Raw genomic sequence first — 422629 nt, 5'->3', positions numbered from 1 at the left:
CTCCCAAGGAGAAGCAGACCAATTAACTACTAGTGGTTATTTTGAAAGATTCAATGCCGAGTTAACCGCACCGAGATTTGCTGGATTTGGAACTTTTAATGATATTGAATTTTCAGAAAGTGATATAGACATTAAAAATAGCTTCAATGCTTTTGTAGAGATAGGGATAAAGGAGAATGTAGGTTCTGGCTGGATGTATTTTGGAGTGTTTGCAGAATATGGTCTTAACAACTTAATGGAGAACAATAATACCAGCATGATTGAATACAATCAAAACACACCATTAGACTTCATAAATAATAGCAGTTTAAATGCTTCTAATCAAATCTCAGGAAATGCATTATTTGATAAGGTAATGCTTAATATGGCAGGACTACGTATCAGATACGAGTTTGGGCTGTAACAAACATCTGTATTTACTCAATAAATCAAAAGCACCTTTAAATTTAATTTAAAGGTGCTTTTTTATGGGATAATTACGACGTCTTAATAGAAAGGTTATAAGCCAATTCACTCTGGTATTGCAGCAATCAGTTTCTTTGTATAATCACTTTGCGGATTTGAATACAAAGCATCGGCCTCATTTTTTTCTTCTATTTTTCCTTTGTTCATTACAATGACTTGGTCACAAAAGTATTTTACTACTGCTAGATCATGTGAAATGAATAGATAAGAGAAACCAAAGTCTGCTTTAAACTCATTTAATAGATTCAATACTTGTGCTTGTACAGAAATATCAAGTGCACTCACACTTTCATCACAAACAATCAATTTAGGTTCGAGAGCAACAGTTCTTGCAATTCCTATACGTTGACGTTGTCCACCACTAAATTCGTGCGGATATCTATTGTAATGCTCTGCTGTTAACCCTACTCTTTTAAGTAGATGAAGAACTCTTTCTTTTCTATCAGCGTTGTTTTTACCTATACCATGCCATTTCATTGGTTCGATAATAGCTTCTCCTACGGTAAGTCTTGGATTCAATGAAGCAAAAGGATCTTGAAAAATAATTTGAATCTCTTTTCTTAATTCACGCATGGCTTTACCTTTCAATCTAGTAATGTCTTGATCTTTATAAATAATCTTGCCTTTTGTGCTATCAATTAGGCGTAAAATAAGATTTCCTAAAGTGCTTTTACCACAACCACTTTCCCCTACCAGACCTAGACTTTCTCCTGCAAACAATTGAAAGCTTACACCATCTACCGCTCTAAAATATTCCTGTTTCCGAAACATTTTTTTCTTTAAAGGAAAATCTTTAATTAGATCAATAACTTGTAGCAATGGTTCTTTGCTATAAATCTCGTTATGTGATTTTGCTCGTTGCTTCGGATAAATCAGTTCACTGGAAACCGTATTTGTTACAAAATCATTTATGGTAGGTAAATTCTTGAGCCTATTTGTTGTGCTAGGTCTGGATGCAATGAGTGCTTTGGTATACTGTTCTTTTGGATGATCAAAAATCTCTTTAGAAAATCCCTGTTCCACAATTCTACCTTGATACATAACTATAATTCGATCAGCTATAGAATGGACCAAAGAAAGATCATGAGATATAAAAAGAATACTCATTCCATATTCTTTTTGTAGTTCTTTCAATAAAAGTATAATTTCTTTTTGTACTGTTACGTCCAGTGCGGTGGTTGGTTCGTCTGCAATAAGTAAGACTGGTTTGCATGCTATAGCCATTGCTATCATGACGCGTTGCATCTGGCCACCACTTATTTCATGTGGATATTTTGAAAAAGTCGTTTTAGGAGTAGGTAATTTTACCTTTTCAAAAAGATCAAGAACTTCTCTTTTAGCTTTAGAAGCACTTATTTTCTGATGTTGTACCATCACTTCTATCACTTGGTTTCCACAAGTGATGGTTGGATTAAGAGAGCTCATAGGTTCTTGAAAGATCATGCTTATCTCGCTTCCGCGAAAGCGAGACCATTCTCCATCTTCTAACTCTAGTAAATTTTTACCTTGTAAAGAAAGTTCTACAGCATGAATCTGGGCAGATTGATCTGGTAAAAGGCCCATGAGAGCTTTACTTGTGACAGACTTACCACTACCAGACTCACCAACTACTGCAACAATTTCATTTTTAAAAATATCTAAAGAGATATCGTGTAACACTTGAACGTTTTGCTTTCCATTTGAAAAACTGACGTTCAGTGCTTTTATCGAGGCTACTGTGTTATTTTGAGATGACTTGCTCATCGGTAAGAATAGGTTCTTTACGCAATTTGAGAACAATTTGGGCTACTGCGACAACGTCTTTTTCACAATAAGTAGCAATACGCCGTATGTCTTTTTCTTCATAGAAAACGTCTCTTACTTGAGATCCGTCGATATCATCTTTGGGCGAAGGAATATCTAAAATACGTGTCAATAATTTGAGACTGGTGTAGTGTTTATAATCGCCAAACTTCCACAATTCCAAAGTGTCTAAATGTGGAACTTCCCATGGTTTTTTACCAAATAAATTAAGTTTTGAAGGGATTTCTAAACCTAGAATAATCATTCTCCTAGCGATGTAAGGAAAGTCAAATTCTTTACCATTATGAGCACAAAGCAAATGATTTTTTCCTGAGAAGTGTTCATTAAGTAAAGAGCTAAACTCTCCTAATAGCTCTTTTTCATCACCTAAAAAACTGCGCGTCCTAAATTGCTGTCCATTCTCTCTATTAACAAAGTACCCAACCGAGATACATACTATTTTGCCAAATTCTGCCCAGATACCAGCTCGGTCATAGAACTGTGAAGGAGTAAATTCTTCCTTACGCTGGTATTTAGTTTTGTCAGCATATAACTGCTGATCTATATCGTCAAGCTGCTCAAAACTTTCCTGTTGTGGCACCGTTTCAATATCTAGAAACAATATATTTTCTATGGAAAGTTTTGAGATCATTATATCATGTCTAATTCGTTAGAACTGTCGTTTTCAGAGTTACCTGTTTTTAAAGGATCGCCTCCTTGATTTTTTTGATATTCATCGCAATCTGTCTCGATGGAAAGGTTTTCTGGTTTTTTAAATGGTTCTTTTGATACTTCTAGAGTCTCATCTGCATAGACACGTTTCATAAAACTACCCCAAATAGGTAAAGCCATAGTAGCACCTTGGCCGTATTTTGTAGATTTAAAATGTACAGACCGATCTTCACCACCTACCCAAACACCGGTTACTAGATTAGGTACCATTCCCATGAACCATCCGTCAGAATTGTTTTGAGTAGTTCCTGTTTTTCCGGCGATATCATTTTTGAAATCATAAGGATAATCAGTGATTACTTCTTTATAAAAATCAGTTCCAGCTGCCCATGTGCTATTGCCTCTTAATTTTGCACCACTTCCTATTCTGGTAACACCTTCCATAAGACTTACGGTTACATAGGCAGTTTCAGGATTCATTACATCCCTACTTTCAGGCACGTATTGAAAAAGAATGGTACCATTTTTATCCTCTATGCTGGTTACAAGAACTGGTGTGTTATAAATTCCACCATTTGCAAAAACTCCATAAGCACCTACCATTTCATAAAGACTAACATCTGCAGTTCCTAACGCTAGAGATGGAACTGCATCTATATTTTCTATATTGATGCCTAATTGTGCTGCTCGATCAATGACCGGTTGTGGTCCTACTTGATCCATTAACCTTGCTGAAATTGTATTCTTGGACTTTGCTAGGGCTTCTTGAAGTGTCATCAAGTTGCCATAATCACCGTTAGAATCTTTTGGGGTCCAGTCTTTAGTATTGCCATGTTTTCCTGCTGGTATAGTGTATTCACCGTCTGGATATTCTTTACAAGGACTGTAATGTAATAAATCGATAGCGGTAGAATATAGAAATGGCTTGAAAGTAGATCCTGCCTGTCTTCTTCCTGTCTCTACATGATCAAATTTAAAGTGTTTGTGATTGATACCACCTACCCATGCTTTTACATGACCGGTTTGCGGTTCTAAAGACATTAAACCTGTGTGAAGAAACCTTTTGTAGTAACGTATGGAATCCATAGGCGTCATTACAGTATCACGTTCTCTAAATTCTGCTTTCCAATCAAAAACAGTCATGTCTGTTTTTACGTTGAAACTTTTAACGATATCAGCTTCTTTGATTCCTTTAGCTTTCATTTGTCTCCACCTTTCAGATCTTTTCATAGCAGATCTTAAAGTACTTTCAATTTGCTCATCTGTAATATCAGTAAAAGGAGCTGTTTTATTACGTTTTTGTTGGTGGTCAAATTCGGCTTGAAGGCGTTCCATGTGCGCATAAACTGCTTCTTCAGCCATTTTTTGCATACGATGGTCAATGGTAACATTTATTTTCAAACCGTCGTTATATAAATTAAATGGTTCTCCTGTTTCTGGATTGATATGATCTTTTGCCCATGATTTTAATTCACTACGTAAATGTTCTCTGAAATAGGTCCCCATTCCTTCACTATGACTGGCAGAGTTGTAGTCCAGTTTTATAGGTATTTGCTTAAGACTGTCCTTAACTTCTTCAGTCATTTTATTATTGCGTACCATTTGTACAAAAACTTGATTACGTCTTTGAAGGGATTTCTCTTTGGATATCTCTCTATAAGGATTGAACTGTCTAGGATTTTTAAGCATAGCTACAAGAACGGCACTTTCTGAAACATTTAATTGTTTAGGTTCCTTACCAAAATAAATATTTGCAGCAGATCGTATTCCTATGGCTTGTTTTAGGAAATCAAACTCGTTTAAGTATTGGGTGATGATTTCTTCTTTTGTGTATTGTTTTTCAAGTCTAGAGGTGATGATCCACTCTCTAATTTTTTGAATTCCACGTACTAGTTTGTTTTTACTAGCTTCTTCTGTAAAATAAAGTTTTGCTAGTTGTTGTGTAATAGTACTGGCACCACCTTTAGATCCTAGATAAACAGCTGCTCTAGTAGTTCCATAGCCATCAATACCACTGTGATCCCAGAAACGTTCATCTTCTGTGGATACTAATGCGTCTACAAGATGTGTAGGTAAATCGTCAAATTTTACAGGTTTTCTATTCTCGTTATAGAAACTTCCTAAAGTTTTACCATCTGCAGTTACGATTTCTGTTGCTAGCTCTGTTTGTGGGTTTTCTAATGCGGTGTGATCAGGTAAATCACCGAATACTTCCCATGCGGCGAGTAAAAATAATAGTATTAAAAGTCCTATACTAAGAGCATATAATTTCCAGAATAATGAAATATTCTTTTTCTTTTCCTCGTTTTCTTTTCCTATTTGTGCTTTAGTTGCTGCCATTTTGCACTTGTTTTTCTATACTATATCCAACATTGAGAATGCCTTTTAATTGAGCATCGCCATTTACCTCTCCGGTTTTTCTCATAGCGTGTTTAAGTGCTAGTTGGTAAGTTCCGCTTTCGCGAAAGCGGATACCTTCTTTTAACCAAAGTTTATTTTCTAACACATCGCTAGAACCAGTTCCTAAAAATTTACCATCTGATGCTGTCATGCGGTACTGTAATGTGTCTGTAACGACTTTTCCTTGCGGAAATTTTATCTGTGATATCAACCAAAGGTTATTGTATTCATAATCGTGAGTATTGCGTAAGTTGATAAACAGATCATAAGCGATTGTGCTGTCTTGTGGTTCTATTTGAAAACTAACCATGTCTTTAATATCCCAGCCAGATGGTGGCACATCATAATAATCTGCACTAACTAGTTGATCATCGCAGGAGATCAGACTCATAATTGCTAGTAAACATAATAACTTCTTCACTAATCTTCCTTTTTAGGCGGCTTATTGCTATCGTTATTACGATTGCGATTTTTGTTACGATTGGGTCTAGGATTATTAGACTTTGCGTTTTTATCAGGGTTAGCTTTAGGATTAGGTGTTGTACTCTTTTTAACCGGTGCGCTTTCTGATTTATGTTTATTTGTATCTTTATTTCTTTTGTTAGGTCTCGGTTTGCGTTTAGGGCGTGTTTCTTTTGATGCCGGAGCTGTTCTTGTAGCTGTTTCTACAGAAGATGCAGTTTTGTTATTTCTGTTGCGATTGCTAGGCTTGCGCTTTTTACTGCGTTTACTGCGCGATTTAGGCTGGTCAAAACGCGTTAAACTATCTTGTCCTACTACGTTTTCAAAACTCACTTCTTCTTCAACTATCCACTCGTTTGCATATTCTTCAATGCTAGCAACGGTTTCCTTTGCTTTGTTTTTTGCTATAATTTCATGAACCTGATCAGTTGTTAATGTATGCCAGTTCATCCACTCACCATCATAGCAAAACCACATCAAACCTTTAAAAATATCTACTTTTTGACAGATAGCTGTTCCTTTAGTAAAGTAGAGTTTTTGATTTTGCTTAGGAAAATTACTCAGCGCATCCATGTAGGAATCGAGCTCATAATTTAAGCAACACTTTAGTTTACCGCATTGTCCAGCAAGTTTTTGCGGATTCAAAGATAAGTTTTGATAGCGGGCAGCTCCTGTAGTCACAGATCTAAAATCTGTCAACCAGGTACTACAACATAATTCACGTCCACAAGAACCTATACCACCTAAACGAGCTGCTTCCTGACGCAGTCCTATTTGACGCATTTCTATTCTTGTTTTGAACTCGCTAGCATATTCTCTAATCAACTCTCTGAAATCCACGCGTTCATCTGCAGTGTAATAAAAAGTGGCTTTTGATCCATCTCCTTGAAATTCTATATCAGAGATTTTCATTTTGAGTTGTAAGCGTATGGCAATCTCTCGTGCACGCACTTTCATCGGTTCTTCTCTTTCACGAGCTGCAACCCATTTCTGAACATCCTTTTCTGACGCAATTCTATAAACTACAGGCACGTCTTCATTTATTTTAACACGTTTGCGTTTCATCTGCACACGCACTAATTCGCCTGTGATAGTGACAATCCCTATGTCATGACCAGTCTCTGTTTGTGTCGCGACTACGTCACCTATCTTTAGTTGAAGGTTTTCTTTGTTATAGAAGAAATCTTTGCGACTGTTTTTAAAACGTACTTCTACGTAAGGAAATATTTTTTGACCATCTGGCAACTCCATGTTTGCTAACCAGTCAAAAACCGTTAATTTATTACATCCACTGGTACCACAGGTACCGTGATTTTTACATCCACCAGGTGCTCCACCACCAGTTCCACAACTATTACAGCTCATTCTTGTATTCTCTATATATTGAAATTGAAACGAATAAGTCGTTCAATTGAAGTCATTACTTGAATTGTAAATATAACAATTAAAAGTGTGGGATATTGTGAATTGATGCCTGTGATTTCTTACTAGAATGCAGTCGTAAAATACAAATTACAGGCATGAATTATTAGGTATAAAAAAATCCCAACCATTGCTGATTGGGATTTTGCTCCTCTTCTTGGGCTCGAACCAAGGACCCTCTGATTAACAGTCAGATGCTCTAACCAACTGAGCTAAAGAGGACTGTGATATACACAAACTAAAGCTAGTTGCTTAAGCGATGGCAAATTTACTATGTTTTTTATTTGTAGCAAACTTTTAAATGAAAAAAATCATCTTTTTTAAATAAATTATCCAAATATGGCTTTAAATAGATCATTACCATTAGCATACAACATTAACGATAGTAAAATAACAATCCCTATAATTTGTGCACGCTCTAAAAATTTGTCTCCTGGTTTGCGACCAGTAATAATTTCATAAAGCAAAAACATAACATGTCCACCATCTAATGCTGGAATAGGTAAGATGTTCATTATTGCTAGTATGAACGATATGAATGCCGTCGTTGCCCAGAAACCAGCCCAGTCAAATGTGTCAGGATAAAGTTTTGCAATCGTTCCAAAACCACCTAACTGACTAGCTCCTTTTTTAGTAAATACGTATTTGAACTGTACAATATAATCGTGCATGGTCCAGTAACCTTGAGAAATACCAGCCGTGATGCTTTCTGAAAAAGTATATTGTTTTCTTTCTACCTTGGCATAATTTTTATCTGTTGAATACTTATAAATGCCCAGCGTTTTCCGCTCTCCATTAAAATCTACAGTCTTTATAAATTCTGTACCATTGGAATCTTGATAAACTAATTCAAAAGGAATACTGTCTGTAACTTTATGATTGATTGCATAAGTGTAGTCCGTATTAAATTCTACAGGGTAATTTGCAACACTTATAATTTTATAATCCTTTTTTAGGCCTATTTCAGCAGCTATAGTGCCAGCCTGTACAGAATCTATTTTGAAAGGAAACCTTGCTTCTAAAGATGTAGAAACACCAGCTTCAAACAATCTATTACCTATATCTTCTGGTATCGTTATTTCAACAGGCTGGCCATTTCTTAGAACGGTTACTGTTTTAATATCTCTAAAAATTAATTTATGATTAAAAGATGGTGCATAAGCGATGGTGTCTTTGTCAAGAAGAAGGATTTGATCTCCTTGTTCAAATCCTATTTTTTCTAATGTTTCTGGAAAACCAAATCCATATTTGTAATCTGTTCCATTTGCTTCATTAGTTCCATCATAAGCGATAAGACCTATGTAAATGATAAAGCCTACTACCACATTTACTACAACGCCACCTAGCATAATGATTAATCTTTGCCACGCTGGTTTTGATCTAAATTCCCATTCTTTAGGTTCTTGGGCCATTTGCTCTTTATCCATACTCTCATCGATCATTCCCGAGATCTTTACATAACCACCTAACGGTAACCAGCCTATCCCATAAAGAGTTTCCCCTATTTGTTTTTTAAATAAAGAATACTTTATATCAAAAAACAGATAGAATTTTTCTACACGTGTTTTGAAAATTCTAGCGGGAATAAAATGACCTAGCTCGTGCAATACAATTAGCAGAGAAAGGCTCATTAAAAAGTTAATCGCTATAATTAAATATGGATGCATTGATTCGTTTTTTTGAGAGTCGCAAAAATAGGTCATTCACGACAGTTTGCATAATAGGTATAAAGAATTAGAAAGCAACTAGTTTTAAGTTTACAGACCAGTATTTGTTAGGTTGTGGAAAATATAAGGATCACATGTTTCAGCTACAGTATCAGGTAAATCTGTATTTTTATTTTAGTATTTATTGTTGATCATTTCTTTATTCTCTTATCATAAAATTTTAGATCAAACAAATTATAGTTTTCTAATTAAACAATAACTACTAGAAATTGAGATGGAATAGGAATAAAATCTCGCTTTCGCGAAAGCGAGAACAAAAACCATTAAAATAATCACGATAAAACTATTCATGGAAGCCATATTATTAGTAAGGAAAATCATAAAACGTTCACCAATAGAAGAATTAGGTCGTAATTTTGTAAAAAAGTATCACAAATGCTAGAATTCTTAGATAAAAATAAATGGCGCGCGCTTTTCATGGTTATTCTTTGTGGTGGTATTATGGCTTCTTTTCAGTATGCCTTGACACCAGAAAAGTCACTAAAAATATTACAACCAGACGAGTTTGATCCGACGCTGGTAGACGATTCTATGCTTTTTGTAAAAAAATACCATAAAGTTGCTCCTTTTGAGCTTGTAAATCAAAATGGGGACACAATAACGCAAGCAGACTACACTGGTAAAATATATGTGGCCGATTTCTTTTTTACGACTTGTCCTACCATATGCCCAGTAATGACTAAAAATATGATGCTGGTACAAGAAGAGTTTAAAAATGATCCAGAAGTGATGATTCTTTCTCACAGTGTAACTCCAGAAATTGACTCAGTAGAAATATTGAAAAAATATGCGGTTAAGAAAGGAGTTTTAGATCAAAAATGGAATCTTGTAACAGGCGATCGTAAACAGATTTATGATCTTGCTCGTAAATCTTACCTTGCCGCAAAAGAGAACAAATATGGCGGTGATTATGCGCTTATTCATACAGAGAATTTCTTGCTAGTAGACAAAGAAGGTAGATTGCGCAGCCGCTCTTATGACGGTACAAGTGTAGAAGATGTCAAGGAACTAATTAAGGACATTTACATTTTAAAGGATATTTATGGAGAAGAAAGTGAGTGATCCTTTCTAAGTGTCATTTTATCGTATTTTCCATTCTTTTCCATTTCTTTCTATTCATTAGTTTAGGGTATAATTACATTTGTCTTCATATTATAATCTTTACAAAATGAAAAAATTATTACTTTCTTCAGTATTACTTATTGCGGTAACTGCAGCTTTTGCACAAACGCAAACAGAAGAAGAATTAAAAGCTCTTAGAAAAGAGAAAAAAGATTCTATTGCTCAAATTCAGTCTAGAGTGAACGCGATTCAATCAAAAATTGATGCGCTACCAGGATGGAAAAAAGGAGCCTTTGGTACGGTCGGTGTTAATTTATCAGAATTTAGCAACTGGTATTCTCAAGGAAGTGCAGATGTATCTTCAGGTAATATAGGTCTTACAGCAAATGCTTTTGCAAACTTAAAACAGCCTAAATATTTTTGGAGAAACTCTTTAAACATCAACTTAGGATGGGTGAAATTTGATGATAAGAACGACCCAACCGACGACGATAGTTTCCAGGAAGCGACAGATGTTTTTAATATTTCTTCTCTTTACGGCTATAGGTTAAACGAGAAGTTGGCTATCTCTGCTTTAGGAGAATATCGTACTACTTTATTAAACAATTTCAATGATCCTGGATACCTGGATTTTGGAGTCGGTGGTACTTGGACACCTGATGATTATCTAGTTGTAGTGGTGCATCCATTAAACTACAATTTTGTATTTGCTGATGACGATACAGTTTTCAATTCATCTCTAGGAGCAAAAGTTGTTGCAGACTATACACGCAGTATAGGAAAGGTGAGTTTCAAGTCTAATCTATCGATGTTTTATAGCTATGATAGTAGCGACCTTTCTAACTATACATGGATCAACTCTTTTGGTTATACTTTATGGAAAAATATAGGTATTGGTTTTGAATTTGGTATTAGAGGAAACAAGCAAGAAGCTCTTAATTTTGCAAATAATAACCTAGCACCAATGGCAGATCCTTTTACCTTTGAGAATGTTGATAATCAATTACAATCGTATTATTTGATAGGATTGAACTACAAATTTTAAGACATATATTTTACAACTTCAATATAGAACCCAAATGTGTCAAAACAGGTATTTTGGTTATCATTTCTTAATGTTTTGAAGCTTTATATTGAAAAGTCACATTCTTTAAATACCTACTTCTTTTTTAGAAATACGTTCTTGTTCTTCAGGTGTAGTAACCTCGTTATTTTCAAGTCTGAAGTTTCCAAAGTTGTAAGTGAAGCCTATACTTATAGTTCTGGTTTCTGGTAAGGCTAGATAATTATTATCTTGATTTAAATAACGAGTAGTTAATTGTTGATTTTGAGTGCTGAAAATATCAGTCAAAGCAAGCGTTAATTGGGCTCTTCTTTTCCAAAGGCTTTTATTAAAACTTACGTTAGTTATAAAAGAACCACCCCATTCACAAGTTCCCAATAATAGGCTGGAAATATAGGTGACATCTACATCCATTGATAGCGCTCTATTGTTAGATATATTTAATCGATTAAAAGAGTTTACAAAGAAACCAGTAGTAGAGGTTACCACATCTATATTGCCAGATGGTGCTGCATTAGTCTCATTTTCCATGTAGAATAAACTAGTTGTGAGTGCGGTGTACCAACTTTGATTGATATATTGATAGGTAGAAGCGTCTATACTGTATTGCAATTCATAGTTTAAATTGATGCTTTGAGTATTGAGCGTGTTATTAGAATTATCTTGAAAAGGTACATCGCTCAATACATCTTTAGTGTACAAAAAGTAAGCATCTACAAACCACTTGTTTTTATGATTCCACCTTACAGTAAATTTATTGTTAAACGCTAGTTGCAAATTAGGGTTACCTGTATTGAAGGTGAAATCATTTAAAAATGTGCTAAAAGGATGTAAATCTACATAACTAGGTCTATCGATACTCCTTTTGTAATTTAAAGTATAGGCATTATTTTCATTTGCTTGATTAGTCACTGCCAGATTAGGAAATAATTCTAGATATTCTTGTGTATTTACTTTTCCTAAAGATTCAGAAACTCCATCTACATCGATTTGTTCTACACGTACACCTGCAGCAAGTGACCATTTTTTCAACTGCGATCCAGTTGTGCATCACCTGCAAAAATAGTCTCATCGTATAAGAAAAGGTCTGATCGTCCTGGATCAAGTGTAGTGCTAGAAGTGGTATCAAAAAAGTCCTGCGCACTAGTGGAGGAAACATTAGAGAATTTAAAACCACTACTCAAAGAATAATTGCCTATTGAGCCGTTATAATCTAATTTTGCCGTATAAATATCTATTTCTTGATCTGCATTTGTACGAAAACGGTTGATTCCCGTGATTCCTTGATTAGAATCAAAGAATGTAGAGGTTAAATTTTGAATTTGATCACTATCTGTAAAAATATAGTTTCCTTCTAGAGAAAGTGAGGCACCATTTTCGTTAAGAATATGTAGCCATTGTGCATTTGCAAAACCATTAGTTCGATTTTTTTGAAATACAGAATTGGCGTCAAACCCAGAAAAGTTAGTTGTTGCCTCAGGAAGTATTAGAGTTTCATTTTCATAGGTCACGTCGTTATTTTCATTCCTATTAAAATTACCAGAAAAACTTAAAGAGTTTTTCTTATCTACTGTTATGTCTATAATGGTATTGAAATTATGAGCAACGCTACGGTCTATTTTATCTAAGGTAGAAAACCACCTTTCAGATCGAGTTCCATCAGGATTGAAGAAGCCTATTTCAGAGTCATCTTTTTTAAAGTCCTTTCTTGGGTTGTAATTATAATTAGCATAAACATTTAACCAGTTGTTCTTATAGAAGTGTGAAGTCCCTACCTGATATTTAGTAAAGGTACCTTGCGTCCATTGTCCATTTAAATTCCCTTTATAGTCCAGGGAAATTCCTTTGGATGTTGTTGATACTGATTACCGCAACACCTTCTGCATCATAACTTGCAGGTGGATTTGTAATAACTTCTACACTCTTAATGTTATCGGCACTGTAACCTTGCAGTAACTGGTTCAATTCATCACTAGCTAGATAAACACGCTTGTTATTGATATAAATCACCGCTGGAGAATTTTGTACCATATAGGTTCCTTCCGTCTAAAAAATACCTGGTGTTTTTTTAATAGATTTTGCGTGTTTCCTGTACTTAAAACCGTGTTTTCTACATTAAAAACTAATCGACCAGCTTTTTTATCTCTAGTTGGTCTATTTGCCGTTACTAAAACAGCATCCAGCTCTTCCGTGTTTTCTGAGAGAATAATAGTACCCAGATCTGTAGTTAGATTTAAGGTTAGCTTTCGCGAAAGCGGAACATATCCAACAGAAGAAACCTGTAACGTATAATCTCCATTTGAACAGTTTGCTATTTTAAATTTTCCATTCTCATCAGAATAAGAAGCTTTATAAAAAACACCGTCGGGCATTTTAAACAAGACGATGTTGCTGTAAGGCAAAAGCTCCTTTTGATTATTAAAGATGGTTCCTGTAAGATCATTTTGTGCAGTCGTACTAAGAACTAGGCGAAAAATAAAAAATGGTAGATGTTTCAATTTGGAATGGTTAGACTAGTTAAAATACCTAACCTTGAGAAAAGTTGCAGCCATGTTTTAGATTATATTTGCACACTATTGTAAAGGACTATGAAGAATATACGTAATTTTTGTATCATCGCACATATCGATCACGGTAAGAGTACTCTGGCAGACAGGCTGTTAGACGCTACTCATACAGTTACAAAGCGCGAGTCTCAAGCGCAGTTATTAGATAGTATGGATCTAGAGCGTGAAAGAGGAATTACAATTAAATCACATGCAATACAGATGGATTATACTGCTCCAGATGGAGAGCAATATATTCTTAACCTGATTGATACTCCTGGACATGTAGATTTTTCTTACGAGGTTTCTAGATCTATCGCGGCTTGTGAAGGCGCTTTATTGATAGTAGATGCGGCACAAAGTATACAGGCTCAAACCATTTCTAATTTATATCTAGCTCTGGAAAATGATCTAGAAATTATTCCTGTATTAAACAAGGTAGATTTACCTAGTGCAAATCCAGAAGAAGTAACAGATGATATCGTAGATCTTTTAGGTTGTGATCCTAGTGATGTAATTCCTGCAAGTGCAAAAACAGGTCTAGGTATTCAGGATATTCTTGATGCGATAATAGAGCGTGTTCCACCACCTAAAGGAAATCCAGATGAGCCGCTACAAGCGCTAGTTTTTGATTCACAATACAATCAGTTCCGTGGTGTAGAGACTATTTTTAGAGTAATCAATGGTTCTATTAAAAAAGGACAGCAAATCAAATTTGTGGCAACAGGCGAAAGCTATTATGCGGACGAAGTAGGAACTTTGAAACTAAATCAAGTTCCTAAAAAGGAAATAAAAGCTGGTGATGTAGGATATCTTATCACTGGTATCAAAGAAGCCAAGGAAGTAAAAGTAGGTGACACAATAACGGATCATGCAAATCCAACGACCAATCCAATCGGTGGTTTTGAGGATGTTAAACCTATGGTGTTTGCAGGGATTTATCCAGTAGATACAGAAGATTATGAGGACCTGCGTTCAAGTATGGAAAAACTACAATTGAACGATGCTTCTCTAGTATTTCAAGCAGAAAGTAGTGCGGCGCTAGGTTTTGGTTTCCGTTGTGGATTCTTAGGGATGTTACACCTTGAGATTATTCAAGAGCGACTAGAACGTGAATTTAATATGACTGTGATTACTACAGTTCCTAACGTTTCTTATCATGCATACACGCACAAGAATCCAGACGAGATTCTTATTGTAAATAATCCAACCGATCTTCCAGAACCTTCTTCTTTAAACAGAGTAGAAGAACCTTTTATTAAAGCGACTATCATTACAAAATCTGATTTTGTAGGTAATGTGATGTCACTTTGTATAGAAAAAAGAGGTGTGGTAACAAATCAAACTTATCTTACTACAGAGCGTGTAGAAATGACCTTTGATATGCCTTTGGCAGAAATTGTTTTTGATTTTTATGATAGGTTAAAGACTGTTTCAAAAGGATATGCGTCTTTTGATTACATGCCTATAGGTATGCGTGAGTCAAAATTAGTACGTGTAGATATTTTATTGAATGCTCAAACAGTAGACGCATTAAGCGCTTTAATTCACTTTGATAATGCTTACACTATAGGTAAAAAGATGGTAGAAAAACTACGTGAATTAATACCTAGACAACAGTTTGATATTCCAGTACAAGCAGCAATAGGGGCAAAAATTATTGCTCGTGAAACGATCAAAGCTTTACGTAAAGATGTAACGGCAAAATGTTATGGTGGTGATATCTCACGTAAACGTAAATTGCTAGAAAAGCAAAAGAAAGGTAAGAAGCGCATGCGACAGGTAGGAAATGTAGAAATACCACAACAGGCGTTTATGGCAGTTCTTAAATTGAATGATTAATTAGATATTAGTTTCGCTTTCGCGAAAGTATATAAAACAAAAGCCTCATCAATCGATGAGGCTTTTGTTATTTAGGAAATTTTCATTTCGTTTGTTATAAATGATCATGTCATTCTACTGTTAGTCACAAAAGAGTGTTTCTTATAAGACTTCCTCTTCTACAGTAACTTCACCAGTTTCTTGCTCTATAATCTCTTTACCTAGGTAAGCTAGAATACTTCCTTTTTCAATTTCCATTTTAAGAGACATAGAAGGGACAATATCTATTTTATTATCCTTTTTTATAAATAAAGGAATGATGTCGTCATCTGTTTTGGTGATTTCTATAAGCCCTTCAAAATGATCTTGCGATTTGATTTCGATTTCGTGAATTTTACCGTGGTAACGAGCGACTTCCATCATGTTTACATAATCGTCTGTAGCAGAGAATAAACCTGATAATGGGTTTTTATTTGGATTATGAATTTCGTTAGAGTGTACCAATCTGAAAGCGCCATTTTCTCCAAAACGATCTCCAAAACTTTCAATAGCATACTCATTTATTTGTGAGTTTCCAGTTAAAGCCATTAAATAACCTATGTTATTAAATTCGATATTATCAGAAAATGCGTCAGAGTAAATGTCTGCAGTAAAAGCTTCCAGTCCTTGCTCTTTTGCGGTACGCACATTATTAGTGTTAGAGTCTATCAACACGACGCTGCGACCATTTTTATTAAGATAGTCAGCAATGAGTCTAGAGAACTTAGACGCTCCTATGATCATAATACCGTTTGATTTTTTAAGGAAAACACCCACTATTTTTGCAAACATTCTAGCAGTAGTTGCATTAAGCAAAACAGTTCCTAAAACAATCATGAAAACTAATGGTGTGATATATTCTGCACCTTCAATTCCTTGTGATACTAATTTAGAACCAAATAATGAGGCGATACCAGCAGCAACAATACCACGTGGTCCCACCCAAGAGATAAATAACTTTTCATTAAGCTTTAAACCACTATTTGTAGAACTAGCAAAAACACCTAATGGCCTTATAATAAAAGCGATTATAGCAAACAATGCAGCTGTTTCCCATCGGTAAATCAAATACAGATCTTCCATATTAATGTTTGCTGCTAGAAGTATAAATAGAATAGATATTAATAATACACTAAGAGATTCTTTGAAATAAAGTAATTCTTTAAGGTTGGGTAGATTTATGTTTCCTAATACCATACCCATTACTACCACTGCTAAAAGACCGGATTCATGAGCAAAGGCATCACTTAATACAAAAACGCCTAAAACTGCTGCTAGAGTAAAAACGTTCAATAAATAGTGTGGTATTAATTTTTTCTTGATAGAAAAGGCAAGAGCATGAGCAAAAGAAAATCCAAATGTAAAACCGAATAAAACAATTTTCCCAAATTCTTCTAACGCCACAATAGTAAATTCTCCACCAGCACCAGCACTGATAAATTCAAAAACCAAAACGGCAAATAAAGCACCTATAGGATCGATAAGAATCCCTTCCCATTTTAATATAGAACTGACATCTTTTTTAAGAGGAATATTTCTTAAAATAGGCGTGATTACAGTAGGTCCAGTTACAATGATTAAAGCAGAAAATAATAACGCTATCTTCCAGCTTAATCCAAAGATATAGTGTGCTGCAACGCCACCACCTATAAATGTAATCAACACAGCTACAGATATTAACTTCCCTATTACAGGACCAGTATTGAGTATTTCTTCTCTCTTTAAAGTAAGTCCTCCTTCAAAAAGAATGATACTAATCGCTAGTGATACAAAGTAAAATAAGCTGTCTCCTGGGAAAAGGCCTATCGTCCCATTCCATATAGGCTCGATAATTTTAGAAGCATCTTCTGTGTATAACGTAGAAAAAGGTCCAACTAGTAGTCCTATGATGATTAATGGTAAAATAGCTGGTATCTTAAATCGCCACGCCATCCACTGGGCTAGTATTCCTAATATGATAATTCCTGCTAGTTCTAGCATAAGTTTTAATTTTTAGGAAAATTACGACCTTTTTTACAGGTTCTATAATGGTTCCATTTTCATTAAAGCGAAATAAGCATTAAATAGCCTTATATCTAATATTTTTAACAAACATTAAGATTTAAGTCAGCATTATTTTAAAATACAGTAATTAAAACCACTATTTCTATCACTTTCCTAATTTTTAGTAAGTGAAAAGTAACGAGAAGAAGTATGCTAGTAGATTATTCAAAAGTTTTAAAAAACCTTTTTAATTCCTAAAGGCTTTGTCTTTAATAAAGGCAATTTCGTATTTTGCATGACCTATGAAAATACACGCTATAGAATCGGGAAATTTTAAGTTAGACGGTGGCGCTATGTTCGGTGTAGTACCTAAAAGTTTATGGACACGAACTAATCCAGCAGACGCAAACAATATGATTGATATGGCAGCGCGCTGTTTGCTTGTTGAAAATGGAGATCGCTTGACTTTGATTGATACTGGAATGGGTAATAAGCAATCAGAAAAGTTTTTTGGGTACTATTATATGGATCATCGTTTTGATCTAGATAGTTCTTTAAAGAAAAAAGGCTTCTCTAGAGATGATATTACCGACGTTTTTTTGACTCATTTACACTTTGACCATTGTGGTGGCGTCATTAATAAAAGTAGTAAAGGAGATTTTTTTGAGCCCGCTTTCGCGAAAGCGAGAGTACACACCAACTCTAGTCACTGGAAATGGGCTACAGAGCCTAATGATCGTGAGAAAGCTAGTTTTCTTTCAGAGAACATAAGGCCTATTGAAGAAAATGGACAGTTGAACTTTATTTCTCAAAACAGCATTTATGAGAAACAAAATGAAATGGACTTTGATGTTTTATTTGTAGATGGGCATACAGAAAAAATGATGATTCCTCATTTACATTTAGATGGTAAGACTTTTGTCTTTATGGCAGACTTGCTTCCTACAGTTGGACATATTCCCTTACCATATGTTATGGGTTATGACACACGACCTCTACTTACTCTAGGAGAAAAGGAGGCTTTCTTGAATGAAGCAGCGACAAAAGGTTATTACCTTATTTTAGAGCACGATCCTAATAATGAGATTATAACCGTAAAACATACAGATAAAGGAGTTCGATTAGATCAAGCTTATTCTTTCAATGATTTATTTAAATACTAATTCAAACAATAATTAATAACAAATGAAATATTCAATTTTTAAATCGACTTTGTTAACCGTTGCAGCAGCAGGTTTATTAGCTAGTTGTGGTAGTGGTGGAGCAATAGTATCGCCACCTATAGAAAATATAGACAGTACGCCTTTAAAAACCCAGGCACTTACTGAAGAACAAGCAAAAAACTGGAAAGATTATGATCTAGTTACTGACACCATTCCAGGAATGAGTGTGAATAAGGCTTATGAAGAAATATTGAAAGGCAAAAAGGGAAAAACGGTTATCGTTGCCGTTATTGATTCTGGTATTGATGTAGAGCATGAAGATTTAGATGGTGTTCTTTGGACCAATAATGATGAGATCCCTAATAATGGTAAGGATGATGATAACAACGGTTACATAGATGACGTTCATGGGTGGAATTTTTTAGGAGACATTGTAGATGAGAATCTAGAATATGAAAGAATTGTTAGAGATAAAGCAATGCTTCCTGCAGATATAGTTGCAAAGGCTCAAAAAGAGTACGATGGAAAGGTTGCAGAAGCGCAACAAACTAAACAACAGTATGAACAAATACTTCAACAAGTAAAAGGAGCAGATGCTATTCTTGTTAAAGCAACTGGAAAAGAAGAATATACTGATGAAGATGTAAAAGCTATCGCTGCAGATAATGAAGAAGCACAGCAAGCGGCTAGTTATTATAATAGATTAAGAAGTAATGGTCTAGAAGGTTTAGGCGATGCTATAGATCAATTAACTACTTTGATTAATGGTTCAGTAAGCTTATTAAATGGTGATAAGTTAAAAACCAATTACCGTAAAGACCTTCTTAATGATGATCAGTACACGTGGGATACTGGTGTCTATGGTAATAATGAATATTCTGGTCCAGATCCAGAAAAAGCAGATGCATTTCATGGAACACACGTTGCTGGAATCATTGCTGCTGAGCGTGACAACGGTCTAGGTGTCAATGGTGTTGCAAATAATGTAGAGATTATGGTTTTAAGAGCCGTAAGTATGGGAGATGAATATGATAAGGACATTGCAAAGGCCATACGTTATGCAGCAGATAATGGTGCAAAAATAATTAACGGAAGTTTTGGTAAATATCATTCTACAAATCCAGAATGGGTTTGGGAAGCAATCAAATATGCGGCAAGTAAAGATGTTCTTTTTGTTAATGCCGCAGGTAACGAAGGTATTGATACTGATTTCACTCAGGTATATCCTCAGGATCAAGTTCTTGCAGGGGCAGAGATTTCTGATAACTTTTTAACGGTAGGAGCATTAAATTACGAATATGGTTCTGGTTTGCTAGCAGGTTTCTCTAATTATGGTAAAAGCACTGTGGATGTTTTTGCGCCTGGTGTAGCTATTTATTCTACGGCGCCTAATAATGAATACCGTAACGCTGGTGGTACTTCAATGGCTTCTCCTGCAACTGCTGGTGTCGCAGCGGTAATAAGATCTCAATATCCTAAATTAACAGCTGGTCAAGTGAAGCAGGTGATTATGGATAGTGGTTTAACGACCAGTGCTAGAGTGATCTTAGGTGGTAATCCTGAAGATATGAAGGCTTTTGGAGAAACTACAACTTCTGGTAAGATGGTAAACTTATACAACGCATTAATTCTAGCATCTAAAATGTAGTAGGTAATAATGTCTTTCTAAAGAGCGATTAGTCTTATTCTATAATACTAATCGCTCTTTTTTTAAATAAGTTTATTGTTCTGAAAAATATATCTAAAATTTTTACGTTTGTGTTAGTTAGAAAATTATGTCTGCTTTATTTGAAGAACAATGCTAAATGTAAATATGTAATAACTCTCATCTTCACTAGATAGTCGTTTAATTCTAGATAAATACGATAAAATACATCGAACGAAGATTTAATATAAGGTTGTTAATTGTTTTTTTTCCTAGTTCATTTTAATTTTTACTTTCGCAGCCGTACAATAGCAAAATGATAATAAATAAAGTCCATTTTATCCTCTTAGCGTTGATTCAGCAGGTGCCGCCACCTCCTAATTCTACCGCTAGAAGAGGTCCTACTCCTCCTGGAAATATTGTTCCATTGGATACTGATATCTGGATATTATTAATCATAGCTATCGCTATAATAATTTATCTAGCATTACCAAAAATAAAGAAGGTGTCTTAAAGGTTCATTAACCTTTTTACATATTTGCCTATTACATCAAATTCAAGATTTACTTTGTCTCCTTTATTTAAAGTTTTAAATCCCGTGTGTTCATAAGTGTAAGGGATAATAGCTACTGAGAATGAGTGTTCTTTTGAGTCCACAACAGTTAGACTTACACCGTTGATACAAATACTTCCTTTTTCTATAGTTACATTGTTAAGTTTTGAATCGTACTCAAAACTAAAAATCCAAGAGCCATCATTATTGATTACTTGTGTGCAGATTGCGGTTTGATCTACATGTCCTTGAACAATATGGCCGTCTAGGCGTGCGTTCATTTTCATGGCACGTTCAATATTTACTATATCACCTTCTTTAAGGTTTCCTATATTGGTTTTATTCAAGGTTTCCTCTATAGCTGTAACGGTATATTCATTTCCGGATATTGAAACAACGGTAAGGCATACTCCGTTATGAGCAACACTTTGGTCAATTTTTAATTCTGGAGTCAATTCACAATTCAAGCTTAAATGTAAATTAGTGTTCTCTTTTTTTAATTGAACAACTTTTGCGGCACTCTCTATGATTCCTGTAAACATAACTGATTAAAAAACTTTACTTTTATACCTTCAAAAATAAGGCTTAAAGACCGCACTACATGAATAAGGAAGAGAATATCAAAGTAGGAATAACTATAGGTGACCCTAATGGAATAGGAGGTGAGATTATTTTAAAAGCATTTGAGGATCCTAGAATGCTGGAAATGTTCACTCCTGTAGTTTTTGCTAGCACAAAATTACTTTCTTTTTACGCCAAAAAATTCGACATAAAAGCAAAAATTCATGGGATAACTTCATTGAAAGATGCAGTTCCAGGTAAGTTTAATGTCATGAGGTTGTTTAAAGAACCTTTTATTGTTAATTGGGGAGAAGTCAGTACAGAAGCAGGTGAGCTAGCAATACAAAGCCTTCAAGCAGCTACAGCAGCTCTAAAGGAAAATCATATAGATGTACTTGTTACAGCGCCTATTAATAAAGAGTCTATTCATTCAGATAGCTTCAAATTCCCTGGTCACACAGACTATTTAAATCAGGAACTAGAGGGCGAGAGTTTAATGTTTATGGTGTCAGGAGATTTAAGAGTAGGGCTTCTTACTGATCATGTGGCGGTAAAAGACGTTCCTTCTAAAATTAACGCCAAGGTTATCAAGACTAAGATAGGTACAATTAAAGAGTCACTTAAAAAAGATTTTGGAATAACTAAACCTAGAATAGCTGTTTTAGGAATCAATCCACATGTAGGAGATAATGGTGTTATAGGAACAGATGATCAAGATACATTAATTCCGGCTTTAGAAGAATTAAGAGAAGATGGTAATATTATTTTTGGTCCCTATGCGGCAGATTCTTTCTTTGGGAATAAAAAATATAAAGAATTTGATGCCGTTTTAGCAAGTTATCACGATCAAGGACTCGTTCCTTTTAAGACTATTGCTTTTGGGCAAGGAGTAAACTATACCGCTGGATTAAGTCATGTAAGAACCAGTCCTGATCACGGTACAGGCTTTGATATCGCTGGGAAAGGAGAAGCAAATCCAGAATCATTTGTTGCTGCAATTCACACGGCAATTGATATTTTTCGTAAACGAAAAGAGTACGACATACTGAATGAGAACCCTTTGAAAAAACTTTCTCGTAAACGAAGATGATATTAACACTAGATTTTTAATAACTTTTATTATCTTTGCCCGCTCTTTGAAAGAGTAGGATTATGGAACTCAAAGCTTTTATTTTGTCCTTTGCTGGATTAAAGCAAGGGAAACACCAGTTTAAGTACGAGATCGATAATGCGTTTTTTGAAAATTTTGGATTTGATGAGTTCAATAGTTCATCCATTACAATCGATGCACAGTTAGATAAAAGAAACACCATAATGGATCTTTTTTTAACAGCAACAGGCTCGGTAAATGTAAATTGTGATGTGACTAATGAGCCATTTGATTTAGACATAGACACTTCTATGGATCTAGTCATCAAATTTGGAGAAGCTTTTAATGATGATAATGAAGAATTATTGATCCTTTCACACGGTGATTATGAATTCAATATCAGTCAGTATGTATATGAAATGCTAGTGCTTTCTATACCGCATAAATTAGTACATCCAGGGGTAGAAGACGGTTCTTTAGAATCTGACGTTTTAGATAAATTAAATGAACTAAGCGTTTCAAGTCCAGAAGATAATAAGAGTGAAGAAATAGATCCCAGATGGGAAGCATTAAAAAAATTAAAAACGGATAATAATTAATAGCCATGGCGCATCCTAAGAGAAAAATCTCGAAAACGAGAAGAGACAAAAGAAGAACTCACTACAAAGCGACAGTTCCTCAAATTGCTACAGATTCAACAACTGGTGAGGCTCACCTATACCACAGAGCGCACTGGCACGAAGGCAAGTTATATTACAGGGGTAATGTACTTATCGACAAAACTGAAGTGGCTGAAGCTTAATTTCAATTTATATTTTTCGTAAAAAACATATGTTTTTTATATGGAATCAAAAAAAATGACACGTTTTTATTAAAAACGTGTCATTTTTTGTGGTTTCTAGAGCTTTTTTAGTAGCTTTCCCAGCTCTAATTAAATCATTAGAATCACCAGTATGAGTCATATCAAAGCGGCGATAACAGCAGTAGGCGCCTTTACCCCAGAGTATAAGCTTACAAATGCCATTTTAGAAACCATGGTCGATACCAACGACGAGTGGATCACTTCTCGTACAGGGATAAAAGAACGTCGCATCCTAAAAGATAAGGATAAAGGAGCGTCTTACCTTGCTATTCAAGCGGCACTAGATCTTATAAGCAGTGCAAAATTAGACCCTACTACCATAGACTTAGTATTAGTAGCTACGGTTACACCAGATATGCCTGTCGCTTCAACAGCCGCTCATGTGGCTACCGAAATAGGTGCGGTTAATGCATTTTCTTATGATTTAATGGCGGCCTGTTCTGGTTTTCTTTACGGGATGAGTACAGCCAGTAGTTATATTGAATCTGGTAGATATAAAAAGATCCTATTAATAGGAGCAGATAAAATGTCTTCTATCATAAATTATGAAGATCGTACCACCTGTATTATTTTTGGTGACGGTGCTGGTGCAGTACTGTTTGAACCTAATGAAGAAAATTACGGTTTTCAAGATGAAATCTTACGCAGCGATAGTATCGGTCGTAATTTTCTTAAAATAGAAGCAGGCGGCTCTTTGTTACCACCATCGCATGAAACCATTGATAACAATCAGCACTATGTGTTTCAAGATGGTAAAAATGTGTTCAAACATGCTGTTTCTAAAATGGCAGACGTTGCAGAGCAAATAGTCAAACGTAATGATTTGACTAATGAAGATATAGACTGGTTAGTTGCACATCAAGCAAACAAGCGCATTATTGACGCTACAGCTAGGAGAGTGAATCTTCCAGAAGAAAAGGTGATGATGAATATTGAGAAATATGGAAACACAACCAGTGCAACACTACCATTACTTTTAAAAGAATATGAAACCCAGTTAAAAAAAGGAGATCAACTTGTATTTGCTGCATTCGGCGGTGGATTTACTTGGGGTTCTATACTATTAACTTGGGCCTACGATAGTTAAACTTAATAACCAATTTATTTATGGACATTAAAGAAATACAAAATTTAATCAAGTTTGTTGCAAAATCAGGAGCAAGCGAGGTAAAATTAGAAATGGATGATATTAAAATCACCATTAGAACTGGTAGCGATGCAGATGTAACGTACGTTTCTCAAGCAGCTCCTATGCAAATGGCTCCAGCACAACAGGCGGCACCTGCACCAGCGGCACCAGCAGTAAATGAAGCACCAGCCGCTCCAGCACCAGCCGCTTCAAATGATAAATATGTTACTGTAAAGTCTCCTATTATTGGAACCTTTTATAGAAAGGCATCTCCAGAAAAGCCAGCTTTTGTAGAAGTAGGCGATAGTATCAAAGAAGGCGATACACTTTGTATTATTGAAGCAATGAAGTTGTTTAATGAAATCGAAAGTGAAGTTTCTGGTACCATTGTAAAAGTGCTTATTGACGATTCATCACCAGTTGAATTTGACCAGCCATTATTTTTAGTAGATCCTTCTTAATCGTAGAAGGATTTTTTATGTATTCGTGTTGTGTATGGTTTCCGCTTTCGCGAAAGCGTATCAAGCACCAACACCTTAACTAAAAAGAAACATCATGTTTAAAAAAATATTGATTGCAAATCGCGGCGAGATAGCTTTAAGAGTTATTCGTACTTGTAAAGAGATGGGAATCAAAACAGTAGCGGTTTACTCTACTGCTGATGCAGAAAGTCTCCACGTAAAATTTGCAGATGAAGCGGTATGCATTGGACCACCACCTAGTAATTTATCTTACTTAAAAATGTCCAATATTATAAGCGCTGCCGAAATTACAAATGCAGATGCGATTCATCCAGGATATGGATTCCTTTCAGAAAATGCAGATTTTTCTCGTATTTGTGAAGAACATCAAATCAAATTCATAGGTGCTAGTGCAGAGATGATCTCAAAAATGGGAGATAAAGCAACTGCCAAAGCTACTATGAAAGCTGCTGGAGTGCCATGTGTACCAGGTTCAGAAGGAATTCTTGAGGACTTTGAAGATTGTAAAAAAACCGCTGTGGCTACTGGTTACCCAGTAATGCTTAAAGCCACTGCCGGTGGTGGAGGAAAAGGAATGAGAGCAGTATGGAAAGAAGAAGATCTTTTAGGAGCATGGGAAAGTGCACGTAATGAGTCTAAAGCTGCCTTTGGAAATGACGACATGTACATGGAGAAACTCATTGAAGAACCACGCCATATAGAAATTCAAATAGTTGGTGATTCCTATGGTAAAGCCTGTCATTTAAGTGAACGCGATTGTTCTGTACAACGACGTCACCAGAAACTTACTGAAGAGGTGCCTTCTCCTTTTATGACAAAGAAATTACGTAAAGAAATGGGTGAAGCGGCTGTTAAAGCGGCAGAATATATTGCTTATGAAGGTGCAGGAACAGTAGAGTTTTTAGTAGATAAACACCGGAATTTCTACTTTATGGAAATGAATACTCGTATTCAAGTAGAGCATCCTATTACAGAGCAGGTGATTGACTTTGATTTAATTAGAGAGCAAATTCTTGTTGCCGCAGGTGTAAAAATCTCTGGTAAGAATTATGAACCGGCTTTACATTCCATAGAATGTAGAATCAATGCTGAAGATCCTTATCATGATTTCCGTCCTTCTCCAGGGAAGATCACGACACTTCATGCACCAGGTGGCCATGGAGTACGTTTAGACACTCATGTTTATGCAGGATACTCTATCCCGCCTAATTATGATTCAATGATTGCAAAGCTAATTACAACGGCAAGAACACGTCAGGAGGCTATTGATAAAATGAAAAGAGCTTTGGATGAATTTGTTATAGAAGGTATCAAAACAACCATACCTTTCCATAGACAATTGATGGAAGAGCCTGCTTATGTAGAAGGTAATTATACGACTGCTTTTATGGATACTTTTAAAATGAAACCTTTGAAAACGGAAGCTTAAAAGTTGATGTTTTTATGATATATAAAAACCTATCTGGTTCTACTAGATAGGTTTTTTTTGTGGAATTAAAATGAAGTGTAAATTTGAGAAACTGAAAGTTATTTCTCCCGATTAGAAATACGCTCTGCCATAAGTAGTGCATTATAAGCATTCAAAACACGACCAGATTTAGAAAGCTCATTAAAAGGCGTCAATTTATCTGGATTTTCTTCTGTAGGTGTTGCTACTGGGATCGTATATTCTATCCCAGAATCCATTAAAATATGTTTTACTTGAGATGCGGTTAAGTCTGGATAATAGGAACTTATTAATGCTGCTACTCCAGAGGTGATGGCAGATGATAATGAAGTTCCTGAATCTATGGTATAATTGTCATTAGGAAGCGCAACCTTTATATCCTCACCAGGAGCGAAGATATCTACATTACTTTTTCCATAATTAGAATAATATGAAAAAAGGTACTTATTAAAATAGGGTGAACTGGAACCTACTACTAAAAAGTTATTAGAAATTTCCTTTTCCTCATTTAAATTATCATTAGGCTCGAAAAGCTGATCTTTGTCAATATTTTTATATGAATTTCCTGAAGAGGTTATAATTAAAACTTGATTATCACTAGCGTATTTAATGGCGTCTAGCACCCATTTTTTGTGTAAAGACATTTCTTTACTAAAGCTCATGTTTATAATACTTGCACCATTATCAACAGCATACCTGATTGCCAACGCTATATCTTTATCATGTTCAGATCCTAATGGTGATATGGCTAAAGGCATTATTGTAATGTTACTATATTTATTTTGATATTTTGATACCTCCAAAATAAGCGAGGAAATCTTTGTACTATGTACATTGAGTTCTTTGTCTTTATTAATTAATGGATTACCATAAGCATTAAAGTTAAGGTCATTTGGTTTTAGATCAAAACTCAGCCTTTCTTTATAATCTAAATTGTAAGTAGTACTTAAACTTGAATCGATATTATTTTTAAAATTTTTTATCCACTGTTCATCAATGTTATATTTAAGACAATCGCTAATAAAGTATATATGTTTTGCTAATTCTTTGTCGATATCTTTAGTAGCTAGATATAAACTATCAAGTATTTTGATATTATAATCCTCATCAGGATATAATTTTTTTAATTCTTTTTTGGCGATTGGATAACCCTCGGATAGAAAACGACCGTATTCAACATCAGATTGTTTTGATTTAATATTTTCTTTGAAATTAGCTTGAGCTTTTGTGTATCGTAAAAAATCCTGTTGGTCTTTTTCTGGAATTTGTGTTTTTGTTTTCCCTTTAAACTTTTGATCAAATTGTTGTATTATTCTTGCTGATTCTATACTTGCAAAAATTATGTTGTTACCTTTTGAGTCACCTAGAAAGTTCCATCCATTAATATCATCTGTGTAACCATTTTTATCATCGTCTATTCCATTATTGGGAATTTCGTCATTATTAAACCAAATATGATGTTTTAGATTTTCATGATTGGTATCTATTTGACCATCAAGTACAGCTACAATTATAGATTTAGGCTTTTTGTAAGTTAATAATTCATCATAAGCTCGCAATAAACTTATACCAGGTATGCTATCATTAACAATATCTTTTTTAAACCAATTTTTCAGTTCTTGATCTGTAATTTTCCAAGTGTTTAATTTAGTTTGATCAGCTTTAATAGGGTCACTGGTTAATCTCTTTTTACAAGAGATTAACGTTATAGTTAAGAATATAATACAAGCTTTTGATTTCATTTAAAACTGATTTAAAAAAGATGTGTTTTAATAATAGATTAATCAGGACAATTACGTGAAAGTCCTTGACCAGTTTGTGTTCTTGTTTTTAGCACAGTGTCTCCCTGGCCGTCAACACTATTGCCACCCACAATCTTGTTTTTACCTTTTAGCTGGGAGACCTGAAACTTTTGAAAATTTAATTTTGAATTTTTCATAATAAATATTTAAGATTAATTTGAGGTCAAACTTATTTTATTATGAAGGTATACACAAATTGTATTACTCTACATTTATGAATCAAGACTCATTTTGTTCAGTTTTTTAATGAAAAGAGACGGCCTCATACCAGTCTTTTTATGGAAACTTTTTGAAAAAGATTCCGCACTATTAAAACCGCTTTCTTCAGCTATAGCTTTAATGGTGTACTTCCTAAACTTTGTATCTTCCTTAAGTTTGTCAATGGCAAAGCTAACTCTTAAATTACTTAGATAACTTGAGAAACTAATTCCCATATGCTGATTCAAAACACCAGATAAATACTTCGTATTTGTATTAAACAGGTCAGCCATAGTAGTAAGTTTTAAATTTTTGTCTAAAAATTTCTTTTCTTTTTGAAAATCTATAAGCTCATTTTTTATAAGTTCGATTATCTCCTCAGGTATTTCACTTCTATTATTTCCGTTTATTGTTTTTACTTCGTTTTCAAAGTCGTTTTCATTGTGGACAGGTTGGACTATTTGTGCAGATTCATTTAAAAGCTTTTTGAAGTTTTCCTCAATTCTTCTTTTTTTACGCAATGAAACAATTAAATAAAACAAAACACCTAATAAAAAGACTGTCGATGATGCAATCATTATGGTTTTCATTCTACTGATGCTCTCAATTTCGTTTATGATTTGATCTTTTTGATTAATAAGTTTTGGGGTATCATAGCTTTCTGATAAATTTTTGCTTACGGTTTTGTAGTTTGAATTTAGGTTTTGATCTACATCGAGTAATTTTCTAATATATTTCAGTTCTTCTTTTAAATTTCCTGTTGAATCGTAATGCTTTATAAGGTGTTCATACCCTTTTCTATAGTCTGGATGTATATCTTTAGTAATTTGATACAGACTATCTATGGCTTTAAATTTTTCTATCGCTTTGCTATTATTATTTGTTTTTAAAAACGACTCTCCTTGATGATAGTAGCCACAAATTATATTTCCGTAGTCGTTTAATTTTTTAATCAATGGTAAGGAGTTTTCAATCTTAGAAACAGATTGCAAATACTTACCTTGTTTAAAATCGATTAATCCCTTTTGAAAATTAAAGTAGTTTTCAAACACACTATCATTTAATATATTACTTTCACGTTTTCCTTGATTAACATAAAAGAGTGCAGAATCTATTTTACCTATTCTTAAATAACCATCTGATACTGCAAAAATTATAGGTAAGTTATTATTCTGATTATTGAATTTTTCTGCATTGTTAGTATAAAACCTATAAACTTCTAGATAAAGATGTAAGGCATCTTCATCTTCTCCGTATCTAGATTTTAATAAACCTATTCTATGTTTAATTTCATAAAAAAGTTCTTGATTTGAATGATTTATCTCAGAGTTCAAAGCTAAAAGATAACTATTAAGCGCTAAATCAAACTTCTTTTCTTTATAGTATTGGTCGCCATTATTAAAATACGCTATAATGGGGTGATATTTGTTTTCCTGTTTTAAATCTTTTGTAAGTAATATGATACTATCATTATACTTTTTATGATTTACATTATTAGCAATTAGTGATTTAAAATAATAACCATCCGCAATATTAATCGTATCCTTTAGTTTTTTAGCTCTAGTAAGATATTCATTGGCATAAACACTTGCCTTAATGCTATTTGGATAATTTTCATAAAATTTATCAATCAGCTCTTTGTTAGAAAAACTGTTCAAACTATCCACTTTCTCCTGTCCAAAAACAAATAAGGAACTAAACAAAAACAAAACGCTTATTACGTCTCTCTTACAACTTCCCATATCGTGCTAATTTAGATTTGTTTTTTTTAGTAAGAAAATCGTAGATCATCATCTCGTGTAATCGTTGTTGGGATTTAAAAGTCCTGTTAATAGTCATGTGTATAAAGCTAGCTAATAAAGAGTCTATAGAAACACTCAAGACTTGCGTCTCTTTTAACTTTAATAATTGGGATACTTGTGATTTCAACGGTAAATCATGTAGTGTTTTTAATGTATTTGTTTCAAACAGTAATGATTCTAAATTTTTGTATTTAAGATTGAGTTGTTTATTGGTGCCTTTTTTGACCTGAAATTCTTCTTTAAACTGCAATTGCATTCGTTCTAAAAAAGCGATTTGCTCCACATCTGTAAACCTAAATAAACAGATCAATTCTTCAACCCAGTGAAAAGTTTGTATAAATCGTTCTTCCTCATTTGTAGCTTGTCCTAATTATATATAAGACTTGCTCACTGTCATAGAAAAAAACAGATTCTGCCTGCGATATGCTAGTTGCACCATACCTTTTTAGTTCACGCTGATAAGTAGCCAGCTGGATATCCCATACTTGCTGTGTTTCTATAAAAGAATTGATGTGATCGCTCATCAATACTATGATTTTTGAAATGCCGTCTGGACTCGTCACATGAAACCGTACTCTTAAATGCGCATCAGGATCTGAATATCTTATAAAAAACCATTTATCGATAACTTGTTCTTGAAGCAGTTGCCTACAAATAGGTTGTATCACCTTTAACAAAACATCGTCAGCAGTTTTTACCCCACAATATATTTTATAATACATCCATTCACTTCCTATAGTAAAGGTTTTTTGAATGTTGTTAGTTATTTGATTAGATACAGGCATTAATTGGAGAATGTGATTTTGGTTGATTGTTCCATTTTTTGTGCTTATTCCGCTTTCTGTTTTTGTCTCGCTTTCGCGAAAGCGAGATCATAACAGAAGTTTATACCGCTGTATAGCGGTACGAAAGCGAGATAGAAACAGAAGTATATGCCCTTGTAAAGCAATGAGAAAGCGAAATGATTATGGTTGATATACAAAATCGATAGCATGATTATTAATTGATTTTTTTACCGAAGGAAACCACAAATTGATTGCAATAAGTGTTCCCTTCAAGATCGTTTACGATCCCATGTTCCTTAAAAAGAAATTCTTCTAGAATAAAACGTTTTTTGCTTTTAATAGTATGTAACAACATCATCACAGAAGTTTTATTCTTAAGATGAATCAATAATTTATTATCACCTTCTACCAATTCTACCTGATCTGGTAATTGTAAAGATGATTGCCATTTACTAAGGTTTTTCATTATATCAGGTTCTTTATGAAGCTTTTTAAATGTTGTAGTTTCAATATGCCATCTTGCTTTTGAAAAAATGATATTTTCATAAGTAACTCTAGGTAAAAAACTCTGTTGTTTATGAATGTTGTTCCATTCAAAACCGATCCAGGAACGCTTATTTTCATTTTGTAACTCGCAAAGAAATTGATAAACTGGTAAGGAACTACTACCATAGTTATGCGCATTTCCTAATCGAGGGATGATCTGTTTGTTAAGCCTTTTAGATCGTAGAATAATGCTATTATTCTGTACACAAACTAGCAAATCTTCTATTGGAATTTGAAATTCTTCTGGCAAGCTAGACTTTCCTAAATACGGAATTTCATAAGTTCTAAGGTGTGGTCTTTGTAATATATTACCAGTTCTAGCTTCTGGTAAATGAACAATCTCTGCTAGAATGGCGCCTTTATGCAACTCATTTTCTATACCTACAATATGATTAACATGATTTAATAGATCCTGTGCACCATAACTGAACCTGCCTAATAAATTAACCGCACTACTGCCACCAGCACCTTTTACATAAAGAAGCTCTTCATTATAAACCTCTACAATAGAAGATAAGGTATTTGGTAGGTCGTTATAATCCAGTGCTATATCTTTAAAATCTTCCTCGTTTAGATGTAGCACATAACTATTATTTCTTGTGGCAGTTATAAGTTTCTCATGGAGTATGCGATCTATGTCTGTCCATATTACATGCTCGTAGCGTTTAGATTCTGTAGGACCTAATTGAAGATCATCTAGAATGGAGTTGCTATCTTCTTTTTTTGAGCCATAACCTATTCCAGTTTCCGCATCTAGGACAAGATGCAAGGGTACTTCTGACTCTTCAAAGCGCTTATTAAAATTCGTTTTAAAATCTACTAAATTTCTCCCAGCATTTGCTACGGTCATTTTATTAAATACTAAGAATGCCTTGTGAAGTTGCTTTTTTATTTCTTCACTCAAACTATTGAGATGTGACTTAGAAAAGCAGTCGGTCTGGAATAAATATTTAGTATCCAGATCTGGAACAAGTTCTTTTGCCAGTTCTATAGGTTTTTCATAAATCGCTATAGAGTTACCTATTTTATGATCTAAGCTGTTCAATGCTTTTTGCAATTTTAAAAGCTTATTAAAAATGACCTGAGATTCTGGTATCTTTTTTATTCTATCGATAAGGCTGGTAAAATACTCTGGACCAGTAACCGTAATTTCTAATTCCGAGACTAATAGTTGATGATCAATAAGCTGTTCCACATACTCTGTCGCATCTTGTAAGTTGACATCTTCGTCTACTAACAACGCAGCAAGCTCTTTTATTTTCTTACCAGATACTGCTCGTTGAAGTACTAATTCTAAAGCCTCTGTGGACATAATGCCTTCAAGTGAATAGCTTCTTCTTTTATTTTCAATACGGTACTCTACATACCTATAATGATCATTTATTTTATATAAACTTGAGTTGGGATAAAACAGTAATTCTGATTTAATGAGTGGCTCTTCTAGTAAAACCTGATAGAGTTGTGCTAAAAAAGTAGTGTCTAATCTTGTACAACGCTTGTAATTACTTTGATCTTCTAAGCTAACTCTCGTATTTTCTCCAAAGCTCCCGGAAGAACAAGATGCAAAAAGTCCAAAAGGCGTACATCGCGAGGTGATTCTTGTAGCATATTTTAAAATAGAAAACTGCAAGCGTTCTATTTTCTTTGGGTCTTTTAGCAACCCTTTTTCCCACTTAAGAAGTTGTTTGTACAATTCTGGTGAAGCGAGATAGATGCCTTCTCTAAGAATAGGGTGTTCTATTAATCTTTTAAAATCTGTGTCAGTTATAGATTCCTTATGAAAAAATACGTTCCCAAAATTCAGGGATAATAAAGGAGTTCTTAACCCATAAACGTCTAGAATTTTATAAATATGAGAGTGTTTTTGACGCAAATAGAGAATCTTTGAGAGCGCAAAGATAAGCAATGTTAAATAAATCTTAAAACGATTTAAGCATCTTTAAATGAATAATATAGCCTCTTTTAGGCAGTCTTAGATTCATGAAAACAGACTCGTTATTCATGAATCTAGACCATTACCATTTGGTTATGACTTGAATTACTCCCTACATTTACCATGTCGTTAATGATTGCTTTTTAATTTATTTTAATAACGATTTTTTAAACATATCATATTAACCGATTAAAGTTATAACAGTGACACAGAATTAAAATTAACGCAAAAAGAGAAAGCCTCTACAAGGTAAAGGCTCTCACAGGTTTCGCTAAAAACCAAAACAACCGTAGTTGTTATATCGATGTAAATATAAATAAAATACTTGATATACACATACTAGGCTGTTTTGAAGAGTGTGCAGCTTATACACTTTAAAAAGCCGTGGTCACCGAAAAACGTATAGAGTAGGTGTTTTATTTAAAATATATTAAAATGAAGAATTTAGGAATTAAATCAATTGCAACTTTTTTTGCTCTTTTAATGATTTTTACATCAACAGCGCAGACTTTTTCAATTAGTAAGAGCACTTTTGAAACGCAAGCATCAGAAAGAACATTTGATTTTAGTACTTATGAAAGATTCAAAGGAGATATTATTGACATTAAAAAACTAGATATTCCAACGAAGGTTTCAAGACTAGAACAGAATAAGTCCATATTGGAACAAGTGAATAATATCTATGAAACAGAAGTGAATTTTGATGAAGAATTGATGACCTTAAATACGTCAGAGAAAATTTTTAGTTGGTTGGTAGAGAATACAAATTTTAATGAAAAAGATGTTTTATTAATAACAAATTACAGTAATAATCTTGTTTCAAATGGATTTGAAAAAGCCAGCAAAACGTTGAGCGAACAATTATCAAAACATTCTATAGAAAGTGTTAAATTTGAAAAATACCAATCAATTGTTAATACTGTAAAGCTTATTGAATATCAATATCCAGGAACATTCACAACTGAAACTGTTCAAAAGGGTGGATGGGGATGCGCGTTTGCAATTGCTAAGTTAGCTCTAGCCACTGCATCTTTGGCTGTGGCTTGTAACCCACCAGCCTTAGGGGCAACAGTTGGTGTAGGCTGCTATTTAGCGGGAACAGGTTTTGTTGCAGCATCTGTATCTGTTGGCTTGGCTTGTAAAGATTAATAGTTTCAAACCGTAATAATTTAATATTATGAATAATTTCTTAAGAAAGAACCCATTCATTTACTTAGTACTATTCGCTATACTATCCTTTGTGGTGGGAATAGAAGTAAGTCAATTAATCAAAGGCGAATGGACAGAAGACTATGTGAAACTTATAACAATGGTTATTAACCTTTTTTTGGCTTTTTTCTTTTTATATGTTTATATAAAAATTAAAAACAACAAAGAAATTAAATAGCATAATAATTAAAGTTTATTTGAATATTTTGGAGACTCTCTTAGTTAAAAAGAGTCTTCTTTAACAATTTTAACTTTATGAAAAAGCAGTAGTTTGTTACTATGTTTTAACCGATAAGAATATAATAATTACTATTATTTCAATTTCTTCGGTTTTAATAGGTAGCGTATTAAGTGCTGTTATTTTAATAAGAAAAATCGTAATGATTAAATATAACTAAAGGTTGTTTTTTAATTAACAACCTTTAGTTTTTTAAGCAACAATACCAATGGAAATGAAAAACCTAATAACCATAGCATTGCTATGCCTACTTACTAGTGCCTATTCTCAAGAAGAAATAAGCGGTAATAATATAGATACTCAGTTAGGAATTGGGAAGTGGAGTGATTGTTTAGAAGAGGTTGTATTTGCACTATTGGTAAAAATGAAAGAAGTGAAACAGATTTTAAATTAACGCAAAAGAGAAAGCCTCTACTAGGTAAAGGCTCTCACAGGTTTCGCTAAAAACCAAAACAACCTAAGTTGTTATATTGATGTAAATATAAATAAAATACTTGATATACATATACTAGGCTGTTTTGAAGAGTGTGCAGCTTATACACTTTAAAAAGCCGTGGTCGCCGAAAAACGTATAGAGTAGGTGTTTTTAATTAAAATTTATTAAAATGAAGAATTTAAAGAAAATAATTTCTGGAATGACTCTAGTATTAACTATGTTTATAGGGTTTAACGCAAGTGCTCAAGAGCTTAGTGAATTAAGTAAGGATGCAACTTTTATTTCTTATATTAAAGATCAATTAGAGTTCAATAAAAACAGCAACATTGAATTAGTTAATGAACTTGCAAGCCAAGAGGAGTTAGGAGAAGGTCAATTAGAATTGTTTTACGAAGCTTTTAAGACAAATGATAAAGATTACGCCAGTTTTGTCAAAAAACAACAAGGTAGACTTAATGTCCTTAACCAAGCTTATGAACTTGAATCTTTATCAGCCGAGGATTTGAGCCCTTATTTTGAGGATACTTTAACACAATTAGGTGTAGGGCAAGAGCAAAATCAAACAATGGGAGATAATTGTGGGAGAAGATATAGAAATACTATAGCTATTAACCTAGGTACAGCTGTGGCTGCTCATTTAGGCTGTGGATTTGCTGATATGACTGTAGTTGCAGGGTTGATATGTCATGGAGCTGTATACCTTGTTCATTCTGCTGCGGATGACAATGCGTACCTCGACTATCTAGAATGTATCAAATAGTAGTACGGTATTACTAAATAATTAAATCAATTAAAACATTATTAAATGAAAAAGATCTCAAATTTATTACCGTTAATATTAGTAGGAATATATTTTACATTAATCCGGACTAACGATAGTATTTCTTTTGTTATAAAAATATTAATACTGATTTTAATTGTAATTATTTCTCTTTTTATAGGATATCAAAAATACAAAAAGGATGACCTTTCTAGAACAACCGTTATAGGTGTGATAGTTTCGATTCTAATTGCTATATCAATCTTTTTTTACTACACATCTAAAATAAGTTAGATGTAGAAAAGTAATAATAATATTATAACTCACCATATTCAAAATTATAATGAACTTGGTGAGTTTTTAAAAATCAAAAACCATGAAAAATCTAATAACCATAGCATTGCTATGCCTACTCACTAGTGCCTATTCTCAAGAAGAAATAAGCGGTAATAATATAGATACAAACTTAACTTTCGGTAAATACACGGACTGCTTTAGACCAGGCGGCATATGTACTTTTAATAAAAACACTAAAGAAAAAACAGCAAATAGTCAGTCGGTATTCAATAAAGATCAAACTCTAACTATTTATATCCATAGAGACCAAATTACTCCTGTAGAAGAATTTAAAATTTTGGGAGAAGAATTACATGAGGAAACCAACCTAGAAGAACTTACCTTTCTTATGGAAGAAGAACTAGAGATTCCAGAAGAGGCGAGACTAGCTCTTAAATTACCAGAATACCTTACCACCATAGCTGTAGGAGAATATCCTATAAAGGTGACAGAAAAAGAATTTATCATTACCCTTAAACTAGAATAATATGACTTCATTAATAAGATTTGTTGTTTTGGCTGCCCTGTTCTTAGTAACGAATGTAATGACCGCAAACCCAACAGACCCTAATAAAGAATTTAATTTACTTATTGAAGATTTAAGCCAAGAGCTTCAAGAAGTACAAGCGTTTTATGAAACTCAAAACAATAGTTTGTACCAGCGTTTAAACGAACTTTCAAAAGCGCTGCAAGCTAATAGCAGTACAGAAGAAAAAGTAGCATTGCTCATTGAAAAAGACAATATACAAAGATTACTCAAAGTAAATGAGCTTTCTGAGGCTACAGATATCAGTAAAATAAGGTATCTAAAAGGTTTACAGATTATTAAAATCCTTTATGAAAAGACTTTGACATTAGATCACCACTTCACATCGGTAGCAACTTTTAATGAAATTAATAATTTAAGTAATCCTAATCGATATCCAGAGTTTGTTAAAATGAAGGATGATATGACAAGTAAACAAGATAAAAGAGATGGCTTTAATCTAACTAATATATTAGGAAACAATATTTATACTTCGGTAGTGCATACCGTGGTGTCCTTGTTTAGTAATTCTAATGCGACCAAAACTGAAAAAGAAGCTAGTTTAAAAGATGTAGAATGTATCCTGGACTTTACTTTAAGAATGCACAATGACTTAAATACGATCTTTTTTGAAACTTCATTTCTACAAAAAAGTAATGATAACGTGATCAAAGAATTAGAGCAACTATTTGTAGATTATACCAAACCCATTAAATATAAAACTCCCTTAAAAGAATGTAGAAATAGTGATGATTGGGATGCTGTAAGGGAAAATTTAGACAGTTATCTTGACGAGTTAGAAAAGGCAATGAAAAATGACTCAGAGCGTTATAGAGCGCATAAAATGCAAATTAATCTGGAATTTCCCATTGATAGATTGCTGCAGTTTATTACTATATATAATGGTCATATAGATCAAGGAGGTAAATTTTATGAGAAGTTTGGAATCATGCTCAATAGTTATGAAAATGAAGAACAATGTTCCACAAAAATCCCAGCTGAATATAAAAAGCTAAAAGAAAGTATAGCAATAAGCATTGAAAAATTCAATACAGCATACAAGCCCGTGGAGATTAATGGTAGTAAAATGAAACAGATTTTGTACGGCATCAATGAGTTTGAATGATTTAGAGTAAGTATTGTAGATTCGCTTTCGCGAAAGCGAATCCACAACTAAACAAACAATCTTGTTGAGTTTTGTTCCCTAACTAGCTATTTTGTATTTTTCAAAACCGCAATAAAATTAAAAATTGGCAAACTTCCCACACTACAAACAAGCCGACTTAAAAGATTGTGGTCCTACCTGCTTGAAAATAATTGCTAGACATTACAAGCAAACCATAAATATTCAGAAGTTGCGTGCACTTTCTGAAACTATAAGAACAGGAAGTAATTTACAAGGAGTTAGTAATGCCGCTGAGGCGATAGGATTCCGTAGTTTAGGAGTAAAAATAGATGCTCAAAAACTAGAAGAAGCGCCACTGCCTTGCATCTTGCACTGGAATAAAAATCACTACGTGGTTCTTTATAGAGTGAAGAAAGAAACTTATTACATCTCTGATCCGGCACATGGACTATTAAAGTATAAGCAAAGAGAATTTCTAGATCATTGGATAGGTAAAGATGCCACTCCATCTACAGAAGAAGGCATTGCTTTGCTGTTAGAACCTACACCAGCTTTATATGAGCAAGAAGAATTAGAAGAAGATAAAAAGGAATTTGGTTTTTCTATTCTTTCAAGATACGTCTTCAAATATAAAAAGTATTTATGGCAATTGGTTTTAGGATTGATCGCGGCAAGTATTTTGCAATTGATCTTCCCCTTTCTTACTCAAAGCATTGTTGATATAGGGATCAAAAATCAAGATGTTCAATTTATTTATTTGGTGCTTTTTGCGCAGTTGGCTCTTTTTATAGGTCGTACCGTGATTCAAGTCATACGCAGTTGGATTTTATTGCATTTAAGTACACGTATTAATATCTCGTTAGTCTCAGATTTCTTCATTAAATTAATGAATTTACCTATTGCCTTTTTTGATTCTCGTGTAACAGGAGATATTTTACAGCGTATCAATGACCACAGGCGTATCGAGCGCATACTTACCACTTCATCACTAGATGTAATGTTTTCTATGGTGAATCTAGTCGTATTCTCTATTGTACTTTTATATTACAACGTGAGTATTTTTGGAGTTTTTGCGTTGGGTAGTTTTCTTTATTTTTTATGGATTGTTGTTTTTCTGAAAAAACGAAAAGACCTAGATTACAAACGTTTTGCACAAGTAAGTCAGGAACAAAGTAAAGTGATTGAGATCATCAATGGAATGCAAGATATCAAACTACACAATGCCGAGAAACGCAAACGCTGGAATTGGGAATTTACACAAGCTCGATTGTATAAGGTAGCTGTAGAAGGTCTAGCACTCGAACAATACCAATCGGTAGGTTCTGGGTTTATCAATGAGTTGAAGAATATAATCATTACCGTTCTATCAGCAACTTTGGTAATTTCTGGAGATATTACTCTGGGAATGATGCTGGCGATAAGTTATATAGTCGGCCAACTCAATGCACCAATAGGTCAGCTGATAGGCTTTATCAAAGAATGGCAAGATGCCAAAATCTCTCTAGAACGATTAGGAGAAATCCACAATAAAGAAGATGAAGAACTGGATCCTACCCAAAAAATAAGCGATTACTCAACCGATGATGCTATTCATTTAGAAAATGTTTCTTACCGCTATGTAGGAAGCGAGCAATTGGTTTTAGAAAATTTAAATCTCCACATTCCTGCAAACAAGGTAACTGCCGTTGTTGGTGTAAGTGGTAGTGGTAAAACTACCTTAATGAAAATGCTATTAAAATTTTATGATCCCATAGAAGGAACGATTAAAGTAGGGCAGCATAATTTAAAAAACATCTCTCAAAGTGCCTGGAGAGAAAGTTGTGGTGTGGTCATGCAAGAAGGCTATATTTTTAATGACAGTATTGCTCACAACATCGCCGTAGGAGATGATTATATAGACAAGAAAAAACTGGCACATGCCATTGATGTCGCAAATATCAAAGAGTACATAGAATCTTTACCACTTTCCTACAACACACAAATAGGAATGGAAGGAATAGGACTCAGCACAGGTCAAAAGCAACGTTTATTAATTGCAAGAGCCGTATATAAAAATCCAGATTTCCTATTCTTTGATGAAGCCACCAGCGCACTAGATGCCAATAACGAAAAAGTGATCATGGATAAGCTAGACACCTTTTTTAAAAATAAAACCGTTATGGTTATCGCTCACCGATTAAGCACGGTAAAAAACGCAGATCAAATCGTAGTACTTGACCAAGGGAAAATAGTGGAACAAGGAAATCATGAAAGCTTAATTGCTCAAAAAGGTAATTATTATCATCTTGTCAAAAACCAGTTGGAGTTGGGGAGTTAAAATGAACACTGAATATCGATTAAAGAATATGGAATATAGAAGTAAGACAAAGAACGAGTTTATTACCACTGTGCGATAACTTTGCTGATTTATGACAAAAGACTATTGATAGTTTAAAAGCTAGAAACCTCACCCTTTAAGGTTGGGGAAAAGGTTTCGGAGATAGAATATAGCGAAACCGTCCTGCGACGGTTTGACAAATTAAAAGAGATTTCCACCTACGCGTAAAATATTATGCCGAAAGATAAGTTAGAAGAAATAGAACTACGTAGTGAAGAAGTGCAAGAGATCCTCACAAAAGTACCGCACCGTATCATTAGGTATGGCAATACGGTCTTTTTACTGATTATTATTTTGTTGTTATTCTTATCTTGGTTTGTAAAATATCCAGATATTATCGTGTCACAAGGCATCATTACCACCGCAGTGCCACCACAAAAAGAATATAGCAAGATCACGGCAACCTTACAGTATGTATTGATTGAGAATGATCACGAGGTTCAATCGGGCGATGTGATTGCTGTTTTAGAAAACGCAGCCAGCTATAAGGATGTATTGCTATTAGAAAAAGCGCTAGACACAATTACGTATAATAATAAAGATTTTAAGTTTCCAGTGGATAGTTTGCCCATCCTTTTTTTAGGAGATTTGGAAATTCCTTTTGCCGTTTTTGAAAATGCTTATATTCAATACCGTCTTAATAAAGAGTTGCAACCTTTTGATAATGATGCTCTAGCAAATGAATCTACAAGAATACAATTGCAGGCTCAGTTGAGAAATATGCTTTCGCGAAAGCGGATACAAAAAACAGAGTTAGAGTTTAAAAAGAAAGAACTAGAACGCAATAAAACACTATTTGAAAAAGGTGTTATTGCTGCGCAAGAATACGAATTAAAGCAGCTGGAATACGCTCAAAACGAGCGATCTTTTCAAAGTATGGATGCGTCTATCTCGCAGTTGCGCAATCAATTGAGCAATACGTCTAGCTCACTAGAAGGCATTAAAATTAATAAATCAAGAGAAAACCTACAGCTTTATAAAACACTAATACAATCCTTCACTCAGCTCAAAAAAGCGGTAAATGATTATGAGCAATTGTATATTTTAAGAGCTACTATAAACGGTCGTTTAAGTTATACTCAATACTGGAAAGAAGAGCAGCAAGTCCAGCAAGGTGATTTGCTTTTTACCGTTTTTCCTGAAATATATGAATCCTATATAGCAACTCTTAAAACGCCAGTCCTGAATTCTGGCAAACTACAGCTAGGACAGAAAACCTTTTTAAAACTGCAAAACTTCCCAGAAACGGAGTTTGGTGTACTGGAAGGAAAAGTAGCTACCATTTCTCAGGTGCCAGATGCCGATGGGTTTTATTATGTACAAGTTTCTTTATCAGACACCTTAATTACTTCCTATAAAAAAGAAATACAACTGCAACAAGAAACCAGCGTCATTGCAGAAACTGTTACAGAAGACTTGAGACTTATAGAACGTTTTTTCTATCAGTTCAAAGAAGTTTTTTCTAGATCCTAAATCTCAAAAAATTTAGAGTTACTTCTACTTCCATATTTTCATCTTCAAAATACGATTACCAGATCTATTTAAAATATTTTTGAAAACCATCTGTTTAAGGTAAATATGAAATTGAAGTTGTCTTTTATTTTAGTGTTATGTTGTCTTATGGCAAATGCACAAGAATACAGCAACTTGAAAATGAAACGTGTTGCGGTTAATGATTCTATTCAAATAGATTCTGTTAGTATCAACCCTTCTTATTTTAAACTAGTGGATAAGCAGGGAAAAACTATTGATTCTTCTTTTTATAAAGTCAATTTTTCTACTTCACAACTGTCGCTATTGAATAGAAGTAAAGTTACTACAGATTCCATAGACATTATTTACCTTCCATTACCAGATTTTTTAACGAGGACCTATAGGTCTTACGATCCTTCTATTATACTTAATAATGAAAGTAAGCAGGAACAATTAATTGCTTTACAAAGACCTACTGCGGTAAATACCTTTATTCCGTTTGATGGTTTGCAAACCTCAGGAAGTATTACTAGAGGCGTACGTGTAGGTAACAATCAAAATAGTGTTGTTGATTCTGAATTGGATTTAAGAATTACAGGTAAATTAAACGATAAAGTTTCTTTGAGAGCATCTATTCAAGATGCCAATGTACCGCAAACACAAAATGGGTACTCACAGCGATTGGATGAATTTGATCAAATATTTATTGAGCTTTTTAGTGATAACTGGAACATTAGAGCTGGTGATGTAGACCTGATACAGGAGAATTATCAGTTCAATAACTTTACCAAACGTGTTCAAGGAATTTCTGGAAATATACGATTTAATGGAGATGATTCTTCTGGTTATGCCGGTGCTGCTGGAGCTCTTGTAAGAGGTACTTTTAACATCAGCAGATTTACGGGACAAGAAGGGAATCAAGGACCTTATAAATTGACTGGACAGAATGGTGAATTGTTTATTCTCGTGGTTTCTGGTAGTGAGCGTGTTTTTGTAAACGGTGTTCCTCTACAAAGAGGAGAAAATCAAGATTATGTTATTGATTATAATGCAGGAGAAGTGCGATTTACACCTACTTTTCCTATAACTAGTGAAATGCGTATTTCCATAGAATACCAGTATAGTGAGCGCAATTTTACAAGGTTTATAGGGTATGGTAAAGGTGGTTTTGAATCTAATAAATTAAAGGTAGATACTTACGTTTACACAGAAACAGATGCTAAAAATCAACCTCTTCAACAAAATTTAAGTGAAGATCAAGTAGCTATTTTATTAGATGCTGGTGATGATCCAGAACTGGCTATTGCGCCTAGTGCCATCGCTAGCGATTTTTCAGAAAACCAAATTCTCTATAGACGTGAAGTAATAAGCGGTGAAGAACGATTTATCTTTTCTCAAGATAGAAACGTGCAGCTTTTCAATGTTCGGTTTAGTTTTTTAGGGGATAATCAAGGTAATTACCGACTCATTAACGATCAGGCTATTGCAAATATTTATGAGTACATCGCTCCTATAAATGGAGTGCCACAAGGTGAATACGAGCCAGTGATACAGCTTTTTACTCCAGAAATCTTAACTATTGCTGGACTTAAAGCAAGTTATGAACCTACCGCAGGAACCACCATCTTCACAGAATTTGCTGCCAGCAATAAAGATTTAAATAAGTTTTCTGACCTTGATGATAATGACAATGAAGGTGTCGCTGCAAAGCTTGCTGTAAAACAGGAATTACTTAAAAAAGACAGTTTACAGGCTTTGAATATTACCCTCAATACCGATTATATTCAAGAGAATTTCAGAAATGTGGAACGAGTTTACAATATCGAGTTCAATAGAGATTGGAATTTAGAAACGACACAAGGCAGCCAGTTATTTACAACCTTAGGACTTAATTATCAGCTGGATTCTACCTTAACTGCTTCCTACCGTTTGGAGCATCTGGAATTTGATAATTTTTATAATGGAAATAGACATGAGGTTGCTGGTATTTATCAAGATAGTTTGTGGAAGGCTCGCTTTCGCGGAAGCGTACTTAACACCAACTCTACAGAGCAGGAAAGTGAATTTAACCGTGTAAATGCAGACGTGCTACGGCGCATACGTAAGTATTATGTAGGATCTAGGTTAGATAGTGAGGACAACCGGCAAAGGCTTATGGCAACAGACGAGCTTACTGGAATTTCTCAAAAATTTACCAGCTATGAAGTGTATGCAGGACGTGGCGATACGACTACCACTTTTGTTGAAATAGGTTATAGAAATCGCGTAAATGACAGTTTAAGAGAAGGAAATCTGGTTCGAGTAAATAGTTCTAACAATTATTATATCAACTCACAACCTATTAAAAATAAAGTAAGTAGTCTTAGGGTTTTTGCTAATTATAGAAAATTGAAAAGCGATTTAGAAGGCTTTGAAGATGAGGTTTCTTTTAATTCTAGAGTTCAATACAAACGGAGAATGTATGGAGGAAAAATTTTGTGGAACACCACTTTTGAGACTAATAGTGCGCGTATCCCTAGACAAGATTTTACTTATGTAGCCGTCAATCCCGGACAGGGAACTTTTACTTGGATAGATTATAATAATGATGGCGTACAAGATTTAAACGAGTTTGAAGTGGCTCAATTTCAGGATCAAGCTAGTTTTGTTAGAGTGCTTTTACCTAATCAAGTTTTCTTACCTACACATCAAAATAAATTTTCACAAACACTCGCGTTAAACCCTATTTCATGGACTAATGAAAAAGGATATAAAAAGTTTCTTTCACGATTTTACAACCAGACCAGTTATTTAATAGATCGCATGGTCGCTCGAGAAGGAGAAAACTTTAATCTCAATCCATTTGCTAGTAGTGATGATCAATTAGGATTGAACCTTAGTTTTAGAAACAGTTTGTTCTTTAATCGTGGGAAACAAAATTACACTACTAACTATACGTATTTAAGTACCGCAAATGAAAACCTACAAAGTATAGGAAGCATTTCTAATGAGATAGAAAGCCATCAATTGAGATTTCTACATAAGATCAAAGACACATGGTTGATTACTGTGAATGCACAAACAGGTGTCAATACCAGTAAAAGCGAAAACTTTAGCAACAGGAATTTTGAGATAGAAGATGTGCTTTTTAGACCTCAATTGTCTTATTTATTTGATAATAGTAATAGGTTAGAGGTATTTTACCAATATCAGAATAAAGATAACCAACTTAATGAAACAGCCACTTTAAGTCAGCAAAATATAGGAATAGCCTGGGCGCTCAATAAGTCTCAAAATTATGCGATAAATGGTGAGATCAAATATGTTCAAAATGATTTTGAAGGACAGGCCTTTTCTCCCGTAGGTTTTCAGATGTTAGAAGGTTTACAGCCAGGAACTAATGTAACCTGGAATCTGCTGTTTCAGAAAAACATTACAAAATTCTTAGATCTTAACTTAAGTTACAGTGGCCGTAGCAGTGAAACTGCCAGAACGGTGCATACCGGTAATGTACAATTGAAGGCTTATTTTTAATTTAGATCTTTCTATAAGGCTAGAAACGCATCAATAGTAGTTTCTAGATCTTTGTCACTAGGTCTTCTGGCGTTGTCGTCTACTAGACGTCCATTTTTATCAAATAGCATGTATCGAGGAATAGAGCTTACGTTGTTGTCTTGAAATAACTTTGCTTTAGGATAATTGCGAGCAAGAAAACTGTTCTCGATCAGGTTGAAACTCTTTGCAGACTGTTCCCATTTGCGTATGTCTTGATCTATAGACACAAATAAGAAAACAACCTCTTTATCCTTATATTTTTCCTGAAGTTTTTCTGAGTAAGGCATCATAACTTTACAAGGGCCGCACCAGCTTGCCCATACATCTAGATAAACAATCTTTCCTTTATGATCGGCAAGAATTTGATCCAGACTGTAATAATTGTCTTCAAAATCTGTAAGATGAACTATTTCGTTGCTAGAAATGTCAGCTTCTGCAAATTTAATAACTGGTTTTTTATCAGGAGTTTCCGCTGCTTTTTGTCCACAACTCGTGATTAAAACAGCTGTTAAAAGTATAATTATCGTTCTCATTAATTTTTTATTTTTTTGACATTACGCACTTGATGCAGAATCTGGTTGAATCTTTATAAAATTATATTTATTCTTAGTACCAAGATAATAAACAAATCAAAAATCTATAATCACTACTCGTTCTCTGCGATAATCGTTCAGATTTATTTGTTTTAACCTGTGAGGTTGCCTTAAAAACTTTTTAGTTCAATTTTTAAACCTATACTATAAAGCGAAACCTCACAGGTTAATCCAAAGTTTGATTTATTTCAAATTCAAATTCGATTTCAAGTTCAAGTTCAAGTTCAAGTTCAAGTTCAAGTTCAAGTTCAAGTTCAAGTTCACTTTTCAAGCAAACAAATATCTAACTAAATCTTCAATTTTTGAAAAGGCTTGTACATCTGTTCCTAGATTTTTAAAATTTTGTTTTCCAGGAGCGATGAACACTTTGTCAAAACCTAATTTTGCTACTTCATTCACACGTTGTTCCATGCGGCTTACAGGTCGTATCTCGCCTCCTAAACCTACCTCTGCACTGAAACAGTGTTGTGAAGATAATTCTATATCAAAATTTGAAGAAAGGATTGCTGCGACTACTGCTAGATCAATCGCAGGATCATCTACAGTGATCCCACCAGTAATATTTAAAAAAACGTCTTTCTGACCTAATTTAAATCCAGCTCTTTTTTCAAGAACTGCCAGAATCATGTTCAATCGTTTTAAATTATAACCGGTCGCACTGCGTTGTGGCGTTCCATAAACAGCTGTGCTTACTAGCGCTTGTACTTCTATCATTAATGGTCGCATACCTTCCATGGTCGCTGCAATGGCAGTACCACTTTGTGTTGCGCCACGTTGTGAAATTAGAATCTCACTAGGATTCATTACCTCGCGCAGTCCATGACCTAACATTTCATAAATTCCTATTTCATGCGTACTACCGAAACGGTTTTTTAAGGCTCTCAAAATACGATATGTATGATTACGATCTCCTTCAAATTGGAGTACCGTATCAACCATGTGTTCTAAAATCTTAGGACCAGCGATGTTACCATCTTTAGTAATATGACCTATAAGAAGTACTGGAGTGTTTGTCTCTTTAGCAAACTTGATCAACTCACTGGTACATTCTCTAATTTGGGAAACACTACCAGGTGAGCTTTCAATATGATCGGTTTGTAGCGTTTGTATAGAATCAATGATTAACACATCTGGCTCTACTTCTGTAATTTGCCTGAAGATATTTTGAGTTTTGGTCTCTGTAAGAATGTAACAATTTACGGCATCATTTTTAATACGATCTGCTCGCATCTTTATTTGTTGTGCGCTTTCTTCACCAGAAACGTATAGTGTTTTATAAGGTAAATTGAGACATACTTGAAGTAGTAAAGTGGACTTACCAATTCCAGGCTCGCCACCTAGTAATGTTATCGATCCAGGTACTAATCCACCACCTAGAACTCTATTAAACTCTGCATTTGTGGTGTCCATTCTAGGACTTTCTGCAGCGTCTATTTTAGATATTAATTGTGGTTGTGGGGCACGCTTTCGCGAAAGCGGAACATCTGCAACAGCACTTTCCCACGATTTTTTAGTTTCCTTTTGAACGACCTCTTCTACAAGTGTGTTCCATTCTTTACAGGTAGTACATTGCCCTTGCCACTTAGAATGCTGGCTGCCGCAGCTTTGACAAAACCAAGTCGTTTTTACTTTGGCCATTTACTCTTTTTCTTTTATTTGAAGCATTTCTACTTTATCTAAAACATCATCTTTATCGATTCCTACTGCTGGTTGTAATGCATAAGCGGTATTATATGATTTAATAGCTCTAGAATACCTGCCTATCCCTTCATAGCCCAAACCTTCTATGTAACTGCCGTAAAGAATATCTGGATACTCTTTATGCGCTAGTACGCCTATATCTATTAATTGATCCCAATCTTTTTTAGATTCTACATATTCTGCTATAGTAACTAGATCTATTAGGCGCAGTTTCATATCTATTCCATAAACCTCTTTAATCATGCGGTATTTTTCAAGAATACGATCGATAACACGCACCATTCCTTTTTTATTTTCTTTGCCTTCAAATTTTTCTTCTTCGGCAATATCTTGATTCATAAGCTTTTCTTCGTCTATGAGTTGGTATTCTTTAAAGATGAAATCTAAAGCTCTAGGAATCGCACGCGCAGCCAGTGTGTAAGGGTTAGTCCCTTCTATTTTATCATATTTGATATTTATATTTTTCTTTGTTGAAAATAAGGAGTCTGTTTCTTTAGTAATGATTTGATCCACGATATTATTACGGTCTTGTGTCGCCACATAAAAGTAATTATACTCTTCTAGTTGATTTATTTTGTTGATTAAGTTTTCTTGTATAAGAGCAGAGTATTCTGGAGCTATTTGAATAAGTGCGTCTACTGATATTTTTTTACGCATGAGGTAATAGCTTGCAATATTTGCTGTAATATCTTTACCTAATATGACGGTAAATGGTGCGACACGATATTCGTCCATCATGGTTTGTTTAATTTCCATTACAAAATCCATGAACTTCAGGGCTTGAGGTTCAGGAAAACCAGATTCGGTATCGATTCGTGTTTCGTCATACCGACTTTCCCGTTGATTAATTCCTATAACAAACGACTCAGGCATTTGATCCCAATACGATAAATAGTCTACTGTTCCTGCTACCGGTTCAAAAAGGAAATCGCCATCCAGCACAATAATAAGCGGATATGTTTTTTCTGGGTTTTTTGAATAATTGCGTGGCTTCAATATTTTCACATTGCGCTCTTCTCCTAAAACATCACTAGGGAATGCTCTGTATAAAGCTTGGGAAATCGCTAGTTGACCTAAAAGTAAGGTCAGTAGGATCAGTAATAAATTTTTCATCAAACAAAATTTAGGAAGCGGAATTTACAATTAATTCCTTGAAACGCTTCCTTTCAATGATAATAAAAGAAGAGAAAAAGAGCCGTAAATCAGTACAAGTAACGTTTGTGAAAGCCATAAAATCCACCCAAAAGCGGTTCCCAAATCACTAGAAAAACCAAAGATTTGTAATACTTCTGAAATTAGTAATGGATAAGCTCCTAAACCTCCATTTGTAAAAGCAACTGCAAAGCTACCTGCTACAAAGGAACATAGAACAGCGCTGAAAGACATGCTTGCTGTCCCAGGAATGGCATAAATACTCACATAGAACATCATCAGGTACATGCCCCAAATAAACAAAGTGTGTAACAAGTATAACCATTTTTTTTTCATGGTCCAGATGGTCATAAAGCCTTCTTTCATTCCTAAAACAAACCCTTTTATTTTAGAAAATAATTTGATACGTTTTGATATGAACGTGACCAAAATAACAAGTGCTATAAAAATAAGTAAGAAGATAAATAATTTTGTAGGTTCCGCTTTCGCGAAAGCGGATTCTAATCTAACTTTAAAAAAACCAATGATATCATCTCCAGCAGTGAAAATTGCGGTAGCTGTTATGACTAACAGAATGATGACGTCAAGAACACGCTCTGCGATGATAGTACCTATAGCTTTATCCATAGGAATTTGATCTGATCTATTCACGATTGCAGCTCTAGAAATCTCTCCGCTGCGAGGTATAATCAGATTCATTGCATAACCAGCACCTATTGCCATAATGTTAGTAATGAATTTAGGAGGTTTTCCTATGGTTTGTAGCATGTAGTTCCACCTCCATGCTCTGGATAAGTGACTTAAAAAGGCAAAAATGACAGAGAGTATGATCCACTTATAGTCTGCACCTATTAGGTAGGTATAAATTTTATCCAGTTCTTGTTCAGTAAACTGGTTGTAAGAAAAGTAAATAAGGAAAAAGCCCAAGAGCAGAGGTAGGGCAATTTTTAATATTTTAAATACAGTTTTTTTCACTGATTAAGACAGTGTGTTGTCTGCTTCGTTAGGAAAAAGTAGGGCGGGCTTAAATTTCTTAGCTTCTTCCATTGTCATTTGCGCATAACAGATAAGAATAAGAACATCACCTTTAGCAACCATTCTTGCAGCGGCGCCATTAAGTGTAATTTCTCCACTACCACGTGGTCCAGGAATGGCATAAGTCTCTAAACGATTACCGTTATTGTTATTAACGATTTGAACCTTTTCACCTTCTACAATGTTTGCACCGTCCATAAGATCTTCATCAATAGTGATGCTACCTATGTAGTTAAGGTCTGCACCGGTTACTTTAACACGGTGAATTTTTGATTTTACAACTGTAATTAACATGGTGCAAAGATACGGTTTAGAATAATTATTTTGTTACTAGGATTTAAAGAGAGACTTATTGAGGTAAAGGAATATTATCAATAAGTCTCACTCCTTCTAAATGTACCACAATAAAACCCATGTAATTATGGTTTTTATATTTGCGGGAAACTGGTTGTAAGGTCTCTGCGCTTGCGATAGTAAAATACTCTAAATGGAAGTCTGTTTCTTTTGAGAATATACTTTTCACTAATTCTTGAGTTTTAGTGATGCTGTTGTTTTTAAAATACTTCTGTGCTTTTAAAAGTGTTTTATAAATATGTGATGCCTTCTCTCTACCAGCTTTTGATAATCGCTCGTTTCTCGAACTCATTGCTAGACCATTAGCTTCTCTTTTTATAGGGCATCCTATAATTTCTAGATCTAGATGTAATTTTTGGACTAGCTTTTTTACAATCTGTAATTGCTGGAAGTCTTTCTCTCCAAAAAAGGCTTTATCTGGCTGTACGACTTTAAATAAAAATTCAAGAATTGTTCCTACTCCATCAAAATGACCTGGTCTATTTGCCCCTTCCATTACATTTTCTAAACCATCGTAATGGTATGTTTTTGAAATGGGGTTTTTTCCATAAACGTCTTTCACGCTGGGTGCGTAAATTGTAAGTTTTGAAGAGTGTATGTGTTTTTTAATAAGTTGAATGTCTTGGTCTAATGTTTTAGGATACTTATTAAGATCCTTTTTGTTATCGAACTGTGTGGGATTAACAAATATAGAAACTACTAAATGCTCGCATTGAGAAATAGCCTCTTTCATCAAAGAAATATGACCTTGATGAAGTGCTCCCATTGTGGGAACAAAACCTATTGTTTTTGAGCCTTTTAAATGGCTTTTTATAAAATCAGTAAGTAATAGATGTGATTCAAAAATCATAACAGTCTTTAACGTTGTACCGTCTACAAACATAAGGTTTACGAAGCAAAGTGCAAGAAAATGCTTATTTTTGCAACTGGCTTAAAGTTAGGCAACAATAAATTTATCTATGAAGGAAAAAAGAGTTTTATACGTATCATCTGAAGTTATACCATATTTACCGGAAACAGAGGCATCTTCTATGTCTTATTTTGCTCCTAAGATGGTCAACGATCGAGGTGGTCAGATACGTATTTTTATGCCGAGATTTGGTAATATAAATGAAAGAAGACATCAATTGCATGAAGTTATACGTCTTAGTGGTATGAATCTAATAATCAACGATTTAGATATGCCACTTATTATAAAAGTAGCTTCTATTCCAAAAGAGAGAATGCAGGTGTATTTCATTGATAATGAGGATTACTTTAAGAGAAAAGCAACATTAACTGACGAGGATGGAAATCTGTTCTCAGATAATGACGAGCGTGCAATATTTTTTGCAAAAGGAGTTATTGAAACGGTGAAAAAATTAAATTGGGCTCCAGATATTATTCATGTTCATGGTTGGTTAGCTAGTTTATTGCCTTTGTATCTTAAAAATTATTATGGAAACGATCCTTTATTTGAAGAAAGTAAAATAGTTACTTCAATATATAATCAATCCTTTGAAGGAGCGTTAGATGGTGAAATGATTGAGAAACTTCAATATGATGCGTTAGATGACGATGCTCTAGCAGAATTTCATGATCCTACTTACGTAAACCTTATGAAAAGTGCGATTAAATATAGTGATGCAATTATTAAAGGAAGTGAAGAGTTGGATTCTGAAATTGATGAATATATTGATGCACAGAAGGATAAGCCTGTCTTGAAGTATTATGCTCCAGAAGAGTTTGCTGATGCATATGAAGAGTTTTATCTCGATCAAGTTCTAAATGAGCAAGAAGAAACAGAAGAAACAGAAGAAGCTTAAGAAAAATGAAAAAATTGTTATGTAATGTTGCGGTTGTTATCGCAGCAATTTTAGGAGTGGTGTCCTGTGAAAATGATCTAAGCCCTATCGGTGCAGATCTGTTGGGTGAGGATCCAGCTGGTGTTATAAAGGAAGCGGTGTTCGATGTTAAAACTTACAGTGTTCCTGTAAATCCTGTTCAAACTAGTAACTTTAGCTCTTTCCCATTTGGGACATATGATGATCCAATTTATGGCGAAAGCACTTACGAATTTGTATCTCAAATCAACTTAAATTCTCCTAATCCTGACATTGGGAATAATACGGAATTAATTGACGTTAGACTTGAAATTCCATATTATTCCACGATCACAGGTGTTGATGAGGATGGTACAAATTACCTACTAGACTCTATCTACGGTAATGAACCTTTGAAGCTAGAGATGTATAGAAGTAACTACTTTCTGAGTAGTTTTGATGTTGGTGATTTGTCTGACAGAGCGATCTATTATTCTAACTTTAAAACTACAATTGAAAACAACCTTGGTGAGTTGCTTTATACGTTAGACGGTTTTACACCTAGCTCAGAAGAGATAAGGATATCAGCAGTGGTGGATGGAGTCCCGACAGAAGAGATTTTAGAAAGACAAACACCTAGATTAAGAGAGACGTTAACTCCTGATAATGTTAGTTTGGAGAGGTGGAAAGAGATCTTGTTTAACCTGGATACTTCTAATGGTGATATAGTAAGTCCACGATCAGAACTTGCTAATAACAGTTTATTTCAAAACTATTTTAGAGGATTGTATTTTAAGGTAGCCAGTGTTACAGGAAATGGTAATCTAATCCATTTTAATTTAAATCAAGCTAGTATTATTGTTACCATTCAATCAGATTCCGATATAATTGACGTGGATGATATAGATGAAGATGGTGATACTACTGATTTTATTGCAAATCCTGAATCACAAATAGTTATTGGTTTTAATGGGAATAAAGTAGGTCTGATTGACAATCAAATTGATCCAACAGTGTTAACTGAAATTCAAAACTCTAATGACCCAGTTAATGGTGCAGAAAACATTTACCTCAAAGGTGGTCCTGGTGCTTTAGCAGTAGTAGAGCTTTTTGGTCAGGCAACTAATGCTATCGATGGTGAGGCTCCAGCGCTCTCTCAGGTCATTGCAAATGATTGGTTGATAAATGATGCTTACATAGAATTTTATGTGGATCAATCAAAATTTCCTAGTGGATTTCCTGGGTCTAAAGAACCTGAGCGTATTTTGATATATGATTATGAAACAAATAGACTTCTCTCTGATTTTGTTTTGTCATCTAGCACAGATGCTTTGAATAATAACTTGAATCATTTAGGTAGGTTAGAAAGAATTGATCCTGATGATGGTCTATCTAGTGGTGTGAAATATAAAATTAGATTAACACAACATCTTAATAATATTATAGCCGGTAACAATCCCAATAATAGATTAGCGATTGTAGTTAGCCAAAACGTTTCGTTATTTGGAAATAGTAGTGTTTTAAATACGGTAAGTCCTAATGCTGATATGGAGTTTATTCCTATAGGTGCAGCTATTTCTCATGAGGGAACCATTCTACACGGAAACCTCGCTCAAGGTTCTGCAGGAGAGTTTATTGAAAAAAGACCTAGATTAACTATTCGTTATTCTGAAACCAACTAAAATATTGAATTATGTGTGGAATTGTAGGTTACATAGGACATCGTAAAGCGTATCCTATTGTTTTGAACGGTCTTAAGAGACTAGAATATAGAGGTTATGATAGTGCAGGCATTGCTATTTATGATGGGAAAGAACTTAAGTTTTCCAAGACTAAAGGAAAAGTTGCAGATCTGGAATCAAAACTAGAGGCTGATATAAAGACTGACGGTACAATAGCTATAGGTCACACTAGATGGGCAACTCATGGAGTCCCTAATGATGTAAATTCTCATCCTCATTTTTCAAATAGTGGCGATTTAGTTATTATTCATAATGGGATTATTGAAAATTATGAGCCGTTAAAACAAGAGCTTAAAAATCGTGGGTATTCTTTTCAGTCAGATACAGATACAGAGGTTCTAGTAAACCTTATAGAAGATGTTAAAAAGAATGAAAATGTTAAGTTAGGTAAAGCTGTACAAATAGCTTTAAATCAAACTATTGGAGCATATGCGATTGCGGTTTTTGATCGTAAAAAACCTAATGAAATTGTAGTAGCACGTTTGGGTTCTCCTTTAGCAATTGGTGTTGGTGATAATGAGTTTTTTATCGCTAGTGATGCAAGTCCTTTTCTTGAATTTACAAAAAATGCTATTTATCTAGAAGATGGGGAAATGGCGGTTGTTCGTACCCATAAGGATGTGAAGGTTAGAAAGATTCATGATGACTCTCTAGTTATACCTTATATCCAAAAGCTTCAAATGAATTTAGAGCAGATTGAGAAAGGTGGATATGAACATTTTATGCTCAAAGAGATTTATGAGCAGCCTGACGCTATAAGAGATACTTTTAGGGGTCGTATGTTAGTTGATCAAGGTTTGATAAAAATGGCAGGTATTGATGATCATATTGACAAATTTGTAAATGCTAAACGTATTTTAATTGTGGCCTGTGGTACTTCATGGCATGCAGGGCTGGTAGCAGAGTATGTGTTTGAGGAACTAGCTCGTGTACCTGTAGAAGTAGAATACGCATCAGAATTTAGATACCGCAATCCTATAATAGATAAAGATGACGTATTAATCGCAATTTCTCAAAGTGGAGAAACGGCAGATACTATGGCAGCTATTAAGCTAGCTAAAGAAAATGGAGCTTTTGTTTTTGGTGTTTGTAATGTTGTGGGAAGTTCTATTTCTCGTGAGGCGCATGCAGGAGCTTATACTCACGCTGGCCCAGAAATAGGTGTTGCTTCTACAAAAGCTTTTACTACACAAATAACAGTGCTTACCCTGATAGCTTTACAACTCGCTAAGAAGAAAGGTAAGATTTCTACAAGTGAATTTCACACTTACTTAAATGAGTTAGAATCTATACCAGGTAAAGTTGCAGAGGCTTTAACTGCTAATGATCATATTGAAAAGGTTGCCGAAATCTACAAAAATGCAAAAAACTGTCTTTATTTAGGTCGCGGTTTTAATTTTCCAGTAGCATTAGAAGGAGCTTTGAAACTTAAAGAAATTAGTTACATTCATGCAGAAGGTTATCCAGCTGCAGAGATGAAGCACGGTCCTATCGCACTTATTGATGAAGAAATGCCGGTGGTTGTTATCGCAACCAAAAAAGGACACTACGAGAAGGTCGTAAGTAATATTCAAGAAATCAAATCACGCAGCGGTAAAATTATAGGTATAGTTACAAAAGGCGATGTAGATGTTAGAAAGCTTGCAGATCATGTAATTGAAGTGCCAGAAACTATTGAGTTTTTAACACCTCTTCTTACTACTATTCCTTTGCAATTACTTTCTTATCATATAGCGGTTAAGTTGGGTAAAAATGTAGATCAGCCGCGTAATCTTGCAAAAAGTGTTACGGTGGAGTAATTTTTATTGTATTAAATCTTCAAAAAAGCCGTTTTCTTAAGAAGCGGCTTTTTTGTTTTTTGCTTTCGCGAAAGCGGAACTAAAAGAAGCAGCGTTCAAATTATTTACAATTTTTAACACTTCTAATTTTAGGTATAAAAAAAATTGAAAAACAGCATGTTTTTATAAAGCTGAAAGCAGTATCTTTGCGCGACGAAAAATAGCCGTAAAAGGCTGTATCTTTTTAAGTTTTAAAACATTATATAAATGTCTCAGAATACAGGTAGCGTTTCACAGATCATCGGCCCAGTGGTAGATGTAACATTCGACAGTGCAACAGGTGCACTTCCTAAAATTTATGATTCACTAGAAATCACAAGAGAAGACGGTTCAATACTAGTACTTGAAGTACAATCTCACATCGGTGAGAGTACGGTAAGAACTATTTCTATGGACTCTACAGATGGTCTTAGTCGTGGTGCTGCGGTTCAGGCTACAGGTAATCCTATTAAAATGCCTATAGGTGACGATGTTTATGGTCGTCTATTTAATGTAATCGGTGATGCAATTGATGGTTTAGGAAATCTTCCTAAAACAGGAAAAGATGGTCTTTCTATTCATAGAGATGCACCAGCATTTGAAGATCTTTCTACTTCTACTGAGGTACTTTATACAGGTATTAAAGTTATTGACCTTATTGAGCCTTATGCAAAAGGTGGTAAGATTGGACTTTTCGGTGGTGCAGGAGTAGGTAAAACGGTTTTGATTCAAGAATTAATTAACAACATCGCAAAAGGACACGGTGGACTTTCAGTATTTGCTGGAGTTGGTGAGCGTACACGTGAAGGAAATGACCTTTTACGCGAGATGTTAGAATCAGGTATTATAAAATACGGTGATGACTTTATGCATTCTATGGAAGAAGGTGGTTGGGATCTTCAGAAGGTAGATAAAGCCGGAATGAGAGAATCTAAGGCAACTTTCGTATTTGGACAAATGAATGAGCCACCAGGAGCTCGTGCTCGTGTAGCACTTTCTGGTCTTACAATTGCAGAATATTTCCGTGATGGAGCAGGAGATGGACAAGGAAAAGATGTACTTTTCTTCGTTGATAACATTTTCCGTTTTACGCAAGCAGGTTCTGAGGTGTCAGCCTTATTAGGTCGTATGCCATCTGCGGTAGGGTATCAACCTACACTTGCTACAGAAATGGGTGCGATGCAAGAAAGAATTACTTCTACTAAAAAAGGATCTATTACATCTGTACAAGCGGTTTACGTACCTGCAGATGATTTAACTGATCCAGCACCAGCAACAACCTTTGCTCACCTTGATGCAACTACAGTACTTTCACGTAAAATTGCAGAACTAGGTATCTATCCAGCGGTAGATCCTCTAGATTCTACATCTCGTATTCTTGCTGCAGACATTTTAGGTAATGATCACTATGATTGTGCAACTCGTGTTAAGGAGTTATTGCAGCGTTATAAAGAATTACAAGATATTATTGCTATTTTAGGTATGGAAGAATTATCTGAAGAAGATAAACTAGCAGTAAATCGTGCACGTCGTGTACAACGTTTCTTATCTCAACCTTTCCACGTAGCAGAGCAGTTTACTGGTCTTAAAGGTGTTTTGGTGGATATTAAAGATACTATCAAAGGGTTTAACATGATTATGGATGGAGAGTTAGATCACCTTCCAGAAAGTGCTTTTAACCTTAAAGGTACAATCGAAGAAGCAATTGAGGCAGGAGAAAAAATGCTTGCTGAAGCATAATAAGTAAACAGTAACGGTCTCGATAACAATTCTTATCGAGACTGTAAACTGAAACTTTAAACTCAACAAAGATGATTTTAGAAATAGTTACTCCAGAGATGACCCTTTTCAAAGGTGAGGTAGAATCAGTTTCTGTCCCTGGTATAGATGGACAGTTTCAAATGCTGGATAATCACGCACCTGTGGTTTCTTTACTTGCTAATGGATCTGTTAAGATCTTTGGTAATGTACAGCTGGAAGAATCAGTTGCTTCTCTTTTTAAGCAAGAAGATGGAACTACTAACTTTGCTATTACTGGTGGAGTTTTAGAAATGAAAGATAATAAAGCAATTGTTTTAGCTGACTAAACAATCTTTATCATAAAAAAAAATATGAAGCCTTGGTCTTTTAGATCAAGGCTTTTTTGTTATTTAACGGTGATATTTTTTGAATTTTAAATAAGGCTGTGGTCATTAAATAAAAATAAAAAGAATGCATATACCTAGTTTGTTCAGTAGGAGGTTGTAAAAAATAAAATAGATTTTTTTCATAAAAAAACCTGCAAAGAAAGCTTTGCAGGTTTAATATTATGTTTCAAGTTTTCTCAATAAGAATTGAGAATTTACTCAACATTAAATTACTTTAACAACTTGATAGAAGTTTCATTTCCATTTTTTATGGCAAGATCTAAAGCTGTTTTACCATCTACTACTATTGATTTATCTGCTCCAGCTTTTAAGAGAGATTCAACTACAGTAAAGTTACCAAATTTTGCAGCCCACATCAATGGTGTGTTATTATTACAAGCCTGGTTTACATTAACTTTTGCCTCGTTGATCAAGTAAACGATCACATCACCACTATTCATTTGAACAGCTAGTTGTAAAATCGTTGACTTTCTTTTTCCAACTTGAAAACACTCGTCTTTGTTTGCATCGTTAACTAAAACTTTAAGATCTCTAGGACTATCATTTTTAAGAGCAATAGTCATTTCTCTAGTTAAATCTTGGGCGCCTGCTGTTCCTGTTAGGATAAGAGCTAGGATAAAAAGAACTTTTTTCATCATTATAAGTTTTTAGAACTGCTAATATAACACTATCGTTTAAAACCTTTTAGAATTTTTGCTATGGATTTCTGATCATACTTTTCGGCATAGTATAGAACCGTTTTCCCTTTTTTAGATGTCTTGTCTGTATTTACTCCTGCTTCTAGTAGTTTAATAACCATTTCTTCTTTTCCATATTTGACAGCATACATCAGTGGTGTTTTATCTTCGCATATGTTATCTAGATCTACTTTGTGACTAGTAATTAATTCTTCAAATATCTTTTTAGAATCTAATTTTATAGCAATCGCGAGCAAAGTATAGTCAGTACCATTAATCTCTATACAATCATTTTTATTTGAGTCTGTAATATTTTGATTCAATAATACGACGTCATCATTTTTCATAGCTGTGGCCAGTTCTTGTTGTCCATAGCTCAAAAGCGTTAGTAGTAAAGTGGTAACTGTGAATAGGTTTTTCATCATTTTTGTTTTTAATTTTATTATTTTAATTCTGCTTTCGCGAAAGCGGAACAGCATCCAACTTCAACAAATAGTTTATAACTCTTTTCTATATTCCAGTATATCGCCTGGCTGACATTCCAAAGCCTCACAAATAGCCTCAAGAGTAGAAAATCGCACCGCCTTAGCTTTCCCTGTTTTAAGAATAGAAAGGTTTGCAGTCGTAATTCCTACCATGTCTGCTAGCTCATTGCTTTTCATACCTTTTTGAGCCAGTACTATGTCTAGATGGATGTAAATAGGCATGCTTATATAGTTTAGTCGTTTTCATTTTGGATTCCCTTAGCTTTCTCTATCATAGTAGATAAGGTGAAGAAAAATAATGCCGCACTAGCATTGATCAGATAGCTTGCATTAATAGTAGTGGTTCTAGTAAAACTAAAAAAGAACTCTGCAAACCAGTTGAGAATAATATAAATTAGGGTTCCTATAATGATTAATTGTCCTATTCTTTTAAATGCCTTACTTACTACGTCATTGAATAATTGTCTTCTATAAAAATCTTCTGTAGCAATTCTAAGCGTGTTTATTCCTATTAGACATAATATAAAACATATGGTGTTGATAATAAGTTTTGAGATAAATATAGGATTCCATTCTTTTAAAGTCTCTCCATCTATCACAATTTTATCAATGGCAGAATAACCTCCAACAGTAGCCATAATTAGCATTAATAGATAAGCACCTATTCCTAAGATCATCATTACGCGCAACAATATGTTCAGTCTTTTTATATTTTTCATAATTAGATCGTTAAATCATTTTCTTCTTGAATCTTTAAAGCTTGTTTCATAATTTTAGATATAATAATTAGAAAAACACCAAAAGTTAAGATCACTAAAATAGAATCAAATGAGAAACCTAAAATCAATGTTGAATTTGCTTGTGGTTTTGATCCGACATCGATCAAATCTTTAGTAAGGTAATGATAAATATAACTAGGTAATCTGGTTATAAGTGCTCCTATCAAACAATAAAGGCCAGCTTTATAAAAATGATTTTCGATTTTAGCATTGATAAATAATCTTGGTGAAATAGTGTAAGCTACTTTTCTCAAGTGATAAACCATTCCTAGTAAAAAATAGTATCCTAAAATACTTAGGGCAATAATTATATAAAAGCTCCAATGCAAATTATAAACTTCATAACCAAAGGTTGTAAAAACATCAACATATCCATTACCTAAAATAAAAAATGCAATAGGAGTTAGTATAGCACTGATACATATCAAATAATAGGTAATCGTAATCAGGACTCTAAGAATATTAAGTAGTTTCATCGCTAATTTAATTATCGTTTATCAATACCAAATCTATAATAAAATTATTGATAAACAATAATAAATTATCGAATAAGAATAATTAAATCGTTCAATCTGTAAAGTTTAGCCTTTAAAAAAAGCTAGACAATTAATAAAATACTGCTATAGCGACCTTACGGGCTTGAAATTAAATTTTCAATGAAACGCAGCCGTAAAACTCTTTTGGTTGCTCAACTGGCAAAGCCGAAATCGTCCCCAACCTGTATTCCCTTTGAAAAAAAGGGAAATGTATTTAACTTGATTAATAGTAAAAAATTCATCCGTTGAAAAAACCTAAAAATTAAAGTAAGAAAACAGTAGGGCAACTTCACAGGTTTGAATTTATCGAGCAATTTTAATTAAGAAATCAAAAATTACCGAGAACGATTCCGCGCGGTTCCGTTATGCAGCGGAATGACCCAACAATCAAAGCTCAATACAAATTCAATTGATAACTACTAACTGACAACTGACAACTGACAACTGACCACTGATAACTGAAATCGCCTTATTTTTGCAGTATGTTACCAGATAAATTACAAGCTAAAATAGGTATGCGTCATTTCTCAGGAAGTCTGCGCAAACTGACTGTAAGTAAAGGTCTGGTAGATTTTTCTTCTAATGATTATTTAGGACTTTCAAAATTACCATTACCAGAAAATGTCGGTACAAATGGTGCGACAGGCAGCAGGCTTATTTCTGGTCACAGTGATTTGCACGATCAAGTTGAAAATCAAATTGCGCAATTTCATAATGCGCCAGCAGCATTGCTTTTCAATTCTGGTTACGATGCAAACATTGGACTGATTCCTGCGCTTACTGATCGGGCAGATTTGATTTTGTTTGATCAATTGGTTCATGCCAGCATTCGTGACGGCATCCAGTTATCGCAAGCAAAATCATTGAAATACCGCCATAATGATCTCAATCACTTAGAGATTTTACTGGCAAAATTCAGTCAGGAAGAAGAACGCGAGGTGTACGTTATTACAGAATCTGTCTTTTCTATGGATGGCGATATTCCAGATCTTATAAGTATTATAAAACTGGTCAAGAAATACCCTAATGCACATTTAATTTTGGACGAGGCACATGCGCTAGGTGTCCTTGGTAAAAATGGTGTAGGACTTGCACAGCAATTAAATGTAGAAAACGACATTTTTGCTCGTGTAATGACGTTTGGTAAAGGCCTTGGCTGTCATGGTGCAGCGGTCTTAGGAAGTGAAGAACTCAAGGATTATTTGATCAATTATGCTCGCAGTTTTATCTACACAACTGCATTGCCGCAGCATGCATTGCATAGTATTTTAAACGGTTACAAGACTTTGAGCTATAGTGATGATGCCGTCTTGCAATTAGCCAGTAATGTATCACTTTTTAATAAATTAGTGTTGCAAAATGGATTGAGATTACGCTTTCGCGAAAGCGAGACAGCCATACAAGTATGCATCATTCCTAAAAACGACCAAGTCAAAAAGGCAGCACAAATCCTACAAGAAAATGGGTACGACGTGAGAGCGATTCTTTCTCCTACTGTTGCTCAAGGCGAGGAACGATTGCGCATTTGTATTCATAGCTTTAATACAGAAATTGAAATGGGATCAATGTTACAATTGCTAGCCAAAACCATTAAAACTCTATGAGTAAATTTAGAACTGTTGCGGTATTTGCCTATCCTGCAGAAGCGGTTGTGGTTAAGGGGAAATTAGAAAGTGAAAACGTACAAGTATATTTAAAAGATGAGTTTTCAGTCGCGGCAGATCCGTTTGCGACTAATGCCATTGGTGGCGTGAAAATGCAAGTTTATAAAGAAGATTTTATAAAAGCGATGGGAATTATTGAGCAATCAAACCCAGAGTTAGTAAAGTATAGAGTAGAATATGCAAAATGCCCTAATTGTGGCAAACGTGAGGCAAGAGAAATACGTGATATTGAAACGGCACGTAATTTTAAGGAAAAGATGAAAGCAGTTCTTCTTAATATACTTCCATTTTCCACCTCACATAATTTTGAATGTAAAAACTGTCAAACAAAATTTGATGTAAATGAGTAATATTTTTATAACAGGAATAGGAACTGATGTAGGAAAAACTGTTGTTGCAGCCATCGTCACAGAAGCCCTTCAAGCAGACTACTGGAAACCGATTCAAAGCGGTCTGGAAGAAACCGATAAAGGGACAGTTTCTAGTCTGATCGACAATTCTAAAACCGTGATTCATCCAGAAGTGTATCGACTTAAAACGCCTATGAGTCCACATAAAGCGGCAGAGATTGATGGGATCACTATTGATTTAAATCAAATTAAACGTCCTGAGACTTCAAATACTCTAGTCATAGAAGGTGCTGGTGGTTTGCTAGTTCCTATCAATGATCAGGAAACTATTGTTGATTTAATTACTACAGAGGATAAAGTAATTATAGTAAGTGCTGGTTATTTAGGAAGTATTAATCATACACTTCTAAGTGCTGAGCTTTTAAAAGCTAAAGGTTTAAATTGTGTAGGAATTATTTACAATCATGTAGAACTGGACGGTACTATTGAAGTGATTGAAAAAATGACTGGTTTAAAAACCATAGGACATATTTCTAAAGAACAAAACATTGATAAAGCTGTGATTTCAAAATATGCTTTGCAACTGGAAAAATCCTTAAAAGCTTTATGACTAGAAAAGAGCTACTAGAAAATGATGCCAGTTTTATTTGGCATCCATTAACGCAACATAAAACGGCGGCAGCACCTCTAGCTATAGCGCATGCAAATGGAAATTATTTGTATGATTTTGACGGTAAGAAGTATTTTGATGGTATTTCTAGTTGGTATACTTGTAGCTATGGACATACAAATCCTGTGCTAACAGATGCAATTAAAAATCAAGTAGATCAATTACATCATGTAGTGTTTGCTGGAATGACTCATGGGCCAGCAGCTACATTAAGTAAGAAACTGATCGGTATTTTACCTCATAATCAACAAAAGTTGTTCTTCTCAGAAAATGGCTCTACTAGTGTAGAGATCGGTATGAAGATGGCTTTTCAATATCATTTCAATAAAGGAGAAAAAAGAAATATAGTAGTTGCACTAGAAAATGGTTTTCATGGCGACACTTTTGGCGCAATGAGTGCCAGTGGTTTATCTGTTTATAATGGTCCTTTTGAAGACTTTTTTATTGATGTTGTGCGTATTCCAGCACCGACTCGAGAAAATTTACATGAAGTTTTAGCGTTAGTTGATTCCTTAAGTCAACAACATAAAATTTCCAGCTTCATCTATGAACCACTAGTTCAAGGAGCTGCGGCAATGCAACTTAATGATGCCGAATCTCTTTGTCAAGTAATTAATAAATTCCAGCAACACGGCGTTGTGGCTATCGCAGATGAAGTGATGACTGGTTTTGGAAAAACAGGAACTTATTTTGCCAGTGATCAAATAGGCGCAAAACCAGATATTATTTGTCTTTCAAAAGCATTAACTGGTGGAATTATGCCTATGGCGATTACTTCTTGTACACAAAAAATATACGATGCTTTTTATGATGATCAGCTTGCCAAAGGTCTTTTTCATGGTCATACCTATTCTGGTAATCCCTTAGGTTGTGCAGTGGCAAGCGCGGCGATAGACTTGTTAGTTTCTGAAGAGATTCAAGGAAATATCAAACGAATTACTAGAACACATGTTGATTTTGCCGCACAAATTAATGACCATAAAAAAGCGGCAGCCATTAGAACGCGTGGTGTTATTCTAGCCATTGATCTAGCTATAGAGATGGAGCGTTATGGTAGTAAACGCAATGAAATGTTTCAGTGGTTTTGGCAGCGTGGTTTGTTTTTAAGGCCGTTAGGTAAAACAGTGTACATCGTTCCTCCATTTACAAGTACTTCAGAAGAAATGTCTTTTGTTTATGGATTGTTAGAAGAGTTTTTATATCAAGTAACGTGATGAAATCTTAATAATAACTTTCTCAAATTCAAATGTGTAGCTTTGTTATTGTTACTTGACTACATAGCATGCATTTTTAAATTCCATTAATTTAGTTTGATAAAGCTTTTACACGATAAAATTCATACTGTTACTAGACCTATAAGCCACATCTTTTTATCATTTTTGCATCAGTAACAAAGCACGTGAAAAACCCTATTTACATTAACGATGCTGCAATAATCGCCGCAGTAGATTCTTTTGAGAAGCAACAAGCACAAACTCTTTTTGAGAAAAGAGATAATGTTTGGGTTAGCCCTATATCAAAGGAAAATGAATTGCGTTTAGAATCTTTTCTAGAGCAAAATCAAAATTACAAAAGCTTAGATCGCAGTGTACAATTGGCAATTCTTGCGAGTAATTCTTTAAAAAATGTTCCATCAAAAACGGCAATTAATATAGGTTCTAGTCGTGGAGCAACTGGATTATGGGAAGCGTATTATTCTCGCTTTCGCGAAAGCGGAACCGTTCCAACTACAACATCACCTCTAACAACTCTAGGGAATATTTCCAGTTGGGTTGCTCAACACTTAGGGACAACAGAGACAGCATTTTCTCACAGTATTACCTGTGCAACAGCTTCTCATTCTATTCTGAACGCAATTGCGTGGATAGAAAGTGGTATGGCATCTAGTTTTATAGCAGGTGGAAGTGAAGCACCATTGACGGACTTTACAATTAGTCAAATGCAAGCTTTACGGATTTATTCAAGAGATACCGATCAGTACCCATGTAAATCACTCGATTTTCAAAAGAAAAGCAACACCATGATTTTAGGAGAAGCTGCAGCAGTTTTCTTGTTATCCAATCATCAAGAAAACCATATCGCAAAAATTACAGGTTATGGTAGTGCCATAGAAAAATTAAGCAGTGCAACCTCTGTTTCTAAAGATGGAAAGTGCTTACAACAATCTATGAAGCAGGCTATTGAGAATATGGATCCAGAATCAATAGATGCGATTATAACGCATGCGCCAGGCACCATCAAAGGAGATCTTGCAGAAATGAAGGCGATAAAGGCCGTTTTTGGAAAAAAGCATCCACATATATGTAATAATAAATGGCAATTGGGTCATGCTTTAGGAGCAAGTAGTGCGCTCAATTTGTCAATGGCAATTGAGATGATAAAGAGTAAGTCGATTTTCAAAATTCCTTATTTAGAAGAAGCAGTTGTGAATCCGCGTGAGGATGTAAGAGTTCCAAAACGTATTTTGATTAATGCAACAGGTTTTGGTGGTAATGCGGTGAGTTTACTAATCGAGAAATAATTTCAGCATCTTTCCACAATATACCTTGTATTTAATACTACAAGAATCCCTATTTTTACTTTTTACAATTGATAAATGATTATGAGACATAACTGGACTAAAGAAGAAGTATTAGAAGTTTATAACCGACCGATTATGAATTTGTTATACGATGCGGCAACTATTCATAGAGAATTTCATAACCCTAATCAGGTTCAAGTTTCTACTTTACTTTCTATTAAAACAGGTGGTTGTCCAGAAGATTGTGGATACTGTCCACAAGCGGCGCGTTATCATACAGATGTAGAAGGAAATGACCTCATGTCAGTGCAACAAGTTAAGGCGCAGGCTTTAAGAGCAAAATCTAGTGGTAGTTCTCGTGTTTGTATGGGAGCAGCATGGAGAAATGTAAAAGACGGACCAGAATTTGATCAAGTTCTTGAAATGGTACGTACGATCAATAAATTAGATATGGAAGTGTGTTGTACTCTAGGTATGATCACAGAAAATCAAGCACAGCGACTAGCAGAGGCTGGACTATATGCTTACAATCATAATTTAGACAGCTCTGAAGAGTATTATAAAGAAGTAATTTCTACTCGTGGTTATCAAGATCGCTTAGATACTATTGACAACGTCCGTAAAACTAATGTTACTGTATGTAGCGGTGGTATTATTGGAATGGGAGAGAATATTGAAGACCGTGCAGGTATGTTGGTGGCTTTGGCTAGTTTAAGCCCTCAACCAGAAAGCACACCTATTAATGCTCTTGTTGCTGTGGAAGGAACTCCTTTAGAAGAACAACAACCAGTTTCTATTTGGGAAATGATACGTATGGTAGCGACCACTCGTATAGTAATGCCACAAACTCAAGTAAGATTGAGTGCAGGAAGAACAGATATGTCCAGAGAAGGACAAGCGATGTGTTTCTTTGCAGGTGCAAATTCTATTTTTGCAGGTGATAAGTTGCTTACAACACCTAATCCAGATGTAAACGAGGACATGAAAATGTTTGAGTTATTAGGTTTAGAACCTATGAAGCCATTTGTAAAAAAGGCACAACCAGAAACAGTAGAGGCGCAGTATTCAGAATATAAAGCGCTAGGTGAAAAGCCTAAATGGTCGCGTCCAGGTCATAAAATTGAGCGTAATGAAGAGGCAAAAAAAGCTGGAAAAGCTGTTAAAGCATAGTTACTAGATTATAAAATTCATGAAATTATTTTTAATATTCCTCTTATTTATAATAGGAGGAACTGTTAATGCACAAAATTCAAGTATTGAGATTACTTCTAGTCTTTTTGTAAAAGATAGCATGATTAATACATCTGTTCTGTTTGCAGAAAGTGATGGTCATCAAGGTCATATTGTATTAAGACAAACAGAGAAAATCCTTACCTCAAGCAATTATCCTAAGGAATATTATGTACAACATTATAATAAAGAACTTCAGTTAATTAATGAAATTACCCTTGTTAATGAAGGCAAAAAACAATTTAAAGGCTTAATTGTTAAAGACGGCAAAATAAGCTTAATTCAATTTGAATACGATAAAACAAGTAGCTCAATTATTATAAATATTTTAAAATCAAAGATTGAAAGTCTAAGCTTTATTAAACAAGAGCTTACTGTTTTAGATCAGGAAGATTTTACGTATTACTTTGATGATACAAGTTATTTAAAAGACAACCTTCGGTTTTATCATCCTATAGGAAAATTAAAGTTCTCAAATAATAGAGAGTTTTTCACCATACAATTTGAGCTAGTTGAGAAAAAACAGCAAGACTATCATTTAATTGTCTACAACAATAGTTTAGAAAAGCAATTTGAAACGCATTATCGCAATACAGATAAATATTCAGTTGTTCAGCAAATTGAGGTTCAAGATATTGATGGATCGATTTTATTATTACAAAAGAATTTTAAAAATGAATCATTAAAATTTGAAATAAATGAGCAACCCAATTTTAATTACTCTTTAAAAAGATTAAAAGATGAACAAGAGCAACAAATCGTTATAGATGAAGACAATGTTTTTATAAATGCATTGTTCATTGCCTCTCGTAAGGGTAAAATATCATTAATAGGTTTTTATGGAAATATAAATTCTGACCTTATCAGTGGTGCCTGTCGCTACAACATAAACGAAGGAGGTTTTCAAATTCAGAATGGTTATTTCGAAAAGTTTCCAGATCAGCTAGCTATAGATAAATATGAAAAAGGTATTGAAGAAAAAGTAAAAAAGTTTGGGAAATTAAATATTCGGAATTTATTTTTAGATGATTTTGGAAATATAACACTATCTGCTGAAGAGCACTTTGTAGGAAGTAAACCATTAAGTTTTATCAATCCTGAATATCAACCTTCTTATAGGGCTAAAACTTTCTCTGAAAGAGATAAACATTTTTTTAAAGATATTTTAAGTTTAAGAATGAGTTTTGATGGACAAATTATATGGTCCCGCGTAATCAAAAAAAACCAAATTGGGCTAAAAAAATCGTCTTTCACTACTGTATTTAATGATGAAAAGGTTCATTATTTTTTTAATGGGAATGAAAATAAAATAAAAAATGATCGCATAGAATTTACTGTGTTAAGTCCCAATCGTTCAAGTTTATACATGGTTACTATTTCAAATAAAGGAAAGGTTTATACTAAGTTATTAGGCGAAGAAAAGTCTAGAATTTGGTATGATGTAAGCAACGCAATAATTTCTCATGATGGGAGATCAGTAATTTTTCAAGGTGTCGATAGAAGAGAAAAGCAAATAGTACAAATATCCATGTGATGTATATTTTATAGAAACTACTGTTAACACTTGCCAAAGTCTGTTTTTATTTACTTAGTTTACTTAAGTTTGTAAGCTGTTTATGCCACTTAATCTTCAAGAAATACCTCGTTTAAAAACTATAAGTAAAGATGATTTTGTCAAAAATTATCTAAAGCCACAACGTCCTGTTGTTATAGAAAAACTTACTGAGGACTGGCCAGCTTTTGAAAAGTGGAATTTAGAATATATAAAAAAGGTCGCTGGAGATAAAACGGTGCCTCTTTATGATGATCGCCCGGTTAAGCATGATGAAGGATTTAATGAGGCTCATGCCGAAATGAAAATGGCAGATTATGTTGATTTGCTCATAGAAAAACCCACTAACTTCAGAATCTTTTTATACAATATCATGCAGGAAGTACCGAGTCTACAAACAGACTTTAAGTTTCCTAAATTAGGGATGAAATTGATTAAGGGTTTACCTATGATGTTCTTTGGAGGGACAGATGCTAAAGTGTTTATGCATTATGATATTGATTTTACAAATATTCTACACTTCCATTTTCACGGTAAAAAGCGCTGTGTGATTTTTCCACCAGATCAGTCACCATATTTGTATCGAGTGCCGCATTCTTTGATTGCTAGAGAAGATATTGATTTCTCTAATCCAGATCTAGAGAAGTGGCCAGCATTGAAACAAGCCCAAGGTTTTGTTTGTGAACTCAATCATGGTGAAATGCTTTATATGCCAGAAGGTTACTGGCATTATATGCATTATTTAACTCCTGGATTTTCCATTAGTTTGCGATCTTATCCACGTAAGATAAAGAATTTAGGTAAAGCACTGTATAATTTACTTTTTATGCGTTATTACGATAATTTCATGCGCAAACGTAAAGGTCAGGACTGGATCAATTACAAAAATGAGCAAGCTGTTTTAAAAACGCATAAGGATCTTAATATCAAGGAATAAGTTCTACTGTTTTTGCATAAACTAGATGGCTTTCCCATCCGCGGTAGAGCAGGTAATCAGCTAGCTTTTTTCTTTTTTTATATTTATCTGTTTCAGAGGTAAGTTGTTGTAATCGCTTTCGCGAAAGCGTATCAAAAGCAATCATATAATTACTTTCTGATATTTCTTTTAAACCTAGCTTTATGGTACGCTCATTCAGTCCTTTTATTTTGAGCTCTCGAACTATGCGCTGTCTACCCCATTTTTTAATTCTGAATTTTCCTCTTGCAAATGATTCTGCATAACGTGTTTCATTCAAAAATTTATGATGAATCAAATGTGGGATGATTTCATCAATAGCTAGCTGAATCATTCCCATGCTTTTCAATTTCTCTTCTACGTCTTTGTGGCAGCGTTCTTGATAGGCACAATAGCGCTCAATAGCTCTTGTAGCTTCCTCTACGGTATATGTATCTTGCGACATTTGATAAAGTCTAGCTGTTTGAAAATTTGAATGTTACTTAAGTATGGTTGGAAAAAATTAGTAGAGCCATGTTTTACCAGTCACGCCACTCTTCTGTGATATCTTCATTTCTTCCATTGTTACCTTTCAAATATCCAGCAAGTATGATAATGTCTGCAAGTTGTTCTCGTTGATCGGTCTCAATAAGTTCATGATCACACTTTTCATTAAGCTCGTTAAGGGAAAGGACTATATCTTTAACTTTTTTACTATCGTCTTCATTAAAGTCTGATTTGGACATTTTATCAAGAAAGTTATGCATTAAAGTCATGCATTTAGTGACATCAGTTCCTGTATATGCTGTCTCGCCAGGTTCCATGTATTCCATCATGCCTTTTTCTAAATTTTTTAATGACCTTTTTATTTCAGCGTTTTCTTTTAAATTCATTCAGGACTTTTTAATTTGTTCTTTTGGTTGAGATATGTTTTAATAACACAAACCTAGCTAAAAGTTTAAACTTCAAATACTTTTTTGAAATAAATAGGTATTATGACGAACTATTTGAAGAAAAAATCCACTTATTTCTATGTATAGAGAAGACGTCAAAAATGTCGTTATTGGATAAGTCAGTTATTTTTTAATTTCACCTAAAATATTATCACCTATAACGTTGTCCGATAACCATTCCATTTGATGGACAGTATCTAATTATCTAATAGTTTATTATTTATGAAGTTTTGTGTTCTAAGAAATCAGCTTCACCACATCCTTAGCAAAATAACTAGCAATTAAATCGGCTCCTGCTCTTTTTATAGAGGTTACTTGCTCCATCATGACGGCATCGTGGTTCAACCAGCCTTTTTCTGCAGCCGCTTTAAGCATCGCATATTCTCCACTTACTTGATAAACACTTACTGGGACATCTACTTCATTTTTAATATCTCTTACTATATCGAGGTAACATAATCCAGGTTTAACCATAACAATATCAGCTCCTTCTTCAATATCCATTAAAGTTTCTTTGATCGCTTCACTGCGATTTGCAGGATCCATTTGATAGGTTTTTTTATCTCCAAAACCTGGTGCACTGTCCAGCGCATCTCTAAAAGGTCCATAAAAAGCACTTGCATATTTTGCAGAGTAACTCATGATTCCAGTATCTACAAAACCTTCTTCTTCTAGGGCTTCTCTTATATAAAGAATACGACCGTCCATCATGTCGCTAGGCGCGACCATATTTGCACCTGCTTGTGCGTGTGAAATACTCATTTGAGCAAGCACTTCACAAGTAGCGTCGTTAATGATCTTTTGATTTTCTACAATTCCATCATGTCCATAACTAGAATACGGATCTAACGCCACATCAGTCATTACATACATATCTGGCGCAACATCTTTTACTGTTTTAATAGCACGTTGCATCAGTCCATCTTGATTCAGGGCTTCAGTTCCTTTGTTGTCTTTTAAATCATCAGGTACTTTTACAAAAAGTAATACACTTTTCAATCCCATATCCCAAAGCAGTTGCACTTCTTGCCTTAATAAGTCTAGACTATAACGGTAATAATCTGGCATGGATGCAATTTCTTCTTTGACACCAGTTCCTTCTACAACAAATAAAGGAACAATAAAATCACTTGGTGATATCAATGTTTGTTGTACTAACGATCTTATGGATTCACTAGTTCTTAATCTTCTATTTCTTCTTAATGGAAACATATTATAGTTCTAATTTAGTGATGAGGTTAGAGTAAGCTGCCTCATATTTGGGAATTTTCAAAGTTACTTTCTTTGCAGTATTTAAAATAATTATGGAAGGAATTTCCGAATTACTAGCATCGTGAAGTTTGAATTGACTTTGAATAAAGTCGTTAATTAATAAAGCCTCATCAAAAGTGATGGTATTTCTTTTAGTTTCTTTTGCAGTTTTATAAACAATGATATCTTCTATAAAGCTCATAGATTCAGTTCTAGAGTCGTCAAGAACAAACTCAATGGTAAAATCTTTACTGTCAAAAATATCGTTCATATTATTGACAGTTGGATCGACTTCTTGAGCGCAGGAGACAAGTATGATAAGGCTGAGTAGAAGGATTATTTTTTTCATAGCAAATCCCAGAAAATTTGGCTGGGTAAATTTTGTGTTTATAATTATAAAGCCTGTCCCAAATTTATAAGGGATCTGCTGGAATCATTCTCGTTCTCTTTTTTAATAAATATCGCAAACCCTTTTGATTGCTCTCTCGGCTAAGCCGAGATAGTCGCCAATCTGTTTTCCCTTTGAAAAATGGAAATGCTCTTAGTTTAATTTTAAAAATTCAACTTCAAAAAGAACATTACATTTATTAAAATACTCTGTCTGTCGTCAACTAGTCTGTCGTCAAAAACTTCGCCGTAAAAATCACCCTTTCTTCAACACCACACTACTCGCTTGTGCAGTGCACATTACGGTAAGATCTGCGATATTTACATGTGGTGGTCTTGTGACGGCAAAAAGGATCACATCTGCCACATCTTGAGGTTGCAATGCCATATATCCTTCGTACACTTTATTTGCTCTTTCTGTATCGCCTTTAAAACGCACCTCGCTAAAGTTGGTTTGTACCAATCCTGGATTTACAGCACCAACTCTTACATTATATGGGTTTAAATCTAGTCGCATTCCTGTAGTAATGGCGTCTACAGCATGTTTAGAACCGCAATATACATTTCCATTAGGGTACACTTCTTTTCCAGCCGTAGATCCTATATTGATAATTTGACCATTTTTACGTTCACGCATTTGTGGTATAATCGCATGGCTCACATAAAGCAACCCTTTCACATTAATATCCATCATGGCGTCCCAATCTTCTAGACTTCCTTTGTCAATAGGATCCAGTCCGTGCGCGTTTCCTGCATTATTAATTAAAATATTAATTTCATTAAAAGGAAATTCTTTCAGACTATGAATTTGTTCTTCTACCAGTTTTTGATCACGTACATCAAAGCATAGTGTTTCTACAGGAACCAGTTCAGAAAGTTCTTGTTTTAATTCGGCTAGTTTTTCTTTATTACGACCACAAAGTACGAGCGCAAAATTATTTTGAGCAAGAGTTTGAGCTGTGGCAAGTCCTATACCGCTTGTCGCTCCTGTAATTAATGCTGTTTTCATTTCAAGTCTTTGTACAAAAGTAGGTAAAAGCCATCTTGCAAGATGTTAGCAGTTATAGAAGATATTGTTGCAGTGATAATTATTTGTAATTGTTGCGCTTTCGCGAAAGCGGAACTAGGATATTACTCTTAAAAAAGTAATGGATCTTTATTTATTATTCCAAAAGTTAATTTTGATACGTTAACAATCGATAACATAAAAATATACTTCTGTGAAGGTTATAAGCCTATGCTGTACTAAATTTGGTAGTTACTGAAGCGAGGTCAATTTTAACGTCTTATAAACAGTTTAAACATTGTTAATTGGACATTTTTGTAAATAAATTAAGATTTAACGAAATATACTTATGGATCAACAAAGTACCCAGGTAGATATTGCGAGTATCAATGAAAAAGTGCTACAAGAAAGTCAATTTGTAGAACTGCTCGTTAATGAAATGAATAAGGTTATTGTAGGTCAACAATATATGGTAGAACGCTTGCTTATAGGTCTTCTAGGTCGTGGGCATATTCTACTAGAAGGAGTTCCTGGTCTCGCAAAGACACTAGCGATTACTACGCTTTCTAAAGCGGTAAGCGGTTCTTTTTCTAGAATTCAGTTTACACCAGATTTACTTCCTGCAGATGTTGTGGGAACGCTTATCTATAATATGAAAGATGGTGAATTCAACATTAAGAAAGGACCTATTTTTGCCAACTTTGTACTTGCAGATGAGATCAACCGTGCACCAGCCAAGGTGCAAAGTGCACTGTTAGAAGCGATGCAAGAAAAGCAAGTAACCATAGGCGATAGTACTTTTAAATTGCAAAAGCCTTTCTTAGTAATGGCAACACAAAATCCAGTAGATCAAGAAGGAACTTATCCATTACCAGAAGCACAAATGGACCGTTTTATGTTAAAAACGGTGATCGATTATCCTACGATTGCAGACGAGCAATTTATCATGCGTGCTAATCTTAAAAAAGATTTTCCAGAACCTAATGCAATCATTTCTGTAGAACAAATTTTACGTGCACAAGACGCTGTAGAAATTGTTTATATGGATGAGAAGATTGAAAAGTATATACTAGATATCATTTTTGCAACACGTTATCCAGAGAAATACAATCTGGCCGAATTGAAACCATTGATTTCTTTTGGAGCATCGCCTCGTGGATCGATAAATCTTGCCAAAGCAGCAAAATGTTATGCGTTTATCAAACGTCGTGGTTATGTAGTGCCGGAAGATGTGCGTGCAGTAGTACTAGATGTATTACGTCACAGAATAGGAATTACCTATGAAGCAGAAGCAGAAAATTATACAACCGTAGATATCGTAAATAAAATCGTGAATACGATTGAAGTGCCGTAATTAAGTTATGAGTTATGAGTTATGAGTTCAGAGTTTTGGGTTCAAAATCTGATTTAATAATGATCATTGATATTTCAAATTTAGATAGATGCTTAAAAATTTATTTCTTATCGTACTGATAATGAATTGCTTTTTGTCCTATGGACAGAAAAGCAACTTCAGTCTAGAAGCAAATTTTCCATACACATTTGGTGATAATTTTGTAGACGAAGGTTATAATGGCGCGATTGATTTAGGATTGAAATATAGATTTGCTTCATATGATGCATTAGATCTAGGTGCGTCATTAAACGTAGGTGCTTTTTATAGAGACGATAGTAGATTTGACGGTGGTCCAGATGTAAACGGTAGTGCATTTTTATTTCAGCCAAGAGTTTATGCATCTTTTAAGATAGAAGGTTATGAACGATGGCATCCTATGGTAGGATTAGGGTATTCCTTATTTGCTTTTAATATAAATGATGAGAATTTTGCTGGAGCAAATTTTCAAGAAAATACATCTGACGATGGGATCAATCTTAATCTAGCCGTCGCTTATGATATTGCCCAAAGATGGTTTCTACAATTGCAATATGATTATGTAAGATTAAGCGCTAGAGATGTTAGAAAAACGCCGTATAATCAAAATGTAAATATTTTAAAATTAGGAATAGGTTATAGATTTTAGCTAGATAAAAATAGAATAATTATCAAATTGACTCATTAACAAATCAACACATTAAAATTGAACACACAAGAACTCCTTAAAAAAGTACGTAAGATCGAGATCAAAACTCGTCGTTTAAGCGATGCTGTTTTTGGTGGTGAGTATCACAGTGCTTTTAAAGGTCGTGGAATGACTTTTAGTGAGGTGCGTCAGTACCAGTTCGGTGATGATGTGCGTAATATAGACTGGAATGTAACGGCTAGGTATTCTGAACCTTATATCAAGGTTTTTGAAGAGGAACGAGAGTTGACTTTAATGCTTGTGGCAGATATAAGTGGTTCAACACTTTTTGGAACACAAGAACAAATTAAGAAAGAAATCATTACAGAATTGTGTGCAACACTTGCTTTTAGTGCCATGCAAAACAATGATAAAGTAGGATTGTTATTGTTTTCTGACCAGATAGAATTATATATTCCGCCTAAGAAAGGGAAATTTCATATTCTTAGAATTATAAGGGAATTACTAGAGTTTAAAGCGGTAGGAAAAGGGACAGATGTTGCTGGTGCTTTAAAGTTTCTAGCTGGTGTTCTCAAGAAAAAAGCCATCGTTTTTGTGATGTCAGATTTTATGAGCACTGATTATAAAAAGACTCTACAGATTGCAGGTCGCAAACATGACGTTACTGGCATAAGAGTTTACGACCAGCGCGAGACTGAAATGCCTAAAATAGGACTCGTTCAATTTATAGATCAAGAAACGGGAAAAACACAATTGATCAATACCAGTTCAAAATCTGTACGTACTAAATATGCTGCCTACCATAAAGAGTGTGCGGCTTATTTTAAAGAGTCGTTTACCAGGTCAGATGCTGGTGCGATAGATCTAGAAACAAGAGAAAATTACACTAAAAAACTATTAGGATACTTCAAAGCAAGATGATCAAAAAACTCATTTACATATCGTTTTTATTGTGCGTAGTTTTTGCCGCAGCCCAAGAGCAATCTAAGGATGAGGTGAATACCAAGGTAGATCGCGATTTGATCAAAATAGGAGAAGAGGTAAAGCTAGGAATAGGTGTCGAGGCAGAATTAGGTGATCTCGTTATTTTTCCAGAACAAACCACTATGGGCGCGATGGAAGTAATCAACAGCTATCCAGTAGATAGTTTGCGCATCGCAGATAAAATCAGACTTTTTAAACAATACGGTATTACGCAATTTGATTCTGGCGATTATTGGGTGCCACGTTTAGAAGTTATTAAAAATAGCCGCAGATTGTTTTCAGACTCTGTTTTAGTTAGTGTTAGAGAAGTGGTTGTGGATACTACTAAACAAGGCATGTTTCCTATCAAAGATTCTGTAGAAATAGAAGATCGATCTACAGGTTCTTACAGCTGGATGTGGTGGTTATTACTTTTAATTCCTGTGGTGATTGCTGTTGTTTTGCTTTCGCGAAAGCGGGAAGAAAAAACTTATGAAGAAACATTACAGCCTTATGAGTGGACACAATACCGATTAAAATTGTTAGATGAAAGTGGCCATCTGGAAAACCGTGATTGGAAGCAATATTACACAGAGTTGACCTATATCATAAGAAGTTACATTGATTCTAAAGTATATGGTCAGACATTAGAAAGTACGACAGGACGATTGATCAAAGAATTGAAAATTGCCATGACTGAAAAAGGCATGCATATTACTGATAAAACACAATCGAGATTAGAAGAAATCCTTCAAAAAGCCGATTTAATAAAATTTGCGACCGCTGGTGGAGATGCCATCAGCGCCAAAGAAGATAGGAATCGAACTAGAGAAATCATTGATAATATCCATCAAGTATTGCCACCACCTACAGAGGAAGAGTTAATGCAAGATGCAAAATACCGTAGACAGCAAGAACTTAAAAAACGCACTCAAAAAATAGCTTTAGGAATAGGTGCTACAGTTATTGCTTTAATAATTGCCGGCGGCGTATGGAGTTATGTTTCTGGATTTGATAATGTGAAAGATCAGGTTTTTGGTAACGAATTGAGAGAGCAAACAGAGCAAACCTGGTTAACTAGTGACTATGGTATGCCACCAGTGCAACTTAATTCACCAGATATTTTAGTACGTCAAGACAGTACGGTGTTAAGCGATGATTTTTCAGTCCTAGCAGTAACGGTAGATCAGTTCTCTACTGGAGAAATTTCTGATGATTTTTACATAGGTGTCACGTCCTTTACTTTGAAGGAAACACCTTCTCAAGAAGAAAATCAATTGTCTGCAAAAATGGTTCATGATAATATGATCAAGGTACTAGACGGAATAGGTGCGACAGACATTTTAATGTTAGACGATGAGATAGAAATAGATGGTTTAAAAGGCGTTTCTTTGGAAGGAACTTTTACATTAGATGGTGGTGATTATGAGTATGAAATTATAAAAGTCTTGAATCGTGTAGGAATCAATCAGGTGATGATTACCAATAAGAAAGATGATGAAGATAACGCTGACCGTGAGTTTGGTAGAATATTAAGAGAGCGCGTGAGAAGTTCTATTGTATTTCCATCTTTTGATGATGGTAAAAAGAAAAAAGGACAATGATGGATTGGTTTTCAAATATCAAGTTTGCCTCGCCAGAAATGTTTTGGTTATTACTGGCTTTGCCATTAGCAATCGCTTTTTATGTCTGGACATATAATAGACAAAATGCTCAAGTAAGTGTTTCATCCACCAAAGGTTTTCAAACCAACGGTTCTTTATTAGGTAAGCTCAGGCCATTTTTATTTGTATTGCGATTACTGGCCTTATCACTTATCATTGTTGCTTTAGCAAGACCTCAAACTACTGATGTCACTACAAAAACTAAAACAACTAACGGTATTGATATCGTTCTAGCGGTAGACGTAAGTGCCAGTATGCTAGCTAGAGACCTCAAGCCAGATCGATTAGAGGCCACAAAAGAAGTTGCCGCAGACTTTATTAATGGAAGACCTAATGACCGTATAGGAGTAGTGGTTTATGCAGGAGAAAGTTATACTAAAACACCTATCACGACAGATAAAACTATTTCTTTAAAAGCAATAAAGGATATCAAGTTTGATGGCGTTTTAGAAAATGGGACAGCGATAGGAATGGGACTTGCAACGGCTGTAAATAGATTAAAGGAAAGTGAAGCACTAAGTAAAGTGATTATTTTAATGACCGATGGTGTGAATAACAGCGGTTTTTTAGATCCTAAAATAGCTAGTGAACTTGCAACAGAATTTGAAATCAAAGTTTATACTATAGGAATAGGAACTAATGGAAATGCACCATCGCCTTACAGAGCTTTACCTAATGGAACTTTTGAAATGAGAATGGCACCAGTAGAAATTGATGAAGAGTTGATGAAACAAATTGCAGCAGATACTGGTGGGAGATACTTTAGAGCGACTAACAATCAAAAGCTAAAAGAAATCTATGCCGAAATTGATAAACTAGAAAAAACAGAAATAGAACAATTTGAATTCTATAACATAGAAGAAAAATATCGAGATCTAGTTTTGCTTGCTTTGATATTCATAGGTATAGAAATGTTATTGAGATATACGGTTTTCAAAACGGCGGCTTAATAACTTTTGGGTTAAGACTTATTACTTTAGAGTTTACTCTATAAGGGTGTTATTAATTCAAATGGATACAGTAATTTTTAAACTTAAACTTAAACTTAAACTTAAATTTAATACGTGTACCTACTAGAAGAAAAAATATATTTCTGGCTTTTATGCCTTATTCCAGTATTGGTAGTTCTCTTTATAGGACTTTCTTACTGGAGGTATCGCGCGCAAAAAAAGTATGCCACAAAACAAATGTTAGATCATTTGATACCAGATCAATCTTGGTTCAAACCTATTTTGAAACTCGTAACTGTATGTGTGGGAATTGTGTTTTTGGTATTGGCTTTGGTAAATTTAAAGGCAGGTGAAAAGTTAGAAACGGTAAATCGAGAAGGAGTAGATATTGTATTTGCTGTAGATGTTTCAAAATCTATGCTTGCTGAGGATATTGCGCCCAGTCGTCTAGAAAAGTCACAAAGATTAGTGACAGAAATTATTAATAATCTAGCAAGTGATCGCATAGGATTGATCGCTTATGCTGGTAGCGCCGTACCACAATTACCTATTACTACAGATTATGGTAGTGCGAGAATGTTTTTACAATCCTTAAATACAGAGCTGATTTCTAGTCAAGGAACTGCGATTAATGAAGCCATTCAACTGGCAGAAAGTTATTATAGTGAGGACACAGAAGCTGCAAAAATTCTTGTGATTATTAGTGATGGAGAAGATCATGAAGGAGAAAGTGCTGCCGTTGCAGAAGCCGCTGCAGAAAAAGGAATACGCATCATTACCATAGGTGTGGGAACAGAAGTTGGGGCAACAATTCCACTAAAAGTAAATGGTAGAGTTAGGGAATTCAAAAAAGATCGAGATGGAAAAACGGTCATGACAAAATTAAATCCAGAAACACTTAAAGAAATCGCCGAAGCTGGAAACGGTGCCTATATTGATGGTACGGTTACTGCAAAGGTTATAGAAGAATTAAAAGAACAACTAGCAGGAGTTGATAAAGTGGCATTTGATTCACAACAATATGCAGATTTTGAATCGCAATTTCAGTGGTTTCTTGGTTTCGGATTGTTCTTTTTATTTTTAGATATATTTTATTTAGAAAAGAAAACTGGTTGGTTAAAGAAGTTAAATCTATTTAATGAATAGCATGATGATGAAAAAGATAATAGTAGTTCTAATGGTTTTGGGAAGTTCCGCTTTCGCGAAAGCGCAAGAGATACAACCTATAATAAATACCGAGTATGAAAATTCGGTTGCAAAAGCACAAGAATATGCAAATGATGGAAATTTTAATCTAGCAGAAGCAGCTTACAAAAAAGCAAAAGCAGTGAACCCTAATGCAACAGACGCTGCATACAATTTAGGGAATTTATATTACGAAAACACTAAAAAATACAATGCTTCTACTAACTATTTAGATGCAGCAGAAGTAGCAACTACAAAAGAAGAAAAGCATCGTATTTTTCACAATCAGGGAAACCTTTTATTAGAAAATAAAGAATACAAAAAAGCAGTAGAAGCATATAAAAATGCGTTGAGAAATGATCCTACAGATGAAGAAACGCGTTATAATCTAGCACTTGCAAAAAAAGAAGAAGAAAAGCAAGGTGGCGGCGGTGGCGGTGGTGATGACGAGAATGATAAAAAAGACGACAGCCAGAGCGAGGATCAGGACAATAAAGAAGGCGACAAAGACCAGAAGTCTGATGGAGAAAACGACGGTAAAGAAAACGAGAAAGAAGGCGATGATAAGAAAGGTGATGGAGAAGGTGATAAAGATGAAGATGGAAAACCTAAAGACGGAAAAGATGGTGACGGCGAGCCTAAAAAACAAGATGATCAAAAAGCACCACAACGTGTTGAAGGAAAAATGACACCACAGCAAATAAGTCAAATCCTTGAAGCGATGAATAACGAGGAGCAAAAAATCAGAGATAAAGTAAACGCAAAAAAGGCACAAGGCCCAGCAAAAAAATCTGAAAAAGATTGGTAATGAAACAGCTACTTTACATATTCTTTTTTTTATCCAGTACTTTAAGTATTGCACAAGTAGAATTTACAGCAAACGCAAGTCGTACCAGAATTGCTGTAAATGAACGCCTGCGCATTGAGTTTAAAATGAATGTGGACGGAGATAATTTTACACCACCCAACTTTGTAGGTTTCCAAGTAGTAGCTGGTCCTAGTCAGGCAGTTTCACAAAGCTGGATTAATGGTAAAAGTACAATGTCAAAATCCTATACTTATGTTTTGAAGCCTAATAAAACAGGTAAAGTGACCATACAGCAAGGTGTTATGACCTACCAGGGAAATGAGTATAAAACCATTCCGCAGGTGATTAACGTAACAGGTGCGGTAGAAACGCCTAAAGATCCAGATGATCAATCAATCAGTGTAGAAGATAGTATCCATTTAGTAGCCGAGGTTTCTAATGCCAATCCATATTTAAATGAAGCCATAAGAGTGGTTTATAAAATTTACGTTTCTAATCAAACAGGTGTAAGTGGATGGAATGAATTAGAAAGTCCTAAATACAGAGATTTTTGGTCGCAAAATATAGATAACCGCAACAGACAGGCTCAAAATGGTACTTATCAAGGAGAACCGTATCGTTATTTGGTTTTAAGAGAGGCAATTTTGTATCCGCAAAAGACTGGCAAATTAGAGATAGAGCCTTTAACACTGGATGTTCAAGTACAAATACCTACAAACAGGAGAGATTTTTTTGGTAGACCTTACATGACTACTACTAACAGAACAGTAAGTGCTGGAAAAAGAGAGATTAATGTTAAGAATTTACCAGCAGCTGGAAGACCAGCTAGTTTTATAGGTGCTGTAGGTGATTTTGATTTTAAGGTAGAAACAGATCGCGCTCAATTAGATGCAGGAGAAAGCTTAACCGCCAGCATAAGTGTTTCTGGTTCTGGAAACCTTAAGTTGATGGAGCTTCCTAAATTAAAAACTCCACAAAGCCTTGAGGTATATGATCCAGAACGCATAGACAAAGTAAGTACTAACATTTACGGTATGCGCGGTAGTATTACAGATAACTATATCGTTGTGCCACAATATGGCGGTAAGTATGTGATACCACCAGTAGAATTCTCTTATTTTGATCCTAAAAAAGAAAAGTATATTACTAAAAATAGTGGCGAGATGTTATTACTGGTAGAAGGTGATGCTCCTACTACTAGCGCTGGTGCGATTTCTGGATCAACTGCAAGTGGTAGTTCTAAAAATGTGATTCAAAGTAATGCGCAATTTGCCTTTATTAAGACTGATACCATATTAAAAGATCAAGCAAAGACTTACTTTTTTAATAGCACTACATACTGGTCTATTTTAGGAGGCTCATTGTTGCTGTTACCATTGATTTTAATAGTTAGAAATCAGCAAGAAAAGCGTGGTGCAGATGTGGTAGGAAATCGCATAAGAACTGCAAACAAATTGAGTAAAAAATACTTGAGTACGGCAAAGAAAAACCTGGGTAATCACGAGTTGTTTTATATTTCTTTAGAAAAGTCCTTACACAATTACTTGAAGTCAAAATTGAATATTCAAACGGCAGATATGTCTAAGGATAAAGTAAATGAACTACTAGCGCAAAAAGGTAGTTCATTAGAAACTAGAACCGAGTTTACAGAATTGCTTGCTAGTTGTGAATTTGCGAGATATACTCCATCTTCTGAAGCCACAATGAAAGAAGATTATGAAAAAGCAGGACGCGTGTTGAATGATATTGATAAACAGATAAAGAAGTAAGATGAAAAAGGTAATTATCATATTAGCTATACTTTTCGTTTGTTTTGGAAACGCACAAGAGTCTTTTGAAGATGCCGCTTTCGCGAAAGCGAATGAAGCCTACACGTCAGAAAACTATGATCTGGCTATTGCAGGATATGAGCAAATTCTTAAAACTGGAAAGCACAGCGCTGAGGTCTATTTTAATTTAGGAAATGCATATTATAAAATTAATGCTGTTGGTCCCGCGATTTATAATTATGAAAAAGCCTTGCAGTTGGATCCAGAAAATATAGACGTAGAGAATAACTTGAAGTTTGCTAATCAAATGAAAATTGATGCAATAGAAGACACGCAAGTAGAAGGATTGGTTTCATCAAACTTAGATGCTTTTGTAGCCTCGCTTAGTGTCGATGAATGGGCATATTTCAGTATAGTTTTGGTTCTATTTACCATTTTGATGGCCGTTTTTTATTTTTATGCGCAAACCGCTGGTAAAAAGAGATTGTTTTTTATACTTACTTTTTTAGGACTTATTATTTCTATATTATCAATCACGGCCGCGTTTTACGCAAAAAACAGTCTTAATAAAGAACAATTCGCCATCGTTTATACTGAAGAATTTACTACAAGAGAAGAGCCTAAAGAAAAGGCTGTCGCTAGTTTTATCCTTCATGAAGGCACCAAAGTAGAAGTCCTAGAAGAGTTCAATGAATGGGCATTAGTTTTGATAGCAAACGGTAGCAAAGCCTGGATGCCACTGGAAAAGATCAAAAAGTTATAATTTCCAATTTCATTAACTGACTTTCTTTAGTTCCATCGTTATTTTAGATGTTTCATGCCTGATGAAGCTTCATTGGGCTTTTGAAATTTAAACAACCAACTCATGTTCAAACATTTAAAAGGAGATTTATTCGGTGGCCTTACTGCTGGTGTTGTTGCATTGCCACTGGCATTAGCCTTTGGGGTACAATCAGGAATGGGTGCTATCGCTGGTCTTTATGGTGCTATATTTATTGGATTTTTTGCATCTCTTTTTGGCGGAACAAACACTCAGATTTCTGGGCCTACTGCTCCTATGACTGCGGTAAGTATGGTGGTTATTGCAGGAATAGTTCAGGTTTATGAAGGAAATCTAGCAGACGCTCTTCCAGCAATTTTAGCTGTATTTATTATGGCAGGATTGATGCAAATCTCTTTAGGGATCCTTAAGCTAGGTAAATACATCAAGTATATTCCTTATCCAGTGGTTTCAGGTTTTATGACTGGAATAGGTGTTATCATATTACTTACCCAAATTTTACCAGCTATAGGTTATTATCCAGCAGAAGACGAGCAGTTTGTTCAACAATTTGAACCACAGGCTAGAGAAGTTATATTGCAAAATTTACTTAATGAAAGCACTGGGGAAAACACTTTAAATTTTGAAGATTATCAAGCTGCGGCAACTCAAGGAGCTCAAATATCTAAAGAAGAGCTGGAGAAAGAATCTAGAACTATTGCCAAAAAGAAAAGTAGTGGTGTTCTAGGAGCCATTAAAACCTTTCCGTCAGCGATTCAAAAAGTGGATTTTACAGAATTAGGAATAGCACTTATAACTATATTTATCATCTTCGGTTTTAAAAGAATTACGTCTACTATTCCATCAACCTTAGTGGCGCTATTAGGTGTCTCTATTGCTGTTTATTTTATGGGCCTTGAAGTAAGAACCATAGGAGAAATTCCTACTCAATTACCTATGCCCAATTTTAAGATCATTACAGGTTTTAGCATTAGTGCAATTGCTCCATACATTTTTACTGCACTGACATTAGCATTTCTTGGTGCAATAGATTCACTTTTGACCAGTGTGGTGGCTGATAATATGACCAAGACTAAGCACGATCCTAACAAAGAACTGGTAGGTCAAGGAATAGGAAATAGTATTGCGGCTATTTTTGGCGGGATTCCTGGTGCAGGTGCTACCATACGTACTGTGGTGAATATAAATTCTGGAGGAAAAACAAAACTTTCAGGTATGATCGCTGCGGTTTTGTTATTGATTATTGTTGTTGCTTTAGGTGGTTTTGCAGAAAATATTCCTAGCGCAGTTCTCGCCGGTATTTTAATTACTGTAGGAATAGGTGTTATGGATTACAAAGGACTTAAAGTGCTAGGTTCCATTCCTAAAAGTGACATCATCGTTATGTTTACTGTGCTGTTGCTCACTGTTTTTTGGGATCTCGTTTATGCCGTAGGTATTGGGCTAGTATTAGCTAGTTTGATTTTTATGAAAAAGATGGGTGATGTAAATAATAACAAATCAGGAATTAAAAAGCTTACTGGCCTTAAAAATATTGATCATGCAGATTACTCTCGTATTCCAGTAAAATTGCGAGAAGAAATTTTTATAAAGGAATTAAATGGTCCTATATTTTTTGGGTATACTAGTGATTTTCAATCCATGTCACGAGAGATTCCAGAATATGCGACACATGCTATTATACGTATGAAAAAGGTGCCTTTTGTAGATCAATCAGGACTATTTGCTTTTGAAGATGTCTTACAAAACCTGGTTCAAAAAGGGATCACTCCATTGATTGTTGGTATTCAGGAACAGCCTTTATATCGTTTAGAAACAATAGATATCATTCCAGATTTAGTAGGAGCAGATCATGTTTTTGAAGATTACAACGCTTGTTTAAATTGGATTATTGAAAATGTAGAGGATACAGTGGCTCCTATCGTTGAGTAAATTTGCTTCATTCTTGTTATATGTTTTGTTCTCGCTTTAGCGAAAGCGGAATCACAATAGCTTACATAGCTTTAAACAGTAGTTTATTTATCAAATAATGATTGTGCAAATGGCATTTTAACTAAATAATATAGATATAGAAATTACTTATTTCTTTATTCATGCACAGTATCCTTGTAGTATTCTTAATAAATAAGCCTTAAAAAAATGTATCTTTGATTTTCAAATAAACCTTATGGATCAGACCAAAAAAGTTGCTGTTATAGGCGGTGGTAGCTGGGCGACAGCCATAGTGAAAATGCTTTGTGAAAACCTAGATACAGTCTACTGGTATATGCGTAGCGATTATGCTATTGAGCACATTAAACGTAATGATCATAATCCTAATTATTTAAGTTCGGTAGAATTTAAAACTTCTCAACTGCACCTTTCTAGCGATATTAATGAAATCATAAATCTTGTAGATTATTGCATTTTTGCTATCCCTAGTGCATTTGTTTACACAGAGTTAAAAGAGCTAACGGTCTCATTAAAAGATAAAGTCATTTTTAGTGCTATCAAAGGCATAGTTCCAGAAACTGGTAAGATAGTAGGAGAGCATTTTCACGACGAATATGAATTAGATTTTCAAAACATAGGTGTACTTACTGGACCTTGTCATGCAGAAGAAGTAGCACTAGAAAGACTTTCTTATCTTACTATCGCCTGTGCAGATGAAGAGAAAGCTAAATTTATTGCAGAGCGTGTAAGCAGTGATTATATCAACTGCAAAATTAGTGACGATATCATTGGTACCGAGTACGCAGCAATGCTAAAGAATATCTATGCCATCGCAGCAGGAATTGCTCATGGTTTAGGTTATGGCGATAATTTTCAAAGCGTATTGATGAGTAATGCGATAAGAGAGATGAAGCGTTTTATCAAAAAAGTTCATAAGATGAAGCGTAATATCAATGATAGCGCTTACTTAGGAGATTTATTAGTAACTGGTTATTCAGGATTCTCTCGCAATAGAATGTTCGGTAATATGCTGGGTAAAGGATATACCGTAAGAAGTGCACAAATGGAAATGAGTATGGTAGCAGAAGGTTATTATGCTACTAAAAGTGCTTTTAAAATAAATGAAGAAAAAGGAGCTAAAACTCCTATACTAGATGCTGTTTATAGCATCTTATACGATAATAAAAATCCTAAAAAGGTATTTAATAAACTAGCTGAAAAGCTGGATTAAAATTTAAAACAGATATGTCAAATATTGCAAGCAGCTTCGGGATGGATGAGGCTTTAAAACAACTAGGTATCAAAGATGTAAATCACGGTACTTCAACAGGTAATAATCATTTTGGTAGTGGAGAAGAAATTGCTTCTTACTCACCAGTAGATGGTCAACTAATAGGTAAAGTAACAACCACTACTCAAGCAGACTATGATCAGGTGATGGAAAAAGCTCAAGCAGCTTTTATAGAGTGGAGAACTATGCCTGCTCCACAGAGAGGAGAAATCGTAAGACAATTTGGTAACAAATTAAGAGACCTTAAAGAACCTCTCGGGAAACTCGTTTCTTATGAAATGGGTAAGTCCTACCAAGAAGGTTTAGGAGAAGTTCAAGAAATGATCGACATCTGTGATTTTGCAGTAGGTTTATCTAGACAGCTTAACGGTCAGGTAATTCCATCGGAACGTCCAGGACATGTTATGAGAGAACAATGGCATCCTATAGGAGTTGTTGGGATTATATCTGCATTTAATTTCCCTGTGGCTGTTTGGGCGTGGAACACAGCTTTGGCTTGGATTTGTGGAGATGTATGTGTATGGAAAGGATCTGAAAAAGCACCTTTATGCACTGTTGCATGTCAAAACATTATAGCAGCAATTTTAAAAGAAAATAATTTACCAGAAGGTATTTCAAGTATCATTAATGGAGACTACAAAGTAGGTGAAATGATGACTACAGACTCTAGAATTCCATTAGTATCTGCTACAGGATCTACTAGAATGGGAAGAATAGTAGGTGCAACAGTTGCACAACGTTTCGGAAAATCATTACTAGAATTAGGAGGAAATAACGCTATAATTATTACACCTACCGCAGACTTAAAAGTAGTTGTTCCTGGTGCTGTTTTTGGTGCTGTAGGAACTTGTGGACAGCGTTGTACATCAACTAGAAGATTAATTATACACGAATCTGTTTATGATAAGGTACGTGATGCCATTGTAGGTGCTTATGGTCAGTTAACTATAGGGAATCCACTAGATGAAAAAAATCATATAGGTCCATTAATAGATAAAGATTCAGTAAACACCTATCTAGCAGCCATTGAAAAAGCAAAAGCTGAAGGTGGAAATGTACTTGTTGATGGCGGAGTTCTTGAAGGTGAAGGATATGAAAGCGGTTGTTATGTAAAACCAGCTATTATTGAGGCAGAGAATCATTTTGAAATCGTACAGCACGAAACTTTTGCACCTATTTTATATGTAATGAAATACTCTGGTGATGTAGAAAATGCTATCGAAAAACAAAATGGCGTAGCACAAGGATTGTCAAGTGCTATTATGACTAATGAGATGAAGGAAGCAGAGAAATTTTTATCATTTGCGGGATCAGATTGTGGGATTGCAAATGTTAATATAGGAACAAGTGGTGCTGAGATAGGTGGCGCTTTTGGTGGTGAAAAGGAAACCGGTGGTGGACGCGAGTCTGGATCTGATGCGTGGAAAGTATATATGAGAAGACAAACGAACACCGTAAACTACTCTGACGAATTACCACTTGCACAAGGAATTAAGTTTGATTTAGATTAATATTTTATAGCTAGATTAAGGGATGAATTTCCAGAAAATTTGGCTATTAAATGCTCAATAACAGAGAATAGACTTTTTCCAAATTTATCTGGAATCTTTTAGTATTATCTCAATCTATAAGACTTCATAATTACACAAAACCGCTTTAAAAATAAGGCGGTTTTTTATTGTCAGATGAAATTTGGGTATAAATACTCATTGATTTGCATCCATAAGAATTCTATTATTGAAGTATTCAAATAAAACTTTATATCTTTAAACAATGAGAAAACCCAGAAACCAAGAAACCCAGAAATTTAATTGGTCAAAGTCTTATCTAATACTACTTTTTGCAGGTATTTTTATTTTTAACAGTTGTGAAAAAGATGCTGTTACAGATAAACAGCAAATCGAAATTGCACAACCAACTTTTAAAGTAAAAACGTTGAGTAAAAATGATATTTCTACACGATCTCATGTACAACAGGCATTAAATAAGGTTAAGAAGCAATTAAACCCTGATTTAAACACCAAGATTGTATATGATAGTATCAATAATATCTGGATTAATGATAATAATGTTAATTATGTAACTAGTGGAAATTATGAGAGCTATACATTTGGAGTTTACGATCCAAATGCGCCTGATGAATTAAAAAATCTAATATTACATAAGCAAAGTGATAGTACTTTTACACCCATTTTGACAAAGTATATTAAGAGTAGCATCGATAATTCAATAATAGACGTAGAGTATAGTTTGCTTAATAGTATGTCATTTCAATTTAGCCAAAAGAACACCCATATTGGTGAGCGACTACAACCTTGTCATATGCAAAGTGATTGCAAATGTTGGATGATTGTAGGTTTCGACGATGATGGCAATGCTTTAATATCGATAAAGGATGACTGTGCAGAAGGAGATAACAGCTCTTCCTCCGGTGGTGGTTACGACGACGGCGATAGCTCAGGAGATGATGATAGCTCAGACGATTCTAACACAGGAACTGGTGCTGGTTCAAATCCACCTGGTGATGGTACTCCTAACGGCGATGGAGAAGGAAGTGGTGGTTCTTCCGGTACTTCTACAAATGATGGTAACAACTTACCTATTGTAACAAAACCAGTTAAACTTACTCGTGAAGAAATACTAACAAATCAATTAAATGATTTGATTGAAGGAACAAATGAAAGTTTCTCACTTGGCAATGAGAGTAATTTATCACTAAATTTTAATACATTTGAAGATTTTGAAATTTTCAGGAATGATTTCTTAGCTAATTTCCCAACTAATTTAGATAGCCATACTAATGACCTACAACCTAATGGAAAAATAAGAGTTACTTCTATTAGTAATTTAGGACCATCAATGCGTATTTCTGTTGGCTGTGACGTGACCTTAGATGATCCGAATACTTCGAGAATCGATGAATCCAGTGTTGAAAACGTTAATTCTTATCTCAGTGGAGCGGATATATTTTATGAGTATGTCCATAACAATTCGCTAGATACCTATGACTCTACAACCTATACTGATTTTAATGTACTCTATGTTAGAGGAGATTTAAAAGTTCATTTAACGATTGGATCGTTCTTAAGGATATGGACGTTAGATACTAGGACTACAGTCATGATACGTAAATCTGATGCTTCTGTTATTTCTGCGTACACGGAAATTCAATTTTAAATAAAAATATATGTTTAAAATAGACGATTACTCCTTTATTCTTATACTGATACAATTAGGCATTATATTAATAAACATCCTTGTAATTATTTTAATTTTCAGATGGATTAGGAAAAGATTAAAGAAATCAAAAACTTCTTGATTATTCAAACAAGAAGTCAAATAAGGTTAATGTCGAATGATTAGTATAAATTATCATCTTGGTTTATGGCCAATATTCGTTGTGTTATTTTGGTCTATTGTTACTTTAATATTTTTTATTTGGCTCTATCGGAAGTTTTATAAAAAGAAATAATAATAATATCGCCAAAATAAAATTAGTAAGTTTCGTGTAAAACATTCACCACAATCATTCATAGGTGCGGACTTAAGTCCGCACCTATGAATGATTTAATCCTCTAAAATCTTTTCCAATACCACTAAATAATCGGCTTGATTATTTACAAAGTCCAGATCAGTCACATCGATTACTTTTACTTGCAGTTCTTGTTGTGATCTAATGAAATCGGCATAGCCTTGTTGTATTTGAGAAAGGTAGCTGGCCTCTATATTCTTCTCATAATCGCGACCACGTTTTTTAATGTTTTCTAATAATCGGTCTTCGGTCTGGTACAGGTAAACATATAAATCTGGTTTCACTAATTCCTTATACATCATGTTAAAAAGACGTTTGTAAAGCGAGTATTCATCTTTGTCTAGCGTTATTTTGCTAAAAATCAATGATTTGATCACATAATAATCGGCAACGGTAAATTCTTTAAAGAGATCTTGTTGTGCTACTTCGTCACTTAATTGTTGGTAACGATCTGCCAGGAAAGACATTTCTAGCGGAAAAGAATAACGTTCTTTATCTTCATAAAAAAGCGGCAAAAAAGGGTTATCTGCAAAACGCTCCAGCACTTGTTTGGCATTAAAATCTTCGGCTAGTTTATGCGTGAGACTCGTTTTACCACTTCCTATATTTCCCTCGACGGCTATAAAGTTGAGGTTTTGGATGGGATACCGCTTTCGCGAAAGCGGAATTTCAAAATCCATCATTCTCTCTAACGACTCTAAGTTGCTAGAAAGTTCTACCATACTTTTACCAAGAACTGGATGAACAATTTTATAAGCAATATCTACGAGCGGCTGCATCACAAAATTGCGTTCATGCATTCTAGGATGCGGAACTTGTAAGTGACTTGTGTCAATTATTTCATCATTAAATAAAACGATATCTAAATCAATCACTCGATCTTCATACGTATCGCCAGTGCGAGGTTTACGACCCATTTCTCGCTCAATTTCTTGAAGAATAGCGATCGTTTCTTGTGCATTTTTACGACTATTTACCAGAATACAAGTGTTTAAGAAATCACCACCTGTAAATCCAGCAGCCGGAACTTCATAAACTCCAGCAGTTTTAATCACAAGACCTAGTCGTCGCTCAATATGACTAGATGCGTCCAGTAAATGCTGCTTTCTATCGCCCAGATTACTACCTAAGGCGATGTATATCTTATGGTTATGAATTAGTGAGATGCTCTTAATTTTTGCAGCAAATTAAGGAATAATGACCAACTCTTAAACTACTTTTACTACTTATTATGAAGACACTTACAGGTTCTAAATTACGTCTAGCAAATCGCATTTATCTTGTACTTGCGGCATTATTTATATGCTCGCTGGTAGTTTCTAACCTTATTTTCCAAAAGTTTTTTTACTGGAATCCGTTTGGATGGTTCAATTTTGAAATTTCAGTAGGTTTACTGCCTTATCCCATTACCTTTCTAGTAACCGATTTAGTAAGTGAAATTTACGGTCGTCGTAAAGCAAATGATCTGGTACTAGCAGGAATCTTTGCATCGGTATTTAGTCTTGGTATCATTGCCGTGGCAGATGTTGCTCCAGCCATAGACGCCAGTCCTATTCAGGATGCGTTGTTTACTAAGGTTTTTGGCGCAACAACCATCGCTGTTATTGCCAGTATGAGTGCTTACTTGTTTGCTCAATTTATAGACATACAGATTTATCATTTTTGGAAAAGACTGACTAATGGTAAAATGCTTTGGTTGCGTAACAACTTCAGTACTATATTTTCACAGTTCGTTGATACTTTATGTGTTTTATTATTGTTATGTTTCAACAACATTATACCGTGGGAAAATTTTAAATCGCTATTAATAGCAGGGTTTTTGTTTAAGATGCTCGTGGCTTTGATTGATACACCATTATTATATGGAGGCGTTTATCTCTTCAGGCGCTTGTTTGGATTAGAAGTAGGAGAAGAAATTGAAATAGATTAGAAAAAATACAATGAAAAAAATATTCAAGATATTAGGAATTACTGTGCTGGCTGTTATCATTTTGATCGTGGCGGCACCTTTTTTCTTTAAAGATCAGATTGCACAGATCATTAAAGATAAACTCAACGCCTCGATGGATGCACAAATTGACTTTGCTGAGGTGGATTTAAGCCTTTTTAGAGCCTTTCCAGATGCACGATTGAGTATCGATGGCGTTTCCATAATTAATAAAGAACCTTTTGCTGGTGACACTTTGTTTTATGGGAAAGAGGTGAAACTGGACTTACCGATAGGCGATCTTTTTAATAGTGCAAGCGAGCCTATTCACGTTAATGAACTGATAGTTAATAGCGCAGTTGCAAGACTTACAGTAAATGAAAATGGTAATTCTAGTTGGGATATTGCAAAGGAGTCCGCTTCCGCGAAAGCGAGTCCAGAACAAACACCTGAAACAAGTACTGGTTTCTCGTTTGATTTAAAACACTACGAGATCAATAATTTTGAACTTACGTATGAAGATAAAAGTTCTGAAATGAAGTTTGTTATGTCTGAAATGAATCACTCTGGAAATGGGGACTTTTCATTAGGAGAAAGTACGTTAGAAACCTATACGGAAGCGCTGGTTTTTTATACTATGGATGATATCAACTATTTATCTGGGCAACAAATAAAACTGGATGCAGCAATCCTGATGGATCTGGATAATCAGAAATATACATTTCAAGAAAACAAGGCTTTTATCAATGCACTAGAATTGAAATTGGACGGTTTTGTTCAACTAGAAGAAACCTATACGATGGTAGATCTTACTTTTGACACACCATCATCAGATTTCAAAAATTTCTTTGCCGTTATTCCAGAAACGTATCGTAAGAATCTAGATGGCATCACAACTACTGGTGATTTTACTGTAAACGGTATGATTAAAGGAGAAGTAGATGATACACGCATTCCTAAAATGGATATCAAAATAAGTTCTAATAACGCCTCTTTTAAATATCCTGATCTACCTAAAACTGTAACTAACATCAATATTGATGCACAACTTAAAAACGAAACAGGGAATGTAGACGATACTTATTTTAATGTAGCCCAAACTTCTTTTAATATAGGTAGCGATAGAATAAGTGGTAATGCAATGGTTAGAAACCTAACTTCAAATATGAATATTGATTTGAATGCTAATGGGAATTTGAACTTTCAAAATCTAGCACAAGCTTTTCCATTACCAGAAGGCATGAAACTGGATGGAAAACTAGCATTAGATATTGCCACTAAATTTGATATGGAAAGTATTGAAAAGGAAAAATATGAGCGTATCAATGCAAAAGGAACAGCTAGTTTAACAGAGTTTGCATATGAAGGTGACGCTCTTACAAAGCCCTTAGTTATTAATAGTGCCAAAATAGATATGACTACTTCTAGAATTAAACTAGAAGATTTTGACGCAAAAACAGGTTACACAGATTTAAAAGCTAGCGGTACGATCAATAATTTAATTGGATTTTTACTTCAAGATCAAGACTTAAAAGGAACTTTTAATGTCAGATCAAACACACTGGACGCGGCAGATTTCATGACTGCTACAGAGGTAACACCAGCACAACCAGCAAATGGAATTACACAAAAATCTACTGCTGCAACTACAGAAGAGGCGATCAAAATACCAGCTTTTCTTGATGCCAACTTAGATTTTCAGGCCAATAACGTCTTGTACGATGGCTTACAGTTGAAAAATGTAAGTGGTGTGGCACTCGTACGAGATGAAACTTTAACTCTCAATAATCTTACAACAAATATTTTTAATGGTAATATAGGAGTCAACGGTTCTGTTTCCACAAAAGGTACAACGCCAGTATTCAATATGGCGTTAGATATGAAAAACTTAGATATTGCCCAGTCTTTTGAGGGATTTGATATGTTCAAATCATTTGTTCCTATTTTAAAATCATTACAAGGTAAGATCAATACATATTTGACTTTTTCTGGGTCGTTGGACAATGATTTATCTCCTATTTTGAGTACTATAAATGGTGATGCGCTTGCTCAATTACTCACACAGGATGTCAATGCGCAAAACAATCCATTATTAGGAAAATTAGCTCAAAAAGTCAGTTTTATAAATCTGGATAAGTTTGATGTGTCTAACATTACAGCAAAGCTTAACTTTAAGGATGGAGCGGTTCAAGTTGCGCCATTTGATTTTAATATTAAAGGGATTAAAGCAACTGCCAGTGGTAGACATAGTCTGACCAATGAGATGGATTATACATTAGCTCTTGATCTACCTGCAAAATACTTAGGAAAAGAAGGTGCAAATTTATTGTCTAAGTTAACAGCAGAAGATATCGATAAAATCAATGTTCCTGTTCCAGTAAAATTTTCTGGCTCATTTTTAAGCCCTAGAATTGACTTAAACTTAGATCTAGCTGTTAAAAATCTTACGACCCAGATTGTTGAAATTCAAAAAGCCAGGTTAAAAGACAAAGGAAAAGAAGCTGTAGGAAACACTGTTAATGATATTATTAGTGGTAATAATCCTTTAGGAGGTATCAAGGATATCATTTCAGGAAATGGAAAACCTAAAGATTCTACTTCTACTCCTACTACAACACCAGTTAAAACCGAAGACAAAGTAAAAGAAGCTGCTGGTAATTTAATTAAAGATCTTTTCGGCAGAAAGAAGAAAACTACGACTGATACTACCAAAACGAAGTAATACAAAATTTTATAAGGCTCTTTATCGCTCAATTGAGGAGCCTTTTTAGTTTAAATCTTCTCACTCAGATATTTCCAATACCTTTTTGGGACATGTTGTAAATGTAACTTCATGTTTTTACGCGATTTGATATTAGTGCTTTTAAAGTATTGATTCCACAAATCTTTGTAGTTGTTCTCGCTGGAGTTGATGCTGAGCGCAGTCGAAGTGCGAAAGCTTTCTAAGGCAAAGATTTCCTTACTATTTTCAGTAACCGAAGTATTCAAAATACCTCGTTGCCCTTTTGGCTGGTCAAAATTAATAGTTACTTCTTGAACCGTATTAAGATCATAACTAATCCCAAAATCGCGTTTGAGATCATAAATCACCCATTTCTGGTCGGCATAGCGACTTTTAAAATGACTAGCAATAAGTGGAAGCACATTGAAATCTGGTTCTACATTGGCATAATAGATTTCTTCATTGATCATGTGAAAACGTACAAAAGCCTCCATACGATGCTTTTCGCGACCTACCATTTTTGCTGCTTGCGTAATCTTTAGAACAGTAGTATTTCCATAATCACCACTGGGTGTTTTTTGATTTTCGAAGGTGATTTTTAAGTATTCGTAGATGGTATTTTCTATTCCTATAATCTCGCTTAAAAAAGATCTGTAGATCTGTCCAGAATCGTTCTTACTACATAATGAGGTGAACCGTTTCCATACACGTTCTGCTTTTTCAGTATCTGTGATAATATCCATCGTCCCACCAAAAAGATCTTTCTGCTCCTGTGAGGCCTTTGCTATGATAGGCAGCTTTATTTTATGATCGTAAATAGTGAAAATAGCAGTCATTAATCCATTAAAACTACCATCGTATAACAGAGTAAGTGTCATGAAAAAAGGCTTAATTGATTACTAAAGTTTTTATGGTATTTGCTGGTAGAATTGATCATGATTAATTCCTTGATCTTTGAACTAGTTAAGTCACGAGATTCAAACTCTCTAGAATCGCATGTAATAAAATATTTAGATCGATTCATAGAAATACCTATGGCTTTTAAGTGTTCCCAGTTCAGTTTTCTATAACGTCTAGCACTCAAAATCTTACCTACAGATTTCATTCCTATTCCAGGAACACGAGCCAGCATGCGCTTATCGGCACGATTAATATCTATGGGAAATTGGTCTAGATTACGCAACGCCCATGAAAGTTTTGGGTCTATATCCATATCTAAATTTTGATGCGTGTCATTAAGAATTTCTCTTACATCAAAACTATAGAAACGCAGCAGCCAGTCGGTTTGATAGAGTCTGTTTTCTCGCATCATGGGCACTTCTGTTCCTATCGCTGGTAAGCGTGAATCTTCTGCCACTGGAATATAGCCAGAATAATACACGCGCTTCATAGCAAACCTGTTGTAGAAAAAGTTAGCACTATACATAATATCGCGATCACTTTCTCCGGTAGCGCCCACGATCATTTGTGTACTCTGACCAGCTGGCGCATAAATAGGTGTGCTTTTAATCAGTTTTTTTTCAGACTTATAAATCTGTATAGACTTTTGAACCGCTTTCATAGGCTGGATAAAGTCTTTATGGTCCTTATCTGGTGCGAGTAATTTCAATCCAGCTTTTGTGGGAATCTCGATGTTCACCGATAAACGATCTGCATACAATCCAGCTTCTTGCATCAATTCATCGCTTGCTCCAGGAATAGATTTCAAATGAATGTATCCGTTAAAGTTTTCTTCTTCTCTTAGTTTTTTTGCTACTCGTATTAAGCGTTCCATAGTGGCGTCTGGACTTTTAAAAATCCCAGAACTTAAGAACAGTCCTTCTATATAATTACGCCTATAAAAATTAATAGTCAGGTCCACTACCTCTTGAACTGTAAATGCCGCACGTTTGATATCGTTAGATTTTCTAGTCACGCAATACGCACAGTCAAAAATACAGACGTTAGTCAGCAAGATTTTAAGCAGTGACACACAACGACCATCTTCCGTATAAGAATGACATATTCCCATACCGCTAGAGTCGCCTAGACCTTTATTCTTATTCGCTCTTTTACTACCGCTACTACTACAACTCACATCGTATTTTGCAGCATCCGCCAGTATTTCTAATTTCTCTTTTATTCTTTCGTAGTTCATACTCATTGCCCGCGCAGGCAGGTATCTCTTTATTAAATTCTCTAGGATAGTTTTATCTCATAGCTTACCAATCAGGCTTACTAGATTTTCTTCCTCCACCAGGTTGATGAATCGCTCCATTTTCTAGTGATAATTCTGGGTGGCGTCTACCGTTTCCATTTCCCATACGCCGATCTCGTAAACTAGCCTGTTTATCGAGTCGCTGCATCGTCTGCGGATTTTCCTCTGCATAGCGAGGATCTTGAATATAATCTGCTTTTTTCATGTTGTGAACCTCTATAGAATAGAAATCAAATTCTTCTACTACTTTACCGTAAATCATGTAAATACCGCTTCCGCGAAAAGTGATCTTTGCAGCCACCGGCGGAAACATAACCGTATCAAAGAACTCACCTCGATGGTCCAAGAATGTACCGAACTGCATGCGTTTTCCTTTGGCAGTATTAGTTGTTTTGATGTTGACCACGTAGCCATAAATCAAAACCATTTTTTTATTATAATCCATCATTTCTTTACGACCTAGCTGGTTCTTAGGTGGCTCTGTCAATAAATCAAAATGAGAACATAAAGGAAATCCTAACAATTCAAATTGCTCAAAAGCCAGTTCTTCTTTTGTAGTAGAAAGTTTTGGGATTTCAACATGTCTGTGATCTGGCACAAAAAGTTTGCTTTGTAGTACTTTTTTAGGTGTTTTGTCCAGCTTATAATGCGCTTGCCACAGCAACTCATACCGATCGGTATTTGTAAATCTAAAGGCGTTAATACGTATCAAAATAGAAAGCTGCTCGATACTAATAAGTACACGATTAATGAAATCCTCTAATGATAAAAACCACCCATTTCTATCACGCTCTTCTACAATCCTGAGAATGGTACGCCGCTCTAATTCTTTTAAATAACTCAGCGCGATATAAATAGTTTTACCCTTTATAATAGTAGCTAGATCACTGTTGTTGACACATGGTGCTTCTATAATACCACCGCACATTCTCGCCTCATGAACATATAATTCTGGTTTATAAAAACCACCGCCATTGTTAAGTGTTGCGGTCATGTATTCTAGCGGGAAATATCGTTTTAAATACAAACTCTGGTAACTTTCTACGGCGTAGGATGCAGAGTGACCTTTCGCGAAAGCGTAACCAGCAAAACTCTTGATCTGGTTCCATATTTCTCTAGATTCTTCTGGATCATAACCTTCTTTTAAACAATTATTAAAGTAATTATCCTCTACTTTTTGAAACTCTTCTCGAGAACGGTATTTACCACTCATCCCGCGACGCAGTACATCTGCCTCGCCTAGATCTAATTTTGCATAATTGTGTGCGACCTTGATCACATCTTCCTGATATACCATGATACCATAGGTTTCTGGCATGATGCTTTGCATAATAGGATGCGCTTCTTTACGTTTTTCTGGATAGCGTGTGCGTAGAATAAACTCGCGCATCATCCCACTTTGTGCAACACCAGGACGTATTACTGAGCTGGCCGCGACCAGACCTATATAGTCGTCAGTGGCGAGTTTACTGAGCAGCATTCTCATAGCTGGTGACTCGATATAAAAACAACCGATACACTTTGCTTGCGAGATCATTTTATTGATGCTCTCATCTTTCATGAACTTTTTCACATCGTTGTGAACGTCCATTATTTGGGCATCGGGCTGGTTGTATTTCACGATTTCAATCGCGTCACGTATTTTTCCTAAACCACGCTGCGCAAGAATGTCAAATTTGTGAATTCCAGCATCCTCGGCAATATGCATGTCAAATTGTACCGTACGGTAACCTTTAGGTGGTAAACTGGTCGCGCTGTAACAATGAATAGGTTTATCGGTTATTAAAATTCCACCAGCGTGAATGCTGGTATAATTAGGCATTCCATGAATTAGGTTGCTGTATTTAAGAACCAAATCATGCATTTGATCTTTTTCATGGGCTCGCAATTGACCACTAGTAAGTTTATCGATTTCTTCTTTAGGAAGTCCAAAAACTTTTCCTAATTCACGCATAACTGCACGCACTTGAAACGTATTGTAAGTAGCGAGTAAAGCCACATTATCAAATCGCTCAAATATAAATCTGGTGATATCTTCTCGATCGTCCCATGAGAAATCAATATCAAAATCTGGCGGACTCGTTCTATAGTCATTGATAAATCGCTCAAAATATAGATCCAGATCAATAGGGTCTACCTCGGTAATACGCAGTAGATAGGCAAGAATACTATTTGCTCCACTACCACGACCTACATAAAAATAACCTTGCTCACGAGCGTAAGCACAAATTTGCCAGTTGATCAAGAAGTAAGCAACAAAGCCTTTTTTATGGACGATTCCTAACTCCTTTTCTATACGTGCATAGACCTCTTTTTTATCTTCAACTTCTGCATAGCGGTGCTCAACTCCTTCATAAGCTAGTCTTTTAAGCTCTTCAAAATCGGCAGCCTCATCTGTAGTAAACACACGCTGATTTTCATTAAGTTGTGCATTTTCAAAATTAAAATTAATCGAACATTGCTCCAGTAATTTATTAGTATTCTCAATAATATGAGGATAGGCTTCAAAAGCTTTTTCTAACTGATTCACCGGGATCATTTGATGTTCCATTTTGCCTTGTTGCTCTTCTGGCAACTGGCTTAATAAAATATTGAGATCAATACAACGCAACAAACGATGAGCATTAAAATCACGTTTATTTCTAAAAGTGGTAGTTTGAAGAACGACTAGTTTATCCTCCATTTTTACATACTCCATAAAAGGAAGCTTGCGTAAACTCGTTAGGGAGATTCCAATGTATTCGCTTTCGCGAAAGCGAGATACTTCCAACTCTTTAACTTGTTCTAGTGGATAGATCACAAATGCGTTCTCAAATGCAGGCGCACGATCTGGCAATGGTATTTTTTGTTCTAAGTGATGCGATAAAAACTCATTCAGCTCTTGAAAACCCTTGTTGTTCTTTGCGATACCTACGTATAGTTGCTGGTGTTCATTTCTAAAATCAATACCTATCACGCCATGAAGCTCGTGTTTTGTACAAAGTCTTATAAAGTTGAGACAAGCGCTGGTATTATTAATATCGGTAAGCACGATGGTTTTCAACCCATTTTGTTGTGCCAGCAGGAGCAGCTCCTTCTCATCATAAGTGCCGTAGCGTAAAGAATAATATGTATGATTGTTTAAATACAAATGTGTTTGTGAGTTTGTGAGTTTGTGAGTTTGTGAGTTTTCCAATTCATAGGTACGGACTTAAGTCCGTACCTATGAATTGTCATTTTAAATGCTATTTGTTATTTTAAATTTTGCCTCATGCCTAAAATCACTGTTTGCGATGTGCTAGCACCACAGGAGGCAAACCGTTAAAAGGATTGTGCATTCTACCTATGGTTCTTGCTTCCATTCCAGCTGCTCTAACGACGGTTCTATCTCCATATTTTTCTCTTATTTTATCTAGTGCTTTATACAAATTGATGGCTTGCTCGCTATCGTCAAAAAGATTGATCTGGTAATTACCACTAACAATATGTGAAAACCTGATTCCTATCAATCGTATCAATAATCTGCGCTGAAAAAGTTTGTCAAATAATTCCAGTATACGCGGAATCAAAATATGATCTGCGCTGCAATAGGGAATGCGAATTTGCTTGCTGTAGGTATTGAAATCTGAGTAGCGTATTTTAACATTAATACAAGCAGTAAGTTTATCGCCACGTCTCAATTGATACGCAAGATTTTCAGTCATTGCAATGAGAATAGACTTTAACTTTTTTATATCTATGGTGTCTTTATCAAAAGTTCGCTCAGTAGATATAGACTTGCGTTCATTAAAAGCCACGACAGGACGATTATCCACACCTTGCGCACGCTGCCATATCAAAGAGCCGTTTTTACCTAAAACGTTTATCATCATTTCTTGCGGCATTTCTTGAACGGTATGAATTTTTTTAATTCCTAGATGCCTTAAAGTTTGATAGGTCTTATCGCCTACTTGCGGAATCTTCTTTATGGAAAGTGGTGCTAAAAAACTTTTTTCAGTACCATAATCTATGAGTAATTGATTATTAGGTTTTGCCTCGCCAGTAGCAATTTTAGAAACTACTTTATTAATAGAAAGTCCAAAAGAAATAGGAAGTCCCGTTTCTTTGATGATTTTGTTGCGCATCTCTGTAGCAAACTTGTAGCAACCATAGAAGCGATCCATTCCTGTAAGGTCTGCATAGAACTCATCGATGCTGGATTTTTCAAATAGTGGTGTTTGTTCCTTAATAATTTCAGTTACTTCATCAGAATGTTTTGAATAGGTACCTGCGTTTCCACGTATAACCACAGCTTCTGGACATAACTGTCGGGCAAGTTTCATAGACATACCGCTATGAACTCCATAACCACGCGTTTCATAACTACAGGCTGCGACAACACCACGATCACTAGTTCCACCTACGAGAAGTGGTCTCGCTTTAAGTCGTGAGTCGATCTTCCTTTCTACAGAAACGTAAAAAGTATCAAGGTCTAGATGCATGATGTGTTTATCGTTCATAGTTATTATTCCTGCGCAGGCGGGAATCTGTTTTATGTTACAGCAATGCTGTTTTTAGTGGTCATTACGCTGCAAAGCGGAATCGGTCTGTTATTTATCGAGATCATGTAGGTCCTCAATCAATTATAATCCGTGGCTAAAACCTGTGAGTTTGCCCACAAGCTTTTTACTATGATTTCAACTATTTTTTAATAGGCATAACCTCATAAGTTAAAACCGCCTTTTTCAAACCCATCATCGATAAGCTCAGATTGATAATCTGCGTATTAATCATCGGCATTATGTTAAAACAAGCGGTCAAAAAACCTCACAGAAAATATTCTGTGAGGTTAGTTATTAATACGATTGTTACTCTATGAATTCTACTTGTTAATCTGCCATATTTTTGATGACTAGATCGTTTACTGTAGGTTCCATAAAGCTTATAAAGCCTTCTTTTTCAATTTCATTTTTAAATTGAATTCCGTTTTGCTGTAATACTTCATGAAGTGTGTGATATACTTTATGAATCAGATCTTCGGTTTCGGCTACTTTATCTGACCATAATTTTACTTTATGAACCACTTTCATAGTAGCTTTTTTTCCAGCCTTACGAGTGATGACTAATTGTTCTACTCGCTGTGCTAGTTCTGATTTTATAAGTTCTATATTCATATTTTGATACATTTTAAAACAAAACAAATTGATCTCCTTCAACCAAACGCTCTTCTCTAATCACATATTCGTCTTCTTCGGCAAACTTGAGTCGTTCATAAAGGCAACGATCATAATCTTTAAAGAGTTTATCGCCAGTAGGTTTTAAAAGTTCCAACCCGTTTGCCTCTGGCTTTTTGATTTTTTGTGAGATAGGATAAGCATTGAATCCTTTAGAATCAAAAGGCTGCATCATTCTAGTAAGTTCTTGCACAGAAATATCTGGATTCAGCCATTTTTCTTCGTCTGTCCTACTTAAAACTACAGGTGCTCTGTGGTGTTCAATTCTTTCTGTCAATCGATTTGCAGCACTAGTAATAATAGCTACTGTGTGGTGTAACTCTCCTGTTAATGGATGTTGCCAGGTATCGTGAATTCCAGCAAGAGCAAAAGGACCACGATCACGATTAGGGTAAACTAGATAAGGCTTGTTAAGTTTTTCCTGCTTAGGTCCTTCTATAAACGCATCTACAAGAACAAGACAACGTTGCGATTTAATCGCATGACGAAACATAGGTTTATTAAAAATACCCATCGCTCCTTTATATGTAGTACTATTTTCTGGATTCAAGTTTCCTTCACTGCGTGCATTAATCATATACGTTTGTTTGTGTGCCCAGTGAGGTGTATAGCCCAAAGTAAACATTTGTATATGATTAGGCTGTGCGCTCGTGATGACTGGTATTTTATTACCAGCACTGATATTCACGTTTTCTTGAAGTACAGCACCTTTTGCAAAAGCGGCATTAAAACGCTTTTCTAATTCTACTGCTGGTGTAATTATCGTTGCTCTTCCACACATAATTATTAGTTTTATGGAATATTTCCAAGAACTATTCCGTTTCACATGTCAAATATATGGAAATATTCCATTATTATGGAAATATTCCAGTGTTAAAATTGGAATTATTCCTAAAACACTTATATTTGTTCTATGGCACAAGAGATTTCAACAGAGGCAAAGAGGTTCAAACAGGTACGAGAGGACCTAGGAAAAACCCAAAGTGAGTTTGCAGACTTGCTCGATGCAGGTAGTACAACCGCTGATATAGAGCGTGGTAAAAAGAAAATAACTGGCAAGATTGTGACAGAATTACTGCGACAGTTTAATGTGAATCCGCTTTGGTTGTATGGGAATAGTTACAATAAGTATTTAGAAACAAGTACCAGCACAGCTCCTAAAATTATAACTATGGATGCTAGTGATCGTGAAAATATGATCATGGTTCCCATAAAAGCCAGTGCTGGATATGCCAGCAATGTGCAGGATACCGACTGGTATAATGATTTACCAGCCTTTAATATACCACTGCCACAATATAAAGAAGGAAGTTACAGAGCTTTTCAAGTAAAAGGTGATAGTATGTTACCGGTCTTGCAACCTCAAGAATGGGTTATGGGAAAAGCTGTAGAAAGTGTGCGCATGGCAAATGATAATCGCATTCATGTTGTAGTTACTGCAGAGAGTGTTCTCGTTAAAAAACTACGCAAATCAGAATCTCCAGAAGCGGTAAATTTGATATCTCTTAACCGAGATTATCCTGTGATTGAGCAACCAGTTGCCGAAATCAAGGAACTATGGGAAGTGAATTCTAAGTTAAGCTTTGATCTTGATGTTCATGAAGGAGAAGAAGCAATGATTTCTCTTAAGCAAGGATTAGATAGTTTACGTCAAGAAATCCAAAGCATAAAAAAAGGAACTTCTTAAGACGTTCCTTTTGTTTTTTTGTAGCAATGATGAAGATCAATCTGGATCGTTTTCTGTAGGATTAGTATTGTAAGTAGATTCACTGCTATTATCGTTAGGTACATCATCACGTAATTCTTGTACTTCAACCTCTTTCCCTTCTTCCCTACAGCCTACCAATATTGGTAAAGTTAGAAACATAATGGTTACTATTAGCGCTATTTTTTTCATAGTTTTATTGCTTTGGTTACTTAAATATACAGGCTTAACAGCTATGTGCGTCCCAGTTTTTTCTTAATCTTTATTAAAATATGTTAAAGATGTTTCCGCTTTCGCGAAAGCGGAATAACTTTAGACAAACCATATTTTAATGAGCTTTTATAAACTGTACGATTTTTTACGCGACCTTCAAAAGAACAATTCTAAAGACTGGATGGATGAGAATCGAAAGCGTTATCATGAAGTGCGTGATTGGTACATCGACTGGTTGAATCAGCTAGATATTGAATTAGGAAAAGTAGATCCAGAATACGTTTCTATAGAAGGAAAAAAAGCCATCAATCGCATTAATAATAATTTGATGTTTCATCCAGAGAAACCAATTTATAAAGATCATTTTGGTGCGGGAATGGATTTGAATGAAAATGGTAAACAAGGCGATTTCTATATTCATTTAGGAACAGAAGAATCTTTCATCGCAGGCGGATTCTACAAACCTAAAAAGGAACTGCTTGACTCTATACGTGACGCGATCGATTATAATGGTGAGGAATATAAAGAGATTCTGAATAAAAAATCTTTCAAAGAAACCTTTGACGTGATCGATGACGGTGATTCTTTAAAAACGGCTCCCAAAGGTTATTCTCAAGATCATAAACATATAGAACTATTGCGCATGAAAACTTTTGCCGTGCAACATGATCTGACTCAAAAAGAAGTAACACAAGATGATTTTATGCAACGTTGTGTAGATGTTTATAAGGAAATGATTCCTTTTAGAGCGTATTTAAATAAATCGGTTACGGTATAGTTAATCTCTATAATACACCTTAAACTCGGCGCCCATACCATAATTGTTATTTCCTGATCGTACTAATTTACTGTTAGGGTTGTAGCTTAAATCAAATAATTGCCAAGTTTTATTATTAAAGAAAATACGTCTTACCCAAGTATTTTTACCTTCTATTTCATTGGTAAAAGGCAATAGTGGTCGGTAAGTGGTAGAAACTTTCTCGACGCCAGATCTTGTTTTTATTTCTCTATATTTTTTGGCTTTGATCAATTTGCCATTAGGCCTAGTATAACCGAGAACTTGTATGGAGGCAAAGATTCCATTTTTTGGAATGTTGATTTTAAGTTCTTCTATATCTAGTTCATAGGTTTCCTCACTAGTTTGATCAACGATAAAGGTTTTTGAAGGATAGAGCGATCTGCGTTCTGGACTGCCATCGTCATTTACGTCATAAAAAGAAACTCTAAATAGGGTAGAAAACTTGCGTAGTTTTCCTTTTCTGCTTTTTTGACTGTCTTCTAGAACGATTGGTAATTTAAGTTGTGTGATTTGTGTAGGCTCGCCATCATAACGGTCAAATTTTATGGCTATCTCACTTTCTACCGTTGGTAACCAGCAATCAAAATAATTATCGTGTCCTATTTCCTTTTGCTTTCTGTTTTTAAATTTCCCTGTAAGTTCAGTGGTTAATATAACGGTATCTAATTCGTCTGCTTCTTGAGATAAAAATACTTCTGGCTTCAAATCAGCAACAGCAACGCCTAGATCTGCATAACCGATGCTGGAAAAAAATAAAGAATCTACATCTTGATACAATTTCTTTGAAAAGCGAAAACTTCCTTCATCGTCTGCAAAAGTTCCTTTACCGTTACCAAAACTTATAGTCGCAAAGGCAATTGCTTCTTTAGTTTCTGTATCTTTTATGGTAATGTCTTGACTTTTTCCTAATTGAACATTAAAAAGTAGTAGACTAATCCAGAATAAGTTCTTCATTAATTGATTTTAAATATGATACAATCTCGCGTGTTGCGCCGGTATTACTATTGATCCAGTGACCACAAATCATTCCAGTTTTATCTCTAAAGTGACCATCTTCAAATAATTTGTTTGTGATGGATTCAAATTCAGCAGGATTTTTCACTGAAAATAATCCACCAAGATCTTCTAGCTTACTGGCTTCAGGAAATTTTGAGTAATTCTTGCCTATAATAACAGGAACGCCGTAAGTTGCTGCTTCTAAAATATTGTGCAAGCCCTTTGTTCCCATGGCGCCTCCTACATAAGCAAGATCTGCATAGCTGTAGGCTTTGGTTAATAAACCTATTGTGTCAATCACAATTGTTGATGGTTTTTCAAGGTCATGAATAACGCAACCTTGTAGACTGGACCATTTCATAGGGAAATATCCTAATGATTTTTCTAGTTCATTAATATTGCTTAAACCTACTTCATGAGGTGCAATAATTACTTTATACTCACTAGACTTTTCATTTTCTTGCAACCAATTTTTCATGATCACAATATCCTCTGGCCAGGAACTTCCTATAACTAGACATTTTTTACCGCTTACAAACTCTTCTAAAAAACTAACGGTATTATCTCTTTCTATGAGTTGGCTCGCACGATCAAATCTGGTATCGCCACTAACGCTTGCATTAGTAAAGCCTAACTTTTTAAGGTTAGTTAGTGAGGATTCATTTTGAAGAAAAAAGTGGTCAAAAGATTCTAAAGATTTGATCATCCATTTTCCGTACCAACTATTAAAGGACATTTTATCTCTAAACATGCCACTTATAAGAATGGTTTTACAGTCTATTTCTTTTAGTTTATTCAAGTAATTGGGCCAGAACTCATACTTTACCATTATCGCGAGCGATGGTTCTACAGTTGCCATAAATTTATTAACATTACTTACCGCATCTAGCGGTAGATAGCAAACTACATCTGCAAGTTTTGTATTCTTCTTGTTCTCATAACCGCTAGGTGAGAAAAAAGTGAGTACCACTTGATATTCATCTCGATTAATTTTTTCTAGAACAGGCACTACTTGCTCAAACTCGCCCAGACTAGCGGCGTGTACCCATATTTTAGGTAAAGAAGACTTTACTTTTTGGTCCAGAATATCCCAGGTTCGTTCCCGACCTTGCGCACCTAACTTAAGTTTTTTATTAAATGCACCAGCTAGTGGTAGGCACGCTTTCGCGAAAGCGGAAAAAATATCATACAACGTCTTCAATTACCAGTCTTTTTTCAAATGTAATATAAAATTATACGATTCGACATTTATGGCAATAATGCTTATTTTTACAAGTAAGAGCGTCATCAAACGTACGTTCATAATATAATTTGCAAATGCGTAAAATACAGATGGTTGACCTGCAAGGTCAGTACGAGGGAATAAAGGATCAAGTTAACAAAGGACTTCAAGAGGTTATTGAATCTGCTGCTTTTATAAACGGGCCAGAAGTTCATGCTTTTCAAAAAGAACTGGAAGATTATTTAGGTGTGAAGCATGTGATACCATGTGCAAATGGAACTGATGCACTTCAAATCGCAATGATGGGACTAGGTTTACAGCCTGGAGATGAAGTCATCACTGCCGACTTTACGTTTGCTGCAACCGTAGAAGTGATTGCACTTTTAAACCTGACACCAGTTTTGGTAGATGTGAATCCGTATAATTTTAATATCGATACAGAAGCGATTAAAAAGGCGATTACTCCTAAAACTAAGGCAATTGTACCAGTTCATTTATTTGGTCAGACCGCAAATATGGACGAGATCATGGCCATTGCTAAAGAGCATGATCTTTATGTGATAGAAGACAATGCCCAAGGAATAGGTTCTAATTACATGCATAGCGATGGTTCTAAGTCTAAAACTGGAACAATAGGAAACGTAGGAACCACCTCCTTTTTCCCTTCTAAAAACTTAGGAGCTTATGGAGACGGCGGCGCTATTTTTACTAACGATGATGAGCTGGCACACATTATACGTGGTGTGGTAAATCATGGTATGTATGAGCGTTATCATCACGATGTAGTAGGTGTCAATTCTAGACTGGATGCAATGCAAGCGGTAGTGTTGAGAGCAAAACTACCACACCTAACTGATTACAACAATGCACGTAGAGATGCTGCAAGAAAGTATACGGCTGCTTTTGCAAATGAAGAAAAAATTATCACACCTATCGTTTGTGATAACTGTGATTGCCATGTTTTTCATCAATATACATTAGTTATAAAAGATGCAGATCGTGACGGACTTGTAAAACACTTGCAAGCAAATAACATTCCGTGCGGTGTGTATTATCCGATTCCGCTACACAAACAAAAAGCTTATGCAGATGAACGTTATAATGAGAATGATTTTACAGTAACAAATCAACTAGTAAAGGAATGTATTTCTTTACCGATGCATACCGAACTAGACGACGAACAAATTAAGTTTATTACCGATCATGTTAAGGAGTTTGTAAATCGATAGATTTTATATTACATAATTAATGAAACTACCACTATGAAAGCAAATTTGAATCATCTTTTATTAGTGGTTTTTTTATGTTCCGCTTTCGTGAAAGCGCAATTGAAAACAAACACTTGCTATTTTATAAATGCCGAAAATGGTTTGAATCTTAGAGAAGGACCAAGCCTTAGCCATAAAATTGCTGGCAAATATCGCTATGGAACACAAGTGAAAGTTATTGAAAATGTGCCGTCGGTTGGAAAGACCTATGTAATCGATGATGGTAAAAAAGTATATGGAAGTTGGGTGCGTGTAGAACCTACATTTAATAATGATTACTACAATAAAACCAAATTATATCTTTTTGATGCCTATTTGAGCAAGCACCTGACTAAAATCCCACCGCAAAGTCTTCATAATTTTGTAGAATTATATGATAGTGCAGCTCTTGACGAATATTCACCTGCTACTGGTGTGTCTTCCAGACGTGGAATGTGGGAAACAGGAAACCAATGTGATGTGCGTTATGAATACAATCCAGCAGCAAAGGAAGTGCTTAAAGATATTATCCAATTTGAAGTCGTAAATAAAGAAGATTACATCAATCAAAAGATGATAGGTAATTATGAGATTGATGCTAGCTGGCAGCCTAAAAAATTTAAATTAGAAAACGAGTACAGACCGGTAGACTGGAAACAATATTATTTACCTATTAATAAAGGTAAAGATTCTGTCTTAATCAAGGATAACCAAGGAGAATGGGCTTCCGAAACAGAATATTACGGTCAGATTGAAGAGTTGGATAGTTATCTCATTTCTGGTTTTGCTGAGGACGCAGAAGTTGTTCTGGTAAATCGGACTACAGGAAAACAAAGCATACTATCCAGTGGCTTTCCATCAATTTCTCCTAAAGGGGAATACTTAGTAGCCGAGTATTATAATGGTTTTGATAATACTACCTATTTTACTTTAAGAGAGTTTAATGAACAAGCTATCTCTAGAAGTTATTTTATGAGTTTTACCAGCTGGATTACTGCTGGTGATTTCTTTTGGATTAAAGAGAATGAATTCATTATAGGCGTTTTACCTATGGATCGTGTTTTGAGAAACTCTAACTCTAGCAGTATGTCTAAAATTATCTACTTAAAAGGGAAGATTCAGTTTTAACAAGTACTTGATGTAACATTCTTAATTAATTGGTGTTGGAATATCTTAACTTGTGAATTCAAATTATAGATATGAAACTGCGATTTACACTCCTCTTTTTATTCCTTGCCATCATAGCAAGTGCACAAGACACTACTACTTTTATTCACGCTGGTCACCTTCTAGATACTGAGAAAGGAAAATGGATGGAAGAGATGACTATCAAAATAAGTAATGGAGAAGTCAAAAGTGTTGAGACTGGTTATAAAATTATTCCTCAGGATGTGAAATACTTTGATCTCAAGGACAAATGGGTCATGCCAGGTTTTACAGATATGCATGTTCATATGGAGACGGAATATAATCCGCATGCTTATGTACAGAAATATGTGGATGATCCAGCAGATGTTGCTTACGATTCTGTGAAGTATGCTGAAATCACCTTGATGTCAGGTTTTACAACTGTTAGAGATCTAGGTGGTAGTGGGATTAATATTTCGCTGCGAGACGCCATTAACAAAGGAAAAGTGCCTGGTCCAAGAATTTTCACGGCAGGAAAGTCCATCGCGACAACTGGCGGTCATGCTGATCCTACTAACGGTTCTAATCAAAAATTAATGGGCGATCCAGGACCACGAGAAGGTGTTGCCAACAGTCCAGATGAAGCTAGAGAAGCAGTAAGACATCGTTATAAAAACGGAGCAGATTGTATAAAAATCACCGCAACTGGTGGCGTTTTAAGTGTAGCAAAAAATGGGAGCAACCCACAATTTACGGTTGCAGAGATTAAAGCGATTACAGAAACGGCAAATGATTATGGTTTTCACGTTGCAGCACACGCTCATGGAGATGAAGGAATGTATCGTGCGGTAGAAGGTGGTGTTAAGACCATTGAACATGGAACGTATATGAGTGAACGTACTATGGAATTAATGATAGAGAAAGATTGTTATCTCGTTCCTACGATCACGGCAGGAAAAGAAGTAGCTCAAAAAGCCGAGGTAGAAGGTTTTTATCCTGCGATAGTAGTTCCTAAAGCGAGAACCGTTGGTCCACAAATTCAAGGAACCTTTGCAAGAGCTTATAAAAAAGGAGTGCCAATTGTCTTTGGAACAGACGCAGGTGTTTTTGCTCATGGACAAAACGCAAAAGAATTTGGTTTTATGAATGAAGCCGGAATGCCAGTTATGGAAACCTTGCAAAGTGCCACGATTACACCAGCAAAAATCCTAAAACTAGAAGATAAAATAGGCCAAGTAAAAAAAGGCTTCTATGCAGATATTATAGCCGTTTCTATAAATCCAGAAAAGAATGTTGCGGTTTTAGAAACGGTGGATTTTGTAATGAAGGATGGTGTGGTTTACAAGAAGTAAAACTTTAAGTTTTAATATTCAAAAAAAGGCTATTCTTTAGAATAGCCTTTTTACTTAATTTAATATTTATTGTGTTTTTACAACGCACTATGATTCTTAAATCCCTTTTCCTCTAAATACTTGACATATTCATGAGTATTTACGGTAGCTTTCAAGTCATGTAAAAGATTGTAGAGCCCAAAGAACGTACGGTTGATGTATAAAAAGTGCTTACTACCGCGATTACCATTCATTTTACGCAATTCTTTATCATTGCTATATTTTTCACTTAAAGAAGAAATTTCATCCCAAAAACCAGAATCTGCAAAATCAAAAGTTTTTTCTTGAAAAGGTTTGGTGAATAAACTGAGCATTTCATGAAAAAGCGCACTGAAATAAGTGATTTCTTTCTCACTATCATCTTTGCGTAAAATTTCCAACTGAAATAGTTTCGCTTTAAAAATTTCTGGATTGTTAATACTTGCAGGAACAGCTAGTTCAAAATAAGGTTGATAAAATTCATCCACGATTTCTTTAATACAACCAAAATCGATGGCTATTAATTCTCCTTCTTTAGAAATTAAAAAATTACCAGGATGTGGATCTGCATGAACGGCTTTTAGTCCGTGCATCTGGAACATATAAAAATCCCAAAGTGTTTGTCCTAATTTATTTCCTATTGCTGATGAAAAATCTGTTTTTGCAAATTCGCTCAAATGCTGTCCAGTCATCCAGTCCATCGTAATGATGCGTTTGCTGGAAATTTCTGGATAGTATTTAGGAAACTTTAAGTTAGGAATGTGTGAACAAGCTTCTGTAATTTCTATACTTTGCTTTACTTCTAGTGTGTAATCAGTTTCCTCAGTTAATTTATCTTCAACTTCAGAAAAGTACCTTTTAGAATCATCACCTTTAAGATTGAACATTTTAATGGCGATAGGCTTTACCATTGCAAGATCGCTTCCTATAGATTCTGCCACACCAGGATATTGAATTTTTACCGCTAGTTGTTTACCGTCTTTTGAAGCCTTATGAACTTGACCTATACTTGCAGCGTTTACTGAATCTTTAGAAAATGTGTCATAAATTTCTTCAGGAAAAGCGCCTTGATATTTTTTAAATGTTTTGCGCACTAATGGTGCAGAAAGTGGTGGCACGCTGAATTGTGCCAGACTAAACTTCTCTACATACGCACCTGGTAACAGACTTTTATCCATAGATAGCATTTGTGCTACTTTAAGCGCACTTCCTTTTAGACTTTTTAATCCGTCGTAAATATCCGTCGCATTGTCTTCATCTAATGAAGATCGGTCCATCGATGGATTCACAGCTTTTTTGGAATAATATTTAAGGTAATTAGCACCTATTTTTGCGCCAGTTTTTACTAACTCTGTAGTACGACCTATTTTACTAGTAGGTATTTTGTCTAATGTTTTCATATGATTTATCTGCGTGAAATCCACTTCGACAAGCTCAGTGTGACACCTTTAAATGACTTAAAATTAGATTTTCTAAAGTGTATTTATGATGGTCTCGCTTTTGCGAAAGCGGAACATTTACATATTAATATTCTAATCATTACAAAAACAACAGATCGGTATTCTTGTTTTTGATTTTACTTATGATTTTATTTTTACTACGCCATGCGTTCCTTCCACAAGAACTTGCCGAAATCAAATACGGCATCTAATGGAGTATTGTCAAAAACATCAAAAATGGTGTTAACAGATTTTTCAATAGCCATGTCGGTCTTTTCAAAGCCAGCGCTATCATCTTCCATCCAAAATTTCATCAAGAATAACATTTGTACCCAAGCTCCTTCACTATAAATAGTTTCAGAACGCTCTAATAAAATATTAGTTTTGTCTTCATTACGTTGCATGATTAGTTCTTTGGCAAAATTCTTAACATGTTTGCGCAACCCTTTTAACTGCTCCATCTTACTCATCATATGCTGATTTTCTTTGAGTGTATAAAGAACATAACTTCGGTTAAGTGTTAATAGTTCAAAAAACGTATAGAAGAAAGTTAACATTTTTTCTCTATTTGTAAAATGAGCGTATTCTTCATTTTTGTGGGCAACATCCATAGTCATGGTAAAGAAGGTGTTCCAAACATCATTGCGTAAACTATCAAAACTACCATAGAATTGATAGAATTCCTGTTCTGACATGTTATTCTCCTTAGCAAATTTATAAACAGACTTAGGAGTTTTCTCATGTTCTAAAACATAGTCCATATATGCCGTAAGGATGTCGTGCTTAGTAATTTCTTTCTTAGCTGTTTCCTTTTTAGTCGTCTTTTTTGCGGGTGCTTTTTTAGTAGTTGCCATAGTCTTCAATATATAGGGTAAAGATACGATCTGTTTAACTTATCGTGATACATCTTTAAACAAAAATTTGTTAAGGTTTAGTCGTTGTATAAGAGCAAAACTTAGAGTTGACACCATAAAAAAATCCCTTTCTAAAATTTTAGAAAGGGATTTTTAAGATTATAATGAATCGTGAACTACGGTCTGTTTGTTGCCACTGGTTCTTTATTCACCCAAGTGTTAACTGCTACAATAGCATTTTCACTATAATCTACTTCAGTAAGCTGGTCATTATTCCAGAAAAACCATTTACCTGCTTTTCTATCATTTTTATACTCTGCCTTAGCAGTTTTTTGACCATCAGCACTATAGCTGATCCACTCACCATGTCTTTTGTTATTCAAGAATGTTCCTGTCTGTGCAACTGTTCCATTATCATGAAAATAAGTAGCTTTTACTACACCATCTTCCATCTTTTCAAAGGTAGGTTTCACTTCTTGTGCCATAGCAACAACGCCCAGCATCATTACGGCAATAATCATTAATTTCTTCATCATCTAATACTTTAATGTTACTCAAAGTTAACTTTTAAAATACATTTAAACAACATATACATAACATTAAATTTACATTAAATACATAATTAATTGTAAATGAGAATATTGAATCAAAAATATTTTCACTATTTTAGAGTAGTTCTTCTATATAATTACTAAATCTTTGCCATTTTCTTATGTGTTTATGATGTAAATCGGTTTATTTTTGCACTTTCTTAGAAGTATTAATTATGTATAGATCACACGATTGTGGTAGCCTGCGTGCTAGCGATATAAATAAAGAAGTAACACTTTCTGGATGGGTTCAAAAAAGCCGCGATAAAGGTTTTATCGTTTGGGTGGATTTGAGAGACCGTTATGGAATTACTCAGTTGCTTTTTGATGAAGAGCGAACTGAAAAAGCACTTATTGAAAAAGCGCAAAAATTAGGTCGTGAATTTGTGATTCAAGTAAAAGGAACTGTAATTGAACGTGAGTCTAAGAATGAAAATATTCCTACAGGAGAGATCGAGATCCTTGTAAAGGAATTAGAAATATTGAGCGAGTCTAAAACGCCTCCATTTACCATAGAAGATAAAACAGATGGTGGAGAAGAGTTGCGTATGAAATACCGCTACCTAGATATACGCCGTAATCCAGTGCGTGAGAACTTGATCTTTAGATCTAAAGTAGCAATGGAAGTGCGTAATTTTCTTGCAAACAAAGACTTTATCGAGGTAGAAACGCCTGTTTTAATCAAATCTACACCAGAAGGTGCTCGTGACTTTGTCGTTCCATCACGTATGAATGAAGGTCAGTTTTATGCTTTGCCACAATCACCTCAAACTTTTAAGCAATTATTGATGGTAGGTGGAATGGATAAGTATTTTCAGATTGTAAAATGCTTTAGAGATGAAGATTTACGTGCCGATCGTCAACCAGAATTTACACAAATAGACTGTGAGATGTCTTTTGTAGAGCAAGAAGATGTTTTGAATATCTTTGAAGACATGACGCGTCACTTATTGAAAAAAGTGAAGAATGTAGATATAGCAGATTTTCCTCGTATGACTTATCAAGAGGCGATGGAAAAATATGGAAATGATAAACCAGACATTCGTTTTGGGATGGAATTTGCTGATATCTCTGCTTTCGCGAAAGCGGGAGAATTCAAAATCTTTAACGAGGCAGAACTAGTCGTTGCGCTAGCGGTTCCAGGTGGTGAAAGCATGACTCGTAAAGAAATCGATAAATTAATCGATTGGGTACGACGTCCACAAGTAGGTGCTACCGGAATGGTTTATGCAAAATGCAACCTAGACGGAACTTATAAATCGAGTGTAGATAAATTTTATTCTCAGGAAGATCTTGCTAAATGGGCAGAAGCTACTGGAGCAGAACCAGGAGATTTAATATGCGTGATGTCAGGACCAGCAAATAAAACTCGTGCGCAATTAAGTGCTTTAAGAATGGAAATGGCAGAGCGATTAGGATTGCGCAATGCAAATGAATTTGCACCTTTATGGGTGGTAGACTTTCCATTATTAGAATGGGATGAAGATACAGAGCGTTACCATGCGATGCACCATCCGTTTACTTCTCCTAAACCTGAAGATATTGAAAAACTAAAAACAGATCCAGGAAATGTGCGTGCAAATGCTTACGATCTTGTGATGAACGGTAATGAGATAGGTGGTGGATCTGTACGTATTTTTGATAAGGAGCTACAAGCTTTAATGTTTGACCATTTAGGGTTTACTCCAGAAGAGGCTCGTGCTCAATTTGGTTTCTTGATGGATGCTTTTGAATATGGTGCGCCACCACATGCAGGACTAGCATTTGGTTTTGATAGATTAGTTTCTATTTTAGGTGGTCAGGAAACGATTAGAGATTTTATTGCTTTTCCTAAAAATAATAGCGGCCGTGACGTGATGATCGATGCGCCTTCTGCTATTGATAACGAGCAATTAAAGGAATTAAATTTAAAGGTTACTGTTTAGAAAAGAACTTGAACTCGAACTTGAATTTGAACTCGAATATTGGTTTCCGAGTATCTTAGGGCTAATAAGTTAATAAGATAATAAACGAGCATTGAGACTTTAAAACGCTACTTTAAGTTTTAAATATCGAATATCGATTAAGTTATATGGAATATTGACATGAAGGTATTAGACTGAGCAATAGTCGCAACCTTTTTATATAGTACGACTTTCAAATATTCACATATCTGTCTTAGGCATGTAATAGTTAATATTTTATTTTAATATATGAATTTTTTAAAATTATTAGGAATCCTACTTTTATGTGCTATTGCAGCAATAGGAGTAGGGTTTTATTTTTTAGATCAAGGTAATGATGATGTTGGACATAAGGTCATAGGTCTATCCACTTTATTTATTTTTCTTATTGTCATGCCTTTATTTATATGGACACGTTATAAAAATAAAGATCTTTCTAAATTTAATTTCAATCAAAAAAATGAAGAAGATGAGGATGAAGACTGGGATATAAATGATAAAAGTCGGTGAAATTAATTGTTTTGAAACTTTATTATAAATAGCATCAATAGCGCTATTTTACTTTTTAAATCCTTTTTAAGTAATAACTTCATCTTATTGCCGACTTTTGTAACAGTACAAAACAACTATGAAAAAAGGCGTATTAATGGTAAATCTGGGGTCACCAGATAGTCCTAACCCAAAAGATGTAAAGAAATACCTCGATGAGTTCTTAATGGACGAGCGAGTGATAGACTTACCTTATATATTAAGAGCAATTCTTGTTAAAGGAATAGTTTTAAACACCAGACCTAAGAAAAGTGCAGAAGCTTATGGTAAAATATGGTGGGATGAAGGCAGCCCTTTGATAGTTCTTTCAGAACGATTACAAGAGAAGATCGATGCCTTTACAAGCGTACCTATTGCCCTAGCGATGCGTTATGGATCGATGTCCATTGAAGAAGGAATGCAAGAACTTCATGACAAAGGTGTTGATGAGGTATTGTTGATTCCTTTGTATCCACAATTTGCGATGGCTACTACTGAGACTATTCAAGTACTCGCTGAAGAGATACGTCAGGAAAAATATCCTCACATGTCTTTTACACACATGCCGCCGTTTTATAATCATCCTGATTACATACGCGTACTTTCTGAATCGATTAAAGAATCATTAGAAGATAAAGATTATGAACATTTATTGTTCTCCTATCATGGTGTTCCTAAAAGGCACATCAGAAAAAGTGATATTACAAAATCTCATTGTAAAATGGACGGTAAGTGCTGCTCTACACCATCGCCAGCACATGAGTTTTGTTACAGCCATCAATGTAAAGAAGTGACTCGATTAGTAGGTGAATATCTAGGCATGGAAGAAGGTACTTATTCAACCACTTTTCAATCACGTTTAGGGTTTGATCCTTGGTTAACACCATATACAGATCGTACGATTGAAAAAATGGGTCTAGGCGGTACTAAGAAAATGGCGATCGCCACTCCAGCTTTTGTAAGTGACTGTCTTGAAACATTAGAAGAAATCGCAATGGAAGGAGAAGAGATTTTCCATGAAGTAGGTGGAGAAGAGTTTCATGTGATTCCATGCTTAAACGATCGTGAAGATTGGGTAAAAGTTTTATCACGATGGATAGATGAATGGGCAATGAGTGAAGTTGCCGCTGTTTAATCATTCGATTCCGCTTTCGCAAAAGCGAGATTATAAATAGATAAAAGGTCTTCATTAATGGAAGGCCTTTTTTATTAAGAAGAAATTTACCTTATTAAATTCTACCTTTACGAATTATGAAAACTGCTCCACTTCCTAAAAATAAATCTATTGCTCTAGGTATTGAGCCTATTTCTAAATTACTGATCAAGCAAGCAGTTCCAGCTTCTATAGGAATTCTTGTCATGTCTCTAAACATATTAATTGATACTATTTTTGTAGGTAACTGGATAGGTTCTATTGCTATTGCAGCTATAAATGTAGTTTTACCGGTATCCTTTTTTATTGCTGCGTTAGGAATGGCAATAGGAATAGGAGGATCTAGTATTATCTCTAGAGCGCTGGGCGCAGATAATCATGAAAAAGCCAAAACCACTTTTGGAAACATGTTATCCCTTACCATTCTTATCACAACGGTAATGGTAGGTTTAGGTCTTATTTTTATAAATGATCTTGTTCCTGCCTTTGGTGGAAAAGGAGAAATATTTGTTCCTGCCAAAATTTATTACCGCATCGTCCTCTATGGAATACCCATGCTGGCACTTTGTATGATGGGAAATAATGTGATAAGAGCAGAAGGGGCTCCTAAACATGCAATGATTGCCATGCTTATTCCATCAATAGGTAATTTGTTACTAGACTATATCTTGATCAATAGGCTGGACATGGGAATGGAAGGCGCTGCGTGGGCGACAACAATAAGTTACGGACTTTGCTTGGCTTATGTCGCTTGGTTTTTTCTATCTGGAAAAAGTGAATTGCTTTGTAGCTGGAGGCATTTTATTTTTAAATGGATTATTTTAAGTGAAATAGGAGCGCTAGGCTTTGTTACTCTTGCAAGACAGGCGACTACAAGTTTGTTGTACTTGATATTGAATAATGTACTCTTTGAATTAGGTGGTGAGAGCAGTGTTTCTGTTTTTGGAATTATAGGAAGAATGATGATGTTTGCCCTTTTCCCTGTTTTGGGAATCACTCAAGGATTTTTACCTATTGCTGGCTACAATTATGGTGCAGAAAAATGGAGTCGTGTACGTGAGGTGATTTTTACCTCTATAAAATATGCTTGTGGCCTAGGGATAGTCATATTTCTAGCACTTTTCTTTTTTACTAGAGATATTGCAAGTGTTTTTACTAAAGATATACAGGTAATAGAAGACACTTCTTTTGCGCTCAAACTGGTTTTTATAGCCGTTCCTATTATTGCCATACAGCTTATAGGATCTGCTTACTATCAAGCGATCGGTAAAGCGATTCCCGCATTATTACTTACCTTGTTACGTACAGGATTTATATTATTGCCTTTGGTTTTGATTTTACCTAGATTTTATGGCGAGTTAGGCGTGTGGATCAGTTTCCCTATTGCAGACGTCGTCTCTACTATTATTACCGCTTACTATTTATGGATGGCTATGAAGAAATTGAAGCCAGCAACTGTATAATTAGAATTTCTTAGTTCCGCTTTCGCGAAAGCGAGGCTTTTAAATATTCCTTAGTTTATTCAAGTATTATGCATGCATAATATATATCTTTGTAAAAATAAACGAGCTAAATGTACACAAAAGAATTTGACGTAAGATGGAGTGATCTCGATGCTAATAGGCATATGGCAAATAGTGCGTATCAAAATTTTATGAGTCATACTCGTATGGCTTTTTTAATTGAAAATGACTTCGGACAGCGAGAAATGGCTCAATATGAAACTGGACCGGTAATTTTCAATGAAAACATATACTATTTTAAAGAAATTCATCAAGGTAGACCAATTACAGTTAGCTGTGAAGTGACAGGTATGAGTGAAGATGGAAGTATGTTTAGCTTTAGACATAACTTTTATGATTATAAAGGTCGCAACGTTGCACGTGGTTTAATGACAGGTGCCTGGATGAACTTAAGAGAGCGTAAAATAACAGCTTTACATACTGATTTATTTGATAAAATTAAGAGCTTTCCCAGGTCTATAGATTTTAAGGTTCTACAAAAATCAGATATGAGGTCTCATGGAGAGTTTCCTGAAGATATCTAATTTGAACTAAACGATTATTAAAAATTTTATTAGTTACGCTTTATTAATGATCTTACAAACGAATTAGTTCTATAATTTCCCTTTCTCATTTTAACATTAAGCTTGATCTAAATCTTTATTTAAATGAATTCAATAAAACAGTCTCTTTTTCAAGATGAAATATTAAAAGAACTTCACTATTCTTTTGGAAGTTTTTATCTATTTCATGGTTTTATAGTTTCAGAAATAAATGAAGGCATTGATTTCTCATGGAAGCATGGGGAAATATTTATAAAAGACGCACTTAGTTTTTATAACAGTGATGGTAAGGATATAGTTTATATATCGCATCGTATTCATAAATATAATGTGAAACCGGTAGATTGGTTAAAATTTACTTCGTACGCTTTGAAACTTAGGGGCTATGCAATAGTTGTAGACAATGCACTAGAAACTAGAAATGCAAAGTTTGAATCTTTATTTGTTCCTTCTAAATTTAGAGTTTTTGATAACTGTTTAGAAGCTGTCCAATGGGCAGCGACTATAAATGAAGATGTAATTTCAAAGGCTATTTAAAACCTTCTTTAGGGCTTACATTTTTTAATCCCGCTTAAGAAAAGAACCTTTGAAGACTAAAGTCGCATCAAGTCACCTTTTTCTTTTTAAGACCTGTTAAAAATACTCCAGTAAAAATAAGTACTCCAGCAACTGACTTTTGCCATGTAATCATATCTTTTCCTAACCCTACAGCAATCAATGTTGCTAATAACGGTTGTAAATAGACAAAAACAGCTACTACACTGGGTTTTAAGGTTCTTATTGCAATAATATTAAGCATGTAGGTTCCAAATGTTGCAAACAGTACGATGTAACCTATATTGAGTAAGGTAGAAGCACTTGCAGTAGAGATTTCAAATTCTAAGCCTTGCACGATACCAAATGGAGTAATGAATATAACTCCGAAAAAGTAAAGCCATTTCATCAAAGTAAAGACATGATATTTTGCCGTAAGTTTCTTTGCTAACAATATGTAGAATGCGTAAGAAATAGCATTTACAAATATGAGTAGATTTCCTAACGTTGGATTTGTCGCCTCTGCACCAGCGTTGGTAGATAGAAATATTAATAATGCAGCACCAGAGAATCCTATTAAAATCCCAACAATACGAGTTGCAAATAACTTTTCTTTCAAAAATATAGCGCTTAAAACAAGAACTATAATAGGCGTACTTACCATTAATACAGAAGCACTAATAGGAGACGTGAGAGAAAGTCCCCACATAAACGTGACCATATTAAAACCTACACCACAAAAGGCAGCAAGTGCAATCGATGGTAACTCTTTAAAAGGCACTTTTTCTTTAGGGCCAGCAAAAATAGATATCACCCAAAAAATAGCACAGGTGATCACTACTCTATACCAAGTTAATCCAAAAGGGCCGATATATTTTGGAGTGACTTCTTTTGCAGCGGTAAAATTATAGGCATAGAAGAGCGCTACAAAAAAGCCGCAAATAATTGCAATTGTCCGTTTGCTCATTTAAGAAAGTGCTACTTTGGCGTCTGCGATTACTTTTTTAGAATTACCTATAAAAGCCTCTTTTTTGTAAATAAGAATGGGTCTTTTAATAAAAGTATAATGATCTAGAAGCAGGTTTCTATAATCTGCCTCAGAAAGGTTTTTTTCATGAAGACCACGACCACGGTATAACTGAGCGCGTCTATTAAAAAGCGCCTCATAAGATCCTGCCTGTTGTTTTAAAAACTCAATTTGCTCTTCAGTCACAGGTTGCTCTTTTGTGTTTTGCAAAAGAATATCTTTAGGAAGTGCTAATTCGCCTTTTATTCGCTGACAAGTATTACAACTATCTAGATAAATGAATGTGTTTTCCATCTGACAAAATTACGATAGCTTTTGTTTAATGAGGTCTTTTAAATAATAATTATATATGAGATTAATTCTTGTTTTAATTGTACCAAGAAAAATACATGAATAAAAAATGGGTTGACTAATTTCTTAGTCAACCCATTTGCTTTTATATAAATCTATTAATTTTTGTTTTCGTTAATAAGATATGGAGTTCTACCGTCTGTAATTATTACTTTACTATTGGTAGATTTGGCTAACTCTATAAAAGCTTCAATACTACGTATTTTTAAAATTTCTGGTGTTAAACCTTGTGCTAAGATCATTTGAGCATCTCTTGTACCAGTGGCTTCAATAATTTTACGATCAGCTTCAAGACGTTCTCTTTGAAGAATAAATTCCATCCTCATAGCATCTTGTTCTGCTTGCAATTTTTGTTCTATGGATAGAGATAAACCGGTAGGTAATTGAATACTCTTCATAAGTACGGCCTCAATAATAATACCTTGTGGCGTTAAAGTCTCTTCCATTTTTTCTTTAATTGCTTTTTCTATATCGGCTCTTTTACCTGAGTGCATGTCTTTAGCAAAAAATTGAGAACATACATCAGAGCTTGCTGAACGAAATACTGCTGACATGACATCTTTGTAGTTAGGTCCTATATTTCTTAAAACCGTAGGTACCTTGTCAACTTCTAGTCTGTAAAGTATAGAGATTTCAGAATCAACACTTAAACCTTCTTTACTAGGTATACGTAAAGCTAGTTTCAAATTATTTGTCTGTATAGATTCTTTAATTACTCTTGTCGTAAATGGGTTAAAAACGATAGTACCTTGGGTGGTAACTTTATCGTCCAGCTTTCCCAATCTTTGTTTAATTCCAGCTTCTCCTGGTCTAATGACTGCACAGCTCGTTACTAATAAAGATGCTGCAAAAAGTGCTATTATTTTTCTCATAGTATTACTATTAATTATACATAGTAAATATCGCTATTATAACCATATATCATTCAAATTGATACGTTATTTATTTCTTAAACAATGGGTTAAATATATGTTAACTGATTTTTACTCATTGAGTCTATTTTTTTTAAGGATATTGATTCTTTGTATATCTATTTTTAATTGGGTATCCTAATTTATCATCATACCTTTAGATTATGAAAGATCAGAACTTGAAATTCAATACCAAAGCGATTCATGGCGGTCAGCAAAACATTGATCCAGCATTTAATTCTGTAATGCCTCCTATATATCAAACAACTACATTTAAACAAAGTACTCCTCATGGTCATAAAGGCTATGAATATGCACGTAGTGGTAACCCTACTCGAGATGCGTTGGAAAAGTCTATGGCTAGTCTAGAAAATGGAAGCTTTGGAATCGCTTTTGGTTCTGGGCTCGCTGCGATCGATGCGGTACTTAAACTATTAAAATCTGGTGATGAGGTTATTTCTACCAGTGACCTTTATGGTGGTTCTTATCGACTGTTTACTAATATATTTCAAAACTTTGGCATTAAATTTCATTTTGTCGAGATGGATAATGTGAAAGAAATTGAGAATAAAATTAATGCAAAAACAAGGCTTATTTGGGTAGAGACACCTACTAATCCTATGATGTCTATCATAGATATTAAAGCTGTTTCTAGAATCGCTCAAAAAAACAATTTACTTCTTGCCGTAGACAATACTTTTGCAACTCCATATTTACAACAACCACTTAATTTAGGAGCAGATATTGTTATGCATAGCGCTACAAAATATTTAGGTGGACATAGTGATGTGGTTATGGGATCTTTAGTAGTTAAAGATGAAACACTAGCTAACAAGTTATATTTTATCCAAAACGCAAGTGGTGCGGTTCCTGGACCACAAGATTGTTTTTTAGTATTAAGAGGTATAAAAACGTTACATGTGCGCATGCAGCGGCATTGTGAGAATGGAAAAGCAGTCGCCATGGCGTTACAGCAAAACTCAAAAGTTGCAAATGTTTATTGGCCTGGTTTTGATGATCATCCTAATCATTTAATTGCCAAAAAGCAGATGAGTGATTTTGGTGGCATGGTTTCTTTTACAACTTCTGAGGGAACTTTAGAAAGTGCCGTAAGAGTAGTGGAGCGACTTAAAATTTTCACACTGGCAGAATCTTTAGGTGGTGTAGAGTCTTTAGCCGGTCATCCTGCAAGTATGACACACGCTAGTATTCCTAAAGAAGATCGTGAAAAAACAGGAGTGGTTGACTCACTTATTAGACTTAGTGTAGGAATTGAAGATATAGAAGATTTACTTGAAGATCTAGAACAGGCTTTCCTTTAAAATTTAACTAAAACAGACTGTTTATTTAACTAAAAAACAAATTGAAGAATTAGAAACTACTATACATTTACCTTATAATTTTAAAGTCATATACCATGGCAAATAAATCAGCAAAAGGCCCGAAAAACTTCGGTAAACCTTCTTCAAAGCCTGCAGCAGCAATGCCTAAAGCTAAGAACTCTGCTTCTAAAAAGAAGTAATTGTTCTACACACACGATCCGATCGTGTGAAACTAAAACTAATAAAAAAGAGCCGTTTCCTTAAAAAAGAAACGGCTTCTTAAGAAGGTTATTTTTTAGAGTACTCCAATTCTTTTTGATCTACAGTATAATCAAATACTTTCACACCTTTGGTGTCATATATCGTAAGTTTTAATGATCTATTACCCTTATTTCCTGTTACATCTATAATTCCAAAATTATGTTTGTAATAAGTTTTATCTTTAACCTGTAAAGTATTTCCTTCTTCTCTAGCTTGATGAATTCCCGCTGTTAGTGGAGAACAGGTAATGTCAATTAATGGATAAGCGTCCTTACGCTCTAATCTTGATATTTCTGTATGATGTCTATCACCACTTATAAATAACACACGCTCAATACGTTCTTCATGTAATCGATTTAATAGGCGTTTTCTTTCTCCTGGATAAGTGGCATAATTCTCATAAACAGCTGCATCACTAATAATTTGTCCACCAGCTACAACAACTTTAAAGGACGCATTACTTGCAGTTAATGCATCAATAAGCCAGTCTAATTGCTCTTTTCCAAAATAATCTTTATCATCATCCATGCTTTTATTAGGTGCACGATGGTAACGATCGTCTAGAAAAAAGAACTCTACGTCATTAAAAGGGAAATGCTGTGTAACGCCACCATTGCCAGCTGCATTAGTATTTAGATTACCCCAATAATCATTAAAGGCTTTTTCTGTTATTTTTTTATGCACATAACTTCGGTCAGAATCATTAGGTCCGTAATCATGATCATCCCAGGTGGCATAATGATGCACACTACCTAATAATGGTTGTAACTGTGGTAAAGCACGTGTGTTTCTATGGCGATATCTTATACCTGTTTCTGTTAAAAAATCTGGCGTCCTCAAGTATATATTATCTCCTGACCATAGCATTAGATCAGGATCTTTAGATAAAATACTATTGAAAACTTCATAATGACCACCATACGGCGATGGTCTATCATCTTTTTGATCATTAATAAAGGTGCAAGAACCTATAGCAATTTTAAAATCTGGTGGGTTTTCTCTGTACTGCCATAAAGTCTGTGTTTGAAATTCTAACTTATAATCTCTAGGGACATACATATTGTTAATATATAGCTTGTAAGTATAGGTTGCACCATAAATAACTTCTCGAGGATAAAGTTTTGCTATTAGATCGTTACTGGCATCGGTTATGACTGTTTCTGTAAATCGCATATCTTCATTGCCAGTAAAGTACCCAATTTTTACTTCGGCTGGGGCTTTAGTTTGTACCCATATAAGCACTTCTCTAAAATCAGAATAACCTAGCATAGGGCCAGATTGCAACAAAGACTCTTGCGAAACTGAAAAATTTGAAATAAATAAAAAGAGTAAGAGTAATTTTTTCATAGTATATTTTGAGTGTTAAAGATCTTAAAATTATATGGATTCCATATCAACTTAGGGTTAATTCTAATTTAAGAATATATAAGGTATTCGCTTTCGCGAAAGCGAGACAATAGTTATCTGATATTTTATAATTTATGATCTGCGTTTCATAAATGGTTGGAGAATTATGCATATTTGTTAAAATAATTAAACAAAGAAGTGGCAGTTAAGAAACTAATTATAGGTCGCACTGACCGAGCAGATTTTCCTAAATTGGAAATTAAAGGGATTGATATAAAAATCGATACAGGAGCCTACACCAGTAGTATTCACTGTAAAGATATTGAAGAAACTGACGGCGTGTTATATGCTACTTTGTTAGATGAAGAGCATGAACAGTATCACGGTAAGCGTTTAAATTTTGAGGAATATGAAGTTACGAGTGTACGCAGTAGTAATGGTACCGTTGATTTACGTTATAAAGTTCAAGCAAATATCAGACTTTTCAAAAAACTTTATAAAATCTCTTTAACCTTAAGTAATAGAGAGGAAATGAAATATCCTGTTTTAATAGGACGCAAATTTCTATCTTCTAAATTTATAGTCGATACAGAACTTCAAGATATCTCTTATTTACAATCGCAAAATGAAGATTAATATTTTATCTAGAAGTGCAAGTCTTTATAGTACAAAAAGATTAATTGAAGAGGCAAGGAAGGCTGGTCATATCGTCAAGGCAATGAATGTTTTGCACTGCGACATAAAATTAGAAAAGCAAAAGCCTACTGTTTATTATCATGGAGAACGTATCGTAACACCAGACGCAATTATCCCTCGTATAGGTGCGAGCATTACTTTTTATGGGACAGCAATAGTAAGACAGTTCGAAATGATGAATTGCTTAACAACAGTTAGTTCTACTGCTTTAGTACGCAGTAGGGATAAACTACAAAGTCTACAATTACTTTCAAGAAGCGGTGTAGATATGCCTATGACAGTTTTTACCAACTTTGGAGAGCATACAGATGATATTTGTAAACAAGTAGGTGGTCCGCCTGTAGTGATCAAAGTCCTAGAAGGAACTCAAGGTATAGGTGTAAACCTTGCAGAAACTATCGAGGCCGCAGATGCCATTATTGATGCTAATAATGAATTGAGAACTCGCGTTATTATTCAAGAGTTTATCAAAGAAGCTGGTGGAGCAGATTTAAGAGCCTTTGTTGTGGGAGATAAAGTTGTAGGAGCCATGAAAAGGCAAGCCCAAAAAGGTGAATTTAGATCTAACCTTCATCGAGGTGGAACGTCTAAAAGTATTACTTTATCAAAACAAGAAGAACAGACGGCACTAAAGGCAGCAAAATCTTTAGGTTTAGGAGTTTGCGGTGTAGATTTACTTCAAAGTAGTCGTGGACCGTTAGTTCTCGAGGTAAATAGTTCTCCAGGTTTAGAAGGGATTGAAGCTGCGACTGGAAAAAATATAGCGCGAGAAATTATTACATATATTGAAAAAGAACTGCATGCTTAAACAACTTAAAATATTTAATACGGTAATTGAGCCAGGCAAGAGTTACAAGCTTAATTTTAATATGGCAAAACTTTATACATCAACAAGTATAGAGGTGCCTGTCTTAGTAGAGCGCAGTAAAAAGGCTGGTCCAGTTGTTTTAGTTACTGGTGGCATTCATGGTGATGAAATTAATGGTATTGAGGTAGTACGACAGCTTATTGTCAAAAAATTAAATAAACCAGTCATTGGGACGATAATAGCGATTCCAGTTCTAAATATTTTTGGATTTTTAAGTGGGACAAGAGAATTTCCTGATGGAAGAGATTTAAACCGAGTGTTTCCAGGTACAAAATCTGGTCCGTTGGCAAGTAGATTTGCTTATCAAATAACACAAGAGCTACTGCCACAAGTAGATGTAGTATTGGATTTTCATACTGGTGGTGCACAAAGGTTTAATGCTCCTCATTTAAGAGTCGCACAGACAGAAACTAGTTCATGGAACCTCGCTCAAATTTTTAACGCACCATTCTTAATGAACGGTAGTAATATTAAAAAAACCTTTAGAGGTACCTGTGCAGACTTAGGTAAAACGTATTTACTATTTGAAGGTGGAATGTCTAATAAAAGTGATAAACATATAGTTGCAACTGCTGTAAATGGTACGGTTAGGGTTTTGAATCATTTAAAAATGTTACATACCACGGTAGAAGTTAAAAAGCCAGAAAAAGAGTCTATCGTTATAACAGATTCAAAATGGGTGAGAGCTAACTATTCTGGTTTATTGCACCCTAAAGTTCCTTGTGGTAAGAAAGTGGAAAAAGATGAGTTTCTTGCTACCATTACAGATCCTTATGGAGAATTAAGGTATAAAGTAAAGTCTCCACATGCTGGCTATATTATTAATGTGAATTATAGCCCATTAGTTTATCAAGGTGATGCTATTTTTCATATTTCTAGACACGATGAATAAAAAAGAGCTAAGGAAAACATACTTAAACTTAAGAAAAGCACTTTCTGATAACCAGATAGAGCAGTACAGTCTTCAGATCTCAAACTGGGCGCTTCAACTTGATATTTGGCAACACTCTAATTATCATATTTTTTTGCCTATTACTAGGCAAAAGGAAATCAACACAGAATATTTACTTCACGTATTACAGGGAAAAGATAAAAATATAATTGTTTCTAAATCTAATTTTGAGAATTTCAGGATGAAACATTATTTATTGACAGATCAAACAAAACTTATTGTCAATTCTTATGGTATTCCAGAACCTGATGAAAAAGGAATATCAATTAGTGAAGAAAGTATTGACGTTGTGTTTGTTCCTTTGTTAGTGGCAGATAAAAACGGCAACCGTTTAGGTTATGGAAAAGGTTTTTACGATAGATTTTTGAAAAAATGTAGGCCAGATACTCTTAAAATAGGATTGTCTTTTTTTGAACCGTTAGAGTCAACCATAGATGCTGATATTCATGATATAGCATTAGATTATATCATTTATGATCAAGGTTTTTTGATTATCCATTAAAAGTGGTTAGGATTTTAATTAGCCTTAGCGATAATTTAAAGAGTTCATTTTTTTTTCCAAATACCTGTATGATGTAGGATAATGAACATTAGTCATAGATCTTTTTATAGGTAATCGATCATCAAAATCTTGCATCCTTCATTCTGCACAACACGCTTGATGAAAAACAAGGAAAAGTACCAATCATACAACCGCTTCTTATTTTATCATCTTGCCTATCAATCAATAGAGAATCTATGTTGAAGGCATGATCAATGAAAATCAGTTGCTAAAATTTTGTGATTTAAATAATCATCTATGATTCTTTTTCCGTTTCTGGAAACGCCTTTTTGCTAAAGAGTATTAAAAGCATCACTCCTATAGTGATAGCACTATCTGCCACATTAAAAATGGCGTTGAAGAATTTAAAGGACTCTCCACCTACAAACGGCATCCAGTCTGGCCAGGTACCTTCAAATAATGGAAAATACAACATATCTACTACATGACCACCACCTATGCCAGCATAGCCTTGTTCTGGAAATGCAGTCGCGATGGCACCATGATAGCTGCCAGAGAAGATCACGCCATAGAAAATAGAGTCTATTATGTTACCTAACGCTCCTGCAAAGATTAATGAAATGCATACAATCAAAATTTTGTGACCGTTCTTTTTTATACTACTAACCAACCAATAGCCAATTCCAAAAATTGCAAATACTCTAAAAACAACTAAAATAAGTTTGCCATAATCACCAGGTATTTCCATTCCCCAGGCTGCCCCAGCATTTTCATAAAAGAGCAATTTAAACTTTCCCCAGTCCACGATAGCCTCACTATTACTGCTTGTTAAGGTATAGTTTAATTTTATGTAAATTTTGCTTACTTGGTCTATTATAAGGACCAGAAGGATAATTATTATAGCTTTAGATAACTTCATGAATTGCTTTTCAATAATGTAAAAATACTACTTCTTAGTCTTTTTAAGATGGCTTATGTTACCAGAAACTGTTTCAATTAAGGCAAAATATTTGATTAAATTAGGTTTTTTAAATGTAGAGACTTTTCCTGATCTTGAAAAAACTGTGGTGCTATAATCGGTTAGCTCTAAAAAAACATCTGCATAGGCAGATACGTAGGTTACATCACCTTTGAGTTTATTTATTTTACAACTACCAGATAATTGATTGATATATATCTTTTTAAAATCGCCACTAATCGATATATCAGCACTTTGAGTGTTGATGATTAAACTTTTGTTTTTAGGTAAAAATAAAGTTGCTTTACCATCTATAACTTTGTGAGCGCTCAATTTGTCTTCAGGAAACGAAAAGGACGGACTGATCGGATCTGTAATCAATAAGGAATCATTTCTAATACTGCTGGACAGTATTACTGCATTTTTGTATTCGCCGCTTTGATCAGTTGTAATTTTTACATTATTGTTGTCTGTAGTTTTTATTTCTAACTCTAGATATTGATTTAAGTCTATATCTACAACATTGAAAGAGCTTTGTAAAAATTGAGTTTCATTTTTTACAGATGATGATTGTTGAGCATCCGCTTTCGCGAAAGCGAGAACGAAAAAAATAAATGAGACATAAAAAAACCTTTGTAAACTGGAACAAGCAAGATGTTTATTCATTTTACAAAGGTTTAAGTTAGAGTTCTCTTAATTAGAGAAAAACAGTTTTTACTGCATGTTTTTTGCTTCAATACTTAAAGTTGCATGAGGCACTAACTCTAACCTTTTTTTATTGATTAGTTTTCCTGTAACACGACACACACCATAAGATTTGTTTTCAATTCTTATCAATGCATTTTTAAGGTCGCGTATGAACTTTTCTTGACGTATAGCTAGTTGCGCACTTGTTTCTTTACTCATTACGGCACTACCTTCATCAAAGGCTTTAAACTGCGGTGCAGTGTCGTCTGTACCATTATCAGAATTATTCGTATAAACCGTTTTGATCAATTCATACTGATCTTGAGCTTCCTTAATTTTTGTGTTAAGTATTTCTCTAAAGTATGCTAGATCAGCATCTCCGTATCTTAGTTTTTCATCTGTATTTGCACTCATTTTCTTATATTTTAGTAACCATAATAGCGGTTGCAATATCGTCAAATTCAATTATCGTACCGTTATCAACAAGTTGTGTTATCGTTAAGCGATCAGCAAGCGTTTCATCCTTGATATATTGCTCATTTGCTTTAAGAGCATCGTCCATATCTTTATGAGATGCGATCTCAATATGAATACGGTCGGTTACCTCGAGCCCAGAATCTTTTCTTATGTTTTGAATGCGATTTACTAGCTCTCTTGAAATCCCTTCCTGTTTAAGTTCTGGCGATATGGTTACATCGAGTGCAACGGTAATACCTGATTGGTTTGCTACTAACCATCCTTCTATGTCTGAAGATGTAACCTCTACATCTTCAAGGGTCAAGATAATACGATTACCATTTATTTCAACTTCTTTTTGACCAGTTTTTTCTAACAAAGTGATGTCTTCTTGTTGAAAACTTTTGATCTTTCCAGCTATTTGTCCCATCGCTTTACCAAAGCGTGGTCCTAAAGCTTTAAAATTAGGTTTAATTTCTTTTACAAGAATGCCACTAGCGTCATCTATCAGCTCGATTTCTTTTACGTTAACTTCACTTTTTACAAGATCAGCAATTGCTTCTATTTGAGCCTTATCACCAGCGTCTAAAACTGGGATCATAATGCGCTGCAATGGCTGGCGCACTTTAATACTTTCCTTTTTACGTAAGGATAAAGTAAGACTAGATATTACTTGAGCTTTATGCATTTTCTCTTCCAGCGCTGCATCGATTAACGACTCATCTACCTTAGGGAAAGTAGATAAGTGAACACTTTCACTTGCATTGCTTTCACAAACACTGGTTAAATCTCTATACAGTTGATCCATAAAGAATGGAGCGATAGGAGCGCCTAACTGTGCAACAGTTTTTAAACAGGTGTATAAAGTCTGGTACGCGGCAATTTTATCTTGCTCATAACTTCCTTTCCAGAAACGCCTTCTACACAATCGCACGTACCAGTTACTCAGGTTTTCAGTTACAAACGTGGTAATTGCGCGAGCGGCCTTTGTAGGCTCATAATCTTCATAAAATACTGTAGTTTCTTTTATCAGTGTGTTCAATTCTGATAAAATCCAGCGGTCTATTTCTGGCCTTTCTTCTAATGAAATATCTGCTTCTTGATAAGTAAATCCATCTACATTTGCATACAAACTGAAGAATGAATAAGTGTTGTAAAGTGTTCCAAAAAACTTGCGTTGCACCTCAGTTATTCCGTCTGTATCAAATTTGAGGTTGTCCCAAGGGTTTGCGTTGCTTACCATGTACCAGCGCGTTGCATCTGCTCCATAATTGCTTAGCGTTTCAAAAGGATCTACTCCATTACCTAGACGTTTAGACATCTTCTGTCCGTTTTTATCGAGCACAAGACCGTTAGAAACTACATTTTTGTACGCCACGTCGTCGCTTATCATAGTAGCAATAGCATGAAGTGTATAGAACCATCCACGAGTTTGATCCACACCTTCGGCAATGAAATCTGCCTTGCGCAGGCCGCTTTCTACCGCTTCTTTATTTTCAAAAGGGTAGTGCCATTGGGAATAAGGCATAGAACCAGAATCAAACCAAACGTCTATCAAATCTGCCTCACGAGTTAGTTTTTCTCCCGTTTTACCTACTAGATAAATTTGATCCACCACATTTTTATGAAGGTCTACTAGATCATAGTTTTCTTCACTCATATCACCAGACTTAAATCCAGCAAACGGATTAGAAGTCATGAATCCAGCGGCGATGGATTTCTCAATTTCGTTAGTAAGTTCTTCTATAGAACCTATGATTATTTCTTCAGTTCCAGTCTCGTTTCTCCATATAGGAAGTGGGATACCCCAGAAACGGGAACGCGATAAATTCCAGTCGTTTGCATTTGCCAGCCAGTTACCAAATCTTCCTTCTCCGGTAGATTTAGGTTTCCAGTTGATGGACTGGTTGAGTTCATGCATTCTATCTTTGAACTCAGTAACTTTTATGAACCAACTATCTAGCGGATAGTATAATACAGGTTTATCAGTTCTCCAGCAATGCGGATAACTGTGTACATATTTTTCTACCTTAAAGGCACGATTCTTTTCTTTAAGATCTATCGCAATGTCTACATCTACAGAGCGTTCTGGAGCCTCACCATCAGCAAAATATTCGTTTTTCACATATTTCCCACCTACTTCAGGAAGTTCATCTCTAAATTTTCCTTGTAGCGTCACTAGTGGCACTGGATTCTGATTTTCATCTAACACCAGCATTGGTGGAATAGGTGGAACAGCTTGTTTAGCAACGAGCGCATCATCTGCTCCGAAAGTAGGAGATGTGTGCACTATCCCTGTTCCATCTTCAGTCGTTACAAAATCTCCTGCGATAACTCTATATGCATCTTGTGCATTCTCAAACGGTTGTGCATAAGGTAATAGCTGCTCGTATCTTAAATTTACCAGATCAGTTCCTTTACAAGAACCTAATAACTGATAAGGGATCTTTTTATCTCCTAGTTGGTATTTTAGTTTCGCTTTCGTGAAAGCGTCACCTTCTAACAGCTCATACTTCTTACCAAACTGGTAGCTCACTAATTTCTCAGCAAGGATTACCTGCATAGGTTCACCAGTGTATTGATTAAAAGTTTCTACAAGAACATAATCAATTTTAGGACCGACAGTAAGAGCTGTGTTGGACGGTAATGTCCATGGAGTAGTCGTCCAAGCAAGGAAAAATACCTCACCACTAGTTTCAAATGGTAATTTTGATGGATCTTCTACTTTAAATTGTGCTGTTACTGTCGTATCTGTAACATCTTGATAGGTTCCAGGCTGGTTCAACTCGTGCGAGCTTAATCCAGTTCCTGCTGCAGGAGAGTAAGGTTGTATGGTGTAGCCTTTATAAAGCAAATCTTTAGAGTAGATTTCTTTTAACAACCACCATACAGACTCCATGTATTTTGATTTGTAAGTAATGTATGGATCTTCCATATCTACCCAATAACCCATATCATCTGTAAGTTTGCTCCAGATATCGGTATATTTTAATACCGCATCTTTACAAGCTTGATTGTAATCTTCTACAGATATTTTTGTACCTATATCTTCCTTAGTAATTCCTAGTGCTTTTTCCACACCTAGTTCTACAGGAAGACCGTGCGTGTCCCATCCTGCTTTACGATTCACTTGATAACCTTGTTGAGTCTTAAAACGACAGAATAAATCCTTAATCGTACGTCCCATAACGTGGTGAATACCAGGTAAGCCATTTGCAGATGGTGGTCCTTCAAAGAAAATAAAAGGTTCATTTCCTTCACGAGTCGTCATGGACTTGTTGAAAATATCGTTTTCCTTCCAGAAGTTTTTGATGCGTTCATCTATTTCTGGTAAGTTCAATCCTTTGTATTCGTTGAATTTATTACTCATTGCACTAGTGTTTTATGGGGTGCAAAAGTAGGGAAAATTATGTTTCTATTACATGGGAAATCAGCTGTCTTGCTAAAGATAAACTATGGTCTGCTGATACAAAAAAATCACTCTACTTCAATCTCCAGCACAAAACCTTCATGGCTTCTTAGATTCATTACTTTACCATCTTCAAAGATCAGGTATTGTCCTTTTATTCCTTTCAGCTTTCCTGAATGCTCGGTTGTTTTTGCAAGATTGACGCTTGTTACCTTTTCTGGATATTGAAGAACTGGAAAATTGATTTCCCATTCCTTTTCATTATCGAGGATGTATTCTTGTGCTTCTTTAGGTATGTATGGTAGTAAGCTTTCGCGAAAGCGTAACAAATCAACATCTTCAATGCTATTAGTAAGCATTTTACGCCAGTTGGTTTTATCTGCTACGTGATCTTTTAGGGCAACCTCTGCAATACCAGCAAGATAACGATTAGGTGTTTCTAAAATTGCGATCGCTTCATGTGCGCCTTGATCGATCCATCTAGTCGGAACTTGCGTTTTGCGAGTCACACCTACTTTTATATTACTACTGTTTGCTAGATAAACGATATGGGGTTTAAGTTGTACTTTCTTCTCGTATTCTAGATCACGATCTTCTTCATCTAGATGGGCACGGCTCAATTCTGGTTTCATGATCCAGTCTCCAGCCTGCGGTGATGCAGTAAAACAATCATAACAAAATCCCTGACGCCATATTTTCTTATCTAGACTACAATTTAAACATTCATTACCTACATGCTTTAAAGAAACGTTCTTATCGAGTAGCTGATTGATATGCAAAAAATTATCTGGAAATACCAGATAGTATTGAACCGTTTCTTGAAGTTCAGTTTGCATTTTTCTAATCGTGCCAGTAATGATCATTTTAGGAACTTTAAATATTATCGAAGTATCTTTGAGATGGTAAAAATACCAATTAGGATTTTTAAAATATGGGAAATGCTTTAATCAATTCTGTAGTCTCTTGGTTTCTTAAGAAGCGCATCCATGATATGGAGCTTTTTATGAAGCATCCACAAGAATTACAGAATAATATTTTACAAGATCTAGTTTATTATGCAAGACATACTGAGGTAGGTAAAAGATATGGTTTTGATTCTATAAAATCCTATCGCGATTTTGCAGATCGAGTTCCTGTTTCTGAATATGCAGAAATTCAATCTTCTATACAGAGGTCTAGAAATGGTGAAGGAAATATATTCTGGCCTAGTGATATCAAATGGTATGCAATGAGTAGTGGTACCACTAATGCGCGCAGTAAATTTATACCAGTAAGCCAGCAATCTCTAGAAGATTGCCATTATGCAGCGGCAAAAGATTTGCTATGTATGTTTTTGAATAATAATCCAGATTCTAAAATTTTCAAAGGAAAAGGATTGCGATTAGGTGGCAGTAATGTGCTTGATAAAAAATCTGGGACAGTTGCCGGAGATTTGAGTAGTATTTTAATAGATAACATGCCTTTCTGGGCAGATTACAGTTCTACACCAGGAAATGAAGTCGCTCTTATGGCAAATTGGGAAACCAAAATGCCAGCTATCGTAAAAGAAACAATTCAAGAAAATGTCACTAGTCTCGCTGGTGTTCCTTCATGGATGATGATTTTATTGAATAATGTATTAGAAACCACAGCAAAGGGAAATGTTCTAGAGGTATGGCCACACATGGAAGTTTTTTTTCATGGTGGTGTTAGTTTTGATCCTTATGTAGAACAATATCAAAAGCTGCTTCCTAACGATAGAATAAAGTATTACGAGACCTATAATGCTAGTGAAGGTTTCTTTGCAATTCAAGATACCAACGATAGTAAAGAATTGCTATTAATGCTGGATTATGGGATTTTCTATGAGTTTATAGGTATGAAGACATACGGTACGCCCGATGAAAAAATCATACCATTAGATGAAGTAGAACTAGGTGAGAATTATGCCATTATCATTACTACTAATGCTGGATTATGGCGATATAAAATAGGCGATACAGTAAGGTTTACTTCTAAAAACCCTTATCGTATTAAGGTAACTGGTCGCACAAAACATCATATAAATGTATTCGGTGAAGAGTTGATCATTGAAAACGCTGAGGCTGCGCTTAAGAAAACCATTTCAGAAATCGCTTGTTCTATTAAAGATTATACGGTTGCACCTGTTTTTATGGACGGTAAAGAAAAAGGAGCACATGAATGGATGATAGAATTTGATACGCAACCGGATGATGTATCCGCTTTTGCAAAAGCGCTAGACCAAAATCTTCAAAGAGAGAATAGTGATTATGAAGCAAAAAGAGCCAACAATATTACCCTTACAGAGTTAAGAATTCACAATGCAAAACCAGATCTGTTTTATAATTGGTTGAAGCAAAAAAACAAACTAGGTGGTCAGCATAAGATTCCAAGGTTGAGTAATTCTAGAGATTATATGGAAGAGTTGTTGCAAATTAATAAAGTAATGGCTTCAAAAAGCTAGCAATCGATAATTTGTTTAGAATAAAAAACGAGTCGTAAAGCGACTCGTTAAACCTTATTTGAAAAGGTATTTAATACGTATTTTTGCAAAAATTTTTTACATGAGCAAATTAGTAGTGGTAGGAACAGTAGCATTTGATGCGATTGAAACTCCTTTTGGTAAAACCGATAAAATTTTAGGAGGTGCGGCGACCTTTATAGGGTTGAGTGCCTCTCATTTCAATACAGAAGTAGGACTAGTAAGTGTAGTAGGTGGAGATTTTCCTCAGGAATATTTAGACATGCTTACTAATCGTGGTATGAATATAGAAGGTATCGAGGTTGTGAAAGATGGTAAAACATTTTACTGGTCTGGAAAGTACCATAACGATATGAATACTCGTGATACACTCGCTACAGAGCTTAATGTCCTTGCAGATTTTAATCCTGTTGTACCAGAATCATTTAAAGATGCTGAGGTAGTGATGTTAGGAAACTTACATCCAGCAGTACAATTAGGAGTGATTGAACAAACACCTAAAGCAAAGCTTATTGTATTAGATACCATGAACTTCTGGATGGATAGTGCATTAGATATGTTACATCAGGTTATTGCTAAAGTAGATGTTATAACAATTAATGATGAAGAAGCTAGACAGTTGTCTGGTGAATATTCTCTAGTTGCAGCGGCACGTAAGATTCATGAAATGGGTCCTAAATATGTGGTAATTAAAAAAGGAGAACATGGTGCATTACTGTTTCATAATGGCGATATCTTTTTTGCGCCGGCATTACCATTAGAAGAAGTGTTTGACCCAACAGGTGCAGGAGATACATTTGCTGGTGGATTTGCAGGTTTCCTTGCAGCAAGTGGTGATTACTCTTTTGATAACATGAAACGTGCTATTATCTATGGATCTAATTTTGCTTCATTTGCAGTAGAGAAATTCGGAACAGAGCGTATGCAAACAATTACTAATGAAGAGATCACAACGCGTTTAGAGCAATTTAAAGCGTTAACAAAATTTGAAATAAACAATTAATAAAAACTATCAAAAAGCCTCAAAAATTACTTGGGGCTTTTTTATTTTTATCATCTTATAATTTCCATCATGAGCGATCAGTTAAAACACGAGTGCGGTATTGCACTTATCCGTCTTCTTAAACCATTAGAATTTTATAAGGAGAAATACGGAACAGCGTTTTATGGCATCAATAAAATGTATTTGATGATGGAAAAACAGCACAACCGCGGTCAGGATGGTGCTGGATTTGCAAGTATCAAACTAGACGTGAAACCAGGACAACGTTACATCTCTAGAGTACGTAGTAATGCTGCACAACCTATTCAAGATATTTTTGCTCAAATTAATGAGCGCATCAATACCGAGTTGACTGAAAAACCAGAAATCAAGGAAGACGTAGCTGCTCAAAAAGAAAACATACCTTATATAGGAGAATTATTAATGGGTCATGTACGTTATGGCACTTTTGGAAAGAATAGTATAGAGTCTGTTCATCCATTTTTGAGACAGAACAACTGGATGCATCGCAACCTGATCATGGCAGGTAATTTTAACATGACTAATGTGTTCAAGCTTTTTAACAAGCTAGTAGAATTAGGGCAGCATCCTAAAGATATGGCTGACACGGTAACCGTCATGGAAAAAGTAGGCCATTTTCAAGATCGTCAAGTTAGTAAATTATATAAAAAATTTAAATCTAAAGGACTATCTAAAATTGAGGCCAGTCCAAAGATTGCAGAAGAAATAGATGTTGCAAAAATCTTACGCAAAAGTGCTAGAGATTGGGATGGTGGTTATGCGATGGGTGGATTAATGGGGCATGGGGACGCCTTTTTGTTGCGCGATCCAGCAGGAATACGTCCAGCTTACTATTATCAAGATGATGAAGTAGTGGTAGTAGCTAGTGAACGACCAGTAATACAAACGGCATTTAACGCTCCATTTGATCAAGTTAAAGAGCTAAATCCAGGTAAAGCCATTATCATCAAGAAAAACGGTACGGTTACTTTAGAGCAAATATCTAAACCTTTAGAACGTAAGGCGTGTTCGTTTGAACGAATTTATTTTTCTCGTGGTAGTGATGCAGAGATCTACCAAGAACGCAAGATGTTAGGAAAATTATTGTTTCCTAAGATCTTAAAAAGTATTGATAACGATATTGACAATACGGTATTCTCTTATATTCCTAACACCGCCGAAACTTCTTTCTACGGTATGGTAGAAGAAGGTCATAATGTACTTAACCAGCAAAAGAAAGATTTTATACTCGCTGGGAATGGTAAACTGACGGCAGAACAGGTGGAAAATACGCTTTCGCGAAAGCTAAGAACCGAAAAAATTGCTATAAAAGATGCAAAGCTACGTACGTTCATAACAGAAGACTCTTCTCGTGACGATCTAGTAGCCCATGTTTACGATGTAACTTATGGCGTTGTAAAGCCAGAAGATAATCTTGTTATTATAGATGATTCTATTGTAAGAGGAACAACATTAAAAAAGTCCATTCTTAAAATGATGGATCGTTTGAATCCTAAGAAAATCGTTGTTGTTTCCAGTGCACCACAAATACGTTACCCAGATTGTTATGGAATTGACATGGCTCGATTAGAAGGGTTAGTTGCTTTTAGAGCAGCTCTTGCTTTACATAAAGATCGTAATACTTATGAAACCGTAGAGCTTATTTACAAAAAATGTAAGCTACAAACCGAGATGGAAGATGCTCAAGTCGTTAATCACGTGAAAGAATTGTACGATCCTTTTACAGATCAAGAAATATCTGATAAGATAGGAGAACTGCTTTCTGATGAAGATATTAATGCCGAGGTAAAAGTAATTTATCAAACTGTTGACGATCTTCACAAAGCCTGTCCTAAAAATTTAGGGGACTGGTATTTTACTGGTAATTACCCTACTGATGGTGGTAATCGAGTAGTGAACCGCGCTTACATCAATTTCTTTGAAGGAAATGATCAAAGAGCCTATTGATTGCTTAAGGTGTATGAATTATAATTTTGTAAATCTAAGCAGTCATAAATAAACATATTCAAATTACATTTACAAAAAAATTACTAATAATGAAAACAAAATTATTTTTATTGGTCTTATGCATGGTTACGGCTGTAAACGCTCAACGAGTAAAATCTGAAACTGCAACTTATGAAACTGTTCGACTACCTTTAGAACCGCTTCAAGGAGCAGTAGCAGGTTATAATTTTAAAGTTTCTACTCCATATCCGGAAGATAATAGTGCGTTAGAACGATATGCTCAAGAAAAGTTTGCTAACGAGCAAGCAGGTTACGACGATTTAGTAGCAGAATCTAAACTTCTTTATGAAGAAGCATTAGTACAATACGAGCAAGATGTAGAAATAGCAAGAGAAAATTTTAAACTAGAAAGTGCAGAATTCAAAAAGCTCAGTTTTGTAGAAAGAATGGCGTTAGCTGACAAAAAGCCGACTTTAAAATTGCCACGCAAACCTATTTATCGCAAACCAGCTGAACCTCGTTATGTAAAACCTAACCTTTCAAATTCAATCGTTTTTAATGGCGATGTGCTAGCAGATTCTTATTTAAGATTAGACGGTTATGATCAAACCGATCAAAATGGACTAGAAGGACAAATTACGTTTTACGATTTTGAAAAATTGGACATTATTACCGAGGTGAAACAAGAAAGCTACTATAATAAAAGCGCAAAGAAAACAGTGAACCGTAATGTTACCTATTATGTAACTCAATATAAGAGACCTACAGAATTAATTCTTACATATGGAGGCGAGACTTTACATTCAGGTATGTTTGAAAATACTGGAGAATTTACTTATTACAGCGATAAAGTGCGTCCTAATATGTTTAACATAGAGAAGCAAAGTATCAGTAATACCTTACAAGACATTAATGTTTATATCAATAATTTATATGGTATCACTTCTATAACGAATAATGTAGAGGTACATTATGTGAAAAATAAAAACGGTGAATATGATGATCTAGAAAATGCAAAAGACATGGCGCTAGCGGGATACGCAAATTTTGACATCGACAGTGATAACGATGATTTGCGTGATGCGGTAGATTTATGGGAAACAGCTATGGAAGAATCTAATGTAGAAGATCGTAGAGCTAGAATTGATAAAGGAGTTACTGAAGCGATCCTTTTTAATCTTGTAGAAGCAAATATCGCTCTAAAAGATATGGTAAATGCTCAAAATTACCTTACTATGTTAAAGAAGATGAGTTTAAATTACCGTGAAAAACAACTAGTTGAAAAGTATGAAAATCAATTGAACGAGATCAATACAAGATTACAAGCAAATGGTATGTAAATGATTATTTTGTAATTTTTGAATCATAAAAAGCCTCAAAGTCTAATTGTAGAATTTGAGGCTTTTTCTTTTAGAGCTATTTTGAATATTACTTCCCTTCAGCATATCTTCTTGAAACTTCTTCCCAATTAATTACATTAAAGAAAGCTTCCACATAATCAGGGCGTCTGTTTTGGTAATTTAAGTAATATGCGTGTTCCCAAACGTCAAGACCTAAAATAGGAGTTCCACCACAGCCTATTTCTGGCATCAATGGGTTATCTTGATTTGCAGTACCGCATACATCTAGTTTTCCACCTTCATGAACACATAACCATGCCCATCCAGAACCAAATTGTCCTTTTGCAGCATCGCTAAATTTATCTTTAAAAGAATCAAAAGAACCAAAAGATGAGGTAATAGCATCTGCTAATTCACCACTTGGGTGCCCGCCACCATCAGGAGACATCACATCCCAAAAAAGTTTGTGATTATAGAAACCACCACCGTTATTTCTAACCGCTTTGTTGTGCATGTCTAGATTCATAAGAATATTCTCGATAGTTTTACCTTCAAGATCAGTTCCAGAAACAGCATCATTTAATTTATTAGTATACCCTTGATGATGCTTGTTATAATGAATATCCATCGTTTTTGCGTCGATGTGAGGTTCTAAAGCAGCATTATCATAGTTTCTCTTAGGTAATTCAAAAGCCATTATATATAGTTTTTAATTAGTTATTTTAAAACATAAAATTAGGTACAAAAAGAGGATTGTTAAAATTATCCACGTTATATTATCCTTAAAGTGTTAAAAATCATTATAAATGCCTAGTAAAGTTAAAAAGCTACTAATGTATCCATCTTAACCATATCAATTTTTAAATACAGGAAGCTTATATTTGAATATGGCTCAATCACCGACTACTTTTTACAGTGCTAGCGCAGGATCTGGAAAAACATACACGCTTGCACGAGATTATTTAACACTGCTTTTTAAGAATGAATATTCTAATGGATATCGTAAAATTCTAGCGGTAACCTTTACAAATAAAGCAGTAGGAGAAATGAAGGAGCGTATTTTAGAATACCTTCACAAATTTACCTTTGAAGAATTAGATGCATCTGTTATAGCAATTGCAGCACATATTAAACAAGAGGCAGGTTTAAATGATGAACAGTTTAAAAAGAAAGCGCAGGCTATTTTTAACCAGTTATTACACGATTATTCTGCATTTGATATTGTAACGATAGACTCTTTTAACCACCGTATTTTAAGAACCTTTGCAAAGGATATCGATCTTCCAGATAATTTTGAGGTAGAACTGGACAGCAAACGATTAATTTCAAAAGCCATTCACAACCTTATTGCTCGTGCTGGAAAAGACAATAAATTAACACAATTATTAGTAGATTTCTCTTTGCTCAAAATTGAAGAAGGGAAAAGCTGGGACATTGAGTACGACCTTCAAGATATCGCAAAGCTTATCCTTAACGAAAATCATTATCCTTTTCTGAAACAATTAAAGGAAAAAGAGGTAGAAGATTTTTTACGCTTTCGCGAAAGCTTATATAAAAACATCAATGTTGAGCAAAAAGAGCTTACTGAGAAGGCACAAAACCTTGTCGCATCATTGCAAAGTAATGGTATTAACGTTACTGATTTTAAAGGTGGTTCAAGAAGTATATTCAATACTGTGATAAAAGTGTCAAATGAAGATTTTTCAGTAGGGTTAGAAACAGCTTCTGTTAGAGATTTAATAGCAGGAGATCTTTATCCTAAAGGGAAATCTCAAGAAATAAAAGATCGAATAGATCAAATTGCCAGCGTCATTCAAGAATTTGGAATTCAGTATAAAGAGCAAATGGGCACAGTACTTTTCTATAAAAATATAGCCAGCAGCCTTACACCATTATCTCTACTTAACGAGTTGCTTCATGAGATTGATCAAATTAAAATTACTGAGCAAATAGTTCCTATCTATGAATTCAACGCTTTACTTGCCGAACAAATAAAAGACCAGCCAGCACCATTTATTTATGAACGATTAGGTGAGCGATACCGTCATTATTTTATTGACGAGTTTCAAGACACCAGTCGTATGCAATGGGAAAATTTATCACCACTCATAGAAAATGAACTTCTACAGCAACGTGAAAATCAACAAAGAGGTTCGTTAATGCTCGTGGGCGATGCAAAGCAATCTATTTATAGATTCCGTGGTGGCGATGCAGATCAGTTTCTAAGACTTCTTGCTGTTCCAGATCTATTTATGCTGCCTAAAAAAGAGGAGACACTAGAATTTAACTGGCGCAGTTATGATAATATTATCCATTTTAATAATGATTTTTTTAGTGTTTACGGAGATCATTTAAATAGTGATGTTTATAAAACGCTTTACAAAAAGTATTTAGAACAAAAAACAAGATCAAAAGATGGTGGTTACATACAAATAGATCTTATAGCAAAAGATTTTGAAGCACCTTATGAAAATGAGGATTACTCAACTGTATATCCTTATCATGTATATCAGCAGGTTTTAAAAGCACAGGAAAGTGGTTTTGCATTGGGTGAAATTTGTGTTTTGGTTAGAGCTAATAAAGAAGGTCATGAGATTGCAAAATATTTGGTAGAACAACAAATGAGAGTAGTTTCTGGCGACAGTTTGTTGGTCTATGCATCACATAAGGTTCAGTTATTGATCTCTTTGATGAAAATGATACAGGCGCCAGATCAACAGCAGCTTAGATTTGAGTTTTTAATAGCTTACACAAAAGTCTTTAAGATAACAGACATTCATTCTTTTGTTGCATTACATTTAAAAGTAAGCTTGCTAGAATTAGGGAAAAACTTATTGAATTGGTTAGAAGAAGATTTAAGTTCCGCTTTCGCGAAAGCGGCATTGTTTCCAGCTACTGAACGTGTTGCAGATTCTTTAGGTTTGTTTCAAGAGCAAGACACAAGACTTCAGTCTTTCATGGAATTTCTATTTGAATATTCTACTGGTTATGAAGTGTCTCTTTCTGGATTTATTGAACATTGGGAATTAAAAATGGATAAATTAAGCGTCCCAGCAGCGGCAGATGCAGATGCAGTTCAAATAATGACTATTCATAAATCAAAAGGACTGGAATTTCCGGTTGTTATTGTTCCACATTGTGATAAAAAATTAGACGATGCAAGAAATCCAACTGGATGGGTTCCTGTAGATGAACAAGATTATGAAGGTTTTGATCAGGTCTTCATCGGTTTGAAAAAAGAAAATGAATTCTATCCTGGTGTCGCTCCAGAGGTATATGAGCGGCATCTAGGTAAAGCGCAAATGGACCAGATTAATACTTTATATGTTGCTTTTACAAGAGCGAGAGAGCAATTGTACGTAAGTGCCATAGAATCAGAAGGGAAAACACCTAATTATGCGTCGCTGTTAAAAGATTTTATAACTAATAAAGCACTGCATCCACAGCAAGAAGATGGCTATCAATCTGCACAGATAGGTGAAAGCCATAGAAGGTCTGAAAAGTCTGAAACAGAAGAAAACGAAATGTTAGAGGAATATAAGCTTCATCTAGACTTTGATCGATTAACTATTTCTACTAGAAAAGGAATGCTTTGGGCAAGTGGTGTTAGTGAGGCCATTCAAAAAGGAAATGTATTACATGAGTATCTTTCTTTGATTCAGTTTACAACAGATTTTGAAAAAGTTAAAAAGAAAATTAATCGAGATTTCTCTTTGTCTAAAAAAGAACAGGATGAAATGATAACGACTATTTCAAAACTTATTCATCATCCTGATTTGATACCTTATTATAAAAAAGGAATTCAAGTGCTTAATGAACAGCCTATTTTGTTACCATCAGGAAGACGGCTTATTCCTGATCGTGTGGTGATTAGTGACGAAAGTGCTACTGTAATCGATTATAAAACTGGTGCTGTTCTAGATAAACATAAAAGTCAACTAAACGAATACGCAAATTTATTAGATTCTATGGGTAGGTCCGTTTCTGAGAAATTACTGATATACACGGACACCTTAGAAATCGTTAAATGGAAAGGATAACCGCAATATGCTTGTTATCTTTGTAAAATAAAAATACTACTATGTACGGATCAATTAAAGAACACCTACAAAAAGAACTAGCTGAAATTAAAGAAGCTGGACTATATAAGAAGGAACGCATTATTACATCTCCGCAAGATGCTGTGATTACACTAGATGATGGATCTGAAGTAATTAATTTTTGTGCTAATAATTATTTGGGTCTTTCTTCTCATCCAGAAGTTATTAAAGCAGCAAAGGATACGCTTGATTCTCATGGTTTTGGAATGAGTTCTGTGCGTTTTATTTGTGGTACTCAAGATATTCATAAAGAACTAGAGCAAAAGCTGGCAGAATTTTATGGTTGTGAGGATACTATCTTATACGCTGCTTGTTTTGATGCTAATGGTGGTGTGTTTGAACCTCTATTAGGTAAAGAAGATGCAATTATTTCTGATTCTTTAAATCACGCATCTATTATTGACGGAGTGCGATTGTGTAAAGCTGGTCGTTACCGTTATGCAACTGCAGACATGGACGATCTAGAGAAGCAATTACAGCAAGCAAGTGCTGATGGTGCACGATATAAATTGATTGTTACAGATGGTGTGTTTTCTATGGATGGTTTGCTAGCGCCACTTGATAAAATCTGTGATCTAGCAGATAAGTATGATGCACTAGTCATGGTAGATGAATGTCATGCAGCTGGATTCTTAGGAGATACAGGTCGTGGAACATTAGAAGCAAAAGGTGTTTTAGGAAGAGTAGATATCGTAACAGGTACTTTAGGAAAAGCTTTAGGTGGTGCTATGGGTGGATACACTTGTGCAAATAAGGAGGTTATTGAGATCTTAAGACAACGCTCAAGACCTTATTTGTTTAGTAATTCATTAGCTCCTTCTATAGTAGGTGCATCTATAAAAGCATTAGAATTAATTGATGAAAGCACAGAGTTGATTGATAAAGTGCAAACCAACACTGCTTTTTTCAAAAAAGGTATGCAAGATTTAGGTTTTGATATTGTTGATGGAGAAAGTGCAATCGTACCAGTGATGTTATACGATGCAAAATTATCTCAGCAAATGGCAGATATGCTTCTTGAAGAAGGCATTTATGTAATAGGCTTCTTTTATCCAGTAGTTCCTAAGGAAAAAGCTAGAATAAGGGTTCAATTGAGTGCTGCACATTCACAAAAACACTTAGAAAAAGCTATCGCTTCTTTCGAGAAAATCGGAAAAAAATTAGGTGTTATCTAAAATTAACAAAAAATAAACAGTAAAAGATGCTTTTTTAGACAAATTTATTGCTCAGATACTTGTAGTATACGAGGAACAGTTTAATTTTGCTAAGTGTTAAATAAAAAACCCAACATGAAAAATATTTTTAAATTATTAGTTGCTGGTGCAATATTACTTTCTGCCAGTACAAGTTTTGCCCAGGATTCAGATAATCGCTGGAGTTTTGCAGTCGGAATTAACGCTATCGATCCTTATCCAGTAGGAGAAGAGGATAGTGGCTTAGGTGGCTATTTTGATGAATTCTTCAATATAGATCATTACAATATATTACCAGCGCCGTCTAGGTTTGAAGTAGGCTACTATGTTGGTGATGGTATTGTCGCTACTGGTGCATTTTCTGTAAATACAATTGATACTGCTGGTGATAATAAAATCGATGATTTGACTTATTACTCCTTAGATGCAGGTTTAAGATATAATCTTGCAGAGTTGTGGAACGGAGAAACAATAAGTCCTTTTCTAGGAGTTGGCGGTTCTTACCAACTATTAGAAGATGAAGGTTTTGGTACATTCAATGGTACTTTTGGTCTAGACATTAAAATAGTTGATAATATTTATGCAAATATTCAAACTACTTATAAGCATGCATTTGAAGATGCTTTTCCAAAGCACTTTCAGCATACTGCAGGTCTTAAGTTTACTTGGGGTGCGGTTGATACTGATGGAGATGGCGTTGTTGATTCTAAGGATGTTTGTCCAACGGTCCCTGGTTTAGAAGAATTTATGGGTTGTCCTGATACAGATAAAGATGGTATCGAGGATTCTAAGGATGGTTGTCCAAATGTTTATGGACCAGCTGAAACTAATGGCTGTCCAGACAGTGATGGAGATACTGTTCTAGATAAAGATGACAAATGTCCAGAAACTGCTGGTCTTGTTGCTTTAATGGGTTGTCCTGATGCTGACGGTGATGGCGTTGCTGATGGTGATGATAATTGTCCTAATGAAGTAGGTCCTGCTTCTAGACAAGGTTGTCCAATTAAGGATAGAGATAATGATGGCGTAGAGGATGATATGGACAAATGTCCAGACGTTGCAGGTATTGCAGAGTTAAATGGTTGTCCAAGACCAGTCGCTCCACCTACAGAAGTACAAGCTCAGTTAAATGAATATGCTAAAACTATTTTATTTAACACAGGAAATGCTTCTATACAAAAGCAATCAGAGCAAACTCTTGCAGATATTACTGTGATTTTGAATAAATATCCACAAGCTAAATTCTCTATTGATGGTCATACAGATAGTGTTGGTTCTGAATCTTCTAACCAAAGACTTTCTGAAGCTCGTGCTCTTTCAGTAAAAGATTATTTAGTTAAAAATGGTATTGACGAATTCCGTTTAAGCTCTAAAGGTTATGGAGAGTCAAATCCAGTAGCTTCTAATAAAACAAGAGCTGGTAAAGCTCAAAACAGACGTGTAGAGATTAACTTAGTGAAGTAAGTAATCTTATTACGTTTAAAGTAATAAAAAGTTAGGCCACTCTGAAAAGAGTGGCTTTTTTTATTTTGATAATGTCATGTCCTAAAACAGCGATACACTAAAATCTTAGTGTAATGGAAACACCTACAAACATTAGTTATATAAAACGTACCCCAAAGGACTACTCGCTTTCTTTTAAGCTTCAAGTAGTAGAAGAAATCGAATCAGGACAACTCGATAGGTTGCATGCTGATTTTAAATATGGTGTTCAGGCTAGGTCAACTATTACAGCAATGCTTCGTAAATATAGTGCCTTTGTTTGGGAAAACTTATCCATTGTAAGCATGTTTAACACATCTGAACAGAAAAGTATAGAGCTAGAGGCAAAAGTTAAGTTGCTTGAAAAGCAGAAAGCAAGAGCAGCATATCTAACAGAACGAGCAGATAAGAAAGTGATTGTTTTTGATATGCTGTTTGATCTGGCAGAAAAGGAATATGACATCGAGATCAGAAAAAATTACAAGCCCGAGTTATCGAAAACTTCAAAGAAGAACATAAAGAAACAATAGTTTCTTCCTGTAACTACTTGTGCTTAATAGACAGGCCTATTATCGAGATTTAAAAAAAAGAGCTGGTAATTAATATACCGCAAAAAAGTTATTGCCTTAGTTAATGATATACGTTGTGTAATGGGTAGAATGGGAACTAGAAAACTATATGACAAACTGCAAAAACAACTCTCTGAATTAAACGTAGGAAGAGATAAACTTTTTAGAATACTTAGAGCAAATCATATGCTTATAAAACCTAAACAAAGCTATCATATAACAACTGATTCTCATCCTAGGTTTAGGAAGTATAAGAACATAGTCAGCTTTACGGATATAAACAGACCGGAACAGTTATGGGTAAGTGTTATTACCTATATCGGAAACAGAAAGAACTCATCTTATATAGCATTGATAACAGACGCCTATTCAAAAAAAGATAGTCGGTTAAAATGTATCTCAAAGTCTAGCAGTAGAAGGCTCACTTCAAGCATAAGAAATGGCACTTATCAATGGAAAGTATAAAGATCAGCCATTTATTTATCACTCTGACAACGGACTTCAGTATTGCTCTAATGAGTATCAGGCTTTGCTAGATAGAATTAACATTAGACTAAGTATGACAAAAGAAAATGACCCTTATCAAAATGCTATTGCAGAGAGAATCAATCGTGTCTTGAAATAAGAATTCTTTATTATTATGAACAGCCAAAACATAAAGCTAAAGAAAACACTCGTTCAGAAACCTATTGAAATATATACCTCATTCATTCCACACCTCTCTAATCATATGCCTACACCTAATCAAATGCACAAACAGAATCAACTAACAAGAAAAACGTATAAATCAAAAAATCTCAATGAAGTTAGCTTCATTGAGATTTAAATAATAGATTTAATCCTTTAATAATCTGTATCGGTTATTTAGGACTAGACAAATGTTTAAAAGGGAAATTACATTTTAGGAAGTAGCACTGTATCAATTACATGAATAACTCCATTTGATTGATTTACATCTGCAATTGTTACAGTAGACATTCCACCGTTGACATCTGTAATCATTACTTTACCATTTTTTAGGGATAATGTAATGTCAGATCCAGCTACTGTTTTTACAGTTGCTTTTCCGTCGTTCTTTTTAATTAATGCAATAACATCTCCGGCATTAAATTTTCCAGCGATTACGTGGTACGTTAAAACACCTTGTAAAGCTTCTTTATTTTCTGGTTTTAATAAAGTACCTACTGTTCCTGAAGGTAATTTTTCAAATGCTGCATTTGTTGGTGCAAATACTGTAAAAGGACCTTCTCCAGATAAAACATCTACTAATCCTGCTGCTTTTACTGCTGCAACTAGTGTAGTATGATCTTTTGAATTTACAGCATTTTCAATGATATTTTTTGAAGGATACATTTCTGCTCCACCTACCATTACTGTTTTTTCTTTCTTCATTTTGCTATCTTGAGCAAATGTAGATTGTCCAACAAAAAGTGCAACTGCTACTAACGCGATACTTAAAATTCTTGATTTTTTCATAATAAGGTGTTTTTTAGTTTATGATTCATACACATATACTAGTTAAGTGTAGTTTTGGTTTCAGAACTAACCTGTTTTAACCTCGTATTAACTAGAATTCCCTTTTTTTGGGAAAGTTTGTGATAAACGCTGTAAATAGCCGTTTTGTGTGTTAATAATCAGTAAATATTAGCTTTAAGCGCTTATTAGTCAATTAATTAAAGAATTAAAATAAGGGTTTATGTACTAGATTATAAGATGATAACTACTAAATTGTACAGTTATTTGAGCAGAAACCCCTCTTTTTCTAAAACCGGTAAGTTGGTAAAATTCTTTTCGTGAATAGTGTTAGGAGCGGCCATAAAAGTGGCGTCATATAATGTAGATCCTATAAAATAAGTTACCGTAAATTCATTTAGGAAAGGAAAAACTTCTTCCATGATTAGTTCTACCTTAATTGCTGTGTTTCCTAGAACAACAGGAAATGCATGTCTAAATGTACTTGTTTTACGACCATCACGATGCTTACCGCGTGTCATTACCATTACAGAGTCTAGCGTTTCATTGCTGTTGTTAATTAAATAAATGATCCAATCGTGGGATGTAAAATCTTCATTCCACTCTTTAACCACCGCAATGTGAACGTCTTTTACTTCTGGGAAAACAAGGTCTTTTTTCATACTTAAAACTTATTTTGAATTTTTAAGATCAAAGCTTCCACACTTTCAATTGCTTTCATTTCTTCAGCACTCAAAAATATATCCATACCAGAGTTGGTTCCAAAACCGTCATTGTAATCCTGTACTTCATCAGATGTACTCAAAATAATAGGGTAACTGTATTTAGGCAGCCATTTGGACCAGTATTGCTTTTCAAACTCATCTTTATGAAGGAATTCTAACTGTAGAGCAGGATGAGTTTGTTTCATGCTTTCGCGAAAGCGAGACCACAATTCCTTTTCTTTAAAAACTCCAAATGTAAGATCACACAAATGACAGTCATAAGTTGCTGGACTTATCATTTTATGTGCGCTATCCATGAGCGAGTTGATCGTTCCAGAGTTTGCGTTGTAAACAAAAATGAGTTTAGAGATCAAAACTACAATGCGTTAGAAAATTGCTTCAAAAAACGAACATCGTTCTCAAAAAACATACGTATATCACCTATTTGATATAACAACATGGCAATACGTTCCACACCCATTCCAAAGGCAAAACCACTGTACTCCTCTGGATCGATGCCACAATTAGTGAGTACGGCAGGATCTACCATACCACAGCCACCTATTTCTAACCAACCGGTTCCTTTTGTGATTCTATAATCAGTTTCTGTTTCTAGACCCCAGTAAATATCAATTTCTGCACTAGGTTCTGTGAACGGAAAATAAGAAGGTCGTAAACGTATTTTTGATTTACCGAACATTTCTTGCGTAAAATGCAATAACGTTTGTTTCATGTCTGCAAAACTTACGTCTTTATCAATGTACAATCCTTCTACTTGATGAAAAATACAATGTGCACGTGCACTTATCGCTTCATTACGGAAAACACGACCTGGAGAAATGGTCCTGATAGGTGGTTTGTTATCTTCCATGTAACGTACTTGTACACTAGAAGTATGTGTTCTTAGTAAAACATCTGGATCGGTCTGTATAAAAAAGGTATCCTGCATATCTCTTGCTGGATGGTGTGCTGGTAGATTAAGAGCTGTAAAATTGTGCCAGTCATCTTCTATTTCTGGACCTTCACTTACGTTAAACCCAATTCTAGAAAAAACATCGATAATTTGATTTTTCACAATGGATATAGGATGTCTAGCACCTATCTCCATTGGGTAACCTGTACGAGTTAAATCACCGTAAATTCCAGCGTCTTCCTCTTTAGATTCTATATTTTCTCTTAACGAGTTGACCTTATCAGTAGCCTTTTGCTTTAATTCATTAATGGCTTGACCAAAAGCTTTCTTTTGCTCATTAGGTACTTCTTTAAATTTTGCAAATAAATCTTTGAGCAGTCCTTTACTTCCTAAATACTCAATTCTAAAAGCTTCTATAGCATCTTTAGAATCTGCTTTGAAGTCTTGTACTTTCTCAATATGTTCTTTTACTTTGTCCAGCATGGTCTCACATTATAAGCTGGCAAATTTAAACATTTTAGAGGCTATCTAGTCATATGTCGCTCTGAATTCTCGTTGTCCAAATAAATATATCTCATCAAGAAAAATACAGCGATACCACCGAAAGTATGCCACAGCCAGTGTGTTCCCATATAGAGAAAAGCGATATCATACTTTTTATCTAATGTTCTAAATAAAATAGCCGTTGTTATTGCTAATAAGGTATATATGATATCCTTAAAATGTTTCCATTTATGATGGTAGCAATAAAGGAAAATAGGTAATAAAAAGGCAATCGCCGTTCCTACATAACCCATAGAGTTTCTATAGCCTTTAGGAATAGGTAATAGATACGGAATGATATTAAAGGCTATAATCGCAATGGCAAGCGCTAACTTTTCCCAGCTGGTAACTGGCGATCTAAAAATAAAATACAAAGAGCAAGCGAGACATAAAACAATTATAGGTACCCAATCTAGTAGAAGCCAAAATTCATCACTGCGTGTTGCATGATATATGGTGCCACCTACAAATCCTGCAAAAAATTGCGGCATACAACACATCAAAAACCAATGCTTTTTCTCAGATTTATAGATTAAAATACTGAAATATATAGTAGATGCTAAAAATATAAGATTACTTGCTGTATTGAACGGTTCTACAGGAAAACGCCCCATTATAGTTTCTTTATAAATTGGGCCGCTATCGTTTACTTGTTGCAGCAAGATACTGATCATAAAAAGGGCTATTTGTAATGCGACAAATTAAAGGTATTTGCTGGTTAGTTTCGGTTAAATGATTGTAAAAATTTTGCTTTCGCGAAAGCGGAATCGTTATAAATTAATGAGTTAGCTACAGCAGTTTGATTTTCTTAATAACTAGTTGCTGCAAGTGCTTGATCGTTTTGTATAAATTTATATGTTTGTGTTATGCAAATCGCTACTTACATATCAGACTTATTATACCGACACGAATGTGTTGTGGTGCCAAATTTTGGTGCGTTTATTTCACGCCGTGTTTCTGCGCAACATTTTGCTAGTAGCCATACGATATATCCACCTAAGAAAGGCTTGAGCTTCAATGCTCAAATCCAACAAAATGACGGTCTTCTAGCTAGTTATATAGTAAGTGTAGCAAATATTTCTTATCAAGAAGCGGTTCAAGAAATACGCGATTATGTGCGTTTCTTAGATCAAGAAATGGATGATAATGGTTCTGTAACTATTCATAAAGTAGGTCGTTTTTCAAGAAGTGAAGAGAATGCATTGCAGTTTATACCTATGTATCTGGTAAATTATCTTCCAGAGGCTTTCGGACTTTCTTCTCATGAAACATTTGCAGTTGATCGTGTCCCTGTATTTGAGACAGTGAATGAGATTCAAGAAGAAGCTGTAAAAGAAGTTCCTGTTGTAACTTTAGAGACTCCTAAATCTAACTCTGGTCCTTGGGTGCGCTATGCTGCTGTAGGAGTGGTTTTATTAGGATTAAGTTATGTAGGATTTAACGCTTACAAGGATAGAACGCAACAAGATGCGATTGCTGTAGAGCAAATGGCAGATAAAGTTGTGAGCACTAAAATAGAAAGCGCTAGCTTCTTAATTAGTGAGCCTTTACCTAGTATACATTTAGATGTAGCACCCTTAGAAAAGAACTATCATATTGTAGCAGGTGCTTTTAGAGATCCAGCAAATGCAGATAAACGTGTTGCGCAGTTGCAAAATAAGGGCTATAACGCAAAACGAATAGGTGTTAACTCTTACGGTCTTCATAATGTTGCTTTTTCTAGCTTTATAGAACGCAATGATGCCATCAATGAGCTTAATAAATTAAGAGCCTTAGGGTTTGAAAAGGCGTGGTTGTTTACAGGTAGCTTACCTAAGTAAAAGTATTTCCTTTAATTTTATGAGATGAATTGCTTGTTTTGAGCAAAGCAATCCTTGTTCCTTAAATTAAGAATTTGGAAAAATAAGTTGCTAATTTGAAACGATTTTAAAATAGAATAGAGCTTCAACAGGATAACTGATCTCTTAGCAACAAATTAGTAATCACAGAAATTGAATTGTGTATTTTTGTTTCTTACAAATCAACTACCATGGGATTACTTATCGTTTATGCGGTCGTATCAATTTTCTTTTCGTTTTTATGTTCCATATTAGAAGCAGTACTTTTAAGTGTCACATCTACCTTTATCAAAGTGCAAGAACAAGAAGGTAAATCTTACGTTCCATCACTTAAAGCGTTAAAAGAGGATGTGGATAAGCCATTAATAGCCATCCTTACCTTAAATACACTAGCGCATACTGTAGGAGCTATTCTTGTAGGTGTACAAGCAGAGAATATGGTTAGAGGTAGTGGTTATAACAGTAGTTATTTAGGAATCCCATTTGTTGGTATTGTCTCTGGGATCATGACGGTTCTAATTCTTGTTGTTTCTGAAATAATTCCTAAAACTATAGGTGCTACCTACTGGAAAAGTCTTGCGGGCTTCACTACTACATCCCTTAACATCATGATTTTTCCATTGAAATGGACTGGGGTTTTATGGATACTTCAATTGACTACAAAGGCAATAGGTAAAAGTGCACATATGAATACGATGACTAGAGAGGATTTTGTCGCTATCACCGAAACGGCAGAACAAGAAGGTGTTTTTGAACCTACAGAAGGCCAATACATAAAAAGCTTGATGAACTTTAATACTATTGAAGTAAAAGATATCATGACACCACGATCAGTGATGTTTATGGCACCGCAAAACATGAAAATTAAAGACTTTTTTGAACAAAATCAGGATTTAAGATTTTCTCGTATTCCGGTTTTTGGAAAAAACAGGGACGATATTAAAGGTTATGTTTTAAAAGATCACATTCTGGCAGATATTATATATGATAAGCCGGCAGAAACTCTAGAAGACTTACGTAGAGAACTAACCATCGTTCCTATGAATCTACCTATCCCAAAGCTTTTTGAAGCGATGATTGCCTCAAAAGAGCACATGGCACTGGTAGTAGATGATTATGGAAGCGCACAAGGTGTTGCCACCATGGAAGACGTTATAGAAACTATGTTGGGTCTTGAAATCATGGATGAGAGCGATAATGTAGAAGACATGCAGCAGCTAGCCCGTAAAAATTGGGAAAAGCGCAGTCAGCAACGATCTAAGTAACTTATTTATGATTCTTTACTACCTTACTATAGCGGTTCAAATATTTTGCTTTTATCATATTTACAAGAATAGAAATGAGTATTACTGGTATGCGATCATATTCTTTTTACCAGCAATAGGATCATTGATCTATCTGTTTATGAAAGTTTTTAATAGTCAGGACGCTCAAATGATAGGAGAAGAGATCACTACGACTATCCAACCAGCAAAGAGAATCAAAGATCTGATTGAAAAAGTAAAATTCTCTGATACTTTTGCTAATAGACTGGCACTAGCTGATGCTTATTTTGATAAACAAGAATATCAAAATGCGGTAGAAAATTACCAAATTATACTGGATGGCGCTCATAAAAATGATGTTTATGTGCAAGAACAATTAGTTATTGCTAACTATCACTTAGGTCATTTTGATAAAGTTATAGAGCTGGCAAAATCACTTAGAGCAAATTCAGAATTCAGAGCTTCTAAAATTATTTTCTTTCTGGGATTATCTTATAAAGCTTTAGGGAAATTAAATAATGCTGAAAAACATTTGAGAGCTCTTGATGTTAGATATTCTAATTATCAAGAACGACTCGTACTTGCTCAATTTCTTGTTGATAGAGGAAAACAAGAAGAGGCAAAAGAGCTAGTTGAAGAGCTTCTTACAGAATTTAATTACATGAGTAATCCCAATAAGAAAACATATAAAACCACGATTGCTGAGGTTAAAAAGTTAAGTGACTCTATTCGATTAAACAACTAGTGTTTTCAAATATGTGTGGTTGATTCCGCTTTCGCGAAAGCGGATTTTATTAAACTATTTAAACAAAATAGCAAAGATTATCTAAATATAAAGTTGTCTCTTCAAATCTTCTTCATCTTCAACAGGGATGAATTTAGAATCTTTGAGCACAAAACTAGAATTTGCCAATTGAAGCACATTTTGGTAATAATGATCACTTATCAAAATACCTTTATTGGGTTGAATAGCAGTGATGATTTTTTTTACTCGCTCTATTTGTAAAGGCGCGAGCATAGAAAATGGCTCATCTAGTAAAATAAATGACCTATTGGTATAAATGATGAGCAAAAATTCTAAAAACCGTCGTTCTCCTATAGAAAGAGCTTTTACTTTTACATGGTGTACTTTATGGATAAGCGGCTCGTATAAAATTTTATCCTGATCTTCTGGATTGGGATACCACATTTGCACTGCATCTACCACACTTCCAGATCCTACCATAAAAGGATCTTGAGGTAAATAGGCAACTAACTCGTGTTTTAGATGGTTTCTTAATTGAATAGGCTTTCCATCAAAATGAGCAATGCAATCTGCTTTATATTTTCCAAAAATCACATTCATTAAAGAAGATTTCCCGCAACCATTTCTACCCAAAAGACCTATGATTTCTCCTGTGTTTAAGTTCAACTCTAGGTTGTTGAGTAATGTCGTTTTCTTAAATCCACCTACTTGATAAGAATTAATATGTACATGGATACTAGACATAATTCATTAAGATATAAAGGAACCCAGCAGCTAAAACGGCAATACACATGTGTAATACATAAGAAAACCCATACCGCTGTAAATTAGAAATACCTAGATTTTGAAAAACGTATTCTTCTTGCTTGTGAAGCATTCTTTGTGCAAAAGAGCCAACTAAAAAACCGCCTGTGAGAAATACAAAAATGGTCGAGTAAGGATCTGCCTTTGCAAGACTTAAAAACGAAAAACAGCAGTTATAGAATAAAATACGTGAGGTAAACCAAAAATTTAATTTGTAATACCACATATATTCTGTTCTCTTTACTTTTTAAAGTCTTCTAATATCTCTTGATAGGTCTTAGTATTTTCAGGATGAGATTCTAGATATTCAAATACTTGTGCAATAATATTTTTTGAAGCTCCTAATTCCTGAAAAATTTTAATGTCTCTGTTCCAATTTTTCAGACTTCCTACTCGTGTTGCAAGTGTTTCAGATAACTGAGTGATCTTTTTCATTTCTTGAAATCCATGGGTGGCTTTCATTTTTTCAATCTCTGTAAATAGATCTTCAAAAGTGAGTTGTTCCAACTGGTTTTCTTTTGTCATTTTGCGCAACATAGCAGACATGGATTCCATGCGGCCAAAAAACTTCACGTCAAAATCATCCAGTCCACATTTTTTTAACCTTGCTATTTCCTTTTGAAGAGAAGCCTCATCTTGAAAGCTTCCATCGATAAGAAAGTCTAGTTTTTTACTTAGTAAGGTTTTGCAGTTATCGGATAAAGGCAATTCAACTGTAACGGTTTGATCTTGCGCATTACTGATTAAAGTTATAAAAATGACAATTAATAAAACGGATAATCTTGTTTTCATAATAAGAATAACGGTGCTTTTGCAAAGTTCGCATATTTATAGGCAAAGAAAGTGCCAAAACTCAGAATAAAAAAAGCTAGAAAAAATAGTTCTTCTAGCTTTATGTTTTCTCAAAGGTTTTAAATGCAATGATTTTTTAAACTGATGCTTAAGAAGGAATCGATACTTTTTCCATCGCTTGAGAAATATCCCATATCAAATCCTCATAATTTTCTACACCTATAGACAGTCGTATCAATGCATCTGTAACATTGATGCTTTCTAAATGATGTTCATCAACACCAGCGTGTGTCATGCTTTTAGGGTGTTCTGCAAGACTTTCAGTTCCTCCTAGACTTACAGCAAGTTTGATTAATTTTAAAGAGTTTAAGAATTTAAAAGCTTCTTTCTCGCCACCTTTAATTTGAAAACTAACCATAGCTCCTGGACCAGAACATTGTTGTTTATAAATCTCGTAATTGCGAGTTCCTTCCTCAATTAAGCCCAGGTAATTAATTTGTGCCACTTTATCATGATCCTTTAAGAAATTTGCTACTTGAATTGCATTTGCTTGCATGGCTTCCATTCTTATCTTTAAGGTTTCCAGACTGCGCAGCAGCATCCAGGCAGTATGTGGTGATGCCATATTTCCTAAAAAAGTACGTAATGTTTTTACACGTAACATAACTTCTGCATTTCCTAATACAGCACCAGCGATTAAGTCACTGTGTCCGCCTATGTATTTTGTCGCGCTGTACATCACAAGATCAGCACCATGTTGTAAAGGATGCTGCCATAAAGGTCCCATATAGGTATTATCTACTCCAACGGTTACTTTTTCTTCTGTTTCAAAACGATCTACTACTCGTCGCACCATTTCTATATCGATAAGTGCGTTAGTGGGATTTGCAGGTGTTTCCAGATGTACATGTGTCAATCTACTAGAATGACCAGTTTTTTTAATCACATTATATACTTGTTCTTCATTCATTTCTGAAGTAAAACCTACCGTGTGAACACCTATTTTAGGCAAGAAATGATTGATAAAATGATCGGTCCCACCATAAGTAGGAGAACTATATAATAGTAAATCACCAGGTTTCAAAAATTCAAGAAGAACCGTAGAGATAGCACTCATACCACTTTCAAAAACAGCACAATCGTCTGCATTATCCCAAAGTTTCAATCTGTTTTCCAGAATATCTAAATTTGGATTGTTAATACGGCTGTAAATTAATCCCATTTCTTCTTGTGGAAAAGGCTCTCTTTTACCATAAGCAAGTTCAAAAAATGCCTTTCCTTCTTCGGCGGTTTTGAATACAAATGTTGATGTTAAAAAAACAGGGCATTTTATAGCTCCTTCAGATAATTCTGGTTGATAACCATAAGACATCATTAGGCTTTCTGGTTTCATGGATTTTTTATTCATAGATAAGGCTGTTTAAGGTCGGTAATTTAATTTATTTTTAATAAATCAATCGATTGCGTTGGTGATAATTGATTTTCCACAACTTTTTATGTTTAGTAAGCTTAATTTGTAAGATTTTGCTTTCGCAAAAGCCATAATCTATTAATTAACTTTTTATTAACTTACAGTCCTAACCTAAATATATCAAAATATGGCTTATTCTACTCAACCTAAAATGTGGTTTTGGATTGTGACAATCCTTTTTCTGTTATGGAATCTTATGGGCGTAGGCGCATGGAGTGCAGAAGCAATGGCAAGTAGCGATGCATTTATGGATGGTTATACTCAAGAACAAATAGATTTCTATAAAAGTTACCCTAGTTGGTATACTTGGGCATATGGAGTAGCGGTTTCTGCTGGACTATTTGCTTGTATCTCGCTACTTTTCAAGAAAAAGCAAGCGGTGTTGCTAGCTCTTCTTTCATTCATTGCGGTTATTATATGCCGTGTTTATGAAATCACAGTTGATGCCTGGAGTATGATGATGACAGCAGACAAAGTGCTGATGATCATGGTTGCTATTTTCTCTGTTTTACTTTGGTTATTTGCACGCAGTGTTCGTCAAAAAGGATGGCTTAACTAATTACTAGTTTACTTAATGCAAACAATTAAAGTCGTGCAAATTTGTACGGCTTTTTTTAGTTAAAAACAGACCTCGCAACCCTAAACGTATTGGCATGCGCTTCGATTATTGTCTTAATTTCTGGAGAATAACCGCCGCCCATGCTGCATTGCACTGGGACGATGGAATTTCTTGTTGTTCTCGCTTTCGCGAAAGCGGATAAAGAAAAGCGATCTCTCTCTTTACAACCATCGAGCGTCATACTTAGTTTGCCTAATTTATCGCTTTCCAAAACGTCTACGCCACATAAATAAAATATAAAGTCTGGTTGTTCTTGAGTAATGAGATCTGGTAATGTATTTTTAAGTTCGTTGAGGTAATATTGATCTTCAGAACCATCCGGTACAGCTATGTCTAGATCTGAGTGTTCTTTTTTAAACGGATAATTACCAGCGCCATGCATAGAAAAGGTGAACACACTATCATCGTTTTGAAAAATTTCTGCAGTTCCATTGCCTTGATGTACGTCTAGATCTACAATCAATATTTTTTCTGCAAGACCGCGATGTTGCAAGTATCTGGCAGCAATCGCTTGATCATTGAGTAAACAAAATGCCTCGCCATGGTCTGTATAAGCGTGATGCGTGCCGCCAGCAATATTCATAGCTACTCTATGATCATAGGCTTTTAAACAACCTTCTATAGTGCCTTGTGCAATTCTCAACTCTCGTTCTACTAGTTGCTCACTTAAGGGAAACCCTAATTTTCTCGCAGCTCTTTTATTCAGTGTTAATTCTTTTAAATCTTGTAGATACTGATCGGTATGAACTCTTAACACGTCTACTTCATCGCATAATTTGCTAGGTTTAAAGAAATCTGTTTCTATTGCTGTTCCTTCATGAAGAAGCTGTTGCGGCAGCAATTCGTATTTAAGCATAGGGAAACGATGTCCTTCTGGTAACGGATGCTGATAAATAGGATGAAAAGCAATAGGGAACAAATAGACGTTTTTAATTTAATTGATCCAAAAGTAAGTCTAACAAAACAGAATAGAATTACATGAACTTAAAATTTACTTTAAAATATAAGCGAACGTTTTATGATGTCATTTATCTTTGCAAAAAAAAGGATATCAAAACTGCTTTTGCCCTTTTCATGTTAACGACTTTTGCTTTGCGTCCCGCATATCAGGCTAGTTATTACCTCTATTTTCAATTGAATATGGATGCGATTGTGGCAAAATATTGTGTCAATAAAGAACGACCACAATTAAAATGTAATGGTAAATGTCATTTAGGTAAAACCATTTCATTCACTGCCGATAAAGACACTACCAATTCAAATTCAAAATCAGTACAATTAAGCAACGCTTTTTATCCGCTTTATTTTCAGTCTCCAGATCAGTTTAGTTGGAAACAAGGTGTTTTCTTAAAAAGCACTGATAATTTTGCGTATCACAATTCCTATAGTTTTACTAGTTACTGGAATTATAAGCCACCACCACGGTATTTTTCATAATATAGGCTTGACTTATTTCTTAGACATTGAATGAACTAGGAAACTTATTTTACCATTGCTTTGGTTTCTCAATGAAATCTTAGCATAACTTATTTATTATGAAAAAAATTCAGATTATAGCATTATTACTGGCAGGTATGTCAGCTTTCGCGCAAAGCGATAACAACAATTCAACAGATCATATTTACACTGGAAATCGTCCTGATGGACACGCACCTATTAATGTGATGGGTGATCACACTCATGCAAAAGGCGAGTTTATGGTTTCTTACCGATTTGCAACCACCACCATGGAAGATTTGAGACGTGGCAGCGACGATGTTTCTTTTGAAAGTGTTTTACGTCCTAATGGCGGCCAGTATATGGTTACTCCTACAGAAATGAGTATGAATATGCACATGCTAGGTGCGATGTATGCTCCTACAGATAGGTTAACTCTTATGGCGATGACTATGTACATGGATATGAGTATGGAGCACCTTACCGCGATGGGTGGTAATTTCACTACTACTTCTAGTGGTTTAGGCGATACTTCATTATCTGCCTTGTATAAGTTGTTCAAGAAATCTTCTTATAGTATTCATGGTCAACTAGGTATTTCTCTTCCTACTGGCGGCATAGATAATGAAGATGTAACGCCTGCGAGTATGGGCAACGAGGTGATCTTGCCTTATCCTATGCAAATAGGAAGTGGAACGTATAGTGGTATTCTTGCATTTACTTATTTAGGTCAAAGCAAGTGTTTCTCTTGGGGTTCTCAAGTAAGAGGTGAAAAAAGATTTGGCGAGAATGACAACGGTTATACTTTAGGTGATCGTTTAAACTGGAACAACTGGGCAGCTTACAAAGCTACAGACTGGTTGAGCATTTCTACACGTATTGAAGCTGTTGCTGTAGAAGATACTGATGGAGTGAATCCAGATTTGAATCCGTTAATGGTGATTACTGCTGACACGGCAAATTCTGGTGGAACTTTTCTAAATGGAGGTTTAGGCGTGAACCTTTATGCTCCTACTGGTTCTTTGAAAGGTTTTAGATTAGGGTTAGAATACAGTTTACCGCTGGCGCAGCAGTTTAACGGTGTACAACTTAAAAATCAAGACGTATTCACAGCTGGTGTTCAATATGCTTTTTAATTTATTATAGATGATTATAAAACCTATTCAAAGTCTTATTTATATTTACAAACTAGATAAATTGAATGGGTTTTATTTGAACCTATATAATTGTAAAACAGCAAACTAAAATCAAAATTATGAAAAACGCTATTTATATAATTGCAATAGCAATGCTTACATTGACTTCTTGTAAAAACGAGGCTACTGCAGAGGAGAATGCACTTGCCACCCAAATAGAAGCCTATGATGCTTTAATGACAGAGGCCATGGAAGTACACGATGAAATCATGCCTAAAATGGGCGAACTGATGGAATTGAAAGGTGAAATTACTGAAAAAGCTGAGGCTGGTGAATTATCAGATCAGACAGCAATTTCTAGTACTGCAGAAGAATTAAAAGCATCTCACGACGGTATGATGACGTGGATGAAGGATTATTCTGAAAAGTTTCCTTATGGCGACCCTTCTCCTGAAACTAAAGAGGCGATCGATAAAAAAATGCCAGTTTTAGAACAAGAAGTTGAGGAAATAAAAAACCTTAGAGATAAAACTATGCAAGCTATTGATAATGCAAAAGCTTTATTGAATAAGTAAAAGGTAGATTATAGAATTTTAAAACCTAGTTGTGTCCTGCGCAACTAGGTTTTTTAGTTAAATAGATTTTTAAATTCAAGCCATCTAAATTCAAAGTCTTTTCTCTTGAGCCAGCAGTGTATAGAGCGTAGCGATTAATGGGCTAGTCCTTCATAATTTTTTTTGCTTTCGAATCTTGAATTTTATCTCTTGAATTCATTTAACTCTAAACTCGCAACTTCATTTCCTAACCTATTATTAAACATTACTATTCTTTCATCTAAAAAAGTATCTTTGTTTACATTCAAAAACTTTTATGTTAGAATTACAAAATCACGAATACGAAAAAGCCATTCTTGTAGGTGTTGTGACCCAACAGCAAAATGAGGATAAGCTTAATGAATATATGGACGAGCTAGAGTTTCTGGCTTATACCGCTGGCGCGAGCATTAGCAAACGCTTCCATCAAAAAATGCAGAAACCCAATCCTAAAACATTTATAGGAAAAGGTAAAATGGAAGAGGTTGCGGCTTATGTTAGAACTCATAATATAGGAACCGTCATTTTTGATGACGAGCTTTCTCCTGCACAGCAAAAAAACATAGAGAAAATTCTTGAAGCAAAAATCATTGATAGAACGTATCTAATACTTGATATTTTTGCTCAGCGAGCGCAAACTAGTTATGCACGCACACAAGTAGAACTGGCGCAGTATGAATACTTGTTACCTCGATTAGTAGGATTATGGACGCACCTTGAAAGACAAAAAGGTGGTATAGGAATGCGCGGTCCTGGAGAGACAGAGATTGAAACCGATAGACGTATTGTACGTGATCGTATTACCTTATTGAGAAAGAAACTACTGACTATCGATAAGCAAATGTCAACACAGCGTGGTAATCGTGGCGCACTAGTTCGAGTTTCTCTAGTGGGATATACTAACGTAGGTAAAAGCACATTAATGAATGTGGTTTCTAAAAGCGAAGTGTTTGCAGAAAATAAACTATTTGCAACTTTAGACACAACGGTAAGAAAAGTAGTATTGCGTAACATGCCGTTTTTGTTAACAGATACGGTAGGGTTTATCAGAAAATTACCTACACAATTAGTTGAATCTTTCAAATCTACTCTGGACGAAGTACGGGAATCAGATTTACTACTTCATATAGTTGATATTTCTCATGAATCTTTTGAGGATCATATTGCTTCTGTAAATAGGATTTTAGGAGAAATAGATGCAAACGATAAGCCTATAATCATGGTTTTCAATAAAATTGATGCTTATAAGCCTCAAGATTATGACGAAACCGACTTGATGGAAGAACGTACATCTGCTCATTATTCTTTAGAAGAATGGAAAGAAACCTGGATGGCAAAAATGGGTGAAGATGTAATTTTTATATCGGCCACTGAGAAAGAAAATATGGAAGACTTCCGTAAGAAAGTATATGACCGAGTAAGAGAGATTCATGTGAAGCGTTTCCCTTATAACTCATTTCTATATCCGGATTATTCTGATGAGGAAGAATAGTTCGTATTCTTAGTAGATAAATGATAAGTGAAGAAAGGTATTTATTTTGATATAAATATCTTTCTTCTACTTAAGAGTTTTTACAGTCTATTCCCATTTCAATTGCATCCTCTTGATGCGATCTGCAAGTTTTTCACTGGATAATTTTTCGCGTAAGCGGTCTGTAATAATTGGGAATGAAAATGGTGTAGGCTTCTTGCAATCTTTCCAAATGATAGTTTGTTTTTCTATACGCTCAAAAGCTTCACGCAAGCGGTATTCTTCTATTTCTTGTTCATAGGTTTCTGTGTAAGCCTGTCTGAATAATAAATTATCTGGTTCATTATCTCTAAAAACTTCAAAAAGTAATTGGCTACTGCTTTGTAAGTGTTTTACTTTGACAGCTTTGTTGGGATAGCCAGTAAAGACTAATCCTGCTATGACCGATATATCTCTAAATTTTCTTTTGGCGAGTTCTGTAGCGTTGACACTTGCTTCAAGATCTTCCAAAATCATGTCTGATGTGATGAGGTTGTTATCCAGTACATTTTGCATATCAAATTCTTGATCGCTTAAGATTTCAAATCCGTAATCATTGTATGCGAGAGAAAAACTAATAGGTTGTAATAAACTAATGCGGTATGCAAGTAAGCCTGCCATTGCCATGTGGACCAGTCTACCTTCAAAAGGGTAAAATACCGAATGGTATCCTTCTCTAGTCTTAAAAGTTTCAATTAAAAATAGGTCATTTTGTGGTACGATGCTTTCTCTTTGCTGGCGTGCAATAATATCTTTTAAAGCTTTTACTTCTGGAGTGCGTTTTTTACCAGTTTGAAAATTTTGCATTTCTTCTCGAAGTAACTCGCCTAGTTGTGAGGTGAGTGGCATACGACTTCCCATCCAGTTCACTACTTTACCTTTTTTTCTAGATGAGTTGCGTACCTGAGCGACCATTCCTTTTAAACGCACAAACTCAAGAGTTCTTCCAGCAAATACAAAAACATCACCACGAGAAAGCTGGCTTATAAAATACTCTTCTATAGAACCTATGTAACCACCAGTTACATATTTTACAGTGATGTCAGTACCAGTTACAATAGTTCCCATTTGTAAACGGTGACGCATGGCAATACCACGATCGTCTATGAAATATCGACCATCTTCATCGATGGAGACTTTTTTATACTCGTCATAAGAACCTAACGATGCACTTCCAGAAACTATAAAATGCAAACACCATTCAAATTCTTCATAAGTTAATTCTTGAAAACAAAAAGTTGTTTTTACTTCAGGAAAAATCTCTTGAGGATAAAAGCCACCAGAAACTGCTAGCGTACACAAATATTGAATCAGCACATCATAACAAAGTAAATAAGGTAGTCGATCTTCTACCGCTTGTGTTTTCACAGCTATTTGTAAGGCGCTTGCTTCTATCAATTCTAGTGCATGAGTTGGTAAAAAGTATATCACAGAAGTCTCTCCAGGTCGGTGCCCAGATCTTCCTGCACGTTGTAAAAACCGTGCAACACCTTTAGGACTTCCTACTTGTATGATCGTTTCTACAGGTGCAAAATCAACTCCTAAATCTAGTGAAGAAGTACATACACAAGCTTTAAGCGACTCGTTTCTAATCGCGTTTTCTACCCAGATGCGAGTTTCTTTATTGATAGAACCATGATGCATTGCCGCTTCTCCAGCAAATTCTGGATGTTTGTGCATGATCGCTTGAAACCACAGCTCGCATTGCGCTCTGGTATTGGTAAAAATCAAGGTAGATTTACTGTTATTTATGATCTGGACCACATCTTCCAGTAAATGCAAACCTAGATGACCACGCCATGGAAATTTCTCCATAGTCTCTGGAATGATGGAGCGTACTTCTATTTCTTTTTTCAGATTTGCTTTAATGAGTACGCTTTCGCGAAAGCGAGAACTATCAACACCTAGCAACACCTGTCTAGCTTGCTCGAGATTACCTATGGTTGCGCTGATTCCCCAAACACGTAGCTTTGCATTGATACCTGCAAGCCGTGAAAGTCCTAGTTCCATCTGAACGCCGCGTTTTGTTCCTAGAAGTTCATGCCACTCGTCAATAATCACAGCATTACAATCTTGAAATAATTTCACGTGATCTTTTGTAGCAAGAAGTAAATGCAAGCTCTCTGGAGTGGTGATCAATAAGTCTGGCATGGACTTTTTTTGTGCCGCTCGTTCTTTTGTGGTAGTATCGCCAGAACGAATTCCTACTGTAAAAGGCAGGCCTATTCCATCTACAAATTTTTGAGAGGTTTGAGCTATTTCTTGAGATAAGGATCGCAATGGCGTGATCCATATGGCTTTGAGACCTTTTTTATTTTTGGTCTTATAATCTGGGTTTGATTTGATGTAATTCAGCACGATCGCAACCCAAAGCGCATAAGTTTTACCACTTCCAGTTGGTGCGTTGAGAAGACCATTTTTACCAGAAATAAAAGCATCCCATGTTTGTTTCTGAAATGGAAAAGCTGTCCAGCCTTGATTTTCAAAGTAGGATTCGGCAATATGGAACAGTTCTTTTTTTGTCATGAAACTCTCCGCGCAGGCGGAAGTCTTTTTGTTGCTATTCTCTATCTAAATTCGCTCGCAGGCGGAAATCTTTTAGTTGATTTCTCGATCTGTATTCGTTCTTTGTTATCTTTTAAATTCTCCTACCGCGCAGGCGGAAATATTTAAGTTAATTTCTCAGTTTTTTCAATTGTTTATAGTGTATTTACTTCTCTACTGCGCCTACGAAATTATTTCCATTGATGTGTTATAATTCTTGTTTTGCCTTGTGCTACTTTACCATCAATTTAAATTTCAAAAATGAAATATAAGCCTACAATAGAATTAAAATCAAGATTAAGGAATAAAATTACGGTCTTGTGTTAGCAAACTTTTAAATTTGAAATTATAAAAGTCTCCATGTCAGAAAAGCTTGCCATCATCCAAGATAAATTAGAAGATCGACACCATGTTTTTATGGTCTTCAAAAGCCAAGTCAACAAAGATCTAGAAAGATCTGGTTTTGAAGCTATTGACGATAGTGAACCCAAGGAGTTTTTAGAATCTCTTGCTTACTTATTGAATGAAGCCATAGAAGAAAGTGATCCTAAATTACAGCAATTGTATTATCTGGCAGATGTGCAAGAGAAAAACCTAGAGCATGGAATTATACTCGGTTTCATTATGAGAGAATGGAGTAAGATTCAGTTTAGATTGCGGCAGTGAAAAAGCTTTTTATAATTCCGCTTTCGCGAAAGTGAAACAGAAATATCATTAAAACAAAACCCTAACAAAAGGCTGTATTCCATTTGCATATACACTACGTCTATCATTGAACAGTACATCGTAACGTGCACCAATAACAAAATTACCTTGCTGGTATCCAGCGCCTAAGAAGAGTGCTGGGACCCAATACTCATCATTGAGAGTGGTTTCTCTAAAGTTTCTGTTGACATTTAGATACTCAAAATCGGCACTTATTTGAAGGAAATCTATAGGTTGACTTATTGCTATTACACTACCACCAGCAATAGTGGATGTAAAATCATCAAAACGATTCAGGTCTCTTTCGGAATAGCTATAATTTAAACCAAGTCCTACACCTACAAATTGATTGACTTGATATATGGCTTGTGGAGCAATCAAAACGGATGTAAAATTATTTCCAAAGTTGGCTCCTAAATTCCCACCATACCGCACTCGATCCCAAAAATTACCATCTGAGGTATTTTGCTGACTGAAAGAATAGCAAGAAAACATGCTAAAAATTGACAATATGATAATGGTTTTAATAGTATAGCTTTTCATGATATAGCGATTTACAATTGTTCTGTTATAAATATACAAAAGTTGTTGTGATGCCAACTCATTTCTTTATTTTTGCTATTACAATTGTTAATAAGGATAAATTTCCTTCCATATATGGACAAGTTTTCATTTCTCAATGCAGCACATACTGCATATTTCGCACAACTTTACGATGAATATTTAATCAATCCTGACCAGGTAGAACCGTCATGGCGAGCTTTTTGCCAAGGTTTTGATTTTGGTATGGAAAGCGCTCATGAGGGCGATTTAGTTGTGGAGCATTCTGGCAGTACGGTAGTCGTTCCAGAAAATTTACAAAAAGAATTTCAGGTTGTTAAGTTAATCGATGCATATCGTACTAGAGGTCATTTATTCACAAAGACCAATCCAGTTAGAGACCGACGTAATTACGAGCCTAAGTTAGATTTAAAGAATTTTGGTCTTAGTGAATCAGATTTAGATACTTCTTTTGATTCGGGAGAATTAATAGGTTTAGGTAAAACTAGTCTTAGAAATATCGTTGATCATCTTACTAAAATATATTGCGATAGTATAGGTGTTGAATACATGTATATACGTAATCCTGATGAGGTAAAATGGATTCAGAATTGGTTGCATAAAAATGACAACCATCCATCATTTGATAAAGAACAAAAATTACAAATTCTTAAGAAACTAAATGAAGCGGTCTCTTTTGAATCATTTCTTCATACTAAATATGTAGGTCAGAAACGTTTTTCTCTAGAAGGAAATGAATCGTTGATTCCAGCATTAGATGCATTAATTGAAAACGCTGCAGATAAAGGTGTAGATCAATTCGTTCTTGGAATGGCGCACCGTGGTCGTTTAAATGTACTAACTAACATTTTTGGAAAGCCTGTAAAGGATATTTTTTCAGAATTTGATGGTAAGGATTATGAGCAGGATATTTTTGATGGTGACGTAAAATATCATTTAGGATATACCAGCAAAAGAAGAACTGATAACGGTAACGATATCAATTTAAATATAGTGCCTAATCCATCTCACCTAGAAACAGTAGGTGCGGTTGTGGAAGGGATAGCGCGTGCAAAACAAGATATGCACACTCCAGAAAACTTTTCTAAAACATTACCTATTGTTTTACATGGTGATGCTGCTATCGCAGGTCAAGGTATTGTTTATGAAGTTGTGCAAATGGCACAATTAGATGCTTATAAAACGGCTGGTACTATTCACCTTGTAGTGAATAATCAAGTAGGTTTTACAACAAATTATTTAGATGCGAGATCTAGTACGTATTGTACCGATATTGCAAAAGTGACATTGTCTCCAGTTCTTCATGTAAATGCAGATGATGCAGAGGCTGTTGTACATGCTATGAATTTTGCATTGGACTATAGAATGGAATTTGGTCGTGATGTATTTATCGATCTTTTAGGATATAGAAAATACGGTCATAATGAAGGTGACGAGCCTCGTTTTACACAGCCGCAGTTGTATAAGTCAATTGGAAAGCACAAAAATTCGCGAGATATTTATGCAGACTTATTATTAAAGGAAGGAATTATAGACGGTTCTAAAGTAAAAGAATTAGAATCACAATATAAAGAAAGACTAGAAGAAGAATTAGCCACTTCTAGACAGATGGAAAACACTATCATTACTCCTTTTATGCAGGATGAATGGGATGGTTTTGAGCAGGCTACAGAAGAAGAGATGATGAAGAAAGTAGCTACTGGTGTAGACCGAGCTACTTTAGAAAAAATTTCTAAAACTATTTCTCAACTTCCTGAAGGAGAATCTTTCATAAGAAAAATTAAGAAAATTGTTGAGGTACGTCAAAAAATGTTTGATGAAGATAAACTAGACTGGGCAATGGGAGAACACCTTGCTTATGGTAGTTTGATGATGGAAGGTTTTAACGTGAGAATGAGCGGTCAGGATGTAGAAAGAGGTACTTTTTCTCACAGACATGCCGTTGTGAAATCAGAAAATCATGAAAATGAATTCATTTTACACAATCATATCGATGGTGTAAAAGGAAACATGGACATATATAACTCGCACCTTTCAGAATATGCCGTAGTTGGTTTTGAATATGGTTATGCATTAGCACGACCTAATACATTAACAATTTGGGAGGCACAATTCGGAGATTTCTCAAATGGTGCACAGATCATGATGGATCAATACATAAGTGCTGGAGAAGATAAGTGGAAAAATCAAAATGGTCTGGTAAAATTATTACCACACGGTTATGAAGGTCAAGGAGCAGAGCATTCTAGCGCACGTATAGAAAGATATCTACAACTATGCGCAAAGGATAATATGTTTATGGCAAATTGTACAACGCCAGCAAATATGTTCCATTTACTACGCCGTCAGATGTTAGTAAATTACCGTAAACCATTGATTGTTTTTACTCCTAAATCTTTGTTGCGTTACCCTAAAGCGGTAAGCACAGTGTCAGAATTAGAGAACGGTCATTTTCAAGAATTGATAGATGTGGATGGTGACGCTTTCGCGAAAGCGGAAACACTAGTATTCACTTCTGGTAAGTTCTATTATGATTTATTAGAATACAGAGAAGAAAACGATAGGAATGATGTGGCTATAGTGAGGATAGAACAATTGTTCCCATTACCTACAGACCAAATCCACGAAACGATCAAAAAATACGGATCAAAAGATATCGTATGGGCTCAAGAAGAACCTAGAAATATGGGAGCATATTCCCACTTGATGTTACATATTCCAGAGACTAGAAACTGGAGAGTATGTTCAAGAAATATGTACGCAGCTCCTGCTTCTGGAAGTTCTACACGATCTAAAAGAAGACAGGCAAGAATAATAGAAGATGTTTTTAATACCAACAAATAAATTATGGCTCTAGAAATGAAAGTGCCTTCACCAGGCGAGTCGATTACAGAAGTAGAAATAGCAGAATGGCTAGTTGCCACTGGCGATTGGGTAGAGAAAGACCAAGCCATTGCAGAGGTAGACAGTGATAAAGCAACACTAGAATTACCTGCAGAAGCCAGCGGTATCATTACCCTTATGGCTGAAGAAGGCGATGCTGTTGAGGTAGGTGCTGTAGTATGTCTTATTGATACAGAGGCAGAAAATCCAAATGGAGGTTCTAAAGATGTGGATAATGCCCCATCTAGCATGGGCGGCGGCGATGAAGGTGGAAATACCGGAGACGTGGCAAAAGAAATGCAAAAAGATAATCCAGAGAATAAATCTACTGGAGGTAAAGCACCACAACCAGAAAAAGCTAAAGAAACCTACGCTAGTGGAACTCCTAGTCCTGCAGCAAAGAAGGTTCTAGATGAAAAAGGAATAGATGCAAAATCTGTTTCTGGATCTGGTCGTGATGGACGCATAACAAAAGAAGATGCAGTAAACGCAAAACCATCTATGGGAACACCAGGAACTGGTTCTCGTGGTGAATCACGTACTAAACTTTCTATGTTGCGTAGAAAAGTAGCCGAGCGTCTGGTAAGTGTAAAGAATGAAACAGCCATGTTGACGACCTTTAATGAGGTAGATATGAAGCCTATTTTTGACCTACGTAAAGATCACAAAGAAACTTTTAAAGCTAAGCATGGTGTTTCTTTAGGGTTCATGTCTTTCTTTACAAAGGCTGTAACTAGAGCATTAGAACTATATCCAGCGGTAAATTCTATGATTGATGGTAAGGAAATGATTTCTTTTGATTATAAAGATATATCTATAGCGGTTTCTGGGCCTAAAGGATTAATGGTGCCCGTAATTAGAAATGCAGAGAACCTTTCTTTTAGAGGTGTAGAGCAAGAAGTAAAAAGACTGGCTTTAAGAGCTAGAGATGGAGATATCACAGTAGATGAAATGACTGGTGGTACTTTTACGATTACTAACGGTGGAGTTTTCGGTAGTATGATGAGTACTCCTATTATTAATCCACCGCAAAGTGCGATTCTAGGAATGCACAACATTATCGAGCGTCCTGTTGTAGTAGATGGTAATATCGTTGCAAGACCTATGATGTACTTAGCTGTTTCTTATGATCATAGAATCATCGATGGTAAAGAATCTGTAGGTTTCTTAGTAGCTATTAAAGAAGCATTAGAAGATCCTATTAATTTATTGATGGATGGAAATGTGAAGAAGGCTTTAGAGCTATAATCAGAATTATGAACGGCTTTTGCCGTTTTTGATGAATACTTACGAGTAAAAACTTTAAAAATACCAAGCTAGAGATGGCTTGGTATTTTTTTGTTTTCAAGGGACTTATACCAATTAAACATCAAAATGAGGACTAAAATTCGTTTCTTTTTCCATTTACTTACGTTATAAAATAGAACCGTAACTAAGGCTATGCTTAGATTTTATAACTTATTAAAAGAAAAAATAATTCAAATTTTTAAGTCTAATTTTGAAATCTAATTGGTATTAAAAGCATTGATTTTAGATTTTATGGAAATTGTGAAGTCGAGCGCAGTCGAGACTGTTTTATAGTTTTCCTAGATTTAATCGTTTTCAACGGTAATCGAACCCAGCTCTAATGATTTATTTCTTAAACCTCTGATATAATAACAATTACAGGTATTGTAAGCTGGACTTCCATTTATTTTAAGATGAATTTTGTAAGATTTTAAAAGTTAAATATGTGTTAAAAAATTAGTTATCTATCTATCTATCCTCTTACCTACTTTTAAAGTCCCCTGACGTATTGAATAATTAACCAGCCTATGCCTAAATAGGTACAATCCATCCTAGTATGCTCAGGAAATCCTATTTATATTATCTACTTGTCATAGCTGTGAGTATAGCAATAATCTCAATTTCTTCTTGTGAGAAAGATGAGGTATTTCAAGAAGAACCGGCAGCAGTTGCACATCATAAAATGAAAGCATCTGTATCTAGTCTTGCTAAAATTAAAACCACCGATTCTAAGCTTTACAATTATTTGTCAGAAAGAGCATTGACCAGTTTAAAATCTGGAAATACCGGTAGTGGTGCGATTTTAGATACCTCTTATATTCAAGTTCTTGAAGGGACTGATTATAAAAACTATATCTTTAGAGTAGCGACAGACAGCACCAATGCTGTAGATGTTTTAAAAAATTATATGCTAGTCGTTTTAAAAGACAGTATTCAACAACAATTTATGGTTACTTACCCCTATGTAAATCAAGTAGTGGATACAACAAATGTATTGATAGAGCCTGTTTTTGGAACTGATATTTTAAATCAATTTACTTTAAAATGTGGAGGCAGTAGTTTTCAATCGGTATGGATACCTGGAAGTACAGTAAGTTATCCTTGTGCGTCAGGAAGGCATGTGTTTAGCCAAGGTACTGCTTGTGACTATTGGGAAAAACCAGGTGAGGCACGTGTAGTTTATACCGCAGGCTACTTTATGACTCAATACGTAGAACAACAACCATGTGAAACCATAGGAACTGGAGATACAGGAAACGGTGGTGGTGGAGCAAATGTAAACAATCCTAATCCTCCACCACCAGATGATCCTGATGATGAAGATGAAAACGAGCAAGATATGGAAATAGGAATTACTCCTAATGAAGAAGTAATTAAAGAAGAAGATCCAGAATGTGATTATTTAAAAGACTTACTTGCGGACACTGATTTTAAAAGACGATTAACTCGAATGATAAGTTCTGCAACTGACGATAATATTGAATTGATTCATGAATACACGCAAAGTTTAAATGATAGTACACTAATATTTAACGCAGATCATGGAGATGATGTGAATCCTACTGCACCAGTAAGAAAACTTCCTAGTACCATTTTACGTCCTATTATAGTACATTCACACTATAAAGGAACACCAGATAGAGGAACGATAGGTATGTTTTCTTATGGGGATATTCTTACTTTTACGCTGGATGTTTTTAAAGTCAATTTAAGAGGTAAAGACACAAAAAGTATGACCAGTATCTTAGTGTCATCTAGTGATGATGGAATAAACATATATGCCATTAAAAAAGATCCTAATTCTACTATAGCAAATGATTATAACCTGCATCAAACGGTAAGGCTACAAATGACACAAGAGCAGAAAGATAAAGAGGAAGATGCTTATCAGAAATCAATTAAATTTGCAAAAAGTAAAGAAGTCTTAGAATTAGCTGCTTTAAAACAATTGAAAAAAATGGGTTTGCAGTTGTATAAGTCAACTGACTCACATAATAATTGGGAACAATTGACTCTTGATTCTAATCCCACTAACTCCGCAAAACCCCAAAAAGGAACTTCTATACCTTGTAATTAAAAATAATATTCATATGAAAAATGTACTTTTAATACTGATGATTTGTTTGGGATTATATTCTTGTAAAGCACAAGTTTACCCTATGGAGAGAGACGACTATGTTTCTTTTGATTCAGGCATATCTTTTAAAGATATGAATAATAATCTTGATAAATTTCAGGGAACTTGGGAATATCAAGATAGTACTAGCAAACTTACTGTGATCTTACAAAAGATAGAAGACTATGAAGTAGGTAATGCGCTATCAGATGTTATTGTTGGGAATTACATTTATGAAGAAAATGGAGTAGAGATTATTAATACCTTAACTAATCCGGCAGTTTCTCAAGGATCAAGGGATATGTACCACATTGAAATGTATGGTTTTAGAAATTCTTCTAAGATTGTTGGTGATTTTGAAGATCCTGTGCGTAGTAAATGGACAGGTTATACTTTATACTTAACTTATAATGCACCAACTCGTGCAAATTCTCAACCACAATTAACATGGAATGTCCAGATCCATGAATTTTATAATCCAAATGGAGATGTAGATGCTGAGCAAGCATTGCGTGTTCCATATTTGCTGACCTTGACAAAGATTTAAGTAGATATAGATAAATATGAATCAAAAAACCACCCATAGAAAGAGCAGTTTTCAATCGGTGGTTTTTTTAGTACCTTGTAGTTAGAAAATAGAGTTATGAAAAATCTATTACTATTATTATGTTGCGCTAGTTTATTCTCCTGCGTAGCTCAAACATATCCCATGGAAGGAAATGATTATCCTTTATATAGAAAACAAGGAATGTCCTTTAAAGATATGAATAACAATCTTAATAAATTTGAAGGTACTTGGGAATATCAAGATAGTACTAGCAAACTTACTGTTATCTTGCAAAAGATGGAAGACTATGAAGTAGGTAGTGCGCTATCAGATGTAATTGTTGGGAATTACATTTATGAAGAGAATGGTGTGGAGATCATAAACACCTTAACAAATCCAGCGGTTTCTCAAGGATCAGACGACATATATCATATTGAGATGTTTGGTTTTAGTAATTCTACTAGAATCCTTGGTAATTTTGAAGATCCTGTGCACAGTAAATGGACAGATTACACGTTATACTTGACTTATAATGCACCAACTCGTGCAAATTCTCAACCACAATTGGAATGGTCTACCATTATTAGAGAATTTTATAATCCAGATGGTGACGTAGATGCTACTCAAGCTTTGCGTTTTCCTAGATTAGTGACTTTGACTAAAATTTAAAATTTAAATTAATAGCAAAAAACCACCTATAGAAAGCTACTTTTTCTTTGGGTGGTTTTTTAAACGAGAACGATTATAAATTCTATGATTGATGGTAAAGAAATGATTTCTTATGAATTTGCAGATATTTCTATAGCCGTATCAGGTCCTAAAGGTTTAATGGTGCCAGTAATAAGAAATGCAGAGAACCTTTCTTTTAGAGGTGTAGAGCAAGAAGTAAAAAGGCTCGCTTTAAGAGCAAGAGATGGAGATATCACAGTAGATGAAATGACTGGCGGTACTTTTACAATTACTAATGGTGGTGTTTTTGGAAGTATGATGAGTACGCCTATTATTAATCCACCACAAAGTGCGATTTTAGGAATGCACAATATTATCGAGCGTCCTGTTGTAGTAGATGGTAACATCGTTGCACGTCCTATGATGTATCTAGCCGTTTCTTATGACCATAGAATTATTGATGGTAGAGAATCTGTAGGTTTCTTAGTGGCAATAAAAGAAGCGCTAGAAAACCCAATTGAGATTTTGATGGATAATGATGTAAAGAAGGCTTTAGAACTTTAATTAACTGATGTTAATTTGCCTTTGCAAATTTTTTAATAAAAAATTTGAATATTATAAAAACACCAAGCTAGAAATAGCTTGGTGTTTTTTGTTTACAAAGGATTTAAAAGCATTGTTTTTAGATTTTATATAAATTGTCAAGTCAAGCGCAGTCGAGACTGTTTTATAGATTTCTTTTCTTTAATAGTTTTGGCGGTGTTTCTAAAGAGTCATCAATTTGTTCATTAATTATAAAGTTGTACATAATATTTGAAGTAATTAATAGTTAAATAAATGTTAAAAAGTTATCTATCTATTTATCTATCTAGTTACATTTGAATTCCCCTGAATTTTTTTTTAAATAACTCACCAGCCTAATTGTTTAGGTATCAAAACATTATTTATGTTCAGGAAGTCCTATTTTTATTATGCTTTTGTCATCGTTATTGCGATGGCTATCATTTCTATTTCTTCTTGTGAAAAAGATGAGGTTTTTGAAAATTCTCGAATTGAGCTTATTTTTCCAGAAATACAAGGAAGATTTGTAAAAGGCAAAGATTTATTACATACTCCTATTATAGGAGATAAAATAAATTCCTTATCTTCAAACGTGTTTAACAAATCTAACAATTCCTCAGACATACAAATTGATACGAGTCGCATACAATTAATAGAAAGTATGGATTATAAATCTTATACATTTCAAATAGTACAAGATAGTATAGAGCGAAAAATTTTGCTAAGAAATTATATGCTTACCGTTGTTAATGATACGACAACTTTTCAGCATTTAATTAATTACGAGGTCTTGACTAATGGAGATTATAATATGACTAATATACAGGTATCTTTAGTTACAGGAGATTCTTTAATCCCTAGTTTTTTAAAATGTGGCATGACTACAACTTTAGCCCCTACAATCGAATGTTACAGTTGGAGTTGTGGAGGTAGTACAGGTAATGGAGAGCATGAAGACGGAGATTCTGATTGTGAAGCTCAAGGGGCAGATAGGGCAGGATCAAGATGCGTTAAAAGTTGGATTTTTGTAAGAGGATCTTCACCTTGCGATGGCGGCGGTGGCGCTCCATCTGGTGGTGGTGGTTTTGCTGTCCCAATAATTCCAGTGGAAGACTTAGCACCTGTGGGCACTAATATTCAAAACTTTTTTGATACTGAATTATCTGATGATTTGAGAGATTATATAAATAATATTGAACAAAATTATGTAAGATTACCTATCAAAGATTACTTTAAAGTTAATGGTCTCATTGATGAAACAAAAGAAGTGGTAAAAGATTTTTTAGAGATTCAAATGGACAATAGATTAGTTAAATTAGAAAGATATGTGGAGCTAATTGAATTGTTAGAGACTGATCCTTTTGCACTAATTGAAGATTGCTTAGCACAAAGTGGTTTAGATACTCAAGAATATATTGATCTTTACAATCATACGATCCCCAGTAGTTGTGTTAACAGATTAATGAACTTAGGTGGAATAAGTAGTGGTTATATTAATCAACCGATATGGCAGGGAAATGTACCTTTAGCCAATATAGATTATTATGGAATCGAAATTACAACAATGCCGGATTTAGATGGGGATGGAAACTTAGACACAGCTCAGGAAGTTTTTAATGCTTATAAGGATAATTTTCTAGACTTTGCCAGTGGTTCTCAAGATGATTTTCAATTTGCATCTAATATACCATTAGATTTTGATAATATAGCAGACATTAGTTGGGAGTTTTCTCCATTAATAGATCCAGATGATTTAACAACGTTCAATTCAATTGATCCAATTACAGCTATTTTTATAATCAATGGTAATGCCACGGGAGTAGCTGGTTTAAGTGCTGACAGTGGTGCGGTTATATTATCTGATTACCAATCTGGAGATCAATGGACTGTTTCTACAATAGAAACACCTCAAACAGGTAGTCAACCTTTTTCAGGAAATAGGCAATGGGGTATTACGACCAATGCCCAAGGCAATATAGAATTATTTACAAGAGCTGTTGATGTGGCGAGAATGTCATCATTAATAGAACTGGATTTTAGAAATGAAATCTCTGATAAGCAAACAGATTATTATAATATTGCTAATGCAACTTGGGAAAATTTACAGACAGAAATTATATCTTGGGTAAATGAAAATGGCGGTCAAGCCTCTCTTTCCTTAGATACAACAGTAATAAAGGTAGATAAAACTAAAATTAAAGAATTATTGGAAGGAAATGAAACAATAGATCAAATTAATTGTAATTAAATGAAATTTTATTTGATAAAATTAATAGCTCCTGTTCTTTTAATATTATTTGGTTTTTCTACATGGAATAACATTGCAATATTTGAAAACTTAGGCTATTCTTATTTGCCTCTTTCGTTTGGTTTGGTAATAGGTCTTATCAATTTTAAAATTGATAGGTTTAGAAGTAAATTGCTGCAATTATTTGGTGTTCTCACTATATCATTTATTTTATTTTATCTTAATCTATTGTTATCACTTTACTTACCTAAACTGATTAATTTGAATGAGGCGAACACGATAATTTTATTTAAAATTGTAGTTTTTATAATTTCTCCTTTAATTGTGCTCTTCAGTTATTATTGGTTTTATAGGATTAAATTAACATTAGGGAATATAATGTTGTCTGTTTTGGCAGCCGGCACTACCTATTTATATGCCCAATTCCAATTTCTTTCTTATTCGACCAATACTGATCAACTCTTCAATCCATATTTAGTTTGGCAGGTAGTAGTTGTATTAATTTTACAGTTTATGATATATAAAAAAGAGCTTTTTAGTCTTTTCGAGGACGCAAGAAGTAAAAATTAAGATGTTTTATCTCAGAACATTATCTTTATTCCTTTCTTTAGATTCAATTGCAATTAAAGTTGATAAGAATAAATTAGATAATGATTTTGTAGCTTTTCTCGCGACTAATAATGGAACAGAGTTTGTTCTTAGTATAAAGGACGCATCAAAGTTGATTGAATTCTTTAGTCCAGTCATAAAGCCTATACCAAATTCAACCGATGTTGCAGCTTATAGAAAATTTCAAAATGCAACTTCTAAACGTGGTAAGATTTATAAAAAATATTATGGCGATTTAAATCCATTAATAGAAGAAATTCATAGTTCACCATTTGAGATTGAAAATGAATTAAAGAACTTTTTAAAACTGATTCAAGAAGCAGATCTTGGAGTTGAACTATTCAGACCTAAGATAGGTGATCCTAATAATTATGAAAAGTTAGATCTTGATTCCAATAATAATATAAAAATTACCTCATGTTAAATAATAAATATATAATCATTCTACTTACTCTTTCATCAATTTTCTGTTCAGCCCAATCATCTTACGATGGAGAATGGCATGCGACTGTTGCAGATAGTACATATATTATTACTATAGCAACAGATGGTGACGATTTCTATGCTAATTTTAAAAAAGAAATAATCAGTACAAATGCTCTAGTTTATACCAGTGAAGTTGGCCCTGGTTTTTATGCTTTACAAGGTGGTGGCGTTGCTACTTCACTCGACAAAGTTTATGGTTCATTTGCAGATTTAAAGTTTACAGGTAATACCGTACAAACTTTAAAATTTACTTTTGAGTTAGTTCGTGATTGTAGAGGTTGTGTTCTAAAAGCTATATTACATCTAGAAGAAATGCAAGGAGTAAGGTCTCCTGATTATGAACCTATAAGGTTTCCCAATGATCTTACTTTTATAAAACAGTAACGATTATAAGTTATAACTAAAACCACCCATGGATAACGTAGTTTTCCATGGGAGGTTTTTTAACCGAGAATGCATCTATATGCTATGCTCTGTAATCCAAGATCTGTTAAGCCACACTTCCCTGACTTACCTGCGCTTCTCGATCAATCTTTTTAATCAATCCTTGTAGCGCTTTTCCCGGACCAACTTCTATAAATTCAGTAGCGCCATCTTTGATCATGTTTTGAACTGATTGTGTCCATTTTACAGGAGCTGTTAATTGATAAATCAAGTTGGTTTTAATATCTACAATTCCTTCTACAGCAAATGTAGAAACGTTTTGATAGATAGGACACGTAGGTATCTTGAATTCAGTTTCTTCAATTGCTTTTGCCAGTTCTTCACGAGCAGGTTCCATTAAAGGCGAGTGAAAAGCGCCACCTACAGGAAGTATCAAAGCTCTCCTTGCTCCTTTTTCTTTAAGAATCTCACACGCTGCTTCTACAGCAGGAATAGCTCCAGAAATAACTAGTTGTCCAGGACAATTATAATTGGCTGCAACGACTACACCTTCTATTTCTTCACATACTTTTTCTACGTCTTCATCTGCCATTCCTATGATAGCTGCCATGGTGCTTTCTTGTGCTTCACAAGCGGCTTGCATCGCAAGTGCACGTTTAGAAACAATACGCAATCCATCTTCAAAACTTAAAGCTCTAGCTGCGGTAAGTGCACTTAACTCTCCTAAAGAATGACCTGCCACCATATCTGGTTGAAAGGCACTACCCATCATTTTTGCGAGAATAACAGAATGTATAAAAATAGCCGGTTGCGTTACTTTAGTTTCTTTAAGTTGGTCAGCAGTTCCTTCAAACATTATTTTTGAAATTTCAAAACCCAGAATTTCGTCTGCTTGATGGAATAAATCTTTTGCTGCTGGATAAGTATCGTATAAGTCTTTACCCATTCCTGTGAATTGAGCTCCTTGACCTGGAAAAACGTATGCCTTCATAATAGTGTTGGTTAATTAACTTGGTAAAAATAATGTATTCGCTCTTAATTAGTAAATGAAGTTTTGTGAAGTCTCAGTCTCAGTTACCAGTCACAGTATCAATTTTCAACTTTGTTGTTCACTTCGTTCAAAAATATAACTAACAAGCACAGAGTTATTCTTTGTAGACTCCAAATTTATTTGGGTTATTAATCATGTAATTAATAAGTTTTCCTATTTCCTTTGCTTTTGTATGCAAAGGTTCTTGTTCTTTTACTGTTATATAATCGCACGCCATTGCATACTTTAACCAAACCACAGTTTCTGAATTCTCACCATCGGCATCCGTAAGTTTACTGATAAAATGTTTGGGATATCTACGTTTTCTATAAGCCTAGGTAATATTTGCATTGACACTTCTAGAAGATCTTCTGATTTGATCTGTTAAAGAATACTTTTCTTCCTTAGGAAAAGCTTTACTCAATTCAAAAATATTCATTCCATTCTCAAATGCCTTTTTACAAGCTAACAAATCTTCAAAGTCCATCATTATTGTTTTTAGTACTGCTACTTCTAAAGTCACCTATTACCTAACTGTTCATATGGTTTTTACTGCAAACCGCGACAGTTACTGTAAACTAAACACGAACCCAAGTCTCATAATCAAAACTATACTTATGCTTGTCATCTGCTGGATGATGGAGTGAGGTTTTAATTTTCCATTTCCTTTCGTCTATTTCAGGGAAATAGGTATCTACTTCAAAGTTACCGTGAACTCTAGTAAGTTCAATTTCATCTGCAATAGCCAACCCTAGTTTATAAATCTCGCCGCCACCGATGATGAAGGGATTCTCATCGTCAGTAGAAGTGGCAAGAGCAGTCTCCATATCATGAACGACTATGCCACCATCAGTTTTGTAGTTTTTATCTCTAGTAAGAATGATATGTGTACGATTAGGTAATGGCTTAGGAAAACTTTCAAACGTTTTGCGTCCCATGATAATATAATGACCAGTAGTTAGAGATTTGAAACGTTTAAAATCGTCTGGAAGATGCCATACCAGATCACCATCTTTACCTAATTCGTTATTTATTCCTGCCGCGGCAATCATGGTTATTTTACGAGATGCTGTGTTGGACTCTACCTTTAGTGTTGCCTTAGGAGCAACATATTCTTTTTCAACTTTCTTTTCTAATTGAGCAATGCGCTCTTTTTGTTTTTGAACCAATTTATTGTATTGCCTTTTTTCCCATTCTGGACCTAAAAGTCTGTTAGTAATAAAAACTTTAAATGCATGATAACATAGTAAAAGCAACCACACAAAAATGACCCAAACCCACCACTCAATATCTAGAATACGCAAAGGTTCCACCTGCATCAACACTTGACTTATTATAATTAAACCAACTGCACCTACTAAAAAGACAATAAAATGGGTAAACAATCCACGCTTCTCTTTGATGCGTTTTTGTGCGTTTTCTATCAGTTCTTTTTGCTCTAGATCTATTCCAGGCACATCTTTTTTCTTTCTACCGAACATTCTCGTTATTTTTATAGTCAAATTTACACTTTTATCCATTTAGTCATTCTTAGCAATTCCATAAAATGAAAGATCAACACCCATTACTTAAAAAGTTTACTTATCTTAATACGGCAAATCATGGATTGATCTCTCAAGAGCTTATAGATTATCGCAGGTCTCTTAATGAAAAGATGCGCGATGAAGCTTCTATCTTCACAAATAAGCGCAATATTTTTATTGATGAAGTGCGGCATACCATAGCAAACTTCATCGATGCAGATCCTGATTTTACAGCAGTTATTCCTAATTTTTCTACTGGATTCAATACATTGATTAACGATATAGATCCTAGTGCAACTTTTTTGCTTCTTAAAGACGATTATCCATCGGTAAACTGGCCTGTAGAAACGCGAGGTTTTAAAACACATTACGTTGCCATAGATGAAGATATGGAAGCACAAATATTAAAGCTTTGTGAAAAGGAACGTCCAGATTTCTTCTGTTTTTCTTTGGTGCAATACATTTCTGGTATCAAGATGGACTTGGAATTTATCAAGAAGTTAAAACAGCAGTTTCCAGAGATGATATTGATTGCAGATGGCACTCAGTACGTAGGTTGTGAAGAATTCCGCTTTCGCGAAAGCGGACTAGATATCATCCTCGCATCTTGTTACAAATGGCTTCATGCTGGTGATGGTAACGGTTTTATTTGTGTAAAAGAACACGTACAGGAACGTATTTTCCCTAAGTCGATAGGTTATCGCAGTGCTCGCAATGTGATGAATTCTAATGTGACTTTTATCAGTCGATTTGAGCCAGGTCATCAGGATATGATTGCTTTTGGTACGTTGCAACAAGCGATACTCAAAATTCACGAAATGGGATGGAAGAAGGTTTCTGATCCTGTAAAAAAGCTGGCTCAAAAGGCAAAAGTTGAATTTGAAAAGAGAAATCTTTTGTCTTCTGTAGTGGTTTCTAGAAAGGAACACTCTTCCATTTTTAATATTAAAGGAGATCAACAGTTATACGATCTACTGCTTCAAAACGACATTATTACCTCATTGCGCGGTGATGGTATAAGAATTAGTTTCTCCTATTTTAATACAGAACAGGACTTGAATAAGCTACTGGAAGTGTTAGATTTGTAAGGCTATGTCATTTCCTATGAAAAATATTCTTCTAGTATTTGTTTTTTTATGTGGTCTAATGGGGCTTTCTCAAAATCCTAACGATTGCGGTAATGCTATCCTTCTTTGTGGTGACACAGATCTAGGAATTAATCCATCTGGCATAGGGATAAATGAATTTGCACAACCAGGCAATTTAACGCCTACTTGTTTTAATTTTCAGACCGATCAAGTATGGTTTAAAGTAGAAATAGAAACTACTGGATCGTTCTCTTTTGCTTTAACTCCTGACACGCCTCAAGCTGACTATGATTTTGCCGTGTTTGGTCCAGTGACTGATTGCAATAATCTAGGTGCTGCCATAAGATGTTCCAGTACAAATCCTGCAGCTGCTGGTGTAAGTGGAGATACTGGTTTAAATGATACAGAAACAGATACTATAGAAGGACCAGGTCAGTTAGGAAATGGTTTTTTACAAGAGCTAACCGTTAATGCTGGCGAGGTATATTACATTATAGTAGGTCTTGCGATAGGGCAAGGTGGCTTTTCTCTTTCTACTAGTGGTAGTGCAGACTTGCCTCCAGCTCCTACAGCAAATCTTGTTGATGATCTAGATGTGTGTGATGATTCTGGCGCTCAAGATGGCTTTAGAGAGTTTGACTTTTCTCCATTAGATGCCGATGTATTATTAGGTCAGACAAATGTTACAGTAACTTATCACGAGTCACTTAATGATGCTAACATAGGTATAAACGCTCTTACTTTTCCTTATACTAATATCTCAAATCCGCAAGAGATATTTGTTAGAGTGATAAGAAATGATTCTGAATGCACGGACTTTACAGAGTTTACTATAGAAGTAGATGATACTAATGTTACAACAGCTGCAGATGCGATAATTATATGTAGCGATAATGGAACAGAGACTTTTGACTTTAATAGTGTGATAGACACTATTGTCCCTAATGTGACTAATTTAAACATAACCTACCACTTAACAGAAACCGATGCAGAAAATGATATGAATCCGCAAGGATCAACTTTTACAGCAACGCTAATTGAGGAGACGTACTATATTAAAGTCATTGATCCTACAGGACTTTCTTGTGAATATATCATCAGTGCGCCTTTGTTTGTGGCAAATCCGCCAGCAATCGCAATATCTCCTAATTTATTTTTATGTGATGATGATTTTGATGGTTTTTTGAATGTTACTTTAAGTGATCAAAACGCAGTTATTTTAAATGGTCTTGATCCTGCTTTACATGAAGTGCGTTTTTATGCCAATGATATAGACCGCGACATCAATCAAAATGCATTGGGAAATAGTACTACAACTACTCAAAATCTGCAACCCGTATTTGTGCGCGTTATAGAAACAAGAACATCCTGTTTTAGCGATACAGAATTTAATATAACGATAAGGCCTAGACCTGTTCTTGCGTCACAAGATGATATTATAGTATGTGTCGATGCTGTTTTACCTACTACAATAAGTGTAGAAACTGGATTTGATTTCTATGACTGGAGTACTGGTGAAAGTGGTGCTAACTTGAATGCAATTGATATTAATCAACCAGGTAGTTATACGGTAACCGTCACAAATAGTTTTGGTTGTGAAAGTTCACTTACTATAACTGCATTACCATCTGATATTGCGGTTATTGATGATGTTGTAACTCAAGATTTTAGAAATGGTAATAATACTGCACAATTTATTGTTTCTGGACCAGGTGATTATGAGTTTTCTGTAGGTGACAGTGCATTTCAGGATAGCAATTTCTTTAATGGATTGTACAAAGGTTTTCACACGGTGAGGATAAGAGATAAAAATGGTTGTGGCACACTTATTCAAGAATTTGTAGTGTTAGATTATCAAAGGTTTTTTACACCTAATGGAGATGGGTTCCATGATACTTGGACACTCGATGGACTTAATGAATTTCCAGAAGCAGTGATTTATATATTTGATCGTTATGGTAAATTGTTACATCAAATGGCGCCTCAAGGTGCCGGTTGGGATGGAACCTTTGCAAATTCTCCTTTGCCTTCTAGTAGCTACTGGTTTAACCTTCAAATCCCTGATAAACCTCTGGTAAAAGGTTACTTTGCATTAAAAAGATAAAGGTACCATTTTGCTTTCGCGAAAGCGAGATCATCACAAACTACATCGTTAGAGTAAAAGTTGTATTGACGAAGCCTTATACGGTATGGTGTTAACAAGAATATAAGTTTTGTGTATAGTATTTGTTGAGGTCAGTTTTTCTTGATTTACTTAGTGCTGTTGTAGTTTAGCAAAAAAAAAACAATGATTTCATTGAGATACTTTATTCTATTCCTTTGTGCAGTTCAGTTTTCTTATGCGCAACAATTTCCATTAGATTTTGAGAATAACCCATCTCCTTTTATAGGTTTTTCTGGGTCTTCTTTTTCTTTAAGAACGGATCCTACTGGAGCACCTGGGAATGCTGGACAGTTTTTTAATGACGGAGGCGCGTTAGATCAAGGTTTTTTCATTGATGTCAACACTGCAGTTGATTTGAGTTCAGATCAAATAGTAACATTACGATTTTATGCATTTGACCCTAATGCACATAACATACTACTGAAATTTGAAAATGGCTCTCAAGCCGATGTGGAAGTACTACAACAAATTCCAGCAGGAGCAAATGCATGGAAAGACGTTTCTTTTGATTTCAGCAATGCTAAGATTAGTGGGACAAATACTAGCATTTCAGCGACAGGTCAATACGATAGAGTAGTGGTTTTTATTGATTTTGGGACTAATACATCTGGAACTTATGTAATAGATGATATTAATAATGGTGCGGTAGCAACTCCATTTGATCCTATCGATGTGGTTTACACAGATTTAGTCTGGTCAGACGAATTTGATACTCCAGGAACAAACAACCCAATAGATCCAACAAAATGGTTTCATCAAACGCAACTGCCAGCTGGCGGTAGCTGGTTTAATGGAGAGGTGCAACATTATACTGATAGACTAGATAATTCTTATGTAGAAAACGGTTTTTTAAACATTGTTGCAAAGAGAGAAACTTATAGAGATCAAGGACAAACAAAGCAATTTACAAGTGCAAGATTGAATTCTAAGTTTGCATTTACTTATGGTAGAGTAGATGTAAGAGCAAAATTACCATTCGGTGAAGGAACTTGGCCGGCTATATGGACGTTAGGTAAAAATATTAATGAAGATGGAGGATTTTGGGATGCTACTCATGGAACAACGAATTGGCCTCTTTGTGGTGAAATTGATATCATGGAACATGGTTTGGGAGATTTAAACCATGTAAGTGCCGCACTTCATACTAATTGCGCAGGATGTTTTGGAAATACAAGAAATGTAAGAGAGTTCACACTACAAGATGTAGCAAATAATTTTCACATTTATTCTATGAATTGGTCGCCGCAGCAAATTACATTTCTTATAGATGATATGCCTTTTTATACTTATAACCCTACAGTAAAAAATATAGATACCTATCCATTCTTTGAAGATCAATACATGCTCTTAAATATCGCAATGGGAGGAATCTCAGGTGCTATAGATCCTAATTTTACGCAAAGTAGTATGGTTATTGATTATGTACGTGTTTATCAAAATACCTTGAGCACAGATCAATCAGACTTAGATGATAGGATTAAAGTTTTTCCTAATCCAGCCAAAAATCAAATTCAAGTAAACTCTGCTTTACCAATTGATCAACTAGAACTTTTTAATGTTCTAGGTCAATCCATTTTCAATAAAACTGAAAACTGTGATTCATTAGATGTTTCTAATTTTGGTAATGGAATTTATATCCTGAAGGTTTATTCAGGTTCTTCCATTCAAACAGAGAGAATTGTAATTGCTCATTAACAAGTGCACCTAATGTTAGTTATGGCTAATAGAATTTGTTTCATTAATATAGAGAAGTTAACTTCATTATCTTAGGCGATAGTTTAACTACAATGCTATCAGCCATTTTATTAGACTATTAAGTCAGCAAAATATGATAATAATGTCAAGAAAGAAATGCTTACCTATCTTCTCGAAAACCCAAAAACCATTATAGACATGGGCTGTAGAGTTGGAGCTTTTCTTGAGCTTTTTAAAAACAAAATTAACGTAGAGACATAGGGAATAAAGTATATGGATCAATAAGCTTAGATTGTACTATTAAACTTGATAAAGTTTTCTCTGGTCCATGTGAAGATTACCTCAATCAACTGCCAATTAATTATTTTGACGTAATTTACTGTAATGACGTTTTAGAACATTTTGTGGATCCTGAAATGGTTTTTACTAAGTTAAAAAAGAAACTTACCAAAAAAAAGGATCATAATCAGTTCCATTCCTAACATACGATACCACAATACTTTTATGCGTCTGTTATTTAAAAAGACTAGATTTATAATGATCATGGTGTGATGTGGTATCTACTTACACAGATTTACAAAAAATATAAAATCTCCGATGAATTAGAAAAAACTTATTTTTTTCCATGGAAATAAAATTTTACATCAAAACCTATTTATAAACCAATCAAGCATATTTAATGGAAAAACATTATCTCCAATTGAAAAAGTTGCACACCCTAAAACCAGTAAGATTTGACATGCCAACTATTTGTGTTGGCATTGTCTAAATCAGATCGAGATGTTGTTATAATTTATAAAAGGTCAATGTAAACCAGCAGATTTACATATGTGCGGAAACTTAATGAGCTTCCAACCAATTCATCCCAACACCTACTTCCACATCTAAAGGAACAGACATCTTATAGGCATTTTGCATCTCGTCTTGAATCAGTTTTTTCATGTCTTCTAACTCGTCGTTATGAATGTCAAAAACCAATTCATCATGAACTTGCAGTAACATTTTAGACTTACAATCCATCTCTTCAAACTTCTTATGGATATTGATCATGGCTATTTTAATAATATCTGCTGCACTACCTTGTATCGGTGCGTTCACAGCGTTACGCTCGGCAGCGCCTCGCACTACCGCATTAGAACTATTAATATCTTTTAAATAACGACGTCTTCCTAAAACCGTTTCAACATAGCCGTTTTCTCGAGCAAAATTGACCTGATCGTCCATGTAAGCGCGCAGTTTAGGGTATGTTTTATAATAGGTGTCAATTAATTCCTTTGCCTCGTTGCGATCTAGATCTGTCTGGTTGCTTAATCCAAAGGCGCTTACCCCATAAATAATCCCAAAATTCACCGTTTTTGCATTGCTACGTTGTTCTCTAGTTACATCTTCAAGGGCTACATTAAATACTTTTGCAGCTGTGGAAGCATGAATATCTTCACCGCTTTGGAAAGCAGCCATCATGTTTTCTTCTTCACTTAATGCTGCGATAATACGCAATTCAATTTGAGAATAATCGGCAGCGACGAGTGTGTAATTTTCATCTCTCGGCACAAATGCTTTACGCACTTGACGACCACGTTCTGTTCTAATAGGAATGTTTTGCAAGTTAGGATCTGTAGAACTTAAACGACCAGTTGCAGCAACGGTTTGCATATAATTAGTATGTATGCGTTGTGTATTTTTATCTACCTGATTGGGTAAAGCATCAACGTATGTTGATTTTAATTTGGCAAGACCACGGTATTCCAGTACATCTGCAATAATTTGATGGTCTTTGGCGAGATAACTCAGCACATCTTCGGCGGTAGAATATTGCCCAGTTTTCGTCTTTTTAGGCTTCTCAACCAACTGCATTTTACCAAATAATATTTCTCCTAATTGCTTCGGCGAGCCAATATTAAATTCTTCTCCTGCAGTTTCATAAATATCTTTTTCTAGACGTTCTATGTCTTCGTTCAGCTTTCGCGAAAGCGAACTTAAAAAATCACCATCTAGATTGACACCTTCTATTTCCATAGCCGCCAGCACATCGAGCAACGGCATTTCTATATCCTTAAAAAGCTTGTCGGTTCCAGCGGCTGCAAGTTCTGGAACAAACTTTTCTTTGAGCTGAAATGTAATATCGGCATCTTCAACCGCATATTCTTTTTGCTTTTCCAGATCTACATCTCGCATAGAAAGCTGGTTCTTTCCTTTTTTACCTATAAGTTCCACTATAGACTGTGGCGTATAATTCAAATAAGTTTCGGCTAGCACGTCCATATTATGACGCATATCTGGATTGATAAGATAATGAGCGAGCATGGTGTCAAACATGGGACCTTTTACGTCAATCCCATATTTGTCTAGCACTTTGATATCGTATTTTAAGTTTTGACCTACTTTTTCGATAGATTCACTTTCAAAGAATGGTTTTAGTTGATCGACAACAGCTTGCGCAGCATCGCGATCTTCAGGAATAGGTAGATAAAATCCTTTTCCTTTTTCCCATGAAAATGCGATTCCTACAAGCTCTGCAGTAAGTGCATCCAGTCCAGTAGTTTCTGTATCAAAACATACACTAGATTGTTGCATTAAAGATTTTAAAAACAATTTAGTTCCCATTCCTTCTTGAACTAATTGATATAAATGATCGCTGGTAGAAAGATTTTGCCTTCCTGTAGTAGCAGCTTCAGCGGCTGTTCCTGATCCTGGAGCGTCAAAGAGGGAAAACTGCCCAGCGCCTGCAGAATTGTTCTCCGCTGCGCTCGAACTGACATTTGATTTACTCTCTGGCAACTCTTTACTAAAAATCTTTGCCATGGTTTCTTTAGCACGACGGAATTCGAGCTCGTCAAAAATCTCATGAACAGCCTCTACGTTAGGATCGTCTAGTTCATAATTTTTAGCATTAAAAGTTACAGGACAGTCCAGCCTAATGGTAGCCAGTTTTTTAGAAAGCAATCCTAATTCTGCATTAGCGATGACCTTTTCTTTCATTTTACCTTTTAGCTTATCCGTATTTGCTAGAAGACCTTCCATAGAACCATACTGGGCAATAAATTTCTTTGCCGTTTTATCTCCTACACCAGGTAATCCAGGGATATTATCACTGGCATCACCCATCATTCCTAGGTAATCGATCACTTGTTCTGGTCGTTCTACTTCAAATTTTTTCTGCACCTCAGGAATTCCCCATATTTCAATACCATTACCCATTCGGGCAGGTTTGTACATAAAGATATTTTCAGATACTAATTGAGCATAATCCTTATCTGGTGTAACCATATAAGTAGTAAAACCTTCTTTTTCGGCTTGTTTTGCTAGTGTTCCTATTAAGTCATCAGCCTCGATTCCTGCTTCTTCTACGATAGGAATATGCATGGCTTTTAGGATTTTTTGAATATAGGGAACCGCTATTTTAATGGCTTCAGGAGTCTCATCACGATTTGCCTTATAATCGGCGTACATTTCTACACGTTCTTTACTTCCTTCTTTATCAAAAGCAACGGCTAGGTACTCTGGTTTTTCACGTCTTATCACGTCAAAAAGACTATTTGTAAAACCCATAATCGCACTAGTATCCATACCAGCACTATTAATTCTAGGGTTTTTAATAAGCGCATAATAACCTCTAAAAATCAAGGCATAAGCATCTAGGAGAAATAATCTTTTATTGTCAGTACCGTCGTTAGTCATTGTAAAAATTTAAGGATGCTAAAGATAAAAAACGAACCTAGGAAAAATGGAATTCAAAACAGCAATTATGACTTTTTATACACAAGATTACTGTTCTAAAAAGAGTGTTTTATAAAGAATAGGTAGATAAGTGTTCCGCTTTCGCGAAAGCGGAATTATTAAAATCATTATCGTTTTAATAGATAGTAATCTATCCTAAATGATGAGGTTGTTAATCATTTTCACGATCCTCAAAGTCTTTCCTTAAATCCAATTTTCTAAAGGTAGGAGAGACCAAAGCGGTAGTTATTACCGTAATTAATGTCATCGTACCACCGAATACTACTGCAGTCACTGTTCCCATTAATTTTGCTGTGACACCACTTTCAAAAGCACCTAACTCATTTGAAGAACCTACAAACATAGAGTTGACAGACGCCACACGACCACGCATGTGATCTGGCGTTTTCAATTGTAATATGGTCTGTCTGATGACCATTGAAACACCGTCAGTTACACCACTAAAAAATAGGGCTGCTACAGAAATCCAAAACGAAGTAGAAAGACCAAATACAATAATGCAAACTCCGAATCCGAAAATAGCGGTGAGCAATTTCATACCAGCATTTTTACTGATAGGGAGATAAGCCGTCGCGATCATGGTTAAAATCGCGCCTACTGATGGCGCAGCACGTAAGATTCCAAAACCTTCACTTCCTACCTGTAAAATATCTTGTGCAAAAATAGGAAGTAAAATAACCGCACCACCGAATAGTACGGAAATCATATCTAAAGTCAACGCTCCTAGAATTGCTTTGGTCTTAAATACAAATCCCAATCCTTCTTTTAAACTTTGGATGATAGGCTCGTTAATTTTTGTGTTTAAAATTGGTTTTTTAGAAATAAAGAAAACCGTAACAAAAGCTAGAGAAACTAAGCTGAAAACAATGCATAAAGACCAGTGAACACCAAACCAACTGATCGCAAAACCAGAAAAAGCCAGTCCTACTACAGATGCTATTTGCCATGCAGAGCTGCTCCAGGTTGCGGCATTAGGATACGCTTTTTTAGGAACGAGTAAAGCGATTAATGAAAATAAAATAGGACCGAAAAAGGATCTCAAGAATCCGCCAAAAAACACCAAGGCATAAATGCAGTATAAAACCGTATCGGTAGACCAACCGGCGATAATTTCTGGCCAAGTCAGTAAAAACAATCCTAAACTTATTAGTGAAAACGCACCTATGCAAAGTGCTAACAAATTACGTTTCTCTTTTTGATCTACAATATGACCAGCAAATAGCGCCATTGAAAATGCTGGCACAAACTCCATCAAACCTATAATAGCAAGTGACCACGGATCTTTAGTGATAGAATATACTTGCCATTCAATTACAATAAACTGCATGGACCAACCGAATACTAGCAAGAAGCGCATTATTAAAAAAATGTTGAATTCTTTAAAACGCAGTGCTGCGTAAGGATCGTTTTTATTCATGTTTTGAATAGATTCTTGTTTTTATTTGGCAAGTTATTTCATCAGATGCGCAAGATACCTGTTTGCCTTAATATCGAATTTAGTTTAACAATCTACCAACATTTTGATACTCATTTATGCAATAGATTCGCACGATGCGTTTTATAATATTTTTTGCCGTAGTAATTTTACTTGAAATTTATTCTTTCCAACTTATTAGAACCTTATCTCGTGGTCACTGGTGGAAATGGGTTTATCTAGGAGTTACCATTTTAGTTATTGGAAATGTATTTCTACAGTTTTATTTGTATCCTAATCGTGGTGTTGTTTCTGGGGCAAGAGATTTTGCAGTGACTTTGTTGCTTGCCTTTTTAGCAGCGCAATTTGTCTTTGTGCTTTTTATGTTAGGAGAAGATATTTTTAGGTTTTTTGAAGCTATTTATAACTCGCTTTTGCGGAAGCAAACCCCAGATCAATCTTTCTTACCTAGTAGAAGAGCATTTATCTCAAAGGTAGGATTGGGACTCGCAGCACTTCCATTTGGAGCGCTGTTATATGGAGCATGGAAGGGGAAATACAATTATCAAGTACGCGAGTATGAATTAACTTTTGATGATTTACCTGAAGCTTTTGATGGGTATAAAATCACTCAATTAAGCGATATCCATGTAGGAAGTTTTGATGATAAAGAAGAAGTTAAATATGCTATAGATCTCGCAAATGAACAACAGAGCGATTTGATTCTATTTACTGGAGATTTAGTAAATAACGTTGCAACAGAGCTGTATGGTTGGGAAAATGTTTTTGGGTCTCTCACGGCAAAAGATGGTGTGTATTCTGTTCTAGGGAATCATGATTACGGCGATTATGCGCAATGGGACTCTCCACAGGCAAAAAAAGCCAATATGCAAGAGCTTTACCGTATTCAAAAAGATATGGGCTGGCGGTTATTACTAGACGAGAATGAGAAAATCACTCGTGGAACAGATTCTATAAATATAGTAGGTGTTCAAAATTGGGGTGGCGGCAGGTTTCCTAAATATGGTAACCTAGAGAAGGCAGCTACAGGATTAACTAATGAAGATTTTAAGGTCTTATTGAGTCATGATCCTACGCACTGGGATCTACAAGTTAAAGATGATGAGAAAAAATATCATTTGACGTTAAGTGGTCACACGCATGGTATGCAATTTGGTATTGAGATTCCTGGTTTTATAAAATTAAGTCCCGCGTGGTTTGCCTATAAAAAATGGGCAGGTATTTATAAAGAAGCAAATCAATTTTTAAATGTGAATCGTGGTTTTGGATTTCTAGGTTATTCTGGTCGTGCTGGAATATGGCCAGAGATTACAGTGATTACTTTGAAAAAAAGGCTTCATAAAACTAGTTAGGTAAATTATTTAAATCCTTGTTTATCATCCATTAGTACAACTTTTGTGGTTTTTACGTACATTTGGATATACTTTAATTTGTGATTATGTCAAAGTTCGGTGAGCTGATTAGTGCAAATGTCCCTGTATTGTTCAATTTCTTTACAGATTGGAACGAGGATACGGTTGCTATGAACGTGGTATTGCGTAATGTCGCTGCTGCTTTAGGTGATAAGGCCAAAGTCATTAAAATTGATATAGAGAAAAATCCAGAACTTTCTGAAGCCTTGCGTATTAAAGGTGTTCCTACTTTTATCATTTATAAAAATGGTGAAATGAAATGGAGGCAAAGCGGTGTACAGGATGACAATACGTTAATTCATCATTTACAGCAATTTTATTAAAATCTGATTAAGAAATCGATTTACTTTTCCATCCTTTGCTTTCAATGAAGCTTAGGTATTCTGGTAATATTTGTTTCAATTTTTCAAAACTCTTTTCACTATCGTGGAAAACGATTACGCTGCCGTTTTTAGTGTTTTTCTTTAGATTTTTAAGACAAGACGCAGCGGCTCTATTCATGTCAAAATCGCCTGAAAGCACATCCCATAAAATGATTTTATAACCTTTTGCAATTAGGTTTTTAGTGATATCCCGTTTAATGCGGCCATACGGTGGTCTAAACAAATTAGAATCTATATGTTTTGCACATTCTGTTACATCTTCTAAATAGGTTTCACTAGAAGTTTTCCAAGCATTTAAATGGTGTTGGGTATGGTTTCCTATAATATGGCCGTTTTCTAAAAGCTTATCATAGGTTTTTGGAAACTGTTTCACTTTTTCTCCTATGCAAAAAAACGTGGCTTTATATTGAAACTTATCTAGTTGTTCCATCACAAAATCAGTTACTTCTGGTGTTGGTCCATCGTCAAAGGTTAAGTATATAGTTCGTTCTTCACGATTTCCATGCCAGTAATAACTAGAAAAACGCCTTGAAAACCAATCTGATATATGATCTGGATATGTTCTAATCTTGACTTAGGGTATCTACAGGCAGTTCTTCCCTTGCTGTGGTTACATTATCTACCGAGTTATCTAATAAATCTCTCAATTCCATCTCTTGAGCAGAATCTGGATACATTTCTAGATCAATATCGCTATCCTTTTTAATGTAATAGGCTTCATTCAAATATCTAACAAATGGTTTGAAATATTCATTATATACATCTACATGTTTGTCTATCATTTCTTGATCTTCATAGTACACTGGTACTTCGGCCATTGAATTATAGCGCACTAGCGCTTGCTGGATGCGATTATAGTTCAACTCTTGCTCTTGTAAGGTTAAAGCATTATAATGATCTAACTCGTCTTGATATTTCAAGATCACCTTGTTCAATATATCGCGAGCTTTTTCTTTTTTATCCAGCTCATAGTATCCAGATACGAAAGGCTCTAACATAGAGTAATTACCATAAAATTCTAATGGCATATTTTCCATGCCTATGTCTAATAATTCTTCAGCTTTTTTAAATTGGCCATCTTTTGTCAAAGCTTCTGATGCTCGAGTAATGTTACTTCTATAACCTACACTATTACGTCTGGTTTCTACATCGTGATAAATATCTGAAGAACCACCGTTACCCCAATCCCAGTTTTTGATTACCTTATAAGCATAATCAGGATCTATTCTTCCCATATCAAAAGGATCGCGTGGATCTTCTGGTGTTGTTTTAATAGGTGTTAATCTAAAAGCACAACCGTCTAATTGCAGATAGTCCTTCATCCAGATATAATCCTCATCACCAAATGCGCCACCGGAAAAATAAATAGGTCGCTCCCAGTTGTTTGCATTAATGATATCTAGCATGAACATTCTGTTTTTATAGATCGCATTGCTTTTTATGTTAATGACAATCTCATCCACAATTTTATCAGCATCTTTTTGAGCTACGACACCATTTTTAAGAACTGCTTCTTTGTTAACAGGAATAGAGATGAATTTTGAAGGAAAGGTATGTTCAAAATGACTGTTTCTCATTTCCACTTGCGTTACTAGCTTATCACTAGCAATCCAATCCATCCATTGATTAAGAGGCATCGTATCTGGTACAACGAGGTTAGATTTTTGATTTAGTTCACTCATGCGCTGCTGCAGTAATTCTTTGTCTGCGTAGTAAAGAGCGTCGCGAGTTCCATATTTGTATTTATTGTGTTGAAGATTAGAAGGAACGGGCTCGCTTTCCCATGCTTTTTTCTTCATATCATCCATGTACCAGTCTGTACTCAATAATGAGGTGCAGACAACACGCACGTCAGTACGATAACCTTCTACTTCTTGTGCATACCATAAAGGAAATGTATCGTTGTCGCCTATTGTAAATATCAAAGCGTTAGGCAAGCAACTGTCCAGGTATTTTTTTGCGCTAGCTAGAGCTGTATATTTATCAGATCTATCATGATCGTCCCAGTTTTGATAACCCATAAGTAAAGGTGCAGCAGCAAAACATACAGATAAAGAAACTATCTGGGCTAGTTTTGACTTTATGAGATCGCATAACATTTCATAAACTGCATAAACACCCATTCCTATCCACATGGCAAATACAGAGAACGATCCTACATATGCATAATCACGTTCCCTAACTTGAAACATGGATTGATTGAGATATACAATGATTGCAAGTCCTGTAAAGATAAATAAGGCTAGTGTCACGTAAAAAGATTTCAAATCTTTACGAGCATGAAAAACAGCACCTAAAATTCCAAGTATTAGTGGTAAAAAGAAATAAGTATTGCGGCTTTTATTGTTTAACATGTCGTCGCTTAATTCATCTTGAGTGCCTAAACGCAATTCATCAAGAAATTTAATTCCGCTGATCCAGTTACCGTCATAATTATCCCATTCGCCTTGTATATCATTTTGTCTACCAGCAAAATTCCACATGAAATAACGCATATACATATAGCTAATTTGATAATTAGTCATGTATTTTAAATTGCTTGCAAAACTAGGTTTATCTATATCCACGGCTTCACGCAAAGAAACCAGCACTTCTATATATTCTTCTGTTTCAATAGTCCCGCGTTGTAGCCTGCGATCATAATCGTCTAGTACTGACAGCAATTCTTGGTTATTACGGAATTCTGGTTTTATTGTGTAATCCAGACCACCCATAAAATCTATATAATTAGAAGATCTAGAAGGATCTGTCATACGTGGGAAAAACCCTTTATGTTTATCACTAGTATTGGGAATCGCGTCTTTATAATTATTAACGATAACATATTTACCTAATTTATAATCTTTTTCATACTTAGGTTTCTCATCTTTAAAGGCTTCATTGTCCTCTGTATCAGGATCATCTTCATTATATCCAGCGTACATATCAGTAAATGACATGCCGTAAAATAATCCTGGAGAAGGATATTGCTCTCGGTTATAATAAGCAAGAAGTGCTCTTGCATCTTCAGGTCTGTTTTCATTTATTGGCGTTCCAGCATTAGCTCTTATAGGTAACATGGTCCAGGAAGAGAATCCTACAAGTACAAACATGATACATAAAGTGATCGTGTTTAATAGTGGTAGGTTACGCTTTCGCGAAAGCGAGATCAAAAAAGCAAATAATGTAACAATAAGTAATAAAGCGATTATGGTACCAGAGTTGAACGGAAGGCCGATGTCATTGACAAAAAAGAGCTCTAGATATCCAAATATGGCTAGTGTATAAGGTCCTAAAAATAGAAATACAAACAAAAGCACTGCTATCACAGCAATATTTGCAACTATAAAATTGAATACGGTTATGTTTTTATAGTGATGAAAATACCAAAGCAAGCCTATCGCAGGAATGGTTAAAAGAGCTAAAAAGTGAACACCAAATGAAAGACCTGTTATAAAGGAGATAAGAATCAGCCACCTATTTCCTCTAGGTTCTGACATATCTCTTTCCCATAGCAGTCCTAAATAAAATATAGAGGCCATTAGGAGTGATGCTGGAGCATATACTTCAGCCTCTGCAGCGTTAAACCAGAAACTGTCTGTTACTGCATAGGCTAAAGATCCGATGGCAGCTGCTCCCAAAACCATTAAATCGTTAGCTTGATCTTTGAGAATATGTCTCTTCAATAACAAGGTAATAGACCAGAACATAAATAAAATTGTAAAGGCACTAGAAAACACCGATAGTAGATTAACGGTATAAGCAATATCTGTTGCATCTAGAGCAAATACTGAAAATGCAGCTCCCATCATTTGATACAGTGGTGCTCCTGGAGGATGACCTACCTCTAATTTTGATGAAGTGGCAATATATTCACCAGCGTCCCAATAGCTTACTGTAGGTTCTACCGTGCTCCAAAATATAAAAAGTGCAATGGCAAAAACAGCCCAGCCTGTAATTTTATTTAGTTTTGTGTAGTTCAATTTCATAGTGGTTATTAACTCTTGCGAAAATAAGATTTTATGATCGTATACACCATACAAACGTTTAATAGAAAATTACAGTATGATTTAACCAAGATTTTACGATAAAAATGAATTGATGTGATTGGTGAATGAGTAGTAGTGGCTTGTTATAAAAGAGCTTTAAAGAAAGATTTTATTTTTTTACGATTTTTATTTGCTCAATTTGAGAATTGTTATAAATTTGCAACCGATTTTGTCCCATGGTGTAATGGTAACACTCCGGTTTTTGGTACCGTCATTCAAGGTTCGAGTCCTTGTGGGACAACAAGTAAAACCCGATTCTTCATTGAATCGGGATTTTTTTTTGGTTCTTTTTTTTGCTTTCGCGAGAGCGGAATAATTTTAATCTTATTTGATCCTAAAAGTAATTACAGGCAAACTAGAGTGGTTTACAACATCTTCACTAACGCTTCCGTTAAAAAAATGCGATAAACCGCGTCTACCATGATTTGCCATCCCTATCAAGTCTCCTTTTACGTCTTTGGTATAATTAAAAACTCCTTCTTCTACTGATGTGTCATTATATATAGTGCATTCTCCAGGAACTACATTGACGTTTTTTAGGTATTCACTCATCATCGCTTCTGCTTTTCTGGTTGTTAAGAAGTTAGATGGCGTGTTTACATATAACAGATGTAGGTTGCAATTTGTGTTTTTAGCAAATTTATCTGCTTCTTGCAATGCACTTGTTGATTCAGGATCTAAATCGGTAGCAAAAATAAATTCATTTACATCAAGTCTATTTTTACGATCCTTAACTACTAGCACTGGTACTTCAGAATTGCGCACTACTTTTTCTGCATTAGAGCCTATGAATAAATTACGCATACCTTCTGCGCCATGGCTTCCCATTACTATCAGATCTGCATTATGTCTTTTAACGGTGTCCATGATACCACTAAAAGCGGCTCCAGTTTCTACATCTCCATGAATGGTTACACCTTGTAAAAAATCTGCTTTAAGGAGGTTGTCAAATTTTTCTTTAGCCAGTTTCATAAAAAAAACTGCCTCAGGAAGATTTGAACTGGCGTTATTTGCTAAGTGTAATGGTAGGTCTAATTGATGTAATAGAAAAAGTTCACCATTGTTTTCACGAGCTATATCTGCTGCAACTCTCAACGCATTTTCAGCCTGAATTGAAAAGTCTGTTGGGACAATAATTTTTTTCATAGTGGTTGAATTTTGATCACTTAAAGATACAAAAAAAACTAAGTTTATCGTTCTGTTTTTTAAGCCTTTGGAAATGCTTAAAAAAATAGTATATTTGCAAAGTATTTGAACAAATGTGAGGGGACAAAAAGTCCCCTCTTTTTATAAATATGTTGAAAGAAAAAGTAGAAGAATTACTAAACGCGGCGTTTGAAGAACGTCCAGATTTATTTTTGATTGATTTCAAAATGGGTGCTGGTAATGAGATAAAGGTTGTTATTGATGGTGATGAAGGAGTGAAGTTGTCAGACTGTATGTTCTTTTCTAGAGCGGTTGAACATAATCTAGATAGAGAGGAGTATGATTTTTCTATAGAAGTATTAAGTGCAGGTGCATCGTCTCCTTTGAGTTCTTCTAGGCAGTTTATCAAGAATATAGGCCGAGATATTCAAATTGTAGATCGTGATAAAAGAACGGAAACGGGACTTTTAACGATAGCAAATGATGAAGTTGTAACTATTACCTGGAAAGCACGGGAGCCCAAGCCGGTAGGTAAGGGTAAGGTTACTGTTCAAAAAGAATGGACCTTGAAATATGAAGATATTAAGCAAGCGAAAGTTGTTATAAAATTTAATTAAAAAGTAGTATGGAAAATCTCGCATTGATCGAGTCTTTTTCTGAGTTTAAAGATGATAAAATGATAGATCGTGTCACATTGATGGCGATCTTAGAAGATGTTTTTAGAGCCGCCTTGAAAAGAAAGTATGGTGAAGATGACAACTTTGATATTATCATTAATCCAGACAAAGGAGATTTAGAGATCTGGCGTAATCGTGTTGTTGTCGCAGATGATGAGGTGGAAGACGATAATTCAGAAATATCTCTTACTGAAGCTCAAAAAATTGAGCCAGATTATGAAGTAGGTGAAGATGTTGCAGAAGAAGTGAAGTTAATACAATTGGGACGTCGTGCAATTCTTGCGTTAAGACAAAATCTAATTTCAAAAATTCATGAACACGATAACACTAATATCTTTAAGCATTTTAAGGAGTTAGAAGGCGAACTTTATAATGCAGAAGTGCATCACATAAGACATAGAGCTATTATCTTACTTGATGATGACGGTAATGAGATTATCATGCCTAAAGATAGACAGATACCTTCTGACTTTTTTAGGAAAGGTGAAAATGTACGTGGTGTAATAGAAAGTGTTGAGTTGAGAGGCAATAAGCCTAACATTATATTGTCAAGAACTTCGCCAAAGTTTCTAGAAAAACTGTTTGAACAGGAGATTCCAGAAGTTTTTGATGGTGTTATTTCTGTCAAAGCTGTTGTTAGAGAGCCAGGAGAAAAAGCTAAAGTAGCTGTTGATAGCTATGATGATCGTATAGACCCAGTTGGGGCTTGTGTAGGAGTGAAGGGTTCACGTATTCATGGAATTGTTCGTGAATTAGGTAATGAGAATATCGATGTAATCAATTATACATCAAATATGCAATTGTATATTGCAAGGGCGTTAAGTCCAGCTAAAATCATATCCATCACCTTAAATGAAGAGACTAAGAAAGCTGAAGTGCGTCTAAATCCTGAAGAGGTTTCTAAAGCAATAGGTAGAAGAGGTCACAATATTAGATTAGCTGGTAAATTAACTGGCTATGATATTGATGTGATAAGAGAAGGTGGAGAAGAAGACGTAGAGTTAACTGAATTTAAAGATGTGATCGACGGATGGGTCATTGAAGAATTAAGTAAGATAGGACTGGATACTGCCAAAAGTGTTCTAGAGCAAGACGTTGCTGACTTAATAAAACGTACAGACCTTGAGGATGAAACAGTACTAGATGTTGTTAGAATTCTTAGGGCAGAATTTGAAGATTAAAATTAAAGTCAATCCTGAACCATTTTATGGCTGAAGTAAAAAATATGAGACTCAACAAAGTTCTAAGAGAATTTAACATCTCTTTAGATCGTGCTGTGGAGTATCTCAATTCCAAAGGAATTGAAATCGAGGCTCGTCCTACCACGAAAATAGACGGAAGCGTTTATCAAGCACTAGCGGATGAGTTTCAAACTGACAAAAGCAAAAAAGTTGCCTCAAAGGAAGTAGGTGCTGAACGTCGCAAAGAACAAGAAGAATTGCGATTGCAGCGAGAAAAAGAACTAGAGGAAAAACAGAAAAGACAACAAGAGGTTATTAAGGCAAAAGCCTCTCTTGATGGTCTGAAGCAAGTTGGTAAAGTAGATCTTGATGCCGGTAAAAAAGCTGAACAGTCCACTGAGCAAACTCAAAATCCTATTGAACCTGCAAATGAAACGCCTGAGCCAATAGATAAACCGACTAAAGATGTAGAGGCTAAAGAACCTGCAGCTGAAGAGTCCAAAGCTATTGAGCAGGTTTCTAATAGGCCTAAAGTAGTAGGTACTACTGTTAAGGGTAAAATTGATCTAGGGTCTAAAAAGAGTAAGCCAAAGACTAAGTCGAAGGCTAAGCCAAAAGCTGCCAACACCAAGGAGGTTGCAAAAGATACTCCGAAAGTAGAAAAGCCAGTGGATGAGGAAAAGAATAAAGTTGTTGTAGATCAAGATACAACCAATGATGCATCAATAGATGCTCCAGTGACCGAAATTTCTGAGACAACTACTATCTCAGAAGGTCAAGAATCCGAGGTGATTAAAACCGAGTATAAAAAACTAGGTGGTTTAAAAGTTACTGGAAAGAAAATAGACCTTTCTCAATTTGCTAAGCCAAAGAAAAAGGCTGCCGATACAAACAGAGGCAAGCGCAAGCGTATTTCTAAGCCAGGTGCGCCTGGTTCTAGTGGAGGTGCTGCAAAACGCGGTGGAAATAACAATAGACGTGGTGGAACAGGTTCTGGTTCTGCCGGTCGTAAAAACATTGTTAAAGAAGAGCCTACTGATGAAGAAATTCAAAAACAAGTTAGAGAAACCTTAGAAAAACTTCAAGGAAAGTCTTCTAACAAAGGGGCTAAAAACCGTCGTCAAAAGCGTGATAGACACCGTGATAAAGTTGATGCAGCAGAACAAGCACAAGCAGAAGATAAGTCATTACAGGTAACAGAATTTGTAACGGTTAGCGATTTATCGATTATGATGGATGTTCCTGTAAACAAAGTTATTGGTGCTTGTATGTCATTAGGAATGATGGTTACTATGAATCAAAGACTTGATGCAGAGACAATGTCTATCGTTGCTGAGGAATTTGGTTTTGAAGTGGAATTTGTAAATGCTGATATTGAAGAAAGTATTGCAGAAGATGTAGATAAGGAAGAAGATTTAGTTACTCGTGCGCCTATTGTTACCGTTATGGGTCACGTAGATCACGGTAAAACATCTCTTCTTGATTATATTAGAAAAGAAAATGTTATTGCAGGTGAAAGTGGTGGGATTACTCAGCATATCGGCGCATATGGAGTAGAGTTAGATAATGGTCAGAAAATCGCATTTCTAGATACTCCAGGTCACGAAGCGTTTACCGCAATGCGTGCCCGTGGTGCTCAAGTAACAGATATTGCAATTATTGTTGCTGCGGCAGATGATGATATCATGCCACAGACTAAAGAAGCTATATCCCATGCACAGGCTGCAGGAGTTCCAATAGTATTTGCTATAAACAAAATTGACAAGCCAGACGCTAATCCAGAAAGGATTAAAGAAGGTCTTGCTCAAATGAATTTATTAGTAGAGGATTGGGGTGGAAAAATACAGTCTCACGATATTTCAGCTAAAGTAGGTACAGGAGTCAAGGAATTACTTGAGAAAGTCCTTCTTGAAGCTGAGTTGTTGGATTTAAAGGCAAATCCTAATAAGCCGGCAACTGGAACTGTTGTTGAAGCATTTTTGGATAAAGGTCGTGGTTATGTCTCTACCATACTTGTTCAAGCAGGTACTCTTAAAGTCGGTGATTATGTCCTTGCTGGTCCTAGACATGGTAAGATTAAGGCGATGCAAGATGAACGTGGAAATGACGTACTAGCTGCTGGTCCGGCTACTCCAGTTTCTATCTTAGGATTGGATGGTGCTCCTCAAGCAGGTGATAAATTCAATGTGTTTGATGATGAGCGTGAAGCTAAGTCAATTGCAGCAAGACGCACACAATTACAACGTGAACAATCTGTAAGAACTCAGAAAACACTATCCTTAGATGAGATCGGCCGTCGTATAGCATTAGGAGACTTCCAGGAGTTGAACCTGATTCTTAAAGGTGATGTTGATGGTTCTGTTGAGGCCTTAACAGATTCATTCCAAAAGTTGTCTACTGAAGAAATTCAAGTTAATATTATACACAAAGGTGTTGGAGCGATTACAGAAAGTGACGTATTGTTAGCAACAGCTTCAGATGCCATAATAATAGGATTTAATGTAAGGCCTCAAGGTAATGCAAGAATTGTAGCTGATAGAGAAGAGGTTGATATTCGTACTTATTCAATTATTTATGATGCGATCAATGACCTGAAAGATGCAATGGAAGGAATGCTTTCTCCAGAACTTAAGGAGGAGATCACTGGTAACGCAGAAGTAAGACAAACCTTTAAGATTTCTAAAATCGGTACAATTGCAGGTTGTATGGTTACTGATGGTAAAATCTACAGAAACGGTGGAGTGAGATTGATTAGAGATGGAATTGTCGTTTACACCGGAGAATTAGTTGCTCTTAAACGTTTCAAAGATGACGTGAAAGAGGTGGCTAAAGGTTACGAGTGTGGTATGCAGATTAAAAACTATAACGACTTACAAGAAGGTGATATTTTAGAATCCTTTAGAGAAGTCGAGGTCAAAAAGACTCTTAAGTAATCTTAAATTAGTTATACAACAAAAGCGCCTTCATTTTAATGAAGGCGCTTTTTTATTGTGGTATGATATTTATACGTTTATCGTATTATTTTATATGATGCTTTTTTACTAGTTCTAAGAATATAGAAAATCCAAGAGTTTTCATCTCAATATAGCAGCTCTTATTTTATTTTTTATCAAGTAACTTCTGGTGTTAATACTATGTTGGATCAGCAATTGAAGGTTTTAAATATTCTTATATGAATGCATGTCTTCTTGTTTTGCGAACTATCATGATTGATATTATAGTGATTTACATGAATAACAATTTATTATCTTAGAAATAAATTAATGTCACAATAATAATTGTTATTTAATTTCATTGAGTATGTTAGGAGTTCATTGTTGCGATTGGCAAGCTTATATTGAAGATGACATTAAGTTGTCATACCTTGGTTTAAAGTGAATTCTGATTATTGAATATTTTGAAATTTTATTTGTTCTGGTTTGTTTTCAATAATGTGTTATAATTTCATTTATTTACTTGTTTAGTGACTGTAAATGAAAAAACTCAATGGTTTTATCCCATTGAGCTTAAATTTTTGATTATGACATTCTAAAAAGGTATAATGTCAATATTTAAAAGTGATGATATTTATGGTTTTAATATAAACGCATCTTTGTAATCTTCCTTTATTTTAAGCAATGCTCGGTCTGCTTCTAATCTACTCCTATAGGTTCCTACCCATATTTTATGATATGGTGATTCCCATTTTAATTCTGATTTCCAAGGTAGATCTAAAGCGTCATACTTTTGTTTTATGTCTATTGCTTTGTCCCTTTCACCATAAAATAATTGAATAGTAAATCGATCTTTAAAATCACCAGATCGATCCATGGCTATTTTTGTTGAAACAAGCTCATCTAATTTTGGCTTGTTTACAGGTTTATAACTCTGTGCAAATCCTTGAAATGCAGTTGAAAACAAGCTTAGAAAGAGTAAGATTGATTTGATGTTTTTTGTATATTCCATAGGCGTTATGTTGTTATTTCGCTTTCGCGAAAGCGAATTTATTTAGAATTATTATAAATTATTTTCTTCATTTTATCCGATGCAAAAATAAACGATTTATGACCTATTTTTGCAGAAGCATTTACGATACGGTAAAATACCGTAATTATTGTGCCAAAGTTATTGTAATATTCATTAAGCAAGATGATAAATAGGAAATTACATTTTTCTGCATGGCAGTTTTTGTTAGCTTTCGTTTTTGTACTACTTAATTCTTTAAGTGTACAGGGGCAAGAAGCTGCCACCATAGATGGTGAGCCCGCAGTACCTGTAGAGGCGAGTAGTAGCGGAGACGCGGCGTTAGGAGAGGCGCTTTTTAAAGCCAACTGTGCTTCATGTCATAAACTGTACAAAAAAGCGGTAGGACCTGCTCTTTTTCAGGTGAGTCAAAAGTATGAACGCGAGTGGTTGTATAAGTGGATTAAAAACTCTGCTAAATTGATTGCTTCGGGAGATGCTCAAGCGGTTGCTATTTATAACGAGTACGGTCAGCAGAATATGAATTCTTTTGAGCAGCTCAGTAACCTAGACATTGATAATATATTAGCCTATACAGATACAGAAAAGCCTGTTCCAACAGCTGCCATTGCAGGTTCAGAAAATGTTGCAGTTTCTGGTACGGTCGATATGTCTATGACTAACAATATTATACTAGGTGCTCTTGCCATTGTATTGTTACTTTTAGTGGTTCTTTTGATTGTTGTTAACAAGACTCTAAAGCGTTTTGCAGAAGCTAATGGAATTCAAACTGAATTTGATGAAGAGGAAGGTGAGCAGCGAACTCCTATTTGGAAGGCATTTGTTCAAAATCAATTTTTGGTCTTAGTGTCTGCGATATTTCTTTTGTTAGCTAGTGCTTATTTTGCTTATGGTGCTTTAATGAGTGTTGGTGTTGATCAAGGTTACGCTCCTGTTCAGCCTATCCATTATTCTCATAGGATTCATGCTGGTGCAAGTCAGATAGATTGTAACTATTGTCACTCTAGTGCCCGAGAGTCAAAGCATTCTGGGATTCCTTCATTAAACGTTTGTATGAACTGTCATAAATCTATTGGTGAAGTGGCAGAGTCAACATATCAAGAAGGTATGGATGAATATGGGATAGATTATAATAAAGAAATCCAGAAATTATACGCTGCAACTGGATGGGATAGTGAAGAGCAGAAATTTGTTGGAGAGGAGAAGCCGGTTCGATGGGTTCGTATACATAACTTACCAGATCTAGCTTATTTTAATCATGCTCAACACGTTACTGCCGGTAACATAGCTTGTCAAACTTGTCATGGTCCTGTTGAAGAAATGGAGATCATGTACCAATATTCACCATTAACAATGGGATGGTGTATCAACTGTCACCGAGAGACTAATGTAGATCTTCAAGGTAACGGTTATTATGAAAAAATTCACAAAGAACTTTCTGAAGCTCGCGGTGGTCGCCAATTGACTATTGCAGATTTAGGTGGACTTGAATGTGGTAAATGCCACTACTAATCATATAGTTTTAGATATTTATGGCTACTACTAAAAAATACTGGAAAAGTACAGCGCAACTTGATGAAAGCAATGAGATGGTAAAAAATCTCGAGCAAAATGAGTTTGCTAGTCCTATTCCTTCTGATGAGTTTTTAGGAAACGATCAGGCGATGGAAGGCTCAAATACCTCTCGACGTGATTTCTTAAAATACGTAGGATTCAGTACAGCTGCAGCCTCACTTGCTGCCTGTGAAGGTCCTGTTCTTTACTCGGTTCCTTATGTGAATCAACCAGAGCAAATTATTCCAGGAATGGCTAATTATTATGCAACAACGATTGCTAATGGTTATGATTTTGCTAGTGTTTTGGTCAAAACACGTGAAGGGCGTCCTATCAAAATAGAGAGTAATAGAGATGCTGCTTTTCGTGGTCATGCAAATGCGCGTGTTCATGCATCTGTTTTATCTTTATATGATAATAATCGTTTAAAGACTCCAATGGTAAATGGAGCAGAATCTACTTGGGAAGAGCTTGATAATCAAGTCTCTGCTAAGTTAAATCAATTAAATGGTAAGGAGTTAGTCGTTCTTGCACGTACGTATGCAAGTCCATCGATGACGTCAATAATTTCTCAGCTTAAAGATAAATATTCAAATGTACGTGTTGTTACTTATGACACTGTTAGTGAGGATGCTTCTCTCGACGCTTTTGAAGCTAAATATGGAGTTCGCGCTTTAGCAGATTATGACTTTACTAAAGCTGCTACGATTGTTTCAATAGGTGCTGATTTTGTAGGTGACTGGCAAGGTGGTGGATTTGATAAAGGTTATGCGCATTCTCGTGTTCCTAATAACGGTAAAATGTCTCATCATATTCAGTATGAGGCAAATATGACTCTTTCTGGCGCTAACGCTGATAAGCGTTATCCAGTAACACCAACGGAACAGAAACATATTCTTGCTGCACTTTACAGTAAGATAGTTGGCGGTAGTTCTTCTGTTGCGCTTTCAGATAAGATTTCTAAATCAGTAGAACAAACGGCTATAAGTCTTAAAAGAGCTGGTAGTAAAGGTGTTCTGCTTTGTGGTATTCCTGATAGGGATGCTCAACAGTTAACTATTGCTATAAATAACGCATTAAGTTCTTCAATTGTTGACACTAATGCTCCTATTATGACACGTCAAGGTGATCGTAAGGCGGTAGAGTCGTTGATTAAGGATATGAATGCTGGAAACGTTGGTGCAATTTTTATTGCGGGTGTTGATCCGGTTTATAGTTATAGTGAGAGTGATGCTTTCGCGAAAGCGTTATCAAAAGTTGCTTTAAAAGTATCGTTTGCTTCATCTATGAATGCAACAGCTGCAAAGTGTGATTATGTAGCAACTGTTCCTCATTTCTTAGAGTCTTGGGGTGATACGGAAATTAAGAAAGGGCATGTATTTTTAACACAGCCAACAATAAAACCTATTTTTGATACACGTCAAGTTGAGGAAACTTTATTGAAGTGGTCTGGTAGTAACACTTCTTATAAAGATGTGTTGAAAGAGATCGTTATTTCTGCTGGTTCTAATTGGAACAAATCTTTACAAGATGGTTTTTACAAATCTTCAGGTGTTGTTTTTAGCGATGATAGTTCTAATGTTGAGCAGTCAAAGGTTATTTCTAATGCATCTGCTTTATCGTCTTTGGCTAATGCTAAGAAAGAGTCTGGTTTTGAACTTACGCTATACACTAAGACTGGTTTAGGTGATGGTTCAATGGCAAACAATCCTTGGTTACAAGAGTTGCCTGATCCTATTACTAGAACCACATGGGATAATTATGTTACTATTTCTCAAGCTGATGCTGAAACGCTAGGTGTTGTTAATGAAAATGTAGCTAATGGTGCTCTAGACGGAAGTTATGTTACTGTTAGTTTAAGTGGTGTTGAAAGAAAATTGCCAGCGCTTATTCAGCCAGGTCAGGCAGTCGGAACAATTGGTATTGCTTTAGGTTATGGTCAGACTGCTGCAATTCAAGAAGAAATGCAAACTGGAGTAAATGCTTATCCTTTTTATAAAGATGGTATTTCTGTTCAGACGGTTACCGTTAAGGATGCAGGAGATACTCACGAGTTTGCTTGTACACAATTACAAAATACAATGATGGGTCGCGATATAATTCGTGAAACCGATCTCGCAACATATATTTCAGGTCATAAGGATGAGTTTAATCCTATGCCAGAAGTTTCATTGAATCATATTGAAACTCCTGTGACATCCCCGGATGTTGATCTTTGGGCTAGTTTTGATAGGTCTACTGGACATCATTTTAATATGTCTATTGACTTAAACGCTTGTACTGGTTGTGGTGCTTGTGTTGTAGCTTGTCATGCAGAGAATAATGTTCCTGTTGTAGGAAAGTCTGAGGTAAGAAAATCTAGAGATATGCATTGGTTGCGTATTGATAGATATTATTCATCGACAGACAGTTTTGAAGACGATGAGGCTAAAAAAGATGGTTTTGACGGATTAGGTTTGTTTAGTGATAATGGTTCTTTAGCTGGTTTTGGTGAATTAGAGATTCCAGCAGATAATCCACAGGTAGCTTTCCAGCCAGTAATGTGTCAGCACTGTAATCATGCTCCTTGTGAGACGGTTTGTCCAGTTGCGGCATCTTCGCATGGTCGTCAAGGGCAGAATCATATGGCTTATAATAGATGCGTTGGTACACGTTACTGTGCTAATAACTGTCCTTATAAAGTCCGTAGATTTAACTGGTTCTTGTACAATGGTAATGATGAATTTGATTATCACATGAACAACGATTTAGGTCGTATGGTGATAAATCCTGATGTTACTGTGAGAAGTCGTGGAGTGATGGAGAAATGTTCTCTTTGTATACAAATGACTCAAATGACTATTCTTGAAGCTAAGAAGGATGGCCGTATGATTAAGGATGGTGAATTTGCTACCGCATGTTCTAATGCTTGTTCAAATGGAGCTATTACATTTGGCGATATCAATGACAAGGAATCAGAGATTTTTAAAGTGAAGAAACAAGACCGTATGTATCACCTTTTAGAGGAAGTAGGAACTGAGCCTAATGTGATGTATCAGGTTAAAGTGAGAAATATATAATTAACTAGGAAAACTAATCAAGACATTATGGCTCATTATGAAGCGTCCATAAGAAGACCTCTGGTTACAGGAGATAAGACATATTCTGATGTAACAAGAGACATTGCGGCACCAGTAGAAGGTGAGGCAAACAAGCAATGGTGGATTGTTTTTACAATCGCACTTGTTGCCTTTCTTTATGGATTAGGATGTATTACGTATACGATCTCTACCGGTATTGGTGTTTGGGGATTGAACAAGACTATTGGATGGGCTTGGGATATTACTAATTTTGTATGGTGGGTAGGTATTGGTCACGCAGGAACACTTATTTCTGCTGTACTATTATTGTTCCGTCAAAAATGGAGAATGGCAATTAACCGATCTGCAGAGGCGATGACTATATTTTCGGTTATCCAAGCAGGTTTGTTTCCTATTATTCACATGGGTCGTCCATGGTTAGCTTACTGGGTTTTACCTATTCCTAATCAATTTGGTTCCTTATGGGTAAACTTTAATTCACCTTTACTTTGGGATGTATTTGCAATTTCAACTTATTTATCGGTTTCACTTGTTTTCTGGTGGACTGGTTTATTGCCTGACTTTGCAATGATAAGAGATAGGGCGATAACTCCTTTTAATAAAAAGATATACGGTATACTATCTTTTGGATGGTCAGGTCGTGCTAAAGATTGGCAACGTTTTGAGGAAGTCTCCTTAGTTCTTGCTGGTTTAGCAACACCTTTGGTACTTTCTGTACATACGATCGTATCTTTTGATTTTGCGACATCTGTTATACCAGGATGGCACACCACTATATTTCCACCATATTTTGTTGCTGGAGCTGTATTTTCTGGTTTTGCTATGGTAAATACCTTACTTATTGTTATGAGGAAGGTAGTTCATCTTGAGAATTATATTACTATTCAACATATAGAGTTGATGAATATTGTAATTATGATTACCGGTTCTATTGTTGGTGTGGCATACATAACGGAGTTGTTTGTTGCATGGTACTCTGGTGTAGAATATGAACAGTATGCTTTCTTAAATAGAGCAACTGGTCCTTATTGGTGGGCGTATTGGTCGATGATGACATGTAATGTTTTTTCACCTCAATTCATGTGGTTTAAAAAGTTAAGAACAAGTATAATGTTTTCATTTGTAATATCTATTGTTGTAAATATAGGGATGTGGTTTGAAAGGTTCGTTATTATCGTAACCTCACTACATAGGGACTACCTTCCTTCTTCATGGACAATGTTTTCACCTACGTTCGTAGATATTGGTATTTTCATTGGTACAATTGGTTTCTTCTTTGTATTATTCTTATTGTATTCTAGAACATTCCCTGTTATTGCTCAGGCCGAGGTGAAATCTATATTAAAGTCCAGCGGTAGCAAGTATAAGAAATTAAGAGAAGATAAAATGACGTCTAACACTGGAGCTTCAACTGGAGATCCTATCGCTCATCCAGGTGAATAGAACTGTAAATATTATGTCAACAAAAATAATACATGCCTTATATACTGATGACGATGTTTTGTTAAGTGCAGTAAAGCAAGTTAGGGATAAGCGCTATCATATTGAAGAGGTGTTCACACCGTTTCCTGTTCATGGTCTAGAAAAAGCAATGGGTATTGCAGACACACGTCTTGCGATCAATGCGTTTCTTTATGGAATAGTGGGTTTATGTGTTGCGACTGCCATGATGAATTTTATAATGATAGAAGATTGGCCTCAAGATATTGGAGGGAAGCCTAGTTTTTCTTATTTAGAGAATATGCCGGCCTTTGTTCCGATAATGTTTGAGTTAACGGTGTTTTTTGCAGCGCACCTTATGGTTATTACTTTCTATATGAGAAGTAGATTATGGCCATTTAAAAAGTCAGAAAACCCAGATGTTAGAACTACTGATGATCATTTTCTTATGGAAATTGATACTCATGGTGCAGACATTGAAGAAGCGACTAAGTTTCTTTATGATACTGGTGCAGTAGAGATAAAATTAATTGACAAAGAAGCGCACTAATGAATAGATTGTTAAAAATGTTCTTATTTGCTTTTGTAGCATTATTAATTGTTTCCTGTGGTGGAAATGATTCTACTGTTACAACTGGTACAAATAGAAGTGTTCAATATTTTCCGAATATGTATGAGTCTGTAGGTTACGAGACTTATCAGGAGGCTGACATATTCCCAGGTAATGTCGAAGCACAGAAACCTGTAGATGGTTCGGTTTCGAGAGGATGGTTGCCTTATGACTATGAGGATAATAATGATGGTTATGCTTCCGCGAAAGCTAATCTGAAAAACCCATTACCATACACAGAAGCAAATCTCGAAACTGGTGCAGCTTTATATAACATATACTGTGCTATATGTCACGGTACAAAGGGTGATGGTCAAGGTCATTTAGTGAAAACAGAAAAGATTCTTGGTGTACCTAGTTATGATGCTCGTGAGATTACTCAGGGCTCTATTTATCATGTTATGTATTACGGTATAAATTACATGGGTTCTTATGCTTCTCAGACATCAATAAAAGAAAGATGGCAAATTGCTCATCACGTTGATGCGTTAACAAGAGATTTGAAAAAACAGCCTAGGATGGAGTTTGTCACAGAGGAAAAAGTGGTAGATCATTTGCCTGATAGTGACAATCATAGTGAAGGTCACGATAGTGATCAAATTGCTTTAGAAAACGAATCAACAACGGAAGGCCATTAAGCCTTAGAAGATATTATATATGTATAAGGTAACAAGCAAATTAAAGATTGTCGCATTCGCTCTTATGATATTCGGCGCTTTATTTACAGGTATTGGATTTTTTGCGGTTCCTGGATCTGAGGCTGAAGTTAAAGAGATGTTAGCGTTGGAAGCATCCACTCATGGAGGTGGACATGGTGAAAATTATAATGATGCTCACACTGTTGAAAATGATCACATCGAAACTGACCATTCATCTGACCATGGTGTAAACCACGATGATGAGCATGCAGAGCATGTATATCATCAATTACAAAATAGACCTTGGTCTGCTGTCTATGTAGCTGCATTTTTCTTTTTCATGATTGGACTTGGAGCTCTTGTGTTTCTTGCTTTGCAAAAAGTGGCTCAGGCAGGTTGGTCCCCAGTACTATTTAGAGTTATGGAAGGAGTAGGAAGTTATATTTTACCAGGCGGTATCATTGTATTCATTCTTCTTTTATTATCTGGTCTTCATGTAAACCATTTATTCGTTTGGATGGAAGAAGGAATTGATGTAGTTGGTCATGAAAATTATGACGAGTTAGTTGCTGGTAAAACAGGTTATTTAAATGTTCCTTTTTGGTTGTTTAGAGCTGGAGCATTTATAGTTGGTTGGAATATCTACCGTTGGAATATTAGAAAGTTTGGTTTAAAGCAGGACGAAGCTAAAGACGGCGATATCGCCTGGTATAAGAAAGGATTCAAACATAGTGCTATGTTCTTGGTTTTCTTTATCGTTACTGAGTCTATTATGTCATGGGACTGGATTATGAGTGTTGATCCACATTGGTTTTCTACTTTATTTGGATGGTATGTTTTTGCTAGTATGTTTGTATCAGGTATTACGACTATTGCATTAGTAACTATTTTCTTAAAGTCTAAGGGTTATTTGGAATTTGTAAACGATTCTCATATTCATGATTTGGCTAAATTTATGTTTGGTATTAGTATATTTTGGACTTATTTGTGGTTTTCACAGTTCATGTTGATTTGGTATTCCAATATTCCTGAAGAAGTAACTTATTTCGTTACTCGTATTCAAGATTATAATTTACTTTTCTTCGGTATGGTTGCGATTAACTTTCTATTTCCATTATTAATATTGATGAACTCAGATTTCAAACGTGTTAATTGGTTTGTGGTAACAGCAGGTCTTTTTATAATTGTAGGACATTATTTGGATATTTTTGTTATGATAATGCCGGCTACGGTAGGTGAATCTTGGTTTATAGGTTTTCCTGAAATAGGAGCGTTCATGTTCTTTGCCGGACTGTTCATATTTTATATTTTCAACACGATTTCCAAAGCTTCTTTATTGCCTAAAGGTGATCCGTATCTAGGAGAGAGTAAACATTTTCATTATTAAAATTAATAGAATACAACTGTAATGACAGCATTTCTAATCATATTTATAGCAGCTTTATTTGTCATATCAATTTGGCAAATATCAAAAATTGTCTCTCTGGCTAAAACGCCTGAGAACGATGTAGATGCAGTGGAAGTAGCAAACGACGGTGACAATAAACGTCAGGGTCAATACATGCTCATCTTTGGTATTGGACTTTACGTATTGATGATTTATTGCTTTATAGCATACAATGATTATTTTTTACCAGATGCTGCTTCAGCACATGGTGGTGAATACGATGACCTTTTGTTACTGACAACAGTTGTGATAATGATTGTTCAGGTTTTAACACAAGGTTTATTACATTGGTTTTCTTATAAATATCATGGAAGGAAAGGTCAGCGCGCTTTATTCTACGCGGACAATGACCGATTAGAGTTCATATGGACAGCTGTTCCTGTAGTAGTCTTAGCAGGTCTAATTTTATGGGGATTGTTTTCATGGAATGATATTATGGATGCTAATTTAGATGATGATCCTTTGGTGGTTGAGGTATACGCTTATCAATTTGGTTGGAAGGTGAGGTACAGTGGTAATGATAACACATTAGGTGATGCAAACGTAAGGTTTATTGAAGGAGCTAATATTTTAGGTATAGACCCAACAGATAAAGATGGAATGGATGATGTTGTTGGTACTGAATTGCATTTACCAGTTAATAGACCTGTTCTCTTCAAATTTAGGAGCCAGGATGTACTACACTCAGCTTACATGCCTCATTTTAGAGCCCAAATGAATGTTGTTCCTGGTATGGTGACTCAGTTTAAATTTACACCTACCGTACTTTCAGAGGATTACAAATCTACTGAATTTATGACTGAAAAAGTTCGTAAGATTAATGAAATTAGACGACAAAAAAGTGAAGAGTTAGTAGTAGCAGGTGATGTTGCATTGGATCCGTATGAATTTGAATACTATCTTCTTTGTAATAAAATATGTGGTGCTTCTCACTATAACATGCAAATGAAAATTGTTGTTGAAAGTGAAGAGGACTACAATAAGTGGTTAGAAACACAAACAACTTTTGAAAAAACTTTAGCTAACGCTGAAAATTAGAATTATGGGACAAGCTATCGCTGTTACTGCAGATCATGGACATGATGATGGACACCACCATCACAAAGAAACATTTGTAACGAAATATATTTTCTCTCAGGATCATAAGATGATTGCTAAGCAATATCTGATTACTGGACTTATTATGGGTGCTATAGGTATTGCAATGTCGGTACTTATGAGAATGCAACTTGCTAATCCTGGAGAGCCAAATATGGTTTTTGAGGCATTATTGGGTAAATGGGCTCCTGATGGCATCATGGATCCTAATATGTATCTAGCATTGGTAACGATTCATGGTACAATAATGGTATTTTTTGTACTTACTGCTGGTTTGAGTGGTACGTTTTCAAACTTTCTAATTCCTTTGCAAATTGGGGCGAGGGATATGGCGTCTGGTTTTCTTAATATGGTGTCTTACTGGTTGTTTGCGGTTTCTGCTGCCATTATGATCGGATCTCTTTTTGTTGAATTAGGGCCTGCTGCGGCGGGATGGACTATTTATCCTCCACTAAGTGCGTTGCCAGAGGCTATGGGTGGATCTGGTTTAGGGATGACTCTTTGGTTAGTATCAATGGCGATATTCATCGCTTCGTCACTTTTAGGTTCTCTAAACTACATTGTAACTGTTATAAATCTTAGAACGAAAGGTATGTCCATGACACGCCTTCCATTGACAATTTGGGCATTTTTTGTTACTGCCATCATTGGTGTTGTATCGTTCCCTGTATTATTATCAGCTGCTCTTCTTTTAATTATGGATAGAAGTTTTGGAACATCTTTTTTCTTATCTGATATTTATATCAAAGGCGAAGTTTTAGCACATCAAGGTGGTTCTCCTGTATTGTTTGAGCATTTGTTCTGGTTCCTTGGTCACCCAGAAGTATATATTGTTTTACTGCCAGCGCTAGGTATTACCTCTGAAGTGATAGCAACTAATTCCCGTAAACCTATCTTTGGTTATCGAGCAATGATTGCATCAATTCTCGCAATTGCTTTCTTATCTACAATCGTATGGGGTCACCATATGTTCGTTTCAGGTATGAATCCTTTTTTAGGATCGGTATTTACTTTTACTACGTTATTAATTGCAATACCTTCAGCTGTAAAAGCATTTAATTACATAACTACACTATGGAAAGGTAATCTCCAAATGAATCCTGGTATGTTGTTCTCTATCGGTTTGGTTTCAACTTTTATTACAGGCGGACTTACTGGAATCATTCTTGGTGATAGTACTTTAGATATTAATGTTCATGATACGTATTTTGTTGTAGCTCACTTCCATTTAGTAATGGGTATATCTGCTCTTTATGGTCTTTTTGCTGGTGTCTATCATTGGTTCCCAAAGATGTTTAATCGCATGATGAATAAGAACTTGGGTTATGTTCATTTCTGGTTAACGGCAATTGGTGCCTATGGTGTATTCTTCCCTATGCATTTTGTAGGTATGGCTGGATTACCAAGACGTTACTATACAAATACTAATTTTCCTTATTTTGATGATTTAGCAGATACTAATAAGCTGATCACTTATTTTGCTATTGCAACTGCTTTTGCTCAACTATTCTTTGTTTACAATTTTGTAAAGTCTATTTTCTATGGAAAAAAAGCTCCTGCAAATCCTTGGAAGTCTAATACGTTAGAATGGACTACAGGTGATAAGCATATCCATGGTAATTGGGAAGGACCTATACCAACCGTTTATAGATGGCCTTACGATTATAGTAAGCTAAATGAAGAAGGTGAATATGTAATTTCTGGTCAAGATTACGCACCACAACACATTCTAATGCAGGAAGGTGAAGAGGAAATGAATCACTAGTCTGATGATAAAATAAAAAAAGCCACTCGATAAGTGGCTTTTTTTATTTATAGGTAATAGTTTTAAAATTCTCCTCTAGCTGGATAATCTTTATCCTCAAACAAGTTACTGCTTTTATTATATCTTGAATTTTTGGTCTTGCAAAAGGCATTGTTTGAATGGATGAAAAGTACAACGTTCCATCTGCTTTAATTAAGAAGATTCCGGGCTCTGAGAATAACTTTGGTTCCTTGTCAGTGATTCTTTTGGATAAGTATAAACCCCAGTCTTCAGCTTTTTTTTTTGATAGATCAAATCCAATTGGTAGCTCGTTAATGTCCCGTTTTTCACCAGTTATTTTAGCACGTTTTTCAGTATCCATACTTATTGCGATTACATGAATCCCTATCTTGGTAAATTCTTCTAGATTACTTGCAACTTCTTCTAGCTGTTTTTTGCATACCGGATAGTTCAATCCTCGATAGAATATGATCAGTGTAGATTTATCGGTTTGTTGCTTTTCTAATGACCAATTTGTGTCATTTATCAAGTTTACTTTTAACGATGGTGTTTTTTCTTGTGGTTTCATTTTTTGATTTCAATTTACGATTCTATTTAATTTGTCTTTTTAAGTTTATTATAAATCGAGTTCAGCTTATCTTATCTCGCTTTCGCGAAAGCGCATTCGTAAACATCTATTTCATATTATAGTTAAGTTTATAATAGAATGTATTATTTGCTTTTTAAAGTTCTCATTAATTAAATTAAATTATCAATTAGTATATTAGGAGAGTTATCTTTGATATATGAATGAAAATCTCGATCCACAAGGCAATCACTTTACTAATGAAGAGCATGATGTAGATAGAGCTTTGCGACCTCTTTCATTTGATGACTTTGCAGGTCAAGACCAAGTCTTAGAAAATCTCAAGATTTTTGTTGCTGCAGCAAATGGTCGAGAAGAAGCTTTAGACCATACGTTATTTCATGGTCCTCCAGGATTAGGAAAAACGACCTTAGCACATATTCTCGCTAATGAATTGAACGTGGGAATTAAGGTAACTTCTGGACCTGTACTGGATAAACCTGGCGATCTTGCGGGCCTTTTAACTAACCTCGATGAACGTGACGTTCTCTTTATAGATGAAATACATAGGTTAAGTCCAATTGTAGAAGAGTATCTATACAGCGCTATGGAAGATTATAAGATTGATATAATGATTGAAACAGGTCCTAATGCGAGGACTGTTCAAATAAATCTTGCTCCATTTACGCTAATAGGTGCGACTACTAGGTCGGGATTACTTACTGCACCTATGAGAGCTCGTTTTGGTATAGCAGCAAGATTACAATATTATACGACTGAATTACTTTCGACTATCGTTATACGCAGTGCTGAAATCCTTAATATGCCGATAGATCTGGATGCGGCAATTGAAATTGCCGGTCGTAGTAGAGGAACACCACGTATTGCAAACGCTCTATTGAGAAGAGTGCGTGATTTTGCTCAAATAAAAGGGAACGGAACTATTGATATGAAGATTGCCAAATATGCTCTTGCGGCATTAAATGTCGACGCGCATGGTCTTGATGAGATGGATAACAAAATATTAACGACTATTATCGATAAATTCAAAGGTGGTCCTGTAGGAATAACCACGCTTTCTACAGCAGTTTCAGAAAGTGCCGAAACTATTGAAGAAGTATATGAGCCATTTCTTATTCAACAAGGTTTTATCATAAGAACACCTCGCGGTCGAGAAGTTACAGAACATGCCTACAAACACCTAGGCAGACGAAAAGTCAATAATATGGGTGGATTATTTGACGCATAATGAAAGATATACAACAAGTTCCAGCGCTTACATTTCTTGCAAAATCTAGACAGATTTATAAGGATCCGTTACCATTTCATAGGGAGAACTTCCAGAAGTATGGTCATACTTTTAAGATAAGTCCTAAGCCTGGTTTGTTAATACACTTCACCTGTGATGAAAAACTGACTCAACATATTCTTCAAAAAAATCAAAAAAACTTTAACAAATCAAGTTTACAAACTGATGATTTAGGTAAATACATTGGTCATGGATTACTAACTGAAAACGGCGAAAAATGGCGTGCAAATCGCAAGCTAATACAACCTGCGTTTTATAAAAAGTCTATTAGTTCTTTGATGAAAACCATGGATCAAGTCATCGATGAAGAACTAGGTAAAATCAAATTGGATCATGTAACTGACGTTTATAGCGTTTTCAATGATCTTGCTTTTAAAGTGGTAGCAAGAAGTTTATTTGATCTAGCAGATATTGATGATCTAGAAGGTAAAATCTCAAGATTACAATTCATTACAGAGAAGGCTCAAAAAACATTGATTAAAGAGTTGAGAATCCCATGGATGAAATGGTACTTTGATAGAGAATGGCTTTCTGGTGAAAAAAGCATTCCGCATTCACTTAATTTGATTGAAGAAGGACGCGATATCCTTAGAAATATTATCAATAACCGTAGGTCCAGTGATAGAGAGCCAGGTGATTTGCTTGATATGCTTTTGCATAGCACTTATGAAGATGGATCTCATATGGAAGATGATCAATTGATCGATGAGATTTTGGTTCTATTCATTGCAGGTCACGAGACTACAGCAAATGCGCTTAGTTTTGCAGCTCAACTACTAGCACATCACCCAGAAACGATTGTAAAAGCTAGTAAAGAACTTACTCATTTAAAAAATGAAGATTTAATGAAAGGCTTGATGGGTATGTCTTACATTAAACAATGTGTTGATGAAACATTGAGGTTGTATCCGCCAGCATATGTAACAGATCGTGTGGCGCTCGAGGCAGACTCTTGTGAAGATATTGAAATTGAGAAGGGAAGCATTTGGCTGGTTTCTTTCTATGAGATGCATCGTAGAAAGGATCTTTGGGATGAACCAGAGGCTTTTAATCCAGATCGTTTTGAATCTTCTAGGGCTAAAGAATATAGAGATTTTTATTTTCCATTCGGTGCTGGACCGCGTATGTGTGTAGGTAACAACTTTGCTGTATTTGAAATGGTTTTGGTAATTGCCAGAATGTTGGAACGATTTGATATTACACCAGTCCATGATCAGATTGATTACCACCCTTTAATTACTTTAAAACCTCGAGGTGCAGATCTTATCTTCAAGAAAAGGTCTGATTCTTAAATTCTTTTTTATTATTTGATATGCGCTTTCGCGAAAGCGAAACAAATAATTAGTTGTTATACTCTGGTTGATTCCCTTTCTATCAATTTGGTTTTTAAAACTATTTGTTGATAATAGATAGGTTCATTTTTTTTCATTGATTGAATCTCTTTATACAATTGGTTGAAAGCTGCTTTTCCCATTTTTAAACCAGGCTGATCGATAGTTGTAAGTGATGGAGATATGATCGAAGACATGAACCAGTTACTGAATCCTACAATTGCAATATCTTCTGGGATTTTAACACCAGCTTTATTAAATTCAGATATTGCGCCTATAGCGACTAGATCAGTATTTATAAAAATACCATCTACATCTTTATGCTCTTTCATAAGGAGTAGCGCATTTTTCTTTCCTTCTTCAAAACTTTTTTCATCGCATTCACAGATGTAAACTAAAGATGGATCATAAGAAATTCCATGATCTGTCAAAGCTTTGCGATATCCTAAAAACCTATCTATTGAATTTTGAGGAAGTAAAGAACCTCTAAAATGTGCAATACGTTTACAGCCTATATCAATAAGGTGTTTTGTAGCGTCATAAGCGGCCTTTCTATCGTCAATAATTACTTTTGAACAATTCACAATCTTGGCAATTTTATCAAACATAACCAATGGTTTGTCATTATTTATGACGTCTACTAAGTGTTTGAAATCCACGGTGTCGTTTGCCAGGGACATAATAATGCCATCAACTCTTTGATTCATTAAAAGCTCTATTTGTTTTTTTTCTAGCTCATAAGACTCATTAGACTGTAAAATAATAACTAAGTAACCCTTTTTTTCAGCTTGTGCTATGATTCCTTTTATAACATTTGAAAAGAAGTGATGTACTATTACAGGAATAATGAGGCCAATAGTTTTGGATTCTCTGGTCCTTAGGTTAACTGCAAACGCATTAGGCTTATAGTTAAGTGTAGATGCTAGTTCCTTTACTAGTGCTTTTGTTTTAGGACTAACATCTGGATAATCTTTAAGCGCCTTTGAAACTGTTGTAACAGAAATGTTGAGTTTATTAGCAATTTCTCTTAATGTAACTGGTTTCATAGCAGAATTATCAATAATTGATATGCTAAAATAAAGAAAAAGCAGTTACCGAAAACGTTTTCGATCATTTCGAAAACGTTTTCGGTAAAATTAAATGATGGATAACTGGAAGTAATTATAAATTTAGATCATTATTAACTCAACTATATATGTATAACTAAATTTTACCCAAATGAATATTACTAAAACTACATGGAGTTTTATACTCGCAATGTTATGTGCAGTCACTGCTGTGGTTGCACAGTCCACGATCACTGGAAATGTCAAAGATGCACAAGGGGAAACTGTACTAGGTGTTAACGTGGTATTAAAAGGTACAGAAAAAGGTACGGTGACTGATTTTGATGGAAATTATACGATAGCAAATGTACCAGACGGAGCATATACGTTGGTAGCCTCTGGTTTAGGGTATGATAACTTCACAAAAAAGATTACAGTTAATTCGGCAAAATTAGTCATTGATTTTGTGATGAAAGAAAATGCAGAATCTCTTGACGCTATTATAGTAACAGGAGTTACTAATCCTAAGGCAAAAATTGAATCCAGTGTTTCAGTAACTACATTAAGAACAGAAACTATTGCTCAAAGTGCTCCTAGAACTACTGCAGAAATTTTTAGAACGATCCCTGGTATACGTTCGGAATCTTCAGGTGGTGAAGGTAACTCTAACATATCTGTTCGCGGTGTGCCTATTTCTTCAGGTGGATCTAAATATGTTCAAATTCAAGAAGATGGTTTACCAGTATTACTTTACGGTGATATTTCTTTTGCAACAGCTGATATTTTTACGAGGTTTGATTCAAACGTTGCTCGTATAGAAGCTATACGAGGTGGATCTGCTTCAACACAAACCTCTAACGCGCCTGGAGGAATAATTAATATTATTAGTAAAACAGGTAAGTCAGAAGGTGGAGTGATAGGAACTACTTTTGGTGCAAATTATGACTCCTTTAGAACTGATTTTGCATATGGAACTGAAATTGCAGATGATTTATATATTCATGCAGGTGGTTTTTACAGAGTTGGAGAAGGAATTAGAGATGCTGGTTTTACTGCAAATAATGGAGGTCAATTTAAATTAAGCTTAATGAAAGAATTTGAAAAAGGATCTGTAAGAGTTTATGGTAAGTATTTAAATGATAGGGCAATAGCTTATTTACCAGCTCCTATTCAGGTTTCTGGTACTAATTCAAATCCTACATGGGAAGATGCTCCTAATTTTGATGCTACAACAGGATCTTTACATACTCCTAATTTAACGCAAACCTTGAGACTAGGTCCTGATGGAGAACCTTCTCGTGGTGATGTGACTGATGGAATGAATCCAGTATCAACGTCTTTAGGTATTGCTGCTAATTTTGATCTCGGTAATGGATATAAGGTTTCTAATAATGGTAGATTCTCATCTAACAATGGTGCTTTTGTTTCTCCTTTTCCATCACAAGTGGGGACTGGTTCTGTTATTGCAGACTCATTTGGAACAGGTTCTTCATTACAGTTCACGGATGGTTCACCAGTAGCAGCAAATAGTCTTGTAGCTCGTATTCATATGTTTGATGTAGAGTTAGAAAATTTCAATAATTTTATGAATGACATCAAATTATCTAAATCCTACAATAACCTAGATATTACTCTTGGATATTTTAAATCGATTCAAAATATATCTATGAATTGGAGCTGGAATTCTTATCTACAAGAAGTTAGAGGAGAGAACGCAAGATTAATCAATGCTTTTGATTCAACAGGATCTCCTTTAAGTGAGAATGGATTATATGCATATGGTACACCTTTCTGGGGTAACCTTGCAAGAAACTATGATACTCAGTATAATGTTTCTGCTCCATATTTAAATATCGCCTTAGAAGCATCTGAAAAATTGAATTTTGATGCAAGTGTGCGATTTGATAACGGTAAAGTAGATGGTACTTTTTCTGGCGGTGTAGAGTCTGCCATAGATATCAATAATGATGGTGTAATCTCTGCACCAGAACAAGCAGTATTTAGTGTAGATAACGCTTCACCTACAAACGTAAATTATGACTACGATTATTTTTCTTATTCATTAGGTATTAATTACAAACTACAGGATAGACAAGCAGTGTTTGCTAGATACAGTAGAGGAGCAGCTGCAAAAGCAGATCGTATCTTATTCTCTGGATTAGACTACCAAAACTCTGACCGTATTAATGCTTTAGATTTCTTAAATCAGGCAGAGATAGGTTACAAACAAGGATTTGATAACGGAGCAATTTATGTAACAGGTTTCTACTCAAAAACTACTGAGCAAGCAGGTTTTGAAGCTACAAACCCAGATTTAATAATAGATAATGATTATCAATCCTTTGGTGTAGAACTAGAAGGTTCTTACAGAATGGATGACTTCACAGTAAGAGGTGCGGTAACATATACTAACGCATCATTAGAGTCAGGTGATAATGAAGGTAATGCTCCTAGAAGACAACCAGACTTTATCTATAACTTAATTCCTTCCTATAACTTTGGTGTGGAAAAGCAAAATTCTATAGGATTAAGTTTTATCGGGCAGACTAAAGCCTTTGCTCAAGATACTAACGAATTAATTATGCCTGGATTTGTAATCGTAAACGGATTTGTAAACGTTGGGATAACAAAAAACTTAAATGCAAACCTTTCTGCAAATAATATCTTCGATACTTTAGGTATTACTGAATCTGAAGAAGGATCTATAGTAGAAGGACAAACTAACTTTTTAAGAGCTAGAGCTCTTCCAGGAAGATCTATTTCTTTAGGATTAACTTATCAGTTTTAAGAAAAAGTAAAAGTTGTTACCACGATTCTTTAATTTGAATTTGAAATAATTATTTGAATAAGCTCAAGGCGAAAAATTTAAAGTTTTACAGTATCTATAATTAATTAAAACAATCAGATAATTAGTTTTTTTCAACGGTAAAATAGAGTTGGCATTGGAGAATAATGCCAACTTTGTTTTACAAATACAGATTGTTTTATTTGTTTATTTATTAAACTGACATAGTCAAAAGAAAAGAGATGGAAACAAAGAAAATATTAGGTAAGGTTAAACTTAACTTTTGGCAGATATTGAACATGAATGTCGGTTTCTTCGGTATTCAATATAGTTTTGGATTGCAACAAAGTGCAGTAACTCCTATTTATGATTTTTTAGGAGCTGCGCCAGATCAAATACCTATTTTACACCTTGCGGGACCTGTAACTGGACTGTTAGTACAACCTATAATAGGTGCTATGAGTGACAAAACGTGGTCGCCTAAATTTGGTAGACGTAAGCCTTATTTTTTAATAGGTGCATTGCTATGTAGTGTCAGTCTATTATTGTTTCCTTTTAGCAGTTCATTATGGATGGCTGCAGGTTTATTATGGATTTTAGATGCTGGAAACAATACAGCTATGGAACCCTACAGAGCGCTTATCGCTGATAAATTGATTCCTGAACAGCAGCCTACAGGTTTTCAAATGCAAAGTTTCTTTACTGGTTTGGGACAGGTATTGGCAAATCTCTCAATTGTAATTTTTCCCATTTTTATAATTGGTAAAACAGGTTCATTACCTACATGGGTCTACGCTTCCTTTTTTCTAGGTGCTGCTTTTTCGATAGGGTCTGTTTTATGGAGTAATAGTAAAACCAAAGAGATTCCTCCTACAGATGAAGAGCTCGCTTTAATGCGTGCAGAAAAGCGTACTGTTCTAGGTCCATTATTTGAAATAGTAGCCGCTATCAAGGATATGCCTAGAGTAATGTGGCAACTTGCTTTAGTATACTTTTTTCAATGGTATGCATTATTTTGTTACTGGCAAAACGCATCAAAAAGTGTTGCACTTTCAGTTTGGAATGCAACACCAGCAAATGAAGAAGCCTATAATGAAGCTGTAAGTTGGACAGGATTGGTAAACGGCTGGTATAATGTAGTCACCTTTTTAGTAGCTTTTGCATTAGTCGGTTTTGCAAAAAAGTATAGCCCTAAATTAGTTCATGCGGTTTGTTTATTACTCGCTGCTGCTGGATTTCTAGCATTTCCCCACATAGCAGATAAATACTTACTGCTGTTTGCAATTACAGGTTTTGGTATAGGTTGGGCAAGTATGATGGGTATTCCTTATTTAATGGTAATTTCAAATATTCCAAAAGAACGATATGGAGTTTATATGGGTATTATCAATATGATGATTGTTATACCTATGATATTTCAAACACTATCTTTCGGTTATGTATTAAAGAATTTTTTAGGTAACGATCCTCGTAACGCTGTAACCTTTGCGGGAGTCCTTTTAATTTTTGCAACAGTAGCTACTCTATTTATCAAAATAAAACACAAAGAAGTTTATGCATAACTACGCTTATCATAAAGCCATTGATCTATTGAAAAAAGCTTCTTCCGAAGATGGCTTTTTAGCTAGTGCCTTAGATATCTCAAATTATAAAAGAGTATGGTCTAGAGACGGTGTTATATGTGGTATCGCTGCACTTGCATCTGGTGATCAAAAACTTATTGAAACTTTTGAGAAAACTATTGAAACACTTGCAGCACATCAACATCAAATGGGAACTATTCCTTCAAACGTGTCGTTCAAAGGAAAAAATGTAGAAATAAGTTATGGTGGCTTAGCAGGTAGAGTAGATGCGGTCACCTGGTTTATAATAGGTGTATGTCAAATAGCTTTCTATAAGAATGATAAAACGTATTTACACAAGTATAAAACAAACATTGAGAAATGCTTGCAATTATTAAACGCATGGGAGTTTAATAACAAACACCTAGTATACGTTCCACTTTCAGGAAATTGGGCAGATGAATATATCACAGATGGGTATGTTTTGTATGATCAGTTATTGAGATTATGGGCACTTCAATCTTACAATTACTTTGAAAAATGTGAACTGATAACCCAAAAAATTACAAATATTAGAAATCAAGTAGAAATCAATTTTCTTCCAGATTCTAATGGGGAAAAATTTCATGAAAAAGCTTATAAGAATATGAAAGCAAAGGACTATGCGCCAGCTTCATTCTCGCCATCAGGCTATAAAAGCCAGTTCGATGCATTTGCAAATAGCCTCTTATTGATTTTAGATTTAGGTACAGATCAATTTAAAAATGATATTATTTCATACAGTTCTTGTTTGATTCAAGAAACAAAATTAAAAGTGTTGCCGGCATTTTGGCCTCCAGTAATGGAACAAGATGAAGAATGGAGCTTACTTAAAGACAACTGCAAATACGAGTTTAGAAACTTTCCATATGAGTTTCATAATGGTGGTAGCTGGCCTATGGTAAATGGATTTTATGGACTCGCCTTATTTCACAATGGTGAAAAAGAAAGTGTATCAAAATTACTTAATGAAGTGAACAACCTAAATGCTGCCGAAGATTTTTCATTTTATGAAAATTTCAACACACTTACCGGAAAGGCAATAGGTGTCGCAAAATGTGCTTGGAGCGCAGCGGCAGCAGTTATGTTACATCAGACTTTAAATAATAACTTTAAATTATTAATAGACTAGTGAAGACTATTGACATATTGTGTATTGGAGAGGTGTTGATTGACTTTATAGGTCATGAAAAAAACGCTACTATTTTAGATACTAAAAATTATCATCGATTTTTAGGTGGATCACCTACTAATGTGGCTGTAAATGCTGCTCGACTAGGTTTAAGATCTGCACTTGTCGCGTCTTGTGGTAAAGACGGATTAGGAGATTATATTATAAATAAATTAGAAGAAGATAAGGTAGTAACTTCTTTTATATATAGAGATTCTAACTTACCCACATCTATAATTTTAGTTTCTAAGTCTGAGGATACTCCAGATTTTACTGCTTATCGTGAGGCTGATAGTTGTATACCTGAAAACTTGATTGATGTAGATCTTTTGAATGCATCAAAGATTTATCACACAACTAGTTTTGCATTAAGTAAAAACCCTGCAAGAAATACAATTTTGAAGGGAGCTGAAATAGCAAGTGAATTGGGCCTACAATTAAGTATTGATCTTAATTATTCAGAAAAAATATGGCCCGATCGTGAAGAGGCAGCTAGAATCATAGGCCAGTATTTAAAATATAATCCATTAGTAAAAGTGAGTAATGATGACTGCCATCGATACTTTGGTGCTCATTTGTCAGAAAAGGAAGTTTTTGAATACTTTCACAATTTAGGTGCAAATACTATTTGCCTGACAAAAGGAAAGAACGGTGTAAGTATTTCTGACAAGAATGTTGGAGTTATTCATAAAGAGGCTATAAAAATTAAAGAAGTTCATGATGCCACTGGCGCTGGTGATGCATTTTGGACAGGATTTTTATATGCTCAAATAAACGAGAAAACTTTAGAACAATCTGTAACCATTGCGCAAAAACTGGCAACCATTAAATTACAAAACGTAGGAAGATTACCAGATATGATAGGTCTTAAAAAGATTATAAACGATTTAGATTAGTTAGTTTTAGTTGTTTTGAAAAGCTGTAATATGTAATTACAGCTTTTTTTTATATATAATTCTTTCGTTCTCGCTTTCGCGAAAGCGGAATTATAAAATCAATTTAAATCGTCCGTATTTATTAACAGGATCACAAATGCAGACTCAAACAATAACATTACATTTGTTTTACTAAATTTCTATTGGAATTATGAGTAAAGAAAGTAAAAGAAGAGAGGCATTAGTTTATCATGCAAAACCTACTCCTGGAAAGATAAAAGTAGTCCCTACAAAAAAATATAGCAGTCAGCGAGATCTAGCACTGGCTTATAGCCCTGGTGTTGCAGAGCCTTGTCTAGAAATCGCAAAGGATAAATCAAATGTTTATAAATACACCACAAAAGGTAATCTAGTAGCTGTTATTTCAAATGGAACAGCTGTTTTAGGTTTAGGTGATATAGGTCCAGAAGCTTCTAAGCCAGTAATGGAAGGAAAAGGGCTTTTATTCAAGATTTTTGCAGATTTAGATTGTTTTGATATTGAAGTAGATACTAAGGATGTAGAAGAGTTTATAAAAACGGTCAAGAATATTGCTCCTACCTTTGGTGGGATAAATCTGGAGGATATCAAAGCCCCAGAAGCTTTTGAAATAGAAAGAAGGCTTAAAGAAGAACTGGATATTCCAGTAATGCATGACGATCAACATGGTACCGCTATTATTTCTAGTGCAGCACTTTTAAATGCACTTGAACTAGCTGGAAAGAATATTGAAGACGTAAAAATCCTTATTTCTGGTGCAGGTAGCGCAGCGATTTCTTGTACCAGTCTTTATGTGAAGTTAGGAGCCAGAAAGGAAAACATCATGATGTTTGACATCGACGGATTAATTACAAAAGACAGAACTGATCTAGGAGAAATGCAAATGCAGTTTGCAACTGATAGACCTACAACTAGTATGCGAGAAGCGTTTATAAATGCTGACGTATTCTTAGGGCTATCTGCTGGAAATATTGTAGATGGTGATATGTTAAGGTCTATGAATGACTCGCCTATCGTGTTTGCGATGGCAAATCCTACACCAGAGATCGATTATGATACTGCAATGGCTTCTCGCGAGGACATTATCATGGCAACTGGAAGAAGTGATCATCCTAATCAAGTAAATAATGTTTTAGGTTTTCCATTCATCTTTAGAGGTGCTATGGATGTGAGAGCGACTAAAATAAATGAAGAAATGAAACTGGCAGCAACTTATGCGATAGCACAACTTGCAAAAGAGCCAGTTCCTGAGCAAGTAAATATTGCTTATGGTGAGTTGAAAATTGCTTTTGGTAAAGATTACATTATACCTAAACCATTTGATCCTAGATTGATTTCTACTATCCCACCAGCAGTTGCAAGAGCGGCTATGGAAAGCGGTGTTGCTCAAGAGCCTATCACTGACTGGGGAAAGTATGAAGAGCACTTAATGAGTCGTATGGGATCTGATAATAAACTAGTGCGTTTGTTATTAAATCGTGCTAGAATCAATCCTAAAAGAATTGTATTTGCCGAGGCAGATAACATAGACGTTTTGAAAGCTGCACAAATAGTAATGGAAGAAGGTATAGCAATTCCTATTCTTTTGGGTCGCCGTGATATTATTACCGAGTTGATGGAGGATCTAGGCTTTGACCAACCTTGTATGATCATTGATCCAAAATCAGACGAAGAGAAAGCTCGCAAAGATCGATATGCTCATGAGTTCTGGAAACTGAGACAAAGAAAAGGAACTACAGAATTTGATGCTGGAAAAACATTAAGACAGCGTAATTATTTTGCTGCGATGATGGTAAAATTAGGCGATGCAGATGCATTGATTACTGGTGTGGCACAATCTTACCCTATATCTGTGCGACCTATGATGGAAATTATAGGCAAGTCACCAGGAGTGGATAAGATAGCAACGACTAACTTAATGATTACTGCTAGAGGTCCGTTATTCGTTTCTGATACGTCCATTAACATCGATCCGGATTCATTAGAATTAGCAAAAATCGCTCAAATGACAGGTCGTACTGCATCTATGTTTGGCGTTTCTCCTGTTATTGCAATGACATCCTATGCAAACTTTGGTTCTTCATCGCATCCTCATGCGACCAAAGTGACAGAAGCGGTAAAGTATTTACATCAATACTACCCAGATCTAGTGGTAGATGGGGAAGTACAAACAGATTTTGCTTTGAATTCTGAATTGTTACAGAGTAAGTTCCCTTTTTCTAAGCTAGCTGGTAAAAAAGTAAACACATTAATTTTTCCTAATCTAGAGAGTGCTAACAGTACGTATAAAATGCTTAAAGAACTGAATGGTATCGATTCTATAGGTCCTATTATGATGGGAATGCAAAAACCAGTGCATATTCTTCAATTAGGTGCAAGTGTGGATGAAATTGTTAATATGGCAGCAGTCGCTGTTATTGATGCACAGCAAAAGGAAAAACATGCCAATAAAAAGGCAAAATGATGTACCGTTAGAGTATTCAAGGATAGGTTAGAATTTCATACATTTGAGTTTTAAATAAATGTTAAAATAATGATCGCACAGCTTCAAGGAAAACTGGTAGAAAAGAATATGACTGATGTAGTCATAGATTGCGCAGGTGTAGGCTACTTTGTGGAAATTTCTCTTCATACCCATTCATTAATTCCTGAAGGTGAGTTGATCAAATTATATACGTATCAATTAGTTAGAGAAGATGCCCATCGTCTATTTGGTTTTGCTGAGAAAACAGAGCGTGAGGTTTTTAAACTTTTGTTGTCTGTTTCTGGGATAGGAGCAAACACGGCAAGAACCATGTTGTCTAGTCTTGACCCTAATCAAATTGCTCAGGCGGTAGCTTCTGGGGACGTGAGAACAATCCAGAGCGTCAAAGGAATAGGAGCAAAAGGTGCGCAGCGTGTCATTCTAGATTTAAAAGACAAAATTTTACAAGTATTAGATAATCCACAATTAACAGTGGTTGCAAGCAATACTGGCAGGGAAGAAGCGTTATCTGCTTTAGAAACCTTGGGATATATGCGCAAACAAGCTCAAAAAGTAGTTGATAAAATTATTTCTAATCAACCAGATGCTACCACAGAACAGCTTATTAAACAAGCACTTAAACAATTATAGGATTTGAGATATAGTAATAATGGCCTAAGGGCTTTAGTCTTTCTTTTTACTTTTTTAGTTTTCGCTTTCGCGAAAGCGCAAGAGCCAACAGAAACCCCTCAAGATTCCACCAGAACGACAGTTACCTTGGGTAATTTAAGTTTGCCAAATCCACCTAGTATAACTACTTTATACAAGTATGACGCAAATTTAGATCGTTATATTTATTCTAGTACATTCAATGGATACAATATTGATTTTCCATTTATTCTAACTCGAGAACAATACTTAGATCGTGTTGTTAAAGAACAAATGCGTGAGTATTTCAAAGAGAAAGCGGCTGCAATAGCTGGTAAAACTAAAGAGGATAAGGAGAAACAAAAGGATTTGTTGCCTAATTTTTATGTGAATGATGCGTTATTTGTATCTATTTTTGGTGGATCAGAGATAGATATCGACCCTCAAGGATCTGTAGAAGTAGATTTAGGATTGCTTTTCAATAGATCTGATAACCCTAGTTTTTCTCCCAGAAACAGACAAAATTTAACTTTCGACTTTAATCAACGCATCAACTTAAGTTTGGTAGGTAAAGTAGGAACACGTTTGCAGGTGAATGCAAATTATGACACCCAAAGTACGTTCAACTTTCAAAATCAAATTAAATTAGACTATACACCTACTGAAGACGATATACTACAAAGTATAGAGGTAGGTAATGTTGCGATGCCGCTTAACTCGCAATTAATAAGAGGTGCACAAAGCTTATTTGGTATCAAGACAGAGTTGCAATTCGGTAAAACTAGAATAACAGCAGTGTTTTCAGAACAACAATCTGAATCTAGAACCGTACAAGCAGCTGGAGGCGCTACGATTAATGATTTTGACTTTTTCTCACTTGATTATGATGAGAATAGGCATTATTTCTTATCTCATTACTTTAGGGATAATTATGATACTTCTTTACAAAATTACCCTTTCATCAATAATAATATTCAAATTACGCGTGCTGAAGTTTGGATTACAAATAGAGGTAACAGAACACAAGATGTACGTAATCTAGTCGCTATACAGGATATAGGTGAGGCAGAAGGTCTAACAGGTGTTTCTAATATTGGACTTGATCCACAGCCAAGTGGGTTTTTAAATGTTCCTGCTGGTAGTTTTCCAGATAATGCAAACAATGATTTTAATCCAGAGGGAATTAATGGTGGCGCTCAGTCTATTTTAAATAGTCAAATACGAGATATTGCAACTGTTCAACAAGGCTTTGGCAGTGCTCAAGTTAATGAAGGATTTGACTATGTAACTCTAGAAAACGCTCGAAAACTTACACCACAAGAATATACTTTAAATCCTAAATTAGGATACATTTCTTTGAGACAACGCTTGAATAATGACGAGGTTCTTGCTGTTGCTTTTCAATATACAGTAGGTGGTCAAGTATTTCAAGTAGGGGAATTTGCAAATGATGGTGTTAACGCAACAGAAGTTATAGAAAACCCAAACCCAAACCAACCACCAATTAATAACCAAAGTCTAGTGGTAAAGTTGTTAAAAAGTAATCTCACAAATGTTAGTGAGCCTATTTGGGATTTAATGATGAAAAACATCTACAATTTGGGTGGATTTCAATTAACACAAGAGGATTTTAGGTTAAATATTTTTTATCAATATCCGCCTGAGTTAAATTATATTACAGCTGCAGAAGGTACCATAGGCAATCCAGCAATCCCTCTGCCAGATGATGTAGATCAAACCACATTAATACGAGTATTTAATCTAGATAGATTGAACCAACAAGGTGATCCACAACCGCAAGGAGATGGCTTCTTTGACTTTGTGCCAGGCATTACTATAGATGCAGAAAATGGACGAATAATTTTTACAACAGTAGAACCGTTTGGGAGTCATTTATTTGATAAGCTAGACAATACGCCTGGAACTGGAAACGAAGATTATACACAGCCTTCAACGTACAATGCAAATCAAGCACAATATGTGTTTAGAGATATGTACCGCACTACAAAAGCTCAAGCCTTGCAAAGTGCAGATAAAAATAAATACCTCATAAAAGGTGAATATAAATCTACTGGTCAGGAAGGTATTCCTATAGGTGGTTTTAATGTTCCAAGAGGCTCTGTAACAGTAACGGCTGGAGGAAGAACGCTTCAAGAAGGCATTGATTATACTGTTGACTATCAAATAGGTCGAGTGATAATTTTAGATCAGGCGTTATTAAATTCTAATACTCCTATTCAAGTTTCTACAGAAAGTAATTCTACCTTTAATCAACAAACAAAAAGATTTACTGGTATAAACGTAGAACATAAATTTAGTGAAGATTTCATTTTAGGAGGTACATTTTTAAACCTTAAAGAACGTCCTATTACTCAAAAATCCACTTATGGATTTGAGCCTATTAACAATACTATTTTAGGAATCAATTTTCTCTACAATACCGAGGTACCATTTTTAACAAGATTAGCAAACAAACTTCCTAATGTAGATACAGATGTTGCTTCTAATTTATCGTTGAGAGGAGAATTTGCCTACTTATTTCCAGGATCTCCAGCAGGAGATAATTTTGGTGGAGAGGCAGCAGCTTATGTAGATGATTTTGAAGGCTCCCAAACCTCTATTGATATTTTAACTCCTTTTTCTTGGTCTTTAGCTAGTGTGCCAGTGGATTTTATTCCAGGTTATACGGAAACAAATCAAAATCCTCCTCTAACACTTGAAGATAATTATGATCGTGCAAAATTAGCATGGTATTCCATAGATCCCATATTTTATGGAAACCAGCAGCCAGATGGAATAACTGCTGCAGATGTATCTGATTATAGAACAAGGCGTGTTTTTGTAGATGAAATATTTCCTAATGTAGATTTACAACAAGGTCAACAACAAGTCATCAATACACTTGATATGGCCTATTATCCTAATGAGCGAGGACAGTACAATTATAATCCAATCGCTGCAGGAACTGATATTCTTCCTAATCCACAGGACAATTGGGGTGGGATTATGCGTCAGTTTTCAAGTACAGATTTTGAACAAACTAATGTAGAGTATGTGCAGTTCTGGATTATGGATCCTTTTCAATATGATCCAACTAACAACGGTGGTACTATTTCTATAAACCTAGGGAGTATCTCAGAAGATATTCTAAGAGATAATAGAAAGCAATTTGAAAACGGTTTGCCTGATGATGGCTTACCAGACCCTTCAATTACAAGAAGTACCTTATATGGTAAAGTACCTGCTAGTCAGTCTCTAGTTTATGCATTTGATACGCAAGGTGCAGAACGAGATAATCAGGATATAGGTCTAGATGGATTAAGTGATGCCGAAGAGCGAACACAATTTCCCGGATTTAATCCTTTAGATCCTTCAGGAGATAATTATGAGTTTTTTGCTGCGGCTACTGGTGATATCCCTACTAGGTATAAAAATTATAATGGTACTCAAGGGAATTCTTCCACCACTGTTACACAAGATAATCGTGGATCAACAACGCTTCCAGATGTAGAAGATATCAACCGTGATAACACGATGAATACTATTAATAGCTATTATGAGTATGATATTCCTATTTTTCCAGGTATGGATGTGGCTACTAGTGAGTATATTTTTGACACCAAGGAAGTTCAATCTACTTTACCAGATGGATCTACTATTGACACGAGATGGGTTCAATTTAGAGTACCCTTAAATGATCCTAATCGTGAAGAAATAGGTGGTATTGCAGATTTTAGAGCCATACGTTTTATGAGAATGTATTTGACTGATTTTGAAGTGGATACTTTTCTTCGTTTTGGATCGCTAGATTTAGTTCGTGGAGATTATAGAAGGTTTACTGCGACACTTGATGAAGATGATCCTATCGTTTCTGATGATCCTACAACTTTTGAAGTAGAAGGAGTAAACATTGAAAATAATGAATCGAGAACACCTATTCCTTATAGATTGCCTCCAGGTGTAGAAAGAGAAGAATTGAGAACACAAAATCAAAATATAAGACAGAATGAACAATCTCTTGCATTAAGAGTATGTGATCTAGAACCTGGCGATGCTCGAGGAGTTTTCAAGAACATTAGAATAGACATGAGACAATATGAATCTCTTAAAATGTTTGTTCATGCAGAATCTTTAGTGAATGAAATTTCCATAGACGATGATGACTTAGAAGCTTTCATAAGAATAGGTGTTGATTTTACTCAAAATTTCTATGAAATCCGTGTTCCTTTAAAACCTACGGCCTTTGGTACCGATGTAAGAGAAGAAATCTGGCCACAAGCTAATGAGTTTGATATTAACTTATCATTGTTACAAGATCTAAAAGCCCAAGTGTTATCTGATAACAATTTACCTATAAATGAGCTTAACTTTCCTACATTGACTAATCAACCTAGTGGTGATCAACAACAATACGGTATAAAAGGTAATCCTAATTTTGGTGATATCCGAGCCATGATGATAGGTGTGCGCAATGCTACCGATGGAAATATATGTGGAGAAGTATGGTTCAATGAAATGCGTCTTGCAGGACTAAAGAATCAAGGTGGTTATGCAGCTGTGATGAATATGGATGCTAATATCGCAGATTTTGCAAGTGTAAGCGCAACTGGCAGAAGAAGTACGATCGGTTTTGGTGCTATTGAACAAGGACCGCAAGAAAGAAGTCGTGAGAATGTAACACAATATGATATTACAACTAATGTAAGCCTTGGTAAATTATTACCTCCTAAATGGGGCGTTTCATTACCGTTTTCTTATAGTTATGGAGAAGAAACCATTACACCCCAATTTGATCCTCAATTTGAAGATATAGAATTAGAAACGAGATTGGATAATGCAGCTGATGATGCAGAGCGAGACGATATACTTCAACAATCAGAAGATTTTACAAGAAGGCAAAGTGTCAATTTAATAGGCGTGCGCAAAGAACGTACAGGTGATGCAAAACCTATGCCTTATGATATTGAGAATTTTACATTTTCTGGGTCGTACAACCAGACAGATCAACGCAATTTTGAAGTCGAGGCTTTTCAGGAGCAATCTGTAAATGTAGGTGGTACATATAATTATGCATTTCCAAAAAAGGAAATAGAACCGTTTAAAAATTCTACCTGGTTAGATAATCGATATTTAAAGTTTATTAAAGACATTAACTTTAATCCGTTGCCTAATAATTTTTCAGCAGGATTAAATGTATTACGTCAGTACAATACTCAGAAATTCCGTGATTTACAATTGGACACTAATCCTGTAGACCTAGATGGTGATGGTGAACCAGATGCTCAAAATATTACATTAGATCCACTTACTAATCGTAATTTTACCATGAATCATCAATATGCGATCAATTGGGATTTAACAAAGTCCTTACAGGTTAATTTATCAGCAAACAACGATAGATTGATACGTAGTTTTGTGAATGATGACGATTCGATTAATGAAGATTACACTATTTGGACTGACTTTTTTGATGAAGGTATCCCTAACCGTCATTCACAACAATTACAGCTTACTTATAAATTGCCGTTTGATAAGTTTCCTTTTCTCGCTTTCGCGAAAGCGAACTATACATACACATCTAATTTTAATTGGACTCGTAACCAACAGCAATTTGCGCAGTTGGATAATATTCCTAATCTAGGTAATACGATTCAAAATGCAAATACGCATCGCATTAACGGAACACTAGATTTAGATAAGCTTTACAAATATGTTGGTTTAGAGAAAAAGAAATTCGGAGTAACAGCAAACAACGCAGCTAGGTCTAGAGCAAATGCAAGAACTAGAAGTAGACGACCAGCTTCTAAAGAGGAAACCGCAGATGCTGATAAATCAAAAACACCTAAAAAGAACTTTGCAAATAAGGCATACAATACTTTAATAGGTATCGTAACATCTGTGAAAAGAGCGCAAATTAATTATCAAGAGACTAATGGTATATTATTACCAGGTTATACACCAGACATAGGTTTTGTAGGTACATTGAAGCCTACAACTGGTTTTGTGTTTGGTAGTCAGGCAGAGATTCGTACTCTTGCTGCACAACGTGGATGGTTAACACTTTTCCAAGATTTTAATCAACAATATACCGAGGTAGAGACTAGGCAACTGGATTTTAATTTTAAAGTAGATCTTTTAAAAGACCTTTCTATTGATATTTTAGGAAACCGCGCTTATCAAGAAACTTATTCAGAAAATTTCAGAGTGGATCAGGACGATTTAACCTATCAATCGCTCACACCTAATACTTTTGGGAATTTCAATATTTCTACATTAATGATAGGTACTGCTTTTCAAAAAAGTACTATAGAAGGTTCACCTACCTTTGACACGTTTAGAAGTAATAGACTTGCTGTTGCAAACCGTCTTGCGACTGAGTTTTATGGAGGTAATACATTTACAAGAGATGCAGATGGTTTTCCAGAAGGATTCTCAAGAAATAGTCAGCGTGTTTTATTGCCGGCTTTTTTAGCAGCCTATGAGGGTAGAGATGTAGAAAAGCAGGATTCTAATGCTTTTAGGGATATACCACTACCTAACTGGACAGTAAAATATACTGGGTTAATGAATTTGAAATGGTTTAAAAAACGTTTCCGTAGATTTTCAATCAATCATGGATACCGTTCTAGTTATACCATCAATCAGTTCCAGACGAACTTAGATTTTGCAGAAGGTAATGGTGCGCTTACTTATCAAGAGCAATTAGGAACAAATGCACTGAATCAGAACGGAGATTTTAAATCAAGAAACTTGTACTTTAATATCAATCTCGCAGAGCAATTTAGTCCTTTAATTAAATTGGATTTTGAGACTAAAAATGCTTTTTCTATTGCTGCAGAGATTAGAAAAGATAGAGTGGTATCGCTTAGTTTTGATAATAACTTATTAACCGAAATCAATGGTGAAGAATTAATTTTAGGTGTAGGTTATCGCTTTAAAGACTTGAGATTTAAAACAAATTTTGGCGGTAGAAGTCGTGTTATTAAGAGTGATTTAAATCTAAGATTAGATGGCTCGGTAAGAGATAATGTCACCATTATTCGATACTTAGATTTAGATAATAGTCAAGCTACGGCGGGACAAACTATTTATGGTCTTAAATTCACAGCAGATTATAATTTAAGTCAGGCATTTACAGCTATATTCTATTATGATCATACCTTTTCAGAATTTGCTATATCAACGGCTTTTCCTCAAACTACCATACGTAGTGGATTTACATTGAGGTATACATTTGGTAATTAATCAAAATATTATCAGTAATTAAGAGCTAAGTTTTTAATAATTGAAAATACTTATCTTAAATTTACGGCGATAAAAACGAATACAATGAATATCCCATCAGAATTAAAGTATACCAAAGATCACGAGTGGATCAAAATAGAAGGTGATGTAGCCATCATAGGAATTACAGATTTTGCCCAGAGCGAATTAGGTGATATCGTATATGTAGAGGTAGAGACAGTTGATGAAACCTTAGATCAAGAAGAGGTTTTTGGTACAGTAGAAGCCGTAAAAACGGTTTCAGATCTATTTTTACCGCTTACTGGAGAAATTACAGATTTCAATGAAAAATTAGAAGACGAACCAGAATTAGTTAATACAGATCCTTATGGAGATGGATGGATGATTAAAATGAAATTCTCTGACGCTTCTCAAATAGAAAGTTTATTAAGTGCTGATGCTTATAAAGAGCTCGTAGGGTAATGAATAAATTACTGTACTGGTTTGCGCCGTTGTACACCGCTGTTATTGCAGCCGGATCATTAATGGATAACGCAGTGCCTTCAGTAAGTATCGATAACATTGATAAAGTGTACCATGCTATTGCATATTTAATTATGACTATTTCTTGGTATGTCTTTTTTTATGCTCGCTTTTTAAGCAAACAAAGTTTTTCTTCCTTTAATTTAAAAACCATTCTTTCTAACTGGTCTCGCACCATAGCAATAGGAGCAAGTGTGTTTTCATTAATTGTAGGGATTCTTATAGAAATAGGTCAGGAGTACGTCTCAATGAACAGGACCATGGATGCTATGGATGTTTTAGCAAATTTTGCTGGCATAATTCTTGCAGTTATAATTTTAATGATATTGGATAAATTATTACAACAACATAAAATGAAATAAATCTTTTGTTAGCACAAAGATTTGATTATTTTTAACCTCTTAAATACCGCTACAATGGAAGTGAAAAAATCAGAAAAAGCAGATTTACGTAAGAATATTACGCTGTACGCCCTATCGGGACTAGCGTTCATGTTATTACTATCATGGCAAGGGATTGAGTATGAGTCCAAAACCGTTGAGACAGAAGAGGTCTTTGTAGAGCCGGAAGAATTCTTTGTAGAAGAAGAAATTCCAATTACTCAAATGCTTGATACGCCGCCACCTCCACCGCCACCGCCACCAGCACCAGAAATTATTGAAGTTGTTAAAGATGAAGTGGAAATAGAAGAGGTAATTATCGAAGATACTGAAACTGATGAACAAGAAGAAATCGTAGAGATTGATGAGGTTTCTGAAGAAGTAGGTCGTGAAGAAGTAATTGCAGACGTACCATTTGCAATTATTGAAAACGTGCCGATCTATCCAGGTTGTGAAGACAAGAAAAACAATGCAGATCGTAAGAAATGTATGAGTGAGAAAATCACAAAATTTGTGAATAGAGAATTCAACACAGGTTTAGCAAATGATTTAGGTTTAGAAGGAAGACAAAAAATATCAGTTCAATTTAAAATTGATGCTAAAGGTAATGTTGTTGGAATACAATCTAAAGCAAAGCATCCTAGATTACAGAGTGAAGCCGCTCGAGTAATTAATAAATTACCAGTAATGACACCTGGTATGCAAAGAGGTAAGCCAGTAGGTGTAATTTATGCATTACCTATTATTTTCCAAGTACAGGATTAAAACAACTCCATTACCTTTATATAAAAGTCCCAACCTGAATAGGTTGGGACTTTTTTTTGGTACACTTCTTGATTTCTCATTGAAATAACATAAAACCATTTATTATGAATCATTCCAATGAGAGTAAAGGTGCTGCAACACCAGAAAACACTCGTCGTGCAGATAAGAAGTCTGTTAACACCACTGTAAACCCTATTATCAATTTTCAAATAGGCCTCATAGCTGCGATAGTAGCAGCATTTTTAATTATTGAATTTTCCACACCTATTCAAAAGATTATCAATGAACCTGTCCGAAAAGTTTCTTTATTGCCAGACTCTGGTAAAACTGGGCCATTTGAGATAATTCCTAATGAAAAGCCAAAGCAGATCATCAAGAAACAAGAGCCGCCTAAGAAAACAGTAATAAAAACAGATCCTAATAAAGCACCCATTATTACTGATGCGGAAGTGCCAGAAATTAATGATAAAGACGTAGTAGAGCCAGTAACTATGAATACTACTCCACTTAAAACGGTCTCGACTGATAAAGGAGAATTTAAAGAATCTATTCCAAATGCACAGCCTACTTTTATGGGTGCGCTTACTGAGGCGCCTTTGTTTCCAGGATGCAATTCTAGTATGAGTAAAGAAGAACGAGTGGATTGTTTAAATAAAAAAATGGCTCGCTTTATCCAGCGCAATTTTGATACAAGTATAGGTCACACTCTGGAAGAAAAAGATGTTGTTAAAATTGCGGTGCAATTTACTATAGGAACAGATGGCTTGCCTAAAGATATAAGGGTGAAAGCACCTAATAAAGATTTAGAAAAAGAAGCGTATAAGGTGATATCAGAATTACCAGAAATGATTCCTGGTAAAATTAATAATAGTGCGGTAAACGTTACGTATGCCTTACCTATAAGATTTCAAGTAAATAATTGAATTAGTATCTTTAGAACTTTTATAAAGCCATGATTATTCATGGCTTTTCTCTTTTTGGGACACTTATTAAAACAGGTATATTTGTGACTTATTGAAAAGCTATGAAACTTTTATATTCGGTCCTCATTATTATGTTTTCAAATCTGATAGTTGCACAATCAAATATGGAGAGCTTTCCAATTTTTGTGGAGTGTAAGGATATAGTAAATGAACAATTAGAAGATTGTTTTTATAAAACGCTTTATTCAAAACTTAAAACTACATATCAACATCCTATAATAAATGATAGTGTTTCAAATCAATCCGTCACCATTAGATTTGAAATAGACCGTAAAGGTGATTTTGTTCTCATAAGAGCAGATGCTTTAAGAGCATCGGTCCGGTCAGAAATGACAAAAGCTTTTGAAAATTTACCTAATATTCAAGCGCCTACCTTTAATGGAACACCAACGTTCATGCAGTTTGTTCTTAATGTTCCAGTTCCTATGAAGGATAGAGGTTCATTTCAAATTTATAGCAATTCCAAAGATGTCGTTGAGGACAAGAAAATAAATGACAATGCTGTTGACAGTATCGCCTTCGCGAAAGCGAATGAAGAATTTAACACGATAGTCAGTGATCAATATGATAAACACCAGCTTAGATCTGACGCGATAATCCCACTTTCCTACCAAAGATACCATCGTTATGAGGCGGCGATGAACCGTATAGGGAATAATGCTCATACAGCAGTAAAACCCTACACTTTTAATTATGTAGATCAGTATTTTGATCTAGAGGCTGAGAGAGCATCTCTTTTAAAAGAAAGAAGAACTTGGTTAGGTCGTAAATGGCATAATGAACACTTTTTTGAGGTCGCAGGAAAAGATTATTGGTTTGTTGTAGATCCAGGAGTTGACACACAGATAGGTAGAGACTTAAATGATGAGGTAACTACTTATAACAATACAAGATTAGTAAACATAAGCGGTGGAATAGGCAGTCAGATCACCTTTGGCGGCAGTATTCAAGAATCTCAAGGTAGATTTCCAGGCTATTTTCAAAGAGAAATTATTTCACGAGCTCCTGATGGTGGAAACCCTGGAATTGTTCCAGGAAGAGGAATAGCAGAAGATGGAGGCGAGAACGTATTTGATTACCCAGTAGCAACAGGTTATATTAATTATAAACCCAGTAAATACTTTGATTTACAATTGGGTCATGGACAACATTTTATAGGTGATGGATATCGCTCTTTAGTTTTAAGCGACAACTCACAACCTTTCCCATACTTTAAATTGAATGCAAAATTTTGGAAATTAGATTATACGGTACTTTACACGTCATTAAGAGATGTGCGATCAGAAGTTACGGCAGATGATTCTTTTCGTACTAAATATATGGTACATCACTACTTAAGTTACAATGTAAACAAAAGATTGAATTTAGGTTTTTTTGAAAGTGTACTATGGCAAAATGATAATCAAAGAGGCTTTGATTTTAATTATTTAAATCCAGTAATTTTTTATCAATCTATAGAGTTGCAGACTGGATCTCGAGGTGGAAATGCCTTATTAGGTTTTACAGCAAAATATAAATTTAGCGATTTTATAACCGGATATGGACAACTTACATTAGATGAGTTTTCTGGTGGTTCTGTTGTAAGCGGTAATGGAAGTTACCAAAACAAAAGTGCTTATCAATTAGGTGTTAAATGGCAAAATGCGTTTAAAGTGCCCAACTTAATGATGCATGTAGAATATAATAGAGTTAGACCTTACACGTATTCTCATAATACGGTTGTTTTAAATTACGGTAATAGTAATCAAGCACTAGCGCATCCTTGGGGCGCTAATTTTTATGAAGCTATAATAATAGGTCGCTATACTAAAGATCGTTGGTATGGTATCGCTAAAGCAATTTATGGAGAAAGAGGTTATGATGTTTTATCGAACGGAGATAACGCCTTTTATGGAGGTAATATTTATGGTACAGAAGATAATCGTATTGCAGATAATGGTAATGAGACCACACAAGGAAATACTTCTAATTTTTTCTTCGGGCAGTTAGAAGCTGGATATGTCATAAATCCTGCGAGTAGATTAAAAGTTTTTGGTCAAGTAATTTACAGAAGTCAGAATCCACAATTTAACAATGCAGTAGTTAGAGGTGAAAGCACCATGTGGCTAAATGTTGGTCTACGCACCGATATTATGAACTGGTCTTTTGATAGGTAATTAAGAAAGCGATCTAGCCTCAAATATTTTTATAAATAATAGACTTGCCATATTACGCGCACGCTGTATAGCTAGATCTGCTATTTTACCTTCAAATAATTCGTTTACAGTCTCCATCCATAGATTGATCCATATGCCAAAGTGTTCCATTTCAAGCGAGTTGTTTTCTTGATCATCAACTTTTTGATGAGCTGTCACTGGATTTCCTTGATAACTTTTTTCCATAAACAAACTGGTTTCCCAAAAGTTAGTGATGTGTTGTAAATGCACCGGCCAGTCTCTAATAGCTTTATTGAAAATAGGTCCTAAGGTCCTTTCTGCTCTTACTTTATTGTAAAATTGAGTAACTAAAATAGTTAGGTCCTCTTTATCTCTTATGTCGCATTTATGTTTTTCCACTAGCTGTTTATCATAGTTTTATGCAATTTACTTTTTTAGATTTTGAACAGGCTATCGATTTTATAAAATGAAGGTTTATTTATTTCGAAAAACCTAACTTTAACTTCTTAATAGTTAAATTGTAAAAATATGATGGGCGGCGGCTTAATGGGGTATTATATCATCGGTGGATTAGTAATGCTGGTGAGTATGTATGTAAGCAATAAACTTAAATCAAAATTTAAGCATTATTCTAATCTTAGTTTAAGAAATGGAATGAGTGGTGCAGAGATTGCCCAAAAAATGTTAGATGATAATGGTATTACAGACGTGAAAGTAATCTCTATGAAAGGACAGCTTACAGATCATTATAATCCTAAGGATAAAACGGTAAATTTAAGTGAGGTGGTTTACTCGCAACGCAATGCTGCGGCTGCTGCAGTTGCAGCACATGAAGTAGGTCATGCCGTGCAACATGCCACGGCTTATTCGTGGATAGGAATGCGCTCCAGTCTAGTTCCTATAGTAAGCATCGCTTCAAAATATTCACAATGGGTGATTATGGGAGGAATTGCTCTTGCGACCAGTACTGCACTGGGTAGTACAGTATTGCTAGTAGGTATTATCATGTATGGTATGGGAACATTATTTTCGTTTGTAACCTTACCGGTAGAATATGATGCGAGTAATAGAGCACTAGCTTGGTTAGAAAATGAAAGAATGTTGACTCAAGAAGAGCACGCAGGTGCAAAAGATGCTTTGAAATGGGCAGCACGCACTTATTTAGTTGCTGCTATAGGGTCGCTTGCTACTTTATTATATTTTATTTCTATCTTTTTAAGAAGAAGATAAAAGTTTCTTGATAAAATATAAAAGCCAGTTGCTCCATAAACAACTGGCTTTTTAGAGTTACTTCAGAAATTTCAATTATAAACTCAATTTATTATAACCTAGGTAATCAGTCTCGCTTTCGCGAAAGCGGATACCATAACCTTCTAATTCATTTAGAATAGGCTCGTAAACAGCTGCTGTAATTGGAATTTGAACACCTGGTTCTGTGATCTCGCTATTAAGTATTTTTAAAGCGGCTATTCCCACCGGTAGCCCTACGGTTTTTGCCATGGCAGTTTGTAAGTTACCATCGCCTAGACAAACCATGGTGCTGTCTATTTGTTTTTTTTCGCCATTTAATTCATAGCCGAATTTGTGGTACATAACAATCATATCTTTTTCACCAGGTTGTAAAGTCCAGGAGTTTTCAAGAATTGCCTGAAGCATTTGTGCAGGTGTAGCATCTTTAATACCTATTTTCTTTTTGTTGTTAAATATATCCAGTTCTTCTAGTTTCAGCCACATAATATCGTCTTGGTCGATTTTGAGTTCATGTCGCATTTTTAACTCTACACTATCTGTAGGTGAGTAAGGTAAAAAACTATTCACAAAATCACGATAGGTCATATTTTCAGATCCTTCTATTACATAAGTGTCGTCAGTCATGCCTAATTGTACAAACATATTCCACGCTTTGCTAAACCCTATGCGTCGCATCGTACCTCTATATAAGGTGAGCACATCTTCCAGTCCGTAAACCTCTCTATATTTAAGGCTGTTGCGGTTTGCAAGAGCTTCAAAGCGACCGTAACCTTCTACCTCAAGAAACTCAGTTCTTCTAAAAAGGCGGTTGTAGGGTATGTATTTATATTTTCCTTCTTGTATAAATTTAGCTGCGCCTCCTTGACCAGCGGTTACTACATTGCGTGGATTCCATGTGAATTTATAATTCCATAGGTTATTATCGTCTTCTGGGGCGACTAGTCCACCAGTAAAGGATTCAAAAAGTAATAGTTTACCTCCTTGATTCGTTATATGATCTATGACTTTCATTGCACTCATATGATCTACTCCAGGATCTACACCTATTTCATTCATGAATACTAGTCCTTTTTCTTTTACCTCGCTGTCTAGGGCTTCCATTTCTGGACTAACATAACTAGCAGTTACCATACTTTTATGGAGAGCAACACAATCTTTTGCCACTTGTATGTGGAATCGTGCAGGTAACATAGATATGACTATATCTGCTCTCGAGATTTGTTTTTTACGCTGTTCTGGTTCAAAAATATCCAGCTCTATCGCAGTAGCATTTTTATGATTTTGACTTAAGGATTGAGCACTTTGTAAGTTTTTGTCCGCAATGGTAAGTTGAAGCTGGTGTTCATTAGATTTATTTAAAAGGTAATCCACTAAAACTCCTGTAGATTTTCCAGCACCTATTATTAAGATGTGACGCATAGCTGTTGTAATTTTACGGCAAGTTAAGAGTCTTAATTTAAAATAGAAATACAATGGAAAAAAAGTTGTTAATCGCTGGTTGTAGTTTTGCAGTTATCGCAGTAATTTTTGGTGCCTTAGGAGCTCATGCCTTAGAAAAAGTATTAGAGCCACAACAATTAAAGAGTTTTGAAACAGGTGTACGTTATCAGTTATTTCATGCAATTGCGTTAGTAGCCTTTTCACAGGTAAGTATTTTGAACGATTCTTCAAAAAACATTTTGTTGTATCTTTTTGTAATAGGGATAATTTTATTTTCTTTTAGCATTTATGGCCTTTCTCTCTCTAAATGGCTTAACGTTAATCTAAAGTTTTTAGGACCGATCACGCCATTAGGTGGTTTAAGCCTCATTGTTGGTTGGTTTTTTGTATTGTGGAAATTCGTTTCACATAATTCTGTGAATAATTAGTGAGACCCATTTAAGAGTTCTATTTTTGTACAAAATCTAACTAAACGGATTATTATGGGTTCAAATACCTCTAGTACGCAAACGATTGCGTTAAATGAATGGGGAATCACAAATTCCAAAATCAATTACCAACTCTCGCCTGAAATTTTACAACAAAAATCTGTTGAAAATTATGGCAGTAAAGAAACTGATAATGGCACGCTAGCCGTTCATACTGGTGAATTTACAGGTCGTTCTCCTATGGATCGATTTATAGTAAAAGATGAGGTTACAGAAGACAAGGTCTGGTGGGGAAATATTAACTTACCTTTTGAATCAGATAAATTTGATGCATTACTTGATAAAGTGACTTCTTATCTAGACGGTAAAGAACTTTTTGTACGTGACGCTTTTGCTTGTGCGCATACAGATTACCGTCTTAAATTGAGAGTCATCAATGAATATCCATGGTCTAATATGTTCGCTCATAATATGTTCATTAGACCTACTGAACAAGAGTTGGTAGGTTTTGATGTAGAATGGACTGTTATTAATGCACCAGGTTTTATGGCAGTACCAGATCAGGATGGAACAAGGCAGCATAATTTTGCTATTTTAAACTTTTCTAGAAAAATTGCTCTTATAGGTGGAACTGGTTATACTGGAGAGATCAAAAAGGGAATATTCAGTGCTTTAAACTTTATACTTCCAGTATATAAGAATACACTTCCTATGCACTGTAGTGCAAATGAGGGTAAAGACGGTAATACAGCTATTTTCTTTGGTTTAAGTGGTACTGGTAAGACGACTCTTTCTACAGATCCAGATCGCGCACTTATAGGTGATGATGAGCATGGATGGACTGCAAATAACGAAGTTTTTAATTTTGAAGGCGGTTGTTATGCAAAGGTGATCAACTTAGATCCAGAAGGCGAGCCAGAGATCTTTAATGCTATTAAACCAGGAGCAATTTTAGAAAACGTAGTCTTTAATGAAGATAAAAGTGTTGATTTTGCAGACACATCCATAACACAAAATACACGTGTCAGTTATCCTATTCATCATATAGAAAATATTAAAGTGCCATCAAAAGGTAAAAACCCAAAGAACATTTTCTTTCTTACTGCAGATGCTTTTGGCGTACTTCCTCCTATTTCAAAATTAACTCCTGGTCAGGCAGCTTATCATTTTATAAGCGGTTATACGGCAAAGGTTGCTGGTACTGAAGCTGGTGTTACAGAGCCTGTTCCTAGTTTTTCAGCCTGTTTTGGTGCTCCTTTCATGCCTTTACATCCTACTACTTATGCAGAAATGCTAAGCAGAAAGATGAAAGAAAACGGTGTTAAAGTATGGTTAGTAAACACAGGATGGACTGGTGGACCTTATGGTGTAGGTAGTCGTATGAAGTTAAAATATACACGTGCCATGATAACCGCTGCTTTAGATGGTTCTTTGGAAAAAGCAAATGAGGATGGTGGTTACCACATACACTCTATGTTCGGTGTTGCACAACCTAGAACCTGTCCTAATGTTCCTACAGAAGTTTTAAGTCCACGTAAATCTTGGAATAATGATAAAGGTTATTATGAAACTGCTGAGAAATTGAGGCAGTTTTTCATCAATAACTTCAAAAAGTTTGAAGAGCAAGCGTCAGAAGAGATTCTTGCTGGTGGACCACCTAGAAAATTATAGTCTATAAATAATAGCTTTACAAAGAAAAACGTCCTGAACAATTCATTCAGGACGTTTTTGTTTTGTAGTTATCTCGCTTTCGCGAAAGCGGAAAATATATACTAAGCTTTGTCTTTAATATAACTTTCTATAGCCATAGTCATTGATGGTGACTCTGGTGTTGGTGCTTGTATATCTATTCTAAGACCTTTATCTTGAGCGGCTTTCATAGTTGTGTTACCAAAAACAGCAATACGAGTTTGCTCTTGAGTAAACTCAGGAAAATTCTTAAATAAAGACTCTATACCACTAGGGCTAAAGAAAACTAAAATATCATATTTCACATCTGCCAGATCAGAAAGATCGCTGATAACTGTACGGAAAAATACCGCACTCTTCCATTTCACGCCTAGTTTGTCAAGCTCAGCCTCTGAAGATCCTCCTACTTTATCTGAACTAGGAACTAGAAAGGTTTCAGTTTTATGCTTTTTGATTAAAGGACATAATTCAGAAAAAGTTCTTTTACCTACATAAATTTTACGCTTGCGATAGACTACATATTTCTGTAAGTAATAGGCTACAGCCTCGCTCTGACAAAAGTATTTTAATGTATCTGGAATCTTAAATCGCATTTCATCAGCAACTCTAAAGAAATGATCAACAGCATTACGGCTGGTTAAGATGATTGCAGTAAATTTAGATAAATCTATTTTTTGTTCGCGTACTTCTTTTGCAGGTGCTCCCTCCACATGTATGAAGGAACGAAAGTCGATTTTAACTTTTGTTCTATCCACCAAATTCTGATATGGCGAGTTTTCCATTTTAGGTTCAGGTTGGGAAACTAAAATTGTTTTCACTTTCATAAACGTATTTTTCTATTAAAACAGGCTCTCACAGCATAATATACTTATATAAAAGTAGATAGGGTGCGATTTCAAGCGTGCAAAGGTACAAAATAAAATAGAAATTTGAAGAAATTAGCATATTCCTGTACCGGTAGATTAAGATCAGATTATATGCAAATAAAACCAGACAAATGGTAATAAATGAAGTTAGAAAAACATTTTCATGCATTTCAAACGCATAAATCACTATTAAGTTGATAATTAGTAAACCAAAAGCAAACATTGCCCTGTAAATGTTGCGGTGATGGTCTATTGTAAATAACATTTCTTCAAAGTTACATAGGGTAGCAATTAGTTTTCCAATAAAATGTTTTGCGAGTACAAAAACAGAAGTGGCGGTCAAGACCATAATATAACCATTAAGTTCAATAAGTTTATTGAAAGATATTTGATAAAAAAGGTAGAGAAATAAAGAGATGTTAATGCTGTATACTACCACGCTGCTCACAATAAGGACAGAAGATCCGTCTTCTCCATTTCTAGAAAGTTTGATAAATCGGTCTTTGAAATAAGAGCTCAAAAGATCTGTAATGTTAAAAGCAGAAAACCATCTTGCAATAACAATAATTACCACACACGATAAAAGGGTGATCGTGATCCAATCATTAAGTTCTATATGTCGTAGTTCATCTTTCATGAGAAAGCAAAAATAATATGATTTAACAAACGTTTACATAGCTGGCAGATTAATTGTCTATTTTTGCCGCTGATTATGAAAAATACGTTAATTATCATCCCTACATATAATGAACTAGAGAACATCCAGTTGATGATAAAAGCTGTATTGACTCAAAATGAAGACTTACACCTTCTTATAATTGATGATAACTCGCCAGATGGCACCGCTGAAATTGTTAAAAATAACATGCTGTTATTTCCTAACAGATTATTTTTAGAGGAACGCTCTGGTAAACAAGGTTTAGGAACTGCCTATATCCATGGCTTTAAGTGGGCTTTAAATAGACATTATGAGTATGTTTTTGAGATGGATGCAGATTTTTCTCATAATCCTAATGATTTGAGCCTGTTGTATGATGTATGCGTGAATAAAAAAGCAGACCTAGTAATAGGAAGTAGGTATGTTAAAGGGGTTAATGTAGTTAACTGGCCTATGTCTAGGATCTTACTATCCTATTTTGCCTCAAAATATGTTAGGTTAATAACTAGGATGGATATTCACGATACCACCGCTGGATTTGTTTGTTATAGAACATCGCTTTTACAGAAAATTAATTTAGATAAGATTAACTTTGTAGGCTATGCGTTTCAAATTGAAATGAAATTTAAGGCATATCTACTTAAGGCAAAAATAATAGAAGTGCCAGTCATTTTTACAGATAGGTCAAGAGGTCAGTCTAAAATGAGTAGTGGCATTATACATGAAGCTGTTGCAGGAGTCTTAATTATGAAAATAAAAAGTTGGATAGGGAAACTAGAAATATGAAAAAGGTTTTAATTAAAAACGCAAAAATTGTTACCGATGGCGTTACTAAAGAAGGTGATGTCTATATTGAAGGAGACACTATAGTGGAGATTTCAGATAGTATTAGTGCCAAAAATGCTGATACTATCATCATAGATATAGAAGGTAAGTATCTTTTACCAGGTGTTATTGATGATCAAGTACACTTTAGAGAGCCAGGACTTACTCACAAAGCTACGATTGCCACAGAAAGTGCAGCTGCTGTTGCTGGAGGAATTACTACCTTTATGGAAATGCCTAATACAAATCCACAGACAACTACTATTGAAGAATGGGAAAAGAAAATGGCAATTGCAGCAAGCGATAGCCATGCAAACTATTCTTTTATGTTTGGAGGTAGTAATGATAATTTAGACGAAATATTAAAGGTGGACACTACACGTGTACCAGCTTTAAAAATATTTTTAGGATCTTCTACAGGTGATATGTTAGTAGATAATAAAGAGGTGCTTAGAAAAATATTTTCTAAAGTGGATTTACGCATTGCCCTTCATTGTGAAGATGAAGAAACGATAAAGGCAAATTTAAAAGAAGCTATTGAACAATACGGTGATGATATTCCTATGGATCAACATCCCATTATAAGAAGTGAAGAAGCTTGTTATATTAGTAGCAGTGGTGCCGTAGAGCTAGCTAAGGAAACTGGTGCTAGAATTCATGTCTTTCATTTATCTACTGGTAAAGAGACAGCTTTATTTTCAAATGACAAAGCTATAGTTGATAAGCAAATAACGTCAGAAGTTTGTATCCATCACTTATGGTTTTGTGATGAAGATTATGCAACAAAAGGGAAATTTATTAAATGGAATCCAGCAGTAAAAACAGCATCTGACAGAGAACAGCTTTGGAAAGCGTTATTAGATGATCGTATCGATGTTATCGCTACAGATCATGCACCGCATACTTTAGAAGAGAAGACTAATCCGTATACCTCATGTCCTAGTGGTGGTCCTTTAGTACAACACGCGCTTCCAGCTATGCTACAGTTTGTGCATGATGATAAAATATCTATTGAAAAAGTAGTGGAAAAAATGTGTCACAATCCAGCGTTATTGTTTGATATAGAAAAAAGAGGTTATATAAGAAAAGGGTATAAGGCAGACCTAGTTGTTGTTGACACTAATAATCCATGGACGGTTACCAAAGAAAATATCTTGGCAAAATGTGGTTGGTCTCCATTTGAAGGAGTGACCTTTAAGAGTCGTATCATGCAAACCTTTGTAAATGGTGAGTTAGCTTATAAAAATTTTAAGGTGACAGATAATAAGAACGCTCAAGAACTTTCTTTTACACGATGAAAAAGATAACAGCTTTATTTTTGATTTTTTATGTTTTTTCTTGCGCAGATGTAGATAAATCTTCTGAGCCAGAGAATCTATTTTCTAAAGATAAAATGGCTGCGGTTTTAACAGATTTATATGTTGTAGAAGGTGCTATTTCATCCAATAAAGCGGCATATCTTAAAACAGGAATAAAGCCCAGTTCTTATATTTATGATAAACATAAAATAGATAGTATCTCTTTTAAAGACAATCTAGATTTTTATACAGATAGGATCGAGGACTATTTAATCATTATAGATAAAGTACAAGCTAATTTAAAAGCTCTCCAAGACTCCTTAACTAATAGGCAAGAAATAATAAACAAAGAAAAGCAAAAAGTTTTTCCCAAAAATCAATCTACAAATTCAATCAAGATTACTAAAAAAGCTAAGACTAAAAAAAAGGTGTGATGATTATTCTTTTTGATAGAAAGCAGTTACTCTTTTAATGGTTTGATTAATAGGAGTGAAATTAAGATTAATTGCTTTTTGAATGTTGAAGTTTGAGTAACTTGTTTTAGAGGTTAAAGACTCCACAGTTGCTAAACTTAATTGACGCTTCAATCCTAATAAATTCAAAACTTTAAGCCAGTAAGAAATAGTTTTAAGAAAGCCGCTTTTAAGAAGGATAGAAGGTTTTTTCTTTTTGATGTTTTGCGCTATTTGATCTAGGACCTGTTTGTAGCTTTTGTTTTCTGCAACTAAAATAAAACGGTCATTCTTGATGTCGCTTTCCATTAAAATATGCATCGCTTTTGTGACGTCTCTAACGTCAATAAAACCGCTAGATCCAGAAGTATAAAATCTATTGCCTTTATCAGTTTTGCTTATTAACTTTCCAGAACCACTGCTCCAGTTTCCTTCACCTATAATAACACCAGGATTGACTATAATGACTTCCATATTCTCTTGAGTCGCACGCCAGGCTTCCATCTCACCACCAAATTTTGTAATCGCATAGTTGGTGTTTAGGCCATCAAGATTAAAAAAGTCTTCTTCGTTCACTGCTCTGTCTCCGACAGCTTCACCTAAAGCAGCTATACTACTCACATGGCAGAATTTTTTAACGCCAAATACAAGCGCTACATTGATCACGTTTTCAGTGCCTCTCATGTTGATGTTTTTCATCTCTTCAAAAGGAAGGTCTTCAATCGCCGCAGCACAATGGTAAACTGATGTAACATTTTGCATAGCTTTTTCAAGGCTAGGAATTTCTAAAACATCTGCTTGAATCCAATTAAAATTATCTATTAGGGAACTTGCACCAGTTTCATAAGATTCAAATATCTCTCTAGTTTTATCCAGAGTTTTAAGATCTCGATATATAGCAATAATACTTTTTCCGCTTTCGCGAAAGCGGTATAACAAATGTCCACCTACTAATCCTGTTGCACCTGTGATTAAAATCATAGTGTAAAAATAAACAATACAAGGCTTAAAAGATCTTTAAAAACAGCCAAACCCTATATATTTGCAGCCATAAGATAACTATAATGGCTTACAACTTTGTACAAGAATTGAAATGGCGTGGGATGATACATGATATCATGCCCGATACTGAAGAACTACTTCAAAAAGAACTGGTTTCTGGTTATATAGGTTTTGACCCTACGGCAGATTCTCTTCATATAGGAAGTATGGTGCAAATTATCCTTTTGATGCATTTACAACGCGCTGGTCATCGACCTATTGCTCTTGTAGGTGGTGCAACTGGTATGATAGGCGACCCTAGTGGTAAAAGTGCCGAGCGTAATTTACTTACTCAAGATATTTTGGATAAAAATATTGCAGGTGTGAAAAGTGTGATTTCTAGATTTATAGATTTTGATGGTGGTGAAGAAGCAACTCGTGCGTTGTTGGTCAATAACTATGACTGGATGAAGAATTTTACGCTTATTGATTTTGCTCGTGATATCGGTAAGCATATTACGGTTAATTATATGATGGCTAAAGATTCTGTAAAAAAGCGTTTTTCTGGAGAAGGTGATGGAATGAGTTTTACAGAATTTACCTACCAGTTATTTCAAGGTTATGATTACTTACATCTGTATCAAAATGAAGGTGTGAAACTACAAATAGGTGGTAGCGATCAATGGGGAAATATTACCACAGGTACTGAACTGGTGCGTCGTGTAGCGAGAGGTAAAGCTTATGCATTAACTACACCACTGGTTACAAAAGCAGACGGAACAAAATTTGGTAAGACTGAAGGTGGAAACATCTGGCTAGACGCAGATAAAACGAGTGTTTATAAATTTTATCAATTTTGGATCACGGCAACAGATGATGATGCCGTTAACTGGATCAAAATTTTTACATTTTTAGATCAAAAAACCTGTGAGGATTTAATAGAAGAGCATCAAAAGGATCCTGGTTATAGAGTTTTACAAAAACGCCTTGCTGAAGAAGTAACAACGATGGTTCATGGTAAAGAGGCTTTTGAGACAGCTGTCGAAGCTTCTAATATTCTTTTTTCGAAAAAAGTGACTCCAGAGCAATGGGGTAAAATGGATCAAGCTACCTTATTAGAAATTTTTGATGGAGTGCCACAAGTAGAGATAGAAAGAAGTGCTATAACAAATGGTGTTGAGGTAGTAGAGTTTATGAATGAAACTACAGGTTTTTTACCTTCAAATGGTGAAGTGCGTAGAGCATTAAAAGAAAACAGTCTAAGCATAAATAAGAACAAAATAGACGATTCAAAAGTGGTCTCTGAAGAAGATGTGATTGCTGGTAATATGATTTTGTTGCAGCGTGGTAAGAAAAATTACTTTTTGGTTATTTTGAAATAAATACACTGCGACTTTTTGTTTAAAAGATCATCTGATTCTAGATGGTCTTTTTTATTTTATAGTCTTTTCTAATGGTTTTAATTAACTGCCATCAAATTACAACCTCGTATGTCAGAGTGATCAAACCTTCCTAAAACTTGAAAGCTGCCATCTTTAAAACTTTTCCCAAGGTCTTGTGTTGCAATGAATGGACATGAATTATAGTTAGCTAGATCTATAATGTTCAGTCCGCCAGTTTTACCGTATGAGATTTTTGAGAGTGGATCGTTTGTATCTCTCGTGCGCACCTGCATCCATGACGGTGTTGTAAATTGAATCCCATCGGTAGCATAAGCTTGTGAAAGTAGCTCTGTCATTCCATACTCACTTTGAATACTGGCTTTAGAGAAAGCATTTCTTAATATTTGATGTAGCTCTGGTTTTACAATCTCTTTACGCATTCCTTTCATGCCGCCAGTTTCTATTATAATAGTGTTTTCAAGAGGCATTGCGTGGTTTTCAGCAAGCTGTAATAGGGCAAAGGTGACACCTATTAGAATTACTTTTTGATTGGTGTTTTCAAAGTTTTTTAAAACGTGAGCTAGCTCTTTAAGGTTATTGAGGTAAAAGCCACTTTCTGGTCTTTTAGAATCGTTTATCCAGCGTTGTGCCATATAAACTAATGAAGAACCTGTACGATCTAGATAATGCGGCAATAATGCTAGTATCACATAGTCTTCAATATTACCATATGTAGCTTTGAAGCTGCAGTCTAGGCTTAAATCGTAAACCTCTAAATCTGTAATATGATGTTTTGAAACTACACTTCCTGTGGTGCCACTACTGGTAAATGTAATTTGTGAAGGATTAGAATTACTTACAATATGGTGTGACTTGAAAAATTGAATAGGCAAGCATGGTATTTCTTCTACCGTTGTCGCTCGTGTTTTATTGAGAAGTTCACAGTATTGTTTGTAAACTGCATTTTCTTCCAATTGATAGCGATAAATATCTAAGGTCATTTTTTCAAATGCCTGAGGCGAATCAATATCAAATACAGGAAATTTCAAATCAATTATTTATAACAAAAGTAAATAAAAAAGCGCCGCAGTCAGACTGCAGCGCTTAGTAAATTATAAAGTTAGTTATTGATTATTTGATCACTAACTTACGTGTTTGAGTAGCTTCTCCTTGAGAAATTCTTACGATATACATTCCAGAATCTAGGTTACCTACATTTAACGTATTAGTAAGAGCATTTACAGCTAGAACTTTTTGACCCAAAGTAGAATAGATCACAACGTTTACAGCTTCTCCATTTGAAGAAACAATATTTATAAAGTTTCCAGTTGCTGGATTAGGATAAATTTTAAAAGTATTTGTTTCAAAAGTTTCATTAGATAATGTTGAAACGTCTGAACGATCTCTTGCCTGAACTGAATAACCATTTACTCTTTCAGTTATAAAACCTACTAGATCAGTCGCTGCAGTTGGAAGTGGAAGACCTATGTAGTCTGTATTAAATAAAGATCTGTGTACAAAAGTATCAGCTCCTACAGATATAGGTTCTTCACTACCGTTAGAAAAAGCAATAGTACCATCTGCGTTATCAAACATAAGTCCATTTATTTGAACCAATTCTGATTCATAATCTTCTGCATTTGTGTTCAACATAGCAAGAGTTACTACTTGTGGTGCAGGCATATTATTAGTTGATGTAGGAGCACCTGTATCAGCTGTAGGAGTGAATTGTAACAGTCCATTAAATTCGCTTATAGTTCCAGTTATTCCGGTCAACCCATCACCTTTAACAATTGAAGTTGTGATGATACCAGCGTTGTCGTCTATTAAAATACCAGCACTAGCGTCTTGAACCCATTTTTGATTTCTAAAGCTTTCAGTATGAGTAACAAATACTTCACCAGCAACAGTAATTACATCTGTAGAAGGAAGATTAATTGCTCTCAATTCAGCTAGGTCCTGTACTTGTAATGCACCAGCAACTTCAAAGTTTACCGTTTGTAAAACAGCTGGAGTCAATGGCGTTCCTGTATTATCTACTAATTCTAAGGTAATAGAGTGTTGACCTGAAGTAATTCCTGTAAATAAAATATCAGTTGTATCAAATTTATCAGTAGCCGAAGCACTATCCAATGAATATTGTACGTAACCATCACCACCAGTTTGTGCAACTGTGAAGTTATTTACTAGAAAAGAAACATTAAAATCACCTGAAGCTAGTACTTCATTGTCTGCTGGACTAGTAATAGATATAGAAGGAGCTGGCGCGCCTTCAAAAACGTTAATGTTGTCAAAGAACAATTGCTCTGCACCAGCATTTACATTACCTATAACTCTTATTTGTAAAGTACTTGAACCATTAAGACCGCTTACCGTAACTACTTCTGGAGTACTTCCATCCCAATCCATACCGTTTTTCTCACCTAGAAATGTGTGAGTCGTATCGCCTAAACCATTCCAGTCTTGTATTAAAACAAATGCACCACCATCGATGGAATATAATACATCAAGGTAATCTGAATCTTCAAAGCCACCATTGTTATTAGAAGCATCAACAGAGAAATTGAATGCTCCAGTAGCGATAGAGATGTCAATTAATTCTGAATCCCAAATGATATCACCATCAGTATCTCTAAAAGCAAACTGACCACCATCTGTTTTTGCCCAGTCAGAGCTTGCAGATAAATCAGCCGCGCTAGCGTCGATCGTCCAGTCTACTAAAGCAGGATAATCTCCTACGTTAACTAATACGCTACCAGAAGACCCTTCTACACCACTTCCATCTGCTACATTTGTAGCATCAAAATCCTCAGAATACATCACCTGCGCATTGGTATTAATAGCAGCAGTGAATAATAATAAAATTGATAAGTAAATTTGTTTCATTATGTATGTTTTTTTGCAAATGTACAGCAATTATTAAGTTTTATCAATTGACTTTCAGTTATTTAATATTAAGATAACATGAGAAAGAAATGTCTTGATTCATAAGCTTTTAGAGAATTTATCTGATTTTATCGATTCCGCTTTCGCGAAAGCGAGACTAACACAAATTATTTTCTTAACTTTCATTTTTTTAAAACATTGAGTTAACCTAAAGCTAACATGGATTTAAAATCATTACATAGCTATCTTATTAATTTAGCACATTAAGTATATGCAAGAAGAAATGAAAGACGCCAAGGCTAAAATCTTACTCGTTGATGACGAGCCAGATATTTTAGAGATAGTTAGTTACAATCTTAAAAACGAAGGTTATCAAGTTTACACCGCCGAAAATGGCGATGAAGCTGTAAGAAAAGCTAAAAAGAAAAAACCAGACCTGATCATTCTAGATGTAATGATGCCTGTCATGGACGGTATTGAAGCCTGTGAAAAAATGCGCAAAATGTCCGAACTGGATGAGACAATTATTACTTTTTTTACTGCAAGAGGTGAAGATTATTCCATGATTGCAGGTTTTGACGCTGGGGCAGATGATTATATTACTAAACCTGTTAAACCTAGAGTCCTTGTTTCTAAAGTAAAATCCCTTCTTAGACGTAAGGAAAATACAGAAGCAGTTTCTTCAAATATTTTAAAAATAGGCGACCTTATTATAGATAGAGATCAGTATAAAATTATTTTTAAAAAAGAAGAGATGATTTTGCCTCGCAAAGAATTTGAATTACTCTCTTTGTTAACAACAAAACCAGGTAAAGTCTTTAAAAGAGAAGAAATACTGGACGTAGTGTGGGGAAATGAAGTTATTGTAGGTGGTCGTACAATAGATGTGCATATTAGAAAGTTGAGAGAAAAATTAGGTGATGATTGCTTCAAAACTGTGAAAGGAGTAGGCTATAAATATGTCAAATAATATAAAGCCACAGAGAAATAGTTACCGTTTTGCTTTCAGATCTTCGATTTATATTGCCATAATATTGGTCTCTATTCTCTGTTTGTTAACTTATTTTAAATTTATATCTATATCTGTTTACATTCTAGTAGCGCTTTTATTTATAAGTTTTATTATATGTTTTTCCATCATTCAATATCGAGTGAAAAGATTCATATACAGGCGTATCGCTCGTATTTATGAAGATGTATCACTTTTAGAATCAAGTAGTTTTGATGATCGTGAAATTGCTACCGATATGCGCACGCTCAAAGAGCAAGTAGAGCGATTTGCACGCAACAAGAAAATAGAGATAGAAACTTTACAAATAAGAGAAAATTATAGAAAAGAATTTCTAGGTAATATATCTCATGAGCTTAAAACTCCTTTATTTACCGTTCAAGGTTATATAGATACTTTGATAGATGGTGCTCATAAAGATAAGGCGATCCGTAAAAAATATTTAGAACGCGCTCAGAAAGGAGTAGAGCGTCTTACCTATATCGTGAAAGATATGGATATGATTACTAGGCTTGAAGTGGGCGATATGAGCCTCGATAAGGAGAACTTTGATATTTTTCAACTGGTTAAACAAGTTTTTGATCAATTTGAAATGAAAGCTTCAAAGAAAAACATCTCTTTACTATTTGACATGAAATACGATCAACCTATCATGGTTCATGCAGATCAGGAAAGGATTTTACAAGTAGTAGCTAACCTAGTTATGAACTCTATCAAATACGGTAAACAAAACGGGACTACAGAGGTCGCTATTGAGGATCTAATAAATAATAAGGTAATAGTACGTATTACCGATAACGGAGAAGGAATCAAAAAAGAATTCATTCCTAGATTGTTTGAACGATTCTTTAGAGTAGATAGAACAGGATCTCGTAAAGAAGGTGGTTCTGGATTAGGTCTTGCTATCGTAAAGCATATTACCGAGGCTCATGGTGAACGTGTCTATGTTGATAGTGAATTGGGAATAGGTTCAGAATTTTCATTCACGCTTGAAAAAGTTTCCTCAAGAATAGAAGATATAGAGGTTGTTGAAGATTGATCATAGCAAAACCCTTCATATTGATGTACATTTTCTAGCATTTCTATTGTAAAATCTTCTTGAGAACAAAAGGGAGCTTTACCTTTTTGGTCCAATAAGGTAGCTAAATATTCTTGTTCAAATTGTCCAGGAGTAGGAATGAAAAATGCCTTTTTATTCATTTTTTGTAAATCCATAATGGTGGTGTAACCGCTTCTACACAGGATTAGTTCACTGCGGTCAAAGGCTTTTTGCAATCCTTCTGTTGAAAGGTAATTGTAATAAGTAATATCTCCTTTCTTAGTAACCTTTTGCTCTTGTTCCACTTTTCCTGCAATGAACAAAACTTCACCTTTGAATCTCTTTACTTCTTCTAATAGCTTTTTTTCTAAAATACCTCGTTGAGGTTCTGGTCCAGAAAGTAGTACCATCAAGTCATACTTTTTCTGGTAATTACCCATGTTATTAAATCTAGAAAGAGGTCCTAGGTATGTTTTTTGAATATTAGAATCTTCATTAAAGGATAGTTTTCCAGAAAGATTATGGATTCCTGTTGTGTCAGGAATCCAGCAGTAATCGTATTTTTTTATATAATGTAAATGTAGTTGCGTGCTTAGCCACGTGGTACTACCAGATAATACTTGAAGTTGATGTGTGATAATAACAGAAGGTACAAGGTTGCTATACAACCCTAATCTATTGTCAGATATGATACCATTAATTTTATACTTAAAAATAATATCAGTAAGTATTTTGTGTTCATTCCTAATAGCTGTCCAGATTTTAGGAGAATCCTTAAGCATCTTAAGTTTTAAATTTTGTCCTTCTTTAGCATATTCTATATCGTATGAAGGAAGTTGAATAAATTTTAATGTAGGATATTCTTTTTTTAATAATTCCAACGCTTGTCCATCACTTGCAAGTATAGGCTGGTCACCATTATCGATAATAGCATTGATAATGGGTATGCATCGAGTAGCATGACCTAAACCCCAATTTAAAGGGGCAACCAAAATGTTTTTGGACTTTTGCATGCAGTAAATATACAATCACTTTGTAATCAAGTATATTTGTGTACTTTTAATTAACCTTTAAATAATTGTATTGGGAAGTAAAAATAAACTCAAACGATTTAACGAAAACGAAACATTCAAAAACGTTATCCAGCCTTCTAGAGAAGAGGTCGTTTCTGGCTTTAAACATCAGGGAAAATGGAAAAAATTCTTCGGTAACGATAATCCTATAACATTAGAACTAGGATGTGGTAAAGGAGAATATACCGTTGCTTTGGCACGTAAATATCCTAATCGTAATTTTATAGGAATCGATATAAAAGGTGCGCGTTTCTGGCGTGGCGCAAAGACCGCCATAGAAGAAGGACTCGACAATGTAGCCTTTCTACGTACACAAATTGAGTTGGTAGATTCCGCTTTCGCGAAAGCGGAAATACAAGAAATATGGATTACATTTCCCGATCCACAGATTAAGTATAAACGCACAAAGCACCGTATGACCAACCCAGATTTTCTGGCTCGATACAAACATATTTTGCAGCCAGAAGGTATTGTGAATCTTAAGACTGATTCTGAATTTATGCATGGTTATACACTGGGATTGTTACAAGGTAGAGGAGAAGAGATTTTGTATTCACACCACGATGTCTATTCTAATACAGAGTCACCAGAAGAAGTTACAGGTACACAAACCTTTTATGAAAAACAGTATTTAGAAACAGGTAAAGCTATCACTTATATTAAATTTAGATTGAAGTAATGGCTGTTTTATTACATTTATTATTCGGTTTAACAATAGGGTTTGTAGGTGTGATACCTCCAGGATTACTTAACCTTACTGCTGCCAAAATAAGTGTAAAACAAAATAAAAAAGCAGCTCTTATTTTTGCTTTAGGAGCATCAATTGTTGTAATCGCTCAAGTCTATGTAGGCGTTTTCTTTTCAAAGTTACTAAATGATAATCCCGGCACTTTATTACTTTTAGAGCAGTTTGCAGCCATAGCATTTGTGGGGTTATCTGTTTTCTTTTTCATTAGGGCAGCTATAGATTCTGGAGCTCCAGAAGTGAAAAAAATAGACAAGTCTGGCATAAAACTATTTGGTCAAGGCATTATTCTATCAGTTTTAAATATTTTTCCTATTCCTTTTTATATTGGGTTCAGTTCTTTTTTAGCCGGAAGAGGCTTATTTGAATTTACTTACCCCATGGCACATGTTTTTATTTTAGGGGCTTCTTTAGGAACCTTTTTGATGCTATATGCGTACATAAAATACGTAAAAAAATTCGGATTTGATAGTAATACCTTTGCTAGAAAAGTGAACTACATTTTGGGGAGTCTAACTTTAGCAATTGCTATTTTTACTTTGATAAGAATTTACGGATGAGTAGCAATGACTTTTTTTTAAGAGTTTATGAAGTAGTGAAGCAAATCCCCTACGGTAAGATAACTAGTTATGGAGCGATTGCCAAAGTTTTAGGGACACCGAAAAGCAGTAGAACAGTAGGTTATGCCATGAATGCATCACATAATGATCCAGAAGTGCCAGCACACAGAGTTGTTAACCGCAATGGAGTATTAACCGGTAAACATCACTTTTCTGGAACAAACTTAATGCAGCAGTTATTAGAAAATGAAGGTCTTATTATTGAGCAAGATCAGATCAAAAACTTTAAAGAAAATTACTGGGACCCTATAAAAGAAATAGGCTTACAAGAATAAAAAAAACACCTACTATCAAAGTGATAATACGTGTTTTTATATAAGTCTTTTATGTGTTATAAATAGAAGATATAACCTACGTTAAACCACCAAATCCAGTCATTTGCTCTATTATTGGTATTGTTAGGACTCAATCCATCTACATAGTTACTATCTGTGTAATAATGCCATCTAGAGGATATAAGAATATCGCTTAAAGGACCTACTTTGTACCTAAAACCTATATCTCCAGAAATTGCAATCGCACTACCTTGTGAAGTGTCTATTCTATCAATGAACGTCGGAAAAGTTGTTACTGGATTACCTAAAGGACCTAAAGAACTACTGGCTTCTGGTCTATAGTTTACATAATGAGCTCCTAAACCTATATAGGGAGCAATTTTAGGTTTTCCTTCTTGAAAATCCCTTATACTCAATGGGTGCCATTCTAATTGTGCTCCTGCTTCAAAAACTCTCGCCTTACCTTCCATTGATCTTAATTGCAAGCCGCCTAAGGATAACTTATCTGCCTCATCACCCAGATGATTTAAAGTAGTGACGTGATAACTGATTTGACTTCTTAATTTAAAATGGTAATTCCAGTAAGTGTCTGCAGAGTAGCAATTACAATCTGCGCGGAAGGCAAAATTAATATAGTGCACAAGGCCTATGCCAAAACCTACATTTCCAGAGTTGGTGTCCCAATTATAACGTTCACCGTAATCACTTTGAAAAGCCACTGGACCTGTAATAAAGCCTAGCTCATGTGAGAAACCTGATTGTGCATTACTAACATGAATTGCCGTAAATAAAAACAATAAAGCGGTAATGTATTTATGTGAATTCGTTATTAAAATAAATACTTTGATTACATTATACATTTAGTTGCTGTTTTATTTCTGATTGATATACCGGATCGGATGGCACCATTCGTTCAATGGTTTTATGAAAAAAAATTGTCTGATGTAAAGAGTGATTAACTCTAAAGCAGAACTTATCAAAATACGCTTGAATATGCCATTTGCTCATATGTGTAGGTATTGCTCTCCACAAGGATTTAACTTGTATTATCGTTATATGACTGTTTGAAGCTTGCTCCATTATTACTCTACACCTGTTCAATATTGAACTCTTGTTTCTAGGGTTTCCAGCCTTTTCATTTATCAGTTACAATCTTAACTGAATTGGTGATCTGTTCTTCAAATATTGGGGTTAATGATTTTAAAGAGTAATCATCGATAGACTTGATGTAAATCCTTCTTATTTTGTTCTTATCAGTTAATTCAACTCCTATGACAGCTTCCTTCTTTTTTGAAGCGTATCTTCTTCCTTGTTTATCTTCTTCTTTTTCTCCTACCGTAAATTCATCTACGTGGGTTAGGGTTTCTAATGGATACTTCTGACTATTCTTCATAGCTTTACAAACTTTTTGCGTAAAATACCACGCTGTTTTTGGATGTAAGCTAAAACGCTTACCCATTTGAATACTTGACGTACTCTTACTACTTGTGCTTATCTCAAAGGCAATACAAAATGCTTTTTACAAACCAATTTTAACTTTATGAAACAATGTATTGACGGTTGCACTTTCTACATAATATCAAGCTTAACAATGATAATTATAGCCAGCTTTTCACAGCCTTTTGTATGGCCGCATTTACAACAGCTAAACCCATCTTGCCATTTAATTTTAGCTAAGTAGGCTTTACAAACATCATCATCATTAGGTAGTTCTTTTACAAAGTTTAGAATATCTTAACCCTTAGATTGTTCCACAATCCAGTTTTTACAACATTTAAGATACTAAAATCAAATGACTAACTGCTTGCTTTGATATAGCGGCAAATATAACAAAATGTAACTGTCGGGTAAATTTATTTTAGGCTATAATGGCTTAGGTAATAGGTAATCTACTCAGTTTTACATTTTGTTTTCATTAACCTAATACGTTAAGACTTAAATTAATGGTAAAAAAAAGCTAGCATCATGGTATAATATTATATTTGCACCCTTAACGAAAACGTTTTCTTAAAGTATAGAACCAAATTAAAAATAATGGAAAAAAAGATCCGCGATTTTATCGATTTGATAAAAAAGAAGAATCCTAACGAGCCAGAATTCATTCAGGCAGTTGAAGAAGTTGCAGAGGCTGTTATACCTTTTATTGAAGAAAATAAGCAATATCAATCTGACAAGCTGTTAGAAAGAATGGCAGAGCCAGAGCGTGTAACCATGTTCCGTGTGCCATGGACCGATGATAATAATGAAGTTCAGGTGAACCGCGGTTACCGTATTCAAATGAACAGTGCTATAGGACCTTATAAAGGAGGATTAAGATTTCACCCATCTGTAAACTTGAGTATTCTTAAGTTTCTTGCTTTTGAGCAAGTTTTTAAGAACAGTCTTACAACACTTCCTATGGGTGGTGGAAAAGGTGGATCTGACTTTGACCCTAAAGGAAAGTCAGACCGTGAAGTAATGCGTTTTTGTCAATCTTTTATGGTAGAATTGCAGCGAGTTATTGGTGCAGATACAGATGTGCCAGCAGGTGACATAGGTGTAGGTGGTCGTGAAATAGGCTACCTTTTCGGATACTATAAAAAATTAAGAAACGAATTTACTGGTATTCTTACAGGTAAAGGACGTTCATATGGAGGTTCTTTAATCCGTCCAGAAGCCACTGGCTATGGTAATGTTTACTTTGCAGAAAACATGTTAAAGACTCGTGGAGAATCCATAAAAGGAAAAACCACAGTAATTTCTGGATCTGGAAATGTAGCTCAATATGCAGCAGAAAAGATTTTACAATTAGGTGGTAAGGTCGTGACTATGTCAGATTCTGGTGGATATATTTATGATGCAGATGGAATTGATGCAGATAAGCTCGCTTTTATCATGGATCTTAAAAACAATAAACGTGGTCGTATTTCAGAATATGTAGATCAGTATTCAGGTGCTACTTATCATGAAGGAGAGCGTCCATGGTCTGTAAAATGTGATATAGCATTGCCATGTGCTACTCAAAACGAGTTAAATGGTGATGAAGCAAAAACTCTTGTTTCAAATGGTTGTATGTGTGTAGGAGAAGGAGCAAATATGCCTTGTACACCAGAAGCGATTGAACACTTTTTAGATAAAAAGATCTTGTTCTCTCCAGGAAAAGCTTCTAACGCTGGTGGTGTTGCTACTTCTGGATTAGAAATGTCTCAAAACTCTATGCGTTATAGCTGGACTGCAGAAGAAGTGGATAGTAAACTTCATAGCATCATGAATGATATTCACGAAGCTTGCGTGGAATATGGAAAGGATGAAGAAGGATTTGTGGACTATGTAAAAGGAGCAAATATTGCTGGTTTTGTAAAAGTTGCAGACGCTATGCTTGCACAAGGAATTGTGTAATATTATTGAATTTTAAAATGATTCCGCTTTCGCGAAAGCGGAACACTAATAAAACTAAACCTTTGTAATTTTTACAGAGGTTTTTTAATGCCTTAAAATAAGTTTATTTTTGTGTTGATTCATCATATAATCAGGATGGACACGTTCTATATATATGAAAAAGCTATTACTGTTATTTTTATTGGTTTGTAATTATTCAATTGGGCAAGACTTTAGTGACTCTTGGGAAGGTTTTTTCTCATTTACTAATATTGTGGATATTGATGATTCTAGCACAGCAGTTTATGCTGCCAGTGAAAACGCTGTTTTTATTTACGACCTCTCTTCTCGATCATTCACAACTTTAACTACTATTAATGGATTAAACGGCGATGAGATAAGTCAGATTCATTATAGTGAAGACAAAGCATTGCTAGTTATAGGTTATCAAAATGGTTTACTGCAAATAGTAGATCAAAATGGTGATGTTACAGATGTTGTCGCGATCCGGGACAAACAGGTAATTCCACCAAATAATAAGAAAATAAATGAATTCTTAGAAAGCGGCGATCTTATTTATATCGCCACGGATTTTGGCATTGCGATTTACAACCTAGAACGATTAGAATTTGATGACACCTACTTTATAGGTGATAATGGTGAACAATTGCCTATAGCATCTTTAGAGATCTTTGATGGGTTTTTATATGCAGCAACCTTAGATGCAGCAAGTGCTATAAGAAGAGCTCCTATTGCAGATCCATTTTTAATTGATTTTGCAAACTGGACGTTAGTTAATCCAGATGTTTGGGATGAAGTAATCTCTTTTAATTCTAGTCTCTTAGCAGTAACTGTAGGAGGTTCTCTCAATCAATTTAATGGAGCTTCATTTGCAAATAATATTACTCAATTTTCATCGAGAGTGCTAGATGCTTATGCTACTAACGAATTTTTAATCTTTACTTTAAATAATGAAATCATTATTTATGATAGTTCATTGAGTCAGTTTTTGAATTTGAGTCTTATTGATGGAGAGTCCTATCTATTTACACAAGCCATAGTAGTAGGCGATGATCTTTTTGTAGGAACAGAGTCAAATGGAATGATAAGAGTTAATTTGATGAATCAAACAGATTTTGAATTTATTGTTGCCGATGGTCCTTCAAGAAACTCAGCTTTTTCTATTCAAACATTACCAAATGAATTATGGGTGACCTATGGTTCTCATGATTTATTTTATACACCAGACGATGCGACTGTAGGTATTAGTCATTTTGTGGATGATGAATGGATCAATTACACTAATGACGATATTAATGGTTTAATAAGCGTTCCTACGCTAACTATAAATCCAGAAAACGGCTCAGACTTGGTAGTTCATTCTATGAATAATGGATTATTAGATTTTATAGATGGTGTTGCTGGTACAAGATATGGTATCAATAATAGTTCACTTACCAGTATTTTACCGCCATCTACTTTTTTTGTTAGAATCCCTGATGGAGAGTATGATTCTCAAGGTAATCTATGGGTAATACAGCAACAAGTAGATCGAGCTCTAAGTAGAAGAAATACTTCCGGAAACTGGACATCATTTGACGTTGGTTCTGTTTTTGAAGATGTTTCTGGTGGGTCTAGTACCACCAAAATACAAATTACCAATGATGATAAGATCATTTTTGGGTCTACAGATGGTGGACTTATAGGTTATGATCCAGAAACAGATCGATTTACAAGAATGATTGATGAGATTTCACAAGGAAATTTGATTAATAACTATGTGAGTGCCATAAAAATAGATCAACAAAACCGATTGTGGATAGGATCTAATATAGGATTGAGAATTCTTTTTAATACCAATAGCTTATTTTCTGACGAGATACAAGATGCACGTTCTGTAATTATTGAAGACACTAATGGAATACCTAGAGAGTTGTTACAAGACGAGGCTGTACTAGATATTGAAGTAGACGGTAACAATAACAAATGGGTGGCTACAGCTAGTTCTGGCGCATTTTTATTCTCACCTACAGGAAGAGAAACTTTATTTCAATTTACGACCGATAACTCGCCATTACCTACTAACTCGATTAATGATATCGCAATTGATGAAGAGACAGGAAAAGTATATTTTGCAACAAATAAAGGTATTGTGGCTTTTCAGGGAGAGCGCTCTAGCAGACCAGAAGAAGATTTAGAAAGTGTTAGGGTTTTTCCTAATCCGGTACGGCCAGGTTTTGATGGTAATGTTACTATCGATGGGTTAACAGATAGAGCACGAGTGAAAATTACTGATATTGAAGGTAACCTTGTTTATGAAGCGGTTTCTCAAGGAGGAACTATCCCTTGGGATACTAGAAGTTTTTCAGGAAATAAAGTAGCCTCTGGGGTCTATTTATTATTTATTTCTACTGACGATAATATCGAGACGACGGTTTCTAAATTGATGATTGTTAGATAAATGTTAGTTAAAACATCAGCAATAGTTTTATCTGCTTTAAAGTATAGTGAGTCGGATATCATCGCGAGATTATATACCAAAGAGCTGGGAACACAATCTTTCATACTCAAAGGTATTCGTAAGTCTAGAAAAGGTAAACTGCGTATTTCTTTATTTCAGCCGCTTACACAATTAGAGATTGAAACCCAACACAAAGGAAAAGGAAGTCTAGAGTATATCAAAGAAGCTAGAGTCATATTTCCATACGACCACGTCCATAATGATATTGTGAAGAGTAGTATTACCATGTTTTTTTCTGAGGTACTCACTCAATTATTGACAGAACAACAACCTGATAGCGATCTTTTTGAGTACCTATCCTCTGTTTTTCAATATTTAGATCAATCAGATCAGGTGGCTAATTTTTCTATCAAAATGTTGCTGGACATGACTGGTTTTTTAGGCTTTCAACCAGACCAGTCTACCTTGCAATTTACTTATTTTAATATGTTGAATGGCAATTTTGATGAAAATGGATTACAACCGCATCACTTAACTGACGTAGAAAGTGCTCAATTAAAATTATTCATAGGCACGAATTTTGATGGTATTCATGAAATAAAGATGCATCGAGAAGATCGTAATAGCCTATTAAATTTGGTGATTGAGTATTTTCAGATACATTTGCAAACCTTTAAAAAACCCAATTCGTTATCTATCTTAAGGCAACTTTTCGATTAGTAAATTTACTATCTGTTTTCTTCATTTTTTTTACCTTTTCTGTAACTGCACAAACAGTTACCATAATGGATCAGGTAACAAATGAGAAGTTAGCGTCTGTTGCGGTTTATAACAAGGATAAAAGTGTTAGCGCTATTTCTGATTTTGATGGCAATGTTTCTTTGGAAAAATTTTCTGAATCTGACCGGATTTATTTTCAAGCTATGGCTTTTAAGACCTATGTCTCTAGTAAAAGCTCAATAAAAGCTGCAAATTTTTTAATTTACATGACACCTAGGTCAGAAAAAATTAATCCAATTGTTATATCTGCTTCAAAGTTTGAACAGCGTAAACAAGACATTCCTCAAAAGATCATCTCTCAAAATATAGGTGATGTATTAGCAAATAATCCTCAAACCAGCGCAGACTTATTGCAGCAATCTGGTCAGGTGTACATCCAGAAGTCACAACAAGGTGGTGGTAGCCCTTTGATTAGAGGATTTTCAACAAATCGTTTGTTGATAACTGTAGATGGTGTTCGTATGAATAATGCCATTTTTAGAGGTGGTAATCTTCAAAATGTTATTTCAATAGATCCTTTAAGTATTGATCATACAGAGGTTATTTTAGGTCCTGGAAGTGTTGTTTATGGTAGCGACGCCATAGGTGGTGTTATGAATTTTTACACTAAAAAACCGCAGTTTTCTCAGGATTCTATTTTGTTTAAAGGAAATGCTTTAATGCGTTATGCAACAGCAAATAATGAAAACACTGCTCATTTAGATTTCAATTATGGGACTAAAAATTTTGCGGCAGCAACCAGTATAAGTATCAATTCATTTGGAGACTTGAAAATGGGTTCTCACGGACCAGATGATTATTTAAGGTATCAATTTGTTGATAGACGTAATGGACAGGATGTTATTGTGGATAATGAAAATCCAGAAAAACAAGTTTCCACAGGTTATGATCAAATCAACTTGCTGCAAAAGTTTAGATATAAACCCAATCAGCGATGGGAATTTGATTTTGGAGTAATTTATACAGCAACAGGAGATTTTGACCGTTATGATATATTAACTAGAGTAGATAGTAATGGAGAGCCACGCAATGCATCTTGGTATTATGGACCACAAACTTGGTTCATGGCAAATGCAAAAGCAATCCATAGAGGTAAAGGAAAGTGGTACGATAAAATGATTGTTTCTCAAGCCTTTCAACAATTTGAAGAAAGTCGTAATGATCGTGGTTTTCAAGAATCACAGCTCTTTCAAAATCAAGAAGAAGTAAACGTGTTTACTACATCTATCGATTTTGAAAGGCGCAATAGAGAAAACAATGTGTTGTTTTATGGGGCAGAGTTTCTTCATAATAGGGTAAACTCTACTGGTAGTGTATTTGATATTGATACAGAGCAAAGAGAAGCAGCACCTAGCAGGTATCCTGATGGTTCCTCATGGAGATCACTTGCCGCCTATGCAAATTATCAGTGGAGACTAGACCCTAAATTGGTATTACAATCAGGTTTGAGGTACAATCATATCTGGTTAGATGCGCAATTTGACAATCAATTTTTTGATTTTCCTTTTACCGAGGCAAATTTAAGTACCGGCGCATTGACAGGTGCGATAGGGGCTACCTATTTACCAGACGACACCTGGGAATTGAGAACTAATTTTAGTACCGCATTTAGAGCGCCTAATATTGATGATAAAGGCAAAATATTTGATCCTAATCCGGGAACGGTGATTGTTCCTAACCCAAATCTAGAATCAGAGTATTCTTATAATTCTGAGGTTGGTGTTAAAAAACGTATTAATGATAAGTTGATTTTAGACGTGGCAGCATACTACACTTATTTAAAAGACGCGTTAGTTCCTAGAGATTTTCAGTTGAATGGTCAGGACATGATCGTTTATCAAGGAGAATTGAGTCAGGTACAAGCTATTCAAAATGCAGAAACCGCAACAGTTTACGGTGTAGAGATAGGTGTTCAGTACGAATTTAATGATCAATTAAAAATCTATGGTCATTATAATTGGTTAGATGGTGAACAAAAAGAAATGGATGGATCTACTGTGGCTGTTCGTCATGTATCACCTAACTTTGGTGATGTTCACGCTATTTATAAAAATGATAAGCTCGATTTAGATGCATTTTTATTATTCAACGGTCAGTTTGATTTTAATGATTTAGCACCTAGCCAGCAAGAGCGTCCTTATTTGTACGCATTAGATAGTAATGGAAACCCATATTTTCCTAGCTGGTATACGGTGAATCTTAGGTCTAATTATAAAATCAACGAGGGATTAACCGCGACTGCTATATTAGAAAATATTACAGACCAACGTTATCGCACCTATTCTTCAGGAATTGCTGCTGCTGGTCGTAATTTAATACTAGCATTGAGGTATGCTTTTTAAAAGAGTCTTTGTTGAAATCTCGCTTTCGCGAAAGCGGAATTACATTATCAAATAATCATTAAAGAAAACCTTTCTATACTTTAAAACATCCTGCAAGTTGGCATTAGAAGTAAACCTCAAAGATCAAACCTTTCAATTGCATCCTAGTGGTGCCTGTTATTGGGTAGAGCAAGACGTCATCCTTCTAGCAGATGTTCATTTAGGCAAAAGTGCGCATTTTAGAAAACATGGAATGGCTGTTCCATCCCAGGCAGATGATAAAGAATTTGATAAACTTAACCAGGTTATTGAAGAATTTCAACCATCAAGACTTTGGTTTTTAGGCGATTTATTTCATTCCTACAAGAACGCAGAATGGCATTTTTTTGAGCAATGGTTGCAATCGCAAGTTATAGAAATAGCTCTTGTTATGGGTAATCATGATGTTATTTCACGAGATTCATTTGAACGGTTAGGGATGAAAACCTATGAAGCGCTACAAATGGGAGATATATTCCTAACGCACCATCCAGAAGAAGTGAATGGAAAATATAATATTGCAGGCCATATACATCCATCTGTAAAATTGCAAGGAAGAGGGAAACAACGATTAAAACTTGCTTGCTTTTTTTGCAGCGAATATGGAATGATTTTACCAGCTTTTGGCGATTTTACAGGAACTTACTCACTATCGCCTAAAAAAGGAAATAGGATTTTTGCCATTGTTGATCGTGAGGTTGTTGAATTAAGTTAACTATTGTGAATATTACTAGCCTGCAGTTAATGAATAAGAAAATTTAGCTGTAAACGCTCTTTTTTGTCAAAGACCTATTTATCTTTAGCAAATGGCTAGAAAATTCACCTCTATTTTAAATTTATTAAGTGTCATTATTCTTATCGCATGGAATGGTTATGCAAATACAGGAAACTATAATGGTAAAAGTGTAGGAGACTTAAGTGCAGAGTATGATAACTTATTTACACCAGCACCTTATGCCTTTTCTATTTGGGGAATAATATTTACCATGTTACTGGTGTTCGGTATTTATGGTATTTACGTGTCATTTTCAAAAAAACATCAAGAAAGAAAAAAGAATTATAAGACAGATTTTGTTCATACGACAAACCCTTGGTTTCTTGCTGCAAATATCTTTTGTGGTTTATGGGTTGCTTTGTGGTTGGACGAGAATATCGCGGCTTCTGTTGTGATGATGTTTGGAATTTTGTTTTGCCTTTTAATGTGTGTGCGTCAGTTGGATATGGAGATTTGGGATGCGCCTTTTCCTATTATTGCTTTTGTATGGTGGCCACTTTGTCTGTATTCTGGATGGATAAGTGTTGCAACCATTGCAAATGTGTCTGCCTGGTTAAATGGGACTTATGAAATAGCTTTAGATACTCAAATAATAATTACTATAGTAATGATTTCAGTAGCGTTTATTATTAATTCACTTATGATCTGGTTGCGCAATATGAGAGAATTTGCCCTAGTAGGAGTTTGGGCACTTGTTGCTATATATGTAAGATTTCAATCAGACGTCGAGATAATTAACGCGTCAGATAGTTCTTTGATTTCATATTCTTCCCTCGGATTTGCAATAGTTTTATTTATACAAGCAGGTGTTCATGGTGCTATGAATACAAAAACCAATCCTGGTAAAAAGTTTCTAGAATGGCGTGCAGAAAAGCAATAGCCTATATAAATTTTTTATTTACATACTTCTTAAGTCATTTCCCCAACTGGGATAATTGAAGATAGTTTTTCTTAAATCCTTGAATGTCATTTGTGCTTTCATCGCAATAGCAAACATATTGATTTGTTCACTTGCTTCAGGACCTGCGATATGTGCGCCTAGAATCTTTCCTGTGGTGTCATCTATAATTACCTTATAACCATAAAAGCTTGCGTTAATTCTTTTATTGTTGAACCAGTCGCTAGAATCTTTTTGTATCACATGGTATTTTAGATCTTTTTTAAAAGCCTGTTTTTCGGTTAGACCTATGCTTGCACATTGTGGTATGGTAAATACTGTACTAGGAATAGCTGGTATATCTAATTCTGTTTTTTGACCTACAAGATTTTTAGCTACAATACTGGCTTCTATACCGCTTAGTGGCGTGAGAGGTAGGTTTTTACTGGATACATCACCACAAGCATAAATATGAGATTGTGTTGTACTTTGTAAACATTCATTTACCACAACACCACCTTTGTCTGTTACCACATTTGCTTTTTCTAGATCAAGTGCTTTTATAGATGGTACTCTTCCAGCGGTATTAAAGACACAATCTGTGGTGATTTGATGCATTCCATTTTTCATAGCATAATTAACAATGAATCGGTTGTCTATTTTTTCTACACTAGATGCTTGAGCATTTTTAATTATTTTAATTTCTAACTTTTCTGAAGCTTGCTCTATAAAACTTGCAGTATATTCTTCAAATGGACCGAGTACCTGATTTCCTTTTTCAATCATGGTTACTTTTGAACCAGCTCTTGCGAGCATTTGTCCAAATTCCATCCCTATATATCCTGCACCTACAAAAACTACTTTTTCAGGCACTTTGTTAAGTGTAAAAAAGTCTCCTGAAGTAAGCATGAATTCATCACCAGGAATTCCTAAAGGTAAAGGTTGCATTCCTGTGGCAATTATAAAATGCTTTGCTTGTATTTTTTCATTGTCCAGAACTACTGTGTTAGAATCAATAAATTTTGCTTCTCCATGAAGACATGTTATTCCTTTTTCTTGTAAAAGGTTTTTGGTTCGATCAGGAACATTTTCCGTATATCTTTTAGCATAGTTGATAGCGGCTTTCCAATCTAGTTGAGTCTCTCCTGCAATTCCATCACCTTTCATGTTTTGCGCAAATTCAAAAGCCTCAATAGAAGCTAAAATTAATTTTTTAGGATCGCAACCTCTCTGTGAGCAAGTACCACCATATTCTCTATTATCGATTATTGCCACACTCATTCCAGCTTCTTTGCATGAGGTAGCCACTAATTTTCCTGCGGTTCCCGTACCGAAAACAAAAACATCATATTTCTCCATGAGTTAAAGGTAACAGCAACACTATCCTACTTTTATTAAAGAATTCTCAATATTCTTGGTATGCTTGCTTCAGGACGTATCTTTGTGAAGATATTATGAGTTTTACTACTATTTTGAATAAATTTTCACAAGCTGCACAAACGCAAAGCTTGCGAGAAATGGTTGCCCAATCTCAAGGATCTGCAACCGTACAAGGACTTAATGGAAGTTCTATTTCCATCGTTTTAACTGCTGTTTTTAAGGAAGCAGATAAGCCATTTATGCTAGTTTGTAATGATAAGGAAGAGGCAGCTTTTTACCTGAACGATCTGGAAAAAATGATAGGTGAGGAAAAGGTGCTTTTCTATCCTGGCAGTTACAGACGTCCTTATCAAATAGAAGAGACAGATAATGCAAATGTCTTGCTGCGCGCTGAGGTTTTGAACCGTATTAACTCACGTAAGAAACCTGCGGTAATTGTTACCTATCCAGACGCGCTTTTTGAAAAAGTAGTAACACGCAAAGAGTTAGAAAAAAACACGCTTAAAATAGCTGTAGGTGATCAAATATCGATCGAGTTTGCAAATGAAGTATTGTTTGAATATAAATTTAAGCGTGTTGATTTTGTTACCGAGCCGGGAGAATTTTCATTGCGAGGTGGAATTTTGGACGTGTTTTCTTTTTCAAATGATGAACCTTATCGCATTGAATTTTTTGGTAACGAGATCGATTCCATTCGTGTTTTTGATGTGGAGACACAATTGTCTAAAGAACAGACGAAGAAAATATCCATAATACCAAATGTGGAAAATAAGCAGTCTGATGAGGTTAGAGAAAGCTTTTTAAAATACCTATCCAGCAAGACTGTCATCTTCTCGATGAATGTGGATTTATTATATGGTCGTGTGGACTCGCTTTTTGCGAAAGCGGAACAAGCATACAACCAGTTGCAAGGAGAGATACGCCAGTTAACGCCTCATGAAATATTTAGTGATAGTACGTTGATCAGGTCACAGCTCAAAGAATACAACCACATAGAATTTACCACTGCCAGTGGTATGATCGTCTACAAAACGGCGCCGCAGCCATCCTTTAATAAACAATTTGATTTACTGATAGACAATTTAAAGGAAAACGAAGAAAACGGTTATAAAAATTTGCTCTTTTGCAGTAGTGACCAGCAAGCTAAACGTTTTCACGACATCTTTGATGATATGAAAGCAAATGTGCAATACGATACTGTCGTAATGCCTTTATATCGCGGTTTTATAAGTCATGATTTAAAAGTCGTTTGCTATACAGATCACCAAATATTTGATCGATATCACAAATTCAATTTAAAGAATGGATATGCTAAAAAACAGGCAATCACTTTAAAAGAACTTAATACTCTAGTGATAGGTGATTATGTGACGCACATTGATCATGGAATCGGGAAATTTGGCGGGCTGCAAAAAATTGATGTCAATGGTAAAAAGCAAGAAGCGATTAAGTTGATATATGGAGAACGTGATATTCTTTATGTTTCTATTCATTCTTTACACAAAATAACACGTTACAGCAGTAAGGATGGGAAAGCACCTAAAGTTTACAAATTAGGTAGTCCAGCGTGGAAAAAGCTTAAAGCAAAAACGAAAACTAGAGTTAAGCAAATCGCCTTTGACCTAATAAAATTATATGCAAAACGTCGTGCTCAAAAAGGTTTTCAGTACGCACCTGATGGATATTTACAAAATGAATTAGAGGCTAGTTTTATCTATGAGGACACGCCAGATCAAAGTACGGCTACTGAAGATGTTAAGAAAGATATGGAAAGTGATCGCCCCATGGATCGATTGGTTTGTGGTGACGTAGGTTTTGGAAAGACAGAAGTTGCGATACGTGCTGCTTTTAAAGCTGCTGTTAATGGTAAGCAGGTCGCCGTTCTGGTTCCTACCACTATTCTTGCTTTTCAACATGCAAAAACATTTAAAGAACGACTTGCAGATCTTCCTGTGAAAGTAGATTACCTCAATAGGTTTAGAACTGCAAAAGAGCGAAAAGGTGTTCTAGAAGGATTAGAAAATGGGTCTATTGATATTGTTATTGGAACGCATCAACTGGTTAGTAAATCGATTGTGTTTAAGGATCTAGGATTACTAATTATTGATGAAGAACAAAAATTTGGTGTTGCCGTAAAGGACAAACTTAAAACCCTTAAGGAAAATATAGATACATTAACTCTTACAGCAACGCCTATTCCTAGAACTTTACAGTTTTCGTTGATGGCAGCACGAGATTTAAGTGTGATAAAAACGCCGCCACCTAATAGACATCCGGTTGAGACTAAAGTAGTGCGATTTAGTGAAGAAACGATACGTGATGCTGTCAGTTATGAAATATCACGTGGTGGACAGGTGTTTTTTGTACACAACCGTATTGAGAATATTAAGGAAGTAGCAGGAATGATACAGCGTTCTGTTCCAGATGCTAAAATAGGAATAGGTCACGGACAAATGGATGGGAAAAAGCTAGAAGAGTTAATGCTTGCATTTATTAATGGAGAATTTGATGTGCTGGTTTCTACAACCATTATTGAAAGTGGTCTAGATGTCCCAAATGCTAACACCATTTTTATCAATAATGCTAACAACTTTGGACTTTCAGACTTGCACCAGATGCGTGGTAGAGTAGGACGTAGTAACAAAAAAGCCTTTTGTTATTTTATAACGCCGCCTTATGATGTCATGACAGAAGATGCTAGAAAAAGAATCCAAGCCTTAGAAATGTTCTCAGATCTAGGTAGCGGCTTTAACATTGCAATGAAGGATCTTGAAATACGTGGTTCTGGAGATATACTAGGTGGTGAGCAAAGTGGTTTTATCAATGAAATAGGCTTTGACACCTATCAAAAAATCTTAAGTGAAGCCATTACAGAATTAAAAGAAAATGAGTTTGCAGACCTTTATGAGACCAACGATAAAGAGAAAAAGCACGTTACTGAAGTCACAATAGATTCTGATTTTGAATTATTATTTCCAGACGATTATATCAACTCGATTACAGAGCGTTTATCGCTGTATGCTAAGTTAAATGACGTAGAAGACGAGAAAGGTTTAGAAGTTTATAAGAAAGAATTGATAGATCGTTTTGGCGAGTTACCAGAAGAAGCAGAAAACTTACTGACTAGTGTGAGAATTAAATGGATTGCAACTGATTTAGGACTGGAAAAAATAGTCATGAAACAAGGCAAGTTTATCGGTTATTTTGTATCAGATCAGCAAAGTGGTTTTTATCAAAGTGAATCTTTTGGTAAAGTACTCAAAGCAGTACAAACTAACCCTAAGATATTAAGGATGAAAGAAAAGCAAACTAGAGCAGGTTTGCGATTATTACTGACCGTAGAGAATGTTAGAACAGTAGATCGCGTTTATGATATTTTGAGTGCGATTATGCCTAGAACTGTAGCGGTTTAAAACAATTCTATTGAAGCAACTTACACACGAGGACATACAAAACCAGCAAAAGGAATTTCCTATTACCATTGTTTGCGATGCGATTAGAACTCCAGAAAATATAGGAATGTGTTTTCGTATTTCAGAAAGTTTTGGTGTGAAAAAAATCTACTTTCATGAAGACTCACCAACGGTTGAAAACAGAATTGTTAAGAAGACAGCTAGAAATACGGTTCATGAAGTAGCGCATGAACCTTATCATGATTTCACACAACTAATTAATCAATTAAAGCAAGAAGGCAATACTATTATTGGAATTGAAATCACTGATAAAAGCGTGCGTTTACAAGAGTTTAACTTCAGTAAATTTGAGAAAATTGTTTTATTATTAGGTAGTGAACGTCATGGAATTGCAGACATTAGCTTGTTAGATCATACCGTTTCTATTCCTATGTATGGCGTTAATTCTAGTATGAATGTTGTTCACAGTCTTGCTATATCTTTGTACGAGGTGACCAATCAATTGCAGTAATTCTATAGTAGCTTAAAACACAAACGCCTCGATCATAAATTTGATCGAGGCGTTTGTGTTGATCTCGCTTTCGCGAAAGCGGAATTAAAAAATAATTCCTACAACCATTGTTTCCATGGAACTCTAGAAAGTACCACTAGGAAAGCAAGTGTGTAAAAAATAGCTAGCATTTTGAATTTACCATTACTAACAATTTTCTTTTTATGTTTTGAATAACCTACCGTTAAAAGTGCAACTGCAATGACCATAGTTACAGGATGTTCTAAAGCTAGCAAACGTATTCCTCTAGATTCTGGAGTCATTAAACCACCAAAATCTTCTAATAGCATTGCAAAATACGGTCCCACAAACCACAGTGCTAATCCTAATAATAGTTGAATATGTGTTACAATCAAACCTACTAAAGCAAAGCTAAAGTCTTTGTTTCCAAATTCTTTTTTACCAAAAAAACCAATTAAAGCGTTTACTGTCGCAACAAAAAGAACTAACAGAAGAAGATAAGCCCATCCAGAGTGAGCAGATTTTAAAATACTGTACATAACTTAATTATAATTTGATTCAAAAATACTTCAAAAACAAAGAACCCCACTCGTTTTGAGTAGGGTTCTTGAAAATATTTAGAAAGTATTTCTTAGTTAAAGATATATCTAAGACCTACTTGCATTTGCCATCTTGAAGAACGAGTTCCAGCGTCATCGATAATTTCAAGAGTTTCAGCAAAGTTAGGATTGAAAGAGAATTCTGGATTTACTCCATTTCTTTCTACTTCTACAATACCTACATTACCAGGTACAAACTTCTGCTCACCCCAATCTTTATTTAGGAAATTAAAGAAGTTGAAGATATCAAGAGAAACTTGAAATGTGTGTTCTTTATCATTAATGTTCAAATTGAAATCTTGTAATACTTTTAAGTCTACGATATGATTCCATGGACCACGGTCTCCATTACGTTCAGCATACTGACCACGACGCTCGCTTAGATAGTCATTACTATCGATATAAGCATCAAGTGCAGCCCATTGCTCAGCAGCAGTAACACCGTTATTATCTACTAAGTTGATTTCACTTTGATCTCTTGGGATATAGAAAAGAGCATTGTCAGAAGAATCATCGTTCAATAAATCTCTACCTCTATAAATGTAATTGATCGTACCACCTTGCTGTCCATTGTAGAACATACCAAATGTAGTTCTTAAATTTTCATTCCAATTGATCTCATAAGATGCGTTTGCAGAAACTCTGTGACCAAAAGCAAATTCTGAATTACCTATTCCAGCAGTGTTTTTACCATTTACAGTAGCAACACCTCTCCATTGAGAACTATTTTGAGAAGAAGTTCCTTCAAAAATAGATTTACCTTGACCGTAAGAATAAGATACCTGACCTCCAAAACCATTTTCAAATGGCTTAGTGATACTAAACGTACCATTGTAAGACCATCCTTCGTTGGTGTTAGTTCCTAAGATAATTCTTGTATAAGTATCATCAACTTCATCACCACGATCGTAGAATGGACGACCATCTGCATTGTTTAATGACTCTGTAGAATTTCTAAGGTTTAAGTTTTGATAGAAAACGTTGTTGATAGTAGAGTTGTACAAGAAGTCTGCACTAACTATTAATCCCCAAATATTAGTTTTTTGATCAATTCCTAAGTTGTACTTCATTACCTGTGGTAGTTTGAAGTCAGGAGAAAATATATCTATCTGACCTCCATTAGCACCACTTCCTGGAGCAGGAGCACCGTTCAATGGTTGGTTGTTAGGGTCTGCAACAAATGTCTGGCTATCAAAAGCAGCTGTACCACCTACACTAATACCATTGTTGTTGTATATTCCACCTGGCCATACTAAAGGTATTCTTGAAGTAAAGATCCCTAATCCACCACGTATTTGTGTTTTGTTATCACCATTCACGTCCCAGTTGAAACCTGCACGAGGAGAAACATGAATTTGACTTTTTATTTTCTTACCTACGCGAGCACCTTCTAAATCATAACCTTCTGCTTCTAATAAAGCAACTGTTCTGTTGTTAAAGTCATCATTTGCTGCTCCATCTTCAAAGAAAGGAACGTCAAAACGTACACCGTAAGTCAAATTAAAATTATCAGTAATATTCCATTGATCCTGCGCGTAAAGACCTAATTGAGAATATTGAAACTCTGCAGCTGCATTTTGAATAGCATCTCCAGAAGTTCCTGCTGGATCAACTAAAGAGTAAGAGTGAAAATAAGAATCTGCAAGAGCATCATTAGTTGGGTCGTTATCAAAGTACGTATTAAAGTCTGCTAATGAGTTGAAAGAATACTGTCCAAAGTTTTGTCTTACAAATACGTTTCTAATGTTGTAGTTTTCAAAGTTACCACCAAAAGTCATGTTGTGTGCGCCTTTAGAAACTTCAAAGTTATTAGTTACAGTAAAGATCTTTTGTTCAAGAATGTTTGCAGTAGAAAACGCCTCAGATCCAAAAGTGATCGAACCATTACCATCGTCAATACTTACCCTTGGGAAAGGATTTCCTAGTGGGCTTCTGTCATCTAAAACATCTGTATAACTTATTATTAGGTTGTTAGAAAGGTTGCTACCGTTAGTAGTATTCCACTCTAAAGTAGAGAAGTTTGTAGTAGATGGGAAAAAGATACCTGCGTTTGCAAAGTTAATGTTACCATTATTACTTTGGCTAGGAGAAAGAGATTCACCGTTTACATAGTTATGTTTTGCTGTAATGGTGTTTTTATCATCTATGTTATAATCTAACTTAATAGTGAATTTTTCACTATTTAATTCAGTAATTGTATTCTCATATCCACCTGGATTGTAACCGAACTGGCTGATTAAGTTGTCTCTAAGTGTGTTGATGTCGGCAATACTACTATCACCACTATATAAAGAAGCATCAAATGGTCTTGGTTCCTCTTCTCTTTGAAATTCTGCGTTTACAAAAAAGAAAAGTTTGTCTTTAATTATTGGTCCACCTACACGAACACCATAAAGGTTTGCTGTGAAGTCATCTAGTTTTTCGCGATTATCTTCGCTGATACCCACTGGAGTTTTACCAGCAAGATCTTGGTTACGAGTATAGAAATAAGCACTTCCTTTTACTTCATTAGTACCAGAACGAGTAATAGCATTAATGGCACCACCTGTAAAACCTGATTGACGTACATCAAACGGTGCTACATTTACCTGAAAAGATTCAATAGCATCGATAGAAATTGGGTTTACACCGATTTGTCCACCATTTGTACCAGAACCTGCAAGACCAAAAACGTCATTGTTTACTGCACCATCAATGAAGATAGAATTGTAACGATTATTTTGACCACCTATAGAGATGGCACCACCTTCTGATACTTGCGCCTGTGGTGTTTTTCTTAAGAAATCACCTATTCCTCTTGTTACAGAAGGCATAGTGTTGATTTCACGTTGAGAAATGTTAGTATTTGTTCCTGTAGTTCCAGAATCAAAAATTCCATCTCGCACTGCATTGATGACAACAGCATCAAGAGCATTAGACTCATCATTCATAGTGATGCTGATTCTTTCAGACTCACCTAACTGAAGGAAAATATTGTTTAATACTTCCTCTCTTTTACCTACATAGGTAATAGTGATTGTATAAGGACCACCTATACGCATATTTGAAATACGGTAATAACCTTCTATGTCAGTAGAAGTAGCGTATTTTGTACCTGTAGGACCGTGTAATGCTTGTACGGTTGCTCCTAAAAGAGGTTCTTGGGCATTGTCCATCATTTCCATGATACGACCGTTAATGCTCGAAGTAGTAACCTGAGCACTTACTGCCATGGAACTTATAAAAATTCCAATCGTAAATAAAAATTTTAATGATCTGTTCATTTCAGAATTTGTTTAGTTTGATTTTGCAAAAATACACCCTAATCAACCATTCTAATATTAAGCTAACATTAAGAAGTGAAACACTTGTTAACATTAATTAACTGAAAACCATTAAGTTATTTATTAAGCGAGTAAAATTTTTGTAAAAGTTGTGTTGTGCTTGCATCATGAGCGTCAGATATGGAGTTCTGGATATCATTTAAGATAGCATCTGCTAGGACTTTGCCTAATTCAACACCCCATTGATCATAACTGTATATATTCCAGATAATTCCTTCTGTAAATATTTTATGCTCATACATGGCAATTAGTTTTCCCAAACTTTGCGGTGTCAGTTCATCGATTAAAAGCGTAGTGGTAGGTTTATTTCCTTCAAATACTTTAAATGGAACAAGTTTTTCAATTTCACTTTCAGATTTACCTGCCTTTAATAAATCTTCTTTTGCTTCTTCAATAGATTTACCATTCATCAATGCTTCTGTTTGTGCAAAGAAGTTGGCCATAAGTTTATTGTGATGGTCTGGTTGGTTGTATTTCGCTTTCGCGAAAGCGATAAAATGAGTAGGAATTAATTTAGTGCCCTGATGTATCAATTGAAAAAAAGCATGCTGAGAATTTGTGCCAGGTTCTCCCCAAACTACATTTCCAGTCTCGTAGTTTACACGGTTTCCATCACGGTCTACACTCTTACCATTACTTTCCATAATCGCTTGTTGCAAATAAGCCGGTAACCTATGCAAGTATTGTGTGTATGGAATTACCGCTTCACTCTGGGCGTTATGAAAGTTATTATACCAGATGGTCAATAAAGCTAATTGTACTGGAATGTTCTTTTCAAAAGAAGAATTTTTGAAATGCATATCCATTTCATAAGCGCCATCCAGTAAGCCTTGAAAGTTTTTAGTGCCTATTCCTAATGCTACAGACATTCCTACGGTGCTCCAAAGAGAAAAACGTCCTCCTACCCAATCAAACATGGGAAAAATATTTTCTTGATCAATTCCAAAATCTACAGCTTTTTGGACATTACTACTTACCGCAACAAAATGCTTTGAAACGGCAGCTGCATTTACTTTTTTAGTAAACCAGTTTCTTATTGTTGTTGAATTGGTAAGCGTTTCTTGTGTGCCAAAAGACTTGGAAACGATCACAAAAAGCGTGGTTTCTGGGTTGATCTTTTTAATAACTTCTTCTACATGGTCGCCTTCTACATTAGATACAAAATGAAGTGTCATTTCGTTTTTATAAGCTTGCATCGCTTCATAGATCATAACAGGTCCTAAATCACTGCCACCTATTCCTATATTGACTATGGTATCAAACTTTTGCCCGTTTGCTGCTTTTTTTTCACCACTATTCACAGCATCTACAAAAGCAAACATTTTCTCTTTACTTTCTATCGCTGCGACTACATTTCCTCCTACTAAAGTAGTTGTATCCCTTGTTCTTAAAGCCGTGTGTAAAACAGCTCGATCTTCTGTGGCATTTATTTTTTTACCGTTGAAATATGAGTTGATCGCTTCTTCTAGTTTACACTCGTTTGCTAGGCTTACCAGTTTTTCTTGTGTTTCTTTGGTTATTAGGTTTTTAGAGAGGTCTACATAAAAGTCACCATCTTGAATGGTAAGAGATTGCGCTCTATTAGGATCTTTTGCAAAGGCTTCTTTTAAATTGAAGTTTTTATTGCTTCTATAATGATCTTTAAGCGATTGCCATGCAGCAGTAGTAGTAGGGTTAATGTTTTTCATGAGAAACTATTCTAAAAAAAAAGTGTTATCTAAGGATTAGAGTCTATATAATAGGGTCTTCGTTTTTAAAAGGGACCTGATCAATTTCATCTTTTAAAGGAGCAATGAATTGAAGGTAATCATCCATTTTATCTTTAGGTAAAGGATCTGCGCTAGGCAGGTTTTGTTTATATGGATCCACTTGTACACCATTTACCCAAAATCTATAGCAAACATGTGGACCAGTAGCAAGACCGGTACTTCCTACGGTTCCTATAACTTGTCCTTGCTTTACTCTTTGACCTACTTTTACTTTGCGTTTAGTCATGTGAAGATATTGAGTGGAGTACGTACTGTTATGCTTAATTTTTACATAATTCCCATTTCCACCAGTGTATCCAGATTTTGTAACAACACCATTTGCTGTGGCAACAATTGGTGTTCCATATGCAGCGGCATAATCTGTTCCTTTATGTGCTTTCCATCGTTTTTGCACAGGATGAAACCTTCTCTTTGTAAAACGTGAAGATATTCTAGAATAATTTACTGGTGCTTTTAAGAAAAAACTTCTTAACGTTTTACCTTTTTCATCATAATAATCGTCAATTCCTATGACTGAATCTGTAACATAGTCAAAAGCGTAAAAAGGCGTTTTATCAGTTTCAAAAACGGCTGCTTCTATAGATTCAATTCCTGCATAAATAGAGTCATTGATATATCGTTCTTGATAGATCATTTTAAATCGATCTCCTTTTTGAAGTTTAAAGAAATCTATGGACCATCTATAGATATCAGATAATTCATAAATGGCGCTTAAACCTAATCCTTCGTCTTCCATTGCCTCAGAGAGTGTGCTGTTAATAATGCCACTTGCGGTCTTTCTTTTAAAAGAAATGGGATGTCTGTCCTTATACGCTGCAATAGTATCATTAAAATTTACTACTACATAATCCAGCTTAGTTGGTTCATAAACAAATGCTTCTGGTGTATTTAGGCTGTCTTTTCTTTTTAAGATTTTATAAGGCTTGCCCGCTTGAATTTTTCTTAGATCATAAACTTCATTGAGTTTATTTGCAGTTTGATAAGCACTTTGCCCTTCTACAATGTGGTCAATGATCAAATCGTTAAAAGTGGCGCCACTTTTAACGGTATCTGCGACTATTTTATAATCGTTTAAATCAAAACCGTACTTCATTACAGGCTCAATAGCCACAGGTGTGATTTCAACGATTTCTTCTTTTTGAGTATCGTCATTATCCTTGCAGGATATGAAGGTAACTGCTAGTGCTATACCAGCGATGAAATATTTTTTCATCATTTATTTTGTGTTTAATACGTGATTAACCCATTGTTTCCCCCATTCTTCATGTTCAATATCAGTCCATAAAGTTGGGAAAAAGGATATCTTTTGAAAACTAGGTGGTAAAAATTCTTTCCAATTGGTGCTGCCGGTAGCTTTAACTACATCTCCTTCTTTTCTTAAATATCTATGTGCCGCACCAGTGTGCATTAATTTCCAATTAATATTAGTGTTTTGATCTAATGTGCGCAAAGCATCTTTAAGCGCATCTGTCTGCTCTTCCTTAGATAGGGATAAGTAGCATTTATTCAAATTAGTGTTTTCTACTTCTTTTGCAATTCTTAAAAATCTTGGAGTATAACGTTTTTCAAATTGTTTTAGTGTAAGTGTCTTTTCTCCAGTATCCATGTCTATACCGCCTTTTTTCCAGTATATATTTTCATAAAGATCTGTTTGTGTGATGTTTTTATCGCTTTCGCGAAAGCGAGAACGTACAGAAGGATGTGTTAAGTTTAATACATCTGTGCTGTAGAATTCTATCATTCTAAATTGTGCACTTTGAAAACCGCTGGCAGGAAGTAGGGACATTCTGAATTTTAAGAACTGATCTCTATCCATGCCTTTAATCATCACCTCAAAAGAGCTGATTAAGACATTGAAATACCTGTTAATACGTAAAGCTTTTTCTTGAAAAAATGCTCCTGTGAGGTGTTCACTTTCTATGATTTGTTTTTGCTCATGAATAATGAGCTTAAAATAAAGTTCTGTGATTTGATGATATCCTATAAAAATCATCTCGTCTGGAAACTCTGTAGAAGGCACCTGGAGACTGAGTAAGGTATCTAATCTTATATAATCCCAGTAAGTTGTATAAGTATCGTATAGCAATCCATCCAGATAGGATAACATGTCCTGACCAGAGTTTTTAAACTTATCTTCTAAAAGCTTAATACGCTGCGCAATTTCAGGGCTAATATCTTCTGACATTGAGTTGTTTTAAAACGAAATGTAAAAGTAATCAACCTAACTGATTCTATCAATTTTGAGAGGTATAGTATTAACTTTAATTAACCTTCATCGATAAAAAGTGATCCGTAGATAAGTATGCGAGATTCTTTACTATTCGTTTGCAATAATTTGAAAAGAATGTTTTAGACCTTTAAAAGCATCTAAATCTGCTGTTAGTGAACCTACTGCAAGTTTTGCTTTAATTTTAAGAGGTATCTTATTCTCGTCTTTTGAAATCCAAACCGTAAGACTTTCTTCTTCTTCAAAAACACGTCCTGATTGCACATATGGTCTAAACTTAAGTGCAGCTACTTTCCCAAACTTAGTTTTCACTATTTCTTCACCTAGATACTTGAGTTTGAAATCAAAATTTTCTTTGTCAAAAAACATAGGTAAAGTAAACTCGTCACCTAAATTTAAAGTTTCAATATCTACCATGTTTCTTAAATGATAGAAGGCACTCATCATGTCTTGTGTAGATGGTGCTATTTTAACGGTTGTTTTTTCTTTGTGTTTTTTATCATGAACTAATGCCGTTCCAGCTTCATGATCAAAATCTATCTGAATATTCTTTGTATGACCACCTTCATCAATATCGCGTATGAAACGGTATGGTTTTACTGTTTCACGATCTATATAAGTTTCATACTTATCATCTACTTTGAAAAATAAATGGAGTAGACCTGTAGATTTTCCTTTTCCTTTGATATGATATACTGGTTTGCCTTTAAGCCTTGCTTTGGTTACCTTCATTTCTGCATAACTGGCATTAAAAATACCGTAATGGATTCTAAACTTAAACCACTCACCTTCTTCAAATGCTAGTTGGTCTAAAGAATTAGTTGATTCCATACCAGGCGTAAATGCAGTAGTAGTTGCAAAAACGGTTAATAGTAAAATAATAATCTTTTTCATATCTATAAAAATTGATAATAGCATCGTGCTACTACCTTCTATTTACAAAGTCTATTCCAAAAATTTCAACTCCTAAAATAATAGGTTTTTTACAAAGTGCCACGCAGTGCTTGTTCTCTTTCAATAGCTTCAAATAGGGCTTTAAAGTTACCTACACCAAAGGATTGTGCTCCTTTACGCTGTATAACCTCTATAAACATAGTTGGTCTGTCTACAACCGTTTTAGTAAAAAGCTGTAATAGATAGCCTTCTTCATCGCGATCGATTAGGATACCATGCTTTTTAAGAACTTCAACATCTTCATCTATTTCTCCTACTCGTTCTATTAAATCATCATAATATTCCTCAGGTACGTACAAAAATTCCACACCTCTTTCTCTCATTGCGCTAACTGTAGCGACTATATCATCTGTAGCAACAGCAATATGTTGTACTCCAGGACCATTATAAAAGTCTAAATACTCTTCAATTTGTGATTTTTTCTTTCCTTTTGCAGGTTCATTGATAGGAAACTTTACTCTACCATTTCCATTACTCATCACTTTACTCATAAGAGCAGTATATTCTGTTGCAATGTCATCGTCTGCAAACGAAATAATTTGAGCAAAACCCATTACTTCTCCATAGAATTTACACCAGGTGTTCATTTCATCCCAACCTACGTTTCCAACCATATGATCAATAAATTTTAGACCTACTGGCACTGGATTATAATGCGATTCCCATTTTTTAAATCCTGGAAGAAATAAACCATTATAATTTTTACGCTCGATAAACATATGTACTGTTTCACCATACGTATAGATTCCTGACTTAATGATTTCACCATCTTCATCTGACTCTACAGTAGGTTCTAGATAAGGTTTTGCACCTCTTTTTGTGGTTTCTTCAAAAGCTTTTCTTGCATCTTCTACCCATAGAGCGACTACTTTTACTCCATCACCGTGAACATTGATATGTTCGTTTAATTCGCCACCTTTTTGTAAAGGTGTAGTTAATACAAGTCTGATTTTACCTTGTTTCAATACATAAGAAACGCGATCTGTTAATCCAGTTTCTAATCCAGCATAAGCTTCTGATTGAAAGCCAAAAGCAGTTTTATAAAAATGAGCGCTTTGTTTTGCATTACCCACGTACAGTTCTACATAATCAGTTCCTAATAAAGGAAGGAAATCTTCGGCTTCCTGGAAAAGTTTTTTAAGTGAATACTCTGTATTTTGTAAGTCTTTGAGGTTTTTAATTTCTGCTGGCATAATGATTTTTTTAAAGAATAAATAAATGTTTTGTTTTTGTGGTATAGATGGTGATCTACATTACCACATGGCTCGCAATTGCGGCATTATATATATTCTTCTAGGTATCATAATTCTATTCTACTTCAGTTTCTTCTTTTGTAATCTCTTCAATTTGTAAAGTCGAGTCTGTTTCTAATGAATCTAATTCTTCTTCTTCTTCATAGTATTTCCATCCGTCCTCTGAACCAGATTCTTCATCATAATCAAATATAGACTCGTTATTTCTATTATTGAAGTCTTCAAAATCTTTGTATTCTCCATTCATCAATCCCCAAAATAGGCTTCCAAAAAACAGTAACAAGATCATTAAAAATAAACAGACGATTCCTGAAATAACAACGCCTATTATATTTAATATTTTACCAATACTGACACTACGTTCCGTACTTTGACTGTATCTAGAAGGATCAGATTTATATAAACGCATGCTTTTATTTGCCACTACCAGACCTATAATACTTATGATCAATGTAAAAATAGCAATAACACCATAACACCAGCATCCTATAAGAAATACAACTAAAGAAATAATTCCTAAAGTTATTGCGATAGGATCACCAGGTAATTTATCACCTTGATGTGGAAACTGATAGTTGCCTTGATTCTGGTTTTGAAATTGCTGTTGTTGCTGTCCAAAATTATTAGACTGCTGCGGTTGATTAGAGTAATTAGGATTATTTTGTTCCAATTGTGATTTATTTTATTGCAATATTAATTTATTCTAACCAGCTTTTATGATAGCTATTATCAGCAATTTCAAGTCCTTCTTTGGTAACCATTAAAGGCTTAAATGTGTCGACCATTACAGCGAGTTCTTCCGTTCCTTTTTTACCGATACTTTTTTCTACAGTTCCTGGATGTGGACCGTGTGGTATTCCTGCAGGATGTAAACTTATATGTCCAGCCTCGATATCATTACGGCTCATAAAATCACCATCTACATAATACAATACTTCATCACTATCTATATTACTATGGTTGTATGGCGCTGGTATACTGTCTGGATGATAATCATATAACCTAGGAACAAAACTGCATACCACAAAAGCGTCTGTTTCAAAAGTTTGATGCACCGGTGGTGGCTGGTGAATGCGGCCTGTAATAGGTTCAAAATCATGAATAGAAAATGCGTACGGGAAATTATAACCGTCGTAACCTACTACATCAAAAGGATGAGAAGCATAAACCATTTCAAAAATATCATCTTGCTTTTTAACCTTGATTAAAAATTCTCCTTTTTCATCATGTGTTTCTAATGTTTCTGGTCGTCGCAAATCACGCTCGCAAAAAGGGGAGTGTTCTAAAAGTTGACCAAACCAGTTTCTGTACCTTTTAGGAGTATAAATAGGTCGCCTACTTTCTACTATAAAAAGTCTATTGTCAGTTGTGTCAAAATCAATTTTATAAATTATACCTCTAGGGATAAGTAGGTAGTCACCGTATTTAAAATCTAAATTTCCCAAATGAGTGCGTAAAGTTCCTGTCCCTTTATGTACAAAAAGCAACTCGTCTGCATCACTGTTTTTATAAAAATAATCATTAGTAGATTCTTGTGGCGCCGCAAGAATTATGGCGACGTCACTATTGATCAAAACCGTTTTACGACTTTTTAAATAGTCTGCTTCTGGCTGGATTTGAAAACCTCTCAGTCGATAAGATTTGATATGATTTTTGAGAGCTATTTCTGGTTTTACGCTGTATTGATTCTTTATCTCTTTTACCATAGTAGGTCTGCGAACATGGTAGGAATTTGTGGACATCCCGTCAAAACCTATCGTTCCAAATAGTTGTTCTGAATAAAGAGAACCATCTGGTTTTCTAAATTGTGTATGTCTTTTGGGTGGTATTTTACCCAATTTATGGTAGAAAGGCATAGCTAAAAGTTAAATCTCTCAAATTTCGTAAATTCTGTAGACCATTCCATGTCTAAACGTGTTTATTTACACTTTAAATAGTTAAAATGTTTAACTTAAAGAATTTGATGTTGTTTTTATTGCTTTCGCGAAAGCGAGATCACTAAAATTTAAAACCTAAACTTACAAACAATAGTCCATCATCGTTTTGTGGGGAAAAACTATATTTTACTTCTACCGGTCCTAAGAACGTTTCTAGTCCATAGCCTATAGCATAACCATCATAACCTTCATTGCTGAACCAATCCCGTCTTTCAAAAAGTCCATTTTGAGCATCTGCAAAATTTGCACTGAGTACGATATGGTTTTTTTTGAAAATCTCGTAATCTATTTCAAATAGAGTTTTTATCATGGTATCACCACTGATACTTATAAAATCATATCCATAGAAGGATACTAAATTATTGATACGTCGCGATCCATAACCTCCTAGATAAAAATCTAAGGCAGCGTTGTTTGTGTCACCTATGGTAATACCTACATGTGCATTACCTCTTAATGTGATATTACCAAATCTTTGTGCATGACTAACCTCTATTTGTGCAATGGAAAATTCTTTAAATCTTTCACCAAATTCTGAATTAAAAAGATATAAATGAAAATTGCCATCTACTTTCCATCCAGAAGATGGAAATTGTGCATTATCATAGGAATCGACTAAAATTTTACCATATATGCTACCGATAGTGCCGTCTGAGAAATCTGTAACGTTATCTTCAGGTTCTTCTGTCACCAGTGTTTCTGTAAAAACATGGAGAGACTTTATCTCTGCACCAGTAGTAAAATTAAGAGATTTATTGAGTCTAGTTTGTAAAAATATTTGATGTGTCCAGTCGTTGTATTTTAACTCTAAGCTATTAACGCCTAGTGGTCCTGTATTTCCTACCTCTTCTACAAAACGACCGCTTACATCTTGTTCGAATTTTATGAATTCACTGTGAAAGCCAATAGACCAGTATCTTCCTTTATCAATATAGTAATCAAAATTATAACGTAAATTATCTCCTACGATAGCATCTGCAGATATGATATCATTGTCAAAGAAGATGTTTTTTCTAGTAATATTGATTAGCGCTGCACTGCGCAATAATTCGTCAAAATGTAATCCTAATCTTAAGTAGTTGCTTACTTCATTTTCTATGAGGTCTACTTTAAGGGTAGTTGTGTTTTGATCATCAATCACTTCATAATTAATCTTAGCAAAATTATCGGTTGCTTGAAGATTGCTTATGCCATTTGTTAAGTCCTTGTAGGCTACCATTCCAGGAGTATCGATTTTGAATCGTCCTACTACATAAGCTCGTGTATAATTTTTATTACCGCTTACCTCTATTTCATCGATGTAGATACTATCATTGGAAATGTTTTTTAAAGGAGGTTTTTGATAAGCATCTTTGGTTAAAAATTGTAATTCTGGTATTTTAGATCTAGCTGCTTTTTCTCCTTTTTGAATGATTTTTCTTCCTTGGTCAAATGATAGAACCGTAAATCCATCAATTTCTGGTGCAATATAAATATCAGTTTTAGGCTCCTTAATTTTCATGTCATTAATGGTGTGAAAATTATTGATTTGAGATAATATATCAAGGGCTCCATTAAGTTCACTTAATAATTTAAGATCATCTTGAACATCTACTCCTATAATGATGTCCATGCCTCGTTCCCTTAATTTATCAATAGGGTAATTATCGGTAACGCCACCATCTATGAGTAGCCTGCCGTCTATATCTACAGGAGCAAATACTGATGGTAAGGCGCCGCTGGCATTAACAGCTTTGGGTAAGTATCCTGTTTCTAACACCACTTCTTCACCAGTAGTAATGTCTGTTGCTATACACAAAAAAGGAATAGGTAATTTGCTAAAATCGTGGACATCCTTTACGTGAGAAAGTGACTTAGAAAGAAAGTCATAGATGTTTTGTCCTTTACTTAAGGAAGAAGGTAATTGAATTTTGAAATCCTTAAATGGTAAAGTGACTGCATACCTTTCTGTAATCCTACGTTCATAATAAGTTTTTGAACTGCGAGGAATGTCGTCAGAGATAATTTTATCAAAATCTACAGTTTCAAAAACAGAGTCAATTTGTTGCCCAGTATAACCAGAGGCATAAATGGATCCAACTATCGCGCCCATACTGGTTCCAGCTATATAATCTACTTTAATGCCTAAAGAGTCTATGATTTTTAAGGTTCCTATATGTGCAAGTCCTTTTGCACCACCGCCAGAAAGAACTAAACCTATCTTAGGACGTGAGTTAGGTTCATTTTCTTGCGCTATTAAGAATTCCGCTTGCGCGAAAACGAGAATAAGTAACCATAAAATTTTACTCTTTTTCATCGCTATAAAAATCTAGAATCTTTTGAGCTCTAGAAACTCCTACAATTTCAGTTAGTTCTTTTTTTGTTGCAGTTTTAACGCGTTTTACACTTCTAAAGTGTTTTAATAAATCAATTACCGTTTTTTCTCCTATTCCAGGAATCTCATCTAGTTCTGTTTCTATGGCTTGCTTACTACGTTTATTCCTGTGATGAGTGATACCAAATCGGTGCGCCTCGTTACGCATTTGTTGGATTACTTTTAAAGATTCACTGCGCTTATCTAGATATAAAGGTACAGGATCGTTAGGATAAAACAACTCTTCTAATCGTTTTGCTATTCCTATTATAGGTACTTTACCTCTTAGGCCTAATCTTTCTAATGCAGTTACACCACTGGATAGCTGTCCTTTTCCTCCATCTACAATGACTAGTTGTGGCAACGGTTGGTCCTCTTCTAGTAATCTTCTGTAGCGTCGATAAACGACTTCTTCCATACTTGCAAAATCATCGGGACCTTCTACAGTCTTGATATTGAAATTACGATAATCTTTCTTGCTTGGTTTTCCGTTTTTGAAAACAACACAGGCTGCGACAGGATTTGTTCCCTGAATATTTGAGTTGTCAAAACACTCCATGTGTCGTGGCTCTTCATCTAGTCTCAAGTCGGCTTTCATTTGTGCCATTAAGCGATTAGTATGCCTATCAGGATCGACAATTTTAATGGTCTTAAATTGTTCTTGCCTAAAGAATTTTGCATTGCGCTCTGACAGGTCAACTACACGTTTTTTATCACCCAGCTTTGGGATCGTAACTTTTAAATTTTCTCCTACTTCAACCTCAAATTGTGTATAAATTTCTCTAGATTGAGAATCAAAACGGTTTCTTATTTCTATAATCGCTAGTTCTAGAAGTTCTTTATCAGTTTCATCTAGTTGCTTTTTCAGCTCCATAGTATGAGAACGAGTGATGGCTCCATGATTGATTTGTAAATAATTTACATAACCAGCGGCTTCATCACTTACAATCGTAAAAATATCTACATTAGAAATATTAGGGTTTACGACGGTAGATTTGGCTTGATACCTAGTTAAAATCTCTAGCTTTTCTTTGAGTTGTTGCGCCTCTTCAAATTCCATATTTGCAGCATGTTCCTGCATCAATTCTGTGAAATAATTTACCGCTTCTTTAAAATCTCCTTTTACAATACTTCTAATCGCTTCAATGCTTCTATTGTATTGTACTTCATGTTGCAAACCTGCACAAGGTCCTTTACAGTTACCGATATGATATTCTAAACACAGTTTAAATTTACCTTCATTGATTTTATCCTGTTGCAAATCATAATTACAAGTTCTTATGGGATATAGTGTCTTTACTAATTCTAATAAAGTTCTTACGGTTCTTACACTGGTATATGGTCCATAATATTCACTACCATCTTTAATCATTTTGCGTGTCAAGAAAACCCTAGGAAAACGTTCTTTTTTAATGACCAACCAAGGGTAGGTTTTATCATCACGCAGCATAATATTGTAACGTGGATTGTGACTCTTGATCAGGCTGTTTTCCAGCAACAGCGCATCAGTCTCTGTATCTACCACAATATGTTCAATACGATGTATGTTTTTTACCATCGTTTTGATGCGGAAGCTATCGTGGTTTTTATTAAAATAAGAAGAAACTCGTTTCTTGAGTTTTTTTGCTTTTCCCACATACAGAAGTCGGTCTTTTTTGTCATAATACAAATAGACTCCTGGAGAAAGTGGTAATGTTTTAATTTGAACCTCTAAAGGTGGTAATTCCATAGCACAGTAAAGATAGGAATTATGATCATCTCGATTTACTATTTTTAAAATAAGTTTATGGTTATCTCACTTTCGCGAAAGCGAGATAACACTCAATTCTATATCGTAAAATGCGATTATAGAACAATGAAATCACTCTTGTATTGAATTTAAAGGGATACCGTAGATAAATTGCTACTGATATCTTAAATTGCAGCCTGTTGAAACTATGAACTGATTGATGAAATTTTATCCCCTAAAATTTAAACCTGTTTTTCACTACCGCATTTGGGGTGGCAATAAATTAAAAACCGTTTTCCATAAGGACTATAAGGAAAATTCCATAGGTGAATCTTGGGAAATAAGTGCTGTTCCAGGAAGTGAAACTATAGTTGAAGAAGGGATTTACCAAGGAAGGACAATCAATAATTTAATAAGCGAGTTTAAAGGTGATTTTCTAGGAGAAGAGGTTTATAAAAATTATGGCGACGAATTTCCTTTATTAATCAAGTTTATAGATGCGCAACAACCACTATCTATACAAGTACATCCTAATAACGCATTAGCAAAAGAACGACACAACTGTTTAGGCAAAAATGAAATGTGGTACATCATGCCATCTGATAAAGATGCAAAAATTACCGTTGGTTTTAATAAGCAACTCACTCCAGATTCTTATCAAGAACATTTAAAAAACAATACACTTACTGATGTTTTAAATGAATTTTCTGTAAAAGCAGGTGATGCATTTTATATTCCTACTGGTAGAGTACATGCCATAGGAGCAGGCGTGGTTCTTGCAGAAATCCAGCAATCTTCTGACGTGACCTATCGCATCTATGATTATGATCGTAAAGATCTTAAAACAGGAATGAAAAGAGAGTTACATACGGATTTAGCTCTAGACGCTATTGACTTTGAACTACATGACAATGATCAAACTGACTACACTAGGAAGAAAAATCATCTTAATAAGTTGATTGATTCTCCTTATTTCAAAACAAATTTTCTAAAAGTAAAAGGATCCCAGAAAAGGAATCTCGATGAAATAAACTCCTTTGTAATATACATGTGTGTAAAAGGAAGTGCTTCTTTTGTGTATGAAGGAGAGTCTTACTCAATAATACAAGGAGAATGTATATTGTTACCTGCTGGTATAGATAAATTTAATATCGAGGCTACAGCAGCTCAACTTATTGAAATTTATTTATAGATCTCTCTTCTTTTCTTAATTGAAAAGTTGCTTATTTTTCAAATGGTACGCGTCTTAAATCCTTTACTAAATTTATGTTTAGATTTTGATTTGAGATTTTTATAGATTCTATATTTGTTGAATATCATGAGATTTTCGAATTCAGATTCGAGTTTCAATCTAAAAAATGTTTTTCTTATGTCCAGTTTTAAAGAGCTTACTAATAGCGATACACCAGTTTTAATTGACTTTTTTGCCACATGGTGTGGTCCATGTCAGACGATGATGCCTGTTTTAGAAAAATTAAAGGATGATCTAGGTGATAAAGTTCGTATTCTTAAAATAGATGTAGATAAAAATCAAGCGCTGGCTTCAAAATTTCAAATACGCGGTGTTCCTGCTTTCATGATATTTAAAAATGGAAAGCAAGTATGGAAAGGCGCAGGAGTACAACCTTTGCACGAGTTAAAAGCACAGTTAAAGAAGGCTTAATAGGGAATACTTACAGAATTACTGGTCTTGCTATTATATTAAAATGAAATATGTTCTTAATTAAAGAATTAGCTTTATCATCCAGTCTTTTCTTATCATCAAAAACGATAATTATGAAAAATACTTTCCGTACAGCCATTGGGATCCTTATTTTATTAGGATCGTTTCTTGTCAAAGCTCAAAATTTTGAAGGTTCCTGGACTGGTGCGATTCAAGGAATGCCACTTGTTTTTGAGATTTCTAATAATGAAGGGTCGTACACTGCAAAAATGCAAAGCCCTAAACAGTCCAAAGCTTTTCTTCCAATGGATTCAACAATCGTAAAGGGAAATACCATTAAGTTAGTTCTTAACGCTTATAAAATTAAATATCAAGGAGAACTATCAGAAGAAAAAGTAAATGGAACTTTCACTCAAGGAACTTATTCTGAGGCGATGATTTTAGAAAAGAAAGCCTATGTAGAGGTAAAACCTAACAGACCTCAAGAACCTAAAGCACCATTTCCATATAAAAGTGAAGAGGTCTTTTTTACCAATCAATGGATCAACCCTGGTGGAGACGTTACTAGTATACAACTGGCAGGAACACTTACTCTTCCTACTGATGTAAAGAATCCACCAGTGGCAATACTTATTTCTGGTTCTGGTCCTCAGGACCGTAATGAAGAACTTTTTAATCATAAGCCATTTCTAGTCATTGCAGATTACCTCACAAAAAAAGGAATAGCCGTCCTTAGATACGACGATCGCGGCGTTGCACAGTCTCAAGGGACGCAAGTAGGTGCAAATAGCTTTGATTTTGCGTCAGATGTAGAAGCAGCAATTACTTATTTAAAAACGCGCAATGATATCAACAGAAATGAAATAGGATTGATAGGTCATAGTGAAGGTGGTTTAATTGCACCTATCGTTATTGCAAACAACAAAAATGACGTGGCATTTTTTGTTTCACTTGCAGGAACTGGTTTAAAAGGTGATAGAGTAGTGTTGCCACAAATGCGCAAAGGAGCCATGTTAAGAGGTGAACTAGAAGCTGATATTAATGCAGATATGGAAATCATGAAAGCACTATTTGATAAAATTATTGAAGCAGATGGAGTAAATATACCTCAAGAGGCGCTAGCACAACAATTGGAAATACGTCTCCGTGAAAAATGTAAAAATGCGACACCTGTTATACAAGCAAAATATCAAGAACCGACCATAAAAGCTTTAGCAAAAGAATTTTCAAACAATTGGTTTCGTACATTTCTAACCTATGATCCAGCTGTAAATTTGAGTAAAGTAACTTGCCCAGTTCTTGCGATCAATGGTTCTTTAGATTATCAAGTGATTGCAGCTAGCAATTTAGATGGTATGAAATCCGCTTTTGCGAAAGCGGAAAACAAAGATGTCACTATAAAAGAATTACCAGGGTTAAATCACTTATTTCAAAATGCGGTTACTGGTAGTGCAGTAGAATATGGTCAAATTGAAGAAACTTTTGATCCGGCAACACTAGAATTGATCGCATCTTGGATCAATGAAAGGTTTAATTAATATGATGTAGCTGTTATTTCTTCTGAAAAGCACAGACTTAAAAAGAAAACTAACATGTTTAAAAAAGCTTTAACGATATCCTTGAGCATTTTTATATATTTTACTGCTATGTCACAAACTACAGAAAAACCCAAAGCATTCAATGTATTAAGAACAAGCCTAGAATCCTGTTGTAACGATCCTATGACTGGTTACTGGCGTGATGGATATTGCCGCACAGCAAATGAGGATCAAGGAACACATGTGGTTTGTGCGGTGATGACACAGGAGTTTCTAGATTTTACAAAATCAAAAGGTAATGACCTTACAAGAGCCATCCCAGCATACCAGTTTCCAGGTTTGAAGCCTGGTGATAAATGGTGTTTGTGTATTTTAAGATGGCTTGAGGCAGAGAAAGCTGGAGTAGCACCACAAATAAATCTTAAATCTACAGATGATAAAGTCTTAGACTATACATCGCTAGAGCTATTAAAGAAATATGCGGTAGATGAGTAGAGGATTTGTAAGAGAAGGCGATCAGGAAGAACCGGTAGTAATTCCACAACGCGCTTTTTTACCAGATACAGTTACAAATTATGTGACACCGCAAGGAATGCAAGAATTACAAGACGAGTTACATGTTCTAGAAGCAGACTTTACAGATATAGCTGTTGAAGATGAAACAGAAAAAAGAAGAACGTAGACCTTGATTCAAGGAAAAATAAACTTGTTAAAGGAAAGAATCACATCTGCCCGACCTATAAAAATATCGGAACAGCCACAAGATGAAATACGCTTTGGTGCGACGGTCACTTTAAAAAATATGAATCTAAAATTGAAGCAAATACTGACCATTACAGGTGTCGATGAGGCAAATGTTTCTAAAGGGAAAATTTCTTTTACCACGCCTATTGCACAAGCTTTGATGGGTGCAAAAGTAGGAGAGACAGTAAATTTTAAACTTGGCGCAGAAGAGCGTCCGTTATTTATTTTATCCATCGATTATTTGCAAGCTGTTTAAAAAAATAGGGCGATTGTTTTGATATACGCTTTCGCGAAAGCGAAATAACAATAATCTATCCCTTTTATTTAGAATCATTTTTAACTAACAGCTTTGCGTATTATCTTTGTAATACTCTAAAATTCAAAATGAAAATAGAAAAGAAAGACGTCTTAAAAGCATTAGAAACCATATCGGTTCCTGGTGAAGGACAAAACATGATAGAAAGTGGTGCAATTAAAAACGTTCTCGTTTTTGGCGATGAAGTTGTTGTAGATGTAACCATAAACAATCATAGTTTACAAGCAAAGAAGAAAACAGAGGTTTCCATTTTACAAGCGATTCATAAAGAGGTTTATGAAAAGGCGCAAATAAAAGTAAATCTTAAGGTAGAAGTTTCAGAAACGGCAGATAAAAAGCCTGAAATTAAAGGGAAAGCAATTCCTGGAATTGACAATATTATTGCGGTAGCATCTGGAAAAGGTGGTGTAGGGAAATCTACAGTTACGGCAAATCTAGCCGTTACTCTTGCAAAAATGGGCTTTAAAGTGGGCTTATTAGACGCAGACATTTATGGTCCTAGTGCAACGATTATGTTTGACATCATTAATGAAAAGCCATTATCTGTTAATGTAGATGGTAAGTCAAAGATGAAACCAGTAGAAAGTTATGGAGTAAAGATACTCTCCATAGGTTTCTTTACACAACCAGATCAAGCGGTCGTATGGCGTGGACCTATGGCAGCTAAAGCACTGAACCAAATGATCTTTGATGCTGCATGGGGAAATCTTGATTTCTTAGTGGTAGATTTACCACCAGGAACAGGAGATATTCACTTAAGTATTATGCAATCCTTACCATTAACAGGTGCTGTAGTAGTTTCTACACCACAAACTGTAGCGCTAGCAGATGCTCGCAAAGGTGTAGCCATGTTTCAACAGGAAAGTATTAATGTTCCTGTGTTAGGTATTGTAGAAAATATGGCTTATTTCTCACCGCCAGAATTACCAGAAAATAAATATCATATTTTTGGTAAGGATGGAGCAAGAAACCTGGCTGAAGACTTGAATATTCCGTTTTTAGGAGAATTACCTTTAGTACAAAGCATAAGAGAAGCAGGCGATGTAGGGCGTCCGGCAGCAATGCAGGAAGGAACAGATATTGAAGAGGCTTTTATAAAAATTACTAAAAAAGTAGTATCTGAAACAGTACGCAGGAATGATGCATTACCACCTACTAAAGCTATTGAGATTACTACCATGGCAGGTTGTAGCGCCGTAAATAAGAAATAATGAAGACAGGAGCAGATTTAATAGCAGCCGTTGAAGCCGGATTAGAAGAAATAAGACCTTTTTTACAACGTGATAAAGGTGATATAGAACTAGTCTCTATTGATGAAGACAAGTTTGTTAAAGTACGTTTATTAGGAACTTGTGTAGGTTGTCACGTGAATCAAATGACACTTAAATCTGGTGTAGAACTTACCGTAAAAAAGCACGCTCCTCAAATAGAATCTGTAATAGACGTTTCTGGCGAAAAGCTCGAAGAGGATTATAGAGATAGCCTAGAAGCTTAATTAATTCTAAATTTAAAACAACAAAGGCCTACTTAAAGTAGGCCTTTGTTGTTTTAAAGTGATGTTGCAAACTCTGTTCGGTGAGTATTTATTTCTTCTAGAATACCGTTAAATAATGAAATTCGAGATTGTAAAGCTTCTTTAGAGACTGCAGCTGCCTCATTCCACTTTTCTTGATTATCCTCACAAAGCATAGCTACCATTTTGTGAGCCATCGGTCCATGTTCATCACCATCTAATTCTATATGCCTATCAAAATAATAGGTGATAGGCTCTAAATCTGTATCTAAACTTGTTTTTGATAAACCATTTAGAATTTCAGTAAACATTTCAGGAATCAGGTCTTCTCTTCCATAGGTGAATGCTGCAGCTATTTCATGATCCTTGCCTCTTTGAATGATAGAAAAGGTAGAGTGAAGAAATTGTTTTACATGTTTAGGCAGCTCTGAAAGATTTATAGCGTCAAGAATGTTTGTAGCATTTGCTATTTTATGGATCGATTCTTTTGGCTGGTCAATAGAAATCCCAGCGGCAATCATTGCGTTAAGATACATTTCATAATGGCTCATTCTATTGCCATTTTGATCTATATCTGTTTCTTCTGCAAGAACGATTTCATTAATTAAATATCTTAAATCTGGATTGCCTTTAGGTGTCCATGGGGTTTGGGTACAAGTCAAAGAGTTTTGTAAAGATTTAAGTAGCGACATGAAATCCCACACAGCATAGATATGAGACGACATGAATAGTTTTAAATCCTCATCCGTTTTGATAGCGGTGTAAAGTTTATGATTTAATAGCTGCTCTCTAACGTCCTTGATCTCTTTTAATATAAGGTTCTCTTTCATTTAAGGCTTTTTACATCGATTTATTATATCTTTTTAAGTGAAATATCAGTATTCCATCAAAGATCTTAAAATTACAATTTACTATACTAGTCGGTATTAAGGGTAAACTTTTCAAATAATGAAGAGTTAAAGTTATCTAAAAATATTATAATCGATGTATTACTAATGATTTTAATAGGTTGGATTCAGATCCACTTCCCGTAATCGCGGTTACATTGTAAGTTCCTGCTAGAGTTGCATTAGTTAGTGAAAGCCCATTGTCATCATCTGATTCACAAGAAAACATGAAAAGTGATAGAATTACTAAGCTTAAAATTTTGAAGTTTTTTATAATGTTTTTTTAGTTGAGGTAGACAAACAAAAAAATCCTTTTAAATAATTAAAAGGATTTGAATAATAGTACTATATAACTTAAACTATTTAAAAGCATTCTCGCCTGTTATATCTAGTCCAGTGATTAATAAATGAATGTCATGAGTACCTTCATAAGTGATCACACTTTCAAGGTTCATCATATGACGCATGATGCTGTATTCGCCTGTAATTCCCATTCCGCCTAAAATTTGTCTTGCTTCACGAGCTATTTTAATAGCCATCTCTACATTGTTACGTTTTGCCATAGAGATTTGAGCGCTTGTAGCACGATCTTCATTTTTAAGCTGACCTAAACGTAGCGCTAGTAACTGTGCTTTTGTGATTTCAGTAATCATTTCTGCCAGTTTTTTTTGTTGCAGTTGAAAAGCTGCAATAGGTTTGCCAAATTGGATACGTTGCTTAGAATAACGCAATGCCGTATCATAACAATCCATAGCAGCACCAATAGCGCCCCATGCAATACCAAAACGAGCAGAATCCAAACAACCTAACGGTGCTCCTAATCCAGATTTGTTAGGTAAAATATTAGATTTAGGAACTTTCACATCTTGAAAAATCAATTCTCCAGTAGCACTAGCCCTTAAAGACCATTTGTTGTGTGTTTCTGGTGTAGAAAAACCTTCCATGCCACGTTCTACAATAATACCGTGGATACGTCCTTCTTCATTCTTTGCCCATACTACTGCAACATCACAAAATGGACTGTTAGAGATCCATAATTTTGCACCATTAAGAATCACGTTTTCACCATCGCCAGCATCTTTATAATTAGTAGTCATTCCGCCAGGATTAGAACCGTGATCTGGTTCTGTAAGGCCAAAGGATCCCATAAATTCACCGTTAGCTAATTTAGGAAGGAATTTTTGCTTTTGTTCTTCACTACCATATTTCCAGATAGGATACATCACAAGAGATGACTGAACAGATGCTGTAGAACGTACACCACTATCACCACGCTCTATTTCTTGCATGATCAATCCATAAGATATTTGATCTAATCCAGAACCACCATATTCTTCAGGAATATATGGGCCAAATGCGCCGATGGAAGCAAGTCCAGGAATAATACTTTTAGGAAACTTTGCTTCTTGAGCAGCTTCTTCAATAATAGGCGACACATCACGTTTTACCCAGGAACGGGCAGCGTCACGTATCATTTTATGTTCGTCTGTTAAAAGGTCGTCTATATTGTAATAATCCGGTGCTTCAAATAAATCTGGTTTCATTTTGTAATTTTTAAATGAGAAACTACATCGTTAGAGTAATTTCAAGGCTGTTTTAGAATGGTCGTAAAAATAGCAATCTACAAACGGTTAATCGATACTATTTATCAGATTTTTTTATAATTCATTAACTACATGTTAATGTAGAAATCTTTCGTTAGTTCCACATAATCATCAGTATAGTCATGACGTGACTTTTCAATGGTAAGATTTTGCACTTCATTTACACTATTATTGTTGGTTGCGCTTTCGCGAAAGCGGAATTCCATTAAACACCTTTTTACCTTACTATTTTCTGTTCCTTTTACATAGGTAGTGCGAACTAGTTGCAATTGAAAATGAGTTGTAATTTCTAAAAAACGTTTTTCTCTTTCTTTGGGAATAATACAAGCAAACGTGCCATTAGTTTCTAATAGTTGATAAACACCATAAACCAATTCTTCAAAAGAAAGTGCGTCATCAAAACGGGCTTGCTGTCGTTTATCCTCTATTTGAGAGTCGTTTTTTACATTACTAGCATCATAAAACGGCGGATTGCTCACTATCAGGTCATAGCGCTCCTCTACTTCTTCATAAAATTCTTGAAACCCTGCATGAAAGCAAAATAAACGATCGCCATACGGACTATTTTCAAAGTTTTCGGTGGCTTGTTCATATGCATCTACGTCTATTTCTAACGCTTCTGCGGTTGCGCCAGTGAACCTCTGTGCGAGCATTAAAGAAATAACTCCAGTTCCAGTACCTATATCTAGAATCGTTTTAGGTTTTTGATAAGGTTGCGTCCAGGAACCTAATAAAACTCCATCAGTGCCTATTTTTTGTGCACAACGATCTTGAGCTATAGAGAATTCTTTGAATTGAAATAAGCTCATTTTAAGATAAATCTTTAGTGTGTTATTCAGATAAGTAAAGATCTATTAATCCATCTGGTGTAGTGACGGTAATAGTTTTGTTGCTGCGATCTACTTTATCAATAAAATGATCGTTAAGTGGTATAAGAATTTGATTACCGTTATTGTCTACTTCAAAAAGCGCTTGAGTAGTCATGTCATTTATTCCAGTAATAATCCCTACCTCACCATGATTGCTATCGATCATTTTAAAATCGATGACCTCGTGAAAATAGAATTTATTACCTTCTAATTGTGGTAAAAAAGATAGTGGTAGATAAAGATCTCTCTTCATCATAGCGTCTGCTGCAGGTTCATCATCAATATCTTCTATTTTAAGTCTAAGAAGTAATGATTTGTGCAGTTGACTTTTTTCAATAAAAAATGGAACCAAGTTTTTACCGATCTCGATAAAAACTGATTCCATTTCTGTGAAAAGCTCTGGCTCGTCAGTGTCTAGTTTAACTAGCAACTCACCTTTAAAGCTAAATTTATTAACTACGGTACCTACGTAAAAACAATCTTCCTTACGCATTACCTAAGTTTTATTCTTCTTCTCCTGTTGCGTCGTCACCTTCTGCAGCTGGTTCCTCAACTACTTCTGGAGTGTTTGCAGCAATACGCGCTTCATTCACAGCTTTTTCTGCTTCTAAAGCTTTTGCAGCAGCTGCATCAGCATCTGCTTGAAGGCCTGACGCTTTACCAGAGATCTTAGCTTCTTTTTCAGTTAACCAAGCGTTGAACTTCTCGTCTGCCTGCTCTTCTGTAAATGCACCTTTCTTTACACCACCTTTAAGGTGTTTCTTCATCATCACACCTTTATAACTTAACAAGTTACGAGCAGTGTCAGTAGGTTGTGCACCATTTTCTAACCATGTAATCGTTCCATCTACATCAAGATTTACTGTTGCAGGATTAGTGTTTGGGTTGTAAGTACCTAATTTTTCAAGATATTTACCATCTCTTTTTGAACGTGCATCTGCTGCAACGATCCAATAAAATGGCTTTCCTTTTTTACCGTGTCTTTGTAATCTAATTTTTACTGGCATAACTATTAAAGTTTATGGGTGCCCGACCCTGATTATTAATTTGAGTTTGCAAAAATATCATTTATTTAATTATATACAGCATATCTTTATATTTTATTTACATTTGCTCAAACACATTTTTTTATTCTATGAAACTGATTAGTAAATACTTGTTAATAGCCTTAGCGATTATCTCTTTTGCATCTTGTGAAGAGAATCTAGATGATAACAATGTTCCAGCTTTACAAGCGGTTCGAAATGGAGAGTTTTTTAAATCAGACCGTATGAGTGCAACGGTAAATGCAGATGGAACTCTTACTTTGATAGGACAAACACGATTAGAAACTTTAGAACTTAATCTAGAAAGTGATGGAGTAGGTATTTATAGATTAGGTGCTGGCTCACAAAGCGAGGCGATTTATACATTTAATGGTGAAGATTCTTTTTCTTCCAACGTAGGAAATGGAACTGGAGAAGTACGTCTTACTTCTGTAAACGCAAATAGTGGAGTTACTGGTACTTTTAGTTTTGAAAGTTATTTGACAAATAATACAGACTCTTTATATATGAGACAAGGAGTGATATTTCAAGTCCCTTTTGGTGCTGCATTAGGCGATGGCGCTGACGGCGGTGGAACTGATACCTTTCAAGCCACTATTGACGGGAGTAATTTAAATCCAACATTATCTGTAGGAAATGCAGGTAGTGGTGTCTTAATTATCACGGCTAGTAACGGTAATGCATCTATTACTCTTACTATGCCAGACACGGTGACACCTGGTACTTATGCATTGAGTGGAGTTGGTTCTACATACTCTGCTTCATATATCATCGGTAATGATAATGCGCAAGCAGTAAGTGGTAATTTAATAATTACCGCTGCAGACCCTGCCGCAAATACGATAACGGGAACTTTTGATTTTATGACTGGTCCTCCTAATAATTTTAATGTAACTAATGGAAGTTTTAATATTTCTTATTAATTCCATTTTATAGAATTTATAAAAAAAGCCTTGGTGATTTTACCAAGGCTTTTTTTATGGTTTAAGAAATATTTTCTTGCCTTTATAATCAATAATAGCTTTTGTTGAAATAAGAAAATCTGCTCCTAAAAGACCTTGAATAGATCGCATACCTTCTGTTTTAAGAGCATTGTTGACAAAAGTCATGTCCATGCTCAAAAGTGTTACATCTTCATCTGACCAGTCACTCAATTCCAATGTGTTGTTATGAGAAATACGTGGTCTCAAAGAGCCACTTGCGGTACCTATCTGTCGGTCCATAAATTCGGTCTTTAATTGAAACTCTTTGTACATCTCTTGATTAACACAAGAAGCACTGGCTCCGGTATCGATAATAAATCTTCCTTCATAACCATTGATAGAAGCTTTGGTAACTATGTGACCACTTTTTGAGGCTATCCTCATGTTGTGAGCAATGTATCCTTGAGAAAGAAGTAATTTTTTAAGAGATGCCATTCAATAGTTTTAAAGGGTAAATATAATTCCGCTTTCGCGAAAGCAGACTAATCATCATAATTTCTTTTAAGGTAAAACCCTTTTGTAATAACTTATTGCTTCTAGAGTCGTTGTGACTAGGTACAAGTCTTATTTTTGCAAAATGATTTTTACCGATACACATACACATTTATACAGTGAAGCTTTTGAAGAAGATCAAGACAGTATGATTCAAAGAGCTCTTGATGCAGGAATACAACGTTTCTTCATACCGGCGATTGATTCTACTTATACAAATTCTATGCTAGAATTGAAGAAAAACTATCCAGATTATGTGTATTTAATGTGTGGTTTGCATCCTACACATGTGAAAGAAAACTATAAGGAAGAGCTTGTACATGTCCAAGATATGCTTGAAAAAGAGTCCTTTGTTGCAGTAGGAGAGATAGGAATGGATCTATATTGGGATAAAAGTTTTAAACTACAGCAGCAAGAGGCTTTTCATACTCAAATCAAATGGTCTATTGAAAAGAAATTACCTATCGCAATACATTGTCGTGAGGCTTTTGATGAGGTTTTTGAAGTGCTTGAAGATTATAAGGGAAGTTCTTTAAATGGTATTTTTCATTGTTTCACAGGTAATTTAGAACAAGCAAAAAGAGCCATTGATCTTAAAATGAAATTAGGTATAGGTGGTGTAGTTACTTTTAAGAATGGTAAAATTGATCAGTTTCTAGATCAAATACCACTTTCTGAAATTGTTCTAGAAACAGATGCGCCATATTTAGCACCTGTTCCTTATCGAGGTAAGCGCAATGAAAGCGCTTATCTTATTCAAGTTGCAGAAAAATTAGCCACCATTTATGAAAAGGATTTGAGCGAGATTGCCCAGATAACAACTTTAAATTCGCGTGAAGTCTTCGGTATATAAAAAGGAGATCATTACATTTGTTTTTTACACTTTTAGACTTTGAATAGATACGACGATATACGATTTTTTAATGATGCCGAAGTGCAGATAGCGCTTAAAAGCGCGGTAAGGCATCCTATGATAAAGTCTCTCTTTAAATATACTTTTAAAGATATGGACTATGAAGAGGTAAAAGAAATAGTACTTTCTTGTAAATCAATTAATGATTTTCAAAGAGATGTAATCAGTAAAACGGTAGAAAGAGTTCTTGATGAATCAAGTGCAGGATTAACAACCTCAGGTTTTGTTGATTTAGACCCTAACGTGAGTTACTTGTATATCTCTAATCACAGAGACATCGTTTTAGACACCTCTTTAATTAATGTAATACTTTTTAGAAAAAACTTAATAAGGACAGCAAGTGCCATAGGAGACAATTTAGTGCGACGTCCATTTGTTAATGCGTTAAGCAGGTTGACTCGTAATTTTATAGTAAAACGAGGTGCCAGTCCACGTGAGATTTTAATGAGTAGCAAGAAGCTCAGTGAGTACATCAATTTCTTAATACATAAAGAGAATAGAAGTGTTTGGGTAGCACAGCGTCAAGGTCGTACTAAAGATGGTAATGACGTTACAGAACAAGGTGTACTTAAAATGATCGCACTTGCAGCTGGTAAGAACGGTCTTGAAGAGTATTTGAATAATTTGCGCATCGTGCCAGTTTCCATTTCATACGAATACGACCCAACAGATATTTTAAAAGTTCCAGAACTACTTGCTAAACAAGCTGATGAAGAATATATCAAATCTGAAAACGAAGATTTTAATAGTATTTTAAAAGGAGCTTTAGGTCAGAAAAAACACATTCATATTCATGCTGCTCAACCTTTCAAAGTAGATCAATTACAGGAGCAAAGCACCAATCAAGTGCTGCAACGTGTTGTGCAACATCTAGATAGAGAAATTCAAAGTAATTATAAGCTTTGGCCTACTAATTATGTTGCCCATGACATGCTTACTAATAGTTCAAAATACGAGTCGCACTATACAACACATGACAGATTGCAGTTTGAACGCAGACTGCGTTTGCGTGTAAATGTAGATGATCTTAAATCTGTAGAAAGTTTCTTAAACATGTATGCACGACCAGTATTAAACAAAGAAAAACTGGTAGTTACTGATGAAGCCTAAAATTTTATTGATATATACAGGTGGAACCATCGGTATGATGAAAGATCCAGAGACCAAAGCCTTGAGAGCTTTTGATTTTTCAAAATTACTCGTTCATATTCCAGAGATCAAACAATTAGATTGTGAAATTGATACCTTCTCTTTTGAAGAACCTATCGACTCTTCAGATATGAATCTAGAAGAATGGCGCAATCTAGGTGATGTTATCAATGAAAACTATGATAGTTATCAAGGATTTGTGGTCCTTCATGGTAGTGATACCATGTCTTATACAGGTAGTACACTTAGCTTTATGTTTGAGAATCTTACAAAGCCTATTATTCTTACCGGTTCTCAATTGCCTATAGGTGATTTACGTACAGACGCAAAAGAAAATTTGATTACTAGCTTGCAACTAGCCATACAGCAAGATGATAAGGGCCCAATCATAAAAGAGGTGTGTATTTATTTTGAGTACCAATTATATCGCGCTAATAGAACCGCAAAGATGAATGCTGAACATTTTGAGGCTTTCAGTTCACCTAATTATCCGCCGTTAGCAATAAGTGGTGTCCATTTAAATATAGATCATAAATTACTGTGGAAAGGTAGGGTAGATGATCCATCTGTAGTTTATGCAGAGCAAAGTCGAAGCACGAAAGCAGAACAACTACAAACATCAAAACCAGTTAATGAGATCATGAACTATAGACCAGATCTGGTGGATAAGGTGGTCGTTTTAAAATTATTTCCAGGAATTACAGAAGAAGTAGTTCAAGCAATTTGTTCTATTGAAGGATTGAAAGGAATTGTATTAGAAACCTACGGAAGTGGTAATGCACCTACCCAAAAATGGTTTGTGAGTATCCTAAAGAAAGCGTTAGAAAACAATATCAGAATTGTGAACGTTACACAATGTATAGGTGGTGCTGTTTCTATGGGTAAATATGAAACCAGTATACAGCTTAAAAAAATTGGTTTGGTCTCCGGAAAAGATATTACAACAGAAGCTGCGCTAGCAAAAATGATGTATCTATTACAGCATACGGATTCTGTCGATAGTTTTAGGTCTTATTTTGAATCTTCCTTGAGAGGAGAAATAACCGCTTAAAGTCGATGTAAAAATAATTGCCAGTAGTAGGATATTGCCTTATTATTGCAAACTGAAATAAATATTTAGAGAGGTGGCCGAGTGGTCGAAGGCGCACGCCTGGAAAGCGTGTAAACGGCAACGTTTCGAGGGTTCGAATCCCTTCCTCTCTGCTTTAAACCTCATAACAATCATGTTATGAGGTTTTTATGTTTTAAAGGGCATAATTAGGGGCGTACTATCTGACCAACTCCTTTCTTATTTAACTCGAACAAAACCTTTAATTTATGTATTCGTAATTTTAACTATTCAATTATTTAAGCTTATTCTTATAAAACTTCATAATTATTTTTAAAAGTTTTTTTTGAATTTAGTTATTTCTATCTCTTCCCATCGCATGACTTTCTTGAATTTTACAATAAAAATTATAAAGATTGTTAAAATATAGTTTTTTACTTTTATTAATTTTATTTAGACAAATTAAATCATTTGCAGCTTAAAATGATAAATTTGGATAGTTGACATAAACTAATCGTTCTTTTAAATACAAGGTTTAATGCTATTTTAGTCATAATCCTTACGGGATGCTCCTAAATAATAGACATGGTTCTGTAGATTCTGATGCGTATCGCTACGGTTTCCAAGGGCAAGAGCGTGATGATGAGATCAAAGGAGAAGGGAATTCTTATAATTACAAGTATCGTATGCATGATCCTAGGTTGGGTAGGTTTTTTGCGGTGGATCCTCTTTCACATGAGTTTGCATGGAATAGCCCTTATACTTTCGCAGAAAATAAATTAGGCCTTGGAAAGGAACTTGAGGGGCTTGAATTGGATTGGAGTGCACGATATCAAGGATATTTCGAATTAACAAACAAAATGGGACTTAGTCATGAAGAAGCACAGGATCAAATGTCCAAAGGCTTTATAGTTGGTACAGCCTTAGCAGGAACAATAGTAATAGATGCAACTATTACAAAAGGAGCTATATCTAAGGAGTTGTTTAAACAATTTCTAATTGGTAGTGGCGCAGCAGCAGTTGATGACATTATAAAACGTAAAACATTTGACAGTGAAACTATTACAAATAGTTTAGGATCTTCATTAATAGCTGTAGATTTAGGAGATGCATTTATTGATGTAACCCTCGATAGATTTAAATTAGGTAAGCTTAAAACAGTTTTAGAGACTGTAACTCCAAGTTTAATTGATATTACCTATGAAAATAACATTCAAGTTGTAGGAGTCAATAAAGACGCTGGTAGTGTATTGAAAGATGCTTTAGGTAATTTTATTGCCGATCAATCAAAAGGTGTATTACCTAAAGGAGGTAAATGGACTGATAGTGAGGTTTTTCAGGGATTAGTTGACGTAATGCTTGCTGAAGTGACTAAATTAATCTCTTCAATGAATGCTGAATTAACTAATCAAAAAAATAATACTACTCAAAAATTATTACAAAAAAAACAAGATAATACCTTGTATAATAATCCCAGAAACTATAGACTAAAGAATTTAATCAAAAGCCCAGATGATTCAAAAGAAAAACAGTCAAATCAAGCACCTACTCAAGGAAGTAATCTTGAATTTAAACAAGGTTAAGCTGAAATCTTTTAACTTTTTGTTTCATTTTTTTAGATTATTCTTTATTTTGTTAGGTTTTAATATTTTACTATCTTTTTTTTATTCAGATTTGTTTATTGAAAACTGCCTAGTTTGCGCTATTTACTTATTTATCATTTTTGGCATATTAACTTTAATTTTATGGGTTTTAAGAAGAATTTTATTTTAGTCTTATTAATCGTTATAACATCATGTAATTCGATTAGTTCGAATCAATGTAATCTTTTTAATTCAGGAGTATTTATTATACCTCCGCAGAACGGAATTTATGAAAATTATAGAATTCAGAAACTGAACAATAAACAAATTGAATTGAGTAGCGATGGACGTAAAATTTTAACAAAATTGAGAATAGATGAAAATTGTTGTCAAACTTTATTTCCAGACAGCTTGTTTATTAAAAATAGCTATACAGAATTTCCAGAAAATTATCCTGATTCTTCACAAATCTGTCTTAGTAAGGTTGTAAAAGATACTTTTTTTTTCAACTCTACTTACTTTATAAAAAATGAACAGCTTATGGTCCATGGATATATGATAAGATTATGAGACCTCCCGTACAAACACCCCTGCAACCTACAGGGTATTTTAAAATATGGTGTCCCGTAAATGGGATGTGACTCAAATAGAGGTAGTTATTAAATAGCTATTTCAATAGTATTTGAATTTATAGAAGGGGAGTCTTAATTAGACTTTCCTTCTATATCTTCTTAGGAAGTTATTGAATTAATTACATAGTGAACAGACATTTTTTCTGTCTTCTTGTATTCTCATTGCTTTTTGTTGATCAAGACCAGGAAAGTTTTGAGTAAACTCAATAGGCTTTTTTTGATCAATACTGATAAATAATTCCTCAATAGCTTGTATTTTTAAGCTTTCGCGTAAGCGGTAAAATCGTTCTTTTAAATATGTCCTTACGGGATGCTCCTAAATAATAGACATGGTTCTGTAGATAGCGATGCGTATCGTTATGGTTTCCAAGGGCAAGAGCGTGATGATGAAGTGAAAGGCGAAGGGAATAGTTATAATTATACTTTTAGAATGCATGATCCTAGATTGGGACGTTTCTTTGCGGTAGACCCTCTAACATCAAAATTCCCATATTATACACCTTATCAATTCAGTGGAAACAAAGTTATACATGCTATTGAATTAGAAGGGCTTGAAGAATGGGAAATAAACGGACCCAACGGAGAAAAAGACTACGCATATGGACCTTATTTAAATAGTGGTTCTGCTGAAAGTGGTGGTAGACCTTTGGTTGGTTCAGATGGTTTTTTACTTGACAATAGGGTGGTTAAGAAAAGAGAAAAAAAATTAGAGAAAGGTTCAATGAAAGCGGTAAATGGTATAGTTTTACATAGAACCGATAGTAATGACGCAGTGCAATCATTGAATAGTTTTAAAAGAGGTATAGGTACTCATTTTTTAGTTGCTAAGGATGGAACTATATATCAAGCAGCGAGTATTGATAAAATAACTTTTCATGTTGGTAAGATAAAGTCTGAATGTTATGAGTCTGGTACATGTGATGATGCTGAGACAAAAAAAATAAAAGGTTACGGATGGAGTCCGAAAAAAGTTTACGAAAATGAAAAGAAAAAAGATTTTCCTGACAGGTATCCATATAACATTGATGCTTTAGGTATAGAAGTCGTAGGTAAAAATCTAGATCAGAAAAAAGGTATTTGGGAGCCGTTAACTGCAAAGCAAGTCGAATCTGTAGCTTATTTAGTAAATCTATTGAAAACAAGTCAAAACCTGACTTATTCTCAAATTTACACTCACGAACAACTATCTTATAAAACTAAAAATGAAGGTCAGTTAGTTAAAGATGCTATTGATGAATATATTCAAGATCCAATAATTTCTAATTCTGAAAATCTAAAAAAATAATGAAAAATCTATTTATTGTGATAGCTATATTAACATCTATAGCTTGCACCCAAGATAGTGATATAAAAATCATTGAAGTAAATAAAAGTGTTGACGAAGAAATCACGAATAGAGCTCTTAAAGAAGCCTGTGAATCGTGGTTGATATCAAAAGAGAATATTGAACTGTTTTTTAACTCGTTAATTAGTATAACATCAGAAGAGGTACATTATAAATATTATAATCTACCATGCAGTTATGACGGTAATTTAATAAAAGATTCTCAGGAATTTTCGTTTTATCTCAATGCTGGTGGTTGGGTGGTGTTAAAAGGAGCTGATGGTAATCAAAGTTATTATATTAGTACAAATGAAGAATTGAACGAAGTTTTTCTCATGGAAGAAGAGTGAAAAAAGTACAGAAAAGGAAAGCTAGTGATGGTTTTCCTTTTTTTATTGCGCTAGTTTTTGGGTTAAATCAGCTTTAAGAACAAAAGCAGATAATAGATCCTTGATAGTTTCCTTTTGTCTATCAGAGAGCTATGCTACCTACGAGGGAATTTTGAAATAGGTTGTCCCATAAATGGTATGTGACTCAAATAGAGCTAGTTATCAAATAGCATTTGAATTTATATAAGGGAAGTCATAATTAGACTTTCCTTATATATCTTCTTGGGAAGTTATTGAATTAACGACATAGTGAACAGGCATTTTTTCTGTTTTCTACTACTCTACTAGCTTTTTGTAGTTTAAGTTCAATAGTATATTAAGAAATCTCTACAGGTTTTCTTTCCTCTAAAATTATTGATATTTCCTCTTTAGCTTGTATTTTTAAGCTTTCGCGCAAGCGATAAAATCGTTCTTTTAAATATGTCCTTATGGGATGCTCCTAAATAATAGACATGGTAGCGTGGATAGTGACGCGTATCGTTATGGATTTAACGGTATGGAAAGGGATGACGAAGTTAAAGGGGAAGGGAATAGTTATACAACTTTCTTTAGACAGTACGATCCAAGACTAGCGAGATGGAAAAGTATAGATCCAAAATCAGTTGCTTGGGATAGTCCTTATGCTTTTTCAAGGAATAGCCCTTTAATTTTTAATGATCCTGAAGGAGACTGCCCAGATGGAAATTGTAAGGATGGACAGATTGTAAAAGCAGAAGGGCTCGCAAAAAATGCGCTGCAAAAATTCGGATATAACATTTCCTTAGTACATCCTGATGGAGACATGGAAGTAATAAATTCGGTCAAACAATATTTATTAAGCAAAACAGCTGAAATATATGATGTTAAACCAAGTGAGGTGCAAGGGAATCTTGAATCAGCTGCATTTTTTAATACCGCTGTGGAGTTAGCTGAAGAACGTGCTTTTTATTCCTACGTTAACAAGGATTATTTAAAAAAGCTTGACCAAAAATTTGACAACGAAGCATCATCAGGCGGTAAAGTAGATATACTTGTAGAACGATATATCTCTAAGGTAAAGACAGAAAAGAATATGTTAATCAATGGTTTGGTTGCGGAACTGATCATGATGGGGAATGGCTTAACAAGTATAAAAGGTGGTAATGTAGGGACAAGAAGTGGTAGGGCTCGAGCTTATAGGAAAAGTGTTCAGAATAAAATAAATATTGCTAAAAGGGCAAAATGGAAAGGTCCAGTCGATTACTCTGATCTGGCAGATCACCGAACCGTTGGTCCTGGGAAAGATTTTACGAAATCTATGAAAAATAAAATTTTAGCAAAAAATAGAGAAGCTAATGGTGGTGTTTTGAGAAGTGATCTTGATGGATCTTTGTTAGATGAACCTGTTCAATCAAGAAGAGGTGTTCCCGCCAATATGTCTCAAGCTGAAATAGATCACATTTTTGCTAAGTCTCGTGGAGGATCGAATAGTTCTTCCAATGCACAAGTTTTATCCAAAGCGCAGAATATTGAAAAGAGTAATAAATTATGAATACGGTATTAACATCCAATGAAATTATTAATGGCGAAAAAGTTTTAAGAATCTACTGTGATAATGACGAAGATTATCATATTGAAGGAGAAATAGATATTACAGAGCTCAATGTAAAAGTCATAAGCTTAGATCAAGCTAAGATTTTTCTACCTGATTTAATTGACGTAATTAATAGTGTTGAAAGAAATCATGAAGCTATATTTGAGAAAAAATTAAATAATTGGATAATTAGAAAATATGAATATAGTAGATAATTTATTAGGAAAGAGTACTGTTAAACGAAGAAATGCTTCGGATAAAATATTTAGTGAAAAACTTAAAAAAAGTGACTATTTAGATGTGCTTAAAATGGCTTTAAAGAAAGAGTTAGATTCATCAAATGATTGGAAAACAATAACTTCTTTGTTCAACGCCTTATCAATTTTTAATGACGTCGAGACAGCATTAAATATAATGGAAACCTACATTATTCCAAGTAGAGACTTTGACATCACACTTACAGCTGCGGCTAAAGCTTATATCAGAATGAAAAGAGATAATGTTAATGATGTAGTACCATTGTTAGATATTTTGAGATTAAAAAAGTACTCATCTTCAGAAGGAGCACTAGAAGTTTTAGGCTATGATCAGGTCAAGCCGTGTAAAGATGATCAAAGAATTATTTTAGAAAAGTGTTTTAATTTTGGTCATAATCGTCCAAGAGGTTACACTGATCCAAGATATGGACTTGCTGCGGCTTCTTATAGTTGGGATTATGAATTAAAAGAATCTTTTTTGAAAAATTGCATGGAGTCCAATGATCAACCTTTAATTTATGTTGCTAAAAAATCACTCATGAATGAAAAGGCAAACTTGAGATAAAGCCTTCCACGTCGCGCTCGTCTGTGACGAGAGTGAATAATTATAGCGTTTGCAACGCGCGAGTAATAATTTTATAGGATGATATAGTAACAAATAAGCCACCTGTTATGGGTGGTTTTTTGTGTTTTAAAGGGCAGCGACGTTTTTATTAAAGAAGTCTTTGAACTTCTTTTTAGTGAGAAAGGAATCAATCATTTTAAAAATCATGGAGCGTTCCTCTTCATCCAGTTCTTGAATCAATTTAAGCTGTTCTAAGGTAGTTTTATCCTCAATTTCTACTTCTGTAGGCAAGTCTCCATCAAGATGCACTAACTGATCTATAGTTGTATTAAAAAAGCGAGCAACTTTATCCAAAGCACTCACAGAAATCTCACGTTGTCCGTTTTCGATCTTACTGTAATTAGAGCGATGCATGCCTATTAAATCAGCTATTTCTTGCTGTTTGATATTACGTTGCTCTCTTAGTGTTCTTATGTTGATACCTACATTCATAATTTAAATAATCATTACAAAAGTAGTCAAAATGAATACTATTTTAACAACATGTGATTAATTGACTTAATTATGTTGTCTTAAAAGAACATTAAAAGTATATTTGCTGTGTATAATATTGGCACACTATAGATATGGCAACACTCGACACTTCCAACCCCAACAATTACGAATTCAAACAAAACAACTAGAATTACACATTTTAGGCGGTTTACAGTTAAATAAGTTAGAAAGCCTGCGAGTAACACTAAGCATAGAAAAACTAAAGCAAGGCAAAAACGTTCTCAACGTTTTACGTCAGTCCATCGACCTATACAACGACAACCAAGTAGAAAAACTCGTTAGAAAATGTGCCGAGCGACTAGAAATAGGAACAAGTGTAACTAGAAGCACGCTGCAAGAACTCACAAGAGAACTAGAAAACTACCGCTTTGCACTTACAGAGAAACAAACAGAAAATCAAAAACCATTTAGTAAAACCCTAAGCGTAACCGAGCAAAAAGAAGCCATCAAGTTTTTAAAACAAAAGAATCTGTTAGAAGGCACCAACGATTTAATCGGTAAAAGTGGGGTAATCGGAGAAATCAATAACAGACTTTTAATGTACTTGATTTTCACGAGTAGAAAAACTAATAATCCGCTGCATTGTATTAGTTTAGGAAGTTCAGGAGTTGGGAAAACACATTTACAATCCAAAGTTGCAGAACTGATACCGCAGGAAGATAAAGTAGAAATCACGGTACTATCAGCAAATGCCTTTTACTACTTCAACCGCACCGAACTCCAACACAAACTTATTTTGATAGAAGATCTGGACGGTGCAGAATCGGTGTTGTATCCGTTAAGAGAATTACAATCCAAAAAGCGCATTACAAAAACAGTAGTTCATAAAGACCGAAAAGGAACTACTAAAACCATCCATTTAACCGTAGAAGGACCAGTAAGCGTTGCCGGTTGCACGACACAAGAAAGTATTTATGAAGATAATAGCAATCGTTCTTTCCTACTCTACATAGACGAAAGCGAAACCCAAGACAAAAGAATCATGCAATACCAGCGGTTTTTAAGCGCAGGAAAACTCAACGAACAAGAACAGCTCGAAGCCAAAGAAATCCTTCAAAATATCCAAAGAGTACTCAAACCCATCAAGGTCATCAATCCCTTTGCCGAGCATCTGGAACTACCGCAAAGTGTGTTCAAACCAAGAAGAACCAATAGCCATTATTTACAGTTCATTGAAGCGATTACTTTTTATAAGCAACACCAACGCGAAAAGCAGTATGATGAGCACTGCAACCTACGAGGGTATTTTGAAATAGAGTGTTCCTTATAAGGGATCGTGTTCAAATAGAGTTAGTTATAGATTTAACTAATTGTACTTATAGAAATCTATAAAAGGGAAGTTTTAAAATACTTTCCTTTTATCTTTTCTTAAGGAGTTATTGATTTAATGACATAAGCCACATGCGTTTTTTCTATTTTCTACTACTCTTAGAGCTTTTTGTAGATTGAGTTCAGTAGTATATTGAGAAAGCTCTATAGGTTTTCCTTGATAAGTTTCAATAGGGGTATTACCACCTAGGTTCATTTGAGGTCTAGAGGTGTTGTATGCGGCGACTACTTCATGAAGGGAAGTAACGAGTTTCTCTCGAGAATCGATTCCTTTATGAAATAGAAATTGATGTTTAATAACTTTGTTCAAAGCCTCAATGGTAGAGTTAGAAAAAATAACATCCTTTTGAGCAATGACATGATCTATTGGAATATCGCTCATTTCAATAAAACCAGAGACCGTATGGTTTACATTTTCAGTTCCACCGTCGGTTAGAAATTGTAATTGATCAGGTAGATATTCTTCACAAGCATTTTGAATCATAGATTTTATAGCTAGGGCAGAGCTGGTATTTTCAATTCTGTAACCTAATATCATCTTAGAATAATGATCCATTAAAAAGTGAATGTAATGTTTCCTATTATCAGGCGTTTTAAAGATAGTTACATCAGTACACTAAACTTGGTTGGGTTTTGATGTAATTAATGGCTTATAGTTATCTGATTTTCTCTTTTGTGGTCGATTTTCAAAACCAAGTAGTCTGCAATATTTATAGAAAGTAGAAATGCTACATTTTAATTCTTTATTACGTAGTGCTTTTAAATACACAGAAGACTTAGACCAGAACTTATAATCAACATGGGTCATGTATTTTTTAAAAGTATTTACTTCAGTAGATAAAAGTTGATTAGAAAACCTACTTACACACCAGTTAAAATAGGATGGTTCGCATTGATGAATGACAATAGATTTATAATTCTCAAAAGTACTTCTAGAGATGTTAAAAACCTTTAGGGCTTAATTGATAGAAACACTTTCCCCAACTTGTTCAATTGTATTAACGATAAGCTCTTTTTGAGTTTTGATAACCGACTTGACACCTTTTACTTCAGAAATGATTTGATGAAAAGTATCAGCTAGTTTGAAATAGCTTTCATTGATCTTTTTAATCCTAGATGATTGGTTGATACGCTTGATTAACTCAATCTCTTCTTGTAAAATTTTATTAATCTCACAGAGTTGATATTTGTCTTCAGATTCTTGTTTCCATCGAGCTATATTAGATCGAGGAATACTAGCTATTTGCTCATGAGATAATAGATCTCTTAAGAGTCCATTTCTTGTAATATGTTTGACTGCGGTATCCCATGATTTTCTATTTTGATGCATGGGGTGAAAATAGGAGAACAAATCAGAATATAAAACATCTGTTAATAGGTAACTGGGAAACAATCAAATTGATTTACTGTCCATCTAAACAAATCACAAAACATTTCCTAACTACCTAAATATCAAAGATGTCCTTATATGGAACACTCTATTTCAAAATGCCCTCGTAGGTTGCACTGGAGAGGATAAGAGGTGAGGGAAAAACCACCCATAACAGGTGGCTTATTTGTCACTATATCATCATTAAACTCTTACTCAAGCGTTTCAAACGCTATTGCTTATTCACTCTCGTCACAGACGAGCGCGACGTGGAGAGATTTATTTAACATAAACACTATCAATTTTAATTGCGTATTTTTCTATCCTTCGAATTTTTCCCTTTTGATTATATAAATATACTTGATCGAGTAATATCAAAACTTTTTTATTCCAACCTTTTCTTTTAAAAGAATAATCATAAAAAATAGAATCATTTTGCGGTATAAAAATTGAACTATCGTCTTCATTATAGTCAGCAATTTTATCTGGTATATCTTCAAAAGGTTCAAATGTATAAAGAAATAAGAAAACATTATTAGTTACTTTTGAATTGGAAATGCCTTCAGCATTCGCAATACTATCCTTAAAGCTTTTGAATTTTAAAACATTATGATACTTTTTATTTTGAAATACGGAATCTCTGACTTGATTAATAATTTCAAAATTATCATAAAATTGATTTACGGTATTAGCTTCTTTAATGCTATCATCTGTTTTACAACGAATCATTAGTAAACAAATAATACCTAAAATGATTAAATCATATCTACTATTCATATATTTTATTTTTTAGTCTTTTTTAGCTCTCTCAATCGCTTTATCCATTCTTTCCTGATGCAACTTTTCAACAGCCTTATTATTTTGAGGAGTATCTTGAAAACTTGTATCCTTTATAACAACTGTCCAATTTCCCTGAAGGTTTTTCCTTGCAGTTGCATCTTTTTGTGCAATCCGACGCTCAACATCTTTTACTTCTTCCACTTTATTATGATCATTAGCTTCATCAGCAGCTTTCGCCGCTCCAATCGATTTATTAGCAGCATAAAGACCATTTAAAATTCTCGACATGGTAGCAGCTGAACCTGCTTGTCCGCTCGCTACTTCATATAATTCTGTAATATCTATCACTTGATCTGGCTGTCCTGTCGTTCTATTTCCTCCTAGCCTAGGATCGTGAGTACGTACAGTAAAAGTAATTCCTCCCTGATCAGAATTTGAAGAACTAGTATCATTCGCATTTCCAGGTTCAAATAAACTATTTACCCATTTGATCGGAGGTTCATACCAAGCTTCATCATCTTCATTTATATCGGTAGGTATATCTCTAACAGTTACACTTCCACCAAACAAATAAATGATTTCACCTTCATTGTTATAACTACGTACGTCAAAACCTTTAGTTTCAAGTTCATGAGAATTAGTAACTATTGAAGATGGTTGACCTACAGTTTGACCATTGACTTTAAATGACTTTTGAGCATGTTTAATTTGACCTTCGTTTTGCCACATGTAGGCATTCCTAGCCGCTCCAATAGCGCTCACGATATCTCCGCAAGAAAGGTATTCTTGAATTTTATCTCTTACGTAAGGACTAGTGATCATAATTTCCTCTTCCAAACCTTCTAGTTCCCTTGCATGTATAACCTTATTTCCACTAAATTGGTATGGAGTATAATATGGGTATTTATGATCTATTGGATCCACCGCAAAAAACCTACCCAACCTAGGATCATGCATTCTAAAGGTATAATTATAACTATTCCCTTCACCTTTAACTTCATCATCACGCTCTTGACCTTGGAAGCCATAGCGATACGCGTCGCTATCGACAGATCCATGTCTATTATTTAGGAGCATCCCATAAGGACTATCACTAAAATTGTATTAAGCCTTGTATTTAAAAGAACGATGTGTTTTTAACAACATGTTCAAAATTACCATATTCAGTATAATTACGGTAATTATTAAAACGTTTTTAATTAGAATATTATCTGAAATAAAACAGAACTTATTTTACTTGATGTTATCTTTTATTCAGAAATAACTAAAACAAATGATTAAAATCTAAAGGTCTTTTTTTTTGATAATTTATGAATTATATTCGATTAAATGTTTAGTGCTTAAAATGAGTTAATTACTTCAATATCTTCTTTCAAAAAGTTCGAACTCTGTCGCTCCGTGTCTACACTAAGGGATTCTTCATTTTTTTTATGGAGAATCCCATTTTTATTTTCATCTGGATCTGTTGATATAACTGAAATTGCTTTAAATATTGAATTGATTCTTGTAGTTCGAAATGAATCATTTTTCAGGTCATACTCTCGTAGGTTGCAGTGGAGCTTGATCATACAGCAATTTTACATTAGATTTGAAGATCGTATTGATTTAGATATTAATCGCAATCAAGCAACACGAGTCGATGACGCTAGATCGCATTCCAAAACAAGTCTAAAACAAGTTTCGACTCATTTTGAAACGAAAAAATAAATGTCAGACAGAGTTTAATTTACACTACCATTTTTTGTAAATGATATTTTTTCTGCCAAAGTTTGTAGAAAATGTTTCTACCACTTTATTGATGTTATTTTAAGATAGTCATTAAATGGAGTTGTAGTACTAGATTCTTATTTTATTTAACAGTCTTGCTTTTCAACCTCTTATCCTTTATTGATTTTTGATTGACCGATATTATTTTAAAAACCTTCAATAGTTAATTGTAGTTTTATTTGATAGTACTTTTCTGCCATTCCCAAGAGCTATACAAAGCTTCAGCTAATGTGTATTCTGATTTCCATCCAAGTGTTTTCTTGATCTTTGTTGTATCTGCGTATGCAGCGGTGACATCCCCAGGTCGTCTTTCTACTATTTTGTAGTTCAATTTATTTTTATTGACTTCCTCGAAAGTTTTTATAACATCTAAAACACTAGAACCTTTTCCAGTACCAACATTGTATACTTCGTAATTTTCTGTAGCTTCATTACTTATTAGTCTTTGTAATGCAGCAACATGTGCTCTTGCAAGGTCGACAACATGTATGTAGTCCCTGATTGCAGTTCCGTCTTTTGTAGGGTAATTGTTGCCATAAACAGATAGTTCTTTTCTTAAACCAATTGCTGTTTGTGTTACATATGGAACAAGGTTTTGAGGTATGCCAATTGGTAATTCTCCTATTAGCGAGCTACTATGTGCGCCAATTGGGTTAAAATACCTAAGAGCTATTGCCTTGAGGTTGGGTTTTACCTTGCAAGTATCGCAAATAATTTCTTCACCTATTTGTTTAGTGTTTCCATATGGAGATTCAGCCGGTTTAATTGGAGCGGTTTCTGTTATAGGAAGTTCATCAGCTTGACCATATACAGTGCACGAAGAGCTGAAGATCAAACTCATTTTTTGATCTTGTATATTTTGCATCAAGTAAACTAAAGCGTTAACGTTGTTCTCATAATATGATAATGGATCTTGAACACTTTCTCCCACTGCTTTAGATGCAGCAAAATGTATGATTCCATCAATATTTCTATTTTTTTTGAAAAATGACGATAAGGATTCTTTTTCTCTAACATCTATTTTTTCAAATCCTGGCCTAACTCCTGTAATTGATTTTATATTTTCTAAGACGTCAATTGAACTATTTGATAAGTTATCGATGATAATAACCTTATAACCTAGTTCTTGTAATTCTACAACGACGTGTGATCCTATATAACCTAATCCTCCTGTAACTAATATTTTCATAGTTTAAAAATAAACCTTAAAATTGGTTACAAAAGAAAAGAGCTGCAAATTTTTGCAGCTCTTTTGATAATTAATTTAATTTGTATTTAATCTTTCAATAATCCTCGGGAGATCACTATTTTTTGAATCTCGCTAGTACCTTCATAAATTTGAGTGATTTTAGCGTCTCTCATTAATCGTTCAACGTGATACTCTTTCACAAATCCATTACCTCCAAAAACTTGAACAGCTTCAACGGTGGTATCCATTGCTACTTTTGAAGCATATAATTTAGCCATTGCGCCACTCATATCATAGTTTCTACCTTGGTCTTTATCCCAAGCACTTTGCATTACTAAGTGACGAGCCGCTGTAATATTAGTATGCATGTCGGCAAGTTTAAAGGCAATTGCTTGATGGTTGCAAATCTCTGTGCCAAAAGCTTTTCTTACTTTAGAATAATCTCTTGCCAATTCATAGGCTCCTGAAGCAATACCTAACGCTTGCGCAGCAATACCTATTCGTCCGCCAGAAAGTGTTTTCATTGCAAATTTGAAACCAAATCCATCTTCACCTATTCTATTCTCTTTAGGGACCTTTACATCATTAAAATGTAAAGAATGTGTATCACTACCGCGTATACCCAACTTATCCTCTTTAACGCCTATTTCAAAACCATCCCATCCTTTCTCAACTATAAAAGCATTGATTCCTTTGTGTTTCTTTTCCTTATCTGTTTGTGCTATTACTAGATAATAGTCAGCGCTATTTCCATTTGTTATCCAATTTTTTGTGCCGTTTAGAACGTAATGGTCACCTTTATCAATAGCAGTAGTTTTTTGAGAAGTCGCGTCACTTCCTGCTTCAGGCTCTGATAAACAAAAAGCACCGATAGACTCACCAGTGGTTAGTTTAGTTAAGTACTTTTCTTTTTGTGCTTCATTACCATATGTGTCTAATCCCCAACATACAAGAGAGTTATTTACAGAAACAATAACTGAAGAACTTGCATCAATTTTGGATAATTCTTCCATCACTAAAACATAAGAAATAGTATCCATGCCGCCACCGCCATATTTCGGACTTGCCATCATACCTAGAAAACCTAGTTCTCCCATCTTCTTAACTTGCTCCGTTGGAAACTTTTGAAGATTGTCTCTTTCTATCACGCCAGGTAAAAGTTCCGTTTTTGCAAAATCTCTCGCTGCATCTCTTATCATTAGATGCTCTTCTGTTAAGCCAAAATCCATTAATTCTAGTATTTTTTTAGTTATTTTATCGTTTTGCAAATTTAATGCTATTCTAGTTCATTTTCAATACCTTTAACTTATGAATCATCAGTACTATAACGTTTTAGGAATCATGTCTGGTACATCATTAGATGGCATTGACATCGCTCATGTTACCTTAGTTCGGAAAGAGCAATGGAGCTTTCAAATTCATGTGGCACAAACCATTCATTATCCTAATTTCATAAAAGAAAAGTTGTCTAACGCAATTGGTTTTAATGATAAAGAAATTATTGAATTTAATAATCAATATACCAGTTACTTGGCAGAGACGATCAATACCTTTATTAATACATATCGTATTGATGATCTACTCGCTGTTTGTTCACATGGTCATACGATTTTTCACCAACCTCAAGATAAGTTAACTTTGCAAATAGGTAATTTGCCAAAATTAGCAAAGCTGATAAAACAACGCGTTGTTTGCGATTTTAGAATTCAAGATGTTCAATTCAATGGTCAAGGAGCGCCTTTAGTTCCTATAGGAGATCGGTTGTTATTTGGTGATTATGACTATTGCTTAAATTTAGGCGGCTTTGCAAATATTAGCTATGAGCATAGTTTTCAGAGAATTGCCTATGATATATGTCCAGTTAATGTCGTTCTCAACCATTATGCCTTGAAATTAGGTAAAGAGTATGATGAAGGTGGCGCTTTCGCGAAAGCGGGAACAATACATACCACGCAACTTAAACAACTCAATAACCTTGATTTTTACTCCAACAAGCCTCCTAGATCTTTAGGAATGGAATGGGTAAACGAAAACATTTTCCACATTTTAGAAGAAATTCATAACCCTAAAGATGCCCTAGCAACATTTACAGAACATGTTGCCATTCAAATTGCTGAACAACTGGATAGTCATAAAACTTTACTAGTCACAGGCGGTGGAGCTTTTAATACGTATTTAATAGATGCTATACGTAATCATTCTGATGTTGAAATCATTGTGCCTGAACAACTATTAGTAGAAAATAAAGAAGCATTAATTTTTGCTTTTTTAGGGGTTTTAAGGTTGCGCAATGAGAATAATTGTCTTGCTAGTGTAACTGGGGCAAGTAAGGATCATTCTAGTGGCTTTATATATGTACCTTAAGAAATTCTAAAAAAATAGATTTCCTATTCCAGCTATATTATATTTGTGCAAACTAACCTAGTATTATGAAGGAACTTCTTAAACGTTATGAAAATGCCCAGCCAGAAATAGTTTTTCACTGGAATGATCCAGAGACAGATGCCGAAGGCTGGACGGTAATTAATAGTTTACGTGGTGGTGCAGCTGGTGGTGGTACTAGAATGAGAAAAGGCCTTGATAAAAATGAAGTGCTTTCTCTAGCAAAAACAATGGAAATCAAATTCACTGTTTCTGGTCCAGCAATAGGTGGAGCAAAATCGGGAATTAATTTTGATCCTCAAGATCCTCGCAAAAAAGGAGTTCTAGAAAGATGGTATAAAGCGGTCTCTCCTTTGTTAAAAAGCTATTATGGTACTGGAGGAGATTTGAATGTAGATGAAATACACGAAGTGATCCCTATGACTGAAGATTGCGGTGTGTGGCATCCACAAGAAGGTGTGTTTAATGGGCACTTTTCTCCTACAGAAGCTGATAAAATCAATCGTATAGGTCAATTGCGACAAGGTGTAATTAAGGTAATTGAAAACCCAATATTTTCTCCAGACGTCTCTAGAAAATACACAGTAGCCGATATGATTACTGGTTATGGCGTGGCAGAGGCCATAAAACATTTTTACGACATCTATGGTGGTGATGTAAAAGGAAAGCGCGCTGTGGTGCAAGGTTTTGGTAACGTAGGAAGTGCTGCTGCATTTTACCTTTCGCAAATGGGTGCAAAAGTAGTAGGTATTATTGATCGCGTTGGAGGATTGATCAATGAAGATGGTTTTTCTCATGAAGAAATAACAGAATTATTTCTAAATAAAGACGGTAATACGTTACGCGCTAAAGAATTAATACCTTTTGAGGAAGTAAATGATCGCATTTGGAAAATCCAGACAGAGATTTTTGCTCCTTGTGCAGCATCTCGATTAATTTCTAAAGACCAAATAAGCTCTATGATTTCTTCTGGATTAGAAGTGATCTCTTGTGGTGCAAACGTACCTTTTGCTGATAAAGAGATATTCTTTGGATCTATTATGGAGCATACAGACGAGCAAGTAAGTCTTATCCCAGACTTCATATCTAATTGTGGTATGGCACGTGTTTTTGCTTACTTTATGGAACGTCGTGTTCAAATGACTGATGAGGCCATTTTTAACGATACAAGCATGACCATACGCAATGCAATTCAAAATACATTTAATAACAACAGTTCAAAAAAACAAATCAGTTCTACTGCATTTGAAATAGCACTTAAACAACTAGTATAATGAAATACTTCTTAGGTAACAGCCCTAAATGGTTCAAGTTAACCATGATCGCTTTTCTAATCTTTAATGTTATCGGTTTCTTTACTCTACCAGGTATCGTAATGGGTTGGATTTTTATAGGTGAATTTATCTTCTGTCTAGCCATGGCATTAAAATGTTATCCACTACAATCTGGTGGGTTATTAGCTATTCAAGCTCTTGCATTAGGATTAACACATCCTATGTATGCAAGAGATCATGATACGCATGAATTTATATATGATGAGGCTGGGAATCATGTTTTAGGAGGTGTTTATGCAGAGGTTGCTCAGAACTTAGAAGTGATACTTCTATTAGTTTTTATGGTCGCAGGAATTTATTTCATGAAACCTTTATTGATGTATATTTTTGTTAAACTATTTACAAAGATTAAATCAAAATTAGCTTTATCACTCGTATTCTTGCTTATTTGTGCTGTTTTATCAGCCTTTCTAGACGCGTTAACAGTGACTGCTGTTTTAATAAGCGTGGGAATTGGGTTTTATAATGTTTACCATAAAATACATTCTAGCGATCTAGATCTAGACCAAGATAATACATTGGATAGAAAACAACTTAGTGGTGAAACTTTAGAACAATTTCGTTCTTTTTTACGCAGCCTTGTGATGCACGGTGTAGTTGGTACCGCATTAGGTGGAGTTTGTACTATAGTTGGTGAACCTCAAAATTTACTCATAGGCTCAAAATTGGGTTGGGATTTCATCGAATTCTTCAAGGTTATGACAGTGGTAACCATGCCTGTTTTAGTGGCAGGTGTTTTAACTACAATTTTCTTAGAAACCACTAAGACATTTGGTTTTGGTCAAAAGATGCCTCCAGTCGTACGAACCATCATAGAAGGCTGGATGGAGAAAAGGGATGAAGAACGCACAGAGAAAGAGAAATATGCATTAGTAGTTCAAGGGATATCTGCCATACTACTTATTGCAGGTCTTGCTTTGCACGTTGCACCAGTAGGATTTATCGGATTGGGATTAATAGTTATCCAAACAGCTTTTATGGGAATCACAGATGAACACAGTCTGGGAAAGGCCTTTGAAGAGGCGCTTCCTTTTACAGGATTGTTAGTTGTATTTTTTGTAATTGTAGCCATGATTCATGATCAGCATTTATTTGCGCCTATTATTGCATGGGCGTTAGAGCAAGATCCGGCTAGTCAGCCATCGATTTTCTATCTAGCAAATGGTTTCTTAAGTATGATATCTGATAACGTATTTGTGGCAACCGTATATATTAACGAAGTAAGCAATGCTTATGAGGCTGGCACTATTACAAGAGAACAGTATGAACATCTGGCTGTTGCAATTAATACAGGTACTAATTTACCTAGTGTTGCAACACCTAACGGTCAGGCGGCTTTCTTGTTTTTATTGACTTCAGCATTAGCCCCTTTAATTAATCTTTCTTATGGTAAGATGGTAAAGATGGCCTTGCCTTATACAATTGTGTTGACTTTAGTAGGTTTAGGCTGTGTTTATTATTTCTTGTAAGAAACTCGTATTATTGTAAGAGATTGTAGTGATCTCGCTTTCGCGAAAGCGGAAAAACTAAAACCAATTTCACAGTTCAAGACAATGAAACGTTAATGAACTGCGTTAACAACCATATTAATAATATCCTAAATGAGTCTACTTTTTCAAGAAACCGCAGAGATTACTACAGAGGCAGTGCCTCTTGTAAATGAAGAATCTGAATCTTTACTAGGTCTAATAACAGCAGGTGGTCCATCTGGAACGGTTATAATAGGAGTATTGATCCTTTTATTGTTTTTTGCGCTTTACATTTACTTTGAACGTTTGATGAAAATCAGAGCAAGTTCAAAGATTGATAGCAACTTTATGCTTCAAATTAAAGATCACATTTCTAATGGTCGTTTAGACAGTGCAAAAATGCTTTGTGCAAAAGAAGATTCTCCTGTAGCCCGTCTTACAGAAAAAGGTATAAGTCGTATAGGATCTCCACTAGAAGACATCAATAGCGCTATTGAAAACGCTGGTAAATTAGAGGTTTATAAATTAGAGAAAAACGTTAGTATGCTAGCAACTATAGCTGGTGCTGCGCCTATGATTGGATTTTTAGGAACAGTAATAGGAATGGTAATTGCGTTTAAAACATTAGCAGATGCTGGTGGTAGTGCAGACATGGGTAATCTAGCCGGTGGTATTTATACCGCAATGATAACAACAGTTGCTGGACTTATTGTAGGTATCGTTGCTTATATAGGTTACAACCATCTAGTGGTGAAAACAGATAAAGTGGTGCACCAGATGGAAGAAAATGCATCAGACTTTTTGGATCTTTTAAATGAACCTGCGTAATTATGAATTTAAGAGGTAGAAATAAAGTAAGCCCAGAATTCTCTATGTCGTCTATGACAGACATTGTTTTTTTACTATTGGTATTCTTTTTGCTCACATCTCCGTCCATAACGCCAGAGGCGCTCGACTTAATGTTGCCTAGTGCTGGTGGAAAAACACAAAAGCAAGGGAAAGTAACCGTGAGTATTTCAAAAGACGGTGTTTTTTATGTAGATGCAACACAAGCAACAGAAGAAGATCTAGAAAGTAGAATCTTGTCAGTGTTAGAAGGAAAAGATAAGCCGACTATTATGCTGCGATCTGACGAAAATGCCGCCGTAGGACATACCGTTAAAGTAATGGATATTGCAAATAGAAATAAGGTTCAGGTTGTATTAGCTGTTAAAAATAATTAGTCATGAGTTACTTGAAGACAAAAGAACAAAAAATATCTGCAGGAATCAGTATCCTACTTATTATCATACTTGTTCTTGTGTTTAGATTTGTCTCCATAATTAACGTGATTGAACCACCAGAAGAAGCAGGGATTGCCATTAATTTTGGAAACACGGCTGTAGGCTCTGGTCCAATTGAACCTGCAAAACCTACCAAAGTAGCTCCTGAAACTGCTCCAGAGCCGGTAAATAAGCCAGACACTCCAGAAGTTGAAAATATAGTGACTCAAGATCAGACAGAAGCGCCTAGTGTTGTTTCAGATCCAGAAGTAAAACCTAAATCAAAACCAGATCCTAAACCAGTTACAAAACCAGTGGAGCCTAAGCCGGATCCTAAGCCAGATTCTTCTGTTTTAGATGCGTTGAACAGTGTAACTGGAGCAAAGGCTGTGGATGGTGAAACTAGTACTGGTCAAGGTCCAGGAGATGGACCAGGTAATAAAGGTGATATTAATGGCGATCCTTATGCAAATACCTATTTTGGCGCACCAGGAACTGGTCAAGGTGGGAAAGGATATGGTTTAAATGGTCGTGGTAAAGTAGCGGGAAGAGGAGTAGCGCCAGATTGTTTTGAAACAGGAAAAGTCATTGTTGAAATTCAAGTAAATAGAAGTGGTAAAGTAGTTAAGGCGACGCCAGGTAAACGAGGTACAACTAATCGTGCGGCATGCTTACTAACAGCTGCTCAACAAAGCGCACTGACTTATAAATTTAGTGCAGCACCCAAAGCAAAAGATATTCAAATAGGATTTGTTGAAGTGATTTTTAAAGTAGGAGAGTAATTGCTTAATTATACAGAAACCCTAGACTGGTTGTTTTCACAACTACCCATGTATCAAAGAGCTGGAAAAGTCGCCTACAAAGCAGATTTACAAAATACTATTGATTTAGATAATCATTTAGGAAATCCTCATAGGTTTTACAAAACTATTCATATCGCTGGAACTAATGGAAAAGGTTCTACCAGTCATATGATTGCAAGTGTATTACAAGAGGCTGGATATAAGGTAGGTTTATACACGTCACCACATCTTAAAGATTTTAGAGAACGCATCAGGATCAATGGAACAATGTGTTCTGAAAAATTTGTAATTCAGTTTGTGGAGGATCATAAAGATTTCTTTGAAAATCATCGACTTTCATTTTTTGAGATGACCGTAGGTATGGCTTTTCAGTACTTTAAAGAAAAACAAGTGGATATAGCGGTTATTGAAACTGGTCTAGGTGGTCGATTAGATTCTACTAATATCATCACTCCAGTAATTGCTGCAATTACAAATATTGATAAGGATCACACAGCCATTTTAGGAAATACTTATTCTCAAATTGCTTTTGAGAAAGCAGGTATTATAAAAGAAAATGTTCCAGTCGTTATTGGAGAGCAAAGGAGTTTTTTAAAGTCTCGCTTTCGCGAAAGCGCGCAGAATAAAAATTCCTTAATCCATTTCATAGATCAGCGTTCTGAAAGCTTACCAACAGATCTAAAAGGCGATTATCAAAAAGCTAATTCTCGTCTTGCTGTAAAAGTGATCACACTGCTTAATGAATCCAAGCAAGTTGAAATTACTGATAAAATGATAAAAGACGGGCTTTTACAGGTAGCAAAAACTACTGGCCTTCAAGGAAGGTATCAAATTTTGGATAACGAGCCTAAGACCATAGCAGATACGGCTCATAACGTTGCTGGTATAAAAAAGGTGATAAAACAAGTCCAAAATGAGGTGTATGAAAAGCTGCACATCGTTTTAGGAATGGTAAGTGACAAAGACGCGATGAGTGTTATTAGGTTATTACCTCAAAAAGCACATTACTACATTTCTAGACCAGATATTCCTAGAGGAATGGAGGTTGAAGTACTTGCAGATTTTTTAGATCAAGGTTACTTAAATTATAGTGCTTATGATTCAGTAGATCAAGCTTTAAAGAATGCACAAATGTTAGCAGGAGTGCAGGATTTAATTTTAATCACAGGAAGTACATTTGTTGTTGCTGAAATTATTTAAAATTTATTTTAATTTCTCTTTGCAGAAGTAAAAACAGTTGTATATTTGCAACCGCTTTGGAATACATTCGTTAATTAAAGTTCTCAAAGCCATTCGATAACATATCGGGCGCTTAGCTCAGTTGGTTCAGAGCACTTGGTTTACACCCAAGGGGTCAGGGGTTCGAATCCCTTAGCGCCCACAATTATTAAAAAAGCCACACCTTTGGGATGTGGCTTTTTTAGTATAGTTATTATTTGATTAAAAATATAACCGAAAAACTAAATTTGAAGTAATACCTAGTGAATACCTAGTGAATTGCGTAGGTTCATTATTAGAATTCAATCTATAAAAGTGGCTCACTTCATTCTGTCTGTTCAAAATGTTCCACATTGATATTCCTATTTCTGATTTAAATCTATCATTAATACGGTACTTGTACATTGCTGAGGCATCGATTCTTAAATAGGCTTGAAGCCGTTGATTATTTGCCTGATCAAAATTTATATTCCCATCTACCACTTCATTACCTAATAGCGGTATGGATGTAGGAGTACCAGTTCTATAATTCAATCCAGCCGATAAGTCCCAAAAACCTTCGCTATAGGTACTTCCTAATGTAAAGGAATGAGTAATGTCAAAATTACTAGGAAATTGATCTTCTTCTAGACCTTGAAAACGATAGATATTATTCAAATAAGAATAACTCAACCAGCTGCTTATATTCTTAAATTGTTTTCTAAGTAGCAATTCAACTCCATAAACATCATAACTACCTTGAGTTCTCTCAAACTCATATTTTGTGGTGAAACTTTGACTTTGTGTAGTAATTCCGTCTACTTTTTTATAAAATCCTTTTGCGTCTATGAGCCAGCCTTTCTTTTTAAACATAACAGCTATAGATGCTTGCTTGCTCTGCAGTATAGGAACACTATCATTATCAGTAAGTTGCCATCTTCTCTTTTCAATTCCTAAAAAATCGTTTTGAAAGTTGACTATCTGCGAGGAGTTCTGGTGCTTGAATTCTCCCATTGCTTCTAGCTCTATATTTTCATTTAGAGATTTACGGATGCTTAATCGAGGCTCTAAGAGTACTTTTTGAAATTTTGTAATGTAATTAACTCGCATTCCTGCGCGAATCGAAAAGTTCTGGTTTGTATTACTATACCAGGCTTGACCATAAGTGGCGTGTTCCCTAAGTACTTCTTCGTCTCGTCTCACAAATCTGGGTAAATCAATATCATTTAGATTAATAACTTCTAATTCAGTAAAATCATATCCCATCTTGAATTTCCAGAGGTTACTTTGCAGTATATTTTCTAGCTTGAAATTGGTTTCTGACACCCTGTTTTCTTGTAGAAAACGTTGATTAGATAAAACATTGGCATTTATAGCTTGTAATTTGTAATTGCTCTCTGTAATGGTAAACGCGGAGGTAAAATCTTCGTTCCATTCTCTTTTGTAATTCAAGGCCGCTGCAATACTGTTTTGAGAGGCACTGCTTTGTCTGGTCTGCGAAACTCCGTTAAAAAAAGCACTTTCATTAAAGGTCAAGTCGTTGTTAATCGTAATGAAATTAAGCCTTATCACATCTTTATCAGATAACTCATACAGCCATCTTAAAGAGGCATCATTAAAATTAAAACCTTGATCAGAGTTAGTCACCTCAGCGCTGTTATTTTGAGCCTCTGTATATTGAGTTACTCTATCAAAGTAAGCCGTGTAAGTAGGTGTGCTCCACAAATCATTGAGTGATTTTCTAGAAGCTATTTGAAGGGAAGATTTCTCACTAGTAGGAATATTTGAAAATACCTCAGCATTTAAAAAATTAACTCCTACGACTCCACTGAATGTGTTATCTACTTCTTGATCTGTTTGCATATGGATGGTTCCTGAAACTCCATCAGTTAAAGAAACATCAGTTCCATTATTAATCACAGTAGATTGCTGTGTCATATGCGGATTAAAACTAGAAATCAAACCAAAAAAATGCCCTGTTTGATACATTTTAATTCCGTCCCAAAGTATCAAGTTTTGATCATTAGATCCACCTCTTATATTGATGTTAGAGACTGTCTCGTCCACACTGGTGATACTAGGCAATGCTTGCACCGTTTGTAAAACATCTGACTCAATCAATCCAGGAAGAAGGCTGAATTTATTATAATCTATAGAAGTAGTCCAGTCTGCTCTCTTATCGATTCCTCGCACGAGATAACCTTGTACTATTAACGGACTCATAACTTCCAGTTGCTCCGTCATATAAATGGTCTCACACTCTTTTGTAGAAAATGAATTTACAGCTCTTTTAATGGTCTGCAATCCCATAAAACTGAAGCTTATAAAATCACTCCTATTAGGCCTTTTGAGCTCAAAATAACCATTTTGATCACTTGTAGTATAACTGGCTCTTCCCTGAATGGTAACACCTAAGAGTGGTTGCTCTGAGGTACGATCGTAAAGATAGCCGCATAAAATACTAGGCTGAGAAATAGTGATGACTGTTTCACTTATTTTATTAAAAACCAGATCTGTTTGAATAGAGAGGTTGTCAAGTTTTACAGTTAAACTCCATTCCTTAGGTAACAGTTTTACCTTAATATTTTTTAACAGCGTGCTCTCATAATTGAAAGTGACCGCATGTTCTTTTGTAATCTCCTTGAGAACAATTTCCAAAGGCACCTTACTGCCGCTTTTTTGCCCAAATAATGAAAAGCAGTTCAGGAGTGCCAAAATAAAGATGATATAAGAATTAGTCTTTACCATTTATGACGACAACCTTTTGATCATCATTAATTTTATAGGTTAAATTAAAAGGTTGTGTAAGTGATTTTAAAGCATTTTCCAGATTGTCATGTTCAAAGACTCCTGTAAAACGCTGCTTGCCGTTATATTCAAACTGGACATCTATATCGTATTGTTTTCCTAACTCCATAAACACATCTTGTAAAGGAGCGTTTTCAAAAATACTTTTTTGATGTAACCATACTGGTGCCGCAATAACGACGTCTGTTTTTATAGCTTTACCAGCTATAATTGTTAATTGAGTTCCTGCTGGCAACTGCTCTTCTTTATTATTATAGGAAACACTTACCAGTCCTTCATAGCAAGTAACTTCAAAGCTTTCGTCTCTTGATAATACGTTAAATTCTGTCCCTAACACACTTACTTTACCAAAGGCTGTATTCACTTCAAAGCGTTTTCCTTTTTCTACATCAAAGAAGGCTTCTCCTTGAAGTTGTAAGATTCTTTGATCGTCCCACTGTGATAAATTATACTCCAGTTGCGAGGCCTCATTGAGGTTAACTATAGAATTATCTGGAAGCGTTATGGTTTCCTGTTGTCTTGAATAAGTCGCAAAAGTATTTATTTCATCTCGGTCTATAAAAGTATAAATAGAAAAAGCTACCAAAAAAACAGCTGCCATACTTGAAACTACTTTTAGCCAGTTTACAGAAGGTGATTTGCGCTCTACTATTTTTTGATTCAAGCTTTCAAAAGAACCTACTTTCACTTGAACATCTCCTTTAAATCTTTTAGCCTCTTTAAGGATTTCTTCATAAAATCCAGCTTCTTCGAGCCCACGGAACTGTTCTGCTTCAGTTTCAGTTAACTCATCGTCCAACCATTTTTTTATTAAGTATTCTTTATCCATGATATACGGTTCTAATAATAAAACAACTCAAGTTGGAATTCTCCCATAATTATTTTTATTTCAGTTCTTCCAGTTGACTTTTGAGTTTGTTAAAAGCAGCATAAATCCTATGTTCTGCTACCTTTTTAGTAATTCCTAAAAAATCTGCTATTTGTAGATGGGTTTTACCATCCACTTTATTTAATAAAAAAGCAACTCGTTCTTCTTCTTTCAATGAGGATAAAGCAGTTTCAAAACGTTCTAAAAACTCTTTTTTACGCATTACAAATTCTGGAGACTCATTAGTATAATCCTTAGGACGTACCTCTTGATATTTCAATACTACTTTTTGATGTTTAACTTCATTAAGCATCATATTATTTGAAGTCGTATATAAATAGGATTTGGCTGCCTCAGGAGCTACTTTAGAGCAGTTTTCCCATAATTTTATAAATGCTTCCTGGACTTTATCTGATGGATTTAATAAAGATCCATATTTATATAAAAGTATATTGCTTAAACTTTGAGCATACTTTTCATAAAGCTTGGAAAAGAGTATTTTGTCACAAATATTTTTATGTAATGAAGTAGGCAAGTAGGACTGTTTTGAAATTTGAATGGCCGAAAGGTATATAAAAAAATCAAAATTGTTTGGGACTTTTTATTTTTGAGTTGTTTTATAATAAAGGCAGTCTTTTCATAGCTAGTTAGAGCATGCACTATTGAACAGATAACCTAAATCAAAATCAAAAATTAAATTACTAAAACAATGAAAACAATGAAGCCTCTATTAATTATTTTACTCGGTCTATTATTCGTTATGACCTCTTGTAGAACAGAAGATGATCTAACCATAGATCCACCAGTGGAAGAAACCCTAGCAGCAAACTCTATAATTGCAAACTTGATGAGTAAAACCTCTTTAAACGATGGTTCCTTTGATAATATTATAGATAACGCTAGTTGTCTAAGTATTCAACTACCAGTAACTGTAACCGTAAACGGTACAACACTTACTATAACTGATACTAGCGGTTATCAAAACATCGAAGACATACTTGATCTTTTTGATGATGATGTAGATACTGTTGTCATTACTTATCCTATAACAGTAATTCTTACAGACTTCTCAACCCTAGTTGTTAATGATGACTCTGAGCTGGCGGCACTTGCTGTTAACTGCAATGGTGACAATCAATTTGATGATGATATTGAATGCATAGATTTTCAATATCCCATTACTGCATCTGTTTTTAATGCCAATAATGACTTGATCAACACCATTACCATTAACAATGATAATGAAATGTATAATTTTATCGAAGACCTCGATGACTATGCAGCAGTTACGATTAACTTCCCTATTACAATAATACTTGCTGACGGCACTACACAAACCATCAGTAATATTCAAGAGCTAGAAAATGCGATTGAAACAGCCGAAGATACTTGTGATGAAGATGATGATAACGACTATAATGACGATGATTGCGATAATTGTACAACAAGCGACCTAGATGCCATATTTGCAGACTGCATGGACTGGACAGTAGATGGATTAGAACTTAATGACATGGATTTGGAAGATAACTATAGCGATTATATATTTACTTTTAATAGTGATGGAACTATTACTGTAATAGAAAACGCAAATACCTTCACAGGAACATGGAATGCTTCAGGAACAGGAAATAACATTATGGTTACCATTTCAATTACAGGCTTGCCTGACTTCAATAACACTTGGAACTTACATGAAATTGAAAGAGAAGCAGGAGAAGCCGAGTTCGAACTAAGATTTGGAGAAGATGAATTAGAATTTGAAAGCGATTGCTAGAATCCTAACAAAAGGTTCTAAAGTCCATAACTTAAAAATTATTACTACCTAAAATATTACAATTATGAAAAATCAATTTTATATCGGTTTACTGCTTCTTTTAAGCTTTTCACTTATGTCTTCGACTTGTTCTAGTGATGATGATGCAATGAGTGACAATAGTCAGCAAATTGCTCAAATTGAGGTACAGGCTACTTCTGGAACCTGGCGCATCACCAATTTTGTAGACTCAGGAGTAGATGAAACTGCAGATTTTAACGGCTATGACTTCACCTTTAATACAGATGGGAATTTAATAGCTACCAATGGAGCTAATACACTAAATGGCACTTGGTCAGTCACTGATGATAGTATCGGTAGCAGCGATGACAGCAATGACGATGATGATATAGATTTCAACATTTTCTTCCCTGTACCTGATTCCAATGATTTTGAAGATTTAAACGATGACTGGGATGTGGTATCCAATAGCGCTACTCAAATCATTCTTATAGATATAAGTGGTGGTAATGGAGGAACAGACAATCTCACTTTTGAAAGGAATTGAATTAGTCTATCTGAGCAATAATATTTTCCCTAAGACGGTGGATTAATTGTAAGCCAATCACTATAAAATGATTGGCTTTTTTATAGATGCCTATTACTTCTTAACTTCAGGGCAATATCATAAATAGTAATTATTGAAAGATGCTTGTTGTTTCTGAAGTCATCCTTGAATATCCGCTTTCGCGAAAGCAAAATAATTGATAACATAGTAAGACAACTAATACTCTAATAAGGGTTTAACATATTGAGCGTTTAGTTATAATAAATTCCAAATTCTATTATTAATTGATTTACAAATAATTAATCCAATATCCTCATTCAAAAAGTTCGAAATCTGTCGCTCCGACTCCACAAAGGTCTTCAGAAATGAAGACCTTTTTTTGTTTACATAATATATCACTGCTATAACGATATCTTCTAAAAAATTGATGTGTTTTCATAAAGATTCAATTTTGATTTTTATAGAGCAGGAAGATACATTGATATGATTCAAGAATTGTTTATTTTCTGCAGCCTTATCCTTATAGTGACAGAGGTTTCAGAAATAGAAATGAGCTTACTACGGTAATATCACTTTTTCACTCACAGGAATACCATCACTGTCAAAATATTTATAAAGTCCTAGATACTCTTTAGATTTTAAAAATAAGTAACTAGAATGATCAATATCATGTTGGTCTAAAACTGGTTTATCTACTAAGTAGTCAAATAACGTTGGAAATACAGCTACGGTGCTTTTAATATTTGATTGATATGATTTGAATTCTTTAGGAGCTTTTATGCTTAGTAAAGAGCTAAAAACACTTTGTTTTAATTCATTACTTTTTATAACATTCGAGTATGCCTGTCCGGTATGAGTAAATCCAGCAAAACCACCATGATCTGAAGCTAAAATAATTATCGCTTCTGGATCTTTTGATGATATTAATCTTGTCATATCAATCAGTTTAGGAATAATATTTTTAACTTCTTCCGTATATTTTATTCTTTCGCTTTCTATTGCTTCCTCACCATCTTTACTATATGAAATATGACCAGGATGTAGTATTTCTATAAAATAAAACTGGGGTTGATCACTACCTATACTTATAGAAAGCTGTTTTTCAAAATCACCTTGGTAATCTTTATCAAGGTAATAGTTGGGTAATAACGGAGATAGATCAGTGGACTTTACGTTATTTGTGTCATAAATAACCTCTGGATAATTGAGCATTAAATAGGAATGCTGTAAAATTAGATTCGTCTGGTAACCATTCTTTTTTAAAGTCCTTAATACTGGATTATCACCTAAAATGATATCGCGAGCATCCATAAGTTCGGTAGTAGATGAAGCTGTTGGTAAATAGTGATGTTGTCCGGTAAATAATACACTATTAGAAGCTAAGGTGCTAGAATAATTACTTCTAAAGTCATGATTAAATTGAAATCCTTCATGTTCTAATGAATCATAAAAATCTGAATTGTCTAATTGGTATATAGAATTCGTTGCAGCCGGCTTGCCAACAAAACCGTCTGGTTGAATCAAATATATATTTGGTTTCTTTTTAAAAGTGTAAGATTCAAATGGAGCATTTTCTATCCAGTCATTGCCAGGTACTACCGTAGTGAGTATAAAAAACAGTAATTGTCCTATGGCAATAACCAGCATCAAACTTAACAGTAATACGATCTTTTTGTAATGTTTTGCAATGAAAATAGAAGCGATAATGGTCAATACTCCAAATAAGACCAAAGCTTTCCATCGCCACCCTAAATAGATGGATAAGGAAAAGATAATAGAAAAATTAATGAGCAAATAGGACCAGTACAACTGTATTCTTTTAGCTGGATATTTTTTTTTGAAAAATAAATCCAATCCTAAAAATAGAACAGATGGAATGATAATAAAACAAGCGATAAAACTCAATAGCTGTTGCCACGAATTGACTATTGTATAATTTTTCAAGTATAAATAAACAATCGCATAAGCGCCTGGTAGTATAGTAACGGTCCACCATAAGTGTCTGTCACTAGAAAGGTATTTAACGATCTTATCCTTCATGTCTCTTAAACAGAAATAATGTGCGTTCAGTTCCTTCTATTTTCTCTGATTTGATCAACTTAAAGTGCTGTTGGTATGCTTTCGCGAAAGCGGAAATAGAATAATCATCAAACAAGTGACGCGCATCTCTTTTACTATCCAGTATAAATTTTACCCAACTGTCGTCGCGGTCAGGAAACTCTATAATGAGGTATTGAGATAATTTTGAAAAGTAACTGGCGCTCATTTCAAAAGGAACATTACCGGTCAATGTGATATGGTGAATAAGTGCAAGAGCCATACTCAAATCTGGTTGAAAACTAATTACTCTAGAAGTAAAAGAATCTCTCTCTGAGTTTTGAAAACCTATGGATGGAGATGGTTGCATTAAGTCACAAACAATTGGTATCAGTCGCTGTTCTTTAGATTTTAATTGATTTAAGTAGCATTGATCTATCGCTGGTTGATCGATATCACTAATTATTATCTGGCTAGCTTGATTTAGTAATTCTTTAGCAAAAGTGCCATCATTGCCTCCTAAATCGATAATTTTAGTAGCCTCAACCTCGGCGCACCATAGCTTAATAAGTTTCTTTTTGTTTTGAAAAGAAGCCTCTTGATAATTGATCTGATTGTAATAACTAGACCACTCGGTATTTTCCTTAGAAGCCATAGCATCAATATGCTGTTCTAAGGCTTGAAGCATTTTGATTTGAGAGATTTTAGAAAGGCTTATTTTTTTCTCATCATTATTTTCTGTTGGTTTCTTTCCATCAGATTTTGATAATAAATGAATATGACTGTAAATAATAGGATGGAACCTTGAAGTAAATGGTAGTTGACGCTTTACTTCACTCAAATCGATTCCATTAATAGAATGTTGAAGCGTTTTTAAAAAGGAACCACCATATTTTTGAGCCAGTAATAAAGGTCCAAAAAAGTGTTCATTAAATTGCTTCAATGCTCTCCAAGGATTATTTTCTTTATACTTTTCAATACTTAAAGTGTCTATAAAAACAGCTTTTCCTTTGTGAAAGGTGACATTAAATGCACTAGCATCTTTTAATGAAAAATTATTTTCTAACAGAAAGATCTGAATACGTAGCGTGAGCTGCGCAGCATGTTTGTATTGATTGAAACTCCATTCATAAGGATAAGTAACAAAATCTAACTGCTCTGGAAGAATGATTATTTTTTCTTCATCACTTCTTAATTCTTCATGCGGTATCAACCATTTTTTATCAAAGAGTTTTTGATACACACCAGAAGATGTAGCGGCTTTATATTCTTTAAAATAAACTGGATTGATTTGTCTATAAAAAATACCGTTTTCTTGATAAACAAAACCAGACGGATCTCTGTATGAAGATGGATGCCTGCGCATTATTTAGTATCAGAATTTTGATCATAGCTATTGTCAAAGCTACTTTCTTTTTTAGCTTTACGTAAACCCAACCAGCCTTTTACGGTCGCTACTACTGTTTTGTAGAATAAAACAAAACCGGCCAATGCTGCTATTGCTGCCTGCGCAATCATAGCGCCCAAACCAGGATCAAAGTATAATAAATAATTCATAGAGGCAATTTAATTAATTATTATACTATAATAGAATAAAAGGAATTAAACTTTATTACGCTACTTATGAGGTGATTATATGAAAATCAATCATTTGACGCTTTCGCGAAAACGTCATAAACAGCTAGTAGTGAGATTTTTATTAAGATAGAGGTAATGATTAACAAATTTAAAAAGCTGAAAAGCTTCATTAAACCTATGCTATCAGAGCGACGCTATTGAAGTAAATTCACTGCAACTTTATTGATTTAATAGAATTGATATGTTGTAAAAGAAGGCTACAATTGTGCGGCAATTAACTCATTGATCCATTCTAAGAAACGCTCGTCTTTTTCATTAAAGGCGTTAGGCGTATTACTATCTATATCAATCTGCCCAATATTCTTACCATTCTTAAACATAGGAATTACTATTTCACTCTTAACATGAATACTGCAAGCGATGTAATTATCTTGTGCGTGTACATCATCAACTACAAAATTTGCGTTAGAAACGGCAACCTGTCCGCAAATACCTTTTCCAAAAGGAATTACGGTGTGATCTGTAGGTTCTCCAGCCTGACTCCATAAATGTAAGGTTGGTTCTGTTTCATGGGCCATATAAAAACCTACCCAATCGTATGTATCCACATTAGCCTGAAGTAAATCACAAACGGCTTGCATTTTTTCTTTAGTAAGCAAATCAGGTTGATTTGTTATGGTAAGAATTTGAGGTTTTAGTTTTTCTATTTTCATGAATTAAATAATAAGATTGCAAAGCTACTCCATGGTTTTGTTTTAAAAGCTAACTTTGTTTTAAAATAATTACCATTGAAAGTACTACAACCATATTATCCTGTTTTTAGATTTGTGGGCATTTTTGCATTGTTCTATATTGTATTTTCGATTGCTTATTACTTTTTTTTAGATTTTGAATGGAGTAGTCAGTTATATCCGGATCCTGTAACAGCTCAAATTAGTTATCAAACTCAAGAATTGTTGCAGATGATAGGGTATAATGCAAGTACCTTAAACTCTCCAGTACATCCTTCGGTAATCATGTTTATTGATGAACAAAATATATATCGAGTGATAGAAGGTTGTAACGCAGTTAGTGTAATGATTTTATTTACTGCTTTTGTAGTAGCATTTGCGCGAGGCTTGAAAAAAACAATTGGATTTTTAATTCTAGGAATCGCATTTATATATGTGGTGAACTTGTCAAGGTTAGTGATTTTAGGAATTATCTATAAAGAATATGCGGATTATGCTCATTTTTCCCACGAAATTATATTTCCTAGTATTATCTATGGCGCAGTGGTTTTATTGTGGCTTTATTGGATTAGAAATGTAAAACCGAAAGAAGTTGCGTAAAGTTACATCTACCTTTTTAGTAATAATATCATTAGTCGGTTTGATTAGTGTTCGTGTTTTTGCAGAGAAAATTTTTTACGATCCATTTAATTTATATTTCAAGTCCAGTTTTCAGTTGCATCCACTTCCAGAATTTGAAAGTATCCCATACATTCTTTCTCTAGTTTTAAGATATGGGCTTAATTTATTTTTTACTTTAATTATTATTTGGACCCTTTATAAAAATAAAGAATTCATTAAAGGAACGTTATGGGTATATCTTCTCGCATTTATAGTATTAATTAGCTCATTTTTTATCTTATATATATTTGATTATGAATGGGTAAAAATGAGTTTGTTTTATGTAAGAAGGTTTTTAATCCATCCTATATTATTATTTATTTTAGTTCCTGGCTTTTATTTTATTTCAAAGACAAAGGGTAAGAATACATAATTATAAATAGATTTTTGCAGCCAATAATTCAAATTTAGACTTTAAGTTGATTGCATCAAAAAAGCCGATTCTTTTAAGAATCGGCTTTTGTTTTAGAAATAAATCTAATTATTTAGGATCAAGAATCATATCAATTCTTTCTACTAGATCTTTTAGATGAATTTTTGATAAACGATCACTTGTACGATTTGAAGCACGAGCAGCATCTCTTTTAAGTGTTTCCAGCTCTGCACGTACAATAGGTCTGATGTCACTTTGTTCTACATCAATGTTTGTCCCACCAAAACGACTATTGCTAGCTTCATTAGTCATGATAAATTCTAAACGTTCTACATAAGCACGTTGTAAATTACGACGGTAACGATCTATTTTTTGACCTCTTGATAGTTCTGAGAAAAGACCTTTTCTTAATTCAGTCATCATATCTAATAGACCATAAGCGTTGTTGCCATTAACCTCTTCATTTTCCATTAAACGAGCCATACGACCAAAGTCAAGAATATTATTTAATGTACGTACTTGTACACCACGGATACGCTCAATTCCTCCAGCAGATTCTATTTTATTAAAGATATCCTGATCAATTAACCATTCTGGAGTTTCAAACAATTGCGTGTGCAAGAAAGCCATAGCGCGACGTTGCTTATCTTTAGATGCATGCTCATATACAGCACCTTCTTGACCATAAGCTTTGTAGGTTTCTTTTACACCACCTATGTTACCGGTAACATGTCCCATGTAGCGATTGAACTGTCCTACTAACTGTCCATACATGTTCTCAAGTTCGTCAAAGTTTTCACCTTCTTCTCCAGTCCACTTTCCTAAGTTAGGAACAATACGTTTTAAGTTTTTAATTCCGTATTCACTAGCAAGCATAGAGTCATCACCTAGGTCTTCAGTTTGAGAAGTATGATCTATGACACCAAATTGCTGACGTCCAAATCTATAAACAGGATCACCTGCTTTTTCTAAAATCCAAGCATCAAGAATTTCTTTTTCTTCTTTTGCTGTTTTATCTAATATAGGCTTGTAACCCCACATAATAGAATACTTATCGTATGGTCCAATGTCTGGCATAAGTGCTACATCACCATCTTCTGGCTGTGCGATATAGTTGAAACGTGCATAGTCCATGATCGAAGGAGCAGTACCAAATTCTTTGGTAAATGCTGGATCTCTTAATTTTTCTACAGGGTAAGCAACAGAGCTACCCATGTTGTGAGGCAAACCTAAAGTATGTCCTACCTCATGAGAACTTACAAAACGAATTAAACGGCCCATAACTTCTTCATCAAAATTATTCATACGTGCATCTGGATTAATAGCTGCAGTTTGAATAAAGAACCAATTGTGTAATAAGGTCATTACGTTATGATACCAGTTGATATCGCTTTCTAGAATCTCTCCTGATCTAGGATCACTTACGTGTGGTCCATTTGCATTAGGAATAGGAGAAGCTAGATATCTCACGGTAGAATAACGTACATCTTCTGGACTCCAATCTGGATCTTCTTCTTTAGTAGGAGCATCTTTTGCGATGATTGCTTCCTTAAAACCAGCTGCTTCAAAAGCTACTTGCCAGTCTTCAATACCTTGTTTAATATATTTTCTCCATTGCATAGGTGTTGCAGGATCAATGTAATAAACAATCTGCTTTTTAGGAACTACTAATTCGCCAGCTTTAAATTTTGCTACATCTTCATCTTTTACTTCCAGCCTCCAACGATCTAAATAAACAACAGTTTTAGTCTTTTGATCTTCAAGTCCATAGTCTTGCTGGCCTCTTGCAAACCAGCCTACACGTTGGTCAAAGTAACGTCTCTTCATAGGCTCTTTAGGTAAAAGAATCATAGAGTTGCTCATTTCTAAGGAAATAGATTGTACACTATTGTTAGAAGGTGGTGAGCTAGAAAAATAAGTTTTTACGTGTCTTGATTCGATATTTTGTGGGTAAGAACGCAATGTATCGATGTAAGATCTGCTCGCGTCTAGTCTACTAACTCGGTATCTAGTGCGTGCTCTTTCTGGAAAACCTATGGCTTTAACGTCTTTTTCAAAAAAGTCAGTTACATCTATAACCGTGTTGTTGGTCACACTATCTTTTTTAATTGCCTTAATAGGAAAAGAGTAAAGGATAGGTTCAAAATTTGAATTTTCTACCGCCATACTCACAGGAAGAGAATCTGCGGCAACGACCTGATGAGAAACTACTCTTAAGAGAATATTTTTATTTTTCTTTTGCCATCTTAAGGTTTGTGTGTTTTGTTTTCCACCACCGAAACCTAGTCCGGATGCTGTTTTTGCAATTCGTGTTACCATTAACATCTCTCTGTCAAAAAGACTATCTGGTATTTCATAAAACCACTTGTCTTCTACCTGGTGAACAGTAAATAAACCTTCATCACTTTTTGCTTCTTTAGTAATAACTTTTGCATAAGGCTGGATATCACCTTTTTTAGGCTTCTTAGCAGAAGCGCTTTTTTTTACAGGGGCTTTCTTTTTTCCTTGGAAAATCGAACAGCTAGTTGTAACAGATGCAGCGAGCAGCAGCATCATCAACATTTTGATTGTACGCATTGATTTTGTTTTTTTATTGATTGCCTAAATATATTATCATAAAGTTGAATATTTCTTAACAAGGCGTTAACGGAGTCCAGAATTTTATAAATATGGATAAATCAGGATTCGATTGTTAATTTAAATTTAGCTTTAGAGAAAGCTAGCTCATAAACCATCCTTTCATTTGACATAGAAATAGACCTTTTCAGTAGTTCTTTATTTATTGTTCCGCTTTCGCGAAAGCGATATTTTTAATTGAAAGCATAAAAAATAAAACTTCTAAAGAATATAAAAATAGATATGCTAAGGGCTAATTTGCGCTATATTTTCAAAAACTTTCTTATCTCCTTTCCATATCTGGAACTTACTGCGATAAAATATAATCCATCAGATAGATGTTTAATAGAAATTATATTCAAAGTTTTTATTGAATTGGTAGAGAGAACTTTTTTACCTTGAACATTATATATGCTAACAACAGCTTCTTGAGCGTTGGATCTCTTTATTTTTAATATATCACTCACAGGGTTAGGATATATATCTATATGGTTCATATCAAAATTTTGGTTGTTCAAAGTGTCCACCGTAAAGCATTCACTACGCTCTGTGCATCCATTAATAGTAACATCTACAGCATATGACCCTAGAGAAGTTGGATTAAAATTGCGCCTGTTTTCATTTACGATTGCGTTTTGATTATTACAGTCTATCCACTGATAAACTGCTCCTTGTTGGTCTACTTGCAATGCATTCCCTGATTGGGTGATATTCGTATTGTTACTTGAAACGCCGGCTTTAGTTGCTATATAAGCCATACATATTTTAACCATATCGTGGTAATAAGAAATATCCATTAAACTTACTCGATCGCCTGCAGTATGATATGCAGTATTCTGGTCATTGTTAGACCATGCTTCTCCTAATAGAACAGCTGTATAATTTTGATCCCAAAATGGTTTATGATCACTGTTAGGTGTTCCTGGGTTTACAATATTTACACTTAAATTAATACTAGAATTATAAGTGTTTAATAATCCAACGATATCATCTTTCATAGCAATCGAATTAGCTATGTTTCTTACGTCTATGTCAAACTCGTTATCACCATCTCCATCAAAACCCATCATGTCTAAGTTAAGAACGGCTTTGATATTATCTCCTCTTGCTGCGGCTGCAGTAGCATAATTTCTTGCGCCTATTAATCCTAATTCTTCTTCATCCCAAAGTGCATAGACTATAGTATTGTCTACACATTGTTGTGAAAGGATTCTAGCTATTTCCAGGATAGCAACAGTTCCACTTGCATTATCATCTGCGCAGTAGTTTGCGACAGCATCATAATGGCCACATATGATATAAATGTCATTAGGATTTATAGTTCCTGTTTGCGTCCCAATTATATTACGACCGGTGGAACTGTAGATATTGTCTTGTACATTAAGATTAGGTAGGCTTTGTAGTTCTTGTAAAAGATAATCTGCTGCTAGATTATTGTCAGTATTGCTAACCCTATTTAAAAGAGTAACTACATTTCCATTTACTGTAGTGCTCGTTTCTCCAGAAAAAACATTTAAACCATTTAAAAGTGATGATTGATCTACTTGATCTATCAGATTTTGGACATTTTGTCCTGAGCCTATGATACTAAAGGTAAAACAAAAGATTAATAAAATACGTTTAATCATAATGATGAATTAAGAAGAAACAAAAGTAAGGTTTATGTGATCACGTTGCTTTTGTTTATTTCTCATAACAACGTAGATCAATAAAAAAGCCACCTCAAAAGAGAGATGGCTTTAAAACTTTTACTGTTTAGCTTAATGATTTTACATCATTCCGCCCATGCCGCCTGGCATTCCACCTGGCATTGCGCCACCAGCATTGTCTTCTTTAATTTCTATAAGAGCACATTCTGTAGTAAGAATCATTCCAGAAACAGATGCTGCATTTTCTAAAGCAACACGAGTTACTTTCTTAGGGTCTATAATTCCTTCTTTAAGCATGTCAACATACTTATCGTTTTTAGCATCATAACCGTGGTTTCCTTTAGATTCTAATACTTTAGAAACAACTACACTGCCTTCTCCACCAGCATTTTCTACTATAGTTCTCAAAGGAGATTCAATAGCGCGCGCTACGATAGAAATACCAGTTTCTTGGTCTGCATTAGAAGCTTTTACTTTGCCAAGAACTGACTTTGCTCGCACAAGAGCAACGCCACCACCAGCAACGATTCCTTCTTCTACAGCTGCACGAGTAGCATGAAGAGCATCATCTACACGATCTTTCTTTTCTTTCATCTCTACTTCACTAGCAGCACCTACATAAAGAACAGCAACACCACCAGCAAGCTTTGCAAGGCGTTCTTGTAATTTTTCTTTATCATAGTCAGATGTAGTGTTCTCGATTTGAGATTTGATCTGTCCTACTCGAGATGTGATATCAGCGTTTTTACCAGCTCCGTTTACTAGAGTTGTGTTGTCTTTATTGATATCTACTTTTTCACAAGTACCTAACATTTCTAGAGTAGCGTTCTCAAGAGTAAATCCTCTTTCTTCAGAAATCACAGTACCACCAGTAAGAATTGCGATATCTTCTAACATTGCTTTTCTTCTATCTCCAAAACCTGGTGCTTTAACTGCAGCGATTTTTAAAGAACCTCTTAATTTATTTACCACTAAAGTAGCAAGAGCTTCTCCATCTACATCTTCTGCAATGATAAGAAGTGGTTTACCTGTTTGAGCAACTGGCTCAAGTACTGGCATTAATTCTTTCATAGTAGAGATCTTCTTGTCAAATAACAAGATGTAAGGATTCTCTAACTCTGTAGTCATCTTTTCAGAATTTGTTACAAAGTAAGGAGATAAGTAACCGCGGTCAAATTGCATTCCTTCTACAACATCCACATAAGTTTCAGTTCCTTTTGCTTCTTCAACGGTGATGACACCTTCTTTTCCAACTTTTCCAAAAGCTTTTGCGATTAAATCACCGACAACTTCGTCATTATTTGCAGAGATAGAAGCCACTTGCTTAATCATCTCGCTAGAATCACCTACTTTTTTTGCTTGCTTTTCAAGGTCTTTAACAATAGCTTCAACAGCTTTGTCGATACCACGTTTTAAATCCATTGGGTTAGCGCCGGCTGCAACGTTCTTTAGACCTTCTTTTACGATAGCTTGAGCAAGTACTGTTGCGGTAGTTGTTCCATCACCAGCAAGATCATTAGTTCTAGATGCAACTTCCTTTACCATTTGTGCACCCATATTTTCAAGCTCATTTTCAAGCTCGATTTCTTTGGCCACACTTACACCATCTTTAGTTACTACAGGAGCACCAAATGATTTTCCTATAATCACATTACGACCTTTTGGTCCTAAAGTTACTTTCACTGCGTTAGCAAGAGCATCAACACCACGTTTGATTCCGTCTCTAGCTTCTATATCAAATTTTATTTCTTTTGCCATTTTGTTTTTATTTGTTCCGCTTTCGCGAAAGCGGAATAGTTAAAATTTCTATGCTACTTATTTGTTGTAATTATACGATTGCAAGAATATCGTCTTCTCTCATGATTAGGTAATCACTACCTTCTAATTTTAATTCGGTACCACTGTATTTCCCGTATAAAACGGTATCTCCTATTTTAACAGTCATATCGTGCTTTTTTGTTCCTTTTCCTACGGCAACAACTTTACCTTGTTGTGGTTTTTCTTTTGCCGTGTCTGGGATGTAAAGACCTGAGGCTGTTTTTTGTTCTGCAGCCATAGGTTCTATAACGACTCTGTCTGATAATGGTTGAATATTTAATGCCATTTTAAAAAATGTTTATATGATTAGTAATGATCATTCTATTTTCCATAAATGTGCCAATTGATATTCACTGACAAAACTGCTGTAAACAAAAATATCCAGCCTTAAGAGCTGGATATTTTGTCAGTATATTTTATGAAATTGCTTACTCGCTGTCAGTTTCATCTGTTGTAGTTGCAGCTGGATCTGGAAGATTTGTTGTTGCTTCTATTGCATTAGGATCTGTTACCTTGATAGTTCCTTGTGCTTTATCTTGTATAAGTGATGTACTTGCAAGAAGGATAAGAACTAAAAGTGCCGTAGAAAGAACCCACGTACTTTTATCTAAAAAGTCACCTGTTTTCTTTACACCACCTAATTGTTGAGTACCGCCACCACCAAAGCTAGAAGATAATCCACCACCTTTAGGATTTTGAACCATGATTACCACGATTAGTAAAAATGATACTAATACGATGAGTGCTAAAAAGATATAAAATGTTGTCATTATGTATGATTACTTTGTAAATTCTTGATTTCCTGAATTTGGTCTGCAAATAAACCACTTTTTTCTGGATGCTGCAATACTAAAACCTCATAAGCTTTCAATGCTTTAGAATAGTTTTTTTGCGCTATGTAAACCTTTGCTAGTGTTTCGGTCATGAATTGGCTAGGGTCTTCATAGTCATTTGCAATATTCATAGCACTTCCTGTAGATTTACGAGGTCTTATTTTAGGTTTTTCGGCAAGAAATTGATCGATGCGTGCCATCTTTCTAGCGCGATCATCTACTTCTTGAGTAGTATCGAGTATATGATTGTTTTTTTCCTCATTGGGCTTTATGTTGGATTCATAAGATGCTTTTGATTCAGTAGTATTATTTGAAGTTACATCAGACCTTTTTTCTGTTTCTCTCTCAATAGGCTGCAAAGTGGTCAGTTGTAACCATTTTGAAAAGCTATAGGTTTCATTTTGATCAAATTCTAGTGGTTGATCAACTATGGATACTTCTTTTTTCTTTTCAAATAGATCTATATCTGTAACTTTAGTAAAGTCTTTACTTGAGTTTAAATCTTCCTCTTTAACTGGACCTATTGAAGGAGAGCCTAAATCTGCTTCTGAAAAATCATTTTCTTGCTGTTGTAATAATTTAATTTGCTCACTTACTTCATTTTGTAAAAACGATTCTGAAGTTATAAAATCAAATAATACAGATCGATCTGTGGTATGTGTTGCTGTTTTTTGTAATTCTTTGTTATAAAGTGGACTGCTTTGTAATTTTAAACCTTTTAAATATAAGCTTCTGGCAGCTTGAAAAAATGGAAACTCTTGAACAACATCTTCTAATATTTCAAGATGATCTACATGAATAGATTCTGGATGGGCCAGTAATTGGTTGATTAAAGCTGTATTTACCATTTTGCTAAAGTATCATTAAAGATATCTTGTGTGATTTGCTCATAAATAACTTCTAACGCAATGTCAAGTGCAGCACCTTGTAATTGAGTATTAGCACTATAATCATAGAAAAAGCTGTATTTTTTTTCAAAACTCTCTTCTTCTACTTTATTATTAGTAAATCTTACATTTATGTCTATAGTAAGTCTACTTTGTGATGCCGTGCTGTTTGCAGTAGCAGTCATAGGCGCAATGAAATATCTAGTGATTTCACCTTGGTATAGATAATCTCCATTTTTTGTAACTAGACTCAATCGAGATTGATCCTGAATCAGATCTTGTAAGGCTATTGTGAAGTCTCTTTCAATTCCAGGTTCTACTAAAGTTGCTTCATAGCCAAAATAATCTACTTGAAAAGTTTTTACGTCGGCAGGTAGAGTAACACCACTCAAACTATAAAAGCCACAAGAGGACAAACTTAAAGTTAGTAATCCAATAATTATAAAGCGTAAGTTCTTAAAGGTCATATTGTTTTATTTTACGGTAAAGTGTACGCTCTGAGATGCCTAAGTCATCTGCAGCAGCTTTTCTCTTCCCTTTATGTCTTTCTAACGACTTTTTAATCAATTCTATTTCCTTATCTGCAAGAGAAAGTGATTCTTCTTCTTCAATTTCTTGTGCAAAATCATAGCGATCACCAGCAGGTTGAACTGGTTCTACGTAATGATTTTCGTTATTACTTATATGAGAGGTAGAAGTGACCTGATCTTCTTGAGTATAATCGTATGCGTTGTCAATCACATCTTCATAATCCTGTTCTCTACTTTCATGATTGCCATAAATGCGCTTGATCAATCCAGGATTTTCTTCTCTTACATCTTTTGCGTTACCATTCTCCATGAGTTCGTTAGTCAACTTTTTAAGGTCGCTGAGGTCATTTTTCATGTCAAACAGTACTTTGTATAAAATCTCACGCTCGTTAGCAAACTCGCTATCACTCTTTTTCTTATCGCCTATTACGGCTGGTAAATTCTTTCCTGCATCTGGTAAATAAGTACGCATGGTATGTGCGGTAATTAAACGTTCCTTTTCAAGAACACTAATTTGCTCTGCAATATTGCGCAGTTGTCTTATGTTACCGCTCCATCTATAATTGGTAAGTATAGAAACGGCATTATCATCGAGACGCAAGGTTGGCATCTTGTACTTCATCGCAAAATCACTTGCAAATTTTCTAAACAACAAGTGGATATCTCCTTTACGATCTCGCAATGGAGGCAAGTCTATCTCTACGGTACTTAATCTGTAATAAAGATCTTCTCTAAACTTTCCTTTCTCTATTGCTTCAAACATTTTTACATTAGTTGCAGCAACAATTCTAACATCAGTTTTTTGTGTTGTAGAAGATCCTACTTTAAGAAATTCTCCATTTTCTAAAACACGTAGTAATCGTACTTGAGTCGGTAGCGGCAATTCTCCTACTTCATCTAGAAATATAGTACCACCATCTGCAACTTCAAAATATCCAGATCTTGTAGAGGTAGCACCAGTAAAAGCACCTTTTTCATGACCAAATAATTCTGAATCTATGGTTCCTTCAGGAATTGCACCGCAGTTCACTGCAATATATTTAGCGTGTTTTCTAAACGATTGTGAGTGTATTATTTTAGGAATACTTTCTTTTCCAACACCACTTTCTCCAGTTACTAGAACCGAGATATCAGTAGGAGCAACCTGTATAGCTTTTTCAATGGCTCTATTAAAGCCAGGATCATTACCTATTAATTCAAAACGTTGTTTAACTGATTGTACACTTTCCATATTAAACGGTATCGTAGGTTAAAGGGCCTTTCATATCGCTATAGCCTATTGCTTTTCCTTTTAAAGTTGCGCTAGTACAATCAGTGATTTCTACCATTACATAATCACCTACCTTATAATCTTCTTTGTCAAATATGGCTACGTAATTTTGAGTATTACGTCCAGCCCATTGCAAATCTGATTTTTTAGATTCTTTTTCAATAAGACATTCTACGGTTTTACCAACAAAGTATTGCGCTCTTTCATGACCGGTTCTTCTTTGAACAGCAATGATTTCATTTAGCCTTCTACTTTTAACCTCTTCTGGAACATCGTCTTCTAATTTGCGTGCCGCCATGGTTCCTGGTCGTTCAGAATAAGCAAACATAAATCCATAGTCATATTTTACATATTCCATAAGACTTAAGGTATCTTGATGATCTTCTTCAGTCTCTGTTGGGAATCCTGTAATCATATCTTGAGAAACAGCACACTCAGGTATAATAGCGTGAACACGATCTATCAATCTCATGTACTCTTCGCGAGTATGTAAGCGATTCATTTCTTTTAAAATGCGATCACTTCCAGATTGAACTGGTAAGTGAATGTAATTACATATGTTTCTATGTGCAGCAATCGCATGAAGCACATCATCACTAATATCTTGCGGATTACTAGTAGAAAAACGTACTCTTAAGTCAGGATGCGAGTTAGCTACCTTATGTAATAATTGAGCAAAATCTACTGCTGTGGCTTTTGCCATTTTACTCGCTTTTTTGAAGTCTTTTTTAAGACCACCGCCGTACCATAAATAAGAATCTACATTTTGCCCTAATAATGTAACTTCCTTAAATCCTTTCTTCCATAAATCTGCAACTTCATCTAGTATAGATTGAGGATCACGACTGCGTTCACGACCACGAGTAAATGGGACTACACAAAAGGTGCACATATTATCACAACCACGTGTTATGGATACAAAGGCAGTAACGCCATTTGTGTTTAATCGCACAGGAGCGATATCTCCATAAGTTTCATCTTTAGAAAGCAACACGTTTACCGCATCACGGCCTTCATCTATTTCTGCAACAAGGTTAGGTAAATCTTTATAAGCATCTGGTCCCACGACCATATCTACAATTTTCTCCTCTTCTAGAAACTTAGACTTTAAACGCTCGGCCATACAGCCTAGAACACCCACTTTCATATTAGGGTTCTTTCTATTCTTAACACGATTGTATTTTTCTAAACGTTTACGCACAGTTTGTTCTGCTTTATCGCGTATAGAACAAGTATTTACTAGGACCAGATCAGCCTCTTCCATATTGTTAGTCGTGTTGAAACCTTCTTTTGCAAGAATGGACGCAACAATTTCACTATCAGAAAAATTCATCTGACAGCCGTAGCTTTCTATATACAACTTGCGCGTATTTTTTGCATTATGCTCTAAAACAACCGCAGCACCTTGTTTTTCTTCTTCAATAATCTTTTCCATCAATCGTCATCTTATTATAACGATGCAAAGATATGTTTTTTGAATGTTTTGTGACACAATGTCAGCACGATCTTAAATTCTATTTTAAGTAACCTTATTATAGGTATAAGTTAGATAAGCTTCTACATCTTAATAATAAAGCAAATTATGGTTAAGTTCTCGCTTTCGCGAAAGCGGAATACCGACAAAAATTATCTTAAAAACGAATAATTTCTTTCTGTTACAATAATTAATCAAGTTGTTTAAAAAAGATAACCTCCAAGACCTGAACGTTTTAAAACAAATAATTAATTTTTAACTGGTTGTTTTACAGAGATTTAAAAGGTTAAAAAAAATATCGCATACCTTTGCAATCCAAAAATATAAGCTTAATGGCAAAGAATCTTGTAATTGTAGAGTCGCCTGCAAAGGCAAAGACAATAGAAAAATTTCTAGGTAAAGATTTTAAAGTAGAGTCCAGTTTTGGACACATAGCAGATCTTCCTTCTAAGGAATTAGGTGTAGATGTTGACAAAGATTTTGCTCCTAAATATGTAGTAAGTAGTGATAAAAAAGATCTTGTAAAGAAGCTTAAAAAACTAGCTGCCGCTGCTGAAATTGTTTGGTTAGCAAGTGATGAGGATCGTGAAGGAGAGGCGATTGCCTGGCACCTAGAACAACAGCTAGATCTTAAAAGAGATAGCACAAAAAGGATTGTTTTTAACGCTATTACAAAACGTGCGGTGCAACATGCTATTGATAATCCACGTACGATTAATTATCATCTGGTAAACGCACAACAAGCAAGACGTATTCTGGATCGTATAGTAGGATATGAGATATCTCCTATATTATGGAGAAAAGTGAAAGGTGGCGCCAGTGCAGGTCGTGTGCAATCTGTTGCAGTGCGATTAATTGTAGAACGTGAAGATGAAATTCTTAATTTTAAATCCGAAAACTTCTTTAGGGTAGATGCAGATTTTAATACGGCAGATGGCTCTTTGTTGAAAGCAAAGTTGCCTAGTAATTTAAAGTCGCTCAAAGCAGCGCAAGATTTTTTAGGTCTTAATAAAGGAGCAAAATTTGAAGTTACTGATCTGGTTAAAAAGCCAGCAAAGAAATCTCCTGCTGCACCATTTACTACATCTACATTGCAACAAGAAGCCTCTCGTAAGTTGTTTTTTAATGTAAGTCGCACCATGCAACTTGCTCAACGATTGTATGAAGCAGGTCTGATTACTTATATGAGAACAGATTCTGTTAATTTAAGTAAGGAAGCAAAGCAAGGAGCGCAAGAAGAAATTTATAAAGCTTACGGTAAAGATTTTCATAAAGAACGCAATTATAAAGGAAAGTCTAAAGGTGCTCAAGAAGCACATGAGGCCATACGTCCTACAAATTTTGCGCTTCATAGTTCTGGAGCAGATCGCGATCAGATCCGTCTCTATGAATTGATCTGGAAGCGTGCCATTGCTAGCCAAATGAGCGATGCAAAATTAGAACGTACTAATGTCACTATAGGAGCAGATAAGCATGACAAGAAATTTACTGCTAGTGGAGAGATTGTAAAATTTGAAGGGTTCCTTAAAGTGTATCTAGAAAGTACTGATGATGAAGATCTAGAACAACAAGGTTTACTGCCAGATCTTAAATTAGGTCAGGATTTAATAAATAAGCGCATAACTGCTACCGAGCGTTTTTCAAGACCTCCTTACAGGTTCACAGAAGCCTCTTTGGTAAAACAATTAGAGGAATTAGGTATAGGACGTCCATCTACTTATGCGCCTACAATTACTACTATTCAAAACAGAAAGTATATTGAAAAAGGACAGTCAGAAGGTTTAGAACGTAACTATGTCCAGCTTACTCTGACAAAGGATAAAATAGTCGAGAAAGAGCTTACTGAAAAAACAGGCTCTGATAAGAATAAGATGATACCAACCGATGTTGGACGTGTAGTAAATAGTTTTTTAGTTGAGCATTTTGGAAATATTTTAGACTATAATTTTACCGCAAAAGTGGAAGAGTCTTTTGATAATATTGCTGAAGGAAAAGAAGAGTGGACCGATATGATGGACCATTTCTATAAGAATTTTCACCCTACAGTGGAAGATGTAGCAGAAAATGCAGAGCGTGAAGTAGGAGAACGTATCTTAGGAACGCATCCAGAAAGTGGTAAACCTATTAGTGTGCGTTTAGGAAGATTCGGCGCGATGGCTCAAATAGGAAGCGTAGAAGATGAAGAAAAACCAGAATTTGCAAGTTTATTACCTTCCCAAAACCTAAACACCATCACCTTGGAAGAGGTCATGGAATTATTTAAATTACCTAGAACGTTAGGTGAATATAACGGTCATCCAGTTGAAGTTAATCAAGGTCGTTTTGGGCCTTATGTGAAGTTTAATGAAAAAACTTTTGTAAGTCTCGAAAAAGATGATGATCCTATGACACTTACATTTGAACGTGCTTCAGAGTTGATTCAAATGAAAGAAAAAGCAGATGCTCCTGTGTATGTTTATGATGAGCAGCCAGTTACTAAAGGTGTTGGTCGTTTTGGTCCTTATATCAAATGGGCTGGAATGTTTATCTCTGTGAATAAAAAGTATGATTTTGATAACTTGTCTAACGATGATATTGAAACTTTGATAAAGGACAAGATTCAAAAGGAAAAAGATAAGTTAATCGTAGATTGGGAAGAAGAAGGTATACGCATTGAGAAAGCCAGATGGGGACGACACAATATTATAAAAGGTAAAATTAAAGTAGAAATTGCCAAAGAAATTGATCCTTTGAAGGTAACCTTAGAAAAGGCTCAAGAGCTAATTGCAAAGAAAACACCTAAGAAGAAGGCTGCCGCAAAGAAAAAGCCAGCAGCAAAGAAGAAAGCACCAGCCAAAAAGAAAACGACCAAGAAATAAGCTGAATTAAAACAATGGCTTTAGAATTTTTAAAACCTATAGAAGACGCGGCTGTAATGCATGCAAAAATGCAGCCTAAACAAACTATTGGTGAAACCATACGACTGCATACCGCAGAGGAAGGTTTACCTGATCTTAACGGAGTTCAAATCATAATTATAGGTATTTTAGAAAACCGTAGAGATGCAAATGCGCTCTTTCAAGTAGAAACTCTAGATCAAGTCCGTGAAAAGTTTTACGAGCTTTATCCTGGAAATTGGAGTACTATAATCGCAGATTTAGGTGATGTTCATGCAGGTGAAACAGTAGAAGATACTTACTATGTTGTTAGACAGCTTACGGAACACTTTTTAAGAGAAGAAGTTGTTCCTGTATTTTTAGGAGGAAGTCAGGATTTAATGTACCCTATTTATAGAGCTTTTGATGAGTACCAACACATGATAAATGTGGTGAACGTTGATTGTAGATTTGATTTGGGAGACATTGAACTGCCTATTACCTCACGCAGTTATATTGGTAAAATGATTACCATGGAACCGTATAATTTATTCAATTATAGTAACCTAGGTTTTCAAACTTATTTCAACTCTCAGGATGAAATAGATTTATTGGATAGGATGTATTTTGATGCTATTCGATTAGGTCATTTAGAGCAAGATATAACGCTTTCAGAGCCTGTTTTGCGCGATGCAGACATGGTAGGTTTTGATATGAGTGTCGTGCGTGCTAGTGATCTCGCTTTCGCGAAAGCGAATCCCAACGGGCTGGACGGAAAACAAATTTGCAGTCTATCAAGGTATGCTGGAATAAGTGATCGACTAAAAGTTTTTGGAATATTTGAAATAAATAAGGAACGAAACACTGGGGCACAGCTTGCGGCCGAAATAATGTGGTATTTTATAGAAGGCTACAACTATCGCAGTCTAGAATATCCTATGGATGTTTCAAAAGATTGTCTTTTGTATAAAGTGCCTATAGATGATCAAATATTGATCTTCTACAAATCCACCATGACTGGGCGATGGTGGATCGAATTACCTTTTATTTCAAATGTTAATAATAAATTAAAACAACACACGTTATTACCATGCGATCGTCGTGATTATGAATTAGCTTGTGATCAAGTATTTCCTGATCGCTGGTTGAAAGCAAGGCGTAAAAACGAGATATAGTGTGTTAAAGAGTTTCTTAAACTAATTAATTGAGAAAAAAAAAGTTGTGGAATCAAAATCTTTTAGATAGGTTTACGCTCTTAATTCATAAAGTAAACATAAAATACCCTTATGAAAAAATTATTTGTCCTTTTAGCAGTAGTTGCCTTTCTTGCAAGTTGTGGTAAAGGAGATCGTGGAATGGTAGTAGGTACCAAGGGAAAAAAATGGCACCCTGAAAAACCTTATGGAATGACGTTAGTTCCAGGTGGAGCGTTTATCATGGGGAAAAGTGATGATGATATCGCTGCTACTCGTAATGCTCCAGCAAAAACTGTTACAGTTCCATCTTATTATATGGATGAAACTGAAATTACAAATGCAGAGTACCGTCAGTTTGTTCACTGGACTAGAGATTCATTGTTTAGAACTAATCTAGCAATAATGGCTGATGATAATGGTGCTGTTCCAGGTGATGGTGGTATAGGTGAGTACGCATTCCTTGATGCTGAAGGTGCTAATGGTAATGATCCTTTAACACCATGGGAACAATACGTTCAAGATAATTATGTAGGATTAGGACCTACAGGTTACGAAGGCCGTAAATTGAACCATGATGTAGATTTGATTTGGGATACAGAAGAGATTCCGGATGAGTTTTATGCTGAGGTATATGACAATATGTATATTCCTTTTGATGAGGCATATAATGGTGAGCGTACTATTGATACAGATAAAATTATTTTCACTTACACGAGTTTAGATTTGAATGCTGCAGCGAGAAATCGTGATGAGTCTAAATCAAGAAAAGATTTTATCTCTCAAGTACCGGTAAAGATCTATCCAGATACAACAGTATGGATTCGTGACTTTAACTATAGTTATAATGAGCCTATGCACAATGATTATTTTTATCATGAAGCATATAGCGATTATCCTGTGGTAGGTGTAAACTGGAATCAAGCAAAAGCTTTTTGTCAGTGGAGAACTTTATATCACAATGCATACCGTAAGCAAAGAAATGTAGAGCGTGTTAATGAATACCGTCTTCCTACAGAGGCAGAGTGGGAGTATGCTGCACGTGGTGGCTTAGAAGGAGCAACATATCCTTGGGGTGGTCCATATGCAAAAAACGACAGAGGTTGTTTCCTTGCTAATTTTAAACCTTTAAGAGGTGATTATGCAGCAGATCAGGCTTTGTACACCGTAGAAGCAAGATCTTACGAGCCAAATGAGTATAATTTATACAACATGGCAGGTAACGTTTCAGAATGGGTGAACTCTTCTTATGAAGCTGGTGCCTATGAAATGATGTCTTCTATGAGTCCTGTTGTTAACGATGACAGCAATAAACGTAAAGGCGTGAGAGGTGGATCGTGGAAAGATGTTTCCTATTTCCTTCAGGTTGGAACGCGTGATTATGAATATCAAGATAGTGCAAGAAGCTACATAGGGTTCCGTACAGTTCAATCTTACATGGGGACAGATGTAACGCTTAACGCAGCAACCAACTAAATCATCCAATATTTAAACATATAACTTAACTAAAAAAAACTAATAAAATGGCACAGTCTAAAGCAACAAAGAAATTATTTAACATGGCTTACGGTATCGGAGCCTCCGTAGTAATTATTGGAGCATTATTTAAGATCCTTCACTGGGATTTCGGATACGGTTTCTCTGGTAATAATCTTCTTATGATAGGTTTAATAACAGAAGCAGTGATCTTTTTTATATCTGCATTTGAGCCTGTTGAGGATGAGTTAGATTGGTCACTAGTATATCCAGAATTAGCTGGAGGACAAATGGCAAATCCAAAAGATAAAAAAGAAGCGCCACAAGATGCTCAAGGTCTTCTGTCTAAGAAATTAGATGAAATGCTTAAAGAAGCAAAACTAGATGGTGAATTGATGTCTAGCTTAGGTAACAGTATCCGTTCTTTTGAAGGTGCTGCAAAAGGTATGGCTCCAACGGCTGAAGCAATGTCTTCTACAAAGAAATACTCTGAAGAAATGGCACTTGCTGCTGCTCAAATGGAATCATTAAATAGTCTTTATAAAGTGCAAGTAGAGAGTTCTTCTCGTCAAGCTCAAGCTAACGAAGCGATTGCAGATAATGCAACTAAACTTCAAGAGCAAATGGCAGGACTTACTAATAATTTATCTTCTCTTAACGGCGTGTATGGTAACATGTTAGGAGCTATGAAAGGATAATTAGTTGAATTAAAGTTTAAAATTAACAAAACTAATTAGAATATTATGGCAGGAGGAAAACAGTCCCCAAGACAGAAGATGATTAACCTGATGTATCTGGTTTTCATCGCAATGCTTGCATTGAACATGAGTAAAGAGGTGCTTAATGCATTTGGTTTGCTTAATGTAAGTATTGAAGAAAGTAATGTAGCTGCAACTGCAAAAAATCAGGCAGCAATGACAGGTTTAGCTCAGTTAGCTTCTGATCAACCTGAAAAATATGCTCCGCTTAAAGTGAAAGCAGAACAAGTAGATAAAATATCAAAAGATTATTTTGATTATTTAGATGCTTTGAAAAATGAAATGCAAGCAACTGTAGAAGATCCTCAAGATTATGCAGTTATGGACAAGGGAGATTTTCTAGACGTGAAGTTTCTCAAGGGTGGTGTGATAACGCCGGAAGGTCAAGTATTTCTTGATAAGATGAAGAAGTATCGTGATGATATGAAAGCAGTTGTTGAAAATCCATCATTAGAATCTTCACTTGACGATACATTTACTCCTAATGATGTTGAAAATAGAGATGGTGTTAAGATGTCATATCTTGATTACAATTATAAAGGATATCCGCTAATTGCATCTATCGCTAAAATAACTTTGCTTCAAAGTGAAGTTAAAAATATGGAGGCAGAAGTTTTAGGAACGTTGCTTTCAGGTCAATTGAAAAGTGAAGTTAGTATGGATAACTATACTACACTTATGGAATCACCTAAATCCGCATATTACAACGGTGAGACATTTGATGGTGAAATAGTATTAGGTCGTAAAGATGCTACCCTTAAGCCAAGTCGTGTTGATTTAAAATTGGATGGTAAAAAACTTTCTGATTCTCAATATTCAATTGAAGCTGGTAGAATCGTATTAAAAGTAGGTGCAGGTTCACCAGGTGATCACAAGATTACTGGGGCATTATACTTTGAGGAAGACGGTAATGAGAAAGAGGTAATTGTAGAGCAATCTTTCGCAACTATCCCAAAGCCAAATTCTGCAACTATAGCAGCAGACAAAATGAACGTTGTCTATCGTGGTGTAAATAATCCAATGACAGTTTCTTTTGCGGGTATTCCTGATAACAAAGTAGCTGTTTCTGGTGCTGGTTTAACAAAGACTGCTAGTGGTTATATGATGAAGCCAGGCGCTGGTAAATCTGTTACTATTACAGCTAGAGGTACTTTGCCTGATGGTACACCAGTTTCTGATTCTAAGGAGTTCCGTATTAAGAACCTACCTAGACCAACTGGAATGGTTAGTGGTTCTTATGAGAATGTGAAGAAAACTAGAGCAAATCTTGGTATCTCTACTGTATCTGCAGAATTTTTGGATTTTGACTTTGAGTTAACTCCAAGAGTAACTGGTTTCTTATTTCAAGTACCTGGTCAGCCCTCTACAAAAGTAAATGGTACTAGATTGAATGCTGCTGCTAAAGGTTTATTGTCCAAGGCTAGAAGAGGAGATTTAGTACAAATTGCAGATATTAAAGCAACGGTTCCTGGTGTTACATTGAAAAGTGTTTCAAGCGTAACAATTGAAATTACAGATTAATAAAATTAAATTCAAATGATGAATAAGATAATAGTTTTTCTTGCAGCGGTAGTTCTTTCCGGGACTGCTTTTGCACAAAACAATATCCTTAATGCTAAGAGTCCTTCTGAGTTCGGAACTAAAACTGAATCTCAAATGGAAAATGATAATGACAAACCTTTGCCTTATGGTTTTGTGGGAGATCGTGATATCTTATGGCAACGTACGATATGGGAAACTATTGATCTAGATGAAAGGGTTAACTTTCCATTGTACTACCCTACAGACACTATCAGTGTAGGTAGCGAGCGTAGGTCTTTATTTCAAGTTCTTTCTGCAGCTGCTAGAGCAGGTGAAATTAAATTATATGGCGACTCTTATTTTAACTCTGAGGTAGAGCCTGAAAACGTAGAAACTTTTCTTCAGGCAGAGGTTTTGTCTGACAGAGGTACAGATATTCTTAATGAAAATAACGTACAATTAGAGGAGAATGAGCGTTATTCAAACATTGATGTTAAATATAATATACCAGGATTTGATGAATACGTTACAGTAACTAAAATCAGTTCTGCTGATGTAATGGAATATCGCATTAGAGGTCTGTGGTATTTTGATACACGTCAAAGCGAATTAAGATATAGACTTTTGGGAATTTGTCCTGTGACTCCTGATGTGAACGTTAAAGCAGGTATCATCAATTCAACTGGTGGAGCAGTTCCTGGGGTGGAGTTGTTTTGGGTTTATTATCCAGACGCTCGCAACATTCTTCACAATGCAAAAGCCTTTAATACTCTTAACTCTGCAAGACCTATTTCTTTTGATCATATTTTGAATTCGAGAAGATTCAATGCTCTTATTTATAAAATGGATAACGTACAAGGGGATAGAGAAATTGATAGATATATTCCAGATAATGCTATGATGCAGCTTTTAGAGTCTGAAAGGCTTAAGGAGATCGTTCGTAATTTTGAATTAGATATGTGGAATTACTAATATTCTTAATCTTTATTAAATATGAATGCCTCGCACTTTGCGAGGCATTTTTTTGTTCAAACCATTCGTATTTTTGTAATCAATTGTTTTTTCTCCTATCTTAAATTATGAATATAAAAGTTGATATTATCATTGTTGGTTCTGGAATAGCTGGCTGTTCTTTAGCCTGGCAGTGGTTGCTAAATGATAAATCTATTCTTCTGATAACCGATACTAAACAAGGATCTTCTTCTGTTGCTGCTGGGGTTTATAATCCTACTATATTAAAACGTTTTACGAGCGTTTGGAAAGCAGGTGAGCAATTGGATACATTAAATAATTTTTATATTGGTATTGAAGAAAAGCTATCGTTTAAGTTTCTTCACCCTATTCCTATTTTACGAAGATTTCACGACGAAAAAGAGATAAAGACTTGGGTAAAAAAATCTAATAGGGAAGATTTAAGTGAATTCATGATTTCTGAAGTTTCTGATTATAGTAATGAATACATAGATGCACCTTTTGGTTATGGTCAGGTTTCTGGAACTGGCTGGTTGGACACTTTGGGATATATGCATAATACTTTGCATTACTTGAAAAAGAATGGTTCTTTAGTTTCTGAAGATTTTGATTTTGATCAACTCAAACATTTTGACGATTACGTAACTTATAAAGATTTTCAAGCAAGAAAAGTCATTTTTGCTGAAGGTTATAAGTTGCTTCAAAATCCATATTTTAAAACGCTTCCTATGCAAGGCAACAAAGGTGAGGTTTTGACTATTAAAGTTCCTGGTTTAAAATTAGATTACATCATCAAATCATCGGTTTTTTTAATGCCATATATTGATGATTTATTTTGGGTAGGTGCTACATATAGTAGGGATGATCTTTCTGATTTGCCTACAGATCAATCTAGAGAATTTCTTACTTCAAGATTAGAGCGTTTTTTAAAGCTTCCTTATGAAGTGGTAGATCATAAACACGGTATCAGACCTACATCTGTGGATCGACGTCCTTTCGTAGGTTCACATTCAGAATTTAAAAATTATATGGTGTTTAATGGTATGGGAAGTAGAGCTGTTTTAATAACTCCTTGGGCAGCAAAACAATTATATGATTCTATCTATAATAAAGCAATATTAGATGCAGAAATGGATATCGAGAGATTTGAAAAATGATTCAGTATCTCAGATCATATTGTTACAATACTATGTTTTTACTAATCATTGCAGCTGGTTTATAGTCACATCATTCTAAGGAATATTCTTACTTAATTAGATGACTTGGAACGTCGCCTTATTATAAAGACTTAACTTTTTCTAGCTTTTTCTTTATCATAATCCATAAAGATATTGATCCAGATATTGCGTGATAAACGTATAACAATGGGTAAACTGAATATAGAGATGAATGTAATTATTAGAAAAATATTCCATCGGGACATATCAAAAACAAAATAGGTCAGTGCAAAAGTAATCATAGCTATCGCAACACCTACACCATAACTTACGTACATAGACCCATAAAAAAAGCTAGGTTCAATCTTGTATTTTGTATCACAATGACTGCAACGTTCTTTCATTTCCTGTGTCTTTTTAGGATTATATAGATTGCTGCTAGTGTACATAGATTCATTTTGACATACTGGACAAGTTCCGGTAAAAATGCTGTATAATTTAGTTCCTTTTAGCATGATAAAACTTTAGTGTTAGCGAGGAGTTGCGCATCTTTGCAAAGATACAAAACGACTATGCTTAACGTTCACGATTTACATGTAAGTTTCGGTGGAGAACCACTATTTGAAGAAATAACTTTTAGGCTTAATGGCGGCAATCGCGTCGGTCTTATAGGTAAAAATGGTGCTGGAAAATCTACGCTTTTGAAAGTGATTTCTGGCGATATTCCTTACGACCAAGGTAATATTGCTGTGGAAAAAGAGATTAGTATTGGTTTTTTAAGACAGGATATTGATTTTGTAAAAGGACGTACGGTTTTAGAAGAGGCGTATACCGCTTTCGCGAAAGCGAGACAAATAGAAACACAAATCGAAGAAATAAATTCACAGTTGGTTACTAGAACTGATTATGAATCTGACTCATATTCAAAACTCATTGAAGATATAGGAGATTTGAATCATGAATATGAAATAATAGGAGGTTATCAATACAAAGGAGAAACAGAGAAAATTTTAAAAGGTCTCGCATTCAAACCAGAGCAATTTGATAAATTAACAGACGAACTTTCTGGAGGATGGCGCATGAGAATTGAGCTGGCCAAATTACTTCTTGAGAAACATGACATTTTATTGCTGGATGAGCCTACTAACCACTTAGATATTGATTCTATATTGTGGTTAGAATCCTTCTTACAAACCTATCCAGGTGCAGTGGTAACAGTAAGTCACGATAAGATGTTTCTAGATAATGTGACTAATCGTACTATAGAAATAAGTCTAGGTCGTATTTATGATTATCCTAAACCTTATACAAAATTCCTTGCCCTAAGAGCAGAAATGCGTGAACAACAAGAGGCAACTTTTAAGAATCAGCAAAAGGAAATAGAACGTACAGAAAAATTAATCCAAAAGTTCAAGGCCAAAGCTAGTAAAGCAACCATGGCGCAATCTCTAGTTAAAAAACTAGACCGTATGGATGTGGTAGAAATTGAGCAAACCGACAATGCTGCGATGAATATCAATTTTGCACAATCCATACAACCTGGAAAAATAGTGCTAGAAATAGATCAAGTAAGTAAATCTTACGGAGATAAAAAGGTGCTCAAGAATATTGATCTAACTCTAGAAAGAGGCAAGCGCGTTGCTTTTGTAGGTCAAAACGGAATGGGTAAATCTACCCTTGCAAAAATAATTGTAGGTGATGTAAAAGCTCAAGGAGATGTGAACTTAGGACATAACGTTCAATTGGGTTATTTTGCTCAAAATCAAGCAGAATATCTGGATGGTGAAAAAACGGTTTTAGATATCATGTTAGACGCCGCGACAGATAGCAATCGTGTCAAAGTAAGAGATATGTTAGGATCTTTCCTTTTCAGAGGTGACGAGGTAGAGAAAAAAGTAAAGGTTTTGAGTGGTGGAGAACGCAACAGGCTAGCCCTTTGTAAGCTGTTATTACAGCCGTTTAATGTCCTGATTATGGATGAACCTACTAACCACCTAGATATACAGTCTAAAAACGTATTGAAGGCAGCGTTAGTAAAATTTGAAGGTACCTTGATTGTAGTTTCTCACGATAGAGAATTTCTACAAGGTCTTACAGAATTGGTGTATGAATTCCGTGATCATAAATTAAATCTCTATCTCGGTGATATTGATTATTATCTAGGTCAGAGAAAAGCTGAAGATATGAGAGCTATTGAAAAGGTAGAGGTTGTTAAAGAAGTTCCGCTTTCGCGAAAGCAAGACGGACAAAAGAAACAACTTTCTTATGAAGATCAGAAAAAGCAAAAATCTTTAAATAATAGGCTCTCAAAAGCAGAGTCACAAATCAATGAGTTAGAAAAATCCATTGCAAAACTAGATGCAGAGCTTGCTGCAAATTATGATGAGCTAGCTCAAAAGGATGGTTTTTTTGATAGCTATCAAGCCAAAAAGAAAGAGCTAGAAGAATGGATGGAAAAGTGGGAAGATGTATCTGAGCAATTAGATGCGATGTAGGTTTCTTTATGTAAATTTTAACAGCATCACTTGAGACCTTCTTTAGCTTTGCTAGTCTTAATGGTATTAAAACCTAAACATGCGCAAAGTTATCCTTTCTGTTTTGGCTATCGTGATTATAATAGGTTCTGTAATAGGAGCCAAGACGATCATCGATAACAAAAAAGCACCAAAGTCTCAGGTGAAAAAAGACATAAAAATCGTTTCTACCGATACGATTCAAAACACAACCATACCTATTGTCATATCTGCAAATGGAAACCTACAAGCAAAGAAACGAGTAGAGTTATTTTCTGAGGTGACAGGCCTTTTTCAATCTACAGGAAAGCTTTTTAGAACAGGTCAGTCATACAAGGCAGGAGAAACAATTATCTCTATAGATAATACAGAGTTCTATGCGCAAGTTCAGAGTTCAAGAAGTAATTTGAATAATCAAATTACAGCCATCATGCCTGACTTAAGGCTGGATTATCCAGATTCCTACCAGCAATGGCAGGATTATTTGAACAATTGGAATATGGATAGAAGTACACCAAAACTTCCAGAACCTAAAAATGAAAAAGAGAAATATTTCATTACAGGACGTAATATCTATACTACTTACTTTAATATTAAAAATTTAGAAAATAGATTAAGTAAGTTTAGAATAACAGCTCCATTTTCAGGCACATTAACGGAAACAATGGTAAGTGAAGGAACTTTAGTACGTAACGGGCAGCAGTTAGGAGAGTTTATTCAAGGTGGTACTTATGAAGTAGAAGTCTCTATAAGTGCAGAGTTTGTAGATTTACTTGAAGTAGGTAAAGAAGTAGAAATGAGTAGTATTTCTGGTAACAAGAATTACACTGGAAAAGTAACTCGTATTAACGGTAAAATAGATCAGGCATCACAAACTATAATCACTGTTATTGAAGTAAGTCATCCAGACTTAAAAGAAGGTATGTATTTAACAGCAAATCTTCAAGCCCAAAAAATTGAAGATGCCATAGAGATCAACCGTAGTTTATTACAGGATGGTGACCAATTATTCACGGTAAACAACAATGCTTTAGCATTAGTAGACGTAAAACCTATTCATTTCTCAGATAAGACTGTAGTTTTGAAAGGTCTAAAAGATGGGACAGTTATAGTAGCAAAAGCAGTTCCTGGTGCTTATGAAGGAATGCTTGTTAAGACAGAAGAACAAGCTGCGAGCGATAAAGAAAGTGCAGTGAGTTCAAATTCTATATCAGAATAAGCATGAGAAAAGTAATCGCTTATTTTATAAAGAATCACGTGGCAGTAAATGTCGTTATTGCTGCTTTTATCATTTTTGGAATTTTAGGAGTACTTTCTTTAAAGTCCTCTTTTTTTCCATTAGTAGATTCAAAAATCATTTCCATAACTGTGGTTTATCCTGGCGCTTCTCCTCAAGAAATTGAAGAAGGTGTCGTGCTCAAAATAGAAGATAACCTCAAAGGAATTGAAGGGATAGATAGAGTAACCTCGGCATCAAGAGAGAACGCTGGAACAATAACCGTTGAAATTATTAAAGGTTATAACATCGACTTCATGTTGTTAGAGGTTAAAAACGCGGTAGATCGTGTGTCTTCTTTTCCAGTAGGTATGGAACCGCTAGTCGTTGCTAAACAAGAAAACTCAAGGCCTACCATCGTATTTGCATTGAGTGGAAAAAATGTACCACTTAAAACCTTGAAGCAACTTGCTAGAGATGTAGAAAATGATTTGCGAGGCATAGAAGGTATTTCTCAAATATCTATTGCTGGTTATCCAGATGAAGAAATAGAAATTGCAGTTAATGAAAATACGCTTTTAGGTTACAATATTACTTTTCAAGAAGTGGCAGATGCGGTTGCTGCATCAAACATTCTTACTACTGGAGGAAATATAAAGACAGATATAGAAGAGTATTTAATACGAGCTAATAACAGAAATTATTACGGCGACCAGATTAATTATATACCAGTTAGAACCCAGTTAGATGGAACGACTATCTTTCTTAAAGACGTTGCTGAAGTTAGAGATCGATTTTCTGAAACACCTAACGCTTCTTATTTCAATAAAGAACGAGCCGTTAATATTACGGTTACCAGTACTAATTCAGAAGACTTGATTGACAGTGCAGATAAAGTAAAAGACTATATCGAGGACTATAATCTAAGATCGAGCAACGTGCAATTAAATGTAGTAAGAGATCTTTCTATCACCTTAAATCAAAGAACAGCCTTACTTACAGAGAATGCTATAGTTGGTATGTTACTGGTATTATTGTTTCTCTCTATATTTTTAAATACCAGATTGGCTTTTTGGGTAGCTTTTGGACTACCTATCGCATTTTTAGGGATGTTTGTTTTTGCAGGACAATTTGATGTAACTATCAATGTTCTTTCTCTTTTTGGAATGATTATCGTCATAGGTATTCTGGTAGATGATGGTATTGTGATTGCCGAAAATATTTATCAGCATTATGAAGATGGGAAAGATCCCATACAGGCTGCAATCGATGGTACGATGGAAGTTATTCCACCTATATTGAGTGCTATTATCACTACTATACTTGCCTTTTCTACGTTTTTATTTTTAGATGGTAGGATAGGAGAATTTTTTAGTGAAGTTTCTGTAATTGTGATTTTGACTTTATTAGTATCTCTTGTAGAGGCACTAATTATACTACCAGCCCATTTAGCACATTCTAAAGCTTTAAAACCTAGGTCTGAAAAACCTAAAAAAGGTTTATCTAGACTATTTCAGAAAATGCGTATTGTAAATGATTATGGTGATAAAGCCATGAACTGGATGCGTGACAAATTGTATGCGCCAGCATTGAGATTCACCTTAAAATATAAGTTTTTTGCATTCTCATTATTTTTATCTGCTTTTGCTTTGACTATAGGTTCTGTTCAAGGTGGTGTTGTCGGTGTAACTTTATTTCCTAGTATTTCTAGTGATCAAGTCTCTGTAAACCTCTCTATGCCTAACGGTACTGCAGAGCGTATCACCGATTCTATCATCTCATCCATTGAAGAAAAGGCTGAGATTGTAAATAGAGAATTAACTAAAGAATATTTAACTGACGAGGTTTATGGAGATAGCGTTCTTTTATTTGAAAATGTAATAAAAGCACAGACTTCTTCATCTTCAGCAAATTTATCGATCAACTTATTGCCAGGAGAAAGCAGACCGGAAGAGTTAAAATCTCCTATAGTTGCTAACCGTCTTAGAGAATTAGTAGGTGATGTTCCAGGAGCAGAAAGTCTTACGTTTGGTTCTGGTGGTAACTTTGGTGGTAGTCCAGTTTCTGTTTCTTTATTGAGTAATGACATAAATGAATTAAAAGCAGCAACGGCAGATTTTAAAGAAATCTTAGAAAGCAATCCTTTGTTAAAAGATATCGAGGATAATGACCCAGAAGGAATTAAAGAGATTAATTTAAAGCTTAATGATAATGCATTTGCATTAGGTCTAGATTCTAGAACAATAATGGCTCAGGTTAGAGCGGCATTTTTTGGACGTGAAGCACAACGCTTCCAAAGAGGTCAAGATGAGATTAGAGTTTGGGTACGTTACGATAGAGATAATCGCAGTAGTATTAAGGATCTTGATGAGTTAAGAATTTCTACCCCATCTGGTGTTAGAGTGCCATTGCGTGATGTGGCTACCTATTCTATCGCAAGAGGTGATGTGGTGATCAATCATTTAGAAGGTCGTAGAGAGATTTTGATCAGTGCAGATATGAAAGATCCTAATCAAAGCGCTACAGACATATTAGAAGATATTCGTACTAATATAATTCCAGATCTTCAGAATAAATACCCTACTATTTCTCCTAATTATCTGAGTGGACAAGCTCGCGAGGCAGATAAGATTAGTAGCAGTGCCGCTTATATTTTTCCGATTATACTATTACTTATTTATTTTGTGATTGCATTTACCTTCCGTAGTGGGACGCAACCTATCATGCTTATTTTGTTAATACCATTTAGTTTTACTGCAGTAGCTTGGGGACACTGGATACATGGTTTTCCAGTAAACATTCTTTCCATGTTAGGTATTATTGCCTTAATTGGGATTATGGTAAATGATGGGCTGGTGCTCATAGGTAAGTTTAATTCTTTAATTAAAGATGGATATAAATTTGACGAGGCCTTATTTGAAGCAGGTAAAAGTAGGTTTAGGGCTATCTTTTTAACTTCACTTACAACGGTTGCTGGTCTTGCACCACTATTACTAGAAAAGAGTAGACAGGCGCAATTTCTTAAACCTATGGCTATCTCAATTTCCTATGGTATAGGAATGGCAACACTATTAACATTACTCTTACTTCCTTTGTTTCTCAGTTTTGGAAATAATATGAAAGTTTATATTCACTGGTTAAAAACAGGAGAGAAAATTGATAAGACAGAAGTGACTAGTATTGCCAAAGAACAACAAGCATTAGAAGATTATGAAAATGAATAAGCTAGTTTATGGTGTATTTATGGTGTTGTGTTTCGCTTTCGCGAAAGCGTACTCGCAAGAAGTACTAGAACCCAAATTAAGCAGACAGCAGGCGATAGAGTTGATGCTAGATAATAATTATGGCATTAAAATAGCTAAGAATACAGAGGCTATAGCAGAGAATAATTCTGGTATCTTGAATTCTGGTTATTTGCCTTCTTTGCAAGGAACAGCTGGTGTTTCAAAAGATGAAAATGATTCCAATACTGATTTCAATGGTGCGCTAGATCAATCAGGTAATCCTAGAGAAGATATTGAAATTAATGATGCGCAAACGACACAGTACAATGCTGCTATATCTTTAAATTATACGTTGTTTGACGGTTTAGGTCGTTATTATAACTACAAAAGACTCAAAGAGCAATACCAGTTAAGTCAGTTAGAAGCACGGTCAACTATAGAAAATACTACTGTACAGTTGATGAGTGTATATCTAGAGATTGCTAGATTGACTGAGAATCTAAGTGTCTTTGAAGAGAACCTAGCGATTTCTAAAAAACGAGAAGAGCGTGCTAGATATCAATTTGAATATGGGCAAGTAAATAAATTAGAAATATTAAATGCCCAAGTAGATATAAATACAGACAGTATCAATATTTTGAATGCTCAACAAACATTGCGCAACACTAAGCGTGATTTAAATCTTTTAATGAATCGGGAATTAAATGCAGTATTTGTTGTGGATACTACTGTAGTGTTGCAAAACACCCTTGTCATAGATAGCTTTCTAGAAAAAGTAAAAGAAAATAATGTACGGTTGCTACAAGCAGAAAGCACGTTGCAAATAAGCGATTATGACATCAAAACTACTAGAGCTTTATTACTGCCTAGAATAGGATTAACCGGTTCTTATGGTTGGAATCAAACAGAAAATCCGCCTAGTGCCTTTTTCCCTGCAACCACTCGTACGGCTGCAAATGTTGCAATAGGTGCAAACCTTACCTGGGACATCTTTGATGGTGGACGATCTATAAATAGCTTGCGTAATGCAAAAATCGCTTACGAAAATGAAGCTTTATTTAAAAGTCAGTTAGAACTAGAAGTATCTAGAGATGTTGCTAATGCAAAAGGTAATTATGATAATGCTCTAGCTATATACAGGATGCAAGAGAAGAATGTAATGACTAATGAAAGTAATTTTGAGCGTACGAAAGAGCAGTTTAATTTAGGTCAGGTCTCTAGTATTGAGTTTAGACAGGCGCAAGTTAATCTTCTTAATGCGGTAACTTTAAAGAATCTTGCAAAATACGATGCAAAACTGGCAGAATATCAATTGCTTCAATTAGCAGGTCAAATATTAAATGTTCCTTTGTGATAGAATACTTTTTCATGTGTCCACATTGCTGGCAAGAAATTTCTATGTTATTAGATCCAGCATACTCACAAACTTATGTTGAAGATTGCGAGGTATGTTGCAATCCAATAGAGTTGACAGTATCTTTTGAAGATGGAGAATTGTCCAGTTTTATTGCAAATGAGTTAGGTCAGTGAAATAAATATCGATTTAACTTGTATAAGGTTTAAATAGTATGTATTTTTGCGCTCCAATAAAACAAGAAGTTGTCAGAGTAATGATCTGAAGTCGTAAGATAGGTAACTAAAGGTTTTTAAATCGCGAGGTAGAGCAGTAGGTAGCTCGTCGGGCTCATAACCCGAAGGTCGCTGGTTCGAGTCCAGTCCTCGCTACTAAGATAAAAAGCTCTTGAGAAATCAAGGGCTTTTTTTGTGACTCATACTTTAATGCGCGGCGATTTTATTTATCTGTTAATATTTTGAATTGCTTAAATTTGATCATGTTTTAAGTATTTTGGATACTCTGAAGCTTTTTCTTCTCAAAAATTTGTCCATTCCATAATAGAAATGGTACAAGAATAGTTTATTTGTATTAACAGAAATAAAATTTATTAAATATTATAGGGCGGTATTTAGTTAATAGATATTTAAAAAATTTAATCATTATTCAATTCAAAATAGAAAAATGAGAATCCTATTTATAGTTTTTAAGTGTAATTTTTTTAAATATTCGATACTTTTCTTAGTACTTTTAGTTAGCGCATTTTCTTATTCAAGGGATAAATTAGATTCTTTGATAGTTACCCTTGAGTATAAAATGGATATGCGACATAGCTTTGATACGCAAAAAGAAGATAGGATTAATTTTCTTGAAAATGAATCTTCTCAAACTTTAGACCTTGAGAAAAAGTATTTGATCAATAGGAAAATTATAGGAGAATACAAATTTTATAGTTTTGATAAAGCACTTGAATATATTGAAAGAAATATTCTGATAGCAGAAAAACTTGAAAACGATTTATACATCAATGAAAGCAAATTAATTTTGAGTTTGTTATTAGTCGAATCAGGAAGGTATAAGGAATCTGTTGATGCATTAAATGAGATCAAAAGAAACTCACTTCCTAAATCATTAATTAATGACTATTACCTAGCCTTTGAGGAAGGCTATTCTGGCTTATCCTATAATACGACTGTAAAAAGGAGTAAAGAATTTTATAATCAATTATACAAAAAGTATCAGGATTCTTTGTATTCAAGATTAGATCCTAATTCTGAAGTATCATTAAGACTGAAAGAAAAAGAACTACGAGACAATAGAATGTTGGATCAAGCTCTGTTGATTAATTCTAGAAGATTAAAGAATGTTGATGCTGGTTCTAGGGCTTTCTCACTTATTTCATTTGAGAGATCTTTGCTGTTTCAGCTAAAGATGGATTTTGTGAAGCAAAAAGAATATCTGATTCTATCTGCTATATCTGACATTGAGGCTTCTGTTAAAGATAATGCTTCAACCTCGACCTTGGCAAAGATTCTTTTTGAAGAAGGTGATATAGATCGTGCTCATCGTTATATTAATTTTTCTTTTGATGATGCTATATTTTATAATTCACAATTACGTTTTGTAAATATAGCAAATAGTCTTCCTATCATAACTAAAGCTTATGAAGAAAGAAGAGCTGGTCAAAAGGATAAACTAGAAATATTACTTGGCTTTATAAGTTTTTTGGCCATTTTCTTAGTTATTGCCATCTTTTTAATTTTCAAGCAAATTAAAAAAGTGTCTCAAGCTAGAAATAAACTAGCTGCTGCTAACAATAAGTTGAGTGAATTTAATATTCAATTAAATAATTCTAATAAGGATTTAAAGTTAATATATAAAAAGCTATCAGATTCAGATAAAATTAAAGAGCATTACATAGGGACATTTTTAAATTTATATTCTGAGTATATCACTAAATTAGATGTTTACAGAAAATTGGTGAGTAAATACGTTAATAGCAATCAAATGAATTCCCTATTGGAATTATCCAAATCAAAACGTTTTATAGATGATGAACTAGAGATTTTTAATAAAAATTTCGATAGATCTTTTTTGCATATTTATCCAGATTTTGTGAAATCAGTCAATTTATTGCTAAAAGCAGAATATCAAATAGAACTTTCGGATCCCTCAAAACTAAATACAGAATTAAGAATCATAGCTTTAATCAAATTGGGTATAACTAGCAGTTCTAGAATTTCTAAAATATTAAGATATTCAGTTAACACGATTTATAATTATCGTGCTGGTATTAGAAATACAGCAATAGATAAACTTACATTTGAGGATATGATAAAAAATATTCAGTGATTTTGAATATTTACTTTTTTTCACTTTTTTTTAGTGATAAAACTTTGGAAGTTGTATTCTTTTTCTTGCTCTAAAGCCTGCTTAAATCCACTTATATAACCCTTTAATATTTATTCAAATAATTGATAATCAATTAATAAATGAATATTAGATTCTAATTCTATCCACTTTTTAGGATTGTTCTATTGTGAAAACTTTAAGTTCAATGTAATTTGCTCAAACGTTTTCGTTTTTTAACTAACCACAGCTAAATTAATAGAATAATGTCAAAATATTTATTGAATCTAATCATCATTTTTGGAATTTCTTTGTTTCAAGGACAGATTTCAAATGCTCAAACAACTATTACTGGAACCGTTACAGATAGTGATGGTTCACCATTCCTAGGAGTTACAGTTTACGTTGAAGCTGTTGAACTAGGAACATCAACTGATATTAATGGAACCTATAGTTTGACAGGAAGCTTCGGTGCTTCTCATATTATTAGTTTTAGTTATTTGGGTTACAAGACACAAAATGTAACTATTGATGGGAAAACCGTCATCAATATCCAACTTCAAGAAGATCTTGAATCTTTGAATGAAGTAGTGGTAATAGGTTACGGCTCTCAGTTAAAGAAGGATATAACAGGTGCTGTTTCCACCATTGACGGTGAATCTTTTGAATCAAGGCCTAATGTGCAAGTTGGATCCTTAATACAAGGTCAATCTCCTGGAGTTCAAGTTCTTTCGAATTCTGGAAAACCATCTGAAGGTTTTAGTATAAGAGTACGTGGTACCAATTCAATAAACGCTGGTAGTGAACCTCTTTATGTAGTAGATGGAGTGCCAACTACCGATACTCGATCCATAAACCCTACTGATATTGATACAATTACGATTTTGAAAGATGCTTCTTCCACTGCTATTTATGGAGCTCAAGGAGCTAATGGTGTTGTTTTAATAACCACAAAAAGAGGTACCACATCTAAACCACAGGTTACATTTGATGTATATACTGGTACGTCTCAGGTGTGGAATACTTTAGAGGTGCTAAATGGTGAGCAATATAGAGATTTAATGACTGAATTGGGACTAAGTACAGATTGGGACTCTTTTAATTCGAGAACTGATTGGCAAAATGAAATATTTCAAAATGGTTTCTCCCAAAATTATCAAATGTCAGTTTCTGGGCGATCAGAAAAGACAAATTATTTTATTTCTGCAGGATATACAGGTCAGGAAGGAGCTGTTAGAAGTGCTGAGTTACAAAGAAGTAATTTTAAAATTAATTTAGATCAAGATATAAATGATTGGTTGACAGTAGGTACAAGAATCGCTTATACTCAATATAGAGATGTGGATGTCAATGACAATAATAATGTCAATCAAGGAGGAGTGCTGTTAGGCGCGTTAACTACCCCATCTATAATAGGAGTTTTTAATGAGGATGGTATGTTTGCTAGCAACCCATTTCAAAACTGGGAAAACCCTTTAGCTAGTACAGATGGCTTAGAAAGAGAGTTTAACAGTAGAAGGTTTTTAGGTAATCTTTACCTGGAAGCTGAGTTTTTGGATCATTTTAAGTATCGTGTTAATTACGGGATAGATAATAACAATGGTGTCTTCGATTCATTTTTAGACCCTTTTAGGACTGGTTTTGGGGTTGCCATAGGTGGTCAATCAATTAATAATACTAATAAAAACTCATATTATATCATTGAGAATACCCTAAGCTTTAAAAAGGTAATTGATAAACATAGCATAGAAGGCTTAGTAGGATCTATTAACCAGAAATTTACATTTGAAAATAGTGCTATTCAAACACGTAATTTTGCCAGTGCCTCAGTTACTACACCAAACGGTGGATCGGAATTATTCTTAGCTACAGCTGATAAATCAGAAAGAGCTAATTCCTCTTTCCTAAGTAGAGTAAATTATAGTTATGAAGATAAATATTTACTGACTGTAAATTTTAGAGCTGATGGTTCCAGCGCATTTGGACCCAATGAAAGGTGGGGTTACTTTCCTTCTTTTTCTGTCGGTTGGAGAATGTCGAATGAAAAGTTTTTATCTACATCTTCATTTTTAAATGATTTGAAAGTAAGAGCTGGATGGGGAGTTGTAGGAAATGATCAAATTGCAAATTATGCTTATTTAGGAAGAATAGGTGCTGGTGCTAATTATCCATTTGGTGGGTCCGTACAACCAGGTACTTTTCCAGCATCAATTGAAAATTTAGATCTTAAGTGGGAAGAATCAGAGCAAATTAATATTGGTATTGATGCTTCTATTTTTAACGATAGAATACAGGTTACGGCCGAAGCATATCAAAAGAATACCAATGATTTACTTTTGAACGCACCTTTACCTACCTCAACAGGTTTTAGCAGTGCGATCCAAAATATTGGCTCATTACAAAACAGAGGTTTTGAGTTTTCAATAAATTCTTTAAACTTCCAAGATGACAACTTTAAATGGGTTTCTAATTTTAATATATCCTTTAATGAAAATGAAGTAATTGATTTAGTTGGCCAAGAAATTCTTCAAGGAGGTATAGCTGGTGGAAGAGGAGAGGCCAGTATTGTTAGAGAAGGAGAGCCGTTAGGTTCATTGTATGGATATTTATTTGGTGGTGTAGATCCAGCAACTGGTAATGCATTTTATATAGATAGAAATGGAGAATCTACCTTTACCCCTAGCGCTGAGGATAGAACGATTATAGGTGATGCAAATCCAGATTTCTTTTATGGTTTTACTAACACATTTAGCTATAAAGGATTAGGCTTGTCTATTTTTATACAAGGTTCTCAAGGGAACGATATTTTAAATGCTACTCGTATTGAAACTGAAGGTCTTTTGGATCCCAAAAACCAATCTATAGCAGTGCTTAATAGATGGAGACAGCCTGGGGATATCACAAATATTCCGAGAGCTACTTTTGGAAATAGTGATAATTCAAGAGTCTCTACTCGTTTTATCGAAGATGGTTCTTACTTAAGGTTTAAGGCTGTAACTTTTAGTTACGATTTTGCAGGTAAGTTGTTAGAACGACTAAGATTGAGTAATCTTAAATTTTATGCTACTGGGGAAAATCTTTTCACAATAACCAATTACTCTGGATTTGATCCTGAGGTTAATGCATTTGGTGGTAGTAATACTATTAGAGGTATTGATTTCGGTACTTATCCACAAACAAGAAATTTAATTATAGGATTAAGTGCAAAATTCTAAAAACACAATACTATGAAAATTAACAAAATTCTTTTATTTTTTTTCGTCATGAGCATGATGTCTTCTTGTGATGATTATTTAGATTTACAACCTATTTCAGAGGAAACCAGTGGAAATGCTTACGAAACTGCAAGTCAAATTGAGGCTGCATTGGTTGGGGCCTACGAGTCATTTCAATCATCTGAGTATTATGTTTGGGATAATGTTTTATTTCAGGATGTAAGATCTGATAATTGTTATGCTGGTGGTGATAATCCTGAAATCTTTCAAATTGATTTTATTGATATTGAACCGGCTCATTCAAGACTTTTTACACATTGGTCGAACATATATAATGCTATTTTTAAGGCTAATCTTGTTTTAGAACGAGTAGATGGAATTACAGATGATAGATTAACTGAGGAAAGAAGATCACAAATTAAGGGTGAAGCATATTTTCTTAGATCCTATCATTACTTTACACTTGTAAAATTATGGGGTGATGTCCCTTTAATTCTAAACACTATTACTTCCACCGATTCTGAGAGTGTTAATATTCCAAGAACAGATATCGCGATGGTATATGAGCAAATTACTTCTGATCTAGAATTAGCAGCTACGCTCTTACCTGACACTTACGGTAATGATGCAAGTATAAACAAAGCTAGAGCCACTGCTGGTGCTGCTCACGCTTTGGCTGCAAAGGCATACGCTCAACAACCAAGTCCGAATTATCAATTGGTGTTGGATCATATCGATGCTGTAGAACGTAGTGACGCAGATTACAGGTTAATTGAATATAGTGAGTTATTTGATGGTAATAATTACAACAATGCAGAGTCGATAATCGAAGTACAGTATTTAGGCGGCAATGAAGGTAATTTTGGTCCGCAGTTGCTTTTACCACCATCGGTCAGTGGTGATACTTGGAGAAAATTTGCTACGCCATCTATAGATTTGATTAATGCATTCGATTCAGAAGGAGATGTTGTTAGAAAGAATGCATCAATTCTTTTTGAATCAGTTCAATGGGTGGATGAATTTTGGGGTAATTCTCAGGGAACTGCCGTACCATTTAGTTACAAATGGAAAAATGCAGGAGGTTTCGCCAGTGCTGATAATACTTACTTAATTAGATATGGAGATATTGTTTTGTTGAAAGCTGAAGCCTTAAATGAATTGGATCAATTACAAAATGCTGTAATAGAAGTGAATCGGATTAGAGACAGGGCTCAGCTACCTGATTTAACCATCGCTCAAAGAAGTTCTAAAGAGGTTCTTAGAACAACCATTCTTAAGGAACGAAGATTAGAGTTATTTCAAGAAGGACAACGTTGGGATGATTTAGCTCGTTACAATGTTTTAGTTTCTACAATGAATAGTTTAATTGAAATAGATTTAAGAAATGGTAATCCAGTAAATTATAATATGACAGATGCAAAAAGATTACTACCTATTCCACAACAGGAATTAGATAGAAACCCTGCATTAATTCAAAATCCTTTGTAAAATTACTACTATGAAAACAATATATATAAGATTCGTATCTCTTTTCTTTATCGGAATAATTCTTTTTATTTCTTGTTCCCCTGAAGAAAATATGCAGCCAGAAGGCCAATGGGATTTAAGTAATCCAGTTTTAATTTCCCCTAATAGCGATCAGTCCAACATAATTTTAAATGAGGCAACCCCTAATGAAACTATAACCTTTAATTGGGAAGCTGCTATTTCATCAGCTGGTTATGGTGTTACTTATGAAGTGTTGCTGGATACTTTAGGAACAACAGATTTTAGCAATCCAATTTTAAAGTTACCATCATCTAACAATGGAAAAGGTACTTCTTTATCTATTTCTTACGAGACCTTAGATCTAGCACTAGCTTATTCAGGTTTCACTGCAAATACATCTTCAGACATTACCTATGCAATAAAGGCAAGTAGTCTAAGTAAATCAAGTTTATCTTCTCAAGTTGTAAGCATTTTTCGTTTCGAAAATGAAATCACTCCTTCAAGGCTATTTTTATCTGGAACTGGAGCTGAAAATAACAACGTTATTTCTGATGCTATAGCTTTTAAGAGACTCACTGATTCAAACAATATACCTTCTAATGTGCATGAGGTTTACACTAGCTTAGTTGCTGGGGAACCATTTAAAATATTTAGCGAGCGTTTTTTACCATCCTTACAATTTGGAGGTTCAAATGGAGTTCTGGAGCGATTTGGTGATGGTATTGTAGCAGAATTTAGTGGTCCGTATAGAGTGCAAATAGACTTAGATAACAATACTTACAACTTGCTAAAAATAGATTTTTGGAGTATGGTAGGATCGCCTATAAACGGCGGTTGGGGTGGAGATGAACCTCTTGAGTACATCGGTGACGGTATTTGGAAGAGTACCATAAATCTTATTAATACTGGGGGATTTGCATTCCGTGCAAATGGTGATTGGTCTTATCTATTGAAAAGAGTTGTAGGATCAAATAATCAACTTGTATTAGAATCTGATGCGCCTAGTCAAGGATTGTCATTCGAGGATATTCCCTCTAATCAAATTGGCCTTTTTGAAGTTACCTTGGATCTCTCATCTGATGGTTACAATTTCACTTTTGAAGAAGATACTACAGTTGTTACTCCGGTCAGTACACCACAACAGCTTTTTTTGTTTGAAAATGGAATAATGATTGAAGAGTTAACTAAAAACGGTGATGTCTTCTCCAGTACTCGTTTTATACCTATGCAGGCATCTATGGACTATTCTTTAAATAGTGTCATGGATGGATCAGGTGTTTCTTATTCAGTGAACTCGGATTTGGCAGACTCTTTAACTCCTGATGGAGATAGTGTTACTGACACACATGTTTTATTGGAAAGTTCATCCTCATTTAGACTAACAAATGACCGTGCTTTAAGCATAGTTATCGATTTTAGTCTACCTCAATTATCTTGGAAATATTATAATTTTAAACTTTTTCACTGGCAAATATGGGATAATAGGGTGGAAACTTTAATGACTTATTCTCATCCTAATACTTTTACGACTAACGCAGACTTAACTTCTGGATTTGATAGTAAGTTTATTAGTCCTTTTGATTTTGATTTAGGTAGTGACAATCCAAGTGCTCTTTCAGGAAATCTTATTAATGGAGGAGGATCAAACCTGTTAAATATAACGGTTGATAGAATGTATCAGGTTACTATAGTGTTGCAGGATGATTATCAGACTGGCACTTACGATTTTCAATAATAATTGATTAGATAATTATAAATAACATGAAATTAGTTAAAATGCTTTTACCGAAAGTTTTATTGGTAGTGGTTCTATTTATTTTTCATTCCTGTGAAAATGATGAAACTATCGATTCAGCACCACCACCTCCTTCTCAATCACAAGTTGATGTTGATTTTTATCTCACTACTCCAGATCAAGGTCAGTTGATAACAAAGCAAGATGATGGGACAATAATTATGACTGACAATGACAATCCAACAATTTTGGTGAATGAGTCTCAAGTTTTTCAAGAAATAGATGGATTCGGCTTTACTTTAACAGGAGGTAGTGCTCAGTTGATTAATAATATGTCAGCCGGACAAAGATCAACGCTCTTAAACGACTTGTTCGGAAGTGATCCAGGAGCTGTTGCCTCATCTTATCTAAGAATAAGCATAGGTGCTTCTGATTTAGATGAAAATGTTTTTTCTTACAGTGATCTTCCAGCAGGTCAAACAGATCCAAACTTGAATAATTTTTCTATCAGTCCAGATATGACTCATTTAATACCGGTGCTGACTGAAATATTAACTATAAATCCTAATATTAAGATTTTAGCAACACCATGGTCAGCACCAACATGGATGAAAAATAACGGTAATTCTGTTGGTGGAGAACTGTTAGTATCAAATTATAGTACTTATGCTAACTATTTTGTAAAATACATCCAAGCAATGAGTGGCAAAGGTATAGTTATCGATGCTATTACCGTTCAAAATGAGCCAGAAAACCCTTTTAACAACCCAAGCATGTTGATGAGTGCGCCTCAACAAATTGATTTTATAGCAAATCATTTGGGGCCAGCATTTAACGCGGCCAATATCAATACCAAAATAATAGCATTTGATCATAATCCAGATAATATAAATTACCCCATTTCAGTTTTGGATAATCCTAGTGCTAATCAGTATATTGATGGTTCTGCATTTCATCTTTATGCTGGTAATATAGAGAGTCTTAGTACAGTACATAATGCTCATCCAGACAAAAATATTTACTTTACTGAACAATGGATTGAAGCACCTGGAAACTTTAGAGAAGATATTCGATGGCATTTCAGAGAGTTGATGGTAGGAGCTGTAAGAAACTGGAGCAAAAATGTGTTGCAATGGAATTTAGCAGCAGATCCAAACAATAGACCTTATACCCCAGGCGGATGTACGGCATGCTTGGGAGCTGTTACCATTGATGGTAATAGTTTTACTAAAAACTCGGCATACTATATCATTAGTCAAGTATCTCAATTTGTACCTGTAAATTCAGTTAGAATAGGTTCAAATAATTTTACAAACTTACCAAATGTAACTTTCAAAACTCCTGAAGGAAAAGTAGTTGTCTTAGTATTAAACAATACCGGCACCCAGCAAAATTTTAATATTAATGTTCAAGATCAACCAATTAGTACTTCTCTTCCAGCGGGCGCAGTTGGTACGTTTGTTTGGAATTAAATTTACTTGAAAATGTATAAAAAATATATGATTTTATTTTTGTTAGTTGTCTTTTTCTCCTGTTGCAAGCAGCAAGTAAAAGAGCAAGAGGAACTGGAACCACAGAAGAATTCTAATGTTACCTCTTTTCAGAATCGCCAGGTAACGGTTTTTACAACTGCCGAGAATTCTAATAAAAGGTTACATAAGGACGCTATTCAAAGTTTTGATAAAGCCGGTCAGCCGCTTGAAACAGAAATTGCAATATTTGTCAATCCTAATAAAACTTTTCAAAAGTTTCTCGGTATAGGAGGAGCCATTACAGATGCGTCTGCTGAGGTTTTTTATCAGTTAAGTGATGATAAGCAGAAAGAATTATTAAATGCTTACTATTCTGATGAAGGAATCAATTACAACATCATTAGGACGAGTATTCATAGTAGTGATTTTGGTTTAGGTAGTCATACTTATATTGAGGAAGGTGATAAAGAATTGAAAACATTTTCAATTGAAAAAGATAGGTTAAAAAGAATTCCAATGATAAAGAGAGCCTCTTCCCTCATCAAAGAAGATCTGGTTTTTTATGCAAGTCCATGGAGTCCACCTGCATTCATGAAAACTAATAACAACATGTTAAAAGGAGGGAAATTACTTCCTGAATATTATCAAACTTGGGCAGACTATTTCGTGAAATTTGTAAAGGCTTATGAAGCCGAAGGTATTCCAGTTTGGGGTGTTACTATTCAAAATGAACCAATGGCTACACAACGATGGGAATCTTGTATTTATACAGCTTCTGAGGAACGTGATTTTTTAAAAAACTATTTAGGGCCAACATTTGAAAAAAAGGGCCTAGCGGATAAAAATATAGTAGTGTGGGATCATAATCGAGACTTAATTTCGCATAGAGCAAATACAATTTTTGATGATCCTGAAGCAGCCAAATATGCATGGGGAATTGGATTTCATTGGTATGAAACTTGGACTGGTGGAGATCCTAAATATGACAATCTAAAAAACATTAATGAGTCATATCCAGATATGAATCTCTTATTTACTGAAGGATGTCAAGAAAAGTTTGATCCTCAACAATATTATAGATGGTCTAATGCAGAACGTTATGGTAATTCCATGATCAACGATTTTAATAGTGGCACTGTAGGCTGGACAGATTGGAATATTTTGTTAAATGAAAATGGAGGTCCAAATCACGTGCAGAACTTTTGTTTTGCACCTATTCATGCAGATACTCAAAATGATGAATTAATCTATACTCCTTCATATTATTATATAGGTCATTTTTCTAAGTTTATCCATCCTGATGCACTGAGAGTGAGCACAACCTCTAGTAGAAGCGACCTAGAAAGCACCTCATTTAAAAATGTAGATGGAAGTCTAGTAACTGTGGTTATGAACAAAACTGATAATGAGATAAGTTATAATTTATTAGTGGACGATGAAGAAGTTCGTATCACTATTCCTTCTCACGCAATTCAATCGTTAATATATTAATCCTTTAAATAATTAAATTATGAATAAAAATTACTTAAAAAGATGCTATTTATTTGCACTTGTATTTTGCTTTTCCATCCTTTCATATGGTCAAATAATACAAGACGGAACCTACGCCATTTTTAATACTGTTCATTCAGAAGTTCTAACTACAGAAACTTCTGCGCCATATGAAGCTGAAATGGCAGCGTTTACTCCTAATGATGATTTTCAATTATGGAGTTTTACTCATCAAGGAGGTGATATTTATAAAATTGTGAATCAAGGTTCAAATACTACATTGGGGATCAATGATGGGTGGTGCGGTCAGTTTGGTGATGTAAGAGCAGGTTTTGCAAATTCAGATTTAAATGTAGAATTCAAAATTTCTGCTGCTGCTGTGATGGATACGTTTGTTTTTGAAATTGCATTTACGACTTGTAATTTTGGAAGTATGAATGTGCCGATTAAAGCCTTTGATATTGAAAATGGTGCCTCTGGTGCTCAAGTACAAACCTTTGATGTAGCTCCTACTAACCCAAATCAACAATTCCAAATTGTAGATCCTGCTACATTAAGTATCCCACAGGTGGATTTGTTGAATGAAGTTGTTTTGTCATATGATAGTTTGATGAGAGATGTTATCATTAATTCAAATCGAGACCTAAGTATTTCAAAAATAGAGGTTTTTGACCTTACTGGGAGACTTGTTCAGGATAAACTGCTAATTCAATCTGAGGAATTAAAAATTAATTTTAACGGAAGTTTGGATGGTGTTTACTTTGTAAGACTAATTTCAGATAAAAAACAAATCGTTAGAAAAGTCATTGTTTACTAAATAGTTTATTCACTTTTAAAAGGGGTTTCAAGGATTTACAAACTTATGAAACCCTTTTTGGTACAAATCAATAAAAATATCATCAATGATATTTTTATTGATAGTTAGAATTATGTTTTTTGTCAAAGAATATCCTAATTTTACTGTTCTGAATTTTTAACATGATTTCAAGAACAACTGTAGATGCTGTATTTGACGCTGCCCGTGTAGAGGAAGTGATAGGCGATTTTGTGCAGTTAAAAAAATCTGGATCTAACTATAAAGGTTTAAGTCCATTTACAGAAGAGCGTTCACCTAGTTTTATGGTGTCTCCTGTGAAGCAAATTTGGAAAGACTTCAGTAGTGGTAAAGGAGGTAATGCTGTTACTTTTATCATGGAACATGAGCACTTTACCTTTCCAGAAGCGATTAAATGGCTGGCTAAAAAGTATGGAATTGAAGTAGAGGAAACTCAACAAACAGATGAGCAAAAACAAGAACAGGATGCAAAAGAGTCCATGTTTCTTGTATCTAAATTTGCAGCAGAGTGGTTTCAAAGTCAATTAAAAACAGAAGAAGGTAAAGCTATTGGATATAGCTATTTTAAAGAACGTGGTTTTAGCGATGAAACTATTGAGTATTTTCAATTAGGATACAATCCAGATCAGTGGAGCGCATTTACCGATGCGGCTATAAAAGCTGGTTATCAATTAGAGTTTCTAGATAAAACTGGTGTTTCAATAGTTAAAGAGGAAAAGAAGTTTGACCGTTTTAAAGGTCGAGTAATGTTCCCGATACGCAGTCTTTCTGGCAGAGTATTAGGTTTTGGAGGTAGAATTCTTACTAACGAGAAGAAAGCAGCTAAGTACTTAAACTCTCCACAAAGTGAAATTTATGATAAGTCTAAAGTTCTTTACGGAATTTTTGAAGCAAAGCAGTCTATTGCAAAAGAAGATCTTTGTTATCTAGTAGAAGGATATACAGATGTTATACAATTGCATCAAGCAGGTGTCAAAAATGTAGTTTCTAGTTCTGGGACAGCACTTACAAGTCAGCAAATAAGATTGATACAACGTCTTACTAAAAATATAACTGTCCTATATGACGGTGATGCCGCAGGAATGCGCGCTGCCATAAGAGGAACCGATCTCATTCTAGAGGCTGGTATGAATGTGCGTGTTTGTACTTTTCCTGATGGGGAAGACCCAGATTCTTATGCAAAATCCCATACACAATCAGAAATTATTGAGTTTCTAACGGATAATGCTCAGGATTTTATTTCTTTTAAATCTAATTTACTTAAGGAAGAGGCTGCAGGTGACCCAATTAAAAAGGCAGGTATGATACGCGATATTGTAAGCAGTATCTCAAAGATTCCTGATGATATTTCTAGAGAAATTTATGTTAGGGAAAGCGCTGCTATTCTAGATATAGGTGAAGATGTTTTGTTTTCTACTCTAGCACAAATGCGCAACGCAGGTTTTCAAGAACAGAAAAAGAAAGAGATAAGAGAGAAGGCAAAGGAGCCTATGTCTAAAGTTGAAAACGCGGTTGCATCTGTCAAGGTAGACCGTAGGGCACTTTTGGAACGCTCCATAATTGCTATTTTATTATTGTATGGTGGAAAAGATGAAATTTTTGAAGAGGAATACATACAAGACGGAAGTGGTGAGGATGTAGATTACATAACTAAAAAGGAAGAACATCGTGTTTATGAAAAAATTTATATGGATTTACAAGCTGATGAAATAAAATTTACCAACCCAGATTTTCAAAATATCTATGCAAAAATTATTGATGTTCTACTTTTAGAGCAAAAGTTAGATGTCCAACTTATACTGTCTGCATTTGAAGGTGAGTATGCTAATGTTATAGCAGATATCACCATGTCTGATGATAAATATCAGCTGCACGATTGGGAACGTAATCAGATCTTTCCTAAGCTTAAAGATCAAACTGTTTCTGAATATACTAGCCAGGTATTACTTCACTTAAGGCAATATTTGATATATGATTTAGTTGAAAATATTAATAGAATTATAGCAAAGAATAATCCAGAAGTAGATAATGCTGAGGCATTGAAGCAAGTGATGGATTACAATTTATTACGAACAAAAATTGATAATAAAAATAGAACGGTAGTACCTTCTGACGGTTTAAGTAGATTTCTCTTTAATTCGTAATTTGTAGTAATCTGGATTGATGTATTAAATCAGCTATGTTATCTGCATTCAATTTTTTGAGCAACCTTGTTTTATAAGTACTCACTGTTTTCTCATTGATGCTCAGGTGTTGTGCAATCTCTTTATTTCGCTTACCTCTTGATAATAAATTAAGTACTTCTATCTCACGAGTAGATAATTTTTTGAACTTCAAAATGTTTCCATTTTGTTTATCATCTAGTTGCTTTTTAATATTATCTGATAAGAATGTCTCACCTTTAGATATGCTAATTAAAGCAGTTTTAATTTCCTTTACAGTACGAGTTTTTGCTATATATCCATTTGCACCTGCTTTTACAGAACTTATAGCATAAATCTCTTCTGGATGACAACTTATTACTAGGACTTTTAAATCAGGGAAATTAGATCTTATTTCTCTAAGCGATCCGATACCATTAGAATTAGGTAAATCAACCTCTAGAATTAAAATATCTGGATTAAATTTTGAAATGTTAGGAATTAAAAAAGCACCATCCTCAATTTTTCCTTTGAAATGGAATTCTTCATGATCCTGCATCATACACTTTAGTCCTTTTCTAAAAATAGGGTGATGATCTGCTAATAAAATATCCATTTTCTCTTTGTTGGTCCAACAAATATAGAATTAATGTATCTATTACAGTATAAAAAACTGTGCGTATTGCCGTACATTACAAGAGGTTAGAGACTAATTATTGATTAATGAATCTGGTATAATACATATAGGAATAGGGTTCATTTTATGTTGATTTCTCCTATTAAATGCTAAGTAAATGTTTAAAACTTCTCTCTGTCTTTCGTTAAAAGAATCAACAGAATCGCTTTTATCTATCTGACTCATAGCCCATTCCAGCTCGTCATAACTAGCACCTATTTGATCTTCGTCGGTTTTTTCTGCCCCATATAATCCATCGCTAGGAGCTGCGGTCATGATCCTTTTTGGTACATTTAAATGTTTACCTACAGCATAAACTTCACTTTTCAATAAATCAGCAATAGGACTAACATCTACACCACCATCACCATATTTAGTATAAAAACCAATACCAAAATCCTCCACCTTATTTCCAGTTCCGGCGACTAACAACCCATGAATGCCACCGTGATAATAAAGAGTTGTCATTCTTAATCTAGCTCTAGTATTGCCTAAAGTCAATGCTACTTGATCATTGCTTTCTACTTGCGGCATATTAGATTTAAAAACATCAAAAACAGGAGTTAGGTCACTTCTTACATCGCTTACGTTTTTATAGTGCTCCTTAAGGTGTTCAATGTGTTCTTGAGCTCTAGTAACGTGATCTTCATGCTGGTGGATAGGCATTTCCACACATAGTACATCGAGTCCTGTCATGGCGCAAAGTGTTGAGGTTACAGCGCTGTCAATACCACCGCTTACACCTACTACATATCCTTTTACTCCAGCATTTATGGCATAATCTTTCAGCCATTTTACTATGTGATCTGTTACTTTTTCTACTTTCATAATCGTATTTTTGCTTGTTTAAAAATAAATAAAATTATAGCTAGTTATAAGGGTATGAAGATCAATTTATATAAAACTTTTATTGTTCTCGCTTTCGCGAAAGCGTTATTATCATGTACCTCTACTAATAAAGTCGAAGAAGAGATCGCAAACATACCCTTAGATGTTGACTTAATCACTTTTCACAAAGATTTTGCTGATGCAAATGCAAGTGATTTACAAGAATTAAAAAATGAATTCCCTTTGTTTTTTCCAGTAAGAGTTTCAGATTCTGTTTGGATTGCAAAAATTCAGGGTAAAGATACCATTCATACGGTTTTAGAAAAAGCTGTTGAAAAGGCAAATTTTGACTATGATAAAATAAAATCGCAACTAGAAGATGTGATGCGTCATGTGACCTATTATTTTCCTGAATTTCAATCTACGCCTATCGTGACAGTTATTTCTGATGTAAACTATCGTCAGAAAGTGATTCCTACTTCTAATCAATTGATTGTTGCTATTGATACCTATTTAGGAAAAGAACATGAATTGTACTCTGGAATTAACAAATACCAAAGAGAAAACTTAAATATCGAACAACTTCCAGCAGATGCTGCTCTTGCTTATGCAGGTCTATTTGTAGAACCTACTATGGATCGCAGCCTCATAGGAAATATGATATATCATGGTAAACTTCATTATTTACAATCTTTGTTCTCGCCGCAATCAGCTGGATCGTACATATTTAATTATTCGCAAGAGAAGTATGATTTTACAGTAGAAAATGAATCGCAAATGTGGCGTTATTTCATTGATAATGAGTTGTTGTACGATACTGATTCAAGTCTGCTTTCCAGATTTGTATTGCCAGCCCCTTTTTCTAAATTCTACCTGGAAGTAGATCAACAAACTCCTGGTGGAGTAGGTCGTTATATAGGATACAGAATTGTAGAAACTTTTATGAAAAATAATCAAGTGGATCTAGAAACAATGATTCAATTGAATGCAGAAGATATTTTTAAACGTTCTAAATACAAACCATTACAGTAATGTCAGATAAAAAAATAAGATCCACGATAAAAATAGGAATCGAACTAGATGAAAATCGTGTTCCAGAACACATAAGATGGAGTGCGCCAGACGGTGGTGTAGATGCTGCAGATGCAAAAGCAATGATGGTTTCTATGTGGGACAGCAAGGAGAAAGAGTCCTTTAGAATTGATTTGTGGACCAAAGATATGCCAGTTGATGAAATGCGTGTTTTCTTCCATCAGACATTAGTTTCTATGGCAGGCACATATCACCGCGCGACTAATGACGATAAGATGCGCGATACTATGATTGATTTTTGTGATTATTTTGCAGAGAAGCTTAATCTTAAGGAAAAAGAATAGTCTTTACTATTAGCGTCAGTAGGGTTCTCATTTAGATAGAGGTTATTCATCCCACACCATAATAAGTAATGTTTTTGATTAGTCATATCCTCAAAACCTTTCTGAAATTTGAACATGTAAAATGGAAGAACCACTTTTTGATCATAAACAATTAATTGAAATGGCATGGTATAAAATGCCATTTGGTGCTCATAAAGGAAGATTTCTTAGTGAGCTGCCAGAGTCCTATTACGTGTGGTTCAGACGGCAAGGGTTTCCCAATGGTAAGTTGGGAAATTACATGACTAGTGTTTATGACATGAAGGTAAATGGCATAGAAGAAATTCTAAGAGAAATACGTAGAAACACGGTTAATGATAGGCCAGTGTTTTAAATCTGTATAGTCTTTAATCTGTATAGTGAAGAAGCTACAGCGATAAGTTTATCTCATTGATATACCCTAGCAGCTCTTCTTTACCTGTATAGTTTGAAGCACTAGTAATAAAATAAGGAGGCATTTCTTCCCAAGCACCTTCTAGCATTTTATTAGTGTAAACTTCTACGTTGCGTTCCAGAGCATTTGGCTTTAGTTTGTCTGCTTTTGTAAAAACAATACTAAAAGGAATACCACTCTCGCCCATCCATTCCATAAACTCTACATCAATAGGTTGCGGTTCGTGCCTTACGTCAACTAAAACAAATGCAGAGATAAGTTGTTTGCGTTGTTCAAAATATTTAGTGATAAAAGTTTGAAATTTTGCTTTACTCGACTTTGAGACTCTCGCATATCCATAACCAGGTAGATCCACAAGATGCCAAGACTTATTAATCAAAAAATGATTGATCAATTGAGTTTTCCCAGGTCTTCCAGAAGTTTTGGCCAGACTTTTTTTATTTGTAAGCATGTTGATTAAAGAGGACTTACCTACATTAGATCTACCTATAAATGCATATTCTGGAATACCAGAATTAGGACATTTCTTAACATCTTGGTTAGACATTATAAATTCTGCACTAGTAATTTTCATAAGGCAAAGATACTGTTTAGTCTACGGATAGAAGCTTTGTGTTATCACAGTTCTGTTTTGAAGCAGCTCTAATCAGTCCGTTTTATAGTCCGCGTTTTTGAAGCCAGCCATTCAATATTTCATTGAATTCATCTGGATGTTCCATCATGGCAGCATGTCCACATTTATCAATCCAGAAAAGATCACTATCTGGTAGCTTTTCATGAAACTCTACAGCTACATTAGGTGGTGTTACACTGTCTTGTTTTCCCCAGATAATGCAAGTAGGTGTTGTCATTTTAGGAAGATCCTTGGCCATGTTATGTCTAATCGCACTTTTTGCAATAGCCAAAGTTTTGAGAAGCTTTGCACGGTCATTTACAGTAGCAAAAACTTCATCGACTATTTCTTTTGTTGCTACAGCAGGATCATAAAATACATCTTGACTTTTTTCTTTGATGTAGTCATAATCACCTTTTTTGGGATAACTCGCTCCCATAGCGCTTTCATAAAGCCCAGAGCTACCTGTAATGACCAATGCTTTTATTTTTTCAGGAAACAATTTTGTAGTTACCAGACCTATATGACCTCCCAAAGAATTTCCTAATAGAATAACTTTTTCCCATCCCATATGATCGATAAAGGTATTGATGTGTTTTGCAAAAGTACCAACACTGGTCTTTATCAATGGTGTCGTATATAGTGGTAAGGTAGGAACAATGATTTGATAACCTTTAGGTGGGAAATAATCTATCACACCTTGAAAATTACTTAAGCCGCCCATTAAACCGTGAAGTATAATGACAGGTGTTCCATCTCCTACTGTGTAATATTCAAATTTACCGTCTTTGATAAGGTCGTGCGCCATAAAGAAATTCTAAGCCGCAAATATAGTCGTTTTGATGCAAGCATAAATATCGATTTTGAGATGATTTTTTTATCTCTCAACTAGATGATTAAGTTTTCTCCCACTTTTTTTCTCGCTTTCGCGAAAGCGTAACTACTTTAGTAATCAATGACTTTATAAGCGATTTACGATTGTTAATAACTAGGGTAGTTATTCAGAATAGTACACATTTATTAACAATGTGGTAAATTGTGGTAAAAAGTGGTATTTATTTCTGTATTTTTGATTCAGTAGCGTAAAAAAGCTATTTGCAGTGATCAATTTTATAGGAACATACGAGTGTAAAACCGACGCCAAAGGGCGATTCATGATGCCAGTAGCTTTAAAAAAGCAGCTGACTCCTGTTGTGCAAGAAGGTTTTGTGATTAAGCGCGCTGTTTTTCAGCCCTGTTTAGAGTTGTATCCTATGAGTGAGTGGAATAAGATGATGGAGAAATTGAACGGTTTAAACCGGTTTAATAGAAAGCACAACGATTTTATACGTCGTTTCACTGCTGGAGTCAAAACTGTTGAGGTAGACGCCAGTGGGCGACTGCTTATTCCTAAAGACCTTATTACCGTTGCAGGAATTACAAAAGAAGTTACCGTATCAAGTGCGGTGAATATATTAGAAATCTGGGATAAAGAAAAGTATGAGGCGGCTATCGACGACTCGTTAGATGACTTTGCTGATCTCGCTGAAGAAGTAATGGGAAATGACACAACCGATCTCTTATCATAATCCAGTTCTCTTAAATGAAACTGTTGATGGATTAAAAATTCATCCTTCTGGAGTTTATGTAGACGTAACCTTTGGTGGTGGTGGTCATTCTCGAGAGATACTTTCAAGATTAGGTCCTGATGGACGTTTGTTTGCTTTTGATCAAGATATCGATGCGCAAGCAAACGCGATTGATGACCATAGATTTACGTTAATTCCTCAAAATTTTGGTTACATGAAGCGTTTTTTGCGTCTTTATGGTGTAAAAGAGGTGGATGGGATTCTAGCAGATCTAGGTGTTAGTTCACATCAATTTGATGAAGCAGCTCGAGGATTTTCTACTCGATTTGATGCAAGGTTAGATATGCGGATGAATCAAGAACAAGATCTGGATGCTGTAGTCGTGGTCAACCAATATAGTGAAGAAGATCTAGTAAGAATATTCAAAGCATACGGTGAGTTGCGTATTGCAAATAAACTGGCTCAAAGAATTGTACGAGCACGTCAAGAATCTGAAATCATAACTGTTGCAGATTTAAAAGCAATTTGCGCACCACTTGTTCCTGAGCGTATCGAACATAAATTAATGGCTCAAGTGTTTCAAGCGATACGTATTGAAGTAAACAAAGAGATGGAAGTGTTGTATGATTTTTTAAAACAGTCTGAAGAAGTTTTGAAAGTAGGTGGAAGATTGAGTGTGATTTCATACCATTCTTTAGAGGATAGGCCCGTGAAAAGATTTATGAGAAACGGACTTTTTGAAGGTGAGCCAGAAAAAGATGTTTTTGGTAGATCTAGCGTGCCATTTAAAAGAATTGGCAAAATGATCATACCGTCCAAAGAAGAGATCAAAGAAAATAACAGAGCAAGAAGTGCAAAATTGCGTATCGCAGAAAAAATAGAAAGAGAATAATGTCATCTAAGGTATATGACATATTAAAAGGTAGTTTTTTAACAAATGAAGATGCATTTAAAAACTGGCGTTTTATACTTTTTGCAGCATCGCTGGCGATTATTATGATCTATACTGGTCATAGTTATGAGAGAAAAGTGCATAAACTGGCTGCTTTAACAGAGCAAGTAACTGAGCTGCAAAGTGAGCATACAGATTTAGAAACAAAGTTGATGTTTTTGCAAATGGAATCTACTGTTGCAAGAAAAATCGAAAAGAAAGGAATAGCTCCTGCAAAGAGTCCGCCTCAAAAAATAATAATTGTAGCAGATAAAGATGGCAACGACAAGTAAAAGCATATTAAACAAAATGTACCTCATAGGTGCACTGTTTGTTGTTGTTGCACTTTTGGTGGTCGCGCAAATTGTTAATATTCAATTTGTTGAAGGAGATGCGTATAGAGCAAAAGCAGAACAGCGCGTTTTTAGAAACGATACGATTCCTTCTATTCGAGGTAATTTATATGATACCAATGGTCAGTTACTTGCTACTTCCATAAGTAAGTATGATATACGCTTTGACGCTTTAGCACCTTCAAAATCAGATTTTAGTGATAATGTTTCCTTGTTAGCCGAGGCGTTGGGGAAAAAATTTAATCAATCTAAAAGTTATTACCTCCAAAAATTAAGAAAAGCACATAGTAACAAAAATCGTTACATGCTTATTGCCAAAAATCTTAATTACAGCGATTATAAAGAGATAAGAGAGTTTCCTTTATTTGAAAAAGGACCATATCGTGGCGGTTTGATTGTGGAGCAAAGAATCGTCAGAGAGCATCCACTTGGTAAAATGGCAGAGCGTATTGTAGGGTACGATCGCAATGGTAGTGCGCCAGTAGGTCTTGAAGGTGCTTTTGCTCATTATTTAAGAGGTAGTGATGGTGTGCGTTTAGAGCAAAAAATAGGTAAGAACCAATGGAAACCTATTATTAGTGAAAATGAAATAGACCCTAATGATGGATATGATGTTTACACTACTATAGATGTAAATATGCAAGATGTTGCTCATCATGCTTTATTAGAGCAATTAGAATATTTTGAGGCAGATCACGGTACAGCAGTGGTTATGGAGGTAGCTACTGGAGAAATTAAAGCGCTTTCTAATTTAGGAAGAGGTGAGAGTGGTAAGTATTTTGAAAAAAGAAATTATGCAGTGTGGGAATCTCATGAGCCAGGTTCAACATTTAAATTAATGAGTGTTATTGCTGCTCTAGAGGATAAAGTAGTAGATACTAGTACTGTTTTTGATACTAAAGGAGGAAAAGTAAGTTACTATGGTCGCAATGTGCGTGATTCTAAATACGGTGGTTATGGTAAGATTACTGTGGCAAGGGCATTTGAGGTTTCTTCAAATACGGCATTAGTTCAGATGATTCATGATAACTACAAATCAAATCCAGATGATTATGTAGATCGATTGTATAGTATGAATTTGAATGAAAAACTTAATTTACCTATAAAGGGAGAAGGAAGGCCTATTATACCGCATCCTGATGATAAGCAGTGGAGTGGTCTTTCTCTACCATGGATGTCATACGGTTATGGCGTTAGTTTAACTCCTTTACAGACATTAACCTTTTATAATGCTGTTGCAAATAACGGTATAATGGTAAAGCCACGATTAATTAGAGAGGTCAAATCAAAGGAAAGACTTATTGAAAAATTTGATCGAGAAATTATTAATCCGGCAATCTGTTCTCAAAACACCATTGATAAGGTTAAGGTGATGATGGAAAATGTGGTTAAAAGAGGAACTGCAGATAATCTGTACAGCGAGAATTTTTCAATGGCTGGTAAAACAGGAACCTGTCAAGTCGACTATTGGAAATCTTCTGGAAATTACATTGCTTCTTTTGCAGGTTATTTCCCAGCAGATCAACCTAAGTACAGCTGTGTAGTTGTGGTACATAGGCCTAATATAAAAAAAGGATATTATGGAAATATAGTTGCAGGTCCAGTTTTCAAAACAATAGCGCAGAAGATATATGCTAATAATCCATTAATTGATAAGGTAGAAATTGAAAACTCAGTCCCTACTCAAATAGTAAAATCTAACAATAACTATTTAAAGAAAACACACGCTCAAACAGAATCTGGTTCAAAAAAGATACCTAATCTAATTGGTATGGAAGCCATGGATGCAATTGCCATTGTAGAGAATTTGGGAGCTAAAGTTGTTTTGAGAGGATCTGGTAAAGTAACTGCTCAAAGTTTAAAAGCTGGAACAGAAATTTCTTCAACACATAAAGTTACACTCATATTATTATGATGAATCTCAAAGACATATTATATAAAGTAAGTCTAGATGTAGTTATAGGTGCTACAGATGTTGATGTTAACGACATTCATTTTGACTCAAGAGCAATACAAAATGGTGATGTTTTTGTTGCTCTTAAGGGTACAGCTGTAGACGGACATGAATATATAGAAAAAGCAGTTGCATTAGGTGCAAAAGTTATAGTTCTGGAAGATTTACCAGATTATCAAGATGAATCAGTAACCTATGTTCAGGTAGTAAACGCACATAATGCACTTGCATTAATGGCATCTAACTATTATCAAAACCCTTCAAAACAATTGAAGTTAATAGGTGTTACAGGAACTAATGGCAAAACAACTACCACATCTTTACTATATCAATTATTTAAAAGATCTGGTTTTAAAACAGGTTTGATTTCTACTGTAGAGATATTGATTGATGAGAAAGTGGTGTCAACAAAACACACAACACCAGATCCATTAACTATCAATAAACATCTGGCAGATATGGTTGCTATAGGTGTTGATTTTTGTTTTATGGAAGTGAGTAGTCATGGTATTGCCCAAGAAAGAGTTGCCGGATTAGAGTTTACAGGTGGTATTTTTACTAACCTCTCTCACGACCATCTAGATTACCACAACAGTTTTGCAGAATACAGAGATGTTAAAAAGCGATTTTTTGACGAGCTTCCCAAAAGAGCCTTTGTATTAACAAATCTGGACGACAAGAATGGCGCGATAATGCTTCAGAATACAAGAGCAAAAAAGCTGGGCTACGCACTCAAAACCTTTACAGACTATCGAGCGCAAATTATTGAGAATCAATTTGGTGGTTTGTTATTGAAAATCAATGATCAAGAGGTTTGGTCTAAAATGATCGGACAATTCAACGCCTATAATGTGTTAGCGATCTATGCTTGTGCTATAGAGCTAGGTCTTGATAGCACTGAAGTTTTAGAAGTGATTTCACAACTAGAAGGTGTTTCAGGTAGGTTTCAATATTTTACAACAGTAGAAGATAGAGTAACTGCAATAGTAGATTATGCGCATACACCGGACGCTTTAAAAAATGTATTAGAAACTATTAACGCTATCCGTACTCGTAATGAAAAAGTTATTACTGTAGTCGGTTGTGGTGGTGATCGCGATAAAACTAAGAGGCCTAAAATGGCGCACATAGCTGCTGCACTCAGTGATCAAGTGATTTTTACAAGTGATAATCCACGTACAGAAGATCCTCAAAGTATCTTGGATGATATGGAGGCTGGAGTACAGCCGCAAGATTATAAAAAAACTATCACCATTATAGATCGCAGGCAAGCAATTAAAGCCGCTGCAAAAATCGCCGATAAAAATGACATTATCCTAATAGCAGGAAAAGGTCATGAAACCTATCAGGAGATAAATGGTGTACGATCTGATTTTAATGATCGTACCATTATCGCAGATTTCCTTAAACAACTCAATAAATAAGATGTTATACTATTTATTCAAATATTTAGAAGAAGAATTTAATATGCCAGGAGCATCACTCTTTGGGTTTATAACCTTTAGGGCTGCTATTGCATTTGTCATCTCGTTAGGTTTTTCTACTATTTATGGAAAACGTATCATCACATTCTTACAAAAACAGCAAGTAGGTGAAACGGTACGCGATCTCGGATTAGAAGGTCAGGCGCAAAAAGCTGGAACCCCTACAATGGGCGGTATTATTATTATTCTAGCCACTTTGGTTCCTGCGCTTTTGCTTTGTAAAATGGATAACATCTATGTTGTCATGTTATTTATTACTACCATATGGATGGGATTAATAGGTTTTACAGATGATTATATCAAAATTTTCAAAAAAGATAAAGGTGGTTTAAAAGGTATTTTCAAAGTAATAGGTCAGGTAGGTCTAGGTGCCGTAATAGGTTCTATTATGTTTTTTCATGATGGCGTTACTATAAAGGAGGAAAAAATAAATCCAGTAAATAATCAAGAGCTGGTTTCTCAAAATATGCCTATTGAATTTGAAGCAGCAAAAAAATCTACAAAAACTACGATTCCATTCGTAAAGAACAACGAGTTTGATTATGCAAGTTTGATCGATTGGATCGATCCTAGTTTAGCAAATTGGGCGTGGTTAGTTTTTATTCCTATCGTTATTATTATCGTAACAGCAGTTTCTAATGGTGCCAACCTTACAGACGGTATTGATGGTCTCGCTGCAGGAACCAGTGCAATAGTCGTCATTGCGTTAGCTCTTTTTGCTTGGATCTCTGGTAATATTATATTCTCAGATTACCTCAATGTTATGTATATCCCAAATTCTGGGGAAATGGTAGTTTTTATTACCGCTTTTGCAGGAGCATTGGTTGGATTCTTATGGTATAATACTTTTCCAGCACAAGTTTTTATGGGCGATACAGGAAGTCTCACTATAGGTGGAATTATCGCTGTGCTCGCAATCGCTACAAGAAAAGAGCTATTAATACCTATACTTTGCGGGATTTTCTTGATGGAAAACCTATCTGTTATGATGCAGGTTAGTTGGTTCAAATACACTAAAAAGAGACATGGTGAAGGAAGAAGGATTTTTCTAATGTCTCCTTTACACCATCACTATCAAAAGAAAGGAATCCACGAAAGCAAGATTGTTGTACGATTTTGGATCGTTGGGATTCTTCTTGCTATTATCAGTATCATAACATTAAAAGTGCGCTAGTGAGTCTATCTCAGGAACATATAATCAAAAAACGTCTAGTCGTCCTCGGTGGAGGAATCAGTGGTATGGGCGCAGCTTTGTTGGGTGCTCAAAAAGGCTACGACGTTTTTTTAAGTGATGGTGGTGATTTAGGTGCCGCTTTCGCGAAAGCGTTACAAGAACAATCTATTCCCTACGAATCAGGAAGTCACTCCATGGAAAAAATCCTGAATGCAGAACTTGTAGTAAAAAGCCCTGGTATTCCTGATAACGCAGTAATAATTCAGGAAATTAAATCAAAAGGAATTGAAGTGATTTCTGAAATAGAGTTTGCAGCTCGCTTTACTGATGAGATCATTATTGCAGTGACTGGTGCAAACGGTAAGACAACCGTTACCAGTTTATTGGATCATATTTTAAACACCGCAAACTTAGATCATACCACTGGTGGCAACATAGGGAAAAGTTTTGCGCAACAAGTTTATGAAGGTAAATCAACACACAGACTACTAGAAATAAGTAGTTTTCAGTTAGATGGTATTAGCACCTTTAAACCTCACATTGCAATTCTATTGAACATAACGCCAGATCATCTGGATCGTTACGATTATAAATTTGAGAACTATGTAGCGAGTAAAATGCGCATCACCATGAATCAGGATGAGGATGATTTCCTCATTTATAATGCAGACGATAAGGCAATTACAGAAGCAATCAAAAACTCAAACATAAAAGCACAGCTCATACCTTTTACAATGGAAAAGGAATTAGAAACAGGAGCTTACTTAAGAGACCAACAAATTCACATTTACACCCATAATTCACACTTTACTATGCCTACAGAGCAACTATCAATTAAAGGAAAGCACAACACTGCAAATGCAATGGCAGCTTCTACCGCATCAAAACTTCTTAAGATAAGAAAGGAAACGATTAGACAAAGTCTTACTTCTTTTGAAGGTGTAGAGCACCGACTTGAAAATGTATTAAAAATTAATAAAGTCCAATACATTAACGATTCAAAAGCAACTAATATTAATGCCACTTATTATGCTCTTGATAGTATGGAGCAACCGACTGTATGGATAGTAGGTGGAGTAGATAAGGGAAATGACTATTCTGAATTATATAGTCTGGTGAATCGCAATGTTAAGGCGATTGTTTGTCTGGGAACGGATAATTCTAAGATTGTGAATGCTTTTGGTAATTGTGTAGAACAAATGGTAGAAACTAGCTCTATGGAAGATGCTGTTAGAGTAGCTTATAAGCTAGCTGAAGCAGGTGACAACGTTTTATTAAGCCCCGCATGCGCTAGCTTTGACTTATTCAAAAATTATGAAGACAGAGGTCGTCAATTTAAAAACGCTGTAAGAGGATTGTAATTTGAAGATAAAAAGCTACATATCTGGAGATACCTTTTTGTGGGCGCTAGTAATTATTTTACTAGTATTCTCATTCCTACCTGTGTATAGCGCAAGTGCAAACCTTGCTTATATCGGTAAAGGAACTGGTAATACTACAAAGTATTTGGTCAAGCACTTTGGACACGTAGTAATAGGATTGGGGTTGTTGTATTCTGTACATAAAATTCCTTATCGATATTTTAGAGGATTAAGTGTGTTACTTCTTCCGGTGGTTATTCTGTTACTCATTTATACTGCGATGCAAGGTACCGTTATGGGTGGTGCTAGTGCCAGTAGATGGATGACAGTTCCAGTAATAGGAATGAAGTTTCAAACCAGTACGTTTGCCTTTGTTGTGCTAATGGTGTATGTAGCAAAATATCTAGCTTCTATAAAAGATAAGGTAGTTACTTTTAAACAGTCATTACTTCCTTTATGGTTGCCAGTAGGAATAGTTTTAATACTCATAGTACCATTTAATTTATCAACGGCTGTTCTTATTTTTACCATGATTTTAATAACCTGTTTTGTTGGTGGTTATCCATTGAAATACTTGTTAAGTATGGTAGGGATAGGCTTTTTTGCTTTGACATTATTTGTTCTTACGGCAAAGGCTTTTCCTGGTGTATTTCCTAATAGAGTAGATACTTGGGTTTCTCGTATAGAAACATTCGGTGGTGAAGGTGATTCAGACTCTAACTATCAAGTAGAAAGAGCAAAAACTGCTATCGCAAATGGTTATCCCTTTGGTGTTGGTCCTGGGAAAAGTGCCACAAAGCATGTATTGCCGCAATCTGCAAGTGATTTTATTTTTGCTATCATTTTAGAAGAATTTGGACTGGCTGGTGGATTATTTATACTTTCTCTTTATCTCTTTTTTTTATTCAGACTAACTATTATCTCAACAAAATCAGAAACTGTTTTTGGTCAACTGCTCGTCATAGGTGTAGGTTTTCCTATCGTTTTTCAAGCGTTGACAAATATGGCAGTAGCAGTAAACTTAATTCCCGTTACCGGTCAGACCTTGCCATTAATTAGTAGTGGTGGAACATCTATTTTAATGACTTGTATGGCTGTGGGAATTGTATTAAGTGTAAGCGCAAAAAGAGAAAACGAGAAAGCCAAAGAGAAAGTGAATGAAGAAGAAATGAACCCTTTAGATGTACTTAGTGAAGCCATATAAAATAATCATATCAGGTGGAGGAACAGGTGGACACATCTATCCGGCAATTTCTATTGCAAACGAATGCAAAAGAAGATGGCCAGACTGTGAGATCCTTTTTGTAGGTGCTAGTGACCGTATGGAAATGGAAAAAGTTCCTGCCGCAGGATATAAAATCAAAGGCTTATGGATAAGTGGTATTCAGAGAAATCTGTCTCTTAAGAACCTGGCTTTTCCTTTTAAAGTAATCAAAAGTTTATACGATGCTCGCAAGATCATTAAGGATTTTAAGCCAGATATCGCTGTAGGAACTGGTGGTTTTGCAAGTGGTCCCTTATTGTTTATGGCAAATAAAATAGGAGTTGCTACTTTGATACAAGAACAAAACTCTTATCCAGGAATCACTAATAAATTACTTAGTAAAAAGGTCGATAAAATTTGCGTTGCTAGTGATGGTTTAGAACGTTTTTTTCCTAAATCAAAGATAGTGTTAACAGGTAATCCGGTACGTCAGGATTTGTTAAATGTAGATACTCTTAGAGAAGAGGCAATTCAACATTTTAAATTAAAATCAGCTAAAAAGACATTACTCGTTTTAGGCGGTAGTCTCGGCGCCAGACGTATCAATCAATTAATTGATCAACAGTTGGATGATTTGAAAGAAGAGGTTCAGGTAATCTGGCAATGTGGTAAGTTTTATCATGAAGAATACAAGAATAAAGCTCAAGAAGACATTCAAGTACATGCGTTTTTAAACCGTATGGATCTAGCCTATGCAGCAGCAGATTTTATTATCTCTCGTGCTGGTGCTGGTTCGATATCAGAGCTTTGCATCGTTGGAAAGCCTGTGATTTTTATTCCATCGCCTCATGTGGCAGAAGATCATCAGACTAAAAATGCCCAAGCTATTATTGATAAAGATGCCGCATTGATGATTAAAGAAGCAGATATAGATCAAAACTTTATGACGCTTTGGAATGGGTTAGTATCCGATAAAGAATTGCAAATAAAGCTTTCAAAAAATATTAAAAGAGAAGCATTACCTAAAGCAACAGATCATATAGTGAATGAAATAGAGCAGTTGTTACGATGAAAGAGTTAGAACACATATCACATTTTTATTTCATCGGTATCGGTGGTATTGGGATGAGTGCGCTTGCTCGTTACTTAAATGAACAAGGTAAAAAAGTAGCAGGTTACGATCGCATTATTACAAAGTTATCTGTTAAGTTAGAAGAAGAAGGAATTGATATTCACTATACGGATGACTTTGATAAAATTCCAGATGGTTTTAAGGAAATAAGAACAGCACAAGTAGTTTATACACCAGCAGTACCGTTAGATTTTGGAGAATTAGTACGCTTTCGCGAAAGCGGAATTACAACGATCAAACGCGCTCAACTTTTAGGTCAAATTTCTAGAACAATGACCTGTCTTGCCATTGCTGGAACGCATGGTAAAACAACAACTAGTGCCATATTAGCTCACTTACTTTATAAAAGTGATGTGAAAATGACGGCTTTTTTAGGTGGTATTTTAGAACAGTATAACACAAATTATTTGTGCTCTGGTACGGATGTTATGGTGGTAGAAGCTGACGAGTTTGATCGATCCTTCATGCAGCTGGATCCAGACATTGCCGGAATCACAGCAATGGATGCAGATCATCTCGATATCTATGGAGACGTTGCGAATTTTGAAAAGACGTTTCACGACTTTGCTAGACTATTAGAAGGAAAAGCCTTGTTAGTAAATGAAAAACTCGATTTAAACGGTCTTAAAGTTGGTTTAGAATCTGGAGATTACCTGACGCAAAATGAAGTGATCGTAAATGGTGCCTACCATTTTGACTTAAAAACACCAAAAGAAATTGTAAAGGATTGCTTTTTAAAATTACCTGGTAGACATAATTTGAGTAATGCAGTTTTGGCAATGGCAGTTGCTTTAGAATATGGAGCAAATGCAGAAAAATTAAAACTTGCTTTAGCTTCTTTTCCAGGTGTGGAACGCCGGTTTACCTATAGGATTGATACAGAAAAGCGTGTTTTGATTGATGATTATGCGCATCATCCTACAGAAATAAATGCTGTTTATCAGGCAGTTACTGAAATGTATCCAGATGAGAAAAAATTAGTCATATTTCAGCCTCATTTATTTTCTAGAACTCGTGATTTTATGGATGACTTTGCGCAGGCATTAAGTCAGTTTGATAAGGTTGCTTTATTAGATATTTATCCTGCAAGAGAACTTCCTATAGAAGGAATTTCTTCAGAGTTATTGTGTAAAAACATGAATGCTTTAGAAAATACTCCAGAAATAATTACCGTGGTTGAGAAGTTAGATCTAGAAGAATTTATTGAAGAAATGGATACAAGGATTATATTAATGTTGGGCGCAGGAGATATAGGAGTAGAGATCCAAAAGTTAACTCAAAAGTGGATAAATGCATAAGCTGAAAAACATCATAAAATTGACTCTAGTTACCTTATTGGTAATCAGTCTTTATGCTTTTGCTTCAAATCGATATAAAGATAGAAAGTTAACCGATGTAAATATCACATTTACAGATTATAGTGATCCTTTTATTTCTGAAAAGAACGTTAATAAATTGTTGATACAAAATAACGATACCATTAAGAACCTGTTGATAGAAAATCTAGATTTGAATAAGAGTGAATTACGACTTGTTGAGAACGCAATGATCAGAGATGCAGAGGTTTCTGTATCGCTAGATGGATTGCTTAAAGCTGTTGTACAGCCTAGAAAGCCTATTGCAAGAATTATGGGTAGTACAAACGCTTACCTAGATCAAGATAATTTAATCATGCCGTTGTCTCAAGAGTACACGGTAAATGTGCCGCTGGTTTATGGTTATAATGAAAAAGTGCAAGACAAAACTTTTGAACTGATCAACTTTATTAAAGAGGATGAGTTTTTAAAGAGGTCTTTTACCGCGGTAGAATTTGATAAAAGAGAAGAGGTCACCTTATCAGTAAGAGCTTTCAGTTATAAAGTACGATTAGGTGAAGTAGAAAAGTTAGAGCATAAAATGATCAACTATAAGGCTTTTGTACTCAAAATGCAAAAGGATAACAGGCTAGAAGGGATTAAAACAATAGACTTGCGATTTGACAATCAAGTAGTAGTAACAAAAAAGTAGGAAAATGGAACAACAAGAATATGCAGTAGGGCTGGATATAGGTACAACAAAGATTGTAGCTATGATCGGTCGTAAGAATGAATACGGCAAACTTGAGATTCTAGGTGTAGGGAGATCAAAAAGTTTAGGAGTACATCGCGGTGTGGTGAATAATATCACGCAAACTATCACTTCTATTCAGCAAGCTGTGAGTCAGGCAGAATCAGTAAGCGGTATAAAAATAAAAGATGTTACCGTAGGAATAGCTGGACAACATATACGTAGTTTACAACACAGCGATTACATCACTCGTGGTGATAGTGAGGTTGTTATTGATCAAGATGATATTGCTACACTTTGTAATCAAGTTTTTAAATTGGTCATGCTTCCTGGAGAAGAAATTATTCATGTATTACCACAGGAGTATAAAATAGACGGTCAGTCTGACGTAAAAGAACCAGTTGGTATGTACGGTGGTCGTCTTGAGGCTAATTTTCACGTGGTTGTAGGTCAGGTGGCATCTATACGTAACATTTATAGATGTGTAAAAAGTGCCGACCTCGAATTGAAAAATATAACCTTAGAACCGCTTGCCAGTGCTGATGCAGTATTGAGCCAGGAAGAAAAAGAAGCTGGCGTTGCTCTTATCGATATAGGTGGTGGAACCACAGACCTTGCTATTTTCAAAGATGGTATCATACGACATACGGCAGTGGTTCCTCAAGGTGGGAATATTATAACACAAGACATTAAAGAAGGTTGTTCTATTATTGAAAAACAGGCTGAGTTGCTTAAAACAAAGTTTGGTAGTGCCTGGCCTGGTGAGAATAAAGAAAATGAAATTGTTTCTATTCCTGGATTAAGAGGTCGCGAGCCTAAAGAGATCACACTTAAAAACTTAAGTAAAATTATCCATGCTCGTGTCATTGAGATTCTAGAAACTGTTTTTGTAGAGATCAAAAACTATGGCCACGACGAGCCTAAAAAGCAGCTTATCGCAGGTGTAGTTTTAACCGGTGGAGGAAGTCAATTGAAACACATCAAACAATTAGCAGAATATGTTACAGGAATGCCTAGTAGAATAGGCTACCCTAATGAACATCTTGCAGGAGATAGCGATACAGAAAGTACGAGTCCCTTATTTGCTACCGCTGTAGGATTAGTAATGAAAGGTCTAGAAGAACAACATAAAGAAGAAGAGGTTGAAGAAGCTCCAGATGCTGTTGTAGAAGATGTAAAGGAAGAAACTTTACATATAGAAGAGGAAGAAGAACATCATTCTGTTTCTGATGAAGTGAAAAAGAAAGGGATTTTTGACGCTTGGGCAACTAAGTTCAAAGAGTTTCTTGATAAAGCAGAGTAATTCTAGTATTAGAATTTTAACAAAAAAATACCGTGGTGTAAAAGCCGCAAGTTCAATTATAAAGTAGCCCCATTATGAGTGAAGAATTTAACAGCATCGCATTTGATTTACCTAAAAATAAATCAAACGTAATCAAAGTCATCGGTGTAGGTGGTGGTGGTAGCAATGCCATCAAGCACATGTACCAGCAAGGAATTAAAGGAGTGGATTTTGTAATCTGTAATACAGATTCACAAGCTCTTGATAACAGTCCAGTACCTAATAAAATACAGCTAGGTGTCACGCTTACTGAAGGACTAGGTGCAGGAGCAAATCCAGAAGTAGGAGAGCATGCTGCCCAAGAAAGCATGGAAGATGTGAAGGCTTTATTAGACTCTAATACTAAAATGGTATTTATCACTGCAGGAATGGGCGGTGGAACAGGTACAGGTGCTGCTCCAGTTATCGCTAGTATAGCTCGTAACATGGATATACTTACCGTGGGTATCGTTACAACTCCTTTTCATTTTGAAGGAAAAGTACGTAATGAACAAGCACAAATGGGAATTGAAAAATTCCGTAAGAGTGTAGATTCATTGATTATAATTAACAATAATAAATTGAGAGATGTTTATGGAAACTTAGGTTTCAAAGCAGGATTCTCAAAAGCAGATGAGGTACTTGCTACTGCCTCACGCGGTATTGCAGAAGTTATTACAAACCACTACACTCAAAACATTGATTTACGTGATGCAAAAACGGTATTGGCTAACAGTGGTACTGCGATTATGGGAAGTGCGCAGTCTACGGGATCTAATCGCGCACAAGAAGGAATTCTTAAAGCGCTAGATTCTCCATTGCTTAATGATAACAAGATCACAGGTGCTACAAATGTGTTATTATTAATTGTTTCTGGTACAGAAGAAATCACTATTGATGAAATAGGCGAGATCAATGAACACATACAGAACGAGGCTGGTGGTGTTGCAAACATTATCATGGGTGTTGGTGAAGATGAAGCCTTAGGCGATGCTATATCTATAACAGTAATTGCTACTGGATTTGATGTAGAACAGCAAAATGAGATTTCAAATACAGAAGCAAAACGTATCATTCACACACTAGAAGAAGAGCAACGTGCAACGGCTATTCTTAAGGAAACTGCTGATAAGGTGATTCCTGGAAAGTTGATCATGGATTTAGAAGAAGAGAAGGAAGAGGATACCGCTTTCGCGAAAGCGGAGCAAGAAACAATTGAAGTCCGCACTTCAGAGCCAGACAAGCCTTTAGTGATTGTTCATGAATTGGGTGATGAAGAGCCAGAGGATGTTATTATTCCAGTGGCAAAAGAAAACTCATTGATTCCTACAACTGAGTTTATAAAGAATTTAAACGTTACTTATGAAGAAGTTCTAGATCAAACTCAAGACTTTATTATTAAAGAAGTGCAATCAGAAGCAGTTCCTCCAGTTGAAGAAATAGAAGAAGAGAAAGATCAATTTTTTCTAGATTTTGATATGCCATTATCGGCACAATTAAACGTAAAGGAGGAAGAAACGCCACCAGTCGTTAAACATCAATTAGAGGATATTGAAGTAAATGACCCAATTAACGTGATTCCTGTTACCGAGTTTTCTGATGAAGGTTTGAAGAAATATTCTCTTGATGATTACATGGAAGTAGAAGATCAATTGAACACTGCAAAACCCAAAGAACCAAAAAAGGAGAACACTGTTGCAGAGCCAGAAATAAAAATTATTACTAAGGATGTAGAGCAAAAGGCTGCTCCTGTTGAAAGAGAAATAGATGTAGACCCAACAGATTTACCTCTTAATGAAGTTTTAGTACAAAGAGCAGAAGAACGCAAACGTAAATTACATGCGTTTAATTATAAATTTAAAAGCTCTCATAGACTGGACGAGATTGAAAAGCAACCTGCTTATTTACGACATGGTGTAGAACTTGATAAATTGCCTAAAGAAGGAGATAAATCTAGAACTACTCTTTCTACAGATGAGAATAATGAAATCCAATTAAGGTCTAATAACAATTCTTTTTTACATGATAATGTAGATTAAAAATGTTTCTTTTTAAGGTACAAAATGGCTCAAACACTGTTAAGGTGTTTGGGCTTTTTTAATGGTTGGTAAAAACGTATTTTTGAGTGATAAAAATGGTGACGCGCTGCATGCGCAGTGACTTAAATAATAAGACGATGAGTTTAGAGAAAAAAATCATGACCTCTATGAAAGAGGCAATGAAAGCAAAAGATCAAACAGCACTAGCAGCTTTAAGAGCGGTTAAAAGTGAGATATTACTAGCTAAAACTTCTGGTGATGATGGTGATTTAAGTGAAGAAGAAGAAATTAAACTGGTCCAGAAGCTTGTGAAGCAGCGCAAAGACAGTGCGCGCATTTTTTCTGAGCAAAATAGAGAAGATCTTTCAGAGCCAGAGCTTGCTCAAGCGGTAGTTCTAGAAAAATTCTTACCAGAACAAATGGGTGTAGAAGAAATAACCAAAGTGATTGAAGATATTATTGCAAAGACCGGTGCAGCTGGAATGAAAGATATGGGAAAGGTTATGGGGATAGCTAATAAAGAATTAGCTGGTAAAGCAGATGGTAGGACGATAAGTACTGTTGTAAAAGCGCAGCTTGTTTAAATAGTTTATTAGATAAACAAAAAAATGGCTGCAATAGATTGCGGCCATTTTTTATTAAATTATTTAATGCTGCTAATCAAAGTTGAAATAGCAGAAATCAAAGTGTTGAATTGGACCTACCTCCTTTGACTGTTTTGATTTATGGAACTTAATAGCTATTCAAGTTAATAGGATACAATTTTAATTTTATGTTGAGTACTTAGTTTTAGAAGCAAAACGAATTTTATAAAATTATGCCTACTATAATAACTTACATAATTATCAATGCTATTGTGGATATAGGAGATAAGGTGTTTTATCGTAGACTTAAATTTGATTAATACGTTTAATGCATTCAAATATTATTAAAAAACACCTTATGAATTTAAATTCATAAGGTATTGATATAGTTTTGGATGTTAAATTCTAGTATGCCTTAAAAGGTATGATGCAAACTTATTTGTAATTGGTTTTTATCCCAATTATTAGTAGTTTGTTTCATCCATCCCAGTTGCACTCTCAATCCATCATTAATAACAAAACCTAGACCTAAATAGGTTCGGTTACGATCAAAGAAATTCACTTTGCGACCGTTACCTATATTTCGCTGCCCATTGATAAACATTTCATTATAGAAAGCAGTATACAAGGTATTCTTTACTAGAATAGATTTGTTTAAAGGCACATTTACAAAAATATTGTATCGGTACCTGGTTCTAAAATCTTGATTTTCTACCCATCTTTGTTCAAATCGGAATCTATGCGTAATAAATAATCTTTTCAAAATTGTATTAGAAAATAAAGCTTCTTGATAAATTCTATTCTCACCTACTGGATTATCTCGATCTGTTCCAAAGGCTCCAGTTGAAATATTAGCATATCCTAAAGTGAATTTTACACCAGATTCTTTAGGGCTGTAGGTTAATCCAGATCTTAACAATAGTTGTTCTCGATCACCTAAAAGTTGCCAGTCTCTATACTGTATGTCACCTTGAATACCCCAATTTGAATTTTTGAACGTGGTGTTATAGAAATACATGTACCACGCTCCTAATTGATCTTCATCTGGGTTTTGTGCATTTGCTTGGTAAGCAGCTCCTAAAATAAAAAGAGTAAAAAGAAAATACTTAATTCTTATAAACATGTTTATTTCATCTTTTTCATTCCAGATTTACTTGCCTCAACAAAACGTGGGAGACTTAGAATCGTTTCTTCCAGAAACTCTACTTTTCCAGAGTGTAAATTGTAAACGGCTCCAACTATTAGCACTTCACCACTAGCTGTACGGCGGCTAAGAATAGGCTCTAAATTTCTTAATAAATTTACTTGTTCTATAACGTTTTCACGTATAGCAAGGTCTAATTCTTCTTTCTTATCAAGCTTTGCTTCTTTAGCGCGTAAAGATGCTGGTTTGATGGAGTTTATAAGGCTTACAACATGCCCTGGTGGGTTTTCAGGAAGTTTCATTGCCGCTGTAACCGCTCCACAACTTTCATGACCTAAAACAACAATTAATTTAGTTTTGAGAAATACAGTTGCATATTCTATTGTTCCGTAAGAAGCTTCTGCCATTACTTGGCCAGCAGTTCTAGTAATGAACAAGTCACCTACACCTTGATCAAAAATAATTTCGTTAGGCACACGACTATCTGCACAACCTATAATGGTAGCAAATGGTTTTTGTCCTAATTCATTATTTTTCATATCTTCTTCAGACTGTCTAGGGGCTACCCTTCTATTATCTGCAAAACGTTTGTTACCGTACATAAGTTTTCTTAACCCCTTATACGGATCTGTGTAGGCACTATCACGATCTGCAAAATAACGATCATCTTCAAGTTTCAGCATCTTTTTAATTTCAGCAGATTGACCATAGCCTAAGAATCCAGTAAAAAGTAACGCGACAATTAATAATTTTTTCATTTCTTTTGATTTAAATAGTTTATTAAAAAAACACATGGACATTTCATAATTAAAGGTCTGCAATTGTGTATTGTTGATCAATTTTCAAGGATATCTTTAATTATTAGAAGTACGTCTAAATTATTTAACGAAACTGATAATTGCCTGGTTTTTAAAAATGGATGTTTTAATAAAATTTTAGGAATTGTCTGATTCTAGTAGTAGCGTCTATTAAGAAGCTATGGAAAAGGATTATTTCTGTAAACGTGCAGATGGTTCTTATATGAAAGGTAAAGTATGGCCTGGAGAATGTTATTTTCCGGACTACACAAATCCTGAGGTAAGAATCTGGTGGGCAGATTTATTTAAAGGACTTATTGCAGATAATGGTCTGGCTGGAATTTTGAATGATATGAATGAGCCTGCGGTGATGGATGTTCCTAATAAAACTTTCCCAGATGATGTATGCCATGATTATGATGGTCATCCTTGTTCTCATAGAAAAGCGCACAGTATTTATGAAGCGCAAATGGCTCGAGCTACTTATGAAGGCGTAAAGAAATTTATATATCCTAAACGACCATTTGTAATCACAAGATCTGCATATTCTGGGACGCAACGTTACACGAGCAGCTGGTTCGGTGATAATGTCGCTACCTGGTAGCACTTAAGTATTCCAAATATCCAGGCGCAGCGCATGGCACTGTCAGGAATGTCTTAGGCAGGATCTGATATCGGTGGTTTTGCAGAGCAGCCTACAGGAGAACTTTTTGCTAGATGGATTGCTTTAGGTGTTTTTCATCCTTTTTGTAGAGTTCATTCTAGTGGTGACCATGGTGATCAAGAACCGTGGACTTTTGACGAGAACGTGACCGATATCACTAGAAAATTTATTGAATTGCGATATAAATTACTTCCTTATCTATACACCACATTTTGGTAATGTGCACAGGAAGGAACGCCTATGTTAAAGTCTCTTGTCGTATATGATCAAGAAGATGCATAGACGCATTATAGAAATAATGAGTTCATGTTCGGTAATAAAATATTAGTTTGTCCAGTTCTAGAACCTAATGCAAAAGGTCGTAGAATGTATATACCTCGTGGAGAATGGTATAACTTCTGGACTAGAGAAACTATTTCTGGAGGTAAAGAAGCTTGGGTAGATGCAGATATTGATGAGATTCTGCTATTTGTGAAGTCAGGTTCCATCATTCCTCGTTATCCAGTTATGCAATATGTAGGCGAGAAGAAAATAGAGTTTCTAACACTAGATGTCTACTATACCTTTGGTAAAGATAAATTTATCGACTATGAATATGCTGCGGATGGTTATGATTATAAAACGGACGTTTTAGTCTGAGAAACTTAAGTTTTAAAGGTAAAGAAAATGAGATGATCATTTCTCAATATATAGATGGTAAGTACATTACAGAATATGAAACCTTGCGTTTCAATTTTATAGGATTGCCTTTTGAAATTGATTTTGTAGAGGTAGATAATGTAAAAATACCTTTAGAAGACTTGCAATATGATGCAAAAACTCAAACTATGTATGTGGACAAGAATTTTGTTGAATTGCATATCGTAGGAAAGTAAAATTCATTATTTCAGGAAAGAGTGGCTTTGTAGTCGCTCTTTTTTATTTGTGATGTTCTCGCTTTCGCGAAAGCGAGATTTTATAAATTCAGCAAATAGTACCGTTAGTGAATATTTAAAGTTGGATTATTTAATTTTATCTTAATTGTTAAAATAACAACACTTTAAAGCTCATATATCATTTAGTTTTACCGATACATTAAAAAATAAGCATTGATCAATAAATACCAAAAAACCAATAGACATTTATTTTTAGTAATGATTGTCAGTTCTTTACTTCTATCAACTCTTACGCGAGCACAGAAAATAGAAGAATTAAAAGAATTTTTTACTTTTTACCCAAATCAAAAAGCAGTAGAAAAAGATTCTACAATTTATTTGCAAAAGTTTATTGCGGCACCGGTGGTAAGTTATTCCCCAGAAACCAACTTTGCCTTTGGTACAGGCGCAAAGTATTTATTTAAATTTAATGGAAGTGGTGAGGAAACAAGAACCTCTAACATGCCTATTACATTACAATATACGTTGAATAGTCAATTCTTTTTATTTTCTGGTTTTGAGGTGTTTACTAATCAAGAAAAATGGGTGATTGAAGGAAATTTGTTGTTTCAAAATTATCCGCGTTTGTATTACGGAATGGGAAATGATACTCCTGATAGTGCAGAAGAGCAATACGATTATTATCAATTTCTATTTGAACCTATCTTTCTTAAACGTATGTTTCATAAATACCTATTCATAGGTGGTGGCGTGCGTTACAATCATATTTATAAAACAGAAATTGAAGAAGATGGTCTAATTGCTCAAAATAGACCAGATGGTTTTGATGGGTCTACTTCTGTTGGCGCTGAGGTTGCTGTCTTATATGATAGTAGAAGCAATATATTAAACGCTCAAGATGGTTGGTATTTAGAATTTACTCATGGTAAATATGGTAAGGTATTAGGTGGTACAAATTCATTTAATCTAACTCGATTTGATTTAAGACATTACTTTGATGTTTCAGAAGAAAACGATGATATTCTTGCCTTTCAATTTGCAGGTCGTTTTACTAGACAGGATATTCCTTTTTCTGAATTTGCTTTCTTTGGTAGCAGTGAAATCATGCGAGGTTACCAAGAAGGAAGATTTGTAGATCGTGACATGCTCGCCACACAAATTGAATATAGAAAGAATTTTAAAGACTCTCGACTAGGTGCGGTAGCTTTTGTAGGTACAGGAGATGTTTATAGAAACGTAAGTGAGTTCCAATTCGGTAATTTAAAGCCTAACTATGGCGCAGGAGTGCGTTATAAATTAGATAAAGAAGAAAATTTAAACATACGTCTGGATTGGGGATTTGGTAATGGTACTAATAGTTTTTACCTAGGAATAGCTGAAGCTTTTTAAAAGCCTCATCAGTTTTAGAAAATCAAAAAAGAGAAGCTTGTTCGTTTCTCTTTTATTTGACTAAATTCTTTAAAATGTAAAGTATATTATTGGTCTCGCTTTCGCGAAAGCGGAATCAAAAAAAAATGATAGTATAAATTATTCCTTTGAAGCCCAGTCAAAGTGTTTCTCTGTAATCTGGTCTTTATTCTTAATTATATATTCTTTGAAAGCAAGAGCAGCCGGCGATAGTTTTTTCTTTTTTAACCAAATCAAATTCCACTGTGTTTTTAAAGGTAATCCAGCATAAGGAATAATAACGATATCACCTCGATCGATCGCATTTTTTATACCTATAATAGGCATTATTGAGTAACCTATACCTGCTATTACCGCTTGTTTTAAGGCTTCATTAGAAGTCAACTCGATTTTCTTACTAGCCATTAAGTTTTTTCCTTGGATAAAGCTTTCCATTGCATTTCTAGTTGCAGATCCCTCTTCTCGATACAGCAAGGGTTCCTTAGAAAAAATTAATTCTCTATCGCCTTTTCTACTTTTTTCTCTTAATGCATTACCTACAAGAAAAAGCTCATTTTTCATGAGTGGTAAAGTCTCTAGATCCAGATGATCTGGTAATACAGAAACTAGAGCAAAGTCTACTTTGTTCTCTTCAAGATCATGAATAACATTCTTTTTGTTAGTTACGTCCATAGAGAAATCAACACCAGTGTGATCATTTAAAAAACCAGAAAGAAAATAAGGCATTACGTATTTACCGGTAGAAACGATAGAAAGTTTCAATTTACCGGCTAGCTTACCTTGATATTGTTTTGTCTTATAATCTATTATTTGAATTTCTTCAAGAATACTTTTGGCAGTTTCAGCAATTTCATGGCCAAAATCGGTTACATACAATTGCCTTCCTATCACTTCAGTTAAAGGAATAGGAAACTGTTCTTGAAATTTTTTGAGCTGTATAGAAACAGCTGGCTGCGTTAAAAATAGAACCTCAGAAGCTTTTGTGATGCTCTTTTTTTCTACAATCTGTAGAAATATTTGAAGTTGGTGTAATGTGTAATGCATAATATTTATTTATGTACTTCATTACAAATATAAATAAAAATAAATGATGTTAACAGCGCATCTTTGCATAGCTTTTTTAAATCACTGAAATCATGATACAGCAATTTAATTCAAAATTCGATAATGAGAACTTTTCAAGATCGTTTAAAATGATTCGTATCCTACCTCACTTAAATTTGCAAAAATCAGCTCAGTTACTGAGGTATTTTGGTATAGCTGTCTTGGCTCTTATTTACTTGATAATAGCAGTATTCTGTCTAATTACAGATCACCCTATGTCTGTTTATTTACTGTTGCCATTTACAGTGATATTTCTAATTATAGGAATAGCTATTATTCCAATGCTGAAAAAAAATTAACAATAATCTTTCAATTATGACTTCAAATAAAGAAGTAATGACCAAAGTCCAATTAGTAGATAGCACATTTTCACCTTCTGAGGCTTCAGATGTAGTGAGTAGTTTGATTAGAGAAAAAATCAACTTTCATAAACTACATAGGCTTTCAATGTGCGAGGGAAATGTAAATAGTGATACCAACTATGATGATAGTAGGGTCGTAGAACTTGAATTAGAGAGAAAAGAGTTCAAAGAGATATGCCGCGAGGCAAAATTAATGGGTAAGAAGATTAAGATTAATGGTATTCTTGAAATAGAGATCATAGACTAATTACTACTACTACTACTACTACTACTAATACTACTACAAATATTATAAATGGATTTACATTTATTGACAGATAACCTGTCTAATCCTGCTTTACTCTTTTTTATTTTAGGGTTGTTTGCTTCACAAGTGAAGAGTGATTTAGAAATCCCAAAAAACTCGTCTAAATTTATCTCTCTTTATCTATTATTTGCCATAGGTTTCAAAGGTGGACAAGAGTTATCGCATAGTGAGTTTACAGCAGATATTTATTGGGCAGTGTTCATAGGGCTTGCACTTGCAGTTCTAGTTCCTGTCTATACTTTTTTCATATTAAGGCTTAAGTTTACGATAGCAAATTCTGGAGCAATCGCAGCTGCCTATGGTTCTGTCAGTGCTGTTACTTTTGTGACAGCTATAAGTTATTTAGAGATGGAAGGAATTCCATTTGGCGGTCATATGGTTGCTGTTATGGCGTTGATGGAAGCACCTTCTATTATTGTAGGTGTTTTATTAATGAGTCTGTCTTCTAAAGGAGATCAAAAGGATAAGCACGAAATTTGGGGACTTGTTAAACATGCTCTTACTAACGGTAGTGTGGTTCTTATTCTAGGAAGTTTAGTTATAGGTTATATAGCTAGCGATGTACAAGCGGCAGGTATAAGGCCGTTTACTACAGATTTGTTTAAAGGATTTCTTGCTGTTTTCTTGCTAGATATGGGAATTACTAGTGGTAAGAAGTTAGGTGTGTTGATTAAAAAGGGCTGGTTTGCATTGGTATTTGCTATAGTAGTGCCATTGGTAAATGGTTGCGTGGTTGCATTAGCTTCAGGATATGTTTTAAATGAAACAGGAGATCGTCTATTACTTGCTATTCTTGCTGCAAGTGCTTCTTATATTGCAGTACCTGCAGCCATGAGAATTGCTGCTCCTAAAGCAAATCCTAGTCTTTATCTGCCTATGGCGCTAGCGATAACTTTTCCTTTAAATATAACTATAGGATTACCGCTGTACTTGTACCTAATTCAATGATAATAATAATCTTCTAATTCTAGTAGGCTTGTGTAACAATGGTTACCTATCTAGAGATATCTATCGTATAAATTTGTAAAAATTTGTACGATGTTAAAGCAAAATATTCTCAATAGTATTCTTTTCTTAAAATGTCCACAATGTCGTCAAGGGCAATTTTTAAAAGCAAATCCATATCTTTTCTCAAAAATGAATAGCGTTAAAGAGCGTTGTCCTAAATGCCAATTAAAATATTCTATAGAACCTAGCTTTTATACCGGTTCTATGTATGTTTCTTATGGTGTAGGAATTGCATTTGCTGTTGCTGCGTATATGATTTTATTAATTCTAGGTCTAGCAAATAGCCCTATGAGAATTTTTATAGTTATTGTAATTACATTGGTTGCTTTTTTTCCATATATTGGTGCTGTTTCAAAATCTATCTGGGCACATTTATTTTTTAAATATGACGCAGTGAGAGCACAAAAAGTAAAAAATGATTCAAGAACTTAAGAATAATTACGGTTCTCAATTTGAACCCCAATTAATTGAAGAAATTTATCAGATTGCAACTTTTATAGAGGCTCCAGAAGGTCAGGACCTTATCCAGCCAGGTCAGTTTATAAAATCAATGCCTTTATTACTTTCAGGTAGTATAAAAATAATGAGACCTGATGATGAAGGTGAAGAACTACTCCTTTACCACTTAGAAAAAGGAGACACTTGTGCTATGACCATGACTTGCTGTATGGGAAATACAAAAAGTGAAATTCACGCCGTAACAGAAACACCTGCCCAAATACTTATGATTCCAATTGGCAAAATGGAAGAGTGGTCTAGTAAATACAAATCGTGGCGCAACTTTGTGTTTAATAGTTATCACGAACGCATGATGGAGTTATTAGAAAGCATCGATAATATTGCTTTTAATAATATGGATGAACGACTAGAAAATTATTTAAAAGATAAAATACAGATTCTAAACAGCAAACACATCTATATTACACATCGTGAGATAGCAAATGACTTACATACCAGTCGTGTAGTTGTTTCTAGATTGCTTAAGAAGATGGAAAACAGAAAGTTTATAAAGTTACACCGTAGTTTTATTGAAGTCCTGTAACACTTGTTACAAAGACTCTTCAGGTAGTCAATTAAATTTGTGACTTAATTTAAAAAACTACAATGGAATTCATTGAAATACTAGGTTACATAGGAGCTCTTTTGATAGGGCTTGTTTTAGGTCTTATCGGTGGTGGTGGTTCCATTCTGACAGTACCGATCCTGGTGTATGCACTTACCTTAAATCCAGTAATTGCAACTGCTTATTCCTTGTTTGTGGTGGGAACCACCTCGCTTGTAGGGGCTATTAAAAACATCAGTAAGGGAATGGTCGATTTTAAGACCGCAATCATTTTTGCTATTCCGGCTTTTATAGCCGTTTATCTAACGAGAGCTTACTTAATTCCTGCTATACCAGAAGAGTTATTTGAAGTCGGTGGTTTTATGGTGACAAAAAACCTTGCTATCATGTTGTTTTTTGCGTTCATAATGTTACTAGCATCAGTTTCTATGATACGCAATAAAAGAGATGAAGGAGCAGAAGATTCCGTGATTACTTATAATTATCCATTAATTATCGTAGAAGGACTAGTAGTAGGGACAATTACAGGTATAGTAGGTGCTGGTGGTGGTTTTCTAATTATTCCAGCCTTGGTTTTATTAGCAAAGCTACCAATGAAAAAAGCGGTGGCAACCTCTCTATTTATCATCGCGATTAAATCTTTGATAGGTTTTCTAGGTGATGTTCAAAATTTAGAAATTGACTGGACATTTTTGTTATCATTTACAGCAATTTCGGTAGTAGGTATTTTTATAGGTATTTGGCTTAATAAATTTATTGACGGTAAAAAATTAAAAAAAGGTTTTGGTTGGTTCGTTCTAGTAATGGGTGTTTACATCATTTATAAAGAACTTACTAAGTAACAAAATCATATAAAATCAATTTTAAAGAAACAGTTATGATCATAAAACAGTTTGAATACAAACCTTTGTCGCATTACTCATATGCCATTATAAGTGATGGAAAAATGGCCGTTATTGATCCAGAAAGAGATGTTAGTGGTTATTACGCTTTCGCGAAAGCGAACAACGCATCCATTACCGCGATTATAGAAACACATCCTCATGCAGATTTTGTAAGTTCTCATTTAGAGATTCACAAAGAAACCGGTGCAACTATTTACAACAGTGTAAAAACGGGAGCAGATTATCCCCATGAAGCTTTTGATAGTGGTAATGAGATAAAGTTAGGTAATGCTACGTTAAAAGCTATAAACACTCCTGGACATTCACCAGATAGTATAACAATAGTTGCTAGTCAAGACGATCAAATTACTCTATTTACAGGAGATACTATTTTTATAGGAGATGTAGGAAGGCCAGACTTGAGAGAGAAAGCAGGAAATTTAAAAGCAAAACGTGAGGAACTTGCAGAGATGATGTACGATACTGTGACAAATCAATTTAGCGATTTACCAGATCATGCCATTATTTATCCTGCACATGGTGCTGGATCATTATGCGGTAAAAGTTTAAGTGATGCAGCTAGCAGTACACTAGGAGATGAGCGTAAGAATAGTTGGGCTTTTCAACCGCAGTCCAAAGAAACGTTTATGAATACATTATTAGATGGTCAGCCATTCATTCCATCTTATTTTGGTTATAATGTGGCGATTAATAAAGCCGGCGCAGATAATTTAGAACCATCTTTAGAGTCTATTTCTTTGGTTGAGAAAACAAAAGCTACTGGACTTATAGTTGATATGAGAGATGAAGCTACTTTTAAGAAAGGACATTTAGAAGGTAGTATCAACATTCAAGCAGTATCTGATACTTCAAAATTTGAAACTTGGTTAGGAGCGATAGTGAAGCCTCAAGAAGATTTTACACTGGTTATTGACACGGCAGAAAATAAAGACAAATTATTGCAACGTATTTCTAAGATAGGATATGAAAAGCAGCTAAGGGAAGTGATCACTTTATCCACTGATAACTTATCACAAACACCTCAATTAGATGTAGAACATTTTAAAAATAACTTAGATTCATATACTATTGTTGATATACGTAATCAAAGTGAAATCAATGAAGGTAAGATATTTGAAAAAGCTCTCGAACATCCGTTAAACGAATTGAGAGATACAGCTTCAGATATTCCTGTAAATCAACCAATAGTGGTGCACTGTGCAGGTGGCTATCGCAGTGCCGCTGGAAGCAGTATTGTACAAGATATTTTGAAAAACGCTACAGTATACGATTTAAGTGAAGCTGTAAAAGAGTTTCAAGTTTAATAGTTGATGATGATTTGCATAAAGGTTCTTACCATATTTATAGTTGCAGTAGGAACCTTTAACAATGACTACTAAGTAAAATAATAAACTAAAATTAAAAATATATGAATTGGATATATGATCCATGGCCTTGGTACGTAGCAGGACCATTAATTGCTTTGACAATGTTTTTATTGCTATGGTTAGGAAAGCAATTTGGGATGTCTTCTAACCTTAGAGTAGCATGCTCGGCAGTAGGAGCTAATAAAGCAGCTGACTTTTTTAAATTTGATTGGAAAGCAGAAAGATGGAACCTAATGGTAGTTCTAGGTGCTATCATAGGTGGTTTTATTGCATCAAATTATATGAGTAACAATACGGTAGAAATCAATCCAGAAATTGCTCAGAAATTATCAGATGAATATAACATCAATAGTGCAGGAGAAGCTTACTTACCTACTGAAATCTTCTCAACTGAAAATCTCACTGATCCTTTCAATCTTGCTATATTAATAATTGGTGGTTTTCTAGTCGGTTTTGGTGCTAGATATGCAGGCGGCTGTACTTCTGGACATGCTATTTCTGGGTTGAGTAATTTACAATTACCATCATTGATTGCTGTTATTGGTTTTTTCATAGGTGGACTAACCATGATTCATTTTATCTACCCATTAATATTTTAAGAAATGAGATATATTACATATTTAGTTATAGGAATCTTTTTTGGAATCGTCATGTTTAAGTCAGAAGCTGCATCATGGTTTCGTATTTATGAAATGTTTGAATTTGGTAGTTTTCACATGTATGGTATCATAGGATCTGCTCTTCTTATAGGGGTTGCTGGTGTACAGTTCATAAAGTTGAAAAATATAAAAACCATTGATAAAACAGATATGCATTTGCATCCTAAAGCAAAAAGTATCACTCGTTATCTTGCTGGTGGGATTATTTTTGGATTAGGATGGGCACTTGCAGGAGCTTGTCCAGGACCCATGTATGTATTGATAGGTGCAGGTTTTCCATCTATCTTAATAGTTCTTTTTGGTGCTTTAATAGGAACCTTTGTATATGGGCTTTTAAGAACTAAACTACCGCATTAAACCTCTGGTTTTATTTCAAAACCGTTGATTACAAATATTTAAAAAGCCTATTTAACTTGGTAAAAGTTAAATAGGCTTTTTAATTTGTATCAAGGGAGATAAAAAATAATAGATCGATTGAATCTATTATTTAGTCTCTAGTCTTATAAGGGAATATTACCATGCTTCTTTTTAGGTAAGCTAGAAGTTTTATTTTCAAGTGCTTTATAAGCCTTAATTAATTTTCTTCTAGTGTTCTTAGGTAAAATAACTTCATCTATAAAACCTCTTGCCGCGGCACTGTATGGATTTGCAAACTTCTCAGCATATTCGGCTTCTTTTTCTGCAAGTTTTGCTGCTGAATCATCCGCATTTTTAATTTCCTTTTTAAATATAATTTCGCTGGCACCTTTTGCTCCCATAACAGCAATTTCTGCACCAGGCCATGCATAATTCATGTCTGCGCCTATGTGCTTTGAATTCATCACATCATAAGCACCACCATAAGCTTTTCTTGTGATCACGGTAACTTTAGGAACAGTTGCCTCACTTAATGCATATAACAATTTTGCTCCATTAGTGATGATACCATTCCATTCTTGGTCTGTACCAGGCAAAAATCCAGGGACATCAACTAACACTAGAAGTGGAATATTAAAACAATCGCAAAATCTGGTAAAACGAGCAGCTTTCTTAGAACTTTCCACATCTAAAACTCCAGCAAGACTTATTGGCTGATTTGCAACAATACCAATACTTTTTCCAGCTAATCTTGCAAAACCAACCACAATATTATCTGCATAGTCTTTATGAATTTCAAAGAAAGAATCGGTATCAATTATTTCATGAATCACATGACGCATATCATAGGGCTGATTAGGGTTTTCTGGTACAATACTTTCTAAACCTTCACGTATTTCATCTCCTAAGGTAAAAGGTATATCTGCTGCTTTATCCTCACAATTTTGTGGCATATAGCTTATCATCTGTTTGATTTGATTGATGCATTGTATATCGTTTGCAGCTGTTAAGTGTGTCACACCAGATTTTGTCGCATGAGTTGATGCACCACCTAATTCTTCGGCAGTCACAATCTCATTTGTAACTGTTTTCACCACATTTGGTCCTGTAACAAACATATAACTTGAGTTTTCTACCATCAAGGTGAAATCTGTCATCGCAGGAGAATAAACTGCTCCACCAGCGCAAGGTCCCATAATCGCACTTATTTGAGGCACAACTCCAGATGCCATTACATTTCTATGAAAGATGTCTGCATAGCCGCCTAATGAACGTACACCTTCTTGAATACGAGCGCCGCCACTATCATTCAGCCCTATCACAGGAACTCCTATTTTCATTGCAAGATCCATAATTTTACAAATCTTTTCTGCATGTGTTTCTGACAACGCGCCACCAAAAACGGTAAAATCCTGTGCAAAGACACAAACCTGTCGGCCGCTGATGGTTCCATAACCAGTTACCACACCATCTCCATAAAACAGTTCTTTGTCCATTCCAAAATCGGTAGTTCGATGTGTAACCAAAGCTCCCATTTCTTCAAATGAACCTTCATCAAGTAAAAAGTGTAAACGCTCTCTTGCGGTTAGTTTTCCTTTTGCATGTTGTTTTTCAATTCTATCGGATCCACCACCTAATTGAGCTTGTGCTAATTTATCTGCTAGTATTTGTTTTTTATCTTTCATGGCAATTTTTGAAAACTATTAGATTTTTTTCTTAGTATTTTGATCAATAATTAGTCGTTCCTCTTGTTCCAGTTAGAAGTACTGTGAATAGGTGTTTTTAGACTTTTTTGATTTTCTAAATATAATTTAAGGCCCACTAGAGCAGCTACTTTTCGCTCTTCTTCATATTGTTCTTCTAAATGCTGTGCAGAATAATAATTTTTTACAAAATGGGTGTCAAAATCTCCAGTAGTAAAAGCCTCGTGTTCACAAACAAATTTGCCAAAAGGAAGCGTGGTCGCAACACCATCTACTTTATAATTATCAATAGCCTTGATCATTAGGGAAATAGCCTCGTCTCTATCTTTTCCATAAGTGATCAATTTAGAAATCATAGGATCATAATAAATAGGTATCTCCATTCCTTCTTCAAAACCATTATCTACTCGTATTCCATTTCCAGTAGGCATTTGATAAGTAGAAAGAGTGCCTATACTAGGCATGAAATTGTCAAGTGGATCTTCTGCATACACTCTGACTTCAAGGGCATGACCATTAATAGATAAGTCAGATTGTTCAAATGCTAATTTTTCTCCACGAGCTACTTTTATCTGTTGTTCTACTAGATCAATTCCTGCAATAATTTCAGAAACAGGATGCTCCACTTGTAAACGAGTATTCATTTCCAGAAAATAAAAGTTTTTGTTCTCGTCCAGAAGAAATTCTACAGTTCCAGCACCTATATAATCACAGGCTTTTGCGACTTTAATCGCTGCTTCACCCATAGCCTCACGTAAAGCAGGTGTCAACACCGCAGATGGCGCTTCTTCTACCACTTTTTGATGGCGTCTTTGTACACTGCATTCACGCTCAAAAATATGAACGACGTTTCCATGAGTGTCTGCTAATACTTGAATTTCAATATGTCGTGGAGAGGCTACATATTTTTCAATAAAAACTGCTCCATCACCAAATGCGGCTTGTGCTTCACTGATAGCACGGTCCATTTGTTCAGGTAATTCTTCCATGTTAGAAACGACACGCATTCCTTTACCGCCACCACCAGCAGATGCTTTTATCAAAATAGGAAAACCTATTTCTTGTGCTACTTTTTTTGCCAGCGCCACATCAGTAATAGCTTCTTCAATTCCGGGAACCATTGGTATGTCATAATCGCGTACAGCTTCTTTTGCAGCCAATTTGTTTCCCATGACCTTAATGGCATAAGGTTTTGGACCTATAAAAGTCATTCCAGCGTCTTCTACTAATTGTGCAAACTGAGCATTTTCACTTAAAAACCCATAACCAGGATGGATTCCATCGGCACCAGTATCTTTTGCCGCCTGAATTACTTTTTCCATCACTAAATACGATTCAGATGATGCTGCTGGTCCTAATAAAACAGCTTCGTCTGCAAAACGTACATGCGGTGCACCTCGATCTGCTTCAGAATAAACAGCTACTGTTTTTATTCCCATTTTTTGAGCCGTTTTCATGACTCTAATAGCAATTTCTCCACGGTTTGCAATTAGTATTTTCTTCATGTAATGTATGATTTGATCTCGCTTTCGCGAAAGCGGAATTTTTAATAATAGTTAAGGAAACTTTGGTGCTGATTAGTTTTAAGACTCCATCTCAATAATTAGTTGTCCTTTAGTGACAGAGTCATCTTTTTGCGCCTCGATAGATTTAATGACGCCTTTACCGTCAGACAGTATCACGTTTTCCATTTTCATGGCAGATAACACAAACAAAGGTGTTCCTTCTTCAATAGAATCACCTGGACTCACCATAATGTCAACGATATAACCAGGCATAGGTGCCATAATATTATTAGATTTTGCCTCAGAGACTTCTAAAAGTCCCATTTGAGCGACCATAATGTCATAGCTGTCATCGATTTTAATATCATAATTACGACCGTTTACAGCAATAGTAGTGATTTTATGAAAATCACTATTAGACACCACCGCAACTTGAAAAGCTTTTTTATCTTTTAAAACATGAAAAGTAGTATTGTTCACTTGGTTCATGTCTAGCGCAGCTGCATCATCCTTATCTAAATGGAAAAGTTGATCGCCTACATGAATATTATACGTGCTCATATGCCTTTTAATTTAAGTCATGAAATTACAAAAAAAATAAAGCTGAATTAAGTTAGATAAGAAATGTTTGGCATTTTATTACTCAAATATTTTGTTGATAGTCTTACTTAAGAACAAGAATTATCAATCAAGCTTGTTGAATTGTATAGGTGATATGAATGAATTGTGACTAAGACAGGATTAATTTCATTGATCCTGAATGAAGTCTATTTTGCAAATACAACTGCCAGCCTTTTCAAGTCTGGTGTATTAAAACAACAAACCTTGATCAAGCGAGCTTGTCAAGGTTTTTATGTTTCAATCCACAACGCAGTTGTGAGTGATTGTGACTAAGACAGGATTCAAACCTGCGACCGCTGGAGCCGAAATCCAGTGCTCTATTCAGCTGAGCTACTTAGCCAGTTATAAGGCAAATATAGTGAGCGTTTGCTGAATTGTTATGGTTTATGAAATAATACTGCATTCATTTATGGAATTGACTTTTGAAAACATCTTTTTTAAATATAGAGTTACATCTTAACCGTTAGAACTGGCATGACCGCATGATTTGCAATATCTTCACTTATACTGCCTTGTAATAAATGCGAAATGCCAGTGCGTCCATGAGTAGGAATGGCAATAATATCTGTACCACTTAGAGCTGCATAGTTCATTACACCTTGCTCCACAGAATAGTCAGCATAACGATTCACCATTTTAATAGCACTTACTACGTCAGGATGTTTAACTTCTCTGAAGAATTGAAGTAAAATTTCATCCATTTCTCCAGTACTTTTAAATGGATCGCCAGGCAGGTTTACATAGAGAAATTCAATGCGAGCGTTAAGCATGGTAGCGACTTCAATCACTCGATGATATGCATTTATTGTTTCCACTTGAAAGTCACTTGCAAAAAGAATACGTTCTGGAGCAAAATTGATCTCGTTATCTTTAACGACAAGAACTGGTGTTTCAGAATGGCGTACTACTTTTTCTGTATTACTACCTTTAATAATTTCGGTTAGGCCTTTGCTGCCGTTTGATCCCATTACTATAAGAGATGCTTTGATATTTTTGGCAAGGTC

Annotated in this window: 356 protein-coding genes, 6 tRNA genes and 6 pseudogenes (1 of these 368 running past the window's edge); 223 read left to right on the top strand and 145 right to left on the bottom strand. The window is 35.0% G+C overall.

The window, feature by feature from the left end; genetic code table 11:
* Positions 1-403: pseudogene (locus ACTF54_RS02425) on the top strand (hypothetical protein); the annotation flags it as partial.
* A 107-nt stretch (positions 404-510) separates the two neighbouring features.
* Here ACTF54_RS02425 and ACTF54_RS02420 read toward each other — a convergent pair.
* The 7 genes from ACTF54_RS02420 to rseP form a co-directional block, all read right to left on the bottom strand.
* Entirely contained in the window at positions 511-2208 is a 1698-nt protein-coding gene (locus ACTF54_RS02420; protein ID WP_438968655.1) for an ABC transporter ATP-binding protein, read from the bottom strand.
* The gene (locus ACTF54_RS02415) at positions 2186-2899 is read right to left on the bottom strand and encodes a 3'-5' exonuclease (RefSeq protein ID WP_347195597.1); all 714 of its coding nucleotides are present in this window, start codon (positions 2897-2899) and stop codon (positions 2186-2188) included. The genes ACTF54_RS02420 and ACTF54_RS02415 overlap by 23 nt, the downstream gene beginning before the upstream one ends.
* Positions 2899-5259, bottom strand: a complete 2361-nt coding sequence (locus ACTF54_RS02410; RefSeq protein WP_438968654.1) for a transglycosylase domain-containing protein — start codon at positions 5257-5259, stop codon at positions 2899-2901. Before ACTF54_RS02410 ends, ACTF54_RS02415 begins: the two co-directional genes overlap by 1 nt.
* Entirely contained in the window at positions 5246-5740 is a 495-nt protein-coding gene (locus ACTF54_RS02405; protein ID WP_347195599.1) for a gliding motility lipoprotein GldH, read from the bottom strand. The genes ACTF54_RS02410 and ACTF54_RS02405 overlap by 14 nt, the downstream gene beginning before the upstream one ends.
* Positions 5740-7146, bottom strand: coding sequence for a PSP1 domain-containing protein (locus tag ACTF54_RS02400; protein WP_347195600.1), 1407 nt, complete (start codon positions 7144-7146; stop codon positions 5740-5742). Before ACTF54_RS02400 ends, ACTF54_RS02405 begins: the two co-directional genes overlap by 1 nt.
* A gap of 205 nt (positions 7147-7351) precedes the next feature.
* Positions 7352-7425: transfer RNA gene (locus ACTF54_RS02395), tRNA-Asn, on the bottom strand.
* A 107-nt stretch (positions 7426-7532) separates the two neighbouring features.
* The gene (gene rseP, locus ACTF54_RS02390; RefSeq protein WP_347195601.1) at positions 7533-8870 is read right to left on the bottom strand and encodes an RIP metalloprotease RseP; all 1338 of its coding nucleotides are present in this window, start codon (positions 8868-8870) and stop codon (positions 7533-7535) included.
* A gap of 435 nt (positions 8871-9305) precedes the next feature.
* On the opposite strand from rseP, the gene ACTF54_RS02385 reads away from it, so the two are divergent.
* Positions 9306-9992, top strand: coding sequence for an SCO family protein (locus tag ACTF54_RS02385; RefSeq protein WP_347195602.1), 687 nt, complete (start codon positions 9306-9308; stop codon positions 9990-9992).
* 106 nt (positions 9993-10098) lie between these two features.
* On the top strand, positions 10099-11037 hold the full coding sequence (locus ACTF54_RS02380; RefSeq protein ID WP_347195603.1) for a DUF3078 domain-containing protein: 939 nt from the start codon (positions 10099-10101) through the stop codon (positions 11035-11037).
* Positions 11038-11142: 105 nt separating this feature from the next.
* Here the strand turns inward: ACTF54_RS02380 and ACTF54_RS02375 are convergent, their stop codons facing one another.
* The 4 genes from ACTF54_RS02375 to ACTF54_RS02360 all read right to left on the bottom strand — a co-directional run bounded on the left by ACTF54_RS02375 (position 11143) and on the right by ACTF54_RS02360 (position 13553).
* Positions 11143-12087 (bottom strand): outer membrane beta-barrel family protein, encoded by a 945-nt coding sequence (locus ACTF54_RS02375; protein ID WP_438968653.1) that lies wholly within the window; start codon positions 12085-12087, stop codon positions 11143-11145.
* On the bottom strand, positions 12084-12566 hold the full coding sequence (locus tag ACTF54_RS02370) for an outer membrane beta-barrel protein (protein ID WP_438968652.1): 483 nt from the start codon (positions 12564-12566) through the stop codon (positions 12084-12086). Before ACTF54_RS02370 ends, ACTF54_RS02375 begins: the two co-directional genes overlap by 4 nt.
* Positions 12567-12879: 313 nt before the next feature.
* Positions 12880-13086 carry a hypothetical protein gene (locus tag ACTF54_RS02365; RefSeq protein ID WP_438968651.1) on the bottom strand — a complete coding sequence of 69 codons (207 nt, stop codon included), beginning with the start codon at positions 13084-13086 and terminating at the stop codon, positions 12880-12882.
* The gene (locus ACTF54_RS02360) at positions 13062-13553 is read right to left on the bottom strand and encodes a carboxypeptidase-like regulatory domain-containing protein (RefSeq protein WP_438968650.1); all 492 of its coding nucleotides are present in this window, start codon (positions 13551-13553) and stop codon (positions 13062-13064) included. Before ACTF54_RS02360 ends, ACTF54_RS02365 begins: the two co-directional genes overlap by 25 nt.
* A 90-nt stretch (positions 13554-13643) precedes the next feature.
* On the opposite strand from ACTF54_RS02360, the gene lepA reads away from it, so the two are divergent.
* Positions 13644-15443, top strand: coding sequence for a translation elongation factor 4 (gene lepA, locus ACTF54_RS02355; RefSeq protein ID WP_347195607.1), 1800 nt, complete (start codon positions 13644-13646; stop codon positions 15441-15443).
* A 141-nt stretch (positions 15444-15584) separates the two neighbouring features.
* On the opposite strand, the gene ACTF54_RS02350 is transcribed toward lepA, so the two are convergent.
* Positions 15585-17441, bottom strand: a complete 1857-nt coding sequence (locus ACTF54_RS02350) for a cation:proton antiporter (RefSeq protein WP_438968649.1) — start codon at positions 17439-17441, stop codon at positions 15585-15587.
* 305 nt (positions 17442-17746) lie between these two features.
* Between ACTF54_RS02350 and ACTF54_RS02345 the strand changes: the two genes are divergently transcribed.
* The gene (locus ACTF54_RS02345) at positions 17747-18607 is read left to right on the top strand and encodes an MBL fold metallo-hydrolase (RefSeq protein WP_438968648.1); all 861 of its coding nucleotides are present in this window, start codon (positions 17747-17749) and stop codon (positions 18605-18607) included.
* A 22-nt stretch (positions 18608-18629) separates the two neighbouring features.
* On the top strand, positions 18630-20255 hold the full coding sequence (locus tag ACTF54_RS02340; RefSeq protein WP_438968647.1) for a S8 family serine peptidase: 1626 nt from the start codon (positions 18630-18632) through the stop codon (positions 20253-20255).
* 507 nt (positions 20256-20762) lie between these two features.
* On the opposite strand, the gene ACTF54_RS02335 is transcribed toward ACTF54_RS02340, so the two are convergent.
* Complete coding sequence (locus tag ACTF54_RS02335) at positions 20763-21347, bottom strand: riboflavin synthase (protein ID WP_347195611.1); 585 nt, start codon at positions 21345-21347, stop codon at positions 20763-20765.
* 59 nt (positions 21348-21406) lie between these two features.
* On the opposite strand from ACTF54_RS02335, the gene pdxA reads away from it, so the two are divergent.
* The 6 genes from pdxA (at position 21407) to accC (ACTF54_RS02305) (ending at position 26358) form a co-directional block, all read left to right on the top strand.
* Complete coding sequence (gene pdxA / locus ACTF54_RS02330) at positions 21407-22456, top strand: 4-hydroxythreonine-4-phosphate dehydrogenase PdxA (RefSeq protein ID WP_347195612.1); 1050 nt, start codon at positions 21407-21409, stop codon at positions 22454-22456.
* 62 nt (positions 22457-22518) lie between these two features.
* Positions 22519-23055, top strand: a complete 537-nt coding sequence (locus ACTF54_RS02325; RefSeq protein WP_347195613.1) for a YceD family protein — start codon at positions 22519-22521, stop codon at positions 23053-23055.
* Between the two features lie 5 nt (positions 23056-23060).
* Positions 23061-23258: a 50S ribosomal protein L32 gene (rpmF, locus tag ACTF54_RS02320; RefSeq protein ID WP_041495498.1), complete on the top strand. Its 198-nt coding sequence runs from the start codon at positions 23061-23063 to the stop codon at positions 23256-23258.
* Positions 23259-23409: 151 nt separating this feature from the next.
* On the top strand, positions 23410-24405 hold the full coding sequence (locus ACTF54_RS02315) for a beta-ketoacyl-ACP synthase III (RefSeq protein ID WP_347195614.1): 996 nt from the start codon (positions 23410-23412) through the stop codon (positions 24403-24405).
* Positions 24406-24425: 20 nt separating this feature from the next.
* The gene (accB, locus tag ACTF54_RS02310; RefSeq protein WP_438968646.1) at positions 24426-24908 is read left to right on the top strand and encodes an acetyl-CoA carboxylase biotin carboxyl carrier protein; all 483 of its coding nucleotides are present in this window, start codon (positions 24426-24428) and stop codon (positions 24906-24908) included.
* A 94-nt stretch (positions 24909-25002) separates the two neighbouring features.
* Positions 25003-26358, top strand: coding sequence for an acetyl-CoA carboxylase biotin carboxylase subunit (accC, locus tag ACTF54_RS02305; RefSeq protein ID WP_438968645.1), 1356 nt, complete (start codon positions 25003-25005; stop codon positions 26356-26358).
* A gap of 98 nt (positions 26359-26456) precedes the next feature.
* Here the strand turns inward: accC (ACTF54_RS02305) and ACTF54_RS02300 are convergent, their stop codons facing one another.
* The 6 genes from ACTF54_RS02300 to ACTF54_RS02275 all read right to left on the bottom strand — a co-directional run bounded on the left by ACTF54_RS02300 (position 26457) and on the right by ACTF54_RS02275 (position 33382).
* Positions 26457-28118, bottom strand: coding sequence for a S8 family serine peptidase (locus ACTF54_RS02300; protein WP_438968644.1), 1662 nt, complete (start codon positions 28116-28118; stop codon positions 26457-26459).
* 38 nt (positions 28119-28156) lie between these two features.
* Complete coding sequence (locus ACTF54_RS02295; protein WP_438968643.1) at positions 28157-28315, bottom strand: hypothetical protein; 159 nt, start codon at positions 28313-28315, stop codon at positions 28157-28159.
* Positions 28316-28390: 75 nt separating this feature from the next.
* The gene (locus ACTF54_RS02290) at positions 28391-30118 is read right to left on the bottom strand and encodes a helix-turn-helix domain-containing protein (RefSeq protein WP_438968642.1); all 1728 of its coding nucleotides are present in this window, start codon (positions 30116-30118) and stop codon (positions 28391-28393) included.
* Positions 30105-30515 (bottom strand): thiopeptide-type bacteriocin biosynthesis protein, encoded by a 411-nt coding sequence (locus ACTF54_RS02285; RefSeq protein WP_438968663.1) that lies wholly within the window; start codon positions 30513-30515, stop codon positions 30105-30107. Before ACTF54_RS02285 ends, ACTF54_RS02290 begins: the two co-directional genes overlap by 14 nt.
* 13 nt (positions 30516-30528) lie before the next feature.
* Positions 30529-30963 (bottom strand): thiopeptide-type bacteriocin biosynthesis protein, encoded by a 435-nt coding sequence (locus ACTF54_RS02280; RefSeq protein WP_438968641.1) that lies wholly within the window; start codon positions 30961-30963, stop codon positions 30529-30531.
* A gap of 214 nt (positions 30964-31177) precedes the next feature.
* The gene (locus ACTF54_RS02275; protein ID WP_438968640.1) at positions 31178-33382 is read right to left on the bottom strand and encodes a lantibiotic dehydratase family protein; all 2205 of its coding nucleotides are present in this window, start codon (positions 33380-33382) and stop codon (positions 31178-31180) included.
* A gap of 495 nt (positions 33383-33877) precedes the next feature.
* Here ACTF54_RS02275 and ACTF54_RS02270 point away from each other — a divergent pair, with 495 nt between their 5' ends.
* From ACTF54_RS02270 to ACTF54_RS02235, 8 genes are all read left to right on the top strand, one after another.
* Positions 33878-34591 carry a hypothetical protein gene (locus ACTF54_RS02270; RefSeq protein WP_438968639.1) on the top strand — a complete coding sequence of 238 codons (714 nt, stop codon included), beginning with the start codon at positions 33878-33880 and terminating at the stop codon, positions 34589-34591.
* 512 nt (positions 34592-35103) lie between these two features.
* Positions 35104-35283, top strand: coding sequence for a hypothetical protein (locus tag ACTF54_RS02265; protein ID WP_438968638.1), 180 nt, complete (start codon positions 35104-35106; stop codon positions 35281-35283).
* Positions 35284-35494: 211 nt separating this feature from the next.
* Positions 35495-36085: a hypothetical protein gene (locus ACTF54_RS02260; RefSeq protein ID WP_438968637.1), complete on the top strand. Its 591-nt coding sequence runs from the start codon at positions 35495-35497 to the stop codon at positions 36083-36085.
* Between the two features lie 376 nt (positions 36086-36461).
* Positions 36462-36908: a hypothetical protein gene (locus tag ACTF54_RS02255; protein ID WP_438968636.1), complete on the top strand. Its 447-nt coding sequence runs from the start codon at positions 36462-36464 to the stop codon at positions 36906-36908.
* Between the two features lies 1 nt (position 36909).
* Positions 36910-38073, top strand: a complete 1164-nt coding sequence (locus ACTF54_RS02250) for a hypothetical protein (protein WP_438968635.1) — start codon at positions 36910-36912, stop codon at positions 38071-38073.
* A gap of 124 nt (positions 38074-38197) precedes the next feature.
* Positions 38198-40390, top strand: coding sequence for a peptidase domain-containing ABC transporter (locus tag ACTF54_RS02245; RefSeq protein WP_438968634.1), 2193 nt, complete (start codon positions 38198-38200; stop codon positions 40388-40390).
* Between the two features lie 234 nt (positions 40391-40624).
* Positions 40625-41923, top strand: coding sequence for an HlyD family efflux transporter periplasmic adaptor subunit (locus ACTF54_RS02240; protein ID WP_438968633.1), 1299 nt, complete (start codon positions 40625-40627; stop codon positions 41921-41923).
* Between the two features lie 105 nt (positions 41924-42028).
* Entirely contained in the window at positions 42029-45436 is a 3408-nt protein-coding gene (locus tag ACTF54_RS02235) for a hypothetical protein (protein ID WP_438968632.1), read from the top strand.
* An 11-nt stretch (positions 45437-45447) separates the two neighbouring features.
* On the opposite strand, the gene ACTF54_RS02230 is transcribed toward ACTF54_RS02235, so the two are convergent.
* The 6 genes from ACTF54_RS02230 to panC all read right to left on the bottom strand — a co-directional run bounded on the left by ACTF54_RS02230 (position 45448) and on the right by panC (position 51175).
* The gene (locus ACTF54_RS02230; RefSeq protein WP_438968631.1) at positions 45448-45990 is read right to left on the bottom strand and encodes a TlpA family protein disulfide reductase; all 543 of its coding nucleotides are present in this window, start codon (positions 45988-45990) and stop codon (positions 45448-45450) included.
* Positions 45991-46317: 327 nt separating this feature from the next.
* Positions 46318-47688, bottom strand: a complete 1371-nt coding sequence (gene radA, locus ACTF54_RS02225) for a DNA repair protein RadA (RefSeq protein ID WP_347195619.1) — start codon at positions 47686-47688, stop codon at positions 46318-46320.
* Positions 47689-48864, bottom strand: a complete 1176-nt coding sequence (locus ACTF54_RS02220) for an alpha/beta hydrolase (RefSeq protein WP_347195620.1) — start codon at positions 48862-48864, stop codon at positions 47689-47691. It abuts the gene before it with no gap.
* Between the two features lie 30 nt (positions 48865-48894).
* Complete coding sequence (locus ACTF54_RS02215) at positions 48895-49878, bottom strand: lysylphosphatidylglycerol synthase transmembrane domain-containing protein (RefSeq protein ID WP_438968630.1); 984 nt, start codon at positions 49876-49878, stop codon at positions 48895-48897.
* A gap of 3 nt (positions 49879-49881) precedes the next feature.
* Complete coding sequence (gene panD, locus ACTF54_RS02210; RefSeq protein ID WP_347195622.1) at positions 49882-50232, bottom strand: aspartate 1-decarboxylase; 351 nt, start codon at positions 50230-50232, stop codon at positions 49882-49884.
* 55 nt (positions 50233-50287) lie between these two features.
* Positions 50288-51175 (bottom strand): pantoate--beta-alanine ligase, encoded by an 888-nt coding sequence (gene panC / locus ACTF54_RS02205; RefSeq protein ID WP_347195623.1) that lies wholly within the window; start codon positions 51173-51175, stop codon positions 50288-50290.
* A gap of 76 nt (positions 51176-51251) precedes the next feature.
* Here panC and ACTF54_RS02200 point away from each other — a divergent pair, with 76 nt between their 5' ends.
* The 5 genes from ACTF54_RS02200 (at position 51252) to ACTF54_RS02180 (ending at position 57740) form a co-directional block, all read left to right on the top strand.
* Entirely contained in the window at positions 51252-52097 is an 846-nt protein-coding gene (locus ACTF54_RS02200; RefSeq protein ID WP_438968629.1) for a glycogen/starch synthase, read from the top strand.
* 5 nt (positions 52098-52102) lie between these two features.
* Positions 52103-53776: a DUF4270 domain-containing protein gene (locus tag ACTF54_RS02195; RefSeq protein ID WP_347195625.1), complete on the top strand. Its 1674-nt coding sequence runs from the start codon at positions 52103-52105 to the stop codon at positions 53774-53776.
* 11 nt (positions 53777-53787) lie between these two features.
* Positions 53788-55635 carry a glutamine--fructose-6-phosphate transaminase (isomerizing) gene (glmS, locus tag ACTF54_RS02190; protein WP_438968628.1) on the top strand — a complete coding sequence of 616 codons (1848 nt, stop codon included), beginning with the start codon at positions 53788-53790 and terminating at the stop codon, positions 55633-55635.
* A gap of 246 nt (positions 55636-55881) precedes the next feature.
* On the top strand, positions 55882-57393 hold the full coding sequence (atpD, locus tag ACTF54_RS02185; protein WP_347195627.1) for a F0F1 ATP synthase subunit beta: 1512 nt from the start codon (positions 55882-55884) through the stop codon (positions 57391-57393).
* A gap of 71 nt (positions 57394-57464) precedes the next feature.
* The gene (locus ACTF54_RS02180) at positions 57465-57740 is read left to right on the top strand and encodes a F0F1 ATP synthase subunit epsilon (protein ID WP_347195628.1); all 276 of its coding nucleotides are present in this window, start codon (positions 57465-57467) and stop codon (positions 57738-57740) included.
* A gap of 269 nt (positions 57741-58009) precedes the next feature.
* Here ACTF54_RS02180 and ACTF54_RS02175 read toward each other — a convergent pair whose 3' ends face one another.
* The 5 genes from ACTF54_RS02175 to ACTF54_RS02155 form a co-directional block, all read right to left on the bottom strand.
* Complete coding sequence (locus tag ACTF54_RS02175; protein ID WP_347202257.1) at positions 58010-58438, bottom strand: ankyrin repeat domain-containing protein; 429 nt, start codon at positions 58436-58438, stop codon at positions 58010-58012.
* Between the two features lie 29 nt (positions 58439-58467).
* Positions 58468-58899, bottom strand: coding sequence for an ankyrin repeat domain-containing protein (locus tag ACTF54_RS02170; protein ID WP_438968627.1), 432 nt, complete (start codon positions 58897-58899; stop codon positions 58468-58470).
* 75 nt (positions 58900-58974) lie between these two features.
* The gene (locus ACTF54_RS02165; RefSeq protein WP_438968626.1) at positions 58975-59184 is read right to left on the bottom strand and encodes a helix-turn-helix domain-containing protein; all 210 of its coding nucleotides are present in this window, start codon (positions 59182-59184) and stop codon (positions 58975-58977) included.
* An 11-nt stretch (positions 59185-59195) separates the two neighbouring features.
* Positions 59196-59681: a hypothetical protein gene (locus ACTF54_RS02160; RefSeq protein ID WP_438968625.1), complete on the bottom strand. Its 486-nt coding sequence runs from the start codon at positions 59679-59681 to the stop codon at positions 59196-59198.
* A 2-nt stretch (positions 59682-59683) separates the two neighbouring features.
* Entirely contained in the window at positions 59684-60217 is a 534-nt protein-coding gene (locus ACTF54_RS02155) for a DUF2975 domain-containing protein (RefSeq protein ID WP_438968624.1), read from the bottom strand.
* A 542-nt stretch (positions 60218-60759) separates the two neighbouring features.
* On the opposite strand from ACTF54_RS02155, the gene ACTF54_RS02150 reads away from it, so the two are divergent.
* The 8 genes from ACTF54_RS02150 to ACTF54_RS02115 all read left to right on the top strand — a co-directional run bounded on the left by ACTF54_RS02150 (position 60760) and on the right by ACTF54_RS02115 (position 69201).
* On the top strand, positions 60760-61881 hold the full coding sequence (locus ACTF54_RS02150; protein WP_347195634.1) for an aminotransferase class I/II-fold pyridoxal phosphate-dependent enzyme: 1122 nt from the start codon (positions 60760-60762) through the stop codon (positions 61879-61881).
* Positions 61878-62291 (top strand): hypothetical protein, encoded by a 414-nt coding sequence (locus tag ACTF54_RS02145; protein WP_347195635.1) that lies wholly within the window; start codon positions 61878-61880, stop codon positions 62289-62291. Before ACTF54_RS02150 ends, ACTF54_RS02145 begins: the two co-directional genes overlap by 4 nt.
* The gene (gene bioD, locus ACTF54_RS02140; RefSeq protein ID WP_438968623.1) at positions 62284-62901 is read left to right on the top strand and encodes a dethiobiotin synthase; all 618 of its coding nucleotides are present in this window, start codon (positions 62284-62286) and stop codon (positions 62899-62901) included. The genes ACTF54_RS02145 and bioD overlap by 8 nt, the downstream gene beginning before the upstream one ends.
* Complete coding sequence (gene bioA, locus ACTF54_RS02135) at positions 62898-64175, top strand: adenosylmethionine--8-amino-7-oxononanoate transaminase (RefSeq protein WP_438968622.1); 1278 nt, start codon at positions 62898-62900, stop codon at positions 64173-64175. Before bioD ends, bioA begins: the two co-directional genes overlap by 4 nt.
* Positions 64176-64360: 185 nt before the next feature.
* Positions 64361-65482: a beta-ketoacyl synthase N-terminal-like domain-containing protein gene (locus tag ACTF54_RS02130; protein WP_347195661.1), complete on the top strand. Its 1122-nt coding sequence runs from the start codon at positions 64361-64363 to the stop codon at positions 65480-65482.
* Between the two features lie 81 nt (positions 65483-65563).
* On the top strand, positions 65564-66652 hold the full coding sequence (gene bioB / locus ACTF54_RS02125) for a biotin synthase BioB (protein ID WP_347195662.1): 1089 nt from the start codon (positions 65564-65566) through the stop codon (positions 66650-66652).
* Between the two features lie 19 nt (positions 66653-66671).
* Complete coding sequence (locus tag ACTF54_RS02120) at positions 66672-68246, top strand: hypothetical protein (RefSeq protein WP_347195663.1); 1575 nt, start codon at positions 66672-66674, stop codon at positions 68244-68246.
* 82 nt (positions 68247-68328) lie between these two features.
* Positions 68329-69201 carry a cupin-like domain-containing protein gene (locus ACTF54_RS02115; protein WP_347195664.1) on the top strand — a complete coding sequence of 291 codons (873 nt, stop codon included), beginning with the start codon at positions 68329-68331 and terminating at the stop codon, positions 69199-69201.
* Here ACTF54_RS02115 and ACTF54_RS02110 read toward each other — a convergent pair.
* From ACTF54_RS02110 to ACTF54_RS02090, 5 genes are all read right to left on the bottom strand, one after another.
* Positions 69191-69664 carry a regulatory protein RecX gene (locus ACTF54_RS02110; protein WP_438968621.1) on the bottom strand — a complete coding sequence of 158 codons (474 nt, stop codon included), beginning with the start codon at positions 69662-69664 and terminating at the stop codon, positions 69191-69193. The genes ACTF54_RS02115 and ACTF54_RS02110 overlap by 11 nt on opposite strands.
* 73 nt (positions 69665-69737) lie before the next feature.
* Positions 69738-70091: a hypothetical protein gene (locus tag ACTF54_RS02105; RefSeq protein WP_347195666.1), complete on the bottom strand. Its 354-nt coding sequence runs from the start codon at positions 70089-70091 to the stop codon at positions 69738-69740.
* Positions 70092-70388: 297 nt separating this feature from the next.
* Positions 70389-71363: a porphobilinogen synthase gene (gene hemB / locus ACTF54_RS02100; RefSeq protein WP_347195667.1), complete on the bottom strand. Its 975-nt coding sequence runs from the start codon at positions 71361-71363 to the stop codon at positions 70389-70391.
* Position 71364: 1 nt separating this feature from the next.
* A complete protein-coding gene (locus ACTF54_RS02095; protein ID WP_438968620.1) occupies positions 71365-71673 on the bottom strand; it encodes a hypothetical protein in 309 nt (102 codons plus the stop codon).
* 372 nt (positions 71674-72045) lie between these two features.
* Complete coding sequence (locus ACTF54_RS02090) at positions 72046-72798, bottom strand: SDR family NAD(P)-dependent oxidoreductase (RefSeq protein WP_347195669.1); 753 nt, start codon at positions 72796-72798, stop codon at positions 72046-72048.
* 346 nt (positions 72799-73144) lie between these two features.
* Between ACTF54_RS02090 and ACTF54_RS02085 the strand changes: the two genes are divergently transcribed.
* The 13 genes from ACTF54_RS02085 (at position 73145) to ACTF54_RS02025 (ending at position 89336) form a co-directional block, all read left to right on the top strand.
* The gene (locus tag ACTF54_RS02085; protein WP_438968619.1) at positions 73145-74149 is read left to right on the top strand and encodes an AAA family ATPase; all 1005 of its coding nucleotides are present in this window, start codon (positions 73145-73147) and stop codon (positions 74147-74149) included.
* Positions 74150-74237: 88 nt separating this feature from the next.
* Entirely contained in the window at positions 74238-74816 is a 579-nt protein-coding gene (locus tag ACTF54_RS02080) for an outer membrane protein (RefSeq protein WP_438968618.1), read from the top strand.
* Between the two features lie 57 nt (positions 74817-74873).
* Entirely contained in the window at positions 74874-75737 is an 864-nt protein-coding gene (locus tag ACTF54_RS02075; RefSeq protein ID WP_347195672.1) for a DUF58 domain-containing protein, read from the top strand.
* The gene (locus ACTF54_RS02070) at positions 75734-77383 is read left to right on the top strand and encodes a hypothetical protein (RefSeq protein WP_438968617.1); all 1650 of its coding nucleotides are present in this window, start codon (positions 75734-75736) and stop codon (positions 77381-77383) included. Before ACTF54_RS02075 ends, ACTF54_RS02070 begins: the two co-directional genes overlap by 4 nt.
* Positions 77380-78393 (top strand): vWA domain-containing protein, encoded by a 1014-nt coding sequence (locus tag ACTF54_RS02065; RefSeq protein ID WP_438968616.1) that lies wholly within the window; start codon positions 77380-77382, stop codon positions 78391-78393. The genes ACTF54_RS02070 and ACTF54_RS02065 overlap by 4 nt, the downstream gene beginning before the upstream one ends.
* A gap of 114 nt (positions 78394-78507) precedes the next feature.
* Positions 78508-79539, top strand: coding sequence for a VWA domain-containing protein (locus ACTF54_RS02060; protein WP_347195320.1), 1032 nt, complete (start codon positions 78508-78510; stop codon positions 79537-79539).
* A gap of 7 nt (positions 79540-79546) precedes the next feature.
* Positions 79547-80386: a tetratricopeptide repeat protein gene (locus tag ACTF54_RS02055; protein ID WP_438968615.1), complete on the top strand. Its 840-nt coding sequence runs from the start codon at positions 79547-79549 to the stop codon at positions 80384-80386.
* On the top strand, positions 80386-82155 hold the full coding sequence (locus tag ACTF54_RS02050; protein WP_347195318.1) for a BatD family protein: 1770 nt from the start codon (positions 80386-80388) through the stop codon (positions 82153-82155). Before ACTF54_RS02055 ends, ACTF54_RS02050 begins: the two co-directional genes overlap by 1 nt.
* Position 82156: 1 nt before the next feature.
* The gene (locus ACTF54_RS02045; RefSeq protein WP_438968614.1) at positions 82157-82918 is read left to right on the top strand and encodes a tetratricopeptide repeat protein; all 762 of its coding nucleotides are present in this window, start codon (positions 82157-82159) and stop codon (positions 82916-82918) included.
* A 102-nt stretch (positions 82919-83020) separates the two neighbouring features.
* Positions 83021-84868 (top strand): SulP family inorganic anion transporter, encoded by a 1848-nt coding sequence (locus ACTF54_RS02040; RefSeq protein ID WP_438968613.1) that lies wholly within the window; start codon positions 83021-83023, stop codon positions 84866-84868.
* 235 nt (positions 84869-85103) lie between these two features.
* The gene (locus ACTF54_RS02035) at positions 85104-86099 is read left to right on the top strand and encodes an NAD(P)H-dependent glycerol-3-phosphate dehydrogenase (protein ID WP_438968612.1); all 996 of its coding nucleotides are present in this window, start codon (positions 85104-85106) and stop codon (positions 86097-86099) included.
* 14 nt (positions 86100-86113) lie between these two features.
* A complete protein-coding gene (gene amaB / locus ACTF54_RS02030) occupies positions 86114-87670 on the top strand; it encodes an L-piperidine-6-carboxylate dehydrogenase (RefSeq protein ID WP_438968611.1) in 1557 nt (518 codons plus the stop codon).
* A gap of 262 nt (positions 87671-87932) precedes the next feature.
* Complete coding sequence (locus ACTF54_RS02025; RefSeq protein ID WP_438968610.1) at positions 87933-89336, top strand: hypothetical protein; 1404 nt, start codon at positions 87933-87935, stop codon at positions 89334-89336.
* 390 nt (positions 89337-89726) lie between these two features.
* Here the strand turns inward: ACTF54_RS02025 and folK are convergent, their stop codons facing one another.
* Entirely contained in the window at positions 89727-90827 is a 1101-nt protein-coding gene (gene folK, locus ACTF54_RS02020; RefSeq protein ID WP_438968662.1) for a 2-amino-4-hydroxy-6-hydroxymethyldihydropteridine diphosphokinase, read from the bottom strand.
* A 95-nt stretch (positions 90828-90922) separates the two neighbouring features.
* On the opposite strand from folK, the gene ACTF54_RS02015 reads away from it, so the two are divergent.
* Complete coding sequence (locus tag ACTF54_RS02015) at positions 90923-91621, top strand: queuosine precursor transporter (RefSeq protein WP_438968609.1); 699 nt, start codon at positions 90923-90925, stop codon at positions 91619-91621.
* Between the two features lie 10 nt (positions 91622-91631).
* Positions 91632-94340 carry an AsmA family protein gene (locus ACTF54_RS02010; protein WP_438968608.1) on the top strand — a complete coding sequence of 903 codons (2709 nt, stop codon included), beginning with the start codon at positions 91632-91634 and terminating at the stop codon, positions 94338-94340.
* 50 nt (positions 94341-94390) lie between these two features.
* On the opposite strand, the gene ACTF54_RS02005 is transcribed toward ACTF54_RS02010, so the two are convergent.
* The 6 genes from ACTF54_RS02005 to ACTF54_RS01980 all read right to left on the bottom strand — a co-directional run bounded on the left by ACTF54_RS02005 (position 94391) and on the right by ACTF54_RS01980 (position 102510).
* Positions 94391-95218, bottom strand: a complete 828-nt coding sequence (locus tag ACTF54_RS02005) for a TIGR03915 family putative DNA repair protein (protein WP_438968607.1) — start codon at positions 95216-95218, stop codon at positions 94391-94393.
* Entirely contained in the window at positions 95215-96477 is a 1263-nt protein-coding gene (locus ACTF54_RS02000; RefSeq protein ID WP_438968661.1) for a putative DNA modification/repair radical SAM protein, read from the bottom strand. Before ACTF54_RS02000 ends, ACTF54_RS02005 begins: the two co-directional genes overlap by 4 nt.
* A gap of 64 nt (positions 96478-96541) precedes the next feature.
* On the bottom strand, positions 96542-99667 hold the full coding sequence (locus tag ACTF54_RS01995) for a DNA polymerase III subunit alpha (protein ID WP_438968660.1): 3126 nt from the start codon (positions 99665-99667) through the stop codon (positions 96542-96544).
* 130 nt (positions 99668-99797) lie between these two features.
* Positions 99798-101015 (bottom strand): DNA polymerase IV, encoded by a 1218-nt coding sequence (gene dinB, locus ACTF54_RS01990; RefSeq protein ID WP_438968606.1) that lies wholly within the window; start codon positions 101013-101015, stop codon positions 99798-99800.
* Between the two features lie 369 nt (positions 101016-101384).
* Positions 101385-101669, bottom strand: a complete 285-nt coding sequence (locus tag ACTF54_RS01985) for a hypothetical protein (RefSeq protein WP_347196391.1) — start codon at positions 101667-101669, stop codon at positions 101385-101387.
* 13 nt (positions 101670-101682) lie between these two features.
* Positions 101683-102510: an SOS response-associated peptidase gene (locus ACTF54_RS01980; protein ID WP_347196392.1), complete on the bottom strand. Its 828-nt coding sequence runs from the start codon at positions 102508-102510 to the stop codon at positions 101683-101685.
* A gap of 132 nt (positions 102511-102642) precedes the next feature.
* On the opposite strand from ACTF54_RS01980, the gene ACTF54_RS01975 reads away from it, so the two are divergent.
* The gene (locus ACTF54_RS01975) at positions 102643-103416 is read left to right on the top strand and encodes a LexA family transcriptional regulator (RefSeq protein WP_438968605.1); all 774 of its coding nucleotides are present in this window, start codon (positions 102643-102645) and stop codon (positions 103414-103416) included.
* 36 nt (positions 103417-103452) lie between these two features.
* Here the strand turns inward: ACTF54_RS01975 and ACTF54_RS01970 are convergent, their stop codons facing one another.
* Positions 103453-103626: a hypothetical protein gene (locus tag ACTF54_RS01970; protein ID WP_438968604.1), complete on the bottom strand. Its 174-nt coding sequence runs from the start codon at positions 103624-103626 to the stop codon at positions 103453-103455.
* A 139-nt stretch (positions 103627-103765) separates the two neighbouring features.
* On the opposite strand from ACTF54_RS01970, the gene ACTF54_RS01965 reads away from it, so the two are divergent.
* The gene (locus ACTF54_RS01965; protein WP_438968603.1) at positions 103766-104425 is read left to right on the top strand and encodes a DUF2461 domain-containing protein; all 660 of its coding nucleotides are present in this window, start codon (positions 103766-103768) and stop codon (positions 104423-104425) included.
* Here the strand turns inward: ACTF54_RS01965 and ACTF54_RS01960 are convergent, their stop codons facing one another.
* A complete protein-coding gene (locus tag ACTF54_RS01960) occupies positions 104426-105400 on the bottom strand; it encodes a carboxypeptidase-like regulatory domain-containing protein (protein WP_438968602.1) in 975 nt (324 codons plus the stop codon).
* Positions 105378-106643 (bottom strand): 3-deoxy-D-manno-octulosonic acid transferase, encoded by a 1266-nt coding sequence (locus ACTF54_RS01955; RefSeq protein ID WP_347196397.1) that lies wholly within the window; start codon positions 106641-106643, stop codon positions 105378-105380. The genes ACTF54_RS01960 and ACTF54_RS01955 overlap by 23 nt, the downstream gene beginning before the upstream one ends.
* A gap of 116 nt (positions 106644-106759) precedes the next feature.
* On the opposite strand from ACTF54_RS01955, the gene ACTF54_RS01950 reads away from it, so the two are divergent.
* The 3 genes from ACTF54_RS01950 (at position 106760) to ACTF54_RS01940 (ending at position 110391) form a co-directional block, all read left to right on the top strand.
* Positions 106760-107893, top strand: coding sequence for a DegT/DnrJ/EryC1/StrS family aminotransferase (locus ACTF54_RS01950; RefSeq protein ID WP_347196398.1), 1134 nt, complete (start codon positions 106760-106762; stop codon positions 107891-107893).
* 33 nt (positions 107894-107926) lie between these two features.
* Positions 107927-109039 (top strand): SH3 domain-containing protein, encoded by a 1113-nt coding sequence (locus ACTF54_RS01945; RefSeq protein WP_438968601.1) that lies wholly within the window; start codon positions 107927-107929, stop codon positions 109037-109039.
* Positions 109040-109110: 71 nt separating this feature from the next.
* Positions 109111-110391: a metal-dependent hydrolase family protein gene (locus ACTF54_RS01940; RefSeq protein WP_347196400.1), complete on the top strand. Its 1281-nt coding sequence runs from the start codon at positions 109111-109113 to the stop codon at positions 110389-110391.
* A gap of 77 nt (positions 110392-110468) precedes the next feature.
* Here ACTF54_RS01940 and ACTF54_RS01935 read toward each other — a convergent pair whose 3' ends face one another.
* The 3 genes from ACTF54_RS01935 to ACTF54_RS01925 form a co-directional block, all read right to left on the bottom strand.
* The gene (locus ACTF54_RS01935; protein WP_438968600.1) at positions 110469-111809 is read right to left on the bottom strand and encodes an ABC1 kinase family protein; all 1341 of its coding nucleotides are present in this window, start codon (positions 111807-111809) and stop codon (positions 110469-110471) included.
* 197 nt (positions 111810-112006) lie between these two features.
* Positions 112007-112702: a TetR family transcriptional regulator C-terminal domain-containing protein gene (locus ACTF54_RS01930; RefSeq protein WP_347196402.1), complete on the bottom strand. Its 696-nt coding sequence runs from the start codon at positions 112700-112702 to the stop codon at positions 112007-112009.
* Positions 112703-112878: 176 nt separating this feature from the next.
* Positions 112879-113238 carry a toxin-antitoxin system YwqK family antitoxin gene (locus ACTF54_RS01925; protein ID WP_347196403.1) on the bottom strand — a complete coding sequence of 120 codons (360 nt, stop codon included), beginning with the start codon at positions 113236-113238 and terminating at the stop codon, positions 112879-112881.
* Positions 113239-113468: 230 nt separating this feature from the next.
* Between ACTF54_RS01925 and aspS the strand changes: the two genes are divergently transcribed.
* The 6 genes from aspS (at position 113469) to ACTF54_RS01895 (ending at position 119518) form a co-directional block, all read left to right on the top strand.
* On the top strand, positions 113469-115217 hold the full coding sequence (gene aspS, locus ACTF54_RS01920) for an aspartate--tRNA ligase (RefSeq protein ID WP_347196404.1): 1749 nt from the start codon (positions 113469-113471) through the stop codon (positions 115215-115217).
* A gap of 267 nt (positions 115218-115484) precedes the next feature.
* Positions 115485-115745 carry a hypothetical protein gene (locus ACTF54_RS01915; protein ID WP_438968599.1) on the top strand — a complete coding sequence of 87 codons (261 nt, stop codon included), beginning with the start codon at positions 115485-115487 and terminating at the stop codon, positions 115743-115745.
* A gap of 118 nt (positions 115746-115863) precedes the next feature.
* Positions 115864-116898, top strand: a complete 1035-nt coding sequence (hemH, locus tag ACTF54_RS01910; protein WP_438968598.1) for a ferrochelatase — start codon at positions 115864-115866, stop codon at positions 116896-116898.
* Positions 116899-117014: 116 nt separating this feature from the next.
* A complete protein-coding gene (locus tag ACTF54_RS01905) occupies positions 117015-118379 on the top strand; it encodes an MATE family efflux transporter (RefSeq protein WP_347203112.1) in 1365 nt (454 codons plus the stop codon).
* Between the two features lie 110 nt (positions 118380-118489).
* Positions 118490-118963 (top strand): acyl-CoA thioesterase, encoded by a 474-nt coding sequence (locus ACTF54_RS01900; protein ID WP_347196408.1) that lies wholly within the window; start codon positions 118490-118492, stop codon positions 118961-118963.
* A 123-nt stretch (positions 118964-119086) separates the two neighbouring features.
* Positions 119087-119518: a hypothetical protein gene (locus ACTF54_RS01895; protein ID WP_347196409.1), complete on the top strand. Its 432-nt coding sequence runs from the start codon at positions 119087-119089 to the stop codon at positions 119516-119518.
* Between the two features lie 67 nt (positions 119519-119585).
* Here ACTF54_RS01895 and ACTF54_RS01890 read toward each other — a convergent pair whose 3' ends face one another.
* The 3 genes from ACTF54_RS01890 to ACTF54_RS01880 all read right to left on the bottom strand — a co-directional run bounded on the left by ACTF54_RS01890 (position 119586) and on the right by ACTF54_RS01880 (position 121765).
* On the bottom strand, positions 119586-120482 hold the full coding sequence (locus ACTF54_RS01890) for a DMT family transporter (RefSeq protein WP_347196410.1): 897 nt from the start codon (positions 120480-120482) through the stop codon (positions 119586-119588).
* On the bottom strand, positions 120483-120836 hold the full coding sequence (locus ACTF54_RS01885; protein WP_347196411.1) for an arsenate reductase family protein: 354 nt from the start codon (positions 120834-120836) through the stop codon (positions 120483-120485).
* A gap of 155 nt (positions 120837-120991) precedes the next feature.
* Entirely contained in the window at positions 120992-121765 is a 774-nt protein-coding gene (locus tag ACTF54_RS01880; RefSeq protein ID WP_347196412.1) for a prohibitin family protein, read from the bottom strand.
* A gap of 218 nt (positions 121766-121983) precedes the next feature.
* Between ACTF54_RS01880 and ACTF54_RS01875 the strand changes: the two genes are divergently transcribed.
* Entirely contained in the window at positions 121984-123126 is a 1143-nt protein-coding gene (locus ACTF54_RS01875) for a trans-sulfuration enzyme family protein (protein ID WP_347196431.1), read from the top strand.
* Positions 123127-123414: 288 nt separating this feature from the next.
* Here ACTF54_RS01875 and ACTF54_RS01870 read toward each other — a convergent pair whose 3' ends face one another.
* Positions 123415-124734: an alkaline phosphatase D family protein gene (locus tag ACTF54_RS01870; protein WP_438968597.1), complete on the bottom strand. Its 1320-nt coding sequence runs from the start codon at positions 124732-124734 to the stop codon at positions 123415-123417.
* A 198-nt stretch (positions 124735-124932) separates the two neighbouring features.
* On the opposite strand from ACTF54_RS01870, the gene ACTF54_RS01865 reads away from it, so the two are divergent.
* From ACTF54_RS01865 to ACTF54_RS01850, 4 genes are read left to right on the top strand one after another with little or no spacing between them, the layout of a single operon-like run.
* A complete protein-coding gene (locus ACTF54_RS01865) occupies positions 124933-125370 on the top strand; it encodes an ATP-dependent zinc protease family protein (RefSeq protein ID WP_347196414.1) in 438 nt (145 codons plus the stop codon).
* A complete protein-coding gene (gene rimK / locus ACTF54_RS01860) occupies positions 125360-126238 on the top strand; it encodes a 30S ribosomal protein S6--L-glutamate ligase (RefSeq protein WP_347196415.1) in 879 nt (292 codons plus the stop codon). Before ACTF54_RS01865 ends, rimK begins: the two co-directional genes overlap by 11 nt.
* Positions 126231-127190, top strand: a complete 960-nt coding sequence (locus ACTF54_RS01855; protein WP_347196416.1) for a succinylglutamate desuccinylase/aspartoacylase family protein — start codon at positions 126231-126233, stop codon at positions 127188-127190. The genes rimK and ACTF54_RS01855 overlap by 8 nt, the downstream gene beginning before the upstream one ends.
* The gene (locus ACTF54_RS01850; RefSeq protein ID WP_347196417.1) at positions 127183-127752 is read left to right on the top strand and encodes a 5-formyltetrahydrofolate cyclo-ligase; all 570 of its coding nucleotides are present in this window, start codon (positions 127183-127185) and stop codon (positions 127750-127752) included. The genes ACTF54_RS01855 and ACTF54_RS01850 overlap by 8 nt, the downstream gene beginning before the upstream one ends.
* A 295-nt stretch (positions 127753-128047) precedes the next feature.
* On the opposite strand, the gene ACTF54_RS01845 is transcribed toward ACTF54_RS01850, so the two are convergent.
* The 5 genes from ACTF54_RS01845 to ACTF54_RS01825 form a co-directional block, all read right to left on the bottom strand.
* Entirely contained in the window at positions 128048-128671 is a 624-nt protein-coding gene (locus ACTF54_RS01845) for a lipoprotein signal peptidase (protein WP_347196418.1), read from the bottom strand.
* Between the two features lie 27 nt (positions 128672-128698).
* Entirely contained in the window at positions 128699-129376 is a 678-nt protein-coding gene (locus ACTF54_RS01840; protein WP_347196419.1) for a hypothetical protein, read from the bottom strand.
* A gap of 48 nt (positions 129377-129424) precedes the next feature.
* Positions 129425-129811, bottom strand: a complete 387-nt coding sequence (locus tag ACTF54_RS01835; RefSeq protein WP_347196420.1) for a TraR/DksA family transcriptional regulator — start codon at positions 129809-129811, stop codon at positions 129425-129427.
* Positions 129812-129815: 4 nt separating this feature from the next.
* Entirely contained in the window at positions 129816-133223 is a 3408-nt protein-coding gene (gene ileS, locus ACTF54_RS01830) for an isoleucine--tRNA ligase (protein WP_438968596.1), read from the bottom strand.
* 107 nt (positions 133224-133330) lie between these two features.
* Entirely contained in the window at positions 133331-134125 is a 795-nt protein-coding gene (locus ACTF54_RS01825) for a DUF2797 domain-containing protein (protein ID WP_438968595.1), read from the bottom strand.
* Between the two features lie 68 nt (positions 134126-134193).
* Here ACTF54_RS01825 and ACTF54_RS01820 point away from each other — a divergent pair, with 68 nt between their 5' ends.
* The 4 genes from ACTF54_RS01820 (at position 134194) to ACTF54_RS01805 (ending at position 140055) form a co-directional block, all read left to right on the top strand.
* Positions 134194-135726: a GH3 auxin-responsive promoter family protein gene (locus ACTF54_RS01820; protein ID WP_347196423.1), complete on the top strand. Its 1533-nt coding sequence runs from the start codon at positions 134194-134196 to the stop codon at positions 135724-135726.
* Positions 135727-135826: 100 nt separating this feature from the next.
* Entirely contained in the window at positions 135827-136747 is a 921-nt protein-coding gene (locus tag ACTF54_RS01815; protein ID WP_347196424.1) for a PfkB family carbohydrate kinase, read from the top strand.
* 69 nt (positions 136748-136816) lie between these two features.
* On the top strand, positions 136817-138715 hold the full coding sequence (locus tag ACTF54_RS01810; protein ID WP_347196425.1) for an amidophosphoribosyltransferase: 1899 nt from the start codon (positions 136817-136819) through the stop codon (positions 138713-138715).
* Positions 138716-138804: 89 nt separating this feature from the next.
* On the top strand, positions 138805-140055 hold the full coding sequence (locus ACTF54_RS01805; RefSeq protein WP_438968594.1) for a hypothetical protein: 1251 nt from the start codon (positions 138805-138807) through the stop codon (positions 140053-140055).
* A gap of 88 nt (positions 140056-140143) precedes the next feature.
* Here the strand turns inward: ACTF54_RS01805 and ACTF54_RS01800 are convergent, their stop codons facing one another.
* Entirely contained in the window at positions 140144-140752 is a 609-nt protein-coding gene (locus ACTF54_RS01800; RefSeq protein WP_347196427.1) for a superoxide dismutase, read from the bottom strand.
* A 190-nt stretch (positions 140753-140942) separates the two neighbouring features.
* Between ACTF54_RS01800 and ACTF54_RS01795 the strand changes: the two genes are divergently transcribed.
* The 5 genes from ACTF54_RS01795 (at position 140943) to ACTF54_RS01775 (ending at position 148024) form a co-directional block, all read left to right on the top strand.
* Complete coding sequence (locus ACTF54_RS01795; RefSeq protein ID WP_438968593.1) at positions 140943-144095, top strand: UvrD-helicase domain-containing protein; 3153 nt, start codon at positions 140943-140945, stop codon at positions 144093-144095.
* Positions 144096-144136: 41 nt separating this feature from the next.
* Complete coding sequence (gene kbl / locus ACTF54_RS01790; protein WP_438968592.1) at positions 144137-145330, top strand: glycine C-acetyltransferase; 1194 nt, start codon at positions 144137-144139, stop codon at positions 145328-145330.
* Positions 145331-145444: 114 nt separating this feature from the next.
* Positions 145445-146812, top strand: coding sequence for an OmpA family protein (locus ACTF54_RS01785; RefSeq protein WP_347196430.1), 1368 nt, complete (start codon positions 145445-145447; stop codon positions 146810-146812).
* Positions 146813-146925: 113 nt separating this feature from the next.
* Complete coding sequence (locus tag ACTF54_RS01780) at positions 146926-147360, top strand: hypothetical protein (RefSeq protein ID WP_438968591.1); 435 nt, start codon at positions 146926-146928, stop codon at positions 147358-147360.
* Between the two features lie 478 nt (positions 147361-147838).
* The gene (locus tag ACTF54_RS01775) at positions 147839-148024 is read left to right on the top strand and encodes a hypothetical protein (protein WP_347202033.1); all 186 of its coding nucleotides are present in this window, start codon (positions 147839-147841) and stop codon (positions 148022-148024) included.
* Positions 148025-148293: 269 nt separating this feature from the next.
* Here the strand turns inward: ACTF54_RS01775 and ACTF54_RS01770 are convergent, their stop codons facing one another.
* The 5 genes from ACTF54_RS01770 to ACTF54_RS01750 form a co-directional block, all read right to left on the bottom strand.
* Positions 148294-148875: a fasciclin domain-containing protein gene (locus ACTF54_RS01770; protein WP_347202034.1), complete on the bottom strand. Its 582-nt coding sequence runs from the start codon at positions 148873-148875 to the stop codon at positions 148294-148296.
* Positions 148876-149135: 260 nt separating this feature from the next.
* Complete coding sequence (locus ACTF54_RS01765; protein ID WP_347202035.1) at positions 149136-149534, bottom strand: hypothetical protein; 399 nt, start codon at positions 149532-149534, stop codon at positions 149136-149138.
* A gap of 2 nt (positions 149535-149536) precedes the next feature.
* The gene (locus tag ACTF54_RS01760; RefSeq protein WP_347202036.1) at positions 149537-149950 is read right to left on the bottom strand and encodes a GTPase; all 414 of its coding nucleotides are present in this window, start codon (positions 149948-149950) and stop codon (positions 149537-149539) included.
* Between the two features lie 2 nt (positions 149951-149952).
* Positions 149953-150972, bottom strand: a complete 1020-nt coding sequence (pheS, locus tag ACTF54_RS01755; protein WP_347196353.1) for a phenylalanine--tRNA ligase subunit alpha — start codon at positions 150970-150972, stop codon at positions 149953-149955.
* A gap of 41 nt (positions 150973-151013) precedes the next feature.
* On the bottom strand, positions 151014-151706 hold the full coding sequence (locus tag ACTF54_RS01750) for a hypothetical protein (protein WP_438968590.1): 693 nt from the start codon (positions 151704-151706) through the stop codon (positions 151014-151016).
* 192 nt (positions 151707-151898) lie between these two features.
* Here ACTF54_RS01750 and ACTF54_RS01745 point away from each other — a divergent pair, with 192 nt between their 5' ends.
* The 3 genes from ACTF54_RS01745 (at position 151899) to ACTF54_RS01735 (ending at position 154880) form a co-directional block, all read left to right on the top strand.
* A complete protein-coding gene (locus ACTF54_RS01745) occupies positions 151899-152852 on the top strand; it encodes an SPOR domain-containing protein (protein ID WP_347196355.1) in 954 nt (317 codons plus the stop codon).
* Positions 152853-153061: 209 nt separating this feature from the next.
* On the top strand, positions 153062-154135 hold the full coding sequence (locus tag ACTF54_RS01740) for a hemolysin family protein (protein ID WP_347196356.1): 1074 nt from the start codon (positions 153062-153064) through the stop codon (positions 154133-154135).
* A 7-nt stretch (positions 154136-154142) separates the two neighbouring features.
* Positions 154143-154880, top strand: coding sequence for a hypothetical protein (locus ACTF54_RS01735; protein ID WP_438968589.1), 738 nt, complete (start codon positions 154143-154145; stop codon positions 154878-154880).
* Between the two features lie 81 nt (positions 154881-154961).
* Here ACTF54_RS01735 and ACTF54_RS01730 read toward each other — a convergent pair whose 3' ends face one another.
* The 4 genes from ACTF54_RS01730 to ACTF54_RS01715 form a co-directional block, all read right to left on the bottom strand.
* Positions 154962-155624, bottom strand: coding sequence for an ATP-binding cassette domain-containing protein (locus ACTF54_RS01730; RefSeq protein ID WP_438968588.1), 663 nt, complete (start codon positions 155622-155624; stop codon positions 154962-154964).
* The gene (locus ACTF54_RS01725) at positions 155617-155910 is read right to left on the bottom strand and encodes a hypothetical protein (RefSeq protein WP_347196359.1); all 294 of its coding nucleotides are present in this window, start codon (positions 155908-155910) and stop codon (positions 155617-155619) included. The genes ACTF54_RS01730 and ACTF54_RS01725 overlap by 8 nt, the downstream gene beginning before the upstream one ends.
* Before the next feature lie 14 nt (positions 155911-155924).
* Entirely contained in the window at positions 155925-156476 is a 552-nt protein-coding gene (locus ACTF54_RS01720; protein WP_347196360.1) for a hypothetical protein, read from the bottom strand.
* Between the two features lie 148 nt (positions 156477-156624).
* The gene (locus ACTF54_RS01715; RefSeq protein WP_347196361.1) at positions 156625-157884 is read right to left on the bottom strand and encodes a cystathionine gamma-synthase family protein; all 1260 of its coding nucleotides are present in this window, start codon (positions 157882-157884) and stop codon (positions 156625-156627) included.
* Positions 157885-158074: 190 nt separating this feature from the next.
* Between ACTF54_RS01715 and ACTF54_RS01710 the strand changes: the two genes are divergently transcribed.
* The gene (locus ACTF54_RS01710) at positions 158075-158506 is read left to right on the top strand and encodes a hypothetical protein (RefSeq protein ID WP_347196362.1); all 432 of its coding nucleotides are present in this window, start codon (positions 158075-158077) and stop codon (positions 158504-158506) included.
* A gap of 55 nt (positions 158507-158561) precedes the next feature.
* Here the strand turns inward: ACTF54_RS01710 and ACTF54_RS01705 are convergent, their stop codons facing one another.
* Positions 158562-159485, bottom strand: a complete 924-nt coding sequence (locus tag ACTF54_RS01705) for a histone deacetylase family protein (RefSeq protein ID WP_347196363.1) — start codon at positions 159483-159485, stop codon at positions 158562-158564.
* Between the two features lie 59 nt (positions 159486-159544).
* Between ACTF54_RS01705 and ACTF54_RS01700 the strand changes: the two genes are divergently transcribed.
* The 4 genes from ACTF54_RS01700 (at position 159545) to hflX (ending at position 163224) form a co-directional block, all read left to right on the top strand.
* The gene (locus ACTF54_RS01700) at positions 159545-160003 is read left to right on the top strand and encodes a hypothetical protein (RefSeq protein ID WP_438968587.1); all 459 of its coding nucleotides are present in this window, start codon (positions 159545-159547) and stop codon (positions 160001-160003) included.
* Positions 160004-160101: 98 nt separating this feature from the next.
* Positions 160102-161139 (top strand): transporter, encoded by a 1038-nt coding sequence (locus tag ACTF54_RS01695; protein WP_347196366.1) that lies wholly within the window; start codon positions 160102-160104, stop codon positions 161137-161139.
* A gap of 119 nt (positions 161140-161258) precedes the next feature.
* Positions 161259-161714 carry a hypothetical protein gene (locus tag ACTF54_RS01690; RefSeq protein WP_347196367.1) on the top strand — a complete coding sequence of 152 codons (456 nt, stop codon included), beginning with the start codon at positions 161259-161261 and terminating at the stop codon, positions 161712-161714.
* A 295-nt stretch (positions 161715-162009) separates the two neighbouring features.
* On the top strand, positions 162010-163224 hold the full coding sequence (gene hflX, locus ACTF54_RS01685) for a GTPase HflX (RefSeq protein WP_438968586.1): 1215 nt from the start codon (positions 162010-162012) through the stop codon (positions 163222-163224).
* 87 nt (positions 163225-163311) lie between these two features.
* On the opposite strand, the gene ACTF54_RS01680 is transcribed toward hflX, so the two are convergent.
* Complete coding sequence (locus ACTF54_RS01680; protein WP_438968585.1) at positions 163312-165768, bottom strand: ligase-associated DNA damage response DEXH box helicase; 2457 nt, start codon at positions 165766-165768, stop codon at positions 163312-163314.
* A 378-nt stretch (positions 165769-166146) separates the two neighbouring features.
* On the opposite strand from ACTF54_RS01680, the gene ACTF54_RS01675 reads away from it, so the two are divergent.
* Positions 166147-166452, top strand: coding sequence for a hypothetical protein (locus ACTF54_RS01675; protein WP_347202206.1), 306 nt, complete (start codon positions 166147-166149; stop codon positions 166450-166452).
* Positions 166453-166500: 48 nt separating this feature from the next.
* Here ACTF54_RS01675 and ACTF54_RS01670 read toward each other — a convergent pair whose 3' ends face one another.
* Entirely contained in the window at positions 166501-167034 is a 534-nt protein-coding gene (locus ACTF54_RS01670; protein ID WP_347196371.1) for an alpha-ketoglutarate decarboxylase, read from the bottom strand.
* Between the two features lie 114 nt (positions 167035-167148).
* On the opposite strand from ACTF54_RS01670, the gene ACTF54_RS01665 reads away from it, so the two are divergent.
* The 9 genes and pseudogenes from ACTF54_RS01665 to ACTF54_RS01625 all read left to right on the top strand — a co-directional run bounded on the left by ACTF54_RS01665 (position 167149) and on the right by ACTF54_RS01625 (position 178842).
* Positions 167149-169896 (top strand): 2-oxoglutarate dehydrogenase E1 component, encoded by a 2748-nt coding sequence (locus tag ACTF54_RS01665; protein WP_347196372.1) that lies wholly within the window; start codon positions 167149-167151, stop codon positions 169894-169896.
* Positions 169897-169899: 3 nt separating this feature from the next.
* Positions 169900-171183 (top strand): 2-oxoglutarate dehydrogenase complex dihydrolipoyllysine-residue succinyltransferase, encoded by a 1284-nt coding sequence (gene odhB, locus ACTF54_RS01660; RefSeq protein WP_347196373.1) that lies wholly within the window; start codon positions 169900-169902, stop codon positions 171181-171183.
* Between the two features lie 637 nt (positions 171184-171820).
* Positions 171821-173299 carry a hypothetical protein gene (locus ACTF54_RS01655; protein WP_438968584.1) on the top strand — a complete coding sequence of 493 codons (1479 nt, stop codon included), beginning with the start codon at positions 171821-171823 and terminating at the stop codon, positions 173297-173299.
* 13 nt (positions 173300-173312) lie between these two features.
* Positions 173313-173885: a DUF6705 family protein gene (locus tag ACTF54_RS01650; RefSeq protein WP_438968583.1), complete on the top strand. Its 573-nt coding sequence runs from the start codon at positions 173313-173315 to the stop codon at positions 173883-173885.
* Between the two features lie 96 nt (positions 173886-173981).
* Positions 173982-174554: a DUF6705 family protein gene (locus ACTF54_RS01645; protein WP_438968582.1), complete on the top strand. Its 573-nt coding sequence runs from the start codon at positions 173982-173984 to the stop codon at positions 174552-174554.
* A gap of 75 nt (positions 174555-174629) precedes the next feature.
* Positions 174630-175118 (top strand): annotated as a pseudogene (locus ACTF54_RS01640) (2-oxo acid dehydrogenase subunit E2); the annotation flags it as partial.
* 382 nt (positions 175119-175500) lie between these two features.
* Complete coding sequence (locus tag ACTF54_RS01635) at positions 175501-177363, top strand: hypothetical protein (protein ID WP_438968581.1); 1863 nt, start codon at positions 175501-175503, stop codon at positions 177361-177363.
* A 571-nt stretch (positions 177364-177934) separates the two neighbouring features.
* On the top strand, positions 177935-178396 hold the full coding sequence (locus ACTF54_RS01630) for a hypothetical protein (RefSeq protein WP_438968580.1): 462 nt from the start codon (positions 177935-177937) through the stop codon (positions 178394-178396).
* Positions 178390-178842 carry a hypothetical protein gene (locus ACTF54_RS01625; RefSeq protein ID WP_438968579.1) on the top strand — a complete coding sequence of 151 codons (453 nt, stop codon included), beginning with the start codon at positions 178390-178392 and terminating at the stop codon, positions 178840-178842. Before ACTF54_RS01630 ends, ACTF54_RS01625 begins: the two co-directional genes overlap by 7 nt.
* Before the next feature lie 106 nt (positions 178843-178948).
* Here the strand turns inward: ACTF54_RS01625 and fabD are convergent, their stop codons facing one another.
* The 3 genes and pseudogenes from fabD to ACTF54_RS01610 all read right to left on the bottom strand — a co-directional run bounded on the left by fabD (position 178949) and on the right by ACTF54_RS01610 (position 181392).
* A complete protein-coding gene (fabD, locus tag ACTF54_RS01620; protein WP_347197544.1) occupies positions 178949-179833 on the bottom strand; it encodes an ACP S-malonyltransferase in 885 nt (294 codons plus the stop codon).
* A gap of 154 nt (positions 179834-179987) precedes the next feature.
* A pseudogene (locus tag ACTF54_RS01615) lies at positions 179988-180359 on the bottom strand (four helix bundle protein).
* 91 nt (positions 180360-180450) lie between these two features.
* Positions 180451-181392: a dihydrofolate reductase gene (locus tag ACTF54_RS01610; RefSeq protein WP_347202365.1), complete on the bottom strand. Its 942-nt coding sequence runs from the start codon at positions 181390-181392 to the stop codon at positions 180451-180453.
* 26 nt (positions 181393-181418) lie between these two features.
* Between ACTF54_RS01610 and ACTF54_RS01605 the strand changes: the two genes are divergently transcribed.
* The 4 genes from ACTF54_RS01605 (at position 181419) to ACTF54_RS01590 (ending at position 186824) form a co-directional block, all read left to right on the top strand.
* Positions 181419-182483, top strand: coding sequence for an aminotransferase class V-fold PLP-dependent enzyme (locus ACTF54_RS01605; protein ID WP_438968578.1), 1065 nt, complete (start codon positions 181419-181421; stop codon positions 182481-182483).
* Between the two features lie 16 nt (positions 182484-182499).
* Positions 182500-184587 (top strand): T9SS type B sorting domain-containing protein, encoded by a 2088-nt coding sequence (locus ACTF54_RS01600; protein ID WP_438968577.1) that lies wholly within the window; start codon positions 182500-182502, stop codon positions 184585-184587.
* A 183-nt stretch (positions 184588-184770) separates the two neighbouring features.
* Positions 184771-186342, top strand: a complete 1572-nt coding sequence (locus ACTF54_RS01595) for a family 16 glycosylhydrolase (protein WP_438968576.1) — start codon at positions 184771-184773, stop codon at positions 186340-186342.
* Between the two features lie 257 nt (positions 186343-186599).
* On the top strand, positions 186600-186824 hold the full coding sequence (locus ACTF54_RS01590) for a methyltransferase domain-containing protein (RefSeq protein WP_438968659.1): 225 nt from the start codon (positions 186600-186602) through the stop codon (positions 186822-186824).
* A 358-nt stretch (positions 186825-187182) separates the two neighbouring features.
* Here ACTF54_RS01590 and polA read toward each other — a convergent pair whose 3' ends face one another.
* Positions 187183-190020 (bottom strand): DNA polymerase I, encoded by a 2838-nt coding sequence (gene polA, locus ACTF54_RS01585; RefSeq protein ID WP_438968575.1) that lies wholly within the window; start codon positions 190018-190020, stop codon positions 187183-187185.
* A gap of 211 nt (positions 190021-190231) precedes the next feature.
* Entirely contained in the window at positions 190232-191497 is a 1266-nt protein-coding gene (locus ACTF54_RS01580; protein WP_438968574.1) for an MFS transporter, read from the bottom strand.
* Positions 191498-191631: 134 nt separating this feature from the next.
* On the opposite strand from ACTF54_RS01580, the gene ACTF54_RS01575 reads away from it, so the two are divergent.
* Together ACTF54_RS01575 and ACTF54_RS01570 are read left to right on the top strand one after the other, a co-directional pair.
* Complete coding sequence (locus tag ACTF54_RS01575; protein WP_347196311.1) at positions 191632-192867, top strand: metallophosphoesterase; 1236 nt, start codon at positions 191632-191634, stop codon at positions 192865-192867.
* A gap of 86 nt (positions 192868-192953) precedes the next feature.
* The gene (locus ACTF54_RS01570; RefSeq protein WP_347196310.1) at positions 192954-193250 is read left to right on the top strand and encodes a thioredoxin family protein; all 297 of its coding nucleotides are present in this window, start codon (positions 192954-192956) and stop codon (positions 193248-193250) included.
* Positions 193251-193257: 7 nt separating this feature from the next.
* On the opposite strand, the gene ACTF54_RS01565 is transcribed toward ACTF54_RS01570, so the two are convergent.
* Both ACTF54_RS01565 and ACTF54_RS01560 read right to left on the bottom strand, forming a co-directional pair.
* Positions 193258-193857 (bottom strand): polysaccharide deacetylase family protein, encoded by a 600-nt coding sequence (locus ACTF54_RS01565; protein WP_438968658.1) that lies wholly within the window; start codon positions 193855-193857, stop codon positions 193258-193260.
* Positions 193858-193873: 16 nt separating this feature from the next.
* Complete coding sequence (locus tag ACTF54_RS01560; RefSeq protein ID WP_438968573.1) at positions 193874-197278, bottom strand: DUF2723 domain-containing protein; 3405 nt, start codon at positions 197276-197278, stop codon at positions 193874-193876.
* Between the two features lie 230 nt (positions 197279-197508).
* Here ACTF54_RS01560 and ACTF54_RS01555 point away from each other — a divergent pair.
* Positions 197509-197579: transfer RNA gene (locus tag ACTF54_RS01555), tRNA-Gln, on the top strand.
* 83 nt (positions 197580-197662) lie between these two features.
* On the opposite strand, the gene ACTF54_RS01550 is transcribed toward ACTF54_RS01555, so the two are convergent.
* Positions 197663-198484, bottom strand: a complete 822-nt coding sequence (locus ACTF54_RS01550; protein ID WP_347196308.1) for a universal stress protein — start codon at positions 198482-198484, stop codon at positions 197663-197665.
* Between the two features lie 149 nt (positions 198485-198633).
* On the opposite strand from ACTF54_RS01550, the gene rimP reads away from it, so the two are divergent.
* Genes rimP through infB form a run of 3 tightly spaced genes read left to right on the top strand, consistent with a single transcriptional unit; the run spans position 198634 to position 203275 of the window.
* The gene (gene rimP, locus ACTF54_RS01545) at positions 198634-199101 is read left to right on the top strand and encodes a ribosome assembly cofactor RimP (protein WP_347196307.1); all 468 of its coding nucleotides are present in this window, start codon (positions 198634-198636) and stop codon (positions 199099-199101) included.
* Positions 199102-199109: 8 nt separating this feature from the next.
* Positions 199110-200342, top strand: a complete 1233-nt coding sequence (gene nusA / locus ACTF54_RS01540) for a transcription termination factor NusA (RefSeq protein WP_347196306.1) — start codon at positions 199110-199112, stop codon at positions 200340-200342.
* Positions 200343-200368: 26 nt separating this feature from the next.
* Positions 200369-203275, top strand: a complete 2907-nt coding sequence (gene infB / locus ACTF54_RS01535; RefSeq protein ID WP_347196305.1) for a translation initiation factor IF-2 — start codon at positions 200369-200371, stop codon at positions 203273-203275.
* Between the two features lie 634 nt (positions 203276-203909).
* Here infB and ACTF54_RS01530 read toward each other — a convergent pair.
* Entirely contained in the window at positions 203910-204287 is a 378-nt protein-coding gene (locus tag ACTF54_RS01530; RefSeq protein ID WP_347196304.1) for an SPOR domain-containing protein, read from the bottom strand.
* Positions 204288-204470: 183 nt separating this feature from the next.
* Between ACTF54_RS01530 and ACTF54_RS01525 the strand changes: the two genes are divergently transcribed.
* The 8 genes from ACTF54_RS01525 to ACTF54_RS01490 are packed head-to-tail and all read left to right on the top strand — an operon-like array spanning position 204471 to position 215937.
* Positions 204471-205817 (top strand): c-type cytochrome, encoded by a 1347-nt coding sequence (locus ACTF54_RS01525; RefSeq protein WP_438968572.1) that lies wholly within the window; start codon positions 204471-204473, stop codon positions 205815-205817.
* Between the two features lie 20 nt (positions 205818-205837).
* Positions 205838-208918, top strand: coding sequence for a TAT-variant-translocated molybdopterin oxidoreductase (locus tag ACTF54_RS01520; RefSeq protein ID WP_438968571.1), 3081 nt, complete (start codon positions 205838-205840; stop codon positions 208916-208918).
* Between the two features lie 27 nt (positions 208919-208945).
* Positions 208946-210382 carry an NrfD/PsrC family molybdoenzyme membrane anchor subunit gene (nrfD, locus tag ACTF54_RS01515; protein WP_347196301.1) on the top strand — a complete coding sequence of 479 codons (1437 nt, stop codon included), beginning with the start codon at positions 208946-208948 and terminating at the stop codon, positions 210380-210382.
* A gap of 13 nt (positions 210383-210395) precedes the next feature.
* On the top strand, positions 210396-210929 hold the full coding sequence (locus tag ACTF54_RS01510; RefSeq protein ID WP_347196300.1) for a DUF3341 domain-containing protein: 534 nt from the start codon (positions 210396-210398) through the stop codon (positions 210927-210929).
* Positions 210929-211627, top strand: a complete 699-nt coding sequence (locus ACTF54_RS01505; protein ID WP_347196299.1) for a c-type cytochrome — start codon at positions 210929-210931, stop codon at positions 211625-211627. Before ACTF54_RS01510 ends, ACTF54_RS01505 begins: the two co-directional genes overlap by 1 nt.
* Before the next feature lie 19 nt (positions 211628-211646).
* On the top strand, positions 211647-213014 hold the full coding sequence (locus tag ACTF54_RS01500; protein ID WP_438968570.1) for a quinol:cytochrome C oxidoreductase: 1368 nt from the start codon (positions 211647-211649) through the stop codon (positions 213012-213014).
* A gap of 21 nt (positions 213015-213035) precedes the next feature.
* Positions 213036-214112, top strand: coding sequence for a cytochrome c oxidase subunit II (locus ACTF54_RS01495; RefSeq protein ID WP_347196297.1), 1077 nt, complete (start codon positions 213036-213038; stop codon positions 214110-214112).
* Between the two features lie 4 nt (positions 214113-214116).
* A complete protein-coding gene (locus tag ACTF54_RS01490) occupies positions 214117-215937 on the top strand; it encodes a cytochrome c oxidase subunit I (protein ID WP_438968569.1) in 1821 nt (606 codons plus the stop codon).
* 43 nt (positions 215938-215980) lie between these two features.
* Here ACTF54_RS01490 and ACTF54_RS01485 read toward each other — a convergent pair whose 3' ends face one another.
* Positions 215981-216505, bottom strand: coding sequence for a redoxin domain-containing protein (locus ACTF54_RS01485; protein ID WP_438968568.1), 525 nt, complete (start codon positions 216503-216505; stop codon positions 215981-215983).
* 217 nt (positions 216506-216722) lie between these two features.
* Here ACTF54_RS01485 and ruvB point away from each other — a divergent pair, with 217 nt between their 5' ends.
* The gene (gene ruvB, locus ACTF54_RS01480; RefSeq protein WP_347196294.1) at positions 216723-217751 is read left to right on the top strand and encodes a Holliday junction branch migration DNA helicase RuvB; all 1029 of its coding nucleotides are present in this window, start codon (positions 216723-216725) and stop codon (positions 217749-217751) included.
* Positions 217751-219103 carry a cytochrome P450 gene (locus ACTF54_RS01475; RefSeq protein WP_438968567.1) on the top strand — a complete coding sequence of 451 codons (1353 nt, stop codon included), beginning with the start codon at positions 217751-217753 and terminating at the stop codon, positions 219101-219103. Before ruvB ends, ACTF54_RS01475 begins: the two co-directional genes overlap by 1 nt.
* Before the next feature lie 56 nt (positions 219104-219159).
* On the opposite strand, the gene ACTF54_RS01470 is transcribed toward ACTF54_RS01475, so the two are convergent.
* Complete coding sequence (locus ACTF54_RS01470) at positions 219160-220188, bottom strand: LacI family DNA-binding transcriptional regulator (protein WP_438968566.1); 1029 nt, start codon at positions 220186-220188, stop codon at positions 219160-219162.
* Positions 220189-220360: 172 nt separating this feature from the next.
* Here ACTF54_RS01470 and ACTF54_RS01465 point away from each other — a divergent pair, with 172 nt between their 5' ends.
* The 12 genes from ACTF54_RS01465 to ACTF54_RS01410 all read left to right on the top strand — a co-directional run bounded on the left by ACTF54_RS01465 (position 220361) and on the right by ACTF54_RS01410 (position 241822).
* Positions 220361-222976 carry a TonB-dependent receptor gene (locus tag ACTF54_RS01465; protein ID WP_438968565.1) on the top strand — a complete coding sequence of 872 codons (2616 nt, stop codon included), beginning with the start codon at positions 220361-220363 and terminating at the stop codon, positions 222974-222976.
* A gap of 239 nt (positions 222977-223215) precedes the next feature.
* Positions 223216-224535, top strand: coding sequence for an MFS transporter (locus ACTF54_RS01460; RefSeq protein WP_347196290.1), 1320 nt, complete (start codon positions 223216-223218; stop codon positions 224533-224535).
* Positions 224528-225706, top strand: coding sequence for a glycoside hydrolase 100 family protein (locus ACTF54_RS01455; protein ID WP_347196289.1), 1179 nt, complete (start codon positions 224528-224530; stop codon positions 225704-225706). Before ACTF54_RS01460 ends, ACTF54_RS01455 begins: the two co-directional genes overlap by 8 nt.
* Positions 225706-226641: a carbohydrate kinase family protein gene (locus ACTF54_RS01450; RefSeq protein ID WP_347196288.1), complete on the top strand. Its 936-nt coding sequence runs from the start codon at positions 225706-225708 to the stop codon at positions 226639-226641. Before ACTF54_RS01455 ends, ACTF54_RS01450 begins: the two co-directional genes overlap by 1 nt.
* Positions 226642-226831: 190 nt before the next feature.
* Positions 226832-229123, top strand: coding sequence for an NADP-dependent malic enzyme (locus tag ACTF54_RS01445; RefSeq protein ID WP_438968564.1), 2292 nt, complete (start codon positions 226832-226834; stop codon positions 229121-229123).
* Positions 229124-229192: 69 nt separating this feature from the next.
* A complete protein-coding gene (gene ruvA / locus ACTF54_RS01440) occupies positions 229193-229774 on the top strand; it encodes a Holliday junction branch migration protein RuvA (protein WP_347196286.1) in 582 nt (193 codons plus the stop codon).
* A gap of 3 nt (positions 229775-229777) precedes the next feature.
* Positions 229778-237016, top strand: coding sequence for a cell surface protein SprA (gene sprA, locus ACTF54_RS01435; RefSeq protein WP_438968563.1), 7239 nt, complete (start codon positions 229778-229780; stop codon positions 237014-237016).
* Positions 237017-237100: 84 nt separating this feature from the next.
* The gene (gcvH, locus tag ACTF54_RS01430; protein WP_347196284.1) at positions 237101-237478 is read left to right on the top strand and encodes a glycine cleavage system protein GcvH; all 378 of its coding nucleotides are present in this window, start codon (positions 237101-237103) and stop codon (positions 237476-237478) included.
* A complete protein-coding gene (locus ACTF54_RS01425) occupies positions 237478-237900 on the top strand; it encodes a hypothetical protein (protein ID WP_347196283.1) in 423 nt (140 codons plus the stop codon). Before gcvH ends, ACTF54_RS01425 begins: the two co-directional genes overlap by 1 nt.
* 54 nt (positions 237901-237954) lie before the next feature.
* The gene (locus ACTF54_RS01420) at positions 237955-238683 is read left to right on the top strand and encodes an energy transducer TonB (RefSeq protein WP_347196282.1); all 729 of its coding nucleotides are present in this window, start codon (positions 237955-237957) and stop codon (positions 238681-238683) included.
* Positions 238684-238787: 104 nt separating this feature from the next.
* Positions 238788-239606, top strand: a complete 819-nt coding sequence (locus ACTF54_RS01415) for an energy transducer TonB (RefSeq protein WP_347196281.1) — start codon at positions 238788-238790, stop codon at positions 239604-239606.
* 101 nt (positions 239607-239707) lie between these two features.
* Complete coding sequence (locus tag ACTF54_RS01410; RefSeq protein WP_347196280.1) at positions 239708-241822, top strand: hypothetical protein; 2115 nt, start codon at positions 239708-239710, stop codon at positions 241820-241822.
* Here ACTF54_RS01410 and ACTF54_RS01405 read toward each other — a convergent pair whose 3' ends face one another.
* Positions 241823-242221 (bottom strand): group III truncated hemoglobin, encoded by a 399-nt coding sequence (locus tag ACTF54_RS01405; RefSeq protein WP_438968562.1) that lies wholly within the window; start codon positions 242219-242221, stop codon positions 241823-241825.
* A 132-nt stretch (positions 242222-242353) separates the two neighbouring features.
* Here ACTF54_RS01405 and ACTF54_RS01400 point away from each other — a divergent pair, with 132 nt between their 5' ends.
* Positions 242354-243052, top strand: a complete 699-nt coding sequence (locus tag ACTF54_RS01400) for a zinc metallopeptidase (RefSeq protein WP_347196317.1) — start codon at positions 242354-242356, stop codon at positions 243050-243052.
* Between the two features lie 75 nt (positions 243053-243127).
* Here the strand turns inward: ACTF54_RS01400 and ACTF54_RS01395 are convergent, their stop codons facing one another.
* Positions 243128-244492, bottom strand: a complete 1365-nt coding sequence (locus ACTF54_RS01395) for a saccharopine dehydrogenase family protein (protein ID WP_438968561.1) — start codon at positions 244490-244492, stop codon at positions 243128-243130.
* Positions 244493-244545: 53 nt separating this feature from the next.
* Between ACTF54_RS01395 and ACTF54_RS01390 the strand changes: the two genes are divergently transcribed.
* Together ACTF54_RS01390 and pckA are read left to right on the top strand one after the other, a co-directional pair.
* Positions 244546-244941 carry a DUF423 domain-containing protein gene (locus ACTF54_RS01390; RefSeq protein WP_347196277.1) on the top strand — a complete coding sequence of 132 codons (396 nt, stop codon included), beginning with the start codon at positions 244546-244548 and terminating at the stop codon, positions 244939-244941.
* A 54-nt stretch (positions 244942-244995) separates the two neighbouring features.
* Positions 244996-246612 (top strand): phosphoenolpyruvate carboxykinase (ATP), encoded by a 1617-nt coding sequence (gene pckA, locus ACTF54_RS01385; RefSeq protein ID WP_347196276.1) that lies wholly within the window; start codon positions 244996-244998, stop codon positions 246610-246612.
* A gap of 101 nt (positions 246613-246713) precedes the next feature.
* Here the strand turns inward: pckA and ACTF54_RS01380 are convergent, their stop codons facing one another.
* Together ACTF54_RS01380 and ACTF54_RS01375 are read right to left on the bottom strand one after the other, a co-directional pair.
* Positions 246714-247454, bottom strand: coding sequence for a uroporphyrinogen-III synthase (locus tag ACTF54_RS01380; protein ID WP_347196275.1), 741 nt, complete (start codon positions 247452-247454; stop codon positions 246714-246716).
* 28 nt (positions 247455-247482) lie between these two features.
* Positions 247483-248133, bottom strand: a complete 651-nt coding sequence (locus ACTF54_RS01375; RefSeq protein ID WP_347202228.1) for a DUF4271 domain-containing protein — start codon at positions 248131-248133, stop codon at positions 247483-247485.
* A gap of 75 nt (positions 248134-248208) precedes the next feature.
* Here ACTF54_RS01375 and ACTF54_RS01370 point away from each other — a divergent pair, with 75 nt between their 5' ends.
* From ACTF54_RS01370 to ACTF54_RS01360, 3 genes are read left to right on the top strand one after another with little or no spacing between them, the layout of a single operon-like run.
* Positions 248209-248940, top strand: coding sequence for a polyprenol monophosphomannose synthase (locus ACTF54_RS01370; RefSeq protein WP_347196274.1), 732 nt, complete (start codon positions 248209-248211; stop codon positions 248938-248940).
* On the top strand, positions 248937-250277 hold the full coding sequence (locus ACTF54_RS01365) for a dihydroorotase (protein WP_347196273.1): 1341 nt from the start codon (positions 248937-248939) through the stop codon (positions 250275-250277). Before ACTF54_RS01370 ends, ACTF54_RS01365 begins: the two co-directional genes overlap by 4 nt.
* Positions 250274-250711 carry a DUF4296 domain-containing protein gene (locus ACTF54_RS01360; RefSeq protein WP_347196272.1) on the top strand — a complete coding sequence of 146 codons (438 nt, stop codon included), beginning with the start codon at positions 250274-250276 and terminating at the stop codon, positions 250709-250711. The genes ACTF54_RS01365 and ACTF54_RS01360 overlap by 4 nt, the downstream gene beginning before the upstream one ends.
* Before the next feature lie 3 nt (positions 250712-250714).
* Here ACTF54_RS01360 and ACTF54_RS01355 read toward each other — a convergent pair whose 3' ends face one another.
* Positions 250715-251710: an NAD-dependent epimerase/dehydratase family protein gene (locus tag ACTF54_RS01355; RefSeq protein ID WP_347196271.1), complete on the bottom strand. Its 996-nt coding sequence runs from the start codon at positions 251708-251710 to the stop codon at positions 250715-250717.
* 83 nt (positions 251711-251793) lie between these two features.
* On the opposite strand from ACTF54_RS01355, the gene tyrS reads away from it, so the two are divergent.
* Positions 251794-253092, top strand: a complete 1299-nt coding sequence (gene tyrS / locus ACTF54_RS01350; protein ID WP_438968560.1) for a tyrosine--tRNA ligase — start codon at positions 251794-251796, stop codon at positions 253090-253092.
* A 77-nt stretch (positions 253093-253169) separates the two neighbouring features.
* Here tyrS and ACTF54_RS01345 read toward each other — a convergent pair whose 3' ends face one another.
* Positions 253170-254093, bottom strand: coding sequence for a LuxE/PaaK family acyltransferase (locus tag ACTF54_RS01345; protein ID WP_347196316.1), 924 nt, complete (start codon positions 254091-254093; stop codon positions 253170-253172).
* Positions 254094-254223: 130 nt separating this feature from the next.
* A complete protein-coding gene (locus tag ACTF54_RS01340; RefSeq protein ID WP_438968559.1) occupies positions 254224-255978 on the bottom strand; it encodes a T9SS type A sorting domain-containing protein in 1755 nt (584 codons plus the stop codon).
* Positions 255979-256261: 283 nt separating this feature from the next.
* Between ACTF54_RS01340 and ACTF54_RS01335 the strand changes: the two genes are divergently transcribed.
* Complete coding sequence (locus ACTF54_RS01335; protein WP_347196315.1) at positions 256262-256948, top strand: response regulator transcription factor; 687 nt, start codon at positions 256262-256264, stop codon at positions 256946-256948.
* Positions 256938-258026, top strand: coding sequence for a sensor histidine kinase (locus tag ACTF54_RS01330; protein WP_438968558.1), 1089 nt, complete (start codon positions 256938-256940; stop codon positions 258024-258026). Before ACTF54_RS01335 ends, ACTF54_RS01330 begins: the two co-directional genes overlap by 11 nt.
* Here the strand turns inward: ACTF54_RS01330 and ACTF54_RS01325 are convergent.
* Positions 257930-259039: a glycosyltransferase gene (locus ACTF54_RS01325; protein WP_347196267.1), complete on the bottom strand. Its 1110-nt coding sequence runs from the start codon at positions 259037-259039 to the stop codon at positions 257930-257932. The genes ACTF54_RS01330 and ACTF54_RS01325 overlap by 97 nt on opposite strands.
* A 70-nt stretch (positions 259040-259109) precedes the next feature.
* On the opposite strand from ACTF54_RS01325, the gene trmB reads away from it, so the two are divergent.
* From trmB to ACTF54_RS01310, 3 genes are read left to right on the top strand one after another with little or no spacing between them, the layout of a single operon-like run.
* Positions 259110-259778, top strand: a complete 669-nt coding sequence (gene trmB, locus ACTF54_RS01320; RefSeq protein ID WP_438968557.1) for a tRNA (guanosine(46)-N7)-methyltransferase TrmB — start codon at positions 259110-259112, stop codon at positions 259776-259778.
* Positions 259778-260404 carry a LysE family transporter gene (locus ACTF54_RS01315; protein ID WP_347196265.1) on the top strand — a complete coding sequence of 209 codons (627 nt, stop codon included), beginning with the start codon at positions 259778-259780 and terminating at the stop codon, positions 260402-260404. The genes trmB and ACTF54_RS01315 overlap by 1 nt, the downstream gene beginning before the upstream one ends.
* On the top strand, positions 260401-260739 hold the full coding sequence (locus ACTF54_RS01310; protein WP_347196264.1) for an MGMT family protein: 339 nt from the start codon (positions 260401-260403) through the stop codon (positions 260737-260739). Before ACTF54_RS01315 ends, ACTF54_RS01310 begins: the two co-directional genes overlap by 4 nt.
* A gap of 56 nt (positions 260740-260795) precedes the next feature.
* Here ACTF54_RS01310 and ACTF54_RS01305 read toward each other — a convergent pair whose 3' ends face one another.
* Both ACTF54_RS01305 and ACTF54_RS01300 read right to left on the bottom strand, forming a co-directional pair.
* Positions 260796-261599, bottom strand: a complete 804-nt coding sequence (locus ACTF54_RS01305; protein WP_347196263.1) for a THC0290_0291 family protein — start codon at positions 261597-261599, stop codon at positions 260796-260798.
* Positions 261592-262470: pseudogene (locus ACTF54_RS01300) on the bottom strand (IS1595 family transposase). The gene ACTF54_RS01305 and the pseudogene ACTF54_RS01300 overlap by 8 nt, the downstream one beginning before the upstream one ends.
* A gap of 303 nt (positions 262471-262773) precedes the next feature.
* On the opposite strand from ACTF54_RS01300, the gene gdhA reads away from it, so the two are divergent.
* The 6 genes from gdhA (at position 262774) to ACTF54_RS01270 (ending at position 271352) form a co-directional block, all read left to right on the top strand.
* Positions 262774-264117: an NADP-specific glutamate dehydrogenase gene (gene gdhA / locus ACTF54_RS01295; RefSeq protein ID WP_438968556.1), complete on the top strand. Its 1344-nt coding sequence runs from the start codon at positions 262774-262776 to the stop codon at positions 264115-264117.
* Positions 264118-264271: 154 nt separating this feature from the next.
* Positions 264272-266557, top strand: coding sequence for a type IX secretion system anionic LPS delivery protein PorZ (gene porZ / locus ACTF54_RS01290; protein WP_438968555.1), 2286 nt, complete (start codon positions 264272-264274; stop codon positions 266555-266557).
* A complete protein-coding gene (recO, locus tag ACTF54_RS01285) occupies positions 266558-267277 on the top strand; it encodes a DNA repair protein RecO (protein WP_347196260.1) in 720 nt (239 codons plus the stop codon).
* A gap of 65 nt (positions 267278-267342) precedes the next feature.
* Positions 267343-269679 carry a TonB-dependent receptor plug domain-containing protein gene (locus ACTF54_RS01280; RefSeq protein ID WP_438968554.1) on the top strand — a complete coding sequence of 779 codons (2337 nt, stop codon included), beginning with the start codon at positions 267343-267345 and terminating at the stop codon, positions 269677-269679.
* A gap of 97 nt (positions 269680-269776) precedes the next feature.
* On the top strand, positions 269777-270412 hold the full coding sequence (gene pdeM, locus ACTF54_RS01275; RefSeq protein ID WP_347196258.1) for a ligase-associated DNA damage response endonuclease PdeM: 636 nt from the start codon (positions 269777-269779) through the stop codon (positions 270410-270412).
* A 91-nt stretch (positions 270413-270503) separates the two neighbouring features.
* Complete coding sequence (locus ACTF54_RS01270; protein ID WP_347196257.1) at positions 270504-271352, top strand: hypothetical protein; 849 nt, start codon at positions 270504-270506, stop codon at positions 271350-271352.
* A gap of 18 nt (positions 271353-271370) precedes the next feature.
* Here the strand turns inward: ACTF54_RS01270 and ACTF54_RS01265 are convergent, their stop codons facing one another.
* Positions 271371-272708 carry a dihydrolipoyl dehydrogenase family protein gene (locus tag ACTF54_RS01265; protein WP_438968553.1) on the bottom strand — a complete coding sequence of 446 codons (1338 nt, stop codon included), beginning with the start codon at positions 272706-272708 and terminating at the stop codon, positions 271371-271373.
* A 95-nt stretch (positions 272709-272803) separates the two neighbouring features.
* Here ACTF54_RS01265 and mfd point away from each other — a divergent pair, with 95 nt between their 5' ends.
* Positions 272804-276142 (top strand): transcription-repair coupling factor, encoded by a 3339-nt coding sequence (mfd, locus tag ACTF54_RS01260; RefSeq protein WP_438968552.1) that lies wholly within the window; start codon positions 272804-272806, stop codon positions 276140-276142.
* A gap of 10 nt (positions 276143-276152) precedes the next feature.
* Positions 276153-276653 carry a TrmH family RNA methyltransferase gene (locus tag ACTF54_RS01255; protein WP_347196254.1) on the top strand — a complete coding sequence of 167 codons (501 nt, stop codon included), beginning with the start codon at positions 276153-276155 and terminating at the stop codon, positions 276651-276653.
* Between the two features lie 98 nt (positions 276654-276751).
* On the opposite strand, the gene ACTF54_RS01250 is transcribed toward ACTF54_RS01255, so the two are convergent.
* The 11 genes from ACTF54_RS01250 to uvrC form a co-directional block, all read right to left on the bottom strand.
* A complete protein-coding gene (locus ACTF54_RS01250; RefSeq protein WP_347196253.1) occupies positions 276752-277192 on the bottom strand; it encodes a hypothetical protein in 441 nt (146 codons plus the stop codon).
* A gap of 92 nt (positions 277193-277284) precedes the next feature.
* Positions 277285-280515, bottom strand: a complete 3231-nt coding sequence (locus ACTF54_RS01245) for a TonB-dependent receptor (RefSeq protein ID WP_347196252.1) — start codon at positions 280513-280515, stop codon at positions 277285-277287.
* Positions 280516-280631: 116 nt separating this feature from the next.
* Entirely contained in the window at positions 280632-282263 is a 1632-nt protein-coding gene (gene pgi / locus ACTF54_RS01240) for a glucose-6-phosphate isomerase (protein ID WP_438968551.1), read from the bottom strand.
* Between the two features lie 43 nt (positions 282264-282306).
* Entirely contained in the window at positions 282307-283560 is a 1254-nt protein-coding gene (locus ACTF54_RS01235) for a M23 family metallopeptidase (protein WP_438968550.1), read from the bottom strand.
* Positions 283561-284529, bottom strand: coding sequence for a tryptophan 2,3-dioxygenase family protein (locus tag ACTF54_RS01230; RefSeq protein WP_347196249.1), 969 nt, complete (start codon positions 284527-284529; stop codon positions 283561-283563).
* 132 nt (positions 284530-284661) lie between these two features.
* Positions 284662-285465: a DUF3108 domain-containing protein gene (locus ACTF54_RS01225; RefSeq protein ID WP_347196248.1), complete on the bottom strand. Its 804-nt coding sequence runs from the start codon at positions 285463-285465 to the stop codon at positions 284662-284664.
* An 89-nt stretch (positions 285466-285554) separates the two neighbouring features.
* Complete coding sequence (gene hppD, locus ACTF54_RS01220; protein WP_438968549.1) at positions 285555-286718, bottom strand: 4-hydroxyphenylpyruvate dioxygenase; 1164 nt, start codon at positions 286716-286718, stop codon at positions 285555-285557.
* A 115-nt stretch (positions 286719-286833) separates the two neighbouring features.
* Positions 286834-287448: a CCC motif membrane protein gene (locus ACTF54_RS01215; RefSeq protein ID WP_347196246.1), complete on the bottom strand. Its 615-nt coding sequence runs from the start codon at positions 287446-287448 to the stop codon at positions 286834-286836.
* A gap of 28 nt (positions 287449-287476) precedes the next feature.
* The gene (locus ACTF54_RS01210; protein WP_438968548.1) at positions 287477-288634 is read right to left on the bottom strand and encodes a homogentisate 1,2-dioxygenase; all 1158 of its coding nucleotides are present in this window, start codon (positions 288632-288634) and stop codon (positions 287477-287479) included.
* Between the two features lie 142 nt (positions 288635-288776).
* Positions 288777-291011, bottom strand: coding sequence for a patatin-like phospholipase family protein (locus ACTF54_RS01205; protein ID WP_347196244.1), 2235 nt, complete (start codon positions 291009-291011; stop codon positions 288777-288779).
* Positions 290998-292797, bottom strand: a complete 1800-nt coding sequence (gene uvrC / locus ACTF54_RS01200; protein WP_438968547.1) for an excinuclease ABC subunit UvrC — start codon at positions 292795-292797, stop codon at positions 290998-291000. The genes ACTF54_RS01205 and uvrC overlap by 14 nt, the downstream gene beginning before the upstream one ends.
* A 220-nt stretch (positions 292798-293017) precedes the next feature.
* Between uvrC and ACTF54_RS01195 the strand changes: the two genes are divergently transcribed.
* From ACTF54_RS01195 to ACTF54_RS01160, 8 genes are all read left to right on the top strand, one after another.
* Positions 293018-293989, top strand: a complete 972-nt coding sequence (locus ACTF54_RS01195; protein ID WP_347196242.1) for a type I phosphomannose isomerase catalytic subunit — start codon at positions 293018-293020, stop codon at positions 293987-293989.
* Between the two features lie 177 nt (positions 293990-294166).
* The gene (gene trxA / locus ACTF54_RS01190; protein ID WP_347196241.1) at positions 294167-294460 is read left to right on the top strand and encodes a thioredoxin; all 294 of its coding nucleotides are present in this window, start codon (positions 294167-294169) and stop codon (positions 294458-294460) included.
* Positions 294461-294573: 113 nt separating this feature from the next.
* Positions 294574-295998 (top strand): alpha/beta hydrolase family protein, encoded by a 1425-nt coding sequence (locus tag ACTF54_RS01185; RefSeq protein ID WP_438968546.1) that lies wholly within the window; start codon positions 294574-294576, stop codon positions 295996-295998.
* A 108-nt stretch (positions 295999-296106) separates the two neighbouring features.
* Entirely contained in the window at positions 296107-296493 is a 387-nt protein-coding gene (locus ACTF54_RS01180) for a DUF2237 family protein (RefSeq protein ID WP_347196239.1), read from the top strand.
* Positions 296486-296680 (top strand): hypothetical protein, encoded by a 195-nt coding sequence (locus tag ACTF54_RS01175; protein WP_438968545.1) that lies wholly within the window; start codon positions 296486-296488, stop codon positions 296678-296680. Before ACTF54_RS01180 ends, ACTF54_RS01175 begins: the two co-directional genes overlap by 8 nt.
* A gap of 24 nt (positions 296681-296704) precedes the next feature.
* Positions 296705-296998 (top strand): GreA/GreB family elongation factor, encoded by a 294-nt coding sequence (locus tag ACTF54_RS01170; protein ID WP_438968544.1) that lies wholly within the window; start codon positions 296705-296707, stop codon positions 296996-296998.
* A gap of 128 nt (positions 296999-297126) precedes the next feature.
* Positions 297127-298269 (top strand): P-loop NTPase, encoded by a 1143-nt coding sequence (locus ACTF54_RS01165; protein WP_438968543.1) that lies wholly within the window; start codon positions 297127-297129, stop codon positions 298267-298269.
* A complete protein-coding gene (locus tag ACTF54_RS01160; RefSeq protein ID WP_347196236.1) occupies positions 298269-298553 on the top strand; it encodes a NifU family protein in 285 nt (94 codons plus the stop codon). Before ACTF54_RS01165 ends, ACTF54_RS01160 begins: the two co-directional genes overlap by 1 nt.
* A 53-nt stretch (positions 298554-298606) precedes the next feature.
* Here ACTF54_RS01160 and ACTF54_RS01155 read toward each other — a convergent pair whose 3' ends face one another.
* The 5 genes from ACTF54_RS01155 to ACTF54_RS01135 form a co-directional block, all read right to left on the bottom strand.
* On the bottom strand, positions 298607-299401 hold the full coding sequence (locus ACTF54_RS01155; protein WP_347196235.1) for a DUF3050 domain-containing protein: 795 nt from the start codon (positions 299399-299401) through the stop codon (positions 298607-298609).
* A 416-nt stretch (positions 299402-299817) separates the two neighbouring features.
* Entirely contained in the window at positions 299818-301002 is a 1185-nt protein-coding gene (locus tag ACTF54_RS01150; protein ID WP_347196234.1) for an acyl-CoA dehydrogenase family protein, read from the bottom strand.
* Between the two features lie 128 nt (positions 301003-301130).
* Positions 301131-301871, bottom strand: coding sequence for a tRNA1(Val) (adenine(37)-N6)-methyltransferase (locus ACTF54_RS01145; RefSeq protein ID WP_438968542.1), 741 nt, complete (start codon positions 301869-301871; stop codon positions 301131-301133).
* Between the two features lie 22 nt (positions 301872-301893).
* Positions 301894-302424 carry a ribosome maturation factor RimM gene (gene rimM, locus ACTF54_RS01140; protein WP_347196169.1) on the bottom strand — a complete coding sequence of 177 codons (531 nt, stop codon included), beginning with the start codon at positions 302422-302424 and terminating at the stop codon, positions 301894-301896.
* A gap of 10 nt (positions 302425-302434) precedes the next feature.
* Positions 302435-302938 (bottom strand): 30S ribosomal protein S16, encoded by a 504-nt coding sequence (locus tag ACTF54_RS01135; protein WP_347196170.1) that lies wholly within the window; start codon positions 302936-302938, stop codon positions 302435-302437.
* A gap of 149 nt (positions 302939-303087) precedes the next feature.
* Between ACTF54_RS01135 and ACTF54_RS01130 the strand changes: the two genes are divergently transcribed.
* Positions 303088-303900 (top strand): DUF6252 family protein, encoded by an 813-nt coding sequence (locus ACTF54_RS01130; protein WP_438968541.1) that lies wholly within the window; start codon positions 303088-303090, stop codon positions 303898-303900.
* A gap of 54 nt (positions 303901-303954) precedes the next feature.
* Here ACTF54_RS01130 and ACTF54_RS01125 read toward each other — a convergent pair whose 3' ends face one another.
* Complete coding sequence (locus ACTF54_RS01125) at positions 303955-304395, bottom strand: retropepsin-like aspartic protease family protein (protein WP_438968540.1); 441 nt, start codon at positions 304393-304395, stop codon at positions 303955-303957.
* Positions 304396-304537: 142 nt separating this feature from the next.
* Between ACTF54_RS01125 and ACTF54_RS01120 the strand changes: the two genes are divergently transcribed.
* From ACTF54_RS01120 to ACTF54_RS01075, 10 genes are all read left to right on the top strand, one after another.
* Complete coding sequence (locus ACTF54_RS01120) at positions 304538-305305, top strand: TatD family hydrolase (protein ID WP_347196173.1); 768 nt, start codon at positions 304538-304540, stop codon at positions 305303-305305.
* 39 nt (positions 305306-305344) lie between these two features.
* Positions 305345-306475 carry a 1-acyl-sn-glycerol-3-phosphate acyltransferase gene (locus ACTF54_RS01115; RefSeq protein WP_347196174.1) on the top strand — a complete coding sequence of 377 codons (1131 nt, stop codon included), beginning with the start codon at positions 305345-305347 and terminating at the stop codon, positions 306473-306475.
* Complete coding sequence (locus ACTF54_RS01110; RefSeq protein ID WP_347196175.1) at positions 306465-307565, top strand: asparaginase; 1101 nt, start codon at positions 306465-306467, stop codon at positions 307563-307565. Before ACTF54_RS01115 ends, ACTF54_RS01110 begins: the two co-directional genes overlap by 11 nt.
* Positions 307566-307632: 67 nt before the next feature.
* Positions 307633-307717 (top strand) — tRNA-Ser (locus ACTF54_RS01105).
* A 411-nt stretch (positions 307718-308128) separates the two neighbouring features.
* The gene (locus ACTF54_RS01100) at positions 308129-309145 is read left to right on the top strand and encodes an RHS repeat domain-containing protein (protein ID WP_438968539.1); all 1017 of its coding nucleotides are present in this window, start codon (positions 308129-308131) and stop codon (positions 309143-309145) included.
* A 942-nt stretch (positions 309146-310087) separates the two neighbouring features.
* Positions 310088-311062 (top strand): N-acetylmuramoyl-L-alanine amidase, encoded by a 975-nt coding sequence (locus tag ACTF54_RS01095; protein ID WP_438968538.1) that lies wholly within the window; start codon positions 310088-310090, stop codon positions 311060-311062.
* Positions 311062-311451: a hypothetical protein gene (locus ACTF54_RS01090; RefSeq protein ID WP_438968537.1), complete on the top strand. Its 390-nt coding sequence runs from the start codon at positions 311062-311064 to the stop codon at positions 311449-311451. The genes ACTF54_RS01095 and ACTF54_RS01090 overlap by 1 nt, the downstream gene beginning before the upstream one ends.
* A 472-nt stretch (positions 311452-311923) precedes the next feature.
* Positions 311924-313000, top strand: a complete 1077-nt coding sequence (locus tag ACTF54_RS01085) for an RHS repeat domain-containing protein (RefSeq protein ID WP_438968536.1) — start codon at positions 311924-311926, stop codon at positions 312998-313000.
* The gene (locus tag ACTF54_RS01080) at positions 312997-313257 is read left to right on the top strand and encodes a hypothetical protein (RefSeq protein WP_438968535.1); all 261 of its coding nucleotides are present in this window, start codon (positions 312997-312999) and stop codon (positions 313255-313257) included. The genes ACTF54_RS01085 and ACTF54_RS01080 overlap by 4 nt, the downstream gene beginning before the upstream one ends.
* Positions 313241-313864, top strand: a complete 624-nt coding sequence (locus ACTF54_RS01075; protein WP_438968534.1) for a hypothetical protein — start codon at positions 313241-313243, stop codon at positions 313862-313864. The genes ACTF54_RS01080 and ACTF54_RS01075 overlap by 17 nt, the downstream gene beginning before the upstream one ends.
* Positions 313865-313990: 126 nt before the next feature.
* Here the strand turns inward: ACTF54_RS01075 and ACTF54_RS01070 are convergent, their stop codons facing one another.
* Positions 313991-314356, bottom strand: a complete 366-nt coding sequence (locus ACTF54_RS01070; RefSeq protein ID WP_438968533.1) for a helix-turn-helix domain-containing protein — start codon at positions 314354-314356, stop codon at positions 313991-313993.
* 118 nt (positions 314357-314474) lie between these two features.
* On the opposite strand from ACTF54_RS01070, the gene ACTF54_RS01065 reads away from it, so the two are divergent.
* The gene (locus tag ACTF54_RS01065) at positions 314475-315689 is read left to right on the top strand and encodes a hypothetical protein (RefSeq protein WP_438968532.1); all 1215 of its coding nucleotides are present in this window, start codon (positions 314475-314477) and stop codon (positions 315687-315689) included.
* 114 nt (positions 315690-315803) lie between these two features.
* Here the strand turns inward: ACTF54_RS01065 and ACTF54_RS01060 are convergent.
* From ACTF54_RS01060 to ACTF54_RS01035, 6 genes and pseudogenes are all read right to left on the bottom strand, one after another.
* A pseudogene (locus ACTF54_RS01060) lies at positions 315804-316352 on the bottom strand (DDE-type integrase/transposase/recombinase); the annotation flags it as partial.
* A 354-nt stretch (positions 316353-316706) separates the two neighbouring features.
* A complete protein-coding gene (locus tag ACTF54_RS01055; RefSeq protein ID WP_438968531.1) occupies positions 316707-317078 on the bottom strand; it encodes a hypothetical protein in 372 nt (123 codons plus the stop codon).
* Positions 317079-317396: 318 nt separating this feature from the next.
* Positions 317397-317894 carry a hypothetical protein gene (locus tag ACTF54_RS01050; RefSeq protein WP_438968530.1) on the bottom strand — a complete coding sequence of 166 codons (498 nt, stop codon included), beginning with the start codon at positions 317892-317894 and terminating at the stop codon, positions 317397-317399.
* 12 nt (positions 317895-317906) lie between these two features.
* Positions 317907-318974, bottom strand: coding sequence for an RHS repeat-associated core domain-containing protein (locus ACTF54_RS01045; RefSeq protein WP_438968529.1), 1068 nt, complete (start codon positions 318972-318974; stop codon positions 317907-317909).
* A gap of 865 nt (positions 318975-319839) precedes the next feature.
* Positions 319840-320853 (bottom strand): UDP-glucose 4-epimerase GalE, encoded by a 1014-nt coding sequence (gene galE, locus ACTF54_RS01040; RefSeq protein WP_347197636.1) that lies wholly within the window; start codon positions 320851-320853, stop codon positions 319840-319842.
* Positions 320854-320939: 86 nt separating this feature from the next.
* On the bottom strand, positions 320940-322082 hold the full coding sequence (locus ACTF54_RS01035; RefSeq protein ID WP_347197635.1) for an acyl-CoA dehydrogenase: 1143 nt from the start codon (positions 322080-322082) through the stop codon (positions 320940-320942).
* 79 nt (positions 322083-322161) lie between these two features.
* Between ACTF54_RS01035 and ACTF54_RS01030 the strand changes: the two genes are divergently transcribed.
* The 8 genes from ACTF54_RS01030 (at position 322162) to ACTF54_RS00995 (ending at position 329484) form a co-directional block, all read left to right on the top strand.
* Positions 322162-323217: an anhydro-N-acetylmuramic acid kinase gene (locus ACTF54_RS01030; RefSeq protein ID WP_438968528.1), complete on the top strand. Its 1056-nt coding sequence runs from the start codon at positions 322162-322164 to the stop codon at positions 323215-323217.
* A gap of 65 nt (positions 323218-323282) precedes the next feature.
* Positions 323283-324509, top strand: a complete 1227-nt coding sequence (locus ACTF54_RS01025) for a Glu/Leu/Phe/Val dehydrogenase dimerization domain-containing protein (protein ID WP_347197633.1) — start codon at positions 323283-323285, stop codon at positions 324507-324509.
* Positions 324509-326038 carry a Na(+)/H(+) antiporter NhaB gene (locus ACTF54_RS01020; protein WP_347197632.1) on the top strand — a complete coding sequence of 510 codons (1530 nt, stop codon included), beginning with the start codon at positions 324509-324511 and terminating at the stop codon, positions 326036-326038. Before ACTF54_RS01025 ends, ACTF54_RS01020 begins: the two co-directional genes overlap by 1 nt.
* Positions 326039-326170: 132 nt before the next feature.
* Positions 326171-326866 (top strand): MotA/TolQ/ExbB proton channel family protein, encoded by a 696-nt coding sequence (locus tag ACTF54_RS01015; RefSeq protein ID WP_347197631.1) that lies wholly within the window; start codon positions 326171-326173, stop codon positions 326864-326866.
* A gap of 2 nt (positions 326867-326868) precedes the next feature.
* Positions 326869-327261: an ExbD/TolR family protein gene (locus ACTF54_RS01010; protein WP_347197630.1), complete on the top strand. Its 393-nt coding sequence runs from the start codon at positions 326869-326871 to the stop codon at positions 327259-327261.
* 2 nt (positions 327262-327263) lie between these two features.
* Positions 327264-328082 (top strand): hypothetical protein, encoded by an 819-nt coding sequence (locus ACTF54_RS01005; RefSeq protein ID WP_438968527.1) that lies wholly within the window; start codon positions 327264-327266, stop codon positions 328080-328082.
* Positions 328083-328130: 48 nt separating this feature from the next.
* Complete coding sequence (locus tag ACTF54_RS01000) at positions 328131-329303, top strand: bifunctional folylpolyglutamate synthase/dihydrofolate synthase (RefSeq protein ID WP_347197649.1); 1173 nt, start codon at positions 328131-328133, stop codon at positions 329301-329303.
* A 106-nt stretch (positions 329304-329409) separates the two neighbouring features.
* Positions 329410-329484 (top strand) — tRNA-Val (locus tag ACTF54_RS00995).
* A 59-nt stretch (positions 329485-329543) separates the two neighbouring features.
* On the opposite strand, the gene ACTF54_RS00990 is transcribed toward ACTF54_RS00995, so the two are convergent.
* The 3 genes from ACTF54_RS00990 to ACTF54_RS00980 form a co-directional block, all read right to left on the bottom strand.
* Positions 329544-331958, bottom strand: coding sequence for a TonB-dependent receptor (locus ACTF54_RS00990; protein ID WP_438968526.1), 2415 nt, complete (start codon positions 331956-331958; stop codon positions 329544-329546).
* A 76-nt stretch (positions 331959-332034) separates the two neighbouring features.
* Positions 332035-332937: a FecR family protein gene (locus ACTF54_RS00985; protein ID WP_438968525.1), complete on the bottom strand. Its 903-nt coding sequence runs from the start codon at positions 332935-332937 to the stop codon at positions 332035-332037.
* A gap of 55 nt (positions 332938-332992) precedes the next feature.
* Entirely contained in the window at positions 332993-333511 is a 519-nt protein-coding gene (locus ACTF54_RS00980; RefSeq protein WP_347197626.1) for an RNA polymerase sigma factor, read from the bottom strand.
* Between the two features lie 183 nt (positions 333512-333694).
* Between ACTF54_RS00980 and ACTF54_RS00975 the strand changes: the two genes are divergently transcribed.
* Positions 333695-334753, top strand: coding sequence for a hypothetical protein (locus ACTF54_RS00975; RefSeq protein ID WP_347197625.1), 1059 nt, complete (start codon positions 333695-333697; stop codon positions 334751-334753).
* Between the two features lie 64 nt (positions 334754-334817).
* Positions 334818-335300 carry a hypothetical protein gene (locus ACTF54_RS00970; RefSeq protein ID WP_438968524.1) on the top strand — a complete coding sequence of 161 codons (483 nt, stop codon included), beginning with the start codon at positions 334818-334820 and terminating at the stop codon, positions 335298-335300.
* A 558-nt stretch (positions 335301-335858) separates the two neighbouring features.
* On the opposite strand, the gene ACTF54_RS00965 is transcribed toward ACTF54_RS00970, so the two are convergent.
* From ACTF54_RS00965 to ACTF54_RS00950, 4 genes are all read right to left on the bottom strand, one after another.
* Complete coding sequence (locus tag ACTF54_RS00965) at positions 335859-337340, bottom strand: hypothetical protein (RefSeq protein WP_347197623.1); 1482 nt, start codon at positions 337338-337340, stop codon at positions 335859-335861.
* Complete coding sequence (locus tag ACTF54_RS00960) at positions 337330-338703, bottom strand: class I SAM-dependent methyltransferase (protein WP_347197622.1); 1374 nt, start codon at positions 338701-338703, stop codon at positions 337330-337332. The genes ACTF54_RS00965 and ACTF54_RS00960 overlap by 11 nt, the downstream gene beginning before the upstream one ends.
* Positions 338703-338894: a hypothetical protein gene (locus tag ACTF54_RS00955; protein WP_347197621.1), complete on the bottom strand. Its 192-nt coding sequence runs from the start codon at positions 338892-338894 to the stop codon at positions 338703-338705. The genes ACTF54_RS00960 and ACTF54_RS00955 overlap by 1 nt, the downstream gene beginning before the upstream one ends.
* 278 nt (positions 338895-339172) lie before the next feature.
* A complete protein-coding gene (locus ACTF54_RS00950; protein ID WP_347197620.1) occupies positions 339173-339628 on the bottom strand; it encodes a GAF domain-containing protein in 456 nt (151 codons plus the stop codon).
* Positions 339629-339703: 75 nt separating this feature from the next.
* Between ACTF54_RS00950 and xrtF the strand changes: the two genes are divergently transcribed.
* Positions 339704-340246: an exosortase family protein XrtF gene (gene xrtF, locus ACTF54_RS00945; protein WP_347197619.1), complete on the top strand. Its 543-nt coding sequence runs from the start codon at positions 339704-339706 to the stop codon at positions 340244-340246.
* On the top strand, positions 340239-340679 hold the full coding sequence (locus ACTF54_RS00940; RefSeq protein ID WP_438968523.1) for an exosortase F system-associated membrane protein: 441 nt from the start codon (positions 340239-340241) through the stop codon (positions 340677-340679). The genes xrtF and ACTF54_RS00940 overlap by 8 nt, the downstream gene beginning before the upstream one ends.
* A gap of 108 nt (positions 340680-340787) precedes the next feature.
* Here the strand turns inward: ACTF54_RS00940 and ACTF54_RS00935 are convergent, their stop codons facing one another.
* The 9 genes from ACTF54_RS00935 to miaB all read right to left on the bottom strand — a co-directional run bounded on the left by ACTF54_RS00935 (position 340788) and on the right by miaB (position 351717).
* Complete coding sequence (locus ACTF54_RS00935; protein ID WP_438968522.1) at positions 340788-343256, bottom strand: zinc-dependent metalloprotease; 2469 nt, start codon at positions 343254-343256, stop codon at positions 340788-340790.
* Positions 343257-343558: 302 nt separating this feature from the next.
* Entirely contained in the window at positions 343559-344923 is a 1365-nt protein-coding gene (locus ACTF54_RS00930) for a M28 family peptidase (RefSeq protein ID WP_347197616.1), read from the bottom strand.
* Between the two features lie 141 nt (positions 344924-345064).
* A complete protein-coding gene (groL, locus tag ACTF54_RS00925) occupies positions 345065-346702 on the bottom strand; it encodes a chaperonin GroEL (RefSeq protein ID WP_347197615.1) in 1638 nt (545 codons plus the stop codon).
* A gap of 70 nt (positions 346703-346772) precedes the next feature.
* Positions 346773-347048: a co-chaperone GroES gene (locus tag ACTF54_RS00920; RefSeq protein WP_347197614.1), complete on the bottom strand. Its 276-nt coding sequence runs from the start codon at positions 347046-347048 to the stop codon at positions 346773-346775.
* 142 nt (positions 347049-347190) lie between these two features.
* Positions 347191-347532, bottom strand: a complete 342-nt coding sequence (secG, locus tag ACTF54_RS00915; protein ID WP_347197613.1) for a preprotein translocase subunit SecG — start codon at positions 347530-347532, stop codon at positions 347191-347193.
* Entirely contained in the window at positions 347532-348443 is a 912-nt protein-coding gene (locus tag ACTF54_RS00910; protein WP_347197612.1) for a hypothetical protein, read from the bottom strand. Before ACTF54_RS00910 ends, secG begins: the two co-directional genes overlap by 1 nt.
* Positions 348437-348949 (bottom strand): LptE family protein, encoded by a 513-nt coding sequence (gene lptE, locus ACTF54_RS00905; protein WP_347197611.1) that lies wholly within the window; start codon positions 348947-348949, stop codon positions 348437-348439. The genes ACTF54_RS00910 and lptE overlap by 7 nt, the downstream gene beginning before the upstream one ends.
* Positions 348939-350243, bottom strand: coding sequence for a sigma-54 dependent transcriptional regulator (locus ACTF54_RS00900; RefSeq protein ID WP_347197610.1), 1305 nt, complete (start codon positions 350241-350243; stop codon positions 348939-348941). Before ACTF54_RS00900 ends, lptE begins: the two co-directional genes overlap by 11 nt.
* Before the next feature lies 1 nt (position 350244).
* A complete protein-coding gene (miaB, locus tag ACTF54_RS00895) occupies positions 350245-351717 on the bottom strand; it encodes a tRNA (N6-isopentenyl adenosine(37)-C2)-methylthiotransferase MiaB (protein WP_347197609.1) in 1473 nt (490 codons plus the stop codon).
* A gap of 371 nt (positions 351718-352088) precedes the next feature.
* On the opposite strand from miaB, the gene topA reads away from it, so the two are divergent.
* The 7 genes from topA to ACTF54_RS00860 all read left to right on the top strand — a co-directional run bounded on the left by topA (position 352089) and on the right by ACTF54_RS00860 (position 361688).
* Positions 352089-354614 carry a type I DNA topoisomerase gene (topA, locus tag ACTF54_RS00890; RefSeq protein ID WP_347197608.1) on the top strand — a complete coding sequence of 842 codons (2526 nt, stop codon included), beginning with the start codon at positions 352089-352091 and terminating at the stop codon, positions 354612-354614.
* Between the two features lie 14 nt (positions 354615-354628).
* Positions 354629-355786 (top strand): formimidoylglutamase, encoded by a 1158-nt coding sequence (locus ACTF54_RS00885; protein ID WP_347197607.1) that lies wholly within the window; start codon positions 354629-354631, stop codon positions 355784-355786.
* Between the two features lie 111 nt (positions 355787-355897).
* The gene (gene gldK, locus ACTF54_RS00880; protein WP_347197606.1) at positions 355898-357280 is read left to right on the top strand and encodes a gliding motility lipoprotein GldK; all 1383 of its coding nucleotides are present in this window, start codon (positions 355898-355900) and stop codon (positions 357278-357280) included.
* Positions 357281-357327: 47 nt separating this feature from the next.
* On the top strand, positions 357328-357978 hold the full coding sequence (gene gldL, locus ACTF54_RS00875; RefSeq protein WP_347197605.1) for a gliding motility protein GldL: 651 nt from the start codon (positions 357328-357330) through the stop codon (positions 357976-357978).
* Between the two features lie 45 nt (positions 357979-358023).
* Positions 358024-359559 (top strand): gliding motility protein GldM, encoded by a 1536-nt coding sequence (gene gldM, locus ACTF54_RS00870; RefSeq protein WP_347197604.1) that lies wholly within the window; start codon positions 358024-358026, stop codon positions 359557-359559.
* An 18-nt stretch (positions 359560-359577) separates the two neighbouring features.
* Positions 359578-360531: a gliding motility protein GldN gene (gldN, locus tag ACTF54_RS00865; protein ID WP_347202378.1), complete on the top strand. Its 954-nt coding sequence runs from the start codon at positions 359578-359580 to the stop codon at positions 360529-360531.
* A 107-nt stretch (positions 360532-360638) separates the two neighbouring features.
* Positions 360639-361688 carry an NAD(P)/FAD-dependent oxidoreductase gene (locus ACTF54_RS00860; protein WP_347197347.1) on the top strand — a complete coding sequence of 350 codons (1050 nt, stop codon included), beginning with the start codon at positions 360639-360641 and terminating at the stop codon, positions 361686-361688.
* Positions 361689-361819: 131 nt separating this feature from the next.
* On the opposite strand, the gene ACTF54_RS00855 is transcribed toward ACTF54_RS00860, so the two are convergent.
* Positions 361820-362203 carry a DUF983 domain-containing protein gene (locus ACTF54_RS00855; protein ID WP_347197346.1) on the bottom strand — a complete coding sequence of 128 codons (384 nt, stop codon included), beginning with the start codon at positions 362201-362203 and terminating at the stop codon, positions 361820-361822.
* 57 nt (positions 362204-362260) lie between these two features.
* On the opposite strand from ACTF54_RS00855, the gene ACTF54_RS00850 reads away from it, so the two are divergent.
* The 14 genes from ACTF54_RS00850 to dnaG all read left to right on the top strand — a co-directional run bounded on the left by ACTF54_RS00850 (position 362261) and on the right by dnaG (position 384703).
* Complete coding sequence (locus tag ACTF54_RS00850) at positions 362261-364183, top strand: ABC-F family ATP-binding cassette domain-containing protein (protein ID WP_438968521.1); 1923 nt, start codon at positions 362261-362263, stop codon at positions 364181-364183.
* 79 nt (positions 364184-364262) lie between these two features.
* A complete protein-coding gene (locus ACTF54_RS00845) occupies positions 364263-365420 on the top strand; it encodes an efflux RND transporter periplasmic adaptor subunit (RefSeq protein WP_347197344.1) in 1158 nt (385 codons plus the stop codon).
* A gap of 2 nt (positions 365421-365422) precedes the next feature.
* Positions 365423-368641 (top strand): efflux RND transporter permease subunit, encoded by a 3219-nt coding sequence (locus tag ACTF54_RS00840; RefSeq protein ID WP_438968520.1) that lies wholly within the window; start codon positions 365423-365425, stop codon positions 368639-368641.
* A complete protein-coding gene (locus tag ACTF54_RS00835) occupies positions 368628-369995 on the top strand; it encodes a TolC family protein (RefSeq protein WP_438968519.1) in 1368 nt (455 codons plus the stop codon). Before ACTF54_RS00840 ends, ACTF54_RS00835 begins: the two co-directional genes overlap by 14 nt.
* On the top strand, positions 369992-370171 hold the full coding sequence (locus ACTF54_RS00830) for a CPXCG motif-containing cysteine-rich protein (RefSeq protein WP_438968518.1): 180 nt from the start codon (positions 369992-369994) through the stop codon (positions 370169-370171). The genes ACTF54_RS00835 and ACTF54_RS00830 overlap by 4 nt, the downstream gene beginning before the upstream one ends.
* A gap of 122 nt (positions 370172-370293) precedes the next feature.
* Positions 370294-370366 (top strand) — tRNA-Met (locus ACTF54_RS00825).
* A 292-nt stretch (positions 370367-370658) separates the two neighbouring features.
* The gene (locus tag ACTF54_RS00820; RefSeq protein ID WP_438968517.1) at positions 370659-372326 is read left to right on the top strand and encodes a DUF6377 domain-containing protein; all 1668 of its coding nucleotides are present in this window, start codon (positions 370659-370661) and stop codon (positions 372324-372326) included.
* Between the two features lie 263 nt (positions 372327-372589).
* Positions 372590-375538, top strand: a complete 2949-nt coding sequence (locus ACTF54_RS00815; RefSeq protein WP_438968516.1) for a SusC/RagA family TonB-linked outer membrane protein — start codon at positions 372590-372592, stop codon at positions 375536-375538.
* A gap of 12 nt (positions 375539-375550) precedes the next feature.
* Positions 375551-377026, top strand: a complete 1476-nt coding sequence (locus tag ACTF54_RS00810) for a RagB/SusD family nutrient uptake outer membrane protein (protein WP_438968515.1) — start codon at positions 375551-375553, stop codon at positions 377024-377026.
* Between the two features lie 91 nt (positions 377027-377117).
* Positions 377118-378761: a SusE domain-containing protein gene (locus ACTF54_RS00805; RefSeq protein WP_438968514.1), complete on the top strand. Its 1644-nt coding sequence runs from the start codon at positions 377118-377120 to the stop codon at positions 378759-378761.
* 26 nt (positions 378762-378787) lie between these two features.
* Positions 378788-380233 (top strand): glycoside hydrolase family 30 protein, encoded by a 1446-nt coding sequence (locus ACTF54_RS00800; RefSeq protein ID WP_438968513.1) that lies wholly within the window; start codon positions 378788-378790, stop codon positions 380231-380233.
* 12 nt (positions 380234-380245) lie between these two features.
* A complete protein-coding gene (locus ACTF54_RS00795) occupies positions 380246-381724 on the top strand; it encodes a glycoside hydrolase family 30 protein (protein ID WP_438968512.1) in 1479 nt (492 codons plus the stop codon).
* A 19-nt stretch (positions 381725-381743) separates the two neighbouring features.
* Positions 381744-382541 carry a T9SS type A sorting domain-containing protein gene (locus tag ACTF54_RS00790; RefSeq protein WP_438968511.1) on the top strand — a complete coding sequence of 266 codons (798 nt, stop codon included), beginning with the start codon at positions 381744-381746 and terminating at the stop codon, positions 382539-382541.
* Between the two features lie 161 nt (positions 382542-382702).
* Positions 382703-384703, top strand: a complete 2001-nt coding sequence (gene dnaG / locus ACTF54_RS00785; RefSeq protein ID WP_347196683.1) for a DNA primase — start codon at positions 382703-382705, stop codon at positions 384701-384703.
* Here the strand turns inward: dnaG and ACTF54_RS00780 are convergent.
* Together ACTF54_RS00780 and nadE are read right to left on the bottom strand one after the other, a co-directional pair.
* Entirely contained in the window at positions 384693-385316 is a 624-nt protein-coding gene (locus ACTF54_RS00780) for a response regulator transcription factor (RefSeq protein WP_347196682.1), read from the bottom strand. The two genes, dnaG and ACTF54_RS00780, sit on opposite strands and share 11 nt — an antisense overlap.
* A gap of 93 nt (positions 385317-385409) precedes the next feature.
* A complete protein-coding gene (nadE, locus tag ACTF54_RS00775; RefSeq protein ID WP_347196681.1) occupies positions 385410-386204 on the bottom strand; it encodes an NAD(+) synthase in 795 nt (264 codons plus the stop codon).
* 54 nt (positions 386205-386258) lie between these two features.
* Between nadE and gldB the strand changes: the two genes are divergently transcribed.
* From gldB to ACTF54_RS00760, 3 genes are all read left to right on the top strand, one after another.
* The gene (gene gldB / locus ACTF54_RS00770) at positions 386259-387236 is read left to right on the top strand and encodes a gliding motility lipoprotein GldB (protein WP_438968510.1); all 978 of its coding nucleotides are present in this window, start codon (positions 386259-386261) and stop codon (positions 387234-387236) included.
* A complete protein-coding gene (gldC, locus tag ACTF54_RS00765) occupies positions 387236-387580 on the top strand; it encodes a gliding motility protein GldC (RefSeq protein ID WP_438968509.1) in 345 nt (114 codons plus the stop codon). The genes gldB and gldC overlap by 1 nt, the downstream gene beginning before the upstream one ends.
* Positions 387581-387701: 121 nt before the next feature.
* The gene (locus ACTF54_RS00760) at positions 387702-387953 is read left to right on the top strand and encodes a DUF3820 family protein (RefSeq protein ID WP_347196678.1); all 252 of its coding nucleotides are present in this window, start codon (positions 387702-387704) and stop codon (positions 387951-387953) included.
* A 34-nt stretch (positions 387954-387987) separates the two neighbouring features.
* Here ACTF54_RS00760 and yihA read toward each other — a convergent pair whose 3' ends face one another.
* On the bottom strand, positions 387988-388587 hold the full coding sequence (gene yihA, locus ACTF54_RS00755) for a ribosome biogenesis GTP-binding protein YihA/YsxC (RefSeq protein ID WP_347196677.1): 600 nt from the start codon (positions 388585-388587) through the stop codon (positions 387988-387990).
* 82 nt (positions 388588-388669) lie between these two features.
* Positions 388670-389434, bottom strand: coding sequence for an alpha/beta fold hydrolase (locus ACTF54_RS00750; RefSeq protein ID WP_347196676.1), 765 nt, complete (start codon positions 389432-389434; stop codon positions 388670-388672).
* A 292-nt stretch (positions 389435-389726) separates the two neighbouring features.
* Here ACTF54_RS00750 and mraZ point away from each other — a divergent pair, with 292 nt between their 5' ends.
* The 14 genes from mraZ to ACTF54_RS00680 all read left to right on the top strand — a co-directional run bounded on the left by mraZ (position 389727) and on the right by ACTF54_RS00680 (position 405777).
* Complete coding sequence (gene mraZ / locus ACTF54_RS00745) at positions 389727-390194, top strand: division/cell wall cluster transcriptional repressor MraZ (RefSeq protein WP_438968508.1); 468 nt, start codon at positions 389727-389729, stop codon at positions 390192-390194.
* Positions 390169-391086 (top strand): 16S rRNA (cytosine(1402)-N(4))-methyltransferase RsmH, encoded by a 918-nt coding sequence (gene rsmH / locus ACTF54_RS00740; RefSeq protein WP_347196674.1) that lies wholly within the window; start codon positions 390169-390171, stop codon positions 391084-391086. Before mraZ ends, rsmH begins: the two co-directional genes overlap by 26 nt.
* Positions 391086-391418, top strand: coding sequence for an FtsL-like putative cell division protein (locus ACTF54_RS00735; protein WP_347196673.1), 333 nt, complete (start codon positions 391086-391088; stop codon positions 391416-391418). Before rsmH ends, ACTF54_RS00735 begins: the two co-directional genes overlap by 1 nt.
* A gap of 16 nt (positions 391419-391434) precedes the next feature.
* A complete protein-coding gene (locus ACTF54_RS00730) occupies positions 391435-393393 on the top strand; it encodes a penicillin-binding protein (RefSeq protein ID WP_438968507.1) in 1959 nt (652 codons plus the stop codon).
* A complete protein-coding gene (locus ACTF54_RS00725; RefSeq protein WP_347196671.1) occupies positions 393390-394856 on the top strand; it encodes a UDP-N-acetylmuramoyl-L-alanyl-D-glutamate--2,6-diaminopimelate ligase in 1467 nt (488 codons plus the stop codon). Before ACTF54_RS00730 ends, ACTF54_RS00725 begins: the two co-directional genes overlap by 4 nt.
* 1 nt (position 394857) lies before the next feature.
* Positions 394858-396090, top strand: a complete 1233-nt coding sequence (mraY, locus tag ACTF54_RS00720; RefSeq protein WP_347196670.1) for a phospho-N-acetylmuramoyl-pentapeptide-transferase — start codon at positions 394858-394860, stop codon at positions 396088-396090.
* Positions 396090-397451: a UDP-N-acetylmuramoyl-L-alanine--D-glutamate ligase gene (murD, locus tag ACTF54_RS00715; RefSeq protein WP_347196669.1), complete on the top strand. Its 1362-nt coding sequence runs from the start codon at positions 396090-396092 to the stop codon at positions 397449-397451. The genes mraY and murD overlap by 1 nt, the downstream gene beginning before the upstream one ends.
* Position 397452: 1 nt before the next feature.
* Positions 397453-398655, top strand: a complete 1203-nt coding sequence (locus ACTF54_RS00710; protein WP_347196668.1) for an FtsW/RodA/SpoVE family cell cycle protein — start codon at positions 397453-397455, stop codon at positions 398653-398655.
* A complete protein-coding gene (murG, locus tag ACTF54_RS00705; RefSeq protein WP_347196667.1) occupies positions 398633-399727 on the top strand; it encodes an undecaprenyldiphospho-muramoylpentapeptide beta-N-acetylglucosaminyltransferase in 1095 nt (364 codons plus the stop codon). The genes ACTF54_RS00710 and murG overlap by 23 nt, the downstream gene beginning before the upstream one ends.
* Positions 399724-401085 carry a UDP-N-acetylmuramate--L-alanine ligase gene (gene murC, locus ACTF54_RS00700; RefSeq protein WP_347202023.1) on the top strand — a complete coding sequence of 454 codons (1362 nt, stop codon included), beginning with the start codon at positions 399724-399726 and terminating at the stop codon, positions 401083-401085. The genes murG and murC overlap by 4 nt, the downstream gene beginning before the upstream one ends.
* A complete protein-coding gene (locus ACTF54_RS00695) occupies positions 401078-401794 on the top strand; it encodes a cell division protein FtsQ/DivIB (RefSeq protein ID WP_347196665.1) in 717 nt (238 codons plus the stop codon). The genes murC and ACTF54_RS00695 overlap by 8 nt, the downstream gene beginning before the upstream one ends.
* Before the next feature lie 4 nt (positions 401795-401798).
* The gene (gene ftsA, locus ACTF54_RS00690) at positions 401799-403136 is read left to right on the top strand and encodes a cell division protein FtsA (protein WP_347196664.1); all 1338 of its coding nucleotides are present in this window, start codon (positions 401799-401801) and stop codon (positions 403134-403136) included.
* A gap of 74 nt (positions 403137-403210) precedes the next feature.
* On the top strand, positions 403211-405193 hold the full coding sequence (gene ftsZ / locus ACTF54_RS00685) for a cell division protein FtsZ (protein WP_347196663.1): 1983 nt from the start codon (positions 403211-403213) through the stop codon (positions 405191-405193).
* Between the two features lie 137 nt (positions 405194-405330).
* On the top strand, positions 405331-405777 hold the full coding sequence (locus ACTF54_RS00680; RefSeq protein WP_438968506.1) for a GatB/YqeY domain-containing protein: 447 nt from the start codon (positions 405331-405333) through the stop codon (positions 405775-405777).
* Positions 405778-406192: 415 nt separating this feature from the next.
* Here ACTF54_RS00680 and ACTF54_RS00675 read toward each other — a convergent pair whose 3' ends face one another.
* Together ACTF54_RS00675 and ACTF54_RS00670 are read right to left on the bottom strand one after the other, a co-directional pair.
* On the bottom strand, positions 406193-406900 hold the full coding sequence (locus ACTF54_RS00675) for a DUF2490 domain-containing protein (protein ID WP_347196661.1): 708 nt from the start codon (positions 406898-406900) through the stop codon (positions 406193-406195).
* 2 nt (positions 406901-406902) lie between these two features.
* Positions 406903-407679 carry a carbonic anhydrase gene (locus ACTF54_RS00670; protein ID WP_347196660.1) on the bottom strand — a complete coding sequence of 259 codons (777 nt, stop codon included), beginning with the start codon at positions 407677-407679 and terminating at the stop codon, positions 406903-406905.
* Positions 407680-407893: 214 nt separating this feature from the next.
* Here ACTF54_RS00670 and ACTF54_RS00665 point away from each other — a divergent pair.
* Positions 407894-409257: pseudogene (locus ACTF54_RS00665) on the top strand (glycoside hydrolase family 31 protein); the annotation flags it as partial.
* A 258-nt stretch (positions 409258-409515) separates the two neighbouring features.
* On the top strand, positions 409516-410646 hold the full coding sequence (locus ACTF54_RS00660; RefSeq protein ID WP_438968657.1) for a BamA/TamA family outer membrane protein: 1131 nt from the start codon (positions 409516-409518) through the stop codon (positions 410644-410646).
* A gap of 138 nt (positions 410647-410784) precedes the next feature.
* Here ACTF54_RS00660 and ACTF54_RS00655 read toward each other — a convergent pair whose 3' ends face one another.
* Entirely contained in the window at positions 410785-411708 is a 924-nt protein-coding gene (locus ACTF54_RS00655) for a LysR family transcriptional regulator (RefSeq protein WP_347196659.1), read from the bottom strand.
* Between the two features lie 375 nt (positions 411709-412083).
* Between ACTF54_RS00655 and ACTF54_RS00650 the strand changes: the two genes are divergently transcribed.
* The 8 genes from ACTF54_RS00650 (at position 412084) to ACTF54_RS00615 (ending at position 417796) form a co-directional block, all read left to right on the top strand.
* Positions 412084-412377, top strand: a complete 294-nt coding sequence (locus tag ACTF54_RS00650; protein WP_347196658.1) for a hypothetical protein — start codon at positions 412084-412086, stop codon at positions 412375-412377.
* Positions 412378-412425: 48 nt separating this feature from the next.
* Positions 412426-413385, top strand: coding sequence for a sodium-dependent bicarbonate transport family permease (locus ACTF54_RS00645; RefSeq protein ID WP_347196657.1), 960 nt, complete (start codon positions 412426-412428; stop codon positions 413383-413385).
* A gap of 90 nt (positions 413386-413475) precedes the next feature.
* The gene (locus ACTF54_RS00640; RefSeq protein WP_347196656.1) at positions 413476-413877 is read left to right on the top strand and encodes a DUF983 domain-containing protein; all 402 of its coding nucleotides are present in this window, start codon (positions 413476-413478) and stop codon (positions 413875-413877) included.
* Entirely contained in the window at positions 413861-414487 is a 627-nt protein-coding gene (locus ACTF54_RS00635) for a Crp/Fnr family transcriptional regulator (RefSeq protein WP_347196655.1), read from the top strand. The genes ACTF54_RS00640 and ACTF54_RS00635 overlap by 17 nt, the downstream gene beginning before the upstream one ends.
* Before the next feature lie 62 nt (positions 414488-414549).
* Entirely contained in the window at positions 414550-415350 is an 801-nt protein-coding gene (locus ACTF54_RS00630; RefSeq protein WP_347196654.1) for a sulfite exporter TauE/SafE family protein, read from the top strand.
* A 35-nt stretch (positions 415351-415385) separates the two neighbouring features.
* Entirely contained in the window at positions 415386-416717 is a 1332-nt protein-coding gene (locus tag ACTF54_RS00625) for a rhodanese-like domain-containing protein (protein WP_438968505.1), read from the top strand.
* Positions 416718-416821: 104 nt separating this feature from the next.
* A complete protein-coding gene (locus ACTF54_RS00620) occupies positions 416822-417379 on the top strand; it encodes a YeeE/YedE family protein (RefSeq protein WP_347196652.1) in 558 nt (185 codons plus the stop codon).
* A 3-nt stretch (positions 417380-417382) separates the two neighbouring features.
* On the top strand, positions 417383-417796 hold the full coding sequence (locus tag ACTF54_RS00615; protein WP_347196651.1) for a DUF6691 family protein: 414 nt from the start codon (positions 417383-417385) through the stop codon (positions 417794-417796).
* A 143-nt stretch (positions 417797-417939) separates the two neighbouring features.
* On the opposite strand, the gene ACTF54_RS00610 is transcribed toward ACTF54_RS00615, so the two are convergent.
* The 5 genes from ACTF54_RS00610 to ACTF54_RS00590 form a co-directional block, all read right to left on the bottom strand.
* On the bottom strand, positions 417940-419481 hold the full coding sequence (locus ACTF54_RS00610; RefSeq protein WP_438968504.1) for an acyl-CoA carboxylase subunit beta: 1542 nt from the start codon (positions 419479-419481) through the stop codon (positions 417940-417942).
* A 50-nt stretch (positions 419482-419531) separates the two neighbouring features.
* Entirely contained in the window at positions 419532-421004 is a 1473-nt protein-coding gene (gene accC, locus ACTF54_RS00605; RefSeq protein WP_438968503.1) for an acetyl-CoA carboxylase biotin carboxylase subunit, read from the bottom strand.
* Between the two features lie 78 nt (positions 421005-421082).
* The gene (locus tag ACTF54_RS00600; RefSeq protein WP_347196648.1) at positions 421083-421565 is read right to left on the bottom strand and encodes an acetyl-CoA carboxylase biotin carboxyl carrier protein subunit; all 483 of its coding nucleotides are present in this window, start codon (positions 421563-421565) and stop codon (positions 421083-421085) included.
* Positions 421566-421891: 326 nt separating this feature from the next.
* Positions 421892-421965, bottom strand: a tRNA-Arg gene (locus ACTF54_RS00595).
* 109 nt (positions 421966-422074) lie between these two features.
* Positions 422075-422629, bottom strand: partial view of a universal stress protein gene (locus ACTF54_RS00590; protein ID WP_347197601.1) — the 3' portion only. The gene runs 279 nt beyond the window's last position; 555 of the gene's 834 nt are visible here — the last part of the coding sequence; its start codon lies beyond the right edge, outside the window; its stop codon occupies positions 422075-422077.

Source organism: Nonlabens sp. (assembly GCF_965657255.1).
In the GTDB taxonomy this organism is placed as follows: Bacteria; Bacteroidota; Bacteroidia; order Flavobacteriales; family Flavobacteriaceae; genus Nonlabens.
This window is presented reverse-complemented; position numbering and strand designations above follow the sequence as displayed.

Excerpts from the sequence above, each read along its gene's own strand:
- nadE (WP_347196681.1), bottom strand. The coding sequence starts at position 386,204 with ATGAAAGTAGAAAAAGTAACAGATCACATAGTAAAATGGCTGAAAGAT.
- ACTF54_RS01070 (WP_438968533.1), bottom strand. The coding sequence starts at position 314,356 with ATGAATGTAGGTATCAACATAAGAACACTAAGAGAGCAACGTAATATC.
- hppD (WP_438968549.1), bottom strand. The coding sequence starts at position 286,718 with ATGCCAGCAGAAATTAAAAACCTCAAAGACTTACAAAATACAGAGTAT.
- ACTF54_RS01250 (WP_347196253.1), bottom strand. The coding sequence starts at position 277,192 with ATGTACAGTATTTTAAAATCTGCTCACTCTGGATGGGCTTATCTTCTT.
- ACTF54_RS01315 (WP_347196265.1), top strand. The coding sequence starts at position 259,778 with ATGGCTGTTTTATTACATTTATTATTCGGTTTAACAATAGGGTTTGTA.
- ACTF54_RS02260 (WP_438968637.1), top strand. The coding sequence starts at position 35,495 with ATGAAGAATTTAAAGAAAATAATTTCTGGAATGACTCTAGTATTAACT.
- ACTF54_RS00805 (WP_438968514.1), top strand. The coding sequence starts at position 377,118 with ATGCAGCCAGAAGGCCAATGGGATTTAAGTAATCCAGTTTTAATTTCC.
- ACTF54_RS00625 (WP_438968505.1), top strand. The coding sequence starts at position 415,386 with ATGATCATAAAACAGTTTGAATACAAACCTTTGTCGCATTACTCATAT.
- ACTF54_RS00985 (WP_438968525.1), bottom strand. The coding sequence starts at position 332,937 with ATGGATAAAGAATACTTAATAAAAAAATGGTTGGACGATGAGTTAACT.
- ACTF54_RS01960 (WP_438968602.1), bottom strand. The coding sequence starts at position 105,400 with ATGAAGAACTTATTCTGGATTAGTCTACTACTTTTTAATGTTCAATTA.
- ACTF54_RS01325 (WP_347196267.1), bottom strand. The coding sequence starts at position 259,039 with ATGCAAAAGTCCAAAAACATTTTGGTTGCCCCTTTAAATTGGGGTTTA.
- ACTF54_RS01055 (WP_438968531.1), bottom strand. The coding sequence starts at position 317,078 with ATGCATCAAAATAGAAAATCATGGGATACCGCAGTCAAACATATTACA.
- ACTF54_RS01720 (WP_347196360.1), bottom strand. The coding sequence starts at position 156,476 with ATGAAAACAAGATTATCCGTTTTATTAATTGTCATTTTTATAACTTTA.
- ACTF54_RS00615 (WP_347196651.1), top strand. The coding sequence starts at position 417,383 with ATGAGATATATTACATATTTAGTTATAGGAATCTTTTTTGGAATCGTC.
- ACTF54_RS01800 (WP_347196427.1), bottom strand. The coding sequence starts at position 140,752 with ATGGCTTTTGAATTACCTAAGAGAAACTATGATAATGCTGCTTTAGAA.
- miaB (WP_347197609.1), bottom strand. The coding sequence starts at position 351,717 with ATGGAAAAGATTATTGAAGAAGAAAAACAAGGTGCTGCGGTTGTTTTA.
- glmS (WP_438968628.1), top strand. The coding sequence starts at position 53,788 with ATGTGTGGAATTGTAGGTTACATAGGACATCGTAAAGCGTATCCTATT.
- ACTF54_RS01125 (WP_438968540.1), bottom strand. The coding sequence starts at position 304,395 with ATGGCATCTCTTAAAAAATTACTTCTTTCTCAAGGATACATTGCTCAC.
- nrfD (WP_347196301.1), top strand. The coding sequence starts at position 208,946 with ATGGCTCATTATGAAGCGTCCATAAGAAGACCTCTGGTTACAGGAGAT.
- ACTF54_RS01035 (WP_347197635.1), bottom strand. The coding sequence starts at position 322,082 with ATGGATTTTGGCTTAACAGAAGAGCATCTAATGATAAGAGATGCAGCG.
- ACTF54_RS01985 (WP_347196391.1), bottom strand. The coding sequence starts at position 101,669 with ATGAATATAGAACTTATAAAATCAGAACTAGCACAGCGAGTAGAACAA.
- recO (WP_347196260.1), top strand. The coding sequence starts at position 266,558 with ATGTTAGTTAAAACATCAGCAATAGTTTTATCTGCTTTAAAGTATAGT.
- ACTF54_RS02055 (WP_438968615.1), top strand. The coding sequence starts at position 79,547 with ATGAAAAAGATAATAGTAGTTCTAATGGTTTTGGGAAGTTCCGCTTTC.
- ACTF54_RS01110 (WP_347196175.1), top strand. The coding sequence starts at position 306,465 with ATGAAGCCTAAAATTTTATTGATATATACAGGTGGAACCATCGGTATG.
- ACTF54_RS01675 (WP_347202206.1), top strand. The coding sequence starts at position 166,147 with ATGTCAGAAAAGCTTGCCATCATCCAAGATAAATTAGAAGATCGACAC.
- ruvA (WP_347196286.1), top strand. The coding sequence starts at position 229,193 with ATGATCGCACAGCTTCAAGGAAAACTGGTAGAAAAGAATATGACTGAT.
- ACTF54_RS01905 (WP_347203112.1), top strand. The coding sequence starts at position 117,015 with ATGAAAACTGCTCCACTTCCTAAAAATAAATCTATTGCTCTAGGTATT.
- ACTF54_RS01550 (WP_347196308.1), bottom strand. The coding sequence starts at position 198,484 with ATGAAAAAAATTATTGTCCCAACAGACTTTTCAATTCAGGCTGAAAAT.
- ACTF54_RS01135 (WP_347196170.1), bottom strand. The coding sequence starts at position 302,938 with ATGCCAGTAAAAATTAGATTACAAAGACACGGTAAAAAAGGAAAGCCA.
- ACTF54_RS01770 (WP_347202034.1), bottom strand. The coding sequence starts at position 148,875 with ATGAAAAAATCAAGAATTTTAAGTATCGCGTTAGTAGCAGTTGCACTT.
- rimM (WP_347196169.1), bottom strand. The coding sequence starts at position 302,424 with ATGCGTAAGGAAGATTGTTTTTACGTAGGTACCGTAGTTAATAAATTT.
- ACTF54_RS00860 (WP_347197347.1), top strand. The coding sequence starts at position 360,639 with ATGAATATAAAAGTTGATATTATCATTGTTGGTTCTGGAATAGCTGGC.
- ACTF54_RS01095 (WP_438968538.1), top strand. The coding sequence starts at position 310,088 with ATGCTCCTAAATAATAGACATGGTTCTGTAGATAGCGATGCGTATCGT.
- accC (WP_438968503.1), bottom strand. The coding sequence starts at position 421,004 with ATGAAGAAAATACTAATTGCAAACCGTGGAGAAATTGCTATTAGAGTC.
- secG (WP_347197613.1), bottom strand. The coding sequence starts at position 347,532 with ATGACAACATTTTATATCTTTTTAGCACTCATCGTATTAGTATCATTT.
- ACTF54_RS01935 (WP_438968600.1), bottom strand. The coding sequence starts at position 111,809 with ATGAAAACATTAGACAAAATACCTACTAGTAAAATAGGTCGTACTACA.
- rpmF (WP_041495498.1), top strand. The coding sequence starts at position 23,061 with ATGGCGCATCCTAAGAGAAAAATCTCGAAAACGAGAAGAGACAAAAGA.
- ACTF54_RS01370 (WP_347196274.1), top strand. The coding sequence starts at position 248,209 with ATGAAAAATACGTTAATTATCATCCCTACATATAATGAACTAGAGAAC.
- rsmH (WP_347196674.1), top strand. The coding sequence starts at position 390,169 with ATGACACAACCGATCTCTTATCATAATCCAGTTCTCTTAAATGAAACT.
- odhB (WP_347196373.1), top strand. The coding sequence starts at position 169,900 with ATGGCTCTAGAAATGAAAGTGCCTTCACCAGGCGAGTCGATTACAGAA.
- ACTF54_RS01375 (WP_347202228.1), bottom strand. The coding sequence starts at position 248,133 with ATGAAAGATGAACTACGACATATAGAACTTAATGATTGGATCACGATC.
- ACTF54_RS01520 (WP_438968571.1), top strand. The coding sequence starts at position 205,838 with ATGGCTACTACTAAAAAATACTGGAAAAGTACAGCGCAACTTGATGAA.
- ACTF54_RS01980 (WP_347196392.1), bottom strand. The coding sequence starts at position 102,510 with ATGTGTGGAAGAGCAACGATAATTACACCAGCAGTAGAATTAGAAAAG.
- ACTF54_RS01345 (WP_347196316.1), bottom strand. The coding sequence starts at position 254,093 with ATGACCTTAGATATTTATCGCTATCAATTGGAAGAAAATGCAGTTTAC.
- pdxA (WP_347195612.1), top strand. The coding sequence starts at position 21,407 with ATGAATAAGGAAGAGAATATCAAAGTAGGAATAACTATAGGTGACCCT.
- polA (WP_438968575.1), bottom strand. The coding sequence starts at position 190,020 with ATGACTAACGACGGTACTGACAATAAAAGATTATTTCTCCTAGATGCT.
- topA (WP_347197608.1), top strand. The coding sequence starts at position 352,089 with ATGGCAAAGAATCTTGTAATTGTAGAGTCGCCTGCAAAGGCAAAGACA.
- ACTF54_RS00695 (WP_347196665.1), top strand. The coding sequence starts at position 401,078 with ATGCATAAGCTGAAAAACATCATAAAATTGACTCTAGTTACCTTATTG.
- ACTF54_RS01710 (WP_347196362.1), top strand. The coding sequence starts at position 158,075 with ATGGCTTATTCTACTCAACCTAAAATGTGGTTTTGGATTGTGACAATC.
- ACTF54_RS00965 (WP_347197623.1), bottom strand. The coding sequence starts at position 337,340 with ATGAAGGATAAGATCGTTAAATACCTTTCTAGTGACAGACACTTATGG.
- ACTF54_RS01180 (WP_347196239.1), top strand. The coding sequence starts at position 296,107 with ATGTCACAAACTACAGAAAAACCCAAAGCATTCAATGTATTAAGAACA.
- ACTF54_RS01090 (WP_438968537.1), top strand. The coding sequence starts at position 311,062 with ATGAAAAATCTATTTATTGTGATAGCTATATTAACATCTATAGCTTGC.
- ACTF54_RS02110 (WP_438968621.1), bottom strand. The coding sequence starts at position 69,664 with ATGTCGCAAGATACATATACCGTAGAGGAAGCTACAAGAGCTATTGAG.
- ACTF54_RS01530 (WP_347196304.1), bottom strand. The coding sequence starts at position 204,287 with ATGGAATATACAAAAAACATCAAATCAATCTTACTCTTTCTAAGCTTG.
- ACTF54_RS01420 (WP_347196282.1), top strand. The coding sequence starts at position 237,955 with ATGGAAGTGAAAAAATCAGAAAAAGCAGATTTACGTAAGAATATTACG.
- ACTF54_RS02000 (WP_438968661.1), bottom strand. The coding sequence starts at position 96,477 with ATGAACTACGAAAGAATAAAAGAGAAATTAGAAATACTGGCGGATGCT.
- ACTF54_RS01570 (WP_347196310.1), top strand. The coding sequence starts at position 192,954 with ATGTCAAAGTTCGGTGAGCTGATTAGTGCAAATGTCCCTGTATTGTTC.
- ACTF54_RS02165 (WP_438968626.1), bottom strand. The coding sequence starts at position 59,184 with ATGCCTATTTACATCCATCTAGACATAGTACTGGCTCAAAAAGGTATG.
- ACTF54_RS00600 (WP_347196648.1), bottom strand. The coding sequence starts at position 421,565 with ATGAGCACGTATAATATTCATGTAGGCGATCAACTTTTCCATTTAGAT.
- ACTF54_RS01005 (WP_438968527.1), top strand. The coding sequence starts at position 327,264 with ATGAGTTACTTGAAGACAAAAGAACAAAAAATATCTGCAGGAATCAGT.
- ACTF54_RS00760 (WP_347196678.1), top strand. The coding sequence starts at position 387,702 with ATGGAAGAACCACTTTTTGATCATAAACAATTAATTGAAATGGCATGG.
- ACTF54_RS02415 (WP_347195597.1), bottom strand. The coding sequence starts at position 2,899 with ATGATCTCAAAACTTTCCATAGAAAATATATTGTTTCTAGATATTGAA.
- ACTF54_RS01900 (WP_347196408.1), top strand. The coding sequence starts at position 118,490 with ATGTACACAAAAGAATTTGACGTAAGATGGAGTGATCTCGATGCTAAT.
- ftsZ (WP_347196663.1), top strand. The coding sequence starts at position 403,211 with ATGAGTGAAGAATTTAACAGCATCGCATTTGATTTACCTAAAAATAAA.
- ACTF54_RS01360 (WP_347196272.1), top strand. The coding sequence starts at position 250,274 with ATGAAAAAGATAACAGCTTTATTTTTGATTTTTTATGTTTTTTCTTGC.
- ACTF54_RS02040 (WP_438968613.1), top strand. The coding sequence starts at position 83,021 with ATGTTCAAACATTTAAAAGGAGATTTATTCGGTGGCCTTACTGCTGGT.
- ACTF54_RS01680 (WP_438968585.1), bottom strand. The coding sequence starts at position 165,768 with ATGACAAAAAAAGAACTGTTCCATATTGCCGAATCCTACTTTGAAAAT.
- ACTF54_RS01155 (WP_347196235.1), bottom strand. The coding sequence starts at position 299,401 with ATGAAAGAGAACCTTATATTAAAAGAGATCAAGGACGTTAGAGAGCAG.
- ACTF54_RS01010 (WP_347197630.1), top strand. The coding sequence starts at position 326,869 with ATGAATTTAAGAGGTAGAAATAAAGTAAGCCCAGAATTCTCTATGTCG.
- ACTF54_RS01735 (WP_438968589.1), top strand. The coding sequence starts at position 154,143 with ATGATTCTTTACTACCTTACTATAGCGGTTCAAATATTTTGCTTTTAT.
- ACTF54_RS01225 (WP_347196248.1), bottom strand. The coding sequence starts at position 285,465 with ATGAAAAAGATTATTATTTTACTATTAACCGTTTTTGCAACTACTACT.
- ACTF54_RS01625 (WP_438968579.1), top strand. The coding sequence starts at position 178,390 with ATGTTAAATAATAAATATATAATCATTCTACTTACTCTTTCATCAATT.
- ACTF54_RS01205 (WP_347196244.1), bottom strand. The coding sequence starts at position 291,011 with ATGAAAAAGAGTAAAATTTTATGGTTACTTATTCTCGTTTTCGCGCAA.
- murC (WP_347202023.1), top strand. The coding sequence starts at position 399,724 with ATGAAAGAGTTAGAACACATATCACATTTTTATTTCATCGGTATCGGT.
- ACTF54_RS01795 (WP_438968593.1), top strand. The coding sequence starts at position 140,943 with ATGGCTCAATCACCGACTACTTTTTACAGTGCTAGCGCAGGATCTGGA.
- ACTF54_RS02080 (WP_438968618.1), top strand. The coding sequence starts at position 74,238 with ATGCTTAAAAATTTATTTCTTATCGTACTGATAATGAATTGCTTTTTG.
- groL (WP_347197615.1), bottom strand. The coding sequence starts at position 346,702 with ATGGCAAAAGAAATAAAATTTGATATAGAAGCTAGAGACGGAATCAAA.
- infB (WP_347196305.1), top strand. The coding sequence starts at position 200,369 with ATGGCTGAAGTAAAAAATATGAGACTCAACAAAGTTCTAAGAGAATTT.
- ACTF54_RS00800 (WP_438968513.1), top strand. The coding sequence starts at position 378,788 with ATGAAATTAGTTAAAATGCTTTTACCGAAAGTTTTATTGGTAGTGGTT.
- ACTF54_RS01855 (WP_347196416.1), top strand. The coding sequence starts at position 126,231 with ATGCTTAAACAACTTAAAATATTTAATACGGTAATTGAGCCAGGCAAG.
- mraY (WP_347196670.1), top strand. The coding sequence starts at position 394,858 with ATGTTATACTATTTATTCAAATATTTAGAAGAAGAATTTAATATGCCA.
- ACTF54_RS00955 (WP_347197621.1), bottom strand. The coding sequence starts at position 338,894 with ATGAATTATTTATTATACTTTGATCCTGGTTTGGGCGCTATGATTGCG.
- lptE (WP_347197611.1), bottom strand. The coding sequence starts at position 348,949 with ATGACCTTTAAGAACTTACGCTTTATAATTATTGGATTACTAACTTTA.
- ACTF54_RS01230 (WP_347196249.1), bottom strand. The coding sequence starts at position 284,529 with ATGTCAGAAGATATTAGCCCTGAAATTGCGCAGCGTATTAAGCTTTTA.
- porZ (WP_438968555.1), top strand. The coding sequence starts at position 264,272 with ATGAAAAAGCTATTACTGTTATTTTTATTGGTTTGTAATTATTCAATT.
- ACTF54_RS02145 (WP_347195635.1), top strand. The coding sequence starts at position 61,878 with ATGAGTAAATTTAGAACTGTTGCGGTATTTGCCTATCCTGCAGAAGCG.
- ACTF54_RS02160 (WP_438968625.1), bottom strand. The coding sequence starts at position 59,681 with ATGAAAAATATAAAAAGACTGAACATATTGTTGCGCGTAATGATGATC.
- ACTF54_RS02280 (WP_438968641.1), bottom strand. The coding sequence starts at position 30,963 with ATGCCTGTATCTAATCAAATAACTAACAACATTCAAAAAACCTTTACT.
- ACTF54_RS01715 (WP_347196361.1), bottom strand. The coding sequence starts at position 157,884 with ATGAATAAAAAATCCATGAAACCAGAAAGCCTAATGATGTCTTATGGT.
- bioA (WP_438968622.1), top strand. The coding sequence starts at position 62,898 with ATGACTAGAAAAGAGCTACTAGAAAATGATGCCAGTTTTATTTGGCAT.
- ACTF54_RS01150 (WP_347196234.1), bottom strand. The coding sequence starts at position 301,002 with ATGAAACCAGATTTATTTGAAGCACCGGATTATTACAATATAGACGAC.
- ACTF54_RS01500 (WP_438968570.1), top strand. The coding sequence starts at position 211,647 with ATGTATAAGGTAACAAGCAAATTAAAGATTGTCGCATTCGCTCTTATG.
- ACTF54_RS02325 (WP_347195613.1), top strand. The coding sequence starts at position 22,519 with ATGGAACTCAAAGCTTTTATTTTGTCCTTTGCTGGATTAAAGCAAGGG.
- ACTF54_RS01195 (WP_347196242.1), top strand. The coding sequence starts at position 293,018 with ATGAAATTTTATCCCCTAAAATTTAAACCTGTTTTTCACTACCGCATT.
- amaB (WP_438968611.1), top strand. The coding sequence starts at position 86,114 with ATGTCAAATATTGCAAGCAGCTTCGGGATGGATGAGGCTTTAAAACAA.
- ACTF54_RS01750 (WP_438968590.1), bottom strand. The coding sequence starts at position 151,706 with ATGATCAGTATCTTGCTGCAACAAGTAAACGATAGCGGCCCAATTTAT.
- ACTF54_RS01400 (WP_347196317.1), top strand. The coding sequence starts at position 242,354 with ATGGGCGGCGGCTTAATGGGGTATTATATCATCGGTGGATTAGTAATG.
- ACTF54_RS02265 (WP_438968638.1), top strand. The coding sequence starts at position 35,104 with ATGAAAAACCTAATAACCATAGCATTGCTATGCCTACTTACTAGTGCC.
- ACTF54_RS02050 (WP_347195318.1), top strand. The coding sequence starts at position 80,386 with ATGAAACAGCTACTTTACATATTCTTTTTTTTATCCAGTACTTTAAGT.
- ACTF54_RS01000 (WP_347197649.1), top strand. The coding sequence starts at position 328,131 with ATGTATCAAAGAGCTGGAAAAGTCGCCTACAAAGCAGATTTACAAAAT.
- ACTF54_RS00855 (WP_347197346.1), bottom strand. The coding sequence starts at position 362,203 with ATGCTAAAAGGAACTAAATTATACAGCATTTTTACCGGAACTTGTCCA.
- ACTF54_RS02120 (WP_347195663.1), top strand. The coding sequence starts at position 66,672 with ATGAAATTATTTTTAATATTCCTCTTATTTATAATAGGAGGAACTGTT.
- ACTF54_RS02400 (WP_347195600.1), bottom strand. The coding sequence starts at position 7,146 with ATGAGCTGTAATAGTTGTGGAACTGGTGGTGGAGCACCTGGTGGATGT.
- ACTF54_RS01915 (WP_438968599.1), top strand. The coding sequence starts at position 115,485 with ATGAATTTTTTAAAATTATTAGGAATCCTACTTTTATGTGCTATTGCA.
- ACTF54_RS02195 (WP_347195625.1), top strand. The coding sequence starts at position 52,103 with ATGAAAAAATTGTTATGTAATGTTGCGGTTGTTATCGCAGCAATTTTA.
- ACTF54_RS01840 (WP_347196419.1), bottom strand. The coding sequence starts at position 129,376 with ATGAATAAACATCTTGCTTGTTCCAGTTTACAAAGGTTTTTTTATGTC.
- ACTF54_RS01810 (WP_347196425.1), top strand. The coding sequence starts at position 136,817 with ATGAGCGATCAGTTAAAACACGAGTGCGGTATTGCACTTATCCGTCTT.
- ACTF54_RS00645 (WP_347196657.1), top strand. The coding sequence starts at position 412,426 with ATGGATTTACATTTATTGACAGATAACCTGTCTAATCCTGCTTTACTC.
- ACTF54_RS02015 (WP_438968609.1), top strand. The coding sequence starts at position 90,923 with ATGAAGACACTTACAGGTTCTAAATTACGTCTAGCAAATCGCATTTAT.
- ACTF54_RS01080 (WP_438968535.1), top strand. The coding sequence starts at position 312,997 with ATGAATACGGTATTAACATCCAATGAAATTATTAATGGCGAAAAAGTT.
- ACTF54_RS01050 (WP_438968530.1), bottom strand. The coding sequence starts at position 317,894 with ATGAATAGTAGATATGATTTAATCATTTTAGGTATTATTTGTTTACTA.
- mfd (WP_438968552.1), top strand. The coding sequence starts at position 272,804 with ATGAGTTTTACTACTATTTTGAATAAATTTTCACAAGCTGCACAAACG.
- ACTF54_RS02335 (WP_347195611.1), bottom strand. The coding sequence starts at position 21,347 with ATGTTTACAGGAATCATAGAGAGTGCCGCAAAAGTTGTTCAATTAAAA.
- ACTF54_RS01025 (WP_347197633.1), top strand. The coding sequence starts at position 323,283 with ATGAAGGAACTTCTTAAACGTTATGAAAATGCCCAGCCAGAAATAGTT.
- accB (WP_438968646.1), top strand. The coding sequence starts at position 24,426 with ATGGACATTAAAGAAATACAAAATTTAATCAAGTTTGTTGCAAAATCA.
- bioD (WP_438968623.1), top strand. The coding sequence starts at position 62,284 with ATGAGTAATATTTTTATAACAGGAATAGGAACTGATGTAGGAAAAACT.
- ACTF54_RS00950 (WP_347197620.1), bottom strand. The coding sequence starts at position 339,628 with ATGAAAATAGAAAAACTAAAACCTCAAATTCTTACCATAACAAATCAA.
- ACTF54_RS02200 (WP_438968629.1), top strand. The coding sequence starts at position 51,252 with ATGAAGGAAAAAAGAGTTTTATACGTATCATCTGAAGTTATACCATAT.
- ACTF54_RS02010 (WP_438968608.1), top strand. The coding sequence starts at position 91,632 with ATGAAAAAAATATTCAAGATATTAGGAATTACTGTGCTGGCTGTTATC.
- ACTF54_RS02155 (WP_438968624.1), bottom strand. The coding sequence starts at position 60,217 with ATGAAACTACTTAATATTCTTAGAGTCCTGATTACGATTACCTATTAT.
- radA (WP_347195619.1), bottom strand. The coding sequence starts at position 47,688 with ATGGCCAAAGTAAAAACGACTTGGTTTTGTCAAAGCTGCGGCAGCCAG.
- ACTF54_RS01600 (WP_438968577.1), top strand. The coding sequence starts at position 182,500 with ATGAAAAATATTCTTCTAGTATTTGTTTTTTTATGTGGTCTAATGGGG.
- ACTF54_RS02340 (WP_438968647.1), top strand. The coding sequence starts at position 18,630 with ATGAAATATTCAATTTTTAAATCGACTTTGTTAACCGTTGCAGCAGCA.
- nusA (WP_347196306.1), top strand. The coding sequence starts at position 199,110 with ATGGAAAATCTCGCATTGATCGAGTCTTTTTCTGAGTTTAAAGATGAT.
- ACTF54_RS02115 (WP_347195664.1), top strand. The coding sequence starts at position 68,329 with ATGCCACTTAATCTTCAAGAAATACCTCGTTTAAAAACTATAAGTAAA.
- pckA (WP_347196276.1), top strand. The coding sequence starts at position 244,996 with ATGGGTTCAAATACCTCTAGTACGCAAACGATTGCGTTAAATGAATGG.
- ACTF54_RS01235 (WP_438968550.1), bottom strand. The coding sequence starts at position 283,560 with ATGATGAAAAAATATTTCATCGCTGGTATAGCACTAGCAGTTACCTTC.
- murG (WP_347196667.1), top strand. The coding sequence starts at position 398,633 with ATGTACTTAGTGAAGCCATATAAAATAATCATATCAGGTGGAGGAACA.
- ACTF54_RS01885 (WP_347196411.1), bottom strand. The coding sequence starts at position 120,836 with ATGGAAAACACATTCATTTATCTAGATAGTTGTAATACTTGTCAGCGA.
- ACTF54_RS00815 (WP_438968516.1), top strand. The coding sequence starts at position 372,590 with ATGTCAAAATATTTATTGAATCTAATCATCATTTTTGGAATTTCTTTG.
- ACTF54_RS01460 (WP_347196290.1), top strand. The coding sequence starts at position 223,216 with ATGGAAACAAAGAAAATATTAGGTAAGGTTAAACTTAACTTTTGGCAG.
- ACTF54_RS01305 (WP_347196263.1), bottom strand. The coding sequence starts at position 261,599 with ATGTATAATGTAATCAAAGTATTTATTTTAATAACGAATTCACATAAA.
- pgi (WP_438968551.1), bottom strand. The coding sequence starts at position 282,263 with ATGAAAAACATTAACCCTACTACTACTGCTGCATGGCAATCGCTTAAA.
- ACTF54_RS01700 (WP_438968587.1), top strand. The coding sequence starts at position 159,545 with ATGAACTTAAAATTTACTTTAAAATATAAGCGAACGTTTTATGATGTC.
- gldK (WP_347197606.1), top strand. The coding sequence starts at position 355,898 with ATGAAAAAATTATTTGTCCTTTTAGCAGTAGTTGCCTTTCTTGCAAGT.
- atpD (WP_347195627.1), top strand. The coding sequence starts at position 55,882 with ATGTCTCAGAATACAGGTAGCGTTTCACAGATCATCGGCCCAGTGGTA.
- ACTF54_RS01390 (WP_347196277.1), top strand. The coding sequence starts at position 244,546 with ATGGAAAAAAAGTTGTTAATCGCTGGTTGTAGTTTTGCAGTTATCGCA.
- ACTF54_RS01940 (WP_347196400.1), top strand. The coding sequence starts at position 109,111 with ATGAAACTGCGATTTACACTCCTCTTTTTATTCCTTGCCATCATAGCA.
- ACTF54_RS02025 (WP_438968610.1), top strand. The coding sequence starts at position 87,933 with ATGAGAAAACCCAGAAACCAAGAAACCCAGAAATTTAATTGGTCAAAG.
- gldM (WP_347197604.1), top strand. The coding sequence starts at position 358,024 with ATGGCAGGAGGAAAACAGTCCCCAAGACAGAAGATGATTAACCTGATG.
- gldN (WP_347202378.1), top strand. The coding sequence starts at position 359,578 with ATGAATAAGATAATAGTTTTTCTTGCAGCGGTAGTTCTTTCCGGGACT.
- trxA (WP_347196241.1), top strand. The coding sequence starts at position 294,167 with ATGTCCAGTTTTAAAGAGCTTACTAATAGCGATACACCAGTTTTAATT.
- ACTF54_RS01970 (WP_438968604.1), bottom strand. The coding sequence starts at position 103,626 with ATGAAAAAAATAGCGCTAATAGTAACCATTATGTTTCTAACTTTACCA.
- pheS (WP_347196353.1), bottom strand. The coding sequence starts at position 150,972 with ATGCTGGACAAAGTAAAAGAACATATTGAGAAAGTACAAGACTTCAAA.
- ACTF54_RS01395 (WP_438968561.1), bottom strand. The coding sequence starts at position 244,492 with ATGCGTCACATCTTAATAATAGGTGCTGGAAAATCTACAGGAGTTTTA.
- ACTF54_RS02240 (WP_438968633.1), top strand. The coding sequence starts at position 40,625 with ATGCCGAAAGATAAGTTAGAAGAAATAGAACTACGTAGTGAAGAAGTG.
- hflX (WP_438968586.1), top strand. The coding sequence starts at position 162,010 with ATGTTAGAATTACAAAATCACGAATACGAAAAAGCCATTCTTGTAGGT.
- ACTF54_RS01410 (WP_347196280.1), top strand. The coding sequence starts at position 239,708 with ATGAAACTTTTATATTCGGTCCTCATTATTATGTTTTCAAATCTGATA.
- ACTF54_RS02290 (WP_438968642.1), bottom strand. The coding sequence starts at position 30,118 with ATGGGAAGTTGTAAGAGAGACGTAATAAGCGTTTTGTTTTTGTTTAGT.
- ACTF54_RS02005 (WP_438968607.1), bottom strand. The coding sequence starts at position 95,218 with ATGACACTTACTCTGTTATACGATGGTAGTTTTAATGGATTAATGACT.
- ACTF54_RS02035 (WP_438968612.1), top strand. The coding sequence starts at position 85,104 with ATGGATCAGACCAAAAAAGTTGCTGTTATAGGCGGTGGTAGCTGGGCG.
- ACTF54_RS01455 (WP_347196289.1), top strand. The coding sequence starts at position 224,528 with ATGCATAACTACGCTTATCATAAAGCCATTGATCTATTGAAAAAAGCT.
- ACTF54_RS02250 (WP_438968635.1), top strand. The coding sequence starts at position 36,910 with ATGACTTCATTAATAAGATTTGTTGTTTTGGCTGCCCTGTTCTTAGTA.
- ACTF54_RS02150 (WP_347195634.1), top strand. The coding sequence starts at position 60,760 with ATGTTACCAGATAAATTACAAGCTAAAATAGGTATGCGTCATTTCTCA.
- ACTF54_RS00930 (WP_347197616.1), bottom strand. The coding sequence starts at position 344,923 with ATGATTAAACGTATTTTATTAATCTTTTGTTTTACCTTTAGTATCATA.
- ACTF54_RS01670 (WP_347196371.1), bottom strand. The coding sequence starts at position 167,034 with ATGAAAAGCTATACTATTAAAACCATTATCATATTGTCAATTTTTAGC.
- ACTF54_RS01895 (WP_347196409.1), top strand. The coding sequence starts at position 119,087 with ATGAATTCAATAAAACAGTCTCTTTTTCAAGATGAAATATTAAAAGAA.
- ACTF54_RS01495 (WP_347196297.1), top strand. The coding sequence starts at position 213,036 with ATGACAGCATTTCTAATCATATTTATAGCAGCTTTATTTGTCATATCA.
- ACTF54_RS01185 (WP_438968546.1), top strand. The coding sequence starts at position 294,574 with ATGAAAAATACTTTCCGTACAGCCATTGGGATCCTTATTTTATTAGGA.
- ACTF54_RS01330 (WP_438968558.1), top strand. The coding sequence starts at position 256,938 with ATGTCAAATAATATAAAGCCACAGAGAAATAGTTACCGTTTTGCTTTC.
- ACTF54_RS00670 (WP_347196660.1), bottom strand. The coding sequence starts at position 407,679 with ATGAAAAAATTATTAATTGTCGCGTTACTTTTTACTGGATTCTTAGGC.
- ACTF54_RS02090 (WP_347195669.1), bottom strand. The coding sequence starts at position 72,798 with ATGAAAACAGCATTAATTACAGGAGCGACAAGCGGTATAGGACTTGCC.
- ACTF54_RS00660 (WP_438968657.1), top strand. The coding sequence starts at position 409,516 with ATGATTGTCAGTTCTTTACTTCTATCAACTCTTACGCGAGCACAGAAA.
- ACTF54_RS02315 (WP_347195614.1), top strand. The coding sequence starts at position 23,410 with ATGAGTCATATCAAAGCGGCGATAACAGCAGTAGGCGCCTTTACCCCA.
- ACTF54_RS01270 (WP_347196257.1), top strand. The coding sequence starts at position 270,504 with ATGGCTAGAAAATTCACCTCTATTTTAAATTTATTAAGTGTCATTATT.
- gldL (WP_347197605.1), top strand. The coding sequence starts at position 357,328 with ATGGCACAGTCTAAAGCAACAAAGAAATTATTTAACATGGCTTACGGT.
- ACTF54_RS00900 (WP_347197610.1), bottom strand. The coding sequence starts at position 350,243 with ATGGAAAGTGTACAATCAGTTAAACAACGTTTTGAATTAATAGGTAAT.
- ACTF54_RS00835 (WP_438968519.1), top strand. The coding sequence starts at position 368,628 with ATGAAAATGAATAAGCTAGTTTATGGTGTATTTATGGTGTTGTGTTTC.
- ACTF54_RS01340 (WP_438968559.1), bottom strand. The coding sequence starts at position 255,978 with ATGAAACAAATTTACTTATCAATTTTATTATTATTCACTGCTGCTATT.
- dinB (WP_438968606.1), bottom strand. The coding sequence starts at position 101,015 with ATGAACGATAAACACATCATGCATCTAGACCTTGATACTTTTTACGTT.
- aspS (WP_347196404.1), top strand. The coding sequence starts at position 113,469 with ATGTATAGATCACACGATTGTGGTAGCCTGCGTGCTAGCGATATAAAT.
- ileS (WP_438968596.1), bottom strand. The coding sequence starts at position 133,223 with ATGAGTAATAAATTCAACGAATACAAAGGATTGAACTTACCAGAAATA.
- ACTF54_RS01650 (WP_438968583.1), top strand. The coding sequence starts at position 173,313 with ATGAAAAATGTACTTTTAATACTGATGATTTGTTTGGGATTATATTCT.
- ACTF54_RS01335 (WP_347196315.1), top strand. The coding sequence starts at position 256,262 with ATGAAAGACGCCAAGGCTAAAATCTTACTCGTTGATGACGAGCCAGAT.
- ACTF54_RS01805 (WP_438968594.1), top strand. The coding sequence starts at position 138,805 with ATGAAAACAAAATTATTTTTATTGGTCTTATGCATGGTTACGGCTGTA.
- tyrS (WP_438968560.1), top strand. The coding sequence starts at position 251,794 with ATGGCTTACAACTTTGTACAAGAATTGAAATGGCGTGGGATGATACAT.
- ACTF54_RS02045 (WP_438968614.1), top strand. The coding sequence starts at position 82,157 with ATGAAAAAGGTAATTATCATATTAGCTATACTTTTCGTTTGTTTTGGA.
- ACTF54_RS01695 (WP_347196366.1), top strand. The coding sequence starts at position 160,102 with ATGAAAAAAATTCAGATTATAGCATTATTACTGGCAGGTATGTCAGCT.
- rseP (WP_347195601.1), bottom strand. The coding sequence starts at position 8,870 with ATGCATCCATATTTAATTATAGCGATTAACTTTTTAATGAGCCTTTCT.
- accC (WP_438968645.1), top strand. The coding sequence starts at position 25,003 with ATGTTTAAAAAAATATTGATTGCAAATCGCGGCGAGATAGCTTTAAGA.
- ACTF54_RS01310 (WP_347196264.1), top strand. The coding sequence starts at position 260,401 with ATGAGTAGCAATGACTTTTTTTTAAGAGTTTATGAAGTAGTGAAGCAA.
- ACTF54_RS00610 (WP_438968504.1), bottom strand. The coding sequence starts at position 419,481 with ATGAAAGATAAAAAACAAATACTAGCAGATAAATTAGCACAAGCTCAA.
- ACTF54_RS01690 (WP_347196367.1), top strand. The coding sequence starts at position 161,259 with ATGAAAAACGCTATTTATATAATTGCAATAGCAATGCTTACATTGACT.
- ACTF54_RS01560 (WP_438968573.1), bottom strand. The coding sequence starts at position 197,278 with ATGAAATTGAACTACACAAAACTAAATAAAATTACAGGCTGGGCTGTT.
- ACTF54_RS00640 (WP_347196656.1), top strand. The coding sequence starts at position 413,476 with ATGTTAAAGCAAAATATTCTCAATAGTATTCTTTTCTTAAAATGTCCA.
- ACTF54_RS01355 (WP_347196271.1), bottom strand. The coding sequence starts at position 251,710 with ATGATTTTAATCACAGGTGCAACAGGATTAGTAGGTGGACATTTGTTA.
- ACTF54_RS01380 (WP_347196275.1), bottom strand. The coding sequence starts at position 247,454 with ATGAAAGTGAAAACAATTTTAGTTTCCCAACCTGAACCTAAAATGGAA.
- ACTF54_RS01030 (WP_438968528.1), top strand. The coding sequence starts at position 322,162 with ATGAATCATCAGTACTATAACGTTTTAGGAATCATGTCTGGTACATCA.
- ACTF54_RS01765 (WP_347202035.1), bottom strand. The coding sequence starts at position 149,534 with ATGAAAAAAGACCTTGTTTTCCCAGAAGTAAAAGACGTTCACATTGCG.
- gdhA (WP_438968556.1), top strand. The coding sequence starts at position 262,774 with ATGGAAAAAAAGATCCGCGATTTTATCGATTTGATAAAAAAGAAGAAT.
- ACTF54_RS01820 (WP_347196423.1), top strand. The coding sequence starts at position 134,194 with ATGGGAAATGCTTTAATCAATTCTGTAGTCTCTTGGTTTCTTAAGAAG.
- ACTF54_RS02095 (WP_438968620.1), bottom strand. The coding sequence starts at position 71,673 with ATGAACGATATTTTTGACAGTAAAGATTTTACCATTGAGTTTGTTCTT.
- ACTF54_RS01730 (WP_438968588.1), bottom strand. The coding sequence starts at position 155,624 with ATGTCTAGTATCCATGTACATATTAATTCTTATCAAGTAGGTGGATTT.
- ACTF54_RS01965 (WP_438968603.1), top strand. The coding sequence starts at position 103,766 with ATGAGCTTTTATAAACTGTACGATTTTTTACGCGACCTTCAAAAGAAC.
- ACTF54_RS01525 (WP_438968572.1), top strand. The coding sequence starts at position 204,471 with ATGATAAATAGGAAATTACATTTTTCTGCATGGCAGTTTTTGTTAGCT.
- ACTF54_RS02065 (WP_438968616.1), top strand. The coding sequence starts at position 77,380 with ATGATGGATTGGTTTTCAAATATCAAGTTTGCCTCGCCAGAAATGTTT.
- yihA (WP_347196677.1), bottom strand. The coding sequence starts at position 388,587 with ATGAAAATTACTAGTGCAGAATTTATAATGTCTAACCAAGATGTTAAG.
- dnaG (WP_347196683.1), top strand. The coding sequence starts at position 382,703 with ATGATTTCAAGAACAACTGTAGATGCTGTATTTGACGCTGCCCGTGTA.
- ACTF54_RS01645 (WP_438968582.1), top strand. The coding sequence starts at position 173,982 with ATGAAAAATCTATTACTATTATTATGTTGCGCTAGTTTATTCTCCTGC.
- ACTF54_RS02235 (WP_438968632.1), top strand. The coding sequence starts at position 42,029 with ATGAAATTGAAGTTGTCTTTTATTTTAGTGTTATGTTGTCTTATGGCA.
- ACTF54_RS01665 (WP_347196372.1), top strand. The coding sequence starts at position 167,149 with ATGGACAAGTTTTCATTTCTCAATGCAGCACATACTGCATATTTCGCA.
- ACTF54_RS02380 (WP_347195603.1), top strand. The coding sequence starts at position 10,099 with ATGAAAAAATTATTACTTTCTTCAGTATTACTTATTGCGGTAACTGCA.
- ACTF54_RS01445 (WP_438968564.1), top strand. The coding sequence starts at position 226,832 with ATGAGTAAAGAAAGTAAAAGAAGAGAGGCATTAGTTTATCATGCAAAA.
- ACTF54_RS01425 (WP_347196283.1), top strand. The coding sequence starts at position 237,478 with ATGAATAAATTACTGTACTGGTTTGCGCCGTTGTACACCGCTGTTATT.
- ACTF54_RS01045 (WP_438968529.1), bottom strand. The coding sequence starts at position 318,974 with ATGCTCCTAAATAATAGACATGGATCTGTCGATAGCGACGCGTATCGC.
- ACTF54_RS01245 (WP_347196252.1), bottom strand. The coding sequence starts at position 280,515 with ATGAACAGATCATTAAAATTTTTATTTACGATTGGAATTTTTATAAGT.
- ACTF54_RS01825 (WP_438968595.1), bottom strand. The coding sequence starts at position 134,125 with ATGATCATTACTGGCACGATTAGAAAAATGCAAACTGAACTTCAAGAA.
- ACTF54_RS02345 (WP_438968648.1), top strand. The coding sequence starts at position 17,747 with ATGAAAATACACGCTATAGAATCGGGAAATTTTAAGTTAGACGGTGGC.
- hemB (WP_347195667.1), bottom strand. The coding sequence starts at position 71,363 with ATGTTTCCATTAAGAAGAAATAGAAGATTAAGAACTAGTGAATCCATA.
- ACTF54_RS01815 (WP_347196424.1), top strand. The coding sequence starts at position 135,827 with ATGAGCAAATTAGTAGTGGTAGGAACAGTAGCATTTGATGCGATTGAA.
- fabD (WP_347197544.1), bottom strand. The coding sequence starts at position 179,833 with ATGAAGGCATACGTTTTTCCAGGTCAAGGAGCTCAATTCACAGGAATG.
- ACTF54_RS00635 (WP_347196655.1), top strand. The coding sequence starts at position 413,861 with ATGATTCAAGAACTTAAGAATAATTACGGTTCTCAATTTGAACCCCAA.
- gldC (WP_438968509.1), top strand. The coding sequence starts at position 387,236 with ATGTCAGATAAAAAAATAAGATCCACGATAAAAATAGGAATCGAACTA.
- ACTF54_RS02180 (WP_347195628.1), top strand. The coding sequence starts at position 57,465 with ATGATTTTAGAAATAGTTACTCCAGAGATGACCCTTTTCAAAGGTGAG.
- ACTF54_RS02230 (WP_438968631.1), bottom strand. The coding sequence starts at position 45,990 with ATGAGAACGATAATTATACTTTTAACAGCTGTTTTAATCACGAGTTGT.
- ACTF54_RS00675 (WP_347196661.1), bottom strand. The coding sequence starts at position 406,900 with ATGTTTATAAGAATTAAGTATTTTCTTTTTACTCTTTTTATTTTAGGA.
- uvrC (WP_438968547.1), bottom strand. The coding sequence starts at position 292,797 with ATGGAATTACCACCTTTAGAGGTTCAAATTAAAACATTACCACTTTCT.
- ACTF54_RS01605 (WP_438968578.1), top strand. The coding sequence starts at position 181,419 with ATGAAAGATCAACACCCATTACTTAAAAAGTTTACTTATCTTAATACG.
- ACTF54_RS01020 (WP_347197632.1), top strand. The coding sequence starts at position 324,509 with ATGAAATACTTCTTAGGTAACAGCCCTAAATGGTTCAAGTTAACCATG.
- ACTF54_RS02385 (WP_347195602.1), top strand. The coding sequence starts at position 9,306 with ATGCTAGAATTCTTAGATAAAAATAAATGGCGCGCGCTTTTCATGGTT.
- ACTF54_RS01610 (WP_347202365.1), bottom strand. The coding sequence starts at position 181,392 with ATGGATAAAAGTGTAAATTTGACTATAAAAATAACGAGAATGTTCGGT.
- ACTF54_RS00885 (WP_347197607.1), top strand. The coding sequence starts at position 354,629 with ATGGCTTTAGAATTTTTAAAACCTATAGAAGACGCGGCTGTAATGCAT.
- ACTF54_RS00935 (WP_438968522.1), bottom strand. The coding sequence starts at position 343,256 with ATGCGTACAATCAAAATGTTGATGATGCTGCTGCTCGCTGCATCTGTT.
- rimK (WP_347196415.1), top strand. The coding sequence starts at position 125,360 with ATGAAGATTAATATTTTATCTAGAAGTGCAAGTCTTTATAGTACAAAA.
- ACTF54_RS01725 (WP_347196359.1), bottom strand. The coding sequence starts at position 155,910 with ATGTGGTATTACAAATTAAATTTTTGGTTTACCTCACGTATTTTATTC.
- ACTF54_RS02365 (WP_438968651.1), bottom strand. The coding sequence starts at position 13,086 with ATGGTACAAAATTCTCCAGCGGTGATTTATATCAATAACAAGCGTGTT.
- ACTF54_RS00975 (WP_347197625.1), top strand. The coding sequence starts at position 333,695 with ATGAAGCCTCTATTAATTATTTTACTCGGTCTATTATTCGTTATGACC.
- ACTF54_RS02085 (WP_438968619.1), top strand. The coding sequence starts at position 73,145 with ATGGATCAACAAAGTACCCAGGTAGATATTGCGAGTATCAATGAAAAA.
- ruvB (WP_347196294.1), top strand. The coding sequence starts at position 216,723 with ATGAATGAAAATCTCGATCCACAAGGCAATCACTTTACTAATGAAGAG.
- ACTF54_RS02350 (WP_438968649.1), bottom strand. The coding sequence starts at position 17,441 with ATGCTAGAACTAGCAGGAATTATCATATTAGGAATACTAGCCCAGTGG.
- hemH (WP_438968598.1), top strand. The coding sequence starts at position 115,864 with ATGAAAAAAGGCGTATTAATGGTAAATCTGGGGTCACCAGATAGTCCT.
- ftsA (WP_347196664.1), top strand. The coding sequence starts at position 401,799 with ATGGAACAACAAGAATATGCAGTAGGGCTGGATATAGGTACAACAAAG.
- ACTF54_RS01850 (WP_347196417.1), top strand. The coding sequence starts at position 127,183 with ATGAATAAAAAAGAGCTAAGGAAAACATACTTAAACTTAAGAAAAGCA.
- ACTF54_RS01775 (WP_347202033.1), top strand. The coding sequence starts at position 147,839 with ATGGCACTTATCAATGGAAAGTATAAAGATCAGCCATTTATTTATCAC.
- gcvH (WP_347196284.1), top strand. The coding sequence starts at position 237,101 with ATGAATATCCCATCAGAATTAAAGTATACCAAAGATCACGAGTGGATC.
- ACTF54_RS00920 (WP_347197614.1), bottom strand. The coding sequence starts at position 347,048 with ATGGCATTAAATATTCAACCATTATCAGACAGAGTCGTTATAGAACCT.
- ACTF54_RS01575 (WP_347196311.1), top strand. The coding sequence starts at position 191,632 with ATGCGTTTTATAATATTTTTTGCCGTAGTAATTTTACTTGAAATTTAT.
- ACTF54_RS00630 (WP_347196654.1), top strand. The coding sequence starts at position 414,550 with ATGGAATTCATTGAAATACTAGGTTACATAGGAGCTCTTTTGATAGGG.
- ACTF54_RS00850 (WP_438968521.1), top strand. The coding sequence starts at position 362,261 with ATGCTTAACGTTCACGATTTACATGTAAGTTTCGGTGGAGAACCACTA.
- ACTF54_RS01015 (WP_347197631.1), top strand. The coding sequence starts at position 326,171 with ATGAGTCTACTTTTTCAAGAAACCGCAGAGATTACTACAGAGGCAGTG.
- ACTF54_RS00845 (WP_347197344.1), top strand. The coding sequence starts at position 364,263 with ATGCGCAAAGTTATCCTTTCTGTTTTGGCTATCGTGATTATAATAGGT.
- ACTF54_RS02105 (WP_347195666.1), bottom strand. The coding sequence starts at position 70,091 with ATGAATTTAAAAGAAAACGCTGAAATAAAAAGGTCATTAAAAAATTTA.
- ACTF54_RS01120 (WP_347196173.1), top strand. The coding sequence starts at position 304,538 with ATGATTTTTACCGATACACATACACATTTATACAGTGAAGCTTTTGAA.
- ACTF54_RS00790 (WP_438968511.1), top strand. The coding sequence starts at position 381,744 with ATGAATAAAAATTACTTAAAAAGATGCTATTTATTTGCACTTGTATTT.
- ACTF54_RS02270 (WP_438968639.1), top strand. The coding sequence starts at position 33,878 with ATGAAGAATTTAGGAATTAAATCAATTGCAACTTTTTTTGCTCTTTTA.
- ACTF54_RS00840 (WP_438968520.1), top strand. The coding sequence starts at position 365,423 with ATGAGAAAAGTAATCGCTTATTTTATAAAGAATCACGTGGCAGTAAAT.
- ACTF54_RS01470 (WP_438968566.1), bottom strand. The coding sequence starts at position 220,188 with ATGAAACCAGTTACATTAAGAGAAATTGCTAATAAACTCAACATTTCT.
- ACTF54_RS01280 (WP_438968554.1), top strand. The coding sequence starts at position 267,343 with ATGGATCAGGTAACAAATGAGAAGTTAGCGTCTGTTGCGGTTTATAAC.
- ACTF54_RS00735 (WP_347196673.1), top strand. The coding sequence starts at position 391,086 with ATGTCATCTAAGGTATATGACATATTAAAAGGTAGTTTTTTAACAAAT.
- ACTF54_RS00820 (WP_438968517.1), top strand. The coding sequence starts at position 370,659 with ATGAGAATCCTATTTATAGTTTTTAAGTGTAATTTTTTTAAATATTCG.
- panC (WP_347195623.1), bottom strand. The coding sequence starts at position 51,175 with ATGTTTGTAGACGGTACAACGTTAAAGACTGTTATGATTTTTGAATCA.
- ACTF54_RS00650 (WP_347196658.1), top strand. The coding sequence starts at position 412,084 with ATGACTTCAAATAAAGAAGTAATGACCAAAGTCCAATTAGTAGATAGC.
- panD (WP_347195622.1), bottom strand. The coding sequence starts at position 50,232 with ATGTTAATTACAGTTGTAAAATCAAAAATTCACCGTGTTAAAGTAACC.
- ACTF54_RS02295 (WP_438968643.1), bottom strand. The coding sequence starts at position 28,315 with ATGAAAAATTCAAAATTAAATTTTCAAAAGTTTCAGGTCTCCCAGCTA.
- gldB (WP_438968510.1), top strand. The coding sequence starts at position 386,259 with ATGAAGATCAATTTATATAAAACTTTTATTGTTCTCGCTTTCGCGAAA.
- ACTF54_RS01100 (WP_438968539.1), top strand. The coding sequence starts at position 308,129 with ATGCTCCTAAATAATAGACATGGTTCTGTAGATTCTGATGCGTATCGC.
- ACTF54_RS00795 (WP_438968512.1), top strand. The coding sequence starts at position 380,246 with ATGTATAAAAAATATATGATTTTATTTTTGTTAGTTGTCTTTTTCTCC.
- ACTF54_RS02070 (WP_438968617.1), top strand. The coding sequence starts at position 75,734 with ATGATCAAAAAACTCATTTACATATCGTTTTTATTGTGCGTAGTTTTT.
- ACTF54_RS02175 (WP_347202257.1), bottom strand. The coding sequence starts at position 58,438 with ATGATGAAAAAAGTTCTTTTTATCCTAGCTCTTATCCTAACAGGAACA.
- ACTF54_RS02420 (WP_438968655.1), bottom strand. The coding sequence starts at position 2,208 with ATGAGCAAGTCATCTCAAAATAACACAGTAGCCTCGATAAAAGCACTG.
- ACTF54_RS00730 (WP_438968507.1), top strand. The coding sequence starts at position 391,435 with ATGTACCTCATAGGTGCACTGTTTGTTGTTGTTGCACTTTTGGTGGTC.
- ACTF54_RS01930 (WP_347196402.1), bottom strand. The coding sequence starts at position 112,702 with ATGGCAACTACTAAAAAAGCACCCGCAAAAAAGACGACTAAAAAGGAA.
- ACTF54_RS01975 (WP_438968605.1), top strand. The coding sequence starts at position 102,643 with ATGGCACAAGAGATTTCAACAGAGGCAAAGAGGTTCAAACAGGTACGA.
- ACTF54_RS02255 (WP_438968636.1), top strand. The coding sequence starts at position 36,462 with ATGAAAAATCTAATAACCATAGCATTGCTATGCCTACTCACTAGTGCC.
- ACTF54_RS01485 (WP_438968568.1), bottom strand. The coding sequence starts at position 216,505 with ATGAAACCACAAGAAAAAACACCATCGTTAAAAGTAAACTTGATAAAT.
- ACTF54_RS00910 (WP_347197612.1), bottom strand. The coding sequence starts at position 348,443 with ATGGTAAATACAGCTTTAATCAACCAATTACTGGCCCATCCAGAATCT.
- ACTF54_RS01945 (WP_438968601.1), top strand. The coding sequence starts at position 107,927 with ATGAAAGCAAATTTGAATCATCTTTTATTAGTGGTTTTTTTATGTTCC.
- ACTF54_RS01510 (WP_347196300.1), top strand. The coding sequence starts at position 210,396 with ATGTCAACAAAAATAATACATGCCTTATATACTGATGACGATGTTTTG.
- ACTF54_RS01950 (WP_347196398.1), top strand. The coding sequence starts at position 106,760 with ATGCGTAAAATACAGATGGTTGACCTGCAAGGTCAGTACGAGGGAATA.
- ACTF54_RS02300 (WP_438968644.1), bottom strand. The coding sequence starts at position 28,118 with ATGAAATCAAAAGCTTGTATTATATTCTTAACTATAACGTTAATCTCT.
- ACTF54_RS01075 (WP_438968534.1), top strand. The coding sequence starts at position 313,241 with ATGAATATAGTAGATAATTTATTAGGAAAGAGTACTGTTAAACGAAGA.
- galE (WP_347197636.1), bottom strand. The coding sequence starts at position 320,853 with ATGAAAATATTAGTTACAGGAGGATTAGGTTATATAGGATCACACGTC.
- ACTF54_RS01925 (WP_347196403.1), bottom strand. The coding sequence starts at position 113,238 with ATGATGAAGAAATTAATGATTATTGCCGTAATGATGCTGGGCGTTGTT.
- ACTF54_RS02410 (WP_438968654.1), bottom strand. The coding sequence starts at position 5,259 with ATGGCAGCAACTAAAGCACAAATAGGAAAAGAAAACGAGGAAAAGAAA.
- ACTF54_RS01595 (WP_438968576.1), top strand. The coding sequence starts at position 184,771 with ATGATTTCATTGAGATACTTTATTCTATTCCTTTGTGCAGTTCAGTTT.
- ACTF54_RS01845 (WP_347196418.1), bottom strand. The coding sequence starts at position 128,671 with ATGAAGTTATCTAAAGCTATAATAATTATCCTTCTGGTCCTTATAATA.
- ACTF54_RS01785 (WP_347196430.1), top strand. The coding sequence starts at position 145,445 with ATGAAAAATATTTTTAAATTATTAGTTGCTGGTGCAATATTACTTTCT.
- ACTF54_RS00970 (WP_438968524.1), top strand. The coding sequence starts at position 334,818 with ATGAAAAATCAATTTTATATCGGTTTACTGCTTCTTTTAAGCTTTTCA.
- ACTF54_RS01870 (WP_438968597.1), bottom strand. The coding sequence starts at position 124,734 with ATGAAAAAATTACTCTTACTCTTTTTATTTATTTCAAATTTTTCAGTT.
- ACTF54_RS01210 (WP_438968548.1), bottom strand. The coding sequence starts at position 288,634 with ATGCCTTTCTACCATAAATTGGGTAAAATACCACCCAAAAGACATACA.
- ACTF54_RS00655 (WP_347196659.1), bottom strand. The coding sequence starts at position 411,708 with ATGCATTACACATTACACCAACTTCAAATATTTCTACAGATTGTAGAA.
- ACTF54_RS01145 (WP_438968542.1), bottom strand. The coding sequence starts at position 301,871 with ATGAGCTTATTTCAATTCAAAGAATTCTCTATAGCTCAAGATCGTTGT.
- ACTF54_RS01835 (WP_347196420.1), bottom strand. The coding sequence starts at position 129,811 with ATGAGTGCAAATACAGATGAAAAACTAAGATACGGAGATGCTGATCTA.
- ACTF54_RS01740 (WP_347196356.1), top strand. The coding sequence starts at position 153,062 with ATGGGATTACTTATCGTTTATGCGGTCGTATCAATTTTCTTTTCGTTT.
- ACTF54_RS00810 (WP_438968515.1), top strand. The coding sequence starts at position 375,551 with ATGAAAATTAACAAAATTCTTTTATTTTTTTTCGTCATGAGCATGATG.
- ACTF54_RS01635 (WP_438968581.1), top strand. The coding sequence starts at position 175,501 with ATGTTCAGGAAGTCCTATTTTTATTATGCTTTTGTCATCGTTATTGCG.
- kbl (WP_438968592.1), top strand. The coding sequence starts at position 144,137 with ATGTACGGATCAATTAAAGAACACCTACAAAAAGAACTAGCTGAAATT.
- ACTF54_RS01580 (WP_438968574.1), bottom strand. The coding sequence starts at position 191,497 with ATGAATAAAAACGATCCTTACGCAGCACTGCGTTTTAAAGAATTCAAC.
- ACTF54_RS01160 (WP_347196236.1), top strand. The coding sequence starts at position 298,269 with ATGAAGACAGGAGCAGATTTAATAGCAGCCGTTGAAGCCGGATTAGAA.
- ACTF54_RS01475 (WP_438968567.1), top strand. The coding sequence starts at position 217,751 with ATGAAAGATATACAACAAGTTCCAGCGCTTACATTTCTTGCAAAATCT.
- ACTF54_RS00725 (WP_347196671.1), top strand. The coding sequence starts at position 393,390 with ATGATGAATCTCAAAGACATATTATATAAAGTAAGTCTAGATGTAGTT.
- ACTF54_RS01165 (WP_438968543.1), top strand. The coding sequence starts at position 297,127 with ATGAAAATAGAAAAGAAAGACGTCTTAAAAGCATTAGAAACCATATCG.
- ACTF54_RS01630 (WP_438968580.1), top strand. The coding sequence starts at position 177,935 with ATGTTTTATCTCAGAACATTATCTTTATTCCTTTCTTTAGATTCAATT.
- ACTF54_RS00750 (WP_347196676.1), bottom strand. The coding sequence starts at position 389,434 with ATGGCGCACGACCTTATCAAAGACGGTAAATTTGAATATTACACAGTA.
- ACTF54_RS01490 (WP_438968569.1), top strand. The coding sequence starts at position 214,117 with ATGGGACAAGCTATCGCTGTTACTGCAGATCATGGACATGATGATGGA.
- ACTF54_RS01745 (WP_347196355.1), top strand. The coding sequence starts at position 151,899 with ATGCAAATCGCTACTTACATATCAGACTTATTATACCGACACGAATGT.
- ACTF54_RS00620 (WP_347196652.1), top strand. The coding sequence starts at position 416,822 with ATGAATTGGATATATGATCCATGGCCTTGGTACGTAGCAGGACCATTA.
- ACTF54_RS01415 (WP_347196281.1), top strand. The coding sequence starts at position 238,788 with ATGAATCATTCCAATGAGAGTAAAGGTGCTGCAACACCAGAAAACACT.
- ACTF54_RS00680 (WP_438968506.1), top strand. The coding sequence starts at position 405,331 with ATGAGTTTAGAGAAAAAAATCATGACCTCTATGAAAGAGGCAATGAAA.
- ACTF54_RS01780 (WP_438968591.1), top strand. The coding sequence starts at position 146,926 with ATGGAAACACCTACAAACATTAGTTATATAAAACGTACCCCAAAGGAC.
- ACTF54_RS01505 (WP_347196299.1), top strand. The coding sequence starts at position 210,929 with ATGAATAGATTGTTAAAAATGTTCTTATTTGCTTTTGTAGCATTATTA.
- ACTF54_RS01890 (WP_347196410.1), bottom strand. The coding sequence starts at position 120,482 with ATGAGCAAACGGACAATTGCAATTATTTGCGGCTTTTTTGTAGCGCTC.
- lepA (WP_347195607.1), top strand. The coding sequence starts at position 13,644 with ATGAAGAATATACGTAATTTTTGTATCATCGCACATATCGATCACGGT.
- ACTF54_RS01465 (WP_438968565.1), top strand. The coding sequence starts at position 220,361 with ATGAATATTACTAAAACTACATGGAGTTTTATACTCGCAATGTTATGT.
- bioB (WP_347195662.1), top strand. The coding sequence starts at position 65,564 with ATGAGACATAACTGGACTAAAGAAGAAGTATTAGAAGTTTATAACCGA.
- ACTF54_RS01265 (WP_438968553.1), bottom strand. The coding sequence starts at position 272,708 with ATGGAGAAATATGATGTTTTTGTTTTCGGTACGGGAACCGCAGGAAAA.
- ACTF54_RS02170 (WP_438968627.1), bottom strand. The coding sequence starts at position 58,899 with ATGAAAAACCTATTCACAGTTACCACTTTACTACTAACGCTTTTGAGC.
- ACTF54_RS00960 (WP_347197622.1), bottom strand. The coding sequence starts at position 338,703 with ATGCGCAGGCATCCATCTTCATACAGAGATCCGTCTGGTTTTGTTTAT.
- ACTF54_RS01085 (WP_438968536.1), top strand. The coding sequence starts at position 311,924 with ATGCTCCTAAATAATAGACATGGTAGCGTGGATAGTGACGCGTATCGT.
- ACTF54_RS00780 (WP_347196682.1), bottom strand. The coding sequence starts at position 385,316 with ATGGATATTTTATTAGCAGATCATCACCCTATTTTTAGAAAAGGACTA.
- ACTF54_RS01175 (WP_438968545.1), top strand. The coding sequence starts at position 296,486 with ATGAGTAGAGGATTTGTAAGAGAAGGCGATCAGGAAGAACCGGTAGTA.
- ACTF54_RS02220 (WP_347195620.1), bottom strand. The coding sequence starts at position 48,864 with ATGAAAAATTTATTACTGATCCTACTGACCTTACTTTTAGGTCAACTA.
- ACTF54_RS01365 (WP_347196273.1), top strand. The coding sequence starts at position 248,937 with ATGAAAAAGGTTTTAATTAAAAACGCAAAAATTGTTACCGATGGCGTT.
- rimP (WP_347196307.1), top strand. The coding sequence starts at position 198,634 with ATGTTGAAAGAAAAAGTAGAAGAATTACTAAACGCGGCGTTTGAAGAA.
- ACTF54_RS01880 (WP_347196412.1), bottom strand. The coding sequence starts at position 121,765 with ATGAGAAAAATAATAGCACTTTTTGCAGCATCTTTATTAGTAACGAGC.